Here is a 363876-nt window from a genome sequence, read left to right as displayed (position 1 = left end):
TCCTTGCCGGTCTGCTTCTCGCCCTCGGCGATCGTGGGGACGCCGGCGGTGCCGGTGGTGGGGAACGGCAGGTCGGTTGTGGTGGGGGTGGCGGTCATCGCAGTGCCTCCTCGGCCTGGCGGTCGTCGGCGGGGGCGGGCGGCGCGACACCGAGGTCGGCGAGGGCCTCCAGCAGGATGCCCTCCATCTCCTCGGCGCCGAACGGCATGCCGCGCACGTTGGTGCGGGACTCGGCGTCGACCAGGAACTCGCCGCGCAGCAGCAGCGAGAGCTGGCCCAGGTTCATCTCCGGCACCACGACCTTGTCGTAGCGGGCCAGGATCTCGCCGAGGTTGCGCGGGAACGGGTTGAGGTGGCGCAGGTGGACCTGGGCGACGTCGAGCCCGCGCTCGCGCACCCGGCGGACGCCGGCGCCGATCGGCCCGTAGGTGGAGCCCCAGCCGATCACCAGCAGCCGGGCCGGGCGCCCGTCGGCGGCACCGGGGTCGTCGACCTCGAGGTCGGGGATCGCCCGGGCGATGCCGTCGATCTTGGCCTGGCGGATCCGGACCATGTGGTCGTGGTTGGCCGGGTCGTAGGAGATGTTGCCGTGCCCGTCGGCCTTCTCCAGACCACCGATGCGGTGCTCGAGACCCGCGGTGCCCGGCGGTGCCCAGGGACGGGCCAGGGTGTCGGCGTCGCGCAGGTAGGGCCAGAAGTCGGCGACCTCGTCCCCGCTCTTGCCGACCGAGGTGTGGTTGGTCCCGGTGGCGAAGCCGGGGTCGATCTTCGCCAGGGAGGCGACCTCCGGCAGCCGCCACGGCTCCGAGCCGTTGGCCAGGTAGCCGTCGGAGAGCAGGATCACCGGGGTGCGGTAGGCGATCGCGATCCGGCACGCCTCGATGGCCGCGTCGAAGCAGTCGGCCGGCGACTGGGCAGCCACGATCGGCAGCGGCGACTCGCCGTTGCGGCCGAACATCGCCTGCAGCAGGTCGGCCTGCTCGGTCTTGGTGGGCAGCCCCGTGGACGGGCCGCCGCGCTGTACGTCGACGACGACCAGCGGCAGCTCCAGCATCACGGCCAGCCCCATGGCCTCGGACTTGAGCGAGACGCCCGGGCCGGAGGTGGTGGTGACGCCCAGGTGGCCGGCGTAGGAGGCCCCGATGGCGGCGCCGATGCCGGCGATCTCGTCCTCGGCCTGGAAGGTGGTGACGCCGAACGCCTTGTGCTTGCTCAGCTCGTGGAGGATGTCGGAGGCCGGGGTGATCGGGTAGGCGCCCAGGAAGACCGGGAGGTCGCTGAGGCGCCCGGCGGTCACCAGGCCGTAGGAGAGCGCGGTGTTGCCGGTGATGTTGCGGTAGCGCCCCGGGGCGGTCTTGGCCGGCTTGACCTCGTAGGAGACGGCGAACGCCTCGGTGGTCTCGCCGAAGTGGTAGCCGGCCTTGAAGGCGGCGATGTTGGCGTCGCGGACGGCCGGCTTGGTGGCGAACTTGGTCGAGACGTAGTCGATGGTGCCTTCGGTGGGGCGCCCGTACATCCACGACAGCAGCCCGAGGGCGAACATGTTCTTGGAACGGGCGGCGTCCTTGCGGGAGAGACCGAACTCCTTGACCGCCTCGACCGTCATCCCGGTCAGGTCCAGCGGGTGGAGCTGGAAGTCGTCCAGCGAGCCGTCGTCGAGCGGGCTCTGGGTGTAGCCGGCCTTGGTGAGGTTGCGGCCGGTGAAGTCGTGGGTGTCGACGATGATCACCGCGCCGGGACGCAGGTCGGCGATGTTGGCCTTGAGCGCGGCCGGGTTCATCGCCACCAGCACGTCGGGCCGGTCGCCCGGGGTGAGGATGTCGCGGCTGGCGAAGTGCAGCTGGAACGAGGAGACCCCGGGAATGGTGCCCTGGGGGGCGCGGATCTCGGCGGGGAAGCTGGGCAGGGTCGACAGGTCGTTGCCGAAGGCGGCCGTCTCCTGGGTGAACCGGTCGCCGGTCAGCTGCATGCCGTCCCCGGAGTCTCCGGCGAAGCGGATGACCACGCGCTCGACCTGTTCGACCGGCTTCTCGGGTGCGACTGTCATGGTGCTCCCATGCTCGTGGGGTCGGGCGGCGACACGCACGCCCTAATAGTGATAATCAATCCTACGGAATAGCCACCATTCGTCAAGTGCTGACTGGGATCGAGCGCTCCGCCGAGCGAAGCTTCTTTTCAACTATGCATATGATTGCTATGATCCTGGGACAGGATCGGCCGTCGCCTCCCGCGCGCGCCGACCGAGGTGAGGAGACTGGTCACAGTGGAGAAGCGCACCGCAAGCACCTACATCGACTCGGCGTGGGTCGACGGCGCCTCGGGCGAGTCCTACCTGTCGGTGAGCCCGTCGACCGGGCAGCCCCTGGGGGAGACGGTCACCAGCTCGGTCGAGCAGGTCGACGAGGCGGTCGCCGCGGCCAAGGCGGCCTTCCACCACGGCTCGCAGTGGCGCTCCTGGACGCCCCGGATGCGCGCCGACGCGATCAACCGCTTCGCCGACATCCTCGAGCGCGAGCTGGAGCCGATGTCCCGGCTCATCGCCTCGGAGGTCGGGACCCCGGTCGCCGCCTGCCGTGCCATGCAGGTGGGTGGCCCCATCGACGTGCTGCGCTGGTATGCCGAGATGGCCGTCAAGGGCCCGCGCGGCGGCTATGAGCAGGCGCTCCCGCACTACGGCAAGCCCGTCGCCTCGGGCAGCCTGCTCCACTACGAGCCGGTCGGTGTGGTGGCCGCCCTCTCGGCGTACAACTACCCGCTCAACCTGCTGGTGTGGAAGCTCGGCGGCGCCCTCGCCTCCGGCTGCACCACCGTCGTCCTCCCCTCGCCCCAGGGCCTGTGGAGCACGCTGCGCATCTTCGAACTGCTCGACGAGGCCGGCTTTCCGCCGGGCGTGGTCAACCTGGTCACCGGGGGTCCCGAGATCGGGGTCCACCTGACCGGCCACCCCGACGTCGACCTGGTCTCCTTCACCGGCTCCGACGCCGTGGGCGCCAAGGTGATGGCCCAGGGTGCCCTCGGCTCGCTCAGCAAGGCCGTGCTGGAGCTCGGCGGCAAGAGCCCCAACATCATCCTGCCCAGTGCGGACCTGCCGGCCACGGTCGGCGCCTCGATCCTGCGCTTCGCGCGCAACGCCGGACAGGGCTGCGCCGCCTGGAGCCGGATCCTGGTCCCCGAGGAGCGGGTCGACGAGTTCTGCCGTCTGGCCGCCGACTTCATCGAGACGGTCAAGGTCGGCGACCCGATGGAGGAGGACAGCGTCGTCGGGCCCGTCATCTCCGCGGCCCACCGCGACAAGGTCGAGGGCTGGATCGCCGAGCTGATGGAGCGCGGGGCCAGCTGGGGTGCCGGCGGCGGCCGGCCCGATGGCCTGGACAAGGGCCACTACATGAAGCCCGGGCTGCTGCGCGACGTCGACCCCGACGACCCGCTGGCCGACACCGAGTTCTTCGCCCCGGTCGGGATGATCTTCGGCTACACCGACGTCGACCACGCGATCGAGCTGGCCAACAACACCCGCTACGGGCTGGCCAGCAACGTCTTCGGCCCGCTCGACGAGGCCATCGAGGTGGCCCGCAAGATCCGGGCGGGCACGGTGACGATCAACGGCGGCTCCGGGATGCGCCCCGACGCCCCCTGGGGCGGCCCGGGTCGCAGCGGCGTCGGGCGCGAGCTCGGCGAGGACGGCTACGCGGAGTTCTTCGAGGTCAAGCACATCCAGTACGCGCTGGCCGGCATCACCCGCCCCCCGGGCACCTGAGCCCCACCGGTCCCACAGTCGAGCAGCACCCGTCCCGCGGCCGAGCGGCCCGGACGGCGGCAACGAGCAGAGGAGAGAGCATGGAATTCGGCATCCTGATGGGGGACCAGCCGGTCTCGACGCCGCCCGAGGAGCACCTCGACCTGATGCTGCGCAAGGTCGAGGCTGCCCAGAAGGCGGGCTTCACCTACCTCACCATCGGGCAGCACTACCTCTACGACGGGTTCCGCTGGCTCCAGCCGGTGCCGATGCTGGCGCGCCTGGCCGCCGAGCTGGACGACGACGTCAAGATCGGCACCACCGTGCTCGTCGGGCCGCTGCACCACCCCGTCCAGCTGGCCGAGGACCTGGCCACCCTCGACATCATCACGCGCGGCAAGCTGGTGGTCGGCATCGGCACCGGCTACCTGCCGCACGAGTACGAGGTCTTCGGCAAGCCCTACAAGCAGCGCTACTCGCTGCTCGAGGAGCTGATCGAGGTGATGACCAAGGTCTGGACCCAGGACCGCGTCACCCACCACGGCAAGTTCTTCGACATCGAGGACCGCCCCACCCACCTGCACCCCGTGCAGAAGCCGCGCCCGCCGATCTGGCTCGGCGCGATGAAGGAGATGGGCGTGCGCCGCGCCGCCCGGCACGGCGACGTCTGGACCATCACCCCGCAGCAGACCATCGAGCAGGTCGAGCAGCTCGTCGGCGCCTACCTCGACGAGCGGGCGAAGTTCGACCTGCCGCTGACCAAGTTCCCGCTGCGCCGCGAGCTGCAGCTCGGCACCGACCCCGAGGACGCGCTGCAGAAGTTCGCCGACGTGGCCCGGGTCAAGTACGTCTCCTACGCCGACCAGGGGATGGGGCTGCTGGACCGCGAGCGGGTCGAGCAGGACTTCCTGGAGAACGTCAAGGACCACGTGCTGCTCGGGAACGGCGAGCAGGTGCGCGACCAGATCCGTGACATCGCCTCGCGCCTCCCGGTCGGCCCGCTGCTGGTGCGCCCGCACTGGCCCGGGATGGACGCCGACCAGACCGCCGCCTACCTCGAGCAGGTCGGCCGCGAGGTCGTCGAGCCGCTCAAGGACCTGGAGAGCATCAGCTTCGAGGAGCTGGACGCCAAGCAGCCCGCCTGACCCGCGTCTCCGGTGCCCCTCCCTCACCGGGGACGCGCGAGGGGCCGCTCACCGTCACGGTGAGCGGCCCCCTTCTTGTTGCGGCTTGCTTTTTTGGGGCGGAGTCTTCGCGGCGGAACGCTTGGCGGCGAAGCGTCGGGCGAGGTCTCAGGTGTCGGCGGGGCGCTTGAGCATCAGGCCGGCCCGGTGCGCGACGTGCACGAGCTCGTCGCGCTGGTTGTAGCCGCGGTGCTCGAACCTCACGATGCCGGAGTCGGTGCGGCTCTTGGACTCCCGCTTGCCCAGGATCGTGGTCTCGGCCCGCAGGGTGTCGCCGTGGAAGACCGGGTTCGGGAAGTCGAACTTGGTGTAGCCCAGGTTGCCCAGGGTGGTGCCCATGGTGAGGTCGTAGACGATCATCCCGCCGATGAGTCCCGCGGTGTAGAGGCTGTTCATCAGGCGCTGGCCGTGCGGCTGGGTCGCCATGTACTCCGCGTCCAGGTGGATGGGCGCCGGGTTCATCGTGATGGACGTGAAGAGGATGTTGTCCATCTCGGTGACGGTGCGGCTCCAGGGGTGCTTGAACTCCTGGCCCTCCTCGAACTCTTCGAACCACATGCCGGGCATGGGGTCTCCTTCCTGCAGCTCTCGATGATCCGGTCAGTCTAGTGCAATGATGAACATGGTTTCTAGACCGGTGTCGCCGTGGCGCGCGGGTGGCCGGGTGCCGGGTGCATCCCGATCAGCAGCAGCATGCTCAGCGCGCTCACCCCGAAGCAGAGGCCGAAGCCGGGCACCAGGCTGCCGGTGAGGTCGGTCAGGGCGCCCATCAGGAAGGGCGCGGCCGCCCCGCCGGTGAAGGAGAAGAGCATCGCCATCGAGCTGAGCCGGGTGGCGTCCTGCGGCGACGTCGCCTCGTCCTGCACCTTGACCAGGGCCAGGCTGCTGGCGCCGCCGATGCCGAAGCCGGCCAGCAGCAGGCCGGGCAGCGCGAGGTCGCGTGGCTCCAGGGTGAGCAGGAGCAGGCCCACCGTGGCGGTGACCATGACGGTGGCGAAGACCCCGCGCCGGCCGGGGATCCGGTCGGTCAGCGGGGTCAGGGTGAGGATGGAGAAGACCTGCACGGACTGGAAGAGGACCAGGTAGAGCGCCGCGGTGCCCGACGCGATCCCGTGCTCGATGAAGAGGCTCGGCAGCCAGGCGATCACGCCGAAGCCCAGGAACATCGGGACGCTGTAGACGCCGGTGACGAACCACGCGCGCCTCTCGCGCAGCGGCAACGAGATCCGCTGCGCCGGGCCGGTCTCGCGGGGCAGCCCCGCCCCGGAGGCACGGGCGGCGAGCAGGGCGGCCACCAGCAGCAGCGCCGCCGCCCCCCACAGCCCCAGCGCGACACGCCAGCCCCCCAGCAGCTCGGTGATGGGCTGCGCGGTGCCGGCGGCCAGCGCCACGCCCAGCGCCATCGAGGTCGAGTAGACCCCGGTGGCCAGCCCGCGGAGCCGGGGGAGGTGGTGGGAGATGAACGCGGGGGTCAGCGTGGAGACCGCGCCCAGGGCGCCGCCGATGAGCCCGGCGGAGGCCACCAGCGGCACCGCCGTGTCGATCACCAGCCGGGTGAGCTCCGCGACGCCGAGGAAGCCCAGCAGGGCGATCATCGCCCGGTCCGGGCCGAGCCGGGTCGAGAGCGCGTGCCCCAGCGGCGCGCAGAGCGCCATCGCCAGGATCGGCACCGAGGTCAGCAGGCTGGCCGCGGTGGCGCTCAGCGAGAGGTCGTCGCTGATCACCGGGACCAGGGGCGGTGTCACCCCGAAGACGGCGCGGATGTTGACGCCGATCCCCACCACCAGCAGCAGCGCCACCCAGGTCCGCAGCCGACCGCCGGGCACGGTGGCGCCCGGCCCGGGCGTCGCGGCCAGGGCGGGGTCCACGCTCACTCCAGGGCGGAGAGGGGGCCGCCCACCGCCGTCCGGGCCCTCACCAGCTCCTTGCTCAGGTCGACGCCCAGCCAGGCGGTGAGGGTGCCCTCGCGGCTCCAGGTGGCGCGCAGGAGGGAGCCGTCGGCGCCCTTGTCGAGCACCAGCTCGTCCTCCAGGCCGTGGGCCCCGACGTACTGCAGCTTGCGGCCGAACTGGTCGGACCAGAAGTAGGGGACAGGGTCGTGCTCGGGACCCTGCTCCCAGTCCAGCAGGGTGGAGGCGGCCGCGGTTGCGACCATGCTCGCCTCGTCCCAGTGCTCGGTGAGCCGGTGGGTCCCGGTGTGTCGCGACCAGCGCTGGGCCACGTCGCCCAGCGCGACGACGCCAGGCACGTTGGTCCGGCAGCGGGTGTCGGTGAGGATGCCGCGCTCCAGGTCGAGCCCCGAGCCGGCCAGCCAGGTCAGGTCGGGGCGCACCCCGATGCCGGTGACCACGGCCTCGGCCGGCAGCACCGTGCCGTCCTCGAGGTGGACGCCGTCGGCCTCCACGGAGGTGACCCCGGTGGAGGTGCGCAGGTCGATCCCCTCCCACCAGGAGCGGGTGGCCCCGCCGGCCTCCTCGCCCAGGGCGCCGCCCAGCGGCTCGGGGCCGAACTCCACGCAGATGACCCGGCAGCCCGCAGCGCGGGCCGTGGTCGCCACCTCGGCGCCGATCCAGCTGGCGCCGACGATCACGATCCGGGCGCCGGGCACCAGCCGGCCCCGCAGCGCCAGGGCGTCGTCGAGGGTCCGCAGGGTGAGCTGGGGGCCGTCGCCGGGCAGCCGCAGCGGCGAGGCGCCGGTCGCGATCGCCAGCGCGTCGTAGCCGACCGCGTCGGCCCGGTCGGTGCCGGCGTCGGTCAGCACCGTCCGCGAGGCGATGTCCAGCCCGGTCGCGGTGGCGCCCAGGCGCAGGTCGACGGCGAGCTTCTCGGTGTCGAAGGGCAGCGGGGAGTCGTCCCGCTCGCCGGCCAGCACCGCCTTGGACAGCGGCGGCCGGTCGTAGGGCGGCACCTGCTCCGCGCCCAGCACCGTGATGGTGCCGCGGAACTTCTTGCGACGCAGGACCGCGCACAGGCGGGCGGCCGCCAGGCCGGCCCCGACGACGACGACCCGGCCGGTCTCGAGGTCCAGGGCGGGGTGCGCGCCGCCGGGCGCGGTGCTCACGCCCCGGTCTTGGTGTAGTGGTCGGCGAAGAGCGGCTTGTCGCCGAGCAGCCGCTCACCCGGGGTGAAGGTGACCGGGATGGTGTGGAAGCCGGCGTTGGTGCCCTGGTCGGGGTAGGCCACCACGTTGTCCATGTCGACCACGTAGTCGCCCATCCGGGCGAGCACCTGGCGGATCATCTCGCGCGCCATCGCCTTGCCCATGTGGGAGCCGGCGCAGCGGTGGATGCCGAGCCCGAAGGCGACGTGCCGGTTGGGCCAGCGGGTGATGTCGACCTCGTCGGGGTTCTCGAACTGCTCCTCGTCGCGGTTGGCCGAGCCCCACGCGAGCAGTGCGCGGTCGCCCTTGCGCACCGGGCAGCCCTGGAACTCGGTGTCCTCCATGATCGTCCGGGCCAGCGCCTGGGTGGGGGAGAAGACCCGCAGGAACTCCTCGACCGCGATGTCGACCATCGAAGGATCGTCGATGAGCCGCTGCCGCTGGTCGGGGTTCTGGTAGAGCCAGACGAGCGACTGGGTGACCAGCGAGGCGGTGGTGCCGACGCCGCCGGAGATGACCAGCTCGAGGATCGAGTAGACCTCGTCGTCGTCCATCCGCCGGCCGTCGACCTCGGAGTTGATGAAGTGCGTGGTGGCGTCGTCGCTGGGGTGCTCGCGGCGGTGGGCGATGTGCTCGCGGACCGTCCGGCTCACCCACGGGACGGCGACCTCGGCGGCGTGCACGTACTCCGGGGAGCCGGGCGCCGCGGCGACCAGGGTGTGCATCGCGTCGACGTAGTTGCTGTACTCCGACGGGTCCAGGCCGAGCCAGTCGATGGTCACCGCCGCGGGCACGCCCGCCACGATCGCCAGGTCGGCCTCGCCCTGCTCGATGATGGTGTCGATGAAGCCGGTGACGTAGTGCTTGATCACGGCGTCGAGGTTCTCCACCGCCGCGGGCGCGGTCACCTTGTTGACGGCCTTGCGGTAGGGCCGGAACTGCGGCGGGTCGAGCTCGATGGGGATGTGGAAGGCGGTCGGGGCCTTGGGGATGGTCACCGAGAGGCCGGGGCCGCCGTACTCGTCGTGGCGGCCGGAGGAGAAGATGTCGTCGTTGCGCGAGGCCTCGAAGACCCCCTGGTAGTTGGAGATCACCCAGTACCCGCCGTGCGCCTCCGTCCACGCCACCGGAGACTCCTGGCGGAGCTTGCGGTAGGCGCCCACGTGGTCCGCGGCGTGTGCTGCCGAGTGATGGTCGAAGTCGGTCACGGGGCAGCGCGGCTGGTCGGACATCAGATCAATCCTCCTTGGTGGCCAAGGGGTTCCTTGGGTGAGCAGGATCATGATAATAGTTATACCCAGCATGGAGTCAAGGGAGGCCGGTGCGAACATGGTCCCCGACCGATTCCCGGAGCCGGCACCGACGGTGCAGCCAGTCAGGAGGAGCCAGCATGAGAGTTGTCGCTGATCTCGACAAGTGTCAGGGCCACGGCCTTTGCCGCATGTCCGCCCCGGACGTCTACGACGTGACGGTCGACGAGGGCCAGGTCATCGTGAAGTTCGACGGCGAGATCCCCGAGGAGCTCGAGGACGCTGCCGCGCTCGGTGTCGACTCGTGCCCGGAGATCGCGCTGACCATCGAGGACTGAGCACCTCCGACCGAGTCGTCCCGGACTGAGTCCACACGTGCGTCGGGAGGCCCGCCGCCGTCCTGGAGGACGGTCGGCGGGCCTGCTCGCGTTCCTGCTGCTCGGCAGCGCGGTCGCGGTGCCGACGCTGCTCGGCCTGCTCTCGGTCGAGCTCACCGCCGACCTCGGCCTCGACGACGTCCGCCTCGGCCTGGTGGTCTCCGCCTTCTGGGCGGTGACCGCGGTCGCCGCCCCGCTCGCCGGGCGCTGGGTGGACGGTCGCGGCTGGCCCGCCGGCGCGTGGTGGGGTGCGCTGCTCACCGCCGGCTGCCTGGCGGCCTGCGTGCTCCTGGTCGACTCACTGCCCGCGCTGCTGGCGGTGGTCGCGCTGAGCGGGCTCGGCTACGCCTTCGCCTCGCCGACCAGCAACCTCGCGGTGATGGCGACGGTCGCCCCCGGCCGCCAGGCCTCCGTGCTGGGCCTCAAGCAGACCGCGCCCCCGCTGCTGATGACGGTGGCCGGCGCCACCCTGCCCGCCCTGGCCCACGTGCACGGGTGGCGGCCGGCGATGGCCGTCGGCCTGGTGCTGCCGCTCGCGGTGGTGGGCGGGCTGCTGCTGGCCGCCCCCGGCAGCGCCGGGGAGGCCTCCGGAGTCCACGACCCGCCCGGGTCGGCGCCGCCGGCGGATCCCCTGCGGGCGGCCCCCGTGGTGGTCGCCGCCGGTCTCGGGACCTTCGCGGTCGCCACCCTCACCGGCTTCGCGGTGCTGAGCCTGGTCTCGGCCGGGCTGCGCCCGGTGCAGGCGGCCGGCGTGGTCTCCGCGGGGAGCCTGGTGGCCGTGCTGGCCCGGGTCGCGGCCGGCTGGTGGCTCGACCGCCGTCCGCCCGACGACCTGGCTCCGCTGCTGGGCGTGATGGCCGTCGCGGTGGTCGCCCTCGCCCTGGTCGCGGTCGGCACCCTGGGGCTGGACGCCGCCTCCGGCTCCGGGGGCCCCGGGGAGGCGGGCGGTGAGGTGTGGCGCGCCCTGGTGGTCGCCGGCGTGCTGCTCAGCCTGGTCGCGGCGTGGACCTGGCCCGCGCTGCTGCTGGTCACGCTGGTCCGTCGCTCGGCGGGGGCCGGGGCCGCCAGCGGCCTGCTCCAGCTGGGCAGCGGGGTGGGGTCGGCCGTCGGCCCGATCGGCTTCGGCCTGCTCTCGGCGGCCGGCGGTCGTGGCTGGGCGTGGGCGCTGATGGCGCTCACCTCGGCCGCGGCGATGCTCCTGGTCCGCGTCGCGGCGCGGCCGCCCCGCGCTGCCGCGGCGCAGCCTCCGCTCGGGGGGTGACAGCGCAGCATCCTTAGTGATAATAGTGATAAGGAAATCTTGTGAGCCGGGACACGTGAGCCTGAGCCACCCGAGAGCAGGAGGAAGCATGGACTTCGCCGTGGACGAGACGCACGAGTCCATCAGGCAGGCGGTGCGAGCCATGTGCGCCCGGTTCGACGACGACTACTGGATGCAGCAGGACGACAAGCACGAGTTCCCCTGGGACTTCTACAACGCCGTGGCCGAAGCCGGCTGGCTCGGGCTGAGCATCCCGGAGGAGTACGGCGGGGGCGGCCTCGGCGTCCAGGAGGCGGCCGTCGTGGAGCGCGAGATCTCCGCCTCGGGGGCCGGCATGGCCGGCTGCTCGGCGGTCCACATCGGCATCTTCGGCTTCGAGCCCCTGATCCGCCACGGCAGCGAGAGCCTCAAGAAGCGCTTCCTGCCCCGCGCGGTCTCCGGCGAGCTGCACGTCTCCTTCGCGGTCACCGAGCCCGACGCCGGCACCGACACGCTCAACCTGCAGACCTCGGCCCGCAAGGTCGACGGCGGCTGGCTCGTCTCGGGCAAGAAGGTCTGGATCACCAAGGCCCAGGAGGCGGAGCGGATGTTCCTCCTGGTCCGCACCTCCCCGCGCGAGGGCAAGGCGCACCGCGGCCTGACCCTGATGTTCGCCACCCTCGACCCCGAGGCCGTGACCATCCGCGAGATCCCCAAGCTGGGACGGCACGCGGTCGACACCAACGAGCTCTTCATCGACGACCTCTTCGTCGCCGACGAGGACGTCATCGGCGAGGTCGGCGAGGGCTTCAAGGTGATCCTGAGCGGCCTCAACGCCGAGCGGGTGATCTCGGCCAACGCGGCGCTGGGCCTCGGTGAGGCCGCGCTGCGCCGCGCCGTCGCCTACGCCAACGAGCGGATCGTCTTCGGCCGGCCGATCGGGCAGAACCAGCTGATCGCCGGCCAGCTCGCCGAGGCCCGGATCCGCCTCGACGCGGCCACCGCCATCTGCGACAAGGCGGCCTGGATGGTCGACAACGACATCCCCTGCGGCCGGGAGGCCAACATGGCCAAGTTCCTGGCCAGCGAGGCCGGCTTCAACGCCGCCGACGTGGCGATCAACGTGCACGGCGGCTACGGCTACGCGAAGGAGTACCACGTCGAGCGGTACTTCCGGGAGTCGCGCCTCAACCGGATCGCCCCGATCAGCCAGGAGATGGTCCTCAACTACGTCGCCGAGCACGTGCTCGGGCTGCCCAGGTCCTACTGATGCCCGGGGTCGGGGGCGCCGACGGTCTCGAGGGGCTGCTGCTCCAGCGCGAGGCCGAGCGGCTGCTCCACGCCTACCAGCGGCTCGTCGACGCCAAGGACGTCGACGGGCTGGGCGAGCTGGTGACCCGCGACGTGCTGCTCGCCCGCAAGGGCGAGGAGACCCGCGGTCGCGAGGCGTTCCTCGACCTCTACCGCCGGTTCGCGGCCTCGGACGTCGAGGTGGCCCAGCACATGGCCACCAACGTCGAGGTCTCCCCGCTCGGCACCGGTGCCTACGACCCGGTCCGGTTCGACGCCACCTTCTGGGTGGTCACCACCCACGCCTCCGGCGAGGCCCGGATGGTCTGGGGCCGCTACCGCGACGACATGGTGCGCGACGGCGGGCGGTGGCTGATCAGCGCCAAGCGGATCCAGGTCAAGGGCACGGCGTTCGTCGACCCGGCGGCGCTGGCGCCGACGTCGATGGAGTCGTTCGGTCCGCGCCCCGACCGACCCTCACACGGCCGACCCTGACCCGACCGACGCCCGAGGCAGCCGACACCGAGGAGAAGGAGACAGACATGACGACCACCGAGGAGAGGCTGCGCCGGCTCGAGGACAGGCAGGCGATCGCGGACCTCGTGCACCTCTACGGGTTCGTGATGGACGAGCGAGACCTGCAGGGGCTGGAGAGCCTCTTCACCGCCGACGCCCACCTGACCTCGGCGGACGGGGTCTTCGACGCCCGCGGCCTCGAGACGATCGCCCAGACCTACCAGGGGCGCTACGACTCCCTGGGCGCCACCCACCACTTCATGCACTCGGTGCTCACCCGCTTCGACGAGTCGGACCCCGACCGGGCCACCGGGCTGGTCAGCGGGCACGCCGAGCTGGTGCGTGAGGGGGAGACCATGTGGGTCGCGCTGCGCTACCACGACGTCTACCGGCGTACCGAGCGCGGCTGGCGGATCGCCGAGCGGCAGCTGGGCTACATGTACTACCTGCCCGCCTCGGAGTACGTCGAGACGATGAAGAGCGACCGGCGCACCCTGGTCTACGGCGATCCGCGGCCCGCCGACTGGCCCTCGGTCCTCCACGGTGGCGACCTCGGTTGGCTGCGTTCCTTCTACACCGACGAGGTGGGCGCATGAGCGGCCAGAGCACGGACCAGACCGCCGACCGGACCACCGGCCAGGCCTTCGAGGAGACCTTCGACGTCGTCGTGCTCGGCAGCGGCTGCGCCGGGATGATGTCGGCGCTCAGCGCCGCCGACCGGGGCGTCGAGGTGGCGCTGCTGGAGAAGGCCGACGTGCTCGGCGGCACCACCGCGCTCTCCAGCGGGGTCGCCTGGCTGCCGGCCAACAAGTACCAGGCCGAGCACGGCGTGGTCGACTCCGAGGCCGACGGCCGAGACTACCTCTCGGCGCTCTCCCACGGACTCATCCGCCCCGAGATGGCCGAGGCCTTCGTCTCGACCGTCAAGGAGATGCTCGACTGGGTCGAGGACCGCACCCCGCTGCGGATGCGCCTGGTCCCGGGCTATCCCGACTACCACCCCGAGCACCCCGGCGGGATGCCGGGCGGCGGCCGCTCGACCGAGCCCGAGCTCTTCTCCTTCCACGAGCTGGGGGAGTGGGCGGACCGCTTCCTGGGCTTCCCGCGCTCGATGTACGTCGGCGAGACGCCGGTCGGCGGCGGCACCGGCTTCCTCGAGCCCGCGGAGGAGTCCCGCCGCACCGAGCAGGCGCTCGAGGGCCTGGGCCGAGGGCTGCTCGGGGCGCTGCTGAAGGGCCTGCTCGACCGCGACGTCGCGGTGCGGACCTCGGCCGACGCCGTCCGGCTGGTCACCGACTCCGGTCGGGTCACCGGGGTGGAGCTGGCCGACGGCCGCAGGATCGGCGCGCGTCGCGGGGTGGTGCTGGCCACCGGGGGCTTCGAGCGCGACGAGCAGCTGGCCCGCGCGTTCCTGCGCGGCCCGCTCAGCCACTCGCCAGGCGCCCCGACCAACACCGGCGACGGGCTGCGGATGGCCATGCGCGTCGGCGCCCAGCTCGGCGTGATGCGCGAGGCGTGGTGGGTCCCGGTCGTCACGATCCCCGGGTTCGAGGGGGAGCAGTACGCCAACCACGGCATCCAGCTGCTGCAGCGCGAGCGCACCCTGCCCCGCACGATCATGGTCAACGCGGACGGGCGGCGGTTCACCAACGAGGCCGCCAACTACAACGCGCTGGGCGCGGCCTTCCACGTCTTCCACCCGACCCGCTTCGAGTACGAGAACCAGCCTGCCTGGGCGGTCTTCGACCAGGGCTACGTCGAGATGTACGGCGGCTACGGCATCCCCGCCGGCGGCGAGATGCCGGACTGGATGACCCGGGCCGACACCGTGGCCGAGCTGGCCGTCGAGATCGGCGTCCCCGCCAGGGAGCTGGAGGCCACGGTCGCCCGGTGGAACGAGCTGTGCGCCCAGGGCCGCGACACCGACCACGGTCGCGGGGAGTCGGCGTACGACGGGTGGTGCGGCGACCGCAGCCACTACCCGGGGACCGCCGCCACCCTGGGTCCCATCGACCGCGGCCCGTTCTATGCCGCGCCGGTCCACTCGAGCTCGCTCGGCACCAAGGGCGGCCCGCTGACGACGCCCGACTGCGAGGTCGTCGACGTCGACGGCGACCCGATCCCCGGCCTCTACGCGGTGGGCAACGCGATGGCCGCGCCGACCGGGATGGTCTACGGCGGCGCGGGCGGCACCCTCGGGCCGGCGATGGTCTTCGGGTACCGCTGCGGGCGCGCCGTCGCGGGGGAGTGAGCGCTCCACCCTCTTGTCGGCCCTGATGTGATCTGAGACACTTTTACCAATTCATGATTACGGATATCAGGATTGGAGTCTCGGGCCCATGACAACGACCGACGAGAGGGTGGCACCCGACCTGGGTGCCCTCACCGGAGCGTGGCTGGAGCAGTTCCGGGCGATGCTGGCGGAGGGTGTCGGCGCCGCCGTGCCGCAGCTCTTCCACGCCGACGGGTGGTGGCGCGACCTGCTCGCCCTCACCTGGGACCTGCGCACCGCCCACGGCCACGACGCCCTGGCGGCCAGGATCGAGGAGCTGCCCGCAGGACCGGTGACGCTGAGGCTCACCGACGCCCCCGCCCTGGTCGAGGCGGGAGCCGAGCCCTGGGTCCAGGCCAGCTTCGCCCTGGAGACCCCGCTCGTCCGCGGGCGAGGGGTGCTGCGCCTGGTGGAGCGCGACGGCGCCTGGGGGGCGTGGACCCTGCTGACCGCCGCCGACGAGCTGGTGGGCCACGAGGAGCTCACCGGCACCAGGCGGCCGCTCGGCGGCGCGCAGGGCGCCGACCGGATGGCGCGCAGCTGGTCGGAGACCCGCCGGCGCCAGGAGGAGTTCGCCGACGGTGAGCCGGCCGTGCTCGTGGTCGGCGCCGGGCACGGCGGCCTGGGACTGGCCGCCCGGCTGGGCTGCCTCGGGGTGCCCACCCTGGTGGTCGACCGCGGCGAGCGGGTCGGCGACGGGTGGCGCAACCGCTACGACTCGCTCGTGCTGCACGACCCGGTCTGGTACGACCACCTGCCCTACCTCCCCTTCCCGCCCAGCTGGCCGGTCTACACGCCCAAGGACAAGCTGGCCGACTGGCTCGAGTCCTACGCCCGGATCATGGAGCTCAACGTCTGGACCGGCACCGAGCTGGTGGAGAGCACGCACCGGGGCGCCGACGGCTGGGAGGTGACGCTGCGGCGCGCCGACGGCACGGTGCGCACCGTGCGACCCCGGCACCTCGTGCTGGCCACCGGGGTCAGCGGCACCGAGCCCAACCTGCCCGACCTGCCGGGCGCCGAGGAGTTCACCGGGCTCGCCTGCCACTCCAAGGACTTCCCCCGCGGCGCCGACTTCGCCGGACGTCGCGCGGTGGTGGTCGGGAGCTGCAACAGCGGCCACGACATCGCCCAGGAGCTCCACGAGAAGGGCGCCGCGGTGACGATGGTGCAGCGCTCGCCCACCTACGTGGTCAGCGTCGCCGGCTCGGGTCTCGCGATGGCCGGCATGTACGACGAGAGCGGGCCGCCGACCGAGACGGCCGACCTGCTCGGTGCCTCCTTCCCCTTCAACTGCGCGCCGGAGATGCACCAGGCCACCACCGCCGCGATGGCCGAGCACGACAAGGAGATGCTGGCGGGCCTGGAGCAGGCCGGCTTCCTCACCTCCTCCGGGATCAACGGCACCGGCGCGCTCCAGCTCTTCCTGCAGCGCGGCGGCGGCTACTACATCAACGTCGGCTGCTCGGAGCTGATCGCCGCGGGCGAGGTCGCGGTCCGCTCCGGGGTCGGCGTACGCCACTTCACCCCCGAGGGCCTCGAGCTCGACGACGGCACCGTGCTGGAGGCCGACGTGGTCGTCTTCGCCACCGGCTACAAGGGGATGCTCGAGACCGCCCGCCGGCTGCTCGGCGACGAGGTCGCCGACCGCTGCGGTCCCGTCTGGGGCCTCGACGCGGAGGGCGAGCTCCAAGGCGTGTGGCGCCGCTCGGGACAGGAGGGCCTCTGGTTCATGGGCGGCAACCTCGCGATGGCCCGCTTCTACGGCAAGTTCCTCGCGCTGCAGATCAAGGCAGACCACGAGGGGCTCCTCGAGCCCCGCACCCTCTCGGAAGGCAGGACCGCATGACCGACAGCACCACCACGACCTCCCCCCAGCAGGGGGCCGGACCCCTGGCCGGCAAAGTCGCCCTGATCACCGGCGCCGCGCGCGGCCAGGGCCGCAGCCACGCGCTGCGCCTGGTGCGCGACGGGGCGGCGATCATCGCCGTCGACCTCTGCGACCACATCGGCAGCCTCGACGGGTTCTACGACCTGGCCACTCCCGACGACCTCGCCGAGACGGTGCGTCAGGTCGAGGCGGCGGGCGGGCGCATCCACGCCGCCCAGGCCGACGTGCGCGACATCGACGCGCTGACCGCGGCCGTGGACGCCGGGGTCGCCGCGCTCGGCAGCCTCGACGTCGTGGTGGCCAACGCGGGCATCTTCACCTTCGGCGAGGCGACCCACGAGGTGAGCGCCGACGCGTGGCGCGAGCTGATGGACGTCAACGTGACCGGCGTCTGGCACACCTACAAGGCGGCGGCGCCACACCTGCTGGCGGCCGGCCCCGGTGGCTCGGTCATCATCATCGCCTCGCTGGCCGGCTTCAAGGGCCTGGCCAACGTGGCGGCGTACACCACCACCAAGCACGCGATCGTCGGGCTGATGAAGGTGCTGGCCAACGAGCTCGGGCCGCACGGCATCCGGGTCAACACCATCCACCCCAACTCCATCGACACCGACATGGTGAAGAACAGCCGGACCTACCGGCTCTTCCGCCCCGACCTGGAGGAGCCCCGGGCAGAGGACGCCGAGGCGGCGTTCGCCGGGCTCAACCCGATGGGCAAGGCGTGGATCGAGCCCGAGCACGTCTCGCACGCGGTGGCCTGGCTGGCCGGGCCGGAGTCGTACTACGTCTCGGGCGGGCAGATCCCGGTCGACGGGGGCGCGTCGGTGCAGTGACCCGCGCCAGGCGCGGGTGAGCGGGCGTGGCGGAGAATTTTCTCAAGTTGCGGCGGCGCGTGGTGGACATCACGTTCTAACCATGCGCACAATATGCACGAATCGCTTTTCTCTGTGCTGGTGCGACGCCGCGCCCGCTCTCACCAAGGAGTCACCATGACTGACCGCGCCGCTCTCGAGAACCTCGCCAACCGCTACTCCCTGGCCTACGACACCGCCGATCTCGAGACGATGGAGTCGGTCTTCACCGAGGACGCCACCTTCTCGATGATCATCGCGGGCGGTGACAAGATCTCCTTCGGGCCCCGCGACGCGATCATGAAGCTGATGCGCGACTCGATGTCCTCGCAGACCGACCAGCGCCGGCACGTCAACACCAACCTGATCGTCGAGGGCACCGAGGACGGCGTGACCAGGACCAAGCACTACCTCACCCTGATCGCCACCGAGAACGACCAGACCAACCTGCTGTCCGCGGGGGTCTACTCCTCCGAGATCGTGGAGGAGGGCGGCAGCCTGCGCTTCCGCACGCTCCACCTGGACCTCGACAAGGCCTACTGAGCCATCTGCCGCCGCCTGCCGATCTCGGAAGACTCCCCGGAGGACCTGCATGAACCAAGGACTCATCCCTGCCAAGTGGGCGCGCATGACCCCCCACCGGCAGGCCATCTACGACGCCGCCGACGACCGGCGCGTCACCTGGCGCGACTTCGACGAGCTCGTCCGCCGGATGGCCAACGGCCTGCTGGCCCTCGGTCTCACCAAGGGCGACAAGGTCGCGATGCTCTCGCGCAACTGCGTGGAGTTCCAGGCGCTCTACTTCGCCGCCGGCCGGGTCGGCCTGGTCACCCAACCGCTCAACTGGCGGCTGGCCACCCCGGCGCTGGTCGGCGTGGTCCGCGACGCCGGTCCCCGGGTGCTGATCACCCAGGGCGAGTTCGCCGAGGTGGCGACCGCCGTGGAGCGTGAGGTCGACCTGGTCGCCTCCCTCTCCTTCGGCCCCGGCTCGGACGGCAGCCTCGACGAGCTGATCGCCCGGTCGTCGGACGAGGAGCCCGCGCAGAGCGACCAGGTGGGGGAGGACGACCCGTTCTTCCTGCTCTACACCGGTGGCACCACGGGCGACTCCAAGGGCGCCCTGCACACCCACCGCAGCGCCGCGGCCGGCATGCTCAACCAGACGGTCGCGGAGCGGATCGTGCCGACCGACGTCTACATGCTGACCGGGCAGATGTACCACATCCCGATCGTGCTGGCGATGAACTACCTCAAGCACGGCTGCCCGCTGGTGCTGATGAACTTCGCGCCCAAGCTCGCCCTCGACCTGATCGAGAACGAGAAGGTCTCGGCGTTCCTCGGCGTCACCACGATGCTCAACTGGATGATGGCGGAGCCCAACTTCGCGCAGTACGACCTCTCCAGCCTGCGCAACATCCAGTACGGCGGCGGGCCGATGCCGTCCAACATCGTCCGGCAGGCGCTCGACTCCTTCCCGTGCACCCTGATCCAGGGCTACGGGCAGACCGAGGGCACCACGATGACGTTCCTCTCCCAGGAGGACCACCTCGACGCCATCAACGGGATCCACCCCGAGCGGCTCAAGTCGTGCGGCCGCGAGGGCTTCGTGACCAGCGTCCGGGTCGTCGACCTCGACGGCAACGACGTGCCCCAGGACGGGAAGACCCCCGGCCAGATCATCGTCAAGAGCCCGGCCAACATGGTCGGCTACCTCAACCGCCCCGACCTCACCGCGCAGACCCTGCGCGACGGCTGGATGTGGACCGGCGACGTGGCCACCTGGGACGAGGACCGCTACGTCTTCATCGTCGACCGCGCCAAGGACATGATCATCTCGGGCGGGGAGAACATCTACTCCGTCCAGGTCGAGGAGGCCATCGCCTCCCACCCGGCCGTGCTCGAGTGCGCCGTGATCGGCGTGCCCGACGAGGAGTGGGGCGAGACGGTCAAGGGGTTCGTGGTCCTCAAGCCGGGCGCGGAGGCGACCGAGCAGGAGATCATCGAGCAGGCCAAGAAGCACCTGGCGAGCTACCAGAAGCCGCGGTCGGTCGACTTCGTCGTCGAGCTGCCCAAGGCGCCCACCGGCAAGATCCTCAAGCGCGAGCTGCGCAAGCCGTTCTGGGAGGACCAGGATCGCAATGTCTGAGCCGGGAGGCTACGAGGACAGGGTCGGTCGCGAGTTCCCGGGGGGCGAGTACACGCTCGCCCCCTGGCGGGCCTGGCTGGTGGCCGACACCCTGCTCGACGACCCGTGGGACGAGGTGCCCCACCCGGTGCTGGCCTGGATGGCGGGCGTCGCCGGGATGGGGATGACCTGGGACGACCTCTTCGGGTGGTTCGAAGCCACCGCCGCGGACGGCCCGATGTTCGGCGAGCACCACACCACGCTGCACCGCCCCCTGGAGACCGGCGCGACCTACCAGGTCTCCGGGCGGGTGGTCTCGGTCGACCGCAAGGTCGGCCGGCGTGCCGGTGCCATGGACGTCGTCGGCTACGAGCTCGACCTGCACCGCGGCGGCGACCACGTGGCCCGCTGCTACAACTCGATCGTCTTCCCGAGGAGGTCGGCATGAGCGCGCCTGACGACGTGAGCGTCGGCACCACGATCCCCGCGCTCGAGCTCACCGTCGACCCGGAGAAGATGAAGGTGATGGCCGCGCTGCTGGCCGACCCCAACCCGATCCACTTCGACACCCGCGCGCTGGCCGCGCTGGGCATGGACGAGCGGCCGGTCAACCAGGGCCCGCTCAACATGGGCTACCTGCAGACCATGCTGGCCCGCTGGGCCGGCGGGCGCGACCGCCTGCTCACCTTCCGGGTGCGCTTCCAGGGCAACGTCCTGGCCGGCGACCGGGTGCGGGCCACCGGCACCGTCACCGCGGTCGAGGAGACCGAGCGTGGCCGGGTGGCCACCGCTGACATCAGCCTGGAGGTCGTCGGCGGCGCCGTCGTGCTCTCCGGGACCGCCGACGTGCTCCTGGAGGAGACCCGATGACGACGCTGACCCACGAGCCCGCCAAGGGCCGCCTCGCCTTCCAGCTGGCCTACGGCGACACCGACACGGTGGGCATCGCCTACTTCGACATCTACTACCGCTGGATGGAGCGCTGCTACTCCACGTGGCTCTACTCCCACGGGATCCGCAGCGGCCAGATGGCCGACGACCTCGGCGTCGTCACCGTCGGCATCAGCTCGGGCTGCCGCTACGTCGACACCGTCGAGGTCTTCGACGAGATCGTCTGCCAGGCCGTCGCCGAGCGGATCGGCAGCAGCTCCTACGCGGTGGGCTTCGAGTTCACCCGCGGTGACCAGCTGGTGACCAAGGGCCAGATGGTCTTCGCCTCGCGAAACCCCGCGGACTTCTCCAAGGCGCAGATCCCCGAGCGGCTGCGCAAGGTCCTCGGGGAGCTGCCGGCGCCCCGCTTCGAGGTCCAGGTGTGAGCGGGGCTGCCGGGGCCGACCCCCGGGTCCAGGGCCTCCTGGACCGCGAGGAGGTGCGCGACCTGGTGGCCCGCTACGCGTTGTGCGTCGACGACCACGACCTCGACGCGCTGCAGCAGATGTTCCACCCCGACGCGGTCTTCGATCGCGACGGTCACCTCGCCACGGGCTGGCCGGAGATCGCGGAGACCCTGGGCGCGTCGATGCGCGGCTTCCGGCGGATGGTGCACACCCCGCACGCCGTGGTGGTCCAGACCGCCGGCCCGGACGAGGCGGTCGGCAGCTCCAGCGGCCACGCCGAGCTCGTCACCAGCCGGGGCGTGCTGCTGGCCGCCTACCGCTACGCCGACCGGTACGCCCGCCACGAGGGTCGCTGGGTCTTCACCCGCCGCGAGGTGCGGTTCCTCTACGCGGCCTCCGCGCTCGACTACGCCGCGACCCTGCCCGAGGTGGACCGGGTCCGCTTCCCGGGGGAGCCGGCCCGCACCAGCGCGGTCGTCCCGGTCGGGGACGGGCATCTGCGCTCCACCCCCTAACGAGTCAAATGATTCGCAGGGATATTGACACAACAGTGATCATGATATTCACTCATCCTTAGGACCTGTGACGCAGACCACTGTCACCTGGACAAGGAGTGTTCCCGATGACCGACAGCCCCACTACCGTGGCCGCCTCCTCCGACGGTGCGCAGGTGCCCGTCCTGGTCGTGGGCGCGGGCCTGTCCGGTCTCTCCACCGCGCTGACCTGCGCGCTCCACGGCCGCCCGGCCCTGGTGCTCGAGGCCGCCGACCTGGTCGGCGGCGCGGCCGCCTACTCCGGCGGCCAGGTGTGGTGCGGCGACAACCACGTGGCCCGGCGCGAGGGCATCGAGGGCGACTCCAAGGCGCTGACCGAGACCTACATCCGCGACGTCGCCTCCCACCTGGCGCCCGAGGTGCTCGACGAGAAGGCGCTGTTGCGCTGGATCGACGTCTCGCCCGCCGCGATGGAGTACTTCGAGGAGAACGGCGCCATCCGCTGGACCGTCATCCCGGGTCTCGCCGACTACCACAACGAGGCGGACGGGGCGCTGCCCCAGGGGCGTTACCTGACCAACGAGGTCATCGACGGCTCGGTGCTCGGGCCGTGGCGCGAGAAGCTGCGCTACAGCCCCTACTTCCCGGTCGGCACGACCTACCGCGACCTGCTGGAGAAGGGCCGCCGGGCGACGTACGTCGACGACGCCGGCGAGGAGCAGAGCGCGACCAAGCAGTCGCACGCCGGGCTGCCCGCCTTCGGCCTCTCCGACGGCACCGAGTTCGAGCGGGCCACCGACGCCGACCCGCTCACCTACGGCACCGGCGTGGTCGCCGGCTTCCTGGCGCGCGTGGTTGCCCACGAGCTGGTGGAGATCCGCACCGAGCACCGGGTCGTCGAGCTGATCACCGAGGACGGCGCCGTCGTCGGCCTCCGGGCCGAGACCCCCGACGGGACCGTGGAGCTGCGCGGCCCGGTGGTGCTGGCCACCAGCACCTACGACTGGGACCCCGAGCTGGTCCACGAGATCCTCGGCCTCACCGAGGAGGACTGGGGCTCGGTCGCCCCCGAGACGCTGCGCGGCGACGGCATCAAGCTGGCCCGCCAGGTCGGCGGCGAGATCGCCCGGATCCCCGCCAACGCGACGCCGATCCTTCCCGGATGGCGCTCGCAGGTCGGCACCGGCTTCGGCTACGGCCCGGAGTACGCGATGCCGCACTCGATGATCGTCGACCGGCACGGCAACCGCTACTGCAACGACTCCTACTGGGTCGACATCTGCCGCCGCACGCTCGACCCCGACGACACCCACCTGCCGTTCTTCCTGGTCTGGGACGACCAGCACCGGATCAAGTACGGCCTGGCCGCGACCCCGCCCGGCGGCGACTACCCCGAGGGCTGGGTGACCTCGGCCGACACGCTGGAGGAGCTCGGCGACAAGCTCGGCATCGACGGCGAGCAGCTGACCCGGACCGCCGAGCGGTTCAGCCAGTACGCCGACAAGGGCGAGGACCCCGACTGGGGCCGCGGCACCGTGGACTACGTCAACAAGTTCGCCGGCGACCCGGAGAACAAGCCCAGCCCCGTGCTCGGGCCCATCGTCCAGGCTCCCTTCCACGGCATCCGGCTGCGTTTCGTCGGCACCGGGATCGGCACCTCGGGCGTCCGCATCGACGGCGACGGACACGTCCTCGCCGAGGACGGAGAGCCGGTCCCCGGTCTCTACGCCGCCGGGTCGGTGGCGGCGCTGACCACCACCGGCACCGCCTACAACTCGGGAATCGCGCTCGGGCGCGGACTGACGCTGGCATACCTGGTCGGTCGTGAACTGTCGGGCGACCCGGTCGCCTGACACCCAAGAGTCCTCCGCTTCCGCGGCGGGACCTGCAACCTAACGAACAGTGGAGGAACGATGGGTAGAGGAGCGCAGATGCGCAAGGCGCTGCTGGCAGGCCTGGCCATGGCGACGGTGTTCGGCACCGCCGCGTGCGGAGACGGTGGTGGTGGCGGCAGCGCCAGTGGCGACGGCGGCGTCGCCGACACGATCAAGATCGCCCAGGTGCAGGACCAGACCGGCACCGTGGCCTACGCCGGCCTGGGTGCCTCGGAGGGTGCCGAGCTCGCGATCGAGGAGATCGAGGAGCAGGGCTTCCTCGGCGACGGCGTGACCATCGAGCTGGAGAAGTACGACACCGCCGGTGAGATCGAGCGGGCGTCGAGCGAGATGAGCAAGGCCATGGGCGACCGCGACGTCTCCGCGATCATGGGCCCGGTCTCCACCCAGCAGGCCGCCACGGTCTCGCCCCTGGTGGGCCGCCAGAAGGTGCCGACCGTCTTCACCCAGGCGGGTGGCGAGGGCGTCGTGACCAACGACTACACCTTCCGCGTCACCCCGCCGATGGAGTCCTACTACGCCTCGGTGATGGACTTCCTGGAGGAGGAGGGCGTCAAGACCGTCTCGGTCCTCTACAACGCCACCTTCCCGACGTTCGCCCTGCTCGGCGAGGACGACGTCCCGGCGATGGCCGAGGAGCGGGGCATGGAGATCGTGCAGTCGCTGCCGGTCCAGATGACCACGCAGGACTTCTCCGGCCAGGCCCAGCAGGTCGCCAAGGAGGGCGCGGACGCGCTCGTCATGCTGCTCATCGCCCCCCAGTCGGTGACCGCGCTCGGCCAGCTCAACGACGCCGGCTACGACGGACAGATCGTGGCCACCTCGGTCCAGGCCGCCGGCAACATCGAGGCCGCCGGCGACAACGCCAACGGCCTGGTCTACCCGGTGCCGTTCTCGGTCGCCATGGAGGACAAGGCGTCCGACGCCTTCGCCAAGGCCTTCCAGGCCAAGTTCGACAAGGAGGCCACGCCGTACGCCGCTGACGGCTACGACGCCATCTGGTGGATCGCGCGGGCCATCAAGGCCTCGGGCGACTCCTCCCGCGAGGGGATCCGCGAGGGTCTCGCCGAGATCGCCGCCGACGGCTACAGCGGCGCGATGGGCGAGGTGACCTTCGACGGGAACGACGCCCGGATCGACGGCACCCTCGTGCGCTGGCAGGACGGCAAGGAGACGCTCGTCAAGTGAGGGTGACCGGGGTGTGGTCCGCGAGGACCGCACCCCGGTGACTCCGTCCCGTCAACACCGAGAGGAACCCCCGTGCAAGATCTGCTGAACGCAGCGACGCTGGGCTCGATCTACCTGTTGTTCGCGCTGGGCATGGCCTTGGTCTGGGGGACCATCGGCATCCTCAACTTCGCCCACGGCGCGACCTTCATGTTCTCGGCCTTCGTCGGCCACCTGGTCAGCCGGGAGACCGAGCTGCCCTTCCTGGGCGTGATCGCGATCGCCGTGCTGACCGGCGCGATCATCTCCTCGCTGACCATGCTGCTCGCCTTCCAACCGATCCTGAAGCGCTCCAAGAACCAGCACGCCGCCGAGATGCGGATCCTGATCGGCGGCATCGGCGTCGCCGCCATCCCGCTGGCGCTCGCCCAGCGCGAGACGCGCTCGAGCCCCTTCGGCTTCACGAGCAGCTACAGGGCCGAGGTCTTCGAGGTCTTCGGCCTCCGGCTGACCACCACGTCGGCCATCATCATCGTCGCCGGCCTCGCCATGGGGATCGGCCTCACCCTCTGGCTGCGCAGGTCCCGCCAGGGCCTGGCGCTGCGCGCGATCGGCGTCGACGCCGAGACCGCCGCCGGCATGGGGGTCAACCGCACCGTCCTGGCCTTCGGCACCATGGCCGTCGCCGGGGCGATGGCCGGCCTGGCCGGGGCGCTGCTCACCTTCCAGCTCGGCGCCATCGCGCCGGAGACCGGTGACCAGCTGATCATCAAGGCCTTCGCGGTCATCGTGCTCGGCGGCCTGGGGTCGATGGCGGGCACCGTCATCGGCGCCTACGTGCTGGCCGGCGCGGAGACCTTCGTGCTCTACATGAACTGGGGGACCTGGGTCGACGCGGTCTCCTTCGGCCTCATCTTCCTGATCCTGCTCGCTCGCCCCCAGGGGCTCCTCGGCCGCAAGGAGGTGCGACGCACATGAGCGACTGGTACTACATGAACGTCGTCCTGATCCAGACGACGCTGACCACGCTGCTGCTGGCGCTGAGCATCCAGGTGCCGCTGCGCTTCGGGGTCTTCTCCTTCGCCGGGGTCGGCGCCTTCGGCGTCGGCGGCTACGGCGCCGCGATGACGATGGTCCACCTGGAGTGGTCGACCTGGCCGTCGGTGGCCGTCGGCGCGCTGGCCGCCGCCCTGGTGGTCTTCGTCCTGGGCCTGGTGGTGCGACGCCTCACCGGCCTCTACATGGGCATGGCGACCATCGCCTTCACCCTCATCGTCTCGGTCGTCGCGGTCAACGGCGGCGACCTGACCGGTGGGGCCGGCGGCCTCTACGGGGCGCTGGGCGAGATCAGCATGATCCAGATCGTGCTGGTGGCCCTCGCGGTCGTCGCGGTCCTGGTCTGGACCGAGGCCCGCGGCCTCGGCCGGCGGATCGACACGGTCCGTGAGGACCCCGAGCTCGCCCAGGCGCTGGGCATCGACGTCAACCGCTACCGGCTGATGTCCTTCGCCCTCTCGGGGCTGATCGGCGGCCTGGCCGGTGCGATCACCACCCTGCTGCGCTCGACCATCACCCCGGCCGAGGTCAACTTCCACCTGGTGATCGTGGCGCTGACCGCGATCGTGGTGGGCGGCGCCCGGTCGTGGGTCGGCGCGCTGATCGGGGCCGTCATCTTCGTGTGGCTGCCCACCTGGCTCTCGTTCGTCCAGGAGTGGGAGAAGGTCGCCTACGGCTTCATCGTCGCCGCCGCCGCGATCTACCTGCCCAACGGCGTGCTCGGCGTGATCAAGAACGCCTGGCACCGCTTCCGCACCCGAGAGGAGCGCGCCCGCGTGGCCGCCCTCCTGCAAGAGAAGAGCTGAGGCAGATGACTGACACCGCAGTGCGCGCCAGGACGGCGCTGCTGGAGGTCCAGGACGTCGCGGTGCACTTCGGCGGCGTCAAGGCCGTCGACGGCATCACGCTCGAGATGCGGCCGGGCCAGATCTACGGGGTGCTCGGCCCCAACGGGTCGGGCAAGTCGACCCTGCTCGGCGCGATGACCCGGCTGACGCCGCTGACCCGCGGGCGCTTCGTGCTCGACGGGGAGGACTACACCCGCCGGCCGGCCCGCAAGGTCCACCACATGGGGATCGCCCGCACCTTCCAGACCGTGCGGCTGCTCGACGACCGCTCGGTGCGCGACAACATCCTGCTCGGCCAGGACACCCTGTCGAAGGAGACCCGCAAGGAGGCCTCGACCCGGGTCGAGGAGGTGATGGAGCGGATCGGTCTGCGCGAGGTGGCGCGGATGCGTCCCGACGAGCTCTCCTACGGCATGCAGCGCCGGGTCGAGTTCGCCCGCGCCATCATCGGCCGACCCCGGCTGCTGCTGCTCGACGAGCCGACGGCCGGCATGAACACCGCCGAGCGCGAGGAGATCGGCGCGCTGATGAAGCAGCTGCTCGAGGAGGGGATCACCCAGTTCATCGTCGAGCACGACGTGCAGATGATGGTCGACACCTGCGACTACCTCTTCGCGATGAACTTCGGCAAGCTCATCGCCCAGGGCACGCCCGCGGAGGTGGTGCGCCACCCCGACGTCCAGGAGGCCTACTTGGGGAAGGGGGCGGCCGACGATGCTTGAGGTCACCGATCTGCACGTCAACTACGGCCCGGTCCGGGCGGTGCACGGCGTCTCGTTCTCCGCCGAGGCCGGCAGCATCACGCTGGTGCTGGGTGCCAACGGCGCCGGCAAGACGACCAGCCTCCGGGCGGTCGCCGGCTTCCACAAGCCCGCGTCGGGCAAGGTCGTGCTCGAGGGCAGGGACATCACCGGCACGCCCGCCCACAAGGTGGTCAGGCACGGGATGGTCCTGGTCCCCGAGGGGCGCAAGATCTTCTTCCCCCTCACCGTCGAGGAGAACCTGCGGATCGGCGGCTACGCCGCGCCCCGCGGCGGCCTGGACGCCGGCCTGGAGGAGGTCTACGAGAAGTTCCCGATCCTCGGCGACCGGCGCCACTCCCAGGCCGGCCTGCTGTCGGGCGGCGAGCAGCAGATGCTGGCCTTCGGCCGGGCGCTGATGTCGAAGCCCAAGCTGATGCTGCTGGACGAGCCCTCGATGGGGCTGGCCCCGACGATGGTCGAGAAGGTGCTCAGCAGCGTCCGGACGATGGCCGACGCGGGCATCGGCATCCTGATGGTCGAGCAGAACGCCGACGCGGGCCTGCGGATCGCCGACGACGTCGTCGTGGTCACCCGCGGCGAGACCGTCTGGAGCGGCCCGGCCTCCGAGGCGCGCGGCAACAAGGCGATCGTGCACGCGATGCTGGGCGAGGCAGCCCTCGTCGACGATGCCTGAGCAGCCGGAGCAGGGGGCAGCTGAGGCGGCGCGCCCGGGCGACAAGGACATCGAGGACCTCGCCCAGGCGCGCCTCGGCGGGGCCGAGCAGCGCCAGCTCTGGGAGGCCCAGACCGAGTGCGTGCTCTCGTTCCTCCAGGACGGGTTCCCCACCGCGGTGGTGATGAGCTTCCAGGTCGACGGGGACGGGCACTTCTGGTTCGCCACCGTCGAGGGGCGGCGCCAGGTCCGCGGGGTCGACTCCGACCCGCGGGTCGCCGTCGTGGTCTCCAACACCGGGACCGACCTGCCGGGCCGCCGGATGGTGGCGCTGCGCGGGGAGGCCCGGGTGCACCGGGACCGCGACGTGGTCCTCGACCGGGTGCGCAAGCTGGCCCCCCGGCTGGCCCCCGAGGACCCCGACGCCTTCGTGCGGCTGCTCGACAGCCCCAAGCGCGTTGTGATCGAGGTGGTGCCCACGCGGGTCACCGCCTCCCACGACTCCACCCGGCTGGCCGGCGACGGTCGCGGCCGGAAGACCGAGGAGGAGAAGCCCGTTGCCGAAGACGCCTGACGTGCCGGACCTGAGCATCGGGGGGTGGCTGGCGGCGCTGGCCGCCGACCCCGGCCGCCGCGACGCCGAGATCGTCGTCGAGGACGAGGCGGCCAGCGCCGTCGAGCTGGACCGGGCCGCCAGCTCGGTGGCGGCCGGCCTGCTCGCCCTCGGGCTCGCCCCCGGCGACCGGGTCGCGGTGCTGACCAGCGCCCGGATCGCCGCCCTCCAGGCCTGGTTCGGCATCGCCCGGGCCGGGATGGTCGAGGTCCCGCTCAACCCGGCGTCGGGCACGGTGCTGCTCCAGCACTGCCTGGCCAAGTCGCGGGCCCGGGTGGTGATCTGCGCACCCGAGCTGCTCGAGCTGCTGGAGGGCGCGGTCGAGGGCTCGTCGGTGGAGCACCTGGTGCTGCTCGACCCCGAGGAGCCGGCCGAGGCGACCGAGACCCCGGCAGGGCTGTCGGGGCTGAACGCCAGCACCTTCGCCGAGCTGCTCGCCCACCCGGCGGGGGAGGCCCCGGCCGTCGACCCCGGCTCGGTCGCGGTGATCCTCTACACCTCCGGGACGACGGGGCCGCCCAAGGGCGTCCGGCTCTCGCACCGGGCCAACGTCAACCTGGCCCGCCACACCGTCGGGCTGATGGGCTACACCCCGGCCGACCGGCTCTACAGCGTCTTCCCGCTCTACCACTCCAACGCCCGCTACTGCTCGGTGATGGCGGCGCTCGAGTCCGGCGCCCGGCTGCTGATGCACCGCCGCTTCACCGCCTCGGGCTTCTGGGAGATCTGCCGCCGCGAGTCCATCACCGCCTTCAACTACCAGGGCGCGATGATGAGCATCCTGCACAAGCAGCCGGCGCGGCCCGACGACCGGGACAACCCGGTCCGGGTGGCCTTCGGCGCCCCGTGCCCGGCCGAGATCTTCGAGGCGTTCGAGGAGCGGTTCGACCTGCGCCTCACCGAGATCTACGGCAGCACCGAGCTCTCCCTCATCTGCGAGATGCCGCCCGAGCGGCGCCGGGTCGGCACCGCGGGCCAGGAGTCGCCGCTCTACCGGGTCGCCGTCGTCGACGAGCACGACGAGGCGCTGCCCCCGGGCACCCCCGGCGAGATCGTGGCCCGGCCCAAGAACCCGGGCTGGATGTTCGACGGCTACGAGGAGGACGCGGCCGCCACCGTGCACGCGTGGCGCAACCTCTGGTTCCACACCGGTGACCGCGGCGTCCTCGACGAGGACGGCTACCTCACCTTCCTCGACCGGATGAAGGACACCGTGCGCCGCCGCGGCGAGAACATCTCCACCTGGGAGGTGGAGCGGGTGATCGCCGAGCACCCCGGCGTCGCCCAGGTCGCCGCCTTCGGGGTCGACTCCGAGCTCTCCGAGGAGGAGGTGATGGTCGCCGTGGTCCCGGCTCCCGGAGCCCGCCTCGACCCCAAGGAGCTGCTGGCGCACTGCGAGGGCCGGCTGACCGCCTTCGCCGTCCCGCGCTTCGTGCGCCAGGTCGACGCACTCCCGTTGACCCCGAGCCAGCGGGTGGAGAAGTACAAGCTGCGCCAGGACGGCGTCACGCCCGACACCTACGACCGGGAGACCTCATGACCACCGTGCTGCCCGAGCACCTGCAGGGCTACGAGCGGTTCCGGCTGGAGTCGCTCGACCCGGGCGTGCTGCTGGTGACGATGTGCCGGCCCGAGAAGCTCAACGCCATGGACCAGCAGTGGTTCGCCGAGCTGACCAGCCTGATGCGCCGGGTCGGCAAGGACGGCGACCCGCACCGCGCGGTGGTGCTGACGGGGGAGGGGCGCGCCTTCTCCGCCGGCGGCGACATCGACATGTTCCACGGCCTCGACGGGGACGTGCACCTGGTCCGGCCCCACCTGCTGCGGGTCTACGAGGCGTTCCACGCGGTGGAGAAGTGCGCCGTGCCCGTCGTCGGGGCGGTCAACGGGATCGCCTTCGGCGGGGGCAGCGAGCTCACCCTGGCCTGCGACGTCGCGTACGCCGCCGAGTCGGCGCGCTTCTCGTTCAAGGAGGCCTCGGTGGGGCTGATGCCCGGTTACGGCATCGTCCGCGGCCCCGACGTGATCGGGCGGCACTGGACGCGCTACCTGGCGCTGAGCGGCCGCACCGTGGACGCCGCGAAGGCGCTCGAGATGGGGCTGGTGCAGGAGGTGCACGCCGACGACCGCCTGGTCGACGCGGCGGTCGAGCTGGCCACCGAGATGGCCGGCAACTCCGCGCTCGCCGTGCAGGTCGGCAAGGCGTTCCTCAACCGGGGCACCGAGGTCGGCTACCCGGAGTCCGTCGAGGCGATCGCGCTGCTCTTCGGCACCCCCGAGCACCGCGACGCGGTCGCCGCCTTCCGCGCCCGCCGTACCTGACCGCGCCCCGCCCCGCCGCCCCGCCCCGCCGCCCCGCCCCCCTCCCCCCTCCCCCCTCCCCGCCCCCGCCCCCTCCCCGCGGGACGTCATCAGCTCTGGTTGCCCGGACGACCCACTCCGATGACGTCCCAGGTTCGTGAGGCCCCACCCCCCCCGGGACGTCATCACCTCCGGTCGCCGGGACAACCTGTGCCGATGACGTCCCGGGGTCCTCGCGGTCGGGGGCCGACTGGGAGAGGGTGGGGGAGGGCCGTTGCCAAGCGGAAGCGTCTGTGAGTAATGTTGATCATGAACACCATCAATAGGTCGTAGGAGAGGAGTGTCCGTGGGCAGCATCGAGGTGGCCGAACGCCGCGACGTCGTGTGGATCACCATCAACGCACCCGAGCGGCGCAACGCCTACGACCTGGACATGGCCCGCGCCATGATCACCGCGGTCGAGGACGCCGCTGAGGCCCGCGCGGTGGTCATCACCGGGGCGGCCGGCAGCTTCTGCGCCGGCGGCGCGCTGACCCAGCTCGGCGAGCCCGACCCGGCCCAGCTGCGGCGTCTCTTCACCACCTCGCTGCGGCTGCTCGACGCGATCCGCGCCTGCCCGCGCCCGGTGATCGCCGCGGTCGACGGCGCCGCCGCCGGGGGCGGCAACGAGATGGTCGTGGCCTGTGACTTCGCGATCGCCACCGAGCGCTCGACGTTCGGCCAGACCGGTCCCAAGGTCGGCTCCGCGCCGGTGCTCGGGGCGACCAACCTGATGGCGGTGCAGATCGGCGAGCGCCGGGCCAAGGAGATGGCGATGATGTGCCGCCGCTACTCCGCCGCCCAGGCCCACGAGTGGGGCCTGGTCAACGAGGTCGTCCCCGACGACGGCCTCGACGCCGCCGTGGAGCGGTGGCTCGACGAGATCGACGCGCTCAGCCCGCGCTACCTGGAGATCGCCAAGACCAGCTCCAACCAGTGGTGGAACCAGTCGAAGGACAACATGGCCGCCAACCTCGGCGCGCTGATCCAGGCGATCGGCAGCGAGGACATGCTCGAAGGCGCCAGGGCCTTCCTGGCCAAGCGCAAACCCGACTTCCGTGGCGCCCGCGCCGAGAAGTCCTGACGAGGGGTCGAACCGTGACGTTCCGCTACTACCGCGATCTGAAGCCCACCTTCGAGGACCGCTCCCAGTGGGCGCTGCCGACCGTGCTGCGCCACCACGCCGCCGAACGGCCCGACTCGGTCTGGCTCGACGTGCCGGAGGAGAGCGCCACCTGGACCTTCGGCGAGATGCTGGCCTCCGCCGAGCGGGTGGGCCGCAACTTCCTCACCCAGGGCGCCGGCCAGGGCGACCGCGTGGTGCTGGTCGCGCAGAACTCCTCGCGCTTCGTGCGCACCTGGATCGCCACCGCCGTGGCGGGCCTGGTCGAGGTGCCGATCAACACCGCCTACGAGCACGACTTCCTGGCCCACCAGGTGCGCACCGTGGAGGCGAGGCTGGCGGTCATCGACGACGTCTTCGCCGAGCGGTTCGTCGCGGTCAAGGAGGCCGCCTCGACGATCACCAAGTTCTGGGTGATCGACAACGGCCAGCAGGACAAGGCGATCCAGCTGCTCCGCGAGAACGGCTGGGAGGCCGCCCCGTGGGACGAGCTCGAGGACGAGCTGCCCGCCGGTACGAGCGTCGAGCTGCCCGAGGTGCTCCCGCAGGACCTCGCCTCGGTGCTCTTCACCTCCGGGACCACCGGCCCGTCGAAGGGCGTGGCGATGCCGCACGCCCAGATGTACTTCTTCGCCGATGAGTGCGTCTCGCTGGTCCGGCTCACCTCGGACGACGCCTGGATGACGCTCACCCCGCTCTTCCACGGCAACGCCCAGTTCATGGCCGCCTACCCGACGCTGGTCGCCGGCGCCCGCTGCGTGATCCGCAGCAAGTTCTCCGCTAGCCGATGGATCGACCACATCCGGGAGAGCCGGGTGACGGTCACCAACTTCATCGGCGTGATGATGGACTTCATCTGGAAGCAGGACCGCCGCGAGGACGACGCCGACAACCCGCTGCGGGTCGTCTTCGCCGCCCCGACCGCCGCGACCCTGGTGCAGCCGATGAAGGAGCGTTACGGCATCGAGGCGTTCGTGGAGGTCTTCGGCCTCACCGAGACCTCGGCGCCGATCATCTCGCCGTACGGCGAGGACCGCCCGGCGGGCGCGGCCGGCCTGGCGGCCGACGAGTGGTTCGACGTCGCGCTGGTCGACCCGGTGACCGACGAGCCGGTCGCGGTCGGTGAGATCGGCGAGCTGGTCATCCGGCCCAAGGTGCCGTTCATCTGCTCGATGGGCTACTTCAACGCCCCCGAGAAGACCGTCGAGGCGTGGCGCAACCTCTGGTACCACACCGGCGACGCGCTGCGGCAGGACGAGGAGGGCTGGTTCTACTTCGTCGACCGCTTCAAGGACGCGCTGCGCCGCCGCGGGGAGAACATCTCCTCCTACGAGATCGAGACCTCCGTGCTGAGCCACCCGGCCGTCGTGGAGTGCGCGGTCATCGCGGTGCCGGCCTCCACCGAGGCGGGCGAGGACGAGGTGATGGCCTACGTCATCACCAAGGAGGAGGTGACGCCTGCGGAGCTGTGGGCGCACTGCGACGGGCGCATCCCGTCGTTCGCGGTGCCGCGCTACCTGCGCTTCGTCGAGGAGCTGCCCAAGACCCCCTCGCAGCGGGTGCAGAAGGCCAAGCTCCGTGAGCTCGGGGTCACCGAGGACACCTTCGACCGGACCCCCGAGACCCGCTGAGCCACCCCCTCCCAGGAGCTGACGTGCATCCCTACCGCTCGATCCTCTTCGTCCCCGCGCACAAGCCGGAGTGGGCCCGCAAGGCGCTGGCCTCCGGGGCCGACTGCCTGGTCATCGACCTCGAGGACTCTGTCCCGGCCGGCCTCAAGGAGTCGGCCCGTGACACCGCGCGCAAGACGCTCGCCGAGCTGCGCGCCGAGTCGCCCGACGTGGGTCTCTTCGTGCGGCCCAACGCGCTGGACACCAAGATGTCGGGCGCGGACCTCGAGGCCGTCGTCTGCCCCGAGCTGACGGGTCTGTTCACCCCCAAGATCCGCAACGCCACCGACGTGGTCCGGTGGGAGACGCTGATCGACTGGTTCGAGGCGCGCAACGGCGCCGAGGGCCTGGAGATGATCGTGCCGGTGGAGATGGTCGACGCGATCACCAACGCCACCGAGATCGCCGGGGCGTCCCCGCGGGTGGGCGCGATGATCGGGCCCACCTCCGAGCACGCCGACATCGCCCGCGCGGTGGGCTACCGCCAGTCGCGCGAGGGCAGCGAGACGCTCTACCTGCGCAGCCGCATCCTGCTGGCCTGCCGCCAGTTCGGCCTGCACCCGCTCACCGGTCTCTGGGAGGACCTCGCCGACCTCGAGGGTCTGCGCGAGTTCGCCGACTACGGCCTCCAGCTCGGCTTCCGCGGCCAGGTCCTGATCCACCCCTCCCACGTGCCGGTGGTGCACGAGGTCTACACCCCCTCCGACGAGGAGGTCGCCTACCACGAGGAGCTGGTGGCGACCGTGGAGAAGGCCGTCGCCGAGGGCCACGGCGCGGTCCGGTTCAAGGGCACCCACGTCGACCTCGCCCACGCCGACAAGGCGCGGGACTGGCTCGCGCACGCCCGGAAGGTGCGGCGCGAGGGCTGAGGCCGGCTACAGCTAGAGCGGCCGCTTCAAGCCGCGGTGGCTGGCGACGTACCCGAGCCGGGCGTAGAACGCGTGGGCGTCCTGGCGTCGGGCGTCCGAGGTGAGCTGGGCCAGCGTCGCGCCGCGCGCGCGGCCGTGCTCGTGCGCCCACTCCAGCATCGCGGTGCCGAGGCCGACGCCGCGGAGCGCCGGGTCGACCCGGACCCCCTCGACCTGCAGCCGGGTGGCCCCGGACCGGGAGAGCCCGGGGATCACCGAGAGCTGCATGGTGGCGATGACCGAGCCGCTCTCGTCGCGCACCGCCACCAGCAGCTGGCCGGGGTCGCACGCGATGCGGTCGTAGGCGGCCTCGTAGCGAGGAAGGTCGAGGCTCTCGCGGCTCGCCCCGATCTCGTCGCCGGCGAGGAGGGCGACCAGGGCCGGCACGTCCTCACGCGTCGCACGCGCGAGGCGGTAGGCGCGCCCACCCACCGCGAGCAGCCCGCCGGAGGCCTCCTGGGAGTCCCGTCGCAGCTCGGCGACGAGGAGGTCGAGCCACCGGCCGACGTTGCGGCGCGCCTCGTCGGTGTCGGGGTAGCGGCAGCGCAGGTGAAGTCCGGACTCGTCGAGGACGAACCAGAGCATCACCCCGTCGGTGAGGATCGAGGCGCCCACGTACTGCGCCTCCAGGCCGGTGGCGTCGACCCGCACCGGCAGCCGCCGCAGGTCCAGCCAGGAGATGGCGAACATCCCGGGCGCCTCGGGCATCCCGCCCCACGGCGCGAGCACGTCCTCCAGCGGCCACGACCCCAGCCGGACCGCGTCCTTGACCGCCGTCGCGGCGGAGCGCGGGTCGGGGTCGTCGTTGCACAGCACCGAGTTGGTGATGAACCACCCCACGGAGTCGTGCCAGGTGGGCTCGTAGCGGCTGTGCACCGGGAAGACCGCCCGTAGCGGCTCGTCGGCCAGCACCCGGGTCACCCGGGTCATCGCCGCCACCACCACCGCCAGGGTGGAGACCCCCAGCTCGGCCGCGAGGTGCCCCAGGGAGGCGCTCGCGTCGACGTCGAGCACGTCGCGCACCTCGACCCGCTCCCGGTGCATCCCGTCGTCCGGGCCCAGCGGCATCGGGAAGCGGGGCATCACCCCGCCCGACTCCTCCAGGGTGGTGCGCCAGCGCTCCCGCACCTCCCCGGGGGCGGGCTCCATGGCCTGCAGCGCGGCGGTGTGCTCGGCGAAGTGGGGAGGGGTGGGCAGGTCGGCGAACGGCTCCTGGCCGAGCCGTACGGCGTCCAGGGCGCCGAGGAGGTCGCGGGCGATCACCAGCATCGACCACATGTCCACGTGCGCGTGGTCGGCGGCGACCACCAGGGTCGTCCCGTCGGCGGTCTCCAGCAGGCACAGCAGGTGCGAGGGGGCCGAGCAGGGACGGCAGGCGGCGTCCAGGAGCTCGCGCAGCGCGTCGTTGACCGCCTGGCCCGCGGCGATCGGGTGGTCGACCCACCGGCCCTCGCCCACCGTCACCGCCTCGAGCTCCGGCCCATCGGGGCCGGGTGAGAAGACCGAGCGCAGCGTGCCGTGCCGCAGCAGGACCGCACGCCACGCGGCCTCGACCTCCGGGGCGGGTCTGGGGGAGGGAAGCCGGAACGAGAGCGCCATCCAGGACCCGGCCCGGTCGCCGGCCCCGACGTGCCGCCGCTGGTCGAAGGAGACCGGCAGGGACCGGCCGGAGGGCTCCACCGCGAGCTGGTAGGCGCGCAACCGACCGAAGGGCAACCGCAGATGGGCGATGTTGGTCAGTCGCATGAGCCGTACCCTAGATCTCCCGCCACGACAGGAGCCCGGCTTGCCCAGACTCAAGGTGCCCCACGCCGAGCTGGACTGGGAGCTGAGCGACGAGGGTGGAGCTCCCGTGGTCCAGCTGCACGGCCTGACCTCCAGCCGCTACCGGGATCGGCTGCTCGACCTGGACCTCGGCCTCGGGCTCAGCGGCACCCGGCTGCTGCGCTACGACGCGCGGGGCCACGGCAGGTCCACCGGCCGCAAGGTGCCCGAGGACTACCGGTGGGAGGCGCTCTCCGAGGACCTGCTGCGGCTGCTGGACCACGTCTTCCCGGGGGAGCCGGTGCACGGGGTCGGGCCCTCGATGGGCTGCGGGACCCTGCTGCACGCGATCACCCGGGCCCCCGAGCGGTTCTCGGCGCTCACCCTGGTGGTGCCGCCCACCGCGTGGGAGACCCGCACGGGCAAGGCGGCGGAGTACGTGGAGGCCGCCGACCTGGTGGACCGGGCGGGCTTCGAGGCTTTCGTGGCGGTGGGCGCCGCCGTGCAGCCGCCGCCGGCGACCGTCGGGGCGCCGCGCACCGTGCCGGACGTGCCGAAGGAGATGCTCTCCACCTTGTTCCGGGGTGCGGCGCTCACCGACCTGCCGCCCCGCGACGCCGTGGCCCGGATCGCCGTGCCCACCACGGTGCTGGCCTGGACCGACGACCCGGCGCACCCGGAGAGCACCGCGCAGGCGCTGGTCTCGCTGGTCCCGGGGAGCAGCCTGGTGCTGGCACGCACTCCCGACGACGTCGCCCGCTGGCCGGGGCTGCTGCACGACCAGGTGCAGGCGCTGCACTACGACAGGTCGAGCCGCATCAGGTCGTGGGCGGGGCGGAAGCCGAGCGCCTCGTAGAGGGGGATCGAGACCTCCGAGGGTGCGAGGACGACCCGCGCCATCGCGTTGCTCCGCGCGAACCCGAGGAGGGCCGTCATCAGCGCCCGCCCGACGCCCTGTCGGCGCTCCTGCGGTACGACGTAGACGTTGGCGCCGTAGAGCCACCGGGTGCGCGGTCGCCCGGCCGCGGGCATCCGCGTGAAGACCTGTGCGTTGGCCATGCCGATCGGGCGACCGTCGTCGTAGGCCACCCAGGCGCGTCGGTGGTGGCGCTCGGCGGCCCACCAGGCGCGGAACTCCTCGTCGAAGTCTTCGTCCGCGTCGTCCTCGGCCGGCGGGAACCAGCGCCTCCTCAGGGTCAGGAGGTCGTCGCAGTCCTCGCCCACAGGGCGGATCTCCCAGCTGTCGCGGTTCGCCACGGACCGATCATCCACGAGCCGGCCGCCAGGGACTCCCAAGATCCTGGACTAGACCCCCAAGATCCGGGAGGGTCCGCCCGCGAGGTCGCCCTGCGGACCCTCGACTACGAGCTCCGGACGCACGCCGATCCGGCCTGGCGCCCGGCCGACGTCCGGGAGAAGGTGGTGCCCCCGCTCCACGTGCAGCGCGAGGACCTCCGGTCATGGACGAACCCGGGCGGCCGAAGGGCCCGGGCCTCTCGGCCCTAGCCCCTTGCGGCGAGTGGCGGACTAATAGAGGGCAGGTGCGTTGCCCCAGACCACAGCCCGTCCCCATGACGGGCTGGGTCCTCGTGTGAGGAGGGGTCGATGGACACCCCGAACGGCCCAGCCCCCTACCCCGTCCGCGTCGAGGCCGAGCTGGATCCCAGCCTCAGCCGTGGCCTCTGGCTCGTCAAGTGGCTCCTCGCGGTGCCCCACTACGTGGTGCTGACCTTCCTGTGGACCGCCTTCGGGGTCACCAGCCTCATCGCCTTCTTCAGCATCCTGTTCACCGGCCGCTACCCGCACGTCCTGTTCGACTTCAACGTCGGGGTCATGCGGTGGAGCTGGCGGGTCGCGTTCTACGCCTACGGCGCCCTGGGAACCGACCGCTACCCGCCGTTCACGCTCGCGGACGTGCCGGGCTACCCGGCCCACCTCGAGGTGGACTACCCGGCGCGCCTCTCCCGTGGCCTGGTGCTGGTCAAGTGGTGGCTGCTGGCCATCCCGCACTACCTGGTGGTGGCCCTCTTCGTCGGCGGGGTGGGGTACGGCGTCCGCGGCTTCCCCGACGACCCGGCGCTCAGCCTCGGCCTGGTCGGCGTCCTGGTGCTGATCGCGGGCGTGGCCCTCCTCTTCACCGGCCGCTATCCGCGAGGGGTCTTCGACCTCCTGCTGGGCATCAACCGATGGATGCTGAGGGTGGCCGCCTACGTCTCCCTGATGACCGACCGCTACCCGCCGTTCAGCCTCGAGCAGGGCGGGCACGAGGCCCCCCGGCCGGTCTCCGCACCGACCGTCGCGGACCCGGCGGTCGCCCCCACCACACCGATGGGCTCGGAGCCCACAGCGACCGGCCCGGAGCCCACACCGACCGGCTCGGAGCCCACCCAGACCGGGTGGACCGCCGGGCGGGTCGTCTCCCTGGTCATCGGATCGATGCTGGTCGCGTTCTCGCTCTTCCTCGCTCTGCTCGGGCTCGTGCTGGCCGCGGCCGACGTGGGGGCGAAGGACCCCGACGGGTACGTGATGAGCTCAGAGGAGTCGTTCACCACCACCGCGTTCGCCATCACCTCCGACGACCTCGACATCCCGACCGACATCCCCGAGCCGCTCCTGCGCGAGAGCCTGGTCGGCGACGTGCGGTTCACCGCGGACAGCCGCGCCGGAGACGAGGTGTTCCTCGGTGTCGCGCCCACCCGCGACGTGGACCGCTACCTCGACGGCGTCCGGTACGACGTCGTCAAGGACCTGGGCGACGACGGGAGGCCCGTCTTCCGTCCGGTCGAGGGAGGAGCGCCCGCGACCGCCCCCACCGACGAGGGGTTCTGGACCGACAGCGACTCGGGGGTGGACGGCGTCCAGGTCACCTGGTCGCCCGAGGAGGGCGACTGGACCGTCGTGCTGATGCGTGCCGACGGCACCGCCGGGGTGGCTGCCGACGTCGCCGTCGGGGCGGAGTTCCCCGTGCTGGCGACGGTGGTCGCAGTCCTGCTGGTCACGGCCGCGGTCGTGCTGTTGATCGGTGCGCTGCTGGTGGCTATCCCGATCCGCGGCGCGTCACGGAGCCGCCGGGTGATGACCCGGTCGTGAACGCGGGTGGAGCCGCCGCGGCCAGCCGCGCGTCCCACCTCTATGACGCCGCGACTCCGACCCTGCGCCCTGCTGCTGGCCGCCGTGCTGGCGTTGACCTCGTGCGGCGACCCCACGGCGTCCCAGGACGCCCGTGAGGCCGAGCCCGCCGAGGCGGCGTCCACCCCGACCGGCGAGGCGCCGACCGGAGAAGCGCCGACCGGAGAGGCGCCGGCCGGCACTCCCACGCCCACCCGGGCCACGACCCCACCCACCGACGGCCTGCAGAAGATCCGGGTGACCGGGGAGGTCACCGGCACCGGTGACTGCGTGGTGGTGCGCGACGAGCACGCGGTCACCTGGACCCTGACGGGTGCGGCGACCGACGGGCTCGCGGTGGGGGACCGGGTCCGGGTCACCGGCGCCCCCGACCTGGGGGCCACCGGGTGCGGGGGACCGCTGGTGCGGGCGACGACCGTCACCGTTCTCGACTGAGGCCGGGCGCGACGAGGGCCGGGGGCGTGTCGCCCCCGGCCCTCACCGTGCTGCTGCTGTGCTCCTACAAGGGTCCGGTCACTGCACCCGGATCCGCATGGAGGTGCCGTTCTGCTCGAGCACCTGGATCTTCACACCCACGCCGGCGACCTTCACGCCGGTGCGCGGCTGACCTGCCTCCGCGAACGGCCGGAAGTACCGGTCCGGGTCGGAGTCGTCGAAGACCGGGTTCGCTGCCGCACCGCGCACGTAGCTGCGGCGTCCACCTGCGTAGAGGTAGAACGAGTCCGACCGCTCCAGCCCGAACGGGGCGTCGTAGGTCTGGATCCGACCACGCCACGCCTGGCCCTGCAGGTTGTAGAGCACCTGCGGGTTGGCGTCCACCGGAAGCACCAGGCCCTGGCCGGGGTGCTGGCTGGTGTTGTTGTTGGTGAAGGACGCGTCCCAGTAGTTGACGAGCAGCCCGTTCTGGTAGGGGAACTTCTCCACGAAGTTCGGCCGGTCCGGGAAGCTGAAGTTGTACGGACCGGTCTGGAGGTACTTGTCGTAGGAGACGTAGGCCCGGTTGCTCGCCAGGTAGAACTGGTCGGTCGTGGTGGTGCGGGTGGCGCCCACCGACGAGAAGCCGTCGAGGGTCCATCCGTTGGGCGAGGTCTCGGCACCGTCGGCGAAGACCACCTGGCCACCGGCGGTGACCGAGATGTCGTCGACGAAGATCCCCGACCAGCCCAGCGCCGGGTCCTGACCCTGAGCCCCACCGTCGGTGAGGTAGCGGGCCCGGAAGCCGATGGTCTGACCGGCGTACGGCGTGAGGTCGAAGGTCACCGGCACGTAGCCGGCGCTGACCCCGTCGATCCCGATCTCGTCGGCGTCCGGGCCGGCGTCCGGGTCGATGGTGGTCGGCAGCTGGGTCCAGGTGCCGCTGCCCGCGGGCACCTCGGCCTCGAACCACGCGTAGTCGTAGTCCTCCTCGATGTTGAACTGCGTCTTGAGGCTCAGCGTCGCGCCACCGGCGGGCACCGCCACGTCGGCCCGCGACATGGACGCCTCGTAGTCGTCGCCCTCGCCGCTCCACCACTGCCGGGTCCCCTGGGGCGGGGTCGGCAGCGTGGTGACGGTCTGCTTGTCGGGCAGCACCACCGCGACGCCCTGGGCCCTGTCGGAGTTGTACTCGTGGGGGCCGAGGTCGATGGTGCGGTCCTGCCCGGCCACGACGGTCTCGTAGTCGAGCCAGCCGAGCTGCAGCTTGTCCCAGACGCCGAGGTCGGCGGCACGGGTGCCGATGCCCTGGTCGCCCGGGGCGGAGACGCGGCTCTGGGCCATCAGCGTCCACCAGCTGACCGGGTTGTCGCCCGTGGCCGCAGTGTCGTAGTGGTCGGGGAGACCGAGGTCGTGGCCGTACTCGTGGGCGACCACCGAGAGACCGCCGTTCTCCGGCTGGATGGTGTAGTCGGCCACCCAGATCCCGGTGTTGCCGATCTGCGTGCCGCCGTCGAGGTTGCCCGCGGGGCCGGCGATGCCGTCGACGTTCTGGAACGCCTTCCACCGGTGGCTCCAGATGGCGTCCTCGCCGTAGATCGGGTCGCTGTCGGCCTGGTCGCCACCCGCGTGGATGATCTGGAAGCGGTCGATGTAGCCGTCGGGCTCGTCGAAGTTGCCGTCGCCGTCGTAGTCGTAGCGGTCCCGGATGTCGTACTGGGCCACCTGCCGGCGGATCTGGGCGTCGGTCCTGCCGGCCGCCTTCTGGTCCGCCACCCACTGGGTGAGGCCGTCGGAGACCAGGTTCCAGGTGTTGGAGCAGACGTTGCTGCCGCACGGGTAGCCGTCGCTGCGGCCGTACCGGGCCTGGTTGTAGCGGACCGTGGTGAAGTCGGTGACCATGCCCTCGACGCTGTAGCGGCCCGAGGACTGCCGCTCGTAGTAGGTCTTGAGCGACTCCACGCCCTCGCCCTCGCCGAAGTAGAGGTCCTTGTAGTAGCGCTTGTTGTAGTTCTTGCGCCACTGGGTCCGGTTGTCGTCGGGGCCGGGCTTGGGGATCTCGTTGAAGAGCGGGCCGTCGAAGCGGGCCGGGCCGGCCGTGGTGGGGGAGGTGTCGCGGTCGGGGTACTGCGGGTGCCGCTCGTTGCCGAACTCGACCAGGAAGACGAAGACCTTGTCGGTCCGCTCGTTGGAGAGCTCGACGAACTGGTCCTGGGTCTCGGCCGCGGCCTGGCTGCGGGCCTGGGTCGCGGGCGCCGGCTCCTGACCGACCTTGAGCACCGAGCTGCCGTTGATCGTCCGGGGTGTCGCCTCCCCGCTGAGCACGTCGGCCCACGCCTCCTGGCGCAGGACCTCCTGCTTCTCAGCGTCGGGGTTGGGCAGGACGTGGGAGGGGGTGGCGGCTTGGGGTTCGCCCGCGCCGCCGGGGGTTGCGGCCGGTGGGGCCGCAGCCGTCGTGGGGATGGCCAGCAGGCCGGCTCCCGCCATCAGGGCCAGGCTGAGCCCGGCAGTCGTGGTTCGCACGAGGTGGTTCCTTTCCGAGACCAGAGGGACGAACCCCGAGCGAGCCGACTCCCCTGTGACTTGTGACACTAGGGCCGCAGCCACGTCCTGCACAGGGGCTACCTTGGGAAATCGGCGAGGGGGATCGACGTGCGCACTCGGAGCTGCCAGGCGGGCCGTCCGCCCGCACCACCTCGGGCGGGCCTGCTCGCGGTCGCGCTCCTGTCCCTGGTCGTCGGCCCGACCGCCCCGGTCGTCGCGGTTGCCCCGCTCGCCCCGGTCGCCCCGGTCGCCCCGCGGGCCGAGGTCGCCGCCGAGGCGCCGGTCGGAGCGCCCGCCCGCCCGCGTGCGGTGGAGGTGGTCGCGAAGCGGGGCCGCCTGCTGGTGACCTGGAAGCCGGGCCGGGGCGGTCGTCCGCCGGCGGAGAAGCACATGGTCGTGGCGAGGTCCCAGGACCGGGCCAGTGCGGTCGCCGTGATGACCACCCGCAACCGTGCGGTGGTCCACGTGTCGCCCGGTCGCTACCGGGTCAGGGTCATCGCCCGCAACGAGGCCGGTTGGTCCGAGACCGCCTGGGGCGGCTGGGTCACCCTGCGCTGACCCCTCGGAGACGAGGAAGGCCGCGCACCCCGGAGGGTGCGCGGCCTTGCTGTGCGACGTGGCTCCGTCAGCGACCGGTCCAGACCGGGTCCCGCTTCTCGACGAAGGCGAGCGCGCCCTCCTTGGCGTCCGCGGACTCGCGGATCGGCTGCACGAACTCGTGCTGGCGGTCGAACATCTCCTCCAGCTCCCAGTCCTGGGAGCGGACGAGCACCTGCTTGGAGGCGGCCAGTGCGAGGGGAGCGTTGGCCGCGATCTCGTCGGCGAGCTCGAGGGCGACGTCGAGGGCGGAGCCGGGCTCGGCGAGCCGGTTGACCAGGTGCACCTCGGCCGCGGCCGTCGCCGGCCACATCGCGCCGGTCAGCACCAGCTCCATCGCCAGGTGGTAGGGGATGCGCCGCTGGAGGCGGAGCAGGCCGCCGGCCGCGGCGGTGAGGCCGCGCTTGACCTCCGGCAGGCCGAACTTCGCCGACTCGGAGGCGACGACCAGGTCGCAGGCGAGCACGATCTCGAAGCCGCCCGCCAGGGCGTAGCCCTCGACGGCCGCGATCAGCGGCTTGGTCGGCGGCTTCTGCACCAGGCCCGCGAAGCCGCGGCCCTCGATCACCGGGCGCTCCCCGCGGGCGAACCCCTTGAGGTCCATGCCGGCGCAGAAGGTCTGGTTGGCGCCGGTGATCACGCCGACGCTGAGGTCGGGACGGCTGTCGAGCAGGTCGAGCGCGTCGGCGATCTCCTGCGACATCTGCAGGGACATCGCGTTGCGCGCCTGGGGTCGGTCCATGGTCATGACCAGCACCCGGCCGCGCTCGGTGACCTTCAGCTCCGGACCGGTCGGCTCCTCGGGCACGGCGCTCATCGCGGCGACATCCGGATCGCGCCGTCGAGACGGATCGTCTCGCCGTTGAGGTAGGGGTTCTCCACGATCTGCTGGGCCATCATCGCGAACTCGTCCGGCTGGCCGAGGCGCGCCGGGTTGGGCACCTGCGCGCCGAGGCCGTCGCGGATCTCGGGGGAGAACCGGGCCAGGATCGGGGTGTCGAAGACGCCCGGGGCGATGGTGTTGACCCGGATGTTCTTCGTCGCCAGGTCGCGGGCGGCCACCAGGGTCATGCCGACCACGCCGGCCTTGGCCGAGGCGTAGGGGATCTGGCCGATCTGGCCCTCCCAGGCGGCCACCGAGGCGGTGAGCACGCAGACGCCGCGCTCGCCCTCGACGACCTCGTTCTTCGCCATCCGGGCCGCGGCGAGCCGCAGCACGTTGAAGGTGCCGACCAGGTTGATGTTGATCAGCTGCTGGTAGAGCTCGAGGTCGCCCGGGGTGCCGTCGCGGTTGACCAGGCGGACCGTGCCGCCCTTGCCGGCGCAGTGCACGAGCGCCCGCAGCGGGCCGTGCTGCTCGGCGGCGTCCAGGGCGGCGTCGACCGACGCCGCGTCGGTCACGTCGCCCTGGGCGAAGGTGCCCCCGATCTCGGCGGCGAACTCCTTGCCCAGCTCCTCGTTGAGGTCGAGGACCACGACGTGGGCCCCTGCCTTCGCGAGACGGCGGGCGGTCGCCGCGCCGAGCCCGGAGGCCCCGCCGGTGACCAGGGCTGATGCTCCGTTGACGTCCACTCGGACTCCTTGTGTGTGTGGGGGGGAGGGGAGGAGCGGGTCAGAGCCGCTCGATGATGGTGGCGTTGGCCATCCCGCCGGCCTCGCACATGAGCTGGAGGCCGTAGCGCTGGCCCTCGTCCTCGAGGGCGTGCAGCATGGTGGTCATCAGCCGGGCCCCGGAGGCGCCCAGCGGGTGGCCCAGCGCGATCGCGCCGCCCCGGGGGTTGAGCTTGGCCGGGTCGCCCTTGAGCTCCTTGAGCCAGGCCAGCGGCACCGAGGCGAAGGCCTCGTTGACCTCCACGTGGTCGATCTCGTCCAGCGTCAGGCCCGAGCGGCCCAGCACCTTGTCGGTGGCGGGGATCGGGCCGGTGAGCATCAGCAGGGGGTCGCTGCCGACCACCGACATGGTGTGCACCCGGGCCCGGGCGCGGAGCCCGAGCTCGTCGGCCTTGGCCCGCGACATCAGCAGCATCACGGCCGCGCCGTCAGTGATCTGGGAGGAGTTGCCCGCGGTCGTCGACCACGTCACCTGCGGGAACCGCTCGGAGAGCTCCGGGGTCTCGAAGACGGCCTTGAGGCCGCCGAGCTTCTCCGGGGTGGTGCCGCGGCGGATCGTCTCGTCCTCGCTCACCACGCCGTGGGGGGTGGTGATCGGCACGATCTCGCGCGCGAAGGCACCTGCGTCCTGCGCCGCGGCGGCCCGCTGGTGGGAGAGCGCGGCGTACTCGTCGAGCTCGTCGCGGGTGAGGTCCCACTCGGCGGTGACCAGCTCGGAGGCGACGCCCTGGGAGACCAGGCCGGGGGCGTAGGCGGCGAGGATCCCGTCGCCGTACGGGTCCTCTCCCATCCGGGCGGAGCCCATGACCACCCGGCTCATCGACTCCACGCCACCGGCGACCACGATGTCGGCCTCGCCCGACAGGATGCCCTGCGCGGCGAAGTGGACCGACTGCTGGCTCGAGCCGCACTTGCGGTCGATGGTCACGGCCGGCACGTGCGCCGGGAAGCCGGCGGCCAGCCAGGCCATCCGGCCCGGGGTCGCCGACTGCTCGCCGACCTGCGAGACGCAGCCGATGATGACGTCGTCCACGGTGCCGGGCTCGACCTGCGGGGAGCGGGCCAGCAGCGCCTGGATCGTCTGGGCGAGCAGGTCGACGGGGTGCACGTCGGCGAGGGCACCCCCGGCCTTGCCGCGGCCGACCGGGGAGCGGACGGCGTCGACGATCACCACGTCACGAGGGCTGTTCTCTTGCGTCTGGACCATACCTATTGCTTATCATGATTGTCATGCGTATGTCCACGAGCGGTCCGCCGCCCGGGCAGGGACGGATGGCGCCATTGCTTGACACGAAATCCTCGATGAATCTAGGATAATGATTACAACCAAGGAGGTGAGTCCGTGACGGATCAGTACGCGGAGATCAGGCAGCTGGCCGCGCAGGTGGCTCGTGAGGTCTACGAGCCCATGGCCGAAGCGCTCGACGTCAACCGCACGCCCATCCCCAAGGAGGAGCGGCGCCGTCTCGGCGACCTCGGATTCCTGGGCATCGCCCACCCGGAGAAGTACGGCGGCTCCGGCGCCCCGCTCGAGGAGGCGCTCGTGGTCATCGAGGAGCTGGGCAAGGTCTGCCGCCCGGCCGCCTTCCAGGTGTTCGAGGCCAACACCGGTCCGGCGCAGGTGATCACCCACCTCGGCACCGAGGAGCAGCGCGAGCGCTGGCTCCCCGACATCATCAGCGGCGAGCGCACGATGGCCGTCGGCATCTCCGAGCCCGACGCCGGCTCCGCCGCCACCGACATGCGCACCACCGCCAAGGAGGTCGACGGCCACCTGGTGATCAACGGCTCCAAGCGCTGGATCTCCAACGGCGGCGAGGCCGACCAGTACCTCCTCTACTGCCGTCTCTCCGACGCGCCCGGCGCCAAGGGCATCGGCGCCGTCGTGGTCGACAAGGGCACCCCCGGCTTCAGCTTCGGTGCCAGCGAGCGCCTGATGGGCTTCCGCGGGATCCCCTCGGCCGACCTCTACTTCGACAACGTCGAGGTGCCGCTGGAGAACGTCGTCGTCCCGGCCGGCTCGTTCGGCAAGCTCTTCGGCATCTTCTCGATCGAGCGCATGGGCAACACCACCATGAGCCTGGCGATCGGGCAGGCCGCCCTCGACAAGACGCTGAAGTACGTCGAGGAGCGCGAGCAGTTCGGCAAGGAGCTCGTGGAGTTCCAGAGCATCCAGGTGATGCTGGCCGACATGATCCTGCAGGTCGAGGCCGCCCGGCTGCTGCGCGACCGCGCCGCCGCCTCCGCCACCGAGACCGGCATCCCGGACCCGCTCGCGGTCTCGCTGGCCAAGTGCACCGCCAACGAGATGGCCAAGCGGGTCACCGACCTGGCGATGCAGATCCACGGCGGCAACGGCTACACCGAGGAGTACGGTCTCGAGCGCCTCCACCGCGACTCGCACGGCTGGGCGATCGCGGGCGGCACCCCGACGATGCAGCGGATCCGCATCGTCTCCGAGGTGCTCGGCCGCAAGTTCGACCAGCGTCGCTGACCGGGCCCGCCCGCCCGCACCTCGACATTCTTTCCAGAAGGGACTCACCGTGGAAGACGGCCAGTTGTTCGACCTCAGCCCGCGACACCGCGAGGTCAGGGAGATCGCCCGGGAGACGGCCGCCAAGGTCGAGCCCTTCGCGGCCGAGGCCGACGAGGCGGTCGACGTGCACCAGGGCTGCCTCGACGCGCTGCGGGACAGCGGGCTGGCCCGCTACGTCGTCCAGGCGGCGTACGGCGGTCACGACGAGGTGCTCGACCCGCTGACCATCGCGGTGGTCCGCGAGCAGCTGATGTACTCCTCCGCCCACCTGGACTCCATGTTCGGGATGCAGGGGGTGGGCAGCTACTCGCTGTCGGTGGGCGGCTCCGAGGAGCTCAAGCAGCAGTGGCTGCCCAAGGTGGCCACGCTCGAGGCCATCGCCGGGCTCGCGCTCACCGAGCCCGACGTGGGCTCGGACCTGCGCGCCATCACCACCACGATGGTCGTCGACGGCGACGAGCTGGTGATCGACGGGCGCAAGTCCTTCATCACCAACGGTGGGGCGGCCGACTTCTACTGCACCCTGGTCCGCGAGGACGAGGGCTGGTCGATGGTGCTGGTCCCGGCCGACGCCGCGGGCCTCAGCGTGGAGAAGGGTGCCGACCTGATGGCCCCGCACATCCTCGGCGAGCTCACCTTCGACGGCGTCCGGGTGCCCGCCGACCACCGCCTCGGGGTGCCGGGCAAGGCGTTCTCGCTGATGCTGCAGACCCTCGCGGTCTTCCGGGTCACCGTCGCCGGCTCCGCCGTGGGCCTGGCCCAGGCGGCGCTGGACGAGGCCAAGAACCACGCCATCACCCGAGAGCAGTTCGGCAAGCCGCTGATCGAGCTCGGTGCGGTCTCCCAGAAGCTCGCCCAGTCGTGGACCGACGTCGAGGCGGCGCGGGCGTTCGTCTACCGGGCCGCGGCGCTGGCCAAGAGCGACCCGCTGGCCCACCTCGACTACTCCTCGATGGCCAAGGTGCACGCCACCGAGGCCGCCGCCGGGGTGGTCGACCGGTCGGTGCAGACGATGGGCCGCTTCGGCCTCGTCCGCGGCTCCAAGATCGAGCGGCTCTACCGCAACGCCCGCCCGCTGCGCGTCTACGAGGGCGCCACCGAGGTGCTCCTCGACTCGCTGGCGCGCCGGCTCGCGAAGGGTGCCCGCTGATGGACCTCAAGCTCGACGGAACGGTCGTCCTGGTCACCGGTGCCAGCCGCGGCCTCGGTGCCGCGATGGCGCTCGCCCTGGCCCGCGAGGGCGCCACCGTGGTGGCCGCCGCGCGCTCGGTCGACAGCCTCGACGAGGTGGCCTCGCGGGGCGAGGGGCGCATCACCGCCGCCCGGGTCGACATGCGCGACGAGGAGTCGGTGGCGGCGCTGGTGCCCGAGGTCATCGCGCGCCACGGCCGCATCGACGGGCTGGTCAACAACGCCGGCATCGCCCCGGCCGGGAAGTTCGCCACCCAGGACCCGGCGATCTGGAAGGACGCGCTGGCGGTCAACGTGATCGCCCCGATGCTGCTCGCCCAGGCCGCCGGCCGGCAGATGATCGAGCAGGGCGCGGGACGGATCGTCAACGTCGCCTCCACCACCGGTCTGCGCGGCAAGCCGTTCCTGGTGCCCTACTCCACCTCCAAGGGTGCGGTGGTCCGCTTCACCGAGGCGCTCGCCGCCGAGTGGGCGTCGAAGAACGTGCAGGTCAACTGCATCGCGCCCGGTGCCTTCGTGACCGAGGCGCAGAAGGCGGTCACCGAGTCGCCCGAGCTGCACGCCAAGCGGATCGCGAAGATCCCGGCCGGCCGGATGGCGGACCCGTCCGAGATCGTGCCGCTGACCTGCCTGCTCGTCTCCCCCCTGTCGTCCTTCACCACCGGCGCGATCTTCGTGGTCGACGGTGGCGAGTCCGGCAAGCTCTGACCCAGAAGAGGACGCCCCCCATGATCATCGACGCGCACACCCACGTCTGGCCCGACAAGATCGCCGCGGTCGCCCTCGGCGGCAACCGGGTCCAGGGCCTGGAGGCCCGCGGCGACGGCACCGTCACCGGCCTGACCGGCGACATGGCCGAGAGCGGCGTCCAGGTGAGCTGCTGCCTGGCCATCGCCAACGAGGCCCGTCACGTCGACTCGGTCAACCGCTTCGTGGCCGGCCTGGCCGACGAGACGCACGTGCCGTTCGGCACCGTGCACGTCGAGCTGTCGGTGGAGGAGAACCTCGCCAGCCTGCAGCGGCACGGGGTCCGGGCGGTCAAGATCCACCCGCTCTTCCAGAAGTTCGCGCTCGACGACCCGCGGCTGTGGGAGATCTTCGAGGCCTTCGGCAGCGACTACGCGGTGATCACCCACGTGGGGGAGGGCGGCGACGAGTTCACCAACAGCCTCTCCAGCCCGAAGATGATCCGTGACATCACCCGGCAGTTCCCCGACCTGCGGCTGATGGCCTGCCACTTCGGCGGCTACAAGATCCTCGACGACGCCGAGGAGATGCTGGCCGGCGCCGACGTGGTGCTGGAGACCTCCTGGCCGCCCAGCCTGGCCACGCTGCGTCCCGAGCGGGTGCGCGACCTGATCCGCAAGCACGGCGCCGAGCGCATCGTCTTCGGCTCCGACTGGCCGATGACGAGCCCCGCGGAGGAGATCCGGGCCATCGAGGCGCTGGGGCTCACCGACGACGAGACCAAGATGGTGCTCGGCGGCACGCTGGCCGGCGTGCTGGGCGACCGGCTGCCCTCCTGACGGCGGGGCCGTCGGCTCAGACCCGGCCCCACACGATGGGGGCGTCGAGCACCTCGGGGAACTTCCGCTCGGCGTAGCGGACGTACTCCTGGATGTGGTCCTGCATGGCCGAGGCGGCGGCGGCGGGGTCGCGGGCCTCGATCGTCTGGTAGATGTGCAGGTGAGCCTTGTGCACCGCGGCACGGCGCAGCTCGGGGTAGTCGATGCCGATCGCGGAGCCGTCCAGGATGCCGAGCAGGGCGTCGACCAGCAGGCCGAACATGGCGTTGCCCGAGCCGTGGGAGATGAGGTCGTGGAAGCGCTTGTTCTCCTCCAGGAAGACCGACTGGTTCCCGAGGTTGTCGTGCATGTTGTCCACGCTGTCCTTGAGCGAGGCCAGCGAGTCCTCGCTCATCCGCTCGGCGGCCAGCTGCGCCATCATCGGCTCCAGGCCCAGCCGGGCCTCGGCGATGGTGCGGAACGGCGCGTCGGAGAACTGGAGCAGCAGCGTCAGGGAGGTGGCCAGGCTGCTGGCGTCCGGCTGGACCACCACGGGGCCGCCGCCGGGGCCGGGCTTGAGGGTGATGACGCCCTGGAGCTCGAGGAAGCGCAGCGACTCGCGCAGCGTGCCGCGGCCGACGTCGTACTTCTCCAGCATGGCGCGCTCGGGGGGCAGGCGATCGCCGATGACGTTGCCGCGCGCGTTGATGTCCGCGACGATGCGTTGAGCGACCAGCATCGCGGTCTTCATCGGACGCAGGGTGGTGGCAGTCATCGGTGATTCCCTTCGGAGCCGGACCAGGCGCGTCCGTGCGGTGGCGTGATCATAATCAGCATTGAGGGTTGCAACTCGCTCATTCGCAAAGGGGCTTCAGGGCGTCTCAGCCGCTGACCACGCCGTTGTGGGCCAAGCGGGCAACCTCGTCGGGCGCCATGCCCAACTCGTCGACCAGCACCTCCCTGGTGTGCTCCCCCACCGCGGCGACGCCGTCGTACCTGGGTCCATTGTAGTCGTCGAGGTGCAGGATGGGCCCGGGCATCAGGGCGGGGCCGAGCACGGTGTTGGCCAGCTCGACCAGGGTCCGCTCCTGGAAGTGGGGGTCCTGGGTGACGTCCCTGGCGTCGTTGACCGCCGCCGCCACCACCTCGTGCTTGTCCAGGATCGCCAGCGCCTCGTCGCGCGGGTAGGACCCCACCCAGTCGATGACGATCTGCTGCATGGCCTCGTTGTTGGCCATCCGGGCGGTGTTGGTGGCGAAGCGCTCGTCGTCCTTGAGGTCGGGTCGGCCCATCGCCTCGAAGAGCCGCAGCGCGATCGACTGGTTGGAGGCGGCGATGGAGAGCCACCCCCCGTCGGCCGCCTCGTAGATGCCGCGCGGCGAGGCGGCGCCCGAGGCGTTGCCGTGCCGCTGCATGATCGTGCCGCTCGCGGTGTAGTTGAGGACCGCGTCGCCGAGGATGAACATCAGCGGCTCGTAGAGCGCGACGTCGACCTCGGAGCCCCGGCCGGTCATCTCGCGCTTGAAGAGCGCCATCGCGGTGCCGAAGGCCGCCGAGATGCCGGCGATCGAGTCGGCGAAGCCGAACGGCGGGGCGGTGGGCGGAGTGTCGGGCCAGCCGTTGAGGAAGGCGTAGCCGGACGCCGTCTCGGCGACCGTGCCGAAGCCGGGGCGGGCGGCGTAGGGACCGGTCTGGCCGAACCCGCTGACCCTGGTCATGACCAGACCCGGGTGCTCGGCGGAGAGGGCGTCGTAGCCGAGGCCCCACTTCTCCATCCGGCCGGGGCGGAAGTTCTCGATGACCACGTCGGCGCCGGCGATCAGGTTCCGGGCGATGTCGCGGGCCTCGGGGCTGCGCATGTCGAGGCCGACGGAGCGCTTGCCAGAGTTGAGCCGGGAGTAGCCGATCGCCAGCCCCTCGTGGGCCGGCTGCCACTGGCGGGCGAAGTCACCCTGGGCGGGGTCCTCGATCTTGACCACGTCGGCGCCGAAGTCGCGCAGCATGCGCCCCGCGGTGGGGGCGGCATACATCGAGCCCAGCTCGATGACGCGCACGCCGGACAGGGGTGCCTGGGACCCGGACTCGCTCATGTGGCTTCCTCTCGACGCAATCAATGCATATGAATAATAACATCCGTGGTGCCAGTCACAAGATGTTCCGCGAGGGCGGTGCGGTCGGTCCTTGCGCCTGCGGCTCGGGGATGGCCCGCCCGGGGCGGGCGCGGCAGGATGGATCCGAGCCGAGAGGGGAGATCCATGGACCTGGAGCTGACTGGCCGGGCGTTCGTCATCACGGGAGGTTCCGACGGGCTGGGGCTGGCGACCGCGCGCCGGCTGGCCGAGGAGGGCGCCGGGGTGGCGGTCTGCGGCCGGGACGAGACGCGGCTCGAGCGCGCGGTGGCCGCCCTGGAGGGCCTGCCCGGCAGCGTGATCGGGGTGCGCGCGGACGTTCGGGACACCGGTGACCTCGCGACCCTGGTGGAGCGGACCCTGGAGCGGTTCGGCCGCCTGGACGGCGTGATGAACAACGCCGGACAGGCCGCGGCCGGCGCCTTCGAGGGGCTCGGCGACGAGGAGATCCTCGCGGACCACGAGCTCAAGGTGATGGCGATGATCCGGCTCACCCGCCTCGCGCTGCCCCACCTGCGCGAGCGCGGGGGAGCGGTGCTCAACAGCCTGGCGGTCTCCGCGAAGGCGCCGGCCGCCGGCACCCTGCCCACCTCGGCGTCGCGCAGCGCGGGACTGGCCTGGACCAAGGCGATGGCCCAGGAGCTCGCCCCCTCGAGGGTGCGGGTCAACGCGGTGCTCATCGGCTACGTCGACAGCGACCAGTGGGTGCGCGCCGCCGCCACGGCCGGTCAGGAGTACGGCGAGTTCACCGCGGCGCTCGCCGGCCGGCTCGGCATCCCGATGGGCCGGCTCGGGCGGGCCGAGGAGTTCGCGGACGTGGCGGCGTTCCTGCTCTCGCCGCGGGCCTCCTACGTCACCGGGGCGACCGTCAACGTCGACGGCGGGTTCTCCCCGGTGCCCTGACCACCCCGGGTGGCCGCTCAGACGTTGCGGCGGTACTGCCCCCCGACCTCGAAGAACGCCTCGGTGACCTGCTGCAGGGTGCAGACCCGGGCGGCGTCCATCAGCACCGCGAAGACGTTGTCGCCCGAGACCGACGCCTCCTTGAGGCGGGCCAGGGCCGCCTCGGCCTCCGAGGCGTGCGCGGCCCGGAAGTCGCGGACCCGGCGCAGCTGGGACTCCTTCTCCGCCTCCGTGGCGCGGGCCAGCTCGACCTCGGTGGGAGTGACGTCGGAGTCGGGTCGCACGAAGGTGTTGACCCCGACGACCGGCAGCGAGCCGTCGTGCTTGCGGTGCTCGTAGAGCATCGACTCGTCCTGGATCCGGCCGCGCTGGTAGCCGGTCTCCATCGCCCCGAGCACGCCGCCGCGCTCGTTGATCGAGTCGAACTCGCGCAGCACCGCCTCCTCGACCAGGTCGGTGAGCTCGTCGATGATGAAGGACCCCTGGAGCGGGTTCTCGTTCATCGCCAGCCCCCACTCCCGGTTGATGATCAGCTGGATCGCCAGGGCGCGGCGCACCGACTCCTCGGTCGGGGTGGTGACCGCCTCGTCGAAGGCGTTGGTGTGCAGGCTGTTGGCGTTGTCGTAGATGGCGATCAGGGCCTGCAGCGTGGTGCGGATGTCGTTGAAGTCCATCTCCTGGGCGTGCAGGGAGCGGCCCGAGGTCTGCACGTGGTACTTCAGCTTCTGCGAGCGCTCGTTCGCGCCGTACCTCTCCTTCATCGCGATCGCCCAGATCCGTCGGGCGACCCGGCCCAGCACGCTGTACTCGGGATCCATCCCGTTGGAGAAGAAGAACGACAGGTTGGGCGCGAAGTCGTCGATGTCCATGCCGCGGGCCAGGTAGGCCTCCACGTAGGTGAACCCGTTCGCCAGGGTGAAGGCGAGCTGGCTCAGGGGGTTCGCCCCGGCCTCGGCGATGTGGTAGCCGGAGATCGAGACGGAGTAGAAGTTGCGCACCTGCTGCTCGATGAACCACTCCTGGACGTCGGCCATCATCCGCAGGCTGAACTCGGTGGAGAACAGGCAGGTGTTCTGGCCCTGGTCCTCCTTGAGGATGTCGGCCTGCACCGTGCCGCGCACGTTCGCCAGGGCGTACGCCGTGAGGTCGGCGCGCTCGGCCTCGTCGGGCTCGCGCCCCTCCCGCTCGCGGAAGCGCTCGACCTGCTGGTCGATCACGGTGTTGAGGAAGAACGCCAGCACGGTCGGCGCGGGCCCGTTGATCGTCATGCTCACGCTGGTGCTCGGCGCGACCAGGTCGAAGCCGTCGTAGAGGACCTTCATGTCCTCCAGCGTGGCGACGCTGACGCCCGAGGTGCCGACCTTGCCGTAGACGTCGGGGCGGGGGTCGGGGTCGCGGCCGTAGAGGGTGACGGAGTCGAAGGCCGTCGAGAGGCGGGTGGCCTCGCCGTCGGCGGAGAGGACCTTGAAGCGGCGGTTGGTGCGCGCCGGGTCGCCCTCGCCGGCGAACATCCGCGCCGGGTCCTCGCCGTCCCGCTTGAACGGGAAGACGCCCGCGGTGAAGGGGAAGAAGCCGGGCAGGTTCTCCTTGCGCCAGAAGCGGACCAGCTCACCGTGGTCGGTGTAGCGGGGCAGCGCGACCCGCGGGATCCTGTTGCCGCTCAGCGACTCCTTGGTCAGCGTGGTGCGGATCTCCCGGTCGCGGACCTTCACGACCTGCTCGTCGCCGGAGTAGGACTCCACGACCGCGGGCCAGGCCGCGATCTGGTCGGCGACCTCGTGGGGCAGCTGCTTGCGGGCAGCCTCGAGCAGGGCCGGGAGGCCGCCCAGCTGTGCCGCCTCGTCCCGAGCGCCTGCGGCGGCCAGCTCCTCGGCGGTCCACTGGAGTCGCTGGAGCCGCTGGGCGGCGTGGGCCAGCATGTTCGTGCGGGCGTGGTAGTCGCGGACCGTCTCGGCGATCTCGGCGAGGTAGCGGACCCGGTCGGTCGGGACGACCTGACGGATGCCGGAGGAGTGCCGCACGTCGACGTGGGGGAGCGTCCCCTCGGCGACCGGGAGGCCCCGGTCGGCGAGCAGGTCGCGCAGGTGCTGGTAGAGCGCGGTGACGCCGTCGTCGTTGAAGGTGGCGGCGCTGGTGCCGAAGACCGGCATCTCGTGCGGCTGCTTCCCGAAGGCCTCGCGGTTGCGGACCAGCTGGCGGCCCACGTCGCGCAGCGCGTCCTTGGCGCCCCGGCGCTCGAACTTGTTGATCGCCACCGTGTCGGCGAAGTCGAGCATGTCGATCTTCTCCAGCTGCGAGGCGGCGCCGAACTCGGGCGTCATCACGTAGAGCGAGGTGTCGACGTAGGGCACGATCGCCGCGTCCCCCTGCCCGATGCCCGGCGTCTCGACGATCACCAGGTCGAAGCCGGCGGCCTTGACGCAGGCGATCGCGTCGGCCAGGTGCTCGGGCACCTCGTGGGCGCCGCGGGTGGCCAGGCTGCGGAAGAAGACCCGGTCGCCGTCCAGGCTGTTGGCCCGGATCCGGTCGCCGAGCAGGGCGCCGCCGCCCTTGCGCCGGGTGGGGTCGACCGCGATGACCGCGATCCGCAGCTTGTCGGCCTGGTCGACGCGGAAGCGGCGGACGATCTCGTCGGTCAGGCTCGACTTGCCGGAGCCGCCGGTGCCGGTGATGCCGAGCACCGGGGTGGCGCGAGCCGCCGCCGCCTCCCTGATCCGGGCCAGCGCCGCGGCGGGGAGCTGGCCGGTCTCGGCGCCGGTGAGCGCCCGGGCCACGGCGGCGCGGTCGCCGGTGAGGAGCTCGTCGGCCCCGACCTGGCGGATCGCCCAGGGGTCGAAGTCGCAGTCGCGGACGACCGAGTTGACCATGCCGACCAGGCCCAGCCGCTGGCCGTCCTCGGGGGAGAAGATGGTGACGCCGGACTCGCGGAGCCGGGCGATCTCGGCGGGCACGATCACGCCCCCGCCGCCGCCGACGACCTTGACGTGGCCGGCCCCCGCCGCGCGCAGCGACTCCACCAGGAACTCGAAGTACTCCACGTGGCCGCCCTGGTAGGAGGAGACCGCGACACCCTGCACGTCCTCCTCCAGCGCCGCGTCGACGACCTCCTGCACGGAGCGGTTGTGCCCGAGGTGGATGACCTCGCAGCCCTGGGACTGGAAGATCCGCCGCATGATGTTGATCGACGCGTCGTGGCCGTCGAAGAGGCTGGAGGCGGTGACGAGCCGCACCGGGTGCTGGGGGACGTGCAGGTCGGGCGTGAGGGACATCGAGACCTCGGGAGAGTTGGTAGGACTTCCTAGTACCTAGATGGTAGGACGTCCACATAGGTCTAGGAAGCGCCGGGGTGCCCTACTCGCAGGTAGTCCGGCCAAGTCGCGGTCGAGATGAGCTCGGGGAGCCGCTCCGGCCGGGGCGCGACCCTTGACAACGAGAGGCCCCCTCGACTCCCCTGGGGTCCCGGGTGCACGGCCGCGGTGCTCCTCACGGGCCCGTCCGTGCTCCTCCGCCCGCCACCCCAGGAGTGCAGCGTGTCCCGAATCCCTCCGGCGTCCCCCGAGGTCTACGAGCCGATCGTCGGGGCCGACGCGCCACTGCGCCGTCAGGTGCACGCCCACGCCTCCCACCTGCTGGAGGACTACATCGCCTGGATGACTGCCATCAAGACCAAGGGGATCCTCCCCGGTCGCCTGGTGGAGCTGGTGCGGCTGCGGGTCGCCTTCCACAACCAGTGCCGCAGCTGCATGGCCATCCGCTACTCCACCGGCGGCCTCGACGAGGAGCTGGTCTGCTCGCTGGAGAAGCCCGAGGAGGCGCCCGACCTCACCGAGGCCGAGCGCGCCGCGCTGGCCTACGCAGACCTGATGGCGACCGACCACCTGCAGGTCGAGGACGAGACCTTCGAGCGCCTGCGCCAGCACTTCACCTGGCCCGAGGTGATGGAGCTGTGCCTGCTCGTGGGCTCCTTCGTGGGCTACGGGCGGATGGACTCCAGCCTCGCGCTGACCGACGACCTCCCCGAGGAGTACGCCGAGGCGGACGGGGTGCTGGCGCCCTGGCGGCAGGCCCCGGTCACCTTCCTCTGAGGCGCTCCGGCCGCCGGGTCCGGGGCCCGGTGGGCCCCGCTGGGTCGGGTCAGGGGCCTAGCGGCACGACGACGTCGCCCGCGCCGACCCGCACCTCGCCCAGCAGGCGGGTCAGGGCCGCGACCTGCGCGGGCGGCAGGCCCGGCTGCTCGAAGACCGAGGAGTTGAGGGCGAGGGTCGCCTGCTCCACCACGTCGCGCCCCGACTCGGTGAGCGAGGCGAGCACCACCCGCCCGTCGTCGGCGTGCCGGCGGCGCTCGGCGTACCCCTGCTTGACCAGGCGGTCGACGGCGCTGGTGACGCTGGTGGGGTGCACCTGGAGCAGCGACCCGAGGCGGGTCATCGGGAGCGAGCCGGACTTCACGAAGGAGAGCAGCCGGAGCACCTCGTAGCGGGCGAAGGTGAGCCCCAGCGGGCGCAGTGCGGCGTCGATCCGCTCCATCAGCAGCTGGTGCACCCGCACCACCGAGGTGACCATCGCCATCCCGTCGGCCGCGTCCTCCCAGCCGTGGCGCAGCCACTGGGCGTGCGCCTCCCGGATCGGGTCGCGGGCCTCGGGGGAGTGGGAGGTCATGGCTCCACGCTAGCGCTGCTCGGACGTCCTAGGAGTCGGGTGATCACCGCGTCCGTCCATCCCCTTGCCGGCACCGCCTAGCGTGGGGGCATGTCCGGCTGGCCACCCTCCTCCCCAGGTCCCTACGTGGAGCGCGGCCCGTCGCGGTGGGCGGCCTGGCGGACCGCGGCGGTGTGGAGCCTCGGCTTCGTGGCCCTGCTCTGGGCCATCGAGGGCTTCGACGCGGCCACCGGCAACCAGCTCGACGACGACGGGATCCGGCCCGGCAGCACCGACGGGCTGATGGGCGTGCTGCTCGCGCCGCTGCTGCACCACGGGTGGGACCACCTGATCGCCAACACGGTCCCGCTGCTGGTGCTCGGCTTCCTGATCCTGCTCTCCGGGGTGGGCAGGTGGCTGGTGGTCACCGCGGTGGTCTGGATCGTCGGGGGCCTGGGCACCTGGCTCTTCGGCGGGGCCGGCACCGTCCACCTCGGCGCCTCGATCCTGGTCTTCGGCTGGCTGCTCTACCTGATCGTCCGCGGCTTCTTCACCCGTCGCCCCGGCCAGATCGCGCTCGGGGTGCTCGTCTTCCTCCTCTACGGCGGGGCCCTGTGGGGGGTGCTGCCCGGACAGGCGGGGGTCTCCTGGCAGGGGCACCTGTTCGGCGCCCTCGGGGGCGTCTGCGCCGCCTGGGGGATGCGCTACGAGGACCGCCGAGTTTCGCCTACTCGCCGGTACTGAATACCGTCAGGGGTGTACTCGGTCCCATAACGACGAAGGGCGCACTCACGGATGAGCAAGATGGAGAAGGTCGGAGTTGTCGGTTGCGGGCTCATGGGAGCCGGCATCGCCGAGGTCAGTGCCCGCGCGGGGCTCGACGTGGTGGTGGCTGAGTCGAGCGCGGCAGCCGCCGAGGCCGGCCGGGCGCGCCTGGAGAAGTCGCTCTCGCGCGCCGAGGCCAAGGGCAAGATCGACTCCGCCGCTGCGGTGCTGGACCGGATCCGGGTGGTCACCGACCTCGACGAGCTGGCCGACCGCCAGCTGGTCGTCGAGGCGATCGTGGAGGACGAGGACGCCAAGACCGAGCTCTTCCGCACCCTCGACCGGGTGGTCGCCGACCCCGACGCGATCCTGGCCTCCAACACCTCCTCGATCCCGATCATGAAGCTCGGCGTGGTCACCTCCCGCCCCGAGAGCGTCATCGGCATCCACTTCTTCAACCCCGTCCCGGTCCTCCAGCTGGTCGAGCTGGTGCCCAGCCTGCTCACCGCCCCGGAGACCACCGAGCGCAGCCGCGACTTCGTCGAGGGCGTGCTGGGCAAGCAGGCGATCGACTGCCAGGACCGGGCCGGCTTCGTGGTCAACGCCCTGCTGATCCCGTTCGTGCTCTCCGCCATCCGGATGCTGGAGTCCGGCTTCGCCACCGCCGAGGACATCGACCGCGGCCTGGTGCTCGGCGCCGCCCACCCGCAGGGCCCGCTGGCGCTGGCCGACCTGATCGGGCTCGACACCACCAAGGCCGTCGCGGAGTCGCTCTACGAGGAGTTCAAGGAGCCGCTGTACGCCGCTCCGCCCCTCTTGGCCAGAATGGTCGACGCCGGCCTCCTCGGACGCAAGACCGGGCGCGGCTTCTACACCTACTGAACGGGCGTCGACCACAGCGGCTGCCCGACCCGCAGACCAGCTGGAGGACCAACCCGCATGAACAACGACAGGATCGTCGTCCTCGACGGTGCCCGGACCCCGATCGGCAGCTTCGGCGGGGCCTTCAAGGACGTGCCGGGCCACGAGCTCGGTGCGGCCGCGGCCAAGGAGGCGCTGAAGCGCTCCGGGGTCGCCGCCGAGGAGATCGAGGAAGTCGTCATGGGGTGCATCGGCCAGGTCGGGCCCGACGCCTACAACGCCCGGCGCGTCGCGGTGGCGGCCGGACTGCCCACGAACGTGCCCGCCTACACCGTCAACCGGCTCTGCGGCTCCGGCCTGCAGGCGGTCTGGTCGGCGGCGATGGAGATGCGCTGGAACGACCTCGACTTCGCCCTCGCCGGTGGCGACGAGTCGATGACCCGGATGCCGTTCTACGACTTCGGCGCCCGCAACGGCCACCGCCTCGGCCACCGCGAGCTCGCCGACGGCACCGTGATGATGCTGACCGACCCGTTCCACGGCATCCACATGGGCGTCACCGCCGAGAACGTCGCGGAGCGCTACGACGTCTCCCGCCAGCAGCAGGACGAGTTCGCCGCCGAGTCCCAGCGGCGGGCGGCCACCGAGGCGGCCCGGAGGGCGTTCGCCGAGGAGATCGTCGCGGTCGAGACCGGCGGCCGCAGGTCGGTGACCGTCTCGGTCGACGAGCACCCCAAGCCCGAGACCACGCTCGGCACCCTGGCCTCGCTGCGCCCGGCGTTCAAGAAGGACGGCACCGTCACCGCCGGCAACGCTTCGGGGATCAACGACGGCGGCGCGGCGCTGGTGCTCGCCCGCGAGTCCGCGGTGATCGAGCGCGGCATGAGCGGCCTGGTCACCATCGAGGCCGTCGCCACGGCCGCGATGGAGCCCGAGCTGATGGGCTACGCCCCGGTGCTGGCGCTGAAGAGCCTCTTCGAGAAGACCGGGACGGCGCCCTCCGACATCGGCGTGATCGAGCTCAACGAGGCCTTTGCCTCCCAGGCGGTCGCGGTGGTCCGCGACGCCGGTCTCGGGCTCGACCAGGTCAACCCCTACGGCGGGGCGATCGCGCTGGGTCACCCGGTCGGTGCGACCGGTGCGATCCTCACCCTGCGCGTCGCCAAGGACATGGTCCGCCGCGACCTCGAGCTGGGCATCGTGACGATGTGCATCGGCGGCGGCCAGGCGCTGGCCGCGCTCTTCCGGCGGGCCTGAGGATGGGCGCGCTGGTCACCTACGAGGTGCGCGACGGCGTCGCCCACGTCGAGCTCTCCCGGCCCGAGGCGGCCAACACCTTCGACCTGCCGACCTCCCAGGCGTTCGGCGAGGCGGTCGACAGGGCCGCGGGTGACGACGAGGTGCGGGCGGTGCTGCTGACCGGGGCGGGCCCCCGGTTCTGCGCCGGGGGAGACGTCGCCTCGTTCGACGCCGCCGCCGACCCCGAGGCCTACCTGCACGAGCTGGCGCTCCACCTCGACGGGGTGCTGCAGCGGCTCGCCGCGATGCCCAAGCCGGTGGTCTGCGCCGTCCAGGGCGCGGTCGCCGGCGCCGGGTTGGGCGTGATGCTCAGCGCCGACCTCGTGGTCGCCGCGACGGGCACGAAGTTCGTCTTCGCCTACCCCGGCATCGGCCTCACCCCCGACTGCGGGGTCTCCTGGCTGCTGCCGCGGGCCGTCGGCTCGCACCGCGCGCTGGGCTTCGCGCTCAGCGGTCGGCCCATCACCGCCGGCACCGCGCTCGAGTGGGGCCTGGTCACCGAGGTGGCGGAGGACCCCGCGGCACGCGCCGCCGAGCTGGTCGCCGGCCTCGCGACCGGACCGGCCGCGGCCTACGGCCAGGTGCGCCGGCTGCTGCGGTCCGGCTGGGAGCTCGACCGTGCCGCCACCGGTGCCGAGGAGGCACGGACCATCAGCTCGATGGTCCCCGGTGCGGAGGCGAAGGCCCTCATCGGCCGGTTCCTGGGGCGCTGACGCCGGCACACGGGGCGCCGGCGTCAGCGCTGCGTGCTCGGGCCGGCGCTCAGGACGGGGGGAGCACCCCCTCGAGCGCCGCGAGCAACGCCCCGCGGTCGCGGACGTAGAACCGCACCGCGCCGCCGTCGCGGGTCGGCAGGCTGATGGCGTCCATGCCCAGGGGGGTCCCGTAGGAGCCACCCAGGTAGCGGAAGGTCGCGCCGGTTGGGCCCGCCGGGCGCGAGGTCGGCACGTGCACGTCGCCCGCCGAGGCACGGACCCGCCTGCCCATCGACGGCTGCTCGTCGTCGACCGCGCGCACTCCCACGGGGTCGAGCTCGGAGAGCGGCATCCGGTCCCGCCCGACCCGCAGGGTGGAACGGGTCAGCGTGACCTTGCCGTAGAACTCCATCGACCACAGCGTGATCAGCATGACCCAGATCGGCACCCCCCAGGCGACGCCGTAGGCGAACACCTGGATGAGGAAGTCGCCGATCGAGACGAAGTCGTCGTCCAGCACGGGAGGCACGACCGCCATCGCCAGCAGCGCCGCCCAGGTGCCCCACCAGAGCCAGCCCGCCACCGCGCGCCCGCGGTAGACCACCTTGTCGTGGTTCGTCCTGCTCATCCGGTCCCCCTGGTGATGCGGCCCCCTGGTCGTGCGGCGAGGGTAGCGAGCGCCGGACCTCCCCGAGCCGACCCGGCTAGGGTGCGGACGACGACGGCGGAAGGTGGGGGGATGCGGTACACGAAGCTGGGCAGCACCGGGCTGGAGGTCTCGGCCCTGACGCTGGGGTGCATGAGCTGGGGCGACCCGAGCCGCGGGGGGCACCCGTGGGTGCTCGACGAGGACGCCGCACGCCCGATCGTCCGGGCCGCGCTCGAGGGCGGCGTCACCGTCTTCGACACCGCCAACGTCTACTCCGGCGGCAGCAGCGAGGAGATCACCGGCCGGCTGCTCAAGGAGATGGCGCCCCGTGACGAGGTGGTCATCGCCACCAAGGTGCACGGCCGGATGGGGCCCGGCCCTGCCGGCTCGGGGCTCTCCCGCGCGGCGATCATGACCCAGGTCGACGCGAGCCTGCGCCGGCTCGGGGTCGACCACGTCGACCTCTACCAGATCCACCGGTGGGACCCGACGACGCCGATCGAGGAGACCATGGAGGCGCTGCACGACGTGGTGAAGGCGGGGAAGGCCCGCTACCTCGGGGCGTCGTCGATGTATGCCTGGCAGTTCGCCAAGGCCCAGCACGCCGCCGACCTCGGCGGGTGGACCCGGTTCGTCTCGATGCAGAACCACTACAACCTGATCTACCGCGAGGAGGAGCGGGAGATGCTCCCGCTCTGCGAGGACCTGGGCGTCGGGGTGATCCCGTGGAGCCCGCTCGCCCGCGGCCGGCTGACCCGTGACTGGGACGCGGAGACCGCCCGCGTCCAGACCGACGAGTTCGGCGCCACCCTCTACCGCGACGGCGACAGGACGATCGTCGAGGCGGTCGCCGCCGTCGCCGAGCGGCGCGGGATCCCGCGGGCGCAGGTGGCACTGGCCTGGCTCTCCTCCAGGCCAGCCGTCACCTCCCCGATCGTCGGGGTGACCAAGCCGCAGCACCTCGCCGACGCCCTGGCGTCGCTGGACGTCGAGCTGACCGACGACGAGGTCGCCGAGCTGGAGCGCGGCTACGAGCCGCACGCCATCTCCGGTCACCGCTGAGCGCCCTACTTCGGTGGCATCCGGATGCCACCGTCGACCCGGACGGTCTCCCCGTTCAGGTAGGAGTTCGTCACGCACTCGACCACCATGCTGGCCAGCTCGTCGGGGACGCCGAGCCGCTTGGGGAAGAGCACTGACTCGCCCAGCTTGGCCTTGAACGCCTCCGAGGCCTCGCCCTCGCCGTAGATCGGGGTGTCGATCAGTCCGGGGGCGATGGTGTTGACCCGGACGCCGATCGCGGAGAGGTCGCGGGCCACCGGCAGCGTCATGCCCACCACGCCGCCCTTGGAGGCGGAGTACGCCGCCTGGCCGATCTGGCCGTCGAAGGCCGCGGCCGAGGCCATGTTGACGATCGCGCCGCGCTCACCGTCGGCGAGCGGCTCGGTGCGGCCCATCGCGGTGGCGGCGACCCGGATCGCGTCGAAGGTGCCGATCAGGTTGATCGCGATCACCTTCTTGTAGGCCTCGAGGTCGTGGGCGGAGGCGAGCTCGCCGTCGCGCCCGACGGTGCGCTGGGCCCAGCCGATGCCGGCGGAGTTGACCAGCACCCGCAGCGGGCCGAGCTCGGTGGCCCGGTCGACGGCGGCCTTGATCTGCTCGGTGTCGGTGACGTCGACGTGCACGAAGACGCCGCCGATCTCGGCGGCCAGCGCCTCGCCGGCGGAGTCGTTGAGGTCGGCGACGACGACGTGGGCGCCCTTGGCGGCCAGCTGGCGGCAGGCGGCGGCGCCGATGCCCGACGCGCCTCCGGTGACGAGGGCGGATGCTCCGGTGATGTCCATGCCCGGCAGGCTAGTGGTCGGGAGGCCGGTGTGGTCGGAGCCGGACCGCCGGGGCGACGGGGTAGGTCGCCTACTCCTCGACCGTCATGCGCTGGACGTGGGCTCCCGCGAACTCGTAGACGTGAGTGACCTCGGAACGCGCCAGGACGTCCCCGCCGAGGTCGCGCACGACGAGGCCGACGCGGGCCGAGACGGTGCCGTCGGGGCGTGCGCGGATGTCCCGCACGACGGTGGTGGGGCGGATCTCCCGCCACTGGCGCTCCCAGTACGCACGCACCTGTTCACGCCCGAGCAGCCTTCCGCCCTCCCAGGCGTTGGGCCAGTCGACGTCGGGCGCCAACGCCGCGAGCACGGCGTCCACGTCTCGCTCGTTGAACGACTGGTACAGGGTTCGTACGGCGTCCGCGCGTTCCGTGGCCATGGTCCACAGTCTCGACGTGCGCGGACCGTGTCGCCATCGCCTGAACTGGGCACCCGGACGAGCTCGACCTCAGGCGCTGGCGCGCCGCACCAGCTGCGGGGGGATGATGACGCGCATCGGTCGCCCGCTGCCGCGGCCCTCGATCTGCTCCAGCAGCAGGCGGGTCGCCCGCTCGGCCATCTCCTCGACCGGCTGGCGCATGGTGGTCAGCGGGGGAGTGGTCCGCTCCGCGACGCCGAGGTCGTCGTAGCCGACCACGGCCACGTCGTCGGGCACCCGGCGACCGGCCCGGGCCAGCACCCGCAGCGCGCCGGCGGCCATCAGGTCGGAGGCCACCACGAGGCCGTCGAGGTCCGGGTGGGTCTCCAGCAGCGACAGGGCGGCGACCTCCCCGCTCTCCTGGGTGAAGTCCCCGTGCTCGACGGCGTCCAGCGGCAGCCCGGCCGCCGCCATCGCCTGCCGCCAGCCCTCCAGCCGGTCGGCCCCCGCCGTCATGTCGGCCGGGCCCGCGATCGTGGCGATCCGCCGGCAGCCCCGCTCGAGCAGCGCCTCGGTGGCCTGCCGCGCCCCGGCCACGTTGTCCACGTCGACGTAGGCGACCCGGTCGCCGGCCGTCCAGGGGCGGCCCCCGAAGACGCAGGGCAGGTCGGTGCCGGCGAGCTGCTCGGCCAGCCCGTCGTCGCGGTGGTGGGAGACGACCAGGGCACCGTCGACGTGCCGGTTGTTGAGGTAGCGCAGGGTGCGCGCGCTGGAGGCCCCCGGGCGGGCGAGCAGCAGCACCAGCTGCAGGTCGTGCTCGGTCAGCACCCGGGTGACCCCGCGCAGCGTGCCGGCGAAGAACGGGTCGGAGAAGATCCGCTCGTCCGGCTCCGGGACCACCACGGCCACGGAGTCGGTGCGGCGGGTGACCAGGCTGCGGGCGGCCGGGTTGGGCACGTAGCCGAGGGTGCGCACCGCCGACTCCACCGAGGCCAGCGCCTGGGGGCTGACCCGCATCCCGCCGTTGATCGCCCGCGAGGCGGTGGCGCGTGAGACGCCCGCGACCCTCGCGACCTCGTCCAGGGTGGGCGACCCTCCTGACCCGTTCACGCGGCTCACCGTAGCCAGCGCTCCGGATCGCCCTCGGGCAGGGTCGAGGTGCGGACCAGCTCGGCATACCAGCGGGCGCTGCTCTTCGGCGTACGCCGCTGGTCGTCGTAGTCGACGTGGACCAGGCCGAAGCGCTTGGCGTAGCCGAAGGCCCACTCGAAGTTGTCCATCAGCGACCAGTGGAAGAAGCCGCGCACGTCCACCCCCTCGCTGATCGCGTCGTGGGTGGCGCGCAGGTAGGCGTCGAGGAAGGCGATCCGGTCGGGGTCGTGGACCCGTCCGTGCTCGTCCGGGGAGTCGGCGTAGGCCGCCCCGGTCTCGGTCAGGTAGATCGGCGGGGCGGCGTACTCCTCGTGGAGGCGCACCAGCAGCCGGCGCAGCCCCTCGGGGTGGACCTCCCACCCCATGTCGGTCACCGGCAGGTCGCGGCGCGGGAAGGTGACGTGCTCGGACCCCACGAAGGGGGAGAGCGAGACCCGGTCGGGCTTGTCGGCGTCGCGGGCCATCACGTCGGTGTGCGGGTGCCCGGAGACGGCGTTGCCGTGGTAGAAGTTCACGCCCAGCACGTCGATCGGGGTCGCGATCAGTGACAGGTCGCCGTCGTGGACCACGTCGGTCCAGGCGTGGTCCCGCCAGGTGAGGTGGGCGGTGTCGTCGACCAGGTCGGCCGGATAGGTGCCGCGGAGCACCGGGTCCAGGAAGAGCCGGTTGTGCAGGGAGTCGACCCGCCGGGCGGCGTCCACGTCGACCGGGTCGTCGGGGTCGTGGGGGTCGGCGACGGTGAAGTTGAGGCTGACCCCGAGCCGGCCCGCCTCGCCGTGCACGCCGCGGCGGCGCAGCTCGTCGACGACCAGGCCGTGGCCCAGCAGCAGGTGGTGGGCCGCGACCAGCCCGGCGGCGCCCTCCTGGCGGCCGGGCGCGTGGTGCCCCGCGGCGTAGCCGAGCAGGGCGGCGCAGAACGGCTCGTTGAGCGTCGTCCAGGTCGGCACCCGGTCGCCGAGCACGTCGTGGACCGACCCCGCGTAGTCGAGGAAGCGGTACGCCGTGTCGCGGGCGGTCCAGCCGCCCGCGTCCTCCAGCGCCTGGGGCAGGTCCCAGTGGTAGAGGGTCAGCCACGGGGCGATGTCGTGGGCCAGCAGCCGGTCGACCAGGCGGTCGTAGAAGGCCAGCCCGGCGGGGTTGACCGCCCCGCCGTCGGGACGGACCCGGGGCCAGGCGACCGAGAACCGGTAGGAGGTGAGCCCCAGGTCGGCCATCAGCGCCACGTCGTCCGGCATCCGGTGGTAGTGGTCGCACGCCTCCTGCCCGGTGTCGCCGCCCAGCACCGCCCCCGGCACCGCGGAGAAGGTGTCCCAGATCGACGGCGTCCGGCCGTCCTCGGCGGTCGCCCCCTCGACCTGGTAGGACGCGGTGGCCGCGCCCCAGGTGAAGGTCGCCGGGAAGCGGGGGCGTCCGGCCGCCTCGTGGGGGTGGTCGGCCTGGAGGGGGCGGGTGCGCTCGACTGTCATCCCTTGACTGCTCCTTGCATGATGCCGGACACCAGCTGGCGGCCGGCGAGGACGAAGAGGGCCAGCAGGGGCACGATCGACAGCGTCGTGCCGGCCAGCACCAGGCTGTAGTCGACGTAGTAGCCGCTCTGCAGCTGCTGGAGGGCGATCTGGATGGTCGGGTTGCTCGCGGGCAGCACGATCAGCGGCCAGAAGAAGTCGGTCCAGGTGTACATGAAGGTGAAGAGCCACAGGATCGCGGCGGCTGGCCGCGCGGCCGGGACCGCGACGTTCCAGAAGGTGCGGGCCATCGAGCACCCGTCCATCCGGGCCGCCTCGATCAGCTCGTCGGGGACGGCGTCGACCAGGTACTGGCGCATGAAGAAGACGCCGAACGCGGTGACCATGCCGGGCACGATCAGCGCCCACACGGAGCCGACCCAGCCCAGCTCCGCCATCACGATGAAGAGGGGGATCACCCCGAGCTGCGTCGGGACCGCCAGGGTGGCGACCACGAAGACCATCAGCGGGGTGCGGCCGCGGAAGGCGAGCTTGGCGAAGGCGAAGCCGGCCAGGGTGGAGAAGACGACCACCGAGGTGGCCACCGTGGAGGAGACCAGCAGGCTGTTGCCCAGGGCCTTCCAGAACGGCACCGCCTCGATGGCCCGCTGCGCGTTGTCGAGGAAGTGGCCGCCCGGCAGCAGCGGGGGGACCCGGCCGTCGAGGTCCTCGCGGCTGTGGGAGCCGACCAGGAACGACCAGTAGAGCGGGGCGCACGAGCCGAGCACGAAGGCGGTGAGCAGCCCGTAGACGAGGAAGCCGGGACGCCGGGTCATCGCCGCACCCCCGCCCGGAGCCCGGCCCGCCCGCGGCCGCCGGGGCGGCCGGCCAGCGAGCCGGCGCGCTGGCTGAGCCAGAGGTTGAGGACGGCGAAGACCACGATGATCAGGAAGAGCAGCCAGGCCACCGCGGAGGCCATGCCGAGGTCGCGGACCCGCCACCCGAGCTCCCAGAGATACATGGTGAGCGTCTGGTACTGCCGGTCCGAGCCCCCGAGGCCCTGGGTGTCGAAGAGCCGCGGCTCGGCGAAGATCTGCAGCCCGCCGATGGTGGAGGTGATGATGACGAAGAGCAGGGTGGGCCGGATCAGCGGCACCGTGATGGAGACGAACTGCCGCACCCGGCCGGCCCCGTCCAGCGAGGCGGACTCGTAGAGGTCGCGCGGCACCGCCTGCATCGCGGCCAGGAAGATCAGCGCGTTGTAGCCGGTCCAGCGCCAGTTGACCATCGAGGCGATCGCCAGGTGGCTGGCCAGGGTGTTGACGTGCCAGGCGATGGGCTCCACCCCGACGAGGTCGAGCGCGGCGTTGACCAGGCCGAAGCGGTCGCCGAAGACGTTGCCGAAGATGAGCGCGACCGCGGCGGGAGCGACCACGAAGGGGAGCAGCACGCTCATCCGCCACAGCGTCCGGCCGCGAAGCTGGGAGTCGAGGAGTCCCGCCAGCCCGAGGGCGAGGAGCACCTGCGGGACCGAGGAGAGCAGGAAGATGCTGATCGTGTTGCGCAGCGCGTTCCAGAAGTAGCGGTCGGCGAGCACCCGCTCGTAGTTCTCCAGCCCGCTGAACTCGCCCTGCCCGCCGAGCAGGCTCCAGTGGTGGAGCGAGACGTAGGCGGTGTAGAGCAGCGGGAAGAGGCCGACGAGGGCGAAGAGCAGGAAGAACGGGGAGATGTAGAGGTAGGGGGAGAGCTTGGCCTCCCAGCGGCCGAGCCGGGAGCGCCAGGGGCCGGAGCGCCGGCGGCCGGTCGCACCCGGGGTGGGTGCCCCGGCCGAGGAGCCGCTGGTCGAACCCGCCGGGGAGGCCGGTGATCCGGCCCCCCCGGCGGGAGTGCCTGGCGCCTGCAGGCGCCCGGGGTCGAGGGACATGGAGGGTGGCCGGTCCCGCTCAGCCGAGCCGCTCGACGTCGGCCAGGAACGACTCCCACGCCTCGTCCGGGGACTCCTTGCCCTCGTCCACCCGCTGGATGGCCTGCTGGAAGGCGGTGTTGATGTCGGCGAACTTCGGGCCCTTGTAGGGGATGAACTCGATCGCCTTGGCCCGCTCCACCATGATCTCGCCGACCGGCGCGTCGTTGAAGAACTCGCGGCTGCTCTCGGTCACCACGGGGTCCTCCAGCGCCTCCACCTGGCTGGGGAAGGTCGCCTTCGCGGCGTAGGCCTTGGCCTGCTGCTCGGGGTCGGTGAGCCACTTGGCCAGCGCCATGGCCTCCTCCTGGTGCTCGCCCTGCGCGGGCACGGTCAGGTAGGAGCCGCCCCAGACCCCGGGTCCGCCGGGGAAGACCCCGGCGACGTCCCAGCCCTCGACGCCTTCGGAGTTGCCCTCGATCACACCGAGCATCCAGCCCGGGCAGGCCATGGTGGCGAACGCGTCCTTCTTGAAGGAGGCGACCCAGTCCTCGCCCCACTGGACGAGCTTGGTGGAGAGACCGTCCTGCGACATCGAGGTGACGGTGTCGAAGATCTTCTTCACCTCCGGGTTCTCGGCGGCGATGACGTTGTCGTCCTCGTCCTCGAACGTGTACTGGGTCTGGTTGACCATCGCCTGCGCGGTGGCGCCGGAGGCGTCGTACCAGGCCACGCCCGGCACCTTCTCGACGAAGTCGCGGCCGGCGGCGAAGTACTCGTCCCACGTGGTGAAGAGGCCGGCCACCTGCTCGCGGTCGGTGGGCAGCCCGGCCTTCTTGAACAGGTCGGCGCGGTAGCAGAGCGCCTGCGGGCCGATGTCGGTGCCGTAGCCGATGAGCCTGCCGTCGTCGGTGGTGGCCGCGTCGACCTTCCAGTCCAGCCAGCGGCCCTCGACGTCGGGGTCGGAGAGGTCGACGAAGGCGTCGGACTCCTGCATCAGGGCGGCCAACCAGTCGACCTCGATCGCCTCGATGTCGGAGAGGCCGGAGCCCGCGGCGAGCTTGGTGTAGAGGTTGTCCTGGTGCTCGTTGGCGGTGCCGGCCTTCTTCTGCTCGACCACCACCTCGTCCTGCATCTCGTTGTACTCGGTGATCAGGTCCTCGTAGCCGAACTCGTTGAAGGTGGCGACCGTGAGCCGCACCTTCCCGTCACCCGACTCGCCATCGTCGTCGCCGCCTCCGCAGGCGGCCGTCGTCGCGGCCAGCGCGAGCGCCACCAGGGCCCCCGCGGCGACCCGTGTCCTACGCCTCTTGTCTCCGTGCACCGTGATCTCCTGACACTCCTGCTGACGCGCGGACCGCCTTGGTCCGACGGGTGGATCGAGGTGGTCTTCCGGATGGAGAGTGTGGAAGCGCTTCCACGCCGATCTCCGATTCACCATGACAGGGGTCACATTGAGTGTCAATACACGCCTTACGAGAAGTTGTACGTGGCGTGAGAGCGCTTCCACTAGACGGGGGGCGGCAAGGGTCGTACGGTGAGGAGCACCCGGGTCGTCCGAGGCCGGGGAGGGGTCGCCGGCACACCCGGCACCACCCCCGACAGATGCCCGACAGATGCCCGACAGAGGGAGAGCCCCCATGGCGCAGGTCCGGTTCGACCAGGCGGAACGCCGCTACCCGGGTGCGGAGCGCCCAGCGGTGCAGGCCCTCGACCTCGAGATCGCCGACGGCGAGCTGATGGTCCTGGTGGGCCCGTCGGGCTGCGGCAAGTCGACCTCGCTGCGGATGCTCGCCGGGCTCGAGGAGTGCACCTCGGGGCACATCTCCATCGGCGACCGTGACGTCACCCGCGACCTCCCGCGGGACCGCGACATCGCCATGGTCTTCCAGAACTACGCGCTCTACCCGCACATGAGCGTGGCCGACAACATGGGCTTCGCCCTCAAGGTCGCCCGGATGCCGAAGGAGGAGCGGGTGCGGCGGGTCTCCGAGGCCGCGGCCATGCTCGACCTCGCCGACGTCCTCGACCGCAAGCCCAAGGCGCTCTCCGGGGGGCAGCGGCAGCGGGTGGCGATGGGCCGGGCGATCGTCCGCCAGCCCCAGGTCTTCTGCATGGACGAGCCGCTCTCCAACCTCGACGCCAAGCTGCGGGTCTCGACCCGCACCCAGATCGCGGCGCTCCAGCACCGGCTCGGCACCACCACCGTCTACGTCACCCACGACCAGGTCGAGGCGATGACGATGGGCGACCGGGTGGCGGTGATGCGGGCCGGCACGCTCCAGCAGGTCGACACCCCGCTGGCCCTCTACGACCGCCCGGCCAACCTCTTCGTCGCCGGCTTCATCGGCTCGCCCGCGATGAACCTGCTGACGGCGCAGGTCAGCGACGGTGTGGCCCTCGTCGACGGCTGCCCCGTCCCGCTGCCGCGGGAGGTGATCGCGCGGGCGGACGGGGAGGTCACGCTCGGGGTGCGTCCCCACGCCTGGAGGGTCGTCGGTCCCGACGAGGCCGCCGTCCCGGTCACCGTCACGGTGGTCGAGGAGCTCGGCGCCGACGCCTTCGTCTACGCCCTGCGCGACGGCGACGCCGCGCAGGCCGCGGTGGCCCCGACCCCGGTGGTGGTGCGGCTCGAGGGGCACCAGCAGGTCGCCAAGGGCGACCGGATCGGGCTGGCGATCGACCCTGCGGCGGTCCACGTCTTCGACCCCGCGTCCGGCCAGCGACTGTCGGCCTGAGAGGCACGGCGTGGGCTCTCGCGAGGCCGTCGCTCCCCCTGGCGTGGGCGGCTCGTGGTGGCCGGGCTGGGGGTTCCTCCCCGCGCGCGTGCAGGGCGGTCCTCATGACCGTCGGCTTCGTCGACGCCGGCATCACGGCCAACCGCACCGCCCGCCCGTAGGGGAGGCCGGCTCGTGGCGGTCCTTGTGATCCACCTCACGGAGGAGTACGAATCAGGGGTGGGCTCGCGGACCCGGGGCGCGCCCGTTCTCGGAGGAGGAACCACATGTCCGCAGGGTCGACCGCCACGGTGACGCCGCCCCCCACGCCCGGCCCGGTCCGGCGCAACCCCGTCTCGGTGGCCGTGTGGATCGCCGTCGCGGTGGTCGGGGCGGCCTGCTGGACCGTGCTGGCGCTCTCGCGCGGGGAGGAGGTCTCGGCGCTGTGGATCCTCTTCGCCGCCCTGTCCTCCTACGCGATCGCCTACCGCTTCTACGCCCGCTTCATCGCCCGCAAGGTGCTCGAGGTCGACGACACCCGAGCCACCCCGGCCGAGCGCCTGGAGAACGGGCGCGACTTCGACGTCACCGACCGCCACGTCCTCTTCGGCCACCACTTCGCCGCGATCGCCGGGGCCGGGCCGCTGGTCGGGCCGGTGCTGGCCGCCCAGATGGGCTACCTGCCCGGCACCATCTGGATCATCGTCGGCGTCATCTTCGCCGGGGCGGTCCAGGACATGGTGGTCCTCTTCTTCTCGATGCGCCGCGACGGCAAGTCGCTGGGCCAGATGGTGCGCGAGGAGATCGGAACGATCGGCGGGATCGCCGCGCTGATCGCGGTCTTCGCCATCATGATCATCATCCTGGCGGTGCTGGCCCTGGTCGTGGTCAACGCGCTCGCCGAGTCGCCGTGGGGTGTCTTCTCGATCGGGCTGACCATCCCGATCGCGCTCTTCATGGGGTTCTACCTGCGCGTCCTGCGCCCCGGGCGCGTCTCGGAGGTCACCGCGATCGGCGTGGTGCTGCTGTTGCTGGCGATCATCGGCGGCGGGTACGTCGACTCCTGGGGCCTGGCCGACGCGCTCACCCTCTCCAAGGAGCAGCTGACCCTGGCCCTGGTCGTCTACGGCTTCGTCGCCTCGATCCTGCCCGTGTGGATGCTGCTCACCCCCCGCGACTACCTCTCCACCTTCATGAAGATCGGGGTGATCGTGCTCCTCGCGGTCGGCCTGGTGATCGCCGCGCCGGCGCTGCAGAGCCCGGCGGTCACCGACTTCGCGGTCGACGGCGACGGCCCGGTCTTCGCGGGCAAGGTCTTCCCGTTCGTCTTCATCACCATCGCGTGCGGGGCGTTGTCGGGGTTCCACGCGCTGATCTCCTCGGGCACCACGCCCAAGATGGTGGCCAAGGAGAGCCAGGTCCGGATGATCGGCTACGGCGGGATGCTGATGGAGTCGTTCGTCGCGATCAGCGCGCTGATCGCCGCCTGCGTGATCGACCCCGGGCTCTACTACGCGATCAACTCCCCGGCCGGCGCGACCGGAGCCGATCCGGCGACCGCCGCGGAGTTCGTCACCAGCCTCGGGTTCAGCATCAGCCCGGCCGACCTCCAGGCGGCCGCCGCCTCGGTCGAGGAGGAGTCGCTGATCTCCCGCACCGGCGGTGCGCCCACGCTGGCCTTCGGCATCTCCTCGGTCTTCACCGAGGCCTTCGGCGGCGGTCTGGCCGCCTTCTGGTACCACTTCGCGATCATGTTCGAGGCGCTGTTCATCCTCACCGCGGTCGACGCCGGCACCCGGGTGGGCCGCTTCATGCTGCAGGACACGGTGGGCAACCTGTGGCCCCGGTACGCCGACCTGGAGTGGCGGCCGGCCGCCTGGTCGGCCAGTGCCGTGGTGGTCGGGCTGTGGGGCTACATGCTCTACGTCGGGGTCACCGACCCGCTCGGCGGCATCAACCAGCTCTTCCCGCTCTTCGGCATCGCCAACCAGCTGCTGGCGGCGATCGCGCTCACCCTCTGCGCCACCCTGCTGATCAAGCACGGCAAGGTGAAGTGGGTCTGGGTGCCCGGCATCGGGCTGGTCTGGGACCTGGTGGTGACCATGACCGCGAGCTGGCAGAAGGTCTTCTCCGACAACCCGGCGATCGGCTACTTCTCCCAGCGCTCGCGCTACGTCGAGGCGCGCGACGCCGGGGAGCTGCTCGCCCCGGCCACCGACCGGGCCCAGATGGACCAGGTCATCTTCAACTCCACGCTCAACGGCACGCTGCAGGCGCTGTTCGCCCTCCTGGTCATCGTGGTGGTGGCCAACGCGCTCGTCGTCTGCGTCAAGGCGATCCGCGCCGGTGGCCTGCCCACCACCGAGGTGCCCAAGCAGCCGTCGGCCCTGGTCGCCCCCTCGGGCTTCATCGCCACCCCCGAGGAGAAGGAGGCGGTGCGCCGCTGGGAGGAGCAGCGCCAGACCGCCGGGACGGGGGAGCGGTCATGAGAGTGCTGTCCCGGTTGCGCTGGTACGTCCGTCAGCTCACCGGGGAGGCGAAGTGGGACGACTACCTCGCCGAGTGCGCGGCGGCCGGCGCCACGCCGATGGCGCGGCGCGAGTTCGAACGCCACCGCGACGACCAGCGCGAGCACGCGCCGGGGGCCCGTTGCTGCTAGCGGTCGGGGCGGGAGCCCGACGGGCGCGATCCGGCCACGCCGTAAGGTGCCAGGCATGGCTGTCCTGACGAGGGCGGTGCTGCGTTGACCGCGACCGCCACACCCGCTCCCCAGACCTCGCGGGGACCGCGGCGCTCCGGCACGATCGTGCTCGTGCTGGCTCTCTGCGGCACCGCGGTCTCGCTGATGCAGACCCTGGTCGTGCCGTTGCTGCCCGACTTCCCCCGGCTGCTCGGCACCACGGCCGACAACGCCTCCTGGCTGGTCACCGTCACCCTGCTCACCTCGGCCGTGGCGACGCCGATCCTCTCCCGCCTGGCCGACATGTACGGCAAGCGCCGGATGATGATGGTCGCGCTGCTGGTGCTGCTGGCCGGGTCGCTCCTGGGAGCCGCGAGCGACTCCCTGACCGTGCTGATCGTGGCCCGGGCCCTGCAGGGCTTCGCGCCCGCGCTGATCCCCATCGGCATCTCCACCATGCGCGACGAGCTGCCGCCGGAGAAGATCGGCGGAGCGGTCGCGCTGATGAGCGCCACCCTGGGCATCGGGGGCGCGGTGGGCCTGCCCCTGTCCGGGCTGATGTACGAGACCTTCGGCTGGCAGTCGGTCTTCTACGGCAGCGTCGTGATGTCGGTGGTGATGCTCGCGCTGGTCTTCGTGGTGGTGCCCGAGTCGTCGGTGCAGGCGCGCGGCAGCTTCGACTGGCTGGGCGCGATCTTGATGTCGGTGGCGCTGACCTCGCTGCTCATGGGCATCTCCAAGGGCGGGCAGTGGGGCTGGACGTCGCAGTGGACGCTGCTCTGCTTCCTGCTCGCGGTGCTCGTCTTCGGGCTGTGGGCGCCGTGGGAGCTGCGCACCGGCCAGCCTCTCGTCGACCTGCGCACCTCCGGACGTCGTCCGGTGCTGCTGACCAACATCGCCTCCCTGCTCGCGGGGTTCGCGATGTTCGCCAACCTGCTGGTCGCCGTCCAGCAGCTGCAGCTGCCCGCCTCGAGCGGTGTCGGATTCGGCCTCGGGGTGACCGAGGCGGGGCTGGCGATGCTGCCCGGCGGCGTCCTGATGATCCTGATGTCCCCGGTCTCGGCCGCCGTGACCCGCACCTTCGGTGCCCGCACCACGCTGATCGCCGGACTCGTGGTGACCGGCCTGGGCTACGTCTCCCGGGTGATCTTCGACGCCACCGTCATCCAGCTGCTGGTCGGCGTCACGATCGTCTCCGTCGGCATCGCGGTCTGCTTCGCGGCCATGCCGGTGCTGATCATGCAGGCCGTCCCGATCACCGAGACGGCCGCGGCCAACGGGCTCAACACGGTGGTCCGCTCGATCGGCACCTCGACCTCCTCGGCGTGCGTCGCGGCCGTGCTCGCCGCGGGCACGCTCGCCGACGGCTTCCCGTCCGAGGCCGCCGTGCACGCGACCAGCTGGCTGGCGGCCTGCGCCGCCTTCCTCGGGGCGGGCGTCGGCTGGTTCATCCCGGTCCGCCTCGCGCCCGTGCTCGCCACCGACCGACCGGCCGGGGAACCCGCCCGGGCCGACGCCGGACGCCGGGTGGACGCCGCCGCGGAGGTCGTGGTGCGGGGCCAGGTGCGCAAGCCCGACGGCTCGCCGGCCCGGCTGGCGGTGGTCTCGGTGCTCGAACCGACCGGTCGCCAGGCCGACTGGGCGCGCGCCGACAACGCGGGACGCTGGTCGGTGGTGCTGCCGGGCGCGGGGGAGTACCTGGTCGTCTGCTCCGCCGAGGGCTGGGCCGCGAGGTCGCAGCTGCGTCAGCTCTCGCCCGACGTGGAGTCCGCGCTGAGGCTCGACGAGCGGCTCACCGTCGCCGGGGTGGTCTCCCGGGGCGGCTGGCCGGTCGACAGCGCGCTCGTGGTGCTGACCGACAGCACCGGCGAGTCGGTGGGGATCACCCGGACCGACGACGAGGGCCACTACCAGCTCGACCTGCCGCCGATCGGGCGCTACGTGCTGACCGCCCTGGACCCCGAGACCGGGTGGGCGGAGTCCCAGGACGTCGTGGTGAGCGTGCAGCGGCGACGGTTCAACGTCGTCCTGCCCGAGAGCCCCGAGGACGCCGGCGCCCCGGCGCCCTCGGGGGAGATCAGCGCGGGGCCATCCGCAGTGCGCCGTCCATCCGGATGACCTCGCCGTTGAGGTAGTCGTGCTCGATCATGGCGAGCGCGAGCCGGGCGTACTCCTCGGGGCGGCCGAGCCGCTGCGGGAAGGGGACGCCGGCCGCGAGCCCGGCCCGGAACTCCTCGGAGACGGTGGCCAGCATCGGGGTCTCGATGATGCCCGGGGCGATGGTGAGCACCCGGATGCCGTGCTGGGCGAGGTCGCGGGCCGCGGGCAGGGTCAGGCCGACCACCCCGCCCTTGGAGGAGGCGTACGCCGCCTGGCCGACCTGGCCGTCGTAGGCGGCGATCGAGGCGGTGTTGATGACCACGCCGCGCTGGCCGTCCTCGAGCGGCTCGGTGGCGGCGATCCGCTCCGCGGCCAGCGTCATCACGTTGAAGGTGCCGACCAGGTTGACCTGGACGACCTTGGCGAAGAAGGCCAGGTCGTGGGGGCCCTTGCGGCCCAGGATCCGCATCGACGGGCCGATGCCGGCGCAGTTGACCACGGTGCGCAGCGCGAGGCCGGCGCCGGCCGCGGTCTCCACCGCGGCGGCCACCTGCTCGGGGTCGGTGACGTCGACGCCGAGGTAGGTCACCCCGGCGACCTCGGGGGCGTCCTCGATCGCCGTCGGCAGGTCGAAGGCGAAGACCCGGGCGCCCTGGGCGGCCAGGGCGGCGGCGGTGGCCGCTCCGAGCCCGGAGGCTCCTCCGGTGACGATCGCGGCGGTGTCGTTGAGCTGCACGGTCGGTGACTCTCCTGCTGTGTGTGGATGGGTGTGGACGGTCGGGCGTGGGTCGGGTGGGCGCGCGGGGGTGCGCAGGGGGTGCGCGGGGCGGACGTGGGGCGAGCCGCCGGGCGGGGAGGCGCGGGGAGGCGCGGGCGGGACAGGGTCAGGCGTGGGTGATCCGGCCCGCGTCGTCCTTGGCCAGCGAGCGGGAGATGACCATCCGCTGGATCTGGTTGGTGCCCTCGAAGATCTGCATCACCTTGGCCTCGCGCATGTAGCGCTCCACCGGGAAGTCGCGGGTGTAGCCGTAGCCGCCGAAGACCTGGACGGCGTCGGTGGTCACCTTCATCGCGTGGTCGGTGGCGACCATCTTGGCGATCGAGGCCTCCCGGGAGAACGGCAGCCCGGCGTCCTTGAGCCGGGCGGCGTGCAGGGTGATCGCGCGGGCGGACTGCACCGCCGCCTCCATGTCGGCCAGCACGAAGGCGAGCCCCTGGTGGTCGATGATCGGCTTGCCGAAGGTCTCCCGCTCGCGGGCGTAGGCGACCGCCTGGTCCAGGGCGCCCTGGGCCAGACCGGTGGCGACCGCGGCGATGCCGAGCCGGCCGGAGTCGAGTCCGGCCAACGCGATCTTGAGGCCGTCGCCCTCGGCGCCGAGCCGGCGCTCCACCGGGATCCGGACGTCGTCGAGCCGCATGGTCGCGGTGGTGGAGCCGGTCAGCCCCATCTTGCGCTCGGGGGCGTCGGCGCTCAGGCCCGGGGTGTCGGCCGGGACGAGGAAGCAGGAGATGCCGTTCCGGTCGTCGCTGGTGCGGGCCATCACCTTGTAGAAGTCGGCCTGCCCGCCGTGGGTGGTCCACGCCTTGGCGCCGTTGAGCACGTACTCGTCGCCGTCGAGGCGGGCAGTGGTGCGCATCGCGGCCGGGTCGGAGCCGGCGTGGGCCTCGGAGAGGCAGTAGGCGCCGAGCAGGTCGCCGCCGAGCATGTCGGGCAGCCAGCGCTGCTGCTGCTCGGGGGTGCCGAAGTTGACCAGGCCGAAGCAGGAGAGGGCGTGCACCGAGACCCCGACGCCGACCGAGGACCAGACCGCCCCGATCTCCTCGAGCACCTGGAGGTAGACCTCGTAGGGCTGGCCGCCTCCGCCGTGCTCCTCGGCGTAGGGCAGGCCCAGCACGCCGACCTCGCCGAGCAGGCGGAAGACGTCCCGCGGGAAGGTCTCGGTGGCCTCGGCCTCGGCGCTGCGCGGAGCGAGCTCGCGGGCGGCCAGCTCGCGGACCAGGGCGAGGAGCTCGGCGGACTCCTCGGTGGGCATCCGGCGGGTGGCGGTCATGGGGGCTCCGTCTCGTGGGCTCTGGTGGACTGGTGTGGCGCCAGCCACATCACAGCGATACTGTAGCGCAGTCGCCAGTATCGTTATCCGTATCCTACGGAGGTGGCGACAGCTAGCCCTCCCGCCCCCTACCGAGGAGATCAGATGACCCCCGATGGCCGCGTCGCCGACCTGTTGAGCACCTTCGACGCCCCCGCGATGGTCGTCGCCGACCTCCTGTGCGACCGGCACCCGGCCGACGCGGTCGGCTTCACCGTCGTCGGCCCCGACCTGGAGCCGGTCGACGTCACCTACGGCGAGCTCTCCGAGCGGTCCCGGCGGTTCGCCGCCGCGCTGGTCGCCGAGGGCGTCCGGCCCGGCGACCGGGTCGCGACCCTGATGGGCAAGTCGCTCGACCTGGTCACCGCGGTGCTGGGCATCTGGCGCGCGGGCGCCGTGCACGTGCCGCTCTTCACCGCCTTCGCCACCCCGGCCATCGCGCTCCGCCTCGCCGGGGCCGACGCCAAGGTGGTGGTCTGCGACTCCGGCCAGCGCGCCAAGCTCGTGCCGGGAGAGGACCTCCCTGCCGACGTGGCGTGGCGCGTGGTGGTGGCCGGTGGTGCGGGGCGCGACGGTGACCTGCTCCTGGACCCGATGCTGGCAGAGGCGGACCCCGACGAGGCGCCGGTGGTGCCGGTCGACGGCGCCGCCGAGCTGGTCCGGCTCTTCACCAGTGGCACCACCGGCACGCCCAAGGGGGTGCCGATACCGGTGCGCGCCCTGGCCGCCTTCGTCGCCTACCTGGAGTACGGGCTCGACGTCCGCGAGGACGACGTCTACTGGAACGCCGCCGACCCCGGCTGGGCCTACGGTCTCTACTACGGCATCGCCGCCCCGTTGGCCGTGGGTCGGCGCAACATCCTGCTCCAGGCCGGGTTCACCCCGGCCACCACCTGGCAGGTGATCGAGCGGCTGGGCGTCACCAACCTGGCTGCCGCCCCGACCGTCTACCGCACGCTGCGCAGCTCCGAGGTGCCCCCGCCCGAGGGGTTGCGGCTGCGCCGGGCCAGCTCGGCCGGGGAGCCGCTCAACCCCGACATGGTCGAGTGGGGGGAGCGGGTGCTGGGCGCGGAGATCCACGACACCTACGGCCAGACCGAGCTGGGCATGTCGATCGTCAACGGTTGGCACGACGACGTCCGCCGTCCGGTCAAGCCCGGGTCGATGGGTCGCCCGATGCCCGGCTGGGCGGCAGCGGTGCTGCGCAACGACGTCGACGAGCCCGCCGCGCCCGGGGAGCCGGGGCGGGTGGTCATCGACCTGGCCGGCAGCCCGTTGATGTGGTTCACCGGGTACGTCGACGCCCCGGAGAAGACCGCAGAGCGGTTCAGCGCCGACGGTCGCTGGTACTACACCGGCGACACGGGGCACGTGGATGGCGACGGCGACTTCTTCTTCGCCTCCCGCGACGACGACGTGATCATCATGGCCGGCTACCGGATCGGCCCGTTCGAGATCGAGAGCGTGCTGGTCGCCGACGAGCGGGTCGCGGAGGCAGCGGTCATCGGTGTGCCCGACGACCTGCGCGGCGAGGTGGTCGAGGCATTCGTGGTGCTGGCCCCGGGGGTCGAGCCGACCCCCGAGCTGAGCGCGGAGCTGCAGCAGCGGGTCAAGACCAAGCTGGCCGCGCACCTGTTCCCGCGGGCCGTGCACGTGGTCGACGAGCTGCCCAAGACCCCTTCGGGCAAGATCCAGCGCTACCACCTGCGCAAGGCTCGGGCCGAGGCCCAGGCAACCGGGTCATGACCCCGGCGGGCCAGGCGGGGTCGGGGCGGTCGGGGCGGCCGGGGCGGCCGCGTACAGCGCGTCAGCAGGACCTGCTGCGCCGCCTCGTCGACCTGCTCGCGGCCGAGGGCTTCTCCCAGTTCACCCTGGACGACCTGGCCGAGCGGCTGCACTGCTCGAAGACCACCCTCTACGCGCTGGCCTCCTCCAAGCAGGAGCTGGTGCTGGAGGTGGTCCGCGAGTACTTCCGCGCCTCGGTGCCGGTGGTGGAGGCGCGGGTCGGGCAGGCCGGCGACCCGGGGGAGCGGGTCACCGCCTACCTGCTCGCGGTCGCCGACTACCTCCGGCCGCTGTCGCGGGAGTTCATGGAGGACCTGCTCGCCTCCCGCGCCACCGCCGAGGTCTACTCGACGAACACCGCGGCGGCCGCCACCCGGATCCGCGAGCTGATCGCCGAGGGCATCGAGGCCGGGTCCTTCCGCTCCGTCAACGCCCAGTTCGTCGCCGAGATGGTCGCCGCCACGATGGCGGCGATCCAGCGCGGTGAGCTCTTCGCGCGGATGGAGATGACCGACGCCGAGGCGTACGCCGAGCTGGCCTCGCTGGTCGTGCACGCCCTGGCTGTCGGCGACTGACGCGAGAAACGAGCCGTCCCGGGAAAAGCACGCGGAGGTCCGCTGGTGGCCCCTACCCTGCCCGCATGACGTCTCGACGCCACGTGTGTGAATGCCGCCCTGAGCACGCCGGGACCCGGGCCGAGCGCCGCCCGGTCGACACCCGCGAGGTCGCTCGGTGACGGCCCTGGTGCTGCTGCCCTTCCTCGTGCTGGGCGGCTGGTCGGCGGTCGCGGCGGCCCGCGTGGGATGGCGCGATGGGATCCTCTTCGGCTTCCTGCTGTGGGTCGCCGGCTGGCAGCTGGTCGCAGGTCTGCTCTCGCTGGTCGACCAGCTCAACTTCACCGGGGTGCTGCTGAGCCATCTCGTCCTTCTGGCGATCCAGGCCCTCCTGCTCTACCGCAGGCGACCACCCCGCCCCGTCCTGGGCAAGGGGTGGCGCGACCCCTGGGTCGTGGTGCTGGCCGTGGAGGCCCTCGTCCTGCTCGTGCTGGCCGTGAGCGTCGCCCCCACGAACTGGGACTCGATGAGCTACCACCTGGTCAAGGTGGAGCAGTGGCTGCAGGCGGAGCGGGTGACCTCGTTCCCCACGGAGTTCGCCCCGCAGGTCTACCTCCCCTTCACCGCGGAGCTCGGCATGGCCCACCTCTCCCTGCTCAGCGGGGCGGTGTGGGCGGTCAACCTGGTCCAGTACAGCGCCCACCTCGTCGCCCTGGTCGCAGTCTCCGTGCTGGCCCGCAACGTGGGCGTCGACCGACGGGGCCAGGCCATCGCCGCCGGTGTCTTCGGGCTGAGCCCGCTGGTGGTGGGGCAGGCCGTGACCACCCAGACGGACTACGTCATGTGCACCCTGGCGGTGATTGCCTACGCCATGGCGCTGCACCCGCGAGCCCACCCGGGCTGGCTGCTGGGGGTGGCCCTGGCGAGCGGCCTGGCGGTGGCGGTCAAGCCCACTGCGGTGCTGATGGTGCTCCCCGCGGTGGTCATCTCGCTGCGGCTCCTGCGCGGGGTCGCCCTACGGCGCGCGGTGCTCCCGCTCGCCTTGGCGGTCCTCCTCGGGGTGGCCCCGAACGTGTGGTGGATGGTCAACAACCACCAGACGTGGGGCAGCATCGCCGGGGTCGAGTCGAAGCTGACCAACGAGGTCATCACGCCCGCGACGACCGGCCTGAACGTGGTCAGGAACATCACCCTCCACGTGGCCCTGCCCGACCCCGAGGTCAACGACAGCCTCGAGAGGGGCGTCCGCGGCCTCCTCGAGGGCTTGGGGCTGGACCCCGACGACCAGAGGGCCACCATGGGCACCTTCGTCGTCGACTCGTTCAAGACCGAGGATCGAGCCGCCAACCCGCTGCAGGTCCTCCTCATCCTCGTCGCGTTCGTGGCCCTGCTGGCGGGCGGTCGCCGGCACCGGGCGCTGTGGCCAGTCGCGATGGCCACCGTGGTGGTGCTCGTGGGCGCCTCGGCGGTGCTCAAGTGGCAGGTGTGGGGCGGACGCTTCCTGCTGACGGCGATCGCTCTGGGCGCCGTGCTGGTCGGCGCTGCGTTGAGCCGGTGGCCCCGGTGGATCGGGGTCGTCACGCTGGGCGTGCTGACGGCCGCGTCGGTCCCCTACCTCGTCCAGCAGGACCTGCGGCCGCTGGTCGGCGAGAGGTCAGTCCTGACCACGAGCGCCGAGGAGGAGCTCTTCCGGGGTCGCCCGAACCTGGCCTGGCCCTACCAGCACGCCGTGGACTCCCTGCGTGACCAGGAGGCCCCGCGCATCGGGGTGTCCTCGGGCATGTGGCAGTGGGAGTACCCGCTGTGGTGGCTGGCGAAGCAGAGCAACCCCGACGCCACGCTCGGTCACGCCAGCCCGTGCCCGGAGACCGGTGAGCCCTCCGGCGAGTTCGACCTCGTGCTGACCTGGCAGGCCGTCACCGGGGAGGAGTACCTCACGCCCGAGAGCTGCGCCCACTGAGCGCGCGTCGCCGCAGTCGCGGGTAGGGCCTGCAGAAGGGCCGGCCGGGACACCGGTGTGCACCCTCTCTGCTCCGCTTCCGGCGGCGCGGAACGACGAAGGCCCGCCACGCGGTCGCCCTGTTCGGCGGAAAGGTGTTGAACAAGGGCGCGTGATGTCCCGGGTCTGTTTCCGAGGCATTGGAGCCGGCGAGCAAGCGGCATGAAGAGAACCACAACCCGAAGGCCAGGAGATGACATCTCCTGGCCTTCGGTGGTTTGTTCGAGCGGCCGACCGGCTGGCGGCTTCCTGGCGGACTGACCCGCATCTCGTACCGTCTCGGGTATGGGAATCGCTGATGACATCGCCATCTGGGACGCTGAAGCTGCTGCGTTCGACGAGCCGGCAGACCACGGCCTGAGGGACCCGGCCGTGCGAGAGGCATGGCGCGAGCTCCTGCTGAGCCGCCTGCCCGAACCCCCCGCTCGCGTCGCAGACCTGGGCTGCGGAACCGGCACACTCTCAGTCCTGCTTGCCGAGGACGGCTACCAGGTCGATGGTCTGGACTTCTCGCCGCGAATGGTGGAAGCGGCCGAGCGCAAGGGTGCCGGTGTGCGCGGAGTGCGGTTCACGCAGGGAGACGCGTACGCCCCGACGCTCCCGGAGGGGAGCTACGACGTGGTCCTCTGTCGGCATGTCCTTTGGGCGATGCCCGACCCCGCCGTCGCTCTGTCACGGTGGCTTCGCCTGCTCTCGCCATCGGGCCGGCTCGTACTGGTGGAGGGTCGCTGGTCCAATGGGGGCGGCCTCTCGGCCGAGCAGGTGGTTCGGCTCGTGGAGAACACGGGTCGGTCCGCGTCGTTGACTCGTCTCTCCGACCCGGCCTACTGGGGACGGAGCATCAGCGACGACCGCTACGTGGTGTGGAGCCTTCGATGAGAGGGCTGGCGTGCTTCCCCGAACGCCGGTTGGACGGTGAGTCGGTGGCGTAGGGGTTCGGGTTGGTTCGCCCGTCGGGCCTTGCCAGGCGAGGGGCCCGGATGATGCGCGGCCGGGTCCTCCGCGCCTGCTGCTCGAGCGCGGCGACAGCCCACTCCCGCCACTCGGCGAGCTCGTCGTAGGCCGTGTCGGATGTCCGGGCGGCCAGCACGCGGGTGGCGAGCGCGATGGCTTCCTCGGCCTGGTTCCGGGCGGCGTACTGGTGGCAGAGCAGCAGCGTCAGCCGGGGCTCGATGAGGTGGAGTTCGTAGTCCCGCAAGCTCACCGTCGCATGGTCCGTCCTGGCCGTCGTCGAGGTCATCTGGCATCCCGGGCCCACGCCGATGGACGCGCCCACCCGGGAGAACCGGCTACGACTGGCGCGGGCGTACCCAACCGGCGACACCGCCGCGTGGATGCTCGTCCTCGGCGAGCTCGAACGCCCGGACTTCGTCATCGCCGACGCCGCGAGCAGCATCCAGAACGCCGTGACCGCGATGTACGACGGCACGGTTCCCATCGTGCCGTCGCTGTACCACGCGCACCGCAACATCCGCGAAGGCATCGTCGAGCTCGCCGGCACCACGCACGTCGTGGAAGGCCGGGCGGTTCCGCTGCCCCAGCTCGTCAAGCACCTGGACGTGCTCACCCGCAGCGACCTGCTCAACCTCGGCCGTGCGGACTGGTCGCGGTGGTGGGACAGCGTCATCGCCGAGGTCGCGGACCTCGGCGCCCCGGTTGAGAAGCTCCTCATCCAACGAGATGTCTACGAGGACCGCATTTGGACCGGCCTCCATGTCCTGACCGACCACCCGCACCTGCCGGCCTCCAACGCCGCCATCGAGAACCGCCTCCGAGCGAGGCTGTCGCCGTTCCTGGAGAACCGCAAGCAGCTGTTCCGCAACCTCGCCCGCACCAACTGCCTCCTCGACCTCGCGGTCGCCCGGGCTCAGGGCGTGTTCCGCAACCTCGAAGTCATCACCCACCTGCTGCGCGACGGAAGCCTCGCGTGCCCCGACTGCCGAGACCACACGGGCTGCCCGCGCGACACCATCTACCAGCCTCCCGCGACAACGGTGGCGTGAACGTGTGCTGCTTCGACCCGTCGGTGGGGACGCACTGGTAGCGCTGGCGCTGCTTGGCGCCCTGCCCGTTGGTCCCGAACATCCGGACGGCGGAGTCGGCGTGGTCGTCGCACGCGGGCGGGAAGTGGATGGACGTTGCCCCGGGGCGGTTCGTCTCCTCATGCACCTGGAACCAGTGCGCCTCGCCAGTCGGTCGCACGCACCGGTAGCGGCGCCAACGCTGACCGTCCTTCTCGCGACTCCCTCTCGACGCGACCTTCCCGTCAGCGTGACGCGGGTTCGGGCACTTCACGCGCGGCAGCGGCCGGGACACCTCCGTGAGGAAGTAGTGCCTGTCGCCGGCGGGGCTGCGGCACTCCCAGCGCTGGAGGTCGCCGGCCTTGGTGGTGACGAGACCGCACCGCCGCACCGCGTGCTGTTCGTGGCCCACGGTCGGGCAGACGGCGTCGGGCACCCGCCACCTCCACCAACGCAACCGGCCCCTCCGGGCGCCTGACCTGAGGGTCAAGCGCCCCGAAGGGGCCGGGACTTGCTGCGCCTATTTCAACACTATCCGCCGAACAGGGCGGTCGCGTGGCGGGCCTTCGGGCTCAGCGCGTGCGGATCAGCCCTTGTTGGCCTTGCGCGCCCGCGAGGCGGTCTTGGCGCGGACGTTGGCGTCCAGCTCGACCTTGCGGATGCGGACGGCGTCGGGGGTGACCTCGACGCACTCGTCCTCGCGGCAGAACTCCAGGCACTGCTCCAGCGAGAGCTTCCTCGGCGGGATCAGCTTCTCGAAGTTGTCGGAGGTGGCGGACCGGATGTTGGTCTGCTGCTTCTCCTTGGTGATGTTGACGTCCATGTCGTCGGCGCGGGAGTTCTCGCCGACGATCATGCCCTCGTAGACCTCGGTCGTCGGCTCGACGAACATCACGCCGCGCTCCTGGAGCGAGGTCATGGCGTACGCCGTCGCGGCGCCCTTGCGGTCGGCGACGAGCGAGCCGTTGTTGCGCGACCGGATCTCGCCGGCCCACGGCTCGTAGCCCTCGGAGATGTGGTGGGCGATGCCGGTGCCGCGGGTCTCGGTGAGGAACTCGGTCCGGAAGCCGATCAGGCCACGTGCCGGGACGAGGAACTCCATCCGCACCCAGCCGGTGCCGTGGTTGGTCATCTGCTCCATCCGGCCCTTGCGGGTGGCGAGCAGCTCGGTGATGGTGCCGAGGTACTCCTCGGGAGCGTCGATGGTGAGGCGCTCGACCGGCTCGTGGATCTTGCCGTCGATCTCCTTGGTGACCACCTGCGGCTTGCCGACGGTGAGCTCGTAGCCCTCGCGCCGCATCTGCTCGACCAGGATGGCCAGCGCCAGCTCGCCGCGGCCCTGCACCTCCCAGGCGTCGGGACGCTCGGTGGGCAGCACGCGGAGCGAGACGTTGCCGACCAGCTCGGAGTCGAGGCGGTCCTTGACGAGGCGGGCGGTGACCTTGGAGCCCTTGACCCGGCCAACCAGCGGCGAGGTGTTGGTGCCGATGGTCATCGAGATCGCCGGCTCGTCGACGTGGATGAGCGGCAGCGCGACCGGGTTCTCGGGGTCGGCCAGGGTCTCGCCGATGGTGATCTCCGGGATGCCCGCGACCGCCACGATGTCGCCGGGGCCGGCGGACTCGCCGGGCTGGCGCTCGAGGCCCTCGGTCACCAGGAGCTCGGTGATCTTGACGTTCTTGACCGACCCGTCGCGGCGCATCCAGGCCACGGTCTGGCCCTTCTTCAGGTTGCCCTGGCGGATGCGCAGCAGCGCCAGGCGACCGAGGAACGGCGAGGCGTCGAGGTTGGTGACGTGGGCCTGCAGCGGGGCGCCCTCGTCGTAGACCGGCGCGGGGATGGTCTCCAGGATCGTCTTGAAGAGCGGCTCGAGGCTGTCGCCGTCGGGGAGCTCGCCGTTGCCGGGCGCGGTGAGGGCGGCGATGCCGGCCTTGCCCGAGGCGTAGACGACGGGGAAGTCCAGGGCGTCCTGGCCGTGTGAGTCGTCGAGCAGGTCCATGAAGAGCTCGTAGGTCTCGTCGACGACCTCGGCGATGCGGGCGTCGCCACGGTCGGTCTTGTTGACCACCAGGATGACCGGCATGTCGGCGTTGAGCGCCTTGCGGAGGACGAAGCGGGTCTGCGGCAGCGGGCCCTCGGAGGCGTCGACCAGCAGCACGATGCCGTCGACCATGGAGAGACCGCGCTCGACCTCGCCACCGAAGTCGGCGTGGCCGGGGGTGTCGATGATGTTGATCGTCATCGGCTTGCCCTCGGCGGCGGGGCCGGCGTAGTGGATGGCGGTGTTCTTCGCGAGGATGGTGATGCCCTTCTCGCGCTCGAGGTCACCGGAGTCCATGACGCGTTCTGCCACGCCTTCGGCCTGGTGCTCGGTGAAGGCGCCACCCTGACGGAGCATCGCGTCGACGAGGGTGGTCTTGCCGTGGTCGACGTGGGCGACGATGGCAACGTTGCGCAGGTCGTTCCTGCGAGTGGAAGACATGGAGGTACGGCGTCACTTTCGGTTCGGGTCGGGGACCCGTTCGGGCCGTCCGCCAGTGTAAAGGCTGGTGAGCGCATCCCCCGACTCGACGACGCCGGCCCGGACCGTCCCGGCCGCGCCTCCTGGACCCCGACGGTGCAGGTGAGGCAAGACTTGCCTTCGGTGCGGCGTACGACGCTGCCGCCTAGGCTTGCGGTCATGAAGCTCACCCAGACCCTCGAAGACGCCTTCAACGCCCAGATCAGCCTGGAGCTGCACGCCTCCATGGTCTACCGCCAGCTGGCGATCGAGATGGAGCTCAAGGACCTCCCGGGGATGGCTGCGTGGCTGCGCCACCAGGCCGACGAGGAGATCGTCCACGCCAACAAGTTCATCGACCACGTGGCCGACCGCGACAACCACCCGCGCATCGGTGCCCTGGGCGCGCCGGAGGTCACCGGCACCACCGTGCTGGAGGTCTTCCAGGCCGCGCTGGCGCACGAGCAGAAGGTCTCCGCGTCGATCCGCCAGCTCTACCGGCTCGCCGAGTCCGAGGGCGACCTCGACTCCCGGCCGCTGCTCAACTGGTTCCTCGAGGAGCAGATCGAGGAGGAGGCGACCGTCAGCGAGATCGTCGGCCGCGTCGAGCTGATCAACGAGGACGGCCCCGGGCTGCTCCGCCTCGACGAGGAGCTCGGCTCCCGCAAGGTCGGCACCACCGAGGCGCGGTAGCCGAGGATGCGGCTGCGGCCCGGCCGGCCGGACCTCGCCGCTCACGCCGGTCTCCGCGGGCTGCCCGCGGCGGCGGGCGGCGACCCGGCGCAGGGCCCGTCGGTCTCCTGGCTGGGAGTCAGCACGGTGCTGGTCGACGACGGTGAGTCGGCCCTGCTCACCGACGGATTCTTCTCCCGTCCGGGGCTGCTGAGGGTCGGCCTGGGCCGGATCGAGCCGGACATCACACGGATCGACCAGGCGCTGGCCCGCGCCGGCATCCGCCGGCTCGAGGCCGTCGTGCCGGTGCACACCCACTACGACCACGTGCTCGACTCCGCGACCGTCGCCTCCCGGACCGGGGCGGTGCTGGTCGGCGGGGAGTCGGCCGCCCGGGTGGCCCGCGGCCACGGCCTGCCCGAGGACCGGATCCGGACCGCCGTGCCGGGGGAGCCGATGCGCCTGGGTGCCTACGAGGTCACCCTGGTCGAGGGCTCGCACTGCCCGCCCGACCGCTACCCGGGCGAGATCACCGCGCCGGTGCCGCGGCGCGCGCGCACCACGGCGTACCGCTGCGGCGAGGCCTGGTCGACACTCGTCCACCACCTGCCCAGCGGCCGCCGGCTGCTGGTCCAGGGGTCGGCGGGCTGCGTGCCGGGCCACCTCGCCGGCCACGCCGCCGAGGTGGTCTACCTCGGCGTCGGTCAGCTCGGCCTGATGGACTACGCCTACATCGACCGGTACTGGGACGAGACCGTCGGGCAGGTCGGCGCCCGGGCCGTGGTGCTGGTCCACTGGGACGACTTCTTCCGCTCGCTGACTGCGCCCTTGCGGAGCCTGCCCTACGCCGGGGACGACCTCCACGTCTCCGTGGCCCGGCTGCGGCACCTCGCCGACCGGGACGGCGTGGTGCTGCGGATGCCCGACCTGTGGGAGCGCTGCGACCCGTGGGGCCTCCTGGACTGAGGGTCCGCCGCGCCCGTGAGGGGCTGGCGGCTGTCGGCGGCGCGTGCCACCTTGGTCCCCACGCGACGCGCACCGCTCGAGGAGGACCGCATGCTCGCTGCCCTGACCGGCGCCGGCCTGTCGGCCGCGGCGGGCCTCAACGCCTACATCCCGTTCCTGGTGGTGGCGGTGGTGGCCCGGTTCACCGACATCCTGACCCTGCCCGCCGGCTACGCGTGGATCGAGTCGTGGTGGGCGATCGGCATCTGCGCCGTCCTGCTGCTGGTCGAGATGGTGCTGGACAAGATTCCGGTGGTCGACTCGGCCAACGACGCGATCCAGACCGTCATCCGGCCAGCCACCGGGGGTCTGGTCTTCGCGGCCACCCAGGCGGCCGACGACCTGGAGCGGTCCAGCGGGTGGCTGCAGGAGAACCCGTGGGTGGCGGTGCTCCTCGGCGGGGTGGTCTCCGCGGTGGTGCACGGCGGCAAGAGCGTCGCCCGGCCGGTGATCGACGCCGGGTCGCTCGGCACGGCGACCCCGGTCGTCTCCACGGTCGAGGACTCCTTCTCGGCGGGTCTCGCCCTCAGCGCCGTCTTCTGGCCGGTCCTGGCCCTCTTCCTCCTCGCGGTGCTGGCGGCGATGATGGTCGGAGCGCTGGTCACCGTCGGCCGCTGGCGCCGCCGCCGGCAGCCGGGCGGACGCGCGGGCGGACCCGCGGGCGGGCGGGCCGGGGGACACGCGGGGGGAGGCGCACGATGAGCAGGTGCGGATTCGTGCCGCCCTACCTGCTGCGGGGGATCGCCCGGTCCTCGGCGCAGCGGGCGGCGGCGCTGAGCCAGGACACGCTCCGCGTCGACGAGGGGTTCCGTGACGCGCGGCGCACCGAGGGGTCGCGTGCGGGGTTCTCGGTACACACCACCGAGCTGGGCGCCCGCGCCCGTGCCGTCGCCTCCGCCGTGCCATGGACCGTGCACGACGCGGAGAACGGCACGCGGCTGCCGGGCAGGGCGGCCCGACGTCCCGGCGAGGCCCCGACCGGGGACCCGGCGGTCGACGAGGCGGCCGACGGGATCGGGGCGACCCTGCGGCTCTTCTCCGAGGTCTTCGGCCGTGACTCCTACGACGACCAGGGCGCCCAGGTCTCGCTCACCGTGCACTACCGCGAGGACTACGACAACGCCTTCTGGGACGGCCACCAGCTGGTCTTCGGCGACGGGGACGGCGAGGTCTTCGACCGCTTCACCAAGCCGGTCGACGTGCTGGCCCACGAGTTCGGGCACGCGGTCGTCGACGGCTCCGCCCGCCTGGTCTACGCCGACCAGAGCGGGGCCCTCAACGAGTCGGTCGCCGACGTGCTGGCCACCTGCCTGCTCCAGTGGCTGGCCGGGCAGGAGGCGGGCGAGGGCACCTGGCTGATCGGGCAGGGCCTCTTCCTCCCCGGCGTCTCGGCCCGCGCCCTGCGCGACATGGCCGCGCCCGGGACGGCGTACGACGACCCGGTGCTGGGCCGGGACCCGCAGGTCGGCCACCTGGACGACTTCGTGGTCACCGAAGACGACAACGGTGGGGTCCACCTCAACTCGGGCATCCCCAACCGCGCCTTCCACCTGGCGGCCACCCGGCTGGGTGGCCGGGTCTGGGAGGGAGCCGGCAGGGTCTGGTACGACGCGCTCACCGGCGACCTGGTCGGCCCGCGCAGCGACTTCGCCGGCTTCGCCGAGGCCACGGTCGCGGCCGCCTCCGCGGCGCTGGACTCCCGGGCCGCCGAGGTGGTCGCCCAGGCCTGGGCCGCGGTGGGCGTCAGGGTCGCCGGTGCGCAGCCGGGGCGCTCTGAGCCTGACGCCCCGACCACGGAGCAGCCGGGGTCCGCGCCGGACCCGGCGGCCCCCGTCCCGGCGAGCGGTCACCTCTGCGTGCGTCGCTCGGGCGGCTTCACCGGGCGCACCACCTCGTTCCAGGTGGACCTGACGCAGGTGCCCGACGAGGTGCGCGAGGGGGAGCTCGCCGAGCTGCTCGCCTCGGTGCGTCGGGCCCGGGTGGAGGGGGCCGGGGCCGGGGAGGGCCGGGACGTCCCCGACGCCTTCGTCTACACCTTCGAGGTGCCCGGTCTGGAGCCGCTGCGGGTGCCGGAGCAGCGGCTGACCGACGCCCTGCGCCGCCTCGCCGACCTCGTGGTCGAGCTGGGTGGCGAGGCCTGACCTCGTCCCTGCCGGCTCACGCCCGGCCGGGGGAGGGTGGGCCTTCCAGGGCAGCGGCGAGCCGGCCGGCGACCTCGGCGACCGCGGCGCGCAGCTCGGGGCCCTCCTCGACCCGGAAAGCCAGGGGCACCGCCGCCAGCCACTCCGCGGCGTACATGGTCGGGTTCTGGGTGGAGCCGACGAGCACGCAGCCCTCCGGGTGCGGCTCGAGACGGCCCATGTGGGGGCCGACGAACCGGGCGACCTCGTCGGCCGGCGTCCCGAAGACCACCCGGGTGGGCATCGCCCAGCCGGAGGCCAGGTGCTCGGCGAGCGAGGCGACCGGATCGAGCCCCTCCGGCGGGGTGAACCGCTCCTCGGTGGGGGTGACGGCCCGGATCCGGTCGACCCGGTAGGTGCGGACCGCGTCGGCCCGGTGGGAGTGGCACAGCAGGTACCACCGGCCGTGGCGCACCACGACCGCCCACGGGTCCACGAGCGCGTCCCACTGTCCGGCTCCGGCACCGCCGTGGACCAGGCGCACCCGCCGCTGCGCCGCGACCGCCGCCACCAGGTCGGAGGTGATCCGCGGGTCGGGCCGGCTCGCCCGGCGGTCGGGGGTGGCGGCCGCGTGCTCGCGCAGCGCCGCCGCCTCCGCCCCGAGGGCCTCCGGCAGCGCCCTGATCACCTTGCCGAGGGCGGCACCCACCAGGTCGTCGGAGTCCGTGGCGGCCGGCTGCCCGTCCAGGACGGCCATCACCAGGCCGAGCGCCTCGTCCTGGCTGAAGCTGACCGGGGGCAGCCGGGTGCCGCGCCCCAGGCGGTAGCCGCCGTAGGGGCCACGGGAGCCCGTGACCGGCACCCCCGCCTCGCGCAGGATGGCGACGTAGCGCCGGGCCGCCCGCTCGGTGACCCCGAGCCGCTCGGCCAGCTCTGCCGCCGTGGTCCCGGGCCGCTGCTGCAGCACCTCGAGGGTGCGGAGGGCGCGCGCCGTCGGGCTGAGCCGCTCGGTCATCTCCCGACCCTAGGACCTCGTCGCCTGTTCAGGAAGTAGAACGTCCGGAATGCCTCCTACGGTGGCAGGACCACGCGCCGGGCCCCCCGGCCGTGAGAGACGCAGGAGGGAACCGACATGAGGATGCTGCTGATCCCGGGGCTCTGGCTCGACGGAGCGGTGTGGGAGGAGGTCGTGCCGGTCCTGGGGGAGCTCGGGATCGAGGGGATCCCGCTGACCCTCCCGGGCCAGGGGGACGACGACCCGACCGCCACCTACGAGGACCAGGTCCGCGCGGTGGTCGACGCGGTCGACGCCGCGGCGGCCTCGGGCGACCCGGTGGCGGTGGTCGGTCACTCGGCCGCCAGCGCCCTGGCCTGGGTGGCGGCGGACGCACGCGCCGACCGGGTGGCCGGCGTGGTGATGATCGGCGGGATGCCGGTGGCCGACGGTGACGAGTACGCGAACTGGTTCGAGGCCTCCGACTCCAAGATCGCGTTCCCCGGGTGGGCGCGCTTCGAGGGGCCGGACATCGCCGACCTCGACGAGCCGATGCGCGCCGACCTCGCCGGACGGATGGTGGCGTTCCCGGCGGCGGTCGCGCAGGGCGTGGTCCGGCTGCAGGACCCGAGGAGGTACGAGGTGCCGGCGGTCATGCTCTGCCCCGAGTACTCCCCCGAGGAGGCGCGGGCGTGGATCGACGCCGGCGAGGTGCCCGAGCTGCCCCGGGCCGCCGACCTGCGCCTGGTGGACCTCGCGACCGGGCACTGGCCGATGGTCAGCGACCCCCGTCTCCTGGCCGCCACGTTGGCGGAGGTGGCGGCGCCGTGGGCCGGCGCGCCGCGGGACGAGGGCGTCGTTCGTTGAGCCTGGCCGGACAAGAACTGGCAGACTGCTCCGCGTGAAGACCATCGGACTCGTCGGCGGCATGAGCTGGGAATCCAGCGCGGTGTACTACAAGCTCCTCAACGAGGGGGTGGAGGAGCGCGTCGGGGGACTCGCCTCGGCCAGGACCGTGCTGGTCTCGGTCGACTTCGCCGAGGTCACCGCCCTGCAGGAGCAGGAGCGCTGGGACGACGTGGCCGAGATCCTCTCCGAGGCCGCCCGCGGCGCGGAGCGGGCCGGCGCCGACTTCCTCATGCTCTGCACCACGGCCTTCCACCGGGTCGCCGAGCAGGTCGAGGCGGCGGTGGACATCCCGCTGCTCCACCTCGCCGACGTCGTCGCCGAGGCCTGCGCCGAGCACCGGCTGGAGTCGGTCGGCCTGATCGGGACCAGGTTCTCGATGTCGCGCAGCTTCTTCACCGACCGGATCGCCTCGCACGGCCTCGAGGTCGTGGTCCCCGAGGAGCGCCACCACGCCACCCTCAACCGGATCATCTACGACGAGCTCGTCCATGGCCGGGTCGAGGACGGCTCGCGCCGCGAGGTCGTCCAGATCATCGAGGAGCTCTGGGACGCCGGCGCCGGCGGGGTGATCCTCGGCTGCACCGAGCTCGAGCTGCTCGTCCGTCAGGCCGACGTCGAGCTTCCGGTCCTGGGCTGCACCACGCTGCACGTGAAGGCCGCACTGGATCGGGCCCTGTCCGACTGAGCCGGCCGGGGCCTCCGGGCGGGCCGGCCCGATCAGCCGGTGGACGACGCCCGGCGGCCCGTACCACTCCGGCAGGCTGTGCCCGGCCTGTCCGGCCTCCACCGACACCAAGGGGTCCCGTGATGCACCTGCACCGCCCGGTCGTGGCCGTCCTCGCCGCTGCCGTCGTCAGCCTCCCGCTGCTGGGGGCCGCGCCGACCGCGGTCGGGGCCGCCGTCCCCACCGAGGTCACGCTCGAGCTCGCGGAGTCGAGGTCGACACCGGCGGCGCGCCGCCCCGGGGTGAAGAAGGTCGAGGCGGGCTCGCGCTTCCGGCTGAAGGGCAAGGTGTCGACCCGTCGGGGGGTGAAGCGCACCGTCACCCTGCAGGAGAAGAAGGGGCGCAAGCTGCGCCGGGTCGACCGGACCCGGGCGAGCAAGAAGGGGAGGTTCAGCTTCTCCGTCCGGGCGGGCAGCAAGCGCAGGACCCGGACCTTCGTCGTCACCGCGCCGCGGACCCGTGGCCTCAAGCCCTTCCGTCGCACCGTCAAGGTGCGGGTGGTGCGCCCGAGTGAGCCGCCCAAGGCGCCGACCGGCGTGACCGCGACCGTCGACGTGCCGGGCGCCGTGGCCTACACCACCGTCACCACGGCCTCCGGCGTCGTCACCGGCGTGCCGGCGGGTCGCAGCGTCGTCGTCCAGGGCCAGCTCGGCGAGGACTGGCTGCCGCTCGCCAGCACGGTGAGTGCCGCCGACGGCAGCTACGCGGTCGCCCTCCCCAACGACTGGCTGCGCAGCACCTTCACCCGGGTGGTGGTGGAGGAGACCGACAGCGCCCTGGGGGCCGTCTCGGAGCCGGCGGTGGTCACCGAGGTCACGTCGCACTACACCCCGCAGGGCTCGGACCCGACGGACTTCACCCTGCTCTCCGCCAACCGCAACCGCTTCGACTCGTGCCAGCCCGTGCGCTACCGGGTCAACTACGCCAACGCGCCCAGCTATGCCCAGGGCTCGATCCAGGAGGCGCTGCGCCACGTGCGCTTCGCCACCGGGCTCACGTTCGTCGACGGAGGCCCGACCGACGCCTACTCCTGGCCGGTGGTCGGGCTGCCCGGCATCGACACGAGCACGACGGACCTGCTGATCAGCTTCGGCGGCCAGCAGCACACCGTCCAGCCGATGAGCGGCTACGCCGGCCGCGGCGGCCCCGATCCGGGGTGGTGGGCGCTCGACGCCGCCGGACGGCACGTGCAGATCGACAGCGCGCAGGTCTTCCTGCACTCCCTCGACCCCGCGGCCAGTCGCTGGACCCCGGCCTACCTGGCCCAGCTGCTCTACCACGAGATCGGGCACGCCGTCGGCCTGGACCACGCCCGGGCGCCCGACCAGATCATGTCGGCCGCCTTCTCCGCGGCGACGCCTGAGTTCTTCGGGCTCGGTGACCTCGCCGGGCTGGCCACGGTGGGCTCGCGCAACGGCTGCTCCAGCCGGCTCCCGGTCTTCGGCACGGCGAACCGGGTCGGGGAGCCGATCAGCCTGCCCTGAGGCGTGCCGGCCGAGCCGGGCCGGCTCAGACCCGGTGCACCTTGTGCTGGGCGGCCTGCGCCCGGGGCTTGATCACGATCTCGTCGATGTTGACGTGGGCCGGGCGGGTGACGATCCAGGCGATCGCGTCGGCGACGTCCTCGGCGACGAGGGGGTCGGGCACGCCCTGGTAGACGCCGGCCGCCCGCTCGGCGTCGCCGTCGAACCGGTTGAGCGAGAACTCCTCGGTGGCGACCATGCCGGGGGCGACCTCGCTGATCCGGATCGGCTCGCCGACGAGCTCGAGCCGCAGCGTCTCGGTCATCACCTGGAGCCCGTGCTTGGCCGCCGTGTAGCCGCCCCCTCCCTCGTAGGCGATACGCCCGGCGGTGGAGCCCACGTTGACCAGGACGGCGTCGCCGCTGGCCCGCAGCGCCGGGAGCAGCGCCTGGGTGACCCGCAGGGTCCCCAGCACGTTGACGTCGTACATGCGCTGCCAGTCGGCCGGGTCCGCGGCCTCCACCGGGTCCATCCCGATCGCCCCGCCGGCGTTGTTGACCAGGACGTCGAGACGACCGGGGCCGTCCGGACCGGTGAGGCTGGAGACGGTGCCGGCCAGGGCGGCCACCGAGTCGGGCGAGGTGACGTCGAGGGCCACGGCGGTGCCACCGATCTCCTCGGCCAGCGCCTCGAGGCGCTCGACGCGGCGGGCGGCGCACACCACGTGGAGGCCGGCGGCGGCCAGCGCTCGGGCGGTGGCCGCGCCGATGCCGCTGCTGGCTCCGGTGACGACTGCGGTGCGGGGGAGGGCAGGTGGGATCACGGGAGACATGATGGCAGGATCGCCGCTCGTGACGATCATCGCAGCGGCAGACGGTTCGGCCCTCGGCAACCCCGGTCCCGCCGGCTGGGGGTGGTACGTCGACCAGGAGCGGTGGGCCTGCGGCGGCTGGCCGACCGGCACCAACAACATGGGCGAGCTGATGGCGGTCCTCGACCTGCTCCAGCAGAGCGCGCACCTCGACGAGGACCTGCACGTCATCTGCGACAGCACCTACGTCATCAACTCCGTCACCAAGTGGATGGCCGGCTGGAAGCGGCGCGGCTGGAAGAAGGGCGACGGCAAGCCCGTCCTCAACGTCGAGCTGATGAAGGCGATCGACGCGGCGATGTCGGGGCGGAAGGTCACCTTCGAGTGGGTCAAGGGACACACCGGCCACGTCCTCAACGAGCACGCCGACCGGCTCGCCACGGGCGCAGCCCTGGCCTTCAAGGAGGGCGCGGAGCCCGATCCCGGGCCCGGCTTCTCGGGGTCCAGCACCCGGCACCCGGCAGCCGCGCCCGGACAGGTCGAGGAGGAGCCCGACCTCTTCACCGGGCTCGCGGAGCTCCCCGACCACGTCCCGACGCCCGAGGAGGAGGTGGTCGAGCTGGCGCGCAACCTGCTGACCCACCAGGTGCGCGGCGACCGGGCGGCGGTGGCGGCGCTGCTGCATCCGAGGTGGCAGGAGATCGGGCCGTCGGGCCGGGCCCGGAGCCGCGACGAGCTGCTCGACGACGTCTCGCCCCTGCCGGCGGGAGAGGAGGCGACCCTCGACATCGTCTCGGTCGAGCAGGTCGACCCCGACCACGTGCTGCTCGTCTGCCGGAGCCTCGGCACCGGCGGGCCGGCACTGCACAGTTCATGGTGGCTGCGCGCACAAGGAAATTGGGTTCAACGGTTTCACCACGCGACGGCCGAACGTAGGTAAAATGTGACACAGGACGCAGCCGTGTCGCGCACGCGCGCGGTTGCGCTGCTCCTCGCACTCTCGCTGCGTGCCTCACAGGAAGTGGAGAACAATGACAGTACGTCAACTGGGTGGCGGGCTCGGCCTCCTCGGCGGACTCGTGTGGATCGCTCGCTGGCTGTTGGCGCCGGCGGACGGCCCCGCGGACGTCATGCGCTATGCAGGCCTCGCTCTCATGCTCCTCGGACTCGTCTGCGTCGGACTGACCCTGGTGAAGGGGCAGGCCCTGTGGCTCGACGTCGTCGTCGGGTTCGCGGCGCCCGCGCTCTTCTGGGCCGTCTACGAGATGGTCCGGGCCGAGCTCGCGGAGCCCGCGCTGCTCTTCCACGGGATCGTGGGCGTGCTGTGGGTGCTGGTCGGCATGGGCCTGATCGTCAAGGGCAAGCCGCGCGTGCAGGAGCCTGAGGAGGCGCACGTCTGAGCCCGAGCCGCCGCACGACGCTCCTGGGTTCCCCGCCCCACCGCGGGCGGGGAATCAACCAGGGGGCGTTCCGTGTTGTGCTCGGCGCGGTCGCGCCGCCCCGGCACTCCCGGGGTGGGACGAAGCGTCCGCCTCACTGAGTGGACGACGGAAGGCCTCATGCGTGGACCGGGTGGCGATGATCAGCGTGCACACCTCCCCCCTCGATCAGCCCGGGGTGGGTGACGCGGGGGGCATGAACGTCTACGTCCTGGAGCTGGCCAGGAGGCTGGCGGGCCAGGGCGTGGCGGTCGACATCTTCACCCGGGCGACCGCATCCTCGCTGCCCCCGGTCGTGGAGGCGGCCGACGGCGTCCTGGTCCACCACGTCGCGGCCGGGCCCTTCGAAGGGCTCTCGAAGGCGGAGCTGCCCGCCCAGCTCTGCGCCTTCGCCCGCGAGGTGCTCCGCGCCGAGGCGGTGCGCCCGCGAGGTCACTACGACGTGGTCCACTCCCACTACTGGCTCTCCGGACAGGTGGGGGCGCTGGCCCGCGACCGCTGGCAGGTGCCGCTGATCCACTCGATGCACACGATGGCGAAGGTCAAGAACGCCGCCCTCGCCGACGGGGACACGCCCGAGCCGACGGCCCGGCTGATCGGCGAGGAGCAGGTGGTCCAGGCCGCCGACGTCCTGGTGGCCAACACCGACGACGAGGCCCGCCAGCTCGTCGACCTCTACGACGCGGAACCGCGCCGGGTCCAGGTGATCCACCCGGGTGTGGACCTCGGCGTCTTCCGGCGGCAGGACCGCGACGCCGCCCGGCGCCGGCTCGGTCTGCCCGTGGACGCGCACGTCGTCCTCTTCGCCGGCCGGATCCAGCCGTTGAAGGCGCCCGACGTGCTGCTGCGCGCCGTGGCCACGCTGCTCGAGCTCGACCCGTCGCTGAGGCCCCGCCTGGTGGTCCCGGTGGTCGGCGGCCCCTCGGGCAGCGGCCTGGAGCACCCCGAGTCGCTCGCGCAGCTGGCGCACGACCTGGGGCTGGACGACGTGGTGCGGTTCGTGCCGCCAGTCGGCCAGGAGACCCTCTCGACCTGGTACGCCGCCGCCTCCCTGGTGGCGGTCCCGTCCTACAACGAGTCCTTCGGCCTGGTCGCCGTCGAGGCCCAGGCCTGCGGGACCCCGGTCGTCGCGGCTGCGGTGGGAGGGCTGACCACGGCGGTCGCCGACGAGGTGAGCGGACTGCTGGTCGAGGGACACCGCCCCGCCGACTGGGCGCACGCGCTGCGGCGGGTGCTGGCCGAGCCCGGGCTCCACGACCGGCTCAGCGCCGGGGCGGTGGCCCAGGCGGGCCGGTTCGCGTGGGAGCGGACCGCCCGCGAGACCCTGGAGACCTACGGGCGTGCCGCGTCCCTGATGAGGACGGAGGTGCCGGTGTGAGCGAGGCAGTCGTGACGCTGGTCCGAGACCACCTGGACGACAACGAGATCGCGTACGACGAGGTCTCGCCGGGGGTCTTCTCGTTCAACCTGCCGGGGGAGAAGAAGCTCCAGACCCCGGTGCGCCTCGACGTCGGCCCGCACGCGCTGGGCGTCCACGCCTTCGTGTGCCGCAACCCCGACGAGAACCACGAGCGCGTCTACCGATGGCTGCTGGAGAAGAACCTGAAGCTCTTCGCGGTCGCCTTCGCGGTCGACGCCACCGGAGACATCTATCTCGATGCCCGGCTGCCCCTGACCGGGCTGGACGCAGAGACGCTCGACCGTCTGCTCGGCTCGGTGCTGTCCTACGCGGACGAGTCCTTCAACACCATCCTCGAGCTCGGCTTCGCCAGCTCGATCCGCAAGGAGTGGGAGTGGCGGACCTCGCGCGGTGAGTCGACCGCCAACCTCGAGGCGTTCAGGGGCTGGCTGGAGTCCGGGACCGACCCCGCCACGGACGGCTCACCCGGCTGAGCAGCACGCCGCCGATGCAGAGCACCCCGCCGGCGAAGGCGAGGGCCGGCGGCACCTCGTCGAGCAGCGCCCAGGCGAGCAGCGTGGTGATGAAGGGGACCAGGAAGGTCGACATCGCGAAGCGGCCGGCGTCGGCGTGGGAGAGGGCGTAGGCCCACGTGGTGAAGGCGATCGCGCTGGGGAAGACCCCCAGGTAGGCGATCCACCACAGGTCGGCCGTGCTGGCGTCCCGGACCACCCCGGCGAGCTCGAACGTCCACGGCAGGCAGCCGACCATGCCGACCACGTAGTACCAGAAGGTCATGTCGAGCGCGGTCATGCCGCTGCCCAGCAGCCGCTTCTGCGTCAGCACGCCGAAGGCGAAGCCGACTGCCGCGACGACGCCGAGCGCCACGCCCAGCACGTCGCCCTCGGCGCTCTCGGAGGAGGCGCGGGCGATCAGGATCACCCCGCCGAAGCCGACGGCGAGCCCGGCGACGAGCCAGCCGGTGAGCCGGTCCCCGAGGAAGAAGGTCGCCAGCAGGGCTACCAGGATGGGACCCAGCTGGACCAGGAGGGCGGCCGTGCCGGCGTCGACCCGTCGCTCCGCCTCGTTGAGCGCGACGTTGTAGACGGTGATCCAGCTCAGCCCGCCCACGACCACCAGGGGCCACTCCGCACGGTGAGGGACCCGTAGGCGGGTCGCCCCGCCGCGGCGGCGCCGGCCCCGGCCCTGCAGCCACACCATGACGCCCAGCGCCGCCACCGCCACCACCAGGCGGCCCAGGCTGAGCGACCCCGGCGGCACCGTCTCGCCGAGGTGGCGGATCGCCACGAAGGCCGAGGCCCAGGTGACCAGCGTGAAGGCGACCGCGAGGAGCGGCAGCCATCCGGAGACGGCACGGGGCGCCTGGCCGGGAGGTGTCGTCGGGGTCGTCGGGGTCGTCACACAGGGACCCTATTCGGCGCCGCCGTCGCCCGTCGCGCGGGTTTCGGACGCGGCATCGGGGCGGCTCACAGGTCCAGCTTGTAGCCCAGTCCGCGGACCGTCACCAGGCGGCGCGGCTGCGACGGGTCGGGCTCCAGCTTGGCGCGCAGGCGCTTGACGTGCACGTCGAGGGTCTTGGTGTCGCCGACGTAGTCCGAGCCCCAGACCCGGTCGATGAGCTGCCCGCGGGTCAGCACCCGGCCGGGGTTGCGCAGGAACATCTCGAGCAGCTCGAACTCCTTGAGCGGCAGGCGCTGCTCCTCGCCGTCGACGGTGACCACGTGGCGCTCGACGTCCATCCGCACCGGGCCGGCCTCCAGGGTGTCGGGGAGCAGCTCCGGCTCGGAGCCGCGACGCAGCACCGCCCGGATCCGGGCGACCAGCTCACGGGGGGAGTAGGGCTTGGTGACGTAGTCGTCGGCGCCCAGCTCGAGGCCGACCACCTTGTCGACCTCGTCGTCCTTGGCGGAGACCATGATCACCGGGACGTTGGAGGTCGCCCGGATCTGCCGGCAGACCTCGGTGCCGGGCACACCGGGCAGCATGAGGTCCAGGAGCACGATGTCGGCGCCGTGGCGGGTGAACTCCTGCAGGGCTGTGGTCCCGTCGGCCGCGACGGCGACCTCGAAACCCTCCTTGCGGAGCATGTAGGCGAGGGCGTCGCTGTAGCTGTCCTCGTCCTCGACGACTAGCACGCGGGTCATCGGATTCCTTCCTGACGGGCGGTCTGGCGCGGCAGCGAGAGGGTGAAGGTCGAACCCTGTCCCTCCACGGACCAGACGGAGACGTCGCCGCCGTGGGTGGCGGCCACGTGCTTGACGATGGAGAGGCCGAGCCCGGTGCCGCCGGTGGAGCGGTGGCGTGCCGGGTCGACGCGGTAGAAGCGCTCGAAGATGCGGTCGATCTCCGCCGAGGGGATCCCGATCCCGCGGTCGATGACCGAGATGGCGACCGTCTCGTCGGTCGCGGCGGCGCTGACCACCACCGAGGTGCCCTCCCGGGAGTAGGCGACGGCGTTCGCGACCAGGTTGGAGACGGCAGCCACCACCTGGCGTGCGTTGCCGCGCACCTCCAGGCGGGGCTCGACGTCGGTGACCAGCTCGATCCGCTTGGCCTGCGCGTCGGTGGCGGAGGTGTCGACGGCCCGGGCGATCACCTCGTCGACCGAGACCGTCGACCGGTCGTCGACCGGGTCGAGCGACTGGAGCCGGGAGAGCTCGATGACCTGGTGGACCAGCTGGGTGAGCCGCTCGCTCTCCACCCGCATCCGCCCGGCGAAGCGCTCCACGGCCTCGGCGTCGTCGGCGGCCTCGGCGACCGCCTCGGCCAGCAGCCCGATGGCGCCCACCGGGGTCTTCAGCTCGTGGCTCACGTTGGCCACGAAGTCGCGGCGCACCTCCTCCACCCGTCGCTCCCGGGTGCGGTCCTCGGCCAGGACCAGGACCAGCCTGGCACCCAGGGGCGCCACCCGGGCGCTTACCACCAGGGGAGCCGAGCGCTCCCGGCGCAGGCTCAGCTCGGTCTCCCGGATCTCGCCGTCGCGGCGCACCTGCGCGACCAGGTCGGCCAGCTCCGCCGGGACCAGCTGCTGCTCGCGGACCAGGCCGAAGGCGTAGGCAGGCGCGGAGGCCTTGAGCACCCGGTCGTCCTCGTCCACGACGACCGCGCTGCTGCGCAGCACCGACAGCACCGTGTCGACACCGGGGGGCACCTTCGGCTCGGGGGCCGGGTGCCCGGTGCGCTGCTGCCGGTCGCTGATGTGCCAGGCCAGCACGCCGACCACGCCGACGACCAGCCCGAGGAGGGCGGCCAGGGCGGCCTGGGTCGTCGGATCCACAGGTCGATCGTAGGCCAGGGGCCTCGGCCCTCCCGCCCGCGGAGCTCGCCGTCGGGGAGTGTTCACCCGGCGTTCAACTCACGTCGCCCGCCGGTCACCTCGCCGCTCTACGGTGACCGGCATGCGCGAGGTCTTCCACGAACAGCTCGATTCCGTCTTCGACGACCTGGTCGACATCTGTCGCCTGGTCAGGACCGCGGTGCACCGGGCCACTGGTGCGCTGCTGCACGGCGACGCGGCCCTGGCCGAACAGGTCATCTCCGCCGACGCCGAGATCGACGTGGCCCGCGAGCGGGTCGAGGACAAGGCGTTCGCGCTGCTGAGCCTCCAGGCGCCCGTCGCGGGCGACCTGCGGCTGATCGTGGCGGCCCTGCGGATGGTCACCGAGCTGGAGCGGATGGGCGACCTGTCGGTGCACGTCGCCAAGGTGGCGCGCCTGCGGGCGCCGGCGGTGGCCGTCCCCGAGGCGATGCGTCCGACGGTGACCAGGATGGCCGAGGTGGCCGAGGACATGGTCGCGCAGGTGACCCGGATCGTGGCCGACCGCGACGTCGAGGCGGCGCACTCGCTGGCGCGCGACGACGAGGAGATGGACCTGCTGCGCAGCTCCAGCTTCGTCACGCTGCTCTCCGACGACTGGGAGCACGGCGTCGAGGCGGCGGTCGACGTGGCGCTGCTGGGGCGCTACTACGAGCGGATCGCCGACCACGCGGTCTCGGTGGCGACCCGGGTGGTCTTCGTGGTCACCGGCCGCCCTGCGTTGTCGCAGTGAGGCCCCGGGCGACTGCCCGGAGCGGGGCTCAGCGGCCCTGGTTGGCGACCGCGGCGGCAGCCGCGGCGGCGGCCTCCGGGTCGAGGTAGCGCCCGCCGGCGGTCACCGGGCGGAGCTCCTCGTCGAGCTCGTAGACCAGCGGCATCCCGGTCGGGATGTTGAGCCCGGCGATGTCTGCGTCGCTGATCTGGTCGAGATGCTTGACCAGGGCGCGCAGGCTGTTGCCGTGGGCCGCGACCAGCACGGTCCGGCCGGCCCGGAGGTCCGGCACGATCTCCGACTCCCAGTAGGGCAGGAAGCGGGCGATCACGTCCTTGAGGCACTCGGTGCGGGGCATCTCGTCGCCGAGGTCGGCGTAGCGCGGGTCGCCGGACTGGGAGAACTCGTCCGCGTCGTCGATCGGCGGCGGCGGGGTGTCGAAGCTGCGGCGCCAGAGCATGAACTGCTCCTCGCCGTACTCCTCGAGGGTCTGCTTCTTGTCCTTGCCCTGCAGGGCGCCGTAGTGGCGCTCGTTGAGCCGCCACGAGCGCTTCACCGGGATCCAGTGCCGGTCGGCGGCGTCGAGGGCCATGGCCGCGGTGTTGATGGCGCGCCGCTGGAGGGAGGTGTGCACGACGTCGGGCAGCACGCCTTCGCTGCGCATCAGCTCGCCGCCCCGGACCGCCTCGGCCCGGCCCTTCTCGGTGAGGGCCACGTCGACCCAGCCGGTGAAGAGGTTCTTGGCGTTCCACTCGCTCTCGCCGTGGCGGAGCAGGACAAGCGTGTACGTCATCGTCGACCCCTCAGTCCTCGTCAGTGATCCTCGCCGGTGGAGACCTCGCACACCGGGTCGCCCGGGGGGACGCCCGGGACGTTGGCGTAGTCGCCGCAGTTGGGCCGTACCGGGACCTTGAGGGTCACGGTGTCACCGTGGGAGAACTCCAGGGACATGTCGACGAAGGAGCCCGGCTCGATCTCGCCCTCGACGGTGACGGGGTCGTCGGAGGCGGCGAGGTTGACCAGGCCGCCGGGGGGGACGGTGACGTCCTCGACCCCGGAGAACGTGAGCCCGTCGAGGCTGCTGATGCCCTCGAGGGTCGACTCCGCGTCGCCGAGGTTGGTCATCGAGGCGATGAAGACGGCCTCGCCCGAGTCGGCGGTCACCACGGTGGCGCCCAGCACGTTGACCTGGCCCTCACGGTGGTTGGTGCCGACGGCGGGGGTGTAGTCCCGGTCGGTGGCGTAGTCGAAGCCGCAGGAGCTCAGCACGGGGGTGAGGACGAGCGCGAGGCCGGCCAGCGCGGTCGTACGACGGTGGGGCGTGTGCATGGTGCAGAGCGTAGCGTCGACCGGCCGCGACCGACCTCGGGGGGCCGCGCCGTGAAGTGGTGCCGATCACCCCGCACCACAGCCGCCGTGGTTCTGTCAAGGCGTCGCAAGCCTCTGACCTGCGGAAACGAAGGTCTGAGGTGTATAAGTGGCGTGCTAGACTGGGTCTCCTTGAAAGGGGAACTCACCATATGACTTTCACCGTGGGCGAAACGGTTGTCTACCCGAATCACGGGGCCGCGATCATCGAGGACATCGAGATGCGGAAGATCAAGGGCGAGGATCGTGAATACCTCGTCCTCCGCATCGTGGCCCAGCAGGACCTCGTCGTCAGGGTGCCTGCGTGCAACCTCGACCTGGTCGGTGTCCGCGACGTCGTCGACAAGGCCGGTCTCGACCGGGTCTTCGACGTGCTGCGTGCGGCACACGTCGAGGAGCCGACCAACTGGTCGCGACGCTACAAGGCCAACCTCGAGAAGCTCCACTCGGGCGACGTCATGAAGGTCTCCGAGGTCGTGCGCGACCTGTGGCGCCGCGAGCGCGACCGCGGTCTCTCCGCGGGCGAGAAGCGGATGCTGGCCAAGGCCCGGCAGATCCTGGTCTCCGAGCTCGCGCTCGCCGAGCGCACCAACGAGGACAAGGCCGAGGCCATCCTCGACGAGGTGCTCGCCTCCTGAGGCGCAGCCCCCGCTCGTGACAGGGCCCCGACGACCGAGCCGGTCGTCGGGGCCCTGTCGTGTGTCGGCCCCTGGTCTGGCCTCCCTCCGCCCAGTGGCTGCTCAGTGGCTGCTCAGTGGCCTCTTCGCTCGTCGCCTGCCCGGCGCGGGCCGGCTGCCCCTAGGCTGGTCGCGCCATGACTGCAGACCCCTACGACGTCTACGACGACGACGAGCCGCCGCGTCCGCTCGGCCGGGTGCTCGACGAGGACCGTGGCCGGCTGCCCTACCTCCTCATCCACGGGGAGGCGCTGGTCGCCTGCGCGGCCTGGGCCCTGGGCGAGGCGGGGGTCCGGCTGCTCGACCACGGCACCGACTGGGCGGAGGTGCAGGCGGCCGGCGGGCCGCTGGTGCTGCACGACTCCCTGTGCCCGATGACCCCGTCGGCCTTCCTCGCCGACTGTGCGGAGCGGGCCCGGGAGACCGGCCGGGTGGTGGTCGGCGTCCGGCCGGTGACCGACACCGTCAAGGAGGTCGTCGAGGGGATGGTCGGCGGCACCGTCGACCGGGAGGGGCTGCGCGCGATCTGCTCCCCGGTGGTGCTGCCCGCGGAGGTGGTGCGCCGCCTGCCCGCCCTGCCGGCCACCGACCTGGCCGCCGTCCTGGACGCGCTGGTGCTGCCGCTGGGCCAGGAGCGATCGCGCTGGCTTGAGCTGGTCGACGCCCCGCCGGAGGCCCGGCGGGTGCAGGACGCCGACGACGTGCGGCTCCTCGAGGAGCTCACCAGCGGGTCGTCGCCGCGCCCTCATCGCCCCTGAGCAGCAGCACCCTCGAGCAGGGCCTCGGCCAGCGCGACGTCCTCGGGGAAGGTGATCTTGAGGTTGCGCCCCGACGAGGGGACCGCGCGGATCCGCACCGGCCCGCCCGGGAGCGGGTCGGCGCAGCGCTCCACGCAGGAGGCCGTGTCGGTGCCGGCGAAGCCGTCCCGCTGCGCGGCGTCGTAGGCGGCGACCAGGGCCCGGGCGCGGAAGGCCTGGGGGGTCTGCACCGTGCCCAGCCCGGCCGGGGCCACCGACCCGTCGGTGCGGACCATCGGGGGAGCGGCGGCGACCGGCACGGCGCCCCCGTGCTCGGTGGCGGCCGTCAGCAGGTGCTCGAGCAGGTCCGGCGAGAGCAGGGGACGTGCCCCGTCGTGGATCGCCACCACCTCGATCGCGCCGGACTCCACCTCCGGGCGGAGGACCCGCAGCGCGGCCAGTTCGGAGGCGTGCCGGGTGGCGCCTCCGGTCACCAGCAGCACCTCGTGCTCGCCCAGGTGCGGCGCCAGCGCCTCGCCGACCTCGGTCTCCTCCCCGGGCCTGGCCACCACCACCACCCGGCGCACGCCGGGCACGGCGAGCCCGGTCAGCACCGAGTGGGCCAGCACCGGGAGGCCGGCCAGCGGCAGGAGCACCTTGTTGGTCGCGACCCCGTCGACGACCGCGCCCACCCGGGTGCCGGCACCGGCGGCGAGGACGACGAAGGCGGAGGCAGGCACGCCCCGCAGGATACGCGGGGCCGGCGGCCCGCTCCGGCTGCCGGCCGGGGCCTCGCGACCGGCACCCGGCCGGGAGGTCGTGAGTCAGGGTTTTCCTGGCCGAAACATGGGGAAACATCGGGGACAACATCGCCGACCTACGTTTCGGGCATGACGGATCGAGCGCCCCGCACCCGCCAGCGCAGGTTGCGTCCGGGCACCGCGGTCGTCGACGTCGTCGTCGTCGCCGCCGCCCGGACCCTCACCCGCTCCGACGGTGAGGAGGTCGGCTACCACACCCCCGACCCGTCGATCTCGTTCACCACCGCGCGCGGCCGACTCCAGCCGGGGGCCCCCGACGGGGGCGTGCCCGAGCCGCTCGTCGGCGCGACCATCGGGCTGCGTGAGGAGGCGCGATGACCCCCCGCGCCGGGCAGGAGTGGGAGCCCGTCTGTCGCCTGGAGGACCTCGAGGTGGAGCGCGGGGCCGCCGCCCTGGTGCACGGCCAGGCGGTCGCGCTCTTCCGCACCCACGACGACCAGGTCTACGCGCTGGCCAACCACGACCCGTTCAGCCGGGCCTCGGTGCTGGCCCGCGGCATCGTCGGCACCCGCGGCGACGTGGACTTCGTGGCCTCGCCCATGCACAAGCACGCCTTCGACCTGCGCACCGGGCGGTGCCTGGACGACGAGCACGTCTCGGTCGCCAGCTACGAGGTACGCATCGAGGGGGGCATGGTCGAGGTGGGCCCCCGTCAGGACAGACGTGCCAGCGCCTGAGGGGCTCCCGATCGGGGCGCCGCTGACCGGCTTCCGGGTCGGCGTCACCGCCTCCCGCAAGGCCGAGGAGCAGATCGCCCTGCTGGAGCGCCGCGGCGCCGAGGTGACCTGGGCCGCGGTGCTGCAGGCCGAGGACGAGGCCCTGCGCGTGGCCACCTGCCACCTCGTCGACCTGGTCGCGGAGCGCGAGCTCGACGCCGTCACCTTCACCGGAGCCCTCACCGTGCGGGCCTTCCTGGACGCCGCCGAGGCGGCCGGCCGTCACGAGGCGGCGCTGGACGCCTTCCGCAGCGACGTCCTCGCGGCGAGCGTGGGCCCGGTCACCGCCGCCGCGCTCCAGCCGCTGGGGGTGCCGACCATCTGGCCGACCCGCTCCCGCGTGGCGGCGATGGTCACCATGCTCGCGACGGAGCTGCCGAGGCGGCGCAGCGGGCTGAGCTTCGACGTCGCCGACGGGCGCCTGCTGCGGCTGCACGGCGACACGGTGCTGCTCGACGGCAGCGAGGTGCGGCTCACCCCGGCGCCGCTGGCGGTGCTGCGAGCGCTGACGGCCCGCCCCGGACACGTCGTGGGCCGCGCCGAGCTGCTCGCCGCCCTGCCCTCGGGGACTGCCGGCTCCGAGCACGCGGTCGAGATGGCGGTCGCCCGGCTGCGCCGGACCATCGGCAGCGCCGCGGTGCAGACGGTGGTCAAGCGGGGCTACCGGCTGGCGCTGGGCTGAGCCGGTCCGTCCGCCCCGGCCCCCGGCTCCGCCACCTGTGCGTCCCTGGCCCCGAGGACCAGGTCGACGAGGTGCTCGGTCACCAGGTCGCTGCGCTCCAGGGTGAGCATGTGGCCCGCGCCCGGGGCGACGACCAGCCGGGAGCGACGCAGGTGCCGGGCGATCCGCCGGGCGTGGTCGACCGGGGTGAGCAGGTCCCGGCTGCCGACCAGCACCCGGGTGGGGGCGTGGTCGAAGGCCGCCAGGGCCGCCGCCCGGTCGTGGCCCTGCATGTCGTTGTAGAAGCCACGCATCGTCGCGGGGGAGCAGTTGATGAGCTGGTCGACCACCAGGCCGGCGTCGCGGGGGCGTAGCGGCTCCCCGAAGAGGAACCGGTTGACCACGGCGCGTTCGATGGTCGGCGTACGCCGCCGGGCCCGGCGGCTGAGGGTGCGCGCGCGCCGCGCCAGGAGCTGGGGGAGCTGCGCCCTGGCGCGCGGGCCGAGCTCGGGCATGCCGAGGGTGATGGTGTCCAGGTCGCCGGCCGAGGTGGAGACGAAGACGGCCCCGGCCGTCCGGGCGGCCAGGTCCGGGCGCTGCTCGGCCAGCGCCATCAACGTCATCCCGCCGATGGAGTGACCGGCCAGCACCAGGGGGCCGCGGGGCGCGTGCAGGTCGATCAGGTCGCCCATGTCGCGGGCCAGGTTGGCCACCGTGCAGCTCGCCTCCGGTGCGGGGTCGGAGCGGCCGTGGCCCCGGTGGTCCCAGGTCAGGATGCGCACGTCGTGACCGAAGCGGGAGAGCAGGTCGAGGACCTGGTAGTGCCAGTCGTCGGTGTCGGCGGTCCAGCAGTGGGCCAGCACCACGGTGATCGGCTCGGGCCGCCCGCCGGTGCCTAAGCCCGTGCCCGGCCCAGCGTCCGCGGCCGGACCGTGGACGCGGACGTGGAGCTGGAGCCCGTCGAAGGTCCTCATCCGATCACCACCGCGGTCGCGACCGCCGCCACGCCCTCGCCCCGCCCGGTGAGGCCGAGGCCGTCGGTGGTGGTCGCGGAGAGCGAGACCGGCGCCCCGACGGCGTCGCCCAGGGCCAGCTGGGCCTCGGCCCGCCGCGGGCCGAGCCGGGGGCGGTTGCCGATCACCTGCACCGCGACGTTGCCGATCTCGAAGCCCGCGGCCCGGACCCGGGCCGCGGTCTCGCGCAGGAGCGTGGCGCCGGACGCCCCGGCCCACTGCGGCTCGGCGGTGCCGAAGTTGCTGCCCAGGTCGCCGAGCCCGGCCGCGGAGAGCAGGGCGTCGCAGGCGGCATGGGCGGCCACGTCGGCGTCGGAGTGCCCCTCCAGGCCGTGCGTCTCCTCGGGCCACGCCAGCCCGGCGAGGTGCATCGGCACCCCCTCGACGAGGCGGTGCACATCGGTGCCCACGCCGACGCGGGGCAGGGGCGTCTCGGACCGAGTGGGACGGGGGCTCACGCGCACGATGATGCCTGAGCCACAATCACTCCCATGCAGTCGACTCGCCCGTGGGCCCTCATCGGTGTCGTCGCCGGGGCCACCGGGCTCGCCACGAGCTACCTGGCGGCCAAGTCGCTGACCATCCGGGACCCTCCGCTGGTCGCCGCCGCCGAGCTGGTGGTCCGGTTCACCCCGGGCCCGGTGGTCGAGTGGGCGATCGAGACCCTCGGCCGGGCCGACAAGCCGGTGCTGATGCTGCTGGTGGTCCTGGTGCTCCTGGCCGGCTTCTCGCTGGCCGGGTGGGCCTGGGGCCGCGGCTGGTGGCGCTCGGTGCTGGTGTGGGTGCTGCTGGCCGGCGCCGGCCTGGTGGCGGTGATGCTGCAGCCGGGCGCGACGGTGGTCGACGCGGTCCCGATCGGGGTGGGCCTGGTGACCTCGGTGCTCGCCACCGGCCTGCTGGGGCTGCTCGCCGGACGCGAGTCGGACGGCGGGTGGGCGTCCGGTCGCCGGGGCCTGCTGGCCGGCCTCGGCGTGGCCGGCCTGGTGGCGGTCTCCGCCGGCACCCTGGGCCGGGTCGTGGGCAATCGCAAGCGGGCGGTCCAGGAGAGCCGGCGCCTGCTGCGCATCCCCGGCGTCACCGACCGGGAGGCTCCGCCGCGGGCCCGGGTCGACTTGGCCGGGGTGACGAGCTGGCAGACGCCGAACGCGGAGTTCTACCGGATCGACACCACCCTGGCGGTGCCCACCATCAATCCCTCTCAGTGGCGGCTGCGCATCCACGGCATGGTCGAGCGCGAGGTCGTGCTGACCTACCGCGACCTCATCGCCATGGAGCTCAGCGAGGCGTGGATCACCCTGAGCTGTGTCTCCAACCCCGTCGCCGGCCCGCTGGTCGGCAACGCCTGGTGGAGCGGGGTGCGCACCGCGACCCTGCTGGAGCGGGCGGGCGTGCGCCCCGGTGCCGACGCGGTGCTGCAGACCTCCGACGACGGGTGGACGTGCAGCACCCCGCTCAGCGCGCTCACCGACGTCCGCGACTCGATGGTCGCGGTGGCGATGAACGGCGAGCCGCTGCCGCTCGAGCACGGCTTCCCGGCGCGCACCGTGGTGCCCGGCCTCTACGGCTACGTCTCGGCCTGCAAGTGGGTGGTCGACTGGGAGGTGACCCGGTTCGTCGACGTCGACGCCTTCTGGACCCAGCGGGGCTGGTCGGAGCAGGGGCCGGTGCGGCTCTCCTCACGGATCGACGTCCCGTCGTCGGGCGACACCGTCCCGGCCGGACGGCTCCGGGTCGGCGGCATGGCCTGGCACCAGCACGTGGGGATCTCCGCGGTGCAGGTCGCGCTCGACGGCGGCGACTGGCAGGAGGCGGAGGTGGCCCTGCCCCGCACCAACGACACCTGGGTGCAGTGGGCGGCCACCCTCGACGTCGAGCCGGGGGAGCACCTGCTGCGGGTCAGGGCGCGCGACAAGCGCGGCGAGGTGCAGACCGGGGTGCGGCGCGACGTGGTGCCCGACGGCGCCACCGGGTGGCACGAGATCTCGTTCACCGCCGCCGACGACGCCTAGCGGGGTCGGCCCCGGGGCCGGCTAGTCCTCGAGCAGGTAGGTGAGCCCGCCGGACCCGTCGAGCCAGACCTTCTCGAACTGGGCCCGGTCGTAGGTGCGCCGGACGGAGGAGTTGCTCGGCGCCGCCGGGTCGTTGACCACCACTTCGCCGGCGGGGGTGAAGCCCACCAGCACCATCAGGTGACCGGCGGTGGAGGTGATCGGGGCGCCGTCCAGCTCGCCGGCGCCGAAGGCGACCGAGACGATCAGCGGGGTGCCGGCGCTCACGTGCTCCTCGGCCGCCCGCAGGTCGGCCAGCCGGGTGACCCGGGTGTGGGGCAGCAGGGTGCCCGCGTAGGCGGTGTTGAAGGCCCAGTTGCCGGTGCCGCGGTAGCCGTGGTCGTAGACCTGCTGGGCGGTGTGGTCCACCACCGGGTCGGTGTGGGCGCCACCGCCGAAGGCGCGGGCCGCGTCGGGCAGCACGCCGTAGTGGTCGAGCACCATGGCCAGCGAGGTCGGCGAGCACCACGCCTCACCGCCGTTGCCCCACTGGGGGTAGTGGCCCCGGTGCGTCATCTGGGAGTACGCCGGCACGTCGAGGACCGTGCCCACGGCCGGGCCCGGCGCCGAGGTCGCGCCCCGGGGGGCGACCCGGCTGGCCATCGCGCCGACCCGGTCCAGGGAGGGCGCCGCCTTGGTCCCCTGGCGCCGCATCAGCTGGACCTTGAGCTGCCAGCCGACCGCGCCCGCGGCGTCGTGCACCTTGAGCGTGTCGGTCGCCACCCGGGCCAGGTCGTCGTCCTGGCTGCCCAGGGTGGTGCGCCGCAGCCAGCGGTTGCCGGAGGTCCAGCGGGCCATGGTGTCCCACGACCCGACGGTGCCGTCCGGGGCGCGCAGCCGGGCCTTGACCTCGATCCAGCTGTCCCGCGGGGTGGTCGCCTGCCAGGAGGGGATGAGCTCGGTGAAGCCGAAGGCCTCGGTGACCCACGGCGAGGTCCAGATGCCCATGTCGTAGCGGAGGCCCTCGACGGTCCGGGCGCGGGTGGGCCGCTTGAGCCGCACCGACCCCTTGGCGATCCTGGTGCCGACCCGTGCACCCGGGCGCAGCTCGTGACCCGCGTCGAAGGAGGTGTCGGAGATCTGCGTCGCCGAGCGACGCGGCGCGGGCTCCCGCTCGGCCACGGCGGGGGCGGCGAGCACGCCGAGGAGGGTCGCCGGCAGGACCAGCGCGGCCGCTCCGGCCACCAGCCGGGGCACGGGGCGGGAGGAGGGCGCGTGGGGCAGGCGATTCATCCTCGGGACGATACGTCACACCAGCCCCACCCGTCACCGAGTTCGGGGATGCGAATCCCGGCCTCGCCCGCCCCTAGACTGAGCGGGTGACTCTCAGGCTCCATGACACCGCGTCTCGCGAAGTCCGCGACTTCGTCCCCCTCGAGGAGGGGAAGGTCGGTCTCTACGTCTGTGGGCTCACCGTTCAGTCTGAGCCGCACGTCGGCCACGTCCGCTCCGGGGTCAACTTCGACGTCCTGCAGCGCTGGCTCCGGGTGCGCGGCTACGAGGTCACCTTCATCCGCAACACCACCGACATCGACGACAAGATCCTGGCCAAGGCCGCCGAGCAGGGCCGCCCCTGGTACAACCTCGCCTACGCCATGAAGCGCGAGCTGGACCGCGCCTACGACGCCCTCAACGTCGCCCCGCCGACCTACGAGCCGGCGGCCACCGGCCACGTGCCCGAGATGATCGAGATGATCGCCTCCCTGATCGAGCGCGGCCACGCCTACGCCGCCGACGACGGCTCGGGCGACGTCTACTTCGACGTCCGCTCGTGGCCGACCTACGGCGAGCTCACCCGGCAGCGGATCGACGACATGGAGGCCGCCGAGGACGCCGACCCGCGCGGCAAGCGCGACCCCCGCGACTTCGCCCTGTGGAAGGGCTGGAAGTCCGGGAGCGAGCCGGCCACCGCGTCGTGGCCCTCGCCCTGGGGCCGCGGGCGCCCCGGCTGGCACATCGAGTGCTCGGCGATGGCCGGCAAGTACCTCGGCACCGCCTTCGACATCCACGGCGGCGGCATGGACCTGCGCTTCCCGCACCACGAGAACGAGCAGGCCCAGTCGCGCGCCGCCGGCCACCCCTTCGCGGCCTACTGGATGCACAACGCCTGGATCACCACCGCGGGCGAGAAGATGAGCAAGTCGCTCGGCAACAGCCTGACCATCCCGGCCGTCCTCCAGCGCTACCGCGGCGTCGAGCTGCGCTACTACCTGGTCGCCGCCCACTACCGCAGCCACGTCGAGTTCTCCTTCGAGGCCCTCGACGAGGCCGCCACCGGCTTCCGCCGCGTCGAGGCGTTCCTGAAGCGCGCCGGCGTCCCGGGCGAGGCCGGCCAGGTGCGGCTCGAGCAGCTGCCCGAGGCCTTCGTGGCCGCGATGGACGACGACCTCGGCACCCCCGCCGCGGTGGCGGTGGTGCACGAGACGGTCCGCGAGGGCAACCGGCTGCTCGCCGAGGGCGGCGACGCCGGGCGGGCCGGCGCGCAGGTGCTGGCGATGCTCGACGTGCTCGGCCTCCACCCCGCCGACCCGGCCTGGTCGGGCGGCGACGACACCGAGACCGCGCTGCTCACCGACGCGGTCGACGTCCTGGTCGGAGCGCTCCTGGAGGAGCGCGCCGCCGCACGTGCAGCACGGGAGTTCGCCACCGCGGACGCCCTCCGCGACCGCCTCAAGGCGGCCGGCATCGAGATCGAGGACACCCCGTCGGGGCCGCGCTGGTCGCTGGCCCAGGCGCAGGGGAAGGACTGACATGGCAGGCAACTCCCAGCGCAAGGGATCCATCCGCAAGTCGAAGAAGGGCGCCACCATCGGCTCCGGAGGCCGCGTCAAGCGCGGGCTGGAGGGCAGGGGACCGACGCCCAAGGCTGAGGACCGGCCCTACCACAAGGCGCACAAGGCCAAGGCGCGCTCGGAGCGCGAGGCGACGGCCAAGCCGCGGCACCGCAACACGAAGAGCAGCGACGCCGAGTGGGTGGCCGGCCGCAACAGCGTGGTCGAGGTGCTGCGTGCCGGCGTGCCGATCACCGGCGTCTACGTCGCCGAGGGCGCCGAGCGGGACGGCCGCCTGCGGGAGGCCTTCAAGCTCGCCGCCGAGCAGGGCCTGTCGATGATGGAGGTCACCCGCAACGAGATGGACCGGATGACCGCCGGCGCGGTCCACCAGGGCCTGGCCGCGCGCATCCCGTCCTACGAGTACGCCCACGGCGACGACCTGCTCGACCGGGCCGCCGAGGCCAAGGAGCCGCCGCTCGTCGTGGCCCTCGACTCGGTCACCGACCCGCGCAACCTCGGGGCCGTCGTCCGCTCCGCCTCCGGCTTCGGCGCGCACGGCGTGCTGATCCCCGAGCGCCGGGCGGCCGGGATGACCGCCTCGGCCTGGAAGACCTCTGCCGGCGCCGCGGCCCGGACCCCGGTGGCCCAGGCGGTCAACCTGGTCCGTCAGCTGAAGGCCTACCAGGACGCCGGCTGCATGGTGGTGGGCCTCGACGCCGAGGGCACCATGTCGCTGCCCGAGCTGGCCGCCGAGGGCGGGCTGGCCGAGGGTCCGCTGGTCCTGGTGGTGGGCTCCGAGGGCAAGGGCCTGTCCCGCCTGGTCGCCGAGACCTGCGACCAGCTGGTCTCGATCCCGATGGCCAACAACCTGGAGTCGCTCAACGCGGGGGTGGCGGCCTCCGTGGCGCTCTACGCCATCTCCCAGGCCCGCGCCTGACCCGACCTGGGTCGTCGGCCGGCGTCGGCCGTTGGCTACGGTGAGGTCGATGTCGTTCCGTCCCGATGCCGCCTCCGTGCTGCGGTGGGTCCTGACGGCCGCGGTCTGGGTGGTCACCGCGGTCGCCGTGGGGTCCGCGCTCTTCCTCAACAGCAGCCGCACCACGGTGCTGGCCGGCCACGACGCGGTGGTCACCCCCACCCTCGACGGGTACGCCGTGCTGGCGACGGGGCCGGTGCTCCCCGACGTCCGCCTCGACGTCCCGGGCGGGCTGGGGGTGCGGATCGCCCTCGGCAAGAGCGACGCGGCCTCCACCGAGGAGCTCTTCGAGCGCTACACGCTGATCGCCTCCAACCCCGAGGCGCAGATCGCGAAGGTGCAGGGGCTCGTCGTGGACATGGCGATCGCCTCCGGCCTGCGGGGCGCGGCCATCGGCGCGCTCCCGGTGCTCGCCTACCTCCTGCTCGGCCCGGTCCGCCGCCGCGACCTGCTCCGGGACCTGCGCACCCTGCGGCCCAGACCGCTGCTGGTGGCCTCGCTGGTCGTCGTCCTGGCGGTGGCGCTCTGGCAGCCCTGGCACCGCGAGCAGGCGCCGCTGGACCAGACCCGGAGCTGGATCCCGCTGCCCGAGTTCCTGGGCGACCAGGTGCCGGTGCCGGAGGAGGCAGCCGGGCTGGAGGTGCGGGCGGACGTCACCGGCACCCAGACCAAGCGACTGATCGCCAGCGCCGTCGACACCTACGCCAAGAGCCGCGAGTGGTACGACGCCGCCGCGGAGGCGGCCGCCGACATCGAGGTGCACGAGCCGGAGGAGGACCAGACCGTGGCGCTGCTGGTCTCGGACCGGCACGACAACGTCGGCATGGACCGGGTCGCCCGGGCCGTCGCCGACCGCGCGGGCGCCACCGCGATCCTCGGGGCGGGGGACGACACCTCGACCGGGAAGCCGTGGGAGGCGTTCTCCCTGGACTCCCTCCAGGCCTCCTTCGAGGACCTCGACCGCTGGGCGGTCACCGGGAACCACGACCACGGCGGCTTCGTCGGCGACTACCTCGACGACCTGGGCTGGACCCGTCTGGTCGGAGAGGTGGAGGAGGGGCCCGGCGGGGGCCGCATCCTCGGGGTCGACGACCCCCGCAGCAGCGGGCTGGGCAGCTGGCGCGACGAGACCGGCCTGAGCTTCGAGGAGGTGGGTGAGCGGCTCGCCGACACCGCCTGCGACTCCGAGGAGCGGATCAACACCCTGCTCGTGCACGACGTCAAGCTGGCCCAGGAGGCGCTGGAGCGCGGCTGCGCCGATCTCGCGGTCGGCGGCCACCTGCACGTCCAGAACGGGCCGACCGAGGTGGTCGGCCCCGACGGCGAGGTCGGCTACAGCTGGACCAACGGGACCACCGGCGGGGCGGCGTACGCCCTCGCGATCGGCAGCAAGCCCCGCCGCGACGCGGAGATGACCCTGATCACCTACGACGACGAGGGCGTCCCCGTGGGGATCCAGTGGGTGCGGGTGCGCACCGACGGCCGCTTCCTGGTGGGCCCCTACGAGGAGCTCGGCCGCACCTCGGACGGTCCCGTGTCGCCCGCACCCTGAAAGTGCCGTCCACGTCCGGCGGCGCGGACGGGGCGCCGGCGCGGGGTAGGGGATCATGTGGCGTGTTCCTCACCCATGCCGAGGAGCACAACGGGGTATAGGAGACACCATGGACCCACGCAAAGCACTCGCCCAGGTGGCCCGGCGCACGACCGGCCTCGTCACCCGCCCGCAGGAGACCGTCCAGGAGATCGTCGACGACGTCAAGGACGTCGTCGGGACCGGCGTCGGCCTGGCCGGTCAGGTCGTGGGGGGCGCAGTCGCCCGCGCCGGCCAGCTGCTGGAGCGTGGGGACGCGCAGGGCGGCGTGAGCTGGCCCGTGGACTCGCCGCGCGTCACGCCCAGCGAGGCGCCGTCGGCGGCGCCCGACGAGGCGCCCGCCAAGGCACCCGTGAAGCAGACCGAGACGGCCGCGCCGCACGGTGACCCGCTCGCCCCCCGCAAGGCCTACGCGCCGGTGAAGGCCAAGCCGGCCAAGAAGGCGCCCGCCGCCAAGCCGGCTGCCAGGAAGGCTCCGGCCGCCACGCCTGCCGCTGAGCCCGCCGCTGAGCCCGCCGCCAAGAAGGCGCCGGCCGCCACGCCTGCCGCTGAGCCTGCCGCCAAGCCCGCCGCCAAGAAGGCGCCGGCGGCGAAGGCTCCCGCCGAGAAGGTTCCGGCGGCGAAGAAGGCTCCGGCCGCGAAGAAGGCGCCGGCGGCGAAGGCTCCCGCCGAGAAGGTCCCGGCGGCGAAGAAGGCGCCGGCGGCGAAGACCGCCGGCCCCGGCGCCAAGCTCCCGAGCCGCAAGGCCGCGGAGCGGAAGGTCGCCGAGGGCACCCCGGCGCCGGCGGCCATTGCCCAGGTGGCCGCCGCCTCCGACGTGGACACCAGCGTGCCGGTCGCCGCCGAGCCGGCCGCCACGACGCCCGCGACGGGGACCGCGAGCGCCACCACGGCCGAGAAGACGTCCGCCGCGACGGCCCCGGCCAAGAAGGCGCCGGCGAAGCAGGCCCCGGCCAAGAAGGCGCCGGCGAAGAAGGCCCAGGCGAAGAAGACCCCGGCCGCCAAGACACCGACTGAGAAGACCCCGGCCAGCCCGGCCGACCAGCTGCCGCTCTCCGACGCCTGAGCGAAGGCCCGACCCGCGCCGGAAGGCGACTCCTGCCGGGTGCGGCTCCCTCGTGAGCCGCACCCGGCAGCTCAGCGTCCGGGCTCCTCCTGGTCGACCAGCTTCGCCAGCCGGGCTCGCAGCTGCGGCACCCGGTGCGCGTTGCCGGTGAGGGCGACGTACCGCTCGCCGAAGATGGCCAGCAGCGCGTCGTCGAGGCGGCGCACGGCTCCCGCGGGGTAGCGGTAGCCCATCCGGCGGATCACCGCCTCCGGGTCGACGGACGTCAGCAGCGCCGCGAGCTCGTCGAGCGAGGTCACCCCCAGCTCCAGCAGCAGTCCCGCGATCCACCCGTAGTGGTCGGTGTGGGACCACCCGGCGTCGGCGTACTGGCCGGCCAGGAAGGCGGCCAGCTCCTGCCCGCTGATCCGGGGGTCGCTGGGGTCGGCGTCGGCGAGCCGGGTCGGCCCGGAGCCCTGCAGCCTGGCGCGGATCGCCGAGAACTCCTGGTCGGCCAGCTCCAGCAGGCCCGCCGCCAGGGTGAAACGGCGGTCGAGGTCGGGGGCGTGCTCCTCCGGCACGGTGCCCTTGTAGCGGATGTCGTGCTCGAACTCGGCCCAGGCGTGCTGGAGCACCGTGCGGACCTGGATGCTGGCGCGCAGTCCCGCCAGGTCGGTGAAGCTCTCCGGGCCGGGCTCGCCGACCGCGACCAGGAGGTGGCGGCTGGAGTAGCCGAACCGGCCCTCCCGGGCGGTCTCCAGACCCAGGTCGCGGTCGTCGACCACGACCAGCTGGTCGTCGAAGACGTCGGCGACCGCCGCCACGTCGCTGTGCACGTAGGTGATGACGCGGACGCCGACCTGGTCGGTGATCTCGCTCAGCGGGTCGGCGTACTCCGGCTGCCCGTCGACCTGTCGCGCCGCCTTGGCCGCGAAGGAGGCCACGCTCTTGGTCCGCCCGTCCACCGAGAGGTAGTTGATCCCGGCCTCGTCGAGCAGGGAGGTGACCAGCTCGACGAAGCGCTGCGTCGGACCCAGCAGACCGGGTTGCATCGCGGCATAACGGCGCACCGCCTCCCGGACCGGTGCCTCAGGAGGCGCTGGGGCCGCGGGGGTGCCCGGCGGGTCGTCGGCGGGAGGGGGAAGGTCGGACATGGGAGAAGCCTGCCAGTCATGGGACGGGACGGGGGCGGAAGAGGTGGTGGATCGGGTGTTCCTCAGTCTCCCTCACCCCCTTTTGGAATAATCGACGCGCACGCCGCCGGTCCAGTTCCCGCGCGGTCCGCTTCGAGACACAGGAGGCCCACCATCCGACGCTCTTTCGTCTTCCTTCCGCTCCTTCTGCTGATCCTCGGCCTCGCCGCCCCCGCTGTCGCGGCCAAGAAGGCGACCAAGGGTGATGACGTGCTCACCGGCAACCGCAAGCCCAACGTCATCAAGGCGCTCGCCGGGGACGACATCATCAAGGGCCGAGGCGGCGCCGACCGCCTCTACGGACACCCGGGCAACGACACCATCTTCGGCGGCCCCGGCAAGGACCAGCTCGACGGCAACGCCGGGGACGACCTCCTCCACGGGGAGGGGGGCGTCGACCGGCTCAACGGTCACGCCGGCAACGACCAGGCGTGGGGCGGGCTCGGGAACGACACGATCCTGATGCACAACGGCGACGACTCGGCCTGGGGTGAGGCCGGGGACGACGTCGTCGACGGCATGGTCGGCAACGACACGCTCGACGGCGGGGACGGCCGCGACAGCATCTCCGGCGGTCCCGACAACGACGTCATCTACGGCGGGCCCGGCGACGACAACCTCCGTCGCGGCACCCGCGTGGGCGGACTGATGGGCGCCCAGGGCGACGACAAGGTCTACGGCGACGACGGCAACGACCACGTCTCCGGGGCCGTGGGCAACGACTTCCTCGACGGTGGCGCCGGCAACGACGAGCTGGACGGCGGCGACGGCAACGACGTCCTCATCGACGGCGCGGGCGACGACCGGGGCACCGCCGACGAGGGCAACGACATCATCTTCCTCGGCAGCGGCTCGGACGAGTTCTACTCCGAGGAGGGCGACGACATCTTCTACGTCCTCAACGACGGCGACTACGACCAGATCTACTGCCAGGAGGGCTACGACCAGGTGATCTACATCGGGTCGATCGACCCCCGCGACAAGATCGGGCTGGTCAACAAGTACGACGGCAAGGACTGCGAGTCGGTGACCGTCGTCGACGTTCCGCCCTTCGGCTGGCCGTACTGACCCGGACGGGCCCGGCCGTACGGACCTGGCCCGATCGCGTGGGGGCGCCGATGACCCCGGCACCACTACCGTCGAACCCATGGCGCGCGCACGTTTCGTCGGACAGATCGCCGGGGTCGGCACCACCAGCGGGCTGCGTGCCGTCGTCGGCCGATGGCGGGAGTCGCCGCTGGGGGCCTTCGCCGACGTGATGGTGGAGACGGCCGAGGGTCACCGGGTCCTGCTGGCTCCCACCCGCGCGGTCGCCGACCTGGTCGCCGGCACCTACCTCTTCGACGAGGTCCGGGTGGAGCCGGTCGAGGTCGAGGCGGGGCGGGTGGCGAGCGGCTTCGGGATGCCCGCCGGGCGGGAGCGCTGGCAGGTGCGGACGCCGTCGTTGGAGCTCGTCTGCGGCATCGGCCGGCGGACCGCGCTGGGGCACGCGCTGCGCCTGGTGCCGAGGCCGCTGGCCACCGCGCCCGGCTGGTCGCGGGTCACCGACCCGCTCGCCCGGTTGCTGCTGCCCGGCGTACGGACCCGCGGGACCGCCGGCCGGGGCCGCCGCGAGTACTACGGGGCAACCGACGTGCACGCGCTCGACTCGGCCGCCGGGCGCTTCGACGGCGTACGCCTGGGGTCGCTGACCGCCCTGGACCCGCCGTGCCGCTTCGGGTTCAGCTCGGCGCCCCGGCGTCCGGTGCTGACCGACGTGGTGACCACGATCGACGACGTCGGCCCCCAGGGCTGAGCGCACCCCTGCCCCCCCCGCCCCCGCCCCCGGACGTCATCACGAGCGGTCGTCCGAGGCACCACCCACGATGACGTCCGGCGGCCGTCCGGCAGGTCTCCTTGGGACGTCATCGCGAGTGGTCGTTCGGGGCGCCGTTGGTGATGACGTCCGACAGCCCCCGGGGGACGTCATCGCGAGTGGTCGTTCGGGGCGCCGTTGGTGATGACGTCCGACAGCCCCCGGGGGACGTCATCGCGGGCGGTCGTTCGGGGCGCCGTTGGTGATGACGTCCGGGGGGCCCGCGGGTGCGGCAGGGCCGGTCAGGGGCCCGTGTCCGCGTCGGCTGGGAGCAGGCCGGCGGCGCGGGCGGGGGCGGCGTACGCCTCGGCGAGGGTGCCCACGGTCTGGTGCGCGTTGAGGCCCGACGGGTTGGGCAGCACCCAGAGCTCGGACCCGGCGAAGGGCTCCGGCTGGCGGCCGGTGACCGCCTTGCGGTCGCCGAAGGCCTGCCGGTAGGCGGTGATGCCGAGGACGGCCACCACGCGGGGCCGCACCCGGGCCACCAGCTGCTCCAGCCGGGCGCCGCCGGCGGCCAGCTCGGCCGGGGTCAGCTCGTCGGCCCGCGCCGTCGCCCGCGGCACCAGGTTGGTGATGCCGAGGCCGCGGGCGCGCAGGTGGTCCCGGTCGTCGTTGGTCATCCCGGCGGCCGGGTCGATGCGCCGCTCGAGGATGCCCGACAGGTGCAGGGCAGGGTAGAACCGGTTGGCCGGGTGGGCGAAGTGGGTCTGCGTCGCCGCGGTCCACAGGCCCGGGTTGATGCCGACGAAGAGCAGGCGGACGTCGGGCCCGAGCAGGTCGGGCACCTCGGTGTCGCGGAACGCCTGGAGCTCCGCGCGGGTGAATCGAGCCATGTCCCGCAGGGTAGCCAGGGCGCGTAACGGGTACGTGGCGGCCCCGGGCCCGCGGCCGCCGCCCGGGCAGGAGGTGTCACGGGTGCCACAGGTGCGAGCGAGTACGGCGGCCGTCCGCGTCCTGTCCGGCCTCGTCGCGGCGGGCGTGCTCATGCTCGTGGCCGGGTGCGGCGGTGACACGGACGGCCGCGAGGGCGGCGCCGACCCGTCGTCCCCCGCCGCCACGCCGACGCCGACGGCCACGCCCACGCCCACGCCGACGCCGACGGCCACGCCGACGACCGGGGGCGGCGCCCCGGAGGGTGCGGTGGCGTACCGGCCCCTCGTGGAGGTCACCGGGAGCGACACCGGCAGCGGCCCCGGCAGCGGCTCCCTGGTGCTCCTGCCCGACGTGGGAGCGCAGGAGGCGTGGCTGGTGCAGTTCACCTCGGCGCGGTTCCGCGACGACCTCGACCGGGCGCTGGAGGAGGCGCGGCAGGAGCTGCGCGCCGGGGAGGCGCTGCTGGGCGCCGTGCTGGCGGTCGGTTGCGAGGCGCCGGAGCGCTGGTCCCTGCGACGCGAGGACGGCGAGCTGCGCGTCCGGGTCCGGATGCCCAAGCAGACCGTGCAGTGCCTGGTGCCGATGACGACGGTCGCGCTGCTCGCCGTCGACGGGGAACAGGCGCGAGGGGTGGCCGGCCCCGTCTGAGGGGCCGGCCCGCCCTCAGCTGAAGGGGGTGGAGAAGACCGCCAGGCCGTTGGGGACCTTGCGCTGGGTGCCGTCCGAGGGCGTGTTGAGCACGGCGAGCTGTCCCAGGTCGGTGTGGCCGACCATGGTGGTGGAGCCGCCGCCGTCGAGGTTGAGTGCGTTCTCGGCGCCCAGGGCCTGCATCATGTTGGCCAGCTCGACCATCGTGTACCCGCGGCTGTGCGCCTGCCGGCCGTCGACGGTGAGGAAGAAGACCTTGTGGCCGTCCTCGTCGATGCCGACCGCGGTGCGGGGGTGCATCAGCTGGTCGTTGATGACCACGCGCTGGCTGTCGAGCAGCAGCGGCCGGTCACCCGAGATGGCGACCGTCGGCGAGCCCTTGACCCGCCACTTCAGGCCCAGACGCTCGCCGCGCTTGAGCTTCTTGAGCAGCGCGGCGCCCTTGCCGCGCCCGACCAGCAGCTTGCCCTGGATCTTCTTCCCGCGGGTCAGGCCGTAGCGGTTGGAGACGACCCGGCCGTTCTTGATGATCACCTGGCGGGCCCGCTTCTGCCCGTCGGTGACCGAGTAGCCGCTGGTCTTGCCCCACTTGGGGGTGTAGAGGCCGATGCCGCCCTTGGGCACGAGGGGGGAGTTGAAGCCCGAGAAGGTGATGTTGGGTCGCTTGCCGTTGCGGAACTTCCCGACGAACGGCAGGTCGCCCACCCGGGGCCGGCCGGCCTTGTCCACCCAGAAGCTGCTGTTCCACCCCGAGGCGGGGGCGTGGCGCAGGCCGCCATTGCGGGCCTTGCCCACACCCAGCGGGGCGCCGGTGTCGCCGATGTCGAAGAAGTCGCCGTTGATGGCGGCCACGGCACCCGACTGCTTGGCCATCCACTCCACCGACGTGCCGTCGGCGACCTTGTCGGTGGAGACCAGGTCGAAGGTGTTGCCCGGGTTGGCGATGTCGATGGTGAGCAGCTGGAAGCGCACGGTCTGGGGGATGTTCGCCCCGCGGGGCTCGAGCTGGTCCCAGGTGCGGTAGTCGATGCCGGGAGCCATGCTCCAGCCGGTCTCGGAGATCACGGTGGCCGGGGCGCGGCGACCGGCCGGCAGCGGCTCGGCCACCCAGCCGGCCTTGCCGTCGCTGGCGTGGCGCGGCTGGTGGTCGGTGCCGGTCCCCGGGGCGCGGTCGCCGCCCGGGGCTGCGGCGGGGGTCGGGGTGGCGGCGGTCGGCGCGGTGAGGGCCAGCACGCAGGCGCCGGTGGCGAGGCCGGCGACGGCCGCCGAGGCGGCACGGCGAGCGGGGGCAGGCGGTCGTGTGAAGGAGGGCATGCTCTCCAGAGTAGGACGGATGAGCACTAATGTGGCGGACGTGGCGACCTGGAACGCTTTCGTCGAGGGGGACAACCTCGAGGTGCTGGCCTCGCTCGGCACCGGCTCGATCGATCTCGTCTACGCCGACCCGCCGTACAACACCGGCAACGACTTCGCCTACGCGGACCGCTTCCGGACCGCCGACGGCGGCCGCGCCGGGCGCCACGAGGCGTGGCTGGCGATGATGCGGCCCCGCCTGGAGGAGGTACGCCGCGTGCTCGACCCCGGTGGCGCCGTCTTCGTCAGCATCGACGACAACGAGGCGGCCAGGCTGCGGCTGCTGATGGACGACGTCTTCGGCGAGCAGAACTTCCTGGCCCAGGTGGTGGTCAACCTCAACCCCAAGGGACGACAGCTGGGGGGCGGCTTCGCCACCGACCACGAGTACCTGCTGGTCTTCGCCCGCGACGCCCGTGCCTGCCGGCTGGACGCCTCGACCTCCCACAGTGTGGTCGCCGCCGACTTCCCCGAGGTCGCCGAGGACGGCCGCCGCTTCCGGCACCTGCCGCTGCGCAACACCAACAAGAAGTTCAACCCGCTGACGGCCCCGACGCTGCACTTCCCGGTCTACGGCGACCCCGAGGGCGGGCGGGTGGCGCTGGAGCCCTTCCCGGGAGCCGTGGAGGTGCACCCGGTCTTCGGCGACGGCACGGCCGCGGTCTGGCGCTGGTCGCGGCCGTTGATCGGGTCGCGGCCCGACGACCTGGTCTGCCGGCAGATCAAGGGCCAGCGGGGTCCGCGGGTCGACGTCTTCCAGCGCGACTGGCTGGAGCGGCCCGGGGGGCGCCGCAAGAAGCTGCGCACCATCTGGCACGCCGAGGAGGTCGGCTCCACCGACTCCGCGGTCGCCGAGCTCAAGGCGTTGGTGGGCCACGTCTTCGAGTCGCCGAAGCCGACCGGCCTGCTGCGCCGGATCCTGCACACGATGCCGGCCGACGCCCGGGTGCTCGACCCCTTCGCGGGCAGCGGCACCACCGGCCACGCGGTCGCGCTGGCCAACCTGGAGGACGGGGGCACCCGGCAGTGCCTCTCGGTCAACTCCGCCGAGCCCACCCGGCCGGGCTCCAACGCCGACCTGGCCGGCTTCGGGACGGTCGCCGACATCACCCGGGCCCGCCTGCGCGCAGTCGCCGAGCAGCTCGGCGGCGGCCTCGAGGAGCGGTAGGGCGGCTCAGAGGCCGACGGCCTCCTCGAGCAGCGCCAGCTCCTCGTCCAGGAACGGCAGCATCTGCTGCAGGCGCGGCACCGCGCGCCGGCAGCCGGTGAGGCCGAAGCACATCTTGCCGTCGTAGGAGGTGCAGGTGATGTTGAGCGAAGCGCCCGGGATCGGGATGGAGGCCGGGTAGTTGCCCAGCAGCCGGGCGCCGTTGAAGTACTTGGCCTGCCGGGGCCCGGGCACGTTGCTCACGATCACGTTGTACGGCGGACGCGTGAGCCCGCTGGCTCCCCAGATCGCCGGGAGCATCGCCTGGAGCTGGCCCAGCCCGCTCATCGCCACGATCTGCAGCGGCGTCATCGAGGCCAGCGCCGCCTTGCCCGCCTTCATCGACTCGTGGACCGCGCGGAGCCGGCCGGCGGGGTCGGCGATCTCCGTGCCCATCCGGACCATCACCGCGCCGACGGCGTTCCCCCCGTCGGCGGACGGGAGGTGTGACTCCTTCGCCTTGAGCCCGACCGGGACCATGGCCACCAGGCTCTGCCGCGGCAGCTCGTCGTGCTGGAGCAGGTAGCGGCGCAGCGTGCCCGAGGTCATCGCGACCACCACGTCGTTGATCGTGGTCCCGCTGGACCGGGCGACCGCGTGCAGCCGCTCCACCGGCCAGTCCTGGGCCGCGAAGCGCCGGGCTCCGGTGAACTCCCGGTCGAGCATCGTCCGGGGGGAGTGGAGCGAGAGCGTGGAGGGCTGGTCCCGCACCGACCGGGACAGGGTGCGGACCAGCGCGCCGGGCATCCCGGCCGCCTCGGCGAGCAGGCCGAGCGCCGAGCGCACGGCGGTGACGGGCACGTGTGCGAGGTCTGCGCCGCCGACCGGGCTCCGGGAGGCCCCGTCGACCGCGCCCCGGGAGGCCCCGTCGACCGTGCCCCGGGAGGCCCCGTCGACCGGCGCCGGGTGGAGCGCCCAGGGAGCGAGCATCCCGCGCTCCTCGGGGTCGTCGCTGAGCACCACGTTGAGCAGCCGGATCGCGGAGACGCCGTCCATCAGCGCGTGGTGGATCTTGTGGTAGATCGCCACCCGGCCGTCGTTCAGGCCCTCGATCACGTGCGACTCCCACAGCGGGCGCTCCCAGGGCAGCCGCGTGGAGTGCAGGCGGCTCACCAGCTCGAGCAGCTCCCGGCCCCCGCCCGGGCGGGGCAGGGCGCTGTGCCGCACGTGGTGCTCGATGTCGAAGGCCCCGTCGGTCTCCCAGACCAGCTGGCCCCCCGTCCGCACGGAGCGGTGCGGGTGGCGCAGGTAGAGCGGCGACATCTCGGGGACGGTGCGCAGCTGGGTCACCAGCTCGCGTTCGTAGCCGTCGTCGGCGTCCTCGGGACGGGCGAAGAGGTGGAGCCCACCGACGTGCATCGGCATCTGACGGCTCTCCACCATCAGGAATCCGAGGGACGTGGGGTCCGGGAGTGTGGCCACGGCCCGAGGATGGCAGGCCGGGGGTGCCGCGTCCAGGGATCCGGCCAAGCCGGCGACCCGGTCAGGCGAGCGAGTTGCGCAGCTCGCCGACCACCGAGTCGACGACCGCCACCAGGTCGCCGCCCGACTCGTGGGCCACCGCGCGTTGGCGCTGGTAGGAGGCGCCGCGGGTGGGGATGTCGGCGACCCGCCGCAGCTCGTCGGAGCAGCCGAGCCGTCGGGCGACCGGCTCGAGGCGCTCCAGCAGGTCGGCCAGGTCGTCGGTGACCAGGCGCTCGCGGGAGTCGCCGTCGAGGATGATGATCGCGTCGAGGCCGTAGCGGGCCGCGCGCCACTTGTTCTCCTGCACGTGCCACGGCGGCATCGTGCTGACCTGCTCGCCCGCGGCGATCCGGGTGTCGAGGTCGACCACCAGGCAGTGCATGAGGGCGGTGAGGGCGCCGAGCTCGTCGAGGGTGGAGACCCCGTCGCAGACCCGGTTCTCCAGGGTGCCGAGCTTGGGGGCCGGGCGGATGTCCCAGCGCACCTCGTCGAGCTCGGAGATGACCCCGGTGGTCAGCTGGTCGTGGGCGAACCCCTCGAACTCCTCCCAGCGCTGGAACTGGAAGGGCAGCCCGGCGGTGGGGAGCTGCTGGAACATCAGGGCCCGGTTCGAGGCGTAGCCGGTGTCCTGGCCCGCCCAGACCGGCGAGGAGGCCGAGAGGGCCAGCAGGTGGGGGTAGGAGTTGAGGAGCCCGGTGAGCACCGGCATCACCCGATCCCGCTCGGGGAGCCCGACGTGCACGTGGACCCCCCAGATCAGCATCTGCCGGCCCCACCACTGGGTGCGGTTGATCAGCTCCTCGTAGCGGTGGCCCTCGGTGATCTGCTGGGCCGACCAGCTCGCGAAGGGGTGTGCCCCGGCGCCGAAGAGGTCGACCCCCAGCTCGTCGCCCGCCTTGGCGACCACCCCGAGGGTCTCGCGCAGCTGCCCCATCGCCTCCGGGACGTCGTGGCAGATCCCGGTGACGGCCTCCACGGTGTTGCGGAGCAGCTCCTGGTGCAGCCGCTCCGGGTGGGGCAGACGGGGCACTGCCAGCTCGAAGAGGTCGGCGGCGGCGCTGACCAGGTCCCGCGACTCCGTGTCGACCAGGGCCAGCTCCCACTCCACCCCCAACGTGGGGGCCGGGGAGGCGTGGAAGTCGATGCGCACGGCGTCAGCCTAGGGGGCGGGTGCCCGGGGCGTCGCGAGTGCCGCGTGACAGCATGAGGACCGTGCCTGACCAGAACAACGAGGTTGACGTCAAGGAGCTCAACCTGACGATCGACCTGTGCCTGCGGATCGGCGAGATGCTGCTCGCCAACGGGGCCGGGGCCGCGGACGTGACCGCGACGATGGGCGCGGTCGCCCACCACCTCGGACTGCGGCACACCGACATCGACGTGACCTTCACCCAGGTCTCGATGGGCCACCAGTACGACGCGGCGATGCCGTCGCTGGTGATGCTGCGGCAGGTCAAGCAGCGCGACATCGACTACGAGGACCTCACCCAGGTCGACCACCTGGTCCGGGACCTGCTGGCCGGACGCCTCGACCTCTACCTGGCGCGCAACCGGATGGCCACCATCGTCTCGGTCGGCCACAACCGCCCGCGCTGGGCGGTCACCGTCGCCACCGGGGTGATGTGCGCCTCCGTGGCCCTCTTTCTCGGCGGCGGTGCGCTGGTGGTCGCGATCGCCTTCGTGGCGGCGTCCTGCATCGACCGGGTGCAGCTCTTCCTGAGCCGCCGGCGGCTGCCGACCTTCTACCTCCAGGTGGCCGGCGGGGTGGTGGCCACCCTCTTCGCCGTGGGGGCTGCCGCCTCCGGCTTCGACGTCGACCCCTCGCTGGTCGTCACGGCCAACATCATCATGCTGCTCGCCGGGATCGGCTTCATGGGTGCGCTGCAGGACGCGCTCTCCGGCTTCTACGTCACTGCGGGCGCACGGATCATCGAGGCGCTCCTGGCCACCGCGGGGATCATCGCGGGGGTCAGCGGCGGACTGACCCTCGGTGAGCTGCTCGGCGTCGACGTGGGCCAGCTGGAGCCCGGACGCTCCGGCTGGCAGGACATCGGGGTGCTGGCGGTGGGGGCGGCACTCTGCGCGGCCTCCTTCGCCTACTCGGCGTACTCGCCGAAGCGGATCCTGCTGCCGATCGCGGTGGTCGCCGGAGGTGCCGCGGCCATCTTCCGGGTGATCGAGGAGGCCGGGCTCGGGCGCACCTGGGCGGCGGCCACGGCGGCGTTCGCGATCGGCCTCGTCGCCTACGCGGTGGCGGGCCGGGTCCGGGTGCCGCCGCTGGTGGTGGTGGTCTCCGCGATCGTCCCGCTGCTGCCCGGGCTCTCGATCTATCGCGGGCTCTCGCTGCTGGCCGAGGGCGGCGCCGCGATCTCGCAGGGCCTGCTCGCGATGGTCACCGCAGCCTCGGTGGCGATCGCGCTGGCCTCCGGGGTGATCCTCGGGGAGTACGTCGCCCAGCCGGTGAAGCGGGAGGCGCGCAAGCTCGAGCAGCGGCTCGCTGGTCCGCGGCTGGTGGGTGTCTTCAGGGCCCGCTCGAAGCGCTGAGCCCCCCCGGGTGGCGAGCCCGGTCGTCAGACGACCTTGGTGCGGGCCGGCAGCGCCCGCCGCGCGACCCGGGCCACCAGGTCCTGGTAGCGCGCGCCGGTGGTCTTGGCCAGGTGGTGCAGCGCGTGCGCGTCGGCCCCGACCAGCACCCGGGCCTTGCCGGCCAGCACGCCCCTGACGATCACCCGCGCCGCCTCCTCGGGCTCGGTGCGCGCCAGCTGCTTGTCGAAGAAGTCGGCGGTGCGCTGCTTGTCGTCGGGGTCGGCGACCCGGGCGTTGCGGGCGATCGCGGTCCTGATCCCGCCGGGGTGGACGACGGTCACGCCGACCGGGTGTCCGGCGACGATCATCTCCTCGCGCAGCGCCTCGGACATGCCCCGCACTGCGTACTTCGAGGCGCAGTACAGGCTCTGGCCCGGCATCGAGACGAGGCCGAAGAGCGAGGAGAGGTTGACCACGTGCCCGTCGCCCGAGGCGATCAGGTGGGGCAGGAAGGCCTTGGTCCCGTGGACGACGCCCCAGAAGTTGATCCCCATGATCCACTCCATGTCGGTGGGCTCCAGGTCGGTGAAGTCCCCGGCCAGCGCGACTCCGGCGTTGTTGACGATCATGTTGACCCGGCCGAAGTATGCGGCGACCTCGTCGGCGTACGTCGTGAACGCGGCACGGTCGGCGACGTCGAGCCGGTCGACCCTGACCTCCCGTGCCCCGGCGGCCCGGGCACGCTCGGCCGTCTCGGCCAGCCCGGTCTCGTCCACGTCGGAGAGGGCGAGCAGGGCGCCGCGCCCCGCCGCCTCCAGGGCGAGCGCCCGTCCGATCCCCGACGCGGCTCCGGTGATGGCGACGACCTTGGCGTCCAGTGTCCTCATGGCGGCGAGCGTAGCGGTGCGGGACCTCTCGCCGCGGGGAACGAGCCGTGCCACCATGGGGGCATGGACGAGGTGGCCGAGCTCTCGCTCGACGAGTGCCGTGCGCTGCTGCGCGCCGACGTGGTCGGGCGGGTCGCGTTCACCACGCCGCACGGGCCGCGGATCGTGCCGGTCAACTACACCGTGAACGACGGGGTGCTGGAGATCCGCACCACCTCCTACTCCGAGCTGGCCACCCACGGCCCCGGCGCCACCGTGGCGTTCGAGATCGACCACCTCGACCGCGAGATGCGGAGCGGGTGGAGCGTCGTCGTGCTGGGGCTCTGCGAGCGGGTGCTGGACCCCTCGGCCGCCGTCTTCGACCCGCCTGCGCACCTTCCCGCGCCGTGGGCCGGAGGCAACCGTTCGCTGCTGCTGAGCATCACCGCCCAGGACGTGACGGGGCGCAGGGTCGGGGCCGAGGACTGGTCGCACCCGACGGTCGCGGACGTGCCCGGCGCCTGAGCGCCGCCCTCCACCGATCCGCGCGCCCTTGCCGATCCGCGCGCCCTTGCCGATCCGCGCGCCCTGCCGATACGGAGTGATCGGCGCGCCGGGCCAACCCCTCGCCCCTGCACCCCGTTAGGAAGGTGACGGGCAGCGAGAGGAGGACCATGGGCGAGCTGCGGGACCAGGAGTTCACCGACTTCGTGGTGGCCCAGCGTGCCCGCCTGCACCGCACGGCGTACCTGCTCTGCGGGGACGCCCACCGGGCCGAGGACCTCGTGCAGGTGGCGCTCGCCAAGCTCTACGTCGCCTGGCCGCGGGTGTCGCGGATGGAGTCGCCGGAGGCCTACGCCCGTCGCACCGTGGTCAACGCCCACCTCGACGAGACCAGGCGTCCCTGGCGACGCGAGCGGCCCTCGCCCGACGCCGAGCTCGACGGCTCCGACCGTGCCGCCCGCCCGCACCGGGTGGAGGAGGACGACGCGCTCTGGCGGGCCCTGCGCGCGCTGGCCCCGGGCCAGCGCCGGGTGGTCGTGCTGCGTCACTACTGGGGGCTCTCGGTGGAGGAGACGGCACGCGACCTCGGGGTCGGCGTCGGCACGGTCAAGAGCCAGACCTCGGCGGCCCTCGCGCACCTGCGCGTGGCGCTCGCCCCTGCCGCGAACGGAGAGCACTGATGGACGAGCACGCCCTCATGGAGCGAGAGCTGGACCGGCTGGCGCAGCGGGCCGACCCTCTGCTGCCGGCGGCGGTGGCGGCCGCGGGCGACCTGGCACGCGGTCGTCGCCGGCTGCGCCGTCGCCGTCTGGCCCTCACCGCGGGCTCGGCCGCGGCGGTGCTGGCCGTCGCGGTCTCTGTGCCGGCCCTGGCGGGCGTCTGGGGCCCCGCCGACCCCGATCCTGCCCGGAGCCCCAGCGTCGCGACCGAGCCCTCGGCCGCGCCGACCCCAGGGACTCCGACCGAGACCGCGACTGCGGAACCGGAGTCGGGGGAGGGATCCGGCGCCCCCGGCGACTTCGCCCCGACCCTGCAGGCATGGCACGCGGTGCTCGCCGAGCACCTGGACCCGGAGCGGGCACACCTGGGGACGGGCGCCGGGCCGCACCCCAACCTCCAGACCAGCACCGGGGCCGCCGGCGAGCTCCGTTCGCTGGGCTCGAAGTTCGACTGGCGGGTCGAGGGGCAGTCCGGTCTGGGGATGCTCCAGGTGGAGGTGGCGCTGAGCCGGGAGGACGTGATCTGGCCCTGCGACGTGGTCCCGGAGGAGACGGTCTGTCGTTCGCTCCGGGCTCCCGGACTGCGCGCGGCCGAGGAGGCGCTGCTCGCGCCCGGCGTGACCGGGCGGGCGGTGATGGCGGTCCACCAGGACGGGAGCACGGTGGTGGTCACCTACGAGCCGCTCTTCGGCAACAGCTCGCAGGTGCCGGTCCGCACCGAGCCGCCGCCGACCGGGGCGCTCCTGGCCGCGGCCTCCGACCCGAGGCTGACGCTGGACGGCGTCCCGGCGCCCGCGCCCTGAGCGGCGCACCCGGACCGCTGGCGCGTGCCCGGCACACCTGCCGGGCACAATGGTGCCCACCATGCCCAGCAGCGATCCCGTCAGCGGACCCGGGGACCGGCCCGACGCGGAGCCCGGCCCCGGTGACCTGACGATCACCTACCCCGCCGAGCTCCCGGTCTCGCAGCGCCGCGACGACATCGCCGAGGCGATCCGGGACCACCAGGTGGTGATCGTGGCCGGCGAGACCGGCTCGGGCAAGACCACCCAGCTGCCCAAGATCTGTCTCGAGCTGGGTCGGGGCCGGCGCGACGAGGACGGCCGCGGCGGCCTGATCGGCCACACCCAGCCCAGGCGGATCGCGGCCCGCTCGGTGGCGGAGCGGATCGCCGAGGAGCTGGGCACCGAGCTGGGCGACCTGGTCGGCTACCAGGTGCGGTTCACCGCCCGGACCTCGGCGTCCTCGCGGGTCAAGCTGATGACCGACGGGATCCTGCTCGCCGAGCTCCAGCGCGACCGGATGCTGCGCCGCTACGACACGATCATCATCGACGAGGCCCACGAGCGCAGCCTCAACATCGACTTCCTGCTCGGCTACCTCAAGCGGCTGCTGCCCCGCCGTCCCGACCTCAAGGTGATCGTCACCTCGGCCACCATCGACGTGGACCGGTTCGCCGAGCACTTCGCCGACTCCCAAGGCCGGCCGGCGCCGGTGATCGAGGTCTCGGGGCGGACCTGGCCGGTCGAGGTCCGCTACCGCGCCCTGCGCGAGCTGCCCGAGGCCGACGAGGAGGGGGAGCCGGTCACCCGCGACCAGACCGAGGCGATCCTCGACGCCGTCCGCGAGCTCTCCCGGGAGGGCCCGGGCGACGTGCTGGTCTTCCTGCCCGGCGAGCGCGAGATCCGCGACACCGCCGAGGCGCTGGAGGCGCTGGGCTCCGACCGGCTCGAGATCGTCCCGCTCTACTCGCGGCTCTCCGCCGCCGAGCAGCACCGGGTCTTCTCCAGCCACCCCTCGACCGTGCGCCGGGTCGTGCTGGCCACCAACGTCGCCGAGACCTCGCTGACCGTCCCAGGCATCCGGTACGTCGTGGACACCGGCGTCGCCCGGATCTCGCGCTACTCGGCCCGGACCAAGGTGCAGCGCCTGCCGATCGAGCCGATCAGCCAGGCGTCGGCCAACCAGCGTTCGGGCCGGTGCGGGCGGGTCGCGGAGGGGATCGCGATCCGGCTCTACTCCGAGGAGGACTTCGAGTCCCGCCCGGAGTTCACCGACGCCGAGATCCTGCGCACCAACCTCGCCTCGGTGATCTTGCAGATGACCTCGCTCGGGCTGGGCGACCTGGCTCGGTTCCCCTTCGTGGACCCGCCGGACCGGCGCAACATCACCGCCGGGATCCAGCTGCTGGAGGAGCTGGGCGCGCTCGGGTCGTCCGAGGGGGCGCAGCCCCCCGCCGACGCGCAACGTCATCGCGAGCGGTCGCCGGCGAAGCCGGCCGCGATGACGTCCCGCAGGAGGCGGGGCGGGGAGCAGTCCGGCCCACGGCTGACCAAGCTCGGTCAGCGGCTCGCCCGGCTGCCGATCGACCCGCGCCTGGGGCGGATGGTGCTGGAGGCCGAGCGTCTCGGGTGCGTGCGGGAGGTCATCGTGATCGCCGCCGCGCTCTCGCTGCAGGACCCGCGCGAGCGGCCGGCCGACAAGCAGGCCCAGGCCGACCAGCTGCACGCCCGCTTCAAGGACAAGTCGTCGGACTTCCTGACCTGGCTCAACCTGTGGCGCCACCTCAAGGAGCAGCAGCGCGAGCTCTCCTCCAGCGCCTTCCGCCGGATGTGCCGCCGGGAGTTCCTCAACTACCTGCGGGTCCGGGAGTGGCAGGACTTCGAGTCGCAGCTGCGCCAGGTCTGCAAGGAGATGAAGATCGACGTCGGCCAGCCCGCCGACACCCCCGACGCCGACGGCATCCACCAGGCACTCCTCTCCGGCCTGCTCTCCCACATCGGCGCCCTGGAGGAGCGGGAGAAGCCGCGCCCCGGAGCGTCGGGCCGCCGTCCCATGCGCGAGTACGTCGGTGCCCGCGGCGCCCGGTTCGCGATCTTCCCCGGCTCGGTGCTCAGGGGGAGCAGCCCGGCCTTCCTGATGGCCGGGGAGCTGGTCGAGACCAGCCGCCTGTGGGCGCGGCAGAACGCCGCGATCAAGCCGGAGTGGGCCGAGCGGCTGGGGGCCCACCTGGTCAAGCGGTCCTACAGCGAGCCGCACTGGTCCAAGAAGCGCGCGGCGGTGACGGCGCTGGAGAAGGTGACGCTCTACGGGGTCCCGCTGGTCGCCGACCGGCCGGTCAACTACGGCCGGATCGACCCGGCTGTCTCCCGCGAGCTCTTCATCCGCCACGCCCTGGTGCAGGGGGAGTGGGCCGAGCTCACCTCCGGGCGGTACCGCTTCTACACCCACAACATGGAGCTGCTCGCGGAGGCCGAGGAGCTCGAGCACCGCGCCCGCCGCCGCGACCTGGTGGTCGACGAGCACACCCTCTTCGACTTCTACGACGCCCGCGTTCCGGCCGACGTGGTCAGCGGCGCGCACTTCGCCCAGTGGTGGAAGAAGGAGCGACGCGAGCGGCCCGACCTGCTCACCTTCGACCTCGACATGCTCACCCACGACACCGTGGCCGAGGTGGAGGCCGCCGACTTCCCGACGCAGTGGGAGGGCGACCACCTGACCTTCCCGATCAGCTACCACTTCGAGCCGGGCGCCGCCGACGACGGCCTCACCATCGACGTGCCGGTGGCGACCCTCAACCAGGTCGACGTCGACGACTTCTCCTGGCTGGTGCCGGGGCTGCGCGAGGAGCTGGTCACCCACCTGATCCGCAGCCTGCCCAAGAACCTGCGGGTCTCCTTCGTGCCCGCCCCCAACACCGCCCGGGACTTCCTCGCCGCGGTGCCGCCGGGGGAGGAGCCGCTGCTCGACGCCCTGGAGCGCTACCTGCGCGCGGCCACCGGGGTGCACGTGCCGCGCGAGGCGTGGGACTGGGAGAAGGTGCCGGCGCACCTGCGGCCCACCTTCCGGGTCGTCACCGAGGACGGCGTCGAGGCCGCCCGAGGCAAGGACCTGGAGGCCCTCAAGGCCCCGCTGCGCCCGGCCTTCGCGGCGGCGGTGGCCGAGGTTGCCCAGGACACCGGGATGACGGCGACCGGGCAGACCGACTGGACCTTCGGCACCCTGGAGGAGTCCTTCAGCCAGCGCCGGGCCGGCCACGAGGTACGGGGCTTCCCGGCGCTCGACGACGAGGGGACCAGCGTCGGGCTCGGCGTCTACGGGTCGGCCGACGAGGCGGCGGCGCGGCACCGGCTCGGCGTACGCCGGCTCCTGCTGCTCGCCCTGCCGGGCTCCGCGGCGGCGCTCGAGGGGCTCTCCAACACCGAGAAGCTCGGTCTCGCGGCCTCGCCGTACCCGAGCGTCGCCGAGCTGCTGGAGGACCTGCGCGCCGCCGTGCTGACCGACGTCGTCGACGCCCACCCGCCGGTGCGCGACCGCGCCGCGTTCGAGGCGCTGCTCGCCGCGGCCGGCCGCGACCTGGAGTCGGCGGTCCGCGCCGGGATCCACGACGTGATCAAGGTGCTGGCGGCCTGGCGCGCCTGCGACAAGGCGCTCTCCGGCCGCGCCGACCTGCACACGCTGCCGGCGCTGACCGACATGCGGGGCCAGCTTGAGCGCCTGGTCCACCGCGGCTTCCTGGGCGAGGCCGGGATGCGCCAGCTGCGTCACTACCCCCGCTACCTGGCCGCGCTCGAGCACCGCCGCGACAAGCTGGCCGGCCAGGTCGCCCGCGACCGGCAGCTGATGGAGCAGGTCGCGCACGTGCAGGCCGCCTACCTGCACCAGGTCGACGCCCTGCCCCCCGGACGCCCCCCGGGCGAGGCGCTGCGGAAGGTGCGCTGGCTGCTCGAGGAGTACCGGGTCTCGCTGTGGGCCCAGCAGCTCGGCACCGCCCAGCCGGTCTCCGACCAGCGCCTGCGCAAGGCGCTCGCCGCCACCTGAGTCCGCCCGGGCGGGGATCGGTCCGGCCACCGCCACGGACGTACGCTGACGGGCATGGCCGAGCGACCCCACCACCGTCCGATGATGCCGGGGGACAAGCTCTTCGCCGAGATCGAGGCGGGGGCGGACCCGCTGCTCATGCAGGAGGCCGCGGACCGCGCCGCCGCGCTGCTGGTGCGGGGTGCCCGCGCCTCCGGCGACGCCTCGGTCGCCGAGCGGGTGGTCCACCTGGCCGACACCGAAGGGCTGGAGGTGCTGGCCGAGCTGTGGTCGGGCTCGCCGGTCGACTCGCTGGCCGGGGCACTGTGGCGCCTCTACCTCCTCCGCTCGTGGGTGCACGCCGCGCCGCGGGAGGTGGCGGAGCAGTTCGAGGCGGGCCGCGCGGCGGCGCCGTTCGCGCGGGTGGTGGCCGGGGTGGCCGACCCGCCGGGGGTGGAGCAGCTCAAGGCGATGGTCGACCAGGTGCTGCGCGGGATCTCCGGTGGCGACTTCGCCGACGTCCTGCACCGGGCGGCGGCCTTCGCCCACGTGGTGGCGGTGGGCCGGGCGACCCTGGCCGAGCCCGAGGCGCGGCACGACGCGGCCGCGCGGATGCTGACCCTGGCCGAGCAGCTCGAGGCGGCGGCCCACCTGGAGATGCGCGGCGAGCTGGCCTGAGCGGCGCGGCCGCCCTGGTCCTGCGACTACAATGGGACGTGGTGGTGCGCCGGATCGTGGCAGCCCCGGGTCCCAAAATAAGCCGCTACGAGCGGCCACGCGCCGTGAGGCGCTCCCGGTCCGGCGCACCCCGCCTAGCATGAGCCGCATGGGACTCCTCCGTCGCGCGCTCGGCGTGCTCTCGTCGCGGCCCGCCACCCGCCGGCCCGCCACCCGGCCGGCCGTCCCCCGCCGTCCCGCCACCGACCGTCCGGTCGTGGAGTACGCCGCCCGGGCCGACGGGGCGCCCGACCCGGGCGAGGTGGTGTGGGGCTGGGTCCCCTACGAGGACGACCCGTCCCAGGGCAAGGACCGCCCGGTGCTGCTGCTGGCCCACCACGAGGGCGACTGGCTGGGGCTGATGCTCAGCAGCAAGGACCACGACCTGGACGCCGAGGACGAGGCCAGGTGGGGGCGCCACTGGATGGACGTCGGGGCCGGCGGCTGGGACCGGCAGCGACGCCCCAGCGAGGTGCGTCTGGACCGGCTGCTCCGCCTCGACGAGACCGCCATCCGCCGGGAGGGGGCGGCCGTGGACAGGTCGGTCTTCGAGGCGGTCGTGGCGCAGGCGCGCAAGTTCCACGACGTGCTCTGAGGCGCCCACCGGCCGCTCGATAAGGTGGCCGCGCGCCACCGGCGCGGGTGGCTCACCCCCGGCCGCCCTCCTCGCCCCTCAGGAGACCCGTCGATGCCGTTCCGCCGTCCCGCCCTGGTGACCGCCACCCTGCTGTCCCTGGCGCTGGTCGCGGCCGGCTGCTCCGACGACGAGCCGGCCCCGCCCGGTCCCTCCGCGTCCGCCTCGCCGACCACGCCCGAGCCGCCCCGCGCGCCCACGCCCCTCTCGCTGGGCGTCTACGGCAGCGAGGCGGAACTGGCGGCCTGGTCGACGGTGACCGACGAGTTCAACGCCGGCTACGGCAGCGACACGACCCTGGTGGAGTGGAAGGACCACGACTCCGCGGTGGAGGCGATCGCCGGGGGCGAGGTCCCCGACGTCTTCATGGTCGATCGCCAGGACCTCGACCAGCTGATCGGCGAGGGGCTGACCCGTCCCGTCAGCGAGCTGCTCGACGAGCGCGGGGTCGACTTCGGTGACGACTTCTCCCGCGACGCGGTCGAGTCCTTCAGCCTCGACGGCGAGCTGCAGTGCATGGCCTACTCCATCTCGCCGATGGTGATGTTCCTCAACACCGACCTGATCGACTTCGACAAGATGGAACGGCGCGAGCTCGACGTCCCCTACCGCTGGGACCGGTGGACGCTGGCGGAGTTCGAGGCCGCCGCCGACTTCGCGGCGCGGCCGGGCCGGGGGACCAGCGGCTTCCACATCGACGCCACCATCCGCGGGCTCGCCCCCTTCATCCAGTCCGGCGGCGGCTCGGTCTTCGACGACGACCAGGACCCGACCTCGCTGAGCTTCGCCGACGACGACAGCCGGGCAGCGCTGGAGCAGGCGTTGGCCGTGCTCCGCGACGCGAGCCTGACGCTGACCGACGAGCAGCTGGAGAAGCGCTCCGCGCTGGACTGGTTCCGCCGCGGCAAGCTCGGCATGATCGCCGGCTACCGCGACCTGGTCCCCGAGCTGCGGGAGGTGAAGGGTCTCAACTTCAACGTCATGGCGATGCCGACGCTCGAGACCGCGAGCACCGTCGGCGAGGTCACCGGACTGTGCATCTCGGCGCGGACCAAGAGCCCCGGGGCCGCTGCCGACCTGGTCGCCTACGCCGTCGGTGAGAGCGCGATGGCCCGGGTGACGCGCGCCGGGGCGATCGTGCCCGCCAACCTGGCCGTGGCCGCCTCCGACGACTTCCTCCAGCCCGGCCGGCAGCCCTCGCGCAGCCGGGTCTTCAACACCGCGGTGCGCGGGATGGCCATCGAGCCGCTCCTGGAGTCGTGGCCCGACCTGGAGCAGGCGGTCGCACCGCTGCTGCAGACGTTGCTCACCGAGCCCGGCGACCTCGACCTGGAGGCGGTGACCGAGGAGATCGACGAGACCTCGCGCGTGGTCCTCTCCGCCGAGGCGGCCGAGACCGAGGAGCCGGGCGGCGACGACGAGGAGTGACCCGGGCGGCGGGACCGGCTCAGGCCGGCTCCGCTCCCTGCTCCTCCGGCTCCGGCTCGACGTCGCCGGCGAGCACGGCGTCGACCAGGGGGTCGAGCACCAGGTCGACCTGCCAGGGGCGGACCCCCAGCCCGGCGAGCTGGTCGGCCAGCGTGGCGGCCAGCGCTCCCGGCTCGCGGGTGGCCGGGGGAGACCACATGGCGCGGCGCACCGGGTCGGGGCTGATCAGGTTCTCCACGGGGAGCCCGAGCCGGTCCGCGAGCGCCTTGGTCGCCTCCCGGGCGGCCTTGAAGCGCCGGTCGGCGGCCGGGTCGCGGTCGGCCCAGGCGCGGGGGTGCGGGGGACCGTCGCTGCGCGCCGTGCGGGTGGGCAGCTCCGACTCCGGCATCGTCCGCACCTGGTCGAGCACCGCGATCCACCGGTTGGCGTAGCGGTCGGCGCCGCGGCCGTGGAACCCGGGCGTCTGGAGCAAGGCCCGCCGGTCGGTGGGCATGGCGGCGGCGGCGGCGACCAGGGCGGAGTCCGGGATGATCCGGCTCGGGGTGACGTCGCGCTGGCGTGCGATCTCGTCGCGGGCCTCCCACAGCGCCCGGGCGGCCCCCAGTGCGCGGCGCCCGCGCAGCTTGTTGAGCCCCGAGACCCGGCGCCAGGCCTCGACCCGGACGGCCGGCTGGAAGCCGGTGAGGTGCGCGAACTCCTGGCGCGCCCACTCGTCCTTGCCCTGGGCGACGAGCTCGGCGGCCATGTGGTCGCGCAGCTCGACGAGCACCTCGACGTCGAGCGCGGCGTACTCGAGCCAGGACCGGGGCAGCGGACGGGTCGACCAGTCGGCCGAGGAGTGCTCCTTGCGCATCCTCAGCCCGAGGATCTGCTCCACCAGGGTGGCCAGCCCGACGCGTGGGTAGCCGAGGAGGCGCCCCGCCAGCTCGGTGTCGAAGAGGTTGACCGGCTCCAGGCCGACCTCGCGCAGGCAGGGGATGTCCTGGGTGGCCGCGTGCAGGATCCACTCCTCGTCGCCCAGCGCGTCGGCCAGCTGGGGGAGGCGGGAGCCGAAGGGGATCGGGTCGATCAGCCAGGTGCCGGAGTCGCCGCGGCGCAGCTGGATCAGGTAGGCGCGGTTGGAGTAGCGGTAGCCGGAGGCCCGTTCGGCGTCGAGGGCGACCGGTCCCGTGGCCGCCGCCAGCGCCGCGCAGGCACGGGCGAGGGCCTCGGGGGTCTCGACCACGTCGGGTACGCCGTCACGCAGGGTGAGCAGCGGGGCCGGCGGGGCCTCGGGCTGGTCGTCGGGGCCGGCCGTCTCGCGGGGCTCGTCCGGGCTGGCCTGGGAGGGGTCCGGCACGGACCTCTCCTGCGGATCGGGGCTCATCAGGCGTCCGGACCCCGCTGTCCGCGGCGGCTGGGCATGGCGGTCACGCCCTCGGGCACCGGCGGGAGGCCGGCGGCGGTGCACAGCAGCTCGCCCCAGGCCTCGACGTGCGGCGCCAGGTCGAGGTCGTCGTCACCCTCGAGGGGGGTCCAGGAGGCGCGGACCTCCAGCTGGGCGGTGCCGTCCTCGTGGGACATGCCGCCGAAGCTCTCGGAGGCGACCCGGGTGACGGTGCCGGACTCGGAGCCCCACCGGGCCCCGTGGGCCGAGAGCGCCTCGACCAGCCAGCTCCAGCCGACGGCGCCCAGCATGGGGTCGGTGACCAGGTCGGGGTCGATCTCGGCGCGGGCGTAGGCGACGAACCGGAAGGTGCCGTTCCAGGCGTCGTTGCCGTCCGGGTCGTGGAGCAGGATGAGCCGCCCGGTGCCGACCTCGAGGTCGCCCACGGTGACGTCGGCGCTCAGCGCCGAGGCCCAGGGGGCGATGCGCTGCGGCGCGGGCATCTCCTCGCAGAAGACCTCCGGGCGCAGCGTGGCGGCGCGCAGCTGCGCGACAGCGGTCCGGAACGACGCGGGTGCCTCAGCCGGCCCCGTGCCGGGGTGTGGCTCGGAGTGGACGACCATGGCGCCAACCTACGTCGGGGCTGGTGCTGCGATGTGCCAACACGCCGCCTGACCTGCGATGATCGCAGGTGTGACCTCGACTCCCTCCCTCCGTGACAGTGCGTTCCTCAAGGCCGTCCGGGGTGAGCCGGTGCCGCACACGCCGGTGTGGTTCATGCGGCAGGCGGGCCGCTCGCTGCCGGAGTACCTGCGCGTCCGCGAGGGCGTCGGGATGCTGGAGTCCTGCATGGACCCCGACCTGGTCGTGGAGATCACCATGCAGCCCGTCCGGCGCTACGGAGTGGACGCGGCCATCTTCTTCTCCGACATCGTGCTGCCGCTCAAGGCGGTCGGGGTCGACCTCGACATCGTGCCCGGGGTCGGGCCGGTGGTGGCGTCGCCGGTGCGCACCCTGGCCGACGTCGAGGCGATCCCCGACCTGACCCCCGAGCACGTCCCCTTCATCACCCAGGCCGTGCACGGGCTCGTCTCCGAGCTCGGGGCGACCCCGCTGATCGGCTTCGCCGGCGCCCCCTTCACCGTCGCCTCCTACCTGGTCGAGGGTGGCCCGTCCAAGGAGCACGCCAAGACGAAGGCGATGATGTTCGGCGCCCCCGAGGTGTGGGACGCGCTGATGCGCAAGATCGCCGGCATCGCCGCCGACTACCTGCGGGTGCAGGTGGAGGCCGGGGCGTCGGCCGTGCAGCTCTTCGACTCCTGGGCCGGGGCGCTCACGCCGCAGGACTACCGCGAGCACGTGATGCCGCACTCGGCCCGGGTGCTGGCGGTCGCGGGCGAGCTCGGCGTGCCCCGGATCCACTTCGGCGTCGGCACCACCAACCTGCTGGGCCTGATGGGCGAGGCCGGGGCCGACGTGGTGGGCATCGACTGGCGCACGCCGCTGGAGCGCGGGATCGAGCTGGTCGGCGACCGTGCCGTGCAGGGCAACCTCGACCCCACCCTGGTCTTCGCCCCCACCGAGGTGATGACCGATCGTGCCGCGCAGGTGATCGAGGCCGGCCGGACCGCGCGCGGCCACGTCTTCAACCTCGGGCACGGCGTCATCCCCTCGACCGACCCCGACCAGCTGGCCCGGCTGACGGAGTTCGTGCAGTCCTACCCGCTGACCTGACCCGGTCGGACGGAGCCGCGGCCCCGACGGGGGAGCCGGCGCAGGGCCCACCGGGCGGGCGCGCCCAGCAGGACGAGGACGAGGAGCCAGGGCAGCAGCACCCCGGCCACGGTGGCGAGCGCGACCGCCGCGCCCCTGAGGCCGCTCCAGCCGGTCGCGAGCCCGTGCAGGAAGCCGGTCTCCTCGTCCTCGACGACCGGCTCCTCGTCGGCGATGCGCTGCGAGATGTGGACGGTCACGGTGGCCATCGACGTCTGGTCGGCCAGGTAGGCCTGCTGCTGCTTGAGGGAGTCCAGCTCGGCCTGGCGCCGGGTCAGCTCCGCCTCGACGCTGACCACGTCGGCGAGCCGGTCGGCCCGGTCCAGCAGCACCTCCACCCGCCGCAGGCTCCGCTCCTGGGCCCGGATCCGGACCTCGTTGTCGATCACCTGGGTGGTGACGTCCTCGGTGCTGCGCTCGGTCTCGAGCAGACGCCCGGTCGCCTCGATCCGCTCGATGGCCTCCCCGTAGCGCGACGTCGGCACCCGCAGCACGATCCGGGTCCAGGCCAGCTCCCCCTCGTCGGTCCTCGCCTGCTCGTCGCTGACCTCGCCCTGCAGCACGTCGGCGATCCGCTGCACCTCCTGGCGGGCCACGGCGACGTCGGGGGAGTCGAGGGAGACGGTGGCGGTGGCGATCACCGCGCGCCGGGCCACGGCCGGGGCCGCCCGGCTGCCGGTCGCCGGGGCCTCGGCGTCGGACCCGGAGGTGTCCTGGGAGCTGCCGTCGCGGCCCGGGGCGACGGAGTCCGTGCCGGGTGCCGCCGCGCCGTCGTCCGCGGGTGCCCCGACCGAGGACGAGGCGTCGTCCTGCGACGAACCGGCCCCGCAGCCGGTGAGGAGCAGGGCTGTGATCAGCAGGGCGGCGTACGCCGGGCCCCGTGCCGCGTGTCGTCTCGTCATGGCGTTGGGACGCCGGCGGATCCCCGACGGTTCCCCGACGGTTCCCCGACGGGTCTCCTCAGCCCCGCCGCCGCCAGCGCCGGTGGGACTCTCCGCGGCGCCTTCGGCGCCGGGCCGGTCTCGTGGCCGCAGGTCGAGCCCGACTCCGTGACGGCCTGAGGCCGGCGTGGCCGACGAGGCCCTGGCGCTCAGCCGGCCGGGGCCTCGTCGACCACCCGGAGGGCCTCGACCCGGCCCGCCTGGGCCAGCAGCGCGTCGCGGAGGTGACGCTCCGGCGGGGCGGCCCTGGTACTACGGCGCAGGCGCAGCACCAGCGCGACCGCGGTCTCCAGCCCGTGGACCGGGCGGCACACCAGCGCCCCGGCCCGGTGCAGCGGGTCGCCCTCGACGCTGAACCGGGGGAGCAGGGTCAGTCCCGCGCCGTCGGCGACCAGGGCCTTGCCCAGCTCGGCCCCGTCGGTGCTGGTCAGTGCCCGTGGCCAGGCGTCGCCGAAGAGCCGGACGCAGAGCCGGTGCATCAGGTAGCCCTCGCGCATCGCCACGAAGGGCTCCTGGCGCAGGTCGTCGACGCCGACGGAGTGCTGCGCGGCGAGCCGGTGGTCGTGCGGGAGGACCGCGACGACCGGCCCGCTGAGCAGGGGTGTGTCGAGCAGCCCGGCGGGCGGGTCGTCGCCGGCCAGCACGTTGACCAGGCCGAGGTCGAGGCTGCCGTCGAGCAGGCCGGCGTCGATCGCGACCTGGCGAGCGTTGACCACCTCGACGCGGCTCCCGGGCTGCTCGGCGGTGAAGGCCCGCAGGGCCGGGGTGAGCAGGGTGGAGGTCGCGGCGCTGACGGTGCCGACCCGGAGCAGCCGCTCGCCGACCGACCGGTCGCCGGCGGCGCTGCGGAGCCGGGCCACCGACTCCAGGACGGCCTCCACGTGCGGGAGCAGCTCGAGCCCGTCGCGCGAGATCCGCGCTCCCGAGCGCCGACGGTCGAGAAGTGCGACCCCCAGCTCGCGCTCGAGGCGGGTGATCGACTCGCTCAGGGCGGGCTGGGAGAGATGGAGGTGCTCGCTGGCGCGCCGCAGGGATCCGTGACGGGTCACGGCCAGCAGGCACTCGAGCTGTTCGACACGCATGGCAGAAGACTACCGAATCAGGTGACTTAATAGGTTTTCCCGTCCACCCCCTCGGAGAAATGAGACGCGCTGCCGGGCGATCCGCCTTGGCCGCGAGGGGCTGCGACCCCTAAAGTCGAGCAAGTCAATACAGATTGACCTTATTCGGGGCCGGGCGGCCGCCGAGGGACCAGGACCAGCAACCAGGAGGGGTGCCGCATGGGACGCACGAGCGAGGGGGTGCCCGCCACGAGCCGACCCCCGGTGCTGGACGAGACCTCCGCCCTGGAGGTGGCCGCGCAGCTCGGCTCCCTCTTCGCCAAGGGCGCGGCCCAGCGCGACGCCGAGCGCGCCACCCCCTACGAGGAGGTGGCGGCCCTCAAGGCGTCCGGCCTGCTGGCCCTCACGGTGCCGGCCGAGCACGGCGGCCCCGACGTCTCGGTGGCCACCCTGACCGAGGTCTTCCGCCTGCTCGCCACCGGCGACCCGAGCATCGCCCAGATCCCGCACAGTCACTTCGTCTACGTCAACCTCCTGCGGCACCAGGGCACCGAGCAGCAGCAGGCCAGGCTCTTCGCCGACGTGCTCGCCGGGGCCTCCTTCGGCAACGCCCAGTCCGAGATCGGCAGCAAGCACGTGCGGGACCACCGCACCACCCTGGTGGAGGACGGGCGCGGCGGCTGGCGGCTCACCGGGGAGAAGGGCTACTGCACCGGGGCCCTGTTCGCCGACTGGATCCCGGTGCTCGCCCACCGCGGGCCCCTGGGCCCGAAGGTGGTGGCCTGGGTGCCCCGCGACGCCGAGGGCGTCGAGGTGGTCGACGACTGGGACGGCATGGGCCAGCGCACCACGGCCAGCGGCACCGTCTCGCTGCGCGACGTCGCCGTCCCCGACGACCTGGTCACCGGATACGCCGAGACGTTCACCGGTCCGCAGACCTACGGCGCATTCGCCCAGGTGCTCCACGCGGCCCTGGACGCCGGCATCGCCCGCACCGCCCTCCTCGAGGCGGCCGAGTTCGTCGGCACCAGGAGCCGCCCCTACCCCGACGCCGGGGTCGCCCGCGCCGTGGAGGACCCGCTGGTCGTCCAGGCCTTCGGCCAGATGGAGGTCGCCGTGCGCGGCTGCGAGCTGCTGCTGGCGGCCGCGGCGCGAGCGGTCGACGAGGCCGACGCCGACCTCACCGAGGAGTCGGCCGGCGCCGCCAGCCTCGCCGTCGCGGCGGCCCGCGCCGCCACCACCGAGGCGTCGGTCTCGGTCTCCTCGCGGCTCTTCGAGGTCGCCGGCACCCGCGCGGCGCTCGACTCCCTCAACCTCCACCGCCACTGGCGCAACGCCCGCACCCACACCCTGCACGACCCCGCCGGCTGGAAGGTCCAGCACCTGGGCCGCTGGGCGCTCGAGGGCGTGCTGCCCCCCAACCACGGCCAGCTCTGACGGCGTACCCGCCACCCCACCACCCCCGGCCACCCCGGCCACCCCAGCCCGAGAGGAAGTCATGTCCCTGAAGTTCCACTGGTTCCTGCCCACCAACGGCGGTGACGGCCGCCACGTCGTCGGCGGCGGCCACGGGGTCAACCCGGGCGCCGCGGGGCGCCCCTCCGACGTCCCCTACCTGGGACAGGTCGCCCGGGCCGCCGAGCAGTCCGGCTTCGACGCCGCGCTCACGCCGACCGGCGCGTGGTGCGACGACGCCTGGCTCTCCACCGCGATGCTCAGCCAGGTCTCCGACCGGCTCCGCTTCCTGGTCGCCTTCCGTCCCGGCCTGGTCGCGCCGTTCCTGGCCGCCCAGATGGCCGGCACCTTCCAGAACATGACCGGCGGGCGGCTGCTGCTGAACGTGGTCACCGGCGGCGAGCCGCACGAGCAGCGGATGTTCGGCGACTTCCTCGACAAGGACGCGCGGTACGCCCGCGCCGACGAGTTCCTCACCATCGTGCGGCGGCTGTGGGAGGGCGAGACCGTCGACTTCTCCGGCGAGCACCTCTCGGTCGAGGCGGCCCGCCTCAACCAGCTGCCCGACCCCATCCCGGAGATCTACTTCGGCGGCTCCTCCCCCGCGGCCGGCACCGTGGCCGCCAGGCACGCCGACGTCTACCTGACCTGGGGGGAGCCGCCGGCGCAGGTCAAGGAGAAGATCGAGTGGATCCGCTCGGTCGCCGACGCCGAGCCGACCCGCAACGGGCGCCCGATGCGCTTCGGCATCCGGCTCCACACCATCACCCGCGACACCTCCGAGGAGGCGTGGGCCGAGGCGGACCGGCTGCTCGCCGGGATCGACGAGCAGACGCTGGCCAACGTCCAGTCCGGGCTCGCCAAGAGCGAGTCCGAGGGCCAGAAGCGGATGCTCGCCCTGCACGGCGGCTCGCGCGACAACCTCGAGGTCTACCCCAACCTGTGGGCCGGCGTGGGCCTGGTCCGCGGCGGGGCCGGCACCGCCCTGGTCGGCAGCCACGAGGAGGTGGCCGACCGGATCGCCGAGTACGCCGCGCTCGGCATCGAGGAGTTCGTCCTCTCCGCCTACCCGCACCTCGAGGGCGCCTACACCTTCGGTGAGGGCGTGCTGCCGATCCTGGCCGAGCGCGGCCTGTGGGACGACCCCCGCCCCACGGCTCGGGCGAGCACCGCCGCCGTCCCCTTCGCCACCGTCGGCCGGGCCGCCTCGTGACCGGCGCCCGACCACGGGTGGCCGTCGTCGTCGGCAACCCCAGGCCCGCGAGCCGGACGCTGGCGGCGGCCACCCACCTGGCCCGTGAGCTCACCGGCTCCGAGCCCGACCTGGTGGTCGACCTGGCCATCCTCGGTCCCTCGATCCTCGACTGGTCCGACGAGCACGTCGCGTCGCTGGTGGCACAGGTGGGGGAGGCCGACCTGGTGGTCTTCGCCAGCCCCACCTACAAGGCGTCGGTCTCCGGGCTGCTCAAGCTCTTCCTGGACCGCTTCGCCCCCGGCACCCTGCGCGGGATCGCCGTCCCGCTGATGCTCGGCGCCGGCCCGGCGCACGCGCTGGCGCCGGAGTTCACGCTGCGCCCGGTGCTGGCCGAGATCGGGGCCTCCACGCCGGTGCGCAGCCTCTACCTGCTCGACAGCCGGCACGACGACCCCGCGGCGTACGAGCCGTGGCTCGCCGCCGCCCGCCCGGTGGTCGCCGCCCTGCTCGACCTGGCGCCGCCGGGGTCCGCCTCGCCCCACCTGACAGGAGCCCTCTCATGACCGTCGTCCCCGAGACCGCCGAGCACGACCTCGACCCGCGGGTGCTGCGTGACGTCTTCGGCACCTTCCCCAGCGGGGTGGTCGCCGTCGCCGGCCGGGTGGGGGGCCGGCTGGTCGGCCTCGCCGCCAGCTCCTTCACGTCGGTGAGCATCGACCCGCCGCTGGTCTCCTTCTCCATCGCGCGGACCAGCAACACCTGGCCGGCCCTGCGGGAGGCCGGTCAGCTGGGGGTCAGCGTGCTGGCCGACCACCACGACCAGCTCTGCCGCCAGCTGGCCGGTCCGGCCGACCAGCGCTTCGACGACCTGGCCGTGCGCACCACGCCGGGCGGCGCGGTGCTGCTCGACGAGGCCGTGGCCACCTTCACCTGCACGATCCACCAGGAGGTCGACGCGGGCGACCACTCCCTGGTGCTGCTGCGGGTGCACGGCGTCCGCGCCGAGGGCGACCGCTCGCCCCTGGTCTTCCACGAGAGCGGCTTCAAGCGGCTGCACCGCGACGACCTCGACCCCGCCACCCTGCACGGGCGGATCAACGGCGAGCCCGTCCGCGACGCGGGCGAGGCGGGCGACGCGGGCGGCTCCGGCGCGGAGGACGCGGCGTGAAGGCCGCGGTCGACTCGGCCACCGCCCGCCCCCGCAAGGTCGCGGTCGCCTCGGCCGTCGGCGCGACGATCGAGTGGTACGACTTCTTCCTCTACGGCACCGCGGCGGCGGTGGTCTTCGACAAGCTCTACTTCAACGGCCTCAGCGGGCCCGCGGCGCAGTTCGCCGCCTTCGGCACCTTCGCGGTCGGCTTCCTGGCGCGTCCGGTCGGCGGGATCATCTTCGGTCACTTCGGTGACCGCATCGGCCGCAAGCAGATGCTGCTGCTCACCCTGCTGATCATGGGGGTCGGCACCGCGGCCATCGGCCTGCTCCCCACCTACGACCAGATCGGGGTCTGGGCCCCGATCGCGCTGGTGGTGCTGCGGGTGCTGCAGGGGATCGGCGTCGGCGGGGAGTACGGCGGTGCGGTGCTGATGGCGGTCGAGTACGCACCGCCCGGCCGGCGCGGCTTCTTCGGCAGCTTCGCCCACATCGGGGTGCCCGGTGGGATGTTCCTCGCCGCCATCGCCTTCTCCATCGCCGGGCTGCTCCCCGAGGACCAGTTCCTCGCCTGGGGCTGGCGCGCCTGCTTCGTGGTCAGCATCCTGCTGCTCGCCGTCGGCACCTGGATCCGCCTGTCGGTGATGGAGACGCCCGCCTTCGCCAAGGTCCAGGAGGCCAAGGAGGTCTCCCGGCTGCCGCTCAAGGACCTGGTGGTCAGCCAGCCGCGACCGCTGCTGCTCGGCATGGGGACCCGCTTCATCGAGGGGTTCACCTTCAACCTCTTCTCGGTCTACCTGCTCGCCTACGTCGTCACCAACATGGGCCTGCCCCGCGACTGGGCACTCCAGGGCATCGTGGTCGGCGCCGGGCTCGGCGTGCTGCTGGTGCCGCTGGCCGGTGCCTGGTCCGACCGGTTCGGCCGCAAGCCGGTCTACCGGATCGGCGCCTGGATCGGGCTGCTCTTCGCCTTCCCGGCGGCGGCGATGGTCCAGTCCGGCCACCGTGGGCTGATCTTCCTCACCTTCGTCGGCGGGCTCGGCCTGATCTACGGCGTGGTCTACGGCCCGCTGGCGGCCTTCTGGTCCGAGCTCTTCGAGACCCGCTACCGCTACACCGCGCTGAGCACCCTCTACCAGGTCTCGGGGATCGTGGCCTCGGGCCTCACCCCCCTGATCGCCGCGTGGCTGGTGACGCGCGGCGACGGGACGCTGTGGTGGGTGGCCACCTACAACGTGGCGGTCGCGGTGATCTCGCTGACCTGTGCGCGGTTCCTCCCCGAGACGCTGGGGCGCGACCTGGACACCCTGGACGGGGGAGCGGACGACGCCCCTCGGGCCGACCGGCCCCGGGTCCCCGGCGACCGGGAGCCCGTGGAGGTCTGAGAGATTGGGAGCATGCAACAGGCTGTGCCGCGTGGCGGACCCGTCGTGGTGGTGGGCGCCGGTGTGGCCGGCCTGGCCGCCGCCCGGCTCCTGGCCGGGGCCGGGCGCGAGGTCATGGTCCTGGAGGGCTCACCCCAGGTCGGCGGGAAGCTGCGGCGTGACGAGGTCGCCGGCATCCAGGTCGACGTCGGCGCCGAGGCGATGCTCAACCGGCGTCCCGAGGGCGTCGACCTGGCGGCCGAGGTCGGCCTGCCCGTGGAGCACCCCACCGTGGCCTCCTCCCGGATCTGGACCCGAGGAGGGCTCCGGCCGCTGCCGCGCTCGCTGATGGGCGTGCCGCTGGACCTCGACGCGCTGATCGCCTCCGGCGTCCTCTCCGACGAGGGGGTGGCCCGGGTGCGCCGGGAGCCCTCCCTGCCGCCGACCCCGGTGGACGGCGACATCTCGGTGGGCGACCTGGTGGCCGCCCGCTTCGGCGACGAGGTGGTCGACCGGCTCGTCGAGCCGTTGCTCGGTGGGGTCTACGCCGGCCACGCGCGCCGGCTCTCGGCCCGCGCGTCGGTGCCCCAGCTGGTCGCCTTCGCCGAGCGGGGCTCCCTGCTGGAGCAGGGCGCGGCCATCCCCACCACCTACGACCGCCCCGTCTTCGCCGGCATCCCCGGCGGGATGGGCGGGCTCCCCGAGGCGCTCGCCGCGGGGCTCGACGTCCGGACCGGCCACGCGGCCCGTGAGCTGGTCCGCACGCAGCAGGGGTTCGCCCTCACCGTCGGGCCGACCACGGCCCCGGAGCGGATCGAGGCGGCGGCGGTGCTGCTGGCCACGCCCGCCGCCCCGACCGCCCGCCTGCTCCGTGAGGTGGCCCCCACGACCGCCGCGGAGCTGGCCGGGATCGAGTACGCCTCGATGGCGGTCGTCACCTTCGCCTTCCGGACCGAGGACGTCGCCCAGCTGGAGGCGTCGGGCTCGTCGGGCTTCCTGGTCCCCCCGGTCGACGGGCACCGGATCAAGGCCTCCACCTTCTCCTTCGCCAAGTGGGGCTGGGTCCGGTCCGCCGGCGCCGAGCAGGGGGTCGTGCACCTGCGCACCTCCCTGGGGCGGCACGGGGAGGAGACCGCGCTCCAGGCCAGCGACGCCGAGCTGGTCGACTGGTCGTTGCGCGACCTCGAGGAGGCCACCGGCCTGCGAGCGGTCCCGGTCGACACCCACGTGCAGCGCTGGGGCGGCGGGCTGCCGCAGTACGCCGTGGGTCACCTCGACCTGGTCGCCCGGGCCCGGGCGGGCCTGCCCGACGGGGTGGCGGTCGCCGGGGCGGCGTACGAGGGCGTCGGGATCCCGGCGGTGATCGCCTCGGCGAGGCTCGCGGTGGACCGGCTGCTCGCTCAGGCCTGAGGGCCGGGTCAGAGCGCCCCGCAGCGCTCCTCCGATCCTCTCGAACGGGGACCGCATGGCGCTTGAAGGGTCAAGAGCCAGGTGGGACCAGCTGGGCATGACGCCGGCTGATCAGTGCGGTACGGCTTCGTCGGATGCTGCGGCAAGACGAGCAGGAGTAGTTCAGTGATGGCAAGACCCGGGCGCTGACGCTCCGGGGAAGGCCTGCGGTACTGAGCCTCGTCGTTGGCCTCTCTTCTCGTGGCTCTTCTTCTCGTTTCGACGCGGTCTCACACCTCGATCCGGTGGACACGATCCCCACGAACGAGGGGTGTCCGCATCGTGGCACCAGCTCCCTGATCTGCGCCTGTTCTGTCGGCGCTCCCTGGTTGACTCCTACCAGTGAACGGGGCCGGTTCGGCGGTCCCGGCGCCCAGGCGACGGGGGTCGTGCGATGTGCCTCGAGGACGGTGGCGGACAGGCCGGGACGCATCCGATCACCCGTGCCTGCGCGACCATGGCGTCGGCGCTGGACTCCCTCGTCGAGGTCGACCCGCTCTACCTGACCTCGGCCGCGCACCGGCAGGCCCTGCTGGACCTGACGAGTTTGGGCGACCGGGTGGAGTCGCTGCGGATGAGGGTCATCGAGGCCGCGATCCAGCCCGGTGGGGTGGTGGAGGCCGACGGGGCGAAGAGTGCCGCGGCGTGGCTCAACGCGCGCACCCGCACCGGGTACGGCGCCCCGAGGGGCGCGGAGAAGCTCGCGGTCGCGCTGGCCTCCAGGTGGCGCCAGGTCGCCGCGGCCCTGGAGGACGGGCGGGTGAACCTCCCGCAGGCCAAGGTCATCGTGAGAGCCCTCGACGCGCTCGTCACCGACCCCCTCCCCGGCGAAGAGGTCCCCGCCCAGGTCCTGCACCGGGCCGAGGCCCACTTGATCGCTGCGGCCGCCACGTTCGGGCCCGCCCACCTGGAGACCCTCGGTGCCGCGATCCTCGAGAAGGTCGCGCCCGAGACCGCCGACGAGCACGAACGCAAGATCCTCGAACGCGCCGAACGACGGGCCCAGGCCGCCACCCGGCTCGTGCTGCGCAGGCGCGGCGACGGCGCCACCGACCTCTCCGCCCGGATCCCCGACGCGGTCGCCGCCCGGCTCAAGACCGTGCTGGAGGCCTGGACCTCTCCCAAGCAGGACTCCGGCAACGAGCACGGCGCCGCCACCAGGCTGGGCGCCTTCCCCCACACCGATGCCGCCACCGGGGTGCGGCTGCCGCAGGAGAGGCTCCGCGGACAGGCCTTCTGCGCGTTCCTCGAAGCCGCCGACCCCACGCGGATCCCCGCCCACGGCGGCTCGCCACCAAGATCCTCATCACCATCCCCCTGGCCGCGCTCCGCGACCAGCTCAGCGGGCACGGCGACTGCGACCACCCCGGCGGCAGCAGCGGGACGGGGAGCAGCGGGGTGGCGAGCAGCGGGACGGGCAGCAGCGGTGGCGGGGTCGGGACGATCCTGACCAACGGCGACGAGCTCACCCGGATCAGTGCCGACCAGGTCCGCCGCCTGGCCTGCCAGGCGGGTCTGGTCCCCGTGGTGCTCGGCTCGGACTCCGTTCCCCTCGACATGGGGGCGGAGTCCCGGTTCTTCAAGCACTGGCAACGCGAAGCCACGATGCTCACCCAACACACCTGCGGCACCGAGGGATGCACCGTTCCCGCCACCTGGTGCGAAGCCCATCACCAGAACGAACCCTGGGCGATCAGCAGGCAGACCGATCTGCGCGACCTGCTCTTCCTCTGCCCCTTCCACCACCATCGGGCCCACGACCCGGGATACGCCACCCACAGGCTTCCCGACGGCGGCGTCCGTTTCAGCCGACGCGTCTGACCGGCTTCACCCGCGCGCCGGCGCGGAGACGGCCGGGCGTGCTGAGAGGTGGAAGAGCCAGGCGGCGGCGATCAAGAGCGCCACGAACATGGCGTTGACGCCGAGGAGGTCGCCGACCTCCCCTCCGACGTCCTCGTGCACCCCGGCGAGGAGCACGGTCGCCGTCACCACCGCCTGGGTCAGGGCGCTGGCCAGCATGACCAGCACCATGGCGGGGGCGCGCAGCCTGGCCAGGGCCGAGCCCAGCAGGACGACGGCCAGGACCACGACGTAGACCCGATCCTGCCTGCCCCCGGACCCGATGATGCCGAGGGCGCCGGCGGTGAGCAGCAGCACCAGGGGAGTGGCGACGGCCAGGGCGAGGCCGAGGCGGTAGGCGCTCTTCGGTGACATGTCACCACCGTAGGAGCGGTCGTGGGCACGAGTGGTGGCGAAGCCGTGAAGGTCCTGTGCAGGTCCCGGCGAGGCACGTCCTGGCGAGGCAAGTCCGGCGACGGGTGGCTCAGCCCGGCTCGACCGGCAGCCAGAGCTCGCAGGTGGCGGTCGAGAAGTCCTCGGCACGTTCCAGGATCGCCACGATCGAGGGGCCGGGCACCAGTCGCCACGGGTTGGAGGGGAACCACTCGGTGGCCGTGGCCGCCCAGGTCTCCTGCAGCACTGAGGGATGGCTGCCGCTGGTCCGGAAGACGGCCCAGGTCAGCGCGGGCACCTCGAGGACGTCGAGGTCCGGGGCGTGCCGACTGCTCACCACCCCGTGCAGGTAGGTCAGCTCGGTGTCCTCCCGGCCGTCCGGATCCAGGTCCGCCATGACCTGGAGGAGGCCCGCCGGTTCGCCGTCGGACATCTCCTTCAGGCGCCGGTGCTCCTGCGCCGGGAGCGAGGTGACGTGCCGCTGGATGTGCGGGTTGATCCCGCGGTGGAGGAGCGGGACGCGGGCGGCATGGCCCACGAGCCGGAAGGCAGGGCGCTGGACGAGGCGGGTCTCCATCGGAGACCTCCCTTCGACAGAGAGGCGGAAGCGGAGCGGGATCTGGGCGCGCAGCGGCCCACCGTCACGTCGTACGGCGCCGGGGGTGGCGCCGTGGACGCTGCGGAAGGCGCGGCCGAACGCCTCGGCCGAGCCGTAGCCGTAGCGGACGGCCACGGTGAGCAGGTCGTCGTTGCCCGCCAGCAGGTCGTGCGCCGCTGCCGTCATCCGACGCCGGCGCACGTAGTCCGACAACGGCATCCCGGCGAGGGCGGAGAACATCCGCCGCAGGTGGTACTCGGTGGTGGCGAGCCGCCGGGCGAGGGCGGGGACGTCGAGCTCGCGGTCGAGGTGCTCCTCGACCGCGTCCACGACCTGGTTGAGCGCGGTGATCATGCCGGCCACGCTAGGCGGGTCGCCGCCCCGCGTGTCCGACCTTCGGTGCCCGTTGCGGTCAGGCCGAGGTCACGGCGTAGAGCACCGTGCTGGCGTCGCCGGTCTCGGCGACCGTCAGCGTGACGTCATACCCGGCGCCGGTGGCCGTGAGCATCACGCTGCTCTCCCCGGCCTCGCTGCGGGTCTCCTCGGTGAAGCCCGCGCCCAGCAGCTGGTCGATCGCGCTGTCGCGGACCTCCTCGTACGGCGCCTCGACCTCCACCTGCACCAGCCAGGTCCCGGCCTCCTTGCCGGCGACGGAGACGAGGCCGTCAGCCAGGGGCACCTCCGCCGGGAAGTCCGCGGGCAGCTTCTGGGCCTTCGGCTTCTTGCCGCCCTTGCCGCCCTTGTCGGTCTTGCCGGCGTCCGCGTCGGCCGGCGTCGGGTCGCCCGCGGCGCTGGAGCCCGCCTGCTCCGCCGGCTCGTCCTCGCCGCACCCGCTCAACGTCAGGGCGGTGAGCAGTGCGCACACGGTCAGGGGTCGCACAAGAGCCTTCATCGGTAACCCTCCCAGGTCCGGCCCGCTCCCCACGGGCCGCTGGCAAGGATGGCAGGCCCCACGCCATCTGTCAGGTGGGTCTCACCGCGTCCCGGCCGGGGCCGGGTGCTGTGGTCTGCGTCACCAGCGCACAATGGGGGGCATGACCGACACCACCCCGGAGCAGACCACCGCCGGCCAGAGCAACGCCGCGCGCATCAACGAGCTCAACGACTCGATCCGCTACACGATGTGGTCGGTCTTCAAGCTGCGGGACCTGCTCGGCGACGCCGACCGGGCCGCCGAGGCGGCCGAGGTCGAGGAGCTGTTCGCCAAGCTGGCGGCCGACGGGGTGGTGGTCCGCGGCACCTACGACGTGAGCGGGCTGCGGGCCGACGCCGACCTGATGGTCTGGTGGCACGCCGCGGACAGCGAGCCGCTGCAGGCGGCGTACAACGCCCTGCGCCGCACCGCCTTCGGCCGGCGCCTCGAGCCGGTCTGGTCGCAGATGGCGCTGCACCGGCCGGCGGAGTTCAACCGCAGCCACATCCCGGCGTTCCTCGCCGACGAGGAGCCCCGCGCCCACATCTGCGTCTACCCGTTCGTCCGCTCCTACGAGTGGTACCTGCTCGAGGACTCCGAGCGCCGCCGGATGCTCTCCGAGCACGGCCAGATGGCCCGCGGCTTCGCCGACGTCCGCGCCAACACCGTGGCCAGCTTCGCCCTCGGCGACTACGAGTGGATGCTCGCCTTCGAGGCCGACGAGCTGCACCGCATCGTCGACCTGATGCGCCACCTGCGGGCCTCCGACGCTCGGCGGCACGTCCGCGAGGAGGTGCCGTTCTACACCGGCGCCCGTGCCTCGGTGGCCGAGCTCCTCGCTCGGCTGCCCTGACGCCTCTCCCCGGTCACGTCGCCGGGCCCCCTCGGGGAGCGGGGGATGCCATGATCAGGGCATGCCCCTCCGCCCCCGCCTGCTGCTGCCCGTCCTCGCCCTGGTCCTCGCCGGGCTGACCGGATGCGGGACGGAGGCCGAGACCCCGGACGACGCGGAGGAGGCGGTCGCCTCCGCCCCCACCCAGGTGCCCGAGGCCGAGGGTCAGGTGACCACCCGGGGACCGGTCCTGGTGCTCGACCAGGGTGACCTGCCGGTCGTCTGCCTGGGCGCGGTCGCGGCCTCGGAGCCCCCGCAGTGCGACGGGCAGCGGCTCTCCGACTGGAGCTGGGAGGACCATCCCGAGCACGAGACCAGCGGCAGTGTGCGGTACGGCCAGTTCGCGCTCACCGGCACCTGGGACGGCAAGACGCTGAAGGTCACCGAGGCGGTGCCGGTGGCGCTGTACGACGGGCCCGTCACGGTCGAGGAGACCCCGGGCACCGCGTGTCCCGAGCCGTCCGGCGGCTGGCAGGTCGAGAACCGGGCAAAGACCTCCGCGGCCGCGCTCGACGAGACGCTGCGCCGGGCCGGCCAGCTGCCGGGGTATGCGGAGGCCTGGCTCGACGGTGACCTCACCAGGCCCGAGGAGCAGATCGTCAACGTGCGGGTCACCAAGGACCCCGCGGGTGCGGAGGCGGCGCTGCGCAAGACCTGGGGCGGCGCACTCTGCGTCCAGCAGGCGCGCTTCGACGAGGAGGAGCTCGTCGCGCTGACCACCGAGCTCCAGGAGCTCCCGGGCGTGCTGGACAGCTCGGCCTGGGGCGACCAGGTCCTGCTCACCGTGGTCCACGACGACGGCACGCTCCAGGAGTGGGTCGACCAGGCCCACGGGGACGGCCTGGTCGAGGTCCGCTCCGCGCTCGTGCCGGCCGACGACTGAGAGGCACAACTTTCCGGGCGCGCGGGGCGTCACACCAGCAACGACGACCCGGGAGGAACCATGAGCAGGACCGAGCACCCCGCGCACCCCAGTGAACGCGGCCGGATGGCCCGTCGCACCACCGCCCCCGCGGTGGCCGTCCTGGCCGCCTTCGCCGCCTGCTGGCTCCCCGTGCCGGCGGGCGGGGCGGGCCCGGCGACCTGCCGGGGGCTGCCCGTCACCCAAGTGGGCGGCACCGGCACCCCCGGCGACGACGTGCTCCTCACCGCGGGCGACCAGGAGGTCGAGACCGGCGCGGGGAACGACGTCATCTGCGTGACCGACACCCCCCGCTACAGCTCGGTGACGATCGACGCCGGCCCGGGCGACGACGTCGTGGACGCCAGCGCGTCGCGGGGCTACTCCGACGTGGTCCTGGGCGCCGGGGCGGACGAGTTCCTCGGGGGGCCCGAGGAGGACCGGGTCGAAGCCGGCGCGCGAGGTCCGGAGTTCGAGCACCTCGACACCGACCTGGACCGCATCTCCACCGGCGCGGGCGGCGACCACGTCGTCAGCGGTCAGCGGGGGGCGGCGGTCAACGAGGACGTGGTCGAGCTCGGTGCCGGGCCCGACAGCCTGAACTGGGCGGGGCTCTCGGCCACCGCGCGACCCGACGCGGGGCCGGGGAGCGGTCACCGGGCCTACGACGTCCTCTACCTGGTCGGAGACGGCGGCGACTACGTGCTGGACGCCGCCGCCCGGACGGCCACCGACGACGGCGCCCGGTGGCTCGACTGGGCCGGGTTCGACGAGGTGACCCTGTACGGGCCGGCGCCGGAGTCGTTCACCTACCGCGGTCACGGCGGCGGCGACGTCCTCTACCTGGCCACCGACCCCGGCGGCCACACGGCTTACGACGTCGAGCTGGGCGGCGGCGACGACCGGATGGCGATCATGGAGGTCACCCGACCCACCGGACGCCTCGCCGGCGGCTCCGGCCGCAACGACCTGCAGATCGGCAGCGACTCCCGCCGGATGTCGGTCGACCTCGGCCGGGGCCGGGTCGACGTGGGCCGCCCGGGCGCCGACGTGCAGATCGACGGGTTCGCCGGGATCTACGCTCTGGCGCGCGACGTGACGGTCCGCGGCAGCTCGCGGGCCGACCGGATCTACGTGGAGGGCTGCCGGATGAAGGTCCGGGCCCTCGCGGGTCGCGACCGGGTCCGGGTGTTCCCGGACATCTTCTACGAGTACTTCGACTTCTCCGAGACCTGCCGCAACAAGCGGGCGGACTTCGCGGGCGGCCGGGGCCGCGACAGCCTCGGCGGCGCATGGGGCGACGACCGCCTGATCGGTGGCCCGGGCCGCGACTGGGCGCACGGCTTCCGCGGCACGGACAGCTGCCGGGCCGAGGTGAGGAAGGGCTGCGAGCGCTGAGGGAGTCACCTGTCCCGGCACCCGATCCGGCCTCTATAGCCTTCTCGCGTGTCCCACCCCCTCACGTCAGCGCGCGTCATGCTGGTCGCGTCGTTGACCACGCCACTCGCCGCCGGAGGCATCGCAGCGGCGTGGGTCTTCCTCGGCCGGACCGGGTTCGCCTTCGCCTGGGTCACTCATTTCATCCTGATGGCGTGGGTGTCCTCGATCGTCGGCCCGCGGGTACGGATCCCGGATCACGGGTGGCTCCGGGTCAGGCCCTGGGAGGTGCGGCTCTACCCGGCACTGGGGGTCCGACTGTTCGGGAAGCTGCTCGACGTCATCGGATGGAACCGGGTCATCGCGAGGGAACGGGGGTTCGACGGCACGCGGGAGGGCCTGGATGAGCTCGAGCAGCACACACGTCGCTCCGAGGTCGGCCACAGCATCTGCCTTCTCGTTGCGGCGGCCGTGGCTCTCGGCGTGCTCTCGGCAGGGCAATGGGGAGGCGCGGTGTGGCTGGCGGTCCTTGCGCTGCCCCTGCACCTGTACCCGGCGCTGCTGCAGCGGCTCTTGCGTGCCCGCCTTCACTCCCTAGCGGTCAGGCTCGCCAGGAAGACCTAGTCACCCCGAGCTGTGGAGCCGGAGGATCAGGCGAGGCATCTCGACGCGTCGGCGGTCGACGGCCGCCGGATCGGACTCACTGCGAGGACGAGGCGTCCTGCGCCGGCTTCAGGGTGAGGCTGAGCGAGTTGATGCAGTAGCGGTCGCCGGTGGGCGTGCCGTAGCCGTCCGGGAAGACGTGGCCCAGGTGGGAGCCGCAGCTGGCGCAGCGCACCTCCACCCGCTTCATGCCGTGGGAGGTGTCCTCGATGTACTCGATGGTGTCGGTCAGCGGCTCGTAGAAGCTGGGCCAGCCGCACCCGGAGTGGAACTTGGTCTGGGCCTCGAAGAGCTCGTGCCCGCAGGCGCGGCAGGAGTAGGTGCCGGGGGCGTCGGTGTCGTTGTACTCACCGGTGAAGGCGCGCTCGGTGCCCGCCTGGCGGAGCACGGCGTACTCCTCGGGGGTCAGCTCTGCGCGCCACTGCTCGTCGGTCTTCTCCACCTGGTAGCCCATGGGCAGAGGGTATCCATCGCGTGGTGGCCCCTGTCGCCGCCGGAGGCCATGATGGGCCCATGGCGAAGGCGGCGGAGGCGTTTGTGCAGGCGGGGGAGCGGGAGGTCCGGGTCTCCTCCCCCGAGCGGGTGATCTACGAGGCGACCGAGGGGACGCCCGCGATCACCAAGGTCGAGGTCGCTCAGTACTTCGCCGACGTCGGGGAGGGCCTGATGCGGGCCCTGCGCGACCGGCCCACCGCGCTGGAGCGGTGGCCCTCGGGCGTGCGCGAGGGCTTCCAGCTGGCGACCGGGCCGCAGGACAAGGACGCCGAGGCGTTCTACCAGAAGCGGATCGCCAAGGGGGCGCCCGACTGGATCGACTCCGTCGAGATCACCTTCCCCTCCGGGCGCACGGCGCGGGAGATCTGCCCGACCGAGGTCGCGGTGGCCGTGTGGTGCGCCCACATGGGCACCCTCACCTTCCACCCGTGGCCGGTGCGGAGCGCCGACGTGGACCGTCCTGACGAGCTGCGCATCGACCTCGACCCGCAGCCCGGCACCTCGTTCGGCGACGTGGTGCGGGTGGCGCAGGTCGCCCGCGAGCTGCTCACCGGTCTCGGCATCCGGCCGTTCGTCAAGACCAGCGGCAACCGGGGGCTCCACGTCTTCGCCCGGATCCGTCCCGAGTGGGAGTTCCCCGACGTCCGGCACGCCGCCATCGCCCTCGGCCGCGAGCTGGAGAAGCACGACGAGGGCGTGACCACCGCCTGGTGGAAGGAGGAGCGGGGCGAGCGGATCTTCGTCGACTACAACCAGAACACCCGCGACCGCACCATCGCCTCGGCATACTCCCTGCGGCCGCTGCCCGGGGCCCCCGTCTCCACCCCGGTCGCCTGGGAGGAGCTGGACGACGTCAAGGACCCGCGGGCCTTCAACCTCCTCACCGTGCCGGAGCGGCTCGCCTCCGGTGGCGACCCGTGGCAGGAGATCGACGACGTCGCCCACGACCTCGCTCCGCTGCTCGAGCTGTGGGAGGCCGACCCGCGCGAGCTCAACTACCCGCCCGACCACCCCAAGATGCCGGGCGAGCCCCCTCGGGTGCAGCCGAGCAAGAAGGTCGCCGAGCACTGGGACGACGACGGCAACCGGGTCGAGCCGTGAGCGGGGAGGGCCGGGCGCCCAGCGGCCGGCGTGAGCCGGGCCGGTTCGGGGCCGCCGGTGCGGAGCGGTGGAGCGACTACCTCGACTGGCTTCGCGCCGACGTCGTGACGACGGTCCTGGAGATGCACGCCGGCGAGCGGCGCCGGGTCCTCGTCCCGTCGGGCTGGTCGCCCCTCGAGCTGCTCTCCCACCTGATGCACATGGAGCAGCGCTGGTTCGTCTGGGGCTTCCTCGCCGAGCCGGTCCGCGACCCGTGGGGCGACTGGAACACCGACGACCCGCAGCGGCCCGACGACCCCCACGAGGTGCGCGGGGACGCGCGCTGGGAGGTGCCCGACGCCGTCACCGCCGAGCGGCTCGCGGAGCGCCTCGAGGCGGTGGCCGAGCGGACGCGCCAGATCCTCCACGAGCATCCCCTCTCAGCCAGGGCGGCGGTCGGTGGCCGGTTCGACGACCACCCCCCGACGTTGGAGTGGATCTGCTTCCACGTGCTGGCCGAGTACGCCCGGCACGCCGGTCACCTCGACGTGGTGGCCGAGCTCGGCCGCGGCGCCGGTGCGACCCCGGGCACCGACTAGCCTGCACCCCGTGACTCCTCCCAACCGTCCCAAGCTCGTCCTGGTCACCGGCTCGGGCCGCAGCGGGACCAGCAGCGTCGCCGGCACCCTCAAGCGCCTCGGGCTCCACATCCCCCAGCCCGAGGTGCCCGCAGACGACGCCAACCCCCGGGGCTACTACGAGCCCCTGTGGGTGACCGAGTTCCACAAGGACGTGCTCAACCCGGTGCCGGTGCGCACCATCGACACCCGCCCGGACGCCGCCGAGATCGCGATCGCGGCCGGCTCCGCCCCCGAGGTGGAGGCCCGCCTGCGCGAGTGGCTCGGCGAGCAGCTCGACCCCGCGCTGCACCAGGGCCAGATCCTGGTCAAGGACCCGCGCGCCTTCTGGATCCTCCCGGTGTGGACCGAGGTGGCCGCCGGTCTGGGGGCCGACGTGGTCACGCTCACCATGCTGCGCCACCCCACCGAGGTGGTGCGCTCGCGCGACACCGCCTACCTGACCGAGCAGACGCCGAAGTTCCGGCGCCAGCGCGAGACGGCCAACGTGGCCGCCTGGGTCAACGCCGCCCACCTGACCGAGCTCGCCACCCGGGAGCAGGCGCGGGCCTTCGTCCGCTACCCGGAGCTGATCGAGGACTGGCGCACGGCGATGGCGCGGGCCGGCGAGCAGCTGGGGCTGGTCTACTCCGCCGACCTGTCCGACCACGCCCACCACGAGGTCGACGACTTCATCGACGCCCGGCTCAACCGGTCGGCGATCACCTGGGACGACCTCGCGGTGCCGGCCGCCCTGCGCGACCTCGCCGAGCGCACCTGGCAGGCGATGAACACGCTGGTCGAGACCCCGCACGACGACCGCGCCCTCGCCGAGCTCGGCGAGCTGCGGGAGAAGTACGCCGAGATGTTCGAGCACGCCGAGGCGATGGCGATGGACGCCACCACGGCGCGGGTCACCGCGGGTCGCCGCGAGGTGCGACGCAACAAGGAGGCCGAGCTGGCGCAGGTGCGCCGCGAGGTCGAGGAGCTCCGCGCGGAGAACGCCGCGCTGCGCCGCTCGCTGCCCAACCGGCTGGTCGCCCGGCTCCGCGGTCGCTGACCCCGGCCCCAACCTCGCGGAGCCTCTCCGCTGCGGCGCTCAGCGCTCCCAGGGGGCGGGGACCGGGAAGTAGTGCTCCAGGAACTCCCCGAGCACCCGGTCGACCTCCTCGGCGTCGAGCGCGAAGTCGTGGTGGTCGCCGACGCAGAAGAAGTCCTTGTCCCGGGCACGCAGCTGACGCAGCTGCCGCTCCACCCGGGCGTTGCTCAGGTCGATGAAGGCGTGCTCGGCCCGACCGGCGTAGGCGGTGCCGGTGGCCAGCCCGTGGTGCTGGGCCAGGGAGCTGAGCATCGAGACGTCGGTCGGTGAGCGGAAGGGGGCGTGCGCGGTGGCGTCCACCGCGGCGGCGTAGCGCTCGGCGACCTCGGTGAGCACCGAGACGCGGTGCGGGTGCGGGGAGTGCGCCATCACCCGGGTGATGGTCACCCCCAGCTCCGCCTGCAGCAGCCTGCGGTTGTTGGCCGCGGCCTGGAGGAAGGGCCGCAGCTGCTCGGGGTCGTCGGTCGGCAGCCCGATCAGGCCGTCGGCGACGAACGCCGCGAAGTCGCCGCCGGGGGAGAAGAACGCCTCGGGCCCGAGCGGCCGGCCGAGGAAGACGTCGTCGTTGAGGTAGACGAAGTGCTCGGCCAGGCCGGGCACCCGGTGCAGCCCGGTCTCGATCGCCTGGGAGTTGAAGGTGGGCAGGGCGTCGGCCGGCAGGATCTCGCGGTGGTCGACCAGCCGGACCCGGCCCGACTCCAGGGCCTCGTCGGCCAGCCACGCCGGGCGCTGGCCGGCGGTGACGAGGTGGATGGTGCGCACCCACGGCGCGAAGAGGTGGACGCTGCGCATCGAGTAGCGAAGCTCGTCCCAGCTGCGGAAGCGGGCGTGCCCGCTGGCCTCCCGGCGCCGCTCCGTCCCGTCGGCCCGCTCCAGCCGGGCCTGGCGGGCGGCGTTCCAGGCGGGATCCTCGGCGTCGACCCAGGTGTAGACGACGTCCACCGGGAAGCGGCACTCGTCGACCCGGGGCGCGGCCATCAGCGGCAGCGTCGGCACCTCGCGCTCGTGCACGGTCGTGGTCGCGGTCGCCGCGCCGACCGGCACCTCGGCCGCGTAGGCCGGGAGCCGGGGGGCCACCAGCAGGTCGCCGTCGCGGTCCCAGAACTCCAGCCAGGCGCCGGCTCCGCGCAGGTGGCTGGGCCGGCCGTCCTCGCCCCGCGGCCAGGGCTCCAACGCCAGCCGGGCGGTCATCGCCCGCGACTGGAGGGCCACCATCTCCGCGACCGGCAGCCGTCGCTCGGGCCACCCGTGGTCGCCGGGGTCGAGGAGCGAGAGGTGGTCCGGCGCCCCGACCAGGCGGGAGAGGACGCCCTGCCGGTGCTCGGCGGGGACCACCACCGTGGTGGGGTCAGCCCCGTGCGGGGGCACCACGAACCACCCGTCGAACCCGGCCGCGGCGGCGACCAGCAGGTCCAGCGCCTCGCGGCGCGACTCCTCGGGGGTCACCAGCGGGACGGCGACCCCGGGGGCGCGCTCCTGGGTGTGCCGACCGACGCGGAGCCGGGAGCCGGGCGGCCCGGCGGCGGCCGCGGCCTCCATCCGGCTGCGCCCCTCGCGGCGGCCGGCGACCCGGGTGAAGACCTCCTCCCAGCGGGCGGAGATCACCTCGGGGCGATAGGCCTGGGCGGCGTCGTGGGCGCCCTTCCCGAGGCGCTGCAGCAGCTCCTCGTCGGCGGTCAGGCGACCCAGCGCCGAGGCGAGCCCCGCCTTGGCGCCGGCGCTGACCAGCAGCCCGCTCACCTCGTGCTCCACGAGCTCCCGCGGGCCCGAGGGGCAGTCGTAGGTGACCACGGGGACCCCGGCCGACATCGCCTCCTGGGCGACCAGCGGGAAGCCCTCGGTCCGCGAGCTGAGAGCGCAGACGGAGGCGGCCGCCCACTCGGCGCGCATGTCGTCGACGGCTCCCGGGAGCTCGACCCGGTCCTCGAGGCCGAGCTTGGCGACCTGGGCCAGCAGCTCGCCGCGCAGCGGGCCGTCGCCGAGGATCCGCAGCCGCCAGCCGGGGGCGTCGAGGCGGCCGAAGGCGCGCACGAGGTGGATGAACTGCTTCTCCGCGACGATCCTGCCCGCCGCCACCACCAGGCGCCCGTCGAGCGCGGAGCGCGGCTGCGGGGCCGCCGGCAGCGGGTTGGGCATCACCAGCAGCTCGGGGGCGACCGGACCCAGCTCGTGGGCCAGCCAGGCGGCCGACGACTCGGTGAGCAGGGCCACCGCGTCGGCCCGCGGGGCGAAGGCGAGCAGCGGCTCCATGCCACCCACCCGGTCGGCCGAGGAGCGGTGCTCCTGGTGGACCACCGCCACCCGGTCGGGGGTGAGCTGGACGGCGGCGGCGAGCAGCGCCGGGGTGACCGTGACCAGCACGTCGACGTCGAGGTCGGGCAGGGCCGCGGTGAGGGCGGCGTCGGTGAGCGCGGAGAACTGCCCGTCCCACCGCGCCGGGACCAGCACCGACGGACGCCGGTCGAGCCCGTCGGGGTGCGGGGTGCGCAGGTCGGCCAGGTAGCGGACCTCGACGCGGGGGTCGACGGCGTAGTGCGGGGCGTCGGCGGTGCGGGTGACGCTGACCAGGCTGACGTCGTGCCGGGCGGCGAGCGCGCCCGCCTGGGTGATCGCCGAGCGGGAGGTGCCGCCCATGCCGTCCAGGTTGAGGACCAGGAAGGCGATGCGCAGCCGGTCGCCGGCGCGTCGCCGCAGGAGCCGCCGCATCAGAGCCCGGTGACGCCCTCGCCGCCGCCGGCCTGCTCGTCGAAGTTCTCCTGCTCCAGCAGGTGGAGGACCGGGACCCCGATCTTGCGACGGGCCCGCGAGGACCAGTCGACGTGGAAGAACTCCGCGACCACGTGGGGCCGGGTCAGGATGATGACCTCCCGCCCGTCGACCTGCTTCACCAGGGCCTCGAGCGCGTCCACCGGCGGGTCGGTGATGGCCTTGCCGACCGCGCGGGCGCCGGTCGAGGAGAGGGCCGCGAGGCTGGTGGTCAGCTCCTGGGCCGCGCGGTCCTCGCACTCGTGGCGGACGGCCTCGTAGTCGAAGTCGGTCATCACCGCGGGGGCGGCCAGCAGCTCTCCGGTGCCGAGGGTGCCCATCGCCGCCTCGACGCGCGCCGCGGCGTCCTCGATCGGGATCAGCACGTGGTAGACGACCTCGTCGACGATCTCCTCGTGCAGGCTGTGGATCTGCTGCGCGTCACTGGCGCTCACCTCGTGCTCGGCGAGGATCACCACGTCGTAGGTGCCGATGCCGTCGTCGATCCGCTCGTTGCGCGTGCTGTCGCCGCTCTGGCTCATGCCACCTCACCCTTCGGAGTCTGTGCCCAGGATCCTAGCGAGGTCGTAGCGCACGGGCTCCTCCAGTTGCCGGTAGTCGCACGACTCCGGGTCCCGGTCGGGCCGCCAGCGCTTGAAGTGGGCGGTGTGCCGGAACCGGCGCCCCTCCATGTGGTCGTACTTCACCTCGAGCACCCGCTCAGGCCGCAGCGCCACGAAACCGAGGTCCTTGTCGGCGCTCCAGCGGCTCTTGGTGCCGGGGATCCGGTCCGGGTTGGCGACCGCCCACTGGCTCCACTCGCCCCACGGGTGCTCCTCGGGGTCGCAGACCAGCGCCTGCATCTCGTCCCAGAGCTCGGCGCGGCGCTTCTCGGTGAAGCTGGCGCTGACGCCGACGTGCTGCAGCCGGGGTTCGCCGTCGGCCCCGTCGTCGAAGAGGCCGAGGAGCAGGCTGCCCAGCAGCCGGCGCTCGGGGGTGGAGGTCTTGTGCTCGCGCATCCCCGCGACCACCACGTCGGCGGTCCGCTCGTGCTTGATCTTGAGCATCGTGCGGGCGTTCGGCGCGTACGCCGCGTCCAGCGGCTTCGCGATCACGCCGTCCAGGCCGGCGCCCTCGAAGGTCGTGAACCACTCCTGGGCGACTGTGACGTCGGTGGTCGTCCGGGTCAGGAAGCACGGTCCGTCCAGCCCCGTCAGTGCCCGCTCCAGCTCGGCCCGCCGCTCGGCGAAGGGCCGCTCGAGCCAGGAGTCGTCGCCCAGGGCCAGCAGGTCGAAGGCCACGAAGCCGGCGGGGGTGCTCTCGGCGAGCATCTTCACCCGGGAGGCGGCCGGGTGGATCCGCTCCTGCAGCACCTCGAACTCCAGCCGCTCGCCGCCCTCGGCGGTGGGACGGGCCACGAAGAGCTCGCCGTCGAGGACGACGCGGTCGGGGAGCTGCTCCTTGATCGCGGCGACCAGCTCGGGGAAGTAGCGGGTGAGCGGCTTGGTGTTGCGGCTGGTCAGCTCGACCTCGTCGCCGTCGCGGAAGACCAGGCAGCGGAAGCCGTCCCACTTCGGCTCGAAGCTGAAGCCGCCCGCGGTGGGCACGGACGACACGGACTTGGCGAGCATCGGCCGCACCGGCGGCATCACGGGGAGGTCCACACCCCGAGCCTAGAGCGCGGGACAGACGTCCGCGCGCCCTCGCCGCGGACCCCTACGCCGTGGGGGCCCGGCGCTCGCCGACGAGGTGCGCGATCGCGTCGCCCGCGCCCGCCGATAGGCTGGGCCGCCTATCCCCGGTTGGTCTGCCGGCAGGGCCCGCCTGACTTTGAATCAGGACTAGCGACGTAGGTTCGACTCCTACCCGGGGAGCTGCGTCAGCGTGGCACCACGCGCACGGTGAAGACGGTGCTGCCGCCCGCGACGATCGCGTCGCCGGCGAAGACCACGCGTCCGCGGATCCGGCCCGCCGCCCTGGCTGGCGCCAGGCGGAGACGGGCCCTGCCCCGGCTGTCGAGCCGGACCGTGTAGGTCTTCGGCCGTACCGCGCCGCGGACGGTCACCCGGACCGTCCCGCCGGGGGTCACGCCGGCGGCCGCGACGGTGACGACGACCCTGACCCTGGCGCCGCGGCGGATCCTCTTCGGGGCCTTGGCGCGCAGCCGCACGGCCGCCTGGGACGGCCCCGGGGGGACCGCACCCGCGGTCGGGCCGGGGACCGGCCCCGGTGTCGGACCCGGTGTCGGACCCGGGTTCGGAGAGGGCACGGGTGTCGGCGCTGGTGTCGGCGCTGGTGTCGGCGCTGGGGTCGGACCCGGCGTCGGCTCCGCCGCCGTGACGGCGACGGAGAGCGACGTGGCCGCCCCCGCCCGGTGCGCCGGGCCCCCGCCGTAGCGCGCACTCACCACCCGGGTGCCGGCGGTGGCGAACGGCGGCAGGACGAGCCGGGCCCGCCCGTCGACCAGGTCGCGGGTCGCGACCGGGCTGCCGTCGACGGCGAACGTCACGGACCCGGTCGGGACGGGCCCGGCGGCCTCACCGCTGACCGAGGCGGTGAGGGTGACCGGGTCGTCGGCGGTGGGTGCGAGCGGCTCGGCGCTCAGCGACACGCGTGCCTCGGGCAGGGCCTCCCCGACGGGGACGTCCTGGGTGGCCAGCGCCAACACGGTGCCGGGCAGGTCCACCGCGTGGGTGACGGTGCGGCCCAGGACGCCGCCGGTCGCGACGGCCCCGTCGACGGTCACCTCGTAGGAGAGCCGCACCGGGCCCGAGGCGGTGCCGGTCAGGGCGGCCAGCTGGTCGTAGGAGCCGGTCCAGGTGACCGTGCCGTCCGCGTGGCTGCCACCGGCGGTGACCGAGCCGGGCACGTACGTCGTCCCGGCCGGAAGCTCCTCGGAGATCGTGTAGCCCGCCCCCTCCTCGTCCTGCTCGGGCTCGAGCAGCACGTCGTGGCGCACGGTCCCGTAGGGGCGCGCCACCGCCGGCTCCGTGGCCAACGTGACGTCGTCGCCGACGCGGGTCACCAGCAGCGGGAAGGTGTCGGCCACCCCGCCCCCGGAACCGATCCGCAGGAGGCCGAACGACGGGCCGGTGGCGGCGTCCGGCTGGTCCCACGCGACCCGGACGCCGCTGCTGCCGTCGGGGCGCGCGGCCTCGAGGCTGGCGGCCATCGTGCCGTCGTCGGCCCGCGGCATGAAGGTGGTCTGGGTGACGGTCACCGGGTCGTCGCCCGACGTCTCGTAGAAGGTGTAGACCCACCACCGCCCGGCCGCCGGGTCCGTCACGGTGCAGCTCCGGTCGCCGGGGGCCGAGGTGCTGCGGCACCTGACGTTGTTGTCGGTGATCGAACCGGTGCCGAGGAGCACCTGGAGCTGGTCCGCGGTCGAGTCGGTCAGGTCGACCCGCAGGGCGGCCGTTCCGGCAGGGACGTCGACGTACTGGGCCTCGCCATCATCCGGGCTGGTGAGGGTGCGCGAGGTGGCGACACCGGGAGCCAGGCTCGACGCGGTCACTGCCGAGCCGGTGCGGGCCCGGACTCCGTCGAGTGCGGCCGAGGAGGCGTCGCGACGTGTGCTCAGCGCGCCGTCGTGCTGGCCTTCGGTGGGCATCGGTCGCACGGCCAGGGGAAGGCGCGCGCTCGGCGTCAGCGGGTCGCTGGAGGTCAGGACGACGGTCGCGAACGCCCACGAGCCGTCCGGCAGGCCGGCGACGTCCGCGGACACGTCCAGGTCGATCCACCCGCCGTCGGAGACCGTCCACGAGGTCTGGGCGAGCTCGACGGCGAGACCGGAGCTCGCGCCCTCGACGGTGGCGGTCCAGGTGACCGTCGTCGCGGCCCCCGGCAGCGTCGCCGTCATTGTGGCCCGGCGGTCCCACGAGCAGGAGGCGATGCAGCGGTCGGCCGCCATGCTCGGCAGGTTGAGGGTGCTCGGGTCACCGCCGAGGGCGGGGTCGGCGGCGCGGTACTCCGCCTCGGTGACGTCGAAGAGCAGGCCGGCCCGGGCGGCCCGGGAGACGTCGAGGCTGCCGGACCCGGTCTCGAACGGCGAGGCTGCGGTGCCGTCGTGGTCGCGGACGCCGCTGCGCGCGGTGCTCATCATCGCGGACTGCATCTGCGCCGGCGTCCACGTCGGGTGCAGCTGGGTGAGCAGGGCCAGCGCGCCCGCGACGTGGGGGCTGGCCATGGAGGTGCCCGTCATCTGCTCCCAGGAACCGGGGGACGGGTCGTCGATCCCCCCGGCGGCGATGATGTCGGTGCCGGGGGCGGCCAGCGACGGCGTGATGGTGGAGGTGAACGCGTTCGCCCCACGGCTGGTGGACACGTTGAGCACGTCGGCACGGGAAGGGTCCACGAAGTCGCCGCTGACCAGCCGGGCGCGGGGAGCGGTCTTGCCGACGAGCCAGCTCTTGAGCTGCCGGCCCTGGGCCGTCGAGAGGTGGACGCCCGGGAGGTCGTAGAGATCGCCGACCGGTGCGGTGCCCGCCGCGACGTCGACCAGGACCATCCCGACCCCGCCCGCGGCCTTCACCGCCGTGGCCTTGCCGGTCCGCGAGAGGCTGGTGACGCCGTCGGGCTCGAGGCCGCCGCGGTCGCAGACCACGAGCGTGCCGGCGACCCGGGCGGGGTCCAGGCGATCGGCTCGGCAGAACGCCGAGCCGTCGTGCGACACCGCGGAGGCCAGCACCAGCGGTGCCGGAGCGGCCGTCTCGCCGCCCCAGGCCAGGCCCTGGAGGGCTCCGAGGGTCGCGCCGCCGTCTGCGGTGATCGAGGTGAGCGTGGTGCGGAACTGGCGGCCGTGGTCCAGGTTGCCGACGGAGGTGACCCAGGGCGCGGCGGCCGTGGAGGTGATGGTCCCCGCGCCGGGGCCGGAGTTGCCGGCCGAGACCGCCACGTGGATGCCCGCGGCGCGGGCGTTGAGGAAGGCCCGGGTCTTCAGGTCCGCCCAGGGGGAGGTGTTGCTGGAGCTGATCGAGTGGTTGAGGACGTCGACGTCGTCCAGGATCGCCTGCTCGATCGCGGCCAGCATCATCAACTGGAAGCAGCCGGCACTGGTGTTGTTGCACACGTCGTAGGCGATGACGTTGGCGTGCGGCGCGACCCCGCTGAGGGGCAGCCCGTTGGGCAGCTCGACCTGGTTGCCGGCGGCCGTCGAGGCGGTGTGGGTGCCGTGCGCGTTGCCGTCGAAGAGGTCGACGTCCTCGTCGAAGTCGTAGGCGCCGATCAGCTTGCCGTTGCAGGGGAAGGCGGCGTCGTACTGGGCGTGGGTGGGGTCGCAACGGCCGTAGTAGCGGCCGCGGGGGTTGGTGACCACGTGGCCGTCGCCGCCGGCGGCGACGGGGACCGTCTCGGCGAACGACGGGTTGGACGGGTTGATGCCGCTGTCCAGGACGCCGACGACGACCCCCTCGCCACGGACGGCGAGCCCGCCGGCCGTGCCGTCCCAGACCGCCGGCGCGCCGACGTGGGCAGGGCCGCGGTCGGTGTCGGGCGCGAAGGCCTCGTCGACGACCACCGCGACGACGTCGGGCAGCCTGGCGACGTCGGCGGCCTGGGCGCCGGTCAGCTCCACGGTGAAGCCGTTGAGCGCGCGGGTGAAGCGCCTCTCCACGCCAGGGGTGCCGCCGACGATCTCGCGCACCTCGCGCAGCGCCGCGGACTGCTCGGCACGGATCTCCCGGAGCTGGGCGGCCGGGGGGGTGCCCGCCGGGCGGGCCGGCACGGGCGCCGACGCGAGCTCGACGACGTAGCGCTCCCGTCGGTCCGCGTCACCCGGGCCGGTGATCGAGCCGCTGGGGGTGGTCGGTGCCGCGAGGGCGGCCGGGGCGGCCGGGGCGGTGAGCCCGAGCAGCCCGAGCAGCATGAGGAGCACGGTGGTGGTGGAGGTGGCGGCGCGACGGCGCGGGAACATCGAGTCTCCGAGGGGAGTGGCCGAGAGAGGCGGGGAGGATACGGGCGAGAGGGCGATCAGGGGGTCGGTTGCGTGGGGGAGGGACCTTGGTCCCGGAGTCTGGCCGACCCGCGCCCTCCTTGTCAGGCGTTCGGCCAACTCGCCGCCCTCTAGGCTGCGTGTTCATGGACAACCTCACAGTGATCGTCCTCGCCGCCGGCGGGGGCACCCGCATGAAGTCCAAGACCATGAAGGTGCTGCACCCGGTCGGTGGACGCTCGATGATCGGCCACGTGCTCAGTGCCGTGCAGGCGATGGAGCCGTCGCGGGTCGTCGCCGTCGTCGGTCACCAGCGCGAGCAGGTCGGCCCGCACATCCAGCAGCTGGTGCCCGACGCGGTGCTGGCGGTCCAGGAGACCCAGGAGGGCACCGGGCACGCCGTCCGGGTGGCCTGCGAGGCGGCCCACGTCCACGAGGGCACCGTGGTGGTGGCCGCGGGCGACACCCCCCTCCTCGACGGCCAGAGCCTGCGCGACTTCGTGGCCGACCACGTCGCCTCGCGTCGCGCGGTGAGCATCCTCACCGGGGTCGTGGAGGACCCCACCGGCTACGGCCGCATCGTGCGCGACGAGAGCGGTGACGTCGAGGCCATCGTCGAGGAGAAGGAGGCCGACGCCGGACAGCGGGCGATCCGGGAGATCAACTCCGGCATCCTCGCCTTCGACGCCGGCTTCCTCACCGACGCCCTCGGCCGGATCCGCAACGACAACGCCAAGGGCGAGTACTACCTCACCGACGCGGTCGGGATCGCGCGCGAGGCCGGGCTGCGGGTGGGCGCCTACGTCGTCGACGACGTACGCCAGACCGAGGGGGCCAACGACCGGGCCCAGCTCGCCGAGCTCGGCCGCGAGCTCAACCGCCGCATCGTCACCCGGTGGATGCGCGAGGGGGTCACCGTGATGGACCCGGCGACCACCTGGATCGACGCCGACGTGGTCCTCGAGCCCGATGTCACGCTGCTGCCCGGCACCCAGCTGCTGGGCGCCACCGTCGTGCGCGAGGACGCGGTGGTCGGCCCCGACTCCACCCTCAAGGACTGCGAGGTCGGGGTCGGCGCCCGGGTGGTGCGCACCCACGCCGAGCTGGCGGTGGTGGGGGACCGGGCCAACGTGGGCCCTTTCTCCTACCTGCGCCCCGGGACCAAGCTGGGCGCCGACGGCAAGATCGGCGCCTTCGTGGAGACCAAGAACTCCGACATCGGGCCCGGCGCCAAGGTCCCACACCTGTCCTACGTGGGTGACGCAGAGATCGGGGAGGGGACCAACATCGGCGCCGGCACCATCGTGGCCAACTACGACGGGGTGGCCAAGCACCGGACCGTGGTGGGGCGGCACGCGCGCACCGGTTCCAACAACACCTTCGTGGCCCCGGTGAGCATCGGCGACGGCGCGGCGACCGGGGGCGGGACCGTGGTGCGCAAGGACGTGCCGCCCGGCGCGCTCGCGGTCTCCGCCGGCCCTCAGCGCAACATCGAGGGCTGGGTCGTCTCGCGCCGCTCCGGGACGCCGCAGGCCGAGGCCGCGCAGGGCGGGGTCGTGCCCGGCGAGGGCGAGGCGGACGGCGAGCCGGGGTCAGGGGCCTCCTAGCGGACGCGGCCCGTCCCACCGGAGACCCCGGGGTTGGGCCGGGGTTGGTGCGTGAGCCACAATCTGTCGGTACGGGCCTGTTCCACCTGGTCTCACCTCACCCCCCCGAGGAGTCTCGCCGTGAGCGGAATGAAGCGCACCACGGAGAAGAACCTGATGGTCTTCAGTGGCCGAGCCCACCCGGAGCTGGCCGTCGAGGTCGCCGACCTCCTCGGCAGCGGGCTGGTGCCACAGTCGGCGTACGGCTTCGCCAACGGCGAGATCTACGTCCGCTACGAGGAGTCGGTGCGGGGGTGCGACGCCTTCGTCATCCAGAGCCACACCTCGCCGATCAACGAGTGGATGATGGAGCACCTGATCATGGTCGACGCGCTCAAGCGCGCCTCGGCCAAGCGGATCACGGTCGTCATGCCCTTCTACGGCTACGCCCGCCAGGACAAGAAGCACCGCGGTCGCGAGCCGATCTCGGCCCGGCTGATCGCCGACCTCTTCAAGACCGCCGGTGCCGACCGGCTGATCACCGTCGACCTGCACTCCGACCAGATCCAGGGCTTCTTCGACGGCCCGGTCGACCACCTGATGGCCATCACGATCCTCACCGACTACGTCAAGGAGAAGTACGGCACCCAGCAGCTCGCCGTGGTCTCCCCGGACGCCGGTCGGATCAAGGTGGCCGAGCGCTGGTCGGCCCGCCTCGGGGGAGTGCCGCTGGCCTTCATCCACAAGACCCGTCGCACCGACCGGCCCAACGAGACCGTCGCCAACCGTGTGGTCGGCGACGTCGCCGGCCGGGTCGCGGTGCTGACCGACGACATGATCGACACCGGCGGCACCATCGTGAAGGCCGCCGAGGCGTGCATGGAGGCGGGGGCGAGCGGCGTGGTCATCGCGGCAACCCACGCGATCCTCTCCGACCCGGCGGTCGACCGCCTGAAGAACTGCGTGGCCACCGAGGTGGTCGTCACCAACACGCTGCCGATCCCCGAGGACAAGCAGTTCGACAAGCTGACCACGCTCTCGATCGCCCCGCTGCTCTCGCGGGCGATCCGCGAGGTCTTCGAGGACGGCTCCGTCACCTCGATGTTCGACGGTCAGGCCTGACCCCGGCCGCCGAGGACAGCGCCTCCAGCCCGTCGCCGGAGAGCTCCCGGGCGGCGCCGAGCCGCCCCGCGCAGACCATCAGCAGCTCCGGCACCTGGCCGGCGAGGGTGGGTCCGCGACCGCGGCTCCACTCCGTGTCGGTGGCCACCATGCGCACCGACCGCACGATCTCGCGGCTGCCCATCAGCCGGGCGAGCAGACGGCACCGGTCGGCGGCCACCGCGGCGGCGGCGGCCGGCATCTCGTGCCGTCGCCCCAGCGGGCGCACGACGTCCTGGTGGTGGACCAGGGCGTCGACCAGGGGCTCCACCACGGTCGTCGTGGCCACCTTGGCGCGCGAGTCGGCGTACTTCTCGAAGTCGGCGAGGATCCGTGCGGCCGGCTGCCGGCCACGCTCCAACACGTCGCGGTAGATCATCTCGTCGTAGCTCCGCCCCAGGTTGCGCAGGAAGAGGGCGGCGACGTCGCGGGGACGCAACTGGGGGTTGGCGATCACGTGGGCGGCGACGTCCCGGACGGTCCAGCCGGTACAGAGCGAGGGATGCTCCCACTCGTCCTCGCTCAGCGTGGCCAGGGTGGCGGCGAGGCTGCGGCGCTCGGCGTGCACGTGGCGCCACACCTCGTCGGCCGGCATCGGTCGCAGGGTGGTGCGGAGCGACATGGGGCCACCCCCTCGGCGGGATTGGTAAGATTGGCTTACCACTATCGTCAGAGAGGCTGACTGATGTCAAGAGCTCCCCAGGCGGAGCCCCGCTGGTCGCGCGAGGAGTCGCGCGCGATGCATCCGGCCGTCCTGATGTTCGTCGCCCACCGTCACGCCGAGGAGCGGGTGCTGAGTCGGCTCGCTTCCCGGGGGCACGACCTCACCACCGCGCAGGCGCGCCTCGCTGCCCGCATCGACGAGGGGGGCACCCGGCTCACCGAGCTCGCGGAGCGGGCCGGGGTGACCAAGCAGTCGGCCGGCTTCCTCGTCGACGCGCTCGAGCGCGCGGGCTACGTACGGCGGGAGCCGGACCCCCGCGACGCGCGGGCGCGCCTGGTCCGTCTCGCCGAGCGGGGCGAGGAGGCCAGGGAGGTGGCGCGAGAGGTCGAGGCCGAGGTGCTCGAGGAGTGGGAGCGGCACCTGGGGCCGGAGGGTCTCGCGGCGCTGCAGGAGGCGCTGGCGGGGCTGCGCGAGATCACCGACCGGTGAGCGCCGACCGCTGACCGCTGACGATTTCTGGTCCGGCCCGGCGCCGGGTAGTCTGCTGAAGTTGCCTCGGCGAGGGAGTCCCACTCGGGATCTCCGTGATCGACAGGGCAGGCCAGCCGCCGCGCCGCGCCCCCTGCCGGGAGCGCGGCGTTCTTCGTCCCGGGGCAACCACAGAACCTGACCAGTCCGCAGCACAGCCCACACAACGGAGTCGAGCATGTCCACCGAGAAGATCACCGCCCAGGTCCGCCAGGAGTTCGGCAAGGGCGCGGCCCGCCGCATCCGCCGGGAGAACAAGATCCCCGCCGTCATCTACGGACACGGCGCCGACCCGATCCACGTGACCCTGCCCGGCCACGAGACCATGCTCGCGATCCGCAACGGCGGCGCCAACGCCCTGCTCGACCTCGACATCGACGGCGTGAGCCACCTCGGCCTGGTCCGCGACGTCCAGATCGACCCGATCCGCCGGGTCATCGAGCACGTCGACTTCGTCACCGTCGTCCGCGGCGAGAAGGTCACCGTCGACGTCCCGATCCACGTCGTCGGCGAGGCCGTCCGCGACTCGCTGGTCGTCACCGAGAACACCACCGTCCAGCTCGAGGCCGAGGCCACCCACATCCCCGAGCAGATCGAGGTCTCCGTCGAGGGTGCCGAGGCCGGTCTCCAGGTCCTCGCCTCCGACCTGGTGCTCCCCAAGGGCTCGAGCCTGCTCTCCGACGCCGACCTGCTGATCGTCAACGTGACCCAGCAGATCTCCGCCGAGGCCCTCGAGGCCCAGCTGGAGGAGGCCGAGGCCGAGGCCGGCATCGAGCGCGACGAGGCCGACGAGCCCGAGGAGTCCGCGGGGCCCGCCTCCGAGTGATCGCGGCCGGGCCCGCCCGGCTGCTCCGCACGACGTCTGCTCGCGGCGCCGTGGCCCTGTGGCCACGGCGCCGCGTCGCGTTCCGAGGGGGTCGGGGATAATCGGCGCCATGGACTCGCAGGTGTGGCTCGTCGTCGGGCTCGGGAACCCTGGCCCGAAGTACGCCGGGCACCGGCACAACGTCGGCTACCTGGTCAACGACCTGCTCGCCGAGCGACTGGGCTCGGGGTTCCGCACCCACAAGACCGGTCGCGCCGACGTGGTCGAGGGCCGGCTCGGGATGCCGGGCGCTCCCGGTCCCCGGCTGGTGCTGGTCCGCCCCCGGTGCTACATGAACGAGACGGGCGGCCCGGTCTCGGCGGTGGCCAAGTTCTACGGCGTACCGGCGGAGCGCATCGTGGCCGTCCACGACGAGCTCGACATCCCCTTCGGCACCCTGCGCCTGAAGAAGGGCGGCGGCGACAACGGGCACAACGGCCTCCGCTCGATGCGGTCCTCCCTGGGCACGGGTGACTTCTACCGGGTCCGGGCCGGGATCGGGCGCCCTCCCGGTCGCCAGGACGTGGCGGACTTCGTGCTCTCCGACTACTCCTCGACTGAGCGCAAGGAGCTGCCCATCCAGCTCGTCGAGGCCGCGGACGCGGTCGAGTGCCTGGTCACCGAGGGTCTGGAGAAGGCGCAGCAGCAGTTCAACCGCTGATTCCGGCCCCGCGCGTAACAGGTCGGGCGCCTCACACGCATGCCCAATATGAGGCAAGGTTCGTTGACGAACCGTCATCATTTCTCTCTCTGAGGCATTCCAAACCGGCATGGACAGCCGTAGCCTGCAGGGACGGGTCGATCGGATCCGGGGGAATCCGCGGGGGCGCGGGGATGACCGGGGGGCATGGTGAAGAGCGTATTCAGCGAAGCTTCATCCACACCGGGGCGCGGTTCGACGCGCGTCGGCACATCGATCCACGGGAGTGCTCCCCCCCACGCCTTCCGTGGCTCCAGCCGTCACGTCGTTCCACCGTTGCCCCATGCTTCGGACCGGGACGGCGTGGCGGTCATGGGGGCCACGAGATGAGCCGGGCCTTCTCGGCCGAGCACTCCACTCCCGCACAGACCGACACCGTCGAGCGTGCCCTGCCGCTGCTGCGGAGCGGTCCGGTCCCCGACGGGGCCGGGCGAGGGGACCGCCGACCGGGCCTGCGCATGGTCCTCGTCGTCGAGATCGCCGCGGTGGTCGCCGCGATGACCGTGGCGGCGGCCCTGGTCGGGTCGAACCCCTGGGTCGGCCTCGCCGTCGGCCTGGGAGCGCTGGTGGTGGCCTACCAGCCGGGTCGGGACGCCGTCCGTCCCGGGCTGCCCACGCGGGGCCGGGTGGTCAGGGACCTGGCCCTCCCCTTCGCGGCCGTGGGGCTCGCCTGCGCGGGTGGCTGGGTGGAGGCGACCGCCCTGGAGACCGCCCTCGCCGTGCTCCTGGCCGGTGGGTCGGTGACCCTGCTGGCCGCCGCCGTGCGCCGCGCCGCGATGACCGGCGTCCGGGTGGTGGTCGTCGGGCCGGCTGCCGAGGTGGCGTCGAGCTTCGCGTGCTGGGACCGGGACCGCCGCGTCCGGCTCGTCGGCACCCTGGTTTTGGAGGAGGACCCCCCCGGCTCGGTGCCGGGGGAGCGCTTCGACTCCCAGGATCCGCGTCAGCTGATCCTCGGGTTCCGGCCCGACATGGTCCTGGTGGTGCCGGGGCCGGGCGTGGACTCGGAGGTGATCCGCCGGATCGGCTGGGCCCTCGAGGGCACCGGCGCCGGCCTCGCGGTCTGCTCGGGGCTCGCGGGCATCGCCGCGCACCGTGTCCAGCACACGCAGATGGCGGGGATGAGCGTGATGCAGGTCCGCTCCAGCCGGCCGTCCTGGCTGGTGCGCGCAGTGAAGTCCCTGGCCGACCGGCTCTGCGCCCTGCTGCTCCTGGCGGTGCTCTCACCCCTGCTCGCCGTCCTCCTCCTGCTGCTGCGGGCCACCTCGCCCGGTCCGGGACTCTTCCTCCAGCAGCGGATCGGCCGACACGGTCGTCCGTTCACCATGTACAAGCTGCGCACCATGCACGTGGACGCCGAGCAGGTCAAGGAGCTGCTGCGTGACGTCGACGAGGGCAACGGGCTGCTCTTCAAGAAGGAGCACGACCCCCGGGTGACCCGGCTCGGCCGGGTCCTGCGCCGGTACTCGCTCGACGAGCTGCCTCAGCTGGTCAACGTGCTCAACGGCGACATGTCCCTGATCGGGCCGCGACCGGCCCTGCCCGACGAGGTGTCGTGCTACACCTCGATGGAGCGGCGACGCCTCGCGGTCCGGCCCGGGATGACCGGCGCCTGGCAGGTCAGCGGGCGGTCCACGCTGGGACGCGACGAGTCGATGAACCTCGACCTCGACTACACCGACAACTACCGGCTCACCGACGACGTCCTGATCGCGCTCCGCACCGTCGACGCGGTGGCGCGGCCCCGAGGTGCGTGGTGAGCACCACGACCACCACGACGACGACGACGACCACCACCCCCAGGGCGCCGACGAGGGCGAGCGTGGTGATCCCGGCGCACAACGAGGCCCGCACCATCGGGCGCAGCCTCGCCGCCCTGCGGTCGGGAGTGGACGGGCTCGACCTCGACGTGGTCGTCGTGTGCAACGGGTGCACGGACGGGACCGCCGCCGTGGCCCGAGCCGCCGACCCCGAGGCCCGGGTGATCGAGATCGCGCAGCCGTCGAAGGCGGCGGCCGTGCAGGTGGGCAACGCGGCCACCACGGTCTTCCCCCGGGTGCACCTCGACGCCGACGTCGAGCTGACCGGGACCGCCCTGCGCGCCCTGCTCGAGCCGCTCACCAGCGGCGAGGCGTTGGCCACCGCGCCCCGGCGCGCGTTGCCCCGGGACGGCTGCTCGCCGTGGGTCGACTGGTACTACGACGTGTGGGAGGCGCTGCCGCAGGTGCGGTCCGGCCTCTTCGGGCGCGGCGTGGTCGCTGTCGCCGAGGCGGCCCAGCACCGGATCGCCGCCCTGCCGCCGCTGATGAGCGACGACCTGGCCATCTCCGAGGCGTTCGAGGAGGAGGAGCGTCGGGTCGTCGACCGCGCGACCGTGGTGGTCCACCCGCCCCGGACGCTCGGCGACCTGGTCCGGCGGCGGGTCCGGGTGGCGACCGGCAACGTCCAGGCCGCGGAGGCCGGCGTACGCCGGACCGGCTCCGCCACGGGCCCGCTGACCCTGGTCGCGATGGTGCGCCGGCGTCCGTCCCTGGCCCTGCGGATGCCGGTCTTCCTGGGCGTCACGGTGATCGCCCGACTGGGCGCGCGCCGGGCCGTGCGGGCCGGTGACTTCAGCACCTGGCAGCGGGACGAGAGCTCACGCCGATGAGCGCGCAGCGCCGTGGACCGGGCCGCCGTCTCGGCGCGGCGCTGCCCGCCCTGGCGCTGCTGCTCGCCGGGCTCGTGGTCCCCGGGCTGTCCTCGGCAGAGGCTGCCGACCCGTGCGGGGCGGGAGGCAACGCCATCGCCTGCGAGAACTCCAAGCCGGGGACCAGCCCGTCGGTCTGGGACATCGACGGGGCGGGGGACGACTCGATCCAGGGATTCGCCACCGACGTCTCGGTCAACGTGGGGCAGCGCGTCGACTTCAAGGTCGACACCGACGCCTCGTCGTACACCATCGACATCTACCGGCTCGGCTACTACCAGGGGCTCGGAGCCCGCAGGATCACCTCGATCGTCCCGACCGCGGTCCTCCCGCAGGCCCAGCCGTCGTGCATCAGGGACGACGCCACCGATCTCTACGACTGTGGGACCTGGGCCGTCTCGGCCTCCTGGACGGTGCCGGCGACGGCGGTGAGCGGGGTCTACGTCGCCCACCTGAAGCGCCCGGACGGCGACGAGAGCCACATCACCTTCGTGGTCCGCGACGACGCCAGCAGGTCCGACGTCGTCGTGCAGACCTCCGACACCACGTGGCAGGCCTACAACACCTACGGCGGGGCGAGCTTCTACCGGGGCGGCGCCCACGGACGCGCCTACAAGCTCAGCTACAACCGCCCGGTCCTGACCCGGGGCCAGCAGGACGGGCGGGACCACTTCATGGGGACCGAGTACCCGCTCGTGCGGTTCCTGGAGCGCAACGGCTACGACGTCAGCTACCAGGCGGGAGTCGACACCCACCGGCGGGGCGGCCTGCTGACCAACCACAAGGTCTTCATCTCGGTGGGCCACGACGAGTACTGGACCGGGACGCAGCGGGCCAACGTCGAGGCTGCCCGCGACGCGGGTGTCGGCCTGCAGTTCCTGAGCGGCAACGAGGTGTACTGGCGCTCGCGCTACGAGCCGTCGATCGACGGCCGCGGAACCTCGCACCGCACCCTGGTCGCCTACAAGGAGACCTGGGACAACGCCAAGATCGACCCCTCGCCGGAGTGGACGGGCACGTGGCGCGACCCGCGTCACGCCCCCGGCGCCCAGGGTGGCGGCCTGCCCGAGAACGCCCTGACCGGGACCATGTTCAAGGCCAACTTCAGCGACCTGCGACTCGCGGTGAGTGCGACCGAGGGGAAGCTGAGGCTGTGGCGCCACACGCCCTTGGCGAGCCTGGCCGCCGGGACGACCGCGCAGCTCGCGCCCCACACGGTCGGCTACGAGTCCAACGAGGACGTGGACAACGGGTTCCGGCCCAAGGGCCTGATCCGGACCTCGACCACGGTCGGACCGACGCCGGAGTACCTGACGGACTACGGGACGCGCGTGGTCCCCGGCACCACGACGCACCACACCACGCTCTACCGGGCCGCCAGCGGTGCCCTGGTCTTCAGCGCGGGATCGGTGCAGTGGTCGTGGGGGCTGGACCCAGAGCACGACTCGTCCTTCGCCCCCGAGCCGGCCGACGCCCGGATGCAGCAGGCGCAGGTGAACCTGCTCGCCGACATGGGGGCCCAGCCGACGACGCTGATGTCCGGCCTCACCCGGGCGACCCGGACCACCGACTCGGCGGGGCCGGTGGTGAGCATCACCAGCCCCGCAGCGGGCACGACGGTCGCCAACGGGACCCAGGTGACCGTGAGCGGGACGGCGTCCGACGCCGCGGGCCGGGTCGCCGGGGTGGAGGTCTCGGGCGACGGCGGGCGGACGTGGCACCCCGCGACGGGCACCACCTCCTGGTCCTACACCTTCGTCCAGTCGGGGATCGGTGCGGTGGCGCTCCAGGTGCGCGCCACCGACGACAGTGCCAACACCGGCGCGACCGCGAGCCGGTCGGTCACCGTGACGTGCCCGTGCTCGATCTTCGGCGCGCAGGTGCCGACGCCCCCCGCCACCACCGACACCTCGGCCCTGGAGCTGGGCGTGCGGTTCAGCCCCACCATGGACGGTTTCGTCTCGGGGCTGCGGTTCTACAAGGGACCGGGCAACGGGGGGTCGCACGTCGGCTCGCTGTGGAGCACGGCCGGGACGCTGCTCGCCCGCGGCACCTTCACCGGTGAGAGCGCGACCGGCTGGCAGACGCTCCAGCTCCCGGAGCCGGTCCCGGTCGCCGCCGGCCAGACGTACGTGGCCTCCTACACCGCTCCGCAGGGCAGGTACGCGTTCGCGACCGACGCGTTCTACGAGGCGCCCAAGGTCGCCACGCCGCTCCGGGTGGCCGGCGGGTTCGGCGCCGCCCCCGCGGGCGTCTTCGCGGACCCCGGAACGTTCCCCGACCGCAGCTACGGGAGCAGCAACTACTTCGTCGACGTGCAGTTCACGACCAGCGACGAGTCCCCGTTGCGGGCCGGCTCGCACGCCCCGCTCGCCGGGTCGACCAGCGTCCCGGTCCAGAGCGCAGTCACGGCCGTCTTCTCCAAGCCCGTGGTCCCCGGATCGGCCACCCTCCAGCTGCACGACGCCCTGGGCGAGCCGGTGGCCGGCACCAGCCGGTTCGACGCGGCGACCCGCACGATCACCTTCACCCCGGCCCAGCCCTTCGCCGGCTTCGTCACCTACCGCGCCACGGTGAAGGGCACCGACACCCTCGGCCAGGCGGTCACGGCGGGTGGGGAGTGGAGCTTCACGACCGCCGAGCCCGCCGCCGCGCCGGGCGTCTGCCCGTGCGGGGTCTACGACGACGCCGCCCAGCCGGCGATGCTCCAGGGCCCCGACACCGCGGCGGTGACCGTGGGGCTGCGCTTCGCCCCGCTGCGGGACGGGCAGGTCTCCGGGCTGCAGTTCTACAAGGGGCCCGACAACACCGGGACGCACGTGGGTTCCCTGTGGCGGGTCTCCGACGGCGCTCTCCTGGCCCAGGGCACCTTCGGTGCCGAGTCGACCGCAGGCTGGCAGGAGCTCTCGTTCGGCTCGCCCGTCGACGTGCAGGCGGGCGTCCAGTACGTCGTCTCCTACCGGGCCCCGGTGGGCAGGTACTCGATGACCACGGACGCCTTCGCCGGGGGTGCTCTCGACACCGCGCTCATCGATGCCCTCGGCGGCAGCTACAGCTACTCGGCGGGGTTCCCGGCGGACCGGTCCTCCAGCAGCTACCTGGTCGACGTCGTCTTCCGGAAGGCGCCCGAGCCGCTGAGCGTGACCGGGCAGGCGCCGGCACCCGGCGCCCTCGAGGTGCCCCCGGGCACCTCCGTCGCCGTCGACTTCTCCACCGCCCTCGCCCCGGGCGCGAGCCTCACGGTGAAGCAGTCCGGGAGCCCGGTCGCGGGCACCACCACGCTGGCTGCGGGAGCGACCTCGCTGCGGTTCACCCCGGCCGCGCCGCTGGCCCCAGCGACCGACGTCGAGGTCACGCTCTCCGCAGTCACCTCGACGGAGGGGGTCGCGCTGGCCCCCAGGGCCTGGTCGTTCCGGACCCGGACCGCGGCCCGGACGGAGACGGGCGAGCAGACCCTCTTCACCACCCAGGTCCCGTCGGTGCCGGCGGTCTCCGACGCGAGCCCGGTCGAGCTGGGGACGGCCTTCGTCCCGTCGCGCGACGGGCGGGTGACGGGCGTCCGGTTCTTCAAGGGCCCCGGCAACACCGGTACGCACCGGGGGTCGCTCTGGTCGGTGAGCGGGCAGCGCCTCGCCCAGGTCACCTTCGCGGGGGAGTCGGAGAACGGGTGGCAGGTCGCCTACTTCGACCAGCCGGTGCCGGTGAGCAAGGGCACCGAGTACCTCGTCTCCTACCTGGCTCCCCGCGGTCACTACGCCGCGACGCAAGGGCTCTTCTCCACCGAGCTGGTCTCCGGGGACCTCCGGGCCCGGTCGGGGTCGAACGGCCGCTACCAGTACGGCGCGACCGGCGGCTTCCCGCAGGACTCCTGGGGCGCCACCAGCTACTTCGTGGATCCCGTCTTCGAGGCCACTGCGGCGTCCGTCGCCGTCGAGTCCCGAAGTCCCGTGCCCGGCGCGACGGGGGTGCTGACCTCGGCGCAGCCCTACCTGACCCTGACCGAGCGGGTCCGGCCCGCGGGATGGTCGGCGAGCCTGACGCGGGGAGGGACCGCGGTGCCGGCGGGAGTCGCGCTGAGCGACGATGCCAGGTCGCTGGTGGTCACCCCGGAGCAACCGCTCGCGACGGGGGCGCTGCACACCCTCACCGTCAGTGGCGTCGTCTCCGAGGACGGCGCGGTGCTGCCGACGCAGTCGTGGAGCTTCACGACCGAGCTGACCTCCTCGCCCGTCGCCACCCTGTTCGAGGGGGTGGTCCCCGCGACGGCGGCCGCTGCGGACGGCGCCGCCGTCGAGCTGGGGACCAGGTTCGTGCCGACGGTGGACGGCGAGGTCCTCGGGGTCCGCTTCCACAAGGGCGCCGGGAACGCCGGTCCGCACCAGGGCTCCCTGTGGTCCGCGGCGGGAGAGCGCCTCGCGACCCTCACCTTCGCCCACGAGAGCGCGACCGGGTGGCAGAGCGCCACGTTCGACCGGCCGGTCGCGGTCACGGCCGGGACGACGTACGTCGTCTCCTACCACGCCCCCGTCGGGCGCTACTCGCTCACGACGGGCTTCTTCAGCCAACCGTTCAGCCGGGGAGGCCTCACGGCCCCGGCCGGGGCCAACGGCACCTTCCGCTACGGGGCGGGCGGGGGGTTCCCGATCGACAGCCACGGGGCCAGCAACTACTTCGTCGACGTCACGTTCAGGCCCACGCCCTAGCAGCACCCACTCATCCACACATCGCGCAGCACACGGGGGAGTCAGATGACCAGCACCTCACAGGAACGAGAGCCGATCGGTGTCGTCGTCGTCGGCGCCGGCTACTGGGGACCGAACCTGATCAGGAACTTCGGGTCGAGCCCGGACTGGGAGCTCGTCGGGGTCTGCGACCTGGACGAGCAACGTGCCCGGGCCGTGCTGGGCAACGCCGGCGGAGCCCACGTGACCGCGTCGCTCGAGGAGGTGCTGGGCCGCGACGACGTCGACGCGATCGCCATCGCCACCCCAGCCCGGACGCACCAGGGGATCGCCCTGGCGGCGCTGCGGGCCGGCAAGCACGTGCTCGTGGAGAAGCCGCTGGCCGACAGCGTCTCCCACGGGTCGGCGATGGTGGAGCTGGCGGCCGAGCGGGCGCTGGTGCTGATGGCCGACCACACCTACTGCTACACGCCGGCGGTGCTGAAGATCCGCGAGCTCGTCGAGGCGGGCGAGCTCGGCGAGATCCTCTTCGTCGACTCCGTGCGGATCAACCTCGGCCTCGTCCAGCCGGACATCGACGTCTTCTGGGACCTGGCCCCCCACGACCTGTCGATCCTCGACTTCGTGCTGCCCGGCGGGCTGCGCCCCAGCGGTGTGGCCGCCCAGGGGGCGGACCCGTTGGGCGCGGGGAAGGCCTGCGTGGGCTACCTCAGCCTGCCCCTGCCGGGTGGGGCGATGGCCCACGTCCACGTCAACTGGCTCAGCCCGACCAAGATCCGGCAGATGGTGATCGCCGGCACCCGCCGGACCCTGGTGTGGGACGACCTGAACCCGCAGCAACGGGTGAGCGTCTACGACCGGGGGGTCGACCTGGCGCAGCAGACCGCCGGCGCGACCGACCGGACCGACGCGACCATCTCCTACCGGCTCGGCGACACCTGGGCCCCGGCCCTGCCGGAGCGCGAGGCCCTGGGGGCGATGGTGACCGAGTTCGCCGCCAGCATCCGGGGGCGACGCACGGCCCGGACCGACGGGGCCGCCGGGCTGAGGGTGCTGAAGGTGCTCGATGCCGCGTCCCGCAGCCTCGGTGCCGGCGGGGTCCTCGTCGACACCGAGATCAGCGCCGCGCGGCTGGAGGTGGCGGGATGACGAGCCTGGCAGGGGCGCAGGTCCTGGTCACCGGAGGCGCGGGGACGATCGGCTCCACCCTGGTCGACCAGCTCGTGGCGGCGGGGGTGGCCCACGTCGACGTGCTCGACAACCTGGTCCGCGGCCGGCGCGCCAACCTCGACGACGCGCTCGCCTCGGGTCGGGTCACGCTGGTCGAGGGCGACATCACCGACCGGGACCTCGTCGGTGACCTGACCTGGGGCAAGGACGTGGTCTTCCACCAGGCCGCGATCCGGATCACCCAGTGCGCCGAGCAGCCGCGCCTCGCGCTGGAGGTGATGGTGGACGGCACGTTCAACGTCGTGGAGGCCGCCGCGCAGGCGCGGGTCGGCAAGCTGGTGGCCGCCTCGTCGGCGTCGGTCTACGGGATGGCGGAGGAGTTCCCCACCGGGGAGCGGCACCACCACCACAACAACGACACCTTCTACGGGGCGGCGAAGTCGTTCAACGAGGGCATGGTCCGCAGCTTCCGCGCGATGCACGGGCTCGACTACGTGCTGCTGCGCTACTTCAACGTCTACGGGCCGCGGATGGACGTGCACGGCCTCTACACCGAGGTGCTGGTGCGCTGGATGGAGCGGGTCGAGGACGGCCTTCCTCCGCTGATCTTCGGCGACGGCCGCCAGACCATGGACTTCGCCTGCGTCCCGGACATCGCCCGGGCCAACGTGCTGGCCGCCGCCAGCGACGTGCGCGAGGGGGTCTACAACGTCGCCCGTGGCACCGAGACCAGCCTGCTGGAGCTGGCCGAGGCCCTGCTCCGCGTGATGGGCCGCACGGACCTCTCGGTCGAGCTCGGTCCCGAGCGGGCGGTCAACGGCGTGGTCCGGCGACTCGCGGACGTCTCGGCCGCACGGCGCGACCTCGGCTTCACCACCCGGATCGGGCTCGAGGAGGGGCTCGAGAGCCTGGTGGAGTGGTGGCGCCCGCTCCGCGAGGAGATCGCCTCGGGGCGTCGTCCGGCAGGTGCCCGATGAACCGGATCGACGTGATGCGGCCGTGGCTCGGCGAGGAGGAGGCTGCGGCCGTGGCCGAGGTCATCGCGTCCGGCTGGGTCGCCCAGGGACCCCGGGTGGCCGCGTTCGAGGCTGCCTTCGCCGCCCACCAGCAGGTGGAGCACGCGGTGGCGGTCTCCAGCTGCACCACCGGGCTCCACCTGGCCCTGCTGGTCGCGGGGGTGGGCGCCGGGGACGACGTGGTGGTGCCGTCCTTCTCGTTCATCGCCACCGCCAACGCGGCGGCCTACCTCGGCGCCCGGCCGGTCTTCGCCGACGTCGACCCGGTGACGGGCAACCTCACCGCCGACACGGTCGCCGAGGTGCTCACCGCGACCACCGTGGCCGTGGTGGTGGTCGACCAGGGCGGCGTGCCGGCCGACCTCGGCCCGATCCGCAAGCTCTGCGACCCGCTCGGCATCGTGGTCGTCGAGGACGCGGCCTGCGCCGCGGGGTCGACCTACCGTGGCCGGCCGGTGGGCGTCGGGGCCGAGATCGCCGCGTGGTCCTTCCACCCGCGCAAGCTGCTCACCACCGGCGAGGGGGGAATGGTCACCACCTCCCGGCCGGAGTGGGCCGAGCGGATCGCCCGGCTGCGCGAGCACTCGATGAGCGTCTCGGCGGCCGAGCGGCACGCCAGCGTGCTGGCCCCGGCCGAGGAGTACGCCGAGGTCGGCTTCAACTACCGGATGACCGACCTGCAGGCGGCCGTCGGACTGGTGCAGCTGGCCAAGCTCGACGAGATGGTCGCCCGGCGGCGCGCGCTCGCCGACGGCTACGCCAAGGCCGTCGGCGAGATCGACGGCCTCCGCCTGGTCGCCGACCCGCGGTACGGGACGACCAACTTCCAGTCCTGCTGGGTGGAGGTGGAGGAGGGGTTCCCCGTCTCCCGCGACGCCCTGCTCGGGAAGCTCGCCCGGGCCGACATCTCGGCACGACGCGGGATCATGGCCGCCCACCGCCAGCCCGCCCACCGGTACCGGTACGGCGGGGGGTTGCCGCTGCCGGCGACCGACCGGCTCACCGACGGCACGCTGATCCTCCCGCTGCACCACCACCTCTCCGAGACCGACCAGGGCCGCGTCGTCGAGGTGCTGCGCAGGGCGGGGGACAGACGATGAACGTCCCGTTCGTGGACCTGGTCTCCCAGCACGCCGAGATCGCCGACGAGGTGCAGGCCGGTCTCGCCGACGTCTTCGCCCGGGCCGCCTTCATCGGCGGTGAGGAGGTCACCCGGTTCGAGGAGGAGTACGCCGAGTACGTCGGCGCCCGGCACTGCGTCGGCGTCGCCAACGGCACCGACGCCCTCGAGCTGGCGCTGCGGGCCGTGGGCGTCGAGCCGGGGTCCGAGGTGGTGCTCCCGGCTAACACCTTCATCGCCACGGCGGAGGCGGTCTCCCGGATCGGTGCCACACCGGTCCTGGTGGACGTCGACGAGGAGCACCTGCTGATCGACGTCGGCGCGGTGGAGCGGGCGATCACCCCGCGGACCGCGGCGGTCGTGCCGGTGCACCTCTTCGGGCAGGCGGCTCCGGTGGAGCTGCTGGAGCCGGCGTGCCGGGCCGCCGGGATCCCGATCGTGGCGGACGCGGCGCAGGCGCAGGGTGCGAGGCGGCACGGCCGGGCGGCCGGCTCGCTGGGCAGCGTCGCGGGGACGAGCTTCTACCCCGGGAAGAACCTCGGCGCCGCCGGCGACGCGGGGGGCGTGACGACCGACGACGCGGAGGTCGCGGAACGGGTGCGGATCCTGGGCGCCCACGGGTCCGGGACGAAGTACGTCCACGACGTCGTGGGGGTGAACTCCAGGCTCGACACGGTGCAGGCGGTCTACCTGAGGGCCAAGCTCAGCCGGCTGGAGAAGTGGAACCAGCAGCGCCGCGAGGCCGCCGACCGCTACGCCGCCATGCTCTCCGGGCTCCCGGGCGTCCGGCTCCCCGGGACGGCGGCGGGCAACGAGCACGTCTGGCACCTCTACGTCATCCGGGTGCCGGAGCGTGATGCGCTCCTGGCCGGGCTGACGGAGGCCGGGATCGGCTGCGGGATCCACTACCCCACGCCGGTGCACCTCACCGGGGCGTACGCCGGACTGGGGCGGGGGCCCGGCTCCTTCCCGGTCGCGGAGGCGGCCGCGAGCACGATCCTCTCCCTGCCGATGCACCAGCACCTGGGGCCCGAGCAGCAGCAGCGGGTGGCCGAGGTGCTGGCCGGTCTCGTGGGAGCCGGGCGATGACGAGCCAGGACGTGCGCCCCCGTGAGCTCTGCCCGGTCGGTGCGAGGCACCGTCACCCGGCGCCGGCCCTGGTCGGCCACCCGACCGCGACGGTGGTCATCCCCTGCTACAACTACGGCCGCTACCTCGGTCAGGCGGTCGCCTCGGCCCTCGCGCAGCCCTCGGTCCGTGTCGAGGTCGTCATCGTCGACGACGCGTCCACCGATGGCAGCACCGCGGTCGCGGAGCAGCTGGCGCGCGCCGACGACCGGGTCCGGCTGATCGCCCACGAGGAGAACCGCGGTCACATCGCCACCTACAACGACGGTCTCGCCGCGGCGACGACCGACTACGTGGCGCTGGTCTCCGCCGACGACCTCCTGGCCCCGGCGGCGCTGACGCGTGCCCTCGCCGTGATGGAGGCGGTGCCGACCGTCGGCATGGTCTACGGCTCGATCAGGACCTTCGACGGGCCGGCCCCGGTCGCCACGGAGCGCCACGGGGCACCGTGGGTCCACTGGGACGGGGCCGAGTGGGCTCGCAAGGTCTTCACCAAGGGCTCGAACGTGGCGTACTCGCCCGAGGTGGTCCTGCGCAACTCGGTGCAGCAGCGGATCGGCGGCTACGACCCGGAGCACCCGCAGGCGGGCGACATGCTGATGTGGCTGCTGGCCGGGGCCGCGGGGGAGGTCGGCATCCTGGTCGACACGGTCCAGGCGTTCTACCGGGTCCACGGCGCCAACATGCACTCCTCGGTCTTCTCGGTCGGTCAGACCCACGGGGTGATCACCGGGCTCGAGGCCCGCCTCCGGGTCTTCGAGACCGCGGCATCCGCGTACGAGCAGGGGGACGCCCTGCTGGTCTCCGCGCGGGCGGCGCTGGCCCGGGAGGCGGTCGAGACCGCCTCGAGCGCCCTGGTGGAGGGGTGGTCGGACCCCTCGTTCGTCCAGGAGCTGGTGGCCTTCGCCACGCGCGTCGACCCCTCGGTCGTCCGGAGCCGCGCCTGGCGGATGCTGCGCCGGCGCCAGGCCTGGGGGAGCCGCAGCCGGGGGAACCCCCTCTTCCTGCCGCGCGAGCGCTGGCTGACCGAGCGGCACCGCGTCCGGAGCCGGCGTCAACGACAGGGCCTGGTGTCGTGAGCGAGGAGGTCCTCGGCAGGGCCGTCGGTCGAGGACTGGCCTGGGGCGGGCTGAGCGCCCTGGTGCTGAGGTTCAGCAGCCTGGGTCTCGGCATCGTCCTCGCCCGGTTGCTGGCCCCCGAGGACTTCGGCGTCTACGCCATCGCCCTCACCGTCCAGGGGATCCTGATGGCGGTGATGGACCTGGGCCTGAGTGCCGACCTGGTGCGGACCCGGGCCCCCGCCGTCCGCGAGCCCACGGTGGCCACGCTGAGCCTGGGCACCAGCGGGGTCCTCGCCCTGGCCATGGTGGCGGCGGCAGGTCCGCTGGCGTCGTTCCTCGGCAGCACGGAGGCCACGCAGGTCATCCAGGTGCTGGCGCTCACCATCCCGCTGGGGGCGCTCGGCGTCGTCCCGTACGCGCGGATGCAGCGCCGGTTCATGCAGAAGCAGATGTTCGCCACGAGCGTGGCCGGCTTCCTGGTCGACGCCCTGGTCACCGTCTCCCTGGTCCTCCTCGGCTGGGGTCCCATGGCCCTGGCGGTCGCCCGCGTCGCCTCGCAGGTCTGCACCACGTTCCTGCAGTTCCTCTTCACCCGCTGCCGCCCCGCGCTGGGCTGGTCCACGGAGATGGCCGGCTCCGCGCTCTCCTTCGGGGTGCCGCTGGCCCTGGCCAACATGGTCTCGATCGCGGTGCTCAGCGCGGACAAGGCGGTCGTCGGTCGTCTCGCCGGCGAGGTCTCCCTCGGCTACTACGTGCTGGCGTTCAACATCGCGAGCTGGCCGATGACCGCGCTCGGGCAGACGATCCGTCCCGTGGCGCTGGCCGCCTTCTCGCAGCTGCGCCGCGAGACGCACGACGCGGGCCGGAGCCTCGTCGTCGCGGTGCAGCTCACCTACGGACTGGTGGCGCCGGCCGTCTGCCTCCTCGCGGCCGTGAGCGTCCCGCTGGTCTCCTTCCTCTACGGCGAGAGGTGGCTGCCCGCGGCCACGGCGCTGCCGGCGCTGGCCCTGGTCGGTGGCCTCCGGGTGCTCTTCGACCTGTTCGCCACCTACCTGATGGCGCTGGGCCGGGCGCGTGCGGTGCTGCACCTGCAGGTGCTCTGGCTGGCCTCGCTCATCCCCGCGGCGGTCGTCGGCACCAGGTGGGGAGGTCTCGAGGGGGCGGCCTGGGCCCAGGTCGTCATCGCCCTGCTGATCGTGCTGCCGGGCTACCTGTGGGTGTGCCGGCGCTCGGGGGCCCGCGTGCGCGACGTCGTTCCTGCGGTGGCGCTGCCGATGCTCGCGTCCGTCCCGGCCTTCGCCGCCGCCGTCCTGGTCGCCGGTCTGGTCGACTCGTCGGCGCTGGCGATCGTGGCGGCGGGCGCGGCGGGCACGGCGGTCTACGCCGTCCTCATGCACCGGTGGATCACCAGGGCCCTGCGCACCGCCCGCGAGATCGGCGCGGTGGAGTCGGGCGTGGTGCCGGTGCCCCTGCGAGCGGGAGGGACCCGATGAGCGGGCCGCGGCGCGTGCGCCCGACGACCTGGCAGGGGCCGCCGCCGGTGGTCTCGGTCGTCGTCCCGTGCTTCAACTACGGGCGGTTCCTGCGCCAGGCGGTGACCAGCGTGCTGGGCCAGGACGGGGTCCGGCTCGAGGTGGTGGTCGTCGACGACGCCTCGACCGACGACTCGGTCGAGGTGGCCTCGGCGCTGGCGGAGGCCGACCCCAGGGTCCGGCTGCTCAGGCACCGGACCACGCGCGGCCCGGTGGAGACCTTCAACGACGGGCTGGCCGCCTGCTCGGGGGAGTTCCTGGTCCGGCTGGATGCCGACGACCTGCTCACGCCGGGGTCGCTGCGCCGCTCCACGGACGTGGCCCAGGCGCTCCCGTCCGTCGGACTCGTCTACGGCCACCCCGTGCACTTCCGCGGCGACCCACCGCCCGCCGCGACGAAGGTCCGGGAGTGGCGGGTCTGGCGGGGTGCGGACTGGCTGAGCGACCGGTGCGAGGACGGGCACAACGTGATCACCGCGCCGGAGGTCCTGATGAGGATGGCCGCGGTCCGGCAGGTCGGCGGGCAGCGGCCGCTCCCGCACACCCACGACATGGAGATGTGGTTGCGGCTGGCTGCGGTCAGCGACGTCGCCTACGTCGTCGGCGCGGACCAGGCGTGGCACCGCGAGCACGACGCGAGCCTCTCGGCGCGGGAGGTGGACGCGGTCAGGGACATGGAGGGGCGGCTCGCGGCGTTCCGGGAGCTGGGAGGCGGTGTGGTGGCGCGGGTCCCCGGGGTCGCCGAGGGGGTCCAGCACGCCGTGGGGGCGATCGCGCGGGAGGCGGTGCGGGAGGCCGCCTACGAGCGCCGCCGGGGCCGGCGCGGTCGGCCGGAGGTGGTGAGGCGTCTCGCCGAGCTCGCGGTGGAGGCGGACCCGGAGGTCACCGGGACCACGGCGTGGGCAGCGCTGCAGGGCGGCGGCCCGGTCGGGCGGCCCGTCCACGCGGTGGCCCAGTCGCTCCGTGCCCGGTGGACCTGGTGGCGCCTGCAGCGGCGCTGGGCGCGGACCGGGACCTGGGGGTGAGCGCGCCGATGGACGCCCGGCTCCGGGGACTCCTCGCGACACGCAGCACCCCGTGGCGCAGCCCTCGGCCGCGGCTCGTCGTCTCCGAGCGCCAGTCGGCGCCGCCCACCCTCTACTTCCTGTGCCCGGACTACGACCGTCCGTCCGGCGGCGTGCGCGTGATCTACCAGCACGTCGACCTCCTCAACGACGCGGGCCGGCGCGCCCGGGTGATGCACCGGCGACGCGGCTTCCGGTGCAGCTGGTTCGACAACGCCACGGCGACCGTGAGCTCGCGGGACCAGGGCGTCGGACCGCAGGACGTCCTGGTCGTCCCCGAACAGGACGTGGACCTCCTGGTGCGCGCGCCGCGGCGGCCACGGCACGTCGTCCTCAACCAGAACGCCCACCTCACCTGGACGAACGCCCCCGGGCCGGCGTCGGCCTACTACCGCGACCCGGAGGGTCTGCTCGGGATCCTGGTCGTCTCCGAGCACAACCGGGCCTACCTCCAGCACGCCTTCCCGGAGCAGCGGGTCCTGCGGGTGCGCAACCGGGTCGAGTCGGAGGTCTTCCGGGCGCGTGCCAAGGACCGGCCGCGCCTCGTCTACGTCCCGCGGCGCGGCGCCGACGACTGCGAGCAGGTGCTCGGGATCCTCCGCGCCAGAGGGGTCCTGGACGGGTGGGACGTGGAGCGGGTGGCCACCCGCTCGCAGCGGGAGTTCGCCGACGCGCTCGGCCGGGCCACGATCTACCTCACGTGCTCGCGGCAGGAGGGGTTCGGGCTTCCCCTCGCCGAGGCGATGGCCTGCGAGGCGTACGTCGTGGGCTACCACGGCTTCGCGGGGATCGAGCTGATGCAGCCCGGCTTCTCCGCGCCGGTGCCCGCCGGCGACGTGCTCGCCCTGGCACGCGAGGTGGAGAGCGCGGTGGCGGCCGAGCGCACCGAGCCCGGGTGGTGCGCGCGACGCGGAGCGCTCGCCCGGTCGTTCGTCGCCTCCGAGTACGGCGCGGAGCGGCAGCGCGCGGAGCTGCTGGGCGCCTACGACTCCCTGGTCGGCAAGAGCCTGGGGTGGGAGGGCCGGGAGCCGTGACGAGGGCGCCGTCGCCCCGGGACGTGACCGCGGTCATCGTGACGTGGAACAGCTCCTCGGACCTGACCGCGGCGATCGGCTCCCTGGAGGCAGCCTTCGCGGGGGTGCCGCGCTGGCGGCTGGTGGTCGTCGACAACGGCTCCGAGGACGGCTCCGCCGCGCTGGCCCGACGTCTGTGCCCGGCGGCGACCGTGGTCGAGCGGGGACGCAACGACGGCTACGCCGCGGGCGTGAACGCCGGGATGCGCACCGCCCCCGACAGCGGGGCGTTCCTCGTGCTCAACCCGGACGTCACCCTGTCGCCGGGGTGCGTGGCCACCCTCCTGGAGTCGCTCGGGAGCAGCGGCGCCGGCGTGGTCGTGCCCCGGCAGCTCGACTCCGGCGGACGGCTCAACCCCTCCCTGCGCCGGGAGCCCACGCTCGCTCGGGCCTGGGGGGAGGCGCTGCTCGGCGGAACCCGCGCCGGCAGGTTCGCCCGCCTCGGCGAGCTGGTGGTGGACCCGGACGCCTACGACGCCCCCCGGTGGGTCGACTGGGCGTCCGGCTCGGCGCTGCTCGTCGCCGGGGAGTGCGCCCGCGCGGTGGGCCCGTGGGACGAGGGCTTCTTCCTCTACTCCGAGGAGACGGACTTCGCACGGCGGGCGAGGCGGCTGGGGTTCGGCATCCGCTACGAGCCGGGGGCGGTGGTGCGGCACCGCGGGGGCGAGTCGCACGTCTCCCCGGTGCTCTACAGCCTCCTCGCCCGCAACCGGGTCCGGTACTTCGCGCGTCACCACGGGCCGGTGCCCGCGCTCGCCTTCCGGTGCGCGGTGCTGACCAACGAAGCGCTCCGGGCCCACCGGCCCGTGCACCGGGCGGCCCTGCGTGCCCTGCTGTCGCGGTCCTCGGGCGGGGAGTCGACCGGCGCGACCGTACCGGGCCGTCGAGCGGGGGAGGACGCGGCCGGGGAGAGCGGGGGCCTGCGGGTGCTCTACAGCTTCCCGCACACCCTCGGGGCGCCGGGGATCGGCACCACCGCCTTGCAGCAGGTGCTGGCGCTGCGGCGCCTCGGCTGCGACGTCACCGTCTGGTGCACCTCACGCGCCGCGGGCGTCCCGCGGGACCTTCGGGTGGTGGAGACCCTGCGGGTCGCCGGCCGCCGGGTGCCGCACCGCGTCCTCGGCGTGGACCGCGCCTACCGCTACCACGACCGGCGGGTGGCCCGGGCGCTCGCGCGGGGAGTCCCGGGGTACGACGTCGTCCACGCCTGGCCCCGTGGCTCCCTGGCGACGCTGCGGGCGGCCCGCAGCCTCGGCGTCCCCGGGCTGCGCGAGGTCCCGAACACCCACATCGTCCACGGGTACGCCGAGGTGGCGCGCGAGTACGACCTGCTCGGGATGGCCCTGCCGCGCGGCCACTCCCACACGCCGTCCCCGCGCCGCCAAGCGCTGGAGGAGGCCGAGTACGCCGCCGCCGACGGACTCCTCGTGCCGTCCGACCACGTCGCCGCCACGTTCGTGGCCCACGGCGTGGACGAGAGCCGGTTGCTCCGGCACCGGTACGGCTACGAGCCCGGCCGGTTCACCGCCTCCTCCCCGCCGGAGACCTTCACCGCCGTCTTCGTCGGGCGCGCGGAGCCCAGGAAGGGCCTCCACTACGCCCTGCGCGCCTGGCGTGCCTCGGCCGCCGCCGGCAACGGACGCCTCCTGGTCTGCGGCGAGGTCGACCCCGACTACGCGGAGCGGATCGCCGAGGAGCTCGCGGCGCCGGACGTGAGCGTGACCGGCTTCGTCCCCGACGTCGGTCGCCTGATGGCGCGGGCCGACGTGCTGCTCCTGCCGTCGGTGGAGGAGGGGAGCGCGCTGGTGGTCTACGAGGCGATGGCCTGCGGAGTCGTGCCGCTGGTCTCCACCGCGGCGGGTGCGCCCGTCCGGGACGGGGTCACCGGGCTCCTGCACGCCCCTCGCGACGTCGACGCGCTGACGCAGCAGCTCACCCGGCTCCGGCTGGACGAGGAGTGCCGGGCGCAGCTGCGGCGGCAGACGCAGGAGGCGGCGCGCACGCTCACCTGGACGGACTCGGGCCGCCTCCTGCTGGGTTGCTACCGCGATGTCGTCGGGTCAGGTCACGGGTTGACCGGGTCGCCCGCCCTGGGCCCGTCGGCCCACACGTTCCCCGACCAGGTGTTCCCGGCCGACCGCCAGTAGGCGACGGGCCCGTAGAAGCCGGAGCGCGGGAAGTACCGGGTGCTGAACTGGTTGTCGACCACCCGGTGGCCGCGCGCGGTGTCGGGTGCGCCGCCGTACAGGGTGAAGCCGCCTCCGGCGAAGTAGTTGTCCTTCACCACGACGTTGGTGTCCGGGTTGCTGCCGAACTCGCTGAGCATGATGGCGCTGGTCTGGTTGTGGTCGTTGAGCACCGTGTTGTGCACGACCCTGGCGTTCACCGCGGCGGTGACCTCGAGCCCGTCGTTGTGCGCGTCGGGCAGGTCGGAGAGGTCGTGGACGTAGCTGTCGTAGATCTCGGTGTTGGCGTCCATCTTGGCGCCGTCCCCGGCGCCGCTCAGGTCGAGGCGCTGGCCGACCCAGCTCGCGCCCGCGATCGACGCCTGCGTCTCGGGGCCGCCGCGGAGCGTGGAGTCCACGACCGTGAGCCTCTTGCCGTAGTTGTAGAGGACCCAGAAGCCGTCCGAGACCACCTTGACGTTGCGCACCGTGACGTTGTTCGCCCGGATGATGAGCGGGCCGCGGATCTCGCGGTTCTCGATCACCGCACCGTCGTTGGTGACGGTCAGGCCGCTGTTGCGCACCTCGAGGGGACCGCTGACGCCGGTGTCGGCCGCGGACGGGAAGGCCCCCGCCTGGCTCGGCGGCGGCGTGGACGGCTTCTGCGTGGTCTCGTCGTCCACCGTGACGTCCACCAGCACGTCGACCCAGTAGTTGGTGGAGTCGAAGGTCTGCTCCGGGAAGCGGGAGGTGGAGCCGTAGCGGAAGACGCCGTTCGCGCCCCCGCCGGGCGCGGTCAGCCCGGCGCGCTTCACGGCGTTCGCGAAGCCCTGGCGGGTGGCGGCGTAGCGGCCGCGCGGTGCGTAGACGGAGACGGTGTAGGTCTTGCCGGCCGCGATCGCGACCGGCTGGGAGAACACGGCCGTGACCCATCGCGCGCCCGTCGTGGCCGGCAGGTCGACCCGGGCGAGGCGGCGACCGTTGCTGTTCCACAGCGAGGCCGACGTCGGCGTGACCGAGGAGGCGCGGGCCGCCTTGTAGACCTGGGCGCCGACCACCTCCGCGTTGCGGGAGGAGGTGAACCGCATCCCCAGCTCGACCGCGCTGCGGTCGTCGTCCGCCACCACGGCGGAGGGGGTGGCGTCGGAGAAGAGGCCGACCGTCTCGGATCCGTCGGGGGCGGACGTGCTCTGCCCGGCGGGGAGGAGGATGGCCGCGGCGGCCAGCACCGCCAGGGCGACCGACGAGAGCGTGAGTCGCCGGGACCGACGCGTGCGCCGGGTGCCGGACGAGGAGAGAGGGGTGGGCATGAGGCCCTGCTTTCGGGGTTGGGGCGCCGGTGCCGACGAGTGACGCGAATCTGGTCGGGGAGCACTCCGAACCGTCGGCGCCCCCCACCACTGAGTACGCCCTTCCCTGGATCTTCGAATCTAGCGCGCGGCTGGGTGTGCGCGGACGAATCGTCTCGAGGCACGCTCCGCGGGCGCGCGACACCCCTAGACTCGTCTCGTCGGAGCAGCGCGCTGGCCGGAGGTGCCATGGCTTTCCCGGTCGACCCAGACGGTGAGCTCCCCGGCGTGTCTAGTGCGCCTGCCGGTGTGTCTGCCGGTGTGTCTGCCGGTGTGCCTGCCGGCGCGCTCGCCGGTGGTCGGGTGGTCACCGATCTCGCGGAGCTGGCGGGCCTCGAGGCCGAGTGGCGCGCCGCCGGCCCCACCGGCCCGGAGACGGACCCCGGCTACTTCACCACCCTGGTCCGGAGCCTCCCCGGCACCGAGTCCCCGTGCGTGCTGTCCCTCCCGCGCGAGGAGGGGGGCACGATGCTCGTCGTCGGCCGGATCGCGAGCACCGCGGTCTGGGTGCGGCTGGGCTACCGCAGGGTCGCGAGGACGACGGGCCGGGCCCTGGTGCTCTCCTTCGACGGGGTGCTGGGGGCGCGCAGCCCGCAGGACTGGCAGCACGTCGTCGGGGCCCTGCTGGCGCTGCTCGACGACCGCGGCCTGGACGCGGTGGTGGCGCCCAAGCTGCCGGAGGGCTCGCCGTTCGTCGCCGCCGTCCGGGGCCTCCTCGGCCCGGCGAGGCTGAGCGTCTCGGGTCCCACGGGCAAGTGGCTCGTCGAGGTGCGCGACGACTGGGGGCAGTGGCTCGAGCGCCTGCCCTCCAAGACGCGGAAGGACTTCCGCTACCACCTGTCCAGGCCGGAGCGCAGGTTCGGGGAGCGGCTCTCGCTGCGCCGTCTCGTCCGGGCGGGCGACCTGGCCGAGCTGAGGGCCGGCCTGGCGTGCGTGGACGCCGGCTCCTACCAGGCCGGTCTGGGCATCGAGGAGATGCCGGCCGCCACCCGCGAGGCGGTGCTGGCCTGGGGGGCGGAGCACGGCGCCCTGCGCTCGTGGCTCGTGCTGGTCGACGGGACGCCGGTCTCCTACTGGTGGGGTTTCGTCGTGGGACGGACGTTCTTCGCCCAGGCCACGGCGTACGACGCCGCCTTCGCGAAGGATCGCCTGGGCAGCTATGCGTTCGGCCGGATGATCGAGGACTGCTGCGAGGACCCGGGGATCGACGAGATCGACCTGGGCTTCGGGGACGCCGCCTACAAGGAGCGGTTCGCCACACGTCACGTGCTGGCCACGGACGTGACCGTCTTCAGCCGGCGACCCCGGGGCCGGCTGATGCGGGTGGTGGTCGGTCTCGACGCGCTCCGGGCGCGGGCGGCCGGTTCCCGGTGGGCTCGAGGGGAGGCGGCGCGCAGGCTCAAGCGACGGTTGCGGGCGAAGGCGGTGCAGGGGCCCGGCGACCGGGGGCCGGTCGCCGGCTGAGCCGGAGGGCGAGCAGCACCAGCAGGGCCGAGGCTGCGAGCCACCCGGACAGGGCACGCACCGGATCGCCGTCGTGGAAGGTCACCGCGACGGAGCCGGGATCGCTCACCACCTCGATCCGGTCGTCCGGTGGGACACCTGCCTCGCTCTCCCACGACGCCAGGGTGGCCCGGACGCGGGCCTCGGCCTCCTCGAGCAGGAGCCGGACCTCCTCGGCGGTGCCGGCCACCGCCTGCACCTCCAGGGTGGGCTGGTCGTAGATGCGCTGCCACTGGGATCCCTCGGAGCGCTGCTGGACGGACCACCCGTGGCGGACCCCCTGGTCCAGGAGGGTCACCTCGGGTGAGATGTCGACGAAGCCCTCCGACCCGCCGACCGAGCGAGCGACCATCCCCGCGACCCCGATGGTGCTGTTCATCCGTGGGGGCAGGAGCGTGGGACCGGGCGGACGCCCGGGCGGGACGAGGATCAGCGCGGACTGACCGAAGTGGACGCCGGGCGGGCTCAGCACCGCCCAGCCGACCAGCAGGCTGAGCAGCAGGGCGCAGACCAGCGGCACCGCTCCGCCGCGACCCGCCCGGCGGAGGTGGCGCCTCGCGTCGCTCGCCCGCTCGGTCCCGCCCATCGAGCCCCATCCTGCACCCCGCTCGAGCCGTTAGGCTAGGCGACCAGCAGCTGGTGGGACCGTGAGACGGCGATGCGTCTCCAGGGGTCTCCAGGGGGATGGGGCGGCGATGACCGTAGGGGCTCTGCTCCGGGCACTGGCGCGGCGTTGGTACGCCACCCTGCTCGGGCTCGTGATCACCGCGGTGGCCGTGGCTGCCGTGATCAACCTCGTTCCGGTGCGCTACGAGGCGCGGGCCTCCCTGGTGCTGCTGCCGCCCGTCTCCACCGAGGCGGAGGTGAAGAACCCCTTCCTGAGCCTCAACGGCCTGGACTCGGTCAACAGCGTGCTGGCGCGCACCATGCAGACCGACCCCGTGGCCCAGCAGGTCGCGGAGGTCTCCGGGGACGCCGATTACACCGTCGCGGAGGATCCCACCGCGAGCGGACCCCTGCTGCTGGTCGTCGTGGAGGACCTGACCGAGCAGGGAGCGCTGACGGCCCGCGACACCCTGGTGGAGATCGCGGCGTCGAGCCTCCAGGAGCTCCAGCTGGCCAGCGAGGTGGAGAGGGAGGCGCTGATCAGGACCTCGGTGGTCTCCGCGGACCCGCTCGTGCAGACGATCCGGAAGTCCCAGCTGCGGGCGCTGCTGGTCGTGCTCTCCGGGGGACTGGTCGCCACCGCGGGTCTGGTGGCCCTGCTCGACGCCTTCCTGAGGCGGCGCCGGCGTCGTCCGGCACCGGGCGACCGGGGCTAGCGATGGCCCTGGCGCGGCTGCGCCACCCGACGGATCGTGCGGTGGGGGACAGCGCCCTCCTGCTCCGCATCTACGTGACGCTGCTGCTCCTCGTGCCCTCGGCGCTCGTGGTCGCCCCGCTGGGAGCCGCGGGAACGCCGGCCCAGCTCTTCGGCATGGCTCTGGCGGTCCTCGCGCTCGTCTGGAGCGCCCTGGCCCCGTCCCGCCCCGGCCAGGAGGTGCAGCAGGTCACCAGGGCGCCGGTGATGGTCCTGATGGCGGTCTTCGCCGCCTGCGTCCTGATCAGCTACTCCGTCGCCGCGGCGGGCACGGTGGGCTCCGTGGAGCTCAGCGCGGCCGACCGGAGCCTGCTCTCGGTCCTCTCCTGGGTGGGCGTCGTCGTCACGGCACTGGTCGTGGGGGCCTCGGCGAGCTCGGAGGAGTCCGTGCTGGGACGGATCGCCGTCCTGTCCGGCCTGATCGCCCTGCTGGGCATCCTCCAGTTCCTCACCGGCGACGTGCTGGTCGACAGGATCAGCATCCCGGGGCTCTCCCTAAACGGTGACATCGGCGGGGTGGGGGAGCGGGTGGGCTTCACCCGGATCGCCGCCACCGCGGTGCACCCGCTCGAGTTCGGCGTGGTGCTGAGCATGGCGCTGCCGCTGGCGCTGCACGTGGCGATGGCGGGCTCCGGTCCGGCGGGGCGTCTTCGGCGCTGGTGGCCGGTGGCAGCCATCGCGGTCGCAGTCCCGCTCAGCATCTCCAGGAGCGCGATCGTCTGCGTCGTCGTCGCCCTGGTCATCGTCTCGATCGGCTGGTCGGGGCGCCAGCGTCGCGCCGCACTCGCCTGGACCGTCGTCCTGCTGATGTCGATCTACGTCCTCGTCCCCGGCATGCTGGGCACCCTGCTCAAGCTCTTCACCGGGATCTCCGAGGACGGCAGCGTCCTGTCACGGACCGACAGCTACAGCCTGGCCGGTGAGTTCATCAGCCGCTCGCCGGTCCTGGGCCGCGGGTTCTTCACCTTCCTCCCGCAGTACCGCATCCTCGACAACCAGTACCTCGGGATGCTGATCGAGATCGGCATCCTCGGGACGCTGTCCTTCCTCGCCCTCCTGGCCGGCTCGATCCTCTCGGGTCTCCGGGCGCTGCGTCACGAGGAGCCGCAGGACAGGTCGCGGACGCGTGCGCTCGTCGCCGCGGTCGCCGCGGCGGCCGTGAGCATGGCGACCTTCGACGCCCTGGGATTCCCCATGGTGCCCGGCCTGCTCTTCCTCTGCCTCGGTCTGCTCGGCGCGAGGGGCCGGAGCCTCACGGCACCCCTGGCCCCCCTGGCGGAGCCGGGCAGTGGCGGCTCCGGGCGCGGGGACTCCCACGGCGTGCATCAGACAGGTGCGTGACGCCTCCGGCTCCGATACCGTTCTCTGGTCCGCACGTCGGACGCCGGACGTCGGGGGAGGGCGGCCATGGGGGAGACCGTGATGGTGGTCTACGGGACCCGTCCCGAGGCGATCAAGATGGCCCCGGTGATCCTGGCGCTGGAGGGATCCCCGCACGTCGACCCGCTCGTGGTGGTCACCGGACAGCACCGGCAGATGCTCGATCAGGTCAACGGCCTCTTCGGCATCACTCCACGCCGCGATCTCGACGTCATCCAGCCACGCCAGCAGCTCCACGAGATGACGCAGCGCATCCTCGCCGGCCTCACCGAGGTCATCCGCGAGGAACGGCCCGACGCCCTGCTGGTCCAGGGCGACACGACCACGACCATGGTCGCGGCGCTCGCCGCCTTCTACGAGCGGGTGCCCGTGGTCCACCTCGAGGCGGGCCTGCGCACGGCGCACCGCTACAACCCCTTCCCGGAGGAGGTCAACAGGCGGCTGACGTCCCAGCTCACCTCCCTGCACCTGGCCCCCACGCCGGTGTCCCGGGCGAACCTGCTGCGCGAAGGTCTCGCGAGCGAGGACGTGGTCGTGACCGGCAACACCGTGATCGACGCCCTGCTCGACGTGGTGGGCAGGCGCCTGCCCCTGGAGAACCCCGCCCTGTCGGTGCTCGACGGCTCGCCGGCGGTCCTGGTCACCACCCACCGTCGCGAGTCCTGGGGTGCGCCGATGGCGCGCACGGCGTCGGCCGTCGCCCGACTGGCCGTCGAGTTCCCGGACACGAGATTCGTGCTGCCCGCGCACCTCAACCCAGTGGTCCGCGAGGTCCTCCTGCCCGCGTTGCGGGGGTTGCCCAACGTGACGGTGACCGAGCCGCTCTCCTACAGCGACTTCGCCCGGGCGATGGACGCCTCCTCGATCATGCTCACCGACAGCGGCGGCGTGCAGGAGGAGGCGCCCAGCCTCGGCAAGCCGGTCCTGGTGCTGCGCGAGACCACGGAGCGGCCGGAGGCGGTCGACGCCGGGACCGTCCGGCTCGTGGGCACGGACGAGGAGCTGATCGTCGGCGCGGTCCGGGAGCTCCTCACCGAGCCGGCGGCGTACGCCGCGATGGCGCGCACCGTGAACCCCTACGGCGACGGTCGTGCCGCTGGCCGGAGTCGGGCCGCGATCGAGCAGTACTTCGGTCGGGGCGTGCGGATCCCCGACTTCAGCCCCTGACCCGGGCCGGGTCGCCTCAGCGCCAGATGCCGCGGGTGTCGTAGAGCACCTTGCCCTCGAGACGGGAGCGGCTCAGCGACCGGAAGTGGTCGTGGTCGACCAGCACGACGACGATGTCGGCGTCGTCGATCGCCTCGTGGACCCGTTGCAGGCGCACCCCGCCCCGGCCCTCCAGCGTCGGCGGCAGGTGGTCGATGAACGGCTCCGCCACCCGCAGGTCCAGGTCGGGCAGCGCGTCCGCGATGTCGGTGACGATGTCCATGGCGGGGCTCTCGCGCAGGTCGTCGACGTTGGCCTTGTAGCCGAGGCCGAGGCAGGCGACGGTCGGGTTGCGGAACCGCTCGGTCTTGGCGATGACCTGCGAGGCCACGTGGTGGGGCTTGCCGTCGTTGACCTCGCGGGCGGTCCGGATCAGCCGTGAGAGCCCGGGCGAGGCGCCCACGATGAACCAGGGGTCCACCGCGATGCAGTGGCCACCGACCCCCGGCCCCGGCGTCAGGATGTCGACGCGCGGGTGGTGGTTGGCCATCTTGATGATCTCCCAGACGTCGAGCCTGAGCTCCTCGCTGATCAGCGACAGCTCGTTGGCGAAGGCGATGTTGACGTCCCGGTAGGCGTTCTCCACGAGCTTGGCCATCTCCGCGCTGGCGGCGTCGGTCAGGTGGATCTCCCCCTGGCTGAAGACCCGGTAGATCGCGGCGGCCTTCGCGGCGCAGCGTCGGGTGACGCCGCCCACCACGCGGTCGTTGGTGATCATCTCCACCATGATCCGCCCAGGGAGCACCCGCTCGGGGCAGTGGGCGACGTGGAAGTCGGGGACCCCCTCCGAGGTGTGCGGGGCCACCAGGTCGGGGCGGAGCTCCTGGAGCCACCTGCTGACGCCCTCGGTGGTGCCGGGGGGAGAGGTGGACTCCAGCACCACGACCTCGCCGCCCCGGAGCCGGGGAGCGATCTCCTCCACCGCCGCGCGCACGTGGCTCAGGTCGGCCTGGTGGTCGTCCCTGAACGGCGTGGGCACCGCGATGATGTAGGCGTCGGCGTCGGGGGTCTTGGTGGTGGCGGTGAGCCGGCCCATCGACACCGCCCCGCTGACCCCGATGGCCAGGTCGGGCTCGACGAACGGCAGCTCGCCCCTCGACACGGCGGCGACGGTGCTCTCGTTGACGTCGACCCCGATCACCTCGACCCCGCCCACCGCGAGGGAGACGGCCGTCGGCAGGCCGATGTAGCCCAGCCCGATGACCGCGACCGTTCCGTTGAAGACCTCATCCATCGTCTTGCCCCCGTCTTCTGTGCACTCAGTGCGGTGTCGGTGTCGGTGTGGGTGTGGGTGTCTGGGTGACCGGGCCGCGAGGACGCGGCACGGCCGGCCGGCGGTAGGGCCGGCGCGGGTGGATCCGCTCTGCCGCGAGCAGGCCGACGAACGCCGCGTTGGTGACCAGGTAGCGCCGCCAGAGCCGGCGGGGCTCCTGGCGGACCCGGTAGGCCCACTCGAGTCCCGCTCGCTGCCAGCGCTCGGGCGCCCGGCGGGTGAGCCCCGCGAGGACGTCGAAGGAACCCCCGACCCCGTGCAGGACCGGGACGTCGAGCTCGTGGCCGAAGGTCGCGAGGAAGATCTCCTTGTGCGGGGTCGTCATCGCGAGGAAGAGCATGTCCGCCCGTGAGTGCCGGATCCCGTCGGCCACCTCCTGCGCCTGGGAGGCGTCGAAGTAGCCGTCGCGGCTGCCGGCGACCACCAGCCCGGGCCAGCGTCGCGCCACGACCTCAGCCATGGCCGCCAGCACCGCCGGCCTGGCGCCCAGGAAGTAGACCCGCCGGTGCTCCCGGTCGGCCAGGTCGAGCAGCGCCTCGAACAGGTCGATCCCGGCGACCCGCTCCGGCAGCGGTCTGCCCAGGACCTTGCTGGCCCAGACGACCGACTGGCCGTCGGCCAGGAGCACGTCGCAGGCGAGGAGGGAGTCGCGGAGCAGCTGGTCGGCCGTGAGCTTGACGACCTTCGCCGCGTTGACGACGCCGATGAGGAGCCGCTCGCGGGTGCGCACCGCGTCCCGGGCCAGGGCGACGGTCTCGGCCAGGGTCAGCGAGTCGACGTCGAGGCCGAAGAGCTGCTGGTGTCCGAGGACCCTGGACTCACTCATCGTCGCCGCCGGCGGGGAGCCAGGCGTAGAGCAGCCAGCCCAGCTCGTAGGGCCGGCACTCGTGGTCGATTCGCCGCGGTGGCAGGACGAGGTCGAGGCCGGGCACCCGGGCGGCGGGCACGGCCGCGGACAGGGCGGCCTGCAGTGCTCTGGCCGCCTTGGGGGGCTCTCGCCGTCCCACCTTGCGCCACACCAGCCCCCACCGCTCGGAGACGAGCTCGTCGAGCACCTCGGGGTGGCGGTCGAGCCACCCGAGGCCTCGCGCGACGGCCGGGCGGTGGTCCGCGCCACCCGCCTCGAGCAGGTCGAAGAGGACCATCGGGGCCATCGCGTGCTGGTGCACGCTGTAGACCGGGAAGCGCTCGACGACCGTGCCGTGGCGCGAGTCGTAGTGCCACCACCACTGGCCTGCGGCGCCCTGGAGCTCGCAGAGCGTGGCCGCGGTGCCGTTGGCCGCCTCGAGCCACTCGGATCGCCCGGCCACCGAGGCCCGTGCCAGGGCCTGCAGCGGATACACCTGGTCGGCGAAGCTGCCGACATGGGCCCGCCACCGTGGCTGCGCGGCGGCGGGGAGCAGGTGGGGGTAGATCCCGGCCTCGCCCCGGTGGGCCAGGAGCCTCTCGGCGGCGAGCTCGGTCACGGCGCCGGTGTGGCCGAGCCGGCTCGCGGCGGTCGCGGCGGTGAGCATCCAGGCGACGTCCACGGTGGGCAGCGGCCCGCCTGCGGCGAGGAGCTCCTCGAGCCGACGGAAGAGCTTGTCGCAGAAGGTGTGGCCGACCTCCGCCTCCGCCCACGCCACCAGGGCCACGGCACCCGGGTCGGGGTCGTCCAGCGCGAGATGGGCGGTGCGGACGAGCAGCTGCTCGAGCATCGTCCCGCCCAGCACGGCCCGGGCCGGCTCCGCGCCCAGGCGCCCCAGGCCGAGCAGGGCCATCGCCGAGTAACGCAGGTTGTGGCCCTCGGCCCGCACCCGCAACCCGTCAGGGCCCCTGACCAGCCGGAGCGTCTGCGCGAACTCCCCGCGCGGAGCGTCGTACCCGCGAGCCAACCCCCCAGCAGCCAGCTCCACCAGCCTTCGGACCGCCTCGGCCCCCTCGCGCCCGACCTGCTCCGCCCGCGGGGCGGGATGCCCCGAGCGCACGTTCTTCACCACCATCAGACCCCCCGACATCTCGCTCCATCGTGTGCTACGTCACACGGGGGCGATACCACCATAATTGGGTAAATGGTGACTAGTCGTCAACAAGGACGGTCGGTGACCATGCCTCCTCGACGAAGCGCAGGGGCGCCGTCTCCGCGTCCACGTCCAGGGACCAGACGTCGGTCACGCCGGGCTCGTCGGGGCGCGGCATCCCGTAGAGGAGCGTGTCGTCATCGAGCCACGCGACCTGGTCGTCCACGCCGCGTGGGCTTTGGGGCAGGACCCGTCTTCGGCCCGTGGCGAGGTCCAGCACGGCGAGACCCCAGACCTTCTCGTCGCCCGGCTCGACGTCGACCTTGAAGGCCACCCGCGAGCCGTCCGGGGAGAGGGAGGGACACTCGGCGTCCTCGGTGACCGAGGTGAGGGTCCGGGAGCCGAGGTCGCCCTCGACCAACCAGGTCCTCCCGGCGGTGGCGACGGTGGCGTAGAAGCGCTCGCCGCCGGCGAAGGTCACCCCCCACACGTTGCGGTCGGCCGGCTCGGTCCGGCGTCCCTCCAGGACCAGGGCGAACTCCTCCAGGTCGCCCCAGTCCTGCCCCGCACCCCACTCGCGGACCACCGTCTCGGTGGAGAAGCCGACTGTCGTGTAGGAGTGGCCCGTCACGAACGACGTGGTGGCCACGAGGGCGCCGTCGAGGGAGACCTGGGTCCTGCTGGGGATCCCGGGGAGCGGGTGGGTGCGTTGCACCTGCCAGTCCGGACCGAGCTCGCTGGCCTCGAAGAGGGTGCCCGCCCGCCTGATCGCCAGGCACGACGCGCCTCCGTGCCAGGCGGCCACGCGGTCGCACTCCACCCCGGTGAACTCGCGCGCACCCTGCGGGTCGTCCAGCGCGACCAGGGTCACCTGCCCGTACCTGCTGTCCAGGCCGGTGTGGCGGAAGACGATCCTGGGGCGCGCAGCGATGCTCCCCGTCCTGGCCTCCGCCGCCTTCGGTGCGCGCTCGCCCTGGGCGACCACCCGGTCGCGCTCGGCCAGGACGTACGCCGTCGCGCCGCCGACGACCACGACGGTCACCGCGGTGAAGGCGGCCACCCGCGCCCCGGCCCTCATCCGTTCGCCACCGCTTCGTCCAGGCGCCGCACCCGCGTCGCGGCGAGCAGCACCAGGCAGGCCAGGGCGCCGGCGACCACCAGCATCGCGGTGCGCGGGCCCACGAGCAGCCACAGCGAACCGAACCCGACCGAGGCGACCATCCGGGCCAGCGCCACCACGGTCTGGGCGGCCGCGATACCGCTGGTGCGTGCCTGCACGGGCACCAGTCGGCCGGCCACAGCGGCGATCACCCCGTCGGTGGCGGCATAGAAGCCACCGAGCAGGAGCACGGTGGTCAGGGTGGCGACCGCCGTGGAGGCCGGGAGGGTGGCGCACAGGTAGGCGCCGGCCAGCAGGAGGTGCCCTCCGACCAGGACCCGGGCGCGGCCGACCCGGTCGGCGAGCCGTCCGACGGGGACCGCGAGCAGGAGGTAGGCGACGTTGGTGCCGACGTAGAGCAGGGGGAACCACTCGACGGCGAGCCCGCCCCCGTCGAGCAGGACCAGGTAGACGAAGCCGTCGCCGACGGTGAGGACCCCCAGCCCGCCTGCCACCGCCAGCAGCGGACGGAGTCGTCGGTCGGTCAGGTCCCGCCAGCGGAAGGGCGGGGGGACGCTGGTCCCGGTCCGGTCGGGAGCGGGGCGGACCCGTTGGTCGGGGCCCAGCAGTCCGAGGAGGGCCAGCCCCACCAGCGCGAACGCCAGCGAGGCCACCAGGACCACGGTGTAGTCGCCGGGGACCAGCCACAGCAGGGCGAACGCGATCAGCGGACCCAGGGCGGCCCCGATCGTGTCCAGCATCCGGTGCACGCCGAAGGCCCGACCGAGGTACGCGGTCGGCGTGGCCGAGGAGATCATCGCGTCGCGCGGCGCGGTGCGGATCCCCTTGCCCACCCGGTCGACCGCCACCACCGTGGCGATGCTGCCCACCCCGGTGGCGAAGAGCAGGAAGACCCGCGCGAGCGCGGAGAGCGCGTAGCCCGTGAAGGCGACCCACTTGGGTCGGTCCGTCCGGTCGGCCACCCACCCCCCGCCCAGCCGGACCAGGGCGCCCACGCCCTGGTAGAGACCGTCGACGAATCCGTAGGCGAGCACGGAGAGACCGACCACGCCGGTGAGGTAGAGCGGCAGGATCGCCGCGACGGACTCCGAGGAGACGTCGGTGAGCAGGCTGACCAGGCCGAGCGTCACCACGACCCGTCCCACCGGCCGGCGCGGCGCGGCGGGGTCGCCCCCGGTCGCGGGCCGGTCGCGGAGGGAGAGGTACACCGGTCTCAGTCCCCGGCGGCGCGCCGCACGCCGTCGCGGTGCGCTCTCGGGCTTGCTGCGCGCATCTCAGGCCCCCTCGCGTGACGGGCCCGGCAAGCGCCCGCACCAGCCCAGTATCGGCTCGTGGAGCGACGGGGGGAATCCCTCCGGGGGGTCTTTGCCACGTCTCACGCCGGTGCCGACGAGGTTCCGCGACGTGAGAGGCTGCGGTGCGTGACCACTCCCGAGACCCCGATCCCAGCCGCAGCCCTCTCCGACGACCACGCCTTCGCCACCTGGGCGGCCGAGCAGGCGGGCGAGCGCCTCCTGGCGGTCCGCGCCCAGGGCCTCGAGGGCAGGGCCCTCAAGGACGCCGGCGACGCGGCCGCGCAGGCGATCCTCGCCGAGCTGCTGGCCACCTACCGTCCCGACGACGCCGTCCTCTCCGAGGAGGCGTCCGACGACAAGGCCCGTCTCGACGCCGACCGGGTCTGGATCATCGACCCGCTGGACGGGACCCGCGAGTTCTCCGAGCCGCCCCGCGACGACTGGGCGGTGCACGTGGCGCTGTGGCAGTCGGGCGAGCTGGTCGCCGGCGCGGTGGCCCAGCCCGCGCTGGGGGAGACCTTCAACACCGGCATCCCGGCGGTGGTGCCGCCGCGCACGTCGCAGAAGCCGCGGATCGCGGTCTCGCGCTCGCGCCCCCCGGCCTTCGTCGAGGCGCTCGCCGCCGAGCTGGACGCCGTCCTGGTGCCGATGGGCTCGGCCGGGGTCAAGGTGATGAGCGTGGTCCGCGACGTCGCGGACGCCTACGTGCACGCGGGCGGGCAGTACGAGTGGGACAACGCCGCCCCGGTCGCCGTCGCACGGGCCGCGGGCCTCTTCTGCTCCCGGGTCGACGGCTCCGAGCTGGTCTACAACAAGGACGACGTCTCGCTGCCCGACCTGATCGTCTGCCGCCCCGAGCTGGCCGAGTCGATCGTCGACTTCGTGCGGCGGCACGGGACCGACTGAACGACCGACCGCCGAACGCCGACAGCCGCGGCCCCTCGTGGGGACCGCGGCTGTCGTGTCTGGCGGGTGCTGCCCGGTGCTGAGTGGTGCTGGGCTCAGCCCACGGGGCGGAAGAATCCGCGGCTGGTGACGATGCCGTAGGCGGTGGCCGAGTACGTCTCGTCGTCCTTGGTCACGAACTGGAAGGAGTACTCCGGCCCGATCTTCTTGGGGGCGGGCAGCTTCACGGTGAACTTGCCCTTCTTGTCGGTCTTGATCTTGCGGAGCTTCTTGTACTCCGCGTTGTCCTTCTTCTTCCAGAAGATGGTGATCGGCTTCTTCGTGTAGGACGGGGTCACCTTGCCCTTGATGACCGTGCCCTTCTTGGTCTTGTTCTTGCCCACGTTCGTCTTGAACTTGCGGGTGACCGCCACCGGGACCGGCGCGGAGGTCGCCGCCAGGAAGTTGTCCTCGTACTGGCTGGCCGCGTTGTAGCCGCTGTAGACGACGCGGAACAGCGCGTTGGAGTCCGGCTTGATGTCGCGGAAGGTGCCGTACGTCGCGCCGGTCGGGGCGCCGAGGTCGACCCAGGTGCCGCTCTTCGCGGTGAACATCTGGAGCGTCGAGACGCCCTTGAAGGCGCCCTTCTCCGCGCCGGTGGAGTCGACGTAGCGCAGGTCGACCTCGACGTTGACCGTGGCGCCGACCGGGATGCGGCCGCTGTCCGCGTAGTCGAGGGGCAGGCTCACCTCGACGGTCGGCGTCGGCTGGAACGTCTCGGTGGCGTTGGCCGGTGCGCTGAGCGCGAGCGGGCTGAGGCCCAGGAGTCCGGCGGTGGTGAGTCCTGCGATGAGGCGGGTGGTGTTCATTCCCCGTTGGTCCCTTTCTGAATGGTGTGGGCGTCGCCCACGAAGTCGGCTGGCTGCCCCCGAGAGCCGCCGCGCAAGTCCTACCCCATGGTGGGTACGGACAAACCAGCAGGGGTCGTGCCGCATGGCCCGAACGGGTCATTTGTGGGCCGTTCTGCGCCATTCGGCCCCGCCGGGTCCGGACGCGGGTCACCGTGGAGGAATGTGGGACACCATCGACACCTCGCGCGCGAGCCATCTCTCGCACGACCGCCCGTGCACGGCCTGCGGGCACGCGCTGCACGTCTACCTGCCGTGCTCGGACAGCTGCGACTGCGAGCCGACCGTCCCCGAGCCGCCCCGGTCGCCGGGCCGGCGCCGGCCGGTGAGCGTCTGAGCGTCGCGCTCGTGCCTGACCCCGCGACGTAGACTCGCGACATCACCCCGCCGGACGTGCAGGCGGGGTCTCTCGTGTTGCCCGTCGTCGGAAGGCCCCTGTCGTGAGCTCTGGCTCCACGCTCACCTCACTCACCCGCGCCGTCCTGGCCGATCCTGCCCTCGCCGAGTCCATGGCAGACGCCAGGGACGGCTCCCTGCGCACCCTGGACCTCACCGGCCCGGCCGCGCTGCGCCCCTTCGTGGTGCGGGGGCTGGTCGACGCCGGCCGCTTCGTCCTGGTGGTCACCGCCACCACCCGGGAGGCCGAGGACCTGACCACCGCGCTGGGTGCCCTGGTCGACCCGGCCAAGGTGGCGCACTACCCCTCGTGGGAGACCCTGCCGCACGAGCGGCTCAGCCCGCGCAGCGACACCGTGGGCCGACGGCTGGCGGTGCTGCGACGCCTGGTCCACCCCGGCGAGGACGCCAGCAACGGTCCTCTCTCGGTGGTCGTGGCGCCGGTCCGGTCGCTGCTGCAGCCCCAGGTCAAGGGGCTGGCCGACCTGGTGCCCGTCGAGCTCGTCAAGGGCGGGCAGGCCTCGCTCGAGGACGTCGTGCGCGGCCTCTCCGACGCGGCGTACTCCCGGGTCGACCTGGTGGAGCGGCGCGGCGAGTTCGCCGTCCGCGGCGGCATCGTCGACGTCTTCCCGCCCACCGAGGAGCACCCGCTGCGGGTGGAGTTCTGGGGCGACGACGTGGAGGAGATCCGCAGCTTCTCCGTCGCCGACCAGCGCACGATGGAGGAGGTGCCCCGGCTGTGGGCGCCGCCGTGCCGCGAGCTGCTGCTCACCGACGAGGTCCGCGAGCGGGCCGCCGAGCTCGGCCGGGCCCACCCCCAGCTGCTGGAGATGACCGACAAGATGGCGGCCGGGATGGCCGTGGAGGGCATGGAGTCCCTGGCGCCGGTGCTCGTCGACGAGATGGAGCTCCTGGTCGACCTGCTGCCGGCCGAGAGCCACGTGCTGGTGCTGGACCCCGAGCGGGTCCGTACCCGCGCCCACGACCTGGTCGCCACCAGCGAGGAGTTCCTCGGGGCGAGCTGGGCCGCGGCGGCCGGCGGCGGTGCCGCCCCGATCGACCTCTCGGTCGCCTCCTACCGCGAGGTCTCCGAGGTGCGCGAGCACACCCTGGAGCGGGGGATGCCGTGGTGGTCGATGAGCCCCTTCGGCCTCGGGGACTCCGCGGAGCTGGCCGAGCTCGACCTCGACGTGCGGATCGGCGCGGTGGAGTCGCGCACCCTCTCCGCCCAGCCGGTCGAGAGCTACCGGGGCGAGACGGAGCGGGCCCTGCACGACATCAAGGGCTGGCTGGCCAAGGGCCACCAGGTCGTCGTGATGTATCCCGGCCACGGTCCCGCCCAGCGCCTGGTCGAGGTGCTCGGCGAGCACGACGTGCCGGCCCGCCTCGTCGGGCCCGAGGAGCCGCCGGCCGGGCCCGGCGTGGTCACCGTGACCTGCGGGCCCCTGGACCACGGCTTCACCGACCCGGACCGCCGGATCGTGCTCCTGACCTCGGAGGACCTCTCGGGCCAGAAGTCCTCGACCCGCGACATGCGCCGGATGCCGGCGCGCCGCAAGAGGCAGATCGACCCGCTCGAGCTGAAGACCGGCGACTACGTCGTCCACGAGAAGCACGGCGTCGGGCGCTTCATCGAGATGAAGCAGCGCGTGGTGCAGGGCGCGACCCGGGAGTACCTCGTGGTCGAGTACGGCGCCTCCAAGCGGGGGGCCCCGCCGGACCGGCTCTACATCCCGGCGGACACCCTGGACCAGGTCACCCGCTACGTCGGCGGCGAGCAGCCGAGCCTGGACCGGCTCGGCGGGGCCGACTGGGCCAAGCGCAAGAACAAGGCCCGCAAGGCGGTCCGCGAGATCGCCGCCGAGCTGATCAAGCTCTACGCCGCCCGGCAGGCGACCCAGGGTTACGCCTACGGACCCGACACCCCCTGGCAGCGGGAGCTGGAGGACGCCTTCCCGTTCGCGGAGACCCCCGACCAGCTCACCACGGTCGACGAGGTCAAGGCCGACATGCGCCGGACCGTCCCGATGGACCGCCTGATCTGCGGCGACGTGGGCTACGGCAAGACCGAGATCGCCGTCCGCGCCGCCTTCAAGGCCGTCCAGGAGGGCAAGCAGGTGGCGGTGCTGGTGCCGACCACCCTGCTGGTCACCCAGCACCTGAGCACCTTCACCGAGCGGATGAGCGGCTTCCCGGTGGTGCTCAAGGCGCTGAGCCGCTTCCAGAGCGACAAGGAGGCCAAGGAGGTGATGGCGGGGATGGCCGACGGCTCGGTCGACATCGTCGTCGGCACCCACCGGCTGCTCGGCAAGGACGTTCGCTTCAAGGACCTCGGGCTGATCATCGTCGACGAGGAGCAGCGCTTCGGCGTCGAGCACAAGGAGCAGATGAAGCAGCTGCGCACGTCGGTCGACGTCCTCGCCATGAGCGCCACCCCGATCCCGCGGACCCTGGAGATGGCGGTCACCGGGATCCGGGAGATGTCGACCATCACCACCCCGCCCGAGGAGCGCCACCCGGTGCTGACCTACGTGGGCGGCTACGAGGACCGCACGGTGATCGCCGCGGTGCGCCGCGAGCTGCTCCGAGACGGGCAGGTCTTCTACATCCACAACCGGGTGCAGTCGATCGAGAAGGCCGCCGCCAAGCTGCGTGAGCTGGTCCCGGAGGCCCGGGTGGCCACCGCCCACGGGCAGATGGGGGAGAAGCAGCTCGAGCAGGTGATGCTCGACTTCTGGGAGAAGCGCTTCGACGTGCTGGTCTGCACCACGCTGGTCGAGTCGGGCCTCGACGTCTCCAACGCCAACACGATGATCATCGAGCGCTCCGACACCCTCGGGCTCTCCCAGCTCCACCAGCTGCGCGGGCGGGTGGGCCGCTCGCGCGAGCGCGCCTACGCCTACTTCCTCTACCCGTCGGAGAAGCCGCTGACCGAGACCGCCCACGAGCGGCTCGCCACCCTGGCCCAGCACTCCGACCTCGGCGGCGGCATGGCGATCGCGATGAAGGACCTCGAGATCCGCGGCGCCGGCAACCTGCTGGGCGGCGAGCAGTCCGGGCACATCGCCGACGTCGGCTTCGACCTCTACGTCCGGCTGGTGGGCGAGGCGGTCAGCGAGTTCCGCGGGGAGGAGAGCGACGAGGTGGACGAGGTCCGCATCGAGCTGCCGGTCGACGCCCACCTGCCCCACGACTACGTGCCCAGCGAGCGCCTCCGGCTGGAGATGTACAAGCGGCTCTCGGAGGTCCGCGGTGACGCCGACGTCGACGAGATCCGCGAGGAGCTGGTCGACCGCTACGGGCCCCCGCCCGAGGTGGTGGAGACCCTGCTGGTGGTGGCGCGCTTCCGGGCGCGGGCCAGGAACGCCGGTCTCACCGAGATCGGGCTCGCCGGCAAGAACGTCCGGTTCGCCCCGGTCACCCTGCCCGACTCGCGGCAGGTGCGGCTGCAACGGCTCTACCCCAAGGCCAAGCTGCACAGCCAGGTCGACGCCCTCCTGGTGCCCCGCCCGCTCGGGTCGGCGAACGGCTCCGGGATCGCCCTGCTTCAATGGGCCCACGGAGTCATCGACCAGATCATCGACCCCGCGCCTCCGGGCGCCCCCGCTCCGACCAGCTGAATGCCGCGCACCACCGAGGAGAACCCGTGAGCTCGTCCCGCTTCCGTCGTACCGCCCCCGCTGCGGCCATTGCAGCGGCGGCCGCCGTGCTGCTCTCGAGCTGTGGTGTCACCGACGCCCAGACCGCCGCCCGGGTCGGGGACGCGGAGATCACGGTCTCCGAGGTCGACGGTGTCGCCCGGGCGCTGTGCACCAGCTCCGAGCCCCAGCTGGAGGAGGCCGGCCAGACGCTGCCGATGAAGATGGCGCGCCAGGCCTCGCTCAACCTGCTCACCCTCAGCGAGGTGGCCCACCAGATCGCCGACGAGTACGACGTGAAGCCCGGCCCCGCCTACGAGCGGGCGCGAGCCCAGTCGGCGGCGGCCGCCGAGGAGCTGCCGGAGGACCAGCGCGACGACTTCGTCACCGCGGCGTCCGTCGACGCCCTCCTGCAGGGGGTCTGGGAGGCGACCGGCGAGGTCCTGCTGGCCGAGGAGGGCGTCGAGGACCTCCAGGAGGGGCAGGCCGTCGCGCGCGGCGCGGAGCTCTTCTGGAGCTGGCCCGAGACGCTCGACCTCGAGCTCAACCCGGTCTTCGACGTCCAGGTCGTCGACGGCCAGCTGGAGCCCGCCAACGGTGCCGGCGACGTCAGCGTCCCCGTCTCCGAGGACGCGGTGGCGGCGAACGCCCCCGAGCCGGACCCGAGCCGGGCGGCCGGGCTGCCCGCCAACCTGCGCTGCGGCTGACCCAGGCGCCGTGACCGCGGAGGAGCAGCCCCTGCTGGAGCTCGCCTCGGTGATGCGGCGGCTGCGCGCCGAGTGCCCCTGGAAGGCGGCCCAGACCCACCGGTCGCTCCAGCGTCACCTGCTGGAGGAGACGTGGGAGACGCTCGAGGCGATCGACGTCGGTGACGCCACCGGGGAGTGGGACCACCTCCGCGAGGAGCTCGGCGACCTGTTGCTCCAGGTCTACTTCCACGCCGCGGTCGCCGAGGAGGCGGGCACCTTCACCCTCGACGACGTGGCGCGCGGCATCGTGGAGAAGATGCGGCGTCGCAACCCGCACGTCTTCGGCGACGCGGCCGCCCCCGAGGGCGGCGCGCTGGACGCCGCCGCCGTCAACGAGCTCTGGGAGCAGGCCAAGGCCGCCGAGAAGGAGCGGGCCTCCGTCTTCGACGGGCTCCCGCCCGGGCTGCCGGCGCTGCTGCTCGCCGACAAGGTGCTCGACCGCCTCGAACGCGCCGGCCGCACCCCCGCGCCCTCTCCCGCGGAACGTCATCACGAGGGGTCGTCCGAACGACCGGCGGTGATGACGTCCGACGAGGTGGGGGAGGAGCTGCTCGCTCTCGTGGCTCGGGCCCGCGCCGACGGCATCGACCCGGAGCAGGCGCTGCGCGACGCCGTACGACGTCTGGTCTGAGCGCCCGCCTCTGCCCCCCTCTGCCCCCTCTGCCCCCTCCGCCCGCTCCGCCCGCTCCCGCAGGACGTCATCGCGAGCGGTCGTCGGAGCGACCGGAAGCGATGACGTCCCACGAGGTGGCTGACGGGAGACGGGGCGAGGGGGCGTCGCGCTGAGGGTGGAGAGGTGGCGGAACGGGCCTCCTGAGCCCCGTTCGTGCAGGTCAGCGGAGGGCTGGGGGTGACTTGGGTGGCGTTGTGGGACGCTATTGACTCCTAAGTCGAGTTCAATACTAGAGTTTTAGTCATGAGTTCTTGCCCGCCCACAGTCGTCTCCCGGCGAGACGACCAGGCACGGCGTGTCGCCGAGGTCCTGCGGGCTGAGGTCGTGGGCGGTCGGGTGACCCGTGGTCTGCTGCCCTCCGAGGAGCGACTCGCGGTGGAGCACGGCGTCTCCCGCAACGTGGTGCGTGCCGCGCTGGAGCTGCTGCGGGCCGAGGGTCTCGTCGAGCGGATCCCCGGCACCGGTACCAGGGTGCGCGGCACCGCTCTCGACCACGGCATCGACCAGCTGCAGGGTCTCGCGGAGACCTTCGCCGACCGCGGCGTCGTCCGCAACGAGGTGCTGATGGCCGCTCCGGTCCCGGCCTCAGAGGCGGTCGCCCAGCGGCTGGAGGTGGCCCCCGGCAGCACGTTGGTCTGCCTTGAGCGCCGCCGCCTCGTCGACGAGATCCCGATCTCGGTCGACCTCACCTTCGTGGTGCCCGAGCTCGGCGAGCCGCTCCTCGGCCACGACCTGGGTGGCACGGACGTCTTCGCCCTCCTCGAGCAGATCTCCGGGAGTCGACTGGGGACCGCCGAGCTGGGCATCCAGGCGGTCGCCGCCGACGCCACCCGCGCGGCGCTCCTCGAGGTCCCCCGCGGGGCGGCCCTGCTGGTGGTCGAGCGGCTCACCCGACTGGCGTGCGGCCGCCCGGTCGACCTGGAGTTCATCCGCATGCGAGGTGACCGCATCTCGCTGCGGGGCACCGCCGTACGCGCACCCTCACACCCACCGATCTCAGGAGGAACCCGATGAGCACACCCGTCTCCCGGAAGGCGGGCTGCAGCGACGGCTCCGCCCCGCGGCCCGCCCTGGTCGACCAGCGGTTCGACGTCCCGGTCACGGTCGACGAGAGCCTCTGCATCGAAGGCTGCAACCTCTGCGTCGAGGTCTGCCCGCTCGACGCGCTGGCGATCGACCCGGAGACCAACAAGGCCTACATGCACGTCGACGAGTGCTGGTACTGCGGCCCCTGCGCCGACCGGTGCCCCACCGGCGCGGTGACCGTCAACATCCCCTACCTGCTCCGATGAGAGGCCGTCCGTTGAACCGTCGTCGTGGCGTCGCAGCAGCTGCGAGCCTTCCCCTGGTCCTCGGCCTCGCGGCCTGCTCGGTCACCGGAGCCGGCGACGGAGACGACCAGGTGGTCACCATCGGCTACCAGTCCAAGACCATCAACACCGTCACGGCGGGCACGCTCCTGCGCGAGCGGGGCTACTTCGAGGAGGCGCTGGCCGAGCTGGACCCCGACCTCGAGGTCGAGTGGCAGGACTACGACACCGGAGCCCCGATCACGGCCCAGATGGTCGCCGGCAAGATCGACATCGGCTCGATGGGCGACTACCCGCTGCTGATCAACGGCACCCGCGCGGGGACCGGCGAGGAGGGTCACTCGATGCTCTCGGTCACCGGGTGGAACGCCCGAGGTGCGCTCAACGGAGTCGTGGCGGCGGCCGACTCGCCGGTCGAGGTGCTCGCTGACCTCGAGGGGCGCAAGGTCTCGGCGAGCGTCGGCTCGGCCGGCCACGGGACCCTGGTCCAGGCCCTCGACGCCGCCGGGCTCGACCCCAACGAGGACGTGGCCGTCGAGAACCAGGACCCCTCGGTGGGGGCCTCCTCCCTCCAGGGCGGTTCCGTCGACGCGGTCTCGCAGTTCGTGGCCTGGCCCGCGCTGCTCGCCTTCCGCGACGACGCGCGGCTCGTCTACGACGGCGGCCGCCTCGAGGTGCCCACCCTGCACGGCACCGTGGTGCGCAACGAGTACGCCGCCGAGCACGAGGATGTCGTCAAGGCCTTCCTGGCGGCGCAGCAGCGGGCCACCGAGTTCCTGCACGAGGACCCCGTCGGCGCGGCGGAGATCGTGGCCGAGGAGACCGGGCTGCCCGTCGAGGTGGTCTACCTCTACAACGGGCGGGGAGGGGTGTCGAGCTTCGACCCCACCCTGAAGCCCGAGCAGCTCGAGGCGCTGCGTGGCGACGTCCCGTTCCTGGCCTCGATCGGGGTGCTCGAGGGCGAGCTCGACGTGGACGCCTTCGTCGACGACCGGCTCATCTCCGAGGTGCTCGGAGACGACTACGCCACCACCGCGGCCAGCACCGAGAACCCCGCCCGGATCACCGGGCGCGACGAGGTCTGCGACCGCGAGGTCGACGACCCCGCGGTGGCCGGCGAGGTGTGGGTGCAGGGCGAGGACGAGCCGCGGCCGGTGGCCGACGCGGCCTGCCTGCTGCGCACCGTCGCCCAGGTGCGCGCCGACGGTGGGGAGGTCCGGGCCTCCTACGTGCCCGACGCGATCACCGGCACCCGCTGGTTCGCCGACCGGATGATCTGGCTGCGCGACGGTGACGACCTCGTCCCGTTCGCCACCCAGGAGTCCGCGGCGGAGTACGCCGAGCGCCGGCCGCGGGCGGCCGAGGTCGACTTCGAGCGGGCGGTGGGCGTGGCCGGGGGCGCGCGGTGACCACCCTCGCGCAGCGCGGCGAGACCCGCGAGGGCGGCGCCGGGCAGGAGCCCGCCCGGGTACGCCGACCGCGGCGCGGCCGCAGCTCCCCGGCCCACTGGCTGGTGCGCGCCGCGTCCCTGGCGACCGCGCTGCTGATCTGGCACCTGCTCACCGCCAACGACGTGGTGCTCTGGCTGCGGTTCAACCGCCTGCCCGGCCCGGTGGAGGTCGCCGAGGCGCTCTTCGCGCAGCTCGGCACCTCCCTCTACTACCAGGACCTGGCGCAGAGCCTGGTGCGGATCCTGAGCGGCTTCACGCTCGCCTCCGTGCTGGGGATCGGCTTCGGCGTGCTGCTGGCCCGGTCGCGCTGGCTCGTCGACGTGCTCCAGCCGCTGCTCGAGGTGGCCCGGCCGATCCCGGCGATCGCCCTGGTGCCGGTGGCGATCCTGCTCTTCCCCACCAACGAGCAGGGGATCGTCTTCATCACCGCCTCGGCGGCGTTCTTCCCGATCCTGGTGAGCACCCGGCACGCGGTCCGGGCCCTCCCGATGGTCTGGGAGGACGCGCTCCTCACCATGGGGGCCTCCCGCCGCCAGGTGCTGGCCCGGGTGGTCCTGCCGGGGATCGTGCCCGGCATCTTCGGCGGCCTGTCGGTGGGGATGGGCGTCGCGTGGATCTGCGTGATCTCCGCCGAGATGATCTCCGGCGACCTCGGGCTCGGGTACCGCACCTGGCAGGCCTACACGATCGTCGACTACCCCCACGTGCTGGTCGGCATGGTCTCGATCGGCGCGATCGGCTGGCTCACCTCCAGCTGCGTGGAGCTCCTCGGCCGGCGCCTGACGCGCTGGCTCTCCTCCGAGCAAAGGAACGCCGCATGATCGACGTCGATGTCCGCCCGTCCGCCGTCCGCGCGGAGGGGGTCGTGCTGGGGTACGCCGGGGAGCCGGTCGTCGAGGGCGTGGACCTCGACGTGCGTCCCGGGGAGATCCTCGTCGTGCTCGGCCACTCCGGCTGCGGCAAGTCCACCCTGCTCCGCTCGTTCGTCGGGCTGCTCGCGCCGTTGGCCGGCCGGGTGGTCGCGGACGGCCGTACCGTCACGGGCCCGTCGGCCGAGCGCACGCTGGTCTTCCAGGAGGACGCGCTGCTGCCGTGGCGGACCGCCCGCGCCAACGTCGAGCTCCCGCTCGCGCTGCGAGGCGTCGGCCGCAAGGAGCGCCGGGCGACCGCGACCGAGTGGCTGGACCGGGTCGGCCTGGGCCGCTTCGCCGGGCGACTGCCCGGCCAGCTCTCCGGCGGCATGCGCCAGCGCGTGCAGCTGGCGCGCGCGCTGGTCGGAGCCCCGGGTCTGCTCTGCATGGACGAGCCCTTCGGCGCCCTGGACGCCCAGACGCGCGCCTCGATGCAGCAGCTGCTGATCCACACCTGGCGGGCCTCGGGCTGCACGGTCGTCTTCGTCACCCACGACGTGGACGAGGCGATCGTGCTGGCCGACCGGATCGTGGTGCTCGGGCGGCACGGCGTGGTCTCCGAGCACCAGATCGAGCACCCGCGCGACCCCTCACGACCGCCCGCGCCGGCCCAGCGCGCCGAGATCCTCGAGCGGCTCAGCCACACCCAGTCGCTCGCCCCCGTCACCCCCGACCCCTTCAAGGAGCTGGCATGACCGTCACCGCCCCGAGCAGCCGGAACCAGCGCACCCACCCGGCCCCGTCCTTCGCCATCCCCCCGAGCACCCCCGCGCGCCACCTGACCTGCGACGTGCTCGTGGTGGGCGGCGGGACGGCGGGCACGATGGCGGCGATCACCGCCGCCGAGGCCGGCTCCGACGTGCTGCTCCTGGAGAAGGCGCACGTGCGTCACTCGGGTGCCCTGGCGATGGGGATGGACGGCGTCAACAACGCGGTGATCCCGGGCAAGGCGGAGCCGGACGACTACGTCGCCGAGATCACCCGGGCCAACGACGGGATCATCAACCAGGCGACCGTGCGGCAGACCGCCACGCGTGGTTTCGACATGGTGCAGCGGCTGGAGAGCTACGGGGTGAAGTTCGAGAAGGACGAGTACGGCGAGTACGCCGTGCGGCGCGTCCACCGCTCGGGCGCCTACGTGCTGCCGATGCCCGAGGGCAAGGACGTGAAGAAGGTCCTCTACCGCGTGATGCGGCGCCGGGAGATCCGCGAGCGCCTGACCATCGAGAACCGGCTGATGCCGGTGCGCGTCCTCACCTCGGGCGGGCGTGCGGTCGGGGTGGCGGCGTTCGACACCCGCACCGGGGAGTTCGTCACGGTCAGCGCCGGGGCGGTCATCCTGGCCACCGGGGCCTGCGGGCGGCTCGGGCTGCCGGCCAGCGGCTACCTCTACGGCACCTACGAGAACCCCACCAACGCCGGGGACGGCTACGCGATGGCCTACCACGCGGGGGCCGAGCTCAGCGGCATCGAGTGCTTCCAGGTCAACCCGCTGATCAAGGACTACAACGGACCCGCCTGCGCCTACGTGGCCAACCCCTTCGGCGGCTACCAGGTCAACGCCGAGGGCGACCGGTTCGTCGACTGCGACTACTGGTCGGGCCAGATGATGGCGGAGGTCACGCAGGAGATCGACTCCGCCCGGGGGCCGATCTACCTGAAGCTGAGCCACCTGCCCGACGAGACGCTGACCGAGCTCGAGGGGATCCTGCACCACACCGAGCGGCCCACGCGTGGCACCTTCCACGCCGGCCGCGGGCACGACTACCGCACCCACGACGTGGAGATGCACATCTCCGAGATCGGCCTGTGCGGGGGCCACTCGTCGTCGGGGGTGTGGGTCGACGAGGACGCCCAGACCACGGTCCCCGGGCTCTACGCCGCCGGCGACCTGGCCTGCGTGCCGCACAACTACATGATCGGCGCCTTCGTCTTCGGAGACCTGGCCGGCGCGCACGCGAGCCGTCACCTGCCCACCGAGCGGGCCCCGCTGCCGGCCGACCAGGTGGCGGCGGCGCACGAGCTGATCTACCGCCCGCTGCGCAACCCGGACGGGCCGCCGCAGCCGCAGGTGGAGTACAAGCTGCGTCGCTTCGTCAACGACTACGTGGCGCCGCCCAAGACCGCCCACAAGCTCGAGATCGCGATCGAGTCGTTCGACCGGATGGCCGACGAGATCCTCGAGATGGGCGCGCGGACCCCGCACGAGCTGATGCGCTGCGCGGAGGTCACCTTCATCCGCGACTGCGCCGAGCTCGCCGCGCGGGCCTCGATGGTGCGCGAGGAGAGCCGCTGGGGGCTCTACCACTCCCGTGCCGACATCCCGCTGCGCGACGACGACTCCTGGTTCTTCCACCTCAACGTCCGGCGGCGCGAGGACGGCGGCACGGAGTTCGTCCGGCGTCCGGTGGCGGCGTACGTGGTGGACGTCGACGACGTCCAGATCCCGGCCGGGGCGCCCCAGGACGTCGCGGTGATCGCCAGCGTGGACCCCCGGGTGGGGCGCGTCACCGGGACCGCCGACGCCACCGCAGCGCCGGTGGAGCAGCAGTCGCCGCGGATCCTGGAGCTGCTCAGGCTCGCCGAGACGGGCCCGGACCTCGAGGCGCTCGCGGGCTTCCTCGCCGACGCCGACCCGGGAGTGCGCCGCGCCGCCGTCGCCACCCTCACCGAGGTGGTCCCCGCCGGGGTGGGGCCCGCCATGGCCGGGCTGCTCCGCGACCCCGACGCCGGGGTGCGCCGGGCCGCGGCCGACGCGCTGCGCGAGCTGGTGGAGGTGATCCCGGCAGACGCCGACGTACGCCGGGCGCTCGCCTCGGCGCTCGACGCCGAGGACCCGGTCTCCCGGGCGGCGGTGCTCGACGTGCTGCGCGCGCTCAAGCTGGGCTCACGTGAGGACTTCCGTGGTCGCGTCGACGACCCGGACTCGCGCGTGCGGATCCAGGCGATCCGGGCCCTGGTCTCCCTCGACGACGTGGAGGGGGTCGCCGCGGCGCGCGACGACGCGCTGCGCGAGGTGCGGGTCGCGGTCGCCCACGGGCTGGGGACCATCGCGCAGCCCGCCGCCGCGGAGACCCTGCTGGTGCTCGCGGCCGACCCGGAGCCGCTGGTCCGCGCGGCCGCGCTGGAGGCGGCTGCCGGACTGCGCGACCCCCGGCTGTGGGACCAGGCGGTCGCCGGGACCGGCGCCGAGGACTGGCAGGTCCGGGTCGGGGGAGTGCGCGGCCTCGGTGGGGCGCCCGACGACCTGGCGGTCGGCCCGCTGGTCGGCGCCCTGGAGGACGAGTCGGCCGACGTGCGCAAGGCCGTGGTCATCGGCCTCGGTCCGCGGACGGCCGCGCCGGGCGTCGTGGACGCGCTGGAGCGGGCGCGCAAGGACTCCGACGCCGACGTCCGTGGCTACGCCAGGCGGGCGCTGGCCGGTCGGCGGTAGCACCGGAAGCGATGACGCCCCGGCCGAGCGCCCCCTCCCCGCGGGACGTCATCACGAGGGGTCGTCGCAACGACCCATGACGATGACGTCCCGAGGCGGCGGGGGGAATGGGACGTGGCCCGGGCGCCGGCGAGGGGGCGCACTAAGGTGAGCGGCGAACCCGGACACCCCGCCTCAACCCCTCAGGAGCACCACCGTGGCATCCATCGAACTTGTCGGCGCCCGCGAGATCCTCGACTCCCGTGGCAACCCCACCGTCGAGGTCGAGGTCCTCCTCGACGACGGCTCGTTCGGCCGCGCCGGCGTCCCGTCGGGGGCCTCCACCGGCGCCTTCGAGGCGGTCGAGCTGCGCGACGGCACCAAGCGGTACGGCGGCAAGGGTGTCGCCAAGGCGGTGCAGACGGTCATCGAGAAGATCGGCCCGGCCGTGATCGGCCTCGAGGCCGACGACCAGCGCCTCGTCGACCAGGCGATGATCGACCTCGACGGCACCGACAACAAGGCCGACCTGGGCGCCAACGCCATCCTCGGCGTCTCGCTCGCGGTCGCCAAGGCCTCCGCGGAGTCCGCCGGGCTGCCGCTCTTCCGCTACGTCGGCGGCCCCAACGCCCACCTGCTGCCCGTGCCGATGATGAACATCCTCAACGGCGGCGCGCACGCCGACACCAACGTCGACATCCAGGAGTTCATGGTCGCGCCGATCGGCGCGCCCACCTTCGGCGAGGCGCTCCAGCAGGGCGCCGAGGTCTACCACGCGCTCAAGTCGGTGCTGAAGAAGCGTGGCCTGGCCACCGGGGTGGGCGACGAGGGCGGCTTCGCCCCCGAGCTCCCCTCCAACCGCGACGCGCTCGACCTGATCGCCGAGGCGGTCGGCCAGACCGGCCTCTCGCTCGGCAGTGACGTGGTGCTGGCCCTCGACGTGGCCGCCACCGAGTTCTGCGAGAAGGGTGCCTACGCCTTCGAGGGCGGCAGCAAGTCGTCCGACCAGATGATCGCCTACTACACCGACCTGGTCTCCTCCTACCCGATCGTCTCCATCGAGGACCCGCTCGACGAGGAGGACTGGGACGGCTGGAAGGCCATCACCGACTCGCTCGGCGCCCGCACGCAGCTGGTCGGCGACGACCTCTTCGTCACCAACGTGCAGCGCCTGCAGCGCGGCATCAGCGGCGGCCAGGCCAACGCGATGCTCGTCAAGGTCAACCAGATCGGGTCGCTCACCGAGACCCTCGACGCCGTCGACCTCGCCCACCGGGCCGGCTACCGCAACATGATGAGCCACCGCTCCGGCGAGACCGAGGACACCACGATCGCCGACCTGGCTGTGGCCACCAACTGCGGCCAGATCAAGACCGGCGCGCCGGCCCGCTCCGAGCGGGTCGCGAAGTACAACCAGCTGCTCCGGATCGAGGACCAGCTCGGTGACGCCGCGCGCTACGCCGGTGCGGCCGCGTTCCCGCGATTCACCGCCTGAACGAGGGAGACTGGTCGCCTGATGGCGACGCGACGTACCCCCCGGTCAACCCCCGGAGGCACCCGACGGCCCGGCCAGCGCGGTCCCGCACCGCGCGGCCGGGCCGTCGGCGGCCCCAGCCGGAGCGCCGGCCCCCGGACGGGCGAGCAGCCGCCGGTGCCCGGCGGCCCCCAGGCACCCAAGGGCCGGCGCCGGCCACGGCTCACCGGCCGCGCCGGGGTGCTCCTGCTGGTGCTGGCCGTGCTGGCGGTCTCCTACGCCTCCTCGCTGCGGGCCTACCTCGACCAGCGTGCCCACATCGAGGAGACCCGGGCCGCCATCGAGGAGCGCCGGGTGAGCATCGCCGAGCTGGAGCGGGAGAAGAGCCGCTGGGAGGACCCCGCCTTCGTGCGTGCCCAGGCCCGCGCCCGGTTCGGCTACCTGCTCCCCGGCGAGACCGGGTTCCAGGTGATCGACGAGGAGGGCAACCCCGTCGACGGCGGTGACCAGCTGCCCGACCCGGCCTCCGTGGGTGACCAGACCCCCACCGCGTGGTGGAGCGAGGCGTGGGACTCCGTGGAGCTGGCGGGGAACCCCCCGCCGCCCGCCCCCGAACCGAAGGACAGGATCGACGGCGTGAAGCAGAGCAAGAAGAGCACCGAGGACGAGGCGCAGTGAGCCAGGCACGCATCGACCCCAGCGACGAACGGGCCATCGCCGCCCAGCTGGGCCGCGAGCCGCGAGGCATCCACGAGGTCGGCCACCGGTGCCCGTGCGGCAACCCCGACGTGGTGACCACCGAGCCGCGGCTGCCCAACGGCACCCCGTTCCCGACGACGTACTACCTGACCTGCCCCCGGGCCGCCTCCCGCATCGGGACGCTGGAGGGCGGCGGGCTGATGAAGGAGATGCAGGCCCGTCTCGGCGAGGACCCCGAGCTGGCCGCGGCCTACCGCGCCGCGCACGAGCGCTACCTGGAGGCGCGCGACGAGATCGGCCGGGAGGCCGGGCTCGACGTCCCGGAGATCGCCGGGATCTCCGGCGGCGGGATGCCCGACCGGGTCAAGTGCCTGCACGTGCTGGCGGGCCAGTCGCTGGCCCAGGGGCGCGGGGTCAACCCGCTGGGCGACGAGGTGCTCGACCTGCTCGGGGAGTGGTGGGCCGAGGGCCCCTGCGTGGCGCCCGATCAGGACCCCGCCGCGTGACCGGGCCGGTCGCGGCGATCGACTGCGGCACCAACACCGTCAAGCTGCTGATCGGCACGCTGCCGGAGGTCTCCGTCCGCGAGATGCGGATGGTCCGGCTGGGCGAGGGCGTCGACACCACCGGCGAGCTGGCCCCCGAGGCCCTGGCGCGCTGCTTCGCGGCGATCGACGAGTACGCCGTCCTGATCGCCGAGCACGGCGTCCGGCGCGAGCGCATCCGGTTCTGCGCCACCTCCGCCACCCGGGACGCCCGCAACGCCGACGTCTTCGCCGACGGCGTCGAGCAGCGGCTGGGCGTCCGGCCCGAGGTGATCGCCGGCCACGAGGAGGCGGCGCTCGCCTTCGACGGGGCGGTCCGCAACCTGCGCACCCCCGCGGAGCCGCCGGTGCTGGTGGTCGACATCGGCGGCGGCTCCACCGAGCTCGTGCTCGGCACGCACGCCCCGGAGGCCTCGATCTCCCTGGACGTCGGGTCGGTGCGGCTGCACGAGCGCCACCTGCGCGACGACCCGCCCACCCCCGAGCAGGTGGCCGCCTGCGCCGCCGACGTGGATGCCGCGCTGGACCGCGCCGAGGCGGCCGGGGTGGAGCTGGGCCGGGCCGCGACGATCGTCGGCGTGGCCGGCACCTGCACGACCGTGGCGGCCGGTTGCCTGGACCTGCCGGCCTACGACCGGGAGGCGATCGACCAGGCGGTCCTGTCCGTCTCCGACACCCACGCCTTCCTCGACCGGCTGGTGGCCGCCACCGTGGCCGAGCGGCGGGCGATGCCCTTCATGCACCCCGGCCGTGCGGACGTGATCGGCGCCGGCGCGGTCATCCTCGACCGGGTGCTGCGCCGCACGTCGGTCTACTCCTGGACCGTCTCGGAGTCCGACATCCTCGACGGCATCGCCTGGTCGGTGGCGTCCCGCACGGACTAACCCCGGCCGCCACGACGACGTGCCGTCACCAGGGCGACGAGCCCGGCGGCCCCGCCGACGAAGGCGCCGCCCAGCACCCACCAGGCGACGTCGTGCCACGCGCCGGCCGTCGCGGGCACCAACGCCGCCAGCAGCGCACCGGCGATGCCGGACAGCAGCACGGCGACGCGCTCGCCGCCTGCTCCTGTGGTCTCGCTCGTCATGGTGATCCTCAGCCATCCCTGTCCCGGCGCTCAGCCGCCCGTGGCGTCCGTCGACCTCGACGGCAGCGCCCGGTCGGTGGGCCGCAGGGTCTGACCCTGCGCCACCCCAGCGCCAGGCTCTCCCGCACGTAGCGCGAGCAGGGACTGGAGGGCCACCAGATCGATCATGAAGCGACGCTACCGATTCGACCCGCCTAGCGTGCGATGGACGTGAACTGTCGGGCCGGGGGACCATGAGCCCGTGCCCCTCAAGGACTCGCTGCTCGCCACCCTCGTCGCGGTCCTCTGGGGCGTCAACTTCGTCGTCATCGACGCCGGCCTGGACGACGACATGCCGCCGCTGCTCTTCGTGGCGCTGCGGTTCATGATGGTCGCGCTGGCGGTGGTGGTCGTCGCTCGCCCCCAGGTGCCGTTCCGGCAGGTGGCGCTGGTCGGGCTCTTCATGAGCGTGGGCCAGTTCGGGCTGCTCTACTCCGCGCTCGCGATGGGGATGCCGCCCGGGTTGGCGTCCCTGGTGCTCCAGGCGCAGGTGGTGCTGACCGTGGTCTTCGCCGCAGTGCGACTCGCCGAGCTGCCCACCGCGGGGCAGCTCGCCGGCGTGCTGCTGGGCGCGGTGGGGCTGGGGATCGTCGCGGTCGGGCGGAGCTCGGCGACCCCGCTGCTCGCCCTGCTCGTGACGGTGGCGGCCGCGGCCTCCTGGGCGTGCGGCAACGTGGTCGCCCGCCGGGTCGGCGCCGCCTCGGGACTGTCCCTCACCGTGTGGTCGGCCACCGTCGTCCCCGTGCCTCTGCTCGCCCTCAGCCTCGTGGTCGACGGACCGGGAGCCGTGGGGGAGGCGCTCACGCACCTGTCTCTCGCCGCCGTGCTGTCGACCGTCTACACCGCGGTGCTCGCCTCCTGGGTGGGCTATGGCATCTGGAACTCGCTCCTGGCACGGCACCGCACGTCGGCGGTGGTGCCCTTCACCCTCCTGGTACCGGTGGTGGGGATGACGACGGCCTGGCTGGTGCTCGGCGAGACGCCCAACGGCCCCGAGGCGATCGGTGGCGCGGTGCTGCTCCTCGGGGTGGCGACGGCCGCCCTCGGGCTGCCGCGCCGCCGGCAGCGCGGCGAGCGGGCGACGTACATTGAAGGGGTGGAGGAGCTCCCGACCGTGCCCACCCCCCGGTGAGGCACCCGCTCACCGGCCAGCAGTTCGACTCGCCGGTGCCTCCGGGGGCCGGCTGGCCGGAGGACCCGGCGGCGCCCACGACCCCTGTCGCCCGCACCCCGGACGAGGTACGACGGCTCGCCGGGACCGACGACCTCGCCGAGCTCGACGCCCGGGTCAGCGTCTGCGCGGCCTGCCCCCGGCTGGTCGCCTGGCGCGAGCAGGTGGCGCACACCAAGCGCGCCTCCTTCGCCGACCAGCCCTACTGGGGGCGGCCCATCGCGGGCTGGGGCGACCCGGAGCCGGGGGTGCTCATCGTCGGGCTGGCGCCGGCCGCCAACGGGGGCAACCGCACCGGACGGGTCTTCACCGGCGACAGCAGCGGCGACTGGCTCTTCGCCAGCCTGCACCGGGTCGGGATCGCCACCCAGGCCACCTCGGTGCACGCCGGTGACGGGCAGCGGCTGCTGCGGGCCCGGATGGTCGCCACCGTCCGCTGCGCGCCCCCGGCCAACAAGCCGACCCCCGAGGAGCGCGACACCTGTGCGCCCTGGATCCACCGCGAGGTCGCGCTGGTGCGACCCCACCTGCGGGTCGTGGTCGCCCTGGGGGCCTACGGGTGGGACGCGGCGCTGCGCGCGCTGCGGGGAGCGGGGGTCGAGGTGCCGCGCCCGAAGCCGCGCTTCGGCCACGGGGCCGAGGTCGCCCTCGCCGGGCTCACCCTGCTGGGCTGCTACCACCCCTCCCAGCACAACACCTTCACCGGCCGGCTGACCCCGGCGATGCTCGACGACGTCCTGGGCCGCGCCCGCGACCTGGCCGGCCTGGGCGACGCAGCGACGGACGGCGACGGACTGGGGGAGAATGCGTCGCATGACTGACGCAGGGACGCTGCACGCGATCACCGTGCTGGGCCACGACCGCCCGGGGATCATCGCCGAGACCACCGACAAGCTGGCCGCGCTGGGGCTCAACATCGAGGACACCTCGATGACCCTGCTGCGCGGGCACTTCGCGATGACGCTGATCTGCGCCGGTGCCGCCGCCGGCACCGACATCCGCGCCGCCCTGGCCGTGCTCGAGAACGACGGCACCCTCACCGTCACCGTGCGGGAGGTCCCGCACGAGGAGCCCGCGCACGCCTCCGGCACCTCCTGGGTGCTGAGCGTGCACGGCGGGGACCGGCCCGGAATCGTCTCGGGGATCGCCGCGGAGGTCGCCCGGGTCGGCGGCAACATCACCGACCTGACCACCCGCCTGGCCGGTGACCTCTACCTGCTCGTCGCCGAGGTCGCCCTGCCCGCCGACGCGGACGCCGCCGCGCTGGAGAGCGCGGTGAGGAGCGCCGCGCAGGAGCTGGGCGTCGGCGCCACCCTGCGGGCGGCGGAGGCCGACGAGCTGTGAGCGCCACCAACGACCGGCTCGCCGCCTGGACCGAGGGCGAGCTGGGGGTGAGCGGCCGCGTCCTCGACGTCGTCCGCGCCCCCGCCCCGGTGCTGTCGGCCGACGGCGAGCGGGTCGACCCGGCCGCGCCCGAGATCGTGCAGCTGGCCGCCGACCTGGTGGCCACCATGCGGGTCTCCCCGGGCTGCGTCGGGCTGGCGGCACCGCAGGTGGGCGTGGGCGCCAAGGTGTTCTGCGTCGACGTCTCCGGCCACCCCAAGGCCCGCACCCACCACGGCACCTTCGTGCTCTGCAACGCCGAGGTGGTGGAGTCCTCGCGCAACGAGAAGGCACGCGAGGGGTGCATGTCGGTCCCCGACCTCACCGGTGACGTCAAGCGGGCCTCCCGCGTGCTCGTCCGCGGGCAGCTGCCCGGGACCGGTGAGGAGGTCGAGGTGCGCACCGACGCCTTCGAGGCACGCTGCCTGCAGCACGAGATCGACCACTGCGACGGCCTGCTCTTCCTCGACCGGGTGGCCGGTGCGCACGCCGTCTACGCGCGGCAGACCTACCTCTGAGCGACCTCGCGGCGAGTCGCGGGCGGCTTCTGGGCCACACTTGCCCCGGGCCGGGCGACCGGCTCTCGCCCCCGTATCCCAATGGCAGAGGAAGCCGCCTTAAAAGCGGCACAGTCTGGGTTCGAGTCCCAGCGGGGGCACCGGCGTCCCGCCCGGCGCGGACGGCCGGACCCGGGTCCGGATACCGGGAACACGGGGGCCTCGTCGCGCGTTCTTGTGGTGACGCCTGCGTAGAGTGAGCGTCTCACGACGACGCGCGGTCAGGGTGATCGCGCCCCCCGGCCTCCAAGGAGAGACCATGAAGAGCAGCAACCCGGTGTTCGCGCGATCCGCCGAGTTCAACGGGCAGTCGAACGCCTACGGAACCCAGACCTACCCCGGCCACGGCCAGGACCAGGACTACGGCGACCCGTCGACCTGGGGCACGGGCACGCCCACCCAGGCGCCCGCCCGGCGGATGACGATCGACTCGGTGGTCCAGAAGACCGCCGCCACGCTCGGCGTCGTCATCGTCACCGCGTTCCTCACCTGGTGGTGGACCGGCGACCTGTCCGGCACGGTCACCGAGGAGCAGATGAGTCGCATCTACACCGCGGTGATGGTCGGCTCGCTCGGCGCCTTCGCCCTGTCGATGGTCAACTCGTTCAAGAAGGTGATCAGCCCCGCGCTGGTGCTGGCCTTCGCCGCCCTCGAGGGTGTCGCCCTCGGTGGCCTGAGCAAGCTGTTCGACGCGCAGTTCGGTGACGGCATCGTCTCCGGCGCGGTCTTCGGCACCTTCGCCGCGTTCGCCGGCACCCTGGCGGCGTACAAGTTCCTCGGCATCAAGGTCGGCGACAAGTTCCGCAAGGGCGTCATGGCCGCCGTCTTCGGCATGGTCGGCCTCGGTCTGCTCTCGCTGGTGCTCAGCTTCGCCGGCATCAACACCGGTCTCTTCGGCTTCGGTGCCCTCGGCCTGCTCATGTCGGTCGTCGGCCTGGTGCTCGGTGTCTTCATGCTGATCCTCGACTTCGACTTCGTCGAGCAGGGCGTCGCCGCCGGCCTCGACGAGCGCGAGTCGTGGCGCGCCGCGTTCGGCCTGACCGTGAGCCTGGTCTGGATCTACACCAACCTGCTGCGCATCCTGGCGATCTTCAGCCAGGACTGATCAGCACCCCGTAACTCTCAGCCAGGGCCCCGGAGCGATCCGGGGCCCTGGCTGCGTCTCCGGGGGGTGCGCTCAGACCGGCGCGTCCCCGGGCGAGCGCTCCTCGCGCTGGGGCTCCTCGTCCTCCTGCGGGGTCTCGGCCTCCGGCGACGGACGGCGTCCGCGGTGGCGCAGCTCGACCCAGCGGCCGCGCAGGCCCCGCTGGGAGCCGGCCACCTCGGTGCCGTCGAGCTCGGTGCCGGTGTGGTGCGCCGCCTCGACGGCCGCGGAGGCGACCGGCATGACCCGCTCGCCCCGCCGCGCCTGGGGCACGGCCTCGTCGTCGGCGGCCAGGCCTAGGGCGGCCAGCGTCGAGGGCAGGAGCACGCCGGCGAGCGAGCGGTAGCCCTCGGCGGAGGGATGGAACTGGTCGGGGCCGAAGAAGAGCGCCGGTGCCGCCTCGAACTCCGCGCCGAGGCTGGTGGCCAACGAGACGCTCCGGCCGCCCTCGTCGACCGCCACGATCGCCTGGGCCGCGGCGATCCGACGCGACCACACCCGGGCGACCTGCTTGAGCGGGGGCGGGATGGGCCGGACGGTGCCGAGGTCGGGGCAGGTGCCGACCAGCACCTGGGTGCCGGCGTCGCGGAGGCGCCGCACGGCCTCGGCGAGGTAGCGGACCGAGGCCGACGGCAGCACGGTGTGGGTGACGTCGTTGGCCCCCACGAGGATGACGGCGAGGTCGGGTCCGCTGGGCAGCACCCGGTCGACCTGGCCGACGAGGTCGGAGGACTTCGCCCCGACCACGGCCACCGAGCGCAGGTGGACGCGGCGGTTCGCCTCGGCCGCCACGCCGGAGGCGAGGGCGGCGCCGGGCGTGTCCTCGACTCGGTGCACGCCGTAGCCGGCGGCGCTGGAGTCGCCGAGCAGCGCGATCCGCAGGGCCGGCCCCGGGCGGCCGCGGCCGTACCAGCCGGAGGCGTCCGGCGGCTCGCCGGTGGTGCGGCCGATGGCCCGCCGGGCGATCCGGGCCTCGACGTTGAGCACGCCGTAGAGGCCGGCGCCCAGCACCGACAGACCGCCACCGCCGTACGCGGCGGCAGAGGCGAGCTTGCGAGCGGCTGCGGCTTTTCCCACGGGCCCACCCTAATCATTTCACGGTTGTCCCAGCACTCGGACTAGATTGGCGGGATGCAGTATGTGAACTCGCTCCTGGACCTGATCGGCAACACCCCTCTGCTGCGACTCTCGAGGTCGCTCGGCCCCGAGCTGACGGTGGAGCGTGGCAAGGACAGCCCCGGTCCGCTGGTGCTGGCCAAGGTGGAGTACCTCAACCCCGGGGGGTCGGTGAAGGACCGGATCGCCACCCGGATGATCGAGGCCGCCGAGGCCTCCGGGGCGCTCCAGCCGGGCGGCACGATCGTGGAGCCCACCTCCGGCAACACCGGGGTGGGTCTGGCCATGGTCGCCCAGGAGCGGGGCTACAAGTGCATCTTCGTCTGCCCCGACAAGGTCAGCGAGGACAAGCGCAACGTGCTCAAGGCCTACGGCGCCGAGGTGGTGGTCTGCCCCACCGCGGTGGCCCCGGAGCACCCGGACTCCTACTACAACGTCAGCGACCGGCTGGCCTCCCAGCCCGGCGCCTGGAAGCCCGACCAGTACTCCAACCCCCATAACCCGCGCTCCCACTACGAGACGACCGGGCCGGAGATCTGGGAGCAGACCGAGGGCCGGATCACCCACTTCGTGACCGGCGTCGGCACCGGGGGCACCATCTCCGGGATCGGGCGCTACCTCAAGGAGCGCAACCCCGCCGTCCAGGTCATCGGCGCCGACCCGGCCGGCTCGGTCTACTCCGGCGGCACCGGGCGCCCCTACCTGGTCGAGGGTGTGGGGGAGGACTTCTGGCCCGACACCTACGACAAGTCGGTGGCCGACCGGATCATCGAGGTCTCCGACGCCGACTCCTTCGCCTTCACCCGCCGGCTGGCCCGCGAGGAGGCGCTGCTGGTGGGCGGCTCGTCGGGGATGGCGGCCTTCGCCGCCAAGCAGCTGGCCGCCGAGCTGGCCGCCGAGGGCCGCGAGGACGCCGTGATCGTGGTGCTGCTGCCCGACTCCGGCCGGGGCTACCTGACCAAGGTCTTCAACGACTCCTGGCTGGGCCAGTACGGCTTCGCCACCGAGGCTGCGGAGAGCGACGCCCTGACCGTGGGCGAGGTGCTCCGCGGGAAGTCCGGCCTGCTCCCGGCGCTGGTCCACACCCACCCGGGCGAGACCATCGCCGAGGCGGTCCACATCCTCCAGGAGTACGGCGTCTCCCAGATGCCCGTCGTCCGGGCGGAGCCGCCGATCGTGGCCGCGGAGGTGGCCGGCTCGGTCTCGGAGCGCGCCCTGCTGGACGCGCTGTTCACCGGCCAGGCCAAGCTGACCGACGCGGTCGAGCAGCACATGTCGCCGGCGCTGCCCACGATCGGCTCCAACGAGCCAGCCCGCCAGGCGGTCCACCTGGTGGAGAAGGACGACGCGGTGCTGGTCCACGAGGACGGCAAGCCCGTCGGAGTGGTCACCCGGCACGACCTGCTGGCCGTGCTGGCCCGCGGCTGAGGCGCCGGCCGGGTCAGTCGTTGACCAGCACCCGGTCGTCGTGCGGCGGGACCACGCCGGACTCGGTGCGCACCCCGCCGGGCAGCACCACCCGGAAGGTGTTGTCGAGTGAGTCGTAGTGGACGCTGCCAGACATGGCGGTGATCAGGTCGCGCACCACCGAGAGGCCGAGCCCGGAGCCGTGCCGTCCGGTGCCCTCGACCCGGGTGTAGGCGTCGAAGAGCCGGGGCACGAACTCCTCGGGCACGCCGGCGCCGGCGTCGGTGATGCTGAACTGCACGAAGCGGTCGCCGACCGGACGAGCCTCGAGGAGCACCGGCTCGGCGCCGTAGTTCTGTGCGTTGCGCACCAGGTTGGCCAGCACCTGCTGGAGTCGCAGCGGGTCGCCCGTGACCCACAGGTTGCGGGTGGTGGTGACGCGCAGGTCAAGGTCGGGGAAGGCGGCGGCGCTCTCGGTCAGCGCCCGCGCCACGTCGACCTCGGTGAACTGCAGGGAGAGACCGCCGCGACCGGCGGTGGCGGCGCCGAGGAGGTCCTCGGTCATCAGCGACAGGCGGGCCGCGAGCATCCGGGACCGGGCGATCACCCGCTCGGCCTGCTCCGAGGGGAGGTCGCCCTCGGCCAGCACCTCGAGATAGCCCTCGAGGCCGGTCAGCGGGGTGCGCATGTCGTGGCTGACCACGGCCACCATGTGCTCGCGCAGCGTCTGGGCCTCCACCAGCGTGTCGTTGTGCTCGCGCATCAGCTCGGCGTGCCGCTTGGCCTGGCCGTAGAGGAAGGTCACCTCCCGGAGCATCGCCAGCAGCACGATGATCGCGGCGGTCAGGGCCAGCGCCCGGGCGCTGTACCAGCCGACGGTCCAGCGCGCCCCGCCGGTGAGCACCAGCCAGGAGTCGCAGCACGAGGCCACCACGGCCACCAGGGCCCAGGTCTCCAGGTCGCCGCGGTTGCCGCGGCGCACCACCCCGACGAGGGCGACGAGCAGGGCCACGATGTTGAGCGCGAAGAGCCGGTAGCCCTGGGCGGAGGCGAAGCTGCCGTAGTCCTGGCCCTCCAGCAGGTCGGGCAGCAGGTGGACGAAGCGGGTCGCCCCGACCACGACGGCGAACGCGGCCAGCAGGGTCACCCCGTGCACCAGCGCGGTGCGCCGGGTCCGGCCCTCGGGTCGGGAGAACCAGCGGCGCATCGCGGTCGGCCAGGGCGCCAGCGCGCTCGCCACCAGCAGCGGGAAGCCGACGTTCCAGGCCAGCCACAGCCACGGCGCACTGTCCGGCCGGGTGTTGAGCACGCCCTCGGGCCCCAGGAAGCCGGGGAAGGTGAGGGCGTGGGCGGTCACGCAGACCGCCGACCAGACGTAGGCGGCGGAGAGGGGGAGCAGCCGCGCCCCGCCTCCGGCCCGGTAGTGCTCGACCAGCATGGTGGAGGTCAGCAGGTGACAGGCGAGGACCAGCGTCAGGAACGCCGGCATGAACCCCTGGTTGGGCGTGAGGGGGGTGTCGGCGCGCAGCCAGAGCAGCAGCGTCACGGCGGGTAGGATCGCGGCCACGACCAAGGGGGCCCGACGGGATCCCTGGGGCGCGGTGGGCGACGGCATGCCGGCAGTCTGCCGGATCACGGCCCCTTGCGACCCCAACTAGCGCCAACTCGTGGAAGGACATCTCCTGGACCTGTCCGGCGACGTGGTCGTCCTCCTCGCCCTCGCCGCCCTCGCGGCGGGGTTCGTGGACGCCGTGGTCGGCGGGGGTGGGCTGATCCAGCTGCCGGCGCTGCTCGTGGGGCTGCCCGGGGCGTCCCCGGTGCAGCTGCTGGCCACCAACAAGCTGGCCTCCATCTGCGGCACCACCGTCAGCTCCGCGACCTACGCCCGACGCATCCGCCCCGACCCCCGGACCTTCCTGCCGCTGATGGGCGCCGCGTTCGCGGGCTCGGTCGGGGGTGCCCTGGTCGCCGGCCTCATCCCGCGGGAGGCCTTCGACCCGATCGTGCTGGTGGCCCTCGTCGTCGTGGGGGCCTACGTGCTGTTCAAGCCGTCGCTGGGCGAGATCACCGAGCTGCGCTTCGCGGGTGCCCACCACACCTCCGCGGCGCTGGGCACGGGTCTGGTGATCGGCTTCTACGACGGGGCGCTGGGGCCGGGCACGGGGTCGTTCTTCGTCTTCACCCTGGTCGGGCTGCTGGGCTACAACTTCCTGGAGGCCTCCGCCAAGGCCAAGCTCGCCAACTGGGCCACCAACCTGGCTGCCCTGGTCGTCTTCGTCCCGCAGGGGGCCGTGCTGTGGGGGATCGGCCTGCTGATGGGGGTCGCCAACATGGCCGGCGGCTACCTGGGGGCACGCACCGCGCTGGGACGCGGCGCCCCCTTCGTCCGGGTCTTCTTCATGGTGGTGGTCGGCGGCTTCGTCGTCCGGATCGGGGGCGGGGTGCTGGGCTGGTGGTGAGATGGCCGTGACCTCCTACCGGACCCTGGCCCGGGATGCGGAGGCACTCCTGGAGGTCAAGCGGTCCCGCTTCCTGTGCGTCGTGCGCAGGGTGGAGAGCGAGGACCAGGCCCGCGCGGTCGTGGAGGAGATGCGGCGGGCGCACTGGGACGCCCGGCACCACTGCTCGGCGTTCGTGCTCGGCCCGGACGGGTCGCTGCAGCGCTCCTCCGACGACGGGGAGCCGTCGGGCACCGCCGGCGCGCCGATGCTCCAGGTGCTGACCGGGCGCGGGGTCAGCGACGTGGTGGCGGTGGTGACGCGCTGGTTCGGTGGGGTGCTGCTGGGCGCCGGCGGCCTGGTCCGCGCCTACTCCGACGCCGTGTCCGCGGCGCTGGACGAGGCGGGGACCCTCGAGCGCACCCTGCTGGGCGAGTACGCCGTGGAGCTCGACCACGCCGAGGCGGGGCGGGTCGAGGGGGAGCTGCGCAGCCGCGGCTTCGCGGTGCTCGACACGGTGTACGCCGACCGGGTGCGGCTGCTGCTCGGCGTCGAGGACCCGGCGCCGCTGGAGGTTGCGCTGGCCGAGCTGACCGGCGGCCGCGCGGCACCGGAGCGCGCCGGCGAACGGTGGGTCGACCGGCGGCCGTCCCGCTGACCGGACGGGCGCCGGGGCCGGCCGGTCAGCCGGCGACGTCGTGCAGGGTGCGGGCGAGCTGGCCCGTCAGCTCGTCGGGGTCCACCCCGGGGTCACCGAGGCGGCGGACGGCCGCGAGGCAGACCATCCGCACGCACAGCGCCAACCAGTCGTCGGACAAGGGGCTCGTCACCTCCCCGGTCGCGCGCCGCGTGGAGATCTCGGCCTCGATCGGTTCGTCCTGGACGGCCAGCCGGGCGGTCTCCTCCAGGTGTGGCACCACCGCCAGGACCACGTCGCGGTAGCGGGCGCTGAGCCCGACGACCCGGTCGGCCAGCAGCGCCAGCGCGTCGGGCCAGGACAGCGGGCGCATCTCCTCCAGCATCGAGGGGACGACCTGGGCGGCGGTCTCCTGCACGACCGTCCGGGTCAGCGCGCTGCGGTCCGGGAAGTGTCGGTAGACCGTCGCCCGGGTCAGGCCGGCCGCGTCGGCGATCTCGGCGATGCTGGCGTGGGGGTCGTCGAGCAGCACCCTGGCCGCGGCCTCGGTGATCAGCTGCTTGTTGCGTCGTCCGTCGGCACGTGCCGGCTCCCTCGTGGACATGACCCGAGCCTAGGGGCTGGGGTGTGGGCCGGAGACCGGGTTCAGCCCGTGGCCTCCGCGGGCCTCGGCCGCTGGACGCCGGTCCCCGGGAGCGGGAGGATCGGCGGAGTTGGCGCCGAGCCGGGGAGAGGCACATGACCTGGGACGAGGGGCTGGCGGCGCGGATCCGGGCGGCGGTCGCCGAGGCCGCGGGTGAGCACGCCAGCCGGGAGATCAAGATGTTCGGCGGCCTGTGCTGGACGGTCGACACCCACATGGCCGTCGGCTGCAGCGAGGGCGACCTGATGGTGCACGTCGGCACGGGCGGGATCGACGACGCGCTGGCCCGGGGCGCCCGGCGGGCGACGATGGGGGAGCGCACCATGGGCGGCGTCGTCCTGGTCGCCTCCACGGAGCTGCCCGACGCCGCGGCCCTCGACGCCTGGGTCGGTCCCGCGGTGCAGCGCGCCCTGGCCAAGCCGCCCAAGCCGCCCAAGGCATCCCTGCGATGACCGGCCCCGCCGACCGCGAGGCCCAGGTGGTGGACGAGGTGCTGCGCGAGGCGCTGGGGCCGGTCTGCCGCGACCTGGAGAGCTCCGGCCTCCGAGCGCCGCGGCTGGAGGACTCGGACTGGCAGGACCACCCCGGCTACGCGTCGGCCCTGATGTGGGCACCCGGCGGCAGTGGCACGGGAGTGTCCGTGCTGCGGGCCGCGCCGCCCTGCGAGCGGGTCGCTGAGGTGGCCGACCAGGTGCAGGAGTGGGCCATCGAGTCCCAGCTGTGGGGTACGGCGCCGACGAACTGGCCGCCGTGCCCCGAGCACCCTCGGACCCACCCGCTGCGAGCCACGACCTCCGAGGAGACGCCGGTGTGGGTCTGCCCGGCGAGCGGCGAGGTGGTCGTCCGGATCGGCAGCCTCTGACGCCGTACGAGGGACCCGAGCAGCCCGCGAGATACGTTGAGCCGTGTTTCATGTGATGTTCCTCGAGCCCCGGATCCCGCCCAACACCGGGAACGCGATCCGGATGGTGTCCGGGACAGGCGCCACCCTGCATCCGGTGGGCTGGCGGGCGGTCGGTCGGTCGCTTGCACATGTCCAGCTCCGCCGCGGTGGTGACCTACGAGGCCTGGCGGCAGCACCGGGTCCCGCAGCGCGAGGTAGATGTCGCCGCCCTCCCGCTCACACCCGGTGCACCTGCACCACCGCTGGACGGGGTCCCCGGACGTTGGCCGCCCGGTAGGCGGTGCGGCCGTAGGGGAAGGTGGAGGCCGGGCTCTCCGGGCTGGCCCCGGCCACGTCCCCGGGGTGCTGCACGGCCACGAAGACCGAGGAGGAGTCCTCGTCGATCACCGGCCCACAGGTCTCCCCACCGGTGGGCACGGCGAGGAACTGCTGCACGTGCCCGCGCTGCGGCCCGGCGACCGGCACCAGGTGCAGCGCGTCGTTGAGCCCCAGGCTGCCCTGGCCGTCGGTGGAGATCCACAGGTTGCCCGAGCGGTCGAAGGCGACGTTGTCCGGGCTGGAGATCGGCGAGACCAGCTGCTTGGGGTAGCCGGAGAAGTACGTCGTCGGGTCGCTCGGTTCACCGCACACCAGCACCAGCGACCAGGTGAAGGTCAGGTCGGTGGCCCGTCGCTCCTGGAGCTCCACCACCTGGCCGTAGCGGTTGCCCGGCCGCGGGTTGGCCGGGTCGGCGCTCGTGCGGCCGGTGTTGTTGGTCAGCGCGGCGTAGACGTAGCCGTTGACCGGGTTGCGCTGGACGTCCTCGGGCCGGTCCATCGGGGTGGGGCTGACGGTGTCCGCGGCGGCGCGGGTGAAGAGCAGCACCTCCTCGACCGAGAAGCCCGGCACCCTCGACCTCCCACCCACCACCAGCGGCAGCCAGACCCCGGTGCCGTCGTAGGTGCTGGCGGGGTCGCCGGTGGCCTCCAGGCGGGCGACGTAGAGGTCGCCGTTCTCCAGCAGCCGCAGGTTGTGGGCCTTGGCCCAGCGCGAGGAGCCGGGTCGGTAGCGGTCCCGGGAGATGAACTTGTAGAGGTACTCGTTGCCCTGGTCGTCGCCCATCACCGCGACGACGCGGCCGTCGGCGGCGATGTCGACGGTCGCCCCCTCGTGCTTGAACCGACCGAGCGCGGTGTGCTTGCGCGGCGTGGACGTCGGGTCGTAGGGGTCGATCTCGACGATCCACCCGAACCGGTTGGCCTCGTTCGGCTCGTGGTTGAGGTCCCACCGGGGCTCGACGGCCTCCCACCCGCGGCCCGTGGCGCCGATCCCGTAGGTGACGTTGCGCGGGTCGAGACCCGGGTCGGCCTTGAAGTAGCCCTGGAAGTTCTCCTCGCCCGACAGGATGGTGCCCCACGGGGTGACGCCGCCGGCGCAGTTGTTGACCGTCCCCAGGACGCGGGTGCCGCGGGGATCGGCGCTCGTGCGCAGGTACGTCGAGCCGGCGGCCGGACCGGTCATCGCGAACTCGGTCTGCTGGTGCACCCGGCGGTTGTAGCGCGAGTGCCGCACCGGCTGCCACGGGCGCCGCGAGCCCTGGCGGCGTACCTCTACGACCGACATGCCGTGGGCGGCCATCTCGATCCGCAGCCGCTCGAGGCGCTCCTCCTCGCCCGCCGGGGCGCCGGAGAACATCAGCTCGGGGTTGGTGTACTCGTGGTTGACCACCATCAGCGCGCGGTTCTTCCCCGCGAGCGGGACGAAGCCGACGAAGTCGTTGTTGTAGCCGAACTGGACCCGCTGCGCCGCGGCGCTCTGCTGATCGAAGTCGAACGTCGGCGCACCCGCGACCACCGGGTCGCCCCAGGCCATGATCGCCGTCCAGTCGTAGCCGGCCGGCACCGTGAGCTCGTCCACGTCGGAGGTGGGAGCGGGCTTGAGCTGGGTGAAGGGCAGGCCCGTGGTGGGGCGGCCGCCACCTCCGGGCCCCTTCGCGCCGGCCCCCTTGCCGAACGGCGTGCCGGGTACGGCCGCGGCCGGACCGGTGAGCGCCAGGGTGCCGCCCACGACGAGCGCCCCGAGACCGCCCCGCAGCACCGAGCGACGGCCGAGCGCGTCCTGGGCCACCTCGGCGAAGGCGGGGCTCTGGCTGCGGGCCGGGTGGGCGGTGGCGCACTGGTCGGCGCAGCGCCAGTGGCACACGGTGGCGCTGCGGGTGCCCTGGGTGTGTCCGACCATCGGCAGCAGCCGGGGCTGGGTCGGGGACTGCGTCATGTCTGTCTCCTCGTGGGTGAGCGGTGGTGGGAGGTGCGTGCTGGAGCGGCGGTCGCTACCGCAGGGCGGCTGCGCCGAGGGCGGGCTGGTCTGTGAAGAAGCCGTCGATCCCGGCGTCCAGGAACGCCCGGAGCTCGCCGGCCAGGTCGCCCAGGGCGGTGGGGTCGGTGCCCCGGCGGAACTGGAGCGGGAGGTACTGGTTCTCCGCGCGGAAGGTGTAGGGGTGCACCACCAGGCCCGCAGCGTGGGCGTTGTCGATCACCGGGGTCGGCGCCAGCAGCCTGCCGCCAGCGTCACGGGGGATGAGCTGGTCCTTGCACGCCCCGAGGCCGTCGGCGTAGCGGGCGACCTCGCGGAGTCCGGCCGCGGTGACCAGGTCGGCGTACGTGCGCGGGTCGCCGGCGGCGACCAGGTCGTACGGCGCTCCGGAGCAGCCGGTGAGCTGGACGAGCCGGAAGTCGCTGGCGCGGTCCAGCTCGCGGAGGTTGCCGGTCTCGAAGCTCTGCAGGAAGACCGGGTCGGTGCCGTCGTAGCCGTTGGCGGCCAGGGTCGCCAGCAGCGGCTCCTCGAGCGAGAGGCCGATCCTGTCGAAGTAGGTGGGGTGCTTGGTCTCCGGGTAGACCCCCACGGGGCCGCCTGTGCACGTGCGCGAGCGTCGGGCCAGGTCGAGCACCTCGTCGAGGGTGGGCACGGCGTACAGGCCGTCGAACGCGGTGTTGCCGGGGCGGACCCGGGGGATCCGCTCGACCGCGCGGAGCGTCTTGAGCTCGGCGAGAGTGAAGTCCTCGGTGAACCAGCCGGTCAGCGCGGCGCCGTCGATGGTCTTCGTGGTGCGCCGCGAGGCGAACTCCGGGCGGCTGGCCACGTCGGTGGTGCCGCCGATCTCGTTCTCGTGCCGGGCGACCAGCACCCCGTCCTTGGTGGAGACCAGGTCGGGCTCGATGTAGTCGGCGCACCCGAGGATGGCCTGCTGGTAGGTGGCCAGGGTGTGCTCGGGCCGGGTGCCGCTGGAGCCGCGGTGACCGATCACCAGCTGCTCGTGCGGCGGGGCGGCGCGGGTGCGACGCAGGTCGAGGACGACGAGCTCGGTGTCGTCCGGCGTGCCCGGGACCCGGGCGTCGTCGCCGGGGTAGTTGTTGTCGTTGCCCACCAGGAGCCGGCCGTCCCGCAGCTCGAGCGCCACCTCCACCGAGACCATCGGGAAGCTGAACGGGTCGTCCACCCCGTACTGGCCCGGTGAGGTGCGGACGACGATCCGGTCGGGGTTGGCGATCTTCAGCAGGTCGACCACCAGCCGCTTCGCGACGAAGCCGTCGCCCTCGGCGCGGCGCAGGTCGATCTCGTAGATCCGCTTGGTGACCGCGGCCGCGCCGTCGAGGTTGTCGCGCTCGAGCACGAGCATCCGGCCGTGCCGGACGGTGAACGCGTCGCCGACGACGTTGGCGGCCTCGTCGGTCTGGTACTGCCAGGTGCGCCCGGTGTAGGAGCGCTTGCGGGTGTCGAACTCGTGGATCCACCGGCGGCGCTGGTCGGCGTCGTCGAGGTAGGCGCCCTCGACGATCGGGTAGAGGTAGCGGCCGTTCCCGGAGGAGGCCAGCGCCTCGAACCCCCGGCTGGACGGGATGCGCGGCTGCTCGTCGCCGAGCGTCGGGTGCTGGGGAGACTTGCCGGCCGGGAGCCCGACCGGTGCGTCGAGCACCGTGCCGTCGGGGGCGACGTGGAGCAGGAACGGGCCGAACTCCTCACCGATCCAGAAGGAGCCGTCACGCATCCGGACCAGGGACTCGATGTCGAAGTCGGCGCCGGTGAGCAGGCGCTGCCGGGTGTGCTCGTGCACGATCGGGAACGGGACGCGGCGGTGGGGGTCGTGCAGCGAGACGAAGCGCTGGACGTCGATGCTGCCCCGGCCGCCGCGGGCGGTCTCCCAGCGCGGGCGGATCCGGTAGAGGCGGAGCAGGAAGTCGGCGGAGTTGGCCTTGGTACCGAACCCGTTGTCGGGCTGCGCCCAGAAGGTGCCGTCCGGGTTCTCGACCATGGCGGAGAACCCCGGGATCACCTGGCCGGCGAACGGACCCGTGCGGCCGTTGCCCGGGGTGGCGGCCGCCCCCGACGGCGGCCCCGGGGCGAGGAAGTCGGCTGAGAGGGTCGCCCGGGCCTCGAGGGTGGGCTGGACCGACCGGTCCTTGCCGGAGTGGTGCTTGTTGGCGTCGGGGCTGGCTGCGGCCGGGGCGGAGAGCGAGGTGGGGGCGGACAGCACGGGCAGCACGGCGAGCACGAGAGCCGCGCTCACCAGTCGGCCCGCCCGAGAGAGCGAAGAGGTCATGGCTCCGAGGCTGGCGGCGTGCGGACAACGGTGGCGGACGTGTGGGTGACCGTGAGGTGAGCGGTCGGCCAACAACCGCTCCTGCTGCGCACTGTTGCCGTGCTGCTGGTGGAGGGCCTCGGGATAGGTTGAGCCGTGTTTCATGTGATGTTCCTCGAGCCCCGGATCCCACCCAACACCGGGAACGCGATCCGGATGGTGTCCGGGACGGGCGCCACCCTGCACCTGGTCGAACCGCTCGGCTTCGACCTCTCGGAGCCCAAGCTGAAGCGGGCGGGGCTGGACTACCACGACCTGGCATCGGTGGTGGTGCACCCGGACCTGGAGGCCGCACTGGCCAGCGAAGCCCTCGCCCCGTCCCGGGTGTTCGCCTTCACCGCGCACGCGACCCGGTGGCACACCGACGTCGAGTTCCAGCCCGGCGACGTGCTGCTCTTCGGCCCGGAGCCGACCGGGCTGTCACCCCAGGTGCTGGACCACCCCCGGGTCACCGAGCGGGTCCGGATCCCGATGCTGGCGGGCCGCCGGTCGCTGAACCTGTCCAACTCCGCCGCCGTGGTGACCTACGAGGCCTGGCGCCAGCACGGGTTCCCCGGCGCGACGTAGCCCGGGTGACCGGGAACACAGCAGGCCCGCTGCTGGTTGAGCACCTGTGACTGCGCCCGAGATCACCCGCGCCAGCGTCGGTCTCCGCAGCGAGCGGGGGCCGATCCTGCTGGCCGTCATGCTCAGCATCGGCCTGGTCGCCATCGACGCGACGATCCTGGCCACCGCGGTGCCCACCGTGGTCGACGACCTCGGCGGCTTCACGTCGTTCCCGTGGTTGTTCTCGATCTACCTGCTGGCCCAGGCCGTGTCGGTGCCGATCTACGGCAAGGTCGCCGGCCTCTACGGACGCAAGCCGGTGCTGCTCCTGGGCATCGGCCTCTTCCTCCTCGGCTCGCTGCTGTGCGGCCTGGCGTGGAGCATGCCGGCGCTCATCGTGTTCCGGCTCGTGCAGGGCCTCGGAGCGGGGGCGGTGCAACCGATGGGCATGACGATCGTGGGCGACATCTACTCGCTGGCCGAGCGCGCGAAGGTGCAGGGCTACATCGCGAGCGTCTGGGCCGCGTCCTCCATCGTGGGGCCGACGCTGGGCGGGGTCTTCGCCGACTACCTGTCGTGGCGCTGGATCTTCTTCGTGAACCTGCCGCTGGGCATCGCCGCCGGGTGGGTGGTGTGGCGCCGCTTCGACGAGCGGGTGGAACGACGCAAGCACAGCATCGACTACCTGGGCGCCGGGCTGCTGGCGGCCGGGGGCACGCTGCTGCTGCTCGGCCTGCTCGAGGGCGGGGTCCGCTGGGAGTGGTCGTCGGTCGCCGGCATCGGGATCTTCGTCGCCGCAGCCGGGCTGCTGGCCGCCTTCGTCGTGGTCGAGTCGCGGGCTCCGGAACCGGTCCTCCCGCTGTGGATCTTCCGGCGCCGGGTGCTGAACGCGTCGAGCTCGGCCGCCTTCGTCGTCGGCGTGCTGATGCTCGGGCTGACGTCGTACGTGCCGGTGTACGCCCAGGGCGTGCTGGGCCACGGGGCCCTGGTCGCCGGTCTGGCGCTCGCGTCGATGACGATCGGCTGGCCCATCGCCGCCTCGACGAGCGGCCGGTTCTACCTGTCCATCGGCTTCCGCAAGACGATGCTGATGGGCTCGCTGTTCGTGATCGCCGGCGCGGCCCTGCTCCTGCCGGTCGACGCCGACAGCGCGCTGTGGCAGCTGGCCCTGCCGTGCTTCGTGATGGGCATCGGGTTCGGGTACGTCGCCAGCCCCGGCGTGATCGTCGCCCAGTCGTCGGTGGGCTGGCAGCACCGCGGCGTGGCCACCAGCACCAACATGTTCGCGCGGTCGATGGGCAGCGCCGTCGGCGTCGCGGTGTTCGGGGCGATCGTGAACAGCCGGCTCGCCGGTGGCTCGTCGGCGGGCGGCTCTCACGATCTCGAGCGCCTCTCGGCCGACGTGCTGGCCCCGGCGATCCACCCGGTGTTCGTCTGCTCCGCGGTGGTCGCGCTGGCGCTGCTGGTCTCCGGGCTGCTCATGCCGAAGCATGCGGGGGAGGAGGCCGCGGCGGCTCCCGCCCCGACCGGCCCGCAGGACTCCGCGGCGACCTGACAGGGTGGGGCCGTGGTTGTCGGGGTGGGCGATGTGCGGGTGGGCCTGTGCGGCTGGACGGTGTCGCAGTCGTCGTACGTGCGTCGCTTCCCGGTCGTCGAGGTGCAGCACACGTTCTACGAACCGCCGGCCGACGCCCTGCTGGCGCGCTGGCGGGCGCAGGTCCCGCCCGACTTCGAGTTCACGATCAAGGCGTGGCAGGTCGTCACCCACGAGTCCAACAGCCCGACCTACCGGCGGATGAAGCAGCCGCTGCCGGCCACTGCCCGGGGACGGGTCGGGGCGTTCCGGACGACGCCCGAGGTGCTGGCGGCCTGGCAGCGGACCCTGGAGTGTGCCCGCGTGCTGCGGGCCACCGCGGTGCTGCTGCAGTGCCCGAAGAGCTTCCGGCCGACCGCCGACAACGTGGCCCGGCTGCGTGCCTTCGTGTCACAGGTGGAGCGGCCGACCGGCCGGCTGCTGTGGGAGCCGCGCGGGGAGTGGCCCACGCAGCTGCTCACCGAGCTCTGCGCCGAGCTGGACCTGGTGCACGTGGTCGACCCGATGCAGACCGAGACGGTGACGCCGGAGCAGACCTACTACCGGCTGCACGGCACCACCGGCTCGCGGCACGTGCACACCGACGACGAGCTGCGCCGGCTCCGCGACCTGGTCGACGGGCGGCCGTCGTCGTACGTCATGTTCAACAACCTGCCGCGGACCGGGGACGCGGAGCGGTTCATGGGCCTGCTCTCACGCTGAGGTGTCGTCGGGCTCCGTCTCCGGCGCAGTCGGGCCCGCCGGGCGCGCCGTGCGGAAATACAGGCACCGCACGGCGCAGTCGGGCCCGCCGGGCGCGCCGTGCGGAAATACAGGCACCGCGCCGCCTCACCCGGCTAGGTTCGGCGGATGAGCTTGGCGTGGGAACAGGTGATCGTCCACTCGCAGGACCCGGCGGCCCTGGGGCAGTGGTGGGCCGAGGCGCTCGGGTGGGTCGTCGTCTACACCTCGGACGACGAGTTCGAGATCCGTCCCGAGCCCGACCGCACCCCGGGGCTGGACTTCGTCCGGCACGAGGAGCCCAAGCAGGCCAAGAGCCGGCTCCACCTGGACTTCCGGCCCGACGACCAGGCGGCCGAGGTGGACCGTCTGCTCGCGCACGGTGCGCGGCGCGTCGACGTCGGCCAGGGTGAGGCTCCCTGGGTGGTGCTGGCCGACCCGGAGGGCAACGAGTTCTGCATCCTCAGCCAGCCCGAGCGGTAGCGGCCCCTGGCATCGACCCTGTGGCCACCTCCGCGTGGGCGTGGCTGCGGAGCCGAAGGCCACTCGGTCGTCCGAGCCCGTGTGCGAAGGCCCTGACCACCGGGTCCACATCCCGCTAGCCTCCGGTCATGCTCTCCATCGTGCTGGGCGTCCTGGGCCTCTTCGTCTTCTACTACGTCGTCCGCACCGCCGTGACGCACGGCATCCGCGACGCCGAGGACGACCGCAGGGAGCGGGAACGGTCGGAGCGGTTCGAGGAGCAGCGCCGGAACGGCACGCTGCCGGACGCGCCGACATCGTGAGGCGGCCGCGGCGGGGCAGCACGTCGTTCGTGTGGGTGGCGGGAGTGGCCGCGACCGCTCTGCTGGCGCTCGTGATCTCGTGGGCGATGTTCGGGGGGAATGAGGACGACGACTCGCGCCCTACCGCGCTGCCCACCCGCCCCGCCGACCTGCCGGCGCCGAGCAGCTCACCGCCCGGCGACGAGGCGTCGCCCGGCCGAGGCGCCGTCCGGTTCCAGGAGTTCCCCCTGGACCTGGGTTGGGACGCCTACGGCCCCTTGGTCGCTGGGCCGAGCCGCGACTTGGCTGGGGTCTTCATGCCGGAGGGGCACCCCCGGGACGGGGTGCTGCACACGTCCGGCTACCAGGACAAGCTGGGCGCCTCCCCCTCCGGCGCCTTCCCACTTGGCGCTCCCAAAGCCGGTCGTACGTCAGGCCTCACACGCGGGCTCCTGGGTTACCCGAACGCGCGAGCCGCGCGCTCCGCCTTCCGGGCACTGGTCGACGCGGTGGCCGACTGGCCCGTCTTCATGGATCCGTACGGAGGGAAGACCGCCTATTCCGCCGAGGTGTACGAGTCGATCGACGAGGCGAACGCCGGGCCGAAGACAACGACCTTCACCTTCGCCTACACCTCCTCCGACGGGCCGTGGGGGGTGCTCTACCAGTTCGCGCTCGTCGACGACGTCCTCTACGGCAGCAGCGTCTACGGCGGATGGACGCCGCAGAATGCAGCCGAACGCGTCGCCGAGCTGGACCAGGAGAACCGGCCGTTGATCGAGCTCCTGCCGCGAATCGACCGCTCCCACGGATCGTGATGCCCAGGCAGGGGGCGTTCACCTGGCTTGGCTGTGCCCCAGGCCCCCAGGTGCGCTCTACCTCGGCGGGAACTCGTCGATGACGTTCCCCTCGTCGTCCAGCACCACCCAGCGGCCGAAGCCCTCCGGGTGCTGCCGAGCCAGCTCAGCCAGGCGCGCCTCCTCAGGATCGACGGGCAGATCAGGGGTGGACGACGCGACCAGGGCGTAGTCCTCGTAGACGAGGAAGTGTTCGTCCTCCTCCATGCCCAGCGCCGTAGCGCGCACCGCCCGAGCCGCGGCACCGAACTCCCCGAACGGGATGGTGACCATGTCGTCCCACTCCGCCCGGGTCATCAGGATCTCCACTGTTCTGGTGGAGCCGTCCGGGTGCGCGAACGTGACGGCGATCCGTCCTGGCGCGGTCTCTGTGGCCGTGCCCCAGTCGTTCAGGAACTCCAGCAGGCGCTCCCACAGTTGGTCGTACGTCATGGCGCAGCATGGCAGGTCCGGGGGAGACGATGCCCGCCATCGAAGCCCGAGCGGTCGTGAGGTGCGGTCGCCCTTCGAGCCGCAATAGGGTCTGATCGTGCTCATCGACGTGCAGCGAGGAGTCCACCTGGGTGTTCGGGAGAAGCGCGCTCTCGTCGCTGTGCCGACACCGAAGCCTCTGCCGGGGACGGCATTCCCGCCTCGGCGCCTGACCCTTCGGGGGGCACCGGTGTTCGAGCTGGGTCTGTGGTGCGGGACCTGTCCTGCTCTCTTCGAGAAGTTGAGCGAGCCGAGGACGGCAGACCTGGGCGTTGCGAACGGACGCCTTAACGCTGGCCTGAGGGCGATCGAGGCTGATGTTCTGCGGGCATACGGACAGGTGCTGCCCGAGTCGCACTACACGGCACTCCTGATCGATGTGATCCCTCGGCTCGTGACGCCAGGGGGCAGGTCCGACTACTTCAGTCACGAGCAGGTCGCCACCTGGGGCGTGGACCCCGTGGCCGGTTCACCCGAGAACCCAGCAACGCCCTATTACCGAACCTTCGAGACGCCGGTCGGGCCCGACCAGCACCTGTACGAATTCGTGGTGCCAATGGTTCCACCCGCCTGGAACGACCAAGAGCGCGTGGCGGAGTACAGCCGCAGTTCTGAAGGGGCGCCCCCCACTGCTGTTGCGTATTCGCTTCTCGACGTGATCCAGCCGGCGATGGAAGAAGGGGACGACTATTACGAGCACTGGGTGCTCAGCCATTTCCTGCTGGATGGTCACCACAAGGTCCAGGCGGCCGCAGCCGCCGGAAACCCTGTGCGCTTGCTCAGCCTCGTGGACGAGCGCATCAGTATCGCGTCGCGCGATGAGCTCGCGACCCTCGTCGAGACGCGCTCCAAGCCGCGGCAGACCAGAAACTGAGCCAAAGCCCAACGAAACCTGCGGCCGCTGATAGGCGGCATTCCCGTACCCGCAATCGTGTGCGATGGTGCGGCAGCCACATGGACAGGGGGGGGGCGATCGTGACGACGAAGATCGTTGAGAACCAGGTAGACGTTTCGGCTGCAGCGGCAGCCGTATGGGAGCGGGTCGTGCATCCCGATGGCATAAACCATGAGATGCGACCGTGGATGACGATGACGCTGCCGCGCCGGGCGGCTGGACTGACCGTGGAGACCATTCCGCTGGGCCGACCGGTCGGCCGTGCTTGGCTCCGGCTGTTCGGCCTCATCCCGTTCGACTTCGACCACCTGACCGTCATGGAGGTCGAGGCAGGCGCCCGATTCTTGGAGCGGTCCACCATGTTGAGCATGCGACGCTGGGAGCACGAGCGGACGTTGACTCCTGTGGCGGGGGGCACGCGGGTGCATGACCGCGTGACTCTGGAGCCCCGGCTGCCCCTGCCGGGCCTCTGCCTACTCCTGGCGCGGGTGGTCGACGCCTTCTTCAAGCACCGGCACCGACGATTGCTGAAGTACTTCGCAACTCGCTGATACCTGCGAGAGCCTCGGGGACTGGCGACCCTGCTTCATTGCGCCCATGGACAGCGGGTGACCGACACGCGGCGGATAGACGCACTTAAGAGTCGATGGTCCGCAGTGCAGAAGTACCGTCCCTACTCTCCTCAGGTATCTCTCGTCACCAACCAACCGAGACCGCCGACAGCAGCGACCAGCCACACAACGAATCCCCCCACAGCCCAGTTTGGAGCTTCAACGTTGTCCATCTCGACGAGGACGAGCGAAGCAGCCGACGCCACCAGCGCGCCCCAACCGAACCACCGGACGGCGATGGACCGCCATCCTTCCCCGGCGCGCGCCGCCCCCCGAGTGTCCATGAATGCCAGGATCCAAGTGCCGCACAACAACAACGCGAGAGCGTATTCCATAGGGAAAGACTTGCAGGGAAGCGCCGGGCTGAAGGCAGCTGTCTCACTAGAGCCGCTAGCTTGCGACATGTACGACGATCGGGTCGGGACCGACCCCAGTCGCTCGACCTGCTCAGCGTGCTCAAACCCGGGCATCTAGGTGTGGCCACCCTGGAGTCGACCGTCGTGCGCCCCCGGGGTGGAAAGCGGAATTCACTGCTATGGAGTCACATGGCGGTGTGTGTTCCATCGACCCACAGACTGCTGGTGACGAGGGCCGCGTCCGACGCGGCGGATCGACGCGGCCAGTTCCCTGAGGGTGCGTCGTTGGCCTGCGCTAGAGTCCCCGGACCGAGTTCGGTCGGATCTCGAAGCAACGGAGAAATGGTGGCACGAGTATGGACTGGCTGAAGGACTCAAGGACCGCCTGCTGGTCGGTGGCGGTGACTCTTGACGCAGACAAGTACCTTTCGCTCGTCGCCGAGGCTCACGATGAGCAGGGAAACCTCCAAGGTCAGCGGCCAGTCCAAGCCACCGCCAGCGCACGGCGAATTAGGCAGCGACTCGTCAGCGACCTACGAAACGGTGCAGTCTTGCCGCCCGTCGTGATCGGTTTAGTTGTTGATGACGCAAAGTTCGCAGAACGTTTTCCGACGGTCGCCTCTGAGTCTGGGGTGCACATTGAGGGCGAAATTGGTCTCGACGAAATTCTAGGGCTCGCGAGTCATAGTGAGCTATCAATTATCGACGGAATGCAGCGCACCGCGGCGATGATCGAGGCTCGCCAGGACGGCGTGACTCGTTCCTACCCGCCCGTTCGTGTGGAATTCTGGGTTGCGCATTCAGTGGCCCCGCTGGTCTACCGGATGTTGATTTTGAACACGGGGCAGTTGCCGTGGACCATTGGACGTCAAATCACGGTGATTCATGCGCCCTTGCTGAGAGAGATCAAGGAGCGAGTCCCCGAGATCTCTCGGATCCTAACCGATAGAGAGCGGCGCGCCCAGGGCGGCGAGTACTCAGAGAAGAACTTGGGCGAGTTGTATATGGCCTTTACATTGCGCAAGCACTCTTTCGACACAAAAGAGCGGGTTGCTGACGAGTTCTCGCGTCTTGACTTCATCGAGACCCTTGGGGAGTCTGACTCTCAAGAGATCTTCTACCAGTGTCTACGAGTGCTTGCCAATTTTGATGTTGCACTCAGCCGGTACGCGCCAGATAGAGACCCTGATTCGACTCTGAAATTCTGGCGCGGACGTTCCATCTTCGATAGCGAGCCAGCCCGTGTGGGGTTCATTGTCGCGCTCGCAATCGACGTACTCGGTCGACCTGGAGGTTCTCGAAATGACTCTGCGGAACGGATGACAACCCGGGAGGTCCAAATGCAAGCGTTGATATCCAGAATGGAAGCGATGGCCGATCATGAGCTCGCTGAATTCATCGAGCTCCCTGTCCTGGATCAGACAGTAGAGAGTTTGGGCGGAGGTCAGATCGGTCGCTCCACCCGTAGCTTCTTCCACGACGGTTTCTCTGTCCTTCTTGCTGAAGATTGTGCGCCCGACACCCTCGAAGTCTGTTGGCGGGCGCACGACTCCTGAGCGCCGAAGTGAGCAGCCCAGTCGCCACCCCGACCAAGGTTCGGGCGAATCGCAATATGACCGACTTTCAAGTGCGCCTTATGGCGCGGCTTCGCCAGTCATCACCAGAACTGGCAGCGCGCTTGGGGTGGGACTCGAACCGCAACAACGGTTTTCGGTGCGCGCCTTTCGAAAAGGGCGTACTGAAGGACGCTTCTGTCTTAGCAAGTTACTCGTACGGTCCCGGGCGCGGCATCGCAGCAATTTCGTTGCCTGAGTTCGACCGCTTTGTCTGTGCCACGATCGGGCTCGACCCTTACAACTCGAGCGGTCAAGGTGTGTCAGGTCTTTCGGAACTCGGATTCGAGTCGTGGGAAAGCGATTGGTATAGGGCGGCCTATGATGAAGGCGTGCTTCCGCAAGATGGCGGCGCCCCGCCGGAAGGCGGCGTTTGGGTAGACAAGGTTCCCTATGGGGTCATCTTTCAGATCGTGCTTGAAAGACTTGGGGTCGAGCCCCATTCGCCAGATGAACTCGTAAATCTTCTGATGGGTGGCGACCCTGTGACTGTAGGTGAACACACAGTCATTTACCAAACGCCCATTGTGGACGTCTTGCCCATGTTTCCTGAGATGGTCGTCTACGGGCACGAGGACTTCCGGTTCCTGCCTGACGGCGGGATTGATCACGCCGCCGTCGAGCGTGGGATGGCTCAGATTACTCTAATGGCAGGAGTCAGTGCTGGATCTCTATCCGAAGAGACCCGATTTCTGTTGGCCTCGACGCTATCGCAAGTAGGGGACCTCGTACCCTTCGCCGGATTCATTCGAGCGGCTTTTGATATGGATCCGAGATCCATTTTCATGGCACTTTATCGCAGCCTCGAGAACCTATATTCTTACTCGGAAGTAAGCGCTTTGGTGAAAAGCTTTGGCGTCGCGATGACATGGGTGGAGGCCGCGGAACATCTGGCGGATAAACTGAAGTGGCGTCCGAAAGAGGAGGACGCCCTGGTGAAGATTTTAACACTTGCCTCGCCGGATGCCCCGCTTGAACTCCTGATCGAGTCGCTACCGGGCGAAGCGAGAGTCAATGAGACTACCAACGTCCCCAAGATGGCGGCTTCCCGCCTCTACGGCGTCAGGAATGCGGTAGTTCACGTTCGACCAGGAATGCGTGGAATTGACGCTCAGGTCAAAGACTGGGACAAGGTTGCGCTGCAGTTGGCCGGATGTCTTCTCGCAGCGGATACTGCTGTCGAAGCAGGAAAGACCCTAGGTAGTTAGCCGAGCGTCGGCTGCGTCTTAGTGGGCGGAATGCCCTACTAGCCGACGTCCCCGTCGACGTACACCCAACGCCCCGCCCGCCTGGCGAAACGACTCCGCTCGTGCAGCCGGCCACCCTCGAACCGCGCCACGAACTCCACGACCCCCTCGTCGTCGTCGGGTCCGCCGGCGACGACGTCGAGGATCTCCAGGCCCGTCCACTCCGTCGGGTCGTCGAGGGTGACGTGGTCGGGCCGGGTCCGGGGGTGCCAGGTGGTGAAGAGGTAGTCGGGCTCGCCGACGACGAAGGCGCTGTAGCGCGAGCGCATCAGCTGCTCGGCCGTCTCGGGTCGCTCGGCGCCCCGGTGGAACCGACCGCAGCAGGTGTCGTACACCGTTCCGGACCCGCAAGGACACTTCCGCACCAGCACGTCCTGAGGCTACCGTCCCGCGGATGACCCCGACCCCGCTCGGCACAGCCCCGCTCGGCACGACCCCGACCTGGCTCAGCGTCTTCCTCGACCTGCCGGCGCCGGACTTCGAGCGCACCGTCGCCTTCTGGCGCGGCGTCACCGGCTACGGCCTCTCACCGGCGCGGGGCGAGGACGACGAGTTCGCCACCCTGGTCCCGCCGACCGGCGACGACCACCTGCGGGTGCAGCGGCTGCGGGAGGGAGGGCCCCGCCTCCACCTCGACCTGCACGTCGCCGACCCGCAGCAGGCGGCGCGCGTCGCTCTGGCCCACGGCGCCGAGCCGGTCGCCGACCTCGGCTACGTGGTGATGAACTCGCCCGGCGGGCTCACCTTCTGCTTCGTCTCCCACCCGGCGACCACGCCGACCGAGCCGGCGACCTGGCGCGACGACTCGGGAGGCGCCTGGCGCAGCATGGTCGACCAGGTCTGCCTCGACGTCCCGGCCTCCACGTACGACGCCGAGTGCGACTTCTGGAGCAGCGTCCTGGGCGTCGCCTGGCAGCAGACGCAGACGCCGGAGGAGGAGTTCCGCTGGTTCCCCCGGATCGGCGCGCTGCGGGTGCTGGTCCAGCGGCTGGGGGAGCCGGAGGGACAGGCGCGCGCCCACCTCGACCTGGGCGGCGACGACCGCGAGGCGGAGGTGCGTCGGCACGTGGCGCTCGGCGCCGAGGTGGCAGGTGTCCACGAGGAGTGGACCCGGATGCGCGACCCGGCCGGGTCGGCGTACTGCATCACCGACCACCCGCTCGGGTAAGAGCCCGGCATGGCTGAAGACTTCTCCCAGTACGTCGACCAGATCGCCGAGCTCGCCGCCGAGCACGACCTCGCCGTCGGAGCCGCCGAGTCGCTGACCGGCGGCGCGATCACCTCCGCGCTCGCCCAGGGCGAGTCCGCGGCCGACTGGTGCCGCGGCGGGGTGGTCGCCTACATGCCGGCGGTGAAGTTCGACCTGCTCGGCGTCACCCCCGGCCCGCTGATCTCCGACGCCTGCGCCGCCCAGATGGCGGCGGGCGCCGCCAAGGCGCTCGAGGCCGACTACGTCGTCTCCACCACCGGCGCCGGCGGCCCCGGCGAGGAGGAGGGGCACCCGGCCGGCACCGCCGTGATCGGTGTGTGGGCGCGTGGTGAGCAGTCCACCCACTGGGTGAAGGTCGACGGCGACCCGCCGGAGGTGGTCGAGAGCGTCCGCAACCTGGCCCTCGACCGCCTGCTGCAGGCGATCCGGGACCGGGTGGCGACCGGATAACCCCCTGCGACCGGATAACCCTGCGCCCGGATAACCTGCTGCGAGGCGGAGCCACGACGGCTTACGGTCGTGCCATGACCACGCCTGCGAAGACCGAGAAGCCGCCCAAGCCCGCCGCCGCCGACGAGATCACCACCCTGCGCGGGTTCCTCGACCACTTCCGCGCCGTGGTGCGCAGCCAGTGCGAGGGGCTGGACGCCGCCCAGCTCGACACCGCCCTGCCGCCCACCACGATGACGCTGGGCGGTCTGCTCAAGCACCTGGCCTACGTCGAGCAGTGGTGGTTCTCGGTCGTCTTCCACGGTGAGGAGCCGGCCGGGATCTGGGCCGACGTCGACTGGGACGCCGACGCGGACTGGGACTGGCACTCCGCGAGCCAGGACAGCCCCGAGGAGCTGCTGGCCCTCTTCGACGCCGAGGTGGCCGGCTCGCAGGAGGCACTGGACCGCGCGCTGGCCGAGGGCGGCCTCGAGCAGCTCGCGCGGCGGGGGCGGCCCGGCGAGCAGAAGAGCCTGCGCTGGGTGCTGGTGCACATGATCGAGGAGTACGCCCGGCACGCCGGTCATGGCGACCTGCTCCGCGAGCACGTCGACGGGACCACCGGGCTGTGAGCGACGGGGCTGTGAGCCATGGGGTCCGGCCCGCGACCGACGCCGACTGGCCGGCGATCTGGCCGATCTTCTCCGAGGTGGTGGCGGCGGGGGAGACCTACGCCTACCCGGAGGACCTGACCGCCGACGAGGCGAAGGCCCTGTGGCTGGAGCCGCCGCCCGGTGCCTGCGTGGTGCTGGAGGAGGAAGGGGCGATCCTCGGGACCGCCAAGATGGGCCCGAACCGCCCCGGACGCGGCGACCACGTCGGCACCGCCTCCTTCATGGTCGCCTCCGCCGCCCGGGGTCGTGGCGTCGGGCGGCGGCTCGGGGAGCACGTCGTGCAGTGGCACCGCGACGCCGGCTTCCGCGCCATCCAGTTCAACGCCGTGGTGGAGACGAACACCTCCGCGGTCGCGCTGTGGCGCTCGCTCGGCTTCGAGGTGGTCGGGACCGTCCCCGGCGCCTTCCGCTCCGCCGCACACGGCTTAGTCGGCCTGCACGTGATGCACCTGCCCCTGGAGTGAGGCAGGCGGGGGGCTTGCACCCCCGGTCTAGCGTTTGACGGGTGACGACGTTCGCCCCCGAGGGCCACACAGAAGCACCCGCCGCCCGGACGCTGGGCCAGCTCCGCGAGTCGGGGCACCAGCTCAGGACGCTGCGCGAGGAGGTGCGCGCCAACCTGCTGGCCAGGCTGGCCGCCGGCGAGGACCCGTGGCCGGGGCTGCACGGCTTCGAGGAGACCGTGATCCCGCAGCTGGAGCGGGCGCTGATCGCCGGCCACGACATCGTGCTCCTCGGCGAGCGCGGCCAGGGCAAGACCCGGCTGCTGCGCACCCTGGTCGGGCTCCTCGACGAGTGGACGCCGGTGATCGCGGGCTCGGAGCTGGGCGAGCACCCCTACGAGCCGATCACCCCGCAGTGGCGGCGGATCGCCGCCGAGCAGGGCGACGAGCTGCCGGTCGAGTGGGTCAACCGCAGCGAGCGGTACGCCGAGAAGCTGGCCACCCCGGACACCTCGGTCGCCGACCTCATCGGCGACGTCGACCCGATGAAGGTCGCCGAGGGCCGCCACCTCGGCGACCCCGAGACGATCCACTTCGGGCTGATCCCGCGCAGCCACCGCGGCATCGTGGCCATCAACGAGCTCCCCGACCTCGCCGAGCGGATCCAGGTGGCGATGCTCAACGTGATGGAGGAGCGCGACATCCAGGTCCGCGGCTACGTGCTGCGCCTGCCCCTCGACGTGCTGGTGGTCGCCAGCGCCAACCCCGAGGACTACACCAACCGCGGGCGGATCATCACCCCCCTCAAGGACCGGTTCGGTGCCGAGATCCGCACCCACTACCCGACCGAGCTCGACGCCGAGCTGGCCGTCATCCGGCAGGAGGCGCACCTGACCGCCGAGGTGCCCGACGCGCTGCTGGAGGTGCTCGCCCGCTTCACCCGGGCGCTGCGCGAGTCCTCGGCCGTCGACCAGCGCTCGGGGGTCAGCGCCCGGTTCGCCATCGCCGGCGCCGAGACGATCGCCGCCTCCGCGCTGCACCGCGCCACCCGTCAGGGCGAGGAGCAGGCCGTGGCCCGGGTGGTCGACCTGGAGACCGCGGTGGACGTGCTGCGCGGCAAGATCGAGTTCGAGACCGGCGAGGAAGGGCGGGAGACCGAGATCCTCACCCACCTGCTGCGCACCGCCGTCGCCGGCACCGTGCGCGAGCGCTTCCGGGGCCTGGACCTCTCCCTGCTGGTCGACGCGCTGGAGGGCGGCGCGACCGTCTCCACCGGAGGGCAGGTCACCGCCCGGGAGTTCCTCTCCGGCCTGCCGGTGCTGGGGGAGTCCGAGCTCTACGACGACATCGCCGCGCGCATCGCCGCACAGAACGACGGCGAGACCGCGTGCGCGGTCGAGCTCGCCCTCGAGGGCCTCTACCTGGCCCGCAAGATCGGCAAGGACTCCGACGGACGCGAGACGGTCTATGGCTGAGGATCCGCGCGGGGCGGCCTCGTCATGAGCCGCTACCAGCGCTACGACGGGGGCGACCCGCTCGCCCCGCCCGTCGACCTGGCCGAGGCGCTCGACGCGATCGGCCAGGACGTGATGGCCGGCTACTCGCCGGAGCGCTCGATGCAGGAGTTCCTGCGGCGCGGCGGGTCGGACCAGCGCGGGCTCGACGACCTGGCGGCGAAGGTCGCGCAGAAGCGCCGCGAGCTGCTGGGCCGGCACAACCTCGACGGCACCCTCCAGCAGGTCAAGGAGCTGCTGGACAAGGCCGTGCTGGAGGAGCGCAAGCAGCTGGCCCGCGACGTGCAGATGGACGACGGCGACCGCGCCTTCCGCGAGCTGCGCCTCGACGACCTGCCCGCCTCGCCCTCGGCCGCGGTGAGCGAGCTCTCGTCCTACGACTGGGCCAGCACCGAGGCGCGCCAGACGTATGAGGAGATCAAGGACCTGCTCGGCCGCGAGCTGCTCGACCAGCGGTTCGCCGGCATGAAGGAGGCCCTCGAGGGCGCCGACGAGGAGGACCGGGCGGCGATCAACGAGATGCTCTCCGACCTCAACGACCTGCTCGAGAAGCACGCCCGCGGTGAGGACACCGCCGAGGACTTCCACGAGTTCATGGAGAAGCACGGCGACTTCTTCCCCGAGAGCCCCCAGGACATCGACGAGCTGCTCGACGCGCTCGCCGAGCGCAGCGCCGCCGCCCAGCGGATGCTCAACTCGATGACACCGGAGCAGCGCGCCGAGCTGATGGAGCTCTCGGCGCAGGCCTTCGGCAGCCCCGAGCTGATGCAGCAGCTCGCCCGGATGGACGCCAACCTCCAGGCGCTGCGACCCGGCGAGGACTGGGGAGGCTCCCAGCGCTTCGACGGCGAGGAGGGCCTGGGTCTCGGCGACGGGACCGGCGTCCTCCAGGACCTCGCCGACCTCGACACGCTGGCCGAGCAGCTGGCCCAGTCCTACGGCGGGGCCCGCCTCGACGACGTCGACCTCGACAAGCTCGCCCGCCAGCTCGGCGACGAGGCGGCTGTCGACGCCCGCAAGCTCGCCGAGCTCGAGCGTGCCCTGCGCGACTCCGGCTACCTGCGCCGCAGCTCCGAGGGGGAGCTGCGCCTGAGCCCCAAGGCGATGCGGCAGCTCGGCCGGGCGCTGCTGCGCGACGTGGCCACCCGGCTCTCGGGACGTCAGGGGCAGCGCGACGTGCGACGCACCGGAGCGGCGGGGGAGCTGACCGGCTCCTCGCGGGCCTGGGAGTTCGGCGACACCGAGCCGTGGGACGTCACCCGCACCGTCACCAACGCCGTGCTGCGCACCTCCGCCGGCGGCGGCGCCGTCAGCGGCGGGGTCCGGCTCCAGCTCGACGACCTCGAGGTCGCCGAGACCGAGGCCCGCACCCAGGCCTGCGTGGCGCTGCTGGTCGACACCAGCTTCTCGATGGCGATGGACGGGCGCTGGGTGCCGATGAAGCGCACCGCCCTGGCCCTGCACCAGCTGATCGCCTCCCGCTTCCGCGGCGACGCGCTCCAGGTGATCGCCTTCGGCCGGCACGCCCAGGTGATGGACATCGAGGAGCTCACCGCGCTGGACGCCAAGTGGGCCAAGGGCACCAACCTCCACCACGGCCTGCTGCTGGCCAACCGGCACTTCCGCAAGCACCCGCAGGCCCAGCCGGTGCTGCTGGTGGTCACCGACGGGGAGCCCACCGCCCACCTGGAGGCCGACGGCGAGGTGTGGTTCAGCTACCCGCCCCACCCGCTGACCATCGCCCACACGGTCCGCGAGCTCGACGCGGCCCGCCGGCTCGGGGCCCAGACCACCTTCTTCCGGCTGGGGGAGGACCCCGGCCTGGCCCGCTTCATCGACTCGATGGCGCGGCGGGTCGACGGACGGATGGTCTCCCCGGAGCTCGACGACCTCGGCGCCGCCGTGGTCGGCAGCTACCTGGGCTCGCGGGCGCCGTCGTCGTCGTACGGCGACCTGGGCGGTTGGGCGGGCGGCTGGGGCGACCGCGGCTTCTGGGTGGGCGAGTGAGGCCCGGCCGGGCGGCGCCCCACCCCCGGGGTCGCTAGCCTCGGGTCGTATGGACATCCTCGGGAGCGGACCGGACCAGCTGCGCGCCACGCGCACCAGCGTCAAGTGGCGGGCCTACCCGCCCGACGTGCTGCCCCTGTGGGTGGCCGAGATGGACGCGGCGCCCTGCCCGCCGGTGGTCGAGGCGGTCACCGACGCGCTGCGCCGCGGGGACACCGGCTATGCCTGGAGCCCGCCGCTGATCGAGGCCTTCACCCGCTTCGCGGCACGACGCTGGGGCTGGCAGGTCGCTCCCGAGCGGGTGATGCAGGTGCCCGACGTGATGATCGGCATCGAGCAGATCATCCAGTCCCGGGTGCCGGTGGGCGGCGCGGTGGTGGTGAGCCCACCGGTCTACGACTCCTTCTTCGGGTTCGTCGCCGCCACCCGGCGCCGGCTGGTGGAGGCGCCCCTGGGCGACGCCCACCGGCTCGACCTCGACGCCCTCGACGTGGCCTTCGCCGAGGCGGGGATGGGCTCGGCCTACCTGCTGTGCAACCCGCAGAACCCCACCGGCACCGTGCACACCCCCGAGGAGCTCGCCCGGGTCGCCGCCCTGGCCGACGAGCACGGGGTCCTGGTGGTCTCCGACGAGATCCACGCCCCGCTGGTCCACCCCGGCGCCACCTTCACCCCCTACCTCTCGGTGCCGGGTGCCGGGCGAGGGCTGGCCCTGGTCAGCGGCTCGAAGACCTGGAACCTGCCCGGCCTCAAGACCGCCCTGCTGGTGGCCGGTCACGAGACCGGTCACGGGCTGCACGAGGTGGTCACCCACGGCGCCCAGCACCTGGCGGTCCTCGCCCAGACCGCCGCCTACGACCACGGCGAGCTGTGGCTCGACCAGCTGATCGGCGAGCTGGTGGAGCGCCGCCGACTGCTGCTCGACCTGCTCGCCGTGCACCTGCCCGAGGTCGTGGCGGCCCCCTCGGAGGCGACCTACCTGGCCTGGCTGGACTGCTCGCGCCTCGGCCTGGAGGACCCCGCCGCCACCTTCCTGGAGCGGGGGGTGGCGCTGGTCCCGGGGGTCCGGTACGACCCCCGGGCCACCCAGTGGGTGCGCCTCAACTTCGCCACCTCGCCCGAGATGATCAGCAAGGCCGTGCGCCGGATGGCGGGCTGAGCGGGCTCACGCCCAGCGGCGGACCGCCCAGCGCTCCACCACCCCGAGCACGGCGTCGGTGGTCTTGCCGAGCACGGCGAGCAGCACGATGGCCAGCAGCAGCCGGTCGGTGCGCCCGTTGTTCTGGGAGTCGACGAGCAGGAAGCCCAGCCCCTGGGAGGAGGCGATCAGCTCCGCGGCGACCAGGAAGAGCCATGACTGGGCCAGGGCGAGCCGCAGTCCCGAGAAGACGGCCGGCACCACCGCGGGCAGCTGGACGGTGGTGAGCAGCTTCACCCCGCGCAGTCCGAAGGCGCGGGCAGCCTCGACCAGCTGGCGGTCGACGTGGCGCAACGCCAGGTGGACGGTGGTGAAGACGGGGAACATGGCGCCGATGGCGATCAGGGTGATCTTGGAGTCCTCGCCGAGCTTCATCCACAAGATGAGCAGCGGCACCCAGGCCAGCGACGGCACCGCCCGGAGCGCCCCGACCGTGGGGGCGAGCAGCAGGTCGGCGACCCGGGAGAGCCCCAGCAGCGAGCCCAGCACGATGCCCACCGAGGCGCCGACCGCGAAGCCGACCAGCACCCGCTGGGTGGAGATGTGGACGTGGCCCAGCAGCTCGTCGCGCTCCAGCAGCCCGTGGGCCGCCTCGAGGACGGCGCCGGGGGCCGGCAGCTGGACGGGACTGAAGACGCCGGCCCGGCTGAGCAGGTGCCACCCCAGCAGCAGCAGGGCCGGCAGCACCAGCCCGCCCAGCACCCGGACCGCGGGGTGCGCGAGCCAGGCCGCACCCTGGCGGCCGTGGCCCACGGGGGCGCGGACGCCCTCGTCGGCGGGCCGGTCGGCATGGGCCCGGCTCGCGCCCGCCATCAGTCGGCCACCCGGCTCGCGTCGGCGCCGGCGGCGTACTCGTCCTCGAGGAGGGTGTCGAGGGCCTCGTCGATCTGCGCCTGCTCCTCGACGTCGCCGGACTCCACGAACAGCGGACCCACGGTGGTGAGCACGTCGAGCTGCGCCTGCCCCGGGACGTGGTCGAAGTCGAGGTTGGTCCGCTCGGTGAGCACGGTGCGGGCCACCCCCTCCTCGATCGCCGCGGCCTCGGCGAGGATGGAGACGGCCTCGTCGGGGTTGTCCCCGATCCAGTCGCGGGCCTTCGCGTAGGCGTCGACCACCAGCTGGGCCAGCTCGGGCTCCTCGGAGAGGAACTCCTCGGTGGCGTTGAGGAAGCCGTAGGTGTTGAAGTCGATGTCGCGGTAGATCAGCTTGGCGCCCTCCTGCTCGGCGGCGGCCATGATCGGGTCGAGGCCCGCCCACGCGTCGACCGAGCCGTTGGCCAGCGCCGACCAGCCGTCGGCGTGCTGCAGGTTCTGCACCGTCACCTCGTCGGGGTCGACCCCCTCGGCGGCCAGGGACTGGAGCAGGAAGAAGTAGGGGTCGGTGCCCTTGGTGGCCGCCACCTGCTTGCCGGCCAGGTCGGCGACCGTCTTGACCTTGGAGTCCTCGCCGACCACGATCGCCGCCCACTCCGGCTGGGAGTAGATGTCGATGGTGCGGATCGGGGAGCCGTTGGCCCTGGCCAGCAGGGCCGCGGAGCCGGCCGTGGAGCCGACGTCGATGGCGTTGGCCCGCAGCGCCTCGTTGGCCTTGTTGGAGCCGTCGGACTTCACCCAGGTGACCTTGACGCCCTCCTCGGCCAGGGCCGCCTCCAGCCAGCCCTGGTCCTTGATCACCAGGCTGAGCGGGTTGTAGGTGGCGTAGTCGATCTCCAGGGAGCGCTCGTCGCTCCCGGCCTCGGCCTCGCCCTCGGCGCAGGCGGCGGTGCCCAGCAGCAGGCCGGCCGCCAGCAGGCCGGTGAGGGTGCGACGCAGGGCCGTCGGGTGGTGCTTGGTCACGATGGTTCCTCTTCTTCGGTGGTGGGTTCTCGGTGGTGGGTCAGTGGCGGTGGGCGTCGACGCCGAGGCTCTCCAGCAGCCGGCCCCGGAGCAGGGCGAGCTCGACGGAGCCGCGGTCGCGCGGGCGCTCCCCGGGGACGGTGACCACCTCGGCGACGCCGGCGGCCTGCTGCCCCTCGTCGCGGCCGAGGACGACGACCCGGTCGGCGAGCTGGAGCGCCTCGTCGACGTCGTGGGTGACCAGCAGGACGGTGGTGGGGCTGGCCCGGCGTACGTCGAGGAGCAGGTCCTGCATCTTCATCCGGGTCAGCGCGTCCAGGGCGCCGAAGGGCTCGTCCAGCAGCAGCACGCCGGGCCGCCGGGCCAGCGCGCGGGCCAGCGAGGTGCGCTGGGCCATGCCGCCGGAGACCTCGCGGGGACGGTGGTCGGCGTGCTCGGCCAGCCCGACCAGCTCGAGGAGCTCGTCGACCAGCTCCTCCCCGGCGCCCCGGGGGGTCCCGGCGGGCAGCCCGAGGGCGACGTTGGCCCGCAGCGTGCGCCAGGGGAGCAGCCGCGGCTCCTGGAAGGCCACCGCGCAGCGGCTCTCGATGCCCTGGACGGGCCGGTCGCCGACCAGGACCCCGCCGGTGGTCGGCTGGTCGAGGCCCGCGGTGACCCGGAGCAGGGTCGACTTGCCGCAGCCGCTGGGACCCAGCAGCGCGACCACCTCGCCGGCCGCGATCACCAGGTCGACGTCGCGCAGGACCTCGCGCCGCTGCGCGCCCGTGCCGAACGCGCGGCCGACGCCCTGCAGGCGGACCTGGAGCGCCTGGGCGGGGGCGGCGACGCCGGACGGCGAGGGGGTGGGCGGGGCGAGGAGACTCATGGCGATCCCGTCTTCAAGAGCGGTAAGTAGAGAGACTTACTGCAATTAAAGCGGATGAGGGGCCGTCCTGTCGCCAGGGTCCGGGGAGTGTCGCTAGTCGGCGAAGCCCGGCAGCGACTCCTCCAGCAGGCCACGGAAGGGCACCTCGGCCTCCAGCTGGCAGAGCAGCCCGATCCCGCCCAGCCAGGTCCGGTGGATCAGCAGGTAGGAGGGGGGCAGGTTGATCCTGGTCGCCATCGTGAAGTGCGGGGCGCGGGGGTCGTTGAGCCGCTCGTACTGGGCGCGCATCCACTCCCGGCTGAACTGGAAGCGCTCCACGGTCAGCGGCTCCAGGATGGGGCCGAGGTACTCCAGCAGCGCGTCGGCGTCCACCCGGACGCCGGGGCGCACGAATCCTTCCTCGCGCAGGCCCTCCAGGAGCACCTCGCCCTCCCCGGTCGCGGCGGCGCGCAGCAGCGGGCCCATGGCCTCGGGGAAGGTGCCACCCGGCAGTCGGGCCACGGCGCCGAAGTCGAGCACCCCGAGGCGGCCCGGGGAGCCGTCCTCGGCCGGGACGGTGCGGAAGTTCCCGGGGTGGGGGTCGGCGTGCAGCATCCCGGTCCGGCTGGGGCCGGCGAAGTTGAAGCGGACCAGGAGGTCGCCGTAGTGGTCGCGCTCCTCCTGGCTGCCCTCGGAGATGATCCGGGCCAGCGAGCCCTCGCTCTCCAGCCACTCGGTCACCAGGACCGTCTCGGTGGCGAACACGACGTGGGGGACCAGGATCTCGGGGTCGGAGTCGAAGGCCTCCGCGAAGACCTGCTGGGCCTCGGCCTCCATCGCGTAGTCGAGCTCCTCGGCCGCCCGCTCCTGCAGCTCGCGGACCAGGGCGGCGACGTCGAGGCCGGGGAAGGCCGGGGCCATGCTGCGCGCCACCCGTGCGAGCCGCCGCAGGTCGCCCAGCAGCGCCTCGTCGGCGCCGGGGAACTGCACCTTGATCGCGACCTCGCGGCCGTCGCGCCAGGTGCCGCGGTGCACCTGGCCGATCGAGGCCGCGGCAGCCGCCGCCCCGTCGAGCCAGGTGATCTGCTCGCGCCAGTCGGGTCCGAGCGACTCCTCGATGGCGTCACGCACCTGCTGGGTGCTCATCGTGGGGGCGTTGTCCTGGAGCGCGGTGAGCTGCTCGCGGTAGGGCGCCGCGGCGCTCTCCGGCAGGGCGGCCTCGAGGACCGAGAGTGCCTGGCCGAACTTCATCGCCCCGCCCTTGAGCTCGCCGAGGGTGCGGAAGAGCTGCTCGGCGGTGCGCTGCTGCACGTCGTTGAGCACCGCGTCGGCGGGCTTGCCTCCGAGGCGCTTGCCCATGCCCCACGCGGTGCGGCCGGCGTACCCGAGGGGGAGCGCGGCGAGACGAGCCGTGCGGGTGACGGCCTTGCGCGGCAGATCGACCATCCCCCCAGTGTGGCCGATATGTGGTGGCGCGGCGCCGCTCATCTGCTTCTAGAGCTCGCGTCGCGCGACCGACGGGCCCGGCGCAGGGGCGGCGGACCGCCCGGCCGCGAGGGCGAGGTAGGTGCCGAGGCCCAGGAGGACGAGGGCGGGCACCAGCCAGGGCCGGACCAGCGGCCGCATCAGGGTGAGGTCGAGCCACCCCACGGTGGCCAGCGCGTAGACCACGAAGAGCGCCAGGCAGCCACCGACAAGGGTGAGGAGCCACGGGGCCGACCGGTCCGCCGCCAGCAGGAGACCGGTGAGCAGGACGAGACCGGCCGAGAGCAGGAGGAAGGGCAGGAGGAGGAAGATGCCGGCGCCGAACAGGTACGGCGGCTCCATGTCGAAGTCCGAGAGCGGGCTGAGGTGCAGTGCGTAGTGGGCCACCGCCCACCCGGCCGCCAGGACCAGCAGCGCCCGGAACCCGGCCCGGTCCCGGGACGCAGCCGCGGCGACCAGCACTCCGAGGAGGAGCAGGCCGAGTCCGCTCCGGACCGCGGCGGGCCCGCCGGGGCCGACCGCGGCCACCGCCGCCAGGACCAGCCCGGCCGCCCCCGCGAGCCGGGACCCGGCCCGCGCCAGGGTCAGGAGGGCGCCTGGGGCGGTGTCCTCGCTGGCGTCGGCGGTCGGCTGCACGGGCCGACCCTGTCAGTCGCGCGGCGCCGGCGCCATCTCCCGGGCCGGATCCTCACGGGACCTTCACACGGCCGGGAACCGGACGCCGGTGTTGGCGTGGCAGCGGTAGCCGAACGGGTTCTTCGCCAGGTACTGCTGGTGCGCGTCCTCGGCGTAGTAGTAGCCGGCCTCGTCCGCAGGCCGGATCTCGGTGGTGATGTCGCCCAGCTGGCGGCGCGCCAGCTCGTCGCCGTAGACCTTGGTCAGCTCCTGGGCGACCTGCTCCTGCTCGGGGGTGGTGAAGTAGATCGCCGAGCGGTACTGGGTGCCCACGTCGTTGCCCTGCCGCATGCCCTGGGTCGGGTCGTGGATCTCGAAGAACCTCTTCACCAGGTCGGCGAAGGAGACGACCTGGGGGTCGAAGACGATCCGCACGGCCTCGGTGTGGCCGGTCCGCCCGGAGCAGACCTCCTCGTACGTCGGGTGCGGGGTGAGGCCGCCGGCGTAGCCGACGGAGGTCGACCACACGCCGTCGACCTGCCAGTAGATCTCCTCCGCGCCCCAGAAGCAGCCGAGGCCGAAGATCGCCACCTCCAAGCCCTCGGGCACCTCGTCGCTCTGCACCGGCGTCTTGAGCACCAGGTGCTGGCCGAGACGCCACGGCTGGTGTTCCCGGCCGGGCAGGGCCTGGGCGGGCGAGGGCAGGTGGGACTTGTCGCGGCCGAACAGCACGGGATCTCCTCAGGGTCGACGGGCTCGGACTGCTACAACGCCGCGGGCGGCCATCTGCTTCCCCCCGGCGCGGGTCTAGTCTCGGGCGGGTGAGCCAGTCCAACAGCAGCGAGCACGCCCACAAGTCCGGATTCGAGACCCGCGCGATCCACGCCGGCTACCAGCCCGACCCGACCACCGGGGCGGTGATCCCGCCGATCTACGCCACCAGCACCTACAAGCAGGACGGCGTGGGCGGGATGCGCGGCGGCTACGAGTACAGCCGCTCGGCCAACCCGACGCGGACCGCCCTGGAGGGCGCGCTGGCTGCGGTGGAGGAGGGGGAGCGGGGCTTCGCCTTCGCCTCCGGGCTCGCCGCGGAGGACACCCTGGTCCGGGCGCTGTGCCGCCCCGGCGACCACGTGGTGCTGCCCGACGACGCCTACGGCGGCACCTACCGCCTCTTCGACAAGGTCGAGCAGAACTGGGGCCTGACCCACAGCCCCGCCGCCGTCTCCGACGTCGACGCGGTGCGCGCGGCCATCCAGCCCGGCCGCACCAAGCTGGTCTGGGTGGAGACGCCGACGAACCCGCTGCTCAACATCGGCGACATCGAGGCGCTCGCGGCCGTGGCGCACGACGCCGGGGCGCTGCTGGTGGTGGACAACACCTTCGCCTCGCCCTACCTCCAGCAGCCCCTCGTGCTGGGCGCCGACGTGGTGGTCCACTCCACCACCAAGTACGTCGGTGGGCACTCCGACGTGGTCGGTGGGGCGCTGGTCGTCCGCGACCTCGAGGTGGCCGAGAAGGTCGCCTTCCACCAGAACTCCATCGGGGCCGTCCCCGGTCCGTTCGACTCCTTCCTCACCCACCGGGGGCTCAAGACGCTGGCGGTCCGGATGGACCGGCACTGCGACAACGCAGAGCGGGTCGTCGACTTCCTCACCGGCCACCGGGCGGTGGCCGAGGTGATCTATCCCGGTCTCGCCGAGCACCCTGGCCACGAGGTGGCCGCCAAGCAGATGAAGCGGTTCGGCGGCATGGTCAGCTTCCGGGTGGCCGCCGGCGAGCAGGCCGCCCTCGACGTCTGCGCGCGCGCCGAGGTCTTCACCCTGGGCGAGTCGCTGGGCGGCGTGGAGTCGCTGATCGAGCACCCCGGCCGGATGACCCACGCCAGCGTGGCCGGCACCGACCTGGAGGTGCCGGCCGACCTGGTCCGGCTCAGCGTGGGCATCGAGACGGTCGACGACCTGCTGGCCGACCTCGACCGCGCCCTGGGCTGAGGACTCGCACCCCGTCGAGGGGCGTCGGAGCCGGCCCGGGTGGTGGCCTGGGTAGCCTGACGAGGTGACGGACGACGGGGACCAGGGGCGCGGCCCGGACAGCGGCGCCACCCAGGTGGAGGAACGGGCCGGCGGACCGGCGGAGGGGCAGGCCGAGCGACGGGTCCGCGAGAGCCTCGGCGAGCGGATCACCCAGCAGCTCGCCCACCAGTGGGCGCTGATCCGGGCCGAGCGTCGTGAGGCGCCCCCGGCTATCACCGGCGGCGCCTCGAACTTCAGCCGGGCCCAGGTGCCGTGGGGCCTCGACCTGGCCGCGGCGTGGTCGTGGCGGTTCCTGGTCATCGCGGTGGCCGCCTACCTGATCGCCCGGACGATCGCGGACTTCGCGGTGGTCACGCTGCCGCTGGCCATCGCCCTGCTCATCACCGCCCTGGTCACCCCGCTGGTGCGGGGGATGACGCGGATCAGGATCCCGCGGGGGGTCGCCAGCATCACCACGGTGGTGCTCACCCTCGGGGTGCTCGGCCTGCTGCTCACCTTCGCCGGACAGCAGGTGGCCAACGGCGCCTCCGACCTCGCCGACCAGGTGGTGCAGGGTCTCCAGGAGATCCGGGTGTGGCTGCGCGACGGCCCGCTCAACGCCAGCGAGAGCCAGATCAACGACTACATCAAGGTGGCGCAGGACGCCATCACCGAGGGCTCCCGGAACGGGGCGGTGGTCAGCCAGGTCACCGGCCTCGGAACCGCCCTGGGCCACGTCACCGCGGGCTTCTTCATCGTCCTGTTCGCCACCTACTTCTTCCTCGCCGACGGCGAGCGGATCTGGGCCTGGATGGTCCGTCTCGCCCCGCGAGCCGCGCGTGAGCACGTCGACAACTCCGGTCGGGTCGCCTGGGTCTCGCTGACCCAGTTCGTGCGGGCCACGGTGATCGTCGCCCTGGTCGACGCGATCGGGGTGATGGTCGTGGCGCAGGTCCTCGGGGTCCCCTTCGTGCTGGCCATCGGGGTGCTGGTCTTCCTCGGCGCCTTCGTGCCGATGATCGGCGCCACCGTCGCGGGGTCGGTGGCGGTGCTGGTGGCGCTGGTCGACCAGGGGCTGTTCACCGCGCTGCTGATGCTCGGCGGGGTCATCGTGGTCCAGCAGCTCGAGGGGCACATCCTCCAGCCCTTCCTGATGGGCCGTTTCGTCTCCCTCCACCCCCTCGGGGTCATCGTGGCGATCGCCTGCGGACTGCTGGTGGCCGGCATCGGCGGCGCGCTGGTCGCCGTCCCGCTGGTCGCCGCGGCCAACGCGGTGGTCCAGCACCTGGCCGAGCAGACCGACGTGGGGGAGGACGAGCCCGACGACGTGCTGGACGCGGAGATAGCCGAGGAACGGGCGGCGGGGAACCGCGCCGACGCGGTCCCCGCCCCCGACAGTCCGGTGGTCGAGGACGACGAGGGACGACGTGACGACGCCTGAGGCGGTCACCCTCGCCGACGTCGAGGAGGCGGCGCTGGCCCTGGACGGCGTGGCGGTCCGCACCCCGATGGAGGAGTCGCGCTGGCTCTCCGGCCTGGTCGGCGGCCCGGTGCACCTCAAGTGCGAGAACCTCCAGCGCACGGGCTCCTTCAAGGCCCGCGGCGCCTACGTGCGGATCTCCCGGCTGAGCGCCGCAGAGCGGGCCCGCGGCGTGGTGGCGGCCTCGGCCGGCAACCACGCCCAGGGCGTCGCCCTCGCCGCCGCGATGCTCGGCATCCGGGCCACCGTCTTCATGCCCGAGGGTGCCCCCATCCCCAAGGAGCGCGCCACCCGGGGCTACGGCGCGGAGGTCGTCTTCGCCGGGCGCCACCTCGAGGACGCCCTCGCGGCCGCGCGCGACTTCTCCGCCCGCACCGGCGCCGTGCTGATCCACCCCTTCGACCACCCCGACGTGGTGGCCGGCCAGGGCACCTGCGGGCTGGAGGTCCTCGAGCAGACGCCCGGGCTGCGCACGCTGCTGGTCCCCACGGGTGGGGGCGGGCTGCTCGCCGGGATCGCGATCGCGGTGAAGGCCCGGCGCCCGGACGTGCGGGTGATCGGGGTGCAGGCGGAGGGAGCCGCGGCGTTCCCCGGCTCGCTGGCCGCCGGGGGGCCGACGGCCCTGGCCGCGATGAGCACGATGGCCGACGGCATCGCGGTGGGCCTGCCCGGGGAGATCACCTTCGCGGCGGTGCGCGAGCACGTCGACGAGATCCGCACCGTCTCGGAGGAGTCGCTCTCCCGGGCGCTGCTGGCGCTGCTGGAGCGCGCCAAGATGGTCGTCGAGCCCGCCGGAGCGGCGGGGGTGGCGGCCCTGCTCGACGACCCGACGGCCTTCGAGACCCCGGCGGTGGCGGTCCTCTCCGGAGGCAACATCGACCCGTTGCTGCTAGGCCGGGTGATCCGGCACGGCCTCGCCGCGGACGGGCGCTACCTCTACCTGCGCGTCTGCATCCCGGACAGCCCGGGAGGTCTGGCCCAGCTGCTGGCCGAGGTCAGCGAGACGGGCGCCAACGTGCTCGAGGTCGCCCACGAGCGCACCTCACCCAGCCTGGCCCTCGACGAGGTCGAGGTCAGGCTCCAGCTGGAGACGCGGGGCGCCCCGCACGCCGAGAAGGTGCTGGCTCGGCTGCGGGAGCGCGGCCACCGCGTCTACGAGTGAGCCGGACGGCTCAGCCGGTGAAGGGGACGGCGTCGAGGATCTCGACCTTGAGGTCCTTGCCGTTGGGTGCCTCGTAGGTCACCGTCTCGCCCTTCTTGCGCCCGTTGATCGCGGCGCCCAGGGCGGACTGGGGGGAGTAGACGGTGAGCCCCTCCTCCTCCATCTCACGGGCGCCGAAGAGGAAGACCTCCTCGTCGCCGAAGTCGACGAACTTCACCGTGACCTTCATGCCCGGCTCCACGATCCCGTCGTCGGCCGGGGTCTCGCCGACCTCGGCGCGGCGGAGCATGTCCTCGAGCTGACGGATCCGGGCCTCCTGCTTGCCCTGCTCGTCCTTGGCGGCGTGGTAGCCGCCGTTCTCCTTCAGGTCGCCCTCGTCCCGGGCGGCGCTGATCTTGTCGATGATCTCCTGGCGCTTGGGACCCTTCAGCTCCGCGAGCTCGGCCGTGAGCTTGTCGTAGGCGTCCTGGGTCAGCCAGATCGTGTCCTGATCGGTCGACTGGGTCATGGCTCCACTCCTGTACGGCAATAGCAACACCCGCGGGCTCATCGCCTCTGAGTGAGGTGACCTACGCCTTGAGAGCCCCGCGGGTGACTGGATGACTGGTCAGTCTAGCAACGGAGCGGTCAAAGCGCCCGCGGACGGCGGAGCGGGTCGGTCAGCGGCGACGCGACTGGCCGTCGGCGCGGCAGCCCACGCTCTCCGCGCTGGTCGCGCGGCGCTCGGTGCGCACGGTGATCTCCTGGCGGCCGGCCACCCCGGTGAAGGCCTGCTCGCCGACGACCGTCTTGTCCTCCGCGTAGGCGCGGACCAGGCAGTCCGCCTCGTCCGTCCCGTCGAGACGGACGTCGACCACCACGGTCACGGTGTGGTCGTCGACCACCTCGTAGCCCACCTGGCCCGACTCGGCGGTGGGGTTGCCGTGGAACCACGCGGCCCACGCCAACCACCCCAGCAGGGCGACGGCCAGGACGCCGACCACGACCTTCACCACGAGGCGGCGACCCTGGGTGGGAGCGCCGTACCGTTCCGCCAGATCTGCCTGAGAAGTCACGCCTCCAGCGTGCCACCTAGACTCCAGGCATGCCCGACCGCCCCCGAGCCGGCGCGCGCGCCGGCCTGCGCCTCATGCACGTACACGCTCACCCGGACGACGAGTCGAGCAAAGGGGCCGCGACGACCGCCAAGTACGTCGCCGAAGGGGTCGACGTGCACGTCGTCACCTGCACCGGCGGCGAGCGCGGCTCGATCCTCAACCCCAAGATGGACCGTCCCGACATCGCGGCCAAGATCACCGAGGTGCGGCGCCGCGAGATGGAGTGCGCCCGCGACATCCTGGGGATCACCCAGGACTGGCTCGGCTTCGTCGACTCCGGCTGGCCGGAGGGCGACCCCAAGCCGCCGCTGCCCGAGGGGTGCTTCGGCCTGGTGACCCCGGAGGAGGGGGCCGCGCCGCTGGTCCGGCTGATCCGCGAGTTCCGGCCGCACGTGGTGACCACCTACGACGAGAACGGCGGCTACCCCCACCCCGACCACATCAAGTGCCACGAGGTCTCGGTGGAGGCGTTCCACGCCGCCGGCGACCCCGAGCGCTACCCGGAGGCCGGCGAGCCGTGGCAGCCGCTCAAGCTCTACTACCACCACGGCTTCAACCGCCCCAAGAGCGTGGCGCTGCACGAGGCGATGCTCGCCCACGGCCTGGAGTCGCCGTACGCCGAGCGGCTGGAGAAGTGGGAGCCGAATCCCGAGTGGGACGCCCGGATCACCACCCGGGTGCCGTGCGGCGACTACTTCGGGGTGCGCGACCAGGCGCTGCTGGCGCACGCCACCCAGATCGACCCCGACGGCTTCTGGTTCGCGATCCCGCGCGAGATCCAGGAGGAGGTCTGGCCGACGGAGGACTACGAGCTGGTGGTGAGCCACGTCGAGACCGAGCTCCCCGAGGACGACCTCTTCGCCGGCATCGACAGCGGGGAGCGCTGAGCGGCGCTCCCGGGGCGCCGCAGGTTGGGGAGGCCTGCGACACTGGCAGCATGCTCGACCTCCTGGACCCGTCGCTCCTCCACCCCCTGCTGTCGCTCGCCGACGGAGCCCCGCGCAAGTCCCCCGAGCCCGAAGAGGTCAAGGCCGGCTGGACGGCCCTGCTGCTCTGGCTCGGCATGGCCGTCGCGGTGGCGCTGCTCGGCTGGAGCCTGATGCGCCAGCTGCGCAAGACCACCGCCGCCCGCGACGCCGGCGTCTACGGCGACCCGGTCGCCTCCCACGACCCGCAGGACCAGCAGCAGCCCTGACCCGTCCCGACCCTCAGCAGCCCTGACGAGGGGCCGGGGGCGCGTATCCGTTTGTCCCGACAGGGGAGCGGGTACCGGCCGGTCATGATCATTCAAATCCTCGGCCTGCTCATCGTCGGCCTCATCATCGGTGCCCTCGCTCGACTGCTCCGCCCCGGCAAGCAGTCCCTGAGCATGGTCGCGACCATGCTGCTCGGCGTCGTCGGCGCCATCATCGGCGGTCTCCTCGGTGGCCTGCTCAACGACAACACCAACCCGTTCGAGCTCAACTTCCTCGGGTTCATCTTCGCGGTCATCGCGGCGTTCATCCTGGTCGGCGCCGCCGAGGCGATGTCCGGCAAGAAGTCGCACGTCTGACCCACCCCGCTCGACGGCCCCGGCCGTCCCACGCGCCTGCGACCGCACGCCCACCGGGTGTGCGGTCGCGGTGCGTCCGGTCGGCTTCAGCCCTGCGGGTCGACGAGCTCCTCGCGCAGCCGGGGCTCGCTGCGGTGCTCGGGGCGCAGCCCCTGCTTGTCGGCGTAGAAGGCGCGGATGCGCTCCATGTCGGCGCGGACGTCGCCGGTGATCTCCACCGACGGGCCGAAGCCCACCGTCCTGGTCGGCCCGTCGATGAACCCCAGGGCCACCGGCAGCCCGGTCTGCTGGGCCAGGCGGTAGAAGCCGCTCTTCCAGTACTCCGACCGGGTGCGGGTGCCCTCGGCGGCGATGGCGACCACCAGGGTCTCGTCCCGGGTGAGGTTCTCGGCGAGCTGCGAGACCACGTCGGAGGCGTTGTCCCGGTCCACCGGGACCCCGCCGGTGGCGCGCAGCAGCCACCCCATCGGGCCCTTGAAGAGCTCGCGCTTGATCAGGATCCGCGGCGTCACCTCGCGCGACCACATCATCAGCATGGTGGCCACCCAGTCCCAGTTGGAGGTGTGCGGCGCGCCCACCATGATCCCGGTGGGCGGCACCTCGCCCACCACCCGCCAGCGCGCGGCTCGGAGGGCGGTGCGGGCGAGGGTGCGGCGGATCAGCATGCCCAGACCCTAAGGGACCACGAGGAGGTATGACGGCTGTCACACATCAGGTAGCGTCCTTCCGTGCGCCGACTCACCCTCCCCCTCGCAGCTCTCGTGCCCCTCCTCGCCTCGGCGGCCCTGGTCCCCACCGGCCATGCCGCTGCCGACTCCTTCAGCCGGGTCTGGGACCGGGGACCCGGCGGTGAGCGCTACGTGGCCCTGGGCGACTCCTTCGCCTCCGGGCCGGGCATCGCGCCGCAGCGGCCCGAGGGATGCAGCCGCAGCGAGCTGAACTTCCCCAGCCTCGCCGCCCAGGCCTGGGACGACCAGCTCCCCGGCGGGCTAACGGCCTACACCGACGCCAGCTGCGGCGGCGCCCAGACCAAGGACCTCTTCGACCCCCAGGGTGGCAGCGGCGCGACCCCCGTCAACGGTGCGCAGCTCGACGCCCTGGACGCCGACACCACCCTGGTCACCTTCGGCACGCTCGGCGGCAACGACATCGGCCTGGTGCAGCTCGCGGCGGGCTGCTTCGGCACCGACTGCGTCCCCCCGGCCGGCACCGACCCGCTGGCCACGAAGTTCGCCACCCTGGAGTCCTCGCTCACCCGGGGTCTCACCGAGGCCAAGGCCAAGGCGCCGAACGCCGAGATCCTGGTGATCGGGTACGGCACCTACCTGCCGCCCGGTGGTTGCCCGAGCACGTTCGCCGGCGCCCTGACTGCCGAGGAGTTCGCCTACGTGCAGGGCCAGATCGATCGCATGTCCGACCTGCTCGCCGCCGTCGCGGATGAGCAGGGCGTGGAGTTCGTCGACATGCGGGAGATCCCCGGCTCCGTCGACCGCACCGCCTGCGCACCTCCGGAGAGGCAGTGGATCCGGGCCCTGGCCACCTACGACGACGGTGCCACCCTGCACCCGTCGGCCTGCGGCATGGACGCGATGGCGCAGCACCTCGTGCGCACCGTCCAGGGTCTGCGCGGCGAGACGCTGACGCCGTTCGACGACTCCTGCGTGAGCGCCGGAGCCGCGGCCCCGAGCCCGAGCCCGACCCCGAGCCCGGCACCGACCGAGACGCCCGGGCCGACCGTGCCGGCGCAGCCGACCCCGCCGGCGCCGGCCCCCACGCCGACCGTCACCCCGACCCAGGCCGTGGAGAAGGACCGCGCCAAGGAGCGCGCGGCGCGGCGGGCCGAGCTGCGGCGCCAGGGCGCGTCACTGCGCGGCCGCGTCTCCTGCAGTGACGGGGTGGCGCGCCTGAAGGTGCGGGGCATCACGAAGAGCGTGGCGCACGCGCGATTCCTCGTCGGGGGGAAGCAGGTCGCGATCTCGCGGAAGGCCCCCTTCAAGGCGGTCCTGAAGCGTGGAAAGGTGTCGACGCGCGGCCTGGTCACGGCGCGGGTCGTGCTGCGCGACGAGGGGCTCAAGTCGGTCCGTTCGGTGCGGTTCGCCCGGCCCTCCTGCCTGAGGTGAGCCGCGCCGGCCGGCGTCAGGAGTGACCTGCCGGCCCGCTCGTGCTCGCTGGGAGCGCGGTGAAGACCTGCCCGTTCGCCGGGAAGTCGGCGAGAGCAGTGTGCTTCGGGTCGCCGGACGCCCACCGGTCCTCGCGCTCCGCGGGCTCGTACTGCAGCGACGGCCAGCGCATCGGGATCCCCGCCGCCTCCGCGGGCCGTGGCCGGTCCATCAGCTGCACGTGCAGGTGCGGCTCGGAGGTGTTCCCCGTGTTGCCGACCGCCCCGAGCTGCTGCCCAGCCTCGACCTGTTCCCCGGGGCGGACGGTCGCCGAGCGGCGGCGCAGGTGGGCGTAGGCCGAGAAGGTCCCGTCGTCGTGGGCGAGGACGACGTGGTTGCCCAGGAGCCCCGTCGCCCCGTGGAGCTCGCGCAGGAAGCCCCCGAAGGTGAGCATCCAGATGAGCAACGGCCAGGTGCTCCTGGCCCGCTGGTCGCGCGCGGAGTCGCGCACCTCCAGCACGGTGCCGGGGGCCATCGCCAGCACGGGCAGGCCGAAGGCCGGGTAGCTCTCCGGAACGCGGCCGCGCAGCGACCACCCGAGCGGAGGGGGCGAGCCTTCGTCGGACGGCACGAGCAGGTCGACCGCGTACGCCTGCCCGTAGGCCTTGACCCCGTGGCTCGGCACCGCAGAGCCGGGGCTGTTGATCGCCGTCCACCGGCCCCGGACCGGAGGTGCGACCTCGACCGGGTCGCGGTCGCTGGCGGGCGGGCGCACCAGGAAGAGGAGGAACGGGGCCACCATCACCGCCAGGCTGAGCGGGAAGGGCGTGTCGAGCGCGACGGTGCCCAGGACGGCGACCACGAAGAGGCGCAGCCACAAGGTCTGCCAGCGGGCGACCGCCCGCCTCATCGGCGAGCCCCGAGCAGGACGGCGAGCACCGGCACGACCCGTGCCACCGGCACCTCGTAGCGACCGCCGCCCAGGGCGCGCAGCCAGCCGGCGGCGACCAGCTGCCGCAGGTGGTGGTAGACCTGCCCGCTGGTCCCGACGCCGTCGGTCTCCTTCAGCTCCTGGACGGTCGTGACCCCACGAAGCACCCGCTGGAGCAGGCGCAGCCGGACGGGGTGGCCCAGGGCCGCGAGCGCATCGCCGGCGGCCTCCCAGTCGCCGTCGACCAGGTCGCCGGCGAGAGCGCCCTCCTGCCACTGGGCCACGCGGCCGTCGGGGAGGCGGACGTCGCCGACCAGCATCACGGCGCCCGGCTCGGGTACCCGGGCGCGCAGGCCCTCGAGCGCCCAGAGCTCTGGGTCGGACGCCGCGCGGGGCGGCGTGGTGGTTGCGTCCGCGGTCGTGGGGGAGGACCCCGTGCTGAGCGAGAGGGTCTCAAGCGCAGCCACACGGCGTTCGAGGTCGGCGAGACGGTCGGAGGAGGGCATGCCTCCACGGTACTACGGAATTACGTAATAACAGCCTAAGGTCGGGTAGGCGGGAAGACGCAGAACTCGTTCCCCTCCGGGTCGGCCAGCGTCGTCCACCGGGGCATCTCCCACAAGCGCGTCGCGCCGCGGGCCAGCAGCTCGTCGACGTCACCGGTGACGTCCCAGTGCACCCGGTTGGGCACTGTGCGCGGCTCGGGCACCGGGCAGAAGTCGAGCGTCATCCGGTCGTCGGCGGCGACCCCGGTCAAGGTCCACCAGTCGTCCCCGGGCTCGGTGGTGGGCTCGGCCCCGAAGAGCGACCCCCACCACCTCGCCAGTGTCTCGGCCTCCGCGCAGTCGATGGCGACCCCGTGCAGGCGGTAGTCGGGCACCTCGTCCGCGCCCCGGACGAACGCACAGAACTCGTTGCCCTCCGGATCGGTCATCACCGTCCAGCCGAATCCGGTCTCCGACGCGGGAGCCAGCACCCGGGCGCCCAGGGCCAGCAGGTGGTCGACCGAAGCGCAGTCGACGTCGAGGTGGAGCCGGTTCTTCGCCACGTGGGGGCGGTCCACCTCGTTGACCCAGACGGTGTGCCGTGGGGTGGGGCCCTCAAGCCTGGCCGGCGGCTCGGCGCTCGCGACCTCCAGGCCGCTGACAGCCGCCCAGAAACGCGCCTGGGCGCCCACGTCCACGGCGTCGAGACAGAGGTCCTTCCACGTCACGAGACTCATGACGGGAAGTCAAGCAGGGCCACGGATGTTGGGGAAGAGGTGCACGACACGCCGACCAGGGGGTTTCCCGATCCCGGTGACCGGGCACGTTCCGGGAGATCCGTACCCCGAAACAGGAGGCTCCCCGTGACCACCCCGCACGTGGTACCCGAAGGACGCGACCACGACCGTCTCGCCGAGATGGGGGGCCTGCTGATGCTGTGGACGGTCCCGGTCATCGGCTTCCTGCTCGCGGTGCTCGGCCTGGGCTACTGAGCCGCCGACTCCTCGGCCGCCTCCGGGATCGGCACCTCCACGGTGGCGACCGGATGATCGAAGCGGCTCGTCCGCAGCCCCACCGAGAGCCGCCAGTCGCCGCCGCGGGGCAGCGGCACCAGGGCCTCGTAGACCCCTTCGCCCACGTCGCGCAGCGCCAGGGTGCCGAGGTCGAACTCCGCTGACCGCAACTCCACCGTCGGGGCGGAGCCGGGCGCCACGGGGCGGCCCTCCGGGTCCTGCACCCGGAGGGTCAGCGTGTTGCCGCCCGGGGCGCCGGGCGTCAGCGCCACCGCGACCCGCAGGTCGCCCAGCTCCACGGTCTCCGCGACCGGGCGGGGCGGCTCCGCAGGCTCGGGCCCCTCGTCGGGCGGCTGGTTGGAGAGGAAGCCCGCGACCCCGGCGACGACCACCAGCAGTGCCGCCTCGGCCAGCAGGGTCCGGCCGAGCCGCTCCTGCTTCCCCCGGTCGCGCGCGAGCCGGGGGACCAGGACGAGCCGGTTCCAGGCGGCGATCCCTGTCACCAGCAGCACCAGCGCGACCTTGGCCAGCAGCAGCACGCCGTACGTCGTCGTGACGAGGCCCGACCAGGAGCCGAGGATGCGCCAGCCCAGGTACAACCCGCTGGCCGCCACCAGCACCAGCGAGCCGGCGGCCACGGTCGAGAAGCGGCCGAGCGCCCGGGCGGCCACGGCGCGGCCGTCCTCCCGGAGCACCAGCCACAGCCCCACCACCCCGCCGGTCCAGACGGCGGCGACGAGCACGTGGAGGGCGTCGGCGCCCTGGACGAGGAGCGCGGGTCCGTAGGAGCGGGAGTGGCCGACCAACGGCGGTGCCCAGAGGGCCGTCAAGGCCCCGACCAGCAGCAGCGCCCGGGCTCCGCGGCCCGGGCGGCCCAGGGTCGGGCCTCGGCTGCCGAGCAGCACGAGGAGCGCACCGGTCGTGACCAGGGCGGCGCCCCCGATCTCCCAGGCGACCAGCTCGGGCTCGAACCCTTCGGTCAGGCCGGACCAACCGAGGCCCTGGGCGTAGGCGGAGGCGACCGGGACCTGGACCCAGGCGGCGACCACGGCTACCGCCGCCGCCGCGCGCAGCAGGCCTCGGGCTCCTCGCCCCACCCGCGGGTACAGCAGGGCGAGGAACCCGGCCAGACCCGACATCAGCAGCAGCCCCGCGAGGGCGAGCCCCGCGAGCAGGCCCCGGTCCGCGGCCATGTCGCTCCCCGAGGGGAGGGCCGGGGGTGGGACGATCACCGCACTTCGCGCGCCCACGGAGAAGGTGAGGGTGCCGCGCAGCGGGTGGCCGTCGTCCGAGACGACCAGCCAGGAGACCAGGTAGGTGCCGCGCACCAGCTGCTCGCCCATCTCGACCTCGACCCGGGACCCCTCGACCCGGGCCGTGGAGGCGACCGTGTCGCCGGCCGCGTCGTAGGTGGTGATCCGCCGGCCGGTCAGCCGCACCGGCTCGCTGAAGGAGAGCGTCACCGACGACGGGGCCTCGCTGAGCACGGCGCCTTCGGACGGGTCGGTGCCGGTCAGCCGCGCGTGCGCCCAGGCGGGCGCGGCGGTGGCGAGGGTCGTCCCGGCCACCAGCAGGACCAGGGCCGCGAGCAGCCGCCTCACCGGGGGCGCGTCTCCGGGACGCCGTCCGGGCGCCGCCGTCCCCGCAGCACGAGCAGCAGGGAAGCCAGGACCGCAGCGACCAGGGCGACCGCGGCCACCAGGGCGACCAGGGGGATCGCCGGCCACCGGGCCGACCCGGGATCCGCCGTCGTCGCCGGGATCTCGCCGACCACCCGGACCGTCGGCGCGGGAAGGTCGAGCTCGGCGACGGCGCCGCCGGTGGCGACCTGGATCCACGCCTCCTCGCCCTCCTCGCAGCTCTGCACCGTCGGGAAGGCCAGCACCTCGCCGGTCGCGTCCGGGACGTCGAAGGCGAGAGCGAAGTCGGCGGGCAGATCGCTGGGCAGGGGCGTGACGGCCTCCAGCACCAGGACCCTGTCCTCCTGGCTCACCCGCCAGGAGCGGGTGGGCGCCACGGTGACCCTCTCCAGCCCGTCGGGGAGGCGCACCTCGAGCCGGGTGGTGGCCGACTCCCCGCATCCGTGGTCCACCTCGAGGGTGACGACGGCCTCCTCCCCGGCGGTCACCGTGCCGGGGGTGACCGAGACGTGTGCTCCCGCCCCGGGCGCCACGAGCACCATGCCTGCCGGGGCGAGCGCGCCGGCGAGGACGGCGAGGACCCGGACGGGCCGGCGCGAGGGCATGGGGAGGAGCGTAGGGCCTCAGGTCCCGCAGAAGGTCTGGAAAGTGGAGTCGAACTCCTCGGGTCCGGGCTCGGCGTAGCGCTGCCTGTCCGGGTGCGGCTCGAACGGGTCGGTCACCGCCTCCACCAGCCGCTCGAAGGGTTCCAGGTCTCCGCCGGTCGCGGCTGTGAGGGCCTCCTCGACCAGGTGGTTGCGCGGCACGTGGACCGGGTTGGAGCGGTCCATCAGGCGCGGGTCGGGTCCGAGCGCCAGCCACTGCTCCAGCCAGGAGTCGAAGCCGGCGAGGTCGAGGACCCGCGAGCGGGCCGGCTCCCGGTCCCCACGGGCGGCGTCGCCCAGGGCGCGGAAGAACGAGGTGTGGTCGACCCGGCCCGCAGCCATCAGGGCCTCCAGCTCCTGGCCCAGGGCGGCCACCGTCTGCGCGTCGGCTCCGCCCGGGAGTCCGGCGAGCCCCAGCTTCTCCGCGGTCCGCTCGGTCCGGGCGGCGGCGAGACGGGGGCGGAAGGTGGCGAGGACGGCGGTCGCCTGGTCGATCGCCTCCTCGGGGGTCTCGGAGAAGAGCGGCAGCATCGCCTCGGCGAGCCGGGCCAGGTTCCACTCCGCTGCCGGGGCCTGGTTGGCGAAGGCGTAGCGCCCGCCGGTGTCGATGGAGCTGAAGACGCGGGCCGGGTCGTGGGCGTCGAGGAACGCGCAGGGGCCGTAGTCGATCGTCTCCCCGGAGATCGTCATGTTGTCGGTGTTCATCACGCCGTGCACGAAGCCCACCGCCAGCCACCGGGCGATCAGCTCGGCCTGGGCGGCGACCACGGCCGCGTAGAGCGCCAGGTAGGGCTGCTCCGCCTGGGCCGCGTCGGGGTGGTGGCGGCTGATCGCGTGGTCGGCGAGTCGGCGCAGCAGGGCCACGTCGCCGGTGCCGGCCGCGAACTGGAAGCTGCCGACCCGCAGGTGGCTCGAGGCGACCCGGGCCAGCACCGCGCCGGGTAGCACCGTCTCGCGCTGCACCGCGCGGCCCGTCGCGACGACGCCGAGCGACCGGGTGGTCGGGACGCCGAGGGCGTGCATCGCCTCGCTGACCAGGTGCTCGCGCAGCATCGGGCCGACCGCCGCGAGACCGTCGCCGCCGCGGGCCACCGGCGTGCGGCCGGAGCCCTTCAGGTGCAGGTCGCGCAACCGGCCCTCGGAGTCGGTGAGCTCACCCAGCAGCAGGGCCCGCCCGTCGCCCAGGCGGGGCGACCAGCCGCCGAACTGGTGGCCGGCATAGACCTGGGCCACCGGGGTCGCGCCCGGCGGCACCGCCTCGCCGGTCAGCAGGCGGACCCCCTCGGGGGTGCGCAGCCAGTCCGGGTCGAGGCCGAGGTCACGGGCGAGCGGGTCGTTGAGGGCCAGCAGCTCCGGCTCGGGCGCGGGCTCGGCCTGCCAGGGCACCGCGAGCTCGGGCAGGGCAGAGGCGAAGGCGTGGCCGAGGCGCACGCCGGTGCTCGAGGGGGCCGTGGGTGCGGACGAGGGGACGGGCTGCTGGGTCACTCCCTCCACGGTACTGACCGCCCCGGAGGCGGTCAGCGCAGCGAGTACGTCGCCAGGGAGACCCCGACGTAGTGGCTGAGGAAGGCGAGGACGGTGAAGGTGTGGAACACCTCGTGGAACCCGAACCAGCGGGGGTTGGGGTCGGGTCGCTTGAAGCCGTAGACGATCGCGCCGATCGTGTAGAGCGCGCCGCCCACGACCACGAGCACGATGACGGCCGTGCCGAGCTCGCGCCCGTAGGCCATGGCGCCCTCCACGAAGCCGCCGAAGAAGAAGATCGGCGCCCAACCCAGCGCGATGTAGATCGGCACGGAGAGCCAGCGGGGGTGGCTCAGCCACCAGACCTTCATCACCACGCCCGCGAGCGCGCCTCCCCAGCTGATGCCGAGCATCCACCAGCGTTCGGCGCCGTCGAGCAGGAGCACGGCGAACGGGGTGCAGGAGCCCGCGATCAGCACGAAGATGTTGGAGTGGTCGAAGCGCCGCAGGTGGACGTGGGTCCGCGAGGACCACCGCCCCCGGTGGTAGAGCGCCGAGACCGTGAAGAGCAGCAGGGCGGAGAGTGCGAAGACGGCCGAGCCGACGCGGGTGGAGGCGTCGGGGGAGAGGGCGACGAGCACGATGCCCGCGACCAGCGCCACCGGCACCGTGCCGGCGTGCAGCCACCCTCGCAGCCGGGGCTTCACCTCCTCGAACGCGTCGTCCACCCTGTCGTGCAGGTGATCCATCCGTTCGCGCACTGACTCGCTCATGACTCCCAACTTACGACACCGTAGGTTTGCAGGTCGACGACCGAGATCCTTCTCACGTGGGTCACGTGCCGTCGCACCTCTCTCTCTGACGCCTCGGTAGCATCCGGGGCATGGGGAACTTCAAGGACGCCGTGCGCCGGCTGCTCTACCCGGCCTACGAGTCCCGCGTGGTGAAGTTCCTGCCCTCCGACCGTATCCCCAAACATGTAGGGGTGATGCTCGACGGCAACCGGCGCTGGGCCAAAGCCGTCGGCGCCGACACCAGCCGGGGCTACCAGGCCGGTGCCGACAACATCGGGCCGTTCCTGGGCTGGTGCGAGGAGGTCGGCGTCGAGGTGGTCACCCTGTGGCTGCTCTCCACCGACAACCTCAACCGGCCCCCGCACCAGCTCGCCGGGCTGCTCGCGGTGATCGAGGGAGCGGTGGAGTCCCTGGCCGCGACCGGCCGCTGGCGGGTCCACCCGGTGGGGGCGCTCGACCTGCTGCCCGACCCCACGCGTGCCCGGCTCAAGGCGGCCGAGGAGGCCACCCGCGAGGTCGACGGCCTGCTGGTCAACGTGGCCGTCGGCTACGGCGGTCGCCGCGAGATCGCCGACGCGGTGCGCTCGTTGCTGCTGGAGCGGTCGGCGGCGGGGGCGACCCTGGAGGAGCTGGCCGAGACCATCGACGTCGAGCACATCGCCGAGCACCTCTACACCAAGGGCCAGCCCGACCCCGACCTGGTGATCCGGACCTCCGGCGAGCAGCGCCTCGGCGGTTTCCTCCTCTGGCAGAGCGCGCACAGCGAGTTCTACTTCTGCGAGGCGCTGTGGCCGGACTTCCGCCGCGTCGACTTCCTCCGTGCCATCCGCGCCTACGCCGAGCGGGAGCGCCGCTTCGGCACCTGAGACCCGCCCGGACGGGCCCCGGACCGCCCCGCCGATTGACCCCCGGGCTCTGGCGTGTCGCTGGTGGTGGCGCCCCCGGACGGCGTACTTTCCCAAGCATCGGCGAGTGGGGAAGCTCACCGAAACCGGGAGGCCGTTCGTGACCAGTCACGACTTCGCAGCACACCAGACGGGGCAGTTCGCCCCGCGCGGTGTCGGAGGGGGCCGGCACTCCGGTCCTCGGGTCCTCACCCGGTCCGTCAGCACGAACTAGGGGCGGGCGAGGAGTGCGCGCGCCGCCCCGTGAGGGTGAGAACGACGTGACCACCACCGAGCACCGCACCTATGTCCTGGACACCAGCGTCCTGCTGGCCGACCCCGGCGCGATCAAGCGCTTCGCCGAGCACGAGGTGGTGCTCCCGGTCGTGGTCATCACCGAGCTGGAGGGGAAGCGGCACCACCCCGAGCTCGGCTACTTCGCCCGCGGCGCGCTGCGCATGCTCGACGAGCTCCGCGTCGTCAACGGACGTCTCGACCAGCCGGTGCCGGTCGGGGAGGCCGGGGGCACCCTCCGCGTCGAGCTCAACCACACCGACCCCGGATCGCTGCCCTCCGGCTTCCGGCTGGGCGACAACGACACCCGGATCCTCTCGGTGGCCCGCAACCTGGCCGACGAGGGGCACCGGGTCACGCTGGTCTCCAAGGACCTCCCGCTGCGGATCAAGGCCTCCGCGGTCGGTCTGGACGCCGAGGAGTACCGGGCCGAGGGCGTCAGCGAGGCCGAGTCCGGCTACACCGGGATGGTCGAGATGGACGTCGCGGCCGCCGAGCTGGACCTGCTCTACGACGAGAGCGTCCTGGACCTCGACGAGGCGCGTCAGCTGCCCTGCCACACCGGCCTGGTGCTGCTCTCCGACCGCGGCACGGCGCTGGCCCGGGTGGGCGCCGACAAGCGGGTCCACCTGGTCCGCGGCGACCGGGAGGCGTTCGGGATCCACGGCCGCTCCGCCGAGCAGCGGATCGCCCTGGACCTGCTGCTCGACCCGGAGATCGGCATCGTCTCGCTCGGCGGACGGGCCGGCACCGGAAAGTCGGCGATGGCGCTCTGCGCCGGCCTCGAGGCCGTGCTGGAGCGGCGCCAGCACAAGAAGGTCGTGGTCTTCCGTCCGCTCTTCGCCGTCGGCGGGCAGGAGCTCGGCTACCTGCCCGGCTCGGAGTCGGAGAAGATGTCGCCCTGGGGGCAGGCGGTCTTCGACACGCTCAACGCCCTGGTCTCTCCCGACGTGGTCGACGAGGTGCTCGACCGGGGGATGCTCGAGGTCCTTCCGCTGACCCACATCCGTGGCCGCTCCCTGCACGACGCCTTCGTCATCGTCGACGAGGCCCAGTCACTGGAGCGCAACGTGCTGCTCACCGTGCTGTCGCGGATCGGGGCGAACTCCAAGGTGGTGCTCACCCACGACGTGGCCCAGCGCGACAACCTGCGGGTGGGACGGCACGACGGCATCGTCGCGGTGGTGGAGAAGCTCAAGGGGCACCCGCTGTTCGCGCACGTCACGCTCACCCGCTCGGAGCGCTCGCCGATCGCCGCGCTCGTCACCGAGATGCTGGAGGACGTCACCGTGTGACTCTCCTCCCAAGACTCCCCAAAAGTGGGGCTGTGGTTTGCCTGGGCGGGCGAGACCCTGCATGGTGACGCGTGGTCGCTCCGTGGTCCTTCACGGAGGTCAGCCGGCCACGAGTCACCCGCAGTGGCGGCCCCCGGGCCGCCTCCCCTGAGTCACCGAGAGTCGTTCCAGAGCCTGTGTCGAGCCCCGAGAAGCACGTCCCCAAGCACCGCGCCCCCGGCGCACACCGCCTGGAGCGGGAGCCACGCCGGCTGCTGCGCCGGGCGGCGGTGATGACCGGGGTCGCCGCGGTGACGACCGGCGCGGCGGTCTCCACCGGGATCGTCTCCCAGGCCCCCGAGGGGCTGACCGCCGACACCGGGAGCACCGCGACGGCCGAGATCGCCGGCGAGCGGCTCGCCGACCGGGGCACCGTCTCCCGCTCGGACCGCCGCGCCAGCCGCGACCCGGTGAAGAAGGTCGCCCTCTCCACCTCGGCCGGTCTGGTCACCAAGCGCACCCAGAAGCTCGACGACTCCGACCCCCGCGACATCGCCCGGGCCTTGATGCCGGAGTTCGGCTTCTCGGTCTCCCAGTTCGGCTGCCTGGACTCCCTCTACGTCAGCGAGAGCAACTGGCGGGTGGACGCCGACAACCCCACCTCGTCGGCGTACGGCATCCCGCAGGCACTCACCCAGACGCACGACCTGCCGGCGGGCTACATGACCTCGGCCGAGGTGCAGATCCGCTGGGGCCTGGAGTACATCGCCGACCGCTACGGCACCCCCTGCGCCGCCTGGTCCTTCAAGGCCGCGAACAACTGGTACTGAGCCACACGCTCAGCGGGGCAGCAGCCGGGCCTTCTGCACCTTCCCCATCTCGTTGCGCGGCAGCGCGTCGAGGAACCGGATCTCCCGGGGCCGCTTGTGGGCCGAGAGCTCCGCGCCGACGTACGCCGTGAGCTCGCCGGCCAGCGCGTCGGCGGCCCGGGGCGCGGCGCCCCGCGGGACGACGTACGCGACGATCCGTTGGCCCAGGTCCTCGTCGGGCTCGCCGACCACCGCGCACTCGGCGACGGCGAGGTGGCCCAGCAGGGTCGACTCGACCTCCCCGGCGCCGATCCGGTAGCCACCGGACTTGATCAGGTCGACTGACTCGCGGCCCACGATCCGGTGGGCGCCGTCGGGAGCGACCACCGCGACGTCGCCGGTCCGGAACCACCCGTCGGCCGTCCACGCCTCCGCGGTCGCCTCGGGCCGGTCGAGGTAGCCCTCGAACAGGGTCGCTCCGCGGACCTCGAGCCGGCCCACCGACTCCCCGTCGTGCGGCACCTCGGTGCCGTCCTCGCGGCGCAGCCGGGTCTCCACGCCGGTGACCGGGACGCCGACCCAGCCGGCGCGGCGCACGCCGTCGGCGCGGGTGGCCACGGTGATCAGTGTCTCGCTCATCCCGTAGCGCTCGACCACCTCGTGGCCGGTCAGCTCGCGGAGCCGGGAGAAGACCGGCACCGGGAGCGCCGCGCTGCCGGAGACCAGCAGCCGGGCGGTGCGCAGGGCCGCGGCGTGCTCGGGCTCCTCGGCCACCCGCGACCAGATCGTCGGCACGGCGAAGAACATCGTCGCCCCGTCGGCCGCTGCGGCGGCGTAGGAGGCGGGGGTGGCCCGGCCGACGTGCAGCAGGCCGGAGCCGACCCGCAGCGGGCCGAGGACCCCGAGCACCAGGCCGTGCACGTGGAAGAGCGGCAGCCCGTGCGCGAGCACGTCGTCGGGTGTCCAGGCCCAGGCGTCGGCGAGGGCGTCGAGGTCGGCCGCCACCGCGCGGCGGGAGAGGACCACGCCCTTGGGCAGCCCGGTGGTGCCCGAGGTGTAGAGGACGAAGGCGGTCCGGTCCGGGTCCACGTCGAGGGGTCGGTACGGCGCGCGGACGGCGAGGTCGACCGGCTGGACGGGCAGCGAGGTTCCCGCCGGCGCGGCTCCCAGCCACCGGCCGGGACTGGAGTCCGAGAGCAGGTGGTCGAGCTCGGCGCGGCCGGAGTCCGGCGGCACGGGCACGACCTCGACGCCCGCGAGCAGGGCGCCGACGACGGCGACCACCGTCTCCATGGTGGGGGCGGCCAGGACGGCCACCCGCCGTTGCCCGGTCAGCCCGGCGGCGACGGCGGCCGCCGCCCCGAGCAGCGCGTCGGGGGCGAGCGTCGTCCCGGCCATGGTCACCGGACCGTGGCCGCGGCCCTCGGTCAGGGCGGTCGCGATCGTCTCCACGCACGCCATCATCGCCCCTGGCGCCGTGGGGTTGTCTGCCTGCCCGTGCCGCTGGTCCTGGTCCCGCTGGCGCGCGCCGAGTGGCCGTGGCCGGGCGCGGACGGTGGACCGACTCCTACGGGTGGGTCATCGACTCGAGGTCGAGCGCCGCGTCGAGCTGCTCCTCGGTGAGCTCGCCGCGCTCGACGAAGCCCATGGCGAGCACCGTCTCGCGGATGGTCGCACCGTCGGCCAGCGCCTTCTTGGCGACCTTGGCGGCCGACTCGTAGCCGATGTGCTTGTTGAGGGGGGTGACCACCGACGGCGACGACTCGGCGTAGCGGCGCATCCGCTCGGTGTCGGGGGTGATCCCGTCGACGCAGCGATGGGCCAGCACCCGGCTGGCGGCGCCCAGGATCCGGATCGACTCCAGCAGGTTGCGGGCGATCACCGGCATCATCACGTTGAGCTCGAAGTTCCCGGCGGCGCCGGCCCAGGCGACCGTCGCGTCGTTGCCGACCACCTGAGCGCAGACCATCAGGGTCGCTTCGGGGAGCACCGGGTTGACCTTGCCGGGCATGATGCTCGACCCGGGCTGGAGGTCGGGCAGCCGGATCTCGGCGAGCCCGGTGGTCGGGCCCGAGGACATCCAGCGCAGGTCGTTGCAGATCTTCGTCAGCCCCACCGCGTAGGTGCGCAGGACGCCGGAGAGCTCGACGAGCGAGTCGCGGCTGCCCTGGGCCTCGAAGTGGTTGCGCGCCTCGCTGAAGGGCTCGCCGGTCTCGTCGGAGAGGCTCGCGATCACCCGGGGCGCGAAGCCGGGCGGGGTGTTGATGCCGGTGCCGACCGCGGTCCCGCCCAGGGGGAGCTCGCGGACCCGGGGGAGCACCGACTCCAGGCGCTCGACCGCGTAGGCCACGGTGGCGGCGTACCCGCCGAACTCCTGGCCGAGCATCACCGGGGTGGCGTCCATCAGGTGGGTGCGCCCGGACTTCACCACGTGGGCGAACTCCTCCGCCTTGGCGGCCAGCGACCCGCCCAGCACTTCCAGAGCCGGGACGAGCTCGCGGCTCACGGCCAGCGAGGCGGCCACGTGGATCGCGGTGGGGAAGGTGTCGTTGGAGGACTGGCTGGCGTTGACGTGGTCGTTGGGGTGGACGCCCTCACCCGCCAGCGAGGCCAGGACCTCGTTGACGTTCATGTTGGTGCTGGTCCCCGACCCGGTCTGGAAGACGTCGATGGGGAAGTGGTCGTCGTGCTGCCCCGCGGCGACCTCGGCGGCGGCCTTGCGGATCGCCTCGGCGTGCGCCTCGTCCAGCACCCCCAGCTCGGCGTTGACGCCGGCCGCGGCCCTCTTGACCAGTGCCAGGGCGTGGACCAGGGCAGGCTCGACCGGGGTGCCGCTGATCGGGAAGTTCTCCACGGCGCGCTGGGTCTGGGCCCGCCACAGGGCGTCGCGAGGCACTTGGACCTCGCCCATGGAGTCGTGCTCGGTGCGGTAGTCGCTCATGCCGACGACCGTACCCACCGGCCCGCGGCGGCACCCGAGGTCACGAGGCCGGGCGGTGGGAGTGGTAGAGGTGGAACTGCTCGGGACGGTCCTGGAGGAGCACGTCGACGGCGCGGTGTCCGAGGTCGCCGAAGGCCGCGGCCATCGCGTCGCTGAGCCCGGCGTCGGCGGAGGCCGACCAGATCACCAGCGCGCCGCCGGGGTTGAGCAGGTCGCGGCACCGGGCGAGGAACGGCTCGTCGTAGAGGCCGGCGTTGTCGTCGTGGACCAGGTACCGCGGCCCGTTGTCGACGTCGAGCAGGAGCAGATCGTGCCCTGTGCGTGCCTCCGCCACCGCCATCGCGATGTCGGCTACCACGATCTGGAGCCGCCGGTCCGCCAGCAGCGCCGGCCCGTGCGGCACCGTCCCGTCGCGCATCCACCCGACCAGCGGCTCCTCGATCTCCACCACCGTGAGCCGCTCGACGCGGGGGTCGGCTAGCACCCGCTGGGCGGTGAAGCCCAGGCCGAGGCCGCCGACCACCACGTCGCGCGGGTCCGGCACCAGCTCGAGGGCCAGGGCGGCCATCTCGATCTCCGAGCTGGTCTCCAGGGTGTCCATCACGAAGACCCCGTTGACCCGCAGCTCGAGCACGTCGGGCGCCCCCGCACGGCTGCGGCGGCGCAGCACCACCTCGCCGCGCGGGGACTCGGCGCGGGCGACCTCGGTGTGCTGGACGGTGTCACTCATGTCCCTGCGGTTCCCCACCGGAGGACCCGTCACACCTCGTGGCTGTCCATGTCAGGTGAAGGGGGCTACTGTCGACGTAGTCGTGCTCAAGTCACCGGGTGGCGATGGAGCATGAGTGATCGGGCGATGAGATGGACGCAAGCACCTTGGAGCACCCCATGGACGAGGACCAGGGGGGCCCAGAGCGCCGGCTCTCCGGCATCGCGGACCTCCTCCACCAGGGACTCTCCGCCACCGAGGCCGCCCTCCGGGTGCGGGTCGAGGAGCACGCCGAGGAGCCGCGGGAGCCGGTCGCCACGGTGGGCGACCAGGACGCGCTGTGGCGCGCCGCGGTGGGATTCGACGGCGCCGCCGTGACCCGGGCGCTGGACGAGGGCTTCGCCCTCGGCCCCTTCGAGCAGGTCGTGGACGGCTGGCTGCTGCCCTCCCTCCACCAGCTGGGCCTGGCGTGGGCCCGGGACGAGATCAGCGTCGCGGAGGAGCACTTCGCCTCCGCGAGCGTGCACCGGCGACTCGCGACCCTCTTCGACCAGGCGCCCCGCCACGTGCACGCGCCGCGCGTCCTGGTGGGCCTCGTGCCCGGCTCCCGGCACGAGCTGGGAGTGCTCGCCTTCGCGATCGCGCTGCGGCACGCGGGGATCGACGCGATCTACCTGGGCGGCGACGTGCCGGTGCAGGCCTGGGTCGACTCGGTGACGCGCCGTCCGCCCGCGGGCGTCGTGATCGCCGTCCCGTCCGCGGAGGACGTGGACGCGTGCCGACGCGTCGCGGAGACCCTGGCACGCGCGGTGCCCGGCCTCCCGGTCCTCGTCGGCGGCAGCTACCAGGGCCAGGTCTCCGAGCACGTGACCAAGCTCGGCCACCAGGTGATGCCGGCGGCCCAGCGGCTGGCCGCGGCGGTCAAGGCCAAGGTCTGACGGCTACGACCCGGCGCGCAGCAGCTCGTCGCCGAGGCCGGAGCGCAGGTAGAGCACCGACCGTCCGTGGCGGGCGGAGCTGAGCAGGCCCGCGTCGCGCATGGCACGCAGGTGCTGGTTGACCGCGCTGGCGGTGACGCCCAGGCGGACCGCGAGCTCGGTGGAGGAGGCAGGGGCATCGAGCATGCGCAGCAGCTGGGCGCGGACCTCCCCGACCAGCCCCGCCAGGGCTCGGGGTGCCGCGGGCCGGTCGCTCTCCCACAGGGTGCCGGCTCCGCGGGCGCCGTAGACGATCAGCGGCGCCTCGGCGGCCGAGATCGGCGCCGTCGCGTGGCGGGTGAAGAGCGACGGGGCCAGGGTGAGCCCCTCCCCGTCGGTCGAGCGGCGGAACCCGCCCGCTGAGCTGATCTCGGCGCGCACCACGTCGTCGACGAGCCTGATCCTCGGCGAGAGCCCGGCAAACATCGCCGCCAGCCCGTCGCGCGCGATGGTGCGCCCCCGGAAGATGATGTCGGCCTCGAGCACCGCCCGCATCCGCGGCCACCAGGGCGCGAAGCACTCCGTCCAGTACGCCGTCAGAGCCCGGACGATCCGGCGCAGCACCTGGTCGGCCCGGCCGGCGAGGGCCGGCGGGCGGGTGGCCGGGTCAGGGTGCACCTCGGCGAGGTCCTCGCGGACCACGTCGAGAGGAGTCCGGGCCAGCGCCGCCAGCTCCTCGTCGAACCGGGTCAGCGGCGAGCGTGGTCGCGGGGTCAGGAAGTCCGGCGTCCAGAGATCGGTGTTGGTGAGCGCGAGCAGCATCTCGGTGTCCAGGCCCTCCCGCAGGTGGGCGGTCCGCTGCAACCAGGGCAGGTGGAGCGGGTAGCGGCCGGGATCGCGCCACAGGCGGAGCGAGAGCGCGAGCTCGTTCATCGGGGAGAGCGCGAACCGCACCGCGGCGTAGCCGGAGCCGGTCAGCTCGTACTCGATCGCCCAGACCATGAAGCAGGACGCTACATCGTTGGCGGACGCGGCCAGGACGTGGGAGAACAGGCGACGTGCTCGACCGCCTCCACCGCCTCTTCCTCCCCGCCGACCCCGTGCAGCGGGCGCTGACCTTCGCCACGATGGCCGGCGCGCTGGCCAACGGCCTCTTCTACAGTGTCAGCGCCCTCTACTTCACCCGGGTGATCGGCCTGGAGGTCACCACCGTGGGGCTGGGACTGACGATCGCCGGGTTCACCGGGGTGGTGGGCTCGTTCGTCGGCGGCCACGCCGCGGACCGGGTCGGCGCGGACCGGCTGCAGATCTGGGCCAACGCGGTGCACGGCGTCGCGATGCTGGCCTACGTGCTGGCCGACGGCCCGGTGAGCTTCACGCTCATCGCCTGCGTCGCGGTGGCCAGCCGGAGCCTGCAGGGCACGGCGAGGGCGACGGTGCAGGTGCGCTGGTTCGCCGGCCCGGACCGGGTCGGCATCCGGGCCCGGCTGCGGGTGATCACCAACCTCTTCATCGGCCTGGGCACCATCCTGGCCGCGGGCGCGCTGCTGGTCGGCACCGCCGTCGCCTACCAGGCGACCATGGTCGCCGTCGGACTGGTCGCCCTGCTCGCGACCGTGCCGCTGACCGGGCTGCGCCGCCGGGTGGAGGGATTCGGCGCCGTGATGGACCACCACCTGGTGCCGGACCGGACACGCGGCCCGTCACCGCTGCGCGACCGCACCTACGTCGCCTCGGTGGCGCTCAACTCGGTGATCGCCATGCACTTCGGCCTCACCAGCGTCGGCGTCCCGCTGTGGATCGCCACCCGCACCGACGCGCCGGACGTGATGATCTCGGTGCTGCTCGTCCTCAACACGGTCCTGGTGGCGCTCTTCCAGGTGCGGGCCTCGCGGGGCACCCACGACATCGGCACCGCAGGACGCGTCGTGCGACGGGGCAGCCTGCTGCTCGCGGTCGCCTGCCTGCTCTACGGCGCTGCCGGCAGTGCGGGCGTGGTGTGGGCGGTGGTGGCCCTGCTGGCCGCCGAGGTGGTCGGCTCCTTCGCCGAGGTCTGGTGCGAGGCCGGTGCCTGGGGCCTCGCCTTCGAGCTGGCCGATCCGGCCAGCGCCGGGGCCTACCAGGGCCTCTCGTCCACCGGCTACGCGGTGGCGACGATGGTGTCGCCGGCCCTCGTCACCGCGACCGCTGTCGACCACGGGATGCCCGGCTGGGTCCTGCTGGCGGTCCTCTTCGCCGCCGCCGGGACGGCGGTCGCCGCGGTGGCGCGTCTGGCCGCTGTTCAGCGCCTCCAGCGCACCCAGGACGCGCTGCCGGCCTGAGCGCGCCGGTCGGACCGGCACTACTGGGCCGAGCGCACCCGGATCCCGGTCAGCGGCACGGTCACCGCGCCCGAGGGGTCGGTGAAGAAGTCGTTGCCCTTGTCGTCGACCACGATGAACGCGGGGAAGTCCTCGACCTCGATCTTCCAGACCGCCTCCATCCCGAGCTCGGGGTACTCGATGACCTCCTGGGACTTGATGCAGTCCTGGGCGAGCCGGGCGGCGGGGCCGCCGATCGAGCCGAGGTAGAAGCCGCCGTGGGTGCCGCAGGCGTCGGTGACCTGCTTGGAGCGGTTGCCCTTGGCCAGCATCACCATGGAGCCCCCGGCGGCCTGGAACTGCTCGACGTAGGAGTCCATCCGGCCCGCGGTGGTCGGGCCGAAGGAGCCCGAGGCCATCCCTTCCGGGGTCTTGGCGGGGCCGGCGTAGTAGACGGGGTGGTTGCGCAGGTACTCCGGCATCGGCTCGCCGGCGTCGAGGCGCTCCTTGATCTTGGCGTGCGCGATGTCGCGGGCCACCACCAGCGGGCCGGTCAGGGAGAGCCGGGTCTTGACCGGGTGCTTGGAGAGCTCGGCCAGGATCTCGGCCATCGGCCGGTTCAGGTCGATCTTGACGACCTCGCCGCCCGCGATCTCCTCGGCCATCCCGGCGTCGGGCATGTACTGGGCCGGGTCCATCTCGAGCTGCTCGAGGAAGACGCCGTCCGGGGTGATCTTGCCCAGCGCCTGCCGGTCGGCGGAGCAGGAGACCGCGATGGCCACGGGGCAGGAGGCGCCGTGCCGCGGCAGCCGGACCACCCGCACGTCGTGGCAGAAGTACTTGCCGCCGAACTGGGCGCCGATGCCGAACTCCTGGGTGAGCTTGAAGACCTGCTCCTCCAGCTCGAGGTCGCGGAAGCCGTGCGCGGCCATGGAACCTTCGGTCGGCAGGTTGTCCAGGTAGTGCGCCGAGGCGTACTTGGCGGTCTTCATCGCGAACTCGGCGCTGGTGCCGCCGATCACGATGGCCAGGTGGTACGGCGGGCAGGCGGCGGTGCCGAGCGAGCGGATCTTCTCGTCCAGGAACTCCAGCATCCGCTTGGGGTTGAGGACGGCCTTGGTCTCCTGGAACAGGAACGACTTGTTGGCCGAGCCGCCGCCCTTGGCCATGAAGAGGAACTTGTACTCCGGCCGCCCGCTGCTCTGCGGCGTGGAGTAGATCTCGATCTGGGCCGGCAGGTTGGTGCCGGTGTTCTTCTCCTCGTACGTCGTCAGGGGAGCGAGCTGGGAGTAGCGCAGGTTGAGCTTGGTGTAGGCGTCGTAGACGCCCCGGCTGATCGCCTCGCCGTCGTCGGCGCCGGTGAGCACACCCTCGGTCTTCTTGCCCATCACGATCGCGGTGCCGGTGTCCTGGCACATCGGCAGCACGCCGCCGGCCGAGATGTTGACGTTCTTGAGCAGGTCGAGCGCCACGAAGCGGTCGTTGCCGCTGGCCTCGGGGTCGTCGATGATCTTGCGCAGCTGGGCCAGGTGGGCCGGGCGCAGGTAGTGGCTGATGTCGTGCATCGCCTCGGCGGTGAGCCGCTGGATCGCCTCGGGGGAGACCTTGAGGAAGGTCTGGACCTCGCCGTCCTGGGTGGCCGCCTCGAACGTGGAGACGCCTTCGGTGGTGATCAGCCGGTACGGCGTCTCGTCGCGTCCGGTGGGCAGCAGGTCGGAGTAGCGGAACTCCGGGCCGGCCGCGGCGGCGGGGGCGGCTGGGGTGGCGGGCGAGGGGATGCTCGGAGTGCTCACGGACGGTGAGGTTACCTCCGGGCGCGCCCCTGCCCGGTCACCGGCTCAGACCTCGTCGCGCGGCCCGGAGCCGAGCACCTGCGCCACCACGTCCGCGAGGAACGTCGGCACGGGGTCGAGCAGGGCCGGGTCCGCCGCCTTCGGGTCGAGGCCGTATCCGCGGGGGGCGGTCACCGTCGCCTCGATCACGAGCACGCCCGGCTGTGCCGGATCGTCCAGCGCGAGGGCCCAGCCCTGTGCGGGGAGGCCGGTGTTCTCGGCGGGGGCGTACTCCAGGGCGGGGTGCCCGGCCACCTCGGTCTCGTCGGCGCCGAAGGAGTAGATGTCCTCGAGCGTGGACCAGGAGGCGGCGGCGGTCAGGTGGAGCGCGTGGTCGGGCTCGCCGAAGAAGCACGCCGGCCGCGCCGGGCCCTCCCGGTCGTTGCGGTGCAGCCGGCTGTCCCGCGAGAGCACGCCGGTGCCGGCCACCAGGTCCTCGCCGAAGTGCTCCCGCACCAGCGGGAGGAGGGCCGCGCAGGTCACCCGCGGGTCCGACCCGGCCGCGCGCACGAGGTCGGCCGGGTCCGGCGGCACCTCCGCGTCGCTCGCGGGCGCGCAGCCGCGCTCCTCGGCGGCGAGGACGTGCACGCACGCCCCGACCGCGGCGAGGTCGGAGTCCTCGGCCGGGCCGGAGAGGGTCGCCGGGTCGGGGTCGTCGGCGGAGTAGAGAAGTGTCTCGCCGGTCAGGTCGGGGAGGTCGGGCGCACCCTCTCCGAAGGCGGTCAGCATCGCGGTGGCCGCCGCGCGGGACGCCTCGCAGCTGGCGGTGGCGACCCGCAGTCGCAGCGTGTCGGCGCCGATGGGGAGCGGGGCGGGCAGCGGCGCCACGGCGACGTCGAGGACACACTCGTCGGGTCCACGAGCCTCGACCGCGGCCCGGCCCTCGACCTCCAGCTCCTTCTCGAGCACGACGGCCCCCGCGACCCCGGCCGGCACCTCCGGGTCCCGGGCGACCAGCTCGGTGCCGGCGACGTGGCTGAGGGCGACGCCCAGGATGCGGCCCGACAGGCCGCCGCCTCCCGGGCCCTGCACCGAGCACTCGCCCGACCGCTCGCCGGGAGCCTCGAAGATGGAATGGACCAGGCGCTCGTCCTCCCTCAGGTCGCCGTGTGCGGCGAGCACCCACTCGCAGGCCGGGACGGAGGCGGGGGAGGCGGGGGCCGTCACCGTCTCCGGCTCCCGCTGCAGGAGGTACGCCACCCCGGTCGCCAGCTCGTCGAGGTCTGCGCAGGCGTCGTCGCGGGCGGAGACCCGCACCGCCAGCTGCTGGCTCACGGGCAGGTAGTAGCCGCAGGGGGAACCCGGGATGAAGGCGTAGGCCACCGCCCCCGCCAGGAAGCCCCGGGCGCGGTGGCGGCGCGCGTCCTGGGGGAGTGGGACGCCGAGCAGCACGTCCACCCTCCCGGACGCACCGCCCAGCTCGCACCAGCTCGGGGAGTGAGCCCGCGCCGGGCGCGGGGCTCCCGCCGCGAGGGCGAGGGCGCACGGGTCGAGGGCGGCCAGACGGCGGTCGACCGCGGCCCGGTCGCGGTCGGGGTTGACCACGGCCGCCGGGACGGCCTGCTCGGGCGAGGCCGCCGCGTCGTCGCCGGGAGCATCGTCGAGCAGGGAGCACCCGGCCGTCAGCGCGAGGACGAGCACGAGGAACGGCACGGACGCGGCGCGGCGCAGGGACATGCCGGACACCCTTCCCCGGGGGGGCACGGCGCAAACCGACTCTTTCCCGCCTTCGCCCACCAGGGACCGGCTCAGCCGAGCAGGTCGCCGACCGCGTCCTCGACGAACGCAGGCACGGGTCGCATCCGCGACCGGTCCACGGGTGCCCCCCGCCCCAGGCCGTGGTCGCGGTCGGGGGTGAGCAGCACGTCGATCCACAGCACCCCGGGCTGGTCCGGCTCGCCGAGAGCGACCGCCCAGCTCCGTCCCGGTCGGTCCCCCATCCTGCGGTCCACCGCCAGGGCGGCGCGACCGACCACCTCGGTCTCCCTCCCCACGGGCGCGAGGTCCTCCAGGGGCGTCGCGACGATGCCCGCCGACACGTGCAGCGAGTGGGTCGGCTCGCCGAGGAAGCAGGCGGGGGTGGAGTCGTCCGGCTGGGGGGTCCACAGAGAGACTCCGGAGGCCGCGTCCAGCACGCCGGTCCCGGCCACGACGCGCGGATCGAGCTGATCGAGCGCGTGCGGGAGCAGGGCGGCGCAGAGGACCGCCGGGTCCGCCTGCGCGGCCCGCAGCCGGGCGGCTGGCTCCTCGGGCACCTGCACCTCGTCCGGCAGCGGCGCGCACCCGCGCTGCACGGCCTGCACGATCTCGGTGCAGGTCCCGACGGCCGCGAGGTCGGACTCGCCTCGCGGGTACAGCACGGGACCGTCCGTCAGCAGGTCGGTGGGCAGCTCCGTGGGCAGCTCCGTGTCTGCCTCGGTGAGCATCTTCGCCGCGGCCCGGCGCGCGCCGGGGCAGTCGGGCGCCAGCACGCGCAGACGCAGGATGTCGGCGGTGCCCGAGGGCACCTGGGGTGCCACCGGGGAGACGGCGACGCTCAGCGTGCAGCCCTCCCCCCAGCCGCCCTCCCGGTCGTCGACCGTGGCGACGTGGCCCGCCACCGTGACGGGCCGCACCGGCGGCGACGGCACCACGAGGTCCGCCCGGGTCCCGTAGTCGAGGGAGACGCCGAGCAGGAGGTCGCCGAGGACCGGCGGATCGGCGCCGCCGCGCACGGAGCACTCGCCGCTGCCTCCGTTCGAGCCGAACAGGTAGGGCTCGAGGGACTCGCCGTCGGTGAGCTCGCCGTGGCCGTGCAGGACCCACTCGCAGGCGGGCACCAGGGCCGCGGAGGGCTCGGCCAGCGCCGCCTCCGGATCCCGGGTGAGCAACTGGGCCACTGCTCGCGCGGTGCGGCGAGTCTGGGCGCAGGAGCTGTTGAACGAGCTCACCTCGATCGCCCGCTCCTGGTCGACCGGGAGCTGCCAACCGCAGTGCATGCTCACCGGGGTGGTGTGGTAGGCCACCACCCCGCCGAGGACGTCCCGGGTCCGGTAGTAGCGGTCGTCCTGGGAGAGCGTCGTCCCGATCTCGAGATCAACGACCCGACCCCGCTCGTCCGAGACCCGGCACCACCCGGGCGCCACCGCCAGCGCGTCCGTCTCGCCCGGCCACCCGGACCGGCCGAGCGTGCACGGGTCGAGCGCCGCCAGCCGCCGGGCCACGGTGTCGGGGTCCCGGTCCGGCACGGTCGCCGCCTCGCGGACCACCGGCTGGACCGGCTGGGCCTCGACCTCGCCGCCGTCGGAGGTCCAGCAGCCGGCCAGCAGGAGCAGGGGAACGGCGAGGAGGGGGAGGCGAGGCGAGGACATGCCCGCCACCCTCCCCGCCTCGGAGCCCCCCAAAACGCGGCCCGGGCGAGGCCGTGGATCGGTCTAGCCCGGTCGCCCCGCCGGAGGTCGGCGGCGCCGAGGGGGCGTCGCCGCGCTAGATTGCACCTAGGTTTCACCGTCACAGCCCTGGAGGTCTGAGTGAAGTTCCGCCGTTCCCTCGTCTCGATCGCGGCCCTCGCGACGATGGCGTCCCTCGCCGCGTGCGCTGCGCCCGAGTCCGACTCCGACAACGCCGACAGCGACGCCGCCAAGGCCACCTCCGTCGAGGACTTCGGCGACTTCGACGGTCTCGTCGAGGCCGCGCAGGAGGAGGGCGAGCTCAACGTCATCGCGCTGCCCCCGGACTGGGCCAACTACGGCGAGATGATCTCCACCTTCGAGGAGAAGTACGACATCAAGGTCAACTCCGCGCAGCCCGATGCGGCCAGCCAGGACGAGATCAACGCGGCCAACGACCTCAAGGGGAGCACGCGCGCCCCCGACGTCTTCGACCTCGGGCAGTCGGTCGCGCTCGCCAACGTCGACATGTACGCGCCCTACAAGGTGCAGACCTGGGACGACATTCCCGAGCAGTTCAAGGCCGCGGACGGCGAGTGGGTCAACGACTACGGCGGCTTCATGTCCATCGGCTACGACTCCTCGGCCGTGCCGGAGATCAAGACCCTCGACGACCTGCTGAAGCCCGAGTTCAAGGGCAAGGTCGCGCTCAACGGCGACCCGACGCAGGCCGGCGCCGCGTTCTCGGGCGTGGTGATGGCCTCCATCGCCAACGGCGGCTCGGTCGAGGACATCAAGCCCGGCGTCGACTGGTTCGCCAAGCTGAAGAAGGCCGGCAACTTCATCCCGGTCGACCCGACCCCGGCCACGATCGAGTCCGGCCAGACCCCGGTGGTCATCGACTGGGACTACAACAACGCCGCGATCACCAACGACATCGACACCTGGGAGGTGGTGGTCCCCGCCGAGGCGCCGATCGCCGGCTACTACTTCCAGGCGATCAACGCCGACGCCCCGCACCCGGCGGCCGCACGCCTGTGGCAGGAGTTCCTCTACAGCGACGAGGGGCAGAACATCTGGCTCGCCGGCGGCGCCCGGCCGATCCGCGCCGACGCGATGGTCGAGGCCGGCACCATCGACGAGGAGCTCTGGGCCAACCTGCCCGAGGTGAGCGGCGACCCGGTCGTGCCCACCGACAAGGAGTCCGAGCAGATGGCGGCCTACCTGGCCGACAACTGGGCCAAGGCCGTCGGCTGACGGTGAGCACCCACGTCTCCACCTCGACGGGTCGGCGCTTCGGCGTCGGCCCGTCGGTGGGTCTGCTGCCGTTCCTGGTCTTCGTCACCGCGTTCCTGGTCGTCCCCACGATCACCGTGGTCGTCGGCGCCTTCCAGGACACCGACGGCGGCTTCTCCACCGAGAAGATCGAGGCGCTGGGCGGCGAGACCGCCCTGCGTGCGCTGTGGCAGAGCGTGGTGCTCTCCGCCTCCTCCGCTGCCATCGGCGCGGTGCTGGGCGCGGTGCTCACCTACCTGGTGGTCAGCTCGCCGCCCGCCTCGTTGGTGCGCCGGGTGGTGACCTCGATCTGCAGCGTGCTCGCCCAGTTCGGCGGGGTCACGCTGGCCTTCGCGTGGATGGCGACGCTGGGCTTCGGGGGCCTGCTCACCAACCTGCTGGCCGACGTCTTCGGGATGGACGCGACCGGCTCCGGCTGGCTCTACGACCTGCCCGGGCTGATCCTGGTCTACACCTACTTCCAGATCCCGCTGATGGTGATCGTCTTCCTCCCCGCCATGGAGGGACTGCGCCCGCAGTGGCGCGAGGCGGCCGTCAACCTCGGCGCCAGCACCCGGCAGTACTGGACCCAGGTGGGCTTCCCGCTGCTGCTCCCGGCCTTCCTGGGCTCGGCACTGCTGCTCTTCGCCAACGCGTTCGCCGCCTACGCGACCGCGGCCGCCCTGGTCAGCCAGGGCGCCCCGATCACCCCGCTCTTGATCCGCTCCGCGCTGACCAGCGAGGTGGTCCTGGGCCAGGCCAACTTCGCCTTCGCCCTGGCGCTTCAGATGATCCTGGTGGTGGTGGTCGTGATGATCGGCTACGCGCTGCTGCTGCGTCGTACCTCGAGGTGGCTCCAGTGACGGCCGGGCGCGTGGCCGGCCGCGTGGTGCGCGGCCTGCTGATCGCGGCCTTCGCGACGTTCTTCCTGCTGCCCCTGGTGGCGCTGCTCGACTTCAGCACCAAGGTGCGCGGCGGCGGCCGCTCGGGCGAGGCGTGGCGCGGCCTGCTCGACGACCCGACGATGTCCCAGGCCATCGTGACCAGCCTGGTGCTCGCCGCGCTGACCGTGGTCGGCATGGTCGTGCTGCTGGTCCCGACGATGGTCTGGGTGCGCCTGCGGGTGCCCCGCGCCTCCCGGCTGGTGGAGTTCCTCTGCCTGCTGCCGCTGACCATCCCGGCGCTGGTGATCGTGGTCGGCAGCTCCAACGTCTACAGCTGGCTGCGCTACGTCTTCGGCGAGACCTCGCTGGTGCTGGCCTTCTCCTACGTCGTGCTGGTGCTGCCCTACGCCTACCGCGCGATCGACGCCTCGCTCGCCGCCCTCGACGTGAGCACCCTCTCCGAGGCCGCCCGCTCGCTGGGCGCCGGCTGGTGGACGGTGATCGTCCGGGTGGTGCTGCCCAACATCTGGCCCGGCGTGCTGGGTGCCGCGTTCATCTCGATCGCGCTGGTGCTGGGCGAGTACACCTTCGCCTCGCTCCTCAACTACGAGACCCTGCCGGTCGCGATCGTGCTGCTGGGCAAGAGCGACGCCCAGACCTCGATGGCGGCCGCGCTCGCCTCGATCCTCTTCGCAGCGGTCCTGCTGCTGCTCCTCTCCTTCTTCGACCGCGGTCGACGCACCATGTCCGGAGGCAAGTGATGTCCAACGAACCCCAGGTCTCGCAGCAGGACGCGAGCGGCGGACTGGCGGTCGAGCTCTCCGACCTGCACCGCCACTACGGCGAGGTCCGTGCCCTCGACGGGCTCGACCTGCGGATCGAGCCGGGCGAGATGGTGGTGCTGCTCGGTCCCTCGGGCTGCGGCAAGACCACCGCGCTGCGCATCCTGGCCGGGCTCGAGCGCCAGGACAGCGGCACGGTGCGGGTGGGGGACCGGGACCTCTCGGCCGTGCCCGCCAACAAGCGCGACATGGGGATGGTCTTCCAGGCCTACAGCCTCTTCCCGCACCTGACCGTCCTGGAGAACGTGGCCTTCGGCCTCAAGATGCGCGGCCGCGGGCGCAAGGAGCGGCGGGACCGGGCCGGCGACATGCTCGACCTGGTGGGCCTGGGCGAGCACAAGGCGCGCTACGCCCACCAGCTCTCCGGTGGCCAGCAGCAGCGGGTGGCGCTGGCTCGCGCCCTTGCCGTGGAGCCCTCGGTGCTGCTGCTCGACGAGCCGCTCTCGGCGCTGGACGCCAAGGTCCGGGTGCAGCTGCGCGACGAGATCCGCAAGGTCCAGCTCGACGTCGGCACCACCACCCTCTTCGTCACCCACGACCAGGAGGAGGCGCTCGCGGTGGCCGACCGGGTCGGGGTGATGAACGCCGGCCGTCTCGAGCAGCTGGCCCCGCCGGCCGAGCTCTACTCCGCGCCCGCGACGGCCTTCGTCGGGGAGTTCGTGGGGCTCTCCAACCGGGTGCCGGCGACCGTCGAGTCGGGCCACGCCAACGTGCTGGGTCAGCGGGTGCCGGTGCTCGACGGATCGGCCACGGGCCAGGGCCTGGCGCTGGTGCGCCCCGAGTCGCTGGAGCTGACCGCCGACCCGGAGGGGAGCGCCACCGTGGTCTCGGTGGGCTTCCTCGGGCCGGTCTCGCGGGTCCACGTCGCCCTGCCCGACGGGCCCGAGCTGGTCGCCCAGCTGGCCAGCTCGGAGGCCTCCGGGCTGCGCCCGGGCGACCGCGTCGCGCTGGGCGTGAATCCGGCGCCGGTGCTGGTCGTCGGCGCCTGAGGGCGCACCGGCCGCCGGGCGCGGCCGCCGGCCGGCCGCGGTCACCACTCTGGACACCTGCTCGGGACCTTGGCTATCGTCGCTGACGTCCACCACGGGAGCCTGCGGCAGCGGGCTGAGAGGGAGCTGAGCCGCTCCGACCGTAGAACCTGATCCGGGTCATGCCGGCGAAGGAAGCGTCAGGAGTCCAGGTGTTGCTGCCCCGTCTGTTCTGCCTCGTGTCCGCCAGGGACGACCTCTCCCTGCTGCCCGACCTCGCCGCGGCCGGCGTCGACGGCTTCCAGGTGCGAGAGAAGACCGGCACCGACCGGGAGGTCCTCGACCTGACCCGGACGGTGGTGGGCGCGGTGCGCCCGGCGGGCGCCCGGGTGGTCGTCGACGACCGGCTCGACGTCGCCCTCGCGGCCGGGGCCGACGGCGTCCACCTCGGTGCCGACGACCTGCCCGTGGCCGCCGCCCGCCGGGTCGCCCCCGACCTGCTCGTGGGTGCCACCTGCCGCAGCCGCGACGACGTGCTGCGGGCCGCGGCCGCGGGGGCGTCCTACGCCGGCTTCGGGCCGGTCTGGTCGAGCTCGAGCAAGAGCGGCATCCCCGACCCGCTCGGGGCCTTCGCACTCACCTGGGCGACGGGCGTGCTGCCGCTGGTCGCCATCGGCGGGGTGGACGCCGGGCGCGCGGCCCGGGCGCGCGGGGCGGGGGCGCACGGGGTCGCGGTGATCGCCGGGATCTGGGCCTCGCGGGATCCGGTGGCGGCGGCCAAGGAGCTGGTGGCGGCCCTCGCGTGAGCCTGCGGGTGCGAGTCCTCGGGGCCGGGATCATCGGGCTCGCCTGCGCCGAGGAGCTGGCGAACCGCGGTCACCGGGTCACGGTGCAGGACCCGGTGCCGGGGAGCGGAGCGTCCTGGGCGGCCGCCGGGATGCTCTGCCCGGCGGGGGAGACCTGGCACGGGGAGACCGACCTGCTCACGGCCGGGCGCCGGTCGGCGCGGCTCTGGCCGGGGCTGGCCGGCCGGCTGGGGCTGAGGCTGCAGACGGCCGGCACGCTGCTGGTGGGCCACGACGCCGGGGACCTCCAGGAGCTCGCCCGGCAGGCCGGGCTGCTCGAGGCCCTCGGGGAGCCGGTGGAGGAGCTGGACCGGGTGGCGCTCCGGGCCGCCGAGCCCTGCCTGGGCCGCAGCGCCGGAGGGTTCCGGCTGCCCGCCGACCTCGCCGTCGACCCGCGGGCCGTCATGGCCGCTCTGCGGCGGCGGCTCGGCGAGGCGCTGGTCCCCGGCGAGTGGCTCCTCGACCGGGAGCCCGCCCCCGGACCCGACCACGACGCGGTCGTGGTGGCGACCGGGTCGCGGCTGCCGACGCCGTTCGCCGGGCTGGTCCGCGGGGTGCGCGGCGAGGTGCTGCGGGTGCGCAGCGCGGACCCGCCGCGTCACGTGGTGCGCGGCCTGGTGCGCGGGCGAGCGGTCTACCTGGTGCCGCGCCCGGACGGCGAGGTGGTGGTCGGCGCGACCGCCGAGGAGCACGACACCGGCCCGGAGGTGACCGCGGGCGGGGTGCACGGCCTGCTCGACGCGGGCCGCGCACTTCTTCCGGCGCTCGACCGGGCGACCTGGCTGGAGGCGGTGGCCCGGGACCGTCCCGGCACCCGCGACAACCGGCCGCTGGTCGGCCCCACCCCCCTGCCGGGGGTGTTGCTGGCCGCCGGCCACCACCGTCACGGCGTGCTGCTGGCCCCGCTGACCGCGCGCCTGGTCGCCGACCACCTGGAGTCGGGGACCGTCCATCCGCCCTGGGACCCGCGCCGGCGGCCCGCGGCGACACCGCACCCGAGGAGGAGCCCATGAGGATCGTGGTCAACGGACGACCGATCGAGGTGCCCGAGGAGGACCTCGCCACCCTGCTGCGCCACCGCAGGGTGCCCGAGACCGGGTGCGCGGTCGCCGTCAACGGAGTGGTGGTGCCGCGGGCGGCCCGGGTCGGGCACGCCCTGCGGCCCGGCGACGTCGTCGAGGTGGTGCAGGCGGTGCAGGGCGGATGAGCGCCGCCGGGGACCCGTTGCTGATCGCGGGGGAGACCCTCGCCTCCCGGCTGCTGCTCGGCACCGGCGGGCTGCCGCGCCTCTCCCTGCTCCCGGAGGTGCTGCGCGCCGCCGACCCTGGCCTGGTCACCGTGAGCATGCGCCGGACGCCGGGCACGGGTGCGGATGGGCTGCTCGGGACGCTGCGCGCCCACGGCGTCCGGCTGCTCCCCAACACCGCCGGCTGCACCAGCGCCCGGGAGGCGGTGTTCACCGCCGAGCTGGCCCGCGACGCGCTGGAGACCGACTGGGTCAAGCTCGAGGTGATCGGCGACGAGGAGTCGCTGCTGCCGGACGCCGTGGAGCTGCTCGACGCCGCCGAGCAGCTGGTGGCCCGCGGCTTCACCGTGCTGCCCTACGCGCCGCCCGACCCGGTGCTGGCCCGCCGGCTGGCCGACGCCGGGTGCGCGGCGGTGATGCCGCTGGGCTCGCCCATCGGCTCGGGCCGCGGGGTGCTCGACCCGTGGTCGCTGGAGGCGGTGGTGGCCGCGGTCGCCGTCCCGGTCGTCCTCGACGCCGGGATCGGCACCGCCTCCGACGCCGCTCTCGCCATGGAGCTGGGCTGTGCCGCGGTGCTCGCGGCCTCCGCGGTGACCCGGGCCGCGGACCCGCCGGCGATGGCGCGGGCGCTGCGGCTCGCGGTCGAGGCGGGGCGGACGGCTCGGGGTGCCGGCCGGATCCCGCGCCGGTCGGTGGCCCGGGCGTCCAGCCCGGTGGCGGGGCGGGTCGGATGAGCCCCCGCCCCCCGGCGCGACCCCCGCGGGTGGTGCTGCTCACCGACCGCGCCCAGCTGGCGCCGGGCCGTGGGCTGCTGGCGACCGTGACTGCCTGCCACGCCGCCGGGCTCCGCGCCGTGGTGGTGCGCGAGCCCGATCTGCCGGCCGCGCGCCGGCGGGCCCTGGTCGCGGCGCTCGCCGCCCTGCCGGGGCTGCGGGTCGTCTCCTCGCGGCTGCCCGACCCGGCCGCCCACGCGATGCACCTGGCGGCGGGCCAGCCGGTCCCGGCCGGGACACCGTGCTGGGGCCGCTCCTGCCACTCCCGCGCGGAGGTGGCGGAGGCGACGGCCGACGGAGCCGGGTGGGTGACGCTCTCGCCGTACGACGTCACCCGGAGCAAGCCCGGCTACGGGCCGGCGCTCCCGGCGACCGCCTTCGCCGGCCACCGGCTGCCCGTCCTCGCGCTCGGCGGGGTCGGCCCCGGGGTGGCCGCCGCCGCCCTGACGGCCGGCGCCCACGGGGTCGCGGTGATGGGCGCGGTGATGCGGGCCCCCGACCCCGCCGAGGTGGTCACCCGGCTGCTGGCCGAGGTGGGGGAGTGACGCCGCCGGTGGTGCTGACGATCGCCGGCACGGACTCGGGCGGGGCCGCGGGCCTCGCGGCCGACCTCGCCACGTTCGGCCACCTCGGCACCCACGGCGCGTGCGTGGTCACCGCCGTCACCGCCCAGGACACGCTCGGCGTGCACGCCGTCCATCCCGTCCCGTGGGAGGTGGTGGCCGCGCAGCTCGACGCCGTGCTCGGCGACCTGCCGGTGGCCGCGGTCAAGACGGGGATGCTGGGCAGCGCCGAGGTGGTCCGGCTGGTGGCCGACCGGGTCGGGGGAGCCGGCGTCCCCCTGGTGGTCGACCCGGTGCTGGTGGCCACCAGCGGGGCGGTGCTGGGGGACGCGGGGGTGGTCGCTGCCTACCGCGAGCACCTGCTGGGGCTGGCCACGGTGGCCACCCCCAACCCCGAGGAGGCGGCCGCGCTGGCCGGCTGCCCGGGCACCCAGCGGGAGCTGGCCGCCCTGCTCTCCGGGCGCGGTCACCCGGTCCTGGTCACCGGTGGCGCGAGCGGGTGCGACCTGCTGGCCCTGCCCGGCCGCGAGCCGGTGGAGGTCGCCCACCCGAGCGTGGAGACGCGCAACGACCACGGCACCGGGTGCACCCACAGCAGCGCCCTGGCCGCGCACCTCGCCCACGGCGTGCCGCTGCCCGAGGCGGCGGCACGCGCCGCGGCGTACACCGCCGGGCGGCTGGTCGTCGGCCGCGACTGGCGGCTGGGCCGCGGCCGGGGGCCGGTCGCCCACACCGCACCCGGTGCCTCGCGCCGCGACGACCGGTGAGTCTCGCCTACGCTGCGACCATGGCGATCCGGCTCGTGGCCACCGACCTCGACGGCACCCTGCTGCGCGACGACCTGAGCATCAGCCCGCGCACCCGGGCCGCCCTCGACGCGGCGCGTGCCGCGGGCGTCCACGTGGTGCCGGTGACCGCGCGGCAGCCGATCGGGGTCCGCCGCATCGCCGAGCAGGCCGGCTTCGACGGCTGGGCGGTCTGCAGCAACGGCAGCCTGGGCGTCCACCTGGGCACCGGCGAGCGCCTGTTCGAGAGCCACCTGGAGGTCGAGGTGCAGCGCAGGCTCGTCGAGGCGCTGGCCGAGGCGGTGCCGGGGGTGCTCTGCTGCAGCGTGCGCGAGGGCGGCGAGCTCTTCGTCGCCCAGGAGGGGTACGCCGCGATCGCGACCTTCGAGGACCACAAGCGCGACGTCGCCACGATGGGCGGCCACCCGGTCGCCGACGTGCTGGCCGCGCCCAGCCTCAAGCTGATCGTGCGGCACCCCGAGCTCGCCGTCGAGGAACTGGCCGAGCGGCTCGCGGCCCTCGGTCTCGGCGGGTTCGCCACCACGCGCTCGGGGGCGCCGTTCCTCGAGGTGATGGCGCAGGGGGTGAGCAAGGCGTGGGGTCTGGCCCGGCTCTGCGAGGAGCTCGGCGTCGAGGCCGGCGAGGTGCTGGCCTTCGGGGACGCCCTCAACGACGTCGAGATGCTCACCTGGGCGGGCCACGGCGTGGCGGTCGGCAACGCGTCGCCGGCCGTCCGGGCGGCGGCCGACCGGGTGACGGCGAGCAACCAGGACGACGGGGTGGCCCTGGTTCTGGAGGAGATCGCCGGCTCGGCCGCAGGTGCTCGCTAGGCTGACGCCCATGGACCAGCCCGACCCCTCCCGCCTGCGCATCTCGGACCAGGACCGGCACCGGGTCGCGGAGGCCCTCCGCGAGGCCGCGGCCGAGGGCCGTCTCGACCTCGACGAGCTGGACGAGCGCCTGGAGGCCGCCTACGGCGCCAAGGTGTACGCCGACCTGGTGCCGTTGACCGCGGACCTCCCCGGCGCCACCCCGACGAGCCTGCAGCCGTTCGGGCAGACGCTGCCGGTGCCCCGGCCGACGCCCGGCCTGCCCGCCACCGTGAGCCACCACAGCTCGGTGGCCATCCTCTCCGGTGTCGACCGCAAGGGCGTGTGGCAGATCGGGTCGACCCACACCGCCTTCTCGATGATGGGGGCGGTCCTGCTCGACCTGCGCGAGGCCCGCTTCAGCGCCACCGAGACGATCATCAACGCCAACACGGTGATGGGCTCGGTCGACATCTACGTCAACGCCGGCACCCACGTGGTGGTGGAGGGCTTCGGGGTGATGGGCGCCTTCGACCAGGCCCGCGACAAGGTCCCGGCCGACCTGCGCCCCGACTCCCCGGTGGTCCGGGTCAAGGGCGTCGCCCTGATGGGCGCGGTGACGGTGACCCGCAAGCGGATGCCGGGGGAGCCGGGCAAGGTCAAGAAGATGCTGGGGCACTGACCGGCCCCTGACCGGCTCCTGACCGGCCCCTGACCGGCCACCGGCCACTGGGCTCGCGGGCACAGAAGAGGGCCTCACGATCCGCCTACCCGGCGGCAGCTCGTGAGGCCCTCCGTGACCGCGGGCTGTGCGTAACCTCCCGCGGGTCCGGTCGGGGCGTACCCCGGCCGGACCGGACTCATGCCGGCCCGGTGTCGCCCCCTGCCTCGCTGGCCGCGTGGATCTCGTCGCCCTCGGCGGCCAGCTCCTCGGCCTTGGCCTGGTCCTGCGGGTCCTCCCGCTCGGGGATGCGCCCGGCGTGGGCCTCGTCGACGGTGAGGTTCTCGCCGGTGGCGGGGTCGAAGAGGTGCATCCGGGAGGTGTCCACCCAGATCTCCGCCTCGTCGCCCTCGGCGATCCGGCTGGCGCCGTCCAGGGAGATCACCAGCTGGGTGCGCAGGGACTCGCCGTCGAGGTCCTGCTCCAGCTGGGAGAGCTGCTTCTGGACCTCCGGCGGCGCCTCGAACGGGATGTAGGCGTAGGCCTCGTTGCCCAGCCACTCCACCACGTCGACCTTGGTCCGGAAGGTGGAGCCGGACGCCTTCTTGGAGGGGTCGACGACCGAGGCGTCCTCGAAGTGCTCGGGGCGGATGCCGGCGATCAGCAGTCCCCGGCCCTTGGCCTTCTCGGCCTTCTCGGGCGAGATCTCCACCGAGCCGAACGGCAGCTTGACCGTGGTGCCGTCGACCTCCGCGGGGAGCATGTTCATCGGCGGCGAGCCGATGAAGCCGGCCACGAAGAGGTTGCCCGGGTTCTCGTAGAGCTCGCGCGGGGTGGCGAGCTGCTGGAGGATGCCGCGTTTGAGCACCGCGACCCGGTCGCCCAGGGTCATCGCCTCGGTCTGGTCGTGGGTGACGTAGACGGTGGTGATCCCCAGACGCTTCTGGAGCCGGGAGATCTCGGTGCGCATCTGCCCGCGCAGCTTGGCGTCGAGGTTGGACAGCGGCTCGTCGAAGAGGAAGGCGTCGGCGTCGCGGACGATCGCCCGGCCCATGGCGACCCGCTGCCGCTGGCCTCCCGAGAGGTTGCCGGGCTTGCGGTCCAGGTGCTCGTCGAGCTCGAGGGTCTTCGACGCGTTACGCACCTTGCGGTCGACCTCGTCGTCCTTCTCCCCGGCCAGCCGGAGCGGGAAGGCGATGTTCTCGTAGACGGTCAGGTGCGGGTAGAGGGCGTAGTTCTGGAAGACCATCGCGAGGTTGCGGTCGCGCGGTGCCAGGTCGTTGACCCGGCGGTCCCCGATCATCATGTCGCCGGAGGTGATGTCCTCCAGACCGACGATCATCCGGAGCAGCGTCGACTTGCCGCAGCCCGACGGCCCCACGAGGATCATGAACTCCCCGTCCTGCACGTCGATGCTGACGTTGTTGACGGCCGGGAAGCCGTCGCCGTAGCGCTTGACGATGTTCTTCATGGTGATGGCGGCCATGGGATCAACCCTTCACTGCGCCGGAGGTGAGGCCGGCGACGATCTTGCGCTGGAACAGCAGGACGATGACGATGATCGGGATCGTGGAGACCACGGCTCCCGCGGCCAGCAGCGAGGCCGGCCGGTTGAACGGGTCGTTGCCGACGAAGAACGACAGTGCGGCGGGGATCGGCCGTGCGGCCTCGGTGGAGGTCAGCGAGATGCCGAAGACGAAGTCGTTCCAGGCGAAGAAGAACGTCAGGATCGCCGCGGTGAAGACACCGGGGGCGGCGAGCGGGACGATCACCTTGCGGAACGCCTGCCAGGAGGTCGCCCCGTCGACCTGGGCGGCCTGCTCCATCTCCCACGGGATCTCCCGGAAGAAGGCCGACAGGGTCCAGATCGCCAGCGGCAGCGTGAACGACATGTAGGGGATGATCAGGCCGAGCCAGGTGTCGTAGATGCCGAAGGTGCGCCACATGTCGAAGAGCGGGCCGACCAGCGCCACCACCGGGAACATCGCGATGACCAGGGCGGTGGTGAGCACGAACTTCTTGCCCTTGAACTCCAGCCGGGCGATGGCGTAGGCGGCCAGCGTGGCGATGATCACCGAGAGCAGGGTGGCGATCAGCGAGATCCCGATGGAGTTGATGATCGCGCGCCGGAACTGCTCGTCGGCGAGCACGTCGGCGTAGTTCTGCCAGCCGGCGCCGCCACCCTCCTTGGGGAGGAAGCCCGGGCTGCCGGTGGTGATCGCCTCCTGCGACTTGAAGGAGAGCGAGATGATCCACGCGACCGGGAGCAGGCACCAGACGAGGATGAGGATGGCGCCGACCACGACGCCGATGCGGTTCCTGGTGTTCATCTCATCCCTCCTGCCGGGCAGCGGCAAGGTCGACGCGGAAGATCTTGACGATCAGGCCGGCTATCACCAGCACCGAGAGGAAGAGCAGCACCGAGAGTGCCGACCCGATCCCCAGCTGGAACTGCTCGATCACCTGCCGGTAGGTCAGGAAGGAGACCGACTCGGTCCCCTGTGCCCCGGCCGTCATCACGAAGATGTTGTCGAAGATGCGGTAGGCGTCCAGGGCCCGGAAGAGGACGGCGACCATGATCGCCGAGCGCATGTTGGGCAGGATCACCTTCCACAGCCGCTGCCACCAGGTGGCCCCGTCGACCTTGGCGGCCTCCAGCATGTCCTCGGAGACCTGGGCCAGCCCGGCGAGCAGGAGCAGCGACATGAAGGGCGTGGTCTTCCAGATCTCCGAGACCATGATCGCCGCGATCGCCGAGCCGTACTGGCCGAACCAGTTGAAGCTGTCGGAGATCCAGGGCAGCCACTCGTTGATGAAGCCGTTGCTGTTGCTGAAGGCGAACTGCCAGGCGAACCCGGAGACAACGGTGATGATGCCGTAGGGGATCAGGATCGAGGTCCGGATGACGCCGCGGGCGAAGATCACCCGGTGCATCACCATGGCGAAGATGAAGCCGATCACCAGCTCCACCGCCACGGTGACCACCATGATGAACACCGTGTTGAGGGTGGTCTCCCAGAAGAGCGAGTCGGTCAGCGCGGTGATGTAGTTCTGCAGCCCGACGAACTCCCGGTCGTCGGGCGCCGTCAGGGTGTAGTTGAAGGTGCTGAGGTAGATCGCCCGCAGCATGGGGAACGCGGTGACCAGCAGCATCAGGGCGATCGCCGGCAGCACCAGCTTCTGCCCGAGCCGCTGCTCGGCCTTGGTCCGGTCGCTCATCTGGGCGGTCTTGCGGCGGTCGGCCTTGGAGTCGGGGGCCACGACGGTGCTGGTCACAGGAGCCTCTTTCCAGCCAGGATGTCGGAGAGGAACTCCGCGGATCGGCGGGGCGTGCTGTCCGGGTCGACGCTCTCGGGGGAGTGCCACACGGACTGGATCGCGCTCGAGATCTGGCTGTAGAGCGCGCTCTTGGGACGCGGCCCGCCGGCGTCGATGCTCTCCCTGAAGAGCTCGAGCAGGGAGGCGGGGTAGGCCTCGGTGAGCTCGTCGTTGTCGTAGACCGAGCCCCGCGAGGGCATCAGGCCCTCGTTGACCGCGAGCTGGGTCTGGGCCTCGGGCGTGGTCACGCAGACGGCCGCCTCCTTGGCCCACTCCACGTTCTCGGAGTAGGAGCCGACCCCGATGTTGATGCCGCCCAGCGGGGGCCGGGACTCCTCGCCCTCGACGGTGGCCGGGTAGCGGTTCCAGCCGAGGTCGTCGAGGTCGTCGCCGGTGCCCTCGTAGTTCTTGTAGACGAAGGTCCAGTTGACCATGAACTCCCCGGCGCCGTCCTCGGGGAACATCTGGCCCAGGCTGGTGCCCTCGTTGGAGACGGTGAGGTCGGCCTGCGCGGCGTCGGAGGAGGCGAGCTTGGCGATGATCCGGGCCGCCTCGCGGCCCGCGTCGTCGTCCAGGGTGACCTCGGCGTCGCGGCCGGCCTCGGTGTCGGTGACGATGTCGCCGCCGGCGCCGAGGACCATGGCGTTGATCCACACCACGTAGCCCTCGTAGCGGTTGGCCTGGACGCCCACGGTGCCGCCGTTCTCAGCGGCGGCGTCGATGATCTGGTCCCAGGTCCAGTCCTGCTCGGGGTCGAGGCCGGCGGCCTCGGCGAGGGACTTGCGGTACCAGGTGACCTGGGTGTTCGCCCACTGCGGAGCGGCCACCACCTCGTCCTCCCACAGCACCGTGTCGGCCGGGCCCTCGAGCACGTCGTCGTCGACCACCGCGTCGGCCTGCTCGCCGTCGAAGGGGGCGAGCCAGCCCGCGTTGGCGAACTCCGGGATGAAGACCGGGTCGAGGCTCATCAGGTCGGTCGAGGAGTCCTCGGCGGCGAGCCGGCGAGCCAGCTGGGTGCGCTGGTCGGTGGCGCTGGAGGGCAGCAGCTGGATGGAGATGTCGTAGTCGTCGGTGCTGCAGTCCTCGGCGAGCTGGTTGAGGGTCTCCTGCCCGTCGGGGTTGATGTACCAGTTGAGCGTCGCCTTGCCGGAGTCGTCACCGGAGCACGCCGCGAGCATGCCGGAGCACAGCGCCAGGGCGGCCACCGCGACCCCTGTGCGCCGACGCCTGGAACTGCCTCTCATGGGGGTTCCCATGTGTCCCTCCCTCTGTGTCCTAGATCACATGTAGTCCACCCGGGGGGCGATGGCAACCCCCCGCGCCGTTGGCCGGGGGGTACCCGGGAGTGACGGAAGTGATGCCACACACGTCCCATTTGCGCGCGTCGACGAGGGATCGGCGCCCGTGCCGGCGGCCGTGGAGGCGCTGACGCCGGCCGCTGGCGACCGAGGTGCCGACCCGGTCCGGGTCGGCGCGCCGCCGGTCAGGTCGGGGGTGCTGAGCCCGGGTCCCGCCCGCCGTCGGCGGCCCGGTCGGCCGTCCGTCGGATGACGTCGACGAAGCCCGGGTGGAGTGCCTCGGGCAGGTCGTGGCCCATCCCGTCGATCAGGACGAGCTCGGCGCCCGGCACCGCCGCGGCGGTGGCCCGACCGCCCGAGACGTGCACCATGTGGTCGGAGAGCCCGTGGATCACGCTGGTCGGGATCCGCAGGCCCCGCAGCCGCCGGGTGCGGTCGGGCTGGGTGAGCACGGCGAGGGTCTGCCGCAGCACCCCGCGGGCGTCGAAGCCCCGGTCGTAGGTCTCCCGGGCGCGCGCTGCCAGCACCTCGTGGTCCGCCGGGTAGCCGGGGGAGCCGATCGCCTTCCACAGGGCGGCGCTGGCCTGCACGTAGGCCTCCCGGCCGGGACTGCGGGGGGCGACGAGGGTGGGGAGGAGCTGGGGGCTCTGCCAGCCGACCGTGCGTCGCCCGGTGGTCGACATGATGCTGGTCAGCGAGCGCACCCGCCGCGGCGCGGTGACGGCCATCGTCTGGGCGATCATCCCGCCCAGGGAGACACCGGCCACGTGGGCCCCCTGCAGGCCGAGGTGGTCCATCAGGCCGAACGCGTCGCCCGCCATGTCGTCGAGCGAGTACGGCGCCCGCACCCGTCGGCCCAGGAACGCCCGCACCAGCATCCCCCGGCTGACCCGGGATGCGAGGTGGGTGGAGCGACCGGTGTCGCGGTTGTCGTAGCGGATGACGAAGAACCCCTCGCGGGCCAGCAGCTCGCACAGGTCGGCGGGCCACCAGGTCATCGGTCCGCCCAGGCCCATCACCAGCAGCAGCGGCTCGTCCTCCTGGGCGCCGAACGTCTGGTAGCAGAGCTCGATGCCGGGGCTCACCGGGGCCAGCAGCTCGTCGGAGACCGGGACCGGCTCGGGCGGCTCCGGGGTACGCGGGGGCATGGTCGAAGTCAACACGAGCTGGGCGGCCACCGCGCGGGGTTCGCGAAATACTGGTCCTTGTTGCCGGGGTTGGCTACCGTGCCGCCCGTGACCCCGACTGTGACGCCGACCACACTGGCCGCCTTCCTGCGGCCCGACGGGTTCGAGGCGCTCCACGCCTCGGCGGTGCTGCGCGAGCGGGCGGTGGTGGCCGAGGTGGGTCGCTACGCCTGGCAGCGCGGTCGGAGCGGGCTGCGGCTGCGGCCCTTCGCCGGGGCGGCCCCGGTCCGCGACCTGGACCCGGTGGTGCTGGTTCCGGGCTTCCTGGCCGGTGACGCGAGCCTGGCGCCGCTGGCCCGGGCGCTGCGCCACGACGGGATGCGCACCTACCGCTCCCACATCCACGCCAACGTGGGCTGCACCGCCAGCGCCGTCGACCAGCTGGAGGCGAGGCTGGAGTCGGTGGCCGCCCGTCGGGGTCGGCAGGTCCGCGTGGTCGGTCACAGCCTGGGCGGCATGCTGGCCCGCGGCGTCGCGGCCCGGCGACCCGACCTGGTCGCGGGGATCGTCACCCTGGGCAGCCCCGTGCTGGCGCCGGGGGCGCACCACCCGAGCCTGACCGCCAGCGTCGAGGTCCTGGTGCGGCTGAGCCGGGCCGGCCTGCGCGGCCTGATGGCCGAGGACTGCGTCGCCGGCCAGTGTGCCCGCACGGCCTTCGACCAGTGCCGGGCGCCGTTGGCCGACACGGTCTCCTACACCTCGGTCTACTCCCGCCGCGACGGCGTGGTCGACCACCGCGCCTGCCTGGACCCGCAGGCGCAGCTCGTCGAGGTGGGCTGCTCCCACCTGGGCATGGTGGTCGAGCCGCGGGTCATCGACCTGGTGCGTCGGACCCTGCTCCAGCCCCGCCGGCTGTCACTTGTCGAAGTCGATCGCGGAGAAATTGCGTAGCTTGCCGAGCTGGTGCTCGGAGATGATGTTGCGGATGGTGCCGCTGCGCGAGCGCATCACCAGCGAGTGCGTGGTGGCGGCCCCGTTGGGCAGGTAGCGCACCCCCTGCATGAGCTCGCCGTCGGTGATCCCGGTGGCCACGAAGAAGCAGTCCTCGCCGGTGACCAGGTCGTCGGTGGACAGGATGTGGTCGGGGTCGAGGTCGTGCCCGGCGTCCAGGGCGCGCTGCCGCTCCTCGTCGTCGGTGGGCCAGAGCCTGCCCTGGATCACGCCGCCGAGGGCCTTCATCGCGCAGGCGGCGATGATTCCCTCGGGGGTGCCGCCGATGCCCAGCAGCAGGTCGATGCCCGTGCCCTGGCGCGCCGCCATGATCGCGCCGGCCACGTCGCCGTCGCTGATGAACTTGATCCTCGCCCCCGCGTCGCGGATCTCCTGAGCCAGCTTCTCGTGGCGGGGCCGGTCCAGGAGCACCACCGTGACGTCCTCGGGGCGCCGGCCCTTGGCCTTGGCGACGAGGTGGATGTTCTCGGCCACCGGCAGGCGCAGGTCGACGACGTCGGCCGCCTCCGGGCCGGTGACCAGCTTCTCCATGTAGAAGACGGCGGAGGGGTCGTACATGGAGCCGCGCGGGGCCACCGCCAGCACGGCGACGGCGTTGCTCATCCCCTTGGCCGTCAGCGTGGTCCCGTCGATGGGGTCCACCGCGACGTCGCACTCGGGGCCGGTGCCGTCCCCCACGCTCTCGCCGTTGTAGAGCATCGGGGCGTTGTCCTTCTCGCCCTCGCCGATCACGACCGTGCCGTTCATCTGGATCGTCGAGATCATCACGCGCATGGCGTTGACGGCCACGCCGTCGGCGCCGTTCTTGTCCCCGCGGCCGACCCACCGGCCGGCGGCCATGGCCGCGGCCTCGGTCACCCGGACCAGCTCCATGGCGAGGTTGCGGTCGGGGGACGCGGGATCGACGTGGAGGTCCGTGGGGGTCATGGGCCGCATGTTATCGAGGCCGCGCGCCTCGATCGTCGCCCCGGGCCGGCACGGACGGGCGGCCGGCGCGCCGGGTCGGTGAGCCCCCCGGGCCGGCGGCTGAGAGGATGACGGGGTGAGTGAGAAGCCCGGTCGCCACCAGACCTCGATGGGCGCGATGGTCGGGGCGATGACGGTCCTGGTCGTCGTCGTCCTGGCCGTCGTGCTGCTGCGGGACCTCAACCGCACGACCCCCGACAACGCCGTCGAGCCCCTCGACTGGGAGGCCGCCGTGGTGGCTGCTCAGGAGGCGGGCCACGACGTCGTCCACCCCGCCGGGCTGCCCGCGGGGTGGAAGGCCACCAGTCTCTCCTTCACCCCCACCGACCCGCCGGTCTGGGGCCTGGGGATGCTCACCGACACCGACCGCTTCGTGGGGCTGCGTCAGGAGGACGAGTCGGTCGACGACCTGCTCGAGGTCTTCGTCGACGAGAAGGCGACCGAGGAGGAGCCGGTCCGGATCGGCGGCGACCTGGGCGGCGAGTGGCGGGTCTTCACCGACGCCGGGGGCGACGTGGCGCTGGTCCGCGAGCGCGACGGCGACGTGGTGATGGTCTACGGCTCCGCGCCGCGCGAGGTGGTGGAGGAGTTCGCGGCCGGCCTGACCGACGCGCCGCTGGCCGAGCCCGAGCGCTCCTGAGCCGCGGGGGCTACTCCTCCGCGTCGCCCTCGATCGCGGCGTCGAGCCGGGTGCGGGCGCCGTCGAGCCACTCCTGGCAGGCCTTGGCCAGCACCTCGCCGCGCTCCCAGAGCCGCAGCGACTCCTCCAGGGTGGTGCCACCCTGCTCGAGGGTGCGGACCACCTCGACCAGCTCCTCCCGGGCGTCCTCGTAGGACAGCTGCTTGGGTTCAGCCATTGCTCGCTCCTGTGCTGCGTCGGGTCATGGGGTCTGGTCGCCGCCCACCGGGTCGTGCTCGGCGGCCGTGGCCGAGACCTGGAGGCGGCCGTCGGCCAGGCGGACGGTGAGCGCGGCGCCCTGGTCGACCCCGGCCACCGAGGTGACGACGTGGCCCGCCTCGTCCTGCACCACCGCGTAGCCACGCTGCAGGGTGGCCAGGGGGGAGAGGGAGCGGGCGCGGGCGCGGTGGTGGGCCACGTCGTCGGCGGCCCGGTCCAGCCGGTGGGAGAGGGTGCGCCGGGCTCGGTCGCGCAGGGCGGCTACCTCCTCGGCGCGGACGTCGAGCAGGTAGCGCGGGTCGGCCAGCGCCGGGCGCGAGCGGAGGTCGTCGAGGCCGCGCTGCTCGCGGTCGAGAAGCCCGCGGAGCTGGGTCCGGATGCGGTCGCGGGCCCACCGCACGCCGTTGAGCTCCTCGAGCATGTCGGGGACGATCAGCTTGGCCGCGTCGGTGGGGGTGGAGGCGCGGACGTCGGCGACCAGGTCGAGCAGCGGCTGGTCCGGCTCGTGGCCGATCGCGGAGACCACCGGCGTGCGCATCCGGTGGACGGCGCGGACCACCGCCTCGTCGCTGAAGGGCAGCAGGTCCTCGACCGAGCCGCCACCGCGGGCCACCACGATCACGTCGACCGCCGGGTGGCGCTCCAGCCGGTCCAGGGCCTCCATCACCTCGCTCGCGGACCGCTGCCCCTGCATGGCGGCGTAGGCCACCTCGAAGCGCACCGCGGGCCAGCGGCGCCGGGCGTTCTCCACGACGTCGCGCTCCGCGGCGGACCCGGGCGCGGTGACCAGGCCGACGGCGCGTGGCAGGAAGGGCGGCCGGCGCTTGAGCTCGGCGGCGAAGAGCCCCTCGGCGGCCAGCAGCTGGCGGCGCCGCTCCAGCCGGGCCAGCAGCTCGCCCAGGCCGACCATCCGGATGGCGCGCACCGACAGGGAGAGAGAGCCCCGGTTGGCGTAGTAGTTGGGCTTGGCGTGGACCACCACGCTCGCGCCCTCGACCAGCGGCGGGTTGAGGCCGTCGAAGAGGCTGCGCGCGCAGGTCAGCGGGACCGAGATGTCGGCCACCGAGTCGCGCAGGGTGAGGAAGACCGTCTGCACCCCGGGGCGCCTGTTGATCTGGGCGATCTGGCCCTCGACCCACACCGGGCCCAGCCGGTCGATCCAGCCCGAGATCGCGTTGGCGATCTGCCGGACCGGTGCCGGCTGCTCCGATGAGGTCTCCAGGGCCACGGCGGCCACCCTAGGCGACGGCGGCGACAGGCGCTCCCTGCCCCGGACCCGTAGACTCGGCTGCCATGAGCATCGACCTGGGCACGCCGACCGTCCTCTCGGCCGAGGAGGCGGAGAAGGCAGTGCTGCTGGCCGCGCCCCGCGGCTACTGCGCCGGGGTGGACCGCGCCGTCATCACGGTCGAGAAGGCCCTGGACCTCTACGGCGCGCCGGTCTACGTGCGCAAGCAGATCGTGCACAACAAGCACGTGGTCTCCGGCCTGGAGGCCCGGGGCGCGATCTTCGTCGAGGAGCTCGACGAGGTGCCGGCCGGCGCCACCGTCGTCTTCTCCGCCCACGGGGTCTCCCCGGCGGTCCACCAGCAGGCCGCCGAGCGGTCGCTGAAGACCATCGACGCGACCTGCCCGCTGGTGACCAAGGTCCACCACGAGGCCAAGCGGTTCGCCGCCGACGACTACGACATCCTGCTGATCGGGCACGAGGGGCACGAGGAGGTGGAGGGCACCGCGGGCGAGGCTCCCGAGCACATCCAGCTCGTGCAGTCGCCCGCCGACGTCCCGGGGATCGTCGTCCGCGACGAGTCCAAGGTCGCCTGGCTCTCCCAGACCACGCTCTCGGTCGACGAGACGCTCGAGACCGTGGCGGCGATCCGGGAGCGGTTCCCGCTGCTGCTCGACCCGCCCTCGGACGACATCTGCTACGCCACCCAGAACCGTCAGCTCGCGGTCAAGGAGATCGCGGTCGACGCCGACCTGGTGATCGTGGTCGGGTCGGGCAACTCCTCCAACTCGGTGCGGCTGGTCGAGGTGGCCCTCGAGGCGGGGGCCAAGGCCTCCTACCGGGTCGACGACGCGTCCGAGATCGACGAGGCCTGGCTGGACGGCGTGCGCACCGTCTCGGTGACCTCGGGCGCCTCGGTCCCCGAGGACCTCGTCGACGGCGTCCTGGCCTTCCTCTCCGAGCGCGGCTACCCGGACGCCAAGGCGGTCCGCTCGGCCGAGGAGTCGCTCATCTTCGCGCTGCCGCCGGAGCTGCGCCGCGACCTGCGCAAGGCCCAGCGGGGGTCCTGATGGCCAGGTATGTCGACGTCCACCCGGACAACCCGCAGCCGCGACTGATCCGCCAGGTGGTGGAGGCGCTGCGTGACGACGCCCTGATCGCCTACCCCACCGACTCCGGCTACGCCCTGGGCTGCCAGCTGGGCAACCGCGACGGCCGGGACCGGATCCTGCGGATCCGCGACCTCGACGAGCGTCACGACTTCACCCTGATGTGCAAGGACTTCGCCCAGCTGGGCCAGTTCGTCAAGCTCGACAACTCCGCGTTCCGGGCGATCAAGGGGGCCACCCCCGGGCCCTACACGTTCATCCTGCCGGCGACCAGCGAGGTGCCGCGGCGACTGATGCACCCCAAGAAGAAGACGGTCGGGGTGCGCATCACCGACCACCCGGTGGTCTGCACGCTGCTCGACGAGCTGGGGGAGCCGCTGCTGACCAGCACGCTGATCCTGCCCGGGGAGACCGAGCCGCGGACCATGGGCTGGGACGTCAAGGAGGATCTCGACCACCAGGTCGACATCGTGATCGAGGCGGGGGAGACCCCGGCCGAGCCGACCACGGTGGTCGACTGGTCCGAGGGCTACCCCGAGGTGCTCAGGGTGGGGTCGGGCGACCCGTCGCGCTTCGAGGCCTGATCGTGGCGCCGCCACCAGGCGGCGAGCGAGAGTGCGTAGCCGACCAGCAGGGCGGTGCTGTGGTGGGCCAGCCCGCTGATCACCGCCTGGACCACGCCGTCGTCGTGCTCGGCGATCAGCTCGGGTGCGGTCAGGCCGAGCAGCACGAAGACCGAGAGCATCAGCACCGGGGGGAAGAGCCCCATCACGAACCACCCGTCCTCCTTCACCCGGACCGCCAGGGCGAGGCAGAGGGTGACGAAGCAGAGGTCGAAGAAGAGGCTGAGCCGGCCCACCATCAGGTGGTCGAGCACCACCACGCTGAGCGCGACGGCCAGCCCGAGCGCCACCACATGGCTCTCGGACTCGTTGCCGCGACTCCACGGCTGCCGGGACCGGCTCACGGCGACCAACCTAGGGCCTGCCTCACGCGCCGGCAGGGCGGCGCGCCGCCTCCAGGTCGTCGCTCCCGCTGTCACCGGCCCCGCCACCGGCCCCGCCACCGGCCCGCCCACCAGCACCGTCGCTGCCGCTCCCTGCGCCACCGCCGCTGAGTCGCTCCAGGTCGGGGAAGGGCGTCTCCTCGGCCACCAGGGCCAGCTCGGGGGCGGAGACGGAGCGGGGGGTCAGCTCGACCTGCCGCACCTCCGGGAGGGCCGTGTCGACCACGCCGAGAGCCTCGAGGCGACGGGCGGTGACCAGCACCCGCCCCTCCAGCGACCCGACCGCCTGGTTGTAGGCCTTCACCGCGTTGGTCAGGCCGCGGCCCACCTGGGCGACGTGGTCGCCCATCGTGCCGAGACGGTCGTAGAGCTCGCGGCCGAGCCGCTGGACCTCCGCCACCTGGGCGGCGAGGGTCTCGTGGCTCCAGCCGTGGGCGACGGTGCGGAGCAGCGCGATCAGGGTGGTCGGCGTGGCCAGCACCACCCGGCGCTCGGCGGCGTGGTCGAGCAGGTGGGGCTCGGACTCCAGGGCGGCGGAGAGGAAGGCCTCGGCGGGCACGAAGAGCACCACGAACTCCGGGGTCTCGGGCAGCGAGCGCCAGTAGGCCTTGCCGGCGAGCGAGTCGACGTGGGTGCGCAGCTGGCGGGCGTGGCGGGCGAGGTGGGCCTCGCGCTCGGCGTCGTCGTCGGCGGAGGTCGCGTCGAGGAAGGCGTCGAGAGGGACCTTGGCGTCGACCACGACGTGGCGGCCTCCGGCCAGGTGGACGACCAGGTCGGGCCGGAGCGCGCCGTCGTCGAGGCGGTGCTGCTCGGAGAAGTCGCAGCGCTCGACCATGCCGGCCAGCTCGACGGCTCGCTTGAGGTGCATCTCGCCCCAGCGGCCCCGGACTTGGGGCTTGCGCAGGGCGGTGGCCAGCGAGGACGTCTCGCGGCGCAGCGACTCGGTGGTCATCCGCATCCCCTGCACCTGGGCGTTGAACTCGCCCTGCCAGGTGGCCCGGTCGTGGTGCAGGTCCTTGAGCTGGTCGGCGAGCCGCTCCAGGCCCTCGCGGACGACGGCCTGGTCGGCGGCGCGGGACTCCAGGGCGGCCACCGCCTCGCCGGCAGGGGTCCGCGACCTGGCCCCGAGCCAGCCGATGAGGGCGCCGAGGGCGAGGCCCAGCACGAGCCCGGTCAGCAGGGTCAGCACGGTCGAGAGGTCCATGCCACGATCATGGCCGCCGCCACCGACAGTCCCGCAGAGGCGGAGGAGACGGCGCGTCCTGCCGGGGCGAGGGCTCCCGCGTCAGGCCAGGTCGGCGACCACCGGGGCGTGGTCGGAGGCGCCCTTGCCGGCGCGCTCGTCGCGGTCGATGAAGGCGTGGGTGACCCGGGCAGCCAGCGAGGGGGAGCCCAGGATGAAGTCGATCCGCAGGCCGCGGTTGCGCTCGAAGCGCTGGCGGTAGTAGTCCCAGTAGGTGTAGTTGTCCGGCTCCGGGGCGAACGGGCGGACCACGTCGGCGTAGCCGTCGTCCAGGAAGCCCTGGAAGGCGGCCCGCTCGGCGGGGGTGACGTGGGTGGAGTTGCGGAACTGGGCCGGGTCGAAGACGTCGTCGTCGGTGGGGCAGACGTTCCAGTCGCCGACCAGGGCGGTGTCCTCGTCCAGCCACGACCGGGCCTGGTCGCGCAGCCGGGCCAGCCAGTCGAGCTTGTAGACGTAGTGCGGGTCGGCGGGCTTGCGCCCGTTGGGCACGTAGAGCGACCAGATCCGCACCCCGCCGCAGACGGCCCCGATGGCCCGGGCCTCCGCCTCGACCGGGTCGCCGTACCCGGGCATCGAATCGAAGCCGACCTGCACGTCCTCCAGGCCGACCCGGCTGATCAGGGCGACGCCGTTCCACTGGCTGGTGCCGGCGGCGGCGACCTCGTAGCCCAGCGACTGCAGGCCCATCAGGGGCAGCTGGTCGACCTTGGCCTTCGTCTCCTGCACGGCGAGCACGTCGACGTCGTGGCGCTCGAGGAAGGCCTCGACGCGGTCGATGCGGGAGCGGAGGGAGTTGACGTTCCAGGTCGCGATGCGCACCGGCGGAGTCTAGGCGAGGAAGCCGGTGAGCAGCCCGGGGGTGGCCGCGTTCGCCAGCGCCACGGCGCGCTCCTGCGGGACGTCGGTCAGCACCACGCGCTCCTGTCCCGCGGCCGTGGTGGCCACCAGGGTGGCGAGCCCCACGCGGCGCTGGAACCACGACTGCTCCACCACCCAGCCGATGATCCCGTCGCGCTCCAGCACGGTGCGGGTCCGGGTGGTGGTGCCGCTCCCGACCACCAGGTGCCGTGAGGTGAGGGCGTGGCCCAGGTGGGCGTACGCCGCCTCGGCGAGCGCGGCGCCGAGCACGGCGAGGGCGGGCACCGCCGCCCAGGGGAGCCACCCGGGCACCCAGGAGAGCCACTCCCGGACGGGCTGGAGGAGGTCGTGCTGAATGGCCGCCAGCACGACGAGCAGGGTCACGGTGGCCCACTGGTGCCGCACGTGGCGGCGGCGGCGGGCGGCGGGGCCGTGCTCGCGCAGCGGCACCGCGAGCGGCTGGTCGTCCTCGACGACGGCTGCCCCCACGCCCGTGGCGACCCCCACCGGGCAGGGCGGCAGCAGGGTCGTCACCCCGTTGCTCACGCCCGTGGCGAGGGTGGAGAGCTCGGCGCCCCGGACCAGCCGGAGCAGGACCTTCTCGTCCAGCTCGACGCCGCGGATCCGCTTCTCCTCGATGCTCACCGACCGGGTGGTCAGGAAGCCGGCGACGAGGTGGAGGGAGCCGTGGCCGCGGGTCAGCCGCAGGCCCCACCAGTGCGCCAGGTAGCCGAGCGTCGAGATCGCCAGCCAGCCCACCAGGGCCGAGACGAGGACGAGCGCCAGCGCGACCACGAGGGCGAAGCCGGTCAGCCACTCCCAGAAGCTCTCCACGTCGCCCTGGTCCAGGACCGGGAAGTCGTCGAGCACCTGGGTCAGGAAGCCGAGCGCGCCCGCGACCACGACCAGCCGGGCCAGGCTGAAGGGCGCGAACCGCACCCACGACGGGTCGAGCACGGTCAGCACCTGCTCGTCGGCCGCGGGGGGCGCGGCGACCGGCTGCTGCCCCGGATCGCCATCAGGGACGTCGTCCGTCGCGGGCCGAGCGGCCGCGACCGGGGCGGGGGTCCCCGGGGGGAGCGGGGTCCGGGCCAGCAGGACCCGGCGCAGGGTGGTGGCCTCCTCGACGGTGACGGCGTCCAGGACGATCCGCTCGTCGTCCACGCCGGTGCCGATCCGCACGGTGCGCAGCCCCAGCAGCCGGTGCACCAGCGGCCCCTCCAGGTCGACGCTGCGGATCCGGTCGAGCCGGGCCGTGGAGGTCTTCTTGTTGAGCAGGCCGGTGCGCAGCTGGAACTGGACGTCGTCCAGCCGGAACCAGGTGGTCAGCCACGGGATCACCCCCAGGGCGACCGCCCCGACCAGGAAGAGGGGGAGTGCCGCCAGCGTCCACAGCGGCCGTCCGCTGCTGCTCAGGCCGATCACGACGGCGACCAGTGGCAGCAGGAAGGAGCGCAGCACCGCCAGCGGGTCGATCAGCAGCTTGCGCGCGCTCAGCCTGCGCCACCCGTCGGCCGGGTCGGCAGGTGTCTCCGATGCCTCAGGAGCCTCCGGGACGTCCGGGACGTCCGGTGCCTCCGGGACGTCCGGTGCCTCCGGGACGTCCGGTGCCCCCGACGCGTCCGCCTCGGTCACGTCGCGTCGCCCTCGCCGGTGGCGGTGATGGCGGAGAGCTGGGCGACGAGCTGCCGGGCGTCCTCGGCGTCCAGGCCCTCGATGGTGATCGGGCCGGCCGCCGAGGCGGTGGTGACGGTGAGCGAGGCCAGGCCGAAGAGCCGCATCACCGCGCCCTGCCGGGAGTCGACGGTCTGGACCCGGCTGAGGGGGGCGATCCGGGTCTCGACCGAGAGCCAGCCGGAGCGGGTGTGGACGGCCTCGGGGCTGACCTCCCAGCGGTGCACCCGGTAGCGGAGCCCGGGCATGACGAACACGTAGCCGAGGTTGACCGCGGTCCCCACGACGACCAGGGCGGTGGCCCACCACGGCCAGCTGGGCAGCACCAGGAAGAGGACGAACGCGATCGCCAGCTCGACCACGGTGGTGATCAGCGAGACAGTCCGCCAGTAGCCGACCGCCCGGGGGGAGACCCGGTGGGCGGGCCCGCGGAGGGCGACCGGGTCCGGCGGGGGGACGCTGGCGTCGTCCGGGAGATCGATGAGCACCCGACGAGCCTGTCACAGCCCGTGTGATTGGGAGCGCGGGGGCGGCGGACCTAGACTCGGCGTCCGTGGCCCTCACCATCGGGATCGTCGGACTCCCCAACGCCGGCAAGTCGACCCTCTTCAACGCGCTGACCAAGAACGACGTGCTCGCCGCGAACTACCCGTTCGCGACCATCGAGCCCAACGTCGGGGTGGTCGGGGTGCCCGACTCCCGCCTGGCCAAGCTGGCGGAGATCTTCGGCAGCGAGAAGATCCTCCCGGCCACCGTGGAGTTCGTCGACATCGCCGGCATCGTCCGCGGTGCCTCGCAGGGGGAGGGCCTGGGCAACAAGTTCCTCTCCCACATCCGCGAGTCCGCGGCGATCTGCCAGGTGACCCGGGTCTTCCGCGACGAGGACGTCACCCACGTCGACGGCGAGGTCAATCCCGGCAACGACATCTCCACCATCCAGACCGAGCTGATCCTCGCCGACCTGGAGACCGTCGACCGGGCGATCACCCGGCTGGAGAAGGAGTCGCGCAAGGTCAAGGACCTGGTGGCGAACCTCGAGGCCGCCCGCGAGGCGAAGGAGGCGCTCGAGTCCGGGACGCCGATCAGCTCGACCACGATCGACCGCAGCCTGCTGCGCGAGCTCTCGCTGCTCACCGCCAAGCCGTTCATCTACGTCTTCAACTGCGACGCCGATGAGCTGACCGACGAGGACCTCAAGGCGAAGATGCGCGAGCTGGTCGCGCCCGCTGAGGCGATCTTCCTGGACGCCAAGTTCGAGTCCGAGCTGGTCGAGCTGGACGACGAGGAGGCCGCGGAGTTTCTCGCCGAGGCCGGGGTCACCGAGCCCGGTCTGGAGGTGCTGGCCCGGGTCGGCTTCGACACCCTCGGCCTGCAGACCTACCTGACCGCCGGCCCGAAGGAGACCCGGGCCTGGACGATCCCCCAGGGCGCCACCGCCCCCGAGGCGGCCGGGGTCATCCACACCGACTTCCAGAAGGGCTTCATCAAGGCCGAGATCGTCTCCTTCGACGACCTCGTCGCCGCAGGCTCGATGGTGAAGGCGCGCGAGGCCGGCAAGGTCCGCATGGAGGGCAAGGACTACGTGATGGCCGACGGCGACGTGGTGGAGTTCCGCTTCAACGTGTGATCCGCCCAGGAGTAGCGCGCTACCCCGCACCGCGGTCGCGGTCAGTCCCGGCGCCGGGACCCTGCGCCCAGCTGCTCGACCAGGATGTCGCCGTGGCCGCGTGCCGTGCGCGCCCCTGCACAGGGAGCAATCTGTGACCGCGCCGACGGCCGGCGGGTGGATCGGGTTAGCCTTCGCCCATGGGGGACCTGTCACTACGCGCGCCGCAGCGGGCGGCGACCGCCGACCTCGGAACCGGATCCGGCGGGCAGCACTCGTCGACGACGCCGCAGACCGTGATCTGGGAGCTGCCCGACGACGAGCGACCCTTGGAGGGTCTCGACGAGCGCGGGCAGCCCGATCCCGCGTATGCGGCAGCGCTCGGTCTGCGCTCGGCCCCGCTGGGTCGCCGGGCTCTGGCTGCGCTGATCGACGTCGGCATCTTCTCCCTCCTGCAGCTGCCGTTCGTCTTCTGGTCGCTGCCGGTCCTGGGCCGCCTGCTCCGCGGGCGCATCTCCTGGTACGGCTTCGTCAACCATCCCGACTTCCTGCTCACCGTCATCGTCGCCGCGGTCACGTTGCTGCTCTCGATCATCTGGTGCGTCGCCTCGTTGTTCATGCAGGGACGGTGGGGGTTCACCGTCGGGAAGCGCGCCACCGGGCTGCGGGCGGTGAACGTCGCGAGCCTCGGCGCACCTGGCTTCTGGCGCACCACGTGGCGCGCCGTGGTGGCCTGGCTGCCGCTGGTGACGGTGGTCGGCACGCCGGTGGTGCTGGCATCGCCGTCGTGGTCCGAGGCACACCGCCGACGCGGCTGGCACGACCGCGCGGGAGACATCTGGCTCGTCGACGTGCGGGAGGGCCTGAACCCGTTCGACAAGAAGCGGATGCGGATCGCCAGGAAGACCGTCACGTCGATCCCCGCGCCACGCCCCAAGAACCTGCCGTCGCTCGCGACGACGCCCGACGGTGTCGCCCGGAGCGGTTACCGCCCGGGGCCGCGGACGAGCGCGGGCGTGCTCGGGGCCGCCCGTCCGCACGACCGCGATCGCCGGGTGGTGGTCGGGCTCGCCGGTCTCGTGCCGGGTGAGGCGCCCGCCGACGACGGGCAGACCGGGCCCCGCCTGGGGGCGTACCTCGTGCGCGAGCCCGAGGGCGCCGGCAGTGCCGTCTCCCCGGTGGACACATCCGGGCGGCCGGACGGCGGCCCCGCGACGGCCCCCCCGCAGGTGATCGCGCCGGCCTGGGGCCCCCAGGCCGGGGTGGGCATGACGCTGGCTCTCGACGACGGGAAGCGGATCTCGCTCTCCGGCCCGGTCGTGGTGGGTCGCTCACCCCAGCCGGTCGACGGAGCGCTGCCCCTGACGATCAGCGACCCGGGCTTCTCCATGTCCAAGACCCACGCGTTGCTCCGCCCGTCGACGGCAGGGCTCGAAGTCGTCGACCAGGGCTCCACCAACGGAACCGTGCTCGTCCGCGACGGACAGGAGCACCCGGTGACGGCGGGCGAGATCGTCGTCGCAGGTGTGGGGGACACGATCCGGATCGGTGATCGCACCATCACGGTGCTGGCCACCTGAGCGCAGGGAAGACCGTGGCGTGCGTCGCGGCTCGAGAAGGGTAGTGGATGAAGGTCAAGCTGACGCTCCTTCGGGAGCGTGCGGAGCCCGTGGACGTGGTCGTGACGGCGGACTCGACGGCCACGGTCGCCGAGGTCGCTCGCTTCATCGTGGAGTCCGATCCCGCACGCTCGATGACGGTGGGTCCCGACGACGTCCTGACGTTGGCCGTGGCCCCGCCCGACGGGTCCGACCTGAAGCCTCTCGACCCCTCGGTGCACATCGGCGAGGCGGCCATCGGCTCCGGGTTCACGGCTGCCGTCGTCAACCGCGGAGCCCGCGGCTCCCTGCAGGCCATCCCGTACGCCGCCCGCAGGCAGGTCGGCACCCTGGTGGCCACCGCCGGTCCGCTGCGGGGCAAGGAGTTCCCGGTGCACGTGGGGCAGGCGACGATCGGTCGCGCCCCCACCAACCAGATCGAGCTCGCCGACCCCATGGTGTCCCAGCTCCATGCGCGTATCGAGGTGGGGCGCCGGGTCGAGCTGGTGGACCTGAACTCGGCCAACGGGATCCTCTTCGACGGCGTGCCGGTCCAGCGCGTGTGGCTCACCCCCAACCGGGCGGTGGTGATCGGTGCCACGACGCTGGTGATGCACCTCTCCGACGATCTCGAGGAAGTCGAGACCGAGATCCTCGAGCGCGGTGGCGGTCTGCAGTTCAACCGCAGCCCACGGGTCGAGGTGCGCTACCCGGGGACCGAGCACCCCCCGCCGCGGATGCCGACCGAGCAGGCGGACAAGGTCTTTCCCTGGACCATCCTGGTCGCCCCGATCATCATGGCGCTCGCCATCTACGCCCTCACCGGCCGGGAGCGCGCGCTGCTGCTGATCTTCATGACGCCGATGATGGCGCTGGGCAACTTCATGAACCAGCGCACCCAGTCGGCGACCAAGAAGAAGTACGAGTCCGAGCTCTTCGAGCGGCAGTTCGAGAAGCTCGAGGAGACCCTCTTCCTCGAGAAGCCGGAGGAGGAGTTCGCGCGCAACGCCGAGGTCCCTCCGGTCGCGGAGGTCTACGACCACGCCGCTCGGCTGGGACCCCTGCTGTGGACCCGTCGGCCCGAGCACTGGAACTTCCTGGCCGTGCGGCTCGGGACGACGAGATCCCCCTCGCGCAACTCGATCGGGGACCGGGACAACCAGGACGGGCTCCCGGAGTACATCGAACGACTGGACCGGCTCCGGGAGCGCTACCGCTACGTCGACGACGTCCCCGTCCTGGAGTCCCTGCGGGTCGCCGGTTCGGTCGGCGTCGCCGGCCCGACCGGGGCCGCCGCCGACGTGCTTCGTGGCCTCGCCGTCCAGCTCTACGGCCTGCACGCGCCCAACGAGGTGGTGACGGTCGCGATCGCGGGCGACAGCTGGATGCCCGAGCTCGCCTGGCTGAAGTGGCTCCCGCACACCACCAGCGAGACCAGCCCCTTCAAGGACCTGCCGCTCGCCGACTCGCCGCCGACGGCCAACGCCCTGCTCAGCGCGTTGGAGGAGTACGTCCTGCGAGCCGGTCAGCGCGCCGAGCCGCGCGGGCCGTTCCCGGAGCGCTGGAACCCGATGCTCTACGGCACCGACGTGGCGCGTGCCGCCGAGGAGAAGACCCCCCGTCAACCGGTCTCGATCATCGTCATCGTGACCGATGACGCCCCCGTCGACCGACCACGTCTGGTGCAGGTGCTGGAGCGGGGCGCCGACGTCGGGGTGCACGCCGTCTTCTGCTCGCCGACGGTGGAGTCGCTGCCCGCCACCTGCCGCAGCTTCGTCGACGTCACCGAGGGGCTGGACGACGCGACGGTGGGCCTGGTCCGCAACGGCGACCTCTACGAGCACGTGGTCGTCGAAGGGGTCTCCAACAACTACATGCACACCTTCGCCAAGCGGATGGCGCCGGTCGTCGACGTCAGCACGGTCATCCAGGACGCCTCCGACATCCCGAACTCGGTGATGTTCCTGTCCCTGGTCGGCAAGGAGACGGCCCACGAGCCCGAGGCCGTCATCGAGAGGTGGCGGCAGAACAACACCATCATCGACCGCAGCGCGCGGGAGCGTCCTCGGTTGAAGAACGCCGGCAACCTGCGCGCCATCATCGGGCAGGGTGCCAGTGACGCCATGACCCTCGACCTCCGGAGCCAGGGTCCTCACGCCCTGGTCGGCGGCACGACGGGTGCCGGCAAGTCGGAGTTCCTCCAGGCGTGGGTGCTCGGCCTGGCGGCCGCCCACAGCCCGGACCGGGTGACGTTCCTCTTCATCGACTACAAGGGCGGCTCGGCGTTCGCCGACTGTGTCGACCTGCCGCACTGCGTCGGGCTGGTGACCGACCTGAGTCCGCACCTGGTACGCCGTGCCCTGACCAGCCTGAGGGCCGAGCTCCACCACCGCGAGCACCTCTTCAACCGCAAGAAGGCCAAGGACCTGCTCGAGCTGGAACGTCGGCAGGACCCGGACTGCCCGCCCGCGCTGGTGCTGGTGATCGACGAGTTCGCCGCCCTGGCCGGTGAGGTCCCGGAGTTCGTCGACGGTGTCGTCGACGTCGCCCAGCGCGGCCGATCCCTCGGCATCCACCTGATCATGGCGACGCAGCGCCCCGCCGGCGTCATCAAGGACAACCTGCGTGCCAACACCAACCTCCGGGTCGCGCTGCGGATGGCCGACGAGTCGGACTCCAAGGACGTGGTGGACGACCCGGTGGCCGCCACCTTCCCCGCCAGCCTGCCGGGGCGTGGGATCGCGAAGACCGGACCGGGCCGGCTGACCCCCTTCCAGTCCGCCTACGTGGGCGGCTGGACGAGTGAGGACGAGGTCGTCACGGCCGACGTGAAGGTCGCGGAGCTTCGCTTCGGCTCGATCATCGAGTGGGAGCCCGAGCGGGTCGCCGAGTCGGACTCCCACGACGAGGACCTCGGGCCGAACGACCAGAAGCGGGTGGTCACCACCCTGATCCGGGCCGCCGACGCAGCCGGGATCCAGACCCCGCGGCGTCCGTGGCTCGACGATCTCGCGAGCGTCGTCGACCTGCGCGACCTGCCGGCCCGCGGCGACGGGCAGGTCCTGCTGGGGCTCGCGGACCTGCCGGAGAAGCAGCAGCAGAACCCCACCTACTTCCTGCCCGACCGCGACGGCTCGATCATCGTCTTCGGGACCTCGGGGTCGGGCAAGACGACGGTGCTCAAGACCATCGCCACGGCCGCCGGCATGCGCCCCGACCTCGGGACGAGCGAGGTCTTCGGGCTGGACTTCGCCTCCGGGGCGCTCGGGTCCCTCGAGCGACTGCCTCACGTGGGCTCGATCATCGACGGTGACGACGCCGAGCGGGTGCAGCGGCTGCTGCGGAGCCTGGGCCGGGAGCTGGACCGACGCTCGGACCTGTTCGCCCGGGCGCACGCGGCCAACCTCACCGAGTACCGCGACCTGGTCGACCCGTCGCTGCCCCGGATCATCCTGCTGATCGACAACTACCCGGCGTTCAAGAACGAGTGGGAGATCAGCTCGGCCCGGGCGCCGTACTACCAGGTGTTCATGCGTCTGCTGGGGGAGGGCCGTCCCCTGGGGGTGCACGCGGCCATCACCGCCGACCGAGGTGGCGCCGTCCCCACGGCCGTCGCCGCGAACATCTCGCGACGGGTGGTGCTCAGGCTGGCGGACATCAACCAGTACACCCTGCTGGGGGCGCCGAAGGACGTCCTCGACGACACCTCGGTGCCGGGCCGGGCGGTGGTGGACAAGAACGAGGTGCAGATGGCGGTGCTCGGCGGGACGGCCAACGTGGCCGAGCAGACCAAGGCGATGGACGCGCTGGCCACCGAGCTGCGTGCCCAGGGGGTGCCGGAGGTCGCGCCCATCGGTGCGTTGCCCACGCGCATCGACAGCTCCGAGCTGCCCGACCGGGTCGGCGGGCAGCCCGTCTTCGGCATCGGCGAGGACACCCTGGGACCTCTCGGCTTCGACCCGGTCGGCCTCTTCGTGGTCACCGGGCCGCCGCAGTCGGGCAAGACGAACGCGGTGCGGGCCCTGGTGAGGGCCGTGGAGCGGTTCGACCCCGACGTCAAGCTGTTCCACTTCGGCAGCCGTCGCTCCGAGCTGGCGTCGTACCGCGAGTGGGTGCGCAGCGCCATCCGGCCCGAGGAGCAGAAGGAGCTGGCCACCGAGCTGGCCGAGATCATCGCCGACGAGTCGGTGCAGGGACGGATCATGGTCGTCATCGAGGACGTGCCGCACCTGGTCGACGGGCCGGCCGACCGGGCGGTGCGGGCCCTGCTTCAGGCCATCTCCAACAGCGAGCACCTGCTGGTGGGCGAGGCCGACATCTCCCGGGCCAGCAGTGGCGCAGGGGTCATGGGTGCGTGGAAGGCGGACCGCCAGGGGATCGCGCTCAAGGCCGACACCCACGACGGGGATCACCTGTTCAAGGTGCCGTTCGGACGCGTGAAGCGCACCGACTTCCCCGACGGTCGGGGGATCTTCGTCCAGGCCGGACGCGCAATGACACTACAAATGCCGATCGCGGATGTTTAGATACGGCGCCACGGGGGGATTACACCTCCGACCGAGGGCGGGGGGCCTGGTCCCTCAGCCCATACCAAGAAGGACGGACTGAGCGATGAGCGACTTCGGCGCAACTTACGACGAGATGGAAAGCACCGCCACCAAGCTGGACGACGGCAAGGAGTCCATCGAGAGCGCCCTGACCGAGTGCCAGGGCTACGTGGACGAGCTGGTCCAGGACGGCTTCAAGACCGAGAAGGCGTCGGGCAAGTTCCAGGACGGCTACGAGGAGCTGACCAACGGCCTGAAGGACGCCTCCAACGGCGTGACCGACATGGCCCAGGCGCTGCGCGACATGGCGCAGGCCATCCGCGACCTCGACGACCAGCTCGCCGGAGGCTGATGTCGGTGGTGGGGCCGCCCGCTCGGTGCGGCCCCACCATCTTCGGCGGTGACTCGGAAGGAACCTGACCATGGCAGACGTGTACATCAAGCTCTCGGAGCTCGAGACGGTAGTGAGCGCGCTCGACGACATCATCGACGAGTTCGAGAACGCCACGTCGCGCTCCGAAGAGCTGGAAGCCGCCATCGGCGACCCCTTCGGCAAGAGCAAGCTCCGGGACAAGGCCCGCGACTTCGAGGAGCGCTGGGACAACAAGCGCGATGAGCTGAAGGACGGCCTGAAGGGCGTGAAGGACCACGTCCAGGGCGTGGTAGACGGCGTCGAGGCCTGGGACGCCGAAACAGCAGTGCAGCTCAGCGCAACTGAGTGATCCCGTACCACCGCGCGGCACGGGAGTTGGGCGCCGGGAAGACCGTCCCGGCCCCCGCCCCGTAGCTGTCGACGCCACGTGGGGAGGCCGGCATCCGGGTAGTCGGCCCCCCGATCCGCATCTGAAGACCACAAGGAGTAGCAACGATGGAGCGATCACCGAAGAAGCGGGAGATCGAGCGGGTCGAGGGAATCCCCGGAGACATCATCAGCCGCGGCGAGGACATCACCTCGCTGGGCACGAAGATGGAGGACTGCGCCGACACGCTCGAGGCGATCAAGAAGGGCGCGGTCGGCGACGGTAGCCAGAAGGGGAAGGCGATCGAGGCGCTCAAGGAGACGATCGGCGACTCCTACAAGAAGCTGCGCGAGGCCGGCGAGCTGTACAAGCCGGTGGGCCCGGTGATCCAGACGTACGGTGAAGCCCTGGAGGAGTGCAAGCCCAAGATCAACGGCGCCGTCGACGACTGCGAGACCAAGTGGGCGGTCTACCAGGGTCTTCCCGGTGACAAGGACGGCCCCACCACCGCCGAGGACGTGTTCGACCCGTTCGTGGTGAAGATGGACCCGAAGGACGAGGGTCCGAGCCCCCGGCAGACGCAGATCGCGGAGAACAACGAGGCGAAGTCTGCCGCCTACGAGGACTGGCTGGAAGCGGCGAAGGAGTTCGACGAGGGGTACGACACCTGGGAGACCGCCTTCAACGACGCTGCCGGAGACATCACCGACGAGCTGTCCGGCAAGATCAAGGACAGCCGGTGGGACAACTTCATGGGCTTCGTCGACGTCGTGACCAAGGTGCTGAGCTGGGCGGCCCTGGTCGTCGGTGTGATCGCGATCTTCTTCGGTGGGTTCCTGCTCCTGGCCGCGATCCTTGCTGTCAGTGTCTTCCTCCTGACCGCCCTCCAGTACTCCCAGGGGAAGAAGACTGGCGGAGAGCTTGCGCTGTCGGCTCTGGCGATCATCCCGGTCGGCAAGATCACCAACCTCACCAAGTTCGTGCAGTTCCCCGCGCTGACGAGGGGTGCGGGTGGGTTCGGCAACGCCGTCAGCCGCACGTGGAAGGCCGCGTCCAAGGGACCGCTCCACACCATCTTCACGCGTGGCGGTTCCGACACCTACAGGTTCCTCGGCAAGGCGAAGGTCATGGAGAACCTGCTCGGCCCGACGTACACGACGGTGCGCAGGTCCAACATCGGGCTCTACGTCGGCAACCGTGCGCTCCTGGAGAGGAACCTGCCCCTGGTCCGCGGCTTGTCCGGGTTGGACTACGTGTCCAAGAAGGCCGGCACCTTCTCGGGTCACCTGGGTCGGCTGGGAACGGCGCTCGGGCCGTTCAACATCGACGTGCCGAAGTTCCCCAAGCCCATCGGGCCGCTGCTCGGCTAGACCTGGGTTCCTTGGCCTGCCCGACAGGACGGCGCCGGTACGTTGTGCAGCAACACGAGGTGATGAAAGGCGTGAGAAGCGGTGAGCAGCAGTACTGATGACACCCTCGGCGGGTGGGCCGTCGGATTCGCCGAAGACATCGACCTGCCGGGGTGGGTTCCGCTTCCGAAGGGGCTGACGGCCGAGGAGGCGGACACGTTCGTGTCCGAGGTGCCCCGACTCCTCCGTGAGGTGATGGGGGCCACACAACCCGACGCGCCTCCGCCCTCCGAGGCGGACCTGCAGTCGCTGGTGCGTGCGGGGCTCGCGGCACGAGCCGAGTCCGACTCCGCCCTGATGTACCAGGTCTGGCCCGTGTCGGGGCCGGCGTTCGTGCTGTGCCACGTCAACTTCGTCAGACCCACGGATCTGCCCGACTGGTCGGACATGCCGGGAGTTGTCCGCTCGGCGGACGCCCGCAACCTCGGTCCCGGGCTGCAGTACTCCTCACGGCGCACGGTCGAGGACCTGGACGGTGCCCCGCTCGACGTCAACGCCGTCCACCTCATCTTCGCCGACGACGAGTGCGGCGTGATGATCGGGCTCGAGGAGGCCCCGTCGTTCGTGATCAGTCAGGCGCTCGTGGGTCTCTCCCTGTTCGCGAACGCCCTGACCCTGACTCGCCCCGACGGGACCACCTTTGCCGCGAAGCCGCCTACCGGGGTCCTCGCGGACTCCGAGTGGGCCGTCGACAACGATTGGACACCATGACCTTGCGTGACGAGCTCGGAGTGACCGCGGACCCTGATTTCGAGCTGGAGCTGCCCCAAGGATGGGCGCGACATGCCGTGGACGACGTCACCTTGGGCGAGATGGTCGCCAAGGCGAAGCGGCAGTGCATGGAGTCGCACCAGCCCGTGTTGTTCGGGGAGATCAAGGCCCAGCTCGAGCAGGCGTTCCATGACATGGGGAAGGCCGGAGTGTTCGCCTTCTTCGCCCCGACCGACCCTGCACCGGGCACCGTAGCGATCCCGGCCTCGATCAACGCCTCGATCCGGAAGGCCGATCCTGGTGAGACCCTCGACGACTTGGCGCGCTCGCTGATCCGTGAGCACGGCGCGACCCCGTTGCATGGCGATCCCAGGACCCTGCGCTTCGAGACCGAGGCCACCCGTCGCGTCGGCACGTCCACCGTCGTCAACCACTCGTTGGTCTACCTGACGCCGGTCCCGGGCAGCAACCGGCGCCGCGCGCTCGCCTTGGTGGCCGGGTTCGGACGCACCCCCGACGTGCGACCCGACGACGCTTCCCTCGAGGCCATGCGGGTGCTGTTCGACGCATGCGTGGCGAGCTTGCGCTGGCGCGTCCCCACCGGAGGCTAGGCCGATGTCGCAGCCGGTCCTGGAGTGGGCGCGCACGGCCACGTTCGCCCAGCCCCTGCAGTGGGGTGAGGTCGAAGCAGGAGTCCTCGCACGCGAGCCGGTGGCGGAGACCCTGACCTCGCAGGAGCGGCTCCTCGGGGGCGTGCTCGGGGTCACCGGGGGGATCGTGGCCGCGCTCCTCTCCGCGGTGACGTGGGCGGCACCAGCTCTCGGGTTGGCGCTGGTCGTGCTCAGCCGAGGCAGTGAGGATCCGACCACCTGGTTGACGCCGGCCCGATTCCTCTTCGTCGCCGCGTGCGTCTCCTTGCTGGCCATGATGCTGATGTGGTTCGAGACCGAACGCGCTCGGCACGCGCTCCAGGCCGTGACGGGCGTGGTCGCCGTGGTCTCCGCAGCCGTTGCCTATGCCGTGATGCGTTCGGACCCTGGTACGCCTCGCGACCAGTGGCTCCAGATCTTCGTCCTGGCGACCGGGGCGCTGGGGGTCCTCGTCCTGCTGTTGTTCGCCTTCGCCCGACGCGCCGGTCGAGCGAAGAGCCGCAAGCCGCCGCGGCGGGGCCCCAAGGACCTCAAGACGTGGATGCGTTACCGGGCCACCCGGGCGGAGGTCCTCGACGTCCTGATCGCCAGGAAGCTCGTCAGGATCGATGAGGCTGATCGGGTGAGGATGCTGGAGATGCCGCTCGGCTACTGGGAGGAGCTGGACGGCGTCGACGAGGCCGAGCGACGCAGGATCCTGGAGCTGCGCTCCGTGGGGTGGCGTGACTTCGACAAGAGCGACGAGCGGCCGTGGCCGCCGGCGGGGTCCCGCGTCTGACACGGCGTCGCGGGGGAGGAGGCGGCGTTGCTAGTGTCGCCGCCATGAGCCGACACCTCGCACAAGCCCAAGTAGAGGTCCCGCTTCCTCCCGCCGCCGCCAGCGAGGGCCTCTGCGCCGTCCTCCGAGACCTCGGCTACCAGTTGGAGCAGGGGACGCTCCCCGGAGCAGGCGAGCTGATCTTCGACGCCAAGCGCACCATGTTGTACACCGCCCGTCAGGGTGGTGCACGCATCACCCCGAGCGGCAGCGGTTCGACCATCGAGCTGGGTATCGACGTCGCACCGGACCAGCCCAGCGGACTGATGGACGGCAAGCGGAACCGTCGCTTGCTGGAAGAGCTCACCTCCCAGGTCGCCGCCAAGCTGGGCAACAGCTGAGCCAAGACGAGGAGCGTCGCGAGCGCGCCACCCTCATGGGACTGCAGTGGGTGCTGGCCCACACCTGACGTGGTGATAGGCAGCGGACCCGCGGCGTGGTCTTGGTACCCTCGCCGCCATGCGGGGGCGAGGGTCGTGGGTCAGTGCTGCGTCGGCGAGCGTGATGCTCCTGGTCGCAGGCTGTGGAGCGGACCTGCCCGCGTCGGTCATCGAGGGCTCCTCGATCACCGTGGCGTGGTCGGAGTCCCTGACGAGCCTCAACGCCTCGACCGCGAGCGGGAGCACCCGGGGCAACCGGGAGATCGCGGCAGCGACCCACGACTCGTTCGCGCGGATCGTCCGCGGTGACGTCGAGGCCGACGAGTCGTTCGGGTCGGTCGAGGTCGTCGACCCGGCCGCCGAGTCGTTCACGGTGCGCTACGACCTCGCCGAGCGGACGTGGTCCGACGGCGTCCCGCTGGACGCCGCCGATCTCGTGCTGGCGTGGGCTGCGGGGGCCGGCGTGACCGAGGGCGAGTTCGCCTCCGTCCCGGGGGACCTGCGGCACAGCCTCGAGGTGACCGAGGTCGACGAGTCCGCCCGCCGCATCGACGTCCTCTTCTCCCGGCCGGTCCGCGACTGGCACACCGCACTCGACGTGGCCGTGCCGGCCCACGTCGTCGGCAGGCTGGCGCTGGACATCGACGACCCGATGGAGGCCAAGCGGGCGGTGACGGAGGCGATCCTCGACGACGACCGGCGGGCGCTCGCCGCCATCGCCGAGGCCTGGAGCTCGGGGTTCGACCTGGCCCGCACCGACGGCGCGCCGCCCGAGGGGCTGGCGGTCGCCAGCGGGCCCTACGTGGTGGCCGACCTCGAGGCGGGGGAGTCCGGCGCCTCCGGCGTCACGCTCAAGGTCAACCCGGCCTACGAGGGTGCCACGCCGCCGTCGTACGAGCGCATCGAGATCGGGCCGTTCGGCGACCCCCTGGCGAGCTTCCCGGACGACGTCGACGTGTTTCAGCTGAGGCCGACTGCCGAGAACCACATCCCGGTGCGTGACCTGGGGCGTCGCGACCACCACGTCAGCGAGACCCACGACGGACGACTGTGGGTGCTGGCCCTGCGCGCGGACAGGGGCGTCTTCGGTGCGCCGGCGGCCCGCCGCGCGTTCCTCCGCGCGGTCACCCCCGGCGACGTGCGTCAGGCCGGGGCCGGGGCCTGGGGAAGCGCCTTCGCCGCGACGCAGTCCCTGCTGTTCAGCCCCGACTCCGACGGGTACGAGGTCTCGATCGAGGACGCCGGCTACCGGGCGGCGTTCGAGTCCGCGAAGAACGACGCGTCCGTCGAGCGGAACCGGGCCGGGGTCCCGGCGGGCACCGCGGTGTGCACCGCGTACGACACCGCCGACCCCTTCGCCGTCGGGGCGTTCCAAGGGCTCGTGGAGTCCGTCGCGGAGGCGGGGTGGCGCGTCACCGACTGCGGGCGTGCGGGGATCGAGGGGTCGAAGGACCTCGGCACGCAGTGGCAGGCCCTCCTGACCACCGTGCCCCTGCCGCAGACCGCCGAGGACATCTCCGCGGTCTGGGGAGCCGGCAAGGCCTCGCCGATCACCGGCCTGCGGAGCCCGGCCCGGCAGGCGCTGCTGAAGCAGCTCGAGCGCACCGCCGACAAGTACGACGCCCGGATGACGCAGGTGGCCATCGAGGCCGGCCTGATCGAGGAGGCGGTCGCCCTGCCGCTGACCCCCGTGCCCGTGGTCACCGTGACAACGCAGGGGATGAGCGCGGTGCTGCCCGACTCGGGGACGGCGGCCACGCTGCTCGGCAAGGCCGGGGAGTGGGGCCCGGAGCGAGGCACCGGATGACCCCGCCCGAGGGTGGGTCCGGGGGCCGGGAGCCGCTCGAGCTCACCGGCGGGGGGAGCGCCGACCTGTTCGAGCGAGAGGACGGATGGGTCCTCGAGGTGGGCGGCGTCCGCCAGTCGCACATCCACGGTGACGACGCGGTGCCGGCCCTGGCGGTGACTCGCTGGATGCTGGCGGCGCTGGGCCGCGGTCGTGCCACGGTGGTACACCTCGGCGGCGGTCTCCTGACCCTGCCCCGCGCCGTCGCAGCCACCACTCCCGGGGCGCGGCAGGTGGTCGTCGAGCTCGAGCCAGTGTTCGCCTCGCTCGTGGAGGAGCGGTTCACGGTCCCCGAGGGCGTCACCGTCCAGGTGGCCGAGGCGCGCGGCTGGCTCGAGGCCGGCGGCACGCCGCCCTGGGTCCCGAACGCCTGCGACGCCGTGGTCATCGACGTCTTCGCGGGCGGCAGGATCCCGCCCGCCTTCACCTCGCGGGAGTGCTTCGCGCTGGCCCACGACCTGCTCGACGACCACGGGATGCTGGTCGTCAACTCGGTGGCCGGAGGCGACCTGACCTTCACCCGGCGCCAGGTCGCCACCCTGAAGGAGGAGTTCGAGCACGCCGCGGTCATCGTGCAGAACTCCTCGCTGCACGGGTTGCGGTTCGGCAACGCGGTCCTGATCGGGTCCGACGTGCCGATCGAGACCGAGGCCATCCGGGCGGCGCTCTCCGGCGACCCGTCGCGCGCGGCGCTGGTCACCGACCTCGACGGGGTCATCGGTGCCGGGGAGGTGGTCGTGGACGCCGACGGCCTGTGGTCCCCGGAGCCGGACCTGCCCGACGTCGGGCCGGCGCTGCGGATGCTGGAGCAGGCCTCCTCGCTCGGATCCCTGGTCCGTGAGTCACTCGCCCCCGAGGCGGCGCCGGAGTAGGGCACGGCACCCCGGGAGACCGGCTCCGAGCCGCCGGGCAGGTGCGGACAGTGGCGAGGATGTGGGGTTCTCGGGGGTCATGACGTAGGCTCAAGGTGTTGAAGGGATAGCCCCCCTAGGGCTTTCCTCGCCGCACTCGATGCGCGGCTTGTATCTCGTACTTCCTGGTTTTCGGTTCGCTGGACATCAGCACAGGTGGATGGCTTCAGCGGCTCGAGGGCACGTCGCCCTCGAAACGGAACAAAGGAACAGATCATGGCTCAGGGCACCGTCAAGTGGTTCAACGCTGACAAGGGCTTCGGCTTCATCGCGCAGGACGGTGGCGGCGAGGACGTGTTCGTCCACTTCTCCGCCATCCAGTCGCAGGGCTACAAGTCGCTGGACGAGAACCAGAAGGTCGAGTTCGACCTCGCCCAGGGCCCCAAGGGTCCCCAGGCTGAGAACGTCAGCGTCATCTGATCTCTCTCGTTGGGCCCCGACCGCACTGCGGTCGGGGCCCTTCGTGCGTCCGGACCGGGCTGCCCACCGTGTGACACGCCAGGGCTCGGCGGCGCCCGGACCCGTACGGTGGTCCCACGCCCCGAGGAGGTCAGCCTGATGGACCGCGCCGAGCCCCGCACGATCACCCTGCACGGACACGAGTTCTCCTACGTCGACAGCGGCTCGGGCGCCCCCGTCCTCTTCATCCACGGCATCCTCGGCTCCCGGGGTCAGTGGTCGCGGCTGATCGACCGGATGGACGACGACCAGCGGGTGATCGTCCCCGACCTGTTCGGCCACGGGGAGTCGGACAAGCCGCTCGGCGACTACTCCCTCAGCTCGCACGCCGCCACGCTGCGCGACCTGCTCGACCAGCTCGGGGTGGAGCGGGTCACCCTGGTCGGCCACTCCCTGGGCGGCGGCATCGCGATGCAGTTCTACTACCTCTTCCCCGAGCGGGTCGAGCGTCTCGTCCTGGTCGCCAGCGGCGGGCTGGGCCGGGAGGTCAGCCCGCTGCTGCGGGCCGCCACCCTGCCCCTCGCCGAGCAGGTGCTGGGGATCGCCGCCTCCGGCTGGCTGCTGGGGCGGCTGGACGAGGCCGGCCGCGCCGCCCGGAAGGTCGGGTGGAAGCCCGGGGCCGACATCACCGCCATCTGGAAGGGCTACACCTCCCTCAACGACCGCGAGAGCCGGCGTGCCTTCCTGGCCACCACCCGCGCCGTGATCGACCTGGGCGGGCAGACCATCAGCGCCCACGACCACCTCGGCCACGTGGAGCCGGTGCCGACGCTGATCGTGTGGGGCTCGCGCGACCGGATGATCCCCGCCTTCCACGCCCTCAAGGCCCAGGAATCGGTGCCGGAGTGCCGGGTTGTGCTCTTCGACCGGGCCGGTCACTTCCCCCACCTGGAGGACACCGACCGGTTCGCGGAGGTGCTGCGGGACTTCGTGGCCACCACCGACCCCGCCCCGGTGCACGGCGCCCGCCGCACCGGCTGAGGCCATGACGACCGAGCCGAGCGGCGCTCCCACCCTCGTCCCGGCGCGGGCCGACCACCCCGAGGTGCTGGCCCTGCTCGCGGCCTACTCCGAGGAGCTCGCCGCCCGCGGCATCGAGCTGCGCCAGGGCGAGGGCGGCTCGGTCTCTGCCGAGGAGATGGAACCGCCGCGCGGTGCCTTCCACCTGGTCAGCCTGGACGGCAGGCCCGTGGCGTGCGGGGGAGTGCGGCTGCTCGGCGACGGCGTCGCGGAGGTGAAGCGGATGTACGTCGCCCCCGCCGCCCGCCGGCGCGGGGTGGCCCGCCTCCTGCTGGGCCGCCTCGAGGACGACGCCGCCGGCCTCGGCTGCCACACCGTACGCCTCGACACCGGCCCCGGCATGGACGCCGCCCTCGCGCTCTACCGGCGGGCGGGCTACCGCGAGATCGAGGACTACAACGGCAACCCGCACGCCGGGCACTGGTTCGAGAAGAGCCTGGAGCCGTCGTCCCCGGGGGCCTCGTAGGATGGTGCAGGCCCGCCGACAGACGCCGGGCACCCGACGATCCAGGACCCCGTGACTTCCTCGCCCTCCACCGCCCAGCCCGTCAGCCCCTCCAGCGCCCCGTCAGCCACCCGGTCGGAGACCCCGGCCCGCGCCGGCTCGCCCGAGGACGTACGCCGTGAGGCCGCCCGCCGCCGGACCTTCGCGGTGATCAGCCACCCCGACGCCGGAAAGTCGACGCTCACCGAGGCCCTGGCCCTGCACGCCGAGGTGATCAACCAGGCGGGGGCGACGCACGGCAAGGCCGGTCGCAAGGCGACGGTCTCGGACTGGATGGAGATCGAGAAGGAGCGCGGCATCTCCATCACCTCCGCGGCCCTGCAGTTCGCCTACGAGGACCAGGTGATCAACCTGGTGGACACCCCCGGCCACTCGGACTTCTCCGAGGACACCTACCGGGTGCTCTCGGCCGTCGACGCCGCCGTGATGCTGGTCGACGCCGCGAAGGGCCTGGAGCCGCAGACGCTCAAGCTCTTCCGGGTCTGCAAGGCGCGTGGTCTGCCGGTGATCACCGTCATCAACAAGTGGGACCGTCCCGGTCTGGACCCGCTCGCCCTGATGGAGCAGATCCAGGAGCAGATCAAGCTGGTGCCGACGCCGCTGACCTGGCCCGTCGGCATCGCCGGCGACTTCCGCGGCGTCCTCGAGCGCCGGACGGGGGAGTACGTCGCCTACACCCGGACCGCGGGCGGGGCGACCCGGGCGCCGGAGGAGCGGATGGGGGCCGAGGCGGCCGCGGCGCGCGAGGGCGACGTCTGGCAGGCAGCCGTCGACGAGTCGGACCTGCTCTCCTCCGACGGCGCCGACCACGACCAGGAGCTCTTCCTCTCGGGCTTCACCACGCCCGTCCTCTTCGCCTCGGCGATCTCCAACTTCGGCGTCTCCAGCATCCTGCGCACGCTGGTCGAGCTGGCGCCCTCCGCGGTGCCCTTCCGGCACGGCGAGCCGGACGAGGAGGGTCGGCCCCGGGAGATCCGCGAGGTCACGGCGCCCTTCAGCGCCTTCATCTTCAAGGTCCAGGCCGGCATGAACACCCAGCACCGCGACCGGGTGGCCTTCGCCCGGGTCTGCTCCGGGGTCTTCGAGCGGGGCATGATCGTCACCCACGCCCAGTCCGGGCGGCCCTTCGCGACGAAGTACGCGCAGACGCTCTTCGGGTCGGAGCGCGGGGTCCTCGACACGGCCTACCCGGGTGACATCATCGGCCTGGTCAACGCGATGACGCTGAAGATCGGCGACACGATCTACGTCGACGAGCCGGTGACGTTCCCGCCGATCGCCACCTTCGCCCCCGAGCACTTCGCGGTGGCCACCGCCAAGGACAGCGGGCGCTTCAAGCAGTTCCGCAAGGGCATCGAGCAGCTCGACTCCGAAGGCGTGGTGCAGGTGCTCCGCTCGGACCTGCGCGGGGCGCAGTCGCCGGTGCTCGCGGCGGTCGGGCCGATGCAGTTCGAGGTCGCCCAGGCCCGGATGGAGAGCGAGTTCGGGGCGGCGATCCGCCTGGAGATGCTCGGCTACACCCAGGCGCGGCGCACGGATGCCGCCTCAGCGCCGGTCTTCGCTGCGGTCCGCGGGGTCGAGGTGATGGAGCGCACCGACGGCACGCCACTGGTGCTCGCGCCCGACAAGTGGCGGATCAGCGTGATGGAGCGCGACCACCCCGACCTCACCCTCGAGCCGCTGATCGCAGGCGACCAGTGACGAGGTCGGCGAACCGCCCGGCGTTCGCCGGGTCCATGTCGAGGTAGAGCCCCGGCTCGATCAGCTCGAGCTCGCTGACGTGCCAGGCGTCCTGCCAGCGCATCATGTCGACCCGGGCGTAGGCGAGCTCGGTGCCGAGCAGGTCACCTGCCGCCCGGACGGCCTGCTCGGCCAAGGCCCCACGGTCGGCGTCCAGCGCCACGGCACGCGAGCTGCCGCCGTAGAGCTCGTGCACCCGGATCTCGCCGCCCCCGGCGACCTTGTCGACCTGGGAGGCCGCGACACCGTCGAAGACGTAGACGGAGGTCTCGCCGGTGGTGCGCACCGACTCGACCAGCGGCTGCACCACCCAGGGTGCGGCGGTGAGCCCTTGCAGGCGCTCGTCGGCGACGCTGCCGGCCAGCACCACCCCGACGCCGCCGGCACCGGTGCGAGGCTTGATCACCACGGTGCCCCACCGGTCGGTGGCCGCCGTGAGCCCCTCGACCAGCGTGGAGTCGTCCAGCAGGTCTGTGGGGACCGCCGGCACCAGCTCGCCCAGGGGCAGCAGGTAGCTCTTGTCGGCGTTCCAGGCGATGACGTCGGCGCCGTTGAGCAGCGGCGTCACCGCGGCGACCCGTCGGGTCCAGGCCAGGAACTCGGCGCACCGCCGGTGGTAGTCCCAGGTGGAGCGCACCGCCACCAGGTCGGCGGCGGCCCAGTCGACGGCCGGGTCGTCCCACTGCTCCCAGCGGGCGGTGACGCCGCGGTCGGCCAGGGCCTCGAGGAGGCGATCGCCGCCCGGCTCGCCGTCGGGCATCAGGCTGAAGGTGGCGAGCAGGACGTCGTTCACCCGCGCCACCTTAGTGCCCGCGAGGGGGGGTGACGCCCGGTTCGGGGGCCGGCGCGTCACCGAAGCTGATGCCGCCGGCCACCGGGGTGCGTCCACCCGCGGGGATCTTCACCGGCTGCGCCCAGCCGCCGGCGTCGGAATCCAGGGGTTCTCGACCCGGAACAGGAAGCCGGTCGGTTCCGCCGACAGGCTCACCCCGAGGACGAGCGTGTCGGACCGGGACTGTGGCGGAGCGGGCGGCGGCCGCGTCAGCGGCGGCGCTTGCGCAGCGCGTCGGTGAGCAGGGTGACCATCGCCTCGACCTGGATGTCGGCCGACGCGGTGACCTCCTCGTCGGAGCCGTCCAGGGCCCGGGCCGCGAGGCCCGCCTTGGAGTCGATGAGCTCGGCGATCCGGGTGTCGATGGTCTGGGCGGCGATGATCCGCCACGCCGTCACCGGCTCCTCCTGCCCGATCCGGTGGACCCGGTCGATCGCCTGGGTCTGCTCGGCGTCGGTCCAGGAGAGCTCGGCCAGCACCACGTTGGAGGCGACCTGCAGGTTGAGGCCGACCCCGGCGGCGGTCAGCGAGCAGACCACCACGGCGACCTCGGGGTTGTTAACGAAGGAGTCGATCGCCGCCTCGCGGGCCTTCGGCGTCTGGTTGCCCCGGATCGAGGAGTAGCGGATCCCGCGCTGGGCGAAGAGCTCCTCGCAGGCGTCCATCACGTCGACGTGCTTGGCGAAGACGACGACCTTGCCGACGCTGCGCGCCAGCTGGGCGGCGTAGTCGGCGGCCAGCGGTGCCTTGGCCGTGCCGATGCGGCGGATCATCGAGAAGACGTTCTCGCCCGAGGCGTTGTCGTCGGTCTCGTCGCGCTCCCACTCCGCGACCCGGCGCACCAGCTCCTCGTCGATGCCGGTGGCCCGCTTGTCCTCGTCGCGGGCCGCCATCACCCGGTCGTAGCGGTCGACCAGGCGGCGGGCCAGCTCGCGCTCGGCGGCCCGGATGGAGCGCCCGGCCTCGTCGTCGAGCTCGACCGGGATGTCGGCGATCCGGCGGGCCGGGATGTCGGCGGCGACGTCGACCTTGCGACGCCGCACGATGCCCATGTCGACCACCGCGCGGCGGGCGGCCGGATAGAAGGCCTTGTCCTCCGGGGTCAGGCCGGTCTCCTCCAGACGGGCCATCAGCTCCGGCAGGGGCTTCTTCTCGTCGATCCAGCCCAGGAACTGCCAGATCGAGGTGAAGTCCTCGATGTCGTTGATCAGCGGGGTGCCGGTCAGCGCCATCAGCAGGGGCCGCACCGTGCGCTCCCGGATCCGCTCGGAGAGCTGGAGCACGTGCTGGGAGCGCTGGGACTTGCGGTTCTTGATGAAGTGGGCCTCGTCGACGACCATGCCCTTGAAGCCGAGGTCGCCCAGCCAGCCGACGTGCCGGTCCAGCACCTCGTAGTTGACGATCACGATGTCGGCGAAACCGTCGATGTCGTGGCCGTCGCCGTGGATCACCGTGGCCTTGTGTCGGGGGACCCAGCGCTGGGCCTCGCGGGCCCAGTTGGTCTTCACCACGTTGGGGACGACGACCAGGAGCGGGAAGGCGTCGGCGGCCTGCGCGGCGAGCAGGGCCTGCGCGGTCTTGCCGAGGCCGGGCTCGTCGGCGAGCAGGAAGGTCCGGTGGCCGTCCTTGACGGAGGCGACCAGCTGCGCCTGGTGGCGCATCATCTCCAGGCCGTCGCGGGTGCGGCGGTCCCGGGGGTCGGGCATCTCCAGGCAGGCGGGGGCGCCGTTGGCGATCTCGAAGGAGCGCAGCAGCGGGCCGATCAGCTCCCAGTTGGCCAGCCGGTGGGTGCGCGGCTCCAGGCGCTTGGCGACGCCCTCGAAGTCGGGGACCTGGAAGGGGTTGGCGAGCTGCCGGGCGATCACCGACTGCGGGACGACCCGGCGCTCGGTGGCCGCCGGGGTCTCGCCCGTGACGACCGCCGGCGGCTCCTCCTCGACCACCTCGAGGCCGCCGGCCTCGAGCATCTTGCGACGCAGGATGCGGGCCGACTCGGTGACCTCGGCGTCCTCGGCGAGCAGCGCCAGCAGGGTGGTGTCGCGGGCGGCGGTCTTGGCGAGGATGGTCGCCACGCCGTCGAGCCGCTTGAGCTGCTCGGCGCGCTGGGCCTCGGTCGAGGTGGTGTCGACCTTGACCCGGGCACGCTCCTCGCGGACCAGCAGCGCGACCACCTGGAAGCGGGTGCGCGCCGAGGGGGAGACCCGGCCACGCTGCGCCTCGGCCTCGATCTCGCGGACGGCGCGGGCGAGGACCGGGATGATCCCCTCGTTGTCGAGGCGCCGGGGGGCGCGTCGGGGACGCTTGTTGCCGCCGCGGCTGCGCGTTGCGGACTTGGTCTGGCCGGACAAGTTCCTCCTCGTCGGCGCCGGGTGGCCTCCCACTACCGGCACCGGACCGTGGTCTCGGTTCGACACGACCCGTGAGCGGGGTCCGACTTCCAGCGACCCGAGGGGCCGGTGGCGATCTGCCCGGAGGAGCGAGGCGCAGAGGCGGTGCTGCTGACGAAAGACTCCGGGGCCGTGCTGGGATCATCCTAGCGCGCCGTCGGGTCATCGCGCAGCCGTGGTCAGGGCGCGTCCCGGGTGGGGCGACGGCGACGCGGTGTCCGGGACGTAGCATCCGGCGCATGACCAGCGAGTTCGACCACGCGATCGCCCTCTCCAGCAACCCGGAGGGGGGCTACGACGCCGTGCTCCAGGAGGGCTGGCACATCGGCGGTGGGATCAACGGAGGCATCCTGCTCTCCACCATGGCGGAGGCGATCCGGCGCGAGCTCCCCACCAAGCCTGACCCGCTCGTCGTCAGCGCCCACTACCTCGGTCCGTCGGTGGCCGGCCCCGCCCACGTCGCCACCCGGGTCGTGCGCGAGGGCGGCACGGTGGGCACCGCGGAGGCCACCCTGCTGCAGGACGACGCCCCGAAGATCGCCGTGCTGGCGACGTACGGCGACCTGTCGCGGCTCGAGGGTGAGGTACGCACCAGCGCGGAGCCCTTCGAGATCCCGCCGCAGGACCAGTGCTTCTCCGCCGACCTCAACCCGGTCGCGGCGCCGCCGCTGATGGGGCGCTTCGACATGCTCTTCGACCCCGCCAGCGTCGGCTGGGCCCTGGGGGAGCCGAGCGGCGAGGGCGAGATCCGTGCCTGGCTGCGGCTCAAGGACGGCCGGGAGCCCGACCCGCTGGTGCTGCTGACGATGCTCGACTCGCTGCCGCCGGTGGTCTTCGACCTCGGCTACCGGGGGTGGGCGCCCACGCTGGAGCTGACCGCCCACGTCCGGGCCCGTCCGGCGCCCGGCTGGCTGAAGGTGCGTGCCTGGACCACCAACGTGGCCGGCGGGCTCTTCGAGGAGGACTGCGAGATCTGGGACTCCACCGGACGGCTGGTGGCCCAGTCGCGCCAGCTCGCGATGACCCCCCGCGCGCGCTGAGACCCCCCCGGTGCCCGAGCCCCCGCCGGAAGGGGGCCGGGGCGGGAGTCGAGCCTCAGTCGAAGCGGCTGCGGCGCATCGCGACCAGCCACCGTCTCCGGGGGTGCTCGGTGACCGACCACAACCGGTCGGTCGAGGGCCAGTAGGTCAGGTCCTCCGGGCCCATCGGCAGCGCCCACCGGTGCCGGCGCAGGTCGCCGGGGGTGCCGGTGTAGAGCGAGCCCGGGGTCAGCGGGCCGTGGGAGACGCTGACGTGGTGGCGCCCCCGCGCGACCACGACACCCTGCATCCCCGGCACCCCGCCGGCGTGCAGCGCCGGGCGCGAGATGCCCTCCTCGTCGGTCGCCGGCAGCCAGGTCGCGGGATCCAGCTCGAACCTGGCCAGTCGGGTGGTCTGCCGGCCCCGGCCGTACTCGCCGGCCAGCAGGGCGGGCGGCGAGGAGGCCCGGTCCAGGGAGAGGAAGGAGTAGCGCAGCCGCTCGTGCCCCTCCTGCGCGTGGGCCTGGTGGGCGAAGCGGACCGGGAGCACGTGGTGGTGGCCGAAGGAGGCGACCCGGTCCCCGGAGATCCCGATCTCCTCGGGACGCTCGTTGTCCCCGGGCACCCGCATCAGGTCATCGACCCGGAAGGTGAGGAAGCCGCGTCCGGTCGCGGCCACGTGCAGGTAGGGCCCGGCCCAGACGACACCGCCGGCGTGGATGCGGACCCCCGACATGGTCAGCTCCCCGTCCTCGCCGAAGCGGGGGTCGACCAGCAGCACGTGGCGGTAGCGGAGGGTGTCGAGGTCGAGGAAGGTGAGCCGGGAGCCGCGCCGGATCCCGTGGGCGGCCTTGGCGTACCAGGTGGTGACCAGCAGTCGCCGCCCCGCGACGACCTCGTCGTCGCTCGCGTCGGCCGAGGTGGTGATGCCCTGGGGCCACCAGACCCGGTCGCGCTGGTCGTAGCCGTCGAACGCGATGGCCTGCTCGACCGCCCGGCCGAGCAGGCGGCCCGCCAGGGAGCGTCGGGCCTGGTACTTGAGGTCCCCGAGCAGCTCGTCGAGTCCCGCCCGCCCGCCGAGCCGGGCGGCGAGGGCGTCGATCTCGGCGACGCGCTCCTCCGTGCGCCGCAGGTGGACGCCACTGACAGCACGGTCGTCGGCTGGTCGCTCCATGAGGGCCACCGTAGTCTCGGGCGCGTGACCCAGACCCCAGCGAGCACCCAGCCCACACCCCGGCGCAGCACCCAGGTGCGGATGGCCGCGCGCCCGGTCGGCGAGCCCGACGACTCCGTCTTCGAGATGGTGGAGTCCGACCTGCCCGAGCTGGCCGAGGGCCAGGTGCTGCTGCGCACCGTCTACCTCTCCCTCGACCCGTACATGCGCGGCCGGATGAGCGCGGCGAAGTCCTACGCCGCGCCCTGGGAGGTGGGTGAGGTGATGCAGGGCGCCACCGTGTGCGAGGTGGTGGAGAGCCGCTCGCCGCGCCGCGCGGTCGGTGACCTGGTGCTGGCCTACACCGGCTGGCAGACCTACGCCGTCGCCGACGCCCGCCACATGCGCTCCCTCGACCCGGAGACCGCCCCGGTCTCGACCGCCGTCGGCGTGCTCGGCATGCCGGGCTTCACCGCCTACGCCGGGCTGCTCCAGATCGGGCGCCCGCAGCCCGGCGAGACGGTGGCGGTGGCCGCCGCCACCGGCCCGGTGGGCTCCGCGGTGGGCCAGATCGCGAAGGCCCGGGGGGCCCGCGCGGTGGGCATCGCCGGAGGACCGGAGAAGTGCCGGGCCCTGCTGGAGGAGTTCGGCTTCGACGCGGCCGTCGACCACCGCTCGCCCACCTTCCGCGAGGATCTCGAGGCGGCGACCCCCGACGGCATCGACGTCTACTTCGAGAACGTCGGCGGCCACGTCTTCGAGGCCGTCTCGCGCCGGCTCAACAAGTTCGCCCGGATCCCGGTCTGCGGGCTGGTGGCCAACTACAACGCCACCGCCGCTCCCCAGGGACCCGACCAGCTCCCGGGGTTCATGGGCCGGGTGCTCAGTCTCAGCCTGACCGTGCGCGGCTTCATCCAGGACGAGTTCGTCGCCGACCACGAGGCCGACTTCCAGCGCGAGATGGCGGCGTGGCTGGCCGACGGCACGGTGCGCTACCGCGAGGACGTCACCCACGGCCTGGAGAACGCCCCCGAGGCGTTCCGCGGGATGCTCGCCGGCCGCAACTTCGGCAAGGTGCTCGTCCAGGTCGGCGACGACCCGACCCGGGACTGAGCAGTGGGGGCGTTGCGCAGGCAGGTGGTGGGTGCGGCCGTGGTGCGGGAGGGCCGGGTGCTGGCCGCCCGTCGCACCTCGCCGCCGGCCGCCGCCGGCCGCTGGGAGTTCCCCGGCGGCAAGGTCGAGCCCGGCGAAGGACCGGACGAGGCGCTGGTCAGGGAGGTGGCCGAGGAGCTCGGCTGCCGGGTCGAGGTGGTCGGCTGGCTCACCGGCACGGTGCCGATCGGCGAGGCCCACGAGCTGCGCGTCGCCGTCGCGGGGCTGGGTGCCGGCGAGCCGGAGCCGGTGGCAGCCGAGCACGACGCGCTGCGGTGGCTGGGCCCCGACGAGCTCGGCGAGGTCGACTGGCTGGAGCCCGACCGCCCGTTCCTCGAGGAGCTGCGCGGCCACCTCGCGGCCGCCCCCGGAGGGTGGGGCGCATGAGTGCCCGTGCGGTCTTCTTCGACGAGGACGACGCCCGCGCCGCGGTGGCCCGCCTGCTCCGCGACGGGTGGCAGGCCGGTCTGGAGCGGGAGCGGCTCGCGGGGGAGGACGACGACGAGGGCCACCCGTGGGCGGTGCTCAGCGATGCGCCGGAGCCGGTGCTCGAGCTGCTGGTGGAGGAGTACGACGGGTGGCTCGACCTCCCGGAGGAGACGGGCCCGGCCGCACCGCCGCTGGAGCTGCCCACCGCGCCCAAGCGGGTGAAGCGAGCGGACCTGCTCGGGGAGGACCCCCCGGACTAGGCTCTGGGCCATGACCTCCCAGCCCGACCAGCGCCTCCTGCTCGTCCACGCCCACCCCGACGACGAGACGATCGGCAACGGCGCGACCATGGCCAAGTACGTCGCCGAGGGCCGGGGCGTCACCCTCGTCACCTGCACCGCGGGCGAGCAGGGCGAGATCCTCGTCCCCGAGCTCGAGCACCTCGCAGCCGACCGCGAGGACGGGCTCGGGGAGCACCGTCGGGGCGAGATGGCGGCCGCGATGCGCGAGCTCGGCGTCACCGACCACCGGTGGCTGGGCGGCTTCGGCACCTACCGCGACTCCGGGATGAAGTGGCACCCCGACGGCCACGCGATCCCGGCCGACGACATCCACGCCAACGCCTTCTGGCGCGCCGACCTCACCGAGGCGGCCAATCACCTGGTGGCGGTGATCCGCGAGGTCCGCCCGCAGGTGATGGTCACCTACGACGAGTTCGGCGGCTACGGTCACCCCGACCACATCCAGGCTCACCGGGTCGCCACCTACGGCGCCGCGCTGGCGGCCGTGCCCTCCTACCGGCGTGACCTCGGCGAGGCGCACGACATCGCCAAGATCTACTGGGGGGCGATGTCGGAGTCGCGGATGCGGGCCGGGCTCCGGTCGCTGCGCGAGGCGGGCGACGCCACGACGTTCGAGGGGATGGACCCCGACGGCCCGCTGCCGCACTTCGTCACCGCCGACGAGGACCTCTCGGCCGTGGTGGAGGCCAGCGACTACGTGGAGACCAAGATGGCGGCCCTGGCCGCGCACGCCACCCAGGTCACCACCGACGGGCCGTTCTTCGCGCTCTCCAACAACGTCGGCGCCCCCGCCTGGGGTGACGAGTTCTACCGGATCGCCAAGGGGACCCCCGGCCCGCTCGGGCCCGACGGGCTCGAGACCGACCTCTTCGCCGGGCTGTGAGCCCCCTGCGGGCCGCCGCCGCGCTCGGCCTGCTGGTCGCCGGGGTCGGCTCCGGACTCGCCGCGGTGCTGGTCCACGGCCGCTGGTGGGGGATCGGGCTGGTGCTGGCCGCCCTGATCGCCACGATGACCGCCCTGCCGGCGGGCTGGTGGGCGCGCCTGGCCTTCGCGCTGGGCTGGGTAGCGGCCCTGGGGTGGGCCGTGGTGCCCCGCCCCGAGGGCGACTTCCTGGTCGCCTCCACGCTCCGCGGCTACCTGCTGATGGCCACCGGGCTGGCGGCGGCGGTGTGGGGCATCGCGACCCTGCCGCGCCGGTCCGGCCGCCCACGCGACCGCGCGGCTGGGGGAGAAGTGGGTTCCCCCTTCTAGACTCGCCGGGTGCCCACGACCAAAGCCGCGCCCGCAGACGCCGCCGACCAGCCCGCCGAGAAGGCTGGTGGCCGCGTCGTCGTCCTGGTCCTGCTCGGCCTGCTGCTCCTGGCAGGAGGCGCCTACGCCGTCGCCCACCAGGTGGCCGGCGACAAGGTCCCCCGCGGGACCACCGTCTCCGGCGTCGACATCGGTGGTCACCCCCAGTCGGAGGCCGCCGAGCGGCTCGAGCGCGGTCTCGCCGAGCGCGCCGAGGCGCCCCTGACCCTGGTCGTCGACGGTGACGAGCGCGAGGTCAGCCCCGCCGAGGCCGGACTCTCGGTCGACTACGACGCCTCCGTCGCGGAGGCGGGCGGCGAGGAGTCCTGGTCCCCGGCCCGCCTGTGGGACTACTTCACCGGCGGCGACGAGCTCGAGGCCGTGGTCGAGGTCGACGAGCCGACGATGGAGCAGTTCCTGGCGGGCCTGCAGGAGGAGGTGGGCTCGCCGCCGGTCGAGGGCCGGGTGCGCCTGGTCGACGGCGAGGTCCGCACCCGGGAGCCGCGGATCGGTCAGGGGGTCGACCCCGACGCCGCCCGCGAGGCGCTGGTGGCGGCCTACCTCTCCGAGGACTCCCGCGCCGAGACCGAGTCCACCGACGTGGAGCCGGAGATCGACGAGGCCGACGTGCAGGAGGCGCTGACCTCGTTCGCCAACGCCGCCGTCTCCGAGCCGGTGACGCTCACCGTGGGCAGCGACGTCACCACGCTCACCCCGGCTCAGTACACGCCCGCGCTCTCGCTGGAGCCGGTCGACGGCGCGCTGAAGCCCACCCTGGACGAGGAGAAGCTGGCCGAGATCCTCGAGGAGGCCCTCAACACCGCCGGCGGGCCGGTGGACGCCACCGTGGCCCTGGTCGACGGGCGCCCGCAGGTGGTCCCGGACAAGCCCGGCACCAGCTTCGACCAGGCCGAGGTCGACGCCGCCTTCCTGGACCTGGTCGCCGCGCCCCCGGGGGAGCGCGACCTCGAGGTGGGCGCCACCGTCGCCGAGGCGGAGTTCAAGACCGCCGACGCCGAGGCGCTCGGGATCAAGGAGAAGGTCTCCTCGTTCTCCACCTACTACCCGCACGCCGACTACCGCAACACCAACCTGCGCCGGGCCGCCGAGCTGATCGACGGCACCGTGCTCCGGCCGGGGGAGACCTTCTCCCTCAACGACACCGTCGGCGAGCGCACCCGGGCCAACGGGTTCACCGAGGGGTTCATCATCGCCGACGGCATCTTCAAGGAGGAGCTCGGCGGCGGGGTCTCCCAGATGGCCACCACCGTGTTCAACGCGATGTTCTTCGCCGGTCTCGAGGACGTCGAGCACAAGCCCCACTCCTTCTACATCGACCGCTACCCGGTCGGTCGGGAGGCGACCGTGGCGTGGGGTGCGATCGACCTGCGGTTCCGCAACGACACCGACTACGGCGTGCTGATCGACGCCAAGGTCACCCCGAGCAGCCCCGGCGGCCAGGGCACCGTCACGGTCAGCATGTGGTCGACCAAGGTCTGGGACATCACCTCCTCGACCAGTGACCGCTACGCCTTCACCCAGCCCGCGACCCGGACCCTGGACACCGCCGACTGCTACCCCAACTCCGGCTACGGAGGCTTCACGGTCGACGTGAAGCGCTTCTTCCGGCGCCCCGGCAGCTCCGAGGTGGTGAGGACCGAGACCTTCACCACCACCTACACCCCGTCCGACTCGGTCGTCTGCAAGCCCCCCAAGGGGGACTGAGCGCCGCCGCCCCCGCGTCTCGTACCCTCGGGTGGCGATGAGCCAGTCGACCTCGCCGCCCCGTCCAGGACCACCCCGCTGGTCCTACCGACCCGAGCTCGACGGCGTGCGTGCCTTCGGCGCGCTGGTGATCATCTTCTTCCACGCCCAGGTCACCGGGTTCTCCGCCAGCTTCATCGTGCTGGACATGTTCTTCGTGCTGTCCGGCTTCGTGGTCACCCACGTGGTCCTCGGCGAGGTCGACGCCTCCGGGCGGCTGCGGCTGGGCGCCTACTACGCCCGCCGGGTGCGCAGGCTGCTGCCGGCGGCGCTGGCCACCATCGTGGCGACCAGCGCGGTCTTCCTGCTCATCGCCTCCCAGCCGGAGCGGTTCGCCCTGGTCCGCCAGGCCCAGTCGGCCCTGCTCTACCTGGCGAACTGGAAGTTCATCGCCGACGACGCCGACTACTTCGCCGGAGACATCCGGGAGTCGCCGTTCATGCACTTCTGGTCGCTCTCGGTCGAGGAGCAGTACTACATCTTCTTCCCGCTCCTGGTGATCGCCTGGTACAGGTGGGGCCGGCGCAGCCCGCGCCTGCTGCTGGCCGCCTGCGGCGCCCTGATGGTCGCCTCGGCGACCGCGCAGGTGCTGCTCGCCCGGGTCGACCCGATGCGGGCCTACTTCGGCACCGACACCAGGCTCTTCCAGCTGCTGGCCGGGGTGGTGCTGGCGGTCGCGCTGCGCGAGTACGCCGCGTCCCGCGACGAGCAGGACCGCGTGAGCTGGCCGCGGGCCGGCCGGGCGCTGGTGGCCGCGGGCGCGCTCGGCTTCCTCGTCTTCGGCACCGAGCTGGTCTCCATGTCGGTCAGCAACCGCAACCTCCTCGCGACCGTCCTCTCGGCCGCGCTGATCACCGGCGCCTACACCGCCCCGGCTGCCCCGGTGGCGCGCTTCCTGGCGCTGCCGACGATGGCCCACCTGGGCAAGATCTCCTACGGGATGTACCTGTGGCACTGGCCGATCATCGTGGTCCTGGAGCGGATCCTGGAGGCGCCCGGGATCGTGGTCGCCGTCCTCACCGTGCCGCTGACCATCGGCCTCGCCTCGGTCTCCCACCAGTTCCTGGAGTCGCCGATCAGGACCGGGCGCCGGCTCGACCGCCATCACTGGCCGGTGGTCGGCACCGGGCTCGCCCTCAGCGTGCTCGCCGCGGTCGTGGTCGTGCCGCCGGTGCTCGACAGCGGCCGCACCCCGGTGCTGGCGCTCGGGCAGCCGGCCACGGCGGCCGTGGTCTCCCCGCGTGCCCAGGACGGCGACCGGCTGGCCGAGCAGCTGGAGCGGCCCGTCCCGAAGGGGCTGGACTTCAAGAGGATCGCCAAGGACCGGGGTCCCGCGGTCACCCGCTGCCGGCCCGAGGACCCGTCGCAGTGCCTGGTCGTGGACGGCGAGGGCCCGCACGTGGTCCTGGTCGGGGACAGCCACGCCCGGATGCTGACCCCCGCCCTGACCGCCCTGGCCCGGGAGCAGGGCTTCCGGCTCTCGGCCAACGTGGTGCCCGCCTGCCCCTGGCCGCACGGGCTGGTCAGCACCAAGTCCCGGGGCAGCAACCGGGCGCGCTGCCTGGAGTCGCGCCAGGGGTTCTACACCCGCACCCTGCCCGCGATGGACGCCGACGTGGTGCTGCTCGTCAACGCCCCGCGCGGCGACGGCGTGGGGGAGGGGGTGGTCGACTACCGGGGACGCGAGGTCGCCCTCCCGGGCGCCTTCGGCGACGCGGTGGACGACACCGTCCGGCTCGTCGAGAAGGCGGGGGCGCGGGCGGTGATGGTCAAGGCGATCATGGGCACCCGGGGCTGGGGCACCGGCGGCCCCGACCCGCTGGACTGCCTGGCCAGGGCCCGGACCCAGGGCGAGTGCCTGGTGGTCTGGCCCGAGGACCGTCCGCTCTCCGACAGCTACTACCGGGTGGCAGCCGGGGCCAGCGCCGCGGCCGCCACGGTCGACCTCAACCCGGTGGTGTGCCCCGACCACCCCACCTGCCGCCCGGTCATCGACGGCCAGGTGGTGTGGCGCAACTCCGACCACGTGACCGCGACCTACCTCGAGCAGCACCGCGAGGAGATCTGGCAGGCGCTGCGCGGGACCGGCTTCCTCGACGGGTGAGCGCGGCCCGGGTCGGTCTCGGGTCAGCCTCGCCCGGCCGGGGCGGCCAGGTAGGTCATCTCGTGGTGCACCCGGAAGCCGAGCGACCCGTAGAGCGCCAGGGCCGCGGCGTTGTCGGTCTCGACGTGCAGCCAGGAGGTGGTGGCGCCCCGCTCGGCGCCCCACTCCAGGAGCTCGGCCAGGACTGCGGTGGCCGCGCCCCGGCGCCGGTGCGCGGGGTCGACGTGGAGCCGGTGCAGCCCGAGCCAGTCGCCGTCGCAGGCCGCCGCACCGCGGGCGACGCCGTCGCCCTCCGTCGCGGTGAGCCGGCCGTCGGACTCCTCGGAGACCACCTCGAAGGGCCCCGCGGCGGCCCGGGCGGCCCGCAGCGCCCGCGCCGTGGAGGCCAGCATCAGGCAGGACTCCCCACCGGGGACCGGCTCCCAGCCGGCGGCCAGCAGCGCCGCGTGCGGGGCGGACCCGGGTTCGGTGTGGGCCAGCGCCGGGCGGTCGCGCGCGGCATAGAACTCCCGCACGGCCTCGGCCGCGCGGGGCAGGGGCACCCCCGGGTCGCCGAGGGCGAGGCACGAGTTGGCCCGCTTGAGCGGGCGCCCGGCGGGGGAGGGGTCGCTGCGCAGCACCCACTCGCCCAGCGGCTCGACCTCCAGCCCGGCCCACAGCGAGGTGGTGTGCAGCTCTGCGTCGCGCACGCCCACCCGCAGGCGCACGGGGGGCCGGGGCGGCACCGGCTTGCCGGAGACGATGTGGGCGATCTCGATGGTCACCACGGTGCCGTCCTCCCGCTCCACCCGGCACCGCCCGCCCTCCCAGGAGAGGCAGGTCCCCAGCACGTCGGTGAAGGCGGGGCCGCCCGTCGGACCGCTCTCGCCCGGCACCAGGCGCCGCACCACGACCCGCTGTCCGACGACGTGCGGCCCCAGCATGTGGGAGCCCGGGCGCGGGCCCGCAGAATCTGGTGAGCCCAACTGGTGGGGTTCCTGGGGCGAAGTCACCCGGGGATACTAGGCTGAGCGCAGTCCATCCGCTCCCGAGCCCAGGAGGCCCCGGTGACCTACGTCATCGCCCAGCCGTGTGTCGACGTCAAGGACCGCGCGTGCGTGGACGAGTGTCCCGTCGACTGCATCTACGAGGGCAAGCGGATGCTCTACATCCACCCCGACGAGTGCGTCGACTGCGGAGCCTGCGAGCCGGTCTGCCCGGTCGAGGCCATCTTCTACGAGGACGACACCCCGGAGGAGTGGAAGGACTACTACGACGCCAACGTCAACTTCTTCGACGACCTCGGCTCGCCCGGTGGCGCGGCCAAGATGGGCGTCATCGACAAGGACCACCCGATGATCGCCGCCCTCGGCCCCCAGAACCAGGACCACTGAGTCGGTGACCCCCGGGCCTCCGGTCTCGGGGCGGCTCCCGGACTTCCCCTGGGACCACCTGGCACCGTACGGCGCCGTCGCGCGCGCCCACGCCGACGGGATCGTGGACCTCTCGGTCGGCACCCCCGTCGACCCGACTCCGGCGCTGGCTCAGCGCGCCCTGGCCGAGGCAGCCGACGCTCCGGGCTACCCGCTGACCGTCGGCCTGGTCGAGACGCGTCAGGCGGTCGTCGACTGGCTGGCCCGGCGGTTCGGGGTGACCGGTCTCGGCGTGGACGGCGTCCTGCCGGCGGTTGGCTCCAAGGAGCTGATCGGCGCCCTCCCGCTCCACCTCGGCGTGGGGCCGGGCGACCTGGTGGTCCAGCCCGCGCTCGCCTACCCGACGTACGAGGTCGGCGCGGCCCTGGTCGGCGCCGAGCTCCTGGCGACCGACAGCCTCACCGCGATCGGGCCGCGAACCCCGCGCCTGCTCTGGCTCAACAGCCCGTCCAACCCGACCGGCAAGGTCCTCCCGCCCGAGCACCTGCGCAAGGTCGTCGACTGGTGCCGTGACCGAGGGACCCTGCTGGTCTCCGACGAGTGCTACCTCGAGTGCGGCTGGGAGCCGGACCACTCGCCGGTCAGCGTGCTGCACCCGGACGTCTGCGGGGGGAGTCCCGAGGGGATCCTGACGGTCCACTCGCTCTCCAAGCGCTCCAACCTCGCGGGCTACCGGTGCGCATTCGTGGCCGGTGACCCGGCGGTGGTCGCCGAGCTCCTCGCCGTCCGCAAGAACTTCGGCCTGATGATGCCCGAGCCCCAGCAGCGGGTGATGGCGGCGGTGCTCGCCGACGACGTGCACGTGGCCGAGCAGCACGCCAGGTACGCCGTCCGGCGGGCCGCGCTGCGCGGGGCCCTGGAGGGCGCCGGCTTCCGCATCGACCACAGCGAGGCGAGCCTGTACCTGTGGGCCACCCGCGACGAGGACTGCTGGGACTCCGTCTCCTGGTTCGCCGACCGCGGCATCCTGGTGGCCCCGGGCTCCTTCTACGGCGCCGCGGGCTCCCGCCACGTGAGGGTCGCCTTCACCGCCACCGACGAGCGGATCGCCGCCGCGGCCGCGCGCCTGCACTGAGCCCGCCCGCCCCGCGGGGGCGAGGCGCTCCCCGGGGCTCCTGGGCTCTCCTGGGCGCGCCCGGCTGGCCGGGCGGTGCTAGGCGAAGACGTCGACGTGCACGTGGTCGCGGTGCTCGAGGATCTCCGGGTCGCCCCGGGAGGAGCCGGGCACCCGGTAGTCGCGCCACCCCTGGTCGGAGCGCCGCGCCTGCCAGATCCGGTCGTCGAAGATGACCGTCTGCACCCGCAGCCGGGCCGCGTGGGCGACCAGGTAGTGGGCCACCGCCCAGCCGCGGCGCCGGTTGTCGGCGGAGACCGGCCGGAAGAAGATGTCGACCGCCCGGCCCTCGTAGTGGGTGGAGCCGGCCATGTGCCCGGCACGGACCCCGCCCGGCGCGAAGCCGCCGAGCTGCTGGGGACCGAAGGCCCCCGCCACCGCGAGCCGCACCCGTTCCGCGCGCTTGGTCAGGCCCGACCCGGTCAGGGCCGGCGAGGCGTCGGCGACGCCGTCGTCCACGGTGCAGCTCCAGGCCTCGGGGGAGTTCCCGGTCAGGGCCGAGGCCAGCACCCGGGCGTCGTCCTCGTGGTCGGCGTAGGCGTCGGGGTAGGCCGAGCGCTGGACGGTCTGCGCCGCGACGGTGACCTCCATCGAGCGGTAGTCGCCGATCTTCTCCAGGGCGTCGTAGAAGGCGTGGGTGGCGAAGACCGGGTCGAGCACCTGCTCACGGGTGCCCCAGCCCTGGGACGGCCGCTGCTGGAAGAGCCCGAGGGAGTCGCGGTCGCCGTACTCGATGTTGAGGATCTTCGACTCCTGGTACGCCGTCGCGAGGGCGATCGTCGCCGCCCGGGCCGGCATCCCGCGCTGCACCGAGATCGCCGCGATCAGGGAGGCGTTCTCGGCCTGCTCGTGCGAGAGCCGCACGGTCAGCCCGTCGACCTCCGCCACGCACTCGTCGCGGGCCAGCAGCGGGCCGACCCCGCGGTCGAAGACGACGCCGATGCCCACGAAGAGGGAGAGCGCCACGACGGCGGCCAGGACCCACCGCCAGACCCGGGCGCCGCTGCGGCGCGAGAGTGCGGGTGCTCGGTGCGGCACGCGCTCAGTCGTTGGCGTGGAGCGCGTCGTTGAGGGCGATGCCCTGGCCCTTCCACGGCACGGCCTCGATCGCCCCGGAGACCGAGTTGCGCCGGAAGAGCACGTTGCTCGCGCCCGAGAGCTCGGCCGCCTTCACGACCCGGGTCTCCTCGCCCTCGCGCACGGTCACCTTGGTGCCGGCGGTGACGTAGCAGCCGGCCTCGACCACGCAGTCGTCGCCCAGCGAGATGCCGATGCCCGCGTTGGCGCCCAGCAGGCACCGCTCGCCGACCGAGACGACCTCGGTGCCGCCGCCGGAGAGGGTGCCCATGATCGAGGCGCCCCCGCCGATGTCGGAGCCGTCGCCGACCACCACGCCCGCCGAGATCCGGCCCTCGACCATCGAGGTGCCCAGGGTGCCGGCGTTGAAGTTGACGAAGCCCTCGTGCATCACCGTGGTGCCGCTGGCCAGGTGGGCGCCCAGGCGCACCCGGTCGGCGTCGGCGATCCGCACGCCGCTGGGAACCACGTAGTCGACCATCCGGGGGAACTTGTCGACGCCGAAGACGGTGACGTGCTGGCCCGCGGCGCGCAGCCGCGCCCGGACGGTCTCGAAGCCCTCGACGCGGCACGGGCCGGCGGAGGTCCACACCACGTTGGCGAGCAGCCCGAAGATGCCGTCCATCGAGATGCTGCGGGGGGTGACCAGGCGGGCGGAGAGCAGGTGGAGCCGCAGCCAGGCGTCCTGGGCGGTGCTGGGGGCGGCGGAGAGGTCGGCGATCTCGACCAGCTCGACCCGGCGCGAGACGCGGCGCAGCTCGTCGTGGCCCTCCAGACCGGCGAGCTCCTCGGGCGCACCCTGACGGTCGGCCGAGCCCAGCGCGGGCCGGGGGAACCAGACGTCGAGGACGGCGTCGGAGGAGTCGCGCGAGACGAGGCCGTAGCCCCAGGCGGCGGTGTCGGAGGTCGCAGGCGAGGTCACCCGCAGAACTCTACGGGGGCGCTCGATACCCTCGGGCACGTGTCTCCCGCCTTGTCCTACGCAGTCGCCGGCTTCCTCGGCCTGGTCGCCGTCCTCGCCCTCCTCGCGCTGCGCCTCCCCGGCCTCGACCCGATCGTGCGGCGCTTCATGGTCGCCGCCCACGGAGCCACGGCCGTGGTGGTGCTGCTCGACGTGATCACCCTGCTGCGCGGTCACGAGGTGGACTCCCCGGTGACCCACATCGGCTACGCGGTGGCGGCGGTGGGCCTGCCGGTGATCCTGCTGAACCGGCGGCCGCTCGTCGACGACGCACAGGCGGAGGCGGAGGAGGAGACCGGCGAGGAGCCGGCGGAGCCCGACCTGCCGCACCTGGGCGTGGTGGCGGTGACGGCCATCGCCATGGTGGTCCTGGTGGTCCGCCTCCAGCTGACGTGGTGAGGCCCGCGGCCACGCCGGTCCCGGCGCGCCGCCGGGCGGTGGGCCAGGTGCTGATCGCGGCCTACGCCGTCTTCGCGGTGGCGGCCGGGGCACGCTCGTTCGCCCAGATCGTCACCAAGCTGGAGGAGGCGCCGGTCGCCTACCTGCTCTCCGCGGTCGCCGCGGTGGTCTACCTCGTCGCCACGCTGGCCTTCCGGCGTCCCGGGCGTCGGGCCTTCCGGGTCGCGCTCGCCGCCTGCCTCTTCGAGCTGGTCGGCGTGCTCGGCGTCGGGCTGTGGACCGTCCTGGACCCTGACCTCTTCGCCGATGCGACCGTCTGGTCGCACTTCGGCCAGGGCTACGGCTTCGTCCCGCTGGTCCTGCCCTTCGTCGGGCTGGCCTGGCTCAGGCACGTGGAGCCGGAGACCCGTCCCGGGCGCTGACGGGGCGGAGCCTCCACCCGCTCGCCCGCTGCGGCGGCTACGGGAGCATCCCGCAGTACACCCAGAACACCTACGACTTCCCGAAGAAGGTGAAGGTCCCGCGCAACGGCATCGTGGACGCCTCCGCCTCGGGCCAGGCCGCCGGGAGCAAGTGGAGTGTCTCCCTCCGGCTACTGCCCCTTGCGGCCGTCGATCGCCTCGCGCAGCAGGTCGGCGTGCCCGACGTGGCGGGCGTACTCCTCGAGCAGGTGGACGACGACGTCGCGCACCTCGATCGGCATGCCCTGCACCAGGACGTGGGAGTCGAGGTCGAGCTCGACGAAGAGCTTGCGGGAGTGGGTGAGCTCGCGGAACCAGGCCTCCCAGGCCTCGATCACCAGGTCGTCGTCGGCCACGGCGCCGTCGAAGTCGTTGTCCGGCACCTCGTCGGTGTCGTAGAGCCGGGGCAGCGCCCAGTCGCCCTCCAGCACCCGCCGGTTCCAGTGGTGCTCGACCTTCGCCAGGTGGCGCACCAGCCCGAGCAGGGAGAGCGTCGACGGCGGCACGGAGCGGCGGGCGAGCTGCTCGGCGTCCAGACCGTCGCACTTGAGGTCGAGGGTGGTCCGGTAGCGGTCCAGGTACTCCAGCAGGATCGCCTTCTCGCCCACCGCGGGCACGTCGGCGACGCGGGGGTCGTACTCGGGATCGACCCACATGTCGGGTGCCTTGCGCTCGGTCATGGGGACATTCCATCAGAATCCCCGGCGGAGCGTCGCCGGACACCCGGGTAGCGGGGTTCGGGGCCCCCACGTAGCATGTGACCACAGGCGTCCGAGCCGTCATCAGCGGCGAGCCTTCCGGAAGAAAAGGCCTTCCACGCCGGGAAGCGCCCCACTAGAACCGGACGGGTGGGCCCGACACAGCCCGCAACGAAGTGGTCGCCCCTGCCCGGTCCCTCGGACCGGCATCGGGCGGCAAGCGAGGTGGTACCGCGGCTCTCGTCGTCCTGCGACGGTGGTCGTCCTCGTGGCCAGCAGCATCCGCCACGCACGACGACCCGCAGGAGCAGCACCGATGACCTATCCGAAGGTCTCCCACCTCAGCACCAGCGAAGCCGCGACCGGTGGCGCCCCCGCCGTGCCGAGCAACCCCGACTTCCCGGCGATCGAGGAAGCGGTGCTGGCGCACTGGGCCGCCGACGACACCTTCCGCGCCTCGGTGGCGCAGCGCGACCCGGGCGCCGACGGCGGCAACGAGTTCGTCTTCTACGACGGGCCCCCCTTCGCCAACGGTCTGCCGCACTACGGCCACCTGCTCACCGGCTACGTCAAGGACATCGTCCCGCGCTACCAGACGATGCGCGGCAAGCGGGTCGAGCGCCGCTTCGGGTGGGACACCCACGGGCTCCCCGCCGAGCTGGAGGCGATGCGCCAGCTGGGTCTGAAGACCACCGACGAGATCCACGAGATGGGCGTGGAGAAGTTCAACGACGCCGCCCGTGCCTCGGTGCTCCGCTACACCGACGAGTGGCGCGACTACGTCACCCGCCAGGCCCGCTGGGTCGACTTCGACCACGACTACAAGACGCTCAACCCCGACTACATGGAGTCGGTGATCTGGGCGTTCAAGCAGCTCCACGACAAGGGGCTGGTCTACGAGGGCTTCCGGGTGCTGCCCTACTGCTGGAACGACGAGACGCCGCTGTCCAACCACGAGCTGCGGATGGACGACGACGTCTACCAGAACCGCCAGGACCCGGCGGTCACCGTCGGCTACCGGCTGGAGCGCGACCCGTCGCTGGCCGCCGACGCCGAGGACCCGCTCGAGGGCGTGCTGGCCCTGGTCTGGACCACCACGCCGTGGACGCTGCCCTCCAACCTCGCGGTGATGGTGGGGGAGGACATCGACTACGTCGTGGTCCAGGGCCCCGTCCCCGGCACCGACCGCACCGCCCGCTACCTGCTCGCGGAGCCACGGCTCGCGGCCTACAAGCGCGAGCTCTTCCCGGACGCCGAGGAGCCGGTCGTCCTGGCCCGCTACCGCGGCGCCGACCTGGTGGGACGCACCTACACCCCGCCGTTCTCCTACTACCTGGGCCACGAGAACGCCTTCCGCCTGGTGCCGGCCGAGTTCGTCACCACCACCGACGGCACCGGCCTGGTGCACACCGCCGGCGCCTTCGGTGAGGACGACAAGGTGGTCACCGACCGCGAGGGGATCGAGGCGGTGATGCCGGTCGGCAAGGACGGGCGGTTCACCTTCCCGGTCACCGACTACGAGGGGCTGCAGGTCTTCGACGCCAACCTGCAGATCATCGACCACCTCAAGGCCGCGACGCGGGAGGAGGCCGCCGGCTCGGTGACGCCCGGCACCGTGCTGCTGCGCCGCGAGTCCTACGACCACTCCTACCCGCACTGCTGGCGCTGCCGGGAGCCGCTCATCTACAAGGGCGTCTCCTCCTGGTTCGTGGAGGTGACGGCCTTCAAGGACCGGATGGTCGAGCTCAACCAGCAGATCCGCTGGGTGCCCGCGCACATCAAGGACGGGCAGTTCGGCAAGTGGCTGGAGAACGCCCGCGACTGGTCGATCACCCGCAACCGGTTCTGGGGCAGCCCGGTGCCGGTGTGGAAGAGCGACGACCCGGCGTACCCCCGCATCGACGTCTACGGCTCCTTCGAGGAGATCGAGCGCGACTTCGGCCGGCTGCCGCGGGGCGCCGACGGCGAGCCCAACCTGCACCGCCCCTTCGTCGACGACCTGGTGCGGCCCAACCCCGACGACCCGCGCACGCCGGAGGAGGGCCAGTCGATGATGCGGCGGGTCACCGACGTGCTCGACGTCTGGTTCGACTCCGGCTCGATGTCGTTCGCCCAGAACCACTACCCGTTCGAGAACGCCGAGTGGTTCGACGGGACGGCGCAGAAGAAGGGCCACTTCCCGGGCGACTTCATCGTGGAGTACATCGGCCAGACCCGCGGCTGGTTCTACACGCTGCACGTGCTGGCCACCGCGATCTTCGACAAGCCGGCCTTCTCCTCCTGCATCAGCCACGGCATCGTGCTGGGCTCCGACGGCAACAAGATGAGCAAGTCGCTGCGCAACTACCCCGACGTCCGCGAGGTCTTCGACCGCGACGGCGCCGACGCGATGCGCTGGTTCCTGATGGCCAGCCCGATCCTGCGCGGCGGCAACCTGGTGGTCACCGAGCAGGGCATCCGCGACGGGGTCCGCCAGGTGATGATCCCGCTGTGGAACAGCTGGTACTTCTTCCAGCTCTACGCCAACGCGGCGCGCCCCGGCGGGTACGACGCCGCCTGGTCGACCGCGTCGACCGACCCGCTGGACCGCTACCTGCTGGCCAAGACCCGGCAGTACGTGGCCGCGATGACCGAGCAGCTCGACGACTACGCGATCGCCGACGCCTGCGAGACCACCCGCGGCTTCCTCGACGTGCTCACCAACTGGTACATCCGCCGCTCCCGCGAGCGCTTCTGGGCCTCGGGCGGGGCGCTGGACGAGTCCGGCCGGGCGGCCTTCGACACCCTGTACACGGTGCTGGAGGTGCTCTGCCGGGTCACCGCGCCCCTGCTCCCGCTGACCACCGAGGAGATCTGGCGCGGCCTGACCGGCGGCCGCTCGGTGCACCTGACCGACTGGCCGGACGTGGAGGAGCTGCCCGCCGACGACGCGCTGGTCGCCGCCATGGACACCGTGCGCGAGGTCTGCTCGGCGGGCTCGGCGCTGCGCAAGGCCGCAGGCCTGCGCAACCGGCTGCCGCTGGCAGGGCTCACCGTGGTGGTCCCCGACGCCCGGGCCGTGGCCGGCTTCGAGTCGATCGTGGCCGACGAGCTCAACCTCAAGTCGGTCACCGTGCTGAGCGCCGACGACGCCGAGGCGGCGGCCCACGCGGTGGAGCAGCGCCTGACCGTCCACGCCCGCGCGGCCGGTCCCCGGCTGGGCAAGGACGTGCAGCGCGCGATCAAGGGCTCGAAGTCGGGCGACTGGTCGGTGGCCGAGGACGGCACCGTGACCGCCGGCGGCCTCGTCCTGGTCGAGGGGGAGTACACCCTGGAGACCGTGGCCGGGGACGCTGGAGGGGGCACGGCGACCGGGGTGCTGCCCGGTGGTGGCTTCCTCGTGCTCGACACGACCCTGACGCCCGAGCTGGAGGCCGAGGGCCTGGCCCGGGACCTGGTGCGGTCCGTGCAGCAGGCCCGGCGCGACGCCGGCCTGGAGGTCTCGGACCGGATCGCGCTCACCGTCTCGGGTCCCCAGGCGGTGCTCGACGCGGCGCGCACCCACCAGGAGCTGCTCGCCGGCGAGACCCTGGCCACCTCTGTCGACTATGCGGGGACCGCCGAGGAGGTCTCGGTGCAGGTGCGGGTGGCCGACGCCTGAGGCACAGTCAGCGCCGGTCAGCCCAGGATGCCCCGCTGGTAGCCGGCGGCCACGGCGGCGGCCCGGTCGGCGACGGCCAGCTTCTCGTAGATCCGCACCAGGTGGGTCTTCACGGTGGCTTCGCTGACGAAGAGCTCCTCGGCGATCAGCCGGTTGGAGCGGCCCCGGGCGACCAGCGCCAGGACCTCGCGCTCGCGCGCGGTCAGGGCCCCGGTGCGCGCCGGGGCCCGGACGTGCGAGGCCAGCCGCGCCATCACGGTGGGGGAGAGCACCGTCTCGCCGGCGGCGGTGGCGCGCACGCCGGCGACCAGCGTCGCGGTCGGGGAGTCCTTGAGCAGGTAGCCGGCGGCGCCCGCCTCGATCGCGGCCACCGCGTCGGAGTCGGTGTCGTAGGTGGTGAGCACCAGCACCGAGGCCCGCAGTCCGAGCCTCCGCAGCTCGCCCACCGCCTCGACCCCGCCCCCGCCGGGCATCCGGAGGTCCATCACCACCACGTCGGGGTCCAGGTCGACGGCCAGGGCCACCGCGGCCGGCCCGCTGTCGGCGTCGCCCACCACCTCGAAGCCGTCGACGGCTGCCAGCAGGCTGCAGACGCCGTCGCGGACCACGGGGTGGTCGTCGACGACGAGGATGCGGATGGGACCGTCCGTCACGGCGCGCCCCGTTCCAGGGCGGGCAGCCGGACCGAGACCGCCGTGCCCCCGCCCGGGGCGGACTCGACGTCGAGCGCCCCGGCGAGCCGCTCGGCGCGCTGCCGCATGCCCCGCAGGCCGAATCCCGGGCCGCCCCCCGCCGGGTCGAACCCGACGCCGTCGTCGCGCACGTCCACGATCACCTCGTCGTCCAGGTAGCTGAGCGTGAGGCCGACCCGGTCGGCCCCGGCGTGCCGCGCCACGTTGGCGAGCGCCTCCTGGGCGATCCGCACCAGCGTCGACTCCACCTCGGGGTGCAGGGGACGCACCTCCCCGGTCACGTGCAGGTCCGTCTTGGCGGGGTGCTCCTGTGACCAGCCGTCGAGCACGGCCGCCAGGGCCTGGGGCAGCGTCGCCCGGTCGAGGGGAAGCGGGTCGAGCGCGTGCACCGAGCGCCGGGCCTCCGCGAGGGCCGAGCGTGCGAGCGCGGTGGCCCGCTCGACGCGGGCGCGACGCCGTACGAGGTCGACCTCCTCGTGGCTCGCCTGCAGCTGGGCGACGACCCCCGCAAGTCCCTGGGCGATGGTGTCGTGGATCTCCTGTGCCAGGCGCTGCCGCTCCTCGCGGACCCCGGCCTCCCGGGCCTGTGCCACCACCGTCTCGTGCAGGGTCGCGTTCTCGGCGGCGGACCGCTCGAGCTCGGCGTTGAGCCGGGCCAGCTGCTCGATCGTCACGGCCCGCGCGACGTTCTCCTTCTCCATCCTGAGGGTGAGCAGGCTGAAGAAGGTCGCCATCCCGAAGTTGAGCACCAGCAGCGCGAGGAGGACGATCCACTGCACCCCGCTGTCCGGCGGCAGGCCGCCCGACTGGGAGCCCGCCTGGGTGACCGCGACCACCAGGGCCCCGGGGTAGGCCCAGCGGCCCTCGAAGATGTCGAAGACGTCGAGGAAGCCGACGAAGGCGAAGATCCCGAAGAAGGGATTGAGCCAGGTGAGCGCGAAGGCAGCCGCCGTCCGGCCGACGTACATCACCTGGCGGCGCCGCCGGGTCGACGGCAGGACGAACGTCCACAGCGCCATCCAGGCCGCCGTGAGCCCGGCCAGGCCCAGGATCACGCGCAGGTCCTTCGCCTCGTCCTCGAAGAGCGGGTTGGAGACGACCGCCGCGAGGACGGCCAGGGCCAGCAGGCCGAACGGCAGCAGCCGTGCCCAGCGCGCGTTCTCGAGGTCGACGGTGATCCCCGGACGGGAGACGGTCGCCTGGCTGCTCACGGGGCACAGCCTGTCATCGCGTCACTCCCACCGGAAGGCACGCACCGCGAGCAGGGCGAGGAGGACGGACCAGCCGCCGGTCACCGCCAGGTCGGCGAGGTCGGGGAACCCGCCCTGCGTCGCGTCGTGCAGCGCCTCCGCGGCGGCCCCCATCGGGGTCAGCACGACGACGTCGCGCAGCACCCCGCCCATCCCCTGCACCGGGTAGTACACGCCGGCGGTGAACATCGAGGGGAAGAACGCCGCCATCCCGATCGCGGTGCCGGTCCGGACGTCGGAGCCGACGGCGACGACCGCCGCGCCCAGGCCGAACGAGGACGTGACCGCCAGGGCCAGCGCGACGACGTAGCCGGCGCCGGACCCGGGAAGGGCGACGTCGAAGAGCAGCCGGCCCACGGCCAGGACCAGCACCACCGACGCGAGGACCGCCGCCGCGTGCAGCGCCACCTGGGCCAGGAGGACGGAGCCGGGCCGCACGGGGGTGGTGCGCAGCCGGCGCAGGATCCCGCGCTCCCGGTAGCCCAGCAGCACCGGGGGCATCGAGATCAGTGAGGCCGCGATCAACGACAGCAGCACCGCGACCGGGACGTAGGTGTCGATCATCCGCAGCCCGCCCAGGCCGGGATCCGGCTCGCGGAGGGCCGGCACCGCTCCCAGGATGCAGAGCAGGAGCGAGGGGAACAGCACGATCCAGAACAGGGACCCGGGCTCCCGGGTGAAGAGCCGGGCCTCGGTGCGCAGCACGGCGGCGGTCGGGGTGCTCATGCGGTCTCCCGGGTCTGGTCGGTGAGGTCGAGGTAGGCGGTGTCGAGGGTGCTGTCGACCACCCGGAGGCGGTGCGGGACGACGCCCCGGACCGAGAGCCAACCGAGCACGGCCACGGGAGCCTCCTCGCTGCCCTCGACCGTCACCCGGCCGGCGTCGGTGCGGGCCGAGGAGACGCCGTCCAGCGTGCTCAGGGCGGTCAGGTCGACGCCAGCGCTCGGCACGAAGGAGGTGACGGTGGCCCGGGAGGCCCGGCGGATCAGCCCGTCGGGGGTGTCCAGGGCACGGATGCGGCCGTCGGCGATGATCGCGACCCGGTCGCACAGCGCCTGTGCCTCCTCCATCAGGTGGGTCACCAGCAGCACGGTCACCCCGGTGTCGCGCAGCTCGCGCACCAGTTGCCACACGTCCTGGCGGGCCCGGGGGTCCAGGCCGGTGGTCAGCTCGTCGAGGATCGCCACCCGGGGCCGGCCGACCAGGGCCAGGGCCAGGGAGAGCCGCTGCTGCTGGCCTCCGCTGAGCTTGGCGAAGCGGGCGTCGACGTGGCCGGCCAGGCCCAGCCGCTCGACCAGCTCCGGCCACGGCACCGGGTCGTCGTGGAACGCCGACCAGAGCTCCAGCGCCTCGCGGACCGTGATCTTGTCCTGCAGCCGGCTCTCCTGGAGCTGGACGCCGACCAGCCGGGTGACCGCCTCGCGTTCGGTCCAGGGGTCGAGCCCCAGCACCCGGACGCTGCCCGCGTCGCCGGTGCGCAGCCCCGAGACACACTCCACCGTGGTGGTCTTGCCCGCCCCGTTGGGGCCGAGGATGCCGAACACCTCCCCGGGCGCGACCTCGAGGCTGAGGCCGTCCACCGCCGTCCTGTCGCCGTAGGCCTTGCGCAGGTCGGTGACCCGCACCGCCACGTTCTTGTCCTGGTCCATGCTCCCAGCGTGGTGCCCCGGGGCGCCGGCGCGCATCGCCC

General features: G+C 72.8%; 343 protein-coding genes, 2 tRNA genes and 1 riboswitch. Of the genes, 225 read left to right on the top strand and 120 right to left on the bottom strand.

The genetic code is table 11. From position 1 onward, the window contains the following. Positions 1–94: 94 nt before the first annotated feature. Positions 95–2047, bottom strand: coding sequence for a 2-oxoacid:acceptor oxidoreductase subunit alpha (locus AC4BGE_RS04695; protein WP_490574516.1), 1953 nt, complete (start codon positions 2045–2047; stop codon positions 95–97). 216 nt (positions 2048–2263) lie between these two features. Here AC4BGE_RS04695 and AC4BGE_RS04690 point away from each other — a divergent pair, with 216 nt between their 5' ends. Beyond that, entirely contained in the window at positions 2264–3757 is a 1494-nt protein-coding gene (locus AC4BGE_RS04690) for an aldehyde dehydrogenase family protein (protein ID WP_490574515.1), read from the top strand. A gap of 80 nt (positions 3758–3837) precedes the next feature. Beyond that, entirely contained in the window at positions 3838–4881 is a 1044-nt protein-coding gene (locus AC4BGE_RS04685; RefSeq protein WP_490571210.1) for an LLM class flavin-dependent oxidoreductase, read from the top strand. A gap of 147 nt (positions 4882–5028) precedes the next feature. Here the strand turns inward: AC4BGE_RS04685 and AC4BGE_RS04680 are convergent, their stop codons facing one another. From AC4BGE_RS04680 to AC4BGE_RS04665, 4 genes are all read right to left on the bottom strand, one after another. Further along, complete coding sequence (locus AC4BGE_RS04680) at positions 5029–5487, bottom strand: MaoC family dehydratase (RefSeq protein ID WP_490574514.1); 459 nt, start codon at positions 5485–5487, stop codon at positions 5029–5031. Between the two features lie 62 nt (positions 5488–5549). Continuing rightward, positions 5550–6794, bottom strand: coding sequence for an MFS transporter (locus AC4BGE_RS04675; protein ID WP_490574513.1), 1245 nt, complete (start codon positions 6792–6794; stop codon positions 5550–5552). Further along, complete coding sequence (locus AC4BGE_RS04670; protein ID WP_490574512.1) at positions 6791–7981, bottom strand: NAD(P)/FAD-dependent oxidoreductase; 1191 nt, start codon at positions 7979–7981, stop codon at positions 6791–6793. Before AC4BGE_RS04670 ends, AC4BGE_RS04675 begins: the two co-directional genes overlap by 4 nt. Continuing rightward, entirely contained in the window at positions 7978–9252 is a 1275-nt protein-coding gene (locus AC4BGE_RS04665) for a cytochrome P450 (protein ID WP_490574511.1), read from the bottom strand. The genes AC4BGE_RS04670 and AC4BGE_RS04665 overlap by 4 nt, the downstream gene beginning before the upstream one ends. Before the next feature lie 158 nt (positions 9253–9410). Between AC4BGE_RS04665 and AC4BGE_RS04660 the strand changes: the two genes are divergently transcribed. From AC4BGE_RS04660 to AC4BGE_RS04535, 26 genes are all read left to right on the top strand, one after another. Beyond that, positions 9411–9608, top strand: coding sequence for a ferredoxin (locus AC4BGE_RS04660; protein WP_489963889.1), 198 nt, complete (start codon positions 9411–9413; stop codon positions 9606–9608). A 37-nt stretch (positions 9609–9645) separates the two neighbouring features. Beyond that, positions 9646–10908, top strand: coding sequence for an MFS transporter (locus AC4BGE_RS04655; RefSeq protein ID WP_490574510.1), 1263 nt, complete (start codon positions 9646–9648; stop codon positions 10906–10908). 88 nt (positions 10909–10996) lie between these two features. Continuing rightward, complete coding sequence (locus AC4BGE_RS04650) at positions 10997–12157, top strand: acyl-CoA dehydrogenase family protein (RefSeq protein ID WP_490571203.1); 1161 nt, start codon at positions 10997–10999, stop codon at positions 12155–12157. After that, positions 12157–12672: a nuclear transport factor 2 family protein gene (locus AC4BGE_RS04645; RefSeq protein ID WP_490574509.1), complete on the top strand. Its 516-nt coding sequence runs from the start codon at positions 12157–12159 to the stop codon at positions 12670–12672. Before AC4BGE_RS04650 ends, AC4BGE_RS04645 begins: the two co-directional genes overlap by 1 nt. A 47-nt stretch (positions 12673–12719) precedes the next feature. Next, a complete protein-coding gene (locus tag AC4BGE_RS04640; RefSeq protein ID WP_490574508.1) occupies positions 12720–13289 on the top strand; it encodes a nuclear transport factor 2 family protein in 570 nt (189 codons plus the stop codon). Beyond that, positions 13286–14944 carry an FAD-dependent oxidoreductase gene (locus tag AC4BGE_RS04635; RefSeq protein ID WP_490574507.1) on the top strand — a complete coding sequence of 553 codons (1659 nt, stop codon included), beginning with the start codon at positions 13286–13288 and terminating at the stop codon, positions 14942–14944. Before AC4BGE_RS04640 ends, AC4BGE_RS04635 begins: the two co-directional genes overlap by 4 nt. Before the next feature lie 88 nt (positions 14945–15032). Continuing rightward, entirely contained in the window at positions 15033–16814 is a 1782-nt protein-coding gene (locus AC4BGE_RS04630) for a flavin-containing monooxygenase (protein ID WP_490574506.1), read from the top strand. Continuing rightward, on the top strand, positions 16811–17689 hold the full coding sequence (locus tag AC4BGE_RS04625) for a mycofactocin-coupled SDR family oxidoreductase (protein ID WP_490571198.1): 879 nt from the start codon (positions 16811–16813) through the stop codon (positions 17687–17689). Before AC4BGE_RS04630 ends, AC4BGE_RS04625 begins: the two co-directional genes overlap by 4 nt. Positions 17690–17845: 156 nt before the next feature. Next, positions 17846–18250: a nuclear transport factor 2 family protein gene (locus AC4BGE_RS04620; protein ID WP_490574505.1), complete on the top strand. Its 405-nt coding sequence runs from the start codon at positions 17846–17848 to the stop codon at positions 18248–18250. An 85-nt stretch (positions 18251–18335) separates the two neighbouring features. Then, a complete protein-coding gene (locus AC4BGE_RS04615; protein ID WP_490574504.1) occupies positions 18336–19853 on the top strand; it encodes an AMP-binding protein in 1518 nt (505 codons plus the stop codon). Further along, positions 19846–20280: a hypothetical protein gene (locus tag AC4BGE_RS04610; RefSeq protein WP_490571194.1), complete on the top strand. Its 435-nt coding sequence runs from the start codon at positions 19846–19848 to the stop codon at positions 20278–20280. Before AC4BGE_RS04615 ends, AC4BGE_RS04610 begins: the two co-directional genes overlap by 8 nt. Beyond that, the gene (locus AC4BGE_RS04605) at positions 20277–20702 is read left to right on the top strand and encodes a MaoC family dehydratase (protein WP_490571193.1); all 426 of its coding nucleotides are present in this window, start codon (positions 20277–20279) and stop codon (positions 20700–20702) included. The genes AC4BGE_RS04610 and AC4BGE_RS04605 overlap by 4 nt, the downstream gene beginning before the upstream one ends. Then, a complete protein-coding gene (locus tag AC4BGE_RS04600) occupies positions 20699–21148 on the top strand; it encodes an acyl-CoA thioesterase (RefSeq protein WP_490574503.1) in 450 nt (149 codons plus the stop codon). The genes AC4BGE_RS04605 and AC4BGE_RS04600 overlap by 4 nt, the downstream gene beginning before the upstream one ends. Then, entirely contained in the window at positions 21145–21684 is a 540-nt protein-coding gene (locus AC4BGE_RS04595; RefSeq protein WP_490574502.1) for a nuclear transport factor 2 family protein, read from the top strand. The genes AC4BGE_RS04600 and AC4BGE_RS04595 overlap by 4 nt, the downstream gene beginning before the upstream one ends. 107 nt (positions 21685–21791) lie before the next feature. After that, positions 21792–23516, top strand: coding sequence for an FAD-dependent oxidoreductase (locus AC4BGE_RS04590; protein WP_490574501.1), 1725 nt, complete (start codon positions 21792–21794; stop codon positions 23514–23516). Positions 23517–23594: 78 nt separating this feature from the next. Beyond that, positions 23595–24746 carry an ABC transporter substrate-binding protein gene (locus AC4BGE_RS04585; RefSeq protein WP_490574500.1) on the top strand — a complete coding sequence of 384 codons (1152 nt, stop codon included), beginning with the start codon at positions 23595–23597 and terminating at the stop codon, positions 24744–24746. Positions 24747–24818: 72 nt separating this feature from the next. Beyond that, entirely contained in the window at positions 24819–25703 is an 885-nt protein-coding gene (locus tag AC4BGE_RS04580; RefSeq protein ID WP_490574499.1) for a branched-chain amino acid ABC transporter permease, read from the top strand. Beyond that, positions 25700–26587: a branched-chain amino acid ABC transporter permease gene (locus tag AC4BGE_RS04575; RefSeq protein WP_490571187.1), complete on the top strand. Its 888-nt coding sequence runs from the start codon at positions 25700–25702 to the stop codon at positions 26585–26587. The genes AC4BGE_RS04580 and AC4BGE_RS04575 overlap by 4 nt, the downstream gene beginning before the upstream one ends. Before the next feature lie 5 nt (positions 26588–26592). Then, a complete protein-coding gene (locus AC4BGE_RS04570; RefSeq protein WP_490571186.1) occupies positions 26593–27351 on the top strand; it encodes an ABC transporter ATP-binding protein in 759 nt (252 codons plus the stop codon). Continuing rightward, positions 27344–28066, top strand: coding sequence for an ABC transporter ATP-binding protein (locus tag AC4BGE_RS04565; RefSeq protein WP_490574498.1), 723 nt, complete (start codon positions 27344–27346; stop codon positions 28064–28066). The genes AC4BGE_RS04570 and AC4BGE_RS04565 overlap by 8 nt, the downstream gene beginning before the upstream one ends. After that, entirely contained in the window at positions 28059–28619 is a 561-nt protein-coding gene (locus AC4BGE_RS04560; protein WP_490574497.1) for a pyridoxamine 5'-phosphate oxidase family protein, read from the top strand. The genes AC4BGE_RS04565 and AC4BGE_RS04560 overlap by 8 nt, the downstream gene beginning before the upstream one ends. Next, on the top strand, positions 28603–30198 hold the full coding sequence (locus tag AC4BGE_RS04555; protein ID WP_490574496.1) for an AMP-binding protein: 1596 nt from the start codon (positions 28603–28605) through the stop codon (positions 30196–30198). Before AC4BGE_RS04560 ends, AC4BGE_RS04555 begins: the two co-directional genes overlap by 17 nt. Continuing rightward, positions 30195–30980, top strand: coding sequence for an enoyl-CoA hydratase/isomerase family protein (locus AC4BGE_RS04550; protein ID WP_490574495.1), 786 nt, complete (start codon positions 30195–30197; stop codon positions 30978–30980). Before AC4BGE_RS04555 ends, AC4BGE_RS04550 begins: the two co-directional genes overlap by 4 nt. 325 nt (positions 30981–31305) lie before the next feature. Then, on the top strand, positions 31306–32082 hold the full coding sequence (locus AC4BGE_RS04545; protein ID WP_490571181.1) for an enoyl-CoA hydratase/isomerase family protein: 777 nt from the start codon (positions 31306–31308) through the stop codon (positions 32080–32082). 14 nt (positions 32083–32096) lie between these two features. Next, positions 32097–33752 (top strand): AMP-binding protein, encoded by a 1656-nt coding sequence (locus AC4BGE_RS04540; protein ID WP_490574494.1) that lies wholly within the window; start codon positions 32097–32099, stop codon positions 33750–33752. A gap of 23 nt (positions 33753–33775) precedes the next feature. Beyond that, complete coding sequence (locus tag AC4BGE_RS04535) at positions 33776–34660, top strand: HpcH/HpaI aldolase/citrate lyase family protein (protein WP_490571179.1); 885 nt, start codon at positions 33776–33778, stop codon at positions 34658–34660. A 12-nt stretch (positions 34661–34672) separates the two neighbouring features. Here the strand turns inward: AC4BGE_RS04535 and AC4BGE_RS04530 are convergent, their stop codons facing one another. Continuing rightward, positions 34673–36445, bottom strand: a complete 1773-nt coding sequence (locus AC4BGE_RS04530) for a GNAT family N-acetyltransferase (protein ID WP_490574493.1) — start codon at positions 36443–36445, stop codon at positions 34673–34675. 40 nt (positions 36446–36485) lie between these two features. Between AC4BGE_RS04530 and AC4BGE_RS04525 the strand changes: the two genes are divergently transcribed. Then, positions 36486–37319, top strand: coding sequence for an alpha/beta fold hydrolase (locus AC4BGE_RS04525; protein ID WP_490574492.1), 834 nt, complete (start codon positions 36486–36488; stop codon positions 37317–37319). Here the strand turns inward: AC4BGE_RS04525 and AC4BGE_RS04520 are convergent. After that, positions 37262–37720 carry a GNAT family N-acetyltransferase gene (locus AC4BGE_RS04520; RefSeq protein ID WP_490574491.1) on the bottom strand — a complete coding sequence of 153 codons (459 nt, stop codon included), beginning with the start codon at positions 37718–37720 and terminating at the stop codon, positions 37262–37264. The genes AC4BGE_RS04525 and AC4BGE_RS04520 overlap by 58 nt on opposite strands. A 348-nt stretch (positions 37721–38068) precedes the next feature. Between AC4BGE_RS04520 and AC4BGE_RS04515 the strand changes: the two genes are divergently transcribed. Continuing rightward, positions 38069–39553, top strand: a complete 1485-nt coding sequence (locus AC4BGE_RS04515; RefSeq protein WP_490574490.1) for a DUF4389 domain-containing protein — start codon at positions 38069–38071, stop codon at positions 39551–39553. A gap of 42 nt (positions 39554–39595) precedes the next feature. Beyond that, complete coding sequence (locus AC4BGE_RS04510; RefSeq protein ID WP_490574489.1) at positions 39596–40027, top strand: hypothetical protein; 432 nt, start codon at positions 39596–39598, stop codon at positions 40025–40027. A gap of 78 nt (positions 40028–40105) precedes the next feature. On the opposite strand, the gene AC4BGE_RS04505 is transcribed toward AC4BGE_RS04510, so the two are convergent. Further along, positions 40106–42529, bottom strand: coding sequence for an immune inhibitor A domain-containing protein (locus AC4BGE_RS04505; RefSeq protein WP_490574488.1), 2424 nt, complete (start codon positions 42527–42529; stop codon positions 40106–40108). A 129-nt stretch (positions 42530–42658) separates the two neighbouring features. On the opposite strand from AC4BGE_RS04505, the gene AC4BGE_RS04500 reads away from it, so the two are divergent. Further along, positions 42659–43108, top strand: a complete 450-nt coding sequence (locus AC4BGE_RS04500) for a fibronectin type III domain-containing protein (RefSeq protein ID WP_490574487.1) — start codon at positions 42659–42661, stop codon at positions 43106–43108. Positions 43109–43175: 67 nt separating this feature from the next. On the opposite strand, the gene AC4BGE_RS04495 is transcribed toward AC4BGE_RS04500, so the two are convergent. The 3 genes from AC4BGE_RS04495 to AC4BGE_RS04485 are packed head-to-tail and all read right to left on the bottom strand — an operon-like array spanning position 43176 to position 45965. Next, complete coding sequence (locus tag AC4BGE_RS04495; RefSeq protein ID WP_490574486.1) at positions 43176–43964, bottom strand: crotonase/enoyl-CoA hydratase family protein; 789 nt, start codon at positions 43962–43964, stop codon at positions 43176–43178. Next, positions 43961–44719 (bottom strand): SDR family NAD(P)-dependent oxidoreductase, encoded by a 759-nt coding sequence (locus AC4BGE_RS04490; RefSeq protein WP_490574485.1) that lies wholly within the window; start codon positions 44717–44719, stop codon positions 43961–43963. The genes AC4BGE_RS04495 and AC4BGE_RS04490 overlap by 4 nt, the downstream gene beginning before the upstream one ends. Positions 44720–44759: 40 nt before the next feature. After that, positions 44760–45965: a thiolase family protein gene (locus tag AC4BGE_RS04485; protein WP_490571169.1), complete on the bottom strand. Its 1206-nt coding sequence runs from the start codon at positions 45963–45965 to the stop codon at positions 44760–44762. Positions 45966–46100: 135 nt separating this feature from the next. Here AC4BGE_RS04485 and AC4BGE_RS04480 point away from each other — a divergent pair, with 135 nt between their 5' ends. From AC4BGE_RS04480 to AC4BGE_RS04465, 4 genes are read left to right on the top strand one after another with little or no spacing between them, the layout of a single operon-like run. Then, positions 46101–47252, top strand: coding sequence for an acyl-CoA dehydrogenase family protein (locus AC4BGE_RS04480; protein WP_490571168.1), 1152 nt, complete (start codon positions 46101–46103; stop codon positions 47250–47252). Positions 47253–47301: 49 nt separating this feature from the next. Beyond that, complete coding sequence (locus AC4BGE_RS04475; RefSeq protein WP_490571167.1) at positions 47302–48444, top strand: acyl-CoA dehydrogenase family protein; 1143 nt, start codon at positions 47302–47304, stop codon at positions 48442–48444. Then, positions 48444–49193, top strand: a complete 750-nt coding sequence (locus AC4BGE_RS04470; protein ID WP_490571166.1) for an SDR family NAD(P)-dependent oxidoreductase — start codon at positions 48444–48446, stop codon at positions 49191–49193. The genes AC4BGE_RS04475 and AC4BGE_RS04470 overlap by 1 nt, the downstream gene beginning before the upstream one ends. Positions 49194–49213: 20 nt before the next feature. After that, positions 49214–50011, top strand: coding sequence for an amidohydrolase family protein (locus tag AC4BGE_RS04465; protein ID WP_490571165.1), 798 nt, complete (start codon positions 49214–49216; stop codon positions 50009–50011). Positions 50012–50027: 16 nt separating this feature from the next. Here the strand turns inward: AC4BGE_RS04465 and AC4BGE_RS04460 are convergent, their stop codons facing one another. Beyond that, positions 50028–50765 (bottom strand): FadR/GntR family transcriptional regulator, encoded by a 738-nt coding sequence (locus AC4BGE_RS04460; RefSeq protein WP_490574484.1) that lies wholly within the window; start codon positions 50763–50765, stop codon positions 50028–50030. Between the two features lie 106 nt (positions 50766–50871). Beyond that, the gene (locus AC4BGE_RS04455; RefSeq protein WP_490574483.1) at positions 50872–52080 is read right to left on the bottom strand and encodes a CaiB/BaiF CoA transferase family protein; all 1209 of its coding nucleotides are present in this window, start codon (positions 52078–52080) and stop codon (positions 50872–50874) included. Between the two features lie 165 nt (positions 52081–52245). On the opposite strand from AC4BGE_RS04455, the gene AC4BGE_RS04450 reads away from it, so the two are divergent. Beyond that, on the top strand, positions 52246–53022 hold the full coding sequence (locus AC4BGE_RS04450) for an SDR family NAD(P)-dependent oxidoreductase (protein WP_490574482.1): 777 nt from the start codon (positions 52246–52248) through the stop codon (positions 53020–53022). A gap of 17 nt (positions 53023–53039) precedes the next feature. Here AC4BGE_RS04450 and icmF read toward each other — a convergent pair whose 3' ends face one another. Next, a complete protein-coding gene (gene icmF, locus AC4BGE_RS04445; protein WP_490574481.1) occupies positions 53040–56291 on the bottom strand; it encodes a fused isobutyryl-CoA mutase/GTPase IcmF in 3252 nt (1083 codons plus the stop codon). A 261-nt stretch (positions 56292–56552) separates the two neighbouring features. On the opposite strand from icmF, the gene AC4BGE_RS04440 reads away from it, so the two are divergent. Further along, positions 56553–57107, top strand: a complete 555-nt coding sequence (locus tag AC4BGE_RS04440) for a carboxymuconolactone decarboxylase family protein (protein ID WP_490574480.1) — start codon at positions 56553–56555, stop codon at positions 57105–57107. 49 nt (positions 57108–57156) lie between these two features. Here the strand turns inward: AC4BGE_RS04440 and AC4BGE_RS04435 are convergent, their stop codons facing one another. Next, positions 57157–57681, bottom strand: a complete 525-nt coding sequence (locus tag AC4BGE_RS04435; RefSeq protein WP_490574479.1) for a MarR family winged helix-turn-helix transcriptional regulator — start codon at positions 57679–57681, stop codon at positions 57157–57159. Between the two features lie 90 nt (positions 57682–57771). Between AC4BGE_RS04435 and AC4BGE_RS04430 the strand changes: the two genes are divergently transcribed. From AC4BGE_RS04430 to AC4BGE_RS04415, 4 genes are read left to right on the top strand one after another with little or no spacing between them, the layout of a single operon-like run. Beyond that, positions 57772–58404 (top strand): rhomboid family intramembrane serine protease, encoded by a 633-nt coding sequence (locus AC4BGE_RS04430; protein WP_490574478.1) that lies wholly within the window; start codon positions 57772–57774, stop codon positions 58402–58404. Between the two features lie 60 nt (positions 58405–58464). Beyond that, positions 58465–59307, top strand: coding sequence for a 3-hydroxybutyryl-CoA dehydrogenase (locus AC4BGE_RS04425; RefSeq protein WP_490571369.1), 843 nt, complete (start codon positions 58465–58467; stop codon positions 59305–59307). A 57-nt stretch (positions 59308–59364) separates the two neighbouring features. Then, positions 59365–60543, top strand: a complete 1179-nt coding sequence (locus AC4BGE_RS04420; RefSeq protein WP_490571157.1) for a thiolase family protein — start codon at positions 59365–59367, stop codon at positions 60541–60543. 2 nt (positions 60544–60545) lie between these two features. Then, positions 60546–61298 carry an enoyl-CoA hydratase/isomerase family protein gene (locus tag AC4BGE_RS04415; RefSeq protein WP_490571156.1) on the top strand — a complete coding sequence of 251 codons (753 nt, stop codon included), beginning with the start codon at positions 60546–60548 and terminating at the stop codon, positions 61296–61298. 49 nt (positions 61299–61347) lie between these two features. Here AC4BGE_RS04415 and AC4BGE_RS04410 read toward each other — a convergent pair whose 3' ends face one another. Continuing rightward, positions 61348–61908 carry a hypothetical protein gene (locus tag AC4BGE_RS04410; protein WP_490574477.1) on the bottom strand — a complete coding sequence of 187 codons (561 nt, stop codon included), beginning with the start codon at positions 61906–61908 and terminating at the stop codon, positions 61348–61350. 111 nt (positions 61909–62019) lie between these two features. Between AC4BGE_RS04410 and AC4BGE_RS04405 the strand changes: the two genes are divergently transcribed. Beyond that, positions 62020–62991: an aldo/keto reductase gene (locus AC4BGE_RS04405; protein WP_490574476.1), complete on the top strand. Its 972-nt coding sequence runs from the start codon at positions 62020–62022 to the stop codon at positions 62989–62991. A gap of 5 nt (positions 62992–62996) precedes the next feature. On the opposite strand, the gene AC4BGE_RS04400 is transcribed toward AC4BGE_RS04405, so the two are convergent. The 7 genes from AC4BGE_RS04400 to AC4BGE_RS04370 form a co-directional block, all read right to left on the bottom strand. After that, entirely contained in the window at positions 62997–63773 is a 777-nt protein-coding gene (locus AC4BGE_RS04400) for an SDR family NAD(P)-dependent oxidoreductase (RefSeq protein WP_490571153.1), read from the bottom strand. Positions 63774–63843: 70 nt separating this feature from the next. Next, the gene (locus tag AC4BGE_RS04395) at positions 63844–64194 is read right to left on the bottom strand and encodes a nuclear transport factor 2 family protein (protein WP_490574475.1); all 351 of its coding nucleotides are present in this window, start codon (positions 64192–64194) and stop codon (positions 63844–63846) included. A gap of 69 nt (positions 64195–64263) precedes the next feature. Continuing rightward, positions 64264–65283 carry a LacI family DNA-binding transcriptional regulator gene (locus tag AC4BGE_RS04390; protein ID WP_490571151.1) on the bottom strand — a complete coding sequence of 340 codons (1020 nt, stop codon included), beginning with the start codon at positions 65281–65283 and terminating at the stop codon, positions 64264–64266. Between the two features lie 5 nt (positions 65284–65288). After that, entirely contained in the window at positions 65289–66791 is a 1503-nt protein-coding gene (locus AC4BGE_RS04385) for a GH1 family beta-glucosidase (RefSeq protein ID WP_490574474.1), read from the bottom strand. After that, positions 66788–67606: a carbohydrate ABC transporter permease gene (locus tag AC4BGE_RS04380; protein WP_490571149.1), complete on the bottom strand. Its 819-nt coding sequence runs from the start codon at positions 67604–67606 to the stop codon at positions 66788–66790. The genes AC4BGE_RS04385 and AC4BGE_RS04380 overlap by 4 nt, the downstream gene beginning before the upstream one ends. After that, positions 67603–68694, bottom strand: a complete 1092-nt coding sequence (locus AC4BGE_RS04375; protein WP_490574473.1) for a carbohydrate ABC transporter permease — start codon at positions 68692–68694, stop codon at positions 67603–67605. The genes AC4BGE_RS04380 and AC4BGE_RS04375 overlap by 4 nt, the downstream gene beginning before the upstream one ends. 19 nt (positions 68695–68713) lie before the next feature. Further along, positions 68714–69997: an extracellular solute-binding protein gene (locus tag AC4BGE_RS04370; RefSeq protein WP_490574472.1), complete on the bottom strand. Its 1284-nt coding sequence runs from the start codon at positions 69995–69997 to the stop codon at positions 68714–68716. Positions 69998–70313: 316 nt separating this feature from the next. Between AC4BGE_RS04370 and AC4BGE_RS04365 the strand changes: the two genes are divergently transcribed. The 4 genes from AC4BGE_RS04365 (at position 70314) to AC4BGE_RS04350 (ending at position 76188) form a co-directional block, all read left to right on the top strand. Beyond that, entirely contained in the window at positions 70314–71411 is a 1098-nt protein-coding gene (locus tag AC4BGE_RS04365; RefSeq protein ID WP_490574471.1) for an ABC transporter ATP-binding protein, read from the top strand. Positions 71412–71677: 266 nt separating this feature from the next. Then, a complete protein-coding gene (locus AC4BGE_RS04360) occupies positions 71678–73879 on the top strand; it encodes a carbon starvation CstA family protein (protein WP_490574470.1) in 2202 nt (733 codons plus the stop codon). Beyond that, positions 73876–74049, top strand: a complete 174-nt coding sequence (locus AC4BGE_RS04355) for a YbdD/YjiX family protein (RefSeq protein ID WP_490571144.1) — start codon at positions 73876–73878, stop codon at positions 74047–74049. The genes AC4BGE_RS04360 and AC4BGE_RS04355 overlap by 4 nt, the downstream gene beginning before the upstream one ends. Positions 74050–74202: 153 nt before the next feature. Continuing rightward, positions 74203–76188 (top strand): MFS transporter, encoded by a 1986-nt coding sequence (locus AC4BGE_RS04350; RefSeq protein WP_490574469.1) that lies wholly within the window; start codon positions 74203–74205, stop codon positions 76186–76188. On the opposite strand, the gene AC4BGE_RS04345 is transcribed toward AC4BGE_RS04350, so the two are convergent. Together AC4BGE_RS04345 and AC4BGE_RS04340 are read right to left on the bottom strand one after the other, a co-directional pair. Further along, entirely contained in the window at positions 76148–76906 is a 759-nt protein-coding gene (locus tag AC4BGE_RS04345) for an SDR family NAD(P)-dependent oxidoreductase (RefSeq protein ID WP_490574468.1), read from the bottom strand. The two genes, AC4BGE_RS04350 and AC4BGE_RS04345, sit on opposite strands and share 41 nt — an antisense overlap. A 148-nt stretch (positions 76907–77054) precedes the next feature. Continuing rightward, entirely contained in the window at positions 77055–78221 is a 1167-nt protein-coding gene (locus AC4BGE_RS04340) for an acyl-CoA dehydrogenase family protein (RefSeq protein WP_490574467.1), read from the bottom strand. A gap of 144 nt (positions 78222–78365) precedes the next feature. On the opposite strand from AC4BGE_RS04340, the gene AC4BGE_RS04335 reads away from it, so the two are divergent. The 4 genes from AC4BGE_RS04335 (at position 78366) to AC4BGE_RS04320 (ending at position 83477) form a co-directional block, all read left to right on the top strand. Next, entirely contained in the window at positions 78366–80006 is a 1641-nt protein-coding gene (locus AC4BGE_RS04335; protein ID WP_490574466.1) for an AMP-binding protein, read from the top strand. Then, positions 80003–80620, top strand: coding sequence for a TetR/AcrR family transcriptional regulator (locus AC4BGE_RS04330; protein ID WP_490574465.1), 618 nt, complete (start codon positions 80003–80005; stop codon positions 80618–80620). Before AC4BGE_RS04335 ends, AC4BGE_RS04330 begins: the two co-directional genes overlap by 4 nt. A 157-nt stretch (positions 80621–80777) precedes the next feature. Next, positions 80778–82559 carry a glycosyltransferase family 39 protein gene (locus AC4BGE_RS04325; protein ID WP_490574464.1) on the top strand — a complete coding sequence of 594 codons (1782 nt, stop codon included), beginning with the start codon at positions 80778–80780 and terminating at the stop codon, positions 82557–82559. A 324-nt stretch (positions 82560–82883) separates the two neighbouring features. Continuing rightward, positions 82884–83477: a class I SAM-dependent methyltransferase gene (locus tag AC4BGE_RS04320; RefSeq protein WP_490574463.1), complete on the top strand. Its 594-nt coding sequence runs from the start codon at positions 82884–82886 to the stop codon at positions 83475–83477. On the opposite strand, the gene AC4BGE_RS04315 is transcribed toward AC4BGE_RS04320, so the two are convergent. Then, positions 83440–83838, bottom strand: a complete 399-nt coding sequence (locus tag AC4BGE_RS04315) for a hypothetical protein (protein WP_490574462.1) — start codon at positions 83836–83838, stop codon at positions 83440–83442. The genes AC4BGE_RS04320 and AC4BGE_RS04315 overlap by 38 nt on opposite strands. Positions 83839–83860: 22 nt before the next feature. Between AC4BGE_RS04315 and AC4BGE_RS04310 the strand changes: the two genes are divergently transcribed. After that, positions 83861–84601: a hypothetical protein gene (locus tag AC4BGE_RS04310; RefSeq protein WP_490574461.1), complete on the top strand. Its 741-nt coding sequence runs from the start codon at positions 83861–83863 to the stop codon at positions 84599–84601. Between the two features lie 604 nt (positions 84602–85205). Here the strand turns inward: AC4BGE_RS04310 and typA are convergent. Beyond that, positions 85206–87101 carry a translational GTPase TypA gene (gene typA / locus AC4BGE_RS04305; RefSeq protein WP_490574460.1) on the bottom strand — a complete coding sequence of 632 codons (1896 nt, stop codon included), beginning with the start codon at positions 87099–87101 and terminating at the stop codon, positions 85206–85208. A gap of 198 nt (positions 87102–87299) precedes the next feature. Between typA and AC4BGE_RS04300 the strand changes: the two genes are divergently transcribed. The 4 genes from AC4BGE_RS04300 to AC4BGE_RS04285 all read left to right on the top strand — a co-directional run bounded on the left by AC4BGE_RS04300 (position 87300) and on the right by AC4BGE_RS04285 (position 90937). Continuing rightward, positions 87300–87812, top strand: coding sequence for a ferritin (locus AC4BGE_RS04300; protein ID WP_490571136.1), 513 nt, complete (start codon positions 87300–87302; stop codon positions 87810–87812). 6 nt (positions 87813–87818) lie between these two features. Then, on the top strand, positions 87819–88757 hold the full coding sequence (locus AC4BGE_RS04295) for an MBL fold metallo-hydrolase (protein WP_490574459.1): 939 nt from the start codon (positions 87819–87821) through the stop codon (positions 88755–88757). A 90-nt stretch (positions 88758–88847) separates the two neighbouring features. Continuing rightward, entirely contained in the window at positions 88848–89498 is a 651-nt protein-coding gene (locus AC4BGE_RS04290) for a DUF4126 domain-containing protein (RefSeq protein WP_490574458.1), read from the top strand. Continuing rightward, positions 89495–90937, top strand: coding sequence for a protealysin inhibitor emfourin (locus tag AC4BGE_RS04285; RefSeq protein WP_490574457.1), 1443 nt, complete (start codon positions 89495–89497; stop codon positions 90935–90937). The genes AC4BGE_RS04290 and AC4BGE_RS04285 overlap by 4 nt, the downstream gene beginning before the upstream one ends. Before the next feature lie 16 nt (positions 90938–90953). On the opposite strand, the gene AC4BGE_RS04280 is transcribed toward AC4BGE_RS04285, so the two are convergent. Then, positions 90954–91931 (bottom strand): helix-turn-helix transcriptional regulator, encoded by a 978-nt coding sequence (locus AC4BGE_RS04280; protein WP_490574456.1) that lies wholly within the window; start codon positions 91929–91931, stop codon positions 90954–90956. Positions 91932–92048: 117 nt separating this feature from the next. On the opposite strand from AC4BGE_RS04280, the gene AC4BGE_RS04275 reads away from it, so the two are divergent. The 3 genes from AC4BGE_RS04275 (at position 92049) to AC4BGE_RS04265 (ending at position 95027) form a co-directional block, all read left to right on the top strand. Next, positions 92049–92777 carry an alpha/beta fold hydrolase gene (locus AC4BGE_RS04275; RefSeq protein WP_490574455.1) on the top strand — a complete coding sequence of 243 codons (729 nt, stop codon included), beginning with the start codon at positions 92049–92051 and terminating at the stop codon, positions 92775–92777. A 34-nt stretch (positions 92778–92811) separates the two neighbouring features. Continuing rightward, the gene (locus AC4BGE_RS04270; protein ID WP_490574454.1) at positions 92812–93504 is read left to right on the top strand and encodes an aspartate/glutamate racemase family protein; all 693 of its coding nucleotides are present in this window, start codon (positions 92812–92814) and stop codon (positions 93502–93504) included. A gap of 122 nt (positions 93505–93626) precedes the next feature. Next, on the top strand, positions 93627–95027 hold the full coding sequence (locus AC4BGE_RS04265) for a matrixin family metalloprotease (protein WP_490574453.1): 1401 nt from the start codon (positions 93627–93629) through the stop codon (positions 95025–95027). 25 nt (positions 95028–95052) lie between these two features. Here AC4BGE_RS04265 and AC4BGE_RS04260 read toward each other — a convergent pair whose 3' ends face one another. After that, positions 95053–95838, bottom strand: coding sequence for an SDR family NAD(P)-dependent oxidoreductase (locus AC4BGE_RS04260; protein WP_490571128.1), 786 nt, complete (start codon positions 95836–95838; stop codon positions 95053–95055). A gap of 19 nt (positions 95839–95857) precedes the next feature. Here AC4BGE_RS04260 and AC4BGE_RS04255 point away from each other — a divergent pair, with 19 nt between their 5' ends. The 4 genes from AC4BGE_RS04255 to AC4BGE_RS04240 all read left to right on the top strand — a co-directional run bounded on the left by AC4BGE_RS04255 (position 95858) and on the right by AC4BGE_RS04240 (position 99149). Continuing rightward, entirely contained in the window at positions 95858–96757 is a 900-nt protein-coding gene (locus AC4BGE_RS04255) for an RNase H family protein (protein ID WP_490571127.1), read from the top strand. Between the two features lie 214 nt (positions 96758–96971). Beyond that, entirely contained in the window at positions 96972–97217 is a 246-nt protein-coding gene (locus tag AC4BGE_RS04250; RefSeq protein ID WP_490571126.1) for a hypothetical protein, read from the top strand. Between the two features lie 178 nt (positions 97218–97395). Further along, positions 97396–98634 carry a D-inositol-3-phosphate glycosyltransferase gene (gene mshA, locus AC4BGE_RS04245; protein WP_490571368.1) on the top strand — a complete coding sequence of 413 codons (1239 nt, stop codon included), beginning with the start codon at positions 97396–97398 and terminating at the stop codon, positions 98632–98634. Positions 98635–98645: 11 nt separating this feature from the next. Beyond that, positions 98646–99149: a type III secretion system chaperone family protein gene (locus tag AC4BGE_RS04240; protein WP_490574526.1), complete on the top strand. Its 504-nt coding sequence runs from the start codon at positions 98646–98648 to the stop codon at positions 99147–99149. On the opposite strand, the gene AC4BGE_RS04235 is transcribed toward AC4BGE_RS04240, so the two are convergent. From AC4BGE_RS04235 to AC4BGE_RS04225, 3 genes are all read right to left on the bottom strand, one after another. Next, entirely contained in the window at positions 99094–100077 is a 984-nt protein-coding gene (locus tag AC4BGE_RS04235) for a DMT family transporter (RefSeq protein ID WP_490571125.1), read from the bottom strand. The genes AC4BGE_RS04240 and AC4BGE_RS04235 overlap by 56 nt on opposite strands. Before the next feature lie 65 nt (positions 100078–100142). Further along, positions 100143–100820 (bottom strand): response regulator, encoded by a 678-nt coding sequence (locus tag AC4BGE_RS04230; protein WP_490571124.1) that lies wholly within the window; start codon positions 100818–100820, stop codon positions 100143–100145. Beyond that, positions 100817–101953 (bottom strand): sensor histidine kinase, encoded by a 1137-nt coding sequence (locus AC4BGE_RS04225; RefSeq protein ID WP_490574452.1) that lies wholly within the window; start codon positions 101951–101953, stop codon positions 100817–100819. Before AC4BGE_RS04225 ends, AC4BGE_RS04230 begins: the two co-directional genes overlap by 4 nt. Positions 101954–102074: 121 nt before the next feature. Between AC4BGE_RS04225 and phoU the strand changes: the two genes are divergently transcribed. After that, positions 102075–102725: a phosphate signaling complex protein PhoU gene (phoU, locus tag AC4BGE_RS04220; RefSeq protein WP_490571122.1), complete on the top strand. Its 651-nt coding sequence runs from the start codon at positions 102075–102077 to the stop codon at positions 102723–102725. Positions 102726–102753: 28 nt separating this feature from the next. Here the strand turns inward: phoU and AC4BGE_RS04215 are convergent, their stop codons facing one another. Continuing rightward, complete coding sequence (locus AC4BGE_RS04215; protein ID WP_490571121.1) at positions 102754–103497, bottom strand: phosphoglyceromutase; 744 nt, start codon at positions 103495–103497, stop codon at positions 102754–102756. A 20-nt stretch (positions 103498–103517) separates the two neighbouring features. Then, positions 103518–104033: a copper chaperone PCu(A)C gene (locus AC4BGE_RS04210; protein WP_490574451.1), complete on the bottom strand. Its 516-nt coding sequence runs from the start codon at positions 104031–104033 to the stop codon at positions 103518–103520. A 191-nt stretch (positions 104034–104224) separates the two neighbouring features. Here AC4BGE_RS04210 and AC4BGE_RS04205 point away from each other — a divergent pair, with 191 nt between their 5' ends. Together AC4BGE_RS04205 and AC4BGE_RS04200 are read left to right on the top strand one after the other, a co-directional pair. Next, positions 104225–104710 carry a CarD family transcriptional regulator gene (locus AC4BGE_RS04205; protein WP_489963785.1) on the top strand — a complete coding sequence of 162 codons (486 nt, stop codon included), beginning with the start codon at positions 104225–104227 and terminating at the stop codon, positions 104708–104710. A gap of 176 nt (positions 104711–104886) precedes the next feature. Continuing rightward, complete coding sequence (locus AC4BGE_RS04200; protein ID WP_490574450.1) at positions 104887–105507, top strand: 2-C-methyl-D-erythritol 4-phosphate cytidylyltransferase; 621 nt, start codon at positions 104887–104889, stop codon at positions 105505–105507. On the opposite strand, the gene AC4BGE_RS04195 is transcribed toward AC4BGE_RS04200, so the two are convergent. Next, positions 105495–106226: an IspD/TarI family cytidylyltransferase gene (locus AC4BGE_RS04195; protein ID WP_490574449.1), complete on the bottom strand. Its 732-nt coding sequence runs from the start codon at positions 106224–106226 to the stop codon at positions 105495–105497. The genes AC4BGE_RS04200 and AC4BGE_RS04195 overlap by 13 nt on opposite strands. Positions 106227–106376: 150 nt before the next feature. On the opposite strand from AC4BGE_RS04195, the gene AC4BGE_RS04190 reads away from it, so the two are divergent. The 3 genes from AC4BGE_RS04190 to AC4BGE_RS04180 are packed head-to-tail and all read left to right on the top strand — an operon-like array spanning position 106377 to position 107705. Continuing rightward, positions 106377–106625, top strand: a complete 249-nt coding sequence (locus AC4BGE_RS04190) for a hypothetical protein (protein ID WP_490574448.1) — start codon at positions 106377–106379, stop codon at positions 106623–106625. Further along, positions 106622–106984 carry a nitrite reductase small subunit NirD gene (gene nirD, locus AC4BGE_RS04185; protein WP_490571116.1) on the top strand — a complete coding sequence of 121 codons (363 nt, stop codon included), beginning with the start codon at positions 106622–106624 and terminating at the stop codon, positions 106982–106984. The genes AC4BGE_RS04190 and nirD overlap by 4 nt, the downstream gene beginning before the upstream one ends. Further along, on the top strand, positions 106971–107705 hold the full coding sequence (locus AC4BGE_RS04180; RefSeq protein ID WP_490571115.1) for a winged helix-turn-helix domain-containing protein: 735 nt from the start codon (positions 106971–106973) through the stop codon (positions 107703–107705). The genes nirD and AC4BGE_RS04180 overlap by 14 nt, the downstream gene beginning before the upstream one ends. On the opposite strand, the gene AC4BGE_RS04175 is transcribed toward AC4BGE_RS04180, so the two are convergent. Together AC4BGE_RS04175 and ispF are read right to left on the bottom strand one after the other, a co-directional pair. Continuing rightward, complete coding sequence (locus AC4BGE_RS04175; protein ID WP_490571114.1) at positions 107684–108658, bottom strand: alpha/beta fold hydrolase; 975 nt, start codon at positions 108656–108658, stop codon at positions 107684–107686. The genes AC4BGE_RS04180 and AC4BGE_RS04175 overlap by 22 nt on opposite strands. Next, a complete protein-coding gene (gene ispF / locus AC4BGE_RS04170; protein WP_490571113.1) occupies positions 108655–109155 on the bottom strand; it encodes a 2-C-methyl-D-erythritol 2,4-cyclodiphosphate synthase in 501 nt (166 codons plus the stop codon). The genes AC4BGE_RS04175 and ispF overlap by 4 nt, the downstream gene beginning before the upstream one ends. A 33-nt stretch (positions 109156–109188) precedes the next feature. Here ispF and AC4BGE_RS04165 point away from each other — a divergent pair, with 33 nt between their 5' ends. Beyond that, positions 109189–110706 (top strand): molybdopterin-dependent oxidoreductase, encoded by a 1518-nt coding sequence (locus AC4BGE_RS04165; RefSeq protein WP_490571112.1) that lies wholly within the window; start codon positions 109189–109191, stop codon positions 110704–110706. A gap of 21 nt (positions 110707–110727) precedes the next feature. Here the strand turns inward: AC4BGE_RS04165 and AC4BGE_RS04160 are convergent, their stop codons facing one another. Beyond that, positions 110728–111978, bottom strand: coding sequence for a C39 family peptidase (locus tag AC4BGE_RS04160; protein ID WP_490574447.1), 1251 nt, complete (start codon positions 111976–111978; stop codon positions 110728–110730). Positions 111979–112064: 86 nt separating this feature from the next. Here AC4BGE_RS04160 and cysS point away from each other — a divergent pair, with 86 nt between their 5' ends. The 4 genes from cysS to AC4BGE_RS04140 all read left to right on the top strand — a co-directional run bounded on the left by cysS (position 112065) and on the right by AC4BGE_RS04140 (position 117152). Continuing rightward, positions 112065–113495 (top strand): cysteine--tRNA ligase, encoded by a 1431-nt coding sequence (gene cysS, locus AC4BGE_RS04155; RefSeq protein ID WP_490574446.1) that lies wholly within the window; start codon positions 112065–112067, stop codon positions 113493–113495. Position 113496: 1 nt separating this feature from the next. Beyond that, the gene (rlmB, locus tag AC4BGE_RS04150) at positions 113497–114456 is read left to right on the top strand and encodes a 23S rRNA (guanosine(2251)-2'-O)-methyltransferase RlmB (protein ID WP_490571109.1); all 960 of its coding nucleotides are present in this window, start codon (positions 113497–113499) and stop codon (positions 114454–114456) included. Between the two features lie 49 nt (positions 114457–114505). Beyond that, on the top strand, positions 114506–116047 hold the full coding sequence (locus tag AC4BGE_RS04145) for a metallophosphoesterase (protein WP_490571108.1): 1542 nt from the start codon (positions 114506–114508) through the stop codon (positions 116045–116047). Positions 116048–116156: 109 nt separating this feature from the next. After that, positions 116157–117152 carry a hypothetical protein gene (locus AC4BGE_RS04140; RefSeq protein WP_490574445.1) on the top strand — a complete coding sequence of 332 codons (996 nt, stop codon included), beginning with the start codon at positions 116157–116159 and terminating at the stop codon, positions 117150–117152. A 71-nt stretch (positions 117153–117223) separates the two neighbouring features. Here AC4BGE_RS04140 and AC4BGE_RS04135 read toward each other — a convergent pair whose 3' ends face one another. Then, positions 117224–118285: a GTP pyrophosphokinase gene (locus AC4BGE_RS04135; protein ID WP_490574444.1), complete on the bottom strand. Its 1062-nt coding sequence runs from the start codon at positions 118283–118285 to the stop codon at positions 117224–117226. Between the two features lie 249 nt (positions 118286–118534). Here AC4BGE_RS04135 and AC4BGE_RS04130 point away from each other — a divergent pair, with 249 nt between their 5' ends. Continuing rightward, the gene (locus AC4BGE_RS04130) at positions 118535–119392 is read left to right on the top strand and encodes a calcium-binding protein (RefSeq protein WP_490571105.1); all 858 of its coding nucleotides are present in this window, start codon (positions 118535–118537) and stop codon (positions 119390–119392) included. Between the two features lie 79 nt (positions 119393–119471). Beyond that, entirely contained in the window at positions 119472–120119 is a 648-nt protein-coding gene (locus AC4BGE_RS04125; protein ID WP_490574443.1) for a hypothetical protein, read from the top strand. Between the two features lie 302 nt (positions 120120–120421). Here the strand turns inward: AC4BGE_RS04125 and AC4BGE_RS04120 are convergent, their stop codons facing one another. After that, positions 120422–121012 carry a mismatch-specific DNA-glycosylase gene (locus AC4BGE_RS04120; protein WP_490574442.1) on the bottom strand — a complete coding sequence of 197 codons (591 nt, stop codon included), beginning with the start codon at positions 121010–121012 and terminating at the stop codon, positions 120422–120424. 82 nt (positions 121013–121094) lie between these two features. Here AC4BGE_RS04120 and AC4BGE_RS04115 point away from each other — a divergent pair, with 82 nt between their 5' ends. Then, positions 121095–121700 carry a hypothetical protein gene (locus tag AC4BGE_RS04115; RefSeq protein ID WP_490574441.1) on the top strand — a complete coding sequence of 202 codons (606 nt, stop codon included), beginning with the start codon at positions 121095–121097 and terminating at the stop codon, positions 121698–121700. Between the two features lie 15 nt (positions 121701–121715). Here AC4BGE_RS04115 and AC4BGE_RS04110 read toward each other — a convergent pair whose 3' ends face one another. Next, the gene (locus AC4BGE_RS04110) at positions 121716–123014 is read right to left on the bottom strand and encodes a phosphodiester glycosidase family protein (protein ID WP_490574440.1); all 1299 of its coding nucleotides are present in this window, start codon (positions 123012–123014) and stop codon (positions 121716–121718) included. Between the two features lie 19 nt (positions 123015–123033). Between AC4BGE_RS04110 and AC4BGE_RS04105 the strand changes: the two genes are divergently transcribed. Then, positions 123034–124221 (top strand): site-specific DNA-methyltransferase, encoded by a 1188-nt coding sequence (locus AC4BGE_RS04105; RefSeq protein ID WP_490574439.1) that lies wholly within the window; start codon positions 123034–123036, stop codon positions 124219–124221. Between the two features lie 6 nt (positions 124222–124227). Here the strand turns inward: AC4BGE_RS04105 and AC4BGE_RS04100 are convergent, their stop codons facing one another. Both AC4BGE_RS04100 and AC4BGE_RS04095 read right to left on the bottom strand, forming a co-directional pair. Then, positions 124228–125682, bottom strand: coding sequence for a WS/DGAT/MGAT family O-acyltransferase (locus AC4BGE_RS04100; protein ID WP_490574438.1), 1455 nt, complete (start codon positions 125680–125682; stop codon positions 124228–124230). A gap of 61 nt (positions 125683–125743) precedes the next feature. Continuing rightward, on the bottom strand, positions 125744–126874 hold the full coding sequence (locus AC4BGE_RS04095; RefSeq protein ID WP_490574437.1) for a glutamate--cysteine ligase: 1131 nt from the start codon (positions 126872–126874) through the stop codon (positions 125744–125746). Between the two features lie 53 nt (positions 126875–126927). On the opposite strand from AC4BGE_RS04095, the gene AC4BGE_RS04090 reads away from it, so the two are divergent. Beyond that, on the top strand, positions 126928–128268 hold the full coding sequence (locus AC4BGE_RS04090; protein WP_490574436.1) for a threonine/serine exporter family protein: 1341 nt from the start codon (positions 126928–126930) through the stop codon (positions 128266–128268). A gap of 26 nt (positions 128269–128294) precedes the next feature. Here AC4BGE_RS04090 and AC4BGE_RS04085 read toward each other — a convergent pair whose 3' ends face one another. Next, positions 128295–129137, bottom strand: a complete 843-nt coding sequence (locus AC4BGE_RS04085; protein ID WP_490574435.1) for an SDR family NAD(P)-dependent oxidoreductase — start codon at positions 129135–129137, stop codon at positions 128295–128297. Positions 129138–129200: 63 nt separating this feature from the next. Here AC4BGE_RS04085 and AC4BGE_RS04080 point away from each other — a divergent pair, with 63 nt between their 5' ends. The 7 genes from AC4BGE_RS04080 (at position 129201) to AC4BGE_RS04050 (ending at position 137918) form a co-directional block, all read left to right on the top strand. Further along, positions 129201–129641: a pyridoxamine 5'-phosphate oxidase family protein gene (locus AC4BGE_RS04080; RefSeq protein WP_490571095.1), complete on the top strand. Its 441-nt coding sequence runs from the start codon at positions 129201–129203 to the stop codon at positions 129639–129641. A 149-nt stretch (positions 129642–129790) separates the two neighbouring features. Continuing rightward, positions 129791–130300 carry a SigE family RNA polymerase sigma factor gene (locus AC4BGE_RS04075; RefSeq protein ID WP_490574434.1) on the top strand — a complete coding sequence of 170 codons (510 nt, stop codon included), beginning with the start codon at positions 129791–129793 and terminating at the stop codon, positions 130298–130300. Beyond that, positions 130300–131142, top strand: a complete 843-nt coding sequence (locus tag AC4BGE_RS04070) for a hypothetical protein (RefSeq protein WP_490574433.1) — start codon at positions 130300–130302, stop codon at positions 131140–131142. Before AC4BGE_RS04075 ends, AC4BGE_RS04070 begins: the two co-directional genes overlap by 1 nt. A 61-nt stretch (positions 131143–131203) precedes the next feature. Then, positions 131204–135160 carry an ATP-dependent RNA helicase HrpA gene (hrpA, locus tag AC4BGE_RS04065; protein WP_490574432.1) on the top strand — a complete coding sequence of 1319 codons (3957 nt, stop codon included), beginning with the start codon at positions 131204–131206 and terminating at the stop codon, positions 135158–135160. A 54-nt stretch (positions 135161–135214) separates the two neighbouring features. Continuing rightward, complete coding sequence (locus AC4BGE_RS04060; protein WP_490571092.1) at positions 135215–135817, top strand: hypothetical protein; 603 nt, start codon at positions 135215–135217, stop codon at positions 135815–135817. Positions 135818–135965: 148 nt separating this feature from the next. Further along, positions 135966–136451, top strand: coding sequence for a type II toxin-antitoxin system PemK/MazF family toxin (locus AC4BGE_RS04055; protein WP_490574431.1), 486 nt, complete (start codon positions 135966–135968; stop codon positions 136449–136451). A 93-nt stretch (positions 136452–136544) separates the two neighbouring features. Further along, positions 136545–137918 (top strand): sugar ABC transporter substrate-binding protein, encoded by a 1374-nt coding sequence (locus tag AC4BGE_RS04050; protein WP_490571090.1) that lies wholly within the window; start codon positions 136545–136547, stop codon positions 137916–137918. A gap of 19 nt (positions 137919–137937) precedes the next feature. Here AC4BGE_RS04050 and AC4BGE_RS04045 read toward each other — a convergent pair whose 3' ends face one another. Then, a complete protein-coding gene (locus AC4BGE_RS04045) occupies positions 137938–139257 on the bottom strand; it encodes an HRDC domain-containing protein (RefSeq protein WP_490574430.1) in 1320 nt (439 codons plus the stop codon). A 26-nt stretch (positions 139258–139283) separates the two neighbouring features. Then, a complete protein-coding gene (locus AC4BGE_RS04040) occupies positions 139284–139907 on the bottom strand; it encodes a DUF3000 domain-containing protein (RefSeq protein WP_490571088.1) in 624 nt (207 codons plus the stop codon). Positions 139908–139977: 70 nt separating this feature from the next. Between AC4BGE_RS04040 and hemE the strand changes: the two genes are divergently transcribed. Next, the gene (gene hemE, locus AC4BGE_RS04035; protein WP_490574429.1) at positions 139978–141018 is read left to right on the top strand and encodes a uroporphyrinogen decarboxylase; all 1041 of its coding nucleotides are present in this window, start codon (positions 139978–139980) and stop codon (positions 141016–141018) included. Here hemE and AC4BGE_RS04030 read toward each other — a convergent pair. Beyond that, a complete protein-coding gene (locus AC4BGE_RS04030) occupies positions 141003–141959 on the bottom strand; it encodes a DUF4349 domain-containing protein (RefSeq protein ID WP_490574428.1) in 957 nt (318 codons plus the stop codon). The two genes, hemE and AC4BGE_RS04030, sit on opposite strands and share 16 nt — an antisense overlap. A 188-nt stretch (positions 141960–142147) precedes the next feature. Beyond that, positions 142148–143080: a LysR family transcriptional regulator gene (locus tag AC4BGE_RS04025; protein ID WP_490571085.1), complete on the bottom strand. Its 933-nt coding sequence runs from the start codon at positions 143078–143080 to the stop codon at positions 142148–142150. A 198-nt stretch (positions 143081–143278) separates the two neighbouring features. Between AC4BGE_RS04025 and AC4BGE_RS04020 the strand changes: the two genes are divergently transcribed. The 8 genes from AC4BGE_RS04020 (at position 143279) to AC4BGE_RS03985 (ending at position 151493) form a co-directional block, all read left to right on the top strand. Further along, positions 143279–144496 carry an SfnB family sulfur acquisition oxidoreductase gene (locus AC4BGE_RS04020; RefSeq protein ID WP_490574427.1) on the top strand — a complete coding sequence of 406 codons (1218 nt, stop codon included), beginning with the start codon at positions 143279–143281 and terminating at the stop codon, positions 144494–144496. A gap of 61 nt (positions 144497–144557) precedes the next feature. Further along, on the top strand, positions 144558–145727 hold the full coding sequence (locus AC4BGE_RS04015) for an LLM class flavin-dependent oxidoreductase (protein ID WP_490574426.1): 1170 nt from the start codon (positions 144558–144560) through the stop codon (positions 145725–145727). Further along, positions 145724–146272: an NADPH-dependent FMN reductase gene (locus tag AC4BGE_RS04010; RefSeq protein WP_490574425.1), complete on the top strand. Its 549-nt coding sequence runs from the start codon at positions 145724–145726 to the stop codon at positions 146270–146272. The genes AC4BGE_RS04015 and AC4BGE_RS04010 overlap by 4 nt, the downstream gene beginning before the upstream one ends. Further along, positions 146269–146877, top strand: a complete 609-nt coding sequence (locus AC4BGE_RS04005) for a flavin reductase family protein (RefSeq protein ID WP_490574424.1) — start codon at positions 146269–146271, stop codon at positions 146875–146877. Before AC4BGE_RS04010 ends, AC4BGE_RS04005 begins: the two co-directional genes overlap by 4 nt. Continuing rightward, a complete protein-coding gene (locus AC4BGE_RS04000) occupies positions 146874–148244 on the top strand; it encodes an MFS transporter (RefSeq protein WP_490574423.1) in 1371 nt (456 codons plus the stop codon). The genes AC4BGE_RS04005 and AC4BGE_RS04000 overlap by 4 nt, the downstream gene beginning before the upstream one ends. A 12-nt stretch (positions 148245–148256) precedes the next feature. Beyond that, complete coding sequence (gene hemG / locus AC4BGE_RS03995; RefSeq protein WP_490574422.1) at positions 148257–149633, top strand: protoporphyrinogen oxidase; 1377 nt, start codon at positions 148257–148259, stop codon at positions 149631–149633. Between the two features lie 433 nt (positions 149634–150066). Further along, on the top strand, positions 150067–151122 hold the full coding sequence (locus AC4BGE_RS03990) for a DUF222 domain-containing protein (protein WP_490574421.1): 1056 nt from the start codon (positions 150067–150069) through the stop codon (positions 151120–151122). Next, on the top strand, positions 151071–151493 hold the full coding sequence (locus tag AC4BGE_RS03985) for an HNH endonuclease signature motif containing protein (protein ID WP_490574420.1): 423 nt from the start codon (positions 151071–151073) through the stop codon (positions 151491–151493). Before AC4BGE_RS03990 ends, AC4BGE_RS03985 begins: the two co-directional genes overlap by 52 nt. 6 nt (positions 151494–151499) lie before the next feature. Here the strand turns inward: AC4BGE_RS03985 and AC4BGE_RS03980 are convergent, their stop codons facing one another. The 3 genes from AC4BGE_RS03980 to AC4BGE_RS03970 form a co-directional block, all read right to left on the bottom strand. After that, positions 151500–151886 carry a hypothetical protein gene (locus tag AC4BGE_RS03980; RefSeq protein ID WP_490571637.1) on the bottom strand — a complete coding sequence of 129 codons (387 nt, stop codon included), beginning with the start codon at positions 151884–151886 and terminating at the stop codon, positions 151500–151502. Positions 151887–151995: 109 nt separating this feature from the next. Continuing rightward, a complete protein-coding gene (locus tag AC4BGE_RS03975) occupies positions 151996–152856 on the bottom strand; it encodes an AraC family transcriptional regulator (RefSeq protein ID WP_490574419.1) in 861 nt (286 codons plus the stop codon). A 58-nt stretch (positions 152857–152914) separates the two neighbouring features. Continuing rightward, positions 152915–153394 carry a hypothetical protein gene (locus AC4BGE_RS03970; RefSeq protein WP_490574418.1) on the bottom strand — a complete coding sequence of 160 codons (480 nt, stop codon included), beginning with the start codon at positions 153392–153394 and terminating at the stop codon, positions 152915–152917. 142 nt (positions 153395–153536) lie between these two features. Here AC4BGE_RS03970 and hemQ point away from each other — a divergent pair, with 142 nt between their 5' ends. The 4 genes from hemQ to AC4BGE_RS03950 all read left to right on the top strand — a co-directional run bounded on the left by hemQ (position 153537) and on the right by AC4BGE_RS03950 (position 157209). Next, positions 153537–154268, top strand: coding sequence for a hydrogen peroxide-dependent heme synthase (gene hemQ / locus AC4BGE_RS03965; protein WP_490574417.1), 732 nt, complete (start codon positions 153537–153539; stop codon positions 154266–154268). A gap of 61 nt (positions 154269–154329) precedes the next feature. Continuing rightward, on the top strand, positions 154330–155190 hold the full coding sequence (locus AC4BGE_RS03960) for a hypothetical protein (RefSeq protein ID WP_490574416.1): 861 nt from the start codon (positions 154330–154332) through the stop codon (positions 155188–155190). 60 nt (positions 155191–155250) lie between these two features. Continuing rightward, complete coding sequence (locus AC4BGE_RS03955) at positions 155251–156606, top strand: hypothetical protein (RefSeq protein WP_490574415.1); 1356 nt, start codon at positions 155251–155253, stop codon at positions 156604–156606. Positions 156607–156654: 48 nt separating this feature from the next. Next, positions 156655–157209: a glycosyl-4,4'-diaponeurosporenoate acyltransferase CrtO family protein gene (locus AC4BGE_RS03950; protein WP_490574414.1), complete on the top strand. Its 555-nt coding sequence runs from the start codon at positions 156655–156657 to the stop codon at positions 157207–157209. Positions 157210–157285: 76 nt separating this feature from the next. On the opposite strand, the gene msrB is transcribed toward AC4BGE_RS03950, so the two are convergent. Further along, complete coding sequence (gene msrB, locus AC4BGE_RS03945; RefSeq protein ID WP_490574413.1) at positions 157286–157702, bottom strand: peptide-methionine (R)-S-oxide reductase MsrB; 417 nt, start codon at positions 157700–157702, stop codon at positions 157286–157288. Between the two features lie 59 nt (positions 157703–157761). On the opposite strand from msrB, the gene AC4BGE_RS03940 reads away from it, so the two are divergent. The 3 genes from AC4BGE_RS03940 to AC4BGE_RS03930 are packed head-to-tail and all read left to right on the top strand — an operon-like array spanning position 157762 to position 160500. Further along, the gene (locus AC4BGE_RS03940) at positions 157762–158844 is read left to right on the top strand and encodes a DNA polymerase domain-containing protein (protein ID WP_490574412.1); all 1083 of its coding nucleotides are present in this window, start codon (positions 157762–157764) and stop codon (positions 158842–158844) included. After that, positions 158841–159422: a mycothiol transferase gene (locus AC4BGE_RS03935; RefSeq protein ID WP_490574411.1), complete on the top strand. Its 582-nt coding sequence runs from the start codon at positions 158841–158843 to the stop codon at positions 159420–159422. Before AC4BGE_RS03940 ends, AC4BGE_RS03935 begins: the two co-directional genes overlap by 4 nt. Before the next feature lie 10 nt (positions 159423–159432). After that, the gene (locus AC4BGE_RS03930; RefSeq protein ID WP_490574410.1) at positions 159433–160500 is read left to right on the top strand and encodes a sulfotransferase family protein; all 1068 of its coding nucleotides are present in this window, start codon (positions 159433–159435) and stop codon (positions 160498–160500) included. 39 nt (positions 160501–160539) lie between these two features. Here the strand turns inward: AC4BGE_RS03930 and AC4BGE_RS03925 are convergent, their stop codons facing one another. The 3 genes from AC4BGE_RS03925 to AC4BGE_RS03915 are packed head-to-tail and all read right to left on the bottom strand — an operon-like array spanning position 160540 to position 164948. Continuing rightward, positions 160540–163245 carry a stealth conserved region 3 domain-containing protein gene (locus tag AC4BGE_RS03925; RefSeq protein ID WP_490574409.1) on the bottom strand — a complete coding sequence of 902 codons (2706 nt, stop codon included), beginning with the start codon at positions 163243–163245 and terminating at the stop codon, positions 160540–160542. Continuing rightward, entirely contained in the window at positions 163245–163826 is a 582-nt protein-coding gene (locus AC4BGE_RS03920) for a hypothetical protein (RefSeq protein ID WP_490571649.1), read from the bottom strand. The genes AC4BGE_RS03925 and AC4BGE_RS03920 overlap by 1 nt, the downstream gene beginning before the upstream one ends. A gap of 6 nt (positions 163827–163832) precedes the next feature. Continuing rightward, a complete protein-coding gene (locus AC4BGE_RS03915) occupies positions 163833–164948 on the bottom strand; it encodes an ATP-dependent DNA ligase (protein ID WP_490574408.1) in 1116 nt (371 codons plus the stop codon). Between the two features lie 131 nt (positions 164949–165079). Here AC4BGE_RS03915 and AC4BGE_RS03910 point away from each other — a divergent pair. Further along, positions 165080–165158, top strand: a tRNA-Gln gene (locus AC4BGE_RS03910). A 5-nt stretch (positions 165159–165163) separates the two neighbouring features. Here AC4BGE_RS03910 and AC4BGE_RS03905 read toward each other — a convergent pair. Then, positions 165164–169195: a S8 family serine peptidase gene (locus AC4BGE_RS03905; protein ID WP_490574407.1), complete on the bottom strand. Its 4032-nt coding sequence runs from the start codon at positions 169193–169195 to the stop codon at positions 165164–165166. A 164-nt stretch (positions 169196–169359) separates the two neighbouring features. On the opposite strand from AC4BGE_RS03905, the gene glmU reads away from it, so the two are divergent. Further along, a complete protein-coding gene (gene glmU, locus AC4BGE_RS03900) occupies positions 169360–170820 on the top strand; it encodes a bifunctional UDP-N-acetylglucosamine diphosphorylase/glucosamine-1-phosphate N-acetyltransferase GlmU (protein WP_490571652.1) in 1461 nt (486 codons plus the stop codon). A 129-nt stretch (positions 170821–170949) separates the two neighbouring features. Further along, complete coding sequence (locus tag AC4BGE_RS03895) at positions 170950–171921, top strand: ribose-phosphate diphosphokinase (protein WP_490571892.1); 972 nt, start codon at positions 170950–170952, stop codon at positions 171919–171921. Here the strand turns inward: AC4BGE_RS03895 and AC4BGE_RS03890 are convergent. Continuing rightward, on the bottom strand, positions 171893–172582 hold the full coding sequence (locus AC4BGE_RS03890) for a maleylpyruvate isomerase family mycothiol-dependent enzyme (RefSeq protein ID WP_490574406.1): 690 nt from the start codon (positions 172580–172582) through the stop codon (positions 171893–171895). The two genes, AC4BGE_RS03895 and AC4BGE_RS03890, sit on opposite strands and share 29 nt — an antisense overlap. Before the next feature lie 63 nt (positions 172583–172645). Here AC4BGE_RS03890 and AC4BGE_RS03885 point away from each other — a divergent pair, with 63 nt between their 5' ends. The 15 genes from AC4BGE_RS03885 (at position 172646) to AC4BGE_RS03815 (ending at position 193396) form a co-directional block, all read left to right on the top strand. Then, on the top strand, positions 172646–173113 hold the full coding sequence (locus AC4BGE_RS03885) for a MarR family winged helix-turn-helix transcriptional regulator (RefSeq protein WP_490571654.1): 468 nt from the start codon (positions 172646–172648) through the stop codon (positions 173111–173113). 217 nt (positions 173114–173330) lie between these two features. Next, complete coding sequence (locus AC4BGE_RS03880) at positions 173331–173978, top strand: 50S ribosomal protein L25/general stress protein Ctc (RefSeq protein ID WP_490571655.1); 648 nt, start codon at positions 173331–173333, stop codon at positions 173976–173978. Between the two features lie 109 nt (positions 173979–174087). Continuing rightward, positions 174088–174678 (top strand): aminoacyl-tRNA hydrolase, encoded by a 591-nt coding sequence (gene pth / locus AC4BGE_RS03875; RefSeq protein ID WP_490571656.1) that lies wholly within the window; start codon positions 174088–174090, stop codon positions 174676–174678. Between the two features lie 365 nt (positions 174679–175043). Beyond that, complete coding sequence (locus tag AC4BGE_RS03870; protein WP_490574405.1) at positions 175044–176474, top strand: sugar transferase; 1431 nt, start codon at positions 175044–175046, stop codon at positions 176472–176474. Continuing rightward, positions 176471–177364: a glycosyltransferase family 2 protein gene (locus AC4BGE_RS03865; protein ID WP_490574404.1), complete on the top strand. Its 894-nt coding sequence runs from the start codon at positions 176471–176473 to the stop codon at positions 177362–177364. Before AC4BGE_RS03870 ends, AC4BGE_RS03865 begins: the two co-directional genes overlap by 4 nt. Further along, positions 177361–182106 (top strand): DUF4082 domain-containing protein, encoded by a 4746-nt coding sequence (locus AC4BGE_RS03860; RefSeq protein WP_490574403.1) that lies wholly within the window; start codon positions 177361–177363, stop codon positions 182104–182106. The genes AC4BGE_RS03865 and AC4BGE_RS03860 overlap by 4 nt, the downstream gene beginning before the upstream one ends. A 45-nt stretch (positions 182107–182151) precedes the next feature. Continuing rightward, on the top strand, positions 182152–183234 hold the full coding sequence (locus AC4BGE_RS03855) for a Gfo/Idh/MocA family protein (RefSeq protein WP_490574402.1): 1083 nt from the start codon (positions 182152–182154) through the stop codon (positions 183232–183234). Further along, entirely contained in the window at positions 183231–184232 is a 1002-nt protein-coding gene (locus tag AC4BGE_RS03850) for an NAD-dependent epimerase/dehydratase family protein (RefSeq protein ID WP_490574401.1), read from the top strand. The genes AC4BGE_RS03855 and AC4BGE_RS03850 overlap by 4 nt, the downstream gene beginning before the upstream one ends. Further along, complete coding sequence (locus AC4BGE_RS03845) at positions 184229–185371, top strand: DegT/DnrJ/EryC1/StrS family aminotransferase (RefSeq protein WP_490574400.1); 1143 nt, start codon at positions 184229–184231, stop codon at positions 185369–185371. The genes AC4BGE_RS03850 and AC4BGE_RS03845 overlap by 4 nt, the downstream gene beginning before the upstream one ends. Beyond that, the gene (locus tag AC4BGE_RS03840; RefSeq protein ID WP_490574399.1) at positions 185368–186480 is read left to right on the top strand and encodes a DegT/DnrJ/EryC1/StrS family aminotransferase; all 1113 of its coding nucleotides are present in this window, start codon (positions 185368–185370) and stop codon (positions 186478–186480) included. Before AC4BGE_RS03845 ends, AC4BGE_RS03840 begins: the two co-directional genes overlap by 4 nt. Next, on the top strand, positions 186477–187598 hold the full coding sequence (locus tag AC4BGE_RS03835) for a glycosyltransferase family 2 protein (protein WP_490574398.1): 1122 nt from the start codon (positions 186477–186479) through the stop codon (positions 187596–187598). Before AC4BGE_RS03840 ends, AC4BGE_RS03835 begins: the two co-directional genes overlap by 4 nt. Further along, positions 187595–189073 carry a lipopolysaccharide biosynthesis protein gene (locus AC4BGE_RS03830; protein WP_490574397.1) on the top strand — a complete coding sequence of 493 codons (1479 nt, stop codon included), beginning with the start codon at positions 187595–187597 and terminating at the stop codon, positions 189071–189073. The genes AC4BGE_RS03835 and AC4BGE_RS03830 overlap by 4 nt, the downstream gene beginning before the upstream one ends. Then, positions 189070–190137 (top strand): glycosyltransferase family 2 protein, encoded by a 1068-nt coding sequence (locus tag AC4BGE_RS03825; RefSeq protein WP_490574396.1) that lies wholly within the window; start codon positions 189070–189072, stop codon positions 190135–190137. Before AC4BGE_RS03830 ends, AC4BGE_RS03825 begins: the two co-directional genes overlap by 4 nt. Beyond that, the gene (locus AC4BGE_RS03820; RefSeq protein ID WP_490571667.1) at positions 190092–191210 is read left to right on the top strand and encodes a glycosyltransferase; all 1119 of its coding nucleotides are present in this window, start codon (positions 190092–190094) and stop codon (positions 191208–191210) included. Before AC4BGE_RS03825 ends, AC4BGE_RS03820 begins: the two co-directional genes overlap by 46 nt. Beyond that, complete coding sequence (locus tag AC4BGE_RS03815; protein WP_490574395.1) at positions 191207–193396, top strand: glycosyltransferase; 2190 nt, start codon at positions 191207–191209, stop codon at positions 193394–193396. Before AC4BGE_RS03820 ends, AC4BGE_RS03815 begins: the two co-directional genes overlap by 4 nt. On the opposite strand, the gene AC4BGE_RS03810 is transcribed toward AC4BGE_RS03815, so the two are convergent. Further along, complete coding sequence (locus AC4BGE_RS03810) at positions 193315–194724, bottom strand: DUF4082 domain-containing protein (RefSeq protein ID WP_490574394.1); 1410 nt, start codon at positions 194722–194724, stop codon at positions 193315–193317. The two genes, AC4BGE_RS03815 and AC4BGE_RS03810, sit on opposite strands and share 82 nt — an antisense overlap. 312 nt (positions 194725–195036) lie before the next feature. On the opposite strand from AC4BGE_RS03810, the gene AC4BGE_RS03805 reads away from it, so the two are divergent. Further along, positions 195037–196227 (top strand): GNAT family N-acetyltransferase, encoded by a 1191-nt coding sequence (locus AC4BGE_RS03805; protein WP_490574393.1) that lies wholly within the window; start codon positions 195037–195039, stop codon positions 196225–196227. On the opposite strand, the gene AC4BGE_RS03800 is transcribed toward AC4BGE_RS03805, so the two are convergent. Further along, entirely contained in the window at positions 196163–196852 is a 690-nt protein-coding gene (locus AC4BGE_RS03800; protein ID WP_490574392.1) for a hypothetical protein, read from the bottom strand. The genes AC4BGE_RS03805 and AC4BGE_RS03800 overlap by 65 nt on opposite strands. A 109-nt stretch (positions 196853–196961) precedes the next feature. Between AC4BGE_RS03800 and AC4BGE_RS03795 the strand changes: the two genes are divergently transcribed. From AC4BGE_RS03795 to wecB, 3 genes are all read left to right on the top strand, one after another. After that, complete coding sequence (locus AC4BGE_RS03795; protein WP_490571672.1) at positions 196962–197588, top strand: hypothetical protein; 627 nt, start codon at positions 196962–196964, stop codon at positions 197586–197588. Between the two features lie 41 nt (positions 197589–197629). Next, positions 197630–198967, top strand: a complete 1338-nt coding sequence (locus tag AC4BGE_RS03790; RefSeq protein ID WP_490574391.1) for an O-antigen ligase family protein — start codon at positions 197630–197632, stop codon at positions 198965–198967. Between the two features lie 66 nt (positions 198968–199033). Then, positions 199034–200173, top strand: coding sequence for a non-hydrolyzing UDP-N-acetylglucosamine 2-epimerase (gene wecB / locus AC4BGE_RS03785; protein WP_490574390.1), 1140 nt, complete (start codon positions 199034–199036; stop codon positions 200171–200173). A gap of 16 nt (positions 200174–200189) precedes the next feature. Here the strand turns inward: wecB and wecC are convergent, their stop codons facing one another. The 5 genes from wecC to AC4BGE_RS03760 form a co-directional block, all read right to left on the bottom strand. Next, on the bottom strand, positions 200190–201446 hold the full coding sequence (wecC, locus tag AC4BGE_RS03780; RefSeq protein WP_490574389.1) for a UDP-N-acetyl-D-mannosamine dehydrogenase: 1257 nt from the start codon (positions 201444–201446) through the stop codon (positions 200190–200192). A gap of 25 nt (positions 201447–201471) precedes the next feature. Further along, entirely contained in the window at positions 201472–202311 is an 840-nt protein-coding gene (locus tag AC4BGE_RS03775) for a WecB/TagA/CpsF family glycosyltransferase (protein ID WP_490574388.1), read from the bottom strand. Then, complete coding sequence (locus AC4BGE_RS03770; protein WP_490574387.1) at positions 202304–203482, bottom strand: hypothetical protein; 1179 nt, start codon at positions 203480–203482, stop codon at positions 202304–202306. The genes AC4BGE_RS03775 and AC4BGE_RS03770 overlap by 8 nt, the downstream gene beginning before the upstream one ends. Before the next feature lie 61 nt (positions 203483–203543). After that, positions 203544–204563 carry a TolB-like translocation protein gene (locus AC4BGE_RS03765; RefSeq protein WP_490574386.1) on the bottom strand — a complete coding sequence of 340 codons (1020 nt, stop codon included), beginning with the start codon at positions 204561–204563 and terminating at the stop codon, positions 203544–203546. Beyond that, the gene (locus AC4BGE_RS03760; RefSeq protein WP_490574385.1) at positions 204560–205813 is read right to left on the bottom strand and encodes an MFS transporter; all 1254 of its coding nucleotides are present in this window, start codon (positions 205811–205813) and stop codon (positions 204560–204562) included. The genes AC4BGE_RS03765 and AC4BGE_RS03760 overlap by 4 nt, the downstream gene beginning before the upstream one ends. Positions 205814–206026: 213 nt before the next feature. On the opposite strand from AC4BGE_RS03760, the gene AC4BGE_RS03755 reads away from it, so the two are divergent. After that, a complete protein-coding gene (locus AC4BGE_RS03755; RefSeq protein WP_490574384.1) occupies positions 206027–206806 on the top strand; it encodes a 3'(2'),5'-bisphosphate nucleotidase CysQ in 780 nt (259 codons plus the stop codon). Between the two features lie 95 nt (positions 206807–206901). On the opposite strand, the gene AC4BGE_RS03750 is transcribed toward AC4BGE_RS03755, so the two are convergent. Continuing rightward, the gene (locus AC4BGE_RS03750; RefSeq protein WP_490574383.1) at positions 206902–207654 is read right to left on the bottom strand and encodes a hypothetical protein; all 753 of its coding nucleotides are present in this window, start codon (positions 207652–207654) and stop codon (positions 206902–206904) included. Positions 207655–207856: 202 nt separating this feature from the next. Here AC4BGE_RS03750 and AC4BGE_RS03745 point away from each other — a divergent pair, with 202 nt between their 5' ends. The 14 genes from AC4BGE_RS03745 (at position 207857) to AC4BGE_RS03680 (ending at position 223835) form a co-directional block, all read left to right on the top strand. After that, a complete protein-coding gene (locus tag AC4BGE_RS03745) occupies positions 207857–208030 on the top strand; it encodes a hypothetical protein (protein WP_490574382.1) in 174 nt (57 codons plus the stop codon). A gap of 172 nt (positions 208031–208202) precedes the next feature. Then, a complete protein-coding gene (gene mfd / locus AC4BGE_RS03740) occupies positions 208203–211709 on the top strand; it encodes a transcription-repair coupling factor (protein WP_490574525.1) in 3507 nt (1168 codons plus the stop codon). A 26-nt stretch (positions 211710–211735) separates the two neighbouring features. Next, positions 211736–212434 (top strand): hypothetical protein, encoded by a 699-nt coding sequence (locus AC4BGE_RS03735; RefSeq protein ID WP_490574381.1) that lies wholly within the window; start codon positions 211736–211738, stop codon positions 212432–212434. A gap of 10 nt (positions 212435–212444) precedes the next feature. Continuing rightward, positions 212445–213107, top strand: a complete 663-nt coding sequence (locus AC4BGE_RS03730; protein WP_490571684.1) for a MazG nucleotide pyrophosphohydrolase domain-containing protein — start codon at positions 212445–212447, stop codon at positions 213105–213107. 285 nt (positions 213108–213392) lie between these two features. Then, a complete protein-coding gene (locus AC4BGE_RS03725; RefSeq protein WP_490574380.1) occupies positions 213393–214163 on the top strand; it encodes a GntR family transcriptional regulator in 771 nt (256 codons plus the stop codon). After that, entirely contained in the window at positions 214160–214441 is a 282-nt protein-coding gene (locus tag AC4BGE_RS03720; protein ID WP_490574379.1) for a 4Fe-4S dicluster domain-containing protein, read from the top strand. The genes AC4BGE_RS03725 and AC4BGE_RS03720 overlap by 4 nt, the downstream gene beginning before the upstream one ends. 11 nt (positions 214442–214452) lie before the next feature. Then, positions 214453–215868, top strand: coding sequence for an ABC transporter substrate-binding protein (locus tag AC4BGE_RS03715; RefSeq protein WP_490574378.1), 1416 nt, complete (start codon positions 214453–214455; stop codon positions 215866–215868). Beyond that, positions 215865–216731, top strand: a complete 867-nt coding sequence (locus AC4BGE_RS03710) for an ABC transporter permease (RefSeq protein ID WP_490574377.1) — start codon at positions 215865–215867, stop codon at positions 216729–216731. Before AC4BGE_RS03715 ends, AC4BGE_RS03710 begins: the two co-directional genes overlap by 4 nt. After that, on the top strand, positions 216728–217516 hold the full coding sequence (locus tag AC4BGE_RS03705) for an ABC transporter ATP-binding protein (RefSeq protein ID WP_490574376.1): 789 nt from the start codon (positions 216728–216730) through the stop codon (positions 217514–217516). The genes AC4BGE_RS03710 and AC4BGE_RS03705 overlap by 4 nt, the downstream gene beginning before the upstream one ends. Beyond that, the gene (locus tag AC4BGE_RS03700; RefSeq protein WP_490574375.1) at positions 217513–220254 is read left to right on the top strand and encodes a fumarate reductase/succinate dehydrogenase flavoprotein subunit; all 2742 of its coding nucleotides are present in this window, start codon (positions 217513–217515) and stop codon (positions 220252–220254) included. Before AC4BGE_RS03705 ends, AC4BGE_RS03700 begins: the two co-directional genes overlap by 4 nt. A 196-nt stretch (positions 220255–220450) precedes the next feature. Continuing rightward, positions 220451–221728, top strand: coding sequence for a phosphopyruvate hydratase (gene eno / locus AC4BGE_RS03695; protein ID WP_490571686.1), 1278 nt, complete (start codon positions 220451–220453; stop codon positions 221726–221728). A 156-nt stretch (positions 221729–221884) separates the two neighbouring features. Next, positions 221885–222385: an FtsB family cell division protein gene (locus tag AC4BGE_RS03690; RefSeq protein WP_490574374.1), complete on the top strand. Its 501-nt coding sequence runs from the start codon at positions 221885–221887 to the stop codon at positions 222383–222385. Next, positions 222382–222912 (top strand): DUF501 domain-containing protein, encoded by a 531-nt coding sequence (locus AC4BGE_RS03685; protein WP_490574373.1) that lies wholly within the window; start codon positions 222382–222384, stop codon positions 222910–222912. Before AC4BGE_RS03690 ends, AC4BGE_RS03685 begins: the two co-directional genes overlap by 4 nt. Then, a complete protein-coding gene (locus tag AC4BGE_RS03680) occupies positions 222909–223835 on the top strand; it encodes a Ppx/GppA phosphatase family protein (protein ID WP_490574372.1) in 927 nt (308 codons plus the stop codon). The genes AC4BGE_RS03685 and AC4BGE_RS03680 overlap by 4 nt, the downstream gene beginning before the upstream one ends. Here the strand turns inward: AC4BGE_RS03680 and AC4BGE_RS03675 are convergent. Then, on the bottom strand, positions 223832–224038 hold the full coding sequence (locus AC4BGE_RS03675) for a hypothetical protein (protein WP_490574371.1): 207 nt from the start codon (positions 224036–224038) through the stop codon (positions 223832–223834). The genes AC4BGE_RS03680 and AC4BGE_RS03675 overlap by 4 nt on opposite strands. 241 nt (positions 224039–224279) lie before the next feature. Between AC4BGE_RS03675 and AC4BGE_RS03670 the strand changes: the two genes are divergently transcribed. The 6 genes from AC4BGE_RS03670 to AC4BGE_RS03645 all read left to right on the top strand — a co-directional run bounded on the left by AC4BGE_RS03670 (position 224280) and on the right by AC4BGE_RS03645 (position 228293). Beyond that, entirely contained in the window at positions 224280–225209 is a 930-nt protein-coding gene (locus AC4BGE_RS03670; protein ID WP_490574370.1) for an EamA family transporter, read from the top strand. Beyond that, on the top strand, positions 225206–226069 hold the full coding sequence (locus AC4BGE_RS03665) for a uracil-DNA glycosylase (protein WP_490574369.1): 864 nt from the start codon (positions 225206–225208) through the stop codon (positions 226067–226069). Before AC4BGE_RS03670 ends, AC4BGE_RS03665 begins: the two co-directional genes overlap by 4 nt. Beyond that, positions 226062–226592, top strand: a complete 531-nt coding sequence (locus AC4BGE_RS03660) for a glycine cleavage system transcriptional repressor (protein WP_490574368.1) — start codon at positions 226062–226064, stop codon at positions 226590–226592. Before AC4BGE_RS03665 ends, AC4BGE_RS03660 begins: the two co-directional genes overlap by 8 nt. Continuing rightward, positions 226589–227149, top strand: a complete 561-nt coding sequence (gene def, locus AC4BGE_RS03655; RefSeq protein WP_490571695.1) for a peptide deformylase — start codon at positions 226589–226591, stop codon at positions 227147–227149. Before AC4BGE_RS03660 ends, def begins: the two co-directional genes overlap by 4 nt. Positions 227150–227216: 67 nt before the next feature. Further along, positions 227217–227289 (top strand) — tRNA-Leu (locus AC4BGE_RS03650). A gap of 158 nt (positions 227290–227447) precedes the next feature. Then, entirely contained in the window at positions 227448–228293 is an 846-nt protein-coding gene (locus AC4BGE_RS03645; protein WP_490574367.1) for a Bax inhibitor-1/YccA family protein, read from the top strand. Between the two features lie 72 nt (positions 228294–228365). Here AC4BGE_RS03645 and AC4BGE_RS03640 read toward each other — a convergent pair whose 3' ends face one another. Then, the gene (locus AC4BGE_RS03640; RefSeq protein ID WP_490574366.1) at positions 228366–229409 is read right to left on the bottom strand and encodes an SGNH/GDSL hydrolase family protein; all 1044 of its coding nucleotides are present in this window, start codon (positions 229407–229409) and stop codon (positions 228366–228368) included. Positions 229410–229463: 54 nt separating this feature from the next. Here AC4BGE_RS03640 and AC4BGE_RS03635 point away from each other — a divergent pair, with 54 nt between their 5' ends. Further along, positions 229464–230876, top strand: a complete 1413-nt coding sequence (locus AC4BGE_RS03635) for a cystathionine beta-synthase (protein WP_490571698.1) — start codon at positions 229464–229466, stop codon at positions 230874–230876. 13 nt (positions 230877–230889) lie between these two features. On the opposite strand, the gene AC4BGE_RS03630 is transcribed toward AC4BGE_RS03635, so the two are convergent. Continuing rightward, positions 230890–232401, bottom strand: a complete 1512-nt coding sequence (locus tag AC4BGE_RS03630) for a sensor histidine kinase (protein WP_490574365.1) — start codon at positions 232399–232401, stop codon at positions 230890–230892. Positions 232402–232522: 121 nt separating this feature from the next. Between AC4BGE_RS03630 and AC4BGE_RS03625 the strand changes: the two genes are divergently transcribed. Continuing rightward, on the top strand, positions 232523–233314 hold the full coding sequence (locus AC4BGE_RS03625) for a TSUP family transporter (protein ID WP_490574364.1): 792 nt from the start codon (positions 232523–232525) through the stop codon (positions 233312–233314). A 7-nt stretch (positions 233315–233321) separates the two neighbouring features. After that, positions 233322–233951: a YigZ family protein gene (locus AC4BGE_RS03620; protein ID WP_490571701.1), complete on the top strand. Its 630-nt coding sequence runs from the start codon at positions 233322–233324 to the stop codon at positions 233949–233951. Between the two features lie 25 nt (positions 233952–233976). Here the strand turns inward: AC4BGE_RS03620 and AC4BGE_RS03615 are convergent, their stop codons facing one another. After that, positions 233977–234534 carry a TetR/AcrR family transcriptional regulator gene (locus AC4BGE_RS03615; RefSeq protein ID WP_490574363.1) on the bottom strand — a complete coding sequence of 186 codons (558 nt, stop codon included), beginning with the start codon at positions 234532–234534 and terminating at the stop codon, positions 233977–233979. A 134-nt stretch (positions 234535–234668) separates the two neighbouring features. Here AC4BGE_RS03615 and AC4BGE_RS03610 point away from each other — a divergent pair, with 134 nt between their 5' ends. Both AC4BGE_RS03610 and AC4BGE_RS03605 read left to right on the top strand, forming a co-directional pair. After that, entirely contained in the window at positions 234669–235025 is a 357-nt protein-coding gene (locus tag AC4BGE_RS03610; RefSeq protein ID WP_490574362.1) for a TfoX/Sxy family protein, read from the top strand. Next, positions 235022–235435: a hypothetical protein gene (locus tag AC4BGE_RS03605; RefSeq protein ID WP_490574361.1), complete on the top strand. Its 414-nt coding sequence runs from the start codon at positions 235022–235024 to the stop codon at positions 235433–235435. Before AC4BGE_RS03610 ends, AC4BGE_RS03605 begins: the two co-directional genes overlap by 4 nt. A 258-nt stretch (positions 235436–235693) precedes the next feature. Here the strand turns inward: AC4BGE_RS03605 and AC4BGE_RS03600 are convergent, their stop codons facing one another. Together AC4BGE_RS03600 and AC4BGE_RS03595 are read right to left on the bottom strand one after the other, a co-directional pair. Continuing rightward, entirely contained in the window at positions 235694–237730 is a 2037-nt protein-coding gene (locus AC4BGE_RS03600; RefSeq protein WP_490574360.1) for a PhoX family protein, read from the bottom strand. A gap of 55 nt (positions 237731–237785) precedes the next feature. Further along, complete coding sequence (locus tag AC4BGE_RS03595) at positions 237786–240053, bottom strand: esterase-like activity of phytase family protein (protein WP_490574359.1); 2268 nt, start codon at positions 240051–240053, stop codon at positions 237786–237788. 135 nt (positions 240054–240188) lie between these two features. Between AC4BGE_RS03595 and AC4BGE_RS03590 the strand changes: the two genes are divergently transcribed. The 6 genes from AC4BGE_RS03590 to AC4BGE_RS03565 all read left to right on the top strand — a co-directional run bounded on the left by AC4BGE_RS03590 (position 240189) and on the right by AC4BGE_RS03565 (position 244534). Then, on the top strand, positions 240189–240659 hold the full coding sequence (locus tag AC4BGE_RS03590) for a tRNA (cytidine(34)-2'-O)-methyltransferase (RefSeq protein WP_490574358.1): 471 nt from the start codon (positions 240189–240191) through the stop codon (positions 240657–240659). Positions 240660–240705: 46 nt separating this feature from the next. Next, positions 240706–242193, top strand: coding sequence for an MFS transporter (locus tag AC4BGE_RS03585; RefSeq protein WP_490574357.1), 1488 nt, complete (start codon positions 240706–240708; stop codon positions 242191–242193). A gap of 12 nt (positions 242194–242205) precedes the next feature. Beyond that, positions 242206–242934, top strand: a complete 729-nt coding sequence (locus AC4BGE_RS03580; RefSeq protein ID WP_490574356.1) for a DUF72 domain-containing protein — start codon at positions 242206–242208, stop codon at positions 242932–242934. A 147-nt stretch (positions 242935–243081) separates the two neighbouring features. Continuing rightward, on the top strand, positions 243082–243435 hold the full coding sequence (locus tag AC4BGE_RS03575) for a VOC family protein (RefSeq protein ID WP_490571710.1): 354 nt from the start codon (positions 243082–243084) through the stop codon (positions 243433–243435). Between the two features lie 128 nt (positions 243436–243563). Next, entirely contained in the window at positions 243564–243737 is a 174-nt protein-coding gene (locus AC4BGE_RS03570; RefSeq protein WP_490574355.1) for a hypothetical protein, read from the top strand. Next, positions 243734–244534: a hypothetical protein gene (locus AC4BGE_RS03565; RefSeq protein WP_490574354.1), complete on the top strand. Its 801-nt coding sequence runs from the start codon at positions 243734–243736 to the stop codon at positions 244532–244534. Before AC4BGE_RS03570 ends, AC4BGE_RS03565 begins: the two co-directional genes overlap by 4 nt. A gap of 57 nt (positions 244535–244591) precedes the next feature. Here AC4BGE_RS03565 and AC4BGE_RS03560 read toward each other — a convergent pair whose 3' ends face one another. Further along, entirely contained in the window at positions 244592–245005 is a 414-nt protein-coding gene (locus AC4BGE_RS03560; RefSeq protein ID WP_490574353.1) for a hypothetical protein, read from the bottom strand. A gap of 97 nt (positions 245006–245102) precedes the next feature. Between AC4BGE_RS03560 and AC4BGE_RS03555 the strand changes: the two genes are divergently transcribed. The 4 genes from AC4BGE_RS03555 (at position 245103) to AC4BGE_RS03540 (ending at position 249727) form a co-directional block, all read left to right on the top strand. Beyond that, a complete protein-coding gene (locus tag AC4BGE_RS03555) occupies positions 245103–245918 on the top strand; it encodes a hypothetical protein (RefSeq protein WP_490574352.1) in 816 nt (271 codons plus the stop codon). Between the two features lie 101 nt (positions 245919–246019). Then, on the top strand, positions 246020–246490 hold the full coding sequence (locus tag AC4BGE_RS03550; RefSeq protein WP_490571715.1) for a hypothetical protein: 471 nt from the start codon (positions 246020–246022) through the stop codon (positions 246488–246490). Between the two features lie 772 nt (positions 246491–247262). Next, positions 247263–248462 (top strand): hypothetical protein, encoded by a 1200-nt coding sequence (locus tag AC4BGE_RS03545; RefSeq protein ID WP_490574351.1) that lies wholly within the window; start codon positions 247263–247265, stop codon positions 248460–248462. Positions 248463–248518: 56 nt separating this feature from the next. Then, positions 248519–249727, top strand: a complete 1209-nt coding sequence (locus AC4BGE_RS03540) for a hypothetical protein (RefSeq protein ID WP_490574350.1) — start codon at positions 248519–248521, stop codon at positions 249725–249727. A 38-nt stretch (positions 249728–249765) separates the two neighbouring features. Here the strand turns inward: AC4BGE_RS03540 and AC4BGE_RS03535 are convergent, their stop codons facing one another. Next, positions 249766–250137 (bottom strand): YchJ family protein, encoded by a 372-nt coding sequence (locus tag AC4BGE_RS03535; protein ID WP_490574349.1) that lies wholly within the window; start codon positions 250135–250137, stop codon positions 249766–249768. Positions 250138–250160: 23 nt separating this feature from the next. Here AC4BGE_RS03535 and AC4BGE_RS03530 point away from each other — a divergent pair, with 23 nt between their 5' ends. From AC4BGE_RS03530 to AC4BGE_RS03500, 7 genes are all read left to right on the top strand, one after another. Continuing rightward, positions 250161–250934, top strand: coding sequence for a VOC family protein (locus tag AC4BGE_RS03530; RefSeq protein WP_490574348.1), 774 nt, complete (start codon positions 250161–250163; stop codon positions 250932–250934). A gap of 9 nt (positions 250935–250943) precedes the next feature. Continuing rightward, positions 250944–251426, top strand: a complete 483-nt coding sequence (locus AC4BGE_RS03525) for a nicotinamide-nucleotide amidohydrolase family protein (protein ID WP_490574347.1) — start codon at positions 250944–250946, stop codon at positions 251424–251426. A gap of 74 nt (positions 251427–251500) precedes the next feature. Then, positions 251501–252037: a DinB family protein gene (locus tag AC4BGE_RS03520; protein ID WP_490574346.1), complete on the top strand. Its 537-nt coding sequence runs from the start codon at positions 251501–251503 to the stop codon at positions 252035–252037. Positions 252038–252048: 11 nt separating this feature from the next. Beyond that, the gene (locus tag AC4BGE_RS03515) at positions 252049–252543 is read left to right on the top strand and encodes a GNAT family N-acetyltransferase (RefSeq protein WP_490574345.1); all 495 of its coding nucleotides are present in this window, start codon (positions 252049–252051) and stop codon (positions 252541–252543) included. A 41-nt stretch (positions 252544–252584) separates the two neighbouring features. After that, a complete protein-coding gene (locus tag AC4BGE_RS03510; protein ID WP_490574344.1) occupies positions 252585–253997 on the top strand; it encodes a sigma 54-interacting transcriptional regulator in 1413 nt (470 codons plus the stop codon). 24 nt (positions 253998–254021) lie between these two features. Continuing rightward, complete coding sequence (locus AC4BGE_RS03505; protein WP_490574343.1) at positions 254022–256043, top strand: vWA domain-containing protein; 2022 nt, start codon at positions 254022–254024, stop codon at positions 256041–256043. A gap of 49 nt (positions 256044–256092) precedes the next feature. Beyond that, positions 256093–257202 carry a MalY/PatB family protein gene (locus AC4BGE_RS03500; protein WP_490571729.1) on the top strand — a complete coding sequence of 370 codons (1110 nt, stop codon included), beginning with the start codon at positions 256093–256095 and terminating at the stop codon, positions 257200–257202. 6 nt (positions 257203–257208) lie between these two features. Here the strand turns inward: AC4BGE_RS03500 and AC4BGE_RS03495 are convergent, their stop codons facing one another. The 6 genes from AC4BGE_RS03495 to msrA all read right to left on the bottom strand — a co-directional run bounded on the left by AC4BGE_RS03495 (position 257209) and on the right by msrA (position 262752). Beyond that, positions 257209–258054 (bottom strand): ABC transporter permease, encoded by an 846-nt coding sequence (locus tag AC4BGE_RS03495; protein WP_490571730.1) that lies wholly within the window; start codon positions 258052–258054, stop codon positions 257209–257211. After that, the gene (locus tag AC4BGE_RS03490; RefSeq protein WP_490574342.1) at positions 258054–259076 is read right to left on the bottom strand and encodes an aliphatic sulfonate ABC transporter substrate-binding protein; all 1023 of its coding nucleotides are present in this window, start codon (positions 259074–259076) and stop codon (positions 258054–258056) included. Before AC4BGE_RS03490 ends, AC4BGE_RS03495 begins: the two co-directional genes overlap by 1 nt. A 40-nt stretch (positions 259077–259116) precedes the next feature. Further along, positions 259117–259941 carry an ABC transporter ATP-binding protein gene (locus tag AC4BGE_RS03485; RefSeq protein WP_490571732.1) on the bottom strand — a complete coding sequence of 275 codons (825 nt, stop codon included), beginning with the start codon at positions 259939–259941 and terminating at the stop codon, positions 259117–259119. Between the two features lie 93 nt (positions 259942–260034). Beyond that, positions 260035–261366, bottom strand: coding sequence for an ABC1 kinase family protein (locus AC4BGE_RS03480; RefSeq protein WP_490571733.1), 1332 nt, complete (start codon positions 261364–261366; stop codon positions 260035–260037). Between the two features lie 48 nt (positions 261367–261414). Further along, the gene (locus tag AC4BGE_RS03475) at positions 261415–262041 is read right to left on the bottom strand and encodes a hypothetical protein (protein ID WP_490574341.1); all 627 of its coding nucleotides are present in this window, start codon (positions 262039–262041) and stop codon (positions 261415–261417) included. Positions 262042–262104: 63 nt separating this feature from the next. Further along, entirely contained in the window at positions 262105–262752 is a 648-nt protein-coding gene (msrA, locus tag AC4BGE_RS03470; protein WP_490571735.1) for a peptide-methionine (S)-S-oxide reductase MsrA, read from the bottom strand. Between the two features lie 89 nt (positions 262753–262841). Between msrA and AC4BGE_RS03465 the strand changes: the two genes are divergently transcribed. The 3 genes from AC4BGE_RS03465 (at position 262842) to ilvA (ending at position 266677) form a co-directional block, all read left to right on the top strand. Further along, positions 262842–264014: a cystathionine gamma-synthase gene (locus AC4BGE_RS03465; RefSeq protein WP_490574340.1), complete on the top strand. Its 1173-nt coding sequence runs from the start codon at positions 262842–262844 to the stop codon at positions 264012–264014. Positions 264015–264078: 64 nt separating this feature from the next. After that, the gene (locus AC4BGE_RS03460; protein WP_490574339.1) at positions 264079–265476 is read left to right on the top strand and encodes an AI-2E family transporter; all 1398 of its coding nucleotides are present in this window, start codon (positions 264079–264081) and stop codon (positions 265474–265476) included. Next, positions 265463–266677 (top strand): threonine ammonia-lyase, encoded by a 1215-nt coding sequence (ilvA, locus tag AC4BGE_RS03455; RefSeq protein ID WP_490574338.1) that lies wholly within the window; start codon positions 265463–265465, stop codon positions 266675–266677. The genes AC4BGE_RS03460 and ilvA overlap by 14 nt, the downstream gene beginning before the upstream one ends. Before the next feature lie 10 nt (positions 266678–266687). Here the strand turns inward: ilvA and greA are convergent, their stop codons facing one another. Next, positions 266688–267185, bottom strand: a complete 498-nt coding sequence (greA, locus tag AC4BGE_RS03450) for a transcription elongation factor GreA (RefSeq protein WP_490571739.1) — start codon at positions 267183–267185, stop codon at positions 266688–266690. Between the two features lie 151 nt (positions 267186–267336). Continuing rightward, positions 267337–267732 (bottom strand): DUF4307 domain-containing protein, encoded by a 396-nt coding sequence (locus AC4BGE_RS03445; protein ID WP_490571740.1) that lies wholly within the window; start codon positions 267730–267732, stop codon positions 267337–267339. A 29-nt stretch (positions 267733–267761) separates the two neighbouring features. Here AC4BGE_RS03445 and mca point away from each other — a divergent pair, with 29 nt between their 5' ends. The 3 genes from mca to AC4BGE_RS03430 all read left to right on the top strand — a co-directional run bounded on the left by mca (position 267762) and on the right by AC4BGE_RS03430 (position 269326). After that, positions 267762–268661, top strand: coding sequence for a mycothiol conjugate amidase Mca (gene mca, locus AC4BGE_RS03440; RefSeq protein WP_490571741.1), 900 nt, complete (start codon positions 267762–267764; stop codon positions 268659–268661). Between the two features lie 50 nt (positions 268662–268711). Beyond that, positions 268712–268969 (top strand): hypothetical protein, encoded by a 258-nt coding sequence (locus AC4BGE_RS03435; protein ID WP_490571742.1) that lies wholly within the window; start codon positions 268712–268714, stop codon positions 268967–268969. Positions 268970–269053: 84 nt separating this feature from the next. Beyond that, a complete protein-coding gene (locus AC4BGE_RS03430; protein ID WP_490571743.1) occupies positions 269054–269326 on the top strand; it encodes a GlsB/YeaQ/YmgE family stress response membrane protein in 273 nt (90 codons plus the stop codon). 86 nt (positions 269327–269412) lie between these two features. On the opposite strand, the gene AC4BGE_RS03425 is transcribed toward AC4BGE_RS03430, so the two are convergent. Then, positions 269413–269991, bottom strand: a complete 579-nt coding sequence (locus tag AC4BGE_RS03425; protein WP_490571744.1) for a 1-acyl-sn-glycerol-3-phosphate acyltransferase — start codon at positions 269989–269991, stop codon at positions 269413–269415. A 63-nt stretch (positions 269992–270054) separates the two neighbouring features. Here AC4BGE_RS03425 and AC4BGE_RS03420 point away from each other — a divergent pair, with 63 nt between their 5' ends. Then, entirely contained in the window at positions 270055–271446 is a 1392-nt protein-coding gene (locus tag AC4BGE_RS03420; RefSeq protein ID WP_490574337.1) for an SGNH/GDSL hydrolase family protein, read from the top strand. A gap of 16 nt (positions 271447–271462) precedes the next feature. Here AC4BGE_RS03420 and AC4BGE_RS03415 read toward each other — a convergent pair whose 3' ends face one another. From AC4BGE_RS03415 to AC4BGE_RS03405, 3 genes are read right to left on the bottom strand one after another with little or no spacing between them, the layout of a single operon-like run. Continuing rightward, positions 271463–272335, bottom strand: a complete 873-nt coding sequence (locus AC4BGE_RS03415; protein ID WP_490574336.1) for a M23 family metallopeptidase — start codon at positions 272333–272335, stop codon at positions 271463–271465. Then, positions 272332–272862 carry an ArsR family transcriptional regulator gene (locus AC4BGE_RS03410; protein ID WP_490574335.1) on the bottom strand — a complete coding sequence of 177 codons (531 nt, stop codon included), beginning with the start codon at positions 272860–272862 and terminating at the stop codon, positions 272332–272334. Before AC4BGE_RS03410 ends, AC4BGE_RS03415 begins: the two co-directional genes overlap by 4 nt. Positions 272863–272897: 35 nt before the next feature. Further along, entirely contained in the window at positions 272898–273578 is a 681-nt protein-coding gene (locus AC4BGE_RS03405) for a VOC family protein (RefSeq protein WP_490574334.1), read from the bottom strand. Between the two features lie 126 nt (positions 273579–273704). On the opposite strand from AC4BGE_RS03405, the gene AC4BGE_RS03400 reads away from it, so the two are divergent. After that, positions 273705–273833 carry a hypothetical protein gene (locus AC4BGE_RS03400; protein WP_490571750.1) on the top strand — a complete coding sequence of 43 codons (129 nt, stop codon included), beginning with the start codon at positions 273705–273707 and terminating at the stop codon, positions 273831–273833. Here the strand turns inward: AC4BGE_RS03400 and AC4BGE_RS03395 are convergent. The 4 genes from AC4BGE_RS03395 to trhA are packed head-to-tail and all read right to left on the bottom strand — an operon-like array spanning position 273827 to position 278375. After that, positions 273827–275455: a copper resistance CopC/CopD family protein gene (locus tag AC4BGE_RS03395; protein WP_490574333.1), complete on the bottom strand. Its 1629-nt coding sequence runs from the start codon at positions 275453–275455 to the stop codon at positions 273827–273829. The two genes, AC4BGE_RS03400 and AC4BGE_RS03395, sit on opposite strands and share 7 nt — an antisense overlap. Further along, on the bottom strand, positions 275452–276099 hold the full coding sequence (locus AC4BGE_RS03390; protein ID WP_490574332.1) for a DUF1775 domain-containing protein: 648 nt from the start codon (positions 276097–276099) through the stop codon (positions 275452–275454). The genes AC4BGE_RS03395 and AC4BGE_RS03390 overlap by 4 nt, the downstream gene beginning before the upstream one ends. Positions 276100–276117: 18 nt before the next feature. Further along, on the bottom strand, positions 276118–277623 hold the full coding sequence (locus AC4BGE_RS03385) for a protein adenylyltransferase SelO (protein WP_490574331.1): 1506 nt from the start codon (positions 277621–277623) through the stop codon (positions 276118–276120). Positions 277624–277655: 32 nt separating this feature from the next. Next, positions 277656–278375 (bottom strand): PAQR family membrane homeostasis protein TrhA, encoded by a 720-nt coding sequence (gene trhA / locus AC4BGE_RS03380; protein ID WP_490571754.1) that lies wholly within the window; start codon positions 278373–278375, stop codon positions 277656–277658. Positions 278376–278485: 110 nt separating this feature from the next. On the opposite strand from trhA, the gene AC4BGE_RS03375 reads away from it, so the two are divergent. The 3 genes from AC4BGE_RS03375 (at position 278486) to AC4BGE_RS03365 (ending at position 281678) form a co-directional block, all read left to right on the top strand. Further along, positions 278486–279262, top strand: a complete 777-nt coding sequence (locus tag AC4BGE_RS03375; RefSeq protein WP_490571755.1) for an isoprenyl transferase — start codon at positions 278486–278488, stop codon at positions 279260–279262. A gap of 299 nt (positions 279263–279561) precedes the next feature. After that, positions 279562–280869 (top strand): RNA 5'-3' helicase PhoH2, encoded by a 1308-nt coding sequence (gene phoH2 / locus AC4BGE_RS03370; protein WP_490574330.1) that lies wholly within the window; start codon positions 279562–279564, stop codon positions 280867–280869. 176 nt (positions 280870–281045) lie between these two features. Beyond that, the gene (locus AC4BGE_RS03365; RefSeq protein ID WP_490571757.1) at positions 281046–281678 is read left to right on the top strand and encodes an aggregation-promoting factor C-terminal-like domain-containing protein; all 633 of its coding nucleotides are present in this window, start codon (positions 281046–281048) and stop codon (positions 281676–281678) included. A gap of 9 nt (positions 281679–281687) precedes the next feature. On the opposite strand, the gene AC4BGE_RS03360 is transcribed toward AC4BGE_RS03365, so the two are convergent. The 3 genes from AC4BGE_RS03360 to AC4BGE_RS03350 all read right to left on the bottom strand — a co-directional run bounded on the left by AC4BGE_RS03360 (position 281688) and on the right by AC4BGE_RS03350 (position 285328). Continuing rightward, complete coding sequence (locus tag AC4BGE_RS03360; protein ID WP_490574329.1) at positions 281688–283109, bottom strand: acyl-CoA synthetase; 1422 nt, start codon at positions 283107–283109, stop codon at positions 281688–281690. A 115-nt stretch (positions 283110–283224) separates the two neighbouring features. After that, a complete protein-coding gene (locus tag AC4BGE_RS03355) occupies positions 283225–284598 on the bottom strand; it encodes a class II fumarate hydratase (protein WP_490574328.1) in 1374 nt (457 codons plus the stop codon). A 40-nt stretch (positions 284599–284638) separates the two neighbouring features. Next, positions 284639–285328 (bottom strand): spermidine synthase, encoded by a 690-nt coding sequence (locus AC4BGE_RS03350; RefSeq protein ID WP_490574327.1) that lies wholly within the window; start codon positions 285326–285328, stop codon positions 284639–284641. 158 nt (positions 285329–285486) lie between these two features. Between AC4BGE_RS03350 and AC4BGE_RS03345 the strand changes: the two genes are divergently transcribed. Next, a complete protein-coding gene (locus tag AC4BGE_RS03345) occupies positions 285487–286245 on the top strand; it encodes a cobalamin B12-binding domain-containing protein (protein WP_490574326.1) in 759 nt (252 codons plus the stop codon). A gap of 3 nt (positions 286246–286248) precedes the next feature. Here the strand turns inward: AC4BGE_RS03345 and AC4BGE_RS03340 are convergent, their stop codons facing one another. Continuing rightward, positions 286249–287226 carry an ArsR/SmtB family transcription factor gene (locus tag AC4BGE_RS03340; protein ID WP_490571762.1) on the bottom strand — a complete coding sequence of 326 codons (978 nt, stop codon included), beginning with the start codon at positions 287224–287226 and terminating at the stop codon, positions 286249–286251. A 56-nt stretch (positions 287227–287282) separates the two neighbouring features. On the opposite strand from AC4BGE_RS03340, the gene AC4BGE_RS03335 reads away from it, so the two are divergent. Next, complete coding sequence (locus AC4BGE_RS03335) at positions 287283–288545, top strand: MFS transporter (protein ID WP_490574325.1); 1263 nt, start codon at positions 287283–287285, stop codon at positions 288543–288545. Positions 288546–288565: 20 nt separating this feature from the next. Here AC4BGE_RS03335 and AC4BGE_RS03330 read toward each other — a convergent pair whose 3' ends face one another. From AC4BGE_RS03330 to AC4BGE_RS03320, 3 genes are all read right to left on the bottom strand, one after another. Beyond that, the gene (locus AC4BGE_RS03330; protein ID WP_490574524.1) at positions 288566–290302 is read right to left on the bottom strand and encodes a fumarate hydratase; all 1737 of its coding nucleotides are present in this window, start codon (positions 290300–290302) and stop codon (positions 288566–288568) included. Between the two features lie 60 nt (positions 290303–290362). Next, a complete protein-coding gene (locus AC4BGE_RS03325; protein ID WP_490574324.1) occupies positions 290363–292033 on the bottom strand; it encodes a hypothetical protein in 1671 nt (556 codons plus the stop codon). Between the two features lie 71 nt (positions 292034–292104). Beyond that, positions 292105–293706, bottom strand: a complete 1602-nt coding sequence (locus AC4BGE_RS03320; protein WP_490574323.1) for a hypothetical protein — start codon at positions 293704–293706, stop codon at positions 292105–292107. Between the two features lie 159 nt (positions 293707–293865). Here AC4BGE_RS03320 and AC4BGE_RS03315 point away from each other — a divergent pair, with 159 nt between their 5' ends. The 12 genes from AC4BGE_RS03315 to AC4BGE_RS03260 all read left to right on the top strand — a co-directional run bounded on the left by AC4BGE_RS03315 (position 293866) and on the right by AC4BGE_RS03260 (position 303396). Continuing rightward, on the top strand, positions 293866–294981 hold the full coding sequence (locus AC4BGE_RS03315) for an ABC transporter substrate-binding protein (RefSeq protein ID WP_490571766.1): 1116 nt from the start codon (positions 293866–293868) through the stop codon (positions 294979–294981). A 2-nt stretch (positions 294982–294983) separates the two neighbouring features. Then, positions 294984–295862 carry an ABC transporter permease gene (locus AC4BGE_RS03310; protein ID WP_490574322.1) on the top strand — a complete coding sequence of 293 codons (879 nt, stop codon included), beginning with the start codon at positions 294984–294986 and terminating at the stop codon, positions 295860–295862. Next, positions 295859–296644 (top strand): ABC transporter permease, encoded by a 786-nt coding sequence (locus AC4BGE_RS03305; protein ID WP_490574321.1) that lies wholly within the window; start codon positions 295859–295861, stop codon positions 296642–296644. Before AC4BGE_RS03310 ends, AC4BGE_RS03305 begins: the two co-directional genes overlap by 4 nt. Next, a complete protein-coding gene (locus AC4BGE_RS03300) occupies positions 296644–297714 on the top strand; it encodes an ABC transporter ATP-binding protein (protein WP_490574320.1) in 1071 nt (356 codons plus the stop codon). The genes AC4BGE_RS03305 and AC4BGE_RS03300 overlap by 1 nt, the downstream gene beginning before the upstream one ends. Positions 297715–297798: 84 nt before the next feature. Next, positions 297799–297908, top strand: a riboswitch (TPP riboswitch). Between the two features lie 24 nt (positions 297909–297932). Then, positions 297933–298499, top strand: coding sequence for a thiamine phosphate synthase (locus tag AC4BGE_RS03295; protein ID WP_490574319.1), 567 nt, complete (start codon positions 297933–297935; stop codon positions 298497–298499). Then, positions 298496–299551, top strand: a complete 1056-nt coding sequence (gene thiO / locus AC4BGE_RS03290; RefSeq protein ID WP_490574318.1) for a glycine oxidase ThiO — start codon at positions 298496–298498, stop codon at positions 299549–299551. Before AC4BGE_RS03295 ends, thiO begins: the two co-directional genes overlap by 4 nt. Next, the gene (gene thiS, locus AC4BGE_RS03285) at positions 299548–299745 is read left to right on the top strand and encodes a sulfur carrier protein ThiS (protein WP_490574317.1); all 198 of its coding nucleotides are present in this window, start codon (positions 299548–299550) and stop codon (positions 299743–299745) included. Before thiO ends, thiS begins: the two co-directional genes overlap by 4 nt. After that, on the top strand, positions 299742–300518 hold the full coding sequence (locus tag AC4BGE_RS03280) for a thiazole synthase (RefSeq protein WP_490574316.1): 777 nt from the start codon (positions 299742–299744) through the stop codon (positions 300516–300518). The genes thiS and AC4BGE_RS03280 overlap by 4 nt, the downstream gene beginning before the upstream one ends. After that, positions 300515–301102, top strand: a complete 588-nt coding sequence (locus AC4BGE_RS03275; protein ID WP_490574315.1) for a thiamine phosphate synthase — start codon at positions 300515–300517, stop codon at positions 301100–301102. The genes AC4BGE_RS03280 and AC4BGE_RS03275 overlap by 4 nt, the downstream gene beginning before the upstream one ends. Continuing rightward, a complete protein-coding gene (gene thiD / locus AC4BGE_RS03270; RefSeq protein WP_490574314.1) occupies positions 301099–301887 on the top strand; it encodes a bifunctional hydroxymethylpyrimidine kinase/phosphomethylpyrimidine kinase in 789 nt (262 codons plus the stop codon). Before AC4BGE_RS03275 ends, thiD begins: the two co-directional genes overlap by 4 nt. A 20-nt stretch (positions 301888–301907) precedes the next feature. After that, the gene (locus tag AC4BGE_RS03265; protein ID WP_490574313.1) at positions 301908–302735 is read left to right on the top strand and encodes a Cof-type HAD-IIB family hydrolase; all 828 of its coding nucleotides are present in this window, start codon (positions 301908–301910) and stop codon (positions 302733–302735) included. Between the two features lie 10 nt (positions 302736–302745). Further along, positions 302746–303396 (top strand): DUF1707 SHOCT-like domain-containing protein, encoded by a 651-nt coding sequence (locus AC4BGE_RS03260; RefSeq protein ID WP_490574312.1) that lies wholly within the window; start codon positions 302746–302748, stop codon positions 303394–303396. A gap of 178 nt (positions 303397–303574) precedes the next feature. Here AC4BGE_RS03260 and AC4BGE_RS03255 read toward each other — a convergent pair whose 3' ends face one another. The 5 genes from AC4BGE_RS03255 to AC4BGE_RS03235 all read right to left on the bottom strand — a co-directional run bounded on the left by AC4BGE_RS03255 (position 303575) and on the right by AC4BGE_RS03235 (position 309139). Beyond that, positions 303575–304861 (bottom strand): ABC transporter ATP-binding protein, encoded by a 1287-nt coding sequence (locus AC4BGE_RS03255; protein ID WP_490571778.1) that lies wholly within the window; start codon positions 304859–304861, stop codon positions 303575–303577. A 4-nt stretch (positions 304862–304865) separates the two neighbouring features. Further along, complete coding sequence (locus tag AC4BGE_RS03250; RefSeq protein ID WP_490571779.1) at positions 304866–305705, bottom strand: carbohydrate ABC transporter permease; 840 nt, start codon at positions 305703–305705, stop codon at positions 304866–304868. A gap of 1 nt (position 305706) precedes the next feature. Then, a complete protein-coding gene (locus AC4BGE_RS03245; RefSeq protein ID WP_490571780.1) occupies positions 305707–306651 on the bottom strand; it encodes a carbohydrate ABC transporter permease in 945 nt (314 codons plus the stop codon). Continuing rightward, entirely contained in the window at positions 306648–307937 is a 1290-nt protein-coding gene (locus AC4BGE_RS03240) for an extracellular solute-binding protein (RefSeq protein ID WP_490574311.1), read from the bottom strand. The genes AC4BGE_RS03245 and AC4BGE_RS03240 overlap by 4 nt, the downstream gene beginning before the upstream one ends. Before the next feature lie 239 nt (positions 307938–308176). Next, positions 308177–309139 carry an alpha/beta fold hydrolase gene (locus AC4BGE_RS03235; RefSeq protein WP_490574310.1) on the bottom strand — a complete coding sequence of 321 codons (963 nt, stop codon included), beginning with the start codon at positions 309137–309139 and terminating at the stop codon, positions 308177–308179. A gap of 87 nt (positions 309140–309226) precedes the next feature. On the opposite strand from AC4BGE_RS03235, the gene AC4BGE_RS03230 reads away from it, so the two are divergent. Next, positions 309227–310069 carry an alpha/beta fold hydrolase gene (locus AC4BGE_RS03230; RefSeq protein ID WP_490574309.1) on the top strand — a complete coding sequence of 281 codons (843 nt, stop codon included), beginning with the start codon at positions 309227–309229 and terminating at the stop codon, positions 310067–310069. Here AC4BGE_RS03230 and glpX read toward each other — a convergent pair. After that, entirely contained in the window at positions 310034–311056 is a 1023-nt protein-coding gene (glpX, locus tag AC4BGE_RS03225) for a class II fructose-bisphosphatase (protein WP_490574308.1), read from the bottom strand. The genes AC4BGE_RS03230 and glpX overlap by 36 nt on opposite strands. Positions 311057–311171: 115 nt before the next feature. Between glpX and AC4BGE_RS03220 the strand changes: the two genes are divergently transcribed. Beyond that, positions 311172–311735: a DUF4245 family protein gene (locus AC4BGE_RS03220; RefSeq protein WP_490574307.1), complete on the top strand. Its 564-nt coding sequence runs from the start codon at positions 311172–311174 to the stop codon at positions 311733–311735. Between the two features lie 10 nt (positions 311736–311745). Here the strand turns inward: AC4BGE_RS03220 and AC4BGE_RS03215 are convergent, their stop codons facing one another. Beyond that, complete coding sequence (locus AC4BGE_RS03215) at positions 311746–311952, bottom strand: exodeoxyribonuclease VII small subunit (protein ID WP_490571786.1); 207 nt, start codon at positions 311950–311952, stop codon at positions 311746–311748. A gap of 24 nt (positions 311953–311976) precedes the next feature. Further along, positions 311977–313221, bottom strand: a complete 1245-nt coding sequence (xseA, locus tag AC4BGE_RS03210; protein WP_490574306.1) for an exodeoxyribonuclease VII large subunit — start codon at positions 313219–313221, stop codon at positions 311977–311979. Between the two features lie 65 nt (positions 313222–313286). Here xseA and AC4BGE_RS03205 point away from each other — a divergent pair, with 65 nt between their 5' ends. Together AC4BGE_RS03205 and AC4BGE_RS03200 are read left to right on the top strand one after the other, a co-directional pair. Further along, the gene (locus tag AC4BGE_RS03205; protein WP_490571788.1) at positions 313287–314291 is read left to right on the top strand and encodes a 4-hydroxy-3-methylbut-2-enyl diphosphate reductase; all 1005 of its coding nucleotides are present in this window, start codon (positions 313287–313289) and stop codon (positions 314289–314291) included. Next, positions 314291–314914, top strand: coding sequence for an L-threonylcarbamoyladenylate synthase (locus AC4BGE_RS03200; protein ID WP_490571789.1), 624 nt, complete (start codon positions 314291–314293; stop codon positions 314912–314914). Before AC4BGE_RS03205 ends, AC4BGE_RS03200 begins: the two co-directional genes overlap by 1 nt. Here the strand turns inward: AC4BGE_RS03200 and AC4BGE_RS03195 are convergent. The 5 genes from AC4BGE_RS03195 to AC4BGE_RS03175 all read right to left on the bottom strand — a co-directional run bounded on the left by AC4BGE_RS03195 (position 314860) and on the right by AC4BGE_RS03175 (position 319599). After that, positions 314860–315297: a DUF6542 domain-containing protein gene (locus tag AC4BGE_RS03195; protein WP_490571790.1), complete on the bottom strand. Its 438-nt coding sequence runs from the start codon at positions 315295–315297 to the stop codon at positions 314860–314862. The genes AC4BGE_RS03200 and AC4BGE_RS03195 overlap by 55 nt on opposite strands. 22 nt (positions 315298–315319) lie before the next feature. Further along, positions 315320–316540 (bottom strand): DNA recombination protein RmuC, encoded by a 1221-nt coding sequence (locus tag AC4BGE_RS03190; protein ID WP_490574305.1) that lies wholly within the window; start codon positions 316538–316540, stop codon positions 315320–315322. Positions 316541–316621: 81 nt separating this feature from the next. Further along, complete coding sequence (locus AC4BGE_RS03185; RefSeq protein ID WP_490571792.1) at positions 316622–317398, bottom strand: exodeoxyribonuclease III; 777 nt, start codon at positions 317396–317398, stop codon at positions 316622–316624. 9 nt (positions 317399–317407) lie between these two features. Beyond that, positions 317408–319072, bottom strand: a complete 1665-nt coding sequence (locus AC4BGE_RS03180; RefSeq protein WP_490574304.1) for a PH domain-containing protein — start codon at positions 319070–319072, stop codon at positions 317408–317410. Then, positions 319069–319599 carry a PH domain-containing protein gene (locus tag AC4BGE_RS03175; RefSeq protein ID WP_490574303.1) on the bottom strand — a complete coding sequence of 177 codons (531 nt, stop codon included), beginning with the start codon at positions 319597–319599 and terminating at the stop codon, positions 319069–319071. The genes AC4BGE_RS03180 and AC4BGE_RS03175 overlap by 4 nt, the downstream gene beginning before the upstream one ends. Positions 319600–319664: 65 nt before the next feature. Here AC4BGE_RS03175 and ychF point away from each other — a divergent pair, with 65 nt between their 5' ends. From ychF to AC4BGE_RS03095, 16 genes are all read left to right on the top strand, one after another. Further along, positions 319665–320738, top strand: coding sequence for a redox-regulated ATPase YchF (gene ychF / locus AC4BGE_RS03170; protein ID WP_490574302.1), 1074 nt, complete (start codon positions 319665–319667; stop codon positions 320736–320738). A gap of 179 nt (positions 320739–320917) precedes the next feature. After that, a complete protein-coding gene (locus AC4BGE_RS03165) occupies positions 320918–322297 on the top strand; it encodes an RDD family protein (protein ID WP_490574301.1) in 1380 nt (459 codons plus the stop codon). A 47-nt stretch (positions 322298–322344) separates the two neighbouring features. Further along, on the top strand, positions 322345–326841 hold the full coding sequence (locus AC4BGE_RS03160) for a type VII secretion EssC family protein (protein WP_490574300.1): 4497 nt from the start codon (positions 322345–322347) through the stop codon (positions 326839–326841). A gap of 85 nt (positions 326842–326926) precedes the next feature. Further along, positions 326927–327214, top strand: coding sequence for a WXG100 family type VII secretion target (locus AC4BGE_RS03155; protein ID WP_490571800.1), 288 nt, complete (start codon positions 326927–326929; stop codon positions 327212–327214). A gap of 70 nt (positions 327215–327284) precedes the next feature. Next, complete coding sequence (locus tag AC4BGE_RS03150) at positions 327285–327584, top strand: flagellar protein FlgN (RefSeq protein ID WP_490571801.1); 300 nt, start codon at positions 327285–327287, stop codon at positions 327582–327584. Between the two features lie 146 nt (positions 327585–327730). Further along, positions 327731–328972 (top strand): hypothetical protein, encoded by a 1242-nt coding sequence (locus tag AC4BGE_RS03145; RefSeq protein WP_490574299.1) that lies wholly within the window; start codon positions 327731–327733, stop codon positions 328970–328972. Between the two features lie 201 nt (positions 328973–329173). Beyond that, positions 329174–329722, top strand: a complete 549-nt coding sequence (locus tag AC4BGE_RS03140; protein ID WP_490574298.1) for a hypothetical protein — start codon at positions 329174–329176, stop codon at positions 329720–329722. Then, positions 329719–330333, top strand: coding sequence for a protein TPRXL (locus AC4BGE_RS03135; protein WP_490574297.1), 615 nt, complete (start codon positions 329719–329721; stop codon positions 330331–330333). The genes AC4BGE_RS03140 and AC4BGE_RS03135 overlap by 4 nt, the downstream gene beginning before the upstream one ends. 4 nt (positions 330334–330337) lie before the next feature. Continuing rightward, the gene (locus AC4BGE_RS03130) at positions 330338–331150 is read left to right on the top strand and encodes a hypothetical protein (RefSeq protein WP_490574296.1); all 813 of its coding nucleotides are present in this window, start codon (positions 330338–330340) and stop codon (positions 331148–331150) included. A 44-nt stretch (positions 331151–331194) separates the two neighbouring features. Next, on the top strand, positions 331195–331530 hold the full coding sequence (locus tag AC4BGE_RS03125) for a hypothetical protein (protein WP_490574295.1): 336 nt from the start codon (positions 331195–331197) through the stop codon (positions 331528–331530). A 118-nt stretch (positions 331531–331648) separates the two neighbouring features. Further along, complete coding sequence (locus AC4BGE_RS03120) at positions 331649–333376, top strand: periplasmic substrate-binding domain-containing protein (RefSeq protein WP_490574294.1); 1728 nt, start codon at positions 331649–331651, stop codon at positions 333374–333376. Further along, on the top strand, positions 333373–334287 hold the full coding sequence (locus tag AC4BGE_RS03115) for a spermidine synthase (RefSeq protein WP_490574293.1): 915 nt from the start codon (positions 333373–333375) through the stop codon (positions 334285–334287). Before AC4BGE_RS03120 ends, AC4BGE_RS03115 begins: the two co-directional genes overlap by 4 nt. 255 nt (positions 334288–334542) lie before the next feature. Further along, positions 334543–334746, top strand: a complete 204-nt coding sequence (locus tag AC4BGE_RS03110) for a cold-shock protein (RefSeq protein WP_490571809.1) — start codon at positions 334543–334545, stop codon at positions 334744–334746. Positions 334747–334884: 138 nt separating this feature from the next. Continuing rightward, positions 334885–335766 (top strand): alpha/beta fold hydrolase, encoded by an 882-nt coding sequence (locus AC4BGE_RS03105; protein ID WP_490571810.1) that lies wholly within the window; start codon positions 334885–334887, stop codon positions 335764–335766. A 4-nt stretch (positions 335767–335770) separates the two neighbouring features. Next, positions 335771–336271, top strand: a complete 501-nt coding sequence (locus AC4BGE_RS03100; protein ID WP_490574292.1) for a GNAT family N-acetyltransferase — start codon at positions 335771–335773, stop codon at positions 336269–336271. A gap of 51 nt (positions 336272–336322) precedes the next feature. Continuing rightward, on the top strand, positions 336323–338011 hold the full coding sequence (locus tag AC4BGE_RS03095) for a peptide chain release factor 3 (RefSeq protein ID WP_490574291.1): 1689 nt from the start codon (positions 336323–336325) through the stop codon (positions 338009–338011). Here the strand turns inward: AC4BGE_RS03095 and AC4BGE_RS03090 are convergent. Next, positions 337977–338843, bottom strand: a complete 867-nt coding sequence (locus AC4BGE_RS03090) for an ATP-grasp domain-containing protein (RefSeq protein ID WP_490574290.1) — start codon at positions 338841–338843, stop codon at positions 337977–337979. The two genes, AC4BGE_RS03095 and AC4BGE_RS03090, sit on opposite strands and share 35 nt — an antisense overlap. 248 nt (positions 338844–339091) lie before the next feature. Continuing rightward, positions 339092–341230, bottom strand: coding sequence for a DEAD/DEAH box helicase (locus AC4BGE_RS03085; RefSeq protein WP_490574289.1), 2139 nt, complete (start codon positions 341228–341230; stop codon positions 339092–339094). A 278-nt stretch (positions 341231–341508) separates the two neighbouring features. On the opposite strand from AC4BGE_RS03085, the gene AC4BGE_RS03080 reads away from it, so the two are divergent. Then, positions 341509–342309, top strand: coding sequence for a thioesterase family protein (locus tag AC4BGE_RS03080; RefSeq protein ID WP_490571817.1), 801 nt, complete (start codon positions 341509–341511; stop codon positions 342307–342309). 55 nt (positions 342310–342364) lie between these two features. Here AC4BGE_RS03080 and AC4BGE_RS03075 read toward each other — a convergent pair whose 3' ends face one another. Beyond that, positions 342365–343462 carry a hypothetical protein gene (locus AC4BGE_RS03075; protein ID WP_490574288.1) on the bottom strand — a complete coding sequence of 366 codons (1098 nt, stop codon included), beginning with the start codon at positions 343460–343462 and terminating at the stop codon, positions 342365–342367. Positions 343463–343486: 24 nt separating this feature from the next. Here AC4BGE_RS03075 and AC4BGE_RS03070 point away from each other — a divergent pair, with 24 nt between their 5' ends. The 7 genes from AC4BGE_RS03070 to AC4BGE_RS03040 are packed head-to-tail and all read left to right on the top strand — an operon-like array spanning position 343487 to position 350482. Continuing rightward, the gene (locus tag AC4BGE_RS03070; protein WP_490574287.1) at positions 343487–344554 is read left to right on the top strand and encodes an NADP-dependent oxidoreductase; all 1068 of its coding nucleotides are present in this window, start codon (positions 343487–343489) and stop codon (positions 344552–344554) included. 3 nt (positions 344555–344557) lie between these two features. Next, complete coding sequence (locus AC4BGE_RS03065; RefSeq protein WP_490571820.1) at positions 344558–344980, top strand: (deoxy)nucleoside triphosphate pyrophosphohydrolase; 423 nt, start codon at positions 344558–344560, stop codon at positions 344978–344980. After that, the gene (locus tag AC4BGE_RS03060) at positions 344977–345282 is read left to right on the top strand and encodes a hypothetical protein (RefSeq protein ID WP_490571821.1); all 306 of its coding nucleotides are present in this window, start codon (positions 344977–344979) and stop codon (positions 345280–345282) included. Before AC4BGE_RS03065 ends, AC4BGE_RS03060 begins: the two co-directional genes overlap by 4 nt. Before the next feature lie 10 nt (positions 345283–345292). After that, on the top strand, positions 345293–346207 hold the full coding sequence (gene mshB, locus AC4BGE_RS03055) for an N-acetyl-1-D-myo-inositol-2-amino-2-deoxy-alpha-D-glucopyranoside deacetylase (RefSeq protein ID WP_490574286.1): 915 nt from the start codon (positions 345293–345295) through the stop codon (positions 346205–346207). After that, positions 346204–346575, top strand: coding sequence for a DUF6113 family protein (locus AC4BGE_RS03050; RefSeq protein WP_490571823.1), 372 nt, complete (start codon positions 346204–346206; stop codon positions 346573–346575). Before mshB ends, AC4BGE_RS03050 begins: the two co-directional genes overlap by 4 nt. A gap of 9 nt (positions 346576–346584) precedes the next feature. Then, positions 346585–348339 carry a VanW family protein gene (locus tag AC4BGE_RS03045; RefSeq protein ID WP_490574285.1) on the top strand — a complete coding sequence of 585 codons (1755 nt, stop codon included), beginning with the start codon at positions 346585–346587 and terminating at the stop codon, positions 348337–348339. Between the two features lie 37 nt (positions 348340–348376). Next, complete coding sequence (locus AC4BGE_RS03040; RefSeq protein ID WP_490574284.1) at positions 348377–350482, top strand: acyltransferase family protein; 2106 nt, start codon at positions 348377–348379, stop codon at positions 350480–350482. A 23-nt stretch (positions 350483–350505) separates the two neighbouring features. Here AC4BGE_RS03040 and AC4BGE_RS03035 read toward each other — a convergent pair whose 3' ends face one another. Beyond that, positions 350506–351405 carry a GNAT family N-acetyltransferase gene (locus tag AC4BGE_RS03035; protein WP_490574283.1) on the bottom strand — a complete coding sequence of 300 codons (900 nt, stop codon included), beginning with the start codon at positions 351403–351405 and terminating at the stop codon, positions 350506–350508. Positions 351406–351528: 123 nt separating this feature from the next. Between AC4BGE_RS03035 and fdxA the strand changes: the two genes are divergently transcribed. Both fdxA and dapC read left to right on the top strand, forming a co-directional pair. Next, complete coding sequence (fdxA, locus tag AC4BGE_RS03030) at positions 351529–351855, top strand: ferredoxin (protein WP_490571827.1); 327 nt, start codon at positions 351529–351531, stop codon at positions 351853–351855. A gap of 4 nt (positions 351856–351859) precedes the next feature. Then, complete coding sequence (dapC, locus tag AC4BGE_RS03025; protein ID WP_490574282.1) at positions 351860–352969, top strand: succinyldiaminopimelate transaminase; 1110 nt, start codon at positions 351860–351862, stop codon at positions 352967–352969. A gap of 78 nt (positions 352970–353047) precedes the next feature. Here the strand turns inward: dapC and AC4BGE_RS03020 are convergent, their stop codons facing one another. After that, the gene (locus AC4BGE_RS03020; RefSeq protein WP_490571829.1) at positions 353048–354046 is read right to left on the bottom strand and encodes a VldE C-terminal domain-containing protein; all 999 of its coding nucleotides are present in this window, start codon (positions 354044–354046) and stop codon (positions 353048–353050) included. A gap of 4 nt (positions 354047–354050) precedes the next feature. Beyond that, positions 354051–355007 (bottom strand): 2,3,4,5-tetrahydropyridine-2,6-dicarboxylate N-succinyltransferase, encoded by a 957-nt coding sequence (dapD, locus tag AC4BGE_RS03015; RefSeq protein WP_490574281.1) that lies wholly within the window; start codon positions 355005–355007, stop codon positions 354051–354053. A 39-nt stretch (positions 355008–355046) separates the two neighbouring features. Between dapD and AC4BGE_RS03010 the strand changes: the two genes are divergently transcribed. Beyond that, positions 355047–355445 carry a hypothetical protein gene (locus AC4BGE_RS03010; RefSeq protein WP_490574280.1) on the top strand — a complete coding sequence of 133 codons (399 nt, stop codon included), beginning with the start codon at positions 355047–355049 and terminating at the stop codon, positions 355443–355445. After that, positions 355442–355867: a hypothetical protein gene (locus tag AC4BGE_RS03005; RefSeq protein ID WP_490571832.1), complete on the top strand. Its 426-nt coding sequence runs from the start codon at positions 355442–355444 to the stop codon at positions 355865–355867. The genes AC4BGE_RS03010 and AC4BGE_RS03005 overlap by 4 nt, the downstream gene beginning before the upstream one ends. 170 nt (positions 355868–356037) lie before the next feature. Here the strand turns inward: AC4BGE_RS03005 and AC4BGE_RS03000 are convergent, their stop codons facing one another. After that, a complete protein-coding gene (locus tag AC4BGE_RS03000) occupies positions 356038–356586 on the bottom strand; it encodes a DinB family protein (protein ID WP_490571833.1) in 549 nt (182 codons plus the stop codon). 334 nt (positions 356587–356920) lie between these two features. On the opposite strand from AC4BGE_RS03000, the gene ileS reads away from it, so the two are divergent. Then, the gene (gene ileS, locus AC4BGE_RS02995; protein WP_490574279.1) at positions 356921–360244 is read left to right on the top strand and encodes an isoleucine--tRNA ligase; all 3324 of its coding nucleotides are present in this window, start codon (positions 356921–356923) and stop codon (positions 360242–360244) included. A 17-nt stretch (positions 360245–360261) separates the two neighbouring features. On the opposite strand, the gene AC4BGE_RS02990 is transcribed toward ileS, so the two are convergent. Genes AC4BGE_RS02990 through AC4BGE_RS02975 form a run of 4 tightly spaced genes read right to left on the bottom strand, consistent with a single transcriptional unit; the run spans position 360262 to position 363835 of the window. Next, on the bottom strand, positions 360262–360897 hold the full coding sequence (locus tag AC4BGE_RS02990) for a response regulator (RefSeq protein WP_490571835.1): 636 nt from the start codon (positions 360895–360897) through the stop codon (positions 360262–360264). Next, positions 360894–362147, bottom strand: coding sequence for a sensor histidine kinase (locus AC4BGE_RS02985; protein WP_490574278.1), 1254 nt, complete (start codon positions 362145–362147; stop codon positions 360894–360896). Before AC4BGE_RS02985 ends, AC4BGE_RS02990 begins: the two co-directional genes overlap by 4 nt. A 21-nt stretch (positions 362148–362168) precedes the next feature. Next, positions 362169–362912: an ABC transporter permease gene (locus AC4BGE_RS02980; RefSeq protein ID WP_490574277.1), complete on the bottom strand. Its 744-nt coding sequence runs from the start codon at positions 362910–362912 to the stop codon at positions 362169–362171. Continuing rightward, positions 362909–363835 (bottom strand): ABC transporter ATP-binding protein, encoded by a 927-nt coding sequence (locus AC4BGE_RS02975; protein ID WP_490574276.1) that lies wholly within the window; start codon positions 363833–363835, stop codon positions 362909–362911. Before AC4BGE_RS02975 ends, AC4BGE_RS02980 begins: the two co-directional genes overlap by 4 nt. Positions 363836–363876 lie beyond the last annotated feature (41 nt).

The organism is Nocardioides sp. Z50_6, assembly GCF_058215755.1.
Note: the sequence above shows the minus strand (reverse complement) of the source record. Positions and strands in the feature narration are given on the sequence as shown.

Excerpts from the sequence above, each read along its gene's own strand:
- AC4BGE_RS03845 (WP_490574400.1), top strand. The coding sequence starts at position 184,229 with ATGAACCGGATCGACGTGATGCGGCCGTGGCTCGGCGAGGAGGAGGCT.
- mca (WP_490571741.1), top strand. The coding sequence starts at position 267,762 with ATGCCCGACCGCCCCCGAGCCGGCGCGCGCGCCGGCCTGCGCCTCATG.
- AC4BGE_RS03130 (WP_490574296.1), top strand. The coding sequence starts at position 330,338 with ATGTCGCAGCCGGTCCTGGAGTGGGCGCGCACGGCCACGTTCGCCCAG.
- AC4BGE_RS03570 (WP_490574355.1), top strand. The coding sequence starts at position 243,564 with ATGCTCTCCATCGTGCTGGGCGTCCTGGGCCTCTTCGTCTTCTACTAC.
- AC4BGE_RS03595 (WP_490574359.1), bottom strand. The coding sequence starts at position 240,053 with ATGACCTCTTCGCTCTCTCGGGCGGGCCGACTGGTGAGCGCGGCTCTC.
- AC4BGE_RS03435 (WP_490571742.1), top strand. The coding sequence starts at position 268,712 with ATGCTCGACCTCCTGGACCCGTCGCTCCTCCACCCCCTGCTGTCGCTC.
- AC4BGE_RS04460 (WP_490574484.1), bottom strand. The coding sequence starts at position 50,765 with ATGACTGCCACCACCCTGCGTCCGATGAAGACCGCGATGCTGGTCGCT.
- AC4BGE_RS03200 (WP_490571789.1), top strand. The coding sequence starts at position 314,291 with ATGGCCAGGTATGTCGACGTCCACCCGGACAACCCGCAGCCGCGACTG.
- AC4BGE_RS02975 (WP_490574276.1), bottom strand. The coding sequence starts at position 363,835 with ATGGACCAGGACAAGAACGTGGCGGTGCGGGTCACCGACCTGCGCAAG.
- AC4BGE_RS03610 (WP_490574362.1), top strand. The coding sequence starts at position 234,669 with ATGACCTGGGACGAGGGGCTGGCGGCGCGGATCCGGGCGGCGGTCGCC.
- AC4BGE_RS04070 (WP_490574433.1), top strand. The coding sequence starts at position 130,300 with ATGGACGAGCACGCCCTCATGGAGCGAGAGCTGGACCGGCTGGCGCAG.
- AC4BGE_RS03800 (WP_490574392.1), bottom strand. The coding sequence starts at position 196,852 with ATGGGCGGGACCGAGCGGGCGAGCGACGCGAGGCGCCACCTCCGCCGG.
- ileS (WP_490574279.1), top strand. The coding sequence starts at position 356,921 with ATGACCTATCCGAAGGTCTCCCACCTCAGCACCAGCGAAGCCGCGACC.
- AC4BGE_RS04530 (WP_490574493.1), bottom strand. The coding sequence starts at position 36,445 with ATGCGACTGACCAACATCGCCCATCTGCGGTTGCCCTTCGGTCGGTTG.
- AC4BGE_RS03505 (WP_490574343.1), top strand. The coding sequence starts at position 254,022 with ATGAGCCGCTACCAGCGCTACGACGGGGGCGACCCGCTCGCCCCGCCC.
- AC4BGE_RS04300 (WP_490571136.1), top strand. The coding sequence starts at position 87,300 with ATGAAGCTCACCCAGACCCTCGAAGACGCCTTCAACGCCCAGATCAGC.
- AC4BGE_RS03160 (WP_490574300.1), top strand. The coding sequence starts at position 322,345 with ATGAAGGTCAAGCTGACGCTCCTTCGGGAGCGTGCGGAGCCCGTGGAC.
- AC4BGE_RS04105 (WP_490574439.1), top strand. The coding sequence starts at position 123,034 with ATGAGCACTAATGTGGCGGACGTGGCGACCTGGAACGCTTTCGTCGAG.
- AC4BGE_RS04585 (WP_490574500.1), top strand. The coding sequence starts at position 23,595 with ATGCGCAAGGCGCTGCTGGCAGGCCTGGCCATGGCGACGGTGTTCGGC.
- phoU (WP_490571122.1), top strand. The coding sequence starts at position 102,075 with ATGCGCGAGGTCTTCCACGAACAGCTCGATTCCGTCTTCGACGACCTG.
- AC4BGE_RS04435 (WP_490574479.1), bottom strand. The coding sequence starts at position 57,681 with ATGACCTCCCACTCCCCCGAGGCCCGCGACCCGATCCGGGAGGCGCAC.
- AC4BGE_RS03205 (WP_490571788.1), top strand. The coding sequence starts at position 313,287 with ATGAGCATCGACCTGGGCACGCCGACCGTCCTCTCGGCCGAGGAGGCG.
- mfd (WP_490574525.1), top strand. The coding sequence starts at position 208,203 with ATGGCAGACGCCAGGGACGGCTCCCTGCGCACCCTGGACCTCACCGGC.
- AC4BGE_RS03125 (WP_490574295.1), top strand. The coding sequence starts at position 331,195 with ATGAGCCGACACCTCGCACAAGCCCAAGTAGAGGTCCCGCTTCCTCCC.
- AC4BGE_RS04395 (WP_490574475.1), bottom strand. The coding sequence starts at position 64,194 with ATGGCCACGGAACGCGCGGACGCCGTACGAACCCTGTACCAGTCGTTC.
- AC4BGE_RS04050 (WP_490571090.1), top strand. The coding sequence starts at position 136,545 with ATGCCGTTCCGCCGTCCCGCCCTGGTGACCGCCACCCTGCTGTCCCTG.
- AC4BGE_RS04040 (WP_490571088.1), bottom strand. The coding sequence starts at position 139,907 with ATGGTCGTCCACTCCGAGCCACACCCCGGCACGGGGCCGGCTGAGGCA.
- icmF (WP_490574481.1), bottom strand. The coding sequence starts at position 56,291 with ATGTCCCTCACGCCCGACCTGCACGTCCCCCAGCACCCGGTGCGGCTC.
- AC4BGE_RS03240 (WP_490574311.1), bottom strand. The coding sequence starts at position 307,937 with ATGAGAGGCAGTTCCAGGCGTCGGCGCACAGGGGTCGCGGTGGCCGCC.
- AC4BGE_RS03525 (WP_490574347.1), top strand. The coding sequence starts at position 250,944 with ATGGCTGAAGACTTCTCCCAGTACGTCGACCAGATCGCCGAGCTCGCC.
- AC4BGE_RS03265 (WP_490574313.1), top strand. The coding sequence starts at position 301,908 with ATGGCGATCCGGCTCGTGGCCACCGACCTCGACGGCACCCTGCTGCGC.
- AC4BGE_RS03520 (WP_490574346.1), top strand. The coding sequence starts at position 251,501 with ATGACCACGCCTGCGAAGACCGAGAAGCCGCCCAAGCCCGCCGCCGCC.
- AC4BGE_RS04340 (WP_490574467.1), bottom strand. The coding sequence starts at position 78,221 with ATGACCGCCACCCGCCGGATGCCCACCGAGGAGTCCGCCGAGCTCCTC.
- AC4BGE_RS04510 (WP_490574489.1), top strand. The coding sequence starts at position 39,596 with ATGACGCCGCGACTCCGACCCTGCGCCCTGCTGCTGGCCGCCGTGCTG.
- AC4BGE_RS03955 (WP_490574415.1), top strand. The coding sequence starts at position 155,251 with ATGAGCAGGACCGAGCACCCCGCGCACCCCAGTGAACGCGGCCGGATG.
- AC4BGE_RS04660 (WP_489963889.1), top strand. The coding sequence starts at position 9,411 with ATGAGAGTTGTCGCTGATCTCGACAAGTGTCAGGGCCACGGCCTTTGC.
- AC4BGE_RS04200 (WP_490574450.1), top strand. The coding sequence starts at position 104,887 with ATGACTGCAGACCCCTACGACGTCTACGACGACGACGAGCCGCCGCGT.
- AC4BGE_RS04450 (WP_490574482.1), top strand. The coding sequence starts at position 52,246 with ATGGACCTGGAGCTGACTGGCCGGGCGTTCGTCATCACGGGAGGTTCC.
- AC4BGE_RS03405 (WP_490574334.1), bottom strand. The coding sequence starts at position 273,578 with ATGAGTCTCGTGACGTGGAAGGACCTCTGTCTCGACGCCGTGGACGTG.
- AC4BGE_RS03615 (WP_490574363.1), bottom strand. The coding sequence starts at position 234,534 with ATGTCCACGAGGGAGCCGGCACGTGCCGACGGACGACGCAACAAGCAG.
- AC4BGE_RS03750 (WP_490574383.1), bottom strand. The coding sequence starts at position 207,654 with ATGAACACCACCCGCCTCATCGCAGGACTCACCACCGCCGGACTCCTG.
- AC4BGE_RS03765 (WP_490574386.1), bottom strand. The coding sequence starts at position 204,563 with ATGAGGGCCGGGGCGCGGGTGGCCGCCTTCACCGCGGTGACCGTCGTG.
- AC4BGE_RS03795 (WP_490571672.1), top strand. The coding sequence starts at position 196,962 with ATGACCGTAGGGGCTCTGCTCCGGGCACTGGCGCGGCGTTGGTACGCC.
- AC4BGE_RS04190 (WP_490574448.1), top strand. The coding sequence starts at position 106,377 with ATGACGGATCGAGCGCCCCGCACCCGCCAGCGCAGGTTGCGTCCGGGC.
- AC4BGE_RS03850 (WP_490574401.1), top strand. The coding sequence starts at position 183,231 with ATGACGAGCCTGGCAGGGGCGCAGGTCCTGGTCACCGGAGGCGCGGGG.
- AC4BGE_RS04590 (WP_490574501.1), top strand. The coding sequence starts at position 21,792 with ATGACCGACAGCCCCACTACCGTGGCCGCCTCCTCCGACGGTGCGCAG.
- AC4BGE_RS04265 (WP_490574453.1), top strand. The coding sequence starts at position 93,627 with ATGCACCTGCACCGCCCGGTCGTGGCCGTCCTCGCCGCTGCCGTCGTC.
- AC4BGE_RS04230 (WP_490571124.1), bottom strand. The coding sequence starts at position 100,820 with ATGACCCGCGTGCTAGTCGTCGAGGACGAGGACAGCTACAGCGACGCC.
- AC4BGE_RS04290 (WP_490574458.1), top strand. The coding sequence starts at position 88,848 with ATGCTCGCTGCCCTGACCGGCGCCGGCCTGTCGGCCGCGGCGGGCCTC.
- AC4BGE_RS04610 (WP_490571194.1), top strand. The coding sequence starts at position 19,846 with ATGTCTGAGCCGGGAGGCTACGAGGACAGGGTCGGTCGCGAGTTCCCG.
- AC4BGE_RS03040 (WP_490574284.1), top strand. The coding sequence starts at position 348,377 with ATGAGCCAGTCGACCTCGCCGCCCCGTCCAGGACCACCCCGCTGGTCC.
- AC4BGE_RS04060 (WP_490571092.1), top strand. The coding sequence starts at position 135,215 with ATGGCCGAGCGACCCCACCACCGTCCGATGATGCCGGGGGACAAGCTC.
- AC4BGE_RS03980 (WP_490571637.1), bottom strand. The coding sequence starts at position 151,886 with ATGTCACCGAAGAGCGCCTACCGCCTCGGCCTCGCCCTGGCCGTCGCC.
- AC4BGE_RS04285 (WP_490574457.1), top strand. The coding sequence starts at position 89,495 with ATGAGCAGGTGCGGATTCGTGCCGCCCTACCTGCTGCGGGGGATCGCC.
- AC4BGE_RS04205 (WP_489963785.1), top strand. The coding sequence starts at position 104,225 with ATGACTTTCACCGTGGGCGAAACGGTTGTCTACCCGAATCACGGGGCC.
- AC4BGE_RS02980 (WP_490574277.1), bottom strand. The coding sequence starts at position 362,912 with ATGAGCACCCCGACCGCCGCCGTGCTGCGCACCGAGGCCCGGCTCTTC.
- AC4BGE_RS03745 (WP_490574382.1), top strand. The coding sequence starts at position 207,857 with ATGTGGGACACCATCGACACCTCGCGCGCGAGCCATCTCTCGCACGAC.
- trhA (WP_490571754.1), bottom strand. The coding sequence starts at position 278,375 with ATGAGCGAGTCAGTGCGCGAACGGATGGATCACCTGCACGACAGGGTG.
- AC4BGE_RS03775 (WP_490574388.1), bottom strand. The coding sequence starts at position 202,311 with ATGAGTGAGTCCAGGGTCCTCGGACACCAGCAGCTCTTCGGCCTCGAC.
- AC4BGE_RS04360 (WP_490574470.1), top strand. The coding sequence starts at position 71,678 with ATGTCCGCAGGGTCGACCGCCACGGTGACGCCGCCCCCCACGCCCGGC.
- AC4BGE_RS03770 (WP_490574387.1), bottom strand. The coding sequence starts at position 203,482 with ATGTCGGGGGGTCTGATGGTGGTGAAGAACGTGCGCTCGGGGCATCCC.
- typA (WP_490574460.1), bottom strand. The coding sequence starts at position 87,101 with ATGTCTTCCACTCGCAGGAACGACCTGCGCAACGTTGCCATCGTCGCC.
- AC4BGE_RS03145 (WP_490574299.1), top strand. The coding sequence starts at position 327,731 with ATGGAGCGATCACCGAAGAAGCGGGAGATCGAGCGGGTCGAGGGAATC.
- AC4BGE_RS03275 (WP_490574315.1), top strand. The coding sequence starts at position 300,515 with ATGAGCCCCCGCCCCCCGGCGCGACCCCCGCGGGTGGTGCTGCTCACC.
- AC4BGE_RS04215 (WP_490571121.1), bottom strand. The coding sequence starts at position 103,497 with ATGACGTACACGCTTGTCCTGCTCCGCCACGGCGAGAGCGAGTGGAAC.
- AC4BGE_RS03855 (WP_490574402.1), top strand. The coding sequence starts at position 182,152 with ATGACCAGCACCTCACAGGAACGAGAGCCGATCGGTGTCGTCGTCGTC.
- AC4BGE_RS04140 (WP_490574445.1), top strand. The coding sequence starts at position 116,157 with ATGGACCCACGCAAAGCACTCGCCCAGGTGGCCCGGCGCACGACCGGC.
- AC4BGE_RS04080 (WP_490571095.1), top strand. The coding sequence starts at position 129,201 with ATGGACGAGGTGGCCGAGCTCTCGCTCGACGAGTGCCGTGCGCTGCTG.
- AC4BGE_RS03300 (WP_490574320.1), top strand. The coding sequence starts at position 296,644 with ATGTCCAACGAACCCCAGGTCTCGCAGCAGGACGCGAGCGGCGGACTG.
- AC4BGE_RS03255 (WP_490571778.1), bottom strand. The coding sequence starts at position 304,861 with ATGGCCGCCATCACCATGAAGAACATCGTCAAGCGCTACGGCGACGGC.
- AC4BGE_RS03705 (WP_490574376.1), top strand. The coding sequence starts at position 216,728 with ATGATCGACGTCGATGTCCGCCCGTCCGCCGTCCGCGCGGAGGGGGTC.
- AC4BGE_RS03920 (WP_490571649.1), bottom strand. The coding sequence starts at position 163,826 with ATGAGCCAGAGCGGCGACAGCACGCGCAACGAGCGGATCGACGACGGC.
- AC4BGE_RS03425 (WP_490571744.1), bottom strand. The coding sequence starts at position 269,991 with ATGCTGATCCGCCGCACCCTCGCCCGCACCGCCCTCCGAGCCGCGCGC.
- AC4BGE_RS04570 (WP_490571186.1), top strand. The coding sequence starts at position 26,593 with ATGACTGACACCGCAGTGCGCGCCAGGACGGCGCTGCTGGAGGTCCAG.
- AC4BGE_RS03560 (WP_490574353.1), bottom strand. The coding sequence starts at position 245,005 with ATGACGTACGACCAACTGTGGGAGCGCCTGCTGGAGTTCCTGAACGAC.
- AC4BGE_RS04055 (WP_490574431.1), top strand. The coding sequence starts at position 135,966 with ATGGGACTCCTCCGTCGCGCGCTCGGCGTGCTCTCGTCGCGGCCCGCC.
- AC4BGE_RS03840 (WP_490574399.1), top strand. The coding sequence starts at position 185,368 with ATGAACGTCCCGTTCGTGGACCTGGTCTCCCAGCACGCCGAGATCGCC.
- AC4BGE_RS04645 (WP_490574509.1), top strand. The coding sequence starts at position 12,157 with ATGCCCGGGGTCGGGGGCGCCGACGGTCTCGAGGGGCTGCTGCTCCAG.
- AC4BGE_RS03390 (WP_490574332.1), bottom strand. The coding sequence starts at position 276,099 with ATGCCCTCGCGCCGGCCCGTCCGGGTCCTCGCCGTCCTCGCCGGCGCG.
- wecB (WP_490574390.1), top strand. The coding sequence starts at position 199,034 with ATGGGGGAGACCGTGATGGTGGTCTACGGGACCCGTCCCGAGGCGATC.
- AC4BGE_RS04665 (WP_490574511.1), bottom strand. The coding sequence starts at position 9,252 with ATGTCCGACCAGCCGCGCTGCCCCGTGACCGACTTCGACCATCACTCG.
- AC4BGE_RS03215 (WP_490571786.1), bottom strand. The coding sequence starts at position 311,952 with ATGGCTGAACCCAAGCAGCTGTCCTACGAGGACGCCCGGGAGGAGCTG.
- AC4BGE_RS03340 (WP_490571762.1), bottom strand. The coding sequence starts at position 287,226 with ATGGTCTGGGCGATCGAGTACGAGCTGACCGGCTCCGGCTACGCCGCG.
- AC4BGE_RS04680 (WP_490574514.1), bottom strand. The coding sequence starts at position 5,487 with ATGCCCGGCATGTGGTTCGAAGAGTTCGAGGAGGGCCAGGAGTTCAAG.
- AC4BGE_RS04315 (WP_490574462.1), bottom strand. The coding sequence starts at position 83,838 with ATGACCTCGACGACGGCCAGGACGGACCATGCGACGGTGAGCTTGCGG.
- AC4BGE_RS04625 (WP_490571198.1), top strand. The coding sequence starts at position 16,811 with ATGACCGACAGCACCACCACGACCTCCCCCCAGCAGGGGGCCGGACCC.
- wecC (WP_490574389.1), bottom strand. The coding sequence starts at position 201,446 with ATGGATGAGGTCTTCAACGGAACGGTCGCGGTCATCGGGCTGGGCTAC.
- AC4BGE_RS03890 (WP_490574406.1), bottom strand. The coding sequence starts at position 172,582 with ATGTCGCTCCGCACCACCCTGCGACCGATGCCGGCCGACGAGGTGTGG.
- AC4BGE_RS03100 (WP_490574292.1), top strand. The coding sequence starts at position 335,771 with ATGACGACCGAGCCGAGCGGCGCTCCCACCCTCGTCCCGGCGCGGGCC.
- AC4BGE_RS03280 (WP_490574316.1), top strand. The coding sequence starts at position 299,742 with ATGAGCGCCGCCGGGGACCCGTTGCTGATCGCGGGGGAGACCCTCGCC.
- AC4BGE_RS03325 (WP_490574324.1), bottom strand. The coding sequence starts at position 292,033 with ATGTCCCTGCGCCGCGCCGCGTCCGTGCCGTTCCTCGTGCTCGTCCTC.
- AC4BGE_RS04565 (WP_490574498.1), top strand. The coding sequence starts at position 27,344 with ATGCTTGAGGTCACCGATCTGCACGTCAACTACGGCCCGGTCCGGGCG.
- AC4BGE_RS04385 (WP_490574474.1), bottom strand. The coding sequence starts at position 66,791 with ATGACAGTCGAGCGCACCCGCCCCCTCCAGGCCGACCACCCCCACGAG.
- AC4BGE_RS03150 (WP_490571801.1), top strand. The coding sequence starts at position 327,285 with ATGGCAGACGTGTACATCAAGCTCTCGGAGCTCGAGACGGTAGTGAGC.
- AC4BGE_RS03885 (WP_490571654.1), top strand. The coding sequence starts at position 172,646 with ATGTCAAGAGCTCCCCAGGCGGAGCCCCGCTGGTCGCGCGAGGAGTCG.
- AC4BGE_RS03485 (WP_490571732.1), bottom strand. The coding sequence starts at position 259,941 with ATGAGTCTCCTCGCCCCGCCCACCCCCTCGCCGTCCGGCGTCGCCGCC.
- AC4BGE_RS04575 (WP_490571187.1), top strand. The coding sequence starts at position 25,700 with ATGAGCGACTGGTACTACATGAACGTCGTCCTGATCCAGACGACGCTG.
- AC4BGE_RS04085 (WP_490574435.1), bottom strand. The coding sequence starts at position 129,137 with ATGAGGACACTGGACGCCAAGGTCGTCGCCATCACCGGAGCCGCGTCG.
- AC4BGE_RS03410 (WP_490574335.1), bottom strand. The coding sequence starts at position 272,862 with ATGCCCTCCTCCGACCGTCTCGCCGACCTCGAACGCCGTGTGGCTGCG.
- AC4BGE_RS04030 (WP_490574428.1), bottom strand. The coding sequence starts at position 141,959 with ATGACGAGACGACACGCGGCACGGGGCCCGGCGTACGCCGCCCTGCTG.
- AC4BGE_RS03415 (WP_490574336.1), bottom strand. The coding sequence starts at position 272,335 with ATGAGGCGGGCGGTCGCCCGCTGGCAGACCTTGTGGCTGCGCCTCTTC.
- AC4BGE_RS03480 (WP_490571733.1), bottom strand. The coding sequence starts at position 261,366 with ATGGTCGATCTGCCGCGCAAGGCCGTCACCCGCACGGCTCGTCTCGCC.
- hemQ (WP_490574417.1), top strand. The coding sequence starts at position 153,537 with ATGACCGACACCACCCCGGAGCAGACCACCGCCGGCCAGAGCAACGCC.
- AC4BGE_RS03720 (WP_490574379.1), top strand. The coding sequence starts at position 214,160 with ATGAGCACACCCGTCTCCCGGAAGGCGGGCTGCAGCGACGGCTCCGCC.
- AC4BGE_RS03645 (WP_490574367.1), top strand. The coding sequence starts at position 227,448 with ATGAAGAGCAGCAACCCGGTGTTCGCGCGATCCGCCGAGTTCAACGGG.
- AC4BGE_RS04075 (WP_490574434.1), top strand. The coding sequence starts at position 129,791 with ATGGGCGAGCTGCGGGACCAGGAGTTCACCGACTTCGTGGTGGCCCAG.
- AC4BGE_RS03135 (WP_490574297.1), top strand. The coding sequence starts at position 329,719 with ATGACCTTGCGTGACGAGCTCGGAGTGACCGCGGACCCTGATTTCGAG.
- AC4BGE_RS04120 (WP_490574442.1), bottom strand. The coding sequence starts at position 121,012 with ATGGCTCGATTCACCCGCGCGGAGCTCCAGGCGTTCCGCGACACCGAG.
- AC4BGE_RS04420 (WP_490571157.1), top strand. The coding sequence starts at position 59,365 with ATGAACAACGACAGGATCGTCGTCCTCGACGGTGCCCGGACCCCGATC.
- AC4BGE_RS03375 (WP_490571755.1), top strand. The coding sequence starts at position 278,486 with ATGGGGAACTTCAAGGACGCCGTGCGCCGGCTGCTCTACCCGGCCTAC.
- AC4BGE_RS03575 (WP_490571710.1), top strand. The coding sequence starts at position 243,082 with ATGAGCTTGGCGTGGGAACAGGTGATCGTCCACTCGCAGGACCCGGCG.
- AC4BGE_RS04110 (WP_490574440.1), bottom strand. The coding sequence starts at position 123,014 with ATGCCCTCCTTCACACGACCGCCTGCCCCCGCTCGCCGTGCCGCCTCG.
- mshA (WP_490571368.1), top strand. The coding sequence starts at position 97,396 with ATGATCAGCGTGCACACCTCCCCCCTCGATCAGCCCGGGGTGGGTGAC.
- AC4BGE_RS03495 (WP_490571730.1), bottom strand. The coding sequence starts at position 258,054 with ATGGCGGGCGCGAGCCGGGCCCATGCCGACCGGCCCGCCGACGAGGGC.
- AC4BGE_RS04400 (WP_490571153.1), bottom strand. The coding sequence starts at position 63,773 with ATGGACATCACCGGAGCATCCGCCCTCGTCACCGGAGGCGCGTCGGGC.
- AC4BGE_RS04320 (WP_490574463.1), top strand. The coding sequence starts at position 82,884 with ATGGGAATCGCTGATGACATCGCCATCTGGGACGCTGAAGCTGCTGCG.
- AC4BGE_RS03530 (WP_490574348.1), top strand. The coding sequence starts at position 250,161 with ATGACCCCGACCCCGCTCGGCACAGCCCCGCTCGGCACGACCCCGACC.
- AC4BGE_RS04650 (WP_490571203.1), top strand. The coding sequence starts at position 10,997 with ATGGACTTCGCCGTGGACGAGACGCACGAGTCCATCAGGCAGGCGGTG.
- AC4BGE_RS04615 (WP_490574504.1), top strand. The coding sequence starts at position 18,336 with ATGACCCCCCACCGGCAGGCCATCTACGACGCCGCCGACGACCGGCGC.
- AC4BGE_RS03260 (WP_490574312.1), top strand. The coding sequence starts at position 302,746 with ATGGACCAGCCCGACCCCTCCCGCCTGCGCATCTCGGACCAGGACCGG.
- AC4BGE_RS04515 (WP_490574490.1), top strand. The coding sequence starts at position 38,069 with ATGGACACCCCGAACGGCCCAGCCCCCTACCCCGTCCGCGTCGAGGCC.
- AC4BGE_RS03155 (WP_490571800.1), top strand. The coding sequence starts at position 326,927 with ATGAGCGACTTCGGCGCAACTTACGACGAGATGGAAAGCACCGCCACC.
- AC4BGE_RS03350 (WP_490574327.1), bottom strand. The coding sequence starts at position 285,328 with ATGAGTGACACCGTCCAGCACACCGAGGTCGCCCGCGCCGAGTCCCCG.
- AC4BGE_RS03250 (WP_490571779.1), bottom strand. The coding sequence starts at position 305,705 with ATGAACACCAGGAACCGCATCGGCGTCGTGGTCGGCGCCATCCTCATC.
- AC4BGE_RS03960 (WP_490574416.1), top strand. The coding sequence starts at position 154,330 with ATGCCCCTCCGCCCCCGCCTGCTGCTGCCCGTCCTCGCCCTGGTCCTC.
- AC4BGE_RS04335 (WP_490574466.1), top strand. The coding sequence starts at position 78,366 with ATGACCCCCGATGGCCGCGTCGCCGACCTGTTGAGCACCTTCGACGCC.
- AC4BGE_RS03825 (WP_490574396.1), top strand. The coding sequence starts at position 189,070 with ATGAGCGGGCCGCGGCGCGTGCGCCCGACGACCTGGCAGGGGCCGCCG.
- AC4BGE_RS04465 (WP_490571165.1), top strand. The coding sequence starts at position 49,214 with ATGATCATCGACGCGCACACCCACGTCTGGCCCGACAAGATCGCCGCG.
- glpX (WP_490574308.1), bottom strand. The coding sequence starts at position 311,056 with ATGACCCCCACGGACCTCCACGTCGATCCCGCGTCCCCCGACCGCAAC.
- AC4BGE_RS04145 (WP_490571108.1), top strand. The coding sequence starts at position 114,506 with ATGTCGTTCCGTCCCGATGCCGCCTCCGTGCTGCGGTGGGTCCTGACG.
- AC4BGE_RS04275 (WP_490574455.1), top strand. The coding sequence starts at position 92,049 with ATGAGGATGCTGCTGATCCCGGGGCTCTGGCTCGACGGAGCGGTGTGG.
- thiS (WP_490574317.1), top strand. The coding sequence starts at position 299,548 with ATGAGGATCGTGGTCAACGGACGACCGATCGAGGTGCCCGAGGAGGAC.
- AC4BGE_RS04310 (WP_490574461.1), top strand. The coding sequence starts at position 83,861 with ATGGACGCGCCCACCCGGGAGAACCGGCTACGACTGGCGCGGGCGTAC.
- AC4BGE_RS03660 (WP_490574368.1), top strand. The coding sequence starts at position 226,062 with ATGACTGACGCAGGGACGCTGCACGCGATCACCGTGCTGGGCCACGAC.
- AC4BGE_RS03880 (WP_490571655.1), top strand. The coding sequence starts at position 173,331 with ATGTCCACCGAGAAGATCACCGCCCAGGTCCGCCAGGAGTTCGGCAAG.
- AC4BGE_RS04425 (WP_490571369.1), top strand. The coding sequence starts at position 58,465 with ATGGAGAAGGTCGGAGTTGTCGGTTGCGGGCTCATGGGAGCCGGCATC.
- AC4BGE_RS03500 (WP_490571729.1), top strand. The coding sequence starts at position 256,093 with ATGGACATCCTCGGGAGCGGACCGGACCAGCTGCGCGCCACGCGCACC.
- glmU (WP_490571652.1), top strand. The coding sequence starts at position 169,360 with ATGGACAACCTCACAGTGATCGTCCTCGCCGCCGGCGGGGGCACCCGC.
- AC4BGE_RS03725 (WP_490574380.1), top strand. The coding sequence starts at position 213,393 with ATGAGTTCTTGCCCGCCCACAGTCGTCTCCCGGCGAGACGACCAGGCA.
- AC4BGE_RS04410 (WP_490574477.1), bottom strand. The coding sequence starts at position 61,908 with ATGAGCAGGACGAACCACGACAAGGTGGTCTACCGCGGGCGCGCGGTG.
- AC4BGE_RS04295 (WP_490574459.1), top strand. The coding sequence starts at position 87,819 with ATGCGGCTGCGGCCCGGCCGGCCGGACCTCGCCGCTCACGCCGGTCTC.
- AC4BGE_RS03000 (WP_490571833.1), bottom strand. The coding sequence starts at position 356,586 with ATGACCGAGCGCAAGGCACCCGACATGTGGGTCGATCCCGAGTACGAC.
- AC4BGE_RS03120 (WP_490574294.1), top strand. The coding sequence starts at position 331,649 with ATGCGGGGGCGAGGGTCGTGGGTCAGTGCTGCGTCGGCGAGCGTGATG.
- AC4BGE_RS04485 (WP_490571169.1), bottom strand. The coding sequence starts at position 45,965 with ATGGTCCAGACGCAAGAGAACAGCCCTCGTGACGTGGTGATCGTCGAC.
- AC4BGE_RS04365 (WP_490574471.1), top strand. The coding sequence starts at position 70,314 with ATGGCGCAGGTCCGGTTCGACCAGGCGGAACGCCGCTACCCGGGTGCG.
- AC4BGE_RS03975 (WP_490574419.1), bottom strand. The coding sequence starts at position 152,856 with ATGATCACCGCGCTCAACCAGGTCGTGGACGCGGTCGAGGAGCACCTC.
- AC4BGE_RS03675 (WP_490574371.1), bottom strand. The coding sequence starts at position 224,038 with ATGACGAGCGAGACCACAGGAGCAGGCGGCGAGCGCGTCGCCGTGCTG.
- AC4BGE_RS04605 (WP_490571193.1), top strand. The coding sequence starts at position 20,277 with ATGAGCGCGCCTGACGACGTGAGCGTCGGCACCACGATCCCCGCGCTC.
- AC4BGE_RS03905 (WP_490574407.1), bottom strand. The coding sequence starts at position 169,195 with ATGTTCCCGCGCCGTCGCGCCGCCACCTCCACCACCACCGTGCTCCTC.
- AC4BGE_RS03235 (WP_490574310.1), bottom strand. The coding sequence starts at position 309,139 with ATGCCCCCGCGTACCCCGGAGCCGCCCGAGCCGGTCCCGGTCTCCGAC.
- AC4BGE_RS03810 (WP_490574394.1), bottom strand. The coding sequence starts at position 194,724 with ATGCCCACCCCTCTCTCCTCGTCCGGCACCCGGCGCACGCGTCGGTCC.
- AC4BGE_RS04260 (WP_490571128.1), bottom strand. The coding sequence starts at position 95,838 with ATGTCTCCCGTGATCCCACCTGCCCTCCCCCGCACCGCAGTCGTCACC.
- AC4BGE_RS03540 (WP_490574350.1), top strand. The coding sequence starts at position 248,519 with ATGACCGACTTTCAAGTGCGCCTTATGGCGCGGCTTCGCCAGTCATCA.
- AC4BGE_RS04550 (WP_490574495.1), top strand. The coding sequence starts at position 30,195 with ATGACCACCGTGCTGCCCGAGCACCTGCAGGGCTACGAGCGGTTCCGG.
- AC4BGE_RS04415 (WP_490571156.1), top strand. The coding sequence starts at position 60,546 with ATGGGCGCGCTGGTCACCTACGAGGTGCGCGACGGCGTCGCCCACGTC.
- AC4BGE_RS04695 (WP_490574516.1), bottom strand. The coding sequence starts at position 2,047 with ATGACAGTCGCACCCGAGAAGCCGGTCGAACAGGTCGAGCGCGTGGTC.
- msrB (WP_490574413.1), bottom strand. The coding sequence starts at position 157,702 with ATGGGCTACCAGGTGGAGAAGACCGACGAGCAGTGGCGCGCAGAGCTG.
- AC4BGE_RS04020 (WP_490574427.1), top strand. The coding sequence starts at position 143,279 with ATGGGACGCACGAGCGAGGGGGTGCCCGCCACGAGCCGACCCCCGGTG.
- AC4BGE_RS03115 (WP_490574293.1), top strand. The coding sequence starts at position 333,373 with ATGACCCCGCCCGAGGGTGGGTCCGGGGGCCGGGAGCCGCTCGAGCTC.
- AC4BGE_RS03165 (WP_490574301.1), top strand. The coding sequence starts at position 320,918 with ATGGGGGACCTGTCACTACGCGCGCCGCAGCGGGCGGCGACCGCCGAC.
- AC4BGE_RS03075 (WP_490574288.1), bottom strand. The coding sequence starts at position 343,462 with ATGGAGCGACCAGCCGACGACCGTGCTGTCAGTGGCGTCCACCTGCGG.
- AC4BGE_RS03190 (WP_490574305.1), bottom strand. The coding sequence starts at position 316,540 with ATGGACCTCTCGACCGTGCTGACCCTGCTGACCGGGCTCGTGCTGGGC.
- nirD (WP_490571116.1), top strand. The coding sequence starts at position 106,622 with ATGACCCCCCGCGCCGGGCAGGAGTGGGAGCCCGTCTGTCGCCTGGAG.
- AC4BGE_RS04600 (WP_490574503.1), top strand. The coding sequence starts at position 20,699 with ATGACGACGCTGACCCACGAGCCCGCCAAGGGCCGCCTCGCCTTCCAG.
- AC4BGE_RS03940 (WP_490574412.1), top strand. The coding sequence starts at position 157,762 with ATGGCGAAGGCGGCGGAGGCGTTTGTGCAGGCGGGGGAGCGGGAGGTC.
- AC4BGE_RS03105 (WP_490571810.1), top strand. The coding sequence starts at position 334,885 with ATGGACCGCGCCGAGCCCCGCACGATCACCCTGCACGGACACGAGTTC.
- hrpA (WP_490574432.1), top strand. The coding sequence starts at position 131,204 with ATGCCCAGCAGCGATCCCGTCAGCGGACCCGGGGACCGGCCCGACGCG.
- AC4BGE_RS04455 (WP_490574483.1), bottom strand. The coding sequence starts at position 52,080 with ATGAGCGAGTCCGGGTCCCAGGCACCCCTGTCCGGCGTGCGCGTCATC.
- AC4BGE_RS03035 (WP_490574283.1), bottom strand. The coding sequence starts at position 351,405 with ATGCTGGGGCCGCACGTCGTCGGACAGCGGGTCGTGGTGCGGCGCCTG.
- AC4BGE_RS03605 (WP_490574361.1), top strand. The coding sequence starts at position 235,022 with ATGACCGGCCCCGCCGACCGCGAGGCCCAGGTGGTGGACGAGGTGCTG.
- AC4BGE_RS04175 (WP_490571114.1), bottom strand. The coding sequence starts at position 108,658 with ATGAGGACCTTCGACGGGCTCCAGCTCCACGTCCGCGTCCACGGTCCG.
- AC4BGE_RS03860 (WP_490574403.1), top strand. The coding sequence starts at position 177,361 with ATGAGCGCGCAGCGCCGTGGACCGGGCCGCCGTCTCGGCGCGGCGCTG.
- AC4BGE_RS04250 (WP_490571126.1), top strand. The coding sequence starts at position 96,972 with ATGCTCCTCGGACTCGTCTGCGTCGGACTGACCCTGGTGAAGGGGCAG.
- AC4BGE_RS04005 (WP_490574424.1), top strand. The coding sequence starts at position 146,269 with ATGACCGTCGTCCCCGAGACCGCCGAGCACGACCTCGACCCGCGGGTG.
- rlmB (WP_490571109.1), top strand. The coding sequence starts at position 113,497 with ATGGCAGGCAACTCCCAGCGCAAGGGATCCATCCGCAAGTCGAAGAAG.
- AC4BGE_RS04620 (WP_490574505.1), top strand. The coding sequence starts at position 17,846 with ATGACTGACCGCGCCGCTCTCGAGAACCTCGCCAACCGCTACTCCCTG.
- greA (WP_490571739.1), bottom strand. The coding sequence starts at position 267,185 with ATGACCCAGTCGACCGATCAGGACACGATCTGGCTGACCCAGGACGCC.
- AC4BGE_RS03990 (WP_490574421.1), top strand. The coding sequence starts at position 150,067 with ATGTGCCTCGAGGACGGTGGCGGACAGGCCGGGACGCATCCGATCACC.
- AC4BGE_RS04380 (WP_490571149.1), bottom strand. The coding sequence starts at position 67,606 with ATGACCCGGCGTCCCGGCTTCCTCGTCTACGGGCTGCTCACCGCCTTC.
- AC4BGE_RS03600 (WP_490574360.1), bottom strand. The coding sequence starts at position 237,730 with ATGACGCAGTCCCCGACCCAGCCCCGGCTGCTGCCGATGGTCGGACAC.
- AC4BGE_RS04560 (WP_490574497.1), top strand. The coding sequence starts at position 28,059 with ATGCCTGAGCAGCCGGAGCAGGGGGCAGCTGAGGCGGCGCGCCCGGGC.
- AC4BGE_RS03700 (WP_490574375.1), top strand. The coding sequence starts at position 217,513 with ATGACCGTCACCGCCCCGAGCAGCCGGAACCAGCGCACCCACCCGGCC.
- AC4BGE_RS04015 (WP_490574426.1), top strand. The coding sequence starts at position 144,558 with ATGTCCCTGAAGTTCCACTGGTTCCTGCCCACCAACGGCGGTGACGGC.
- AC4BGE_RS04330 (WP_490574465.1), top strand. The coding sequence starts at position 80,003 with ATGACCCCGGCGGGCCAGGCGGGGTCGGGGCGGTCGGGGCGGCCGGGG.
- AC4BGE_RS04635 (WP_490574507.1), top strand. The coding sequence starts at position 13,286 with ATGAGCGGCCAGAGCACGGACCAGACCGCCGACCGGACCACCGGCCAG.
- AC4BGE_RS04025 (WP_490571085.1), bottom strand. The coding sequence starts at position 143,080 with ATGCGTGTCGAACAGCTCGAGTGCCTGCTGGCCGTGACCCGTCACGGA.
- AC4BGE_RS04640 (WP_490574508.1), top strand. The coding sequence starts at position 12,720 with ATGACGACCACCGAGGAGAGGCTGCGCCGGCTCGAGGACAGGCAGGCG.
- AC4BGE_RS03430 (WP_490571743.1), top strand. The coding sequence starts at position 269,054 with ATGATCATTCAAATCCTCGGCCTGCTCATCGTCGGCCTCATCATCGGT.
- AC4BGE_RS03635 (WP_490571698.1), top strand. The coding sequence starts at position 229,464 with ATGCAGTATGTGAACTCGCTCCTGGACCTGATCGGCAACACCCCTCTG.
- AC4BGE_RS04090 (WP_490574436.1), top strand. The coding sequence starts at position 126,928 with ATGAGGACCGTGCCTGACCAGAACAACGAGGTTGACGTCAAGGAGCTC.
- AC4BGE_RS04375 (WP_490574473.1), bottom strand. The coding sequence starts at position 68,694 with ATGTCCCTCGACCCCGGGCGCCTGCAGGCGCCAGGCACTCCCGCCGGG.
- AC4BGE_RS03060 (WP_490571821.1), top strand. The coding sequence starts at position 344,977 with ATGAGTGCCCGTGCGGTCTTCTTCGACGAGGACGACGCCCGCGCCGCG.
- AC4BGE_RS03870 (WP_490574405.1), top strand. The coding sequence starts at position 175,044 with ATGAGCCGGGCCTTCTCGGCCGAGCACTCCACTCCCGCACAGACCGAC.
- AC4BGE_RS03545 (WP_490574351.1), top strand. The coding sequence starts at position 247,263 with ATGGACTGGCTGAAGGACTCAAGGACCGCCTGCTGGTCGGTGGCGGTG.
- AC4BGE_RS03970 (WP_490574418.1), bottom strand. The coding sequence starts at position 153,394 with ATGAAGGCTCTTGTGCGACCCCTGACCGTGTGCGCACTGCTCACCGCC.
- AC4BGE_RS03835 (WP_490574398.1), top strand. The coding sequence starts at position 186,477 with ATGACGAGCCAGGACGTGCGCCCCCGTGAGCTCTGCCCGGTCGGTGCG.
- AC4BGE_RS04685 (WP_490571210.1), top strand. The coding sequence starts at position 3,838 with ATGGAATTCGGCATCCTGATGGGGGACCAGCCGGTCTCGACGCCGCCC.
- AC4BGE_RS03110 (WP_490571809.1), top strand. The coding sequence starts at position 334,543 with ATGGCTCAGGGCACCGTCAAGTGGTTCAACGCTGACAAGGGCTTCGGC.
- AC4BGE_RS04160 (WP_490574447.1), bottom strand. The coding sequence starts at position 111,978 with ATGAATCGCCTGCCCCACGCGCCCTCCTCCCGCCCCGTGCCCCGGCTG.
- AC4BGE_RS03925 (WP_490574409.1), bottom strand. The coding sequence starts at position 163,245 with ATGCGGCGGCTCCTGCGGCGACGCGCCGGCGACCGGCTGCGCATCGCC.
- AC4BGE_RS04430 (WP_490574478.1), top strand. The coding sequence starts at position 57,772 with ATGTCCGGCTGGCCACCCTCCTCCCCAGGTCCCTACGTGGAGCGCGGC.
- mshB (WP_490574286.1), top strand. The coding sequence starts at position 345,293 with ATGACCTCCCAGCCCGACCAGCGCCTCCTGCTCGTCCACGCCCACCCC.
- AC4BGE_RS04630 (WP_490574506.1), top strand. The coding sequence starts at position 15,033 with ATGACAACGACCGACGAGAGGGTGGCACCCGACCTGGGTGCCCTCACC.
- AC4BGE_RS03355 (WP_490574328.1), bottom strand. The coding sequence starts at position 284,598 with ATGAGCGACTACCGCACCGAGCACGACTCCATGGGCGAGGTCCAAGTG.
- pth (WP_490571656.1), top strand. The coding sequence starts at position 174,088 with ATGGACTCGCAGGTGTGGCTCGTCGTCGGGCTCGGGAACCCTGGCCCG.
- AC4BGE_RS04495 (WP_490574486.1), bottom strand. The coding sequence starts at position 43,964 with ATGAGCGCCGTGCCCGAGGAGCCGACCGGTCCGGAGCTGAAGGTCACC.
- AC4BGE_RS04355 (WP_490571144.1), top strand. The coding sequence starts at position 73,876 with ATGAGAGTGCTGTCCCGGTTGCGCTGGTACGTCCGTCAGCTCACCGGG.
- hemG (WP_490574422.1), top strand. The coding sequence starts at position 148,257 with ATGCAACAGGCTGTGCCGCGTGGCGGACCCGTCGTGGTGGTGGGCGCC.
- AC4BGE_RS03320 (WP_490574323.1), bottom strand. The coding sequence starts at position 293,706 with ATGTCCTCGCCTCGCCTCCCCCTCCTCGCCGTTCCCCTGCTCCTGCTG.
- AC4BGE_RS04165 (WP_490571112.1), top strand. The coding sequence starts at position 109,189 with ATGCAGTCGACTCGCCCGTGGGCCCTCATCGGTGTCGTCGCCGGGGCC.
- AC4BGE_RS04125 (WP_490574443.1), top strand. The coding sequence starts at position 119,472 with ATGGCGCGCGCACGTTTCGTCGGACAGATCGCCGGGGTCGGCACCACC.
- AC4BGE_RS04135 (WP_490574444.1), bottom strand. The coding sequence starts at position 118,285 with ATGTCCGACCTTCCCCCTCCCGCCGACGACCCGCCGGGCACCCCCGCG.
- AC4BGE_RS03345 (WP_490574326.1), top strand. The coding sequence starts at position 285,487 with ATGGACGAGGACCAGGGGGGCCCAGAGCGCCGGCTCTCCGGCATCGCG.
- AC4BGE_RS04280 (WP_490574456.1), bottom strand. The coding sequence starts at position 91,931 with ATGACCGAGCGGCTCAGCCCGACGGCGCGCGCCCTCCGCACCCTCGAG.
- AC4BGE_RS03895 (WP_490571892.1), top strand. The coding sequence starts at position 170,950 with ATGAAGCGCACCACGGAGAAGAACCTGATGGTCTTCAGTGGCCGAGCC.
- AC4BGE_RS04210 (WP_490574451.1), bottom strand. The coding sequence starts at position 104,033 with ATGCACACGCCCCACCGTCGTACGACCGCGCTGGCCGGCCTCGCGCTC.
- AC4BGE_RS04470 (WP_490571166.1), top strand. The coding sequence starts at position 48,444 with ATGGACCTCAAGCTCGACGGAACGGTCGTCCTGGTCACCGGTGCCAGC.
- AC4BGE_RS04405 (WP_490574476.1), top strand. The coding sequence starts at position 62,020 with ATGCGGTACACGAAGCTGGGCAGCACCGGGCTGGAGGTCTCGGCCCTG.
- AC4BGE_RS03080 (WP_490571817.1), top strand. The coding sequence starts at position 341,509 with ATGACCAGCGAGTTCGACCACGCGATCGCCCTCTCCAGCAACCCGGAG.